The sequence below is a fragment of the Kitasatospora sp. NBC_01560 genome (assembly GCF_045208415.1).
Lineage (GTDB): Bacteria > Actinomycetota > Actinomycetes > Streptomycetales > Streptomycetaceae > Kitasatospora.
Genome location: NZ_CP109364.1, coordinates 5594841 through 6056213, shown reverse-complemented (window position 1 = coordinate 6056213; position 461373 = coordinate 5594841). Strand labels below are relative to the sequence as shown.

The window sequence follows — 461373 nt, the reverse complement described above, 5'->3', positions numbered from 1 at the left end:
GCCGCGTTCCTCGCCTTCGCGGCCGAAGCTCAGGCTCCGGCGGTCGAGTGACTCCCTGAAGGAATGGGTGGGTAGCTCCTACCCACCCACCCTCCCAAGTGCCGCCGCAGCAAGCCTGTATGACTAATCGTCACCGTTCGCCACTTCCTCCGCACGGCGTGTAGCGTGCGCACAAACGAATCAACCCCCGCCGGTGCGCCAACACCGAACGGGGGTTTGACCAGCACGATCGAATGGAAGTCGATCCCGTGGCTACCCACGAGTTTAGCGCCGCTGTGCCCTCCATGGCCTCTCCTGGCTACGGAAAGCAGTCCGCGCCGGGCCAAAAGCCCCATCGTGCCGCTGACTTCGCACACCTGCCCGCCCGCGAGGCGTACCTCGCAAGCCTCATCGACCGGCTGCCCGACGGCGCCGCGATGGACACCAAGACCCTCGCCCGCGAGCAGCCCCACTACGGCCAGCAGGCCGTCCGCACCGCCCTCAACAACCTCTCCACCGCCGGCCATCTGCGCCGGGTCCGGGAGCGCGTCGACGGTGACCGCACCCAGTGGGTGTTCCGCACCTACTTCTCCCGGACGGCCCGGGACGACGCATGGTGGTACCGCTTCCTGACCGGCGGCGACACCGACCAGCCCGACCAGCCCGCCCCGGAGGAACTCCCGCACCCTCGAACCGACCGGTCGCCCGCCCACCAGGCCCTCGCCGCCCTCGGGTTCACCGATCCCCGGCTCGCGCTCTCCGCCCGCGACTGCGACTCCCTCGAACCGCTCGCCGCACAGTGGCTCGCGCGCGGAGCCGGCACCGCGCACCTCGTCACCGCACTCACCGCGGGGCTCCCGGCCACCGTCCACAGCCCGGCCGCCCTCGTCCGGCGCCGCCTGCTCGACAAGATGCCGCCCGACCGCCCCCGGGAGCCCACCCCCTCCCCCACCCCCACCATCCGCATCGTCGAGTGCACCGACTGCCGCGTCCCCGCCCGTCCGCAGGCCCTGCTCGGCGGGCTCTGCCGGGACTGCCGGGCGGGCACCGGCGCCACGCCCCCGCCGCCCGCCCGACTCTCCCCGGCGGCGGTGCGACGGCACGCCGCGCGCGCCCGCGACGCGGCGGCCCACCGCAACCGCGGCGTCCCCCAGGAGCACTGATCCCGCCCTCACACCCGCCCGCCTAGACTCCCGATCAGCGCGCGATCGGATCGGGGGTGGGGCGTTGAACACACGGGAGTGGTCCTTCTACGAGGGCGTCGACGGCTCGACGCCCGTCGTCAAGGACCTCCAGAAGGCCCGGCTCGCCACCCACGAGCGGGCCCGGCTGTTCGTGCTGATGAACCGCGTCAAGGAGCGCCGGACGATGCCCGGGGACGTCAAGGACCTCGGCAACGACCTGCTGGAGGTCCGGCTCACCGGCGATCACCGCACCTTCCGGCTGCTCTTCGCGGAGGAGTCCGGGGGGCTCGTCCTGCTCGCCCTGTCGTTCTTCCAGAAGAAGTCCCAGCAGACCCCTCCGAACGAGCGCGGCGCCGCCGAGCGGCGGCTCAGGGAGTGGCGGAGCCGGTCGCGGGTGGCCTGAGTCACCGGTTCTCGGTATCGGCTTTGGGCGATAATGTTGAAGCACTCTGAGGGGAGGCGGCCATGGCACCCACACTGCACGATCTGCTCGACCTCGACCCGGACGATCCCCGCGTCGCCGCGAGCCTGGCCGACGCCCAGGCCTACGCCGAACTCGTGGAGACCCTGGTCGTGGCCCGCAAGAAGCGCGGCCTGACCCAGCGCGACGTGGCGGAGCTGATGGGGACGTCGCAGTCGACGGTCTCCGAGTTCGAGCGGCTGGGCGGCGACGCCCGCTACTCGACCCTCCAGCGCTACGCCCGCGCGGTGGACGCCCGGCTCCACAGCCTGGTCGACCACACGTCCACCGACCTGACGCCCGCCTGGAAGCCCGCACCGGTGGAGGTGCAGGTCCGGGTGGCCGTCCGCGAGCGCGGGTCGCAGGGGCGCCCGGCGGCCTGGGGCGAGGACACCCAGCGGTCGGTGAGCGTCTGATGGCGGGCTCCTCCGTCGACCGGGTCGCCGCCCGGCGGTCCACCACCTTCGACGAACTGAGCGCCGTCACCGAGCTGGAGGACGTCACCTTCCTGGAGGTCTCCGGCCGCCGCCTCTTCGACCAGCAGGAGCCGCGCACCGACGCGGACAGCCGGACGACCCTGTCGGTCTGGCTCCGGGGCGGCGACGACGGGACGACCCTGGAGGTGCGCTGCCGACTGGAGCTGGGCAGTGCCCAGGCGGACTTCGCGGTCGACGCGGCGGCGGCGTTCTCCGTTCGGGCGCCGTTCGAGCTGACGCCCGAGGTGCAGCAGGAGTTCCTCGACCGGATCGGCGTCACGGTGCTCTACCCGTACCTGCGGGAGGCGCTCCAGGGCACGGCCGCCAAGCTCGGGGTCGACACCCCGGTGCTCTCGCTCCGCGGGCCGGGACAGGGCGCCCGCTAGGCCCGGTACGGACCCTCCCAAGTCCCCGCGGACGGGTGCCGGCAGAGCACCGGCAGAGTGTCGACAGGGTGCCGATCGTGAATAATCTCAGGCGCCAGCGTGAACCTATGCAAAATCCAAAGGTGAACCAGGTGACAAACCTTCTAATCAAAGAGATCCGGTTTGCCCACATGCTGAGATCCGTGCGATAGTCGAGATGCCCAAGGGCGGACGACAGCGAGGGACCGAGAGTCCCCGTCGCCGCCGTGGGCACCGAGACCACGGCCCGCCCGACCTGGCACGGCCGTCGCCCATCGCGCGGGCACGCACCCCCTTGGCCGGCGCGATGACTTGCAGGGGCCCCCAGCAGCCGGACCACGGCGCACCGGGGGCCCTGCGTGTTTTCCGGGCCGGGCGGGGCCCTGCGAGGCCCGGTCGCACCGGATGGCGCACCTACGGCCGCTCGCGCACCTTCAGCTCGAACCAGACGCCCTTGCCGCGCGGCAGCAGGTCCGCACCCCACCGGTCCGCGAGGTCGTCGACGATCTTGAGCCCGCGCCCGCGTTCGGTCGCCGGCAGCGGGTCGGCGAGGATCAGGCAGGGCATCGCCCGGGAGGAGTCCCGCACCTCGACCCGCAACCAGCCCGGCTTGCGCGAGACCTGGAGGCCGATGGTCCGCCCGGCGGCGTGCCGCACCGCGTTGGCCACCAGCTCGGCGGTCAGCAGCTCGCCGACCTCCAGCTGCTGGTGGAGGTCCCAGGATTCGAGGACCGACAGCACCAGCCGACGGGCCACCGGAGCGGACTCCGGCCGTGACGGCAACCGCACCTCGCCCGGCTCCGACTGGTCGCACAGCCTGCCGAAGTACATCCGCTCCAGCTCCTCGGAGCTGAGTCGCTCCAGGGCCGCCAGCGCGTCCCGGAAGCACATCCACGACGCGTCAGCAACCAGGCTGGACCCAGGAAGTGATGACTGATCTGTTTCGCCCCAACCCGCCATGCGGTCCATCATTGCGGAACGCAAGCGGCCGCGTACGGACAATGAGCAAACGATCACTACGCGCTCGGCATATGCCCCGAGCAACCCGGGCCGGGGGTCCGTCAAGCCCGGGTTGCCGCGAACCGGCTCCTACCAGGCACTCCAGGCCAGGTTCCAGCCGCTGAGGCCGTTGTCGGGCTCCACCTGGCCGCGCGAGGAATTCTGCACGATCACGATGTCGCCGATCAGCGAGTCGTCGTAGAACTTGCCCGCCGAGGTGCCGCCGGCACCGCCCTTGACGTCCTTGAGGCCTACGCAGCCGTGGCTGACGTTGTCCTCGCCGAAGACGTTGCTCCAGTAGTTGCCGTGCACGTACGTCCCGGAGGTGGTCAGCCGCATCGAGTGCGGCACCTGGAGGTCGTAGGGCGCGCCGGTCATCCCGGGCATGCTGCTGGACTGCATCCGCACCGTGCCCTCCTTCGACATCACGACCATGGTGCCGTTCCAGGTCGGGTGCTCCGGCGAGCCGGAGGTGATGTCGATGGTGGAGGTCTGGCCGTCGCGGACCACCGTCATCTCGTGGGTCTTGGCGTCAACCGTCGAGACCTGGGACCGCCCGATCGTGAAGGGCTCGTCCCGGTCCACGCCGCCGTAGACGCCGGGGGCGATCTCCACGCTCTTCAGCCGGTAGTGCACCGTCACCTTGGTGCCGGGCTTCCAGTGCGCCTCCGGGCGGAAGTCGAGCCGGCGGTCGCCGAACCAGTGGCCCTTCACCACGGTGCCGTTGTCCGTCTCGATGCTGATGCCCCGGGCGACGGCGTCCTTGTTCTTCACGTCCTTGTCGAAGTCCACCGAGACGATCATGCCGACGCCGTAGGTGGTGTTGTCCTCGACGTTGTCGCTCGCCTTGGCCTCGCGCTCGGGCGTCAGCGTGGTGAAGCTGCTGTCCGCCGTGGCGACCACGCCGTTGGCGTCCGCCGCCATCGCGCTCACCTGGTAAGCGGTGCCGACCGCCAGGCCGGCGGACGGGGCCCAGCTGCTGCCGTCGGCGGCGATCGTGCCGGCCACCTCCTTGCCGGCCTTGTCGCTCACCTTGACGGTGGTCAGCTTTCCGCCCGCCACCGCGACCTTCAGTGCCCCGCTCGGCGCCACGTCCACGGCGCCGCTCTTCGGCTGGATGTCCACCACCGCGGCCGAGGTCTTCGGCGTCGCGGGCACCGGCGCGGGCGTGGCCGCACCGGAGGCTGCGGCCGGGCCCGTCGAGGCGGCCCCCGCGGCCGCACCGGCTCCCAGCTCGGCCTTGGCCGCGCTCCCGCTGCCCCCGCCCCCACAGGCGCTGGTCAGCACCATCGCACCGCCGAGAAGACCGACGGCCACCACTCTGCGTATCGACCTCACGTCGACTCCCCTCCCTCGGTCCTGCCGCCGATCCGGCGGGACCTGACTGATACACGCCGCAGCCAAAGGAAAGGTTGCGCCATTCGAGGGGCAATTACCCCACGAACGACGACCGGCCCGACCCCAACGAGTGAGGATCGGGCCGGTCGTTACCGAACCGGGATTACCGGGGCCGGCAAGGGGTAGGACGGGGCGGCCTACCAGTTCGCCCAGTCGATGTTCCAGCCGCCCAGACCGTTGTCGGGGGAGACCGTCTTCTCCTTGCTGTTCACGATCTTGACGACGTCGCCGACCATGGAGTCGTTGAAGAACTTGCCCGCGACGGAGGAGTCGCTGCCGCCCTTCTCGTCGGCCATCGAGACGCAGCCGTGGCTCGCGTTGGTCTTGCCGAAGGGGTTGGCCCAGTAGTTGCCGTGCACGAAGGTGCCGGAGGTGGTCAGCCGCATCGCGTGCGGAACGTCCTGGATGTCGTACTCGCCGCCGAGACCGACGGTCTGCGAGTTCATCCGGGTGACCTTCTCCTTGGACATGACCACCATGGTCCCGCCCCAGGACGGCGTCGCGTCCGCACCCAGGGTGACCGGCACGGTCGTGCTCTGGCCGTCCCGGACCACCGTCATCTGGTGGCTCTTGGCGTCGGCGGTGGAGACCTGCGAGCGGCCGATGGTGAACGGCTCGTCCTTGTCGACGTCACCGTAGATGCCCGGCGCCACCTCGACGTTCTTCAGCCGGTACTTGATGGTGACCTTGGTGCCGGGCTTCCAGTACTCGGCCGGGCGGAAGTCCAGCCGGCGGGCGCCGAACCAGTGGCCCTTGATCTCGGTGGCGGCGCCGTTGCCCGTGTCGAAGGTGATCCCCTTGACGACGGCGTCCTTGTTCTTGACGTCCTTGTTGAAGACCACCGAGACGATCATGCCGACGCCGTAGGTGGCGTTGTCGGCGATGTTGTCGTTGGTGGAGATCGTCTTCGCCGGCGTGAGCGTGGTGAACGTGGTGGTCGAGGCGGCCACCAGGCCCTCCGCGTCCTGGGCCTGCGCGTTCACCTTGTAGGCCATGCCCACGGCGAGCGCGGCGCTGGGCTTCCAGCCGGTGCCGTCCGGCGTGATCGCCCCCGCGACCGGCTTGCCCTCCTTGTCGGTCACCTCGACCGTGGTGAGCTTGCCGCTCGCCACCGACACGGTCAGACCGGTGGTCGCGACGTCCTGCGCGCCGTCCTTCGGCTCGACGCTCAGCACCGCGGCCGAGGGCTTCGGCGCGGCCGAGGTCTGGCCGGCCGCCGGGGCGCCACTGGCCCCCGCCGTCGCGGCCGCGTCACCGCCGCTCCCGCTGCTGCCGCCCTTGTCGTCATTGCAGGCCGCCGTCAACAGCAGCACCCCGCCCATGGCCAGCGCCACCGCACTGCGGCGCACTCCCCTGCCGCGGCTGGTGGTACGTATCGCGGCCTCGGCCGTCCTTACCGGCTTCACGGTCTCTCCCCTCCCGGTGTCCACCCTGATGGACGCACGTCCGCCCGAACGGGTTGCACCGGACCGGCGATCTTCCGCACCGGGCTTCCGGCGCGGCAAGCAGGATAACCAAGCCGAATGAGTGAATCCCGGGGGGAGGGTGGTGAACCCGGGGTGATGCCTGGGTGAAGGCGGGCGGCGCCGGGGCGGGCCGGAGTGCGGTCAGCGGGGCTCGTGGGGGGCGGCGCTGCCGGCGAGCCACTGGTCCCAGGGCAGGTTCCAGCCGTTCAGGCCGTTGCTCGGGGGCACGACGTCCCCCGTGGCGGCCTTCACCTCCAGGACGTCACCGGGCACGGTGTGCTCGAACAGCCAGCCCGCCGGGGTGTCCTTGCTCACGCCGCCCTTGCCGTCCGCCAGACCGATGCAGCCGTGGCTGGTGTTGGCGGTGCCGAACACCTCCGGGTCGGCCCAGTAGTTGCCATGGATGAAGGTGCCCGAGTTGGTCAGCCGCATCGCGTGCGGGACGTCCTTGATGTCGTACTCGTCGCCCATCCCGACGGTCTGCGAGTTCATCCGGGTGACCTTGTACTTCTCCGAGACCACCAGGACACCGCGGTAGGTGGAGTGCTTGGGATCGCCGCCGGAGACCTTGAGCACCTTGACCACCTTGCCGCCCTGGCCGGCCCGGACGGTCAGGGTGTGCGCGTCCAGGTCCACCGTGGAGACCTGGGCCCGGCCGACGGTGAAGCGGACGTCCTTCGTCTGCGTGCCGAACTCGCCGGGCGCGCCCTGCACGTCCTTGAGCCGCAGGGCCACCGAGACCTTGGTGCCCGCCGCCCAGTACTTCTGCGGGCGGAAGTCCAGCCGCTGGTTGCCGAACCAGTGCGCGGCCACCTCGACCGGCGGGTCGGCCGTCACCGCGACGGCCTGCTCGACGGCCGCGCGGTCGGTGACCGGCCGGCTGAAGCGCAGCGAGACCGGCATGCCGACCCCGACCGTGGAGCCGTCCTCCGGCGTGAAGAAGGCGACGAAGGTGTGGGCACGGGCGACGGTCGAGAAGTCGGTGTGCTGCGCCGCCGTCTGGCCCTGCTCGTCCTCGGCCACCGCGTCCAGGGTGTAGGCGGTACCCAAGGGGAGCAGGCCGTCCGGCATCCAGACCGAGCCGTCCCCGGTGATCGTCCCGGCCACCTCGGTGCCCTTGGCGTCCGCCAGCCGGACGGAGACCAGCCGGCCCTGGGCCACCGTGATCCGGACCGGCCCCTCCGGCGGCACGCCCTGCGTCCCGTCGGCCGGCAGCGCGGTGATCGACGCCCGGGAGGCCGGCGGCGGCGCCGGGCGGCCGGGGGCCGAGGAGGCCGCCGCGTCGCCGCCCGCCGGGGCGCCGCCCCCGCCGGAGCAGCCCGTCAGCACTGCCAGGCACCAGGCCAACGCCCCTGCCCGCCGTGCCCAAACCCGTCCTCGGGGCCGCATTCCGGGTCCTCCCACCGTGTCCTCCCGATACCCCCCACAACGAGGGTGGTCCCGGCAGGACACGCCCTCCGGCCCGGATTCCTCACTCCGGTGGCCCAACGGATCCGCACCGCACCGGCACCGCACCGGCGCCGCGTCCGCCGGGGGCCGCCCGGGGGTGCGCCGCGTGCCCCCGGAGGTTCGGTCGCACGCAAGCCTCCGTTCAGCGGGCTTCCGCTCGGTGGGATCAGGGAAAGAGAAGGTGAACGGGGTCCGGGACACCCCGGTACAGGGAGGGTACGGCCATGGCGTCAGGGCAGGAGCTGGAAGCCGGCGTGCGCGCGCAGCACGGCGGGCCGACCGCCGAGCCCCCGTGGCCGGGCAGCTGGCAACCCCTCGGGGCGCGCTTCCGGACGGATCCGCAGGGCGGACGGGGCACCAACTTCGCGCTCTGGGCGGCCGGCGCCGAGGCCGTCGACCTCTGTCTCTTCGACGAGGACGGCCGGGAGAGCAGACACCGCCTCACCGAGCAGAACTTCCAGACCTGGCACGGCTTCCTGCCCGGCGTCCTCCCCGGCACCCGGTACGGCTTCCGCGTGCACGGCCGCTGGGACCCGTGGACCGGCGCCCGCTGGAACCCGGCCAAACTGCTGCTCGACCCGTACGCCCGCGCCGTCGACGGCTGCTACACCTCGCACGACTCGGTCTGCGCGGCCGTCCGCAACTGGCCCGAGGCGGACGTCGCCGACACCGTCCGGGACAACCGCGACTCGGCCCGGTACGTGCCCAGGTCCGTGGTGGTCCACGACGACGACGACTGGTACGACGACCACCGCCCCAAGACCCCGTGGGCCGAGACCGTCCTGTACGAGGTGCACGTGCGGGGCTTCACCATGCGCCACCCCGACGTCCCGCCGCAGCTGCGCGGCACCTACGCCGGGCTGGCCCACCCGGCCGCGATCGCCCACCTGACCTCCCTCGGCGTGACCGCCGTCGAGCTGCTGCCCGTCCACCAGTACGCCGGCGAGGACCACCTCCAGGCGCGCGGACTGGTCAACTACTGGGGCTACAACACCGTCGGCTACTTCGCGCCGCACGCCGGCTACTCGGCCTCCGGCGGCCGCGGCGGGCAGGTCGGCGAGTTCAAGCGGATGGTGCGCGCGCTGCACGCCGCCGGGATCGAGGTGATCCTCGACGTGGTCTACAACCACACCGCCGAGGGGGCCGAGCTGGGCCCCAGCCTCTCCCTGCGCGGGATCGACAACGCCGGGTACTACCGCCTCCCGCCGAACCGCCCGCGCGGGTACGCCGACTACACCGGCTGCGGCAACACCCTGGACACCCGCCGCCCGCAGGTCGTCCGGCTGGTCACCGACTCGCTGCGGTACTGGGTCACCGAGATGGGCGTGGACGGCTTCCGCTTCGACCTCGCGGCCGCGCTGGCCCGCGGCAACGACGGCGTCGAGATGGACCACCCCTTCCTCGCCGCCGTCTCGCAGGATCCGGTGCTCAGCCGGGTGAAGCTGATCGCCGAGCCGTGGGACGTCGGCGCGGGCGGCTACCAGGTGGGCGGTTTTCCGCCGCTCTGGGCCGAGTGGAACGACAAGTACCGCGACACCGTCCGGGACTTCTGGCGCGGCGCCCGCCCGGACGTCCGCGAGCTGGGCTACCGGCTCTCCGGCTCCTCCGACCTCTACCAGCGCGGCGGGCGGCGCCCGTACGCCTCGGTCAACTTCGTCACCGCGCACGACGGCTTCACCCTGCGGGACCTCGTCTCCTACAACCGCAAGCACAACGAGGCCAACGGCGAGGAGAACCGGGACGGCACCGACGACAACCGCTCCTGGAACCACGGCGCCGAGGGCGAGAGCGCCGACCCGGCGGTGAACGCCCTGCGGCTGCGCCAGCTGCGCAACCTGACGGCCACCCTGCTGCTCTCCACCGGCGTGCCGATGATCACCGCGGGGGACGAGTTCGGCCGCACCCAGGGCGGCAACAACAACGCCTACTGCCAGGACAACGAGGTCAGCTGGCTGGACTGGTCGCTGCTCGACGACCCCCGCTGGGCCGGCCTGCGCGACCTCACCGCCCGCCTCGTCCGGCTCCGCCGCGCGCACCCGGTGCTGCGCCAGCGGGCGTTCTTCTCCGGCCGGGCCGCGGCGCCCGGCGGGCAGCCCGACCTGGCCTGGTTCACGCCGCTCGGCAAGGAGATGACCGAGGCCGACTGGTTCGGCCCGACGACCTGCCTCGGCATGCTGCTCTCGGGCGCCGCGATGTCCGAGCGCGACCAGTACGGCCGGCCGCTGCGCGACGACAGCTTCCTCCTCCTGCTCAACGCCGGCCCGGACCAGGTGACCTTCACCCTCCCCGGCGAGCCGTGGGCCGCCCCGGACGCGCAGTACTCGACCGAGCTGGACACCGCCGCCGACGAGACCGGCAACGGCACCCACCGGCACCGCCCGCAGGACGCCGTCACGCTGGCCGGGCGCTCGCTGCGGCTGCTCCGGACCCCCTCGCCCGCGTAGTCCCGGCCGTCCCGACGGCCCCGGAACGGCCCGGCGGGCCCGGGCCGGAGCACCCGTCCCAGCGGACACAGGTGGCCGGTTATCGCCGACAGGTCCGAAAAACCGGATGAGAAATGACAGCTCTCCGGCCTACCCTCACGGCGATGGCCGAGAACACCGCCCCCGCCCCCGCGCCCGCCCGACGGTCGACGGTCCGCTCCCTGCTGCGCCTGTGGCCGTACGCCCGGCCGATCCGCTGGCGGCTGGCCGCCTCGATCGGCTCCGCGCTGCTCGCCTCACTCAGCACCCTGCTCGTGCCCCTGGTGCTGGGCCGGATCGTCGACGGTCCGATCGCCGACCACGACCTCGACGCGCTCTGGCCGCCGGTCGGCCTCCTGCTGCTGCTCGGCATGATCGAGGCCGGCCTCTTCTACGCCCGCCGGGTGATCCTGGCCAGGCCGCTCGCCGGCGTGGAGACCGCGATGCGCGGCGACCTCTTCTCCCGGCTCCAGCGGCTGCCGGTCTCCTTCCACGACCGCTGGGGATCCGGCCAGCTGCTCTCCCGGGCGACGTCCGACATGTTCACCATGCGGCTGTTCCTGGCCTTCCCGCTGGTCTTCCTGATCGTGAACTCGGTGACCTTCCTGGCCGGCACCGCGCTGATGTTCACCCAGGACTGGCGGCTGGCGCTGATCGTGCTCGTCCCGGCCGGCCCGCTGCTGGTGCTCACCCGGCGGTTCGAGGCCGGCTATTCGGGCGCCGCCCGCCGCGCCCAGGACCAGACCGGCGACCTCGCCACCGTGATCGAGGAGTCCGTCCTCGGCATCCGCATCCTCAAGGCGTTCGGCCGCCACCGCTCGATGGCCGAGCGGTTCCGCGGCCAGGCGCGGCAGTTGCGCAGCACCGAGCTGAAGAAGGCCGGCCTGCTGGCCAACCTCTGGGCGGTCATCGTCGGCCTGCCCGAGCTCGCGCTCGGCTGCGCGCTCGCCGTCGGCTGCTACCTGGTCGCGCACGACGAGCTGAGCACCGGCGTGCTGGTCGCCTTCCTCTCCACCGCGCTCACGCTGCGCTGGCCGGTCGAGTCGCTCGGCTGGCTGCTCGCGTACGCGAACGAGGCCGCCACCGCCACCGACCGCTTCTTCGAGGTGCTCGACGAGCCGCTGCCGGACGAGCAGGCCGCCGGCACTCCGGCCGCCGCCCCGGCACCCGTACGCCCGGCGGCCGGCACCGCGCCCGACGGGATCCGGCTCACCGGCGTCCGGTTCCGCTACCCGGACGCCCCGGACGACACCCCCGACCTGCTCCGCGGCATCGACCTGCACATCCGCAGCGGCGAGACGATGGCGCTGGTCGGCGCGACCGGCAGCGGCAAGACCACGCTCACCGCCCTGCTGCCCCGGCTCTACGAGGCCACCGGCGGGAGCATCACCCTGGACGGCCGGGACATCCGCGGGCTGCCCCGGGAGCAGCTCCGCACGCTGGTCGCGGTGGCCTTCGAGGAGCCCACCCTGTTCTCGGCCACCGTCCGGGAGAACGTCCTGATGGGGGCGCCCGACGCCGGCCCCGAGCAGCTGTCCGCCGCCCTCGCCACCGCCCAGGCCTCCTTCGTGGAGAAGCTCCCGGAGGGCGTCGGGACGGAGGTCGGCGAGCAGGGGATGAGCCTCTCCGGCGGCCAGCGCCAGCGCCTCGCGCTGGCCCGCGCGGTGGTCGGCGACCCGGCCTTCCTGGTGCTGGACGACCCGCTCTCCGCCCTGGACGTGCACACCGAGGCACTGGTCGAGCGGGCGCTGCGGCAGGTGCTCGGCTCGACCACCGCCCTGGTGGTGGCCCACCGGCCGAGCACCGTGCTGCTCGCCGACCGGGTCGCGGTGCTGGCGGACGGCCGGATCGAGGCCGTCGGCACGCACCAGGAGCTGCTGCGCGATTGCGCGCACTACCGCGAACTGATGTCGGGCGAGGCCGCCCTCGTACCGGAGGGGAGCCCCGCCCGATGACCACCACGATCGAGCCCGCCGAACAGGCCGCCCGGGCCGAACGGGCCGCGAAGGCCGCGGCACCCGCCGCGGAGGAGGAGCTGCCGGCGCCGCCGGCCGACGAGGAGGACATCCCCGTCCCGCCCGGCGCGCCCCGGGCCCTGCTGCGCTCGCTGCTCGGCCCGCACCGCGCCCGGATCACCGTGGCGATGGTGGTGATCCTGGTCCAGCAGGCCGCGATGCAGTCCGGCCCGCTGCTGGTCGCGATCGCCATGGACCGGGGCATCCCGGCCCTGCGCGACCACGACGCGGGCCCGCTGATCGCGGTGATCGCGGCCTACCTGTCGCTGGCGCTGCTGAGCACCGTGCTGCAGTGGGCGTTCATCAGGATCAGTGCCCGGATCAACCAGGACATCCTGCTGGAGCTGCGCGGCCGGATCTTCCGGCACGCCCAGCGGCTCAGCCTGGACTTCCACGAGCGCTACACCTCGGGCCGGATCATCTCGCGCGCCACCAGTGACGTGGACGCGCTGCGCGAGCTGCTCTCCGAGGGGCTCCAGGAGCTGCTGAGCGTCTTCCTCTCGGTCTGTTACATCTCGGTGCTGCTGCTGGTGCTGGACTGGCGGCTCGGCCTGGTCTCGCTGGTCTCCTTCCTGCCGCTGGGCCTGATCGCCCGGTCCTTCCGGCGCCGCTCGCGCCGCGTCTACCGCCGCTCGCGCACCTCGGCCGCCTCGCTGATCGTCCGCTTCACCGAGACCATGAACGGCATCCGCCCGGTCAAGGCGTTCCGCCGCGAGCCGGCCAACGACGCCGCGTTCGGCGTGGTGAACCGGCAGTCGGCCACCGCCATGGCGGACGGTCTGCTGGAGATCGCCCGGTACGTCGGCCTGTCGCGCACCGTGGCCAACCTCTGGATCACCGGTGTCGTCCTGCTCGGCGCCTTCCTGGTCACCGACGGCTCGGTGGAGCTGGGCGTGCTCACCGGCTTCGTGCTGTACCTGCGCCGGCTCTACGACCCGATCGACCAGCTGGCGATGTTCCTGAACAGCTACCAGTCGGCGGCCGCCGCGCTGGAGAAGATCTCCGGCCTGCTCGCCCACGAGCCGAGCGTCACCGAGGCGGCCGAGCCGAAGGAGCTGCCGGCGCTGCGCGGCGCCGCGGGGCCCGCCGGCCACGGATCCGCCGACGGCGCCGTGAAGGGCCGGGAGGTGCACTTCGAGAAGACCCGGTTCGCCTACCGCACCGGCAAGGAGGTGCTGCCCGCCTTCGACCTGGTGCTGCCGGCCGGGCAGACGGTGGCCGTGGTCGGCGCGACCGGCGCGGGCAAGTCGACCGTGGCCAAGCTGCTGGCCCGCTTCTACGACCCGAGCGGCGGCCGGATCACCCTGGACGGGGTGGACCTGCGCGACCTCGCCACCCCCGAGCTGCGGCGCGGCGTGGTGATGGTGACCCAGGAGTCCTTCCTGTTCTCCGGCACCGTGGCGGAGAACATCGCGATCGGCCGGCCCGGGGCCGGCCGCGAGGAGGTCGAGCAGGCCGCCCGGGCGATCGGCGCGTACGAGTTCATCGCCGCGCTGCCGGACGGCTTCGACACCGACGTGCGCAAGCGCGGCGGCCGGATCTCGGCCGGCCAGCGCCAGCTGGTCGCGTTCGCCCGCGCCCTGCTGGCCGACCCGGCGGTGCTGATCCTGGACGAGGCGACGAGCTCGCTCGACGTGCCGGGCGAGCAGGCCGTGCAGCGGGCGATGCGCACCGTGCTGGCCGGGCGGACGGCCGTGATCATCGCCCACCGCCTCTCCACGGTCGAGATCGCCGACCGGGTGCTGGTGATGGACCAGGGCCGGATCGTCGAGGACGGCACTCCCGAGGAGCTGATCGAGGGCTCCGGCCGGTTCGCCGAACTGCACCGGGCCTGGCGGGACAGCCTGGTCTGACCGCCCCGGCCGGGCCGCGAGCCGCGACCCGCCATCAGTAACACTCTCTAGGCCCTTTCATCCATTACTGAAAGGGCCTAGAGTCGTTGCCGGGCCGGACCGTCCCGGGGCCGCGCCCAGGAGCGAGGGAGCCGACATGACCGACCGGAGCCACTGGCAGACCTGGCAGCGCAGCTGGGACCGCCAGCAGGAGTGGTACCTGCCCGACCGCGAGGAGCGGTTCCGGGTGATGATCGACCTGGTCGAGGCGGTGGCCGGCCCCGCACCGCGGGTGCTCGACCTCGCCTGCGGCACCGGCAGCATCACCGAGCGCCTGCTCGCCCGGCTGCCCGGCGCCACCAGCGTCGGCGTCGACCAGGACCCGGCACTGATGGCCATCGCCCGCGGCCTCTTCGCCGACGAACCCCGGTTCACCCTGGTCACCGCCGACCTCAAGGACCCGCACTGGGCCGACCGGCTCCCGGCCGGCCGGTTCGACGCCGTGGTGACCGCCACCGCCCTGCACTGGCTGCGCACCGACGACCTCACCCGGCTCTACCAGGACCTCGCCGGCCTGCTCCGCCCCGGCGGCGTCCTGCTCAACGCCGACCACGCGCCCGAGGAGGAGGCGATCCCGCTGCTCACCGCCGCGGACGAGGCCTTCCAGCAGCGCCGCCAGGCCCGCGAGAAGGCCGAGGGCGTCCTCGACTGGGCCGAGTGGTGGGCCGCCGCCGAGGCCGACCCGCTGCTCGCCGAGCACGTCGCCGCCCGCAAGGCGGTCTACGGCTCGCACGCCGAGGGCCAGTCGCACCCGGCCGGCTGGCACACCACCCGGCTCACCGCGGCCGGGTTCCGGGAGGCCGGGGTGGCCTGGCGCTCGGTCACCGACGCCCTGGTCGCCGCCGTCCGCTGAACGCGCGGGGGCGGGGAGGGCCGGCAGCCCCGGCCCTCCCCGCCCCGCGTCGGCGGCTGCTCAGCGCAGCAGCCCCGCGTCCATCCCCGCCGACTCGACCGGCAGCGCCACCAGGCCCAGCTCGGTCGGCGAGGCCAGCCGCGGATGGGCCGGCAGCACCCGGACGGTGTAGCCGAACGGGCCCGTCCGGCAGAGCTCCAGGGAGCCCTCGTACCGGGTGCGCCCGTCGAGGTCCGGCCCGCCGACCGGCTTCAGGGCGAGCAGGCAGGCGTCCGAGATGCCGTCCGACTCGTCCACCCGGCCGGAGACCACCTGCACCTCGACGTCGCCGGGCTCCAGCGCGCCGAGGGCGACCTGCACCCGCAGCGCCAGCGCACTGCCCAGCTCCTGCGCCTCGTCCGGGCAGTCCGCCTCGACGTGCTCCACCCGGACGGCCGGCCAGGCCTCCCGGACCCTCGCCTTCCAGCCGGCCAGCTCCCGCGCCCCCGCGTACGGGACGGTGACCCGCCCGCCCGCCTCGCCGCGCTCCTCGCCCGCGAGCGGGCCCACCGCGGCCAGCTCCCGCTGGGCCACCGCCGCCGGCGTGTAGAGCCGGTCGACGTACTCGCGGACCATCCGCCCCGCCAGCACCTTGGGCCCGAGCGTCACCAGCGTGTGCCGGACCATGGCGATCCAGCGGTGCGGCAGGCCGTCCTCGCCCCGGTCGTAGAACCGGGCGGCCACCTGGTGCTCGATGAGGTCGTAGAGCGCCGCCGACTCCAGGTCGTCGCGCCGCTCGGCCTCGCTGCTCTCCGGATCGAGGACGCCGCCGGTCTCGTCGGCGGTGGGGATCGCCCAGCCGTTCTGGCCGTCGTACCACTCGTCCCACCAGCCGTCCAGGACGGACAGGTTGAGGCAGCCGTTGAGCGCGGCCTTCATCCCCGAGGTGCCGCAGGCCTCCAGCGGGCGGAGCGGGTTGTTCAGCCAGACGTCGCAGCCCGGGTAGAGGTGCCGGGCCATCGCCATGTCGTAGTCCGGCAGGAAGACGATCCGGTGCCGGACGGCCGGGTCGTCGGCGAACGCCACCAGCTGCTGGATCAGCCGCTTGCCGCCGTCGTCGGCCGGGTGGGCCTTGCCGGCGACGACGATCTGCACCGGCCGGGTGGGGTGCAGCAGCAGCGTGCGCAGCCGGTCCTGGTCGCGCAGCATCAGGGTGAGCCGCTTGTACGAGGGCACCCGGCGGGCGAAGCCGATGGTGAGCACGTCCGGGTCGAGCACCGAGGAGACCCAGCCCAGCTCGGCCTCGCCGGCCCCACGCTGGTGCCAGGAGGCACGCAGCCGGCGGCGGGCCTCGTCCACCAGCTGGGCGCGCAGGTTGCGGCGGAGGTCCCAGATCTCGGTGTTGCCGATCCGCTCCAGCCCGGTCCAGCGCTTGGCGTCGCCGGTGGTCATCGCGTCCTCGGCGCGGTCGGCGCCGATCTCGGCCGCGCCGAGCCGCACGACCGCCGGGTCGATCCAGGTCGCGGCGTGCACGCCGTTGGTGACGGAGGTGATCGGCACCTCGGAGGCGTCGAAGCCCGGCCAGAGGCCGTTGAACATCGACCGGCTGACCTCGCCGTGCAGGGTGGAGACGCCGTTGGCCCGCTGGGCGAGCCGCAGGCCCATGGCGGCCATGTTGAACAGCTTCGGGTCACCGCCGCGCCAGGTCTCGGCGCCGAGCGCGAGGACCTGCTCGACCGGGACACCGGGGAGCGCGGCGTCGCCGCCGAAGTGGCGGGCGACCAGCTCCCGGTCGAAGCGGTCGATGCCGGCCGGGACGGGGGTGTGGGTGGTGAACAGGGTGCCGGCCCGGACGGCCTCCAGCGCGGCGGCGAAGTCCAGGCCGGCGTCCGCGATCAGCTCGCGGATCCGCTCGACGCCGAGGAACCCGGCGTGGCCCTCGTTGGTGTGGAAGACCTCGGGGGCGGGGTGGCCGGTCAGCCGGCCGTAGGCGCGGACGGCGCGGACGCCACCGATGCCGAGCAGCATCTCCTGGAGCAGCCGGTGCTCGCTGCCGCCGCCGTAGAGCCGGTCCGTGACGTCGCGCTCGGCGGGCGAGTTCGCCTCGATGTCGGAGTCGAGCAGCAGCAGCGGGACGCGCCCGACCTGGGCCTTCCAGATGTGGGCGGCCAGGGTGCGGCCGCCGGGCAGCGGCAGATCGACCCTGGTCGGTGTGGAGTCGGCCTCCCGGAGCAGGGTGACGGCCAGTTCGTCCGGGTCGAGCAGCGGATAGCGCTCCTGCTGCCAGCCGTCCCGGTTGAGCGACTGCCGGAAGTAGCCGTGCCGGTAGAACAGCCCGACGCCGATGACCGGGACACCGAGGTCGCTGGCGGCCTTCAGGTGGTCGCCGGCCAGGATGCCGAGCCCGCCGGAGTACTGGGGCAGCGCCGCGGCGATGCCGTACTCGGGCGAGAAGTAGGCGATGGCGGCGGGCTGGGGGGCACCGACGGCGTCCTGGTCCGGGCTGTGCCGGTCCGCCTGGTACCAGCGCGGGCCGGCCAGGTACTCCCGCAGGTCGTCGGCGAGGTCGCCGAGTCTGCGCAGGAACCGGCGGTCGGTGGCGAGAGCGGCGAGCCGGGCGGCCGGGACCTCCCCGAGCAGGCGCACCGGGTCCTCACCGGTCGCGGCCCAGACCTCCGGGTCCACGGACCGGAAGAGGTCCCTGGTCTCGGGGTGCCAGGACCAGCGCAGGTTGAGGGCCAGCTCGTGCAACGGCTGGAGTTGTTCGGGCAGGACGGTGCGGACGGTGAATCTGCGGATTGCCTTCACGGCGTGAAGCGTAGACCCGGCGCCCCTCATGAGGGTGCGTCAAGTGGGCTATTCGGCCTCCGTTCGGCCTATTGATGAGATCGCATTCGGCGCATTGGACTGCACAGGGGGCGCGCGCGGCGCACTTTCCGGGGAGCCGCGCTACCAATACATGAACATCGCGGTACAGCTCCATTTCCGGTCGTGGACCCGTCCCCTCGATGGCCCGAAACTACTGTCGTACCACTGCGAAAGTCTTGTCCCCGGTGCGACTATGAACCAAGGTCGTTGATGCGGCGGGGAGTGCGGCGACGGGTGGCGCCCCCCTAGAAGCAGCACGTCCGAATCCTTTTCGCGTTGATCGTTCCCCGACCTTCTTAGCCCATTCGGCGCGCGCCGCGCACCGATGCGTGTCCTCCGACTCGGCCTGCTCGTTCACGGGTGGGTTGGGTCACCCAGGGGCGTGCCCCGAGGGGCGCGCGCCGGGACGCGCGCGGGCTCTCGGGCGCCCCGTCAGGGGCCCGGCGGGAGCCGGGCAGGTTGCCGGGGACGGCGGCGCGGGCAGGCTTCCGGTCGCACGGCCTCCCCACCCAGCAGTCCTCCCGGTACTCCCCCCCGGCCCGTGCGGCCCGCGGGAGCTGCCGCCGATCTCGGGCAGGAGCTTGGCATGCACGGCGACACGCGGGACCAGTCCACACCGGTGGCCGACGCGCCCGGCGCAGCGGTCGCGGAATCCGCCGGACGGATGGATTCTGACACCCGGACAGACGCGCCGATGCCGGCACCCCGGGGTGCCGGGGCTATGCGTACGGAGCAGCAGCCCGAACCGGCCCGACAACCAGGGGCCGAGGAGAGCCGGACGGCGGCACCGCGCAAGCGCACCACCACCCGGCGCAGCGCCGCCACCGTCGAAGGCACCTCCGCCGAAGCCGCCACCGCGGCCGCGACCGGGACCGCCGGCGAGGCCGCACCGGCCGGGACCACCCCCTCGGCCGGTGCGCCCACCGCCGCCCGCAGGGCCCCGACCCGGCCGGCCACCGCCCGGACCACCACGTCCCGGACCACGCCCGCCAGGACCACGACCGCCCGCAAGCCCTCCGCCCGCAAGACGACAGAGAGCGACACCGTGATCGGCCGCATCCCCGTCCTTGACGTCTCCCCCCTCGTCGACGCCGGCCGCCGCCCGGCCAAGGCCGTGACCGGCGAAACCTTCCTGGTCACCGCCACCGTGTTCCGCGAGGGCCACGACGTGGTCAACGCCAACGTGGTGCTGCGCGACCCGCGCGGCCGCAGCGGCCCGTGGACCCCGATGCGCGAGCTCGCCGAGGGCACCGACCGCTGGGGCGCGTACGTGACGCCGACCGCGCCGGGCCGCTGGTCCTACCTGGTCGAGGCGTGGAGCGACCCGCTGGCCACCTGGCGCAGGACGGCGGCGGTGAAGCTGCCCGCCGGGATCGACACCGCGCTGGTGCTGGAGGAGGGCGCGCTGCTGCTGGAGCGGGCCGCCGGGGGCGTGCCGAAGAAGGAGGGCCGGGCGCACCTGCTCACCGCGGTGGACGCGCTGCGTGACACCGGCCTGCCGCCGCTCTCCCGGCTGGCCGCCGCGCTCGCCCCCGAGGTGCTGGACCTGCTGGCCCGGTTCCCGCTGCGCGAGCTGGTCAGCGCCTCCCGCCCGCTGCCGCTCCAGGTGGACCGCGAGCGGGCGCTGTACGGCTCCTGGTACGAGTTCTTCCCCCGCTCGGAGGGCGCGGTGGTCGACCCGTCCGGGGTGGAGCCGCCGCGCCCGGGCACGCTGCGCACCGCCGCCGAGCGGCTGCCGGCCGTCGCCGCGATGGGCTTCGACGTGGTCTACCTGCCGCCGGTGCACCCGATCGGCCGGGCCTACCGCAAGGGCCCGGACAACACCCTGTCGGCCGGCCCGCACGACGTCGGCTCGCCGTGGGCGATCGGCTCGCCGGAGGGCGGGCACGACGCCGTCCACCCGGACCTCGGCACCATCGAGGACTTCGACCACTTCGTCGCCGAGGCCGGGGCGCTGCACCTGGAGGTGGCGCTGGACTTCGCGCTGCAGTGCTCGCCGGACCACCCGTGGGTGAACAAGCACCCCGAATGGTTCAGCCACCGCGCCGACGGCTCCATCGCCTATGCCGAGAACCCGCCGAAGAAGTACCAGGACATCTATCCGATCAACTTCGACCAGGACATGGACGGAATCGTCAAGGAAACCGTCCGGGTGCTCCGGTTCTGGATGTCCCACGGCGTGCGGATCTTCCGGGTCGACAACCCGCACACCAAGCCGGTGGTGTTCTGGGAGAAGGTCCTCGGCGACATCGCCCGCACCGACCCGGACGTGCTCTTCCTGGCGGAGGCGTTCACCCGCCCCGCGATGATGCACACCCTGGGGAAGATCGGTTTCCACCAGTCGTACACGTACTTCACCTGGCGCACCACCAAACAGGAACTCGTCGAGTACCTCACCGAACTCTCCGGCGACGCCGCCGCCTACATGCGGCCCAACTTCTTCGCCAACACGCCGGACATCCTGCACGCCTACCTGCAGACCGGCGGCCGGGCCGCGTTCGCGATCCGCGCCGTCCTGGCCGCCACCCTCTCCCCCAGCTACGGCGTCTACGCCGGCTACGAGCTGTACGAGAACGAGCCGGCCCACCCCGGCTCCGAGGAGTACCTGCACTCGGAGAAGTACGAACTGCGCCCGCGCGACTGGAGCCGCACCGACACGCTGGCCCCGCTGCTCACCGTGCTGAACCGGCTGCGCCGCCGGCACCCCTCGCTGCAGCAGCTGCGCGGCCTGCGCTTCCACGCCACCGACAACGACCAGGTGCTCGCCTACTCCAAGACCGCGACCACGGCCGACGGCCTCACCGACCACGTCATCACGGTGATCAACCTGGACCCGCACCACGTCCAGGAGGCGACCGTCACCCTCGACGGCGACGGGCCGTTCACGGTGCACGACGAGCTCACCGGCGCCGCCTACAGCTGGGGCCGGCACAACTACGTCCGGCTCGATCCCTCAGCCGAGCCGGCTCACCTCCTCACGGTTCGGAGGAACCCAGCGTGACAGTGAACGAGCCCGTCCCCGACACCTTCCCCGAGACCTCGAAGAAGAACCTTGATCCCGAGTGGTTCAAGCGTGCGGTCTTCTACGAGGTGCTGGTGCGGTCCTTCCAGGACAGCAACGGCGACGGGATCGGGGACCTCAAGGGGCTCACGTCCAAGCTCGACTACCTGCAGTGGCTCGGGGTGGACTGCCTCTGGCTGCCGCCGTTCTTCGCCTCACCGCTGCGCGACGGCGGGTACGACGTGGCCGACTACAAGTCGGTGCTGCCGGAGTTCGGCGACCTCGCCGACTTCATGGAGTTCGTGGACGCGGCGCACGCCCGCGGCATGCGGGTGATCATCGACTTCGTCATGAACCACACCAGCGACCAGCACCCGTGGTTCCAGGCCTCCCGGGACGACCCGGACGGGCCGTACGGCGACTTCTACATGTGGGCCGACGACGACAAGCAGTACCCGGACGCCCGGATCATCTTCGTCGACACCGAGACCTCCAACTGGACGTACGACCCGGTGCGCAAGCAGTACTTCTGGCACCGGTTCTTCTCTCACCAGCCGGACCTCAACTACGACAACCCCCGGGTCCAGGAGGAGATGATCGCCGGGCTGCGGTTCTGGCTCGACCTCGGCATCGACGGGTTCCGGCTGGACGCCGTGCCGTACCTGTTCGCCCGCGAGGGCACCAACTGCGAGAACCTGCCGGAGACGCACGAGTTCCTCCAGCGGGTCCGCAAGGAGATCGACGCCGACTACCCCGACACCGTGCTGCTCGCCGAGGCCAACCAGTGGCCGGAGGACGTCGTCGACTACTTCGGCGACTTCCCCTCCGGCGGCGACGAGTGCCACATGGCGTTCCACTTCCCCGTGATGCCGCGGATCTTCATGGCGGTCCGGCGGGAGTCCCGCTACCCCGTGTCGGAGATCCTCGCCAAGACCCCGAAGATCCCCGCCGGCTGCCAGTGGGGCATCTTCCTGCGCAACCACGACGAGCTGACCCTGGAAATGGTCACCGACGAAGAGCGCGACTACATGTACGCGGAGTACGCCAAGGACCCCCGGATGCGCGCCAACGTGGGCATCCGCCGCAGGCTCGCCCCGCTGCTGGAGAACGACCGCAACCAGATCGAGCTGTTCACCGCCCTGCTGCTCTCCCTGCCCGGCTCGCCGGTGCTCTACTACGGGGACGAGATCGGCATGGGCGACAACATCTGGCTGGGCGACCGGGACGGCGTGCGCACGCCGATGCAGTGGACCCCGGACCGCAACGCGGGTTTCTCCTCCGCCGACCCGGGCAGGCTCAGTCTGCCGCCCATCATGGATCCGGTGTACGGGTACCAGGTGACCAATGTCGAAGCGCAGCAGAGCAGTTCGAGTTCGCTGCTGCACTGGACGCGTCGCATGATCGAGATCCGCAAGCTCAATCCGGCGTTCGGGCTCGGCACGTACACCGAACTGCCCTCCAGCAACCCCGCGGTGCTGGCCTTCGTGCGGGAGCACGAGGGGGACCTGGTCATGTGCGTGAACAACTTCTCGCGGTTCGCACAGCCGACCGAACTGGACCTGCGGCAGTACGGCGGACGCTATCCGGTCGAGCTGATCGGCGGGGTGCGCTTCCCCTCGATCGGCGAGTGGCCCTACCTGCTCACCCTCGCCGGGCACGGCTTCTACTGGTTCCAGCTCCGCCGGCCCCCGCGGCTGAGCACTACCGGGCGATCGAAGTAACGATCCGGCAGCAGCACCGATCGACAGCACCACCGAACCCTCCGGGGGCGCGAGTTGAACCCCCGCGCCCCCGGAGTTCTCTGCACCACCGCGTACGGAGAACAGCCCAACGGCCACCCACACGAAGGCGTGACACCCGAGCGCCCCGCTCGCGTGCCGTCGCCGCCGCGCCGCCGAAATCCGGAAGACTGACGGACCCGGCCAGACCCGTCGGGCAGTCCGCCCGCTTCCGGGGAAAGGGAGTCATGTCCGAAACCTCCCGTTCTCAGGCCCATGTGCACCGCGACCCCCCGGCCGGCCCCGCCGCGCCGCTGGGCACGCGGGGCGCCGGGGCCCGGAGAACCGCACTGGGGGTCAGCGAACTCGTCCAGGCGGCGCTGCCGCTGATCGCCGAGTGGCTCCCCACCCAGCGCTGGTACGCCGGCAAGGGGAGGCCGATCACCGGCCTCTCGCCGGTGGTCGGCACCCCGCTCCAGGTCGGTGACCCCGCCCTGCTGCACCTGCTGCTGCGGGTCGAGCACGCCACCACCGCCGGAGCTCCGCACGGGGACATCTACCAACTGCTGCTCGGCATCCGTTCGAAGGGGCCGGCGGAGATCGAGCCGACCGCGGTGCTCGGGCGGCTCACCCAGGGCCCGTACGACGGCGCCGCGCTGTACGACGCCGTGCACGACCCCGAGCTGACCGGGCGACTGCTCGAACACCTGGCCACCGGCGACCGGTTCGGCTCGCTGTCGTTCCGCCGCACCCCCGGCTCGGGACTGCCGGCCAACCTGCCCGGGCGCGCCTCCACCGCCGAGCAGTCCAACAGCTCGGTCATCTACGGCACCTCCTACATCCTCAAGCTCTTCCGCCGCGTCCACCCCGGCACCAACCCCGACCTGGAGCTCTCGCTGGCACTCTCCCGGGCCGGCTCGACCCGCATCCCGCGGGTCGCCGCCTGGTTCGAGAGCCGGCTGGAGCGCGCCGAACCGGCCACCCTCGGCCTGCTCCAGCGCTACCTGCCGGAGGCCGAGGACGGCTGGGAGCTGGCGCTCGACCAGGTCGGCCGGCTCAAGGGGGACCCGTCACCCGGCAACTTCGCGATCGAGGCGCACCGGCTCGGCCGGGCCACCGCCGAAGTGCACCGGGTGCTGGCCCGCTCGATGCCGGTCACCCGGCTCGACCGCACCCAGACCCGCCGGCTCGCCACCGCCATGGCCGACCGGCTGGACAGCGCGGTGGCCGCCGTCCCCGGGCTGATGCGCTACCGGGCCGCGCTGCGCACCGCCTTCCAGCAACTCGCCGACGCCCACCCGGACGGCATGCCCGTCCAGCGGATCCACGGCGACCTGCACCTCGGCCAGGCCATGCGCACCCCGCACGGCTGGGTGCTGCTGGACTTCGAGGGCGAGCCCGCCAAGTCCGTCGCCGAACGGCGCGAACCGCAGACCGCGCTGCGCGACGTCGCCGCGATGCTCCGCTCCTTCGACTACGCCGCCGCCCACCTGCTGGCCGGCGGACCGTCCGACCCGGAGCTGGCCCACCTGGCCGCCGCCTGGGCGCAGCGCAACCGCACCGCCTTCTGCGCCGGCTACACCGCCGGCGGCGGCACCGACCCGGCCGCCTCGCCGGAGCTGATGCGCGCGCTGGAGATCGACAAGGCGGTGTACGAGGTGGTGTACGAGGCGCGGCACCGGCCCGGCTGGCTGCCGATCCCGCTCGCCGCGATCAACCGCCTCGCGCTCACCGTCTGACCCTCCCGCCCCCGCCCTGCCCTGCCCTGCCCGACCGCCCGCCCGCCCGCCCAGCCCGGCTCCGCCGCTCCACCAGGTCGTCCGCCGCACTGGAGTTCGCCCACGCCCCCGCCGCCGACGTTCCCGCGGCCACACCGATTCCGCAGGAGGACCACGCCGTGACGCCGCTCGACCCGCCCGGCCGCACCACCCGTACCGTGCCTGCCACCTTCCTGGCGGCCGCGGGCTCCCCGCAGCGCGAGCCCGCGGCGCCCCGGCGGGCCGAGCCGCGCGCGGCGGCGCGCCCCGCCCCCTCCCCCGCTCCCTCCCCCGCGGCCGGCCCCGGGGGCACCGCCGGGGAGACGGCGGGCCGTGCGTCCGGCTCGGCACCCGGATCCGCGTCCGACTCCGTACCCGGATCCGCGCCGGCCTTCGCGCCCGGCTTCACCGCCGGGTTCACGGCCGGCGGCGTGCTCCGGCTGCCCGAGGCGCCGCTGCCGCCGGCCGAGGTGGACCGGCTGGTCGGTGGCCAGCACCACGACCCGCACGCGCTGCTCGGCACCCACCCGGTGCACGGCGGCACCGCGATCCGGGTGCTGCGGCCCTTCGCCGAGCGGGTCGTGGTGGAGACCGCGCAGGGTCCGGCCGAACTCACCCACCAGCAGGGCGGCCTGTTCACCGGCCTGCTGGCCGGCGCCCAGGCGGGCCCGGTGGACTACCGGCTGCTGGTGACGTACCCCGGCGGCGAGCCGATCGTCCAGCAGGACGGCTACCGCGCCCGGCCCACCCTCGGCGAGCTCGACCTGCACCTGATCTCCGAGGGCCGGCACGAGCAGCTCTGGCAGGCGCTCGGCTCGCACGTGCGCACCGTCGACGGGGTCGACGGCACCGCCTTCGCGGTCTGGGCGCCCAACGCGGCCGGCGTCCGGCTGATCGGTGGCTTCAACCACTGGAACGGCACCGGGCACCCGATGCGCTCGCTCGGCTCCTCCGGCATCTGGGAGCTGTTCGTCCCCGGCCTCGCCGAGGGCACCGAGTACAAGTACGAGATCCACACCCGGCAGGGCTGGGTGCTCGACAAGGCCGACCCGCTGGCCCGGGCCGCCCAGCTCCCGCCCGGCACCGCCTCGGTGGTCACCTCCTCGTCGTACCGCTGGCAGGACGGCGACTGGATGGCCCGCCGGGCCCGCGCCGCCCACCACCGGGCACCGATGTCGGTCTACGAGCTGCACCTGCCCTCCTGGCGCCCCGACCTCACCTCCTACCGGGCCATCGCCGAGGAACTCCCGCAGTACCTGAAGGAGTTGAACTTCACCCACGTGGAGTTCATGCCGGTCATGGAGCACCCCTTCGGCGGCTCCTGGGGCTACCAGGTGTCCGGCTACTACGCCCCCACCGCCCGGCTCGGCAGCCCCGACGACTTCCGCCACCTGGTCGACACCCTGCACCGGCACGGGATCGGCGTGATCGTCGACTGGGTGCCCGCGCACTTCCCCAAGGACGACTTCGCACTCGCCCGCTTCGACGGCGAGCCGCTGTACGAGCCCGCCGACCCGCTGCGCGCCGAGCACCCCGACTGGGGCACCCTGGAGTTCGACTACGGGCGCACCGAGGTCCGCAACTTCCTGGTCGCCAACGCGGTGTACTGGTGCGAGGAGTTCCACATCGACGGCCTGCGGGTGGACGCCGTCGCCTCGATGCTCTACCTCGACTACTCCCGCGAGGGCGGTGCCTGGACGCCCAACCAGTACGGCGGACGGGAGAACCTGGACGCCGCGGCGTTCCTCCAGGAGATGAACGCCACCGTCTACCGCCGCTGCCCCGGCGTGATCACCATCGCCGAGGAGTCCACCGCCTGGGACGGCGTCACCCGGCCCACCGACAGCGGCGGCCTCGGCTTCGGACTGAAGTGGAACATGGGCTGGATGCACGACTCGCTGGTCTACATGTCCAAGGAGCCGGTGCACCGCAAGTACCACCACAACGACATCACCTTCTCGATGGTGTACGCCTACTCGGAGAACTACGTCCTGCCGATCTCGCACGACGAGGTGGTGCACGGCAAGCAGGCGCTGGTCTCCAAGATGCCCGGGGACTGGTGGCAGCAGCGCGCCAACCACCGTGCCTACCTCGGCTTCATGTGGGCCCACCCGGGCAAGCAACTCCTCTTCATGGGACAGGAGTTCGCCCAGGGATCGGAGTGGGACCACGAGCAGGGCCCACAGTGGTGGGTGCTCGACGACCAGTGGCCGGCCGCCGCCGAGCACCTCGGGGTGCGCCACCTGGTGCGCGACCTCAACCGGACGTACCTCGACGCGCCCGCCCTCTGGGAGCAGGACACCACCCCGGAGGGCTTCCGCTGGCTCGACGGCGGCGCCGCCGAGGACAACCTGCTCTCCTTCGTCCGGTACGCGGCCGACGGCTCGCCGCTGGTCGCGGTCTGCAACTTCTCCCCCGTCGTGCGCCACGGCCACCGGGTCGGCCTGCCCGCCCTGGACGGCCGCGAGCAGCTCTGGGAGGAGGTGCTGAACACCGACGCCGAGACCTACGGCGGCAGCGGCGCCGGCAACTCCCGCCCGGTCAAGGCCGAGCCCGTGGAGTGGAACGGCCAGCCCCGCAGCGCCGAGCTGATCCTCCCGCCGCTCGCCACCCTCTGGCTGCGCCCGGCCTGACCGCGGTACGGGCTTCGGCGGCGGCCGAACCCTTGTGCCCGGCCGCCGCCGGCCCCAGGCTCCCCGCCTGCCACTGATCGGCAGCAGGCGGGGGGCCTTGCTCGTGCTCATGTTCCTGGGGTCGCTCCACCGCGCCAGAACTTCCTCCAGTGTCCGCACGGCTGGCTGCTGGACCGGCGCGTGTCGGAGATCGGGATGAGCGAGAGCCCGCTCGGGGTCCTGCCGGAGCTGTCCGGCTCCGAGCGGTACGACCCGGCCGCCCGGCCCTGATCCGGCCCCTCCCGGCATGACCTTCGACCCTTGCCCCCGGCGGTCGACTCTGCTCGCGGACGGGCGTTCGCGGTGCGAAGGTATGGTCGATATGACCATCCTCTGAGACGACGGGACGGAGAAACCCACGTGGCGCGCAGCGTGTACGTGACCGGGATCGACCGGGGGGACGGCCGGCAGGCGGTCGAACTCGGGGTCATGGAACTGCTCACCCGCCAGGTGGACCGGGTCGGGGTGTTCCGCCCGCTCGTGCACCGGCAGGCCCCCGGCGAGGCCGGCCACGACCACGTGGTCGAATTGCTGCGCACCCGCTACCGGCTCGACCTGCCGCCCGCCGACCTCTACGGGCTCGGCTACGAGGAGGCCGCCGCCCTGCAGGCCGCCCACGGACAGGACGAGCTGGTCTCCACCCTGGTGGACCGGTTCCGGGCGCTGGAGCGGCGCTGCCAGGCCGTGCTGGTGCTGGGCACCGACTTCGCGGACACCAACATCCCCGACGAGCTGGCCTTCAACGCCCGGCTCGCCAACGAGTTCGGCGCCGCCGTGCTGCCGGTGGTCGGCGGGCACGGCGAGGATGCCGGGGCCGTGATCGCCGAGGTGCGCAACGCCCACCGCGCCTACACCGACCTCGGCTGCGAGACCCTGGCGATGATCGCCAACCGGGTCTCCCCCGGCACCAAGCAGCAGATCCAGCGCACACTGACCGAGAAGCTGCCGATCCCGGCCTACGTGATCCCGGAGGAGCCGGCGCTGGCCGCGCCGACCGTCGCCCAGCTGGTCGAGGCGACCGGCGCCGAGGTGCTGATCGGCGACGCCGCGGGCCTGGCCCGGGACGTCCGCGGGTTCGTCTTCGGCGGCGCGATGCTGCCGACCTTCCTGGACGCGCTGACCGAGGGCGCCCTCGTGGTGACCCCCGGGGACCGCGCCGACCTGGTGATCGGCTCGCTGGCCGCGCACGCCGCCGGCGCCCCGCCGATCGCCGGCGTGCTGCTGACGCTCGGCCAGCACCCCGGCCCGAACGTGATGGCGCTGGCCGCCCGGCTGGCGCCCGGCACACCGGTCGCGGTCGTCCCCGAGGGCAGCTGGCCGACCGCCGCCACGCTGACCCACCTGGAGGGCAAGCTCTCCGCGGCCAGCCCGCGGAAGGCCGAGATCGCCCTCGGCCTCTTCGAACTGCACGTGGACACCGCCGAGTTGACCACCCGGATCGAGGTCGGCCGGTCCGAGCGGGTGACCCCGATGATGTTCGAGCACGAGCTGCTGGAGCGGGCCCGCTCGGCCCGCCGGCACGTGGTGCTGCCCGAGGGCACCGAGGAGCGGGTGCTGCGCGCCGCCGAGGTCCTGCTCCGCCGCAACATCTGCGACCTCACCCTGCTCGGCGACGCGGACGCCGTCCGCCGCAAGGCCGCCGCGCTCGGCATCGGCCTGCCCGCCGCCGACGACGCCGCCGACCGCGCGCAGGTCCGGATCGTCGACCCGGCCACCAGCCCGCTGCGCCGCCAGTTCGCCGAGCTGTACGCGAGGCTGCGCGCGCACAAGGGGATGACCGTCGAACTGGCCCTGGACGTGGTCACCGACGTCAGCTACTTCGGGACGCTGATGGTCCAGGAGGGCATCGCCGACGGGATGGTCTCCGGCGCGGCCCACTCGACCGCCGCCACCATCCGGCCCGCCTTCGAGGTGATCAAGACCTCGCCCGGCGCCGCCATCGTGTCGAGCGTCTTCTTCATGTGCCTGGCCGACAAGGTGCTGGTCTACGGCGACTGCGCGGTCAACCCCGACCCGGACGCCCAGCAGCTGGCCGACATCGCCATCCAGTCCGCCGCGACCGCCGCCCAGTTCGGCGTCGAGCCGCGGGTCGCGATGCTCTCCTACTCGACCGGCACCTCCGGCTCCGGCGCGGACGTCGACAAGGTCCGCAAGGCCACCGAACTGGTCCGCGAGCTGCGCCCGGACATCCTGGTCGAGGGCCCGATCCAGTACGACGCCGCGGTGGACGCGCGCGTCGCGGCCACCAAGCTGCCGGGCTCGCCGGTGGCCGGCCGGGCCACCGTGCTGATCTTCCCCGACCTCAACACCGGCAACAACACCTACAAGGCCGTCCAGCGCTCGGCCGGCGCGGTGGCGGTCGGCCCCGTCCTCCAGGGCCTGCGCAAGCCCGTCAACGACCTCTCACGCGGCGCCCTGGTCGAGGACATCGTCCACACCGTCGCGATCACGGCCATCCAGTCCCAGCGGCAGGCCGAAGGAGCCGACAAGTGAGTGAAGGTACCCGCGTCCTGGTCCTGAACGCCGGCTCCTCGTCGGTGAAGTACCAGCTGATCGACATGCTCGACGGGGCCCGGCTCGCCGCCGGGCTGGTCGAACGGATCGGCGAGGCCGGCGGCCGGCTGGTGCACACCCCGCGCACCGGCGCGAAGCGGGAGTCCGCCGCGGCCTTCCCCGACCACTCCGCCGCGCTGAAGGCCGTCGCCGAGGAGCTGGCCGCCGACGGCGTCGGGCTGGACTCCCCCGAACTGGCGGCGATCGGCCACCGGGTGGTCCACGGCGGGCTGCGGTTCACCGAGCCGACCGTGATCACCGACGAGGTGCTCCGGGAGATCCGCCGGCTGATCCCGGTCGCCCCACTGCACAACCCGGCCAACATCACCGGCATCGAGGTGGCCCGCGCGCTGCGCCCGGACCTGCCGCAGGTGGCCGTCTTCGACACCGCCTTCCACGCCTCGATGCCGGAGTACGCGGCCCGGTACGCGGTGGACCGGACCGTCGCCGACGAGCACCGGGTGCGCCGCTACGGCTTCCACGGCACCTCGCACCAGTACGTCTCGCGGGCCACCGCCGGGCTGCTCGGCAAGGACCCGGCCGAGGTGAACGTGATCGTGCTGCACCTGGGCAACGGCGCCTCGGCCTCGGCCGTCGCCGGGGGCCGCTGCGTCGACACCTCGATGGGCCTCACCCCGCTGGAGGGCCTGGTGATGGGCACTCGTTCGGGTGATATCGACGCGGGCGTGGTGTTCCACCTGCACCGGGTCGGCGGGCTCTCGATCGACGAGATCGACAACCTGCTCAACCGCCGCAGCGGCCTGCTCGGCCTCTGCGGCGACAACGACATGCGCGAGATCATGCGGCGGGCCGACGAGGGCGACGCCGACGCGCGGCTGGCCTTCGACGCGTACATCCACCGACTGCGCAAGTACATCGGCGGCTACTACGCGATCCTGGGCCGGGTGGACGCGATCGCCTTCACGGCGGGCGTCGGCGAGAACGCGGCGCCGGTGCGGGCGGCGGCCACCGCCGGGCTGGAGGAGCTGGGCATCGTGGTCGACCCCGAGCTGAACCCGGTGCGCTCCGACGAGGCCCGGATCATCTCGCCCGCGTACTCCCGGGTGGCGGTCGCCGTGGTGCCCACCGACGAGGAACTGGAGATCGCGCGACAGGCCTTCGCCCTGGTGCACCGGCAGCCCGGCCGGTGATGTCCGGGCAGTGACACCCCGTCGTCTCGCTCCTCGGGATCCTTCGTCGACGATTCCTCACGTTTCGTGCCGAATGCACCTATAACACGAACGGATAGACTGATCGATATGCGCCGAGCGAAAATTGTCTGCACCCTGGGTCCGGCCACGGACTCCTACGAACAGCTGAAGGCCATCGTCGAGGCGGGCATGAACGTCGCCCGACTGAACATGAGCCACGGCACCCACGCGGACCACGAGGAGCGGTACCGCAAGGTCCGCCAGGTCTCGGAGGACACCGGCAAGGCCATCGGCGTCCTTGCCGACCTCCAGGGTCCCAAGATCCGTCTGGCGACCTTCGCCAACGGCCCGGTGACCGTCGACAACGGCGACGAGTTCATCATCACCACCGAGGACGTCCCCGGTGACCAGCACATCTGCGGAACCACCTACAAGGGCCTGCCCGGCGACGTCAAGCCCGGCGACCCGGTCCTGATCAACGACGGCGTCATCGCCCTGGAGGTCGTCAGCGTCGACGGCCCGCAGGTGAAGACCGTGGTCATCGAGGGCGGCGTGCTCTCGAACAACAAGGGCATCAACCTGCCCGGCACGGCCGTGAACGTGCCCGCGCTCTCCGAGAAGGACAAGGACGACCTGCGCTTCGCGCTGGCCCTGGGCGTCGACATGGTCGCCCTCTCCTTCGTCCGCAACGCGGCCGACATCAAGGACGTCCACGAGGTCATGGACGAGGTCGGCATCCGCGTGCCGGTCATCGCCAAGATCGAGAAGCCGCAGGCCGTCGAGGCGATGGAGGAGATCGTCCTCGCCTTCGACGCCATCATGGTGGCCCGTGGCGACCTGGCCGTCGAGTACCCGCTGGAGCGGGTGCCACTGGTCCAGAAGCAGCTGATCACCCTGGCCCGCCGCAACGCGAAGCCGGTCATCGTCGCCACCCAGATGATGGAGTCGATGATCCACGCCTCGCGCCCCACCCGCGCCGAGGTCTCCGACGTCGCCAACGCCATCCTGGACGGCACCGACGCGGTGATGCTCTCCGCCGAGTCCAGCGTCGGCAAGTACCCGATCGAGACGGTCCGCACCATGAGCCGGATCGCCGAGAAGGCCGAGGAGGAGCTGCTCTCCCAGGGCCTCCAGCCGCTCAACCCGGGCCGCAAGCCGCGCACCCAGGGCGGCTCCATCGCCCGCGCCGCGTGCGAGCTGGGCGACTTCCTCAACGGCAAGGCGCTGGTCGCGTTCACCAAGTCCGGTGACACCGCGCGCCGGCTCTCCCGCTACCGCTCGCCGATCCCGGTGGTCGCGTTCACCCCGGACGCCGCGACCCGCAACCAGCTCTCGCTGAGCTGGGGCGTCGAGGCCTACGTCACCGAGCAGGTCGGCTCCACCGACGAGATGGTCGCGCAGGTCGACGGCGAGCTGCGCCGCATCGGCGAGCTGAACGAGGGCGACACCGTCATCGTCACCGCCGGTTCGCCCCCCGGCATCCCCGGCAACACCAACATGGTCCAGGTCCACCACCTGGGCACCCGGAGCGAGTAGGCCCCGGAGCACGACCGGTACCGAACGCCCGTGGGGCGGACCCTCCTTCGGTGGAGGGTCCGCCCCACGGGCGTTTCCGCTGCGCCGGCCCGCCGGCGGGGGCCGTTACTTGTTGCCGACGTACGGCTTGTCGTCGTTGTAGAGCTGCATGCCGGGGATCTTCAGCGTGCCGCCGAACTGGCCGGACTGCACCGCGGTGACCCCGGTCATCTGCATCCAGAGCGGGATCTCCAGCTTGCCGATCAGGTCGTACAGCCACTGCGGCAGCGGCCCGTCCGGGGTGAGGGTGAGCTCGCCCAGGTCGATCGGGATCGGGATGCCGAGCACCTGGGACAGGTGGCCGGAGAGCCGCTCCACGTACATGGTGACCGGGCCGCTGCGCATGGTGGAGACCGAGCCCGGCGCGCCCTTCACGTGAAAAGTCTTGCCGTTGCCCTCCAGCGTCGACATGTCGAGGTTCTCGATGTCCACGCTGTCGACCACGAACTTCAGCACGCGCTTGGTGGTGGTCGGCGTCTGGACCTTGACCACACCCATCAGGACGGCGTGGTTCAGGGTCAGCCGGGTGGTCTGGAGGGTCCAGTTCTGGTCCGGCACCAGGATCGGGTTGTCCGCCCCGGAGCCGGCCGCCAGACCCTTCATCGGCACCAGGCAGTTCGGGTCGGCACTCGGTGAGGAGGTGCCGGACGGTGCGGCGGAGCCGGACGGCGCAGCCGCACCGGAGGCCTTGGCGCCGGCGGACGGCTTGGCGGCGGTGCTCGCCCGGCCGCTCGCCGGGGCGGACCCGGCAGGGCTCGGCGCGCCCGACGGGGCGGCCTTGGAAGCCGGGGTGTCGGCGGACGGTGCGGGCGCGGACGGCGCCTGGGTGCTCGCGGCCGGGGCCGGGGCGGCCGGAGCCACCGCGCGGCTGCCCGCGGCGGGCGCGGTCGCCGGCGCCGGGGCCGGGGCCGCCGTGGTGGCGGCGGCCGACGGGCTCGGCGAACCGCTCGGGTGGATCAGGTTGGTGATCCCGCCGACGATGTCGTCGATCAGCCCGGCCTGGACGACGCCGCCGGAGCCGCCGGTGGCCGCGGAGCGGACCGGGGCCGAGCCGGGTATCGAGGCCGGCGTCGAGGCGGCTGTCGAGGCGGTCGCCGGAGCCTGGGTGGTCGCCGTCGGGGCGGTGGACGCCGGGGCGGGCGCGCCCGTCGGCGTGCTCGTCGGCGCGGCCGTCGGGCTCACCGGGAGCGGCACGGACGGGCCGGGCAGCGGCGGGGGCAGCTCGCTCTTGGGAACGGGCGTCTCCGCCACCGTCGGCGCGGCGTCCGGCACGGTCGCGCAGGGCTTGCCCGCGGCGGTCTCGGCGACCGCCGCGTTCGGCGTGTAGGTGGCGGCCATCAGCAACGCGGTCGGCACCGCGGCCATGGCCAGCGCCCGGCCTCTCAACCGGATCCGCACCGGCGTGCGGCGCGCCGCGTGGCGCCCGGAGCGCTGCTCCGGCAGGGCCGGGCGGCCCTGCTCGTCCTGCGGCGCCGTCACCGTGCCTCCTCCGGGTCACCGGCGGCCTGCTGCGGGACGGTGCCGCCGGCGGCCGGAGCGGCGCCGGGGGCCGGCGGCCCGGGCTGGGCGGGAACGGCCGGCAGCACGGCGGTGGCGGCCTCGCCGCCGGCGGCCTGCGCACCGGCGGCCCCGGTGGCCGTCGACGGCGGCACCGGCGCCGTGGCGGCGACCACCTCGGCCTTGGGCGCGGCCTCGACCGGGTTCGGCGCCCAGGCGACCATCAGGCCGCCGCCGATCAGGCCCGGCAGCAGCGCCATGCCGAAGCCGGACAGGTTGGAGACCGGGATCGAGACCAGCGTCAGCAGCATGGTCGCGACACCGGAGAAGATCCGCACGGCCGGCTGGAACCAGGCGGTCAGCCCGAGCACGATCAGCAGGATGCCGATGATCAGCGACCCGGCACCGGCGGTCGTCGCCATGGTGACGGTCATGCCGTTCAGCGCCAGCTTGGCGTACGGGAAGTACATGATCGGGACGCCGGCGACCATGGCCAGCAGGCCGCCCCAGAACGGACGGGACCGGCGGAAGTGACGGAACACCCGAAGCACCCAATGGACGGTGTTCTCGTGCTCGGCGGGCCGCAGCTCGGCAAGGGCGCTGGACACGGTGCAGCTCCTCGATGGTGTGAACGAGGCGAAAAACGGGAGGGGGAGGGCCCGGAGCGGTACGTTCACCGCTCCCGACCCCCCGGGTGCCGTGGTCGGCGGCGGGTCAGGAGACCCGCCGCCGGTCAGCGGCCTAGTAGCACTCGTGCCCGCCGTCGGTGTGCAGCGCGAGCTTCAGGCCCTGGAGCTTGAAGGTGCCGGCCGAGGTGGCCCACGCGGTCTGCTGGACGTTGGTCAGGTCGGCCTTGTCGGCGGCCTGGGCGAAGCCGACGCCGCCCGAGGGCAGGCCGGTGCCGAGCCTGGACTTCCAGCCCTGGACGGCGGTGCCCTTCAGGGTGGAGGCGTCCTGGCCGATGTTGATGTTGGTGAACTCGGCGTCCGCGTTCAGCTGGTCGAGGTCGATCAGCAGGTTCTTCGCGGAGACCTGCTTCGCGACGTCGTCGCTCTGCCCGGCCTCCAGGCGCAGGGTGATCTTGGGCAGCTTCCACGGCAGGCCGGGGATGATGTTCGGGTCGGTGACGACCGACTGGCACAGGCCCTTGATGGTGGCCGTGTCGAAGGCCGAGACGGCGACCGGGTGCGGCGTACCGTTGCTCTCGGCGTCGATCGAGCCGAACTGCGCGAAGTTGGTGCCGTGCAGCTCCTGCGCGGTGACCTTGAAGCTCTGGCCGGAGACGCTGAACGACGCCGCCAGGGCGTTGTTCGCCATCGCGACGCCGACTGCGGCGGTCGCGGCGATACCCGGCACCATCACCAGGGCGAAGCGCTTCCAGCGGGTCTTGCCGTAGGTCTGGGACATGCGAGTCCTCCTTCTAGGACGTACATCTCCGGCTCCCGGCGGTGCGTCCCGCACCGGTGGGGGCCTGGGATGGGAGAGAGCTACGTCCTCGGTAGCGGAGAGCGCCTTGGGCGTCGTCGGACGCGGGAGCGGCCGGCACACAGCGGCACTCCCGTCCCTTCACCGACCACCCCTGCGGGGCGGCGGGCAGGACCGACGACATCGGCGATCACCCCCGAGCGACAACCAGCGACCGCGCGGGCCGCGCGGCCGGATCGAAGGACAGGAACCGCCGTGGGACCGCGGATACCCCCCTGCCCTCCCTGCCGACGGCCGGGGCCGGCGGCTTGCCCGGTGGGGATCCCTCGTTCCGTCCGCCGACCGGCTGTCGGCGGGGTGAACTCTGGGACCGGGCGTCGCCGATGCTGCTCGAATCCCGGGCGAAGCACAAGGGGTTCGTTACTGACGGGTAATCCAACATCGAATGCCGACGATCATGAAAACAGCCGGTCGCACACCGTGAGTGACGAATTGAAGGAATCGTGACGGGGAAATCCGCCGGAAACACTGAGGAAACACCCGTGGGTGGTCACCTGAAGTGACCACCCACGGGTGATGTCAAGATTTGGTAAACCTCTCACGCGATGACCGGATTGTCGCCAAATCCCCAGCGACACCGCAGGTCATCGACCGTGCCAGTAGGCACCGGCAGAAACACCCCGGAGCAGGCTCAGAAGAGCACGCGGGCCAGCGCGGTGCGCGCCGCCGTCACCCGGGGATCGTCGGTGCCGATCACCTCGAACAGCTCCAGCAGCCGGAGCCGGGCGGTGTCCCGGTCCTCGCCGAAGGTCCGCCCGACGGTGTCCACCAGACGCCCGAAGGCGTCCTCGACGTGACCGCCGACCAGGTCCAGGTCTGCCGCCTCCAGCTGCGCCGCGACGTCCTTGGGGCCGGCCGCGGCCGCCGCCCGGACGGCCTGCGGGTCCAGCGCCTCGACCCGGTGCAGCAGCTGCGCCTGGGCCAGGCCGAGCTTGGCCTCGGTGTTGCCCGGGTCGTCCGCCAGCACGTTCCGGTAGGCCTGCACCGCGCCGCCCAGGTCACCGCGGTCCAGCGCCTCGTGCGCGGCCGCCAGCGCCGGGTCCTCCGGCGGGTACGGTGCAGCCTGCTCGCCGGCCTCGCCCGCCTCGCCGGGGGCACCGGGCACGCCCGCGCCGCCGGCCACACCGAAGCGCTGCTCGGCGACCAGGACCAGCTGGTCCAGCACCTTGCGGATGTTGGCCTCGTTCTCGGCGCCCTGGAACAGCGGCACCAGCTGGCCGGCCACCACGGCCATCACGGCCGGGATGCCCTGGATGCCGAACTGCTGGGCGATCATCGGGTTGGCGTCGACGTCGATCTTGGCGAGCACGATCCGGCCGGCGTACTCCTCGGCCAGGCGCTCCAGGATCGGACTGAGCTGCTTGCAGGGCCCGCACCACTCGGCCCAGAAGTCGATGACCACCGGCACTTCGGTGGAACGCTGGACGACCTCGGTCTCGAAGGTGTCCTCGGTGACGTCGATGACGAGCTCGTACGGCGCCTGCGCGGGGGCCACCCCGGCCGCTTCGGCGGCGGCGGCCTGACGGGCCCGCTCGGCCCGGGCCTGCTCGGCCTTCTGAGCGGCCTCGCCGGCTGCCTTCACTGCGGCGAGGTCGACCGCACCGCGCAGGGCGGAGCTGTTGAGACGCGAATTCCGTGGCTGCATGGCACCATCCTCCCCCGTCCGCGCGGCCGGCGGGCACCATCCTCCGGGAAAGTCGCTCCGCGCGGGCTGCGCGGCCACGAGTCCCGGGTGCGACACCCCGCCCCCCGGCAAGTCCGAACCGTTCGGTGCGGGGCCCCACCCGCACCCGCGCCACCCCGTCCCACGGGTGCGGCGCCTGGTTGTCACTGCTTTCGCTACGAGTCGTAGCGTAACTGGATCGAGGGCCCCCGCCGCAACCCCATCCGGCCTTCCCGCGACGTGAGCTGCCCCACTTTCCCGGGCAGCCTGGCTGACCTGGAGGCCGGAAGGTCGCTACCGTTACCGGTCCCACCCATGTTACTTACCAGTAGATCGCAAGGAGGCCCGGTGCCGGCCCCCCAGCCCCCCGCCGTGACCCCGGAGCGCCCGGCCGCCGACCGGGCGGACCCCCCGGGCGCCGCCGCGGAGGCCGCCCGGACCCCCGCCAGCGCCGCACAGAGCCCCGCAGGCACCGTCGGCGCCGCCGAGAACCCCGACGGCACCACCACCCGGGCCAAGGGCCGTCCGCGCAGCGCCGCCGCCGACCACGCCATCCTGGACGCCACCCGCGAGGCCCTCGCCGAACTCGGCTGGGGCGGGCTGACCATGGGTCACGTGGCGATCCGCGCCAAGGTCGCCAAGACCACCCTGTACCGCCGCTGGCCGTCCAAGAACGAGCTGGTGGTGGACGCCGTGGCCAGCCTCTTCGACGAACTCGTGATGCCCGACCTCGGCAGCCTGCGGGCCGACATCGAGGCGGTGGTCGCCCAGTTCGCCGACCTGCTGGCCCGGCCGGAGACCCAGGCCGCGCTGCTCGCGCTGTTCGCCGAGGGCACCCGGGACCGGCAGCTGCGGCGGCGGATCCGGGAGGCGATCGTCGACCCGCAGAAGCGGCTCGTCCGGCAGGGCCGGGCGGCCGCCCAGGCGCGCGGCGAGCTCGCCCCGGACGCCGACGAGACGACCGCCGGGGAGGAGATCGACATCATCTTCGACACCATCGCCGGGACGGTCGAGCACCGGGTGCTGGTCAGCGGTGAGCCGATCACGGCCGAGTGGACCACGCGCTTCACCAGCCTGCTGCTCGGGCCCTTCCCCAGCCTGCTGGGGGGCTGAGCCCGCGCGGGGCCGGAGGCACGCCGAACCGCCCCGCACGGTCCTCGTGCGGGGCGGTTCGGCGCCTCCGGGGGAGCCGGAAGGGGCGGGCAGGGCCCCGGACGCCGGAGCGCCCGGAGCCGGCCGCCTAGAACCGGGCGGTCTCCCGGTAGATCCCCCACTCCTCGCGCAGCAGGTTGCAGATCTCGCCCAGGGTGGCCTCGGCCCGGACGGCGTCCAGCATCGGCGGGATCATCGACGCGCCCGAGCGCGCCGCCGCCAGCATCGCGTCCAGCCCGGCCCGCACCGCCGCCTCGTCCCGGCCGGCCTTCCGCTCGGCCAGCACGCGCACCTGCTCGCGCTCGACCTCGTGGCTGACCCGCAGGATCTCCAGCTCGGGGGTGACGCTGCGCGGGTGGCAGTTGACGCCGACGACCCGCTTCTCGCCCTTCTCCACGCCCTGCTGGTACTGGAAGGCCGCCTCGGCGATCTCCCCGGTGAACCAGCCCTCCTCGATCCCGCGCAGGATGCCGGAGGTGATCGGGCCGATCTCGTGGTCCTCCCGGCCCTTGTCGAGGATCCGCTCGAAGATCGCCTCGGCCTGCTGCTCGATCCGGTCGGTCAGCGCCTCGACGTACCAGGAGCCGCCCAGCGGGTCGGCCACGTTGGTGATGCCGGTCTCCTCCATCAGCACCTGCTGGGTGCGCAGGGCGATCTCGGCGGCCTGCTCGGAGGGGAGCGCCAGGGTCTCGTCGAGGGCGTTGGTGTGCAGCGAGTTGGTGCCGCCGAGCACCGCCGAGAGCGCCTCGACCGCGGTGCGGACCACGTTGTTGTACGGCTGCTGCGCGGTCAGCGAGACGCCGGCGGTCTGGGTGTGGAAGCGCAGCCACTGCGCCTTGTCGGTCTTGGCGCCGAAGCGGTCGCGCATCCAGCGGGCCCAGATCCGGCGGGCGGCGCGGAACTTGGCGATCTCCTCGAAGAAGTCCAGGTGCGCGTCGAAGAAGAAGGAGAGGCCGGGCGCGAAGACGTCGACGTCCAGGCCGCGGGAGAGGCCCAGCTCCACGTAGGCGAAGCCGTCCGCCAGCGTGTAGGCCAGCTCCTGCGCGGCCGTCGCCCCGGCCTCGCGGATGTGGTAGCCGGAGACCGAGAGCGGCTTGTACGCCGGGATGCCCCGGGCGCAGTACGCCATCAGGTCGCCGATCAGGCGCAGGTGCGGCTCGGGGGCGAAGAGCCACTCCTTCTGGGCGATGTACTCCTTGAAGATGTCCGTCTGCAGGGTGCCGTTGAGCACCGCCGGGTCGACGCCCTGGCGCTCGGCGGCCACCAGGTACATGCAGAAGATCGGGACGGCCGGGCCGCTGATCGTCATCGAGGTGGTGACCTCGCCGAGCGGGATGCCCTGGAACAGGACCTCCATGTCGGCGGCCGAGTCGATGGCCACGCCGCAGTGGCCGACCTCGCCGAGCGACTTGGCGTCGTCCGAGTCGTACCCCATCAGGGTGGGCATGTCGAAGGCGACCGAGAGGCCGCCGCCGCCCGCCTCCAGGATCATCCGGTAGCGCTCGTTCGTCTGCTGGGCGTTGCCGAACCCGGCGAACTGGCGGATGGTCCACGTCCGGCCGCGGTAGCCGGTGGCGTGCAGGCCGCGGGTGTACGGGTACTCGCCCGGCCAGCCGATCCGCTCGAAGCCCTCGACGGGCTGCCCCGCAGGCGGGCCGTAGACCGGCGCGACCTCGTCGCCGGAGAGGGTGGTGAAGTCCGCGTCCCGCTTGCGGGCACTGTCGTACCGCTGCTGCCAGCGCTGCCGTCCGCGCTCGATCTCCTCGGCGTCCATGACCCCGAACTCCGCTCCGTACGGCCGCTCCGACACCGGGGCGGCACAGCTGTTAGGACGTCCTACTAATTTACTCGGACGTCCTAGTACTTGTCGACGGATGCCGGCCCCGACACGCGAAAGGGCGCCCTCCCCGGCGGGGGAGGGCGCCCTTCGGGGCGGACGACGGTCAGACGCCGGCGGTCTCCCGCGCGGCGGCACCGGCCGGGAGCTTCGCGGCGGCCTCGGCGACCACCTTGCGCTCGGCCACGAAGGAGGCGAACGGGATGCAGCCGGCGGCCAGGGTGAAGATCATCCGGCCGAGCGGCCACTTCAGCTTCTGGCCGAGCAGGAAGGTGACCACGAAGTACCCGATGTAGAGGTAGCCGTGCAGCATCGCGACGTAGGTGGTCACGTCCTCGGCGGTGTCGAAGCCGTACTTCGCCACCATGAAGCCGCAGAACACCAGCAGCGCCACGCCGGTCGCAATGGCCAGGGCCCGGTACCAGCCCAGCAGGGGGGTCGCCTTCATACTTCTCATCGCCTCGCTCGGCAGGATTCGGCCGGTACGCCCCGATCCGCGCACCGCTCCCACGAGGGTAGCCGCCGCTTACGGGTGCGCCGTGCAGCGCCCTGCCCGGCCGTCGCCGCGCCCCGGCCGGGCCGCCCCGCGCGCCGTGCCCTACTCCGCCGGGGCCGCCGGCGCCTCCGGCTCGGCGAAGTCGCCGGCGGCGATCCGCAGCGGCCGGAGCAGCTCGAACACCTGGCGGCACTGGTCGGCGTCGTACTCCTCCAGCCCGAACTCCATCGCCATCAGCTCCCGGGTGGCCTCCTCGACCGTCTCGCGGCCGCGGGCGGTGATCGAGGCGAGCACCCCGCGGCCGTCCAGCGGGTTGGGGCGGCGGGCGACCAGGCCGGCCCGCTCCAGGCGGTCGACGGTGTTGGTGACGCTGGTCGGGTGGACCATCAGCCGCTCGCCGATCTTGGAGAGCGAGAGCTCGCCGGTCCGGCTGAAGGTCAGCAGCACCAGCGCCTCGTACCGGGCGAAGGTCAGCCCGTACGGCTTGAGCACGGTGTCCACCCGCGCCAGCAGGATCTGATGGGCGCGCATGACCGAGGTGATCGCCGCCATCGAGGGGACTCCGCCCCAGCGGCGGGTCCACAGCTCGTCGGCGCGGGCGATCGGGTCGAAGTCGAGTGCGAGGGGCTTGGCCACCTCCTTACCGTACCGGCGGGTGGGGCCGCTGCTATCAGGCGTCCTGATGGTGGACAAGCGCGACACGTGGCGGGATCCCGCCAGTGGGACGGGCTGGTCCGGACCAGCACGTTGCGCGGATGTGAACCACCGACAACCGGCCCGCCGGGGTGCGCGGTTCGCCGGCAACCGGACGCCGGGCCCGTGATCAAGCGTCGGTTCGGGCGGTAACCCGCTGCAAGACGGGGGGATTTGACCCTTTTGCCGCCCTGTTCACATTCCGTCGGACTGGCGAGACCTGGCCAATAGATGAACCAGACCTGTCATTTCACTTGTTGCATTGTCATGCTTTCGGCCAGCCCCGTTCGGCAGGCCACCGCCCCACTCACCGGTGACCCGCCGCTCGACCGCACGGAGCAGCACGTCAGCGCCCGTTCCGCCCCTAAGGTGCCACCTCCGGCACCCCGGGACGAGGCGCGCCCGCGCACTCGCGGTTTCCCGGAAGGACCTGTACGTGAAGCGAAAGCTCGCAGCCGGCGCCGTACTCTCCGCCACCGCCCTCCTCACCGGCGTCATCCAGGTGAGCACCGCCGCCCAGGCCGCCCCGACCCCCTCGGCGCAGGCCCAGGCCTCGCAGCAGCGCGAGGCCGTCCTGGCCGTGGCGAAGGGTCAGGCCGACCCGCTGGCCAAGGCGCTCGCCCTCGGCGGCCAGGAGAAGCTGGTCGCCAAGGACGCCGTGGTCGACGCCGACGGCACCCGCCACCTCCGCTTCGAGCGCACCTTCGCCGGTCTGCCCGTCCTCGGCGGCGACCTGGTCGTGCACCAGGCCGCGGGCGGTGCGGTCGAGGCCGTGGACAAGGCCGTCGCCGCGCCGATAGCCGTGCCGAGCCTCACCCCGGCCATCCCCGCCGACAAGGCGGCCGCGCAGGCGTCCGGCGCCGTGCAGTCCACCGTCGGCATCACCGCCGACAAGGACGAGTCCCCGCTCAGCGAGGTCCACCAGGCCGGCGCCGCGCAGCTGGTGGTCTGGGCCGCGGACGGCAACCCGCGCCTGGCGTACCGGACGACCGTCGAGGGCGTGCGCGCCGACGGCACCCCGTCCAGCCAGCTGCTGGTCACCGACGCCGCCACCGGCGAGGTGCTCTCCACCCACGAGCAGGTGCAGACCGCGACCGGCTCCGGCAAGGGCGTCTTCGTCGGCAGCGTCCCGCTGACCACCACCACCGCCAGCGGCGGCTACTCGCTGAAGGACGCCTCCCGCGGCGGTCAGTCCACCGTCGACTTCAAGGGCCGCACCTCCGGCTCGGGCACGCTGTACACCGACGCGGACAACGTCTGGGGCAACGGCCTCGTCTCCAACGGCCAGTCGGCCGCGGTGGACGCGCAGTACGGCGCTGCGGCCACCTGGGACTTCTACAAGAACACCTTCGGCCGCAGCGGCATCAAGAACAACGGCGTCGGCGCCACCAGCCGGGTCCACTACGGCAAGAACTACGTCAACGCGTTCTGGTCCGACCAGTGCTTCTGCATGTCGTACGGCGACGGCGCGAGCAACACCCACCCGCTGACCGAGATCGACGTGGCCGGTCACGAGATGACCCACGGCGTCACCTCGGCCACCGCCGGCCTCAACTACTCGGGTGAGTCCGGCGGCCTCAACGAGGCCACCTCGGACATCTTCGGCACCATGGTCGAGTTCTACGCCAACCTCGCCACCGACAAGCCGGACTACCTGATCGGCGAGGAGATCGACCTCAACGGCGACGGCACCCCGCTGCGCTACATGGACAAGCCCTCCAAGGACGGCGGCTCGGCCGACTCCTGGTCGTCGGGTGTGGGCAACCTCGACGTCCACTACTCCTCCGGCGTGGCCAACCACTTCTTCTACCTGCTGGCCGAGGGCAGCGGCGCCAAGACCATCAACGGCGTCAGCTACAACAGCCCGACCTCCAACGGGTCGACCGTCACCGGCATCGGCCGGGACAAGGCCGCGGCGATCTGGTACCGCGCGCTCACCGTCTACTTCACCTCCACCACCAACTACAAGGCCGCCCGCACCGGCACGCTGAACGCCGCCAAGGACCTCTACGGCGCCGGCAGCACCGAGTACAACGCGGTCGCGGCTGCGTGGAGCGGCGTCAACGTCAGCTGACGTCCGCGCGCGGCGCCCGGGTCCTCACTGGGAGGGGAGGCCCCGGGCGTCCGCGCGTCCGGGCACCCTCCGCCGCCGGCACCCTCACGCCGCCGGCGCAGTCCGTCACGGGCACCGCGCGCCGCCGGGCACCCCTTCTGCTGCGGGCGCGCGTAGCAACGGGCGCCGGACCCGGCAAGGCCGCTCCGCTGGCGGGATCCCGCCAGCGGGGCGAACCGGCCCGAACCGGGCATCCGCCGCAGCCGAACCACCCGCCCCGGCGACTGGCGGAACCTGGCCAATCCCCCACGGCGGTCTGTCCTCCACTCCACCGACTTGTCATGCTTCTGCCCAAGCCCCGTTCGACGACCGTCGCCCCACCCACCGACCGGCCGTCAAGGACCGCACGGGAGCAGCACGTCAGCGCCCTACCGCCCCACGGCGCCAACCCCGGCGCCCCGGTATGCGGCGTGACCGCGCACACGCGGTTTCGTGGAAGGAACCCCGTACGTGAAGCGAAAGCTGACAGCCGGAGCCGTACTCTCCGCCACCGCCCTGCTGGCCGGCGCGATCCAGGTCGCCGCCGCACCCGCCCAGGCCGCCGCACCCTCGGTGGTGCAGCAGCACGACGCGCTGATCTCCCTGGCCGGCAGCGAGGCCGCGCCGGTGGCGCAGGCGCTCGGCCTCGGCGGCCAGGAGAAGCTGGTCGCCAAGGACGCCGTGGTGGACGCCAACGGCGCCCGCCACCTGCGCTACGAGCGGACGCTCGGCGGCCTGCAGGTGATCGGCGGCGACCTGGTGGTGCACCAGAAGGCCAACGGCTCGATCACCTCGGTGGACCGGGCGTTCACCGGGCAGCTGGCCCTGGGCAGCCTCACCCCGGCGCTCTCCGCCGACAAGGCGTCCGCCCAGGCGCTCGGCGCGGTCCGGGCCACCGTCGGCATCGCGGCCGACAAGGACGAGTCGGCGATCAGCCGGGTCGACGGCGCGGGCGCGGCCACCCTGATCGTCTGGGCCGCCGACGGCAGCCCGCGGCTGGCCTACCAGACGGTCGTCAACGGCGAGCGGGCCGACGGCACCCCGAGCCGCCAGCGGCTGGTCACCGACGCGGCCACCGGCGCGGTGCTCTCCACCCACGAGGAGATCCAGACCGCGAACGGCACCGGCAAGGGCGTCTTCGTCGGCAGTGTCCCGCTGACCACCACCCAGAGCGGCTCGACCTACCAGCTCAAGGACGCCTCCCGCGGCAACCAGTGGACCGGCAACGCCGCCAACGGCAACGCGCTCTACACCGACGCGGACAACGTCTGGGGCACCGGCCTCGCCTCCAACACCCAGTCCGCCGCGGTGGACGCCCAGTACGGCGCCGGCGCGACGTGGGACTACTACAAGAACACCTTCGGCCGCAGCGGCATCAAGAACAACGGCGTCGGCGCGAGCAGCCGCGTCCACTACGGATCCAACTACGTCAACGCGTTCTGGGACGACTCCTGCTTCTGCATGACGTACGGCGACGGCTCGGGCAACACCCACCCGCTGACCGCGATCGACGTGGCCGGCCACGAGATGACCCACGGCGTCACCTCGGCGACGGCCGGGCTGGTCTACTCCGGTGAGTCCGGCGGCCTCAACGAGGCCACCTCGGACATCTTCGGCACCATGGTCGAGTGGTACGCCAACCTGCCCTCGGACGTGCCGGACTACCTGATCGGCGAGCGGCTCAACCTGAACGGCAACGGCACCCCGCTGCGCTACATGGACAAGCCCTCCAAGGACGGCGCGTCCAAGGACTCCTGGTACTCCGGGGTCGGCAACGTGGACGTCCACTACTCCTCGGGCGTGGCCAACCACTTCTTCTACCTGCTGGCCGAGGGCAGCGGCGCCAAGACCATCAACGGCGTCAGCTACAACAGCCCGACCTCCAACGGCTCCACCGTCACCGGTATCGGCCGGGACAAGGCCGCCGCGATCTGGTACCGCGCGCTGACCGTCTACTTCACCTCCACCACCAACTACAAGGCCGCCCGCACCGCGACCCTGAACGCCGCCAAGGACCTCTACGGCGCCGGCAGCGTCCAGTACAACGCGGTCGCGGCCGCGTGGAGCGCGGTGAACGTCAACTAGCGCCGGTCCGGCGGGAGCCGGCCACCGCAACCCCCGGAAACGGCGACAGGCTGCCGGGGCCCACTGGGAGAGGGGGCCCCGGCAGCCTGTCGGCCTGCGTGCGGGCGGCCGGGCGTGCGCGCGAGCGGCCGGCGCGGGGTTTCGGGCGCGGGGCTCAGGCGGCGGCGGGCTCGCGGACCGGCGCCGCCTCGCCGAGCTCCTCCTTCTTCAGCATCCGCTCGGCGAAGAACCCGCCGGTGGGCAGCACCGAGAGGACGAAGAGCAGGATGCCGCGCTTGGCGTCCCACTTCTGCGTCTGCCAGGCCATGATCCAGAAGACCACGTAGAGGATGAACAGCATCCCGTGGACCGACCCCATCACCGGGACGGCGTCGAAGCTCGTGGTCCGCTTGAGGACCGAGCAGACCAGCAGCAGGAGGAAGGAGAGGCCCTCCGGGGCGGAGACCAGGCGCAGGCGGTGGACGGCACTGCTGTTCACGATGGGTACCTCGATGCGGTGGTCGGAGATCGCTTGTGAACCGGCTCACAAGCATCCTCGCCATTATCACCGAGCACACGTCCGGACCGGCCGCCGGGGTCGCGGCCGTGCCGGATGTCACAGCCCTGCAGCAGAACTCCCCCGGCCGCGCCGCCGGGCCCGGCCGCACCCCTATCCTGCTGGCGCGCGCCCGGTGACCAGGGCGCCGTCCGCATCGCACACGGGGGTACGAACGATGTTCAAGAGGGACTGGGACCGGAGGACCTGCGCGCGGCGCGGCCACCTCACCTACGCGCCGACCGAGCCCGAGCTGAACCGCCGGCTGCACGCCGCGACCGCCCTCGGCGACGCCTGGCGCTGCCTGCGCTGCGGCGACTTCACGCTCGGCGCCCCGCACGGCTCCGGGCCGGCCGACGAAGCACCGCTGGTGCCGCGCGGCAAGGCCCTGCGGGACCTCTTCATCCTGCGCTTCCTGGCCGTCGAACGGCTGCTGCGCGGCCTCCTGATCGTCGTGGTCGCCTGGGGCGTCTGGAAGTTCTCCAACAGCCAGGACGCGGTGCGCCGGATCTTCGACGAGAACCTCACCGTCCTGCGCCCGGTCACCGAGCACTTCCACTGGGACTTGGAGCACTCCCCGATCGTCGACACCATCCGCAAGACCTTCGACTACCACCACAACACCCTGCTGATCGTCGCGGGCGCGCTGCTGGTCTACGCGGTGATCGAGATCGTCGAGGCGTACGGGCTCTGGCTGGGCCGGCGCTGGGCCGAGTACCTGACCGTGGTGGCCACCGCGGCCTTCCTCCCGCTGGAGGTCTACGAGCTGACCGAGCACGTCAGCGCGGTGAAGATCGGCACGCTGGCGCTGAACATCGTCGCGGTGCTCTGGATCCTCCTCTCGAAGCGGCTCTTCGGGCTGCGCGGCGGCGTGGTGGCCTTCGAGGCCGAGCGCCACTCGGCCTCGCTGCTGGAGGTGGAGCAGGCCGCCGGGTCGGCACCGCGGGGCGCGCACGCCCCCGCGTGATCCGGGCATTTGTCGCAGAGCGGTATCAGAACGCCGATGCCCCCTCCCCCGGCGGCGCCGGATACGGCTACATTTCGCCCGTGGCACAGTTTCGACTCCAAGGGTCCAAGACGCTCGCCGTCGACATGACGGGCGACGGCGTGAAAGCCAGAAACGGCTCGATGGTCGCGTACAGCGGCCAGATGAGCTTCAAGAAGCTCAGCGGTGGCGGTGACGGCCTGCGCGGCATGGTCACCCGCCGGCTGACCGGCGAGCAGATGACGGTCATGGAGGTGAAGGGGCAGGGCACCTGCTACTTCGCCGACAAGGCCACCGAGATCAACCTCGTCAGGTTGAACGGCGAGACGCTCTACGTCGAGTCGGACAACCTGCTCTGCACCGAGGGCACGCTGCGGACCGGCACCAGCTTCACCGGTCTGAACGGCGTCTCCTCCGGCAACGGCCTGTTCACCACCAAGGTCGAGGGCCACGGCTGGGCGGCGGTCACCTCCAAGGGGCCGGCGATCATCCTGCGGGTGTCCCAGGGCATGCCGCTGCGGGTGGACCCGGGGGCGTACGTCGCGCACACCGGCAACCTGAGCCGCAGCCTGAAGTCCGGCGCCGGCTGGTCGACCTTCATCGGCGAGGGCGGTGGCGAGGCCGTCCAGGTGGAGTTCAGCGGCGAGGGCCTGGTCTACGTGCAGCCGTCCGAGAAGCTCACCGTCGGGGGCGACGTCTGATGCCGTTCACCAGGATCAACAACAAGATGATCGAGGCCCGGGTCGTGCCCGGGCAGCGGCTGTTCAGCCAGCGCGGCGCGATGCTCGCGTACACCGGCGAGGTCCGGTTCACGCCGAACATCACCGGCGGGCAGGGCGGCGTCATGTCGATGATCGGCCGCCGGGTGGCCAACGAGGACACCCCGCTGATGACGGTCGAGGGCCAGGGCACCGTGCTCTTCGGCCACGGCGGCCACCACGTGCACGTGATCGAGCTGGCCGGCGACACCCTGTACGTCGAGGCCGACCGGCTGCTGGCCTTCGAGGGCTCGCTGCAGCAGTCCACCATGTTCATGGGCTCGCAGGGCGGCGTGATGGGCATGGTGCGCGGCCAGGTGACCGGCCAGGGCCTGTTCACCACCAAGCTGGACGGCCACGGCGCCGTCGCGGTGATGGCGCACGGCGGCGTCTTCGAGCTGCCGATCACCCCGCACCAGCCGGTGCACGTCGACCCCCAGGCCTACGTCGCGCACCGCGGCCAGGTCCAGAACAAGCTGTCCACCGCGCTGGGGTGGCGCGACATGATCGGACGCGGCTCCGGCGAGGCCTTCCAGCTGGAGCTGTCCGGCAACGGCACGGTGTTCGTGCAGGCGAGCGAGGAGAAGCTCTGATGTCCTACCCGCCGCAGCCTCCGTACGGGCAGCCGCAGGACCCGTACGGCCAGCAGCCGTACGGGCAGCCCTCGCCGTACAACCAGCCGACCCAGCCCGGCTTCCCCGCCGCCCCGCCGCCCGGCTACGGCCCGCCGCCCGGGCAGGGCTACCCGCCCCCGCCGCCGCAGGGCCACCCCCAGCAGGGCTACCCGCAGCAGGGTTATCCGCAGCAGCAGCCGCCGCAGCAGTACGCCCAGGAGCAGTTCGGCGGCGCGCAGGCCCCGCTGCCCAAGGCGCAGGACGGCTCCGGCCCGGTGGTGCACGACGCGCACAGCCTGCCGGTCAACGACAACATCAACCCGTACGCCTTCTCGGTCGACCTGAACGGGTCCTACTTCCTGCAGAAGGGCAAGATGATCGCCTACTACGGCGACATCTCCTTCAAGGGCGTCGGCGCCGGGGCGATCGACCGGATGCTCGGCCAGCACTTCAACTCGCCGATGCACGCGGCGGACTGGGTGGTCGCCGAGGGCCGGGGCAAGCTGCTGCTGGCCGACCGGGCCTTCGACCTCAACTCCTACGACCTGGAGGAGGGGAACCTGACGGTCCGCTCGGGCAACCTGCTGGCCTACGAGCCGACGCTGCGCCTCAAGCAGTCGATCATCCCGGGCTTCCTCACGCTGATCGGCTCCGGCAAGTTCGTGGCCGCCTCCAACGGCCCGGTGCACTTCGTCGAGCCGCCGATCCGGGTGGACCCGCAGGCGCTGGTCGGCTGGGCGGACTGCCCCGCGCCGTGCCACCACTACGACCACGACTACATGCACGGGGTGATCGGCGGCATCCGCCGGCTGACCGGGCTCGGCGGGGCGTCCGGCGAGGAGCACCAGTTCGAGTTCATCGGCGCCGGCCAGGTGCTGCTGCAGTCGACCGAGGTGCTGATGGCCGAGCGCGCGGTGGGCCAGGTGCACGCCGAGGCCGGTGTGCCGATGGGCGGGGTGCCCTCGCAGCAGCCCGGCGCCGGCCACGGGAGCCAGCTGCCCAACGTCAACGTGCCCGGTCTCGGTAACCTGGGCGATCTCGGGCGACGTTTCGGCCTGTAAACTTGTACAAGATTTAACTAAGTACGGTATGCTGCCCCCATGGATGCGCACACGATCGACGCCGCGGACGTCTCCCCCTCGGAGCACGGGGAGGAGACTCCCTGGCTGACCGCCCGGGAGCAGCGGCTGTGGCGCGCCCACCTGGAGGTCGCCAAGCTGCTGGACTACCAGCTCGGCCGCGAGCTCCAGCCGCACAACCTCGCCATCAACGACTACGAGATCCTCGTCGTCCTCTCCGAGGCGCCCGAGCGGCGGATGCGGATGACCGACCTCGCCACCGCGACCCTGCAGTCCAAGAGCCGGCTCTCGCACCAGATCACCCGCATGGAGACGGCCGGGCTGGTGCTGCGCCAGGAGTGCCCGGGCGACCGGCGCGGGCTCTACGCCCACCTCACCGAGCAGGGCTGGGGGACCATGCAGAAGGTCGCCCCGGACCACGTCCGCAGCGTCCGGGCGCACTTCATCGACCGCTTCACCCCCGAGCAGCTGGACGCGATGTACGAGGCGCTGGCCCCCGTCGCCGAGCACCTGCGCGGGCTGCGCGGCCGCTCGTAACCGCCCCACGGGTTGGCGCATGCGCGAGGGCCGGTACCCCGTCACGGACGGGGTACCGGCCCTCGCGCATGCCCGGCCGACGCCGGGTCAGGCCTGGGTCAGCCCGGCGACCAGCTCGTCCGCGGCACCGTACGGATCCAGCTCGCCCGCCGTGACCCGCTCGGCCAGGGTGGCCAGGTGGCGGTCGCCGTGCAGGCTGCCGATCCGGGCCCGGAGCGCGGCCAGCGCGATCGCCTCCACCTCGTCGGCGGCCCGGCGGCGGCGGCGCGCGGCCAGCTCGCCGTGCTCCTCCAGCCAGGCGCGGTGCTTCTCCAGCGCCTCGACCAGCTCGTCCACGCCCTCGCCGCGGGCCGCGACGGTCTTCACGATCGGCGGGCGCCACGCCCCCGCCTCGCGGGCCTCGCCGAGGCCGAGCATGTGGTTCAGCTCCCGGGCGGTGGCGTCGGCGCCGTCCCGGTCGGCCTTGTTGACCACGAAGACGTCGCCGATCTCCAGGATCCCGGCCTTGGCGGCCTGGATGCCGTCGCCCATCCCGGGCGCGAGCAGCACCACGGTGGTGTCCGCCTGGGCGGCCACCTCGACCTCGGACTGGCCGACCCCGACGGTCTCGACCAGGATCACGTCGCAGCCGGCCCCGTCGAGCACCCGCAGCGCCTGCGGGGCCGACCAGGAGAGGCCGCCGAGGTGACCACGGGTGGCCATCGAGCGGATGAACACCTCCGGGTCGGTGGCGTGGTCCTGCATCCGGACCCGGTCACCGAGCAGCGCGCCGCCGGAGAACGGCGAGGAGGGGTCGACGGCCAGCACCCCGACCCGCTTGCCGAGCCGGCGGTAGGCGGAGACCAGCGCGGAGGTCGAGGTCGACTTGCCGACCCCCGGCGACCCGGTCAGCCCGACGGTGTAGGCGCGGCCGGTGTACGGCGCGAGCGCGGCCATCGCCTCGCGCAGCTGCGGGGCGGCGTTCTCGACCAGCGAGATCAGCCGGGCCACGGCCCGCGGACGCCCCTGCCGGGCCTGCTCGACCAGCGTCGGCACATCGATCATCGGGAACTCCTCACGGATCAGGGCCGCGGACCGCTCGTGGCGGTCCGCAGCCCCGACGGTACGTCAGACGATCAGGCCTTCGGAACGCGGACGATCAGGGCGTCGCCCTGGCCGCCGCCGCCGCACAGCGCGGCCGCACCGACGCCGCCGCCGCGGCGCTGGAGCTCCAGCGCCAGGTGCAGCACCACGCGGGCGCCGGACATCCCGATCGGGTGGCCGAGCGCGATCGCGCCGCCGTTCACGTTGACGATGTCGGACGAGACGCCCAGGTCCTTCGTCGACTGGTGGGCCACCGCCGCGAAGGCCTCGTTGATCTCGATCAGGTCGAGGTCACCGACCTCCAGGCCCTCCTTGGCCAGCGCGTGCTTGATCGCGTTGGACGGCTGCGACTGCAGCGAGTTGTCCGGGCCCGCGACGTTGCCGTGCGCGCCGATCTCGGCGATCCAGGTCAGGCCCAGCTCCTCGGCCTTGGCCTTGCTCATCACGACCACCGCGGCGGCGCCGTCGGAGATCTGCGAGGAGGTGCCGGCGGTGATCGTGCCGTCCTTGGTGAAGGCCGGGCGCAGCTTGGCCAGACCCTCGACGGTGGTGTCCGCGCGGATGCCCTCGTCCTGGCTGAGGACGACCGGCTCGCCGCGGCGCTGCGGGATCTCGACCGGGACGATCTCGGCGTCGAAGACGCCGTTCTGCTGCGCCTTGGCGGCCCGCTGGTGCGAGGCGGCGGCGATCTCGTCCTGGACGTCGCGCGGGATGCCCAGCCGGGTGTTGTGCTTCTCGGTGGACTCGCCCATCGGGATGTTCTCGTAGGCGTCGGTGAGGCCGTCGTGGGCCATCGCGTCCAGCAGCTCGATCGCGCCGTACTTGTAGCCCTCGCGGGACTTCGGCAGCAGGTGCGGGGCGTTGGTCATCGACTCCTGGCCGCCGGCCACCACGATGTCGAACTCGCCGGCGCGGATCAGCTGGTCGGCCAGCGCGATGGCGTCGAGGCCGGAGAGGCACACCTTGTTGATGGTGAGCGCCGGGACGCTCAGCGGGATGCCGGCCTTGACGGCGGCCTGGCGGGCCGGGATCTGACCGGCGCCGGCCTGCAGCACCTGGCCCATGATCACGTACTGGACCTGCTCACCCGTGATGCCGGCCCGCTCGACCGCGGCCTTGATCGCGAAGCCGCCGAGGTCGGCGCCGGAGAAGCCCTTGAGCGAACCGAGCAGGCGACCCATCGGGGTCCGAGCACCGGCAACGATCACAGAGGTGGTGTTGGTCATGGGACGAGCCCCTTCGCACGTCGTGGCCAGGTGAGGATGCCGCTCAATGTACTGACCTGTAACCCGCCCGTCACCGGAGCAAAGGTGTGATCGAGCGCACTGGCACTGTCCAGTCAACACCGTGTCAACCCGATCCGGGTGAACCGGGCCGGCGGGCCGTGCCGTGTGAGCAGGCTCGCAACCGCCATCGCTGGCGCACCCCCGCCGCATGCGCTGCACTGTTGCCGTCCCGTTGCCCGCCCCGACCCCGGAGGCCACCGTGCTCACCCGCATCGACCACATCGGCATCGCCTGCCGCGACCTCGACAAGACGGTCGAGTTCTACCGCGCCACCTACGGCTTCGAGGTGTTCCACAGCGAGGTCAACGAGGAGCAGGGCGTCCGCGAGGCCATGCTCAAGATCAACGACACCGGTGACGGCGGCGCCTCCTACCTCCAGCTGCTGGAGCCCACCCGGCCCGACTCCACCGTCGCCAAGTGGCTGGAGAAGAACGGCGAGGGCGTCCACCACATCGCCTTCGGCACCGCCGACGTGGACGGTGACTCCGAGGAGATCCGGGCCAAGGGCGTCCGGGTCCTCTACGAGCAGCCCCGGATCGGCTCGATGGGCTCGCGGATCACCTTCCTGCACCCGAAGGACTGCGGCGGCGTGCTGACCGAGCTGGTCACCTCGGCCGAGCCGGGTGCGCACGACGCCCACTGATACTGGACGCCCCGCGGGCCGGTGCCGGCACGGCCGGTGCACCGCGTCCGCACACGCACGACCCCGCCGGCAGCCCCCGCACGCGGCCCCGCCGGGCCCGGTGACGCCGGGCCCGGCGGGGCCGTTCCGGGGCGTCGGCGGGCACCACGGCCGGCCCGCACCCCCTGGTGACTCGTCAGTAATGTGGCCGTCTGCCCGGAAAACCCCCACGCGGCCATTCCCCCGCACGGCGCTCCCACTACAATGCCCAGGTGCGCGAAGACTCCGGGGGACGGGGCCGACGGGCACGGCCGATGACAGGCCCGTCCGCCAGCCGGTGGCCGGCCCGTCGCAGGGGAGTCCATTACGCGGGCACGGCTGAACAGTCGCAGTTCGGATCTGTCACCATTCTCCACAGGCAAGAGTTCGCCCAGAAGTCCACCCGGACGGGGGAATGCGGATCGACCGCGCTCCCACGGCCAGGGCTTCGACCACCGTGGCGGACGCCCCCGACCGAAAAGGGGTCGTCCACCGACCGCGGATGCAAGGACCAGTCGGACCGGGGCCCCGGACAGCGGGTGCCCGGGAACGGTCGGGTCGAGGACGCGACCAGGAGATGGATGGGACCGCGGAGTGCGGGGCTACGACCGCTACGAGGTTGACGATCACCTCTCCCAGTTCGAGGCCGAGATGGATCGGACTCGGAAGGAGCGGGACAAAACCGTCGAGCATGCCGAGGACCTCGCCTACCAGGTGGAGGTGCTCCGGGCCAAGCTGCACGAGTCCCGCCGGATGCTCGCCCAGCCGCGCGCCTTCGACGCCGTGTCCGGCCAGGCCGAGCAGATGCTCCGCACCGCCGAGATGCAGGCCCAGCAGCTGCGCGCCGACGCCGAGCGGCAGCTGCGCGACTCCCAGGCCGCCACTCAGCGGATCATGGCCGAGGCCGCCGAGCGCACCGCCCGGCTGGAGGCCGAGCTCACCGCTCGCCGCCGCCAGCTGGAGGATGAGCTCACCGAGCTGCGGCGCAGCGCCGAGCAGCACGTCAACGAGAACGTCAACTGGGCCGAGCAGACCCGCGCAGGCACCGAGCAGGAGGCCCAGCGCCTGCTCCAGGAGGCCCGCGGCGAGGCCGACCGGCTGATGGCCGCGGCCCGCGCCGAGGCCACCGCCCTGGCCGAACAGGCCCGCGCGCAGACCGCCGCCGACGTGGACGCCGCCCGCGGCGAGGCCCAGGCCGCTGCCGAGGCCGCCCTCCAGCGCGCCCACAGCGACGCCGAGCGCATGCTGCGCGCCGCCTCCGACCAGGCCCAGCAGGCCGGCGCCCAGGCCGCCGCCGACGTGGACGCCGCCCGCGGCGAGGCCCAGCAGCGGCTCGCCGCGGCCCGGGGCGAGGCCCAGCAGCAGCTGGCCGCCGCCCACGCCGCCGCCGAGCAGCAGCTCACCGTCGCGCAGGCCGAGATCGGCCGGCTCAAGGAGCACGCCGCCGCCGAGCAGCAACGCGCCGAGGCGGCCCTCGCGCACGCCCAGGCCGAGATAGAGCGGCTGCGCGCCGAGGCGATCGCCGAGGCCGAACGCACCCGGCGGGAGTCCGCCGAGCTGCGCGCCCAGGCCGAGGCCGCCGCCGAGCAGCTGCAGGCCGACGCCGAGGCCACCGCCTCGCGGAAGGTCGCCGACGGCGAGGCCGCCAGCGAGCAGCGCTCGCAGACCGCCCGGGCCGAGGTGGCCCGGATGGTCGCCCAGGCCACCAAGGAGACCGAGGCGCTCAAGGCCGAGGCCGCCGACAAGCAGGCCCAGGCGGAGGCCGCCCGGGCCGCCGCCGCCGAGGAGAGCGAGCGCCTGCGCGCCACCGCCGAGTCGGTGGCCGCCGAGCTGCGCTCCGAGGCCGAGGCCGCCATCGCCGAGATGCGGGCGCAGGCCGAACGCGACGTCGCCGAGCTGCGCGCCCAGGCCGAGGCCTCCGCCGCCCAGCTGCGCAGCGAGTCCGAGGAGGCCGGCCGGGCGGCCGGTGCCAAGGACGCCACCGTCCATCTCGCCAAGGCCGCCAAGACGGCCGAGGAGATGCTCGCCCGGGCCAACCACGACGCCGAGACCGCCCGGGCCGGCGCCGCCGCCGAGGCCGAGCGGATCCGCACCGTGGCCGCCGCCGAGGCGGAGCGCCTGCGCGAGCAGGCCCAGGCCGCCGTGGAGCAGGCCCAGAACGCCGCCCTGGACGACGCCGCGGCCGTCCGCGAGCGGATCCGGGAGATGCAGGACGAGGCCGCCCGGCTGCGCGCCGAGGCCGAGGAGCTGCGCTCCCAGGCCGCCGCCGAGGCCGACCGGGTCCGCGGCGAGGCCCGCCGCCAGGCCGTCGTCCAGATCGAGGAGTCGGCGAAGAACGCCGAGGAGCTGCTCACGCGGGCCAAGGCCGACGCGGACGAGCTGCGCGCCGGTGCGGCCGCCGAGACCGAGCGGCTGCGCGAGCAGACCAAGGAGCTGGCCGCCGAGACCCAGGGGCGGGCCGAGCAGACCCTGGCCCGGGCCCGGACCGAGGCCGGGAAGACCGTCGCCGCCGCCGAGCAGCAGGGTCGGGACGCGATCGCCGCCGCCAAGGCCGCGGCGGCCGAGAACCGCACCGCCGCCGAGCGCGAGACGGCCGAACTGCGCCGCGAGGCCATCGAGTTCGACCAGCAGGTGCGATCCGCGGCAACCAGCGAGGCAGAGCGCCTGCGGGCCGACGCGGAGGCCGAGGCCGGCTCCGTCCGGGACGCCGCCGTCGCCGACGCCGAGCGGCTGCGGACCGAGACCGACACCGAGCTGGCCCGCTCCCGCGCCGAGGCCGAGGCCGCCGCCGACGCCCTGCGCGAGGAGAGCCGGCGCGAGCGCGAGGAGGCCTCCACCGGGCTGCGGCGCGAGCGCGAGGAGACCGCCGAGCAACTGGCCGCCGCCAAGGCCGCCCGCGAGCAGGCCGAGCAGGCCGCGGCCGAGCTCACCGAGCGCACCGCCGCCGAGGCCGCCGCCCTGCGCGAGGCCGCCGACGCCCACGCCGACCGCGTCCGCACCGAGGCCGAGCAGACCGCCGCCGACCTCACCGAACACACCGCCGCCGAAACCGCCCGGCTCCGCACCGAGGCCGAGCAGGCCGCGGCCGAGCTCACCGAGCGCACCGCCGCCGAGGCCGCCGCCCTGCGCGAGGCCGCCGACGCCCACGCCGACCGCGTCCGCACCGAGGCCGAGCAGACCGCCGCCGACCTCACCGAACACACCGCCGCCGAAACCGCCCGGCTCCGCACCGAGGCCGAAGAGGCACTGGAGAGCGCACGGGCCGCCGCCGAGCGGCTGCGGACCGAGGCCACCGCCACCGCGAAGGACCTGCGCGAGCGGGCCGAGGCCGATCTCGCCCTGGCCGCCGAGCAGGCCGGCACCGTCCGGGCCGAGGCCGGCCGCGAGCTCTCCGAGGCCCGCGCCACCGCCGACACCCTCCGGGCCGAGGCCACCGCCGCACTGGAGCAGGCCCGCGCCGACGGCGAGGAGCTGATCGCGGCCGCCGAGGCCGAGGGTGCCCGGCTGGTCTCCATCGCCGAGGACGAGGCCGCCGAGGTCCGCCAGTCGGTGGCGGGCATGTACGAGGCCGCCTCGCAGCAGATCGCCGAACTGCGCGCCACCGCCGAGGCGGAGGCCGCCGAGACCCGCCGGGCCGCCGAGCAGGACGCCGCCGGACTGCGCGAGCGGACCGACCGCGCCGTCGCCGAGCAGCACGAGGACGCCGACCGCGAGACCGCCGAGCAGCGCGCCCTGGCCGACCGCGAGACCGCCGACCTGCGGGCCCGCACCGCCGCCGAGACGACCGCCCTGCGCGAGCAGACCGAACTGGAGCTGGCCGCCGAACGCGAGGCCGCCGAGGCCGAGCTGGGCCGTCTGCGGGCCGAGGCGCTGGCCTACGACGAGCAGCTGCGCGCCGAGGCCGAGGCCGAGCTGAGGGCGGCCCGGGAGAGCGCCGAGCAGCAGCGTGCCGACGCCGGGGCGCAGGCCTCCCGGACGGTCGCCGCCGCCGAGGAGCGGGCCGCCGCCACCGTCGCCGAGGCCGAGGAGTTCGCCGCCTCGCTGCGGGCCGAGGCCGAGGAGTACGCGCTGGCCACCCGCAGCCTCGCCGACGACTACGACACGGACGCCCACGCCCGGGCCGACGCCTACGACGCCGACACCCGCGAAGCGGCCGAGCACTTCGACCGGGCCACCCGCGACCAGGCCAAGTCCGTGCTGGAGAAGGCCTTCGCCGATGCCGAGGCACTCGGCGAGGACGCCCAGACCACCGCGCTGGCCACCACCGCCGCCGCCGAGGAGCAGGCGGACGCGATGGTCGCGGCGGCCCGCAAGGAGGCCGACCGGCTGGTCGCCGCCGGCGAGGCGGCCGGCCAGGCCGAGGTGGAGAAGGGCCGCTCCGACGCCGACGCCCTGCTCTCCGAGGCCCGCCGGGACGCCACCGCGATCCGCGAGCGCGCCGAGGAGCTGCGCGAGCGCACCGACGCCGAGGTGGAGGCCCTGCACGAGCGCGCCCGCAAGGAGAACGCGCAGGCCATGAAGTCGGCCGGCGAGCGGGTCGACGCGCTGGTGACGGCCGCCCAGGAGCAGCTGACCGAGGCCGAGGAGCAGGCGGTGGCCGCCGTCGCCGAGGCCGAGGACCGCGCCGCGGCGCTGGTCGCGGCCGCCGAGGACCGCGCCAACGAGCTGACCTCCGAGGCGTCCGCCGAGGCCAGCAAGGTCCGGATCTCCGCCGTCCGCAAGGCCGAGGGCCTGCTGAAGGAGGCCGAGACCAAGCTCGCCGACTCGACCGACCGCGCCGAGGCCCTGATCGTGAAGGCCGAGGCCAAGCTGAAGTCCGCCGAGGACGAGGCCGAGGAGAAGGTCGAGACCGCGGCGGCCGAGGCGGAGAAGCGGCTCCGGGCCGCCGACGAGGCCGCGGACGAGCAGGTCGAGCTGGCGAAGGCGGAGGCCGACCGGCTGCTCTCCGAGGCGCGGGCCGAGGCGAAGCGCTCCACCGACGAGGGCCGGCGCGAGCTCGACGAGCTGGTGCGCCGCCGCAAGGACATCAACACGGAGATCTCCCGGGTGCAGGACGTGCTGTCCGCACTGGAGGCCTTCGAAGCACCGGCGCCGGTCGCGCAGACCAACGGGGGAAACAGCACCAAGAAGGACGGGGGTGCCAAGGCCGGTGCCGGAGTTGGCTCACCCCGGTCGGGTGGCAATCGCTCCAAGAACGCACCACCCGATTGAGCGGACATTGTCCGCGGGACAACGGCGTTTCGCCGTAGACACTCCGGTACCGTGTCAGGATTCCCTCAACCACCTCAGCGGTTTGACGACAGGAAGCCCAGAACCCCATGAGCGACAGTCACTCCCCTCACGGCTTCGACCTGGTGCGCCGTGGGTACGAGCGCGCCCAGGTCGACGAGCGGATCACCAAGCTGGTGGCCGACCGTGACAGTGCCTTGACCCGGATCAGTGCGCTGGAGAAGCGCATCGAGGAGCTCCACCTGGAGACCCAGACCGCCCAGGCGGCGGTCACCGAGGCCGAGCCCTCCTACGCCGGTCTCGGCGCCCGGGTCGAGAAGATCCTGCGGCTGGCCGAGGAGGAGGCGAAGGACCTGCGCGACGAGGCCCACCGCGCCGCCGAGCAGCACCGCGAGCTGGCCGAGGCCGCCGCCCAGCAGGTCCGCACCGAGGCCGAGAACTACGCCAAGGACCGCAAGGCCAAGGCCGAGGACGAGGGCCTGCGGATCGTCGACAAGGCCAAGAGCGACAGCGCCCAGCTGCGCGCCGAAGCCAACAAGGACGCCCAGAACAAGCGCGAGGAGGCGGACGCCCTCTTCGAGGAGACCCGCACCAAGGCCGCCCAGGCCGCGCTGGAGTTCGAGACCAACCTGGCCAAGCGCCGCGAGCAGTCCGAGCGCGACCTGGCGGCCCGCCAGGCCAAGGCCGAGAAGCGCCTGGCCGAGATCGAGCACCGGGCCGAGCAGCTGCGCCTGGAGGCCGAGAAGCTGCGCACCGACGCCGAGCGCCGCGCCCGCCAGACCGTCGAGACGGCCCAGCGCCAGTCCGAGGACATCGTGGCGGACGCCAACGCCAAGGCCGACCGGATCCGCAGCGAGTCCGAGCGCGAGCTGGCGGCGCTCACCAACCGCCGCGACAGCATCAACGCCCAGCTGACCAACGTCCGCGAGATGCTGGCGACGCTGACCGGCGCGGCCGTGGCCGCCGCCTCGCTGCCGAACGACGACACCATGGGCGTGCCCGCCCAGCAGTCGCGCTGACGCCGCTGACGGGCCCTCACCCTCCGGGGTGGGGGCCCGTTCCGCTGCCCCGGGCCGCTGCGCCGCACAGCCGGTTCCCCTGCCCCGGGCCGCTGCGCCGCCCTGGCGGCCCCCTGGGCCGCGCCGCGTGCGGGAGGGGAGGGAACGGGGCCCCCGCCCCTCCCGCACGGCCACGGACAGCCCCCGGGCGCCGTCAGCGCGGGTAGGCGCCGTCCGGCCGCTGGTGGCCGCAGCTCAGCTGGTTGCCGTCGTCGTCCGAGACGGTGCCGAACCACGAGGTGCACCAGACCGACACCGAGTCCGGCCAGTACTGCACCTCGAAGGGGTGCCCGGGGCCGTAGTCGCCGTACGAGGTGACGATGAAGGTCTCGCCCGGGCGCAGCCAGTAGTCCTCGCCGAGCGGCTCCAGCGTCAGCTCCACCAGGCTCTCGCCGCGGTTGGTCACGGGCATCCGACCGGAGACCTCCAGCGCCGAGAAGTCCCAGCTGCCCGGCTCCGCCTTCCGCTCGCTCATCCCGCCACCCGCTCCAGCAGCCGGCGGACAGCGGCGTCGAACGCCTCCGGTGCCTCCAGCGCGCTCAGGTGCCCCACGCCCGGGAGCACGGTCAGCTCGGCGTCCGGCCGCGCCCGCACCATCAGCTCGGCCTCGGCGAGCGGGACGAGCCCGTCCTCCTCCCCGGCCACCACGGCGGCCGGCACCCGCAGCCCGGCCAGGACGTCCAGGCCGTCCGGCCGGGCCGCCATGGCCCGCTGCGCCCAGGCCACCGCGGCCGGCGGCGCCGCGGCGATCATGCCCTGCACCCGGTCGACCAGGTGCAGGGAGGCCGGGCCGAGCTGGCCGGCCGCCGTCTTCTCGTCCAGCAGCAGCCGGACGCTGTCGCGGGCCAGCACCGCGGCGGCGATCCGCTCCCGGTTGGCCCGGGCCGCCGCGGTGTCGGCGGTGGCCCGGGTGTTGGCCAGCAGCAGCCCGGCCAGCCGGTCCGGGTGGCGCCGGGCGAAGGCCAGCGCCACGTAGCCGCCCATCGACAGGCCGCCGACCACCGCCCGGTCGATCCCGGCCGCGTCCAGCAGCAGGGCGAGGTCGTCGGCGACCGCGTCCAGCGAGGGCTCGTCGGTGCCCAGCGCGGTACCGCCGAAGCCGCGTTGGTCGGGAGCGATCACCCGGGCCTCGTGGCCGGTCCGTCCGGGCAGCGTGTCCAGCTGCGCGGACCACATCGAGGCGTTGAGCGGAAAGGCGTGCAGCAGCACGAGGGGTGTTCCGGTACCGCTCTCGCGGACGGACACTGCGGAGGGGAGCTGGGTCATGGGGCCACCGTATTGCGGTGCGCCCGGCGGGCCCACTCAGCGGGCCACCCCGTCCGCTTTGTCATAGCCTGACGGAGAGTAAGGGAGCGCGAATGATCGAGTTGCACGGCCTGACCAAACGCTACGGCAGGACCCTCGCCGTGGACCGGCTGAGCTTCCAGGTGCCGCAGGGCGTGGTCACCGGTTTCCTCGGCCCCAACGGCGCGGGCAAGTCCACCACCATGCGCATGATCCTCGACCTGGACCGGCCCACCGCCGGGCGGGTCACCATCGACGGCAAGCGGTACGGGCAGCTCAGCGAGCCGCTCAAGTACATCGGGGCCCTGCTGGAGGCCAAGGCCGTCCACCCCGGCCGGACCGCCCGCGACCACCTGCTCTGGCTGGCGCAGAGCAACCGCATCCCGGCCGGCCGGGTGGACGAGGTGCTCGCCCTGGTCGGCCTGACCGCCGTCGCCCGCAAGCGTGCCCGCGGCTTCTCGCTCGGCATGGGCCAGCGGCTCGGCATCGCCTCGGCGCTGCTCGGCGACCCCGAGATCGTGATGTTCGACGAGCCCGTCAACGGGCTGGACCCGGAGGGCATCCTCTGGATCCGCAACCTGATGAAGCGGCTCGCCACCGAGGGCCGGACGGTCTTCGTCTCCTCGCACCTGATGAACGAGATGGCCGTCACCGCCGACCACCTGGTCGTCATCGGCCGGGGCCGGCTGCTCGCGGACATGTCGATGGCCGAGTTCATCCGGCACAACTCGCGCTCCGCCGTCCGGCTGCGCACCCCGCAGCCCGAACGGCTGCTGGACGTCCTGGCCGGCGCCGGGTTCCGCCCCGAGCCCGGCCCGGACGGCTCGTACGAGGTGGTCGACGGCGAACCGGCCGAGCTCGGCGAACTGGCCGCCACGCACGGCGTGGTGCTGCACGAGCTGAGCCCCCAGCAGGCCTCGCTGGAAGAGGCGTTCATGCAGATGACGGCCGACTCGGTGGAGTACCACGCCGGGGACGGCGAGGGCCGCGACGCGGCCGGCGCACCCGGCGCCTGGGGCGCCGGCTGGAAGGGCGGTACGGCACCGCAGCCGGCGGCCAGTGGCACGGAGGAGAACTGAGATGGCGTCCTTCCCCGCGGTCCTGCGCTCCGAGTGGACGAAGATCCGCAGCGTCCGCTCGACGGTCTGGACGCTCGCGCTGGCCTTCGTGGTCACGCTCGGCGTCGGCGCCCTGCTCTCGCTGCTGACCAACAACAACTTCGAGGAGTTCCGCAGCGACGACACGCCCTTCGACGCCACCGGGACGGCCTTCTCCGGCATCATCCTCGGCGAGCTGGCCATCATCGTCTTCGGCGTGCTGGCGATCGGCAACGAGTACAGCAGCGGGATGATCAGAGTCACCCTGGCGGCCGTCCCGCAGCGCGGCACGCTGCTGACCGGCAAGGCGGTGGTGCTGGGCGGCCTGGCCTTCGCGGTCTCGCTGGTCACCGCGTTCGTCACGTTCTTCGTCGGACAGGCCCTGCTCGGCGACCACTCCACCAGCCTCTCCGAACCGCACGTGCTGCGCGCGGTGTTCGGGGCGGCGTTCTACCTGACGATGCTCTGCCTCTTCTCGGCGGGCGTCACCGCGATGCTGCACAACCAGACGCTGGCGCTCGGCGTGCTGGTGCCGTTCTTCTTCCTTCTGTCGCCGATCCTCTCGGCGGTGCCGAAGGTCAAGACGCTGGCCCACTACTTCCCCGACTACGCGGGCTCGCGGATGCTCCTGGTGTACGAGCAGCACGGCCAGCCGTACGGGCCGTGGGCCGGCTTCACGATCTGCCTGGCCTGGACGCTGGCCGCGCTGGCCGGCGGCGCGCTGGTGCTGAAGAAGCGCGACGCCTGACCGGCCCGGACCACCGCGGCGCCCTCAGTACCTGGGGGCGCCGCGGCCGCGCTGGAGGTTGGACGCCCGGCGCTCGCGGGCGCCCCAGCAGGCGCGGTGCCAGTGCCGCCGGTCGTCCACCCCGGCGCCGTACTGCGGCCAGGCCACCACGTGGCCGACGCCCGGCGGGATCTCCTGGTCGCAGCCCGGGCAGCGGTAGAAGCGGCCGGCCGTGCCGGCCACGGTCTGCACGACCCATTCGTCGCCCTGGTAGCTCTCGGTGCGGCGCAGCGAGCCGCCGAGCGGGGCGGCCGGCTCCGCCGCTCCACTGTCGGCGGCGCTCTTGATCCGGTTGCGGCGGGGCGACACGTCGGGCTACCTCTCTGCGGGGGCTCGGAACCGTTCCAGCCTACGGCCGGAGGTCCGTGCCCAGGGCCACTATCACGGCATCGTCCGGCACTTCGGCGTTTCCCGTGATATCCACCCGATCTTCCGCGAAATTCGTGGTTCGGCGTGCCATTGGCACATGACATCGGTTACTCACGAGGGGACAGGCGGGGCCCGCAGACCCTGCGCGCACCCGATGGAGGCCCAAGGATGACCAAGACCAGCGCCCGAGCCGAGACCCGCCGGCCCGTCGGAGTCCGGCCGCCCGCCCCCGGCCCGGCCCTGGCGGCCGCCCCGGTGACCACGACCGCCGCCACCGCCCTGCCCGTACCCGCCCGGGCGGGCGCCCTGCCCGCGGACACCGCGCCGGTACGGGTCGGCGCCTTCCTGCTCTCGGCGCAGTTCCCCGGGCAGAGCCACGCCGAGGTACTCGACCGCACCGTACGGGCGGCCGTCGAGGCCGAGCACGCGGGCCTCGACAGCGTCTGGCTGGCCGAGCACCACTTCGTGCCGTACGGGGTCTGCCCGAACGCGGCGACGCTCGCCGCGATGCTGCTCGGCCGCACCCGCCGGATCGGCGTCGGCACGGCGGTCAGCGTGCTCTCCACCGCCCACCCGGTCGCGCTCGGCGAACAGGCCGCGATGCTGCACCTGACCTCCGGCGGGCGGTTCACGCTCGGGGTCGGCCGCGGCGGGCCGTGGATCGACCTGGACGTCTTCGGCAGCGGCGTGGAGGCCTTCGAACAGGGCTTCCCCGAGCGGCTCGACCTGCTGCTGCGCTGGCTGCGGGGCTCCCGGGTGGGTGCGGACGGGCCGCAGTTCAGCTTCCCCGAGGTGGCCGTGGTGCCGCGCGCCACCGAGCCGCCGCGCCGGTCCGAACTCGGCTCCTGGCTGGGCATCGGCGAGCGGTCGGGGCAGCTGCGCTTCCCCCGTCAGCGGACGGACGCCGACGGGCCGGGCGAGGAACTCACCGACACCGGACGCCCGGTGGCCGGCCCGCCGATGGTGGTCGCCTGCACCTCGCCCGGCGGGGTCCGGCTGGCCGCCGAGCGGGGGCTGCCGATGCTGCTCGGCATGCACTCCGGCGACGAGGACAAGCTGCAGATGCTGGAGCTGTACCGGGCCGCCTGGCTGGCCGCCGGACGCGGCGAGGAGCAGTTGCGGCGGGTGAGCCGGCAGCACGTCGCGGCCGGCGTGGCCCAGGTGGACGACCGCACCTCGGCGGCCCGGGCCACCCTGCTGCGGGCGATGCCCGGCTGGTTCGAGTACGGGCTCGGCGCGCACCGCACCGTCGACGGCCGGGAGCGCAAGATGCGCGACCCGCACCAGTACACCGAACTCCTCTGCGACCTGCACGCGGTGGGCACGCCGAAGCAGTGCGCCGACCGGCTGCTGGCCACCGCCGAGCGGACCGGGATCCGCCGCTTCGCGCTGCTCGCCGAGGGCAGCGGGGACCACGGCGCCACGCTGCACAACATCGCCCGGCTCGGCTCGGAGGTGCTGCCGCAGCTGGGCTGAACCCGGCCCCGACGGCCCGGGCCGCCCTGCCCCGGTCGGGGGCGGGGCGGCCCGGTGGCGTGCCGACGCCGGGGACGCGCGCTCCGGGTCAGCAGTCCCGGAGTTCCTCGGACTGGTTGAGCAACTGCTCCCGGACGGACGTGAAGCGGTCGAACCGGGCCGTGTTGGAGTCCGACGGCAGGAACACCGCCACCCGGTGACAGTTCTGGAAGGCCAGCCGGACACCGAAGTGGCGCTGCAGCGCCCCCCGGATCGCGTCGCTGGCGAGGGCCCGGAGGAGCTGGCCGCGGGCCTGCTCGCTGGGCGGCGGAACGTGGTTGTCGGCGAAGTCGGTGCCGTCGACCTTCGCCTGGGCGACCAGCGAACTGATCAGCTCCCAGGCGTACGGCAGGGAGACGCGGACGCAGTCGACGAATTCCCGCTCGTCGACCTCGCCCCGCTCGGCCTTCTCCAGCAGGGCCGGTGAGACGTCGAGCGACATGGATTCTCCTCTCGCGGTCCACCCGCGCGGCGCCCGGGTGGTGATGCGTAGTCCAAGCTGAGGGTGAGGGTGGGCTTACCGCGCGTAATGTCCGGAACGCCGACGAAACGGCTGTTTCCGGCACCGTGCGGGGGGGCGTCGGCGCCGAGGACCTGTCGAGGGACGTGTCGGCGGCGCCGGGCGCTCAGAACAGCGTGGCAGTCAACGGAGGGCCGGGCCGGTCATTCCTTCGGATTACTCCGGAAATACGCCCCTGCACACCGGATTGGCCGGATCCCGTTGGACCGTTCATCTGAAGTCTCCGTCCCCGTTGACAGCGATCCTGCGAGCGCGCCGTCACACACCGTAGCGGCCCGAGGGCATGGGCGCCAGAGTGCGGACAGGGGTTGGCCGGATCGCGGAACCTCCATCGTCGCGGGGTTCCCGGATTCTTCACCCGGCCGTCGCGGAATCGCATCAACTGGCCCCAGTGGGCTAGCGTGGTCGACCGTGCGTCTCGTAATTGCCCGCTGCTCAGTCGACTATGCCGGTCGGCTCTCCGCCCATCTGCCCTCCGCCACCAGGCTCATCCTGGTCAAGGCCGACGGCAGCGTCAGCATCCACGCCGACGACCGTGCCTACAAGCCGCTCAACTGGATGTCCCCGCCGTGCGTCCTCAAGGAGGCCGACGGGACCTGGACGGTGGAGAACAAGGCCGGCGAGAAGCTCATCATCACGCTGGAGGAGGTGCTGCACGACTCCTCGCACGAGCTCGGGGTCGACCCCGGCCTGATCAAGGACGGCGTGGAGGCACACCTCCAGGTGCTGCTGGCGGACCGGATGGAGGTGCTCGGCGCCGGCTGGTCCCTGATCCGCCGCGAGTACCCCACCGCGATCGGCCCGGTCGACATCCTCTGCCGCGACTCCGACGGTGCCACGGTCGCCGTCGAGATCAAGCGCCGCGGCGAGATCGACGGCGTCGAGCAGCTCACCCGGTACCTGGAGCTGCTCAACCGGGACCCGCTGCTCGCCCCGGTCAAGGGCATCTTCGCCGCGCAGGAGATCAAGCCCCAGGCCCGCGTCCTGGCCACCGACCGCGGCATCGGCTGCGTGGTGCTGGACTACGACGCGCTGCGCGGCATCGACGACGACAAGCTGAAGCTGTTCTGACCCGGATCGTGCCGATCCGGGCCCTGCCCTGATCCGTCAGGTCGACGACGCAGGCGCCGTCGGGCTCGCCGAGCCCGACGGCGTCGCGCTTCCCGAGGGGCTCGCGGTCGTCGGCGGCGGGGTGGTCGGGGTGGTCGGCCCCGGGGTCGTCGGGGCTCCCCCGCCGGTCTGGCCGCCACCGGAGCCGCCGTTCGCGCCGCCCGGGCCGGAGCCGCCGTTCCCACCACCGTTGCCACCGCCGGCCGAACCGCCGGGCGGCGGCGGGTTGCCGCCCGCACCGCCCGCCGGCGGCGCGGTCCGGTCCGGAGTGGGCGGCGCCGTGCTCTCGCCCGCACTCGGCGACCGGCTCGGCTTCTTCGACGCGGACGGCGAACGCGACGTGCTGCCGCTGCTCGACGACGGCTCCGGCGCGGTCTCCTCCGCCGCCGGGGCCGACGCGCCGTCCGGGCTCCCGGGGCCGCCGGAGACCGTCGCACCGGGGCTCGGGCTGGACCGGGGCGACGGCACGCCCGCGGGCACGCCGGTGCCGTCGTCCGAGCTGCTGTGCGGGTCGGTGCCGCGGTGCTCCTCCGGGCCGGCGGCGCTCAGCCCGACCGCCGTCCCGAGGACGCCGAGGGCCAGCACCGCGGCCGAGGCCGCGATCGCCGTGCGCCGGCTGCGGCCGGCCGTCCCGGGGGTGCTCTTGAACCGCCACGGCACCTGCGCGATGGCCCGGATGACGGGGCGTCGCGGCGGCACCGGACCGGCCGGCGCGGCGGGCAGCTGTCTGCCGTCGGCACGCAGCAGGTCGAGCATCCGGCCGGCGCCGGCGACCCCGCGGGGTTCGCCGAGGGCCGCCCGCACGGTCAGCGCGGTCTCCAGCTCGGCGGCCGCCCGGCCGGGCTCCCGGACGCAGATCGCGTACACGCCCAACTCGTGGTGGAACCAGGCCTCGTCGGCCCGCGAGCCGGTCTCCCGGGCGGCCTCCAGGCCGAGCACCAGGGCGCGCTCCCAGGCCCCCCAGCGCAGCGCCAGGGCCAGCGCCGGGGCGGCGGCCCTGGCCAGCCGGACGACCGCTGCTGGCCGGCCGGCGGCCCGGTCGGCCAGCAGCACGCCGATCACCACCTCGGCCTCGGCCGCGATCTGCCCGGTGGAGACCGAGCTGTGCCCGACCCACCAGGCGAAGTGCTGGGCAGCGCCGTCGACGCTGCCCCGGGCCGGCCAGTGCGGGGCGAGCAGGTCGAGCGCGCCCGCGGTGAGCCGGTGGTGCCCGCCGATGGACACCGCGAGCCCGGCGTCGGCGAGTTCGTGCAGCGCGCCCTCGCCCTGGCCCACGTCGATCAGGGCGGGCAGGTGCGGGGCGGTCGGGCACTCCCCGCCGAGCGCCACGGCGAGCCGCAGGACGGCCTGGGCCGGCTCGCTCAGGCCCTCGGCGAGCCGGACGGCGGGCGAGGCGCTCTCCGCGACGGACGGCAGCGGGACGGTACGGCGCAGCTCGCCCTCGCGAACCGCCGGATCCGGGTCCTGGGAGGGCTCCCGGACGGCGCCGAAGACGTCCAGCCGGTCCTCCTCCGCGGCGACCAGCGCGTCCACCGCGACGTCGCGCTGCCGCAGCAGCGCGGCGGCCTGGACGAAGCGCAGCGGGAGTCCCTCGGACTCGAACCAGAGGTCGACCGCCCAGGCCTTCTCGGTCGCGTCCAGCGGGCGGCCGGCCAGCCGGGCGGCCAGCGCGAGGCAGGCCGGGCGGGAGAGGCCGGCGACCAGGTGGTCTTGGAGTCGGGAGTCGGCCGGCAGCGGCGGGCTCTCCGGCGCGACGGAGAGCAGGAAGGCGCAGTCGGGGGCGGCGGCGAGCAGCTGCTCCAGCTCGGGCCCGGCCGGTTCGACCTCGTCGATCACCACGATCGCGCCGACCCGGGCGAGGTACTCGGCCAGCCCGTCCGGGTCGGGGCGGAAGTCGGGCGCCCGGTGGGTGGCGGCGAAGAGGTCCTGGAGCAGGTCGGCGGCGGTGCGGCGGTGGCCGCAGAGCTGGACGACACCGCCGGGGGCGAGGTCCCCGGCGGCCTCGGCGACGGCCGACAGCAGGGCGCTGCGCCCGGAGCCGGCCTGGCCGACCAGGCGTATCGAGCGGCCTTCGGCGAGCAGCCCGAGCAGTTGGGCGATGTCGGCCTCGCGGTCGAGCAGCGGCAGGTCGGCCGGCCCGGCGCCGAGGGCGAGCGGGCCGACCGCCCGGCCGGCGCCGCCGGCCGGGCCGCGGGCGGGCTCGGTGCGCTCGATCCGGCGCGGGCGGGGGCGCCACTCCTCGGGGCAGGGGCGGACCTCGGAGCCCTCGGGGGTGCCGACGGTCACCAGCAGGCCGCCGGAGACCAGCTCACCGCCCCGGGTGCGTACGGCCTCCTGCCGGAACTCACCGGATGGCTGTCCCACGATCTGCTCCGCCCCTGCTCGACCGACGACTTGCTGCGGCCGCTCCGGGGCAGGCCGGAGCTTGACCCGGCGGCCGTCTTCTGACGGCAGACTCTTGCACATCCGCGACCGGCCGCACAGCGCGGTCCCCCGCCCGGGGCGGGGAGGGGTCGTCAGAGCACCGGCCCCAGTGCGGGCAGGCCCGCCCCGCGGGGCTCCGCCACGACGCCCTCGACGGCGAGGATGCGGTGCAGCCTGGTGGCCACCAGGAGCCGCTGGAGCTGGGCGGGGACGGAGCGCAGCACCAGCCGGCGGCCGATCCGGCCGGCCCTCCGGTGGGTGCCCATGATCACGCCGAGGCCGGTGGCGTCCCAGAACTCCAGCCGGGCAAGGTCGAGGACGAGGTCGCCCCGACCGCCGTCGACGGCCTGGTGCAGCCGGACCCGCGCGTCGGCGGCGGTGCGCACGTCGAGGTGGCCCTCGATGGCCAGCGCGGCGTGGTCGCCCGTGATGCGCATGGTCTCCTCCTCCGCCTGGCGGGTCAGTGGTGTCGGGTCCTCCTGCCCCGGCCGCGCCGGGCCCGGGAGCGGGGGCCGTCCGGGCGGGCCTGAGGCCCCGCGCCCGGGACCGGCCGCAGCAACGCCGGCGCGGGTCGGGCTCCCCCTCATCTGACGGTGAACCAGGTCCGCAGGTTGCTGGTTCCGGCCAGATCTGAAGCAACTTCACTCGTCCGAGGGAATATACGCAGGAAGTCTCCACACCTACGCTCGATTACCGCCCAAATCACCCGTCTGCGGCACCCGGCGTGAGGAAACTCACCCGCCCCCGGCGCGGCGGGCCGTACGGTGTTCCGACCGTACGACCCGGCCGCTCACGCACCCGCGAAGGTCACTTCCCCGGGTACGGGTAGAAGCCGCGACCGCTCTTGCGGCCCAGGTCACCGGCGGTGACCATGCGCGCCATGATCTCCGGCGCGGCGAACTTCTCGTCCTGGGTCTCGTCGTAGATGTTCCGGGCGGCGTGCAGCAGGATGTCGACGCCGGTGAGGTCCGCGGTCTCCAGCGGGCCCATCGGGTGGCCGAAACCGAGCCGGCAGGCGGTGTCGATGTCCTCGGCGGTGGCCACGCCCGACTCGTAGAGCTTGGCGGCCTCGACCACCAGCGCGGTGATCAGGCGGGTGGTGACGAACCCGGCCACGTCGCGGTTGACCACCACGACGTCCTTGCCGACGCCCTCGGCGAAGGCGCGCGCGGTGGCCAGCGTCTCGTCGCTGGTCTTGTAGCCGCGGACCAGCTCGACCAGCTTCATCAGCGGCACCGGCGAGAAGAAGTGCACGCCGACGACCGACTCGGGGCGCTGCGTCGCGGCGGCGATCCGGGTGATCGGGATGGCGGAGGTGTTGGAGGCCAGCACCGCACCGTCCTTGGCCAGCTTGTCGAGCTCCCTGAAGACGCCCTCCTTGACGTCGAGCCGCTCGAAGACCGCCTCGACCACGATGTCGGCCTCGGCGACCGCGCCCAGGTCCGTGGTGGTGGTGATCCGGCCGAGCGCCGCCTCGGCGTCCTCGGCGGACAGCCGGCCCTTCGAGACGAACTTGTCGTACGAGGCACGGATGCCCGCGAGGCCGCGCTGCAGGGCCTCCTCGGTGACGTCCCGCAGCACCACCGGGTGCCCCGCCTGGGCGGAGACCTGCGCGATGCCGGCCCCCATGAGGCCGGCGCCGATCACGGCGATCTGCTGGCTGGACGCATTGCTCATGGCTTGGTCTCCCGGATGCCGTCGCCGCCCCGTGGGCGGGCCCTGAAGGCGGCTCAGCGCAGGGATCACCCACCGAAGAGCCGCGTCGCTCTGCGCGGGACTCTAATGCCCTTCACACGCCCGTGGTGCCATCCGGGAGTGTGATCTGTGACCGACCCACCCGGCCGCCGGACGGACGGGCGGGGCAGGCGCACGGCGGGCGCGCGGCCGGCAGTCGGGGCCGGCCGTCGGGGCCGGCGGCCGGCCTCAGACGGTCAGCCCGAGGTCCTGGGCCAGGATCGCCGCCTGCACCCGGCTGCGCAGCCGCAGCTTGGCGAGGATCCGGCTCACATGGGTCTTGGTGGTCGCCTCCGCCATCTCCAGCCGCCCGGCGATCTCACCGTTGGAGAGCCCGGCACCGAGGCAGGCCAGCACCTCGCGCTCGCGCGGTGTGAGCCCGGCCACCGCCTCCCGGACGTCCGGCCCCACGGTGCGCCCGGGGCGGGCGAAGGTGCCGATCAGCCGCCGGGTGACGGACGGCGCCAGCATGCCGTCCCCGCGCGCCACCGTCCGGATTCCCTCCACCAGGGCGTCCGCCTCCAGGTCCTTCAGCAGGAAGCCCGCCGCACCCGCCCGGAGCGCGCCGTAGACGTACTCGTCCAGGTCGAAGGTGGTCAGGACGAGCACCTGCGCCGCGCCCGCGGCCACCACCTCGCGGGTCGCCGAGACCCCGTCCAGCCGCGGCATCTGGACGTCCATCAGGACGACGTCCGGCCGGAGCTCCAGGGCCAGCCGCACCGCCTCCTCGCCGTCGGCGGCCTGGCCGACCACCTCCAGGTCCGGTTCGGCCCGCAGGATCATCACCAGCGCCGCCCGGACGGCCGCCTGGTCCTCCGCCACCAGCACCCGGATCGTCATACCCGCCCCTCCTTGTGGTCGCTCACCAGTGCCCGCGGCAGCACCGCGCGCACGCTCCAGCAGTCCCCCTGCGGCCCGGCCTCGAAGGCGCCGCCGAGCAGGGCGGCGCGTTCCCCCATGCCGACCATGCCCGCCCGGGCACCGGGCAGTTCCCGGCCCGCGCCGTTGCGGTACGGGCTGTCGACCGCGATCCGCAGCTCCTCCGGCCGGTACTCCAGCAGCACCCGCACCCGGCCCGGCCCGGCGTGCTTGAGCGCGTTGGTCAGCGACTCCTGCACGATCCGGTACGCCGCCAGCCCGACCGGCACGGCCAGTGCGCCGTGCTCGCCACGCTCCGTGAGCTCGAAGTCCAGTCCGACGGCGCGGCCGGCCGCCCGGGCCTTGACCAGCAGCGCGTCGACGGCGTCCAGCGAGGGCGCGGCGTACGACTCGTCCGCCTCGCCGCCGCCGCTGTCGCGCAGCAGGCCGATCATGCGGCGCATTTCGGCCAAACCCTGGACGCTGTTCTCCCGGATCACCGCCAGCGCCTCCACCAGGGGGTCGTCCTCCGGCCGCTGCCGGCGGCGGGCCACCGACTGCGCGCCGGTGGCGTGGATCGCGATGGCCGACAGGTGGTTGGCCACCACGTCGTGCAACTCCCTTGCCATCCTGGCGCGTTCGGCGACGACCGCCTCCCGCCGGTCCATCTCGGAGAGCAGCGCGGTCTGGTCGGCCCGCAGCCGCTGGTTGTCCGCCTCCTCCCGGTGCTTGCGCACGAGGTCCCCCGTCCAGACCGGCGCCAGGTAGATCAGCGTGGTGAGCACCACCACCGCCACCGCCGTCGGCGCGTCGCTGTACACCAGCACCAGCGTGGAGAGCACCAGCACCGACGCCCCGCCGGTGAGGTGCAGGATCCGCGACATCCGCGGCGAGCCGTAGAGCACCGCGGCGTACAGCAGGTCCGTGTACATCAGGCTGGTGGCCAGCATCGCACCGCAGAAGATGCTGACGCCGAACGCGATCCCGCCGACCGTGACGGCGAGCACCGGTCTGGTCCGCCGGACCAGCTCCAGCGAGGCCATCACCAGCATCGGCGGGACGACCGTCCAGCGCGCGATGTGCTCGGAGCCGTCGTAGACCTTGAGGGAGATCAGCAGGGTGCCCCCGAGCAGCCCGAGGAGCGCGATCGCCCGGTCCTCCTGCCGCGGGGTGAGTGTGGGTCTGCGCACGCTCCCATCAGATCATCCGCGCCACGGTGCCCGGCTCCGGTCCACGGAGGAGCCGCCGTACATCGAAAGGTGCAGGCCAGACTCGGCTCCGGCGACGACGACTAACGCGCCCGCTCCGGCGAGGCTGGAGGCACCGCAGACCGCCCGGGGAGCACACCATGATCGTCACGCTGATCGTCGCGGCCGAGGCCGCCTTCTGGATCCTGCTCGGGCTCGGCCTGGCCACCCGCTACCTGCTGCGGCTGCGCGCCCTGAGCACCGTGCTGCTGATCGGCCTGCCGGCGGTGGATCTCACGCTGTTCGTCCTCACCGTGCTCGACCTGCGCGGCGGCGCCACGGCGAGCTGGACGCACGCCCTGGCCGCGGGCTACGCGGGCTTCTCGATCGGCTACGGGCCGTCGCTGGTCCGCTGGGCCGACCGGCACTTCCAGTACCGCTTCGCGGGCGGGCCCAAGCCCCTGCCCTCCCCCAAGTACGGCCCCGAGCGGACCCGCCACGAGTGGCAGATCTGCGGGCGGACGGTGGTCTCGGCGGGCATCACGCTGGCACTGATCACCGCCCTGGTGCCGCTCTCCGCCGACGCCGCCCACTTCACCGACTTCACCGGCTGGTACCTGCGGCTCGGCCTGACGGCCGGGATCAACGTGATCGTCGCGGCCTGCTACTCGCTCTGGCCCAAGGAGGCCCCGGCCGGCACGATCGTCGAGAACGGCCGGCCGGTCGGCCGGGAGACCCCCCTGGGGCAGTGAGTCAGCGGTTCTCGCCCGGCACCCAGAGCACGTCGCCCCGCTCCTTGTTGGCCGCCCGGGCCAGGATGAACAGCAGGTCGGAGAGCCGGTTCAGGTACTTGGCGGTCAGCGGGTTGATGCTGTCGCCGTGCACCTCGACGGCCGCCCAGGTGGCCCGCTCGGCCCGGCGCACCACCGTGCACGCCAGGTGCAGGTACGCGGCGCCCGCCGTCCCGCCGGGGAGGATGAAGCTGCGCAGCTTCTCCAGCGACTCCAGGTACTCGTCGCAGTCGGCCTCCAGCCGGTCGATGTAGGACTGCAGCACCCGCAGCGGGGGGTACTTCGGGTCCTCCACCACCGGGGTGGCCAGGTCCGCACCGACGTCGAAGAGGTCGTTCTGCACCCGGACGAGCACCGCGGTGACGTCCTCGGCGAGCCCGCCGGCGGCGATCGCGACGCCGATCGCGGCGTTCGCCTCGTTGGTGTCGGCGTAGGCGATCAGGCGGGGATCGGTCTTGGTGGTCCGGCTCATGTCGCCGAGCGCGGTGGTGCCGTCGTCGCCAGTACGGGTGTAGATGCGCGTCAGATTGACCATGACGCCAAGACTAGCGAGCCGGTTAGGCCGCGTTAACCGCACCCGGCCCCGGGAGGTTCCCCCACCCCGAGAGTGTCGGCGCTACGCGACGTTGACCCTCCCCCAGCCTCCGGCCGGGGGGACCCCCACCCCCCGAGAGTGTCGGCGCTACGCGACGTTGACCCTCCCCCAGCCTCCGGCCGGGAGGTTCCCCACGCCCCGAGAGTGTCGGCGCTACGCGACGTTGACCCTCCCCCAGCCTCCGGCCGGGGGGACCCCCACCCCGAGGGTCTCGTCGCTACGCGACGTTGACCCTCTGCCCGGGGGGTGCGGCTTCGAGCCAGGCGAGGAAGCCGGTGAGGGCGTCGTCGCTCATCGCGAGCTCCAGCGGGGTGCCGTTGTGCAGGCAGCGCAGGACGACCGAGCCGGAGAGGAGGGCGAGCTCCTCCTGGCCCTCGGGGTAGCGCCGGCCGAGCACCTCGATCTCCCGGCGCGGCAGCACCCTGCGCGGGCGCGGGGCGTACGAGAAGACCCGGAACCACTCGATCGAGTCACCGCTGTAGCGGCCGATACCAAAAACCCACCCCTTGCCGTCGGTCTGCGGAACCGGGGCGGAGGTGGGTTTGCCGTTCTCGTCGAGGTCGGGCTGCGTCGAGGCGTCGGCGGGCATTTTGAGCCGGTAACTGCAGTCGAAGGTACCGCCTACCCGCTGGATCACACGGCGGCGTACCGCGAACGCGACCAGGCCGATCACGCCCGTAGCCACGACCGCCGCACACACCACAAGGGCGAGGACCATGCTCACCTACCTCCTCGCTACCCGCGTTCCCCGTATCGGTCGTATCAGGCGACCGCGTTGACCTACCAACTGAGACGACAGTCCCGGGGTCACGCTCACGCGTCCCCGGGACCGTCGGTCGACCCCGTCAGAGGGTCTGTCGCACTCAGGCGTGGGCCTTGAGACCGCGCGCCGCGAACAGTCGCACCTCGGCGCGACGCTCGGCGTGCTCGTCCAGGCCCGACTGCGCCTTCTCCAGTGCCCGCTCGGCACGGGCGACATCGATCTCGTCCGCCAGCTCGGCGATCTCCGCGAGCAGAGACAGCTTGTTGTCGGCGAAGGAGATGAAGCCTCCGTGCACTGCGGCGATAACCGTGCCGCCGTCCACCGTGCGGATGGTGACCGGACCGGTCTCCAGCACGCTCAGCACCGGGGTGTGGCCCGGCATGATGCCGGTGTCACCGGAGGCCGTACGGGCGACGACGATGGTGGCCGCACCGGACCACACCTTGCGGTCGGCTGCGACCAGCTCGACGTGCAGCTCAGCCAACGTGGGCTCCTAGGCTCATGCAACCCCCGATTACTCGGGAGTTTCGGTAAGAATAACGGGCCCGCGCCCCCGGCATGAAACCGGCGGCACGGATTTGACCGGAATCACAACCGATGCGGCGCGAGGGGTGGTCCCCAGGCCAGGGGGCCACCCCTCACGGTCACTCAGCTGCTACCGGCCGCGATTACTTCTTCGCCAGCTCGGCGGCGTTGCGCTCGAGGTCCTCGATGCCACCGCACATGAAGAAGGCCTGCTCGGGAATCGCGTCGTACTTGCCGTCCGCGATCGAGTTGAAGGCCTCGATGGTCTCCGACAGCGGGACGGTCGAGCCCTCGACACCGGTGAACTGCTTCGCCACGTAGGTGTTCTGCGAGAGGAAGCGCTCGATGCGACGGGCACGGTGAACCGTGACCTTGTCCTCCTCGGACAGCTCGTCGATACCGAGGATCGCGATGATGTCCTGGAGGTCCTTGTACTTCTGCAGGATCCCCTTGATACGGAGGGCCGTGTCGTAGTGGGTCTGCGCGATGTACCGCGGGTCGAGGATGCGGGACGTGGAGTCCAGCGGGTCGACGGCCGGGTAGATGCCCTTCTCCGAGATCGGGCGCGACAGAACGGTCGTCGCGTCCAGGTGGGCGAAGGTGGTGGCCGGCGCCGGGTCGGTCAGGTCGTCCGCGGGGACGTAGATCGCCTGCATCGAGGTGATCGAGTGACCGCGGGTCGAGGTGATGCGCTCCTGGAGGAGGCCCATCTCGTCGGCCAGGTTCGGCTGGTAGCCCACCGCGGAGGGCATGCGGCCGAGCAGGGTCGACACCTCGGAACCGGCCTGGGTGAACCGGAAGATGTTGTCGATGAAGAGGAGCACGTCCTGCTTCTCGACGTCACGGAAGTACTCCGCCATGGTCAGCGCGGAGAGCGCGACCCGCAGACGGGTGCCCGGCGGCTCGTCCATCTGGCCGAAGACCAGCGCGGTCTTGTCCAGAACGCCCGAGTCGACCATCTCGTCGATGAGGTCGTTGCCCTCACGGGTGCGCTCGCCGACACCGGCGAACACCGACACACCACCGAAGTTCTCGGCGACGCGGTAGATCATCTCCTGGATCAGAACGGTCTTGCCGACACCGGCACCACCGAACAGACCGATCTTGCCACCCTGGACGTACGGGGTGAGAAGGTCGATGACCTTGATGCCGGTCTCGAACATCTCCGTCTTGGACTCGAGGTCCTTGAAGGCCGGGGCCGTGCGGTGGATCGGCCAGCGGACCTCGACCTGCTTGTCGAACTCCGCCTGGTCGACGTTCAGCACGTCACCGAGGGCGTTGAAGACCTTGCCCTTGGTGATCTGGCCGACCGGCACGGAGATCGCCGCACCGGTGTCGGACACCTGGGTGCCACGGACCAGGCCATCGGTCGGCTGCATCGAGATGCCGCGGACCATGCCGTCGCCGAGGTGCTGCGCAACCTCGAGGGTCAGGGTCTTCTTGCCCGAACCGTCGGGGTTCTCGACCTCGACGTGCAGGGCGTTGAACATGTTGGGAATCGCGTCGACGGGGAACTCCACGTCGACGACCGGGCCGATGACCCGCGCGACGCGGCCCGTCGCCGTGGTCGGCTCAACAGTGGTGGTCATTCTCATTCGCTCCCGCGGCTAGCGTCGGCGAGGGCGTTGGCACCGCCGACGATCTCGCTGATTTCCTGGGTGATCTCGGCCTGACGGGCCGAGTTGGCAAGCCGCGTGAGCGACTTGATGAGCTCGCCGGCGTTGTCGGTCGCGCTCTTCATCGCGCGCCGACGAGCGGCGTGCTCCGAGGCGGCCGACTGCAGCAGTGCGTTGTAGATCCGGCTCTCGACGTACCGCGGCAGCAGTGCGTCGAGGACGCCCTCCGCCGACGGCTCGAAGTCGTACAGCGGGAAGATCTCGTTCTTGGCCTTCGACTCGTCGCTGAGCTCGACCTCGTCGAGCTTCAGCGGCAGCAGCCTGGCGTCGACCGCCGTCTGCGTCAGCATCGACTCGAACTTGGTCGAGATCAGGTGCAGCTCGTCGACGCCGCCGGTCTCGGCCGTGAAGGCCTCGATCAGGTCGGCAGCCACGGCCTTCGCGTCACCGTACGTCGGCTTGTCGGAGAATCCCGTCCACGAGCCGGTGACCGCGAGGTCACGGAAGCCGTAGTACGAGACGCCCTTGCGGCCGACGATGTACGTCACCACGTCCTTGCCCTCGGCACGAAGCTTCGCGCTGAGCGCGAGCGACTGCTTGATGGCGTTGGTCGAGTAACCGCCCGCCAGGCCGCGGTCCGCCGTGATCAGCAGGACGGCGGCACGGGTGGCGTTCGGGTTCTCGGTGGTGAGCGGGTGCTTGGCGTTGGACCGGGTGGCCACCGCCGTCACCGCCCGCGTGAGCTCATCGGCGTACGGAGTGGAGGCGGCCACCGCGCGCTGCGCCTTGACGATGCGCGACGCGGAGATCATCTCCATCGCCTTGGTGATCTTCTTCGTCGCGGTGACAGAGCGGATCCGGCGCTTGTAGACCCGAAGCTGTGCTCCCATGGGTCGTTACGTCCTTTCCCTCGCTACCGGACTCAGGCCTGCTCGCCGAGGAGCTTGCCGTCGGCGGTGGTGAAGCCCTGCTTGAACGAGGCGATCGCCGTGGTCAGCGCGTCGACGGTGCCGTCGGCGAGCAGACCGGTCTCGACGATGCCGGCCAGCAGGTCCTTGTGCTGCAGGCGCACGTGGTCCAGGAACTCACGCTCGAAGCGGCGGATGTCCGCCACCGGAACGTCGTCCAGCTTGCCGGTGGTGCCGGCCCAGATCGAGACGACCTGCTCCTCGACCGGGAACGGCTGGTACTGACCCTGCTTCAGCAGCTCGACCATGCGCGCACCGCGCTCCAGCTGGGCCTTGGAGGCCGCGTCCAGGTCGGAACCGAAGGCGGCGAACGCCTCCAGCTCACGGTACTGGGCGAGGTCCAGGCGCAGACGGCCGGCGACCGAGCGCATGGCCTTGATCTGGGCGGAGCCACCGACGCGGGAGACCGAGATACCGACGTTCACGGCCGGGCGGATGCCGGCGTTGAACAGGTCGGACTCCAGGAAGCACTGGCCGTCGGTGATGGAGATGACGTTGGTCGGGATGTACGCCGAGACGTCGTTGGCCTTGGTCTCGATGATCGGCAGACCGGTCATCGAGCCGCCGCCGAGGGCGTCGTTGAGCTTGGCGCAACGCTCCAGCAGGCGGGAGTGCAGGTAGAAGACGTCGCCCGGGTAGGCCTCGCGGCCCGGCGGGCGGCGGAGCAGCAGGGAGACGGAACGGTAGGCCTCGGCCTGCTTCGACAGGTCGTCGAAGATGATCAGGACGTGCTTGCCTTCGTACATCCACTCCTGGCCGATGGCCGAGCCGGTGTACGGGGCGAGGTACTTGAAGCCGGCCGGGTCGGAGGCGGGAGCAGCCACGATCGTGGTGTACTCCAGCGCGCCGGCCTCCTCCAGGGCGCCGCGGACGGACGCGATGGTGGAGCCCTTCTGGCCCACGGCGACGTAGATGCAGCGGACCTGCTTCTCCGGGTCGCCCGAGCGCCAGTTGTCACGCTGGTTGATGATCGTGTCGACAGCCACCGCGGTCTTGCCGGTCTGGCGGTCGCCGATGATCAGCTGGCGCTGGCCGCGGCCGATCGGGGTCATCGCGTCGATGGCCTTGATGCCGGTCTGCAGCGGCTGCTTGACCGACTTGCGGGCCATGACGCCGGGGGCCTGCAGCTCCAGGGCGCGACGGCCGGTGGAGGCGATGTCGCCCAGACCGTCGATCGGGCTGCCCAGCGGGTCCACGACGCGGCCGAGGTAGCCGTCGCCGACCGGGACGGAGAGGACCTCGCCGGTGCGACGCACCGTCTGGCCCTCTTCGATGCCACTGAACTCGCCGAGGATGACGACACCGATCTCACGGGTGTCGAGGTTCAGCGCGAGGCCGAGCGTGCCGTCCTCGAACTTCAGCAGCTCGTTCGCCATGACCGAGGGCAGACCCTCGACATGGGCAATACCGTCCGCCGCGTCAGTAACAGTGCCGACCTCTTCACGCGAGGCGGCGTCCGGCTGGTACGACTGGACAAAGTCGGCCAGCGCGTCCCGGATCTCCTCCGGACGGATCGTAAGCTCCGCCATCAGGCTTCCCTGCTCTCCTAGTTTGCGATCCTCGGCCCGCCATTGAGGGCCGCAAGTATTCGACTCTCGGCCGGGTCTCTCGAACCGGCCGTACGATTTGCCGGCTCCGGTGGAGCCGGTTCCCGACCGAGGGTCGGACGTGCTTTGGGTGCTCAGCCTTCGAGCGACTGGCGAGCGCCTTCGAGGCGGCTCGACACAGTGCCGTCGATGATCTCGTCACCGATCTGGACCCGGACACCGCCGACGACCTCGGGGTCGACGTCGATGTTCAGGTGCACCTGGCGGCCGTACAGCCGGCCCAGAGCACCCGAGAGGCGCTCCTTCTGGCCGTCCGACAGCGGCACCGCGGTGGTGACCAGGGCCACCACGCGCCCGCGCCGGGTGGCGGCGAGCTTCGAGTAGGACTCCAGGCCCTGCTCAAGGCTACGGCCACGCGGGTTGTTCACCAGGGTGGTGACCAGCCGCACGGTGCCGGCGTTGGCGCGGCCGCCGAGCAGCTTCTTGATCAGCGCAGCCTTGGGGGCGGCACCGGCCTTCGGCTCGGTCAGCGCGGCGCGCAGCTCGTGCGAGCCGCTCACCACCCGGCCGAACCGGAACAGCTCGTCCTCGACGTCGTCCAGAACACCGGCCTTCTCGGCGGCGATGACCTCGGCGTACGCGGCCAGCTGCTCGACGGCGTCGACCAGGTCACGCGCACCCGACCAGCGGGAGCGGACGAGGCCGGACACCAGGTCGATGACCTCGCCGGAGACCTGACCGGTCAGCAGCGAGGAGACCAGCTGGGCCTTGTCCTGACCGGACCGGGACGGGTCGGTCAGGACGCGGCGCAGCGACACCTCACGGTCCAGGAGGACCGTGACGGCGGTGAGCTCCTCGGCGAGCTTGGCCGCATCCACCGAAGTGGAGTCGGTCAGGCCTTCGAGGTTCTGCCGCCCGGCGGCGAGGGCCTCGCGGCTTGCGCCGATCACTTGGCCGCACCCTGAGCAACGGTGGCCTTGGCCTCCAGCTCGTCCAGGAAGCGGTCGATGACGCCGCTCTGCCGCGCGTGGTCCTCAAGGGACTCACCCACGATGCGGGTGGCCAGCTGCGAAGCGAGCGAACCCACGTCCTGGCGCAGGGCGGCGGTCGCCTGCTTCTTGTCGGCCTCGATCTGCGCGTGGCCGGCGGCGACGATGGCCTCGCGCTGACGCTGGCCCTCCTCGCGCATCTCGGTGAGCTGGGCGGCGCCCTGCTCGCGAGCCTGCTCGACGATGCGCGCAGCCTCGTGGCGCGCCTCGGCGAGCTCGGCGCGGTACTGCTCAAGCAGGGCCTGAGCCTCGGCCTGAGCGGCCTCGGCCCGCTCCATCCCGCCTTCGATGGCGTCCCGGCGCTCCGACAGCACCTTCTCGATGCTGGGGAGGAGCTTCTTGCCGAGCAGGCCGAAGACGATGAAGAAGCAGAGCAGGCCGATGATGATCTCGGGCCACGCGGGCAGGAGAGGATTCATGATCTCCTCCGTCTCCGCAAGCTGAGCCACGACGCTCATATCTGGACCTTCCTCGAAGGGTCTACGGCGGGGATTACTTGGGGCCCTGGCCGAAGACGAACGGCATGACGATGCCGATGAGGGCGAGCGCCTCGGTCAGCGCGAAGCCGATGAACATGTTGGAGCGGATGAGGCCGGCGGCCTCGGGCTGACGGGCCATGGCCTGCACACCGTTACCGAAGATGAGACCGACACCGATGCCGGGGCCGATCGCGGCGAGGCCGTAACCGATCGAAGCGACGGAACCGTAGACGCCGACCTCAGCGAGCATGCTCATTGCAATGTGTCCTTTGCGGGGATGGTGTACCGGTGGTGATTGGCCACCGGGCGTTCCGGGAGTGGTTCAGGAGGGCCGTGGCCCCTGGCTCAGTGCGCCTCTTCGAGGGCACCGGCGATGTAGCTGCTGGCCAGCATCACGAAGATGTAGGCCTGCAGGAACTGGACCAGCAGCTCGAAGGCGGTCAGGCCGATGGCGACGATGAACGAGGCCGAGCCGTAGAGCGCACCCAGGGTCGGGCTGAGCAGGTACCAGGAGGCGATGGAGAACATCACGATCAGCAGGTGGCCGGCGAACATGTTCGCGAAGGCTCGGACCGCGAGCGTGAAGGGGCGCACGAAGATGTTCGAGAAGAACTCGATCGGCACCAGGATGAACATGACCCAGCCGGGAATGCCCGAAGGCCAGCAGAGGTTCTTCAGACCGCCGACGAAGCCGTGCTTCTTGAAGGTCAGCGTCATGTAGGTGACCCAGACGACGGCCGCGAGGCCGGCCGGGAACGCGATCGCCGCCGTCACCGGGAACTGGGCGAACGGGATGACCGACATGATGTTCATCAACCAGACGAAGAAGAACATCGAGACCAGCATCGGGACGTACTTCTCGCCCTTCTTGCCGATCGTCTCCAGCACGATGGAGCGCTTGACGAAGTCGTAGCCGATCTCACCGACCAGCTGCAGCTTGCCCGGGACGAGGCGCGGCTTCGCGAAAGCGGCCCAGAAGAAGACGATCACCAGGAGCGCGACGATCATCGACAGCAGCATCGGCTTGTTGAAGTCGACGCTGCCGATCGAGAAGATCGGCTCGAACTGGAACTCGTTCAGGCCCGGGGCCGGGAAGCCGCAGCCAGCGTCCCCGAAGTGGCAACTGCCTGAGGCGAGAGACGTGAGCTGATCAGCACTCACCACGGACTCCTTCGTCGTGACGCATGATTACGGCAACCTCGGTGTGTCGGCGTGGCCTGCGGCCACGGTGCGGCACTGGAACTTGATGGGTTTCTCGCGGATCCCGCTCGGCAGTGAGCTGCGCCACAGCGGGATCATCGAAGACTGCGCGAGTCCGGGGGGCGATCCGTCCATTGACCGGACAGACCTGGCCGCTTCCCGTACTCCGTTGTTGCGACGGACGATAGCAGCCCGTCAGGTCGGCATAAACACCGCCCCCCTCGTTGGGGGGACAGCTGGGCCTCGTCACTGTTGACGCCCCTTGTCCGAAGGCTTGTCCGCCTTGTTTTCGGAGGCGTTGGGGTCGACGTAGAAGGTCTTGGCCTTGAGGGCACCGCGCACCTGGAAGCCCGTCCAGATCAGGGCGCAGCCCAGCAGCGTGAAGGCGAACGCCTGCCGGTTGAAGAGCTCGGTGTTCTTGAAGACCGCCAGCACGATCCCGACCAGCAGGATCTGAGTGGTGTAGACCAGCAGCGCCGCGGCCATCATGATCTGCGGGTTCGACCTGGTCAGGCGGTCGAGCGCGAACTGGCCGGAGGCGAAGAAGGCCATCACCAGCAGCGTTCCGAAGAGGGCGCCGAGCAGTCCCTTGCCTCCCGCGACGGCAAAGGAGATCACCATCGCGATGATTCCGGCGACCGCAGTGGGGATCGCGGCGCCGCGGAGGATCCGCGCGTCGTTGGACGGCATGTCGGCAGCTCCGGCGGCATGTCGATGTGGCAGGGGGACGGGCACAGAACGTGGTGGGTGACACCGGACCGAGGAGCCGCCGCAGGCCGGCCGCTCCGCGGCGAGCCCGTCGAGGGAGACCGGCCAGGGACGGAAGTCATCCACCTGTGTGGTCTTTCGGCGTGTTCTCGGTACTCGTGAACGGTATCACAAACTATTTGATGAGAGCTTTACCATGATTGTGTGGCACCTGTCACACTGACGGCCCAACGGTGCCGCCGTACGGGTGAAGGACCTTGACGAGCCGTCAGTTCACCTGATGGCCACGTCCGCGGCCTTGACCGCGGCCGCCGGCGGCCGACGAACCCTTGGGCAGCTCACCGAGCAGTTCCTTGTCCTTGGCGGACAGCTCGGCCATCGGCGCCGAGGTCGGCGCGGCCACCGCGGCATCGCTCCCGGTCTCGTCCCCCACGGCCGGAGCGGCCGGGGCGGTGGTGACCACGGGTGCGACCGGGGCGGCGTTCCGGCCCGGGCCGCGGCGCCGGTAGCGCGGCGGGACGAAGGCCTGCACGGCGCGCGGGGCACGCGGACGGAACCGCGGGGTGAGCAGCACCACCAGGCCGACCAGGCAGAGCCCGGTCAGGGTCAGGATCACCGTGCGGCCGGTGTTGGTGACCGAGAAGGCGACCGTCCCGAAGGCGATCAGCGCGGCCCAGAAGTACATGATCAGCACGGCCCGGCTGTGCGAGTGGCCGACCTGCAGCAGGCGGTGGTGCAGGTGCCGCTTGTCGGCGGCGAACGGCGACTGGCCGGCCCAGGTCCGGCGGACCACGGCGAGCAGCAGGTCGGCGAGCGGCAGCGCGATGACGGTCAGCGGCAGCAGCAGCGGGATGTAGATCGGGACGAGGGCGTGCACGGTGGCGGTCTGCGAACCCGTGGTGCTGGTGATGAGGTCCGGATCGACCCGGCCGGTGATGGAGATCGCGGCGACGGCCAGCATCAGGCCGAGCATCATCGAGCCGGAGTCGCCCATGAAGATCCGGGCCGGGTGCAGGTTGTGCGCCAGGAAGCCCAGGCACATGCCGATCAGCAGCACGCTGAACAGCACGGCGGGGGCCGCGTCCATGATGTTGTAGCCGTACCAGAGCCGGTACGAGTAGAGGAAGAACGCCATCGCGGCGATGCAGACCATGCCGCCGGCCAGGCCGTCCAGGCCGTCGATGAAGTTCACCGCGTTGACCATGACGACGACCATGGTGACCGAGATGACCATGCCCTGGGTCGGGCTCACCGCGACCGCGCCGACACCGGGCACCGGCAGGGTGATCACGGTGACCCCCTGCCAGACCATCACACCGGCGGCGATCATCTGGCCGCCCAGCTTGACCAGCGCGTCCACGCCCCACTTGTCGTCGAGCACCCCGAGCAGCCACATGATCCCGGCGCCGGACAGCAGCGCGCGGATGTCGGTGCCCTGGGAGAAGACCTTGGACAGGTTGTCCAGCTGGGAGGCGACCAGGATGCCCGCGCAGAGACCGCCGAACATGGCGATGCCGCCGAGCCGCGGCGTGGGCTCGCGGTGCACGTCACGGGCGCGCACCGGCGGCATCGCGCCGGCAGCGATCGCGAACTTCCGGACCGGGCCGGTCAACAGGTAGGTGACGGCCGCAGTGCAGAACAGCACCAGCAGATACTCACGCACCACTGGCCTCCTGCGTCACTGTCCGACGGGTCGGTACCGAAGGTACTCCCGTGCCTGTCCGGGGTTCGAGGTGCGTCGCCACGGCACACACCTTATTGACTCGGACGCCCAGGACACGCATCGCGGTTCGCCCTACCGGGTAGGAGGCCCGAATACCCGGCTACCGCCGGTCGGCGAAGGCCCGCGCGAGCTCCCGGACGCGCGCGCCGATCCGTACGTCCGCCCCCTCCGCGAGCAGGCGTCCGACCAGGCCGGCGATCTCGGCGAGCTCGGCCTCGCCCATGCCCTGCGACGTGACCGTCCCGGTGCCGAGCCGGATCCCGGAGGCCTCGGACGGCGGGGCCGGGTCGTACGGGAGTGCGCACTTGCCGAGCATCAGCCCCGCGACGGCGCAGCGCCGCTCGGCCTCGGCGCCGCTGACCCCGAGCGGGCCGACGTCCACCGTCACCAGGTGGGTGTCCGTCCCGCCCGTCAGCGGGCGCATCCCCGCCTCCGCGAGCCCCGCGGCCAGCACGCGCGCTCCCGCGACGGTTCGGTGGGCGTACGCGCGGTACTCGGGGGTGGCCGCCTCCGCGAACGCGACCGCCTTGCCGGCCACCTCGTTCATCGCCGCACCGCCCTGGCTGAACGGGAACACCGCCCGGTCGATCCGCTCGGCCAACTCCGCGGTGCTCAGCAGCAGACCGCCGCGCGGGCCGCGCAGCAGCTTGTGGGTGGCCGCCACGGTGACGTCCGCGTACGGCACCGGGGAGGGCGCCACACCGGCCGCCACCAGGCCCGTGGTCTGCGCGACGGAGGCGATCAGGTAGGCGTCCACCTCGTCGGCGATCTCCCGGAACGCGGCCCAGTCCGGGTGGCGGGGGTAGGAGATGGAACCGGCCACGACGGCCTTCGGACGGTGGCGGCGGGCCAGCTCGCGGACCTCGTCGAGGTCGATCCGGCCGTCCTCGCGGCGCACCCCGTAGCCGATGAAGTCGAACCAGCGGCCGGAGAAGTTGGCCCGGGAGCCGCAGCTGAGGTGGCCGCCGTGCTCCAGCGACATCGCGAGCACCGCGTCGCCCGGCCGCAGCAGCGCCGCGTACGTCGCCAGCATCGCCGAAGTGGCCGACCGGGGCTGGACGTTGGCGTGCGGGGCGACGAACAGCTCACGGGCCCGGTCGATCGCCAGCAGCTCGGCGGCGTCCGCCAGCGCGCAGCCGGTGTGGTGGCGCCGGCCGGGGTAGCCCTCGGCGTACTTGTCGATCAGCGGGCCGCCGAGGGCGGCGAGCACCGCCGGGCTGGTGAGGTTCTCCCCCGCCAGCAGCTGGATGCTCTCGCTGCGCCGCTCGGCCTCGGCGGCGAGCAGATCGGCCAGCTGCGGATCCGCCCGACGCAGCACCTCGGCCCCCCACCGGCCCCCCGTCGTCTCGGAGGAGCCGGTCGCGGCATCGGTGACGGTCATGGCGGGGCTCCCGGGGCGGCATCCTGGGCTGACCCCCGGCCGCGGTTCGGGCGCGGAGGGGTGGTCCCTCCAGCGTAGGTCCGCGGGGAGCGGCCGTCCTCCCGACGCGGGGCCGGTGCACCCGGCCGGGCGGTACCCCGTGGCGTTCGGGTGCGGCCGCGGTCAGGTCCGGCGTCGGGAGGGCCCGGTCCGGCGACCGGAGCCGCGATCAGACACGGCGTGCGGGTACGCCGGTGAGTGCGGTGACCACCGGGTCCACCGCGTGGAATATCTCCTCGCCGCAGTTGCGGAACATGCCGATCGGGGCGCCGTACGGGTCGTGCACCTCGTCCGACTCCGGGCTGGCGGCGAGCAGCCAGCCGCGCAGCGCGGCGGCGGCCCGGACGAGGGCGCGGGCGCGCTCGGTGACGTCCGCGCCGCGGCGCGGGTCGGGCAGGGTGCCCGGGTCTATCGTCCGGACCAGTCGGGTGAACTCCTTCAGGGTGAAGGTGCGCAGCCCGGCCTCGTGGCCCATCGAGATCACCTGGGCGCGGTGGTCCAGCGTGGCGGTGAGCACGAGGTCGGCCTCGACCACGTGCTCGTCCAGCAGCTCGCGGCCGGTGAAGCCGCCGCTGTCGGCGCCGTACTCGTCGAGCACGGTGGCGGCGTGGTCCTCCATCGGCGCGCCGACATGGCCCCAGGTGCCGGCGCTCTCCACCAGGATCCGGCCGGCCACCCGCGGGCTCAGCCGGGTGTCCAGCTCACGCCGGGTGAGCCGCTCCGCGATCGGCGAGCGGCAGATGTTGCCGGTGCAGACGAACAGGATCCGGAAGTGGTCCAGCGGCCTGGGGCCCACGCTCAGGTACGGCGATATGCCGGGCCCGGAATGGAGGGAGGCGGTCGTCAACTGCCGGCCTCCAGGTCGGGGACGACCTCCCTCAGCTGCTCGGCGCTGATCGCGCCGGCCCGCAGCAGGACCGGGACCTTGCCCGTCACATCGACGATGGAGGACGCGGTGGCGTGGTCGGCCTGCCCGCCGTCCAGGTAGACCGAGATGGCGTCGGCGAGCTGCTGCTCGGCCTCGTCGCAGGTGGACGGCGAGGGGCCGCCGGTCTTGTTGGCGCTGGAGACGGCGAGCGGGCCGGTGGTGTTCAGCAGCTCGATCGCGACCGGGTGCAGCGGCATCCGGACGGCGACGGTGCCGCGGGTCTCGCCGAGGTCCCAGCGCAGCGAGGGCTGGTGCTTGGCGACGAGGGTGAGCCCGCCGGGCCAGAACGCGTCGACCAGCTCCCAGGCCTGCTCGGAGAAGTCGGTGACCAGGCCGTGCAGGGTGGTCGGCGAGCCGACCAGGACCGGCGAGGGCATGTTTCGGCCACGGCCCTTGGCGGCCAGCAGCGCGGCGACCGCGTCCGGCGAGAAGGCGTCCGCACCGACCCCGTAGAGGGTGTCGGTGGGCAGCACGACGAGTTCGCCCCGGCGGATGGCCGAGGCGGCCTCGCGCAAGCCGGTGGCGCGGTCCCCGGCGTCGGCACAGTCGTAGCGGCGGCTCATCGGTGCGGTCCCCTTCCGAGATTGCTCATGACGAAGCACCGCGACGCCTCGCGCGCCGTGGTGCGGGTCCTGCTGGTCACAACGACACCCTTCGGGCGGTCGTGAAGCGCGGCCGGTTGTTCAGGTCGCGGTGGTCGGCGGTGTCGGTCCAGCCGCCTTCCTCGTTGAAGATCCACGGCACCTGGCCGCCCTGGGTGTCGGCGTGCTCGATCACCACGGCGCCGCCCGGGCGGAGCAGCCGGGCGGCCACCCGCTCGATGCCGCGGATGGTGTCGAGACCGTCCTCCCCGGAGAACAGCGACATCTGCGGGTCGTGGTCGCGGGCCTCCGGCGCGACGTACTCCCACTCGGTGAGCGGGATGTACGGCGGGTTGGAGATCACCAGGTCGAAGCGGCCGTCCCAGGAGCGGTCGTCGGCGAAGGCCCGGGTGGCGTCACCGGCGTGCAGGGTGACCCGGGCCCGGTCGGAGCTGGCCTCGATGTTGCGCCGGGTGTACCGCAGGGCGCCCTCGTCCAGCTCGAACGCGTGCACGGTGGAGCGCGGCAGCTCCTGGGCGAGGGCCAGCGCGATGGCGCCGGAGCCGGAGCAGAGGTCGACCACCAGGGGTTCGGCCACGTCCATGTCGCGGACGGCGTCTATGGCCCACTCGACGACCGACTCGGTCTCCGGGCGGGGCACGAACACCCCGGGGCCGACGGCCAGCTCCAGGTACCGGAAGAACGCCCGGCCGGTGATGTGCTGGAGCGGCTCGCGCGCCTCGCGGCGGGAGACGGCCTCCCAGTAGCGGGCGTCGAAGTCGGCGTCCTTCACCGTGTGCAGCTGGCTGCGCTTGACGTTGTGGACGTGTGCGGCGAGCTCCTCCGCGTCGAAGCGCGGCGACGGCACACCGGCCGCGGCCAACCGCTGGGTGGCTTGGGCCACCTCGGCGAGCAGCAGGTTCACGTACGACCTCTTGTTTCTGCGCTGCGGCTTCTCAGGGGCATCCGGGCCCGGGTGCCGGTCTCAGTTCTGCTGGGCCGAGGCGAGCTTGGCCGCCGCGTCCGCGTCGACGCAGGACTGGATCACCGCGTTCAGTTCGCCGTCCAGGACCTGGTCCAGGTTGTACGACTTGAAGCCCGTGCGGTGGTCCGAGATGCGGTTCTCGGGGTAGTTGTACGTGCGGATCCGCTCGGAGCGGTCCACCGTGCGGACCTGGCTGCGGCGCGCGTCCGAGGCCTCCCGCTCGGCCTCTTCCTGCGCGGCGGCCAGCAGCCGCGAACGCAGGATGCGCATCGCCTGCTCCTTGTTCTGCAGCTGGCTCTTCTCGTTCTGGCAGGAGGCCACGATACCGGTCGGCAGGTGGGTGATCCGGACCGCCGAGTCGGTCGTGTTGACGGACTGGCCGCCCGGGCCGGAAGACCGGTAGACGTCGATGCGCAGGTCGTTGGCGACGACCTCGACCTCGACCTCCTCGGCCTCGGGGGTGACCAGCACGCCCGCCGCCGAGGTGTGGATGCGGCCCTGCGACTCGGTGGCCGGCACGCGCTGGACGCGGTGCACGCCGCCCTCGTACTTGAGCCGGGCCCAGACGCCCTGCCCGGGCTCGGTGCCGCCCCTGGTCTTCACGGCCACGGAGACGTCCTTGTACCCGCCGAGGTCGGACTCGTTCGAGTCGATGATCTCGGTCTTCCAGCCGATCCGCTCGGCGAAGCGCAGGTACATCCGCAGGAGGTCCCCGGCGAACAGCGCGGACTCCTCGCCGCCCTCGCCCGCCTTGATCTCCAGGATGACGTCCTTCTCGTCATTCGGGTCGCGCGGCACGAGCAGCAGGCGCAGCTCCTCGGTCAGCACCTCGCGGCGGGCCTCGGAGTCCTTCACCTCGGCGATGAAGTCCGAGTCCTCGGCGGCGAGTTCACGGGCGGCCTCGATGTCCTCGCCGGCCTGCCGCCACTGCCGGTAGACCCGGGTGATCGGGGTCAGCTCGGCGTACCGCTTGGCCAGCTTGCGGGCGTTGGCCTGGTCGGCGTGGACGGACGGGTCGGCCAGCCTCGCTTCGAGGCCCGCGTGCTCGACGAGGAGCTCTTCGACTGCCTCGAACATGGGTGGCCTTCTTCCCGTGGGTAGCGGTGGTGGGGGTCGCGGGGCGCTCGGGCGCCGGGGGATGCGAACGGCGCCGGTCCCCAGCGCCCCCGGAACGAGTACGGGGGCGCCGGAAACCGGCGCCGAGGGAGCGCTAGGCCTTCGCGCTGTGCTGCTTGCCGAAGCGGGCCTCGAAGCGGGCCACGCGGCCGCCGGTGTCGAGGATCTTCTGCTTGCCGGTGTAGAACGGGTGGCACTGCGAGCAGACCTCGGCGCGAATGACGCCACTGGTCTCGGTCGAGCGGGTGGTGAACTCGGCGCCGCAGGTGCAGGTCACATTGGTGACCACGTACTCGGGGTGAACGTTGGGCTTCAAGGGGTTCTCCTAGTGTTCGGGAGGGCACCGGGTCGGCGACTGGAACGCCGCACGTGAACCGGGACCGACGGACCAGTCTGCCAGGACCGGCCGCTTCTTCCCAAACCGGGTGGCGTTCCGGGATATTCCGGGCCTCGCTCAGCGGCTGGTGGTGGCCTTCGCGGACGGCCTGGCGGTGCCGGCCGGTGCGGTCGCCGGGGCCTTCGCCGGGGCCGTGGGGGTGGCCTGGGCGGGGTTCTGCGGCTGCGCCGCCACGACGGCCTCCGGGAGCGCCCGGTCGGCCTTCAGGGCCGCCCAGAGCTGGTCGGCCTGCGGCTCCTGCGGGACGACCCGGTTGGGGTCGCCGGGGGCCGTCACGACCGGCAGGGTGACCATCGAGAGCTGGTCCGGGCCGATCCCCTTGAGTTCCTGGGCCAGTCCCACCAGTGAGTTCACCGAGGCCAGCGCCGAGTCGGTGGTGATCGAGCGGGTCAGCGTGTCGCCGACCGACCAGAGCTTGACCGGGTTGGTGAACAGCCCCGTGCCGCCGGCCTGGCCGAGCAGCGACTTCACCATCTGCTTCTGCAGCTCGATCCGGCCGAGGTCGCTGCCGTCGCCGACGCCGTGCCTGGTCCGGACGAAGGCCAGTGCCTGCTTGCCGTCCAGGTGGTGCACGCCGGCGGCGAGGTCGAGCCCGCTGTCCTGGTCGTGGATCGGCACCGTGGTGGTCACGGTGGCCCCGCCGAGCGCGTCCACGACCCGGGCGAAGCCCTCGAAGTCGATCTCGACGTAGTGGTCCATCCGCAGCCCGGTGAGCTGCTCGGTGGTCTTGACGGCGCAGGCGGCGCCGCCGGTCTCGTACGCGCTGTTGTACATCGCGCGCTTGGCCGCGGGCGTGGGCCTGCCGGTCGCGTCGGTGCACTCCGGCCGGGTGACCAGGGTGTCCCGGGGTATGGAGACCACCTCGGCCCGCGAGTGGTCCTGGTTGACGTGCACCACCATCGCGGTGTCCGAACGCGCGGTGTCACCGGTGTCGCCGCCGGCCAGGGTGCCGTTCTGCCCGGCGCGCGAGTCGGAGCCCAGCACCAGGATGTTGAACGAGCCGTCGGTGGCGGACGGCGGGCGGGCGGTGCCCAGCCGGGCGTCGATGTCGACGCTCTTGATGTTCCCGTTGAGCCGGTAGTAGGCGTAGCCGGCCGCGCCGGCCCCGAGGACGACGAGTGCGGCGAGCGTGCACGCGGCCAGGCGCAGGACCCTGCGGCGGCGGTTCGGAACCCTCTGGTGCTCGGCCATACGTTCCAGAGTAAATCGGACAACATGATCCAAAGGGCTCGAAATGTCCCAACTCCGGAACAAGCCCGGAACAGGCCCGGAACAAGCGCAGAACCCCGGTCCGCTCGCGCGAACCGGGGTTCTGTGCTGCCGAGTTGCCCCGGTACGGTCAGTCGCTGGACCCGGGGGTCGTCTTGGCGATCTGCATCAGGAACTCGGCGTTGGACTTCGTCTGCTTCATCTTGTCCAGCAGCAGCTCGATCGCCTGCTGCGAGTCGAGCGCGTGCAGCACCCGGCGGAGCTTCCAGACGATGGCCAGCTCCTCGCTGCCCAGCAGGATCTCCTCCTTGCGGGTGCTGGAGGCGTCGACGTCGACGGCCGGGAAGATGCGCTTGTCCGAGAGCTTCCGGTCGAGCTTGAGCTCCATGTTGCCGGTGCCCTTGAACTCCTCGAAGATCACCTCGTCCATCCGCGAGCCGGTCTCGACCAGCGCGGTGGCCAGGATGGTCAGCGAGCCGCCGTTCTCGATGTTGCGCGCGGCACCGAAGAACTTCTTCGGCGGGTACAGCGCGGTCGAGTCGACACCACCGGACAGGATGCGGCCGGAGGCCGGCGCCGCCAGGTTGTAGGCACGGCCCAGTCGGGTGATCGAGTCCAGCAGGATCACCACGTCGTGGCCCAGCTCCACCAGGCGCTTGGCGCGCTCGATGGCCAGCTCAGCGACGGTGGTGTGGTCCTCCGCCGGGCGGTCGAAGGTCGAGGAGATGACCTCACCCTTCACCGACCGCTGCATGTCGGTGACCTCTTCCGGACGCTCGTCGACCAGGACGACCATCAGGTGGCACTCGGGGTTGTTGTGGGTGATCGCGTTGGCGACCGCCTGCAGCACCATCGTCTTGCCGGTCTTCGGCGGCGCGACGATCAGACCGCGCTGGCCCTTGCCGATCGGCGACACGAGGTCGATGATCCGGGTGGTCAGCACGCCCGGGTCGGTCTCCAGGCGGAGCCGATCCTGCGGGTAGAGCGGGGTCAGCTTGTTGAACTCGGGGCGGCCGCGGCCGCTCTCCGGGTCCATGCCGTTGACCGAGTCCAGCCGCACCATGGCGTTGAACTTCTCGCGGCGCTCGCCGTCGCGCGGCTGGCGCACCGCACCGGTGATGGCGTCACCCTTGCGCAGGCCGTTCTTGCGGACCTGGGCGAGCGAGACGTAGACGTCGTTCTGGCCCGGCAGGTAGCCGGAGGTGCGCACGAACGCGTAGTTGTCGAGGATGTCGAGGATGCCCGCCACGGGGATCAGCACATCGTCGTCACCGACCTGCGGCTCCGGCGGGCCGACCTCGAAGCCCTCGCGGCGGCCACGGCCCCGGCGGTCGCGGTAGCGGCCGCGGCGGCCACGACGGCCGTCACCGAACTCGTCGTCCTCGTAGCCGCCCTGCTGGGCCTGCGGCTGCTGAGCCTGCTGGCCGCCCTGGCGGGGCTGCTGGGCGTCGCTCTGGCCGCCCTGCTGCTGGCCGCCCTGGCGGTCGGCACGCTCGGTGCGCTCGGTGCGCTCGGGGCGGTCGGTGCGGTCCCGGCGGTTGCGGCGGTCACGACGCGACTCGCGGGAGTCGCCGTCCTGGCCGGCCTGGGCCTCGCCGGCCTCCTGGCGGACCTCGCGCTCGCCGCCCTCGCGGCGGTCCCGGCGGTCCCGGCGGTCGCGGCGGGTCTCGGTGCGACCCTCCTCGCGGCCCTCGAAGGCGCGGGTCTCGGCCGTGCGGGCCTCGGCCTGCTTGGCCTCGGTGACGACCGCGGCGGGCGCCTCGGCGGCAGCGGCGGCGGCGTCGGCGGTCGGGGCGCCGGCGGCCGAGGTGGCCCGGCGGCGGGTGCGCTCGGCGCGGGCCGGCGCGGCGGTCTCGGCCGCGGCCTGGACCGGGATGTCGATCTGGGCCTGCGCCTCGGCGGCGGCGGCCTCGGCCTGCGCGGCCTTGGTGCGGCGGGCGGGCTTCTCGGCCGGCTCCGCGGCGTCCGCCTTGGCGGCGGCGCGCTTGGCGGCCGGGGCGGCCGGAGCGGCCCCGCCGGCGGCGAGCAGCGGGTCCCCGCCGCTCTTCTCCTTGATGGCCTCGATCAGCTGGCTCTTGCGCAGGCGTCCCGTGCCGCTGATCCCGAGCGTCGAGGCGAGCTTCTGCAGCTCGGCCAGGACGAGGCCGTCCAGGCCCGCGGCGGCGGTACGACGGCGCCGGGCCGGGGCCGCGGGGGCGGCGGCTGCGTCCGACGCCTCGGCGTCCGGGCGCGCGCCCATCAGATCGGTGGTGTCGCTCACTAAGGGTCCTTCCCTGGAGCGGACGTCGGCCTGTCTGGCTCGGCGACCGGTTGTGCTGTCCTGACCAACGCTCGACTGCGTCGGTCCGAGGCGGTGAACCCCCGAATGGCGGGTAGCCGGTCGGGAGTGGGCTGCGAGGTGCGGTGCTTGAAGCACGGTGGTGCTGGTGCCGGGTGGCGCGATGGGACGGCCACGTGCCGGCCCTCCCCCGGCCATCGGCCGGGACGTGCCGCCACCCCGGCCTCGGCCGGGCGGTTCCCCCACGCTGCCTGCGAATCCCGGACCCCGTCGCGTGACGGTGGCCCGCGCTCCGCCCGTCCTGGCCTCAAGGTGGGAGGCTTCGGGTGGGAGTCAGGTGCCGTCACGGCTTCGGGATGCGGCCGCAGGTCGCGCAGGCAGGCTGCGTACGCGCTGCGGTGGGCTCCCGGAGAATCGTCGCCCCGTGCATCGCCGGGACTCCGCTGGTGCGGAGTGCTGGGATGGGGACGCGGCGCACCGAGCCCCGGAGGGCACCTGGTGCAGCAATGAGGTTAACACTACCGACCCCCTCACACATTCCCCAGCCTTGCGCTTGCCAATCGTGTCCGGACGGCCCGGCTCCGGACCCTTCCGGTCCGGGCGCCGGACGCCCTGCCGTCCGACCGGGCGGTGCCCGGACACCCCGTCGGACGTGCCGTTCAGCCGTCGAGCGGGAGGACCGAGGCCCCGGTCCGGTCGAGCTCCAGCCGGTGCGCGGCGAACACCGGTCCGCCCCGGCCGTGGTCGTCGGCGAAGGCCAGCACCTTGTCGGCACCCGCCTCGTCGGTGAGCGCCAGCACGGTCGGGCCGGCGCCGGAGATCACCGCGGGGACGCCCTCCGCGCGCAACGCCCCCACCAGCGCGGCACTGTCCGGCATCGCGGAGGCCCGGTAGTCCTGGTGCAGGCGGTCCTCGGTGGCGGCGAGCAGCAGCTCGGGCCGCCGGGTCAGCGCCTCCACCAGCAGCGCGGCGCGGCCCGCGTTGACGGCGGCGTCGGCCAGCGGGACCGTCTTCGGCAGCAGGCCGCGGGCGGTCTCGGTGAGCACCTCGGTGGCCGGCACGAAGACCACCGGGACGACCTGCGCGGACGGCTCCAGGGTGACGGCCTTGGCCGACTCCTCGTCGGTCCAGGCCACCGTGAAGTTGCCGCGCAGGCAGGCCGCGACGTTGTCCGGGTGGCCCTCCAGCTCGGAGGCGAGGGCCAGCAGCGCGTCGTCGTCCAGCGCGGACGGGCCGCCGATGGTGACGGCGCGGGCGGCCACGATGCCGGCGCAGATCGCGGCGGACGAGGAGCCCAGGCCGCGGCCGTGCGGTATCCGGTTGGCGCAGACGACTTCGAGGCCGCGCGGCTGGCCGCCGAGGCGGTCGAAGGCGGCGCGCATCGAGCGGACCACCAGGTGGCGCTCGTCGCGGGCGAGTGTGCCGGCGCCCTCGCCGGCGATGTCGACGGACAGCCCGGAGTCGGCGACCCGGACGACCACGTCGTCGTACAGACCCAGCGCGAGTCCGAAGGCGTCGAAGCCGGGGCCGAGGTTGGCGCTGGTCGCGGGAACCCGGACCCGGACGGCGGCGGCACGGAACGCAGGACCGGCCATGCGGTGGACTCTCCTGGGGAAATCGGGCGGCGCGAAGCGCGTCGGTGCGAGGGTGCGGGTGCGGGGGTGGGAGGGGCGAAGGGCCGAGGGCCCCGGCCGGGGCGGGCGGTCACAGTCGTCGGCGCGGCCCGTGGACGGGCCGGACCCGGGGCGTGTGCCACACGGCCGTCCCCAGAGTATCGAAGAGAGGTTCCACAGTGGTACACCCCGTGGGCCTTCGATCTGGTGTGTTGCCGTTTCTGGCCGGAATGCGTGCCGGAATCGCCGTGGAATGCGCGGCCGAATTGACACAAAAGTGTCAGCCGGGAACGGCCGCGGGCCGACCCCCGAAAGGGTCGGCCCGCGCACCGGTCACGGGGTGACGGAGCTCAGTCGAGCAGGCCGAGGCGCTGAGCGGCGGTCTCCGCGTCGATCGGCACGATCTGCGGCTGCGGCGCGCCGGCCACCGCCCAGTCCGGGTCCTTGAGGCCGTTGCCGGTCACGGTGCAGACGATCCGCTGGCCCGGGTCGACCAGACCGGCCTCCGCCTTGGCCAGCAGACCGGCCACCGAGGCGGCCGAGGCGGGCTCCACGAAGACGCCCTCCTGCGCGGCCAACAGCCGGTAGGCGGAAAGGATCTGACGGTCGGTCACCTTGTCGATGAGACCGCCCGACTCGTCCCGCGCGGCCAGCGCGTAGTCCCAGGAGGCCGGGTTGCCGATCCGGATCGCGGTGGCGATGGTCTGCGGCTTGAGCACCGGCGCGCCGTCCACGATCGGGGCCGAGCCGGAGGCCTGGAAGCCCCACATCCGCGGGGTGCGGGTGGCCAGGCCGTCGGTGGCGTATTCGCGGTAACCCCGCCAGTACGCGGTGATGTTGCCCGCGTTGCCGACCGGGAGGACGTGGATGTCCGGCGCGTCGCCGAGCATGTCGACGATCTCGAAGGCCGCGGTCTTCTGGCCCTCGATCCGGACCGGGTTCACCGAGTTGACCAGCGCCACCGGGTACTTCTCGGACAGTTCACGCGCAAGGGTGAGGCAGTCGTCGAAGTTCCCGTCCACCTGAAGGATCTTCGCGCCGTGCACCAGCGCCTGGCCCATCTTGCCGAGCGCGATCTTGCCCTGCGGCACCAGCACCGCCGACACCATCCCGGCCCGCACCGCGTACGCGGCGGCGGAGGCCGAGGTGTTGCCGGTGGAGGCGCAGATGACGGCCTGGGCGCCGTCCTCCTTCGCCTTGGAGATGGCCATCGTCATCCCGCGGTCCTTGAAGGAACCGGTCGGGTTGGCGCCCTCGACCTTGAGGTAGACCTCGCAGCCGGTGCGCTCGGAGAGCACCTGGGCGGGAACGAGCGGCGTGCCGCCCTCCAGCAGGGTGACCACGGGAGTCGTGTCGCTGACCGGCAGGCGGTCGCGGTACTCCTCGATCAGGCCTCGCCACTGGTGGGTCTGCGCCGCCACTCGCCCGGCGATCACGTCGTTCATGGCTCTTCCTACTCCCCTTCGACCCGCATGATGCTGGCCACGTCCCGCACGCTGTCCAGCGCGCGGAGCTTGTCGACCGTCGCCGACAGGGCGGCGTCGGTGGCACGGTGGGTGACCACGACGAGCGAGGCGTCGCCGTCGCGGCCCTGCTGGCGCACGGTGTCGATGGAGACGCCGTGCTCGGCGAAGACGGACGCCACCTGGGCGAGCACGCCCGCGCGGTCGTCCACGTCCAGGCTGACGTGGTACCGGGTGACGACCTCGTCCATCGGCTTGGCCGGCAGCTGGGTGTACACCGAGTTGCCGGGGCCGATGGATCCGGCGAGCTTGTTGCGGCAGACCGCGACGAGGTCGCCGAGGACCGCCGAGGCGGTCGGCGCGCCGCCCGCGCCCGGACCGTAGAACATCAGCCGGCCGGCCGCCTCGGCCTCGACGAACACCGCGTTGTACGCCTGCCGGACGGACGCCAGCGGGTGCGAGAGCGGGATCATCGCCGGGTGGACGCGTGCGGTGACGGACGCGCCGTCGGCGGCCCGCTCGCAGATCGCCAGCAGCTTGACCACGCAGCCCATCTGCTTGGCGGAGGCGATGTCGGCGGCGGTCACCTCGGTCAGGCCCTCGCGGTAGACGTCCGCGGCGGTGACCTTGGTGTGGAAGGCGATGCCGGCCAGGATCGCCGCCTTCGCGGCGGCGTCGAAGCCCTCCACGTCGGCGGTCGGGTCGGCCTCGGCGTACCCCAGCGCGGTGGCCTCCTCCAGCGCCTCCGAGTAGCCGGCGCCGGTGCTGTCCATCTTGTCGAGGATGAAGTTGGTGGTGCCGTTGACGATCCCGAGCACCCGGTTGACCCGGTCGCCGGCCAGCGACTCGCGCAGCGGGCGGATCAGCGGGATCGCGCCGGCCACCGCGGCCTCGTAGTAGAGGTCCACCCCGGCCTCGGCGGCCGCGGCGTGCAGCTCGGCGCCGTCCTTGGCGAGCAGCGCCTTGTTGGCGCTGACCACCGACGCCCCCTGGCGGAACGCCGACAGGATGAGGTGTTTGGACGGCTCGATGCCGCCCACCACCTCGATCACCACGTCGATGTCGCCCCGGTTGACCAGGGCCTCGGCATCGGTGGTGAACAGGTGCTCGGGCACGCCCGGGCGGGGCCGGCCGGCCCGCCGGACCGCGATGCCGGCGAGCTCGACCGGCGCGCCGATGCGCGCGGCGAGGTCGGCGGCGTCCGTCGTCATGATGCGCGCCACCTCGGAGCCCACCACACCACAGCCCAGCAACGCCACCTTCAGCGGCCGCGTACGCATCATCCGACTCCGCTCTGCATTCGTCCTGCTCCGGTATTTCCGGCGGGATTCTCTGGGCCCGCCGGAACTTCGATCTGTACCAGTCTCCGGGACTTTCCGCACGGATCTACGGTCGTTCCATGATCTGAGACAAGGATTTCGTCATCCGATATCGAGACGCAGGAGATCCTCCTCCGTCTCGCGCCGGACGATCACCCGGGCCGCTCCGTCCCGGACGGCCAGGACGGGCGGCCGGAGGGCGTGGTTGTAGTTGCTCGCCATCGAACGGCAGTAGGCACCGGTGGCGGGCACCGCGATCAGGTCGCCCGGGGCCAGGTCGGCCGGCAGGAAGGCGTCCCGGACCACAATGTCACCGGACTCGCAGTGCTTGCCCACCACCCGGGACAGCATCGGCTCCGCGTCGCTGGTGCGCGACACCAGGGCCACCGAGTACTCGGCGTCGTAGAGCGCGGTGCGGATGTTGTCGGACATGCCGCCGTCCACGCTGACGTAGGTGCGCAGACCCTCCAGCGGCTTGACGGTGCCGACCTCGTACAGCGTGAACGCGGTCGGGCCGACGATCGCCCGGCCGGGCTCGACGGACAGCCGCGGCGCGGCGAGGTCCGCGGCCGCGCACTCGCGGCGGACGATGGCGGCCAGCGCGACCGCGATCTCGGCGGGCTCGCGCGGGTCGTCCTCGCTGGTGTAGGCGATGCCGAGGCCGCCGCCGAGGTCGATCTCCGGCAGCTCGACGCCGTGCTCGTCCCGGACCTCCGCCAGCAGGCCGACCACCCGGCGGGCGGCCACCTCGAACCCGGCCATGTCGAAGATCTGCGAGCCGATGTGCGAGTGGATGCCGCGCAGCTCCAGGGCCTCCGGGTGCGCGAGCACCCGGCGGACGGCCTCCGCGGCCGTGCCCCCGCTCAGCGAGAGGCCGAACTTCTGGTCCTCGTGCGCGGTGGCGATGAACTCGTGGGTGTGCGCCTCGACGCCGACCGTCACCCGGATCAGCACCGGCTGCCGGACGCCCTGCCGGCCGGCGATCACGGCGAGCCGCTCGATCTCCTCGAAGGAGTCGACCACCACGTGCCCGACGCCCGCCTTCACGGCCTGCTCCAGCTCGGGGACGGACTTGTTGTTGCCGTGCAGCGCGATCTGCCCGGCGGGCATCCCGGCGGCCAGCGCGACGTGCAGTTCGCCGCCGCTGCACACGTCGAGGTTCAGGCCCTCCTCGTGCAGCCAGCGCACGACCGCCTTGGAAAGGAACGCCTTGCCGGCGTAGTAGACGTCCGCGTCGCTGCCGAAGGCGTCCCGCCAGGCGCGGGCCCGGGCGCGGAAGTCGTCCTCGTCCATGACGTAGGCCGGGGTGCCGAACTCCTCGGCGATCCGCCGGACGTCGATGCCGCCGACGCTGACGACGCCGTCGGCGCCGCGGGTGACGGTCTGCGACCAGACCTTGGGGTCGAGCGTGTTCAGGTCCGCCGGCGGGGCCTGGTAGTGGCCCTCGGGCAGCACGTCGCCGTGACGGGGGCCTGCGGGGTGTGCGGAGCGACTCATCTCTGCTGACTTCCTAGACCTATGGCGAGGGGCGGCGACGGTCCCCGTTGACCGTCCGCCGCCCCCGCTCTGCGCTTGGGGGGAGGTACTACATCCGCTCGGGCGCCGTCACGCCCAGGAGCGTGAGGCCGTTGGCGACGACCGTGCGCGTCGCGTCGGCCAGCCAGAGCCGGGCGCGCGTGAGGTCCGTGACCTCCTCGTCGCCCCGCGGCAGGATGCGGCAGTTGTCGTAGAAACGGTGGTACTTGGCCGCGAGCTCCTCCAGGTAGACCGCGACCCGGTGGGGCTCGCGCGTCTCGCCGGCGAAGGCCAGCACGCGCGGGAACTCGCCGAGGTGGCCGAGCAGGTCGGACTCCCACTCGGAGTCGAGCAGCTCGGGTTTGAACGCCTCGGCCGCACCGCGGGTGATGCCCTGGGTGTCCGCGTTGCGCTGCACCGCGCACATCCGGGAGTGCGCGTACTGGACGTAGTACACGCGGTTCTCGTTGGTCTGGCTGGTCAGCACGTTGATGTCGAGCGTGATCGTGGAGTCGGTGGAGGAGCGCGCCAGGGTGTACCGGGCCGCGTCCACGCCGATCCAGTCGACGACGTCGTCGATGGTGATGATGTTGCCGGCCCGCTTGGACATGCGGACCTCTTCGCCGTCGCGAAGCATCTTCACGAACTGGCCGATCTTGACCTCGATGTTGCGGTCCATGTCGTCGCCCGCGCAGGCCGCGATGGCCTTGAGCCGGTTGACGTAGCCGTGGTGGTCCGCGCCCAGCATGTAGACCGAGACCTCGGAGCCGCGGTCCCGCTTGGACAGGTAGTACGCGGCGTCGGCGGCGAAGTACGTGGTCTCGCCGTCGGCCTTGATCAGGACGCGGTCCTTGTCGTCACCGAAGTCGGTGGTGCGCAGCCAGATCGCGCCGTCCTGGTCGAAGACGTGGCCCTGCTCGCGCAGCCGGTCGATGGCCTTCTCGACGGCGCCGGAGTCGTGCAGCGACTTCTCCGAGAACCAGACGTCGAAGTGGGTGCCGAACTCCTCCATCGAGCGCTGGATCTCGGCCACCATGAGCTTGAGGCCCTCGGTGCGGAAGGCCTCCAGCTGCTCGTCCTCGGGCAGGTCGAGCACGCCCGGGACACCGTCCACGATCGCCTTGGCGATGTCGGCGATGTACTCGCCGACGTACCCGTCGGCCGGCACCGGCTGCCCGTTCGCGGCGGCCTTCAGCGAGCCGGCGAACTTGGAGATCTGCACGCCGGCGTCGTTGAGGTAGTACTCGGTGGTGACCTCGGCGCCGGAGGCCCGCAGCACCCGGGCCAGCGAGTCGCCGACGGCGGCCCAGCGGACGCCGCCGATGTGGATCGGGCCGGTCGGGTTGGCGGAGACGAACTCCAGGTTGATCTTCAGGCCCTGGAGCGCGTCGTTGCGGCCGTAGGCCTCGCCCGCCTCGACGATGCTCCGCGCCAGCGCACCCTGGGTGGCGGCGTCGAGCGTGATGTTCAGGAAGCCGGGCCCGGCGATGTCGACCTGGGCGACCCCGGGGAGCTCGCGCAGACGGGCGGCCACCAGGTCGGCCACGGCTCGCGGCGGCCGGCCGGCCGGCTTCGCGAGCTGGAGGGCCACGTTCGTCGCGTAGTCGCCGTGGTCCCTGTTCTTGGGCCGCTCGATCGTCACGTGCTCGGGCACGGCGACGGCCAGCTCGCCCGCCTCGACGGCGGCGCTCACTGCGGCCTGGACTGCCTGGGAGAGTTCTGCGGGGGTCACGACGCAAGCGTAGGCGAGACGGGGTGCCCGCCCGCCACTCGGTTTACCGGTTGAGACGCCCGAGGGCCCCGGTCGGCGGCGCTCAGCCGCGATCCGTGCGCTCTGTTCGCTCAGGGCGAAACCCGTCGGACTCCCGGCCCCGCGTCATCAGCCGCCGGACCAACGCCACGAGGTCCGCCGGATCGAAGGGCTTCCCCAGGTACCCGTCCACCCCGGCCGCCGCACCCAGATCCAGATCGGCCGGCGTGCAGGCGCTGACGATCGCGATCGGCAGCCCGCTCGTCCCCGGCGCGGCCCGCAGCCGGGCCGCCGTCCGCAGGCCGTCCAGCCGCGGCATCATCACGTCCAGCGTCACCACGTCCGGCTTCACCCGGCGGACCACCTCCAGGCATTCGGCGCCGTCGGCGGCGGTCACCACCTCGAAGCCCTCAAGCTCCAGGTTGACCCTGATCAGCTGGCGGATCACCTCGCTGTCGTCCACCACGAGGACCCGCCCGGACACTCCTGACACCTCACCGAGGGTATCGGCGGCCCTGCCACCCCGTCCGGCCTTTCCGCACTTCCGCTCCCCCGCCCACCGCCCCCGGTTCGAAACCCGTGCACGGACCACGCTCCGAGCCTGGTAATGTTCTCCACGTCGGAGCGAACGCGACGACAGCAACACAGCAGGCCCCCGTAGCTCAGGGGATAGAGCACCGCCCTCCGGAGGCGGGTGCGCAGGTTCGAATCCTGCCGGGGGCACTTCGCGAGAAGTGCAACTGAGGCCCAGGTCAGTGGAGTTCATCCACGGATCTGGGCCTTTGTCGTGTTCCGGGGCGAGTCGGGGGGGACGGCGGCCCGGCGGGCGGCGGGTGCCGCCGGCCGGGCCGGGGTCGGGTTGCGGGGCAGTCAGGAGGCGGCCGCCACCGCCGCGTTGTAGAGCGTCGCGACGGTGTGGTCGAAGTACGCGCTGTACGAGGTGTCGTCGCTGTCACCGCCCTGCTGGTAGCCGCCGATGATGCCGATGACGTGGCCGGTCGCGGTGTCGATCCACGGGCCGCCGCTGGTGCCGCCGGGGTAGTCGGGGCAGTCGACGACGCGCTGGTAGCTGCTGTGCCGGTCGGTGGCGTTGGTGCAGAGGTTCGGCTCCTCGCCGCCGCCGGGGTAGCCGTAGAGGCGGACGGTGGCGGCGAAGGACACGTCGGTGCCGAGCTGGTTGGCGCCGACCACGTCCTCGATCCGGTGACCGTCGGAGGGGGCGGTCTCCAGGATCGCGAAGTCCTCGTCCGGGTCGCCGTTGCGCGACCAGCCGCTACTGGTGTGGATCGCGGTGACCCGCCAGGTGCCGTACGGAGCGTCGCCGTCACGGTAGCCGGGGGCGAAGACCACGCCGTCGGTGCTGCTCATGCAGTGGGCGGCGGTGAGCAGCAGGTTGCCGGTCGGGCTGTGCAGGACGCTGGCGGTGCAGAAGTGGTTGCCCGCCTCGACCGCGCCGCTGAACAGGGCGCCCACGGTGGCCGCCTCCGGGGTGGCCGCGGCCTTCGCGGTGGTGCCGAGGGCGGCCGCGGGTGCGGGCAGTGCGGTGGCGGCGGTGGCCACGGCGGCCGGCGAGGTGGCGGGGGCCGCCGCCCGCACCGGGTCCGACGGCTCGGCGGCGTCCGACTCCTCGGCCTGGTCGGTCGGCTCCGCGGCCAAGGCTGACGGTGCCGGTGCGGACGGCGCCGGAGCAGAGGGCGCAGGCGTGGAGGGCGCAGGTGCGGACGGTGACGCGGCGGTCGACGCCGGTGTGGAGACCGCCGCCGACGGCCCGCCGACCGCCGTCGCCTCGGAGGTCAGGCTGTGCGTGCCGAGGACCAGCGCGGCGACGGTCAGGGCCGAGAGCGCGGTCAACAGCGTGGGCGCCAGGAGGCGGTGGCGGTGCGATCGGCGGCGGCGCTGGCCCATGTCCGTCTGCTCCTGCCCTGTGAGTCGGTGCGGATACGGACCCGACTATGGCGGAAGCAGCTGGGAGCGTCGTTATCCCCGACTGGGAGGTGGATGAGAAATCCCTCACCGGGCGAGGCCGGCCGCCAGCCCGTCGGCGGTGATGAACGCGGTGTGCGTCCCTGCGGTGGTGCAGGCGAACGCCCCGGCCACCGCACCGGCACGGGCGCACTCCGGCAGCGGGCGGCCGCGGAACCACGCGTACAGGAAGCCGGTCACGAAGGCGTCCCCGGCGCCGTTGGTGTCGACGACCGGGCGGCCCGGGTCGACGGCGGGCAGGTGCAGGGCCGGGGCGTCCGGGGCCTCGCGGGTGAGCAGGTGGCAGCCCTCGGCGCCGGCGGTGGCGATCACGGCGGTGGCACGGCCCGCGGCGAGGACGGACCGCATCACCTCCTCGTGGCGGCCCCGGCAGCCGGCCACCGAGAGGAAGACCAGGTCGGAGTTGACCGCGTAGTCGCGGTGGTGGGGGTCGTGGCCGTCCCAGTCGTGCAGGTCGGTGGAGCTGGTGCGGCCGAGCCGGTGCAGGTCCGGGTACATGTCGCGGTTGGGGCCGGTGATGGAGAGGTGGACGTGCCGGCTGCGCTCCACGTACGGGAGGTAGAACTCGCGCGGGAGGCGCAGCTCGGCGGGGTGGCGGCCGTCGTAGAAGGAGAACCGGCGGCCGGCCGCGTCGACCAGGTTGACCGCGCGCGGGGTGCCGTGCGGGGAGACCAGGTGGGCGAACGGCAGGCCCTGGCGGGCGTACTCGGCGAGGATCAGCTCGGCCTGCGGATCCTCGCCGAGGTGGTCGAGGAAGGCGGTGCGAAGGCCGAGGTGGTGGGCGCCGAGGGCGACGCCGTTGCCGGTGTGGGCGACGTAGTCGAGCACCGGCGGCACGGAGTGCGAGTCACCGTCCGGGACTTCCAGCCGGTCGACCCGGACGATGGTGTCCACGCCGGCCCCGCCGACCACCAGCAGGTCGTACCCGGCCGCGGGGCCGTCGGGCGGGACGGCGGTCGCCGCGGCGGGCGCGGGCACGGACGGTGACACGGACACGGGCACGGACACGGCGGCGCCTCCTCGATCCCTGGGGGTGGCCAGGAGTCAAGCAGGCGCCGGAGGTTGACTGCAAGACCTTGCGGCAAGTTTCAGGATGCCCGTTGACGCTGACCCGGGGCCGGGGCTCCCGCCGTCTTGGCGGGCGCCGCCGCCGGGCCGGTCGCGCCGGCGTCGGCCACCGCGGCCTCGTCCGCGGCCGTACCCGTGCCCGTGCCGCCGGTGGCCTCACCGGGTGCCGGCCGGTGGTTGATCATCAGGAACGCGATCACCGCCGCCAGCAGCAGGATGCCCATCGCCACCCAGGTGGCGACCACGTACCCGTGCACCGCGCCCTCGGCCTGGACCGCCGGGTCGGAGGCGATCCGGGTGGCCAGGAAGGTCGCGGTGGCGCTCGCCGCAATGGTGTTCAGCAGCGCCGTGCCGACGGAGCCGCCCACCTGCTGGGCCGAGTTGATGGTGGCCGAGGCCGCGCCCGCCTCGTGCGGGGCGACGCCGAGGGTGGCCAGGCTCATCGAGGGCATGAAGATCAGGCCCATGCCGAAGCCCAGCAGCAGCTCGGCGGGCAGCACCATGCCGGCCCACGGGCTGTCCACCTTCATCTGGGTCAGCCAGGCCATGCCCGCCGCGGCCAGCAACAGCCCGGGGCCGATCAGGTTGCGCGAGGGCACCCTGGTCATCAGCCGGGCCGCGAACCCGGTGGAGCTGATGACGATGGCGGCCGTCATCGGCAGGAACGAGACGCCGGACATCACCGGCGAGAAGTGCTTGATCACCTGCAGGTAGTAGGTGAGGAACAGGAACAGCCCGAACATGCCGATCATGGCCAGGCCGATCGAGAGCGCGGCGCCGCCGCGGTTTCGCTCGCCGACGATGTGGATCGGCAGCAGGGCGTGCTCGGTCCGCCGCTCGACCAGGACGAACACCAGCAGCAGGAGCGCGCCCAGGATCAGTGAGCCCAGCACCAGCCAGTCGATCCAGCCGCGGCTCACGGCCTCGGACGTGCCGAAGACGATGGCGAGCAGGCCGCCGCAGCCCAGGAACGCACCGGGGAGGTCGAGTTTGACCCGGCGCCCCTTGGCGATGTGGTCGGCGGTGAGGACGTAGGAGGCGGCGAACGCCGTGGCGATCGCGATCGGGGTGTTGACGAACAGGCACCAGCGCCAGTTCAGGTACTCGGTCAGCAGACCGCCCAGGAGCAGCCCGATCGCAGCGCCGCCGCCGGCGATCGCACCGAAGATGCCGAAGGCGGTACTGCGTTCCCTCGGATCACTGAAGGTGGTCGAGAGCAGCCCCAGCGCCGACGGAGCCAGCAGCGCGCCGAACGCGCCCTGGAGGGCACGGGCCCCGAACAGCATGGCCGGTCCGGACGCGGCGCCGCCGATCGCGGAGGCGAGGGCGAAGCCGAGCAGGCCGACGGTGAAGACGCGTTTGCGGCCGAAGAGGTCGCCGAGCCGGCCGCCGAGGAGCAGCAGTCCGCCGAACGCCAGCGTGTAGGCCGTGATGACCCACTGCCGGTTGGCGTCGGAGATGCCGAGGTCCTTCTGGGCCGAGGGCAGCGCGATGTTCACGATGGTGATGTCGAGCACGATCATCAGCTGGGCGATGGCGATGACCGCCAACGCCCACCAGCGGCGGTTGCCCGCCATCCCGGCCTGAGGACCGGTAGCAGTTTGCGAAGACACTGGGGGAGCCTTCCGTCGGGTGCGGAGAGGTCACGCAGTCGCCTTCCAGCCAAACGCTCGGGACGCCGATTGGCAAGGAAAAAACTCACCAAATATGGTGAATTGGGACAAACGACCCAGGGCCCCGGGACCAGCGGACGAGGGCCTCGGAACCAGGCCCGGGGGCCCGCCGCGCCGGGCCGTACGAAGGCGCGCGGGAACGCGCGCAGGCGGACGCACCCGGGCGCGGGAACGCGCACAGACCGACGCGCGCAGGCGCGGGAACACACGCGGACGGACCCCGGGTGTCCTGCGACACCCGGGGTCCGCGTGCGTCCGGCGGGGCCCGCCGGCCGGCCGGCTAGAGCGCGGCCAGCTCCGCGACCAGGTCGTCCAGGCCCAGCGAGCCCTGCGACAGCGCCGCCATGTGCCAGGCCTTGAGGTCGAACACCTCGCCGCGCCCCTCGTGCGCCTCGCGGGCCGCCGCGCGGCCGCGCAGCCAGGCGCGCTCGCCCAGCTTGTAGCCGATCGCCTGGCCGGGCATCCCCAGGTAGCGGACCAGCTCGCTGTCGAGGAAGTCCGCCGAGAGGCCGCAGTACAGGCCGAAGAACTCCCGGGCCGCGTCCGGCCCGACCGGCTCGCCCGGCCGGTACGGCGAGTCGGCGGGGAACTCCAGGCCGACGTGCATGCCGATGTCGATGATCACCCGGAGCGCGCGCATCATCTGGGCGTTCAGGTAGCCGAGCCGGTGACCGGGGTCGGTGAGGTAGCCCAGCTCGTCCATCAGGCGCTCGGCGTACAGCGCCCAGCCCTCCAGGTTGGCGCTGACCCCGCCGATGCTGACCTGGTAGGTGGAGAGCCGGTCGGCGACGTAGTTCCACTGCGCGAGCTGGAGGTGGTGGCCGGGGACGCCCTCGTGGTACCAGGTGGAGACGAGGTCCCAGACCGGGAAGGCCTCCCGCCCGAGGGTCGGCAGCCAGGTCCGCCCGGGGCGGGTGAAGTCCAGCGAGGGCGCGGTGTAGTACGGCGCGGCGGCGCTGCCGGACGGGGCGATCATCGACTCGACCCGGGTGACCGGCTCGGCCAGGTCGAAGTGGGTGCCCTGGAGGTCACTGACGGCCTGGTCCATCAGGCCCTGGAGGTACTCACGCGCGGACTCGGCGCCCTTGATCGTGGGGCCGTCGGTCTCCAGCCACTTCATCGCCTCCATCGGGGTGGCGCCGGGGAGCACCTTCGCGGCCTCCGCCCGCATCTGGGCGAGCAGGTCGTGGAACTCCTGCCAGGCCCAGCCGTACGCCTCGTCGAGATCGAGGTCCGCGCCCGTCCAGTAGCGGACCCAGCGGCCGTAGCGCTCGCGCCCGGCGGTGTCGGGGGCAGCGGCGGCGGCCGGACCGTAGACGTCACGCATCCAGTCGCGCAGCCCGGCCAGTGCGGCGGACGCGGTCACGGCGTGTCCGGCCAGGCCCTCGCGCAGGCCCTCCGGGGCCTCCCGGACGAACTCGCCGAACCAGCCGCCGGGCACCTCGCCCTCCAGCCACTCGCCCAGCTGCCCGACCATGGTGGCGACCTGGCGGGGGCCGGAGAGCAGGCCCCGCTCGATGCCCTCGGCCAGGGTCTCGCGGTACTGGTCCAGCGCGGCGGGCACCCGGGCGAGCCGGCGGCCGACCACCTCCCACTGCTCCGGCGTCTCGGTGGGCATCAGGGTGAAGACGTCACGCAGGTTGTGCACCGGCGAGCCCATGTTGCGGATCGCCCGGAACTCCTCCCCCGCGTCGTGGACGGCGAGTTCGGCGGTGAGCCGCTCGCGCAGCAGCCGGGCGCAGCGGCGCTCGGCCTCGTCCGTGGCCGCCCCGGCCGCCTCGACGTCCGCCAGCACCGCCAGGGTGTGCCGGGCCAGCGCGGCCAGCCGCTCGGTGCCGGCCGGGGACAGGTCGGGCAGGCGGTCGTCATCGGGGTTGATCCCCAGGTACACCGCGGTCAGCGGGTCCAGCTGGGCGAGGGCCTGCACGTAGGCATCGGCGATCCGGCGCGGGGTGGTGCCGTCGGTGCTGATCAGTTCTTCAACCATCCGGACATCATTTCGTGACCGGAGCCGATTGCAAGCCCCTACCGGGTGGCATGGACCGGCCAGATCAAACGTGGCGTCGACCTGCCTGCCACCGGCGGTACACCAGGCCCGGATCCCAGGTGGGCCGTCCGCGCGCGAAGCGGAAGAAACCGAGGCCGACCAGCACCGCGCTGAAGTGACCGAGGTCCGTGAACGTGCGCGAGGTGATCAGCGGCAGCAGGTAGAAGACCAGCACGCCGCCGCCGTAGAGCAGGCGCCAGCGGCCGGCGAAGTGGTAGGTGAGCACGGCCACGACGCCCGCCAGCGCGTACGAGACGCCCACGTCGACGGTGTCGGCGAGGTCGTCGTGCAGCCGGCCGCGGGCGATGCCCCAGGCGACGACGCCCTCGCTGACGAAGGTGGCCAGCACATGGGCGGTGGCCGCGACGATCAACCAGCGCAGCGTGCCGAGCCAGCGCTCGGCGTTCGCGTGGAAGAGGTTGAACAGCACGAAGTAGAGGAGGAAGCTCGACGACTCCGTCCAGAGCGCACTGGCCACCAGGACGTGCACCGGGTCCGAACGCAGGTGGTCGAGGTTGGTCGACCGGGAGGCCAGGAACCAGTCCAGGTTGGCCGGGTCGATGCGGGCCACCACGAAGCTGGTGGCGGCCAGGATCAGCAGCCACACGTACGTCCCGGGGGCCGAGCGGATCCACGCCCGCACCACCCGCAGCAGGCGGCGCGGCGGGCTCGGCGGCTCCGGCGTCTGCGACATCCCGCGCCCCTTCGTCGGCGGTGGAGGCAACACCTCCATCCTGGGCGAGCCGGCCGCGCCCCGCCCGGGCCGGCCGGCCCGGGGTTCACCCGGCCGGGTGAGACCGGCCGCCGGGGCGGGCCGTCCGGCAGCGGCCGGGGCGGGGCGGGCCGGGGCGGCGACGGGGACGGGGACGGGGACGGCCGTTCGAGAAGTACCACGCAGGCAAGGGCCGGAACCGTGGGGCGGCCATTACGCTGGCCGCCATGGACGCCAGCTCAGCCCCCTCCCCCGCCACTCCCGAGGCCCGCCCGCGCCGCACCGGGTACCGACGGCTGCCCATCCAGCAGCGGCGGGAGCAACTGATCGCGGTGGCGCTGGAGCTGTTCGCCACCCGGGCCCCCGAGGAGGTGGGCCTGGACGACGTGGCCGAGGCCGCTGGCGCGTCCCGGCCACTGGTCTACCGGTACTTCGCGGGCGGCAAGCAGCAGTTGTACGAGGCCGCGCTGCGCACCGCTGCCGAGGAGCTCACCAGCCGCTTCACGGTGCCGCTGACCGGCACCCCGACCGCGCAGCTGGCGGCCGTGCTGGACAGCTACTTCGCCTTCGTGGCCGAGCACGACGCGGGCTACTCGGCGCTGCTGCGCGGCGGTTCGGTGGTGGAGACGGCGGGCACCTCGGCGATCGTCGACGAGGTGCGGCGGGCGGCGCTCAAGCGGACGCTGCGCCACCTGGGCGTGCGGGAGGCCGGCTCGCGGCTGACGCTGCTGGTCCGCTCGTGGATCGCCGTGGTCGAGGGCGCCTCGCTGACCTGGCTGGACGAGGGCCGGGCGGTGCCGGTGGCCGAGCTGCGGGACTGGCTGGTGGACCAGTTCGTGGCGATGGCGGCGGCGACGGCGGTCGGCGACCGCCAGACCGCGGACGTCCTGGCCGGGCTGCTGGCGCTGGAGAGCCCGGACGCCCCGCGGATCACCCGGCTGCGCGCGGCACTCGAAGGCCGCGCCTGAGCGGCCCCTGCCCGAGTGGCCCCTGCCCGGTGACGGCTGCCCGAGTGACGCCTGCCCGAGCAGCGGCGGGCCGGTGGCGCCGAGGCGCCGGGGAGGGCCCGCAGTGCGGGCGACCCCGACCCCCGTGCCCGGGGTGAGGGTCGCCGGCGGGTCAGGCCTTGCCGAGTACCTGGCGCTGGCGGCCGAGCCCGTCGATCTCGATCTCCACGATGTCCCCCGGGGTGAGGAACGGCGTGCCCGGGTGGCCCAGGGTGACGCCGGCCGGGGTGCCGGTGACGATCACGTCGCCCGGCTCCAGCACCATGAACTGGCTGACGTACCGGACGATCTCCAGGACCGGGAAGATCATCTGCCCGGTGGAGCCGTTCTGCCGCAGCTCGCCGTTGACCCAGAGGCGCAGCGGCAGGCCCTGCGGGTCCGCCACCTCGTCGGCAGTGACCAGCCAGGGGCCGAGCGGCGTGAAGGTCTCCGCCGACTTGCCCTTGTCCCACTGGCCGCCGCGCTCGAACTGGAATGCCCGCTCGGTGACGTCGTTGGCGATGGTGTAGCCGGCGATCACCTCCGCCGCCGCCCGGTGGTCCGCCAGGTAGCGGCCGGTGCGCCCGATCACGATCGCCAGCTCGGCCTCGTAGTCGGTCTTCTCGCCGCCGCGCGGCACCAGCACCTCGTCGTACGGGCCGACCACCGTGTTGCTCGGTTTGAGGAAGATCACCGGCTCGTCCGGGATCGCCGCCCCGGCCTCGGCGGCGTGGTCGCGGTAGTTGAGCCCGATCCCGACCACCTTGCCCGGCCTGGCGACCGGCGCGCCGATCCTCCCCCAGCCTTCGGCCGGGAGGTCCCCCCAGCCCGCGGTGTTCAGCACCGGCAGCAGGCCGGCGGCCACGTCGCGGGCCAGCGCCGCCGGGTCGAGCCCGGCAAGGAAGGCACCGTCGATGTCCCGGGCACGCCCGGAGAGGTCGTACGCGGTGCCGTCCTGACCCAGCACGACCGGACGCTCGGCGCCCGGCGGTCCGACACGGAGGAGCTTCATCTGAGCGTCACCACCATTTCGTCGCAGCTGGCCGGGGCGGCCGCACACCGCTCCCGGACTCTTGCTCTGCGAGGTATATCAACGCCGCCCACCTGCGAACCAGACCGTCTCGGTGGGCGAATTCCTATCAATTCCTACAAGCGGCGACGGTGCCGAATCGGCTGCCCGTACGGTTGACAGCCTCCCGGGCCGGCCGCGACCGGGCCCCCGCCCGCCCGCAACACGGCCCCCGTACGGCCCCCGTGCGACGCCCGTACAGCCCCCGAAAGGCTCCACCGTGGGCGAACCGCCGCACGCCCGGGGCGCCTCAGCCGCGCTGCGGTGCGCCGTCGAGGAGTCGGCGCAGGGTCAGCCCCCGCGGTCTGCCGGGGCCGCTGCGGTCGCGTTCGCGCCGCCAGCGGTCCAGGTCGCGCGCCGCGTCCGCACGGGCGTCCGGCTCGTCGGCGAGGGCCGCGAGGGCCTGGTCCAGCTCGCCGAGCAGCGTGACGGCCGCGCCCGGGCTGCCGTCGCGGGCCAGCCAGAGGGCCAGGTCGTGGCAGGTGCGCAGGGTGCGGAGGTCGGCCGGCCCGCAGATCCGGGCGAGCTGCGGGATCAGCTGGACGAGGATCTCGACGGCCTCCCCCGGCCGGCCCTCCGCCCCGTACTGCCAGGCCCGGTCGGCCCGCCTGCGCAGCGACTCCTCACTGGGCTCCTCCGGGCCGAGGCGGATCTCGCGCAGCCGGCGGCGGACCTCGGCGGCGTCGGCGGGCCGGTCGGCCGGGTCCTTGGCGAGCAGCTGGCGGATCAGCACGGCGAGCGCCGAGTAGGGGGTGCGGACCGGCGGCGGCGGGTCGTTCAGGTGCTGGTACATCATGGTGACCGGCGTGCCCGCGTTGAACGGCCGCTGCCCGGTGCAGAGCTGGAAGAGCACCACACCGAGCGCGTAGAGGTCGGCCCGGCCGTCGATCGGGGCGCCGGACCAGCACTCGGGCGCCAGGTAGGGCGGCGTGCCGATGACCACGCCGGTGGAGGTGAGGCCGCCGCCGGACTGGGTGAGCAGCCGGGCGATGCCGAAGTCCAGCACCTTCGCCTCGCCGCTGTCGGCGATCATGATGTTCTCGGGCTTGATGTCCCGGTGGACGACGCCCGAGCGGTGCGCGGCGTCCAGGGCCTTGCAGACCTGCCGGACCCACTTCAGGGCCAGGGCGAGGTCCGGGGTGCCCTCCTTGAGCAGCGCGGACAGCGGCCGGCCGGACACCAGCTCCATCACCAGGTAGTGGGTCGACCAACCACCCTGCTGCACCCGGCCGTAGTCGTGCAGGGTGACGATGTGCGGATGGGAGAGGCTGCCGGCGGTCTTCGCCTCGCGGATGAACCGCTCGACCGCCTCCTGGTCGCGCGCCTTCTCCTCGGAGAGCACCTTGACCGCGACCGGCCGGCCGATGTTGCTGTCGTGGGCCGCCCACACCACCCCGAAGCCGCCCGCGCCGAGCTCGCGGTCCAGCCTGTACCGGCCGTCGAGCACCTCCCCAGCCCTCATGTCTCCCCCAACCACCAAGTCCACCGGATCCGAACGGTGTTCACCGTGACCGGGGCCACGATAGCGGTGGGGGAGAACAGGAGGGTGAACAGCTCGCGGCTACTGCTTCGGCAGACCCAGCGGGTTGAGCTCGGAGGTCTGCACGGCCTCGTTGTCCAGGCCCCAGCGCTTCAGCACCTGGGCGTAGCTGCCGTTCTTGATCACCTCGTTGAGCGCGCCGTTGAGCGCCTGGACCAGCCCGTTGTCCTTCTTCGTGGTCGCCGCGATCTTGCCGAGGACATCGGCGCCGCCGCCCGAGTAGGTGCCGATCACCTCGGTCTCACCGGTCTGCGCGGCGTGGAAGGCCAGGTTGGGGTTGGGGCCGAGGTAGGCGTCGATCCGGCCGGAGGAGAGCGCCAGGTAGTAGTCCGAGGCGTTCTGGAAGTACTTGATGTCGGTCGGCTTGAGGCCGTTCTTCTTGTTCTCCTCGTTCCAGGAGATCAGCAGCTTCTCCTGGTTGGTGCCGGAGCTGACCGCGATCGTCTTCCCGGCGACGTCCTTGGCCCCGCTGACCTTCCAGCCGCTGCCCTTCTTGGCCTCGAAGCCGAGGATGTCCAGCCGGTAGGTGGCGAAGTCGTACTTCTCCTTGCGGGTCTCGGTGACGGTGATGTTGGAGATTCCGACGTCGAACTTGCCGCTGTCCAGACCGACGAAGACGTTCTCCCAGGAGACCGGGTTGAGCTCCACCTTGAGGCCGAGCACGTTGGCGATCAGCGAGGCGATGTCCGGCTCGACACCGATGATGGTCTTGTCGTCGTTGGCGTAGAACTCCAGCGGTGGCGTGGTGCCCAGTGACTCGGCGACGGTCAGGGTGCCTCTCTTCCTGACCTCCTCCGGCACCAGTGCCGCGATGGCGTCGACCTTGGGCGTGGTGACCCGGTTCTGGTTCGGCGTGAGGTTCACCGTGATGCCGTTCGGCGCGGTGCTGCCCTTGGCGGGAGCGAGCTCCGCCGAGGCGTCCTTCGAGCTGCCGCAGGCGGCCAGCGTGAGGGTGGCGGCGAGGGCGGCGGCGGCGGTCACGAGGGCGCGACGGGGTAGGGACATGGCGGGACTCCTCCGGGTTGGGGGGTGACGTGCGGGACGGGGGCGTACAGAACGGGGGCGTGCGGGACGGGGTTCGCGGAAGGCGGGGAAAGGGGAAAGGGGGGAGGGGCGCGGCTCAGAGCACCTTGGCCAGGAAGGCCCGGGTGCGCTCGTGCTGCGGGTCGTCCAGGACGGCCTTCGGCGGGCCCTGCTCGACGACCACCCCGCCGTCCATGAAGACGACGGTGTCGGCGACCTCGCGGGCGAAGCCGATCTCGTGGGTCACCACGATCATGGTGGTGCCGGCCTTGGCGAGGTCCTTGATGACGTCCAGCACCTCACCGACCAGCTCCGGGTCGAGCGCCGAGGTGGGCTCGTCGAAGAGCAGGACCTTCGGCTCCAGCGCCAGCGCCCGGGCGATCGCCACCCGCTGCTGCTGGCCGCCGGAGAGCTGCCGCGGGTAGGCGTTCGCCTTGTCGGCCAGGCCGACCCGCTCCAGCAGCTCCAGCGCGGCCGCCCGGGCCTCGGCCCTGGGCCGGCGCAGCGCGCTGACCGGTGCCTCGGTGATGTTCTCCAGCACGGTCAGGTGCGGGAAGAGGTTGAAGTTCTGGAAGACGAAGCCGATGTTGGTGCGCTGGCGCAGGATCTCGCGTTCCTTGAGCTCGTGCAGCCGGTCGCCGGAGCGCCGGTAGCCGATCAGCTCGCCGTCGATCGCGACGAAGCCCCGGTCGAGCTTCTCCAGGTGGTTGATCGCCCGCAGCAGGGTGGACTTGCCGGACCCGGACGGGCCCAGCACCACCGTCACCGAGCCGGCCGGTACGTCGAGGTCGACGCCGCGCAGCACGTCGAGCGCTCCGAAGCTCTTGTGCAGGCCCCTGACCTGCACCATCGGTTCAACGGCTTCCACGGTGGTGGCGGTCACGAGCGTCCTCCGGAGGCTTTCGGGCCGGCAGCCCCGGCGGGCGTGCGGTCGGCGGGCGTGCGGTCGGCGGGGCGCAGGCTCCGGGCGAAGGCCCGGACCCGCTGCAGCGGGGTGGGTGGCGGGGTGCGCTCGGCTCCCCGGGCGAAGTACCGCTCCACGTAGTACTGGCCGATCGACAGCACCGTGGTCAGCAGCACGTACCAGACGGTGGCGACCATCAGCAGCGGCACCACCCGGCCGGTCCGGCCGTAGACCACCTGCACCTGGTAGAAGAGCTCGCCGATGGCCATCACGTAGACCACCGAGGTGCCCTTGAAGAGGGAGATCACCTCGTTGGCGGCGGCGGGCAGGATGCCGCGCATCGCCTGCGGCAGCACGATCCGCCAGGCCTGGCGCCAGCGCGGCACGCCCAGGGCGGCGGCGGCCTCGCGCTGGCCGGCGTCGACGGAGATGATGCCGCCGCGGATGATCTCGGCGGCGAACGCGGCCTGGTGCAGGCCCAGTCCGAGGACGGCGGCGCCGAGCGCGCCCAGCACGCCGATCGTCTCGAAGTCGGCGAAGGTCGGCCCGAACGGGATGCCGATGCCGAACCGCTTGTAGAGGTAGGACAGGTTGAACCAGAACACCAGCTGGACGATCAGCGGGATCGACCGGAACGCCCAGACGTAGGCCCAGGCGATGGACTGCAGGATGACGCTGCTCGACAGCCGCATCGCGGCCACCACGGCGCCCAGCAGGAAGCCCAGCACGGTGCCGTAGACGGTGAGTTCGAGGGTGCGGCCGACGGCCCGCAGGATGGTGTCGGCGGAGAAGTACAGCCGGAACGTGGCCCAGTCCCAGCCGGGGTTGGTGAGCAGCCCGTGGGCGAACTGGACGAGCACGACGAGGGCGACGGCGCCCGCGGCCCAGCGCCAGGGGTGCCGGGCCCGAACGGTGCGCAGGCCTTCCAGGGTGTCCACGTCGAGGCGGCCGACGGGTCTGCCGGTCGGTTTCGCCGGCGCGGAGGCGGCGGCGGTGGTGGTGACGGTCATGGTGGGATTCCTCCAACAGGCCCGGGGCCCGGACAGGGGGTCACGCGTGCTCGGGCGGGCTGATCAGGGACTCCTTGATCGCCGAGTCGGCGACCCCCCACTTCTTCAGGATCTTGTCGTACGTCCCGTCCTTGATCAGCTGGTTGACCGCCGCCTGGAACGCGGGGGTGAGCGTGGAGCCCTTCTTGAACGCGAAGCCGACGTCCAGGCGGTGGAACTCACCGAGGAACTTCGTCCCGGCGGCCTCCTGGGCGGCCTGGTAACGCAGGCCGTTGATGGTGGACATCACGATGTCCACCCGGCCCTGCTGGAGACCGGTGAGCACGGCCCCGCTGTCGCTGAACGCCTTGACCTCGTACGGCTTCTTGCCGGCGTCGGTGCAGACGTTCTTCTTGCTGTTGAGCGTCGTCTCGAAGGTGGTGCCGGCGCCGGTGCCGATGGTCAGACCGCAGAGCTGGGCGAGGTCGGTGACCGGCTGGATCGCGGTGTTGTCCTTCTTGACCGCGAAGCCCTGGCCGTCGTCGATGTAGGTGACGAAGTCGATGGTCTTCAGCCGGGTGGTGGTGACGCCGAAGTTGCCGGTGCCGACGTCGAACTTGCCGCTGCCGAGCGCGGGCAGGATGGTCTCGAAGGCGGCCTCCTCGCGCTGCACGGTCAGGCCGAGCACCTTGGCCACCGCGTCGGAGAAGTCGATGTCGATCCCGGCCGCCTTCTTGGTGGCCTGGTCGGAGTAGAAGGCGCCGGGCGGGTAGCCGAAGGAGGCGCCGAACTTCACCGCGCCCGCGGTGCGGACGTCCTCGGGCAGCAGCGCGGCCGCCGCGTCGGACTTGGCGATGCCCGCGACGATGTCCTGGGCGGCGGCGTCCACCGCCTGCTTGCCGACGGCCGGCTGGGCGGTCTTCGGGTCCGAACCGCACGCGGCCAGCGCCAGGACCGGCAGCAGGGCTGCGGTGGCGAGCAGGCGGCGGCGGACGGTGGTGGTTCTCACGGGAGTTGACGCCTTTCAGCTGGGCAGGTGCTTCTCGAACGGGAGCTTGCCGATGGTCAGGGGGTCGGCGGCGAGGTCGAACAGCGGGGTGTAGCCGGTCGCCAGGTAGAGGCCCCGGGCCTCGGGCTGGAGCGGGCCGGTGGTGAGGAAGATCCGGGTGTAGCCGACGGCCGCCGCGGCCGACTCCAGCTCGGCCAGCACCCGGCGGGCCAGGCCCCGCCGGCGGTGCGCGGAGTGCGTCCACATCCGCTTCACCTCGGCGGTCCGCGCGTCGTAGCGCTTGTACGCGCCGCCGGCCACCGGCTCGCCCTCCTCCAGCAGGAGCAGCAGGACGCCGGCGGGCTCCGCGAACGCGTCCTGCGGGTACCGGGTCATCTCGGTACGGCCCGCCTCGCCGTACCGGCCGACGTACTCCTCGGTGAGTCCCTGCAAAAGCGGCCCGGCCAGCGGGTCGTCGATCGTGGCCCGGCGGACCTCCACCGCCAGGCCGGCCCCGGCGGCCCGGCTCACGCCTGCGCCGCGATCAGCCGGTGGCTGTCCTGCGCGGCCCGGGCCTCCTTCGCGGCCTCCGCCGCGGCCCTGGCGGCGTCCCGCTTGGCCACCTCCTCGCGGACGATCGGGATGACGTGCCGGCCGAAGTCGATCGCGTCGTCCACCAGGGCGTAGCCGCGGGCGGAGAGGATGTCGACGCCGAGGTCGTAGTAGTCCAGCAGGGCCTGGGCGACCGTCTCCGGGGTGCCGACCAGGGCGTTGGAGTTGCCGGCCCCGCCGGTGGCGGCGGCGGTCGGGGTCCAGAGCGCGCGGTCGTAGCGCTCGCCGGCCTCGGCGATCTCGATCAGCCGCTGCGAGCCGGTGTTCTCCGGGGCCCGGGAGCCGGCGATCCCCTCCCGGCGGCCGCCGCGGACCAGCCCGCCGGCGTCGCGGCGGGCCCGGATCGCGGCCACCGTCCGGTGCGCCTTCTCCCAGGCCAGCTCCTCGGTCGGGGCGATGATCGGCCGGAACGCGACCTGGATCCGCGGCACGTCGGTGCGCCCGGCGGCCCGCGCCGCCTCCTTCACCCGCTCGATCTGCTCGGCCGTGCGGGCCAGCGGCTCGCCCCAGAGGCAGTAGACGTCCGCCTCGGCGGCGCCGGCCTCGTAGGCGGCGTCCGAGGAGCCGCCGAAGGAGACGGCCGGGCGGGGCTCCTGCACGGGGAAGACGTCGGAGACGAAGTCGTTGAAGCGGTAGTACTCGCCCTCGTGGTCGAACGGCTCCCGGCTGGTCCACGCCCGCTTGACGATCCCGATGTACTCGCGCGTCCTGGCGTAGCGTTGATCCTTCGTCAGGAAGTCGCCCTCGCGCTGCTGTTCGTGGTCGTTGCCGCCGGTGATGAAGTGGACGGCGAGCCGGCCCTCGCTGATCCGGTCCAGCGTGGCGAAGGTCTTGGCGGCGAAGGTCGGGTAGGAGACGTTCGGCCGGTGGGCCAGCAGGATCTGCAGCCGGTCGAGCCGGGCCGCGAGGAAGGCCGCGGCGGGCGCCGGGTCGGGGGCGCCGGCGCCGTAGGCGAACAGCACGCGGTCCCAGCCGTGGTCCTCGTGGGCGCGGGCCAGCCGCAGCGTGTAGTCGCGGTCGAAGGCCGCCGTGGAACGGGGGGTGGTCTCCGAACCGTCGCCGGTGGCGGCGATGCCGAGGAATTCGACGGGCATGGTGACTGAACCTTTCGGGGTCGTACGTGTCCGGTTGGCTGCGGGTGGGCAGGCCGGAGGCGGCTCGGGCGGGGCCGGGCCGGGCGTGCACGGCACCGGTGCGGGCCGGTGGCGGTGGCGGGACGCGGAACGGTGCGGCGAGGTGCGGCGGAGTACGGGAGCGGAGACTGCCGGAGCGCAGTGGTGAGGTGGCGAGAGAAGTGGCGGCAGCGTGCGCCTGACGAACCGTCAGCGGCTGACGGCTCTCCCGGCCCGCGACGGGGCACCGAGGGAGGGGGCTCCGCAGGAGCGGTCTCCGCAGGCGGAGGCTCCTACTGGAGTGGGGCCGGTTGGGCGGCCCGCTGCCGGGTCAGCCGCGACACGCCGCGGACCACACCCGACCGAAGTCGATGTGGTCGCGGGTGACCAGGGGCAGCTCGGCGTACATGTGCTCAAGTTGAGCAGTGAAGGATGCACTGCGTCAACCACCTTCCATTACCGCTCTGTTGCGATCATCTGTCGTCCGTGGCCGAACGCGGACAAGGCCGGTCCCGCCCTTGACAGGCGCAGATCGCTCATGCGTACGATCACAGCGGAGTGCAGTAGCAGGGCCGGACCGTGTTGAGGGACGCGGGCCGGCGAGACGGCCGTACGTGACCGCATCCGTACCCCCCGCCCGCCCGCACTCGCGCCGCCTGGAGCCCCCTCATGGCCACCCCGCAGGACGTCCTCCCCGCCCCCGCCCCGACCGTCGTGGAACCCGGCCCGCCGGCCGCCTCCCACCCCGACCCCGGCGCCCGGATCGTCTCCCGCCGCCGGCCCGGTCAGTGGATCTCCGCGGGCATCGCCCTGCTGCTCTTCGCCATGGCGCTCAACTCGGTCGTCCGGAACAAGGCGTTCCAGTGGAGCGTGGTCGCCGACTGGTTCACCGCCACCTCCGTCCTGAACGGCCTCACCCTCACCCTGTGGCTGACCGCCGTCACCCTCGGGCTCGGCTTCGTCCTCGGCACCGTGCTCGCCACCATGCGGCTCTCCGGCAACCCGGTGCTGCGCACGCTCAGCTGGGTCTACATCTGGATCTTCCGCTCCACCCCGGCCCTGGTTCAGCTGCTGCTCTTCTTCAACATCGGCGCGCTCTACCCGACCCTCGGCCTGGGCATCCCGTTCGGCCCCGAGTTCGTCACCGTCAGGACGGTCAACCTGGTCGGCCCCACCCTCACCGCGGTGATCGGCCTCACCCTGCTGGAGGCCGCGTACGCCGCCGAGGTGGTGCGCGGCGGCATCCTGTCCGTCGACCGCGGCCAGCTGGAGGCCGCCTCCGCGCTCGGCCTGGGCCGGTGGCGGGTGCTGCGGCGGATCATCGTCCCGCAGGCGATGCGCTCGATCGTGCCGACCGCCGGCAACATGCTGATCAGCGCGCTCAAGGGCACCAGCATCGTCAGCGTGCTGGCCGTCTCCGACCTGCTCTACTCGGTGCAGCTCGTCTACCTGCAGTCCTACCAGGTCATCCCGATGCTGATGGTGGCCACCATCTGGTACATCGTGATCACCACGATCCTCTCCGTCGGGCAGTACTACGTCGAACGGCACTACGCCAAGGGCGCCACCCGCGAGGGCCTGCCACCGACCCCGCTGCAACGCGCCCGCGCCGCCTACCGCCGGCTGCGCGCCGCGGCCGACGCCGAGCCGGCCGCCGCGAAGGGGGTCCACGCATGAGCACCCTGGTGATCGTCGGGGCCGGGCCGCGCGGCACCGGACTGCTGGAGCGGATCGCCGCCAATGCCGGCGAACTACTGCCCGCCGGGCACCCGTTGGCCATCCACCTGGTCGACCCGTACCCGCCGGGCGCGGGCCGGATCTGGCGCTACGACCAGTCCCCGCTGCTCCGGATGAACTCGATGGCCGAGGACGTCACGATGTTCACCGACGAGCGCTCCACCCTCGACGGGCCGGTCCGCCCGGGCCCGTCGCTGGCCGAATGGGCCTCCCGGAGCGAGGAGTTCGCGCCGTACCGGGAGATCCCCGACCCGGCCGTCCGGGCCGAGCTGCGCGCCCTGGCACCGACCGACTTCCCCACCCGAAGGGTCCAGAGCGCCTACCTGGACTGGGTGTTCCGGCGCGCCGTCGCCGACCTGCCGGCGCACGTCACCGTCACCGTGCACCGGGACACCGTCCGCCGGATCGAGGGCCCGGCCGACGGCCCGCAGCTCGTCCACCTCGGCGACCGGGTGATCACCGCCGACCACGTCGCCCTCACCCTCGGCCACCTCGACTCCTCCCCGCACCCCCGGCACGCCGCCGACGCCGGATTCGCCGCCCGGCACGGCCGCTTCCACCTGCCGCCCGCCTACTCCGCCGACGCCGACCTCAGCGGCATCGCCCCCGGCGAGCGGCTCGTGCTCCGCGGCTTCGGCCTCGCCTCCGTCGACCTGGTCTCGCTGCTCACCGAGGGCCGCGGCGGCCGCTTCGAGACCACCCCCGCGGGCCTGGTCTACCGGCCGTCCGGCCGGGAGCCGGTGATCCACCTCGGCTCCCGGCGCGGCGTGCCGTACCACTCCAAGACCGGCTACCGGCTCCAGGGCCCGCCCGCCCCGCTCCCCCGCTACTTCGACGAGACCGCCGTCGACGCCGTGCTCCGCCGGCCGGGCCCGCTCGAACTCCGGCGCGACTTCTGGCCGTTGATGGCCAAGGACATCGGCTTCGGGTACTACCACGAGCTGTTCCACGCCCACCCCGGGCGGACCACGCTGCCCTGGGCCGAGTTCCTCGCCGGATTCGACCGGCACGACTGGTACTCCCCCGAGTTGGCCCGGCTGACCGCCCTGGCCGTCCCCGACCCGGCCGACCGGCTCGACTTCGAACAGCTCGACCACCCACTGGCCGGTCTCGAACTCGGCTCCGACGACGAACTCCAGCGCCACCTGCGGGCGTACATCGACGGGGACGCCGACCGCCGCAACGACCCCCGCCACAGCGCCGACCTCGGCGCCTTCCTCGCGCTGCTCTCGCTCTTCCGCCAGCTGCCCCGGGTGCTCGCCTCCGGCCGGCTCACCGCCCGCTCGGTCGCCGAGGAGATCGACCAGTGGTTCTTCGGCTACTTCAACTTCCTCGCGTCCGGCCCGCCCGGCTTCCGGCTGCGCCAGCTGGTCGCGCTCTCCGAGGCCGGGGTGGTCCGCTTCCTCGGCGCCGGCATCCGGGTCGAACGGGAGGAGGCCACCGGCACCTGGCTGGCCTCCGGCGCCACCGTGCCCGGGCACACCGTCCGCGCCACCGCCCTGATCGAGGCGTACCTGCCCAAGCACGCCCTGGCCCGCACCCGCGATCCGCTGCTGCGCGACCTGCACCGGGCCGGGCGGATCGTCGAGGAGGTGATCGCCGACCCCGAGCACACCCACCGCTCCGGGCTGCTCACCATCCGCCCCGCCGACAGCCGCGTGCTGGACCCGGCCCTGGACGGCGAGCCGCACCCGCGGCGCACCGCGCTAGGCCCGCACACCAGCATGCGGGCGGACGCCGCCTTCGCCCGGCCGCGCACCAACTCGCCCGGGTTCCGGCAGAACGACGCCGCCGCGCGGGCCCTGCTGAGCGCACTGGCCGGGGTACCGGCGGCGCTGGCGGGGAGCCGCTGACCGAACGGGCCGACGCGGTGCACGCCGTGGCGCCGCGCACCACGTGCGGCGTCCGGTGGCACGGCGGCGTCACGCGTCACCCGGCGCGGGGCGTCACGGGCCGTACAGCTCCTCCACCAGGTCCTCGGCCGTGACGTGGTCCGGGGCGGAGAGGATCCAGTCCCCGATCCCCTTGATCCCCGTCCCGCGCTCCAGGGCGCCCACGCAGGTGTCGGCCTCCTGGTCCGAGGCGAAGTCCCAGGCCAGCAGCCGCCGGACGAGCACCAGGGCCTCGGCCGGGCCGATCCGCGGCCTCCGCACGGTGCGGGCGCGGCGGGCCGGCTGCGCCGCCCGCTGCTGGAAGGCCGCCAGGTCGTGCCAGGCCTGGACGGTGGTCGGGTGCTGCTCGCCGAGTGCCCGGGCGAGGTCCGGCAGCAGGACGTGCAGCTGGTGCACGGCACCGGGGAGGTCGCCCCGGTTGGCCGTGTACACCGCGAGGTCGTGCCGGGCCTTCAGCACCCGTGCGTCGTGACCGCCCCAGGTGGCGTGCAGGTCCGGCAGCAGCTGGGAGAGCCGGCGGACGGCGCTGACCGTCTCGCCGCTCTCGCCGATGCACCAGGTCAGGTGGTACCGGGCGGACAGGGTGTCCGGGTCGGCCGGGCCCAGCGCGAGGCGCATGTCCTCGACCAGGGTGGTGAGCAGCCGGATCGCGCCGTCGAGGTCCCCGGCGCGGCTGAGGTACCAGGTGAAGTCGCACCACGCGTTGAGGGTGTCCCGGTCGGTGGAGCCGAGCGCGGCCACGGCCTCCTGGGCGACCGCCTGGAGCTGGATCGCGGACTCGCCCGCGGTCGGCGCCCGGAAGGCCGCGTCCCGGCGCTCGCGCAGCGCGGCCCGGACGGCCTCGTTCGCCGCGGGCGGGGCGGTGACCGGCGGGGTGGTGAGCGGGGAGAGCACGGGCGGCGGCCCCCCGACCGGCGGCCCGACCGGCGGCCCGACCGGTGCCGGCGGCAGCGGGGACAGCGACAGAGGGGACGACGGCAGCGGGGACGGCACGGCGGACGGCACGGGCGGGGCCTCGGGCACGGCGGGCGGGGCCGCCGGCGGGGGCGGCAGCGGGCGGGCCGGCACCGTCGGGGTCGCGGCGGCCGGTGCGGCCGGTGCGGCCGGCTCCTCCGCCGCCCGCCACCCGGCCAGGGCGGCCAGCCGCCGCTCCACCGTCCGGGCGTCCGCCGGCCGGTCCGCCGGATCCTTGGCGAGCAGCTCGGTGACCAGCCCGGCCACCCCGGCCGGCAGCCCGAACTGCGCCGGGTCCAGTGCCGGCGGCGGCTCGTTGAGGTGCTGGTACATCAGGACCGGCGTCGAGTCGCCACTGAACGGCCTTACCCCGGTGCAGAGTTCGACGAGCACGCAGCCGAACGCGTAGAGGTCGGCCCGGCCGTCCACCCGGCCGCCGGTCCAGCGCTCGGGCGCCATGTAGGCCGGGCTGCCGATGACCGTCCCGGTGGTGGTCAGCCCGCCCGCGCCGACGTCCAGCTGCGCGATGCCGAAGTCCAGCACCTTCAGCGTGCCGGTGTCGGTGACCATGATGTTGTCGGGCTTGATGTCCCGGTGCACCATGCCCGCGTCGTGGGCGGCGGCCAGCGCGGAGCAGATCTGCCGCCCCCAGCGCAGGCTCTGCTCCGGGTCGGGCAGGCCGGCCCGGAGCAGCGCGGTCAGGGTGCGGCCGACGAGCAGCTCCATCACCAGGTACGTCACCTCGCGGCCGGCGAGCTCGGCCTCGCCGAGGTCGTGCACGGTGACGATGTGCGGGTGCGAGAGGTTTCCCGCCGCGCAGGCCTCCCGGACGAACCGCAACGCGGCCTTCTGCTGGTCCGCACCGTGGTGGCCGATGACCTTGACCGCCACCTGGCGCTGCATCCGGGTGTCGAAGGCCCGCCACACCACCCCGAAGCCGCCCTGGCCGAGCCGCTCCACCAGCTCGTACCGGCCGTCGAGCACGTCGCCGACCCTCACCCGCCCCACCCCCGCCTCTCGAAAACCGTCACACTCTACCGACGCGGCGGGGCCCGCCGACCGCGCCGCCGGGCACCGGTTTCCCGCCCCGGCCACCCCTGCCGTCCGCCTGCCCCGGGTGCGAGGATGGGCTCGGGCCCCCGCGACGAGGCGGCGGGCCGGACGAGCAGAGCCCAGGAGCGCAGTCATGGCCAAGCAGGCCCCGCAGAGCGACCCGGCGCAGGACGCCCCCGAGGTGTCGGCGCCCCAGCACGCGGCCGCCGGGCTGCCCGCGGTCGGCCACAGCCTCCGGATGGCCGCCGAGCAGATGGGCGCCCGCCGCACGCTCGCCACCCTGCGCAAGGTCAACCAGCCGGACGGCTTCGACTGCCCCGGCTGCGCCTGGCCCGAACCGGGGAAGACGCACACCGCGGAGTTCTGCGAGAACGGCGCCAAGGCCGTCGCCGAGGAGGCGACCGAGCGCCGGATACTCGCCGAGTTCTTCGCCGCCCACCCGGTGGCCGAGCTGGCCGAACGCTCCGGTTACTGGCTGGGCCAGCAGGGCCGCCTCACCGCGCCGATGCTGCTGGACGAGGGCGCCACCCACTACACCCCGATCGGCTGGGACGAGGCGTTCGCGCTGATCGCCGAGGAGCTGCGGGCGCTGGACACCCCGGACGGCGCCGCCTTCTACACCTCGGGCCGGACGAGCAACGAGGCGGCCTTCGCCTACCAGCTGTTCGCCCGCCGGCTGGGCACCAACAACCTGCCCGACTGCTCCAACATGTGCCACGAGTCGTCCGGCTCCGCGCTGACCGAGACGCTGGGCATCGGCAAGGGCAGCGTCAGCCTGAAGGACCTCTACCAGGCCGACCTGATCATCGTGGCCGGTCAGAACCCGGGCACCAACCACCCGCGGATGCTCTCCGCCCTGGAGCGGGCCAAGCGGGCGGGCGCCACCGTCGTCAGCGTCAACCCGCTGCCGGAGGCCGGCCTGGAGCGGTTCAAGAACCCGCAGAACGCGCGGGGCCTGGTCGGGCACGGCACCAAGCTGACCGATCTCTTCCTGCAGATCCGGCTCGGCGGCGACCTCGCGCTGTTCCGCGCGCTGAACCAGCTGATCCTGGAGAAGGACGCCGTCGACCACGCGTTCGTCGCGGAGCACTGCCACGGCTTCGAGGAGTTCGCCGCCGAGGCGCGGGAGACCACCCGTGCGGAGGTCCTCGCCGCCACCGGCCTGCCGTGGGAGCAGATCGAGGAGCTGGCCCGGCTGGTGCTGGCCTCGGAGAAGGTCATCGTCTGCTGGGCGATGGGCCTCACCCAGCACAAGCACTCGGTGCCGACCATCCGCGAGGTGGTCAACTTCCTGCTGCTGCGCGGCAACGTCGGCCGCCCCGGCGCCGGCGTCTGCCCGGTCCGCGGCCACAGCAACGTGCAGGGTGACCGGACGATGGGCATCTTCGAGCGCCCGTCGCCGGCCTTCCTGGACGCGCTGGGCGGCGAGTTCGGCTTCGAGCCGCCGCGCGAGCACGGCCTCGACGCGGTGGACACCATCCGCGCGATGCGCGACGGCCGGATCGGCGTGTTCTTCGCGATGGGCGGCAACTTCGTCGCGGCCACCCCGGACACCGAGGTCACCGAGGCGGCGATGCGCCGCTGCCGGCTGACGGTGCACGTCTCCACCAAGCTCAACCGCTCGCACGTGGTGACGGGCGCCCGCGCGCTGATCCTGCCCACCCTGGGCCGGACCGACCGGGACGTCACCGCCGGGGGCGCCCAGTTCGTCTCGGTCGAGGACTCGATGGGCCAGGTGCACTCCTCGCGCGGCGGCCTGCGCCCGCCCGCGCCGGGCCTGCTCTCCGAGGTGGCGATCGTCTGCCGGCTGGCCCGTGCCACGCTCGGCCCGCAGGACAGCGTGCCGTGGGAGGACTTCGCCGCGGACTACGACACCCTGCGGGACCGGATCGCCCGGGTGGTGCCGGGGTTCACGGACTTCAACGACAAGGTCCGCCGGCCCGGCGGCTTCACCCTGCCGCACGGCCCGCGCGACTCCCGGACGTTCCCGACCGCGACCGGCAAGGCCAACTTCACGGTCAACCCGCTCACCGCGCCCGAGGTGCCGGCCGGCCGGCTGCTGCTGCAGACGCTGCGCTCGCACGACCAGTACAACACCACGATCTACGGCCTGGACGACCGCTACCGCGGCATCACCGGCGGCCGCCGGGTCGTCCTGGTGAACCCGGAGGACGCCGCAGACCTCGGTCTGGCCGAGGGGGCGTACGTCGACCTGGTGGGCGAGTGGCGGGACGGCGTCGAGCGCCGCGCCCCGCACTTCAGGGTGGTGCACTACCCGGTCGCCCGTGGCGGCGCGGCCGCCTACTACCCGGAGACCAACGTGCTGGTGCCGCTGGACTCCACGGCCGACATCAGCAACACCCCGACCTCCAAGGCCGTGGTGATCCGCTTCGAGCCGGACAGCGGCGCGAGCTGAGGACGACGACGAGGGGGCGGCGGGCCGTGGTGGCCCGCCGCCCCCTCGGGCGTCCGGGTCAGTTCTGTCCGGCCGGCAGCGGGGCCGCCGAGCCGGAGCCCGGGGCGGAGGCGCTCGCGGAGCCGGTGCCGGTGGCCTTGGCGGAGGAGGCCGGCGAGCCGCTCTGGGCCGGCGTACCCGTGCCGCTGGGCGTGCCCGTGCCGGTCGGGGTGCCGGTGGGCGTGCCGGTCGGGGTCCCTGTCGGAGTGCCGGTCGGCGTGCCCGTGGGCGTCCCGGTGGGCGTGCCCGTCGGGGTACCGGTGGGGGTACCAGTGGGGGTGCCCGTCGGCGTCCCGGTGGGCGTGCCCGTCGGGGTACCGGTCGGCGTGCCCGGGTCGGCCGGCGTCGGCGTGCCGGGGGTGGGCGTACCGGGCGCGGGGGTGCCGGGCGCGGGGGTCTCGGGCGTCGGCGTGCCCGGGGCCGGCGTCACCGGCACCTGGTTGGCCGGGCTCGGCGCGATCGGGGTCACGGTGTCCCAGCCGGCCGGGAGGTCGGGCACCTTCCAGGCGCCGCCCGCCTCGTCGGAGGCGGTCTCCGGGTCGGGCCGGACGGCACCGAGGATCGGCATCGAGCCGATCGGCGACACCTTGATCACGGCCCCCGGCCGCGGTGCCTGGACGACCAGCCCGCCGCCGATGTACATCGCGACGTGCGTGGCGCCCTCGAAGTAGATGACCAGGTCGCCGGGGCGCAGCTGGTTCAGCGCGACGTGCTGGAGCTGGGCCCACTGCTCCTGGCTGGTCCGCGGGATCGGCTTGCCGGCGTGCAGCCAGGCCTGCGAGGTGAGGCCGGAGCAGTCGAAGACGTCCGGGCCGGCGCCGCCCCACACGTACGGCTTGCCGAGCTGCGCCAGCGCGTACGCGACGGCGCCGCGGCCGATCTGCGAGGGCGTGCGCTCGCCCTTGCCGAGCGCGCCGGAGGCGAGGAAGGCCAGCTGGGCCTCGTCGGCCTTGGCCTTCTCCAGCTTCTCCAGCTCGGTGCGCTGGGCGCCGGTGAGCGAGGAGACCAGCTGCTCGACGGAGGCGAGGTCGGTCGCGACCTTCGCCTTGGCGGCGTCCTGCTGGGTGACCAGCGCCTGCGAGTTCTTCAGCGCCTCCTCGTTCTGCTTCTGCAGCCCGGTGAGCGCCTCGCGGTCGCTCTTCAGCCGGTCGAGGAACTCGCTCTGCGAGCGGCTGGCGGCGGCGAGCAGCTCGGCGATGGTGACGGCCTCGTACGGGTCCTTGGAGAGCAGCAGCTCGGCGTAGGCGGAGGCGGCGCCGTTGCGGTACTGGGCGGCGGCGAGCTGGGCGGCGACGTCGGTGCCGGCGTCCACCTGCTTCTGCTGGCGGTCCAGCCGGTCCTTGAGGTCGGCGAGCGCGGCCTGCTGCTCGGTGACCTTGGCGACGGCGGCGTTGTACTGCTCGGTGGCGGCCTCGGCGCCCTTGTACAGCTCGTGCAGCTGGTCGAGCAGCGGGCCGAGGGTGGCCTTGGCGTCGGCGAGCGGGTCGGTGCCGGGCACGGCGGCGGCCGTCGTCCCGGGGCCGCCCGGATCGGGCGCGGCGTACGCGGCCTGGGTGGCGAGCGGGAGGGCGAGTGCCGCGGCCGCGAGCACTGCTCCGCACCGCAGGGCGGCCCGCACCCACGGTCGCAGTCCGGCCGGCTCCGTGCGCTGTGCTGCCCCGCCCATGGGTGTGTCCTCCGCGTCCCGAACGATTCCGGGACGCCCGGATCTCCCCCGGCTGCAGCCGGGCGGTGCCCCCGCGCCGATCCTGCCACGGGTCACCCGTCAGAAACAGACCGCGCCGGTACGGGTCGGTGAATTCTCAGGTCGCGTTGTGAGACAGGTCTCAGCAAACCGGCGCCAATCGGGACGTTCTGCGCCAATGCCCAGGTCACCATGGTCAAAGACACCTCGCGGCAAGGTCCCGGACATCGCTCGGACACTGCCGGAACCGCGAATCCCGGCTCAGTTCATCTTCCGTTCACCGAGCCTCCCTACCGTCGCGATCGACACCAACGTCAGTGCGACAACTACGACGATTGTTTGGGTATGGAACACATCTCGTTCCTGGTGGCCGTTGTGATCATCACGGCGCTCGCCTTCGACTTCACCAACGGGTTCCACGACACCGCCAACGCGATGGCCACCTCCATCGCGACGGGAGCCCTTCGGCCCAAGGTCGCGGTCACCATCGCGGCCGTCCTCAACTTCGCGGGGGCGTTCCTCTCCGTGAAGGTCGCCACCACCATCTCCGGCGGCATCGTCAACGAGAAGACCGGTATCCATCCGGAGATCATCTTCGCCGCACTGGTCGGCGCGATCCTGTGGAACCTGCTCACCTGGCTGAGAGGCCTTCCGTCCAGCTCCTCGCACGCGCTGTACGGCGGCCTGATCGGCGCCACCGTGGTCGGTGTCGGACTCAACGGCGTCAACTTCGACACGGTGCTCACCAAGATCCTGATCCCGGCCGTCGCCTCCCCGCTGGTCGCCGGCCTCGCCTCGTGGGGCGCCACCAAGCTGGCGTACGCGATCACCCGCAAGAGCGACGGCGGAACCGTCACCAAGGGCTTCAAGACCGGCCAGGTGTTCTCCTCCTCGCTGATCTCGCTGGCCCACGGCACCAACGACGCCCAGAAGACGATGGGCATCATCACCCTGACCCTGGTCTCGGTCGGCGCCCTGCCCAAGGGCGCGCTGCCCCCCACCTGGGTGATCGTCTCGGCCGGTGCGGCGATCGCGCTCGGCACCTACATGGGCGGCTGGCGGATCATCCGCTCGATGGGCAAGGGCCTCGCGGACATCCAGGCGCCGCAGGGCTTCGCCTCCGAGTCGGCGGCCGCCACCGTCATCCTGACCTCCTCGCACATGGGCTTCGGCCTCTCCACCACCCAGGTCTGCTCCGGCGGCATCATGGGCGCCGGCCTCGGCGGCCCGAAGGGCCAGCTGCGCTGGAGCCTGGTCCGCCGCATGGTCTACACCTGGGGACTGACCCTGCCCGCCGCCGCCACGGTGGCCGGCGCCGCGGCCTTCGTGGCCCAGCAGGGCGGCTGGGGCGTGGCGCTGGTCGGCGCCACCCTGGTGGCCGGCTCGGGCGCGATGTGGGTCGCCTCCCGCCGCCAGCCGGTCGGTGCCGACAACGTCAACGACGTCTCCGACGTCACCCCGGTCGAGGTCGGCCCGGCCGGCACGCCGGCCACCCCGACCCCCGCCTCGACCACGGTCGCGGCCTGAGCGCCGACGGCTGAGGAGCACACACCATGCACATCAAGTGGAACGCGCTGGCCCAGACCGCCGGCTTCAGCTTCGGCATCACCGTCGCCGTGGTCGCCGTCTTCGCCCTCGGCATCCTGGCGCTCTCCCGCCGGGAGGCCGCTCTCACCGCCCGCGGCGCAGCCTCCGGCGACGCCCCGGCCGCGGGCTCGGGCCGACTGGCCCTGGCCGGCGCGTACGCCTGCTTCGCGGTCTGCGGGGCGGCCGTCCTCTACGGCCTGTCGCTGATCGCCGGTCACTGACACCCGGACGCACCGGCACGAAGGGCCGGGGCGGGCGAGCGGTTCCCACCGCTTGCCCGCCCCGGCCCTTCGTCGTCCCCCGCCGGCGCCGCCCCGACGGCGCCGGCACTGGTCCCCCGACGGCCGTCCCCGGCCGCGGTCAGTCCTGCTGGGTGGTGCGCAGCACCGTCTCCCGGATGAACAGCACGGTGACGAAGGCCAGCAGCGCGAACGGCGCGGCGACCAGGAAGACCATGCCCACGCCGTGCCCGAAGGCGTCGGTCACCAGCGGCACGACCGCGGCGGGCAGCTTGTGCAGGTCCGGGATGCCGCCGCCGGCCGCGGCACCGCCGGCCGGGATGTGCGCGGCGGCGAGGTTCTCCGTCAGGTAGTGGCCGACCTTGTTGCTCATCAGGGCGCCGAGCGCGGAGACGCCCATCGCCCCGCCCATGGTGCGGAAGAAGGTGACCACCGAACTGGCCGCGCCGAGCTCGTGCCGGGGCACGGTGTTCTGCACGGCGAGGACGAGGTTCTGCATGGTCAGGCCGAGGCCCACGCCGGTGATCGCCATGTAGACGGAGAGCAGCCCGTAGGAGGTGTCGGCGCGGGCGGTGCCGAGCAGCCCGAAGCCGATCGCCAGCAGCAGCGTGCCGGAGACGAGGTAGATCTTCCACTTGCCGTACTTGGTGATCAGCCGGCCGGCGACGGTGGAGGAGACGGCCAGGCCGAGGATCATCGGCAGGGTCATCAGGCCGGCGATGGTCGGGGACTTCTCCTTCGCCAGCTGGAAGTACTGGCTGAGGAAGGTGGTCGCGCCGTACATCCCGACGCCGACCAGGACGCTGGCGATCGCGGCCAGGGTGACGGTGCGGAAGCGGAAGAGGTCCGGCGGGATGATCGGCTCCGCGGCGTGCTTCTCGACCACGACGGCCAGGGCGCCGAGCAGCAGGCCGCCGCCGACCATGACCGCGGTCTGCCAGGAGAGCCAGGCGTAGTTCTTGCCGGCGAGCGTGATCCAGATCATCAGCAGGCTGACGGCGCCGGTGATGACCAGCGCGCCCAGGTAGTCGATCTTCACCTTGCGCCGGACCACCGGCAGCTTCAGCGTGCGCTGGAGCACCGCGATCGCGGCCAGGGCGAACGGGATGCCGACGTAGAAGCACCAGCGCCAGCCCAGCCAGGAGGTGTCCACGATGACGCCGCCGACCAGCGGGCCGCCGATGGTGGCCAGCGCGAAGACGGCACCGAAGTAGCCGCTGTACCGGCCGCGCTCGCGCGGCGGGACCATCGCGGCCAGGCAGATCTGCGCCAGCGCGGTGACACCGCCGGCGCCGATGCCCTGGAGGGCGCGGCAGGCGATCAGCTGGCCGGTGTTCTGCGACAGGCCGGCCAGCGCCGAGGAGGCGATGTAGATGACCAGGGCTATCTGCAGCAGCAGCTTCTTGCTGGCGAGGTCGGAGAGCTTGCCCCAGATCGGCGTGGAGGCGGTGAGGGTGAGCAGGGTGGCGGTGATCACCCAGGTGTAGGCGGACTGGCCGCCGTGCAGGTCGGTGAGGATGCGGGGCAGGGCGTTGGAGACCACGGTCGACGAGAGCACGGCCACGAAGAGGCCGAGCAGCAGGCCGGACAGCGCCTCCATCACCTGCCGGTGCGTCATGGGGCGGTCGTCGGTGGTCGCGGCTCCGGTCGCGACCGGGGTGGTGACGGTCATCTGGGTCCTTCGGCGGGGGTGCGGGGGCGGAACGGGGTCGGCGGACGAGGGAGAGAGAATCGTTGCCTTAAGCAACCATAAGTCGGATGGTTGCTTAGGGCAACTTTCTTCAAGCCCAAGTAAAGTCCGCTCCCGGCCCGCACCCGGCCCGCCCGCGACCCCGTGCCCGACTCCCGTCCCCGGGGGCCCGGCTCCCGCCCGCGGCCCCGCCCCCGACTCCCGTCCCCCGGGGGCCCGGCTCAGACCCCGGTGGCCTCGCCGACCACGTCGTTGAAGCGGTGCAGCAGCTCCGCGAAACGGACCACGTCCTCCTCGGACCAGTTGGCCATCAGCGCCCGGACCCGCTCCATCCGCGCATCCCGCGCCCCCAGGAAGCGCCGCCGGCCGTCCTCGGTCAGCGAGACCAGCGCCGACCTGCGGTCCAGCGGATCCACCTCCCGGCTCACCAGGCCCAGCTCCTCCAGCGCCCGGATCTGCCGGCTCACCGTGGCCTTGCCCACGGAGAAGTGCACGCCGACGTCGGTCACCCGCACCTGTCCGGCCTGCTCGACGTAGGCGAGCATGCTGTACGCCATGCCCTCCAGCCGGGGGTGCACCCGGCGGGACATCTCCGCCACCCGGGCCCGGCCGCGCCGGAACAGCAGCGCGACCTCGCGCTCCACCGCCATCAGGTACTCGTCGTCACTCACCGTACTCACGGCGCCAGTATCCCGCAGCCGGCCCGGCCGGATCGCGCCGCCGGAGCGGCGCGGGAGCGGCACCGGACCAACTAGTTAATGATATGAAGTATTTGGTTTCCCCGACTTTCCACCGATCCGCGAGGAGATGTGCATGACCGCCCCAGGACAGGTACCGAGCCCGGGCCTCGTCGCCGAACTGAAGGGAGCGGTCACCCCGCGCACGGCGCTGCTGGTGATCGCCGTGCTCCTGCTCCAGTTCGGCTTCATCACCTCCTACGTCGGCGCCCTGCACCACCCGACCCCGCACGAGCTGTCGATCGCGGTGGTCGCCCCGCCACAGGTCTCCCCCAAGCTGGTCGCGGGCCTGGAGTCGGTGCCGGACGACGCCGTGAGGGCCAGTACCGCACCGGACGCCGAGACGGCCACCGCGCTGATCAAGGACCAGAAGATCTACGCCGCGCTGGTCTTCGACCCGGCCGGCACCGAGGACACCCTGCTGGTCGGCGGCGCCCGCGGCCCGTCCGCGGCCCGGGCCGCCGACACCATCGTCACCGGACTGGAGAAGTCCCAGGGCCGGACGGTGAAGACCGTGGACGTGGTGCCGCTCGCCAAGGGCGACCCCAACGGCCTCACCTCCTTCTACCTGGTGATCGGCTGGTGCGTCGGCGGCTACCTGGTGGCCTCGATCCTCGGCGTCAGCGCCGGTGCCAAGCCCGCCAACACCAACCGCGCGGTGATCCGGCTCGGCGCCCTGGCGCTGTACTCGGTCGCGGCCGGCATCGGCGGAGCGCTGATCGTCGGCCCGGTGCTGGACGCGCTGCCCGGATCGTTCTGGGGGCTGGCCGGCGTGGGCGCACTGGTGGTCTTCGCGGTCGGCGCCTTCACCATGGCGCTGCAGTGCCTGTTCGACATCATCGGCATCGGCATCGCGGTGCTGATCTTCGTGGTGCTCGGCAACCCGAGTGCGGGCGGCGTCTTCCCACCGCCGCTGATGCCGCCGTTCTGGCGGGCGATCGGCGCCTGGATCCCGAACGGCGCCGGCACCGACGCGACCCGCTCGATCGCCTACTTCGGCGCCACCGGCCTCGCCATGCCGCTGCTGGTCCTGCTGGCCTGGGCGCTGGTCGGGGTCGCGATCACCTTCGCCGCCGTCCTGCGCGGTCCGCGCGGCGGCCGCGAGCTCGTGCGCCTGTAAGCGGCGCCCCTGGTCCGACACCTGAGCCGGCACCTCGGCCCGCACCTGGGCCCGCGCCGGCCGGGTCAGGCGTCCAGCCGCCCCGGATCGGCGACGATCGCCCGGACCACGCCGACCGCGGCCCCGAGCAGCGGGCCGCGGCGGCCCAGCCGGGAGACCGTCAGCCGCTCGTCCGACCAGGGCCGCACCGTCACCCGGGCCGCCAGCTCGGCCCGCATCGCCGGGAGCAGCCAGGGCGCCAGCTGGGCGTAGCCGCCGCCCAGCACCACCTCGGCCGGGTCGAGCAGGTTGACCGCCCCGGCCGAGGCGGTGCCCAGCGCCCGGCCGGCCCCGGCCAGCGCGGTGTGGACCTCCTCGTCCCCGAGCTCGGCCCGCTCGGCGAGCAGCGCCACCCAGTCCCCGCGGATGCCGTCCAGGCCGGCCGCCCGCAGCACCGCGGCCTCCCCCGCGTACTGCTCCAGGCAGCCGTGCGACCCGCAGGCGCAGCGGGGGCCGCCGGGGTGGACGGGTACGTGGCCCAGCTCGCCCGCGAAGCCGCGGGCCCCACGCAGCAGCCGGCCGCCGATCACGATCGCGGCGCCGACCCCGGCCTCCGCGGAGACGTGCAGGAAGTGGTCCGGCGCACCGCCCAGCCAGAGCTCGGCGAGCCCGCCCAGATTGGCCTCGTTCTCGACGTCGAAGGGCAGTTCGGCCAGCCGGTCGGCGCCCGCCGCGCGCAGTGCGAGCCGCAGCTCGGCGGCGAGCGGCACGTCCTGCCAGCCGAGGTTGGCGGCGCGCTGGAGCATGCCGCCGCCACCGTCGCCGACCAGCCCGGGCACCGCCAGGGTCAGCCCGGCGGGGCGCAGTCCGGCGTCGGCGACGGCCCGGCGCAGCAGCTCGGCCAGGTCGGCCATCACCGCGGCGGGCTGCCGGTCCCGGTTGCGGATCTCCTGGCGGCGCCAGGAGCGCACCTCGCCGCGCAGGTCGACCACGCAGGCGCCGAGGTGCTCCACGCCGATCTCGGCGCCGAGCCCGCCGGGCCCCCGCGGGTTGAGGCCCAGGGCCGTGCCGGGCCGGCCGACCTTGCCGCTGGGCGTGGCCGGGCCCTCCTCGACGACCAGGCCGGCCGCGATCAGCTCCTCGGCCAGCGAGGAGACGGCCGCCCGGGTCAGGCCGGTGTCGGCGGCCACCTCGGCGCGGGAGCGCGGGGCGCGGGCGATCACCCCGAGCACCAGGGCCAGGTTGGCCCGGCGCATGCCCTGCTGGCTGGCGGGCCCGGCCCGGAGGCCGTCCGTCTCGCGCATCGCCCTCACCCCGCTCGGCCGCCGGTCACCCGCCTCGGGGTGCGTCCCTCATTGGCAGCGTAGCCGCGTTCGCACCACGGCTCCCGGCGGGCTGGGACGGGGCCGGGCGGACCGGGCTAGGAGATCCGCTGGGGCTGCTGCTCCGCCCGGGTGGCGGCCGGCTCGGCGACGCCGGTGAAGACCCAGCGGCGCATCGCCCAGTAGCGGAACAGCATCGCGACGAAGGTGCCCACGACCATCCCGCTGAGGAAGTCGGCGACCTCCTGGGTGAGGGCCGTCACCTGGGGCTCGCGCAGCTCCAGCAGGTAGCGCGAGGCGATCAGCGGGAGGTCGTTGACGGCGATCGCCACCGTGCTGACCAGCAGGAACAGCGGCAGCTCACGGCGCCGGCCGACGGCCCGGAAGGACCACTGGCGGTTGAGCACGTACGAGACCGCGGTGCCCACCACGGTGGCCGCGGTGAGCGCCACGACCGGCTTGTGCGCCAGCACGGTGAACTTCAGCGAGAAGTTGAGCACCGTGGTCAGGGCGAAGCAGGCACCGCCGACCAGCAGGAACTTCACCAGCCGGCGGTGCCTGACCAGGAACGGGCGCAGCCCGGCCGGCACCCTGGCCAGAGCGCGCTGCGTGGGGGACGGCATCCTCGCAGTCTGACCACGGTGCCCGCCGGCCGCTACTCCGCGGTGATCCGCAGCACCCCGGTGGTGGTGCCCTGGTAGACGACGCCGCCGGGGGCGATCGAGCCGACCATCTGGAGGGTGTCGAAGAGGAACCCGGCGCCGGTGTACCGGGTGCGCACCACGGCGCCGGTGCGCGGGTCGATCTCCGCGTAGTAGTAGGGGTCCAGCACCGAGGTGGCGTCGGTGCCGGGGATCACGGGCCTGCGCAGCACGGTGTGGATCAGGCCGTCGGCGGTGGAGAGCCGGGGGACGGCGGCGGAGCGCACCTTGTTGTCCCAGGCCAGGTCGCAGCCGGAGCCGTCCGCCCGGACGTCCACCCGGCTGAGCCCGCCGGAGAACGTGCCGGAGGACGGCACGGCGGGCCCCGCGTCGGCGGGCAGCTTCGGGTACGGGTAGCCGTAGGTGGAGGCGACGAAGACGGCGTTGCCGACGGCCACCGGTGAGTTCTCGCTGCCGCTGCCGCCGGCCTTCAGTACCGGGACGGAGCAGACGGGTGTGCCGTCGGAGGTCCGGTAGACCAGCAGGTTCACCGTCGGTGCGGCGTTGTCGACGACGGTGACGTAGTCGGTGCCGGTGCGCGGCCCGAAGAAGGTCGGCGTCGAGCCGGTGCCCCAGCTGAGCTGGCCGGGCTTGCGGCCGGGCCCGCGGTCGTAGGCCCGGCGCCAGGCGATCCGCGGGGTGCCGTCGGCGTCGGCGGTGAGCAGGTAGGTGGCGTGGGTGGTGGCGACGGCGGTGCCGGCCGGGGCGGTGGAGATCGAGTTGGCGACTCTCTCGCCGGCGGGCAGGGCCAGTGTGCGGACGGTACCGGTGCGGTCGTCGGCGGTGCCGGCCACGCCGTTGCCGGTGGCGAACCAGACCCGGCCCTGCCAGTCCGGGGAGATCCCGGTGACGGCGTCGCCGTCGGGCACCGCGCCGGCCAGCGGCAGGCTGCTGTCGACGGTCAGTGCCCAGGCGCCGGAGGCGGTGCGGTGGTGCCCGATCCGCAGCAGCCGGCGCTCGCCGTCGACGGCCACCAGGCGGTCGTCCTGGTCCAGGTAGGCGTAGACGCCGCCGAGCAGCGAGCCCTTGGCGAGCGGCAGTTCGGCGAGCGAGCCGCCGTCCGCCGGGTCGAGCAGGTGGACGGTCGGGGTGAGGCCGAAGATGGTGGTGCAGAGCGCGACGGGGTAGCCGTCCGAGCCGACCAGCACGGTCGGGCAGGCGGACTGCAGGGCCACCCGGTCGGAGGTGAGCGGTCCGGGCTTCGGCCCGGGCAGCGGGGTGGCGTCCGAGGAGCCGGTGTCGCCGTGCATGGTGGCGGTGCCGTCCGGTCCCGCGTACGGGTTGTGCGGCGGCAGCGGCGCGTACGGGGTGTCGGCGCGGGCCGGGGCGGCGCACGCCAGGAGGAGGGCGGCGGCGAGCACGGCGGCGCGCGAAGGCAGGGCGAGGCGCATGGGTTGTCGTCCCATTCGGGTGAGTGGAGAGGCGGACCGCGGACAGCGGTGCGCACCACCCGGAGGGGGTTCCCGGCGGGCTGCCGGGTGGGTCACCGCGCTGGTCAGAGCGCGCGGCGACAGATCGCGGAGCATGCGTGGGCCAGGTCGACGTCGAGTCGACGGCTCAGGTACGCATGGCTGGTCACCCCGCCAGCCTGCCCGGCTGACGGGGTGTCTCACAAGAACCGTCTCACCCTGCGGTCGGGCGGCCCGGTGCGATCCGTCGATCGCACCGGGCCGCCCGGGCCGCAGCACCGTTGTCGGGCTCAGGCGGCGACCAGCACCTCGGCCGGCTCCAGGGCCAGCTTCAGCACCTCCCGGACGTCCGAGACCGGGTGGACGGTGAGCCGCTCCAGGACCTCGGCCGGGACGTCGTCCAGGTCGGCCTCGTTCCGCTTGGGGATGATCACCGTGGTGACCCCGGCCCGGTCGGCGGCGAGCAGCTTCTGCTTCACCCCGCCGATCGGCAGCACCCGCCCGGTCAGCGACACCTCGCCGGTCATCGCCACGTCGGTGCGCACCTTGCGCCCGGAGAGCAGCGAGGCCAGTGCCGTGGTCATGGTGACGCCGGCGCTCGGGCCGTCCTTGGGGACGGCTCCGGCGGGGACGTGCAGGTGCACGCCGCGGTCCCGCAGCGAGGTGACGGGCAGCTCCAGCTCGGCGCCGCGCGAGCGGAGGAAGGAGAGCGCGATGTGCGCGGACTCCTTCATCACGTCGCCCAGCTGCCCGGTCAGGGTGAGCCCGGTGCCGCCGGTCTCCGCGTCGGCGAGCGAGGCCTCGATGTAGAGGACGTCGCCGCCGGCGCCGGTGACCGCCAGGCCGGTCGCCACCCCGGGGACGGCCGTGCGCCGTTCGGCCGGCTCCTGCGCGGCCTCCGGCACGTGGTGCGGCCGGCCGATCAGGGCGCGGAGGTCCTCGGCGCCGACGGCGACGGGCAGCTCGCGCTCGCCCAGCTCGTGCTGCGCGGCGATCTTGCGCAGCACCCGGGCGATCGAGCGTTCGAGCGTCCGGACGCCGGCCTCGCGGGTGTACTCGCCGGCCAGCCGGCGCAGCGCGGACTCGTCGACCGCGACCTCGCCGTCCCGGAGGCCGGCCTTCTCCAGCTGGCGCGGGAGCAGGTGGTCGCGGGCGATGACGACCTTCTCGTCCTCGGTGTAGCCGTCCAGGCGGACCAGCTCCATCCGGTCGAGCAGCGGCTCGGGGATGGCCTCCAGCACATTGGCGGTGGCGAGGAAGACCACGTCGGAGAGGTCCAGCTCGACCTCCAGGTAGTGGTCGCGGAAGGTGTGGTTCTGCGCCGGGTCGAGCACCTCCAGCAGGGCGGCCGCCGGGTCGCCCCGGTAGTCGGAGCCGACCTTGTCGATCTCGTCCAGCAGGACGACCGGGTTCATCGAGCCGGCCTCCTTGATGGCGCGGACCAGGCGGCCGGGCAGCGCGCCGACGTAGGTGCGCCGGTGGCCGCGGATCTCCGCCTCGTCCCGCACGCCGCCGAGCGCGACCCGGACGAACTTGCGGCCCATGGCGCGGGCCACCGACTCGCCCAGCGAGGTCTTGCCGACCCCGGGCGGGCCGACCAGCGCCAGCACCGCGCCGCCCCGGCGTCCGCCGACCAGGCCGAGGCCCTGGTCGGCCCGGCGCTTGCGCACCGCGAGGTACTCGACGATGCGCTCCTTCACGTCGGCCAGGCCGGCGTGGTCGGCGTCCAGGACGGCGCGGGCGCCGGCGATGTCGTAGGCGTCCTCGGTGCGCTCGCTCCACGGGAGCTCCAGCACGGTGTCCAGCCAGGTGCGGATCCAGGAGCCCTCGGGCGACTGGTCGCTCGCGCGCTCCAGCTTGTCGACCTCCTTGAGCGCGGCCTCGCGGACCTTCTCGGGCAGGTCGGCGGCCTCGACCCGGGCGCGGTAGTCGCCCTCCTCGTCGGCCGGGTCGCCGTTCAGCTCGGCCAGCTCCTTGCGGACGGCCTCCAGCTGGCGGCGGAGCAGGAACTCCTTCTGCTGCTTGGCGACGCCCTCCTCGACGTCCTTGCGGATGGTGTCGTTGACCTCCTCCTCGGCGAGGTGGTCGCGCAGCAGGCCGAGGGCGTACTCCAGCCGGGCCACCTGGTCGGCCTCCAGCAGCACCTTGAGCTTCTGCTCGGCGGTGGCGAAGGACGCGTAGCCGATGTTGTCGGCCAGCTCGCCGACGCCCTCGATCTGGGCCACCCGGTCGACGATCTGCCAGGCGCCGCGCCTGCGCAGCCACTGGGTGGAGAGCGCCTTGTACTCCTTGACCAGCTCGGCGGCGCGCCCCGCCACCGGGGTGCCGACCGAGGACTCCCGGAACGGCGTGGTCTCCACCCAGAGCGCGGCCCCGGGCCCGGTGGTGCCGACGCCGATCCGGACCCGGCGCACGGCGCGGACCAGCGCGGCCGGCTCCCCGTCGGCCAGCCGGCCGACCTGCTCGACGGTGGCGAGGGTGCCGGCCGCCGCGTACGAGCCGTCCACCCGCGGGACCAGCAGGACCTGGGGCTTGCCGGTGCCGCCGGCCGCCGCCCGGGCGGCCTCGACCGCGGCCCGCACCTCGGTGTCCTTCAGGTCCAGCGGGACGACCATGCCCGGGAGCACGACCTCGTCGTCGAGCGGCAGCACGGGCAGGGTGAGCGGTGTGGACGTCGATGCCATGATCTCTCCCCAGTCAGTGAAGTTGAGTTGACCTGACTAAGGTTTGGCAACAGCCGATTGTTCCCCCGGATCTGTTCGCCGTGAGCGAACAGGGAAGGGCCCGGACGGCACCGGAGGGCACCGTCAAAAACACCTGGGGCGGGTCAGCGTCCGAGAGAGCCGGTCAGCGACCGAGGGGGCGGGTCACGGCCGGTCGAGCACGGCCGCGCCGCGGGAGGCCGGGGCGGCGGCGACCGCGGAGGCCGCGGGTGACGGGGCCGGCGCGGCCGGGCCGGGCCGGTGCGGGCGGCGGTCCACGTCCCGCCGCAGCCGGCGCCAGAGCGCCACACCCACCAGCAGGGCCACCGGGTGGCCGATGCCGGTCACCAGGTCCTGGTCGCTCGCGTACTGCTCGGCCAGCAGCGCACCCGCCGCACCCAGCGCCAGCAGCCGCCCGCGCAGCGGGAGCAGCCCGGCCAGCGCACCGAGGCTGGCCAGCACGCCGTAACTGACACCGATGTCGAGGTAGTCCATCGCCTCCGGCTCCACCCGCCCGGTCTCCACGCCGATGACGACCACCGACTGGGAGAGCAGCGTGGCGGTGATGTGCCCGGCCGCGAAGACGGCGGCCGCCCGGCCCGGCCCCACCCGGCGCTCCAGCGGGGCGACGGTGAAGGCGAAGGCCCACAGGTAGGGCATCCAGATCGTCCCGGCCACCCAGAAGCCGCTGAACAGCAGCGCACGCAGCGGGTGGTGCAACAGGTTGTGGCCGTCCGAGCTGGACGCCTCCTGGAGGCGGAGCACCAGGCCCGGGTCGGCCAGCTTGGCGAAGGTGGTGGTCGCGCAGACCACGGCGAGGTACCCGAGCGCGAAGGGGTTGCGCCGCGGCGTCGGCAGCCGGCCGAGCAGCCACTCGGCCACCCCGGTCCGCAGCCCGTGGCGCAGCATCGCGTACGGCGGTCCGGCGCCCGGCCGCACACCGGGACGCGTCCCGTTCCGCCCAGCACCCTTCAGCAGCCCCGCCATGCCGCCTCCGCTCCAGACCCGCAGCAACCGGCTCCCGTCCGGTGCCCAAGGTACCGGCGCGCGCCGGAATTCCCACCCCCGCGAATCTTGTCGTGCCCACGGTACGTTGCGGTCCTGGGAGCCCGCTGGGAAATCCCCGTGAACATCTACAAATCGATCGACCCCCCGGAACCGCCGCCTTGGTCCAGACCTTCCCTCTGTTTACGCACGAGTAGCGCCCCTGACCGGCGGCTCGGCGTCAACTGGAGTGCATACGTACCGTTACGGAGTGAAAAATCGCCGGGTAAGGTAGCGGCCCGTGCCCACTCCCGAGTGGGTCCGGGGGCGGCCCGAAAGCCCGCCCGCGGGCCGGAAACGTCCGGTCCACCTGCCGGGAGGCAGCCGCGGTCCGTACGCTGCGAAGTGTGCGGGAACGGTGGGCGGTCCACACCTGCCCTCCGGTCCACGCACGCGCTACGGGACGGCGGACCCGGCACAAGTCCACGACGGAACAAGACTACGAGCGGAGCCCCGCCATCCCCACAGGTGGCCGGCCCGCAGCCCTGGGGGCGGTGGCGTGACCGTGACAGAAATTCAGCAGGACAACCAGAACAGCGGCGGCACGGTGAGCAGCCAGCGCAGAGTGCTGGTGGTGGAGGACGAGCCGACGATCGCCGAGTCGATCGCGGCCCGGCTGGGCGCGGAGGGCTTCAAGGTCGCCGTGGCTCACGACGGCCCGGGTGCCGTCGACGGCTTCCACACGTGGCAGCCCGACCTGGTCGTGCTCGACATCATGCTGCCCGGATTCGACGGCCTCGAAGTGTGCCGCCGGATCCAGGCCCAGCGCCCGGTACCGGTGCTGATGCTGACGGCGCGCGACGACGAGACGGACCTGCTGGTCGGCCTCGGCGTCGGTGCCGACGACTACATGACCAAGCCCTTCTCCATGCGCGAACTGGCGGCACGGGTCAACGTGCTGCTGCGCCGGGTCGAGCGCGCCCAGCAGGCCGCCCGCACCCCCGCACTCGGCTCGCTGCGCTTCGGCGAGCTGGAGATCGACCACGTGCAGCGCCGGGTCCGGCTGGCCTCGGGCGACGTCCACCTGACGCCGACCGAGTTCGACCTGCTCGCCTGCCTGGCCGCCCAGCCGCGCGCGGTCCTCACCCGCGAACAGCTGCTGGCGGAGGTGTGGGACTGGACGGATGCCTCCGGCACCCGCACCGTCGACAGCCACGTCAAGGCACTGCGCCGCAAGATCGGCGCCAGCTGGATCCGCACCGTGCACGGTGTCGGCTACGCGCTGGAGGCCCCGCTCTCCTAGCGGCGCCTCGGGCGACGGGCCTCCGGGGGGCCCGTGTCCCGAACCGCCGTGACCGCGCGGGCGTCACAGCACGTGCGGGGATCACAGCACGCGGGGGATCAAGGGGAGCAATGACCTTTCCACAGCAACGCAACGGGGACGCCGGCAGCACCCGGCGGCCCACCCTGGCCGCCCGCGCCGCCCACCGGGTCTGGGCCGACATCCGGCCGCTCGACCCGGTCCGCTCCATCAAGGGCAAACTCGCCCTGCTGGTGATCGTCTCGGTCTTCCTGGCCACCGGCATGGTCGTGGTGGCGATCCGGTCCGAGACGCAGATCCGGATCATCATGGTCTTCTCCATGATCGCCTCACTGCTCTTCATGCAGTTCCTCGCGCACGGGCTGACCGCCCCGCTGCGCGACATGACCGCCGCCGCCCGCGCGATGGCCTCCGGCGACTACAGCCGCCGGGTCGAGGTGAACTCGCGCGACGAGATCGGCGAGCTGGCGGCCACCTTCAACCAGATGGCGGCCGATCTGGAGGCCGCCGACCGGCACCGCCGCGAGCTGGTCGCCAACGTCTCGCACGAGCTCCGCACGCCCATCGCGGCGCTGCGCGCCGTGCTGGAGAACGTGGTCGACGGCGTGGTCCAGCCGAACCCGGCCACCCTGGGTGCCGCGCTGGAGCAGACCGAGCGGCTCGGCCGGCTGGTCACCCACCTGCTCGACCTCTCCAAGATCGACGACGGCGTGGTCGACCTGGACGCCCGCCCCTTCGAGGTGCGCGAGTTCCTGGACGGCGTGCTGCGCGGGGTCACCGTGGACGGCGCGACCGCCGGCGGGGCGTTCTCCCGGCGCGGGGACGTCCGGCTGGCCCTGGAGGTCAGCCCGGCCGGCCTGACCGGCGTGGCGGACCCGGAGCGGCTCCACCAGGTGGTCGCCAACCTGGTCGACAACGCCTGCAAGCACTCCCCGCCCAACGGCACCGTCACGGTCCGCGCCCGGCCCGGGGACGGCCCCGGCACGCTGCTGCTGGAGGTCGAGGACGAGGGCCCGGGCATCCCGCCGGCCGACCGCAGCCGGGTCTTCGAGCGGTTCAGCCGCAGTGGCACCGCCACCGCCCAGGGGCCCGGCTCCGACGGCGGGACCGGCCTGGGGCTGGCCATCGCCCGGTGGGCGGTGGACCTGCACGGCGGTCGGATCGAGGTGGCCGAGGCGGCCCGCGGCTGCCGGATCGAGGTACGGCTGCCCGGCCCGCGCTAGGGTCCGTCCGGGGACGACGGACTCCGGGGCGCCCGGTGTTCGGACGTTCGGACGGACTTCGCCCCCATGTCACAGAACCGACACAGACGCATACGGATCTTCCTGTGACGTTTTGTCCGGTTCGGTCCAGATATTGGCGTCGATCAGGCGTGATCGGTTCCCATCCCCTGCGGCTTTCTAACGCACATTTTCAGCCAAACTGCAGGTCAGGACTGTGATCTGGGCGACGCCTGAGCCCTGGGGACTGCGCGATCACTGGTCAGGGGCGTAGCCTTAATCCCCGCTGTCCAAACATCCCAAAAGGAAGCGGAAGAGGGCGGTTGCCGCCGTGTCGCCACAGTCCCAAGAAACCCCCAACAGCTCGGCAAGCTCCACTGGCTTCGGCCCCAATGAGTGGCTCGTCGACGAGATCTACCAGCAGTACCTCCAGGACCCGAACTCGGTCGACCGAGCCTGGTGGGACTTTTTCGCCGACTACAAGCCCGGTACCGAGGTGACCCCAGTGACCCAGGCCGCGACCCAGGTCGGCCCCACGCCGACCCCCGTTGCCGCCCCCGCGCCCGCCGCTGCCGCTCCTGCCGCAGCCCCCGCCGCACCGGCCGCGCCCGCGCCCGCTGCTGCGGCCCCGGCGCCCGCACCGCTCGCCGCAGCCCCCGCCGCGCCCCCGGCCCCGAAGGCCGCCGCCGCTCCGGCGCCGGCCGCTCCGGCCGAGGCCGGCCCCGAGCTGATCCAGCTCCGCGGCCCGTCCAAGGCCGTGGCGACCAACATGGACGCCTCGCTGGAGGTGCCGACGGCGACCTCCGTGCGCGCCGTGCCGGCCAAGCTGTTGATCGACAACCGCATCGTCATCAACAACCACCTGCAGCGCGCCCGCGGTGGCAAGGTCTCCTTCACCCACCTGATCGGTTACGCCCTGGTCCAGGCCATCAAGGCCTCGCCGGGAATGAACCACAGCTACCAGGTGAAGGACGGCAAGTCGTACCTGGTCAAGCCCGAGCACGTGAACCTGGGCCTGGCCATCGACCTGGTGAAGCCCAACGGCGACCGCCAGCTCGTCGTCGCGGCCATCAAGAAGGCCGAGACGCTCGACTTCTTCGGCTTCTGGCAGGCCTACGAGGACATCGTCCGCCGGGCCCGCGCCAACAAGCTGACCATGGACGACTTCACCGGCGTCACGGTCTCGCTGACCAACCCCGGCGGCATCGGCACCGTGCACTCCGTGCCGCGCCTGATGCAGAACCAGGGCACCATCGTCGGCGTCGGCGCCATGGAGTACCCGGCCGAGTTCCAGGGCTCCGCCCCGGAGACCCTGTCCCGCCTGGGCGTCTCCAAGATCATGACGCTGACCTCGACCTACGACCACCGCGTCATCCAGGGCGCGGCGTCGGGCGAGTTCCTGCGCGCGATCCACCGGCTGCTGCTGGGCGAGAACGGCTTCTACGACGAGATCTTCGAGTCGCTGCGGATCCCGTACGAGCCGGTCCGCTGGGCCACCGACGTCGCCACCACGCACGACGACGAGGTCAACAAGACCGCGCGCGTCATCGAGCTGATCCACTCCTACCGGGTCCGCGGCCACCTCATGGCCGACACCGACCCGCTGGAGTACAAGCAGCGCAAGCACCCCGACCTGGACGTCACCACCCACGGCCTCACCCTGTGGGACCTGGAGCGCGAGTTCGCGGTCGGCGGCTTCGGCGGCCAGCGGATGATGAAGCTCCGCGACATCCTCGGCCTGCTGCGCAACACGTACTGCCGCACCGTCGGCATCGAGTACATGCACATCCAGGACCCGACGCAGCGCAAGTGGCTGCAGGAGCGCCTGGAGAAGCCGTACACCAAGCCGGAGCGCGAGGAGCAGCTGCGCATCCTGCGCCGGCTGAACTCGGCCGAGGCGTTCGAGACCTTCCTGCAGACCAAGTACGTCGGGCAGAAGCGCTTCTCGCTGGAGGGCGGCGAGTCCCTCATCCCGCTGCTGGACGCGACCATCGACTCGGCGGCCGAGCACCGCCTGGACGAGGCCGTCATCGGCATGGCCCACCGCGGCCGCCTCAACGTGCTGGCCAACATCGTCGGCAAGCCGTACGGCAAGATCTTCGGCGAGTTCGAGGGCAACCTCGACCCGAAGTCCATGCACGGCTCCGGCGACGTGAAGTACCACCTCGGCTCCGAGGGCACCTTCACCGGCCTGGACGGCGAGACCATCAAGGTCTCGCTCGCCGCGAACCCCTCCCACCTGGAGGCCGTGGACCCGGTCGTCGAGGGCATCGCCCGCGCCAAGCAGGACATCCTGGACCAGGGCGGCACGACCTTCCCGGTGCTGCCGATCCAGATCCACGGCGACGCGGCCTTCGCCGGCCAGGGCGTCGTCGCGGAGACCCTGAACATGTCGCAGCTGCGCGGCTACCGCACCGGCGGCACCGTGCACGTCGTGGTGAACAACCAGGTCGGCTTCACGGCCGCCCCGGCGTCCTCGCGCTCCTCGATGTACTGCACCGACGTGGCCCGGATGATCGAGGCCCCGATCTTCCACGTGAACGGCGACGACCCGGAGGCCGTGGTCCGCGTCGCGCGGCTCGCCTTCGAGTTCCGCCAGGCGTTCCACAAGGACGTCGTGATCGACCTCATCTGCTACCGCCGCCGCGGTCACAACGAGGCCGACAACCCGTCGTTCACCCAGCCGCTGATGTACGACCTGATCGACAAGAAGCGCTCGGTGCGCAAGCTGTACACCGAGGGCCTGATCGGTCGCGGCGACATCACCATGGAAGAGGCGGAGCAGGCGCTCCAGGACTTCCAGGGCCAGCTGGAGAAGGTCTTCGCCGAGGTCCGCGACGCCGCCCAGACACCGGCCCCGGCCGCCAACGGCAAGCCGCAGGCCGACTTCCCGGTCAACATCCAGACCGGCATCTCCCAGGAGATGGTCAAGCGGATCGCCGCCTCGCAGGTCAACCTGCCGGACTGGCTGACCGTCCACCCGCGCCTGCTGCCGCAGCTGCAGCGCCGGGCCGCCTCGGTCGAGGACAACACCATCGACTGGGCGATGGGCGAGACCCTCGCCATCGGCTCGCTGCTGATGGAGGGCCACCCCGTCCGCCTGGCCGGCCAGGACAGCCGCCGCGGCACCTTCGGCCAGCGCCACGCGGTGCTGATCGACCGGGTCTCCGGCGAGGACTACACCCCGCTGCTGTACCTGACCGAGGACCAGGCCCGCTACACCGTGTACGACAGCCTGCTGTCCGAGTACGCGGCGATGGGCTTCGAGTACGGCTACTCGCTGACCCGGCCGAACTCGCTGGTCATGTGGGAGGCGCAGTTCGGCGACTTCGTCAACGGCGCCCAGACCGTGGTGGACGAGTACATCGCCTCCGCCGAGCAGAAGTGGGGCCAGCACTCCGGCGTCACCCTGCTGCTGCCGCACGGCTACGAGGGCCAGGGCCCGGACCACTCGTCCGCCCGCCCGGAGCGCTTCCTCCAGCTCTGCGCGCAGAACAACATGACGGTCGCCATGCCGACCCTGCCGTCGAACTACTTCCACCTGCTGCGCTGGCAGGCGCACAACCCGCACCACAAGCCGCTCGTCGTCTTCACCCCGAAGTCGATGCTGCGTCTGAAGGCCGCGGCGAGTGCCACCGAGGAGTTCACCTCCGGCTCGTTCCGCCCGGTCATCGGTGACAACACCGTCGACCCGGCGAACGTCCGCAAGGTGGTCATCACGGCGGGCAAGTTCTACTACGACGTCGAGGCGGCCCGTACCGAGCGCGGGGTCACCGACACCGCGATCGTCCGGGTCGAGCGGCTCTACCCGCTGCCGGTGGCCGAGCTCCAGGAGGAGCTGGCCAAGTACGGCGACAACGTCCAGTTCGTCTGGGCGCAGGAGGAGCCGGCCAACCAGGGTGCCTGGCCGTTCATCGCGATGAACCTGGTCGACCACCTGCAGGTCGTCATCGGCCGCAGCGCCAACGGCTCGCGGCTGCGCCGCGTCGCCCGCCCGGCCTCCTCGGCCCCCGCGGTCGGCTCGGCCAAGCGCCACGCTGCCGAGCAGCGCGCGCTGCTGGAGGAGATCTACACGATCTGACCGCCGCGCACGCGTCGACAGGGCGAGGGCCCGCCCCCGGTGTCACCACCGGGGGCGGGCCCTCCGCCGTTTCACGGCCGGGGCGGGCCGGACGCCCGGAGCGTCCGGTGGTACTCCCGCACGGAGTCGGCCACCTCGCGGCTGCGCATGCCGAACCTTCGGAGCCGACACGCGCTCCCCTTCCGGCGGCGATCCGGGCAACTCCGTGACGCATCGGCCGTGTTGTCGGGTTCCACCAATCCCGGAACGGCATCTGCCGGATCGCCCGCCCGCTTCACGGCGCCGCCATGCCAAGGTCGCAGCTCTGCAACCAAAACCGGGCCGACCTGCAGGACCACCTGACGGATCGATAGGTTATGCCTCGCCAGACCGCCGCCCGGGAGCCCGTCACCGCCCCCGCGCCGGCCGGACGACGACCTCACCGCTCTCCCAGGGGGACCACCGCATGACCGCCGACACACCACGGGACGCCGCCTCCTCGCCGCTCCCGCCGGTCTTCCAGCCGCTGCATCCGGACGACCCGCGGGAGGTCGGCGGCTACCGGCTGTTCGCCCGGCTCGGCGCCGGCGGCATGGGCCGGGTCTACCTGTCGTACACCCCGGGCGGCCGGCCGGTGGCCCTCAAGGTGGTCCGCCCGGAGTTCGCCGAGGACGGCGAGTTCCGCCGCAGGTTCGCCCAGGAGGTCACCAACGCCCAGCGGATCCACGGGCTCTACACCGCCCAGGTGATCGACTCCGGCCTGGACACCGAGGCCCCGTGGCTGGTCACCGCCTACGTCCCGGGCCCGTCGCTGCAGCAGGTGGTGCGGGAGAACGGCGCCCTGCCGGTGCGCACCGTCCTGCTGCTGATGGGCGGCATCGCCGAGGCGCTGCAGGCGATCCACAGCGTCGAGGTGGTGCACCGCGACCTCAAGCCGGCCAACGTGCTGGTGGCCGGCGACGGCCCGCGCGTGATCGACTTCGGCATCGCCCGGGCCGCCGACGCCACCGCGCTGACCGGCACCGGCTACCGGATCGGCTCGCCCGCCTTCATGTCCCCCGAGCAGGCCCAGGGCCGCGCCGTCACCCCGGCGACCGACGTCTTCGCGCTCGGCGCGCTGGCCGCCTACGTGGCCGGCGGCACCGCGCCGTTCGGCGACGGCCCGGACACCGCCGTGCTCTACCGGGTGGTGCACGAGCAGCCCGAGCTGGAGGCCGTCCCCGCCGACCTGCGCGAGCTCGTCCTGCGCTGCCTGGCCAAGTCCCCCGAGGACCGGCCGAAGCCCGCCGAGATCATCGAGATCGCCCGCAACCACCCGTCGGTCGGCGGTCAGCTGCGGTTCACCGAGGACTGGCTGCCCCGGCAGGTCAACACCGAGATCACCCGCCGCTCGGACCTGCCGCGGACCCCGCCGACCCCGCTGCCGGCCGCGCCCGCCACCGCGCCGGCCGCCCCGGCCACGCCCCCGAGCGGCCCGCCCACCGTTCCGCCGCCGCCCCTCGCGCAGCCGACCCACCCGGCCACCGCACCCTCCTTCGGCGCGCCCGACCTCGGCACCCCCCGGCCGCAGCCGGTCACCCCGCCGCCCGGCTTCGCCCCGCCGCCGATCGGCGCGTACGGCGCCCCGCAGCCCGGCCACGAGGCCCCGACCGGGCCGGTGCTGCCCTCGCCGCCGACCGTGCAGCTGCGCCAGGAGCCGCCGTCCTACGACACCCCGCCGCCCGGCCCGGTGGTGACGGACGCCCCTGCGGCGGCGCCCGAGCCGCGGCGCAGGGGCGTCTCCTGGAAGGTGCTGCTGGTGGTCGCCCTGGTGATGGCGCTCGGCGGGACGGCGGGCGGCATCGTGCTGGTCAAGCAGATGGACAAGGACTCGAAGGACAAGGCGAACAGCGCCTCGACCGGGGGCCCGGCCCCCGCCCCGACCACCCCGGCCGCCGCCCCGGTCACGGCGAGCAGCCCGCCGAGCGCGCCCCCGAGCGCCACCAGCGCCCCCGTCACGGCCGCGCCCTCGCCGTCCAAGTCCGCGGGCAACGGCATCACGGCGCCGGCCCGCCCGACCGGGTACACCCCGCTGCTCGACAAGAAGCCGCTCGCCATCCCCGGGGCCGAGTACTCCTCGGAGTCCTACCGGATCGACCTGGACGCCGGCACCGTCGTGCCGCGCGGCACCGACCTCAAGTGGGGGCTGGGGGTGATGGCCTCCGGCAGCAGCAACAAGGCCAACGCCTTCACCAGCTACGGCGACGAGAAGTCGGACTTCGCGGTGATCACCGAGGCCGCCGTCACGCCCGAGCAGTGCGCCGTCGCGATCGACTCCCGCCCCGACACCGACCTGTCCTTCAACCGGGTCGCGCCCGGCCGGCTGCTCTGCATCCGCGACCGCATCACCCGCAACATCGCCGTCGGCGTGGTCGAGGTCGCCGACTCCACCACCGGCACCGCCAAGATCACCATCAGCACCTGGCGGGCGAGCTAGGGCCTGCGGTCCCGGACTATCCTGACCGGATCGAATCCCCACCGGACCGGAGTGAACCGTGTACTTCACCGACCGCGGCATCGAGGAGCTGGCGAACCGGCGCAGCGACGAGGAGGTCACCTTCGAGTGGCTGGCCGAGCGCCTGCGCGAGTTCGTCGACCTCAACCCCGACTTCGAGATCCCGGTCGAGCGGCTGGCCACCTGGCTGGCCCGGCTCGACGACGAGGACGACGAGTGACGCGGTAGACCGCAGTTGAGCAGGGCCCGGGAGGCAGCCGCCTCCCGGGCCCTTCGCGTGCTCCCCGTAGGGGACGCCTCGGGGGTGCGTCCGGGACGGCTCCGGGTCGGCCTCCGGGCCGGATCCCTTGACTTCGCCGTCACGCGATATATCGTCTTTAGAAGAGAACGCGATACATCGCGAGTCACAACGGGAGGCGGCAGACATGAGCCAGTGGACGGTCGAGGGGCCCGACAGGATCACCATCGACGAGGAGATCCGGACGCTCCAGGTGCGGATCATCGACGGCACCGTGAACGTGGTCGCCGCCGAGGGCCCGGCCCGCCTGGAGGTCACCGAACTCCAGGGCGAGCCGCTCCACGTCACGCTCGTGGACGGCGTGCTGACGGTCACCTACCAGGACCTCAGCAGCTGGAGCGACTTCGGCGACGTGCTCAAGTCGGTCGAGTCCGTGAAGGGCTTCTTCTCCTCCTTCAAACGCAAGCGGAAGGCCGCCGTCACCCTGACCGTGCCCGCCGCCACCGAGGTCAAGGTCGGCACCGTCTCGGCCGGCGCCACCGTCTCCGGCTTCACCGAGCACGTCTCGGCGCAGACCGCCAACGGCGACGTCACCCTGGTCGGCCTGACCGGCCGGACGTCCGCCAACACCGTCACCGGCGACGTCGACGCCCAGTCGGTCGCCGGCCTGCTCAAGCTGAACACCGTCTCCGGCGGGCTCACCGTGCTCGCCGGCACCGCCGACAAGGTGCAGATCAACGCCGTCACCGGCGCGGTCACCCTGGACCTCGACGTGCTCACCCCGACCGACATCAAGGTCACCACGGTCAGCGGCCCGGTCGGTGTCCGGCTCCCCTCGCTGGCCGACACCAAGGTCGAGGCCGGCACCAACAGCGGCGACATCTCCAGCACCTTCGAACAGCTGAAGGTCGGCGGCACCTGGGGGGCCAAGCGGCTCTCCGGCCAGCTCGGCGACGGCAAGGGCAACCTCTCGGTGACCACCGTCTCCGGCGCCGTCACCGTGGTCCGCCGCCCCGACGCCGAGGACGACGGCCCGGTGGTCGTCAAGGAGCTGCCGGCCGGCCCCGACCTGCCCAAGGGCCCCGACCTCACCAAGGAGGCATGAGATGAGCCCCGTCTTCGGCCACGGCCGGCTCCGGCTCTACCTGCTGAAGCTGCTCGACGAGGCCCCGCGGCACGGCTACGAGGTGATCCGCCTCCTGGAGGAGCGGTTCCAGGGCCTCTACGCGCCCTCGGCCGGCACCGTGTACCCGCGGCTCGCCAAGCTGGAGCAGGAGGGCCTGGTCGCGCACAGCACCGAGGGCGGCCGCAAGGTCTACCGGCTCACCGACGCGGGGCGCGCCGAGCTGGAGGCCCGCGGGGGCGAGCTGGACGAGCTGGAGCTGGAGATCCGCGATTCGGTGGCCCAGCTCGCCGGGGCGATCCGCGAGGACGTCCGGGACAGCGCCAAGGACCTCCGCGAGGAGCTCTGGGGCGCGGCGAAGCAGGCTCAGCCGCAGGAGCGCACCGGGGACGGCGACCCGTGGGCCGGCCCGTGGGGGGACAAGGACTCCTGGCAGCGCGCCAAGGACGAGTTCGCCCAGTTCAAGAAGCAGGCCAGGGAGCAGGCCAAGCGCGCCAAGGAGCAGGAGAAGGCGGCCAAGGCCAAGGCGAAGGCCGCCGAGGAGGAGGCCCGCCGGCTGCGCGAGCAGTCCAGGGCGGCCCGGACGGCGGCCCAGCAGGAGGCCCTGCGGATCAAGCGCCGGGTCGAGCAGCAGGTGCGCGACCACGCGGCCCGCGGGGACTGGCCGACCGGGCTGGCCGAGGGCCTCTCCGAGCTGACCAAGGGCCTGGCCGGGCTGGCCGACGCGGCCCGCTGGGGACACCCGGCGGAGGAGCGCACGGCGCCCGCCGAGAAGGTCACCGTCACCCGGATCGACCTGGACAAGGACGAGCAGGCCGGGGCCCCCGCCGACCTGCCGCAGTGGGCGGCCACCGACCCGGCCGGCGAGCCGGCCCGGGAGCTGGAGCGGCTGCTCGACCGCTTCCGGGACCAGGTCCGCGACGCGGCCCGGGACGGCGGTGTCACGGCCGACGGGCTGGCCGAGGCCCGCGCGGTGCTCGGCACGGCGGGCGAGCGGCTGCGGAGGCTGCTGGGCTGACCGGTTGCGGCGCGGGCCCGGCACTCCTCCGGGGGGAGGGTGCCGGGCCCGCGCGCGCCGTACGGGGGCCGGGCAGCCCCGTCGGGTCACGGGGTCACGGGGTCAGCACGATCTTCCCGAAGACGTCGCCCCCGGCGAGCCGGGCGAAGCCGTCCCGGGCCCCGGCCAGCGGCAGCACCGAGTCGATCACCGGCCGGACGCCGGCCGTGGCGCAGAGCGAGAGCAGCCCGGCCAGCTCCTCCTTGCTGCCCATGGTCGAGCCGACCACCTTGAGCTCCAGGAAGAAGATCCGGTTCAGCTCGGCGGTCTTCGGGCTGGGGCCCGAGGTGGCCCCCGAGATGACGATGGTGCCGCCGGGCCGCAGGGCCTTCACCGAGTGCGCCCAGGTGGCCGCGCCGACCGTCTCCATCACGGCGTCGACCCGCTCGGGCAGCCGCGCGCCGCTCTCGAAGGCCGCGTCGGCCCCGAGCCCGACGGCCCGGGCCCGCTTGGCCTCGTCCCGGCCGGTGACCCAGACCCGTAGGCCGGCGGCCTTGCCGAGGACGATCAGCGCGGTCGCCACGCCGCCGCCGGCGCCCTGCACCAGCACGGTGTCGCCCGGCCGCACCCCGGCGTTGGTGAACAGCATCCGGTACGCCGTCAGCCACGCGGTGGGCAGGCAGGCGGCCTCTTCGAAGCTCAGCTCGGCGGGCTTGGGCAGCAGGTTCCAGGTGGGGACGGCCACCTGCGCGGCGAAGGTGCCCTGGTAGCGCTCGGTCAGGATGGAGCGCGGCTCGTCCGGCCCGACGCCGTGGCCGCTCTGGCCGATCACCGAGTGGACGACCACCTCGTTGCCGTGCTCGTCCGTCCCGGCTGCGTCGCAGCCGAGGATCATCGGCAGCTTCCCGGCCGGCAGGCCGACCCCGCGCAGCGACCACAGGTCGTGGTGGTTGAGGCTGGCGGCCCTGACCGTGACGACGCTCCAGCCGGGGCGCGCCTGCGGTTCGGGGAGTTCGCCCAGCTCCAGCCCGCTCAGCGGGTCGTCGGCGTCGATTCGTGCGGCGTAGGCAGCAAACATGCCCCGGACGATAGCGGCGGCGCCGCGGGCCGGGAACCACGTGTGGGTGTGACGCGTGTCCCGGGGCCGGCGGCCCCGGTCGCTCCCCCCGGGGGGCCGGGGCCCGCCGTGGGCTCCCGGGGGGAGCGCCCCCTGTCGGGCGCGCTCCCCACCGACGGCGTCAGCGCCGGGCGACGCCCTCGGCGCGGGCGGCCTCGGCCACGGCCTTGGTGACCGCCGGGGCGACCCGCTCGTCGAACGGCGAGGGGATCACCTTCTGCGGGGTCAGCTCGTCGGCGACCACGCCGGCCAGCGCCTTGGCGGCGGCCAGCTTCATGCCCTCGGTGATCCGGGTGGCCCGGACCTGCAGGGCGCCGGCGAAGATGCCGGGGAAGGCCAGCACGTTGTTGATCTGGTTCGGGAAGTCGCTGCGACCGGTGGCGACGACCGCCGCGTACTTGTGCGCGACCTCGGGGTGGATCTCCGGGGTCGGGTTCGCCATCGCGAAGATGAACGCGCCCTCGGCCATGGTGGCCACGACCTCCTCCGGCACGGTGCCGCCGGAGACGCCGATGAAGACGTCGGCACCGGCCAGCGCGTCGGCCAGCGAGCCCTTGACGCCGGTGCGGTTGGTGAGCGCCGCGATCTCGGCCTTGACGTCGGTGAGGTCGCCGCGGCCCTCGTACACCACGCCGCGCCGGTCGCAGACCGCCACGTCGCCGATGCCGGCGGCCACCAGCATCTTGGCGATGGCGATGCCGGCCGCGCCGGCGCCGGAGATGACGGCCCGCAGCGCGCCGATCTCCCGGCCCGTCACCCGGGCGGCGTTCCAGAGCGCCGCGGTGGTGACGATGGCGGTGCCGTGCTGGTCGTCGTGGAAGATCGGGATGTCCAGGGCGTCCTGGAGCCGGCGCTCGATCTCGAAGCAGCGCGGGGCGGAGATGTCCTCCAGGTTCACGCCGCCGAAGGAGGGCGCGAGCCGGACGACGGTCTCGACGATCTCGTCGACGTCGGTGCAGGCCAGCGCGATCGGGACGGCGTCCACCCCGCCGAACTGCTTGAACAGGATGGCCTTGCCCTCCATCACGGGCAGCGAGGCCTCCGGGCCGATGTCACCGAGGCCCAGCACGGCGGTGCCGTCGGTGACCACGGCCACCGTGTTGGCCTTCCAGGTGTAGTCGTTCACCAGCTCGGGCTGCTCGGCGATGGCCGTGCAGACCCGGGCCACACCGGGGGTGTACGCGAGGGACAGGTCGTCCGCGTCGCGCACCGGAACGGTCGCCCGGACCTCCATCTTGCCGCCGCGGTGGAGCGCGAAAACGGCGTCGACGGGATCGTCGGTGTCCTGCGTGCTGCTGTGAATGATCTCCGCTGCCACGATGACCTCTTCGTCATTGATCAGCGAGGACACGGACCGACGGGCTGGCGACCCGGCGGAAGCCCGAAACCGGGTACGCCGAGGCGGACCCGGGGTGGGCGGGGTCGGGGCGCCGCCGTCGGGCCGCGCCCTCGGATGAGGGTTTTGTCCAGTTGTCTGCGTTGTGCTTCCGGGCCGAGCGTAGGTCGGACGATGGCATCGCACCTATGCCTTTTCGTCCTCGTCACGCACATTTCATCCCCAATGCGGCCTCTTGACGGGCCCGGCTTCGGAAGCGCCGGACTCCGGAGGCGGCAACGGCGGAAACGCGCGCTACCCGCAGGAGTGAACGCAGACACGAAGGGGAGCCGGTGCCTCGGATACGGAGTCCGCGTCGTGGACTTCCGTTCCTTCGCACCCCGAGCCTGTCTCGACTCGGCGGTCTGGGTTCAAGCACCGGGGGTCACCCGGTACCGAATTCTGACACACCCGCCGCCGGGCCCGGCAGGGAGGGATGGGAGGATCCGGTGTTCCGCCATCTCGCGTACACCCCCGCGACGCCGCGGCGCCACCCCATTCCTCCCACAGGAGCACCCTCATGCACCACCGCCGCCACCCGCGACGCCCGGCCGCCGCCGCCCTCACCCTGGCCACCGCCGGAACCCTGCTGCTGACCGGCTGCGGCGGCGGTGAGGAGCCCGCGAAGGACCCCGTCCAGACGGCCCGCGGCATGGTCCCGAAGGCCCAGCGCAGCGCCGGTGTGCTCAGGATCGGGTCGGACCTCAACTACGCGCCGGTGGACTTCCGCGGCACCGACGGCAAGCCCGACGGCCTCGACCCGGACATCGCCAACGGCCTCGGCAAGATCCTCGACCTGCGGATCGAGATCGTCGACACCCCCTTCGCCAAGCTGATACCGAACCTGCACGGCAAGCAGTTCGACGTGGCGATGTCCGCGCTGAGCGACATCCGCCAGCGCCGCGAGGGCGTCGACGACGCGGGCACCCGGACGGACCCCGGCGTCGACTTCGTGGACTACTTCATCGCCGGCAGCTCGATCACCGTCCCGAAGGGCAACCCCAAGGGCATCCACACCCTGGACGACCTCTGCGGCCGGGTGGTCTCGGTCCAGCAGGGCACCACCCAGGACGAGATCATCGGCCGCCAGGTGACCGCCTGCTCCCGCGCCGGCAAGCCGCTCACCGTGCACAAGTTCGACAGCGACGCCAAGGCGCTGGCCGAGGTCGCCTCCGGCGCCGCCGCGGCCGGCCTGAACGACTTCCCGGTGGCCGCCTACGCGGCGAAGACCACCGACGGCGGCAACCGCTTCGAGGTCACCGGCGCCCAGTCCAAGTCCAACCCGTACGGCATCGCCCTGCGCAAGGAGGACACCGAGCTGCGCGACGCCCTCTCCAAGGCGGTGGACCAGCTGATCCGCAGCGGCGAGTACGACAAGATCCTCGCCAAGTGGAACGTCTCCGCGGGCGCGGCCCAGAACGCGGTGGTCAACGGCGGGATCTGAGCGGGGCGGAGGGGGACGCGGGCGGGCCGGATCCGGGCGGGATCCGGCCCGCTGCCGCGCGGGCGGACCAATCCCCCGAGCCACCGGGCGGGCCTCCGGGCAGAGCGCAGGGAGATCTGCATACTTATACGCAGGGTGACAGGGCCACGGTATTCGTCCGAATAGCGGACAGCGCGCCCCCTCGTTATCCGATTTTGATCTGAATGAGGGCCACCCGACTGTCATGAGATGGCAGGATTCCCCCCATCTCGGATCGAGCCGACCACTGGTCGAGGCGGTTCGATCAACGTCCACCTCGGCGGAGGGTGGCGGAAGCACTACTGGCACCACCCTGCGCGACCTCCCTGCCCAGGCCATGAACGACCGGCTCTGCCGTACGACGTACAGCGAAAACACCACCCGTACAGCGCCGTACGGCCCGCTGTCCCGGTGTGCCGCTCCCCCGCGGCGCGCTCCGCCCGACCTCTCCATCAGGAGGAGATCCCCCTCATGACCGTCCGTACCCAGCGCAACCGATTCCTCGCGGCCGGCGTGGCTGTCGCCTCACTCTCGCTCGCCCTGACCGCCTGTGGCAGCAGCGGCAGCAGCGACGGGGGCAGCAGCGCCCCGAACGCCTCCGCAACCGTCAACGAGGTCAAGGCCGACGAGAAGCTCGCCGCGCTCGTCCCCGCGGACGTCAAGTCGGCCGGCAAGGTCGTGGTCGGCACGGACGCCTCCTACGCGCCGAACGAGTTCAAGGACGACAACGGCAAGATCGTCGGCATGGACGTCGAGCTGGCCAACGCCATCGCCGCCAAGCTCGGGCTCAAGGCCGACGTCCAGGACTCCCAGTTCACCGCCATCATCCCCGGCATCCAGTCGAACAAGTTCCAGCTCGGCATGTCGTCCCTCACGGACAACAAGGAGCGCGAGCAGACCGTCGACCTGGTCACCTACTTCAACGCCGGCAGCGCGATCGCGGTCAAGAAGGGCAACCCGGACAAGATCAACGCCGACGACCTCTGCGGCAAGAAGATCGCCGTCCAGACGGGCACCACCCAGGCCCAGGAGATCACCGACACCCGCAACCCCGCCTGCGTCAAGGCCGGCAAGCCGGGCATCGTCAACGACGGCGACAAGTTCGACCTGCAGACCGACGTCACCAACGCGGTGGTCTCCGGCCGCGACCAGGCGATGATGGCCGACTCGCCGGTCGTCGACTACGCCATCAAGCAGTCCGGCGGACAGCTGGAGAAGCTCGGCGCCACCTACGACTCCGCCCCCTACGGTGTCGCGGTCGCCAAGGGCTCGGCGCTCGCCCCGGCCGTGCAGGCCGCGGTGCAGTCGCTGATCGACGACGGCACGTACAAGCAGATCCTCACCAAGTGGGGCGTCGAGGCCGGTGCGCTCGACAAGTCCACCCTCAACGGCGCCGTCAGCTGACCGTCCGCCGCTCTCTCTCCCCCGAGGCCACACCGTGAACTCTCTGGACAAGGGGAAGGCGGAGAAGGGACGGCCTGAGACCATCAAGGCCGTCCCGGTCCGCCACCCCGGACGCTGGGCGGGCGCAGTCGTCATCGCCCTGCTCGCGGCGATGCTGCTGAGCGCCCTCTTCACCAACCCCGCCTTCAAGTGGGACATCGTCGGGAAGTACCTCTTCCACGACAGCATCGTGCACGGCATGCTCGTCACGCTGGAGCTGACCGCGCTCGCCATGATCATGGGTGTGGTCGGCGGCATCATCCTCGCGGTGATGCGGCTCTCCCCGAACCCGCTGCTCTCCGGCACCGCCTGGGTCTACATCTGGATCTTCCGCGGCACCCCCGTGCTGGTGCAGCTGGTGTTCTGGAACTTCCTCGGCCTGATCTGGGCCAAGCTCTCGATCGGCGTGCCGTGGGGGCCGGAGTTCTGGTCCGCGTCCACCAACGTGCTGATCCCGACCTTCGTCGCCGCCCTGCTCGGCCTCGGCCTGAACGAGGCCGCCTACATGGCCGAGATCGTCCGCGGCGGCATCCAGTCGGTCGACGAGGGCCAGACCGAGGCCTCGCACGCGCTGGGCATGAGCCGGTTCCAGACCATGCGGCGGATCGTGCTCCCGCAGGCCATGCGGGTGATCATCCCGCCGACCGGCAACGAGACCATCTCGATGCTCAAGACCACCTCGCTGGTCTCGGTCATCTCCCTGGAGGAGATCTTCCGCGCCGGCCAGGTGATCTACTCTCGGAACTACCAGAACATTCCACTGCTGATCGTGGTCAGCCTCTGGTACCTGTTCTTCACCTCACTGCTGACCATCGGGCAGTACTACATCGAGCGGCACTACGCCCGCGGCTCCAACCGGACCCTCCCGCCCACCCCGCTGCAGCGCCTGCGGGGGCTCTTCGCCGGGAAGCGCACTCCGAAGACCACGGCCGACGTGGTCCCCGGGATCGAGGGAGGTGGTCACGTATGACCGATCTGACCAAGGCCACCGACAGCACCGCCGCGGCCGGCAACCCGATGGTCCGGGCCGAGGACGTGCACAAGTCCTACGGCACCGTGCAGGTGCTCAAGGGCATCGACCTGGAGGTCAAGCAGGGCGAGGTGTTCTGCCTGATCGGCCCGTCCGGCTCCGGCAAGTCGACCTTCCTGCGGTGCATCAACCACCTGGAGAAGGTCAACGCCGGCCGGCTCTGGGTCGACGGCGAGCTGGTCGGCTACCAGCAGCGCGGCGACCGGCTCTACGAGCTCAAGGACCGCGAGGTGGCGCTCAAGCGCCGCGACATCGGCATGGTCTTCCAGCGCTTCAACCTGTTCCCGCACATGACGGCCATAGACAACGTCATCGAGGCGCCGGTCCAGGTCAAGGGCGAGAGCCGGGCCGCGGCCCGGGAGCGCGGGATGGCCCTGCTGGAGCGCGTCGGGCTGGCCGACAAGGCCAAGAACTACCCGTCGCAGCTCTCCGGCGGCCAGCAGCAGCGCGTCGCGATCGCCCGCGCGCTGGCCATGAAGCCGAAGCTGATGCTCTTCGACGAGCCCACCTCGGCGCTCGACCCGGAGCTGGTCGGTGACGTCCTCGACGTCATGCGCGGCCTCGCCGAGGAGGGCATGACCATGGTCGTGGTCACCCACGAGATGGGCTTCGCCCGCGAGGTCGGCGACGCCCTGGTGTTCATGGACGGCGGCGTGGTCGTCGAGGCGGGCAACCCGCGCGACGTCCTCACCGACCCCCAGCACGAACGCACCCGCGCGTTCCTCTCCAAGGTGCTCTGAGCCCGCCGATCCCCGGCGCCCGGCAGGCCCGTCCTGCCGGGCGCCGACGTTTTCCCCACCCGGGTAATAGGCTGGAAGCAGTCAGCCCGTTACCGATGTTTGGAAGGACCACCGTGGAGCTCGCCTCGTACGCCGATCTGGCCGTCCGGCTGGTGAACACCGAGGAGCCCGAGCGCGGCACCGACGCGCTGACCTCGGTGGACGCGGTGCGGGGGCTGTTCTCGGAGTCGTCACGGGCCGCCGCGCTCGCCGACGAGTCGGACCTGCCCCGGCTGCGGGCCGTCCGGACCAGGCTGCGCGGCGTGTTCGAGGCCGCCGCCGAGGGGGACGAGGTCCGCGGCGTCGACCTGCTGAACAGCCTGTTGATGGAGTACCCGGTCAGCCCGCTGGTCTCCGGGCACGACTACCTGGACGACGCCGGGCGGCCGCGCTGGCACCTGCACCTCGCCGACAACTCGCCGACCGCCACCGCGCACTTCAGCGCCGTCGCCTGCATGGGGCTGGCCGTCCACCTGACCGAGCTCGGCGCCGACCGGCTGGGCATCTGCCAGGCCTCGCCCTGTCGCAACGCCTACCTGGACACCTCCACCAACCGCTCCCGGCGGTACTGCTCCGACCGGTGCGCGACCCGCGCCAACGTCGCCGCGTACCGGGCCCGCAAGCGCCAGGAGGCGCAGGACGCCACGTCCCCCGCCGGCCAGGGCTGAGGCAACGACTCAGGGGCCGTCCGGGTCGATCCAGACGCCGAGCCGGCGGGCCAGCCCCGGCACCCGCGCCGGCGGGCCGGTCAGCAGCAGGCGCTCCAGCCCGCGACCCGGGGCCAGCCAGGCCGGCCGCGGGCGCAGCCGCAGCAGCACCCGCCCGAGCACGAGTTCGTCCGGGACGGCGCCGTAGCTGCGGCTGTCGCTGTCCACCGGCCGGTTGTCGGAGAGCAGCCACCAGCCCTTCGGGCGCCGCTCGGCGGCGCGCTTCACCACCAGCAGGTCCTGCTGGAAGGGGTGGCGGAACACCACCACCGCGCCGGGCCTGATCCGCGCGCCGTAGCGGACCAGCAGCTGGTCGCCCTCGCGCAGGGTCGGCACCATCGAGGGCCCCGCCACGTCGATCAGCCCGAACAGTGCGCCACCGCCCGGGCCGCCGCCGTCCGGTTCCGTCATCCGCGCCACGACTCCTCCTCCCGGCTGCCGCGTCCCAGTCTGCCGTACGGGCCGCCCACCTCCGATGTCCGGATTGGCCCGTTTCCGGCTCCGCCTTTTGCCCTAGGCCCACCGCCCGGCCGCGAAACCCGGTGGCCGGAAGGGTAATCTCAGCCGCGGGAAGACGATCTAAGGAAGGACTCCCATGTTCTCTCGTCTGTTTGCACCGCGCGCCACCGCCCACGCCCACTGTGACCTGCCTTGCGGCGTGTACGACCCGGCGCAGGCCCGGATCGAGGCCGAGTCGGTCAAGGGCACTCAGGAGAAGTACCAGGCCAACGAGGACCCGGCGTTCCGGACCCGTGCCCTGATCATCAAGGAGCAGCGCGCCGAGGCCGTCAAGCACCACATCTCGGTGCTGTGGAGCGACTACTTCAAGGCCCCGCACTTCGAGAAGTACCCGCAGCTGCACCAGCTCATCAACGACACCCTGAAGGCCGCCTCGGCCGCCAAGGCGTCGACGGACCCGGCCACCGGCCAGGCCCTGCTCGACCTGATCGCCGAGGTCGACAAGATCTTCTGGGAGACCAAGCAGGCCTGATCCTCGATCAGGCTCCACCGACCACCCCCGTCCGGACTCCGGACGGGGGTGGTCGGTTTTCGGCCACCGCACTGCCCCTGTAAGGGTTGCTCGCCCCGAGCGCTTGTTATGCTGCCAGGGCGTCCCGTGGGGGAAGCCGGTGCGAATCCGGCGCTGACCCGCAACGGTAGGCGGAGCCCTGCGCCCGCGAGCCCGATCGCCCCGGGACGCTGACCTCCCGACAACTCGCCGTGGACTGCGAGGGGATGGCGGCCCGCACCCCCGCGCCCGGGCACGCCGCCCCGCGCCCGGCCACGGCCCGAGGCGAAGGCCCGCCCCCGTGAGCACCGCAGTGACCGCACCGGCCCCCGCCGCGCCCCCGGGCCCGGCCGCCCGCCGCCCACCCGCCGCACCGCTGGCCGCCGGCCTGGCCGCGGCCCTGCTGCTCTCCCTGGTCTGCGGGGTGGCCCTGGGCTCCACCGGGCTCGGCTGGTCGCAGGTACTGCGGCTGCTCGGCGCCGGGCTGACGGGCGGTCGGCTGGAGGCCGACGAGGCCGCCGCGTACGCGATCGTCTGGGAGATCCGGCTGCCGCGCACCGTGCTGGCCGCCGTGGTCGGCGCCGGGCTCGCGGCCACCGGGGTGGCGGTGCAGGCGATGGTCCGCAACGCACTGGCCGACCCGTTCGTGCTCGGCATCTCCTCCGGTGCGGCGGTCGGCGCCAACGCGGTGCTGCTGCTGGGCGCCTTCGCCTCGCTCGGGGTCTGGGCGATCTCCGTCTCGGCGTTCGGCGCGGCCCTGCTGGCCATGGTGCTGGTCTACGCCGCCGCCCGCACCGCCTTCGGGCTCACCCCGCTGCGGCTGGTGCTCACCGGCACCGCGATGTCCTACGGCTTCTCCGCGGTGACGGCACTGATGGTGTTCGGCGCCGCGCGCGGCGAGGCGGCCCGCAGCGCCATGATGTGGCTGCTCGGCAGCCTCGGCGGCGCCACCTGGGGATCGGTGCCGATCGCGGCCGCCACCGTCCTGGCCGGCCTCGCCCACCTGGCCTGCGCCGCCGGACGGCTGGACGCGCTCGCCATGGGCGACGAGACGGCGGCCTCGCTCGGGGTCGACGGCGACCGGCTGCGCCGCGAACTCTTCGTGGTGACGGCGGCCGTCACCGGCACCGTGGTCGCCGTCAGCGGCGCGATCGGCTTCGTCGGGCTGATGGTGCCGCACCTGACCAGGATGCTGGTCGGCGCCGGGCACCGCCGGGTGCTGCTGATCGCCCCGTTCGCCGGCGCGCTGCTGCTGGTCTGGGTGGACATCGTCTCGCGCACCCTGCTGGCCCCCGCCGAACTGCCGGTCGGCGTGGTCACCGCGGTGCTCGGGGTGCCCTGCTTCCTGCTGCTGATGCGTCGTCGCGGCTACAGCTTCGGAGGCCGCTGATGGACCTCGACCTCGACGGCCTCTCGGTCGACCTGGCCGGCACCAGGCTCGTCCACGACATCACGCTGCGCGCCGCCGCCGGACAGGTGGTCGGCCTGGTCGGACCGAACGGCAGCGGCAAGTCCACCCTGCTGCGCTGCGTCTACCGGGCGCTGCGGCCCGCCGCCGGCACCGTCCGGCTGGACGGTGCCGACCTGCACGCGCTCGCCCCGCGCGAGGCGGCCCGCCGGGTGGCCGCGCTGCCGCAGGAGCACTCCGCCGAGTTCGACTTCACCGTCGCCGAGGTGGTCGGCATGGGCCGGCTGCCGCACCGCGGCGGCTTCGCCCGCCCGGACGACGGCGACGACGGGCGGTGCGCGGCGGCCCTGCACCGGGTCGGCGCCGGGCATCTGGCGGGGCGCGGCTTCCTGCGCCTGTCCGGCGGCGAGAAGCAGCGGGTGCTGATCGCCCGCGCGCTCGTCCAGGAGCCCCGGGTGCTCGTCCTCGACGAGCCCACCAACCACCTCGACATCGCCCACCAGTTGGAGGTGCTGGCGCTGGTCCGGGAGGCCGGCCCGACGGTGCTCACCGCCCTGCACGACCTCAACCTCGCGGCCGGCCACTGCGACCTGCTGTACGTCATCGCGTCCGGCCGGATCGTCACCTCCGGGCCGCCCGCCGACGTGCTCCGCCCCGCGCTGCTGGCCGAGGTGTTCGGCGTCCGCGCGACGCCCGTCCGCCACCCGGACACCGGCGCCGTCCAACTGCTCTTCGACCGCCTCGACCGACCCTAGGAATCCCCGTGCGCACCAAGGCCGTTGCCTCCGCCGCCCTGCTCACCCTCGCGCTCACCGCCTGCGGTGCCGAGATCGCCCCCGCCGGGGACGCCGCCACCGGCTCCGCCCACTACCCGGTGACCGTCGTCAACTGCGGTGCCGAGGTCACCTACCGGGCGAAGCCGGCCCGGGCGGTGAGCAACGACGTCGGCATCACCGAACTGCTGCTGGCGCTCGGCCTCACCGACCGGATGGCCGGCTACGTGATGCCCGACGACAAGGGCCGGGTCGACGAGGTGGCCTGGAAGGACGGCTATCGGCGGACCACCTGGCTCTCGAAGCAGCAGATCACCAAGGAGATCGTGCTGGAGGCCCGGGCCGACCTGGTCTTCGCCGGCTGGCACTACGGCTTCAGCGACGCCGACGGCTTCACCCCGGAGGCGCTGTCCGGCCTCGGCATCGACTCGTACGTGCTCAGCGAGTCCTGCCGCAGCGGCAAGGGCCCGGAGCGCGGCGTGATGTCCCCGCTGGACGCGCTCTACACCGACCTGGCCAACCTCGGCGAGATCTTCGACGTCCGCGACCGGGCCGACCGCCTGATCGCCGACTTCCGGGCGCAGGTCGCCGCGGTGCCGCAGCCCGAGCGCCGACCGCGGGTCTTCCTCTACGACAGCGGCGAGGACAAGCCGTACACCTCGGGGAGGTTCGCCGCCCCGCAGGAGATCATCGCCAAGGCCGGCGGCGAGAACGTGATGGGCGACATCGCCGACTCCTGGACCACGGTCGGCTGGGAGAGCGTCGTCCAGCGCGACCCCGAGGTGATCGTGATCAACAACTACGGCGCCACCGACGCCGAGGCCAAGCGGAAGTTCCTGAAGTCCTTCCCGCCGCTGGCCGGGGTCTCCGCCGTCCGGAACGACCGGATCGTCGTCCTCGACTACGTCGACCTGGTGGAGAGCCCGCGCAACCCGGCCGCGATCACCACGCTCGCGAAGCACCTGCGCCTGCCGGCGGGCGGCTGAGCGGGCCGCCGCACGGCCGGGCGGGAGGCGGCGGGGCGGGCGTAGGCTCGGAGGTACGAGCCGACGGAACCGACCGGAGGAGCGAGAACATGACCACCATGGCCGCGCCGTCCGCCTTCGACACCACGGCACTGCGCGAGGGCATCGAGCACAGCGACGCGGACGCCCTGCTCGCGCTCTACGCGGACGACGCCGAACTGCGCATGGTCGACCGCAAGACCCAGCCCAGCCACCCGCTCGTGGTGCGCGGCCGGGGCGAGATCGGCGCGATGCTGAGCGACGTCTACGGCCGGGAGATGACCCACCGGCTCGAACAGGTGGTGCTCCAGGGCGACCGGCTGGCCTTCCTGGAGTCCTGCGAGTACCCCGACGGGATCCGCGTCCTGGTCAGCTCGGTGGCCGACCTGCGGGACGGCCGGATCACCGACCAGACCTCGATCCAGGCCTGGGACGAGAACGAACCCGCCCAGTAGGCTCGTCGCATGATCCGCACCGCCGCAGTCACCGACGTCCCGGTCGTCCACGCCATGATCCGCGAACTCGCGGAGTACGAGAAGGCGCCGCACGAGGCGGTCGCCACGGAGGAACAACTGCGCGACGCGCTGTTCGGCGCCAACCCGGCGCTGTTCGGCCTGATCGCCGAGGACGACACCACCGGCGAGCCCGTCGGCTTCGCGGTCTGGTTCCTCAACTTCTCGACCTGGCGCGGGACCCACGGCGTCTACCTGGAGGACCTCTACGTCCGCCCGGAGGCCCGCGGCGGCGGCCACGGCAAGGCGCTCCTGCTGGAGCTGGCGCGGATCGCCGTCGAGCGCGGCTACTCGCGGATGGAGTGGTCGGTGCTCGACTGGAACGAGCCCTCGATCAACTTCTACAAGTCGCTCGGCGCGGTGCCGATGGACGGCTGGAGCGTCTACCGGCTCGCCGGTGAGGCCCTCACCGCGGTCGGCACGCGCTGAAGTTCGGGAAATTCCGAGCGGTGGCGCCCGACCACTGACACCCTGTGTCGCGAGGGCTTACCATGAGTGACTCCCGCACCGGGTCCAAAAGCGGTAACGTCTCGTGCGGATGCGCGGCGTCCGGCCACCCCCGGAGGGGTATGACCGGTACGTACCGCACCACCCCTCTGGACAGTTGGGGCGAAGCAGTTGAGCCAAGCAACAGACAGTCCCGCGGCCACCGGCCCGGAAGCACAGCGCGTCACCCAGGAGGTGAGGGTGTCCCAGATCGACGGCGAGCCCGGAGTGCAGGACTTCGTGGAGGTCCGGCTGCCCGCGGCGGGGGCCTACCTCTCGGTGCTGCGAACAGCGACGGCGGGGCTGGCGGCCCGGCTGGACTTCACGCTGGACGAGATCGAGGACCTCCGGATCGCGGTGGACGAGGCCTGCGCCATCCTGCTCCAGCAGGCGGTGCCCGGCTCGGTCCTCTCCTGCGAGTTCCGCCTGGTCGGCGACTCGCTGAAGGTCATCGTCTCCGCCCCGACCACGGACGGCCGGGCCCCGGAGCGCGACACCTTCGCCTGGACGGTGCTCTCCGCGCTGGCCGGCGAGGTGGAGTCCTCGGTCAGCGAGGACAACACCGTGTCGATCAGCCTGCACAAGAAGCGCGGCGGGTCCACCGCCCATTAGAGCCGCAGCGCAGCAGCACCGCGACAAGGGCCGTCCGCCCGGCACCCCACCCGGGCCGGCGGGCGGCTCCCGGTACCGCCCCATCCGCGGTACGACCGACAAAACGGATCCGGGACCGCCCCACGGTCCCGGTGCTCCCGGAACGGAACGGGGGAATGGCCGTGAGTGATCTGGACCGTACCGGCCTCGCGACGGCGGGCCCTGCCGTACCGACCCAGGCGAGCGTTCCCGGCCTCGCCGCCAACGACGAAGCGCACCCGAAGGACGCCCACCGGATGAGCCAGCCGACCGAGCCGACGTCCGAACCGTCGCAGACGCCCTCGCCCCCGCCGTCCCCCGTGGATCCGGCGGCCGCCGAGGCGCTGCGCGCTGCGGTGCCCGCCCAGGCCCCGCACCGGTCCGGCGCGCCGGACCGGGAGGCGGCCCGGGCCCTGTTCGTCCGGCTGTCCGCGCTGCCCGAGGGCTCCCCGGAGCGCGTCGAGCTGCGCAACCAGCTGGTGCGGATGCACATCCCGCTGGTCGAGCACCTGGCGCGGCGCTTCCGCAACCGCGGTGAGCCGCTGGACGACCTGACCCAGGTCGCCACCATCGGGCTGATCAAGTCGGTGGACCGGTTCGACCACGAGCGCGGGGTCGAGTTCTCCACCTACGCGACGCCGACGATCGTCGGCGAGATCAAGCGGCACTTCCGGGACAAGGGCTGGGCGGTCCGGGTGCCGCGCCGGCTCCAGGAGCTGCGGCTGTCGCTCACCACGGCGACCAGCGAGCTCTCCCAGCGGCACGGCCGCTCCCCCACCGTGCACGAGCTGGCGGAGCACCTGGGGATCTCCGAGGAGGACGTGCTGGAGGGCCTGGAGTCCGCCAACGCGTACTCCACGCTGTCGCTGGACGTCCCGGACAGCGACGACGAGTCGCCGGCCGTCGCGGACACCCTGGGCGCCACCGACGAGGCGCTGGAGGGCGTCGAGTACCGCGAGTCCCTCAAACCCCTGCTGGCCCAACTGCCGCCCCGGGAGCAGAAGATCCTGGTGCTGCGGTTCTTCCGGAACATGACGCAGTCGCAGATCGCCGCCGAGGTGGGCATCTCGCAGATGCACGTCTCGCGGCTGCTCGCCCGCACGCTGGCCCAGCTGCGCGAGAAGCTGCTGGTCGAGGAGTAGCACCGGCGGCCGCCCCGCGGCCGCCGGGCCCGACCGCGGCCCTCTGCGCTCAGCCCTCGTGCGGAGCGTAGAGGGCCGCGGTCGACTTCGGGCTGAGCAGGGCGCCGATGCCGACCAGACCGAGCAGGCCGACCACGACGCCGACGGCCGCCGTCGTGCCGCCGTTCTGCCACATGTAGTAGGCGACCGGCAGGCAGATCGAGTTGGTCAGCACGGCCGGGCTGCGCCCCCAGCGCCGGCCCTTCAGCAGCGCGCGGGCGGCCAGCAGCGGCAGCGCGCCGAGCAGCACGATCACCAGCCCGCCGAACTCGTTGAGCGCGAGCTGCTTCGACTGGCCGGACAGCGCGGCCACCATGTCCCAGACGCCGACGACGGCCAGTGCGCCGCCCGCCAGGGCGGTGATGGCGGCGCCCACGGTCAGGGGCACCGGTCGGCCGGGGCCGGGCACGGGTACGGGTGCGGAGGATTCTGCGGTCACTCCAGCAGGGTAGCCGCCGGTCGGTCCGTACCGACCCGTAGGCTGAGCACATGCGCGCTCTCCTGGTCGTCAACCCGAAGGCGACCACCACCAGTGGCCGCACCAGGGATGTCCTGATCCACGCCCTGCGCAGCGACCTCAAGCTGGAGGTCGCCCAGACGGAGTACCGCGGCCACGCACGCGACCTGGCCCGCGAGGCGACGGAGGACGGCACGGTCGACCTCGTGGTGGCCCTGGGCGGCGACGGCACGGTCAACGAGGTGGTCAACGGCCTGCTGGCGCACGGCCCGGGCGAGAAGGTCCCCCGGCTGGCCGTGGTGCCCGGTGGTTCGACCAATGTCTTCGCCCGCGCACTGGGCCTGCCCAACGACCCCGTGGAGGCCACCGGGGTCCTGCTGGACGCCCTGGAGCACCGCCGGGAGCGGCCGATCGGCCTGGGCAAGGCGATGACCGAGGGGCTGCCGGACCGCTGGTTCACCTTCACGGCCGGCCTGGGCTTCGACGCCGGCGTGGTCGGCCGGGTGGAGGAGCAGCGGCGGGCGGGGCGCAAGTCCACCCACGCGCTCTACATCGGGCAGGCACTCCGGCACTACGTCACCCAGCGTGAGCAGCGTCGATCCGGCCCCGTCACCCTGCAACTGCCCGGCCGCGAACCGGTGCCGGGCCTGGTGCTGGCCATAGTCAGCAACACGTCCCCGTGGACCTTCCTGGGCAACCGCCCGGTCTACCCCTCGCCGCTCGCCTCCTTCGAAACGGACCTCGACGTCTTCGGCATCACCCGGATGACAGCGTTCGGCACTGCTCGAACGGTCCGTCAGATCCTGCGGTCGCACAGCCCTTCGAGCGATGGCAGCACGCCTCCGGGCCCTTCCGGCAAGCACGTCGTCACCTACCACGACGCCCGGCACTTCACCTTGGTTTCACAGGAACCGACCCCGTTCCAGGTGGACGGGGACCACCTTGGAGACAGGAGTCGCGTCAGTTTCACAGGCGTACGGCGGGCACTGCGTGTGATTGTGTGACCGGAAGGGGGGTTCACCCTTCTTCTCGAACGCACAAGCCCCCTTCACTCCATAGAAGTACTGGCTGTGAGCTAGGCGACACCGAAGAATCAAAAATTCCTCCCTGAAGGGGGTTGTATCCGGGCCCGAGGTTTGCGAACCTCTACATGGCGATCGGGACACATCGCAGCGACGGCAACCTCAGACACCTGAAGGACGCCGACCGCGGAGTGTCCCTCGAATCGCCGAATCCCTCCCCAGCACAGACCACCCGGGCCCGTCGGGCCTTTGGTCTCTTTTGCTGTTGCGGGATTCGTGAAAGCGTTCACATTCACAAGCCATCGATTATGCCGATCGGGTGACCCCCGCCGGCAGGAGGAGTTGGACGACCATGGACTGGCGCCACCGCGCTGTCTGCCGCGAAGAGGACCCGGAGCTTTTCTTCCCGATCGGGAACACCGGTCCTGCTCTGCTGCAGATCGAGGAAGCCAAGGCCGTGTGCCGCCGCTGTCCGGTCATGGAGCAGTGCCTGCAGTGGGCGCTCGAGACCGGCCAGGATGCCGGCGTCTGGGGCGGTATGAGCGAGGACGAGCGTCGCGCGATGAAGCGCCGCGCAGCCCGCAACCGCGCCCGCACCGCCTGATCACACGCCGTAGTACCAGCAGTGACCGCAGTGCCGATCAACACATGATCAAGGGCTTCCCTGCTTTTCCTGGTGAAGCCTTCCGCACAAAGGACCTTGCTCGACACGGTCCTGCGACACCGAGCCGCCCAGGCACTTGATACTGTTCACAGAGAGCAATATTGTGGACTTGAGGCGCTCACCGTGTGCAACGCATCGGTGAGGTGTCGTACCACCCAGAGCCCCCGTTCCGGCCGACTCCCCCCGACGGCCGGAACGGGTTGAGAGGCCCTGTCGACCCACCCCCCCCGGTCGACAGGGCCTCGTTTCTGTTTCTGCCGCCGGTTGCCCCGGCCTCCGCGCGCCGTGGTGCGGGAGCGCACGCCCGGCTCCCCCGCCCGGCACGCGCCCCCACCGCGCCACCGCACACCAGGACGGCCCGGCAGCACCGGGGCCCCGGCGCCTCAGCAGCAGCACCTCAGCGCACCGGGATCTCCAGGATCACCTTGGTGCCGCCGTTCGGGCCGGCCACCATGTCGAAGGTGCCGCCGAGCTCACCGGTGGCCAGCGTGCGGACGATCTGCAGCCCGAGGTTGCCCGCCTGCTGCGGGTCGAACCCCTCCGGCATGCCCTTGCCGTCGTCCTGCACCGTGATCAGCAGGTACTCCTCCGGCCGGGCCCCGCCGTTCCAGCTGTCCGACCAGCCCATGCCGGTGGCCGGCGCCCGGCCGCGCAGCGCCGAGACCTCCAGGTTGCCGGAGGCGGTCGGACCGAAGGCGTGCTCCAGGGCGTTCTGCAGCAGCTCGGTCAGCACCATCGACAGCGGGGTGGCCACCTCGGCGGAGAGGATGCCGAAGCTGCCGGTGCGCCGGGTCGCCACCCGGCCGTCCTGGGACAGCTCCATCACCATCGCCAGCACCCGGTCGGCGATCTCGTCGAAGGCGACCTGCTCGTCCAGCGCCTGCGAGAGCGTCTCGTGCACGATCGCGATCGAGCCGACCCGGCGGACCGCCTCGTCCAGCGCGGCCCGGCCGGCGTCGGAGTCCATCCGGCGGGACTGCAGCCGCAGCAGCGCGGCCACCGTCTGGAGGTTGTTCTTCACCCGGTGGTGGATCTCCCGGATGGTGGCGTCCTTGGTCATCAGTTCCCGGTCGCGGCGCCGGAGTTCGGTGACGTCGCGGCAGAGCACCAGGGATCCGGTCAGGGTGCCCTTGGGCTTGAGCGGGATGGCCCGCAGAGTCACCACACCACCCTGCACCTCCACCTCGGTCTGCCGGGGTGCCCAGCCGCTCGCCAGCTTCACCAGGGCCTCGTGCACGGCCGCGCGCGAGGGCGGGACCAGCTCGGCGGTGGCGCGGCCGAGGTGGCTGCCGACCAGGTCGGTGGTGAGACCGAGGCGGTGGTAGGCGGAGAGTGCGTTGGGGCTGGCGTAGGTGACGATGCCGTCGGCGTCCACCCGGATCAGGCCGTCGCCGACCCGGGGGGCCGCGTCCATGTCGGTCTGCTCGACGCCCGGGTAGGGGAAGGTCCCGGCGGCGATCATCTGGGCCAGGTCGGAGGCGCTCTGCAGGTAGGTGAGCTCCAGCCGGCTGGGGGTGCGGACGGTCAGCAGATTGGTGTTGCGGGCGATCACCCCGAGCACCTTGCCCTCGCGCCGCACCGGGATCGACTCGACCCGGACCGGCACCTCCTCGCGCCACTCCGGATCGCCCTCGCGCACGATCCGGCCCTCGTCGAAGGCCGCATCCAGCAGCGGACGGCGGCCGCGCGGGACGAGGTGGCCGACCATGTCGTCCTGGTACGAGGTGGGGCCGGTGTTGGGCCGCATCTGGGCCACCGAGACGTACCGGATGCCGTCCCAGGTGGGGATCCACAGGACCAGGTCGGCGAAGGAGAGGTCGGAGAGCAGCTGCCACTCCGAGACCAGCATGTGGAGCCACTCCACATCGGCACCGGTCAGGGTGGTGTGGCGGCGGACGAGTTCGTTCAGCGAGGGCACAGGGCGAGCGTAGCTCCAGGCCGCCCCGACCGGCCTGCCGCACCCGCCCGCGCCGCCCTCCCCATGTTGTCCAGACCAATTTTCGGGGAGCCCTGGACAAGCAAGATTGGTCTAGTCCACAATGAAAGGGCACCAAGGAGAGACCCCCCGCGCAACTGCCCTGACCGCGCGAGGTCGCTCCTCGGTCGGACGCCACCGAACGAGGACCCCGCACAGTTCTCGATCGAACACGGCGCCCGACGACAGCTCCGGGCTGCGGTGCCGCATGGGTTGAGGGTCCCGTGTCGGCGCCGTGGCCCGTAGTGTTTTCCGTCCCCGCGGCAGTGCCCGCCGACAGCTCCGGGCTGCGGATCCGCCCGGGCGTACCGGTGCACCGAAGCCTTTCTCCGCCGCTCACACGACGAACCCCCGTCCACAGCCTGTGGACGGGGGTTCTCGTGCGCCGTGCCGGGCGCGGGGCGGGGTCAGTGGGTCTCGGTGACCTTCGCCAGGGCACGCGGGGCGTCCGGGTCCTGGCCGCGGGCGATGGTGACCTCGTAGGCCAGCTGCTGGAGCGGCAGGATCTCCAGGATGGTCTGGACCTCCTCGGGCACCCCGGCCGGCAGCGCGAAGCCCGCCGAGGCGGCGTCCACCTGCGCCTGCTGGCCGATCACCATGAGGTCCGCACCGCGGCCGCGCAGCCGGTCCAGGACGGGCTGCAGGGCCTCGCCGCCCTTGCCGTCCGGGACGATCGCGATGACCGGGGAGACGTTGTCCACCATGGCCAGCGGGCCGTGCAGCAGGTCGGCGCCGGAGAACGGGGAGGCCGGGATGTAGGTGGTCTCCATCAGCTTCAGCGCCGCCTCGCGGGCGGTCGGGTAGCCGTAGCCGCGCGAGGTGATGACCAGGCGCTGGGCGAAGCGGTAGCGCTCGGCCAGGGCCTTCACCTCGGCCTGGCGGGACAGGATGCCGGCGGCCAGCGACGGCAGCTCCTTGGCGGCCGCGCCGTCACCCCCGCGCAGGCCCTCGACCAGCAGGTAGAGCGCCAGCAGCTCGGCGGTGTAGGTCTTGGTGGCGGGCAGCGCCTTCTCCGGGCCGGCCAGCACGTCGATGTGGAACTCGGAGACCTCGGCCAGCGGCGACGCGGCGTTGTTGGTGACCGCCAGGGTGATGGCACCGGCCTCGCGGGCGGCCTTGGTGGAGGCCACCAGGTCCGGCGAGCCGCCGGACTGGCTGACGGTGATCACCAGCACGTCGGTGAGGTCCGGCTTGGCACCGTAGGCCGTGGTGGTCGACATGGAGGTCAGACCGGCCGGCTTGCCGAGCAGGATCTCGATCAGGTACTTGGCGTAGAGCGCCGCGTTGTCGGACGTGCCGCGCGCGGTGAGCAGGACGAAGCGCGGGTTGCGGGCGGCGATCTGGGCAGCGATCTCGAAGATCTTCGGGGCACCCTCGTCGAGGATGCGCTGGAGGACGGCCGGCTGCTCGGCCATCTCCGCCGCCATGATCCGGCCGGGGACGGGGACAGTCTGCGTGTCGGACATCTGGATGTGCCTCCGATGAGATGGTTCGACCCCACGCGGGCGGGGATGCCCGGCGGGGACCTCTACGGCGGCGAGTCCGCACACTCGCTGCGGTGATTCCTGCGGCAATCCTACGGGGCCGTCCCGCGGGCGCACATTCGAGAGCCCCTCCCGGAACACCGGAAGGGGCTCCGGGAGGGGGCCGGCGGCGTGGCTCCCGGCCCGGGAACGGCCGCGTGCACGCCGCGGGACGGCCACGTGACGACCGGGGACGGCCGCACGGACGCCGCACGGACGCCGCGGGGCGCCGCACGACGGCCGTGCGGCGCCCGCGGGCCCCGGGGTCAGCCCGCCTTGTTGATCAGCTGGTCGATCGCCGCGTCCGCGTCCTTGGCCGCCTGGTCGACCGGCTTGTTGTTCTTGAGGATCGCGGTGAGCATGTCCGGCAGGATCTTCTGCTTCTCGATCGCGCCCCAGCCCGGTGCCAGCGGCGTGAACCAGGCGTCCGGCACCGCGTTGGCCGCGGCGGCCGTGGCCGGCTTGCTCTTCAGCGGGTTCAGCTGGGTCAGGTTGTTCGGCAGGATGTCCTTGTCGGCCAGCGCCTGCTGCGACTTGGTGCTGGTGAACATCCGGATCCAGTCCGCCGCCGGTGCGGCCGACTGCGACTTGGCGGTCACGGCGAGGTCGGAGCCGCCGATGAAGGTCGGCAGCGGCTTGCCGCCCGGGCCGGGCATGGTGGCCACCTTGACGGCGTCCTTGAGGCTCGGGTCCCCGGTGACCGGCGCGGTGACGCTGGCCGCCTCGTAGCCGTTGCCGTAGAAGGCACCGGCGTGCCCGCGGGCCATCGCCTCGTACTGGTTGAGCTCGTTCACCGCGAGGTCGCCCTTGTTGTACTTGCGCACCAGGTCGACGAAGTGGCTGAGGCCCTGCTGCGACTTCGGGTCGCTGAGGGTGCCGTGCCAGTTGCCGCTGCTGTCGAAGCGGGCGATGGAGCCGCCGTACGCGGAGACGTAGCTCATCGCGGCGTACCAGTACGGGCCGGGCAGGTAGAGCGAGGAGTAGGACTTGTCGGCCTTGTTCTTGTCGGCCACCTTGTCCAGGGCCACGCGCAGGTCGTCCTCGGTCTTGGGGAAGTCCGCGCTGCCGGTGGCCGCCTGGAAGGCCGCCGAGTTGTAGATGGCCACCCGGGCGCCGGCGTAGTACGGCACGCACCAGAGCTTGTCCTGGTAGGTGCAGGTGTTGGCGAGCGCCTTGATCCAGCTGTCGGAGTTGTCGAAGCTGCTGCGCTCGACCGGGGCCAGCGCGCCGGACAGCACGTACTTCATGGTCTCGGTGTTGCCGAGCTCCACCACGTCGGGGGCGTTGCCCTCGGCGAGCGCCTTGTCCAGCTTGGTGACCTTGTCGGCCCAGCCCTGGTAGGAGAGCTTGAGGGTGACGTTCGGGTACTTGGCGGCGAAGTCGTCGTTGACCCGCTGGACGAGGTCGGGCCAGTTCTTCTGGGCGTCCTCCATCAGCCAGACCGTGACCGTCCCGCTCGCCGCCTTCGGGTCCGCCGAGCCGCCCTTGCCGTCCGCCGACGGTGAGCCGCCCGAGGAACAGGCCGTCAGTCCGGCGGCGAGCGCCATGGTTCCGATTGTCGCGATGAGCTGACGCTTCTTCACGCCATCCTCCGAGGGTGCTAGAGCCTGGGTGCCCGCCGGCAGCGTGCTGGCACCCGTCGGGGAGTGGGCTCCGGGAAGGGGCGGCGAAGTGCTTAGGGAAGGGCCAATACCACATCCGGTGAGGTTGAAGTTCGAACCGGATTGACTGGAGCCTGGCCTAGACCACTGATGGTGTCAACGCCAAATGGCCGGTCAGCAAGGGACGTTGCAGACCTGTTGTACCGCGTGGCGATCAGTCGTGGCGTCATTACCCTAAGTAGAACTTAAGGCTGGCTTAAGGCCGATTTGAGAGAGCACCGTCAGGCGGTGATTCCGCAGGTCAACGCGGGGGTGACGACGCGAAAAACGGAGCGGGCCCGCCATGCGACATGCGCATGACGGGCCCGCTCTCGGATGCCTTCCCGGCAACCTGGGTGACGCTCCGGCAGGGGGTGTCCCCCGGCCCGGGGTCGGGGAGGGATCAGCCGACTGCTCCCGGCTGACCGGTGAGCACCTCGACGGCCGCCAGCCCGCAGACCCGGGCGGCACCGTGGGTGGCGATGTGCAGCGCGCCGACCGGCTGGGACTGCGGCAGGCCCATCTCGACCACCGCGGCGTCCGGCCGGGCCGCCACCAGGCGGGCCAGCGTGGCCGACATCCACTCGTGGCGGTGGGCGTCCCGGACCACCAGCACCAGGCGGCGGCCCTCCGCGCCGGCCAGCACCTCGGCCAGCAGCGCGTCCAGCTGCTCCGGCGCGGCGTCCTGCGGGCCCACCTCGCGGGTGCGGGTGCCGGGGAACCGGTCGGCCAGCATGCCGGCCACGCCCCACGGCGTGACGTCGCCGACGGCGATGTTGGGCTCGTCCGAGAACGAGGCCACGTACGGGCGCTCCGTCACCGGCAGCACCTCGCGGCCCGGTGCCCGGACGACGCGCAGCGCCCGGCGGGCGGCACGCAGGCCGACCGCGAGGTCCGGCTCCGGGCGCTCGCCCTGGGCCGCGATCCGGCCCCAGCTGCCGAGTGCGCGCACCCGGGCGGCGGCGTCGGCGAGCCGCTCCTCGGCCAGCTTGCCGGACTGCACGCCCGCCACGATGGCGTCGCGCAGCATCAGCACGGTCTCCTCGTCGGCCAGGCCGCCGCCGACGCAGATGGCGTCCGCGCCGGCCGCGAGGGCCAGCACGGTGCCGTCGCCCATGCCGAAGGTGTCGGCGATGGCGCCCATCTCGATCGCGTCGCTGACGATCAGGCCCTCGTAGCCGAGGCCGCCGTCGGCGGGCTTGGCCCGCAGCAGGTCGCGCAGCACCAGCGGGCTGAGCGTGGCCGGCAGCTTCGGGTCGAGCGCCGGGATCATGATGTGGGCCGTCATCACGGCCTTGGTCCCGGCGGCGATGGCCGCCTGGAACGGGATCAGGTCGCGGGCGCGGAGCACGTCCAGGTCGACGTCGATCACCGGCAGGCCGTGGTGCGAGTCCACCGCGGTGTCGCCGTGCCCGGGGAAGTGCTTCGAGCAGGCGGCCACGCCGGCCGACTGCAGGCCCTCCACCCAGGCCGCGGTGTGCCGGGCGCACAGCTCCGGGTCGGCGCCGAACGAGCGGACGCCGATCACCGGGTTGCGCGGGTTGGAGTTGACGTCCGCGGTGGGCGCCCAGTTGTAGTTGACGCCGGCGGCGGCCAGCGCCCGGCCGAGCTCGCGGGCGACGTCGCGGGTCAGCGCCGGGTCGTCGATCGCGCCGAGGGCGAAGTTGCCCGGCCAGGAGGAGCCGGAGCCGGCCTCCAGGCGGGTGACGTCGCCGCTCTCCTCGTCGATCGCGATGAGCAGGTCCGGGTTCTCCTCGCGCAGCGCCTTGGTGAGCGCGGCGAGCTGCTCCAGGTCGGCGACGTTGCGGTCGAACAGCGCGACCGAGCCGAGCCCGCCGGCCAGGTGGCGGCGCACCCACTCCGGCGGCTCGGTGCCGACGAAGCCGGGCTGGAGGACGGTCAGCGCGTCACGGTGCAGCTGGTCGCTGCCAGGCAGGGTGGGAATGAGGATGCTCACGTGGGGTCAGCCCTTCACGGCGCCGTCGGTCAGTCCGCCCACGGCCTTGCGCTGCAGGAAGACGAAGAGGATCAGGATCGGGACCGAGAAGAGGGTGGAAGCGGCCATGGTGGCGCCCCAGTCGGTGCCGAAGTTGGTCTGGAACGAGGAGAGCCAGAGCGGCAGGGTCTGGAACTCGTCCTTCTTGTTCAGGATGTTCACCAGCGGGAACTCGTTCCACGCGGTGATGAACCCGAACAGCGAGGTCGACATCAGACCGGGCGCGAGCAGCGGGAAGATCACCTTCATGAACGCCTGGGTGCGGGTGCAGCCGTCCACCATGGCCGATTCCTCCAGCTCCTTCGGCACCGCGGCGATGAAGCCGCGCAGCGTCCAGATCGTGAAGGGCAGCATCATCATCAGGTAGAGCGCGGTGAGCGGGACCAGGCTGTTCAGCATGTCCATGTCGCGAACCAGCAGGTAGGCCGCGATGATCATGACCTCCCAGGGGGCCATCTGCGCGGCCATCACGACCAGGACGAAGCCCTTTCGGCCGCGGAAGCGCATCCGCGCGATGGCGAAGGAGGCCAGCGTGGCGATCACCAGCGAGCCGATCACCGCACCGATGGTGACGATCAGGCTGTTGGTGACGTACGTCCAGAAGTGCGGGGCGTCGACGGCCTTCTGGAAGTGCTCCAGGGTCGCGTCCAGCGGCACGAAGACCGGCGTCCGGCTGATGATGTCCTTGTTCTGCTTGAAGGCAGTCGCGAACATCCAGTAGACCGGGAAGATGAAGAAGACGAGAAGGACGAGCGCGATCACGTTCGGCCAGGCACGTCCGATGAGCGAGCGCCTCACAGCTCGTCCTCCTGCTTCAGAATGATGCGGAAGTAGTACGCCATCAGCGCAGTCAGCATCAGGATGGTGAGCACCGCGATCGCGGACCCGACGCCGAAGCGCTGCGAGCCGAAGCCCTCCAGGAAGGCGTGCACCGGCAGGGTCCGGGTGAGCCCGTCGGGGCCGCCCTTGTTGATCAGGTAGACCTGCGTGAAGGCCTTGAAGATCCAGATGACCTCGAGGAAGGTCGTGGCGAGGAAGAACGGCTTCATGATCGGGTAGATCACCGCGCCGAAGATCTTGAAGGAGCCGGCGCCGTCCATCCGGGCCGCCTCGTACAGCTCCTTCGGGATGGTCGTCAGACCGGCGTACATGTTGAACGCCACGAACGGGACCGAACCCCAGACCATCAGCAGGACGATCACGAAGAAGGTCGAGTACTGGCCCTCGGTCCAGTTGAAGTGGACCATGCCGTGCCAGCCCAGCCGGTCCAGCAGCCAGTTGACGACGCCGAAGTTCTGGTCGAACAGCCACTGGTAGACGGTGGTCGCGGCGACGACCGGCATCGCCCAGGCCAGGATCAGCGCGATCGACAGCGCGAGCCGCATCCGCTTGCCGAGCCGGTTGAGCAGCAGGCCGACCAGCGTGCCGAAGACCATCGTCAGCACGACGTTGACCACGGTGAAGACGACCGTACGACCGGTGACCGACCAGAACTCGGCGTTGCCCAGCTGGTCGGAGTAGTTCTCGAAGCCGTTCCACTCGGTCAGGTGCTGGATGAACTGGCGCTTGTTGAGGTTCTGGAACGAGACCACGACGGTCTTCAACAACGGCCAGCCGAGCAGGACCACGGTCGCCGCGATGGCCGGCAGCAGCAGCAGGTAGGGCGTGAGGCCTGCGCCGCCGGCGCGCGGCCGGCCCGGTCTGCCGCTCTTCTTCGGGGTGCTTCCGGCGACGAGGAGGTCGCCCTTCTCGGTACTGGCCACAACAGCCTTCCCTGACTCCGGGGACTGTGTCTGCACCCGCTCCGAATGCACAGCCATCGTTCTCTCTTCCTGACAACCTGACCAACGACGGGTAGGCGTCGCCCACCGGCCCCCCGCCGGGGGCCGGTGAGCGACGCCGCTCAGCTGCTTACTGCTTCTGGTTGAGACGCTTCGCGATCTCGTCGTCGGCCTTCTTGGCCGCAGCGGCGTAGTCGCCGGTCAGCGCGCCGGTCAGGAACTCCTTGACCGGGTTCGGCTCGTTCTCCACGTTCACCCAGGTCGGGGTGTTCGGGGTGATCGCACCGACGGCGGCGGCCGGCTGGGCGGCCTTCGCGAAGTCACCGGCGACCTGGCCGTTCAGCGAGGCCTTGTTCGGGATGTTGCCCGAAGCGGCGACCAGACCCTCGTTCTTGTCGTTCAGGGCGATCTTCAGGAAGTCCTTCGCCATGTCGGAGTTCTTGCTCGCCTGGGCGATGGCCAGGTTCGAGCCACCGAGGAAGACGGCGGAGGGCTTGTCGGCGGTCTTGCCCGGGAGCGGGAAGAAGCCGATCTTGTCCTTCGGCAGGGCCTTCTCGTCCGGGAGCTCCCAGCCGAGGCCGATCATGGTGCCGATGTCACCGTGACCGAAGACGTCCTTCTGCTGCGGGGTGGCCTCGTCCTTGTCCTTCGGACCGGTGGTCGAGTAGCTCTGGAGCTTCTTGTAGGTCTCGAAGGCCTTCTGGCCCTCGGGGGAGGACAGGCCGCCGACCCACTTGTCGCCGTCCTTCTTGGCGATCTTGCCACCCTCGCTGGTGAGGAGACCGAAGTAGACGTACCACTCCTGGCCCGGCATGTAGATCGCGTCCGCGACGCCCGCGGTCGTCTTCAGCTTGTCGAGGTCGCCGTAGAACTCGTCGAGGGTCTTCGGGGCGGCGGTGATGCCGGCCTTGGTCCAGAGGTCCTTGTTGTAGGCGACGACGCGGTTGCTGACCCACCACGGAGCGGCGTACTGCTTGCCGTCCAGGATCGCGGACTCGTTCTGGTTGGCGGCCCAGTCGGCACCGCCGAGGGCAGCCTTGTCCTTGGTGATGTCGAGCAGACCACCGGTGGCCGCGTAACCCGCGGTCTGGGTGTTGCCGACCTCGAGGACGTCGACCGAGCCCTCGGACAGCGCGGCGGTGACCTTCGCGCCGATGCCGCCCCACTTCTGGATCTGGAAGTCGACCTTGGAGCCCGGGTAGGCGGTCTCGAAGTCGGCCTTGACGGTGTCCGTCCAGCCCTTCGGGGCGGAGCCGTCCATCAGCCACACGGTCAGGGTCTTGCCGCTGTAGTTCTTCGCCGCACTGGTGTTCGAGGAACCGCTGTCGCCGCCCGACTTGGCATCCGAACCACAAGCCGCCACACCGACGACCATTGCTGCGACGCCGACCGCCGCGATGAGCTGACGCTTCACGCCATCCTCCTGAGGGATGCCTGAGTTACCACCGTCGGGTGGCAGCGGCAGACCCGCACAAAGCGGGAGGAAAGGTGCCGCGGACGCCTTCGAACGGGTGGGGGGATTCATAGTTACCGATCTAGTGGTGTAGACCAGATGCCTGGAGCTTGGCCTAGACCAATGGGCCTGTCAACGGCTGTTCAAGCGATCCGGACCACCCGTTATCAAGCCGACACCGCACATCGTTCATCGCGTGATGAGGTATTCGTTCCGTAGCCATACATGCAACGATGTGAGTTGTTAACGATGCGGCGCGGCACCCAAGGCCCGCGCGAGAAGCGGGAGACAGGTCCGATGAGCAGCGACGGGGGCAGCACGGCCCAGGTCAACGACCCCCAGGTGAAGAACCTCCCCACGCAGGCCGGCGCGGACCCGACCGCACGGGTGCCGAAGTACTACGGCCTCAAGCGCCACCTGCTCCAGCTCACCGAGACCCAGCCCGCCGGTACCCCCGTACCGCCCGAAAGGGCACTCGCCGCCCAGTTCGACACCTCGCGCACCACCGTCCGCCAGGCCCTCCAGGAACTGGTGGTCGAAGGGCGGCTGGAGCGCATCCAGGGCAAGGGCACCTTCGTGGCCAAGCCCAAGGTCGCCCAGGCCCTCCAGCTCACCTCCTACACCGAGGACATGCGCGCCCAGGGCCTGGAGCCCACCTCCCGGCTGATCGAGATCGGCTACATCACCGCCGACGACCGGCTCGCCCCGCTGCTGGACATCAAGCCGGGCGGCCGGGTGCTGCGGATCGAGCGCCTCCGGCTGGCCAACGGGGACCCGATGGCGATCGAGGTGGCCCACCTCTCCGCCAAGCGCTTCCCCGCCCTGCGCCGCAACCTCGCCAAGCACAACTCCCTGTACACGGCCCTGCGCGAGGTGTACGGCGTCACCGTGGCCGAGGCCGAGGAGACCATCGAGACCACCCTCGCCACCCCGCGCGAGGCCGGCCTGCTCGGCTCCGACCTCGGCCTGCCGATGCTCCAGCTCGCCCGGCACTCCTTCGACGCCGAGGGCGACCCGGTCGAGTGGGTGCGCTCGATCTACCGCGGGGACCGGTACAAGTTCATCACCCGCCTGAAGCGCCCCGAGTAGGCCCCGGCCGCTCCCCCGCCACCCCCGGGCACCGGCGCACCCCCGTGCGCGCCGGTGCCCGTTGCGTACCCGGGCCGCGGGGGGCGTGGCCCGGCGTGCGGCCCACCGCCCGGGCGCTCGGGACCCCGGGTCGGCGCGCAGGCGTCCGGATAGCGGAAAGTTCGGCCGTTTCCGGTGACACGGATCACGCCATGCTCTAGATTTCGCAGCCGTATTGACTGCCGATCACCAGTGGTGCTGCTCGGCGGGCCACGGGGGGTTGTGCGGCCCCGCGGGGCTGCGGCGCCGACCGGGTGAGCCCTCCTCCGGAGCGGAGCCGAACCATGTCGTCAGATACCGGTACCACCGAAGCTGTCATGCCCGAGCCACCCGGCACACCGCCGGCGGTCACGCCGGAACGCGTGCTGGCCGCGCTCGCCCTGCTCGTGCCGATCGTCGCGATGCTCTGGGTGTCCTCGTACGACAAGACCGCCCCCGACGTGGGCGGGGTGCCCTTCTTCTACTGGTACCAGCTGCTCTGGGTGCCGGTCTCGGCCGTCTTCACGGTCGCCGCGTACCTGCTGATCACCCGGGACGAGAAGGCCCGCAAGGCCGCACGGAAGGCGGGTGGCGCGCGATGAGCGGCATCAATGTCACGGCCCTCACGGTCTTCGTCCTCTTCTTCGCCCTCGTCACCGTGATGGGCTTCCTGGCCTCGCGCTGGCGCAAGCCCGACAACGCGCAGCACCTGGACGAGTGGGGCCTGGGCGGCCGCAGCTTCGGGACGTGGGTCACCTGGTTCCTGCTCGGCGGCGACCTCTACACCGCCTACACCTTCGTGGCCGTCCCGGCCGCGGTGTACGCGACCGGCGGGGCCGGCTTCTTCGCGGTGCCGTACACGATCATCGCCTACCCGCTGGTGTTCCTCTTCCTGCCCCGGCTCTGGTCGGTCTCCCGGGTGCACGGCTACGTCACCCCGGCGGACTTCGTGCGCGGGCGGTACGGCTCCAAGCCGCTCTCGCTGGTGGTCGCGCTGACCGGGATCCTGGCGACCATGCCGTACATCGCGCTCCAGCTGGTCGGCATCCAGGCGGTGCTGGACGTGCTGGGCGTCGGCGGCGGCGAGAACGCCAACTGGTTCGTCAAGGACCTGCCGCTGTTCATCGCCTTCGGCGTGCTGGCCGCGTACACCTACTCCTCCGGGCTGCGGGCGCCGGCACTGATCGCGTTCGTCAAGGACACCCTGATCTACATCGTGATCATCGTCGCGGTGATCTACATCCCGATGCGGCTCGGCGGCTACGGCCACATCTTCGACGCCGTCGGCGAGAAGTTCAGCGCCCCCAAGGCGACCGGCTCGCTGACCGTGCCGGAGAACAAGCAGTGGACGTACGCCACGCTGGCGCTCGGCTCGGCGATGGCGCTGTTCATGTACCCGCACTCGGTGACCGGCGTGCTGGCCTCGAAGTCCCGCAGGACGGTGCGCCGCAACATGGCGATCATGCCCGCGTACTCGCTGATGCTGGGCCTGCTGGCGCTGCTCGGCTTCATGGCGATCGCGGCCGGCATCGGCAAGGGCGACAAGAAGTTCAACGCCCAGCTCTCGGTGCCGCAGCTGTTCGAGAACATGTTCCCGGACTGGTTCACCGGCGTGGCCTTCGCCGCCATCGGGATCGGCGCGCTGGTGCCGGCCGCGATCATGTCGATCGCGGCGGCCAACCTGTTCACCCGCAACGTCTACAAGGACTTCCTCAAGCCGACCGCCACCCCGGCCGACGAGACCCGGGTCGCCAAGATCGCCTCGCTGCTGGTGAAGGTCGGCGCGCTGGCCTTCGTGCTCACCATGGACAAGCAGGCGGCGATCAACCTGCAGCTGCTCGGCGGCCTGTGGATCCTGCAGACCTTCGTCTCCATCGTCGGCGGCCTGTTCACCCGCTGGTTCCACCACTGGGCGCTGTTCGCCGGCTGGGCGGTCGGCATGATCTACGGCACCTGGGAGGCGTACGACATCGCCAGCCCCGCCACCAAGCACTTCGGCGGCAACGCGGCCGAGATCCCCGGCATCGGCGAGCTGGGCTACATCGGGCTGACCGCCTTCGTGCTCAACCTGGTGGTCTCGGTGGTGCTCACGCTGGTGCTCAGGGCCGCCAAGGCGCCGGAGAACCCGGACGAGACCCGGCCCGGCGACTACAGCGCCGAAACCGGCGACGAAGAGCTGAAGAACGCGCCGGAGCCCGTGGCGGCGCACTGATTGCCCCCGCGCGCGCCCTGTGATCGCGCCGTCCCCTCCGTGAACACTGGAGGAGACGGCGCGATCATATGTATGAACGGCCGTACACCGGGCACCACCGGGTCGGTCGCCGGCCGGCGACCGACCCACGGATCGACCCACGGGGAGCAGCGGCGATGGCAGAACTCGGCACCACGCTCAACGGCCAGCACCAGTCCACCCACGCGCCGGGCGCACCGCAGGCGCCCGCGGGGGCCACGGCCGCCCCCGCAGCACCCGCCGCGGCCCCCGTGACCGGGACCAGGCTGCCGTCCGTCCTGATCGCCACCCGGCACGGCGAGTCCACCGCCAACGTGGAGTTCCAGCTCGCCGAGGCGGCCGGAGCGCTGAGCGTCCCGATCAGCTGCCGGGACGCCGACATCCCGCTCTCCCTGCACGGCCGGCAGCAGGCCCAGTCGCTCGGCCACTGGTGGGCCGGCCTGCCCAGCGCCGACCGGCCGCGCAGCGTCTGGTGCTCGCCGTACGTCCGGACCGCCGAGACCGCCCGGATCGCGCTCGCCCAGGCCGCCGGGCTGGGCGCGGTGCCGGTCTCCCTGCCGGTCCGCTACGACGAGCGGCTGCGCGACCGCGAGCTCGGCGTGCTGGAGATGCTGCCCAAGGCCGCCATCGAGGCCAAGCACCCGGAGGAGGCCGCCAGACGGCGCAAGATGGGCGAGCTGTACTACCGGCCGCCGGGCGGCGAGTCCTGGGCGGACGTGGCGCTGCGGGTGCGCAGCCTGCTCCGCGACCTCGGCGAGGAGGAGGCCGGCCGGCCCGTGCTGCTGGTCGCGCACGACTGCACGGTGCTGATGCTCCGCTACGCGCTGGACCGGCTCACCGAGGCGCAGCTGACCGCGCTGGAGCCGGTCCGCAACTGCTCCACCAGCCTCTGGCGGGCCGAGGGCGGGCGGCTGCGCCCGGCGCACTGGAACGAGACCGGGCACCTGGCCGCGGGCTGAGGCCGGCCCCGCCCGCGGGCCCGGTGCGGGCGGGTGCGCCCCGCCGAGGCCCCCGCGGTGCGGCCCGTCGAGGCCCGGCTGCGGCCCGGCTGCGGCCCGCTTCAGCTCGCGAGCGGCTCGGCGAAGCAGCGGCGGTAGGCCAGCGGCGTCGTCCCGAGCCGGCGGCCGAAGTGGTGCCGCAGGGTGGCCGCGTTGCCGAAGCCGCACCGGGCGGCGATCGCGTCCACCGGCTCGGCGGTGGACTCCAGCAGCCGCTGGGCCAGCAGCAGCCGCTGCCCGATCAGCCAGCGGTGCGGGGTGGTACCGGTCTCCTGCTGGAACCGGCGGGCGAAGGTGCGCGGCGACATGTGGGCCCGGGCCGCCAACTGCTCGACGGTGCACTCCTGGTCCAGGTGGTGCCGCATCCAGTCCAGCAGCGGGGCGAGCGAGTCGCCGTCCCCCTCCGGCAGCGGGCGGGCGACGAACTGCGCCTGACCGCCCTCCCGGTGCGGGGCCACCACCATCCGGCGGGCGATCGCCCGGGCCACCTCCGCGCCCTGCACCTTGCGGACCAGGTGCAGGCAGGCGTCGATGCCGGCCGCCGTGCCGGCCGAGGTGATCACCGGGTCGTCGTCCACGTAGAGCACGTCCGGCTCGACGGTGGTCCTCGGGAACCACGCCGCCAACCGGTCGGTGTAGCGCCAGTGCGTGGTGGAGCGGCGGCCGTCCAGCAGCCCGGCGGCGCCGAGCACGAAGGCGCCGCTACAGATGGAGAGCACCCGGGCGCCGCCTTCGACGGCCGCCCGGACGGCCTCCACCACCGGCGCGGGGTACTCCTCGCGCACGCCGACGGCCGTGACCACCACGAGGTCGGCCCCGGCGAGGCGCTCCGGGCCGTACGGCACGTCGACCGCGAAGCCGGCGTGCGTGCGGTGCGGCCCCGGGCGGGCACCGGCCAGCGCGAAGTCGTACGTGGGCAGGCCCTCCTCGCTCCGGTCCAGGCCGAACACCTCGCAGGCCACCCCGAGTTCGAAGGGGTGGACCTCCTCCAGCACCACCGCGACCACGTTCTTGAGCATGCCGCCCAGCATGCCCGGGAAGCGGCCGACGGGGAAGAGCCGGGGTGGCAGGATTTCGAGGCAATCGGTCATTCCTGCCACTCGTGGCCGTCGACCGGCGCCGCGAGAGTGGAGCCATGGACTCCGACACACTCGCAAGCGCACTCGCCCTCGCCGGGGTCGTCGGCGGTTTCGGCCTGCTCGGCACCCTGGTCGGGCGTGACGTGGCCCGCGGGGCCGCCAACGGCCGCGACAACTGGCACCGGCCCGGCGGTTACCCCGTCGACCCCGCCCTGCCGGACCGGCTGCTCGGCACCATGCCCGCCGCCTCGCTCCTCCCGTCCGCCGACCCGGCCACCGCACCGCGGCCCGCCTCCGACCGGCCCGCCTCCGACCGCGGCGCCGCCGTCCGTCCCACGCCCCGGCCCGCCGTCGCCCGGCCCGCCGAACCGCAGCCCGCCGGACCGCAGCCCCCGGCGCCCACCGCCGGCGCGGGCTCCGGCAGACTGGCCGGATGGACATCGTCATCCGCCCCGCGCTCGAAGCGGACCTCGAAGCCGCCGGCCGCATCACCGTCGAGGCCTTCGTCGGCGACGGCCACACCTCGCCCACGAGCGACTACGTCGGCCTCCTGCGCGACACCGCCCGCCGGGCCCGGGAGGCCGAGCTCCTCGTCGCGGTCGACGCGACCGACGGACGGGTCCTCGGCTGCGTGACCTTCGCCGTGGGCGGGACGGAGTGGGCCGACATCGCCTCACCGCAGGAGGGCGAGATCCGGATGCTGGCCACCGCCACGGCCGCCCGCGGCCGCGGGGTCGGCGAGGCCCTGGTCCGCGCCACCGTGGCCCGCAGCCGCGAACTGGGCCTGGCCGGGATGGCCTTCTCCACCCGCCCCGAAATGAAGGCCGCCCACCGCATCTACGACCGGGTCGGCTTCCACCGGACCCCCGGGCGCGACTGGTCCCCGGTCCCGGGGGTGGACCTGCTGGTGTACACCGTGGCCTTCTGACGCCCGGTCCGCTCCGACCCACCGCCGGTGCCCGCCCTGGTCAGAGCGCCCGACGGACGATCAAAGCAGGTCTTTTGATATAAACCTCTGATCGAGACACGTCGTGGTTTGCCCATCGATTCGGGGAGTTGCACCTCATGTACGACGGGCCAAGCCTCGGCGCGCCCTCCACGGCGGGCGGCCCCACGCTGCAGGACATGCGGGAGGCCCGGGGCATCCCCGCCCCGCGCGGCAGCCGGTACGCCATCCCCGCCGAACCGCCCGAACCCCGCCGACCGGTACCGCCGTCGGTGCGCTTCCAGGCGGTGGACGGACTGCGCGGCCTGGCCATCGCGTCCGTCCTGCTCTACCACACCAACTGGTTCCAGAACGGCCTGTTCGGCGTGGACGCCTTCTTCGTCCTCTCCGGCTTCCTCGTCACCCTCGTCCTGATCCGCGAGCTGGACCGCACCGACGGGATCGCCCTCGGCGTCTTCTACCGGCGCCGGGCCAAGCGGCTGCTGCCCGGTCTGCTGGCCACCGTCGTACTGGTGGTCCTGCTGTCCGCCCTGGTCAGCCCGCTCAAGGACGTCCGGGAGCTGAAGCCGCAGGCACTGGCCGCGCTGGCCCAGATCGCCAACTGGGCCCAGCTGGAGCGCGGTGACGCCTACTGGCAGCACTTCGCCGGGATCGACCCGCTGGCCGCGATGTGGTCACTCAGCATCACCGAGCAGTTCTACGTGGTCTGGCCGCTGCTGCTGCTGGTCATCTACGCCGCCTGCCGCCGCTCGCTGACCGCGGCCGGCGTGGTGACCGGCGTGCTGTTCGCCGCCGCGGCCGCCGTGGCCCCGCTGATGTGGAACGGCTCCAACAGCGACCGCCTCTACCTCGGCACCGAGTCCCGCGCGGTCGGCTTCGCGGCCGGCGCCGCCGCGGCCTTCGTGGTGTACCTGCGGCTGCGCCGCAAGGCCCAGGACGCCGGGGACACCGGCTCGCGCTCCGAGCGGCGCACGCAGGCGAAGTCCGGGCCGGCCGGCACGGTGCTGCTCACCGCACTCGGCACCGTCGCCCTGGGCGGCCTGGTCTGGGCCAGTCTCAGCGTCGACAACTACCACGAGCCCTGGCTCTACCAGGGGGGCCTGGCCGGCGTCGCGCTGCTGTCGGCCGTCCTCGCCGCCTCGCTCTGCCACGACCGGGGCCCGCTGGTGCGGGTGCTGTCGCTGGCCCCGCTGCGGCTCACCGGCACCATCTCGTACAGCCTCTACCTGCTGCACCTGCCGGTCTACTGGATGCTCCAGCGCTTCGTCGACGACATCTCCCCGGGGCTGCTGCTGGCGATCGGCGCGCCGGTCTCCTGGGTGCTGGCCTGGCTCCTGCACACCGCGACCGAGCGGGTGCGGGTGATGCGCTGGCGGCCGTTCCCGACCATCCCGCTGCTCGCCGCCGCCGCGCTGACGGCCACGGCCGGCGCCTGGTACCTGCCGGCCTGGGTCGAGCACGACATGCGCTCCGGCGCGGACGCCAAGCCGCTGGTGCTCGCGCTCGGCGACTCCTTCTCGGAGGACCTCGCCACCGGCCTGTACCGGCACGGCGACGACTTCCGGGTGGTCGACGGCGGGATCAGCGGCTGCGGCGTGTTCGGCTCGGAGAAGGTCCGCGGCACCTCCCAGGTGGAGTTCGAGACCTCGGACGACTGCCGGGACCGCACCGCGCTGTGGAGCAGGCAGCTGGACACCTCCGGCGCCCGCGCGGTCGTCCTGCACCTCGGCTGGGACGCCGCCGAGCAGTACCTGGACGGCAGCTGGCTCAACCCGTGCGACGACGACTACCGCACCCACTACACCGCCGAGCTCGGCCGGGCCGTGGACCTCGTCCGCGAGCGCGGGCACGGCGCCCGGGTGCTGCTGATGAACGAGCGGGTGCAGAACGGCGCGATCAGCAAGACCTGGGGCACGTGCTACAACCAGCAGATCAACGACTTCGTGAAGGCCTCCGGGGGCTCCGTCCAGCTGCTCGACCTGAACGCCTTCTACTGCCCCGGCGGCACCTGCACCTGGAAGGACCGGGACGGCCACCTGGTCTCCCCCGCCACCGACGGCGTGCACCTGACGCCGGCCGGCATGCGGCTGGTGACGCCGTGGCTGGAGAAGCAGATCACCGAGGCCCTGGCGGCCCCCCAGCCGGCGCCGCAGCCCACGCCGACCGCCACCGCCGTGCCGCCGGCCGACCCGCCGGTGCCGACGGAGCAGCCGACCACGGCGGCGCCGAGCAGCCCCACCTCCTCCCCCAGCCGCAGGCCGACCACCGCCCCGACCCGCAAGGCCACCACGACCCCCCGGCCGAGTCAGCCGGCCGGGGCCCCCGCGGCCGGCTGAGCCGGCGGGGCGGCCGGGGCCGCGGGCACCTCGTAGGTCTGCGCGAAACAGCCGCGGATCGCCTGCTCGGAGGCCGGACGCCCCGCGAAGTCCATCCGCGGGGTGTCCTGGTTGGTCGGCAGGGTCGGGTCGATGCCGAAGTAGAGCGACCAGAAGTAGACCCCGGCCAGCTTCCGCTCCTGCGCCACCTGGCAGACCGCGGTGAACCAGGCGGCCTGCACGGGCTCGTTGAGCTCGCGCTTGGTGTAGAAGTCACCGGGCGCCTTGTAGGCGCCCTTCTGCGCCGGGATGCCCACCTCGGTCAGCTTGGTGGTGGGCTGCGGGCCCTTGCCGCGCTTGTCCAGCCAGCCGTTCCAGCTGGCCGCGAGGTCGGCCACCGAGGCGTCGTCCCCGGCCTGCTTGGCCGGGAAGTAGGCGTCCACACCGGTCTGCTCGGTCGGCACCGGGATCGCGCCCCGGTACCAGTTGTCCCAGTTGGCGTCGTACACCAGCTCGCCGTGGAAGGTCTTCTTCGCCTGGTCCAGCAGCCCGGCCCACTGCGGGGCGCTCTCCAGCGAGTTGAACTCCGTCCCGATGGTGAACTCGGTCGCGCCGTGCTCCTGGGCGGTCTTCAGGTACGGCGTCAGGAAGGTCGTGTAGCTGGCGAACCAGGCGTCCTTGTCGGCCGGGGCGATGGTGCCCCGCCAGCCGTCCTTGGACGCCGTCTTGAGCGACTCCTCGTCCAGGATCGGGCGGACGGTGGTGCGCAGGCCGGCCCGGTGCGCAGCGTCCAGCAGCAGCGCGAGCCGCTCCGGGGTGGGCGTGGTCGGCCGGGCCGCGACCGCACTGGACCTGCTGCCCACGGTGTAGAACGGGAACGAGACCGAGAGCGCGTTGGCGTTCAGGCCGACCACGTAGTCGACGATCCGGTCGGCCTTGCCCTGGACGAAGTTCTCCGGGTCCGCCGGGTCGTCCAGCCAGTAGACCTGGACGCCCCACTCGGGGCTGCCCTTCGCCCACGGGCGGGCCACCTTGGGGCCGGTGTCCTCGGCCGGCGGCGCGTCCTTGCCGAAGCCCCAGACCCGGCCCTGCTCGTTGGCCGTCCCGGCCCAGTGCACCTCGGTCGGCCGCCGGTGGTCGAACTTGATCGGGTGGTCGCCCCAGATGATCGGGACTCCCACGGTGATGCCGAGCACGGCGGTCGGCAGGATGAAGATGACGAAGCGTTTCATAGTCCTGGCAGCAGTTCCTGGCAGCTGTTCCGCCGCCGGTCAGGCCGGCGGTCAGGCCGGCTTGGCGATGACGACGAACTTGTTCTCCTCGCGGCGGACGAACTTGATCAGCCCCCGCAGACCGCCCCAGCCCTCCAGGAAGGAGAACAGCGGGATGGCCGCGACCACCACGATCGGCTCCCACCACTTGCGGCGGTGGTTGGCCGAGCCCACCACGTTGAGCCGCAGGCCCTCCCAGTACGTCCAGATGACGTAGGCGAAGTTGATCGACCAGAGCAGCACCACGGACTGGGTCACCGGCGAGGTGTTCATCGTCCCGGTGAACCAGGCCACCAGCAGCACCAGTCCGACGTGCTGGAGCGGGCCGAGCACCCAGCTGACCATGCCCATCCCGATGAACAGCCGGAACCGCAGCGGGATGGTCTTGTTGAAGCAGAGCGCCACCAGGCCCCAGGCCCAGCGCTCACGCTGCTTGAGGAAGTCCTGCACCCCGGCCGGCGAGGCGCCGTAGCAGCGGCCGTTGAACCAGTCGCTGCGGCCCGGGTAGCGCAGGCAGAAGTTCAGCGCCATCTGGGCGTCCTCGACGATGGTCTTCGGCCCGAAGTCCCAGCCGATGGTGGCCTCCACCGAGGAGCGCACCAGCAGCAGTTCGCCGTGCACCCCGGCGATCGGCGTGCCGGTGCCGGTCATCGCGCGGAACCGGGCGATGTCGTCGGCCGGGCGGATCGCGTCGGCGAGCCAGGTGAAGGTGGAGACGGCGTTCTCGCGCGGGTAGGTCAGGATGCCCTGCGCCATGTGCTTGGCGTCGTCCCCGGCGCGGCGCTGCCGGTTGATGAACTGGGCCACCGCTGCGGCGGTGTCCGGCCCGACGCCGGTGTCGTCGTCCATGTGCAGCACCCAGACGTCGTCCTCGGCCTCGCCCTCCTCGATCCGCAGCTCGTGCGAGTAGTGGTTGGCGCGGGCCTTGAACTTGGTGCCGTTGGGCGTCTCGTACGCCTTCGGCACGGTCACCACCCGGATCAGCGGGTGCTGGGCGGCCAGGTCGTCGATCTTCTCGCCGGCCGCGCAGCCCTCCTCGGTGAGGATGTCCACCCGCATCCACGGGAAGTACGCCGGCAGGTGCTCGACGTACGAGAGCACCGAGCGCTCCAGCGCGGGGTAGGTGTCGTGCCGGCCGATGGTCGGCACCAGCACGATCAGGTAGTCGTCCTCGGCCGGGGACGGCGGCGTCATCCGGTCGACCTGGCGCAGCCGGCGGCGGACCATCAGCACGCCCTGGAAGCCGATCAGCACGCCGAACACCGGCATGCCCCAGAGGATCGTGATCGCCCAGCCGAGCGGGGTCGGGTTGGGGACGTAGGCCCAGATCGAGAAGGAGAAGATGACCAGGAAGGAGACGTAGAACGGGGAGACCCGGGGCTTCCACGACATCTGCCGGTCGGCGAGCCGGGCCGCCTCGCGGGACGTGGTCAGGACCGTCCGCACGGGCGTCGCTGATGTCATGGTGAAAGCCGTTCCTCGTCTGTGACGTCGGTCGTTCGACCGCCCGGCGCGGGCGGTGGTTCTGGTGGGTCAGCCCTGGTACGGGGGCGGCGGGACGGGGCCGGGCGCCACCGGGCCGGGGGTGACCGGGCCGGGCGCCACCGGCGGGGCCGGCCAGGCCTGCTGCGGCGGCGCGGCCTGCGGGGGCACCGGCGGCCGGGCGGGCGGCTGCTGCGCCGGCCAGGCGGGCTGCGGCGGCTGCTGGGCGGCGGGGTGCGCGGGCTGCGGCCAGTCCGGCCGGGTCGGGACGGGCGCCTGCGGCTGGGTCTGCGGGCGGGCCTGCGGCTGGGTCTGCGGCTGGGTCTGCGGCTGGGCGGCCGCCCCCGGGGCGGCCTGCTGCGGCGGGCCGAACAGCTGCTGCTGGGGCACGGGCTGACCGAGCGCCTGGTCCTGCGGCAGCGTCTGGCGGAGCGACCAGTGCAGCTGCTCCGGCAGCGGCTGGAACGGCGACGGCCCGCCGGCCGCCCACGGCGCGGGCGCCGGCGCCCAGCCCGTCCCCGCCCCCCGGCGCAGTGCGGCGACCAGCAGCACCACCAGCGTCGTGGTGACGAGCACACCGGCCCCGAAGGTGGCCAGCTTCAGCCAGCCCTCGGTGGTGCCGGTGAACCAGTGGCGCTGCGGCGGGTCCAGCAGGGCGCCGGTCAGGCTGCGCACCCGGTTGTAGCCCTCGACCAGCGCCACGCCGACGGCCACCCCGCGCGCCCAGTCCCGGCCGCGGAGCAGCAGGATGCCGGCGGTCAGGTACAGGGCCGCGTAGTTGAGGCTGCCGGTCTCGGCGCCGACGGAGGAGCCGCCGTAGAAGAAGATGCCCTTGACGAAGGTGGCGAAGCCGACCTGTCCGAAGCAGTTGTAGAGCGCCCAGCCGAGCAGCACCGTGCCCCAGGCCACGGCGAGGCCGCCGGCCAGGCGGTGCGGACGCGCCTGTGTCATCTCCCGTACCCCCGCCCCTGCCGGGCGTTCCCGGCGTCAACCCGATTCCGCGCCACAGAATGCCACACGGGCCAACGGACCCGGAATTCCCGGGGTTCAGCGGGCCTGCGACGTGTAACCGAACTCACCGGGGCCGCCGCCGGGCTCACCGGACGTGCAGCCCGCTCCAGTCGATGCCGGGGGCGAACGGGCCGGAGCCGCCGGTGAGGGCCAGCCCGCTGCCGTAGGTGGCCTTGACGTCGGCGTTCGAGTTGCGCGGCTGGTCCGGGGTCAGGTTGCCGGCCGTCAGCGACTGGCCCCAGACCGTCCAGATCGTCCACGGGGTGCGGCGCAGGGTGTCCGGCTGGCGGGCGTTGACCGGGACGGCGAAGGACTCGGCCAGGATCCGCGGCTTCCCGTAGGCGGCCAGCCCGTCGTAGTACCGCTCGGTCCACACCTCACCGGTACCGATCGGGTGCGCCGGGCTGCCGCTGTAGTCGTCCACGCCGACCACGTCGACGTACTGCGCGCCCGGGTAGTAGTCCCAGGGGTCGACGCCGGGTGCGCCGTCCCAGGAGACCGGCGTCCAGGCGAAGAGCAGGTTGTGCAGGCCCCTGGTCTCCACCAGGTAGTGGTAGGTGATCCGCCAGAGCGCCTGGTACTCGGCCGGCTTGCGGCCGGACCACCAGAAGCCGCGGGCGCAGTCGGCCGCGTTCATCTCGTGGTACGGGCGCAGCAGCACCGGGACGTCGTGCGCGGCCAGGTACTCCAGGTGGTCCGCCAGGTAGGAGAGGTCCTTGAGCAGGGCCTGGTACTCGGGGGTGCCGCCCGTGCTGTCCACGACCCGGCCGAACCAGCCGGGGTCCTTGGCGGCGGGCGAGGAGGAGCAGAGCACCCGGTCGAAGGACTTCACGTCCGAGCCCGGGTAGGGCTGGTGGAAGGACATCCCGACCAGCCCGGCCGGGGCGCCGCCGTTGTCGGGCAGCTCGGTGGTGGTGCCGTCGCAGTTCTTCTGCACGCCGGACGCGCCGTAGCTGCCGTCCTCGGCGCGCGGGTGGCCGGACCAGACGGCTGTCATCAGGTCGACCGCGTCGTCGGTGTACTGCCAGCCCGTCGCGCAGGCCGGCCAGCGGCCCTGCGAGTACGAGCGCGGGTTGCCGACGCCCCAGCCGCTCTGGCCGTAGCCGGGGCCGAGGTCGGTCTCCACGAAGCCGGGCAGCTTGCCGGTGATGTCGGCGGCCTTCTTGTAGTAGTAGCCGACCGGTTTGGTCCCGGGGTAGTCACCGTACTCGGGGTTGTAGAGCTCGTTGTGCGCCTCGACGTGCTGGCCGATCACCGTCCCGGCCGAGTGGCCGGCCCGGGCCTGGCTCTCCAGGTCGGCGAGGAGCTGCTGCACGGCCCGGGCGTTCGGGGAGGCCTTCGGGTCACGGGCGACGAGCCCGCGGCCGACCTCGGGCGGCAGGGTGCGCCCGGCGCTGCCCAGGGTGAGCTCGCTGCGGGTGGCGGGCCCGGGCGACGGCCGGCCGCCGTCGCCGTCGGCCCGGCCGTCGTGGCCGGCCAGCACGACCGTCCCGGCGGCCAGCACCGCACCGGCCGCGGCCAGCACGGCGGGCTTGGCGCGCAGCGCTCGGGGCAGGGGCACGGACACTCCTCCGGATGCTGACCGGCACCGGCCTGCGCCGACCCCACCGGAACACCTGTACGACGGACTGGCGGTGAGCCTGCCACACTCCCCCGGCCGGGGCGAACGGGCCCGGCCGGGGCGGACGGGCCCGGCGGCCGTCAGCCCGTGGGGGCGGCGGCCGGGGCGCCGGCCTTGACGCGCTGGAGCAGCTGGTTCTTCACGTGCTCGCCGAAGCCCACGGCCGCCGCGGTGGCGGTGGCGTCCGCGGTGTTGCCGCCCTTGGCGGAGCCCTCGACGGTGAAGTACCCGTACCGGCCCAGGGTGCCCTTGGTGTTGGTGCAGCCCGGGGTGGTGCAGAAGGCCGGCGAGCCGGGGGCGGCGGCGCCCTTGAGGTGGCCGACGTAGTTCTTCAGCGCCGTCTCGGCCTGCTGCTTGTGGTCGAAGACCGCGACCCCGACCGTCACCGCGCTGTCGCCGGAGACGTACGTGGCCCGGAGCACCTGGCGGCAGCCCTGGTCACCGAGGGCCTTGCCGAGGCCGCCGACCGTGGAGTTGCCGTCCCAGCAGGGCGAGTCGAGCGAGACGACGGTCCGGTTCCAGGTGGCGCCGTTGACCGTGACGGTGAGCGCGGAGAAGAGCGCGGCGGCGTCCTGCGGCGCCGGGTCCGTGGCGGCCTCCCAGAGCGCCTTGGACGGGTCCTCCGGCGGGGTGGCGGTGGCGCTCGGGGTGCTCGTCGGGGACGCCTTGCCCGAGGGCGCCGTCGACTGGGCGGCCGTCGCGCTGGGCCCGGCAAGCGGGTCCTTCTTGCCGCCGTCGTCCTTCTTCAGGAACATCAGGCCGCCGGCGATCAGGCCGCCGACCACGACCACGGCGACCGCCGCGCCGATGATCCTCCGCCGGCCCTTGCGCTTGGCGTCGGCCTCGTTCCGGTCGGCCAGCGCCGCCCAGTCCGGCTCGCCGTGCGGCTGCGGGGCGGGCGGCTGGGCCTGCCACTGCTGCTGCGGCATCTGCGGTGGCATCTGCTGCTGCGGGAACGGCTGCCCGGGGTGCGGCTGGACCGGCTGCTGCTGCACCGGCTGCGGCGGCTGCGGGGCGGGCGGCTGGGCCTGCACGGGCGGCTGCGGCGGCTGCTGGCGGACCGGCTGGGGCACCGGCTGCTGGTGGACCGGCTGCGGCTGGACGGGCTGCGGCGCGGGCGGCTGCGGCACCACGGGCACCGGCGGAACCACCGGCTGCTGCGCGGGCACCGGCGGCCCGTAGGAGGCGGGCGGCGGGCCGAATCCGCCCGGCGCCGGCGGTGCCGGCTGTGCGCCGGGGTACGGCGCTGGTGGCACCGGCCCGGGCGGCTGCTGCCCCTGCGGTGCCTGTCCGGGTGCGCCCGTTCCGTCGCTCATGCGTCCCCCTCGCTCCGCTCCCTCATGAGCCGTGATCGTAGGGCATGCTCCTGACCGAACTCCCGCCCGGTGACCATTCCGTTTCCCAATCCGGACACCCCCGGGCGCCGGCCGCGCACCCGCCCGGGCCGGGCCCGGGCGCCGCCGGGGCCCCGGCCCGGCCCTGCAACGGGCCCGTTCCGGTACCACCGGTCACCGGGCCGACACGCGGCGCCGCACAAGATGTGGTGTCGCATCGAGCGGACACCACTAGATGTATGCTCAATCCTGCTGTCGACGCAGGGGAACCCGGTGCGAGTCCGGGACTGCCCCGCAGCGGTGTGCGGGCGGCTCCGACCAGAGCCCGCGAGTCCGAGTACCTGCCGACGGCGTGCCGTCCGGCCTCCCCGCAGGGGCCTCCAGCACTGCACCACTTCCGGGCCTCGCGGGCGGGCCGGGGATGTCACCGTCGCGCGACGCCTTCCGGCCGTCGCGCCGTGCTCCCCTGCCCCGAACGGCCCGGCGCCCCCCGATCCACAGCCGCCGATCGCCGCCAGGAGAGAGCGCCTTGACCACCGCTGCCTCAGTCACCCTGCCCGCCCAGGGTTCCCCCGCCGTCCCGACGGTCTCCGACCCGGGCGGCGCGCTGCTCCGGCTGCTGACCGACCGCAGTGTCGACCTGCCGCAGGTGGACCCCGGCCATGTCGCCGCCGCCGCGCTGCGCGGCCGCCACGCCGGCTCGGACTTCGCCGAGCTGCGCGGGCTGGCCGTGGACGCCGCAGCGTCGATGATCGCCGAGGACCCGCAGTACTCGAAGCTGGCCTCCCGCCTGCTCGCACTGGAGATCGTCGACGAGGCGGTCGGCCAGGGTTCGGTCTGCTTCTCCGCCTCGATCGCCGTCGGCCACGCCGAGGGCCTGATCGGCGACACCACCGCGGCCTTCGTCGCCAAGCACGCAGACACCCTGGACGCGCTGGTCGACCCGCAGGGCGACGACCGCTTCGAGTACTTCGGCCTGCGCACCGTGCAGTCCCGCTACCTGCTGCGCCACCCGATCACCCGCAAGGTGGTCGAGACCCCGCAGCACTTCCTGCTCCGCGTCGCCTGTGGCCTGGCGGTCGGCGACAACGAGCAGTCGGTGCGCGAGGTGGCCGAGCTGTACCGCCTGATGAGTCGGCTGGAGTACCTGACCTCCTCGCCGACCCTCTTCAACTCCGGCACCAAGCACCCGCAGATGTCGAGCTGCTACCTGCTCGACTCGCCGCTGGACAACCTGGACTCGATCTACTCCCGGTACGCCCAGATCGCCCGCCTCTCCAAGCACGCCGGCGGCATCGGCCTCTCCTACTCGCGGATCCGCTCCCGCGGCAGCCTGATCCGGGGCACCAACGGCAAGTCCAACGGCATCGTCCCGTTCCTGCGCACCCTCGACTCCTCGGTCGCCGCCGTCAACCAGGGCGGCCGCCGCAAGGGCGCGGCCTGCGTCTACCTGGAGACCTGGCACGCGGACATCGAGGAGTTCCTGGAGCTGCGCGACAGCACCGGTGAGGAGGCGCGCCGCACGCACAACCTCAACCTGGCGCACTGGATCCCGGACGAGTTCATGCGCCGGGTCAACGCCAACGCCGACTGGTCGCTCTTCTCCCCGGCCGACGTGCCCGAGCTGGTCGACCTCTGGGGCGCCGACTTCGACGAGGCGTACCGCAAGGCCGAGCTGGCCGGCAAGGCCGTCCGCACCATCCCCGCGCAGACCCTCTACGCCCGGATGATGCGCACCCTGGCGCAGACCGGCAACGGCTGGATGACCTTCAAGGACGCCTCCAACCGCGCCGCCAACCAGACCGCGCTGCCCGGTCGCACCGTGCACTCCTCCAACCTCTGCACCGAGATCCTGGAGGTCACGGACGACTCCGAGACCGCCGTCTGCAACCTCGGCTCGGTCAACCTCGGCGCGCACGTCGCCGCCGGTGCCACCGCCGCCGACCTGCTGAACGCGATGGACTGGGACCGGCTGGACGCCACCGTCCGCACCGCCGTGACCTTCCTGGACCGCGTGGTGGACATCAACTTCTACCCGACCCCCGAGGCCGGCGCGTCCAACTCGCGCTGGCGCCCGGTGGGCCTGGGCGTGATGGGCCTCCAGGACGTCTTCTTCCAGCTGCGGATCGACTTCGACTCCGCCGAGGCCAAGCGGCTCTCCACGCTGATCGCCGAGCGCATCATGCTCACCGCGTACGAGCGTTCCGCCGACCTGGCCGAGCAGCTGGGCCGCCACGAGGCGTACGGCGAGACCCGTGCCGCCCGCGGCGAGCTGCACATCGACCACTTCCCGAGCGCCGCGCCCGAGTGGGCCGGCCGCTGGGCCGAGCTGCGCGTGCGGATCGCCGAGACCGGTCTGCGCAACTCGCTGCTGCTGGCCATCGCGCCGACGGCCACGATCGCCTCGATCGCCGGCGTCTACGAGTGCATCGAGCCGCAGGTCTCCAACCTGTTCAAGCGCGAGACCCTCTCCGGCGAGTTCCTCCAGGTCAACCCGTACCTGGTGCGCGAGCTCAAGGACCTGGGCGTCTGGGACCAGCAGACCCGGGACGCGCTGCGCGACGCCAACGGCTCCGTCCAGGAGCTCAACTGGCTGCCCGCCGAGGTCCGTTCGCTCTACCGGACGGCCTGGGAGCTGCCCCAGCGCGCGCTGATCGACCTGGCCGCGGCCCGTATGCCGTACCTCGACCAGAGCCAGTCGCTGAACCTCTTCATGGCCGCGCCCACCATCGGCAAGCTCAGCTCGATGTACGCGTACGCCTGGAAGGTCGGCCTGAAGACCACGTACTACCTGCGCTCGCGCCCGGCGACCCGGATCGCGCAGGCCGCGTCCGGCACCGCGCGCGCCGCCGTCCCGGTGCCGGCCGGCCCGGTGAGCGTGGGCGCCCCGACCCTCACCCCGGAGGAGGAGGCCGCGCTGGCCTGCTCCCTGGAGAACCCCGAGTCCTGCGAGGCCTGCCAGTGAGCACCCCCGACCGCGAGAAGATGCTGCTCGACCCCGGGTTCGAGCTGACCCTGCGCCCGATGCGCTACCCGTCGTTCTACGACCGGTACCGGGACGCGATCAAGAACACCTGGACCGTCGAGGAGGTGGACCTGCACTCCGACGTCGCCGACCTCGCCAAGCTGAGCGAGGGCGAGCGGCACATGATCGGCCGGCTGGTCGCCTTCTTCGCCACCGGTGACTCGATCGTCTCCAACAACGTGGTGCTGAGCCTCTACAAGCACATCAACTCCCCGGAGGCGCGGCTCTACCTGTCGCGCCAGCTGTTCGAGGAGGCCGTGCACGTCCAGTTCTACCTGACGCTGCTGGACACCTACCTTCCGGACCCGGAGGACCGCAACGCGGCCTTCGCCGCGGTGGAGAACATCCCCTCCATCCACCAGAAGGCCCAGTTCTGCTTCAAGTACATGAACGCGGTCGACCACATCGACTCGCTGCAGACCAAGGACGACCGCCGCGCGTTCCTCCTGAACCTGATCTGCTTCGCGGCCTGCGTCGAGGGCCTGTTCTTCTACGGCGCCTTCGCCTACGTGTACTGGTTCCGCTCGCGCGGCCTGCTGCACGGGCTCGCGACGGGCACCAACTGGGTGTTCCGCGACGAGTCCATGCACATGGACTTCGCGATGTCGGTGGTGGACACCGTGCGCGAGGAGGAGCCCGACCTCTTCGACGACAAGATGGCCCAGCAGGTCACCGAGATGCTGGAGGAAGCCGTCGAGGCCGAGCTCCAGTTCGCCCAGGACCTCTGCGGCGAGGGCCTGCCCGGCATGAACACCGCGTCGATGCGCGAGTACCTCCAGGCCGTGGCCGACCAGCGCCTCGCCCGCCTGGGCATGCCGATCCGGTACGGCTCGACGAACCCGTTCGGCTTCATGGAACTCCAGAACGTCCAGGAGCTGACCAACTTCTTCGAGCGCCGTGTGTCGGCGTACCAGGTCGCCGTCGAGGGCTCGGTCGCCTTCGACGACGACTTCTAGAAGACGGCTACCAGAAGACGGCTACCAGCACAGCCGACTTCCAGCACAACAGCGTCCCGTAGGCAGCGGAGCTGTCGCAGGTGAGAGCCCCTCACCCGCGGCAGCTCCGTTGTCGGATCCCCGGTGTCCAGGAGCAGCCCGAACATGTCGCGTCGCAAGGTACCCCTGTCCCAACAGCACGTGGTCGACAGCCCGTTCGGGCGGATACAGATCGACTACGACCGCTGGCCGTCGGTCGTCGCGCGCCTGCACGGGGCGGGAATCCCGGGCGTCACCCTCGTGCCCGACCGCGACCACGGCGCGATGACCGTCAACGGGCATCACGTACCGACGGGCCGGAAGAGCAGCGGCTGGGACCCGAGGCGGGCGTCGCGCACCCGCACCGCCCTGGTGGGCGACCGCAGTTACGAGTTGCGGCCGACCGCCCTGCGCCGGGCCGAGCTGTGGCGCAACGGGGTGCTCCTCGCCCGGGCGCGCGGCACCCTGCGCGCGTGGGCCCCGGGCCGTTCGATCCCCGGCCTGGACGCCCGGGTGACGTGGTCCCAGGGCGTCGACCCCACCGACGTCGCGATCGGCCAGGCCATGGTGACCGGCTTCGGCGCCGGCGCTCCGGGCGCCCTGCTGCGGATCCCGCTCTTCTGGCTCGACAACATCTGACAGGCGGGCACCGGCAGGGCCGGGGTGGGCGCTGATGGCCAACCCGCGGGGTTGATCGTATGAACATCATCTGAAGCGACTCCGGAGCAGGGGCCGGCTGCCTAGGCTGCGGCCGTCCACGCTGATCACTCCAGCCCCGGGGGCCCCACCATGCTCGTCCTGTCCCTGCTGTTCCTGGCCGTCGGCCTCGGCCTGCTCATACTCCGGTGGCGCGGGATCGGCTCCTGGCCGGTCACCCTCGGCGGCATCCTCGCCGGCGCCCTCGGGCTGCTGCTGGGGCTCACCACCTTCGTCCACGTGGTCGAACCGACCGAGGTCGCGGTGCCCACCAGCCTCGGCAAGGTCGGCCGCACCTGGCAGCCGGGCCTCCACCTCAAGTCACCGCTGACCGACGTGACCACCTTCTCGACCCGCCCCACCGATCTCGACCTGACCGGTGACTCCACCGTCGAGGTCCGCTCCTCCGAGGGCGGGGTGCTGTACGCCGACCTCACGGTGAAGTGGTCGATCGACCCCGAGCACACCACCGAGCTGTACAAGCTGGCCGGCAGCGCCGACGCCGTCCAGCAGCGCCTGGTCTACCCGGACAGCCGGGAGATCGTCCGCAACGTCTTCGCCCGGCACACCGGCGTCGAGGGCTACAGCTCCCAGCGGGAGGCCATCGCCGCCGAGATCGACAAGCTGATCACCGCCCGGCTGGCCCCGCGCGGCATCCTCGTCAACGGCGTCAACCTGCGCAACGTCCGGCCGAGCGACGGCCTGCAGAAGGCCATCGACCAGAAGATCCAGCAGGACCAGGCCACCGCCCAGGCGGAGGCGGCCGTGCGCACGGCCAAGGCCGAGGCCGAGAAGCGCAAGATCGACGCCGACAGCACCGCCGCCGCCAACGCCGCGATCGCCAACTCGCTCACCGACAAGATCCTGCTGAGCCAGTGCATCGAGGCCTTCAAGGCCGCCGCCGAGAAGAACCCCGTCTACGCCAGCCCCTGCGGCAGCAACGGCACGCCGGTCATCGTGGACGGCACCAAGCGCTGAGGCCGGCCGGCGCGCCGCGGCCCGGGCCCGCGGCGCCCGGGCAGCACGAAGGCCGGTGCGGTCACCCCGCACCGGCCTTCGGCGGACCGTCAGGCGTTGGGGACGGTCGCGTACCGCGGCGTGCCCTCGGCCATCTGCCGCAGCGCGTCCTTGCGGTCCCGCTTCGACAGCTTGTCGATGTAGAGGAACCCGTACAGGTGGTCCGTCTCGTGCTGCAGGCAGCGGGCGAAGAAGCCGGTGCCCTCGACGCGGACGGGGTTGCCGTCCTTGTCCTGGCCGGTCACCGCCGCGTAGTCGGGGCGCGGCAGTTCGGCGTACGCGGTCGGCACCGAGAGGCAGCCCTCGTTGCCGTCGTCCAGCACCCGCCGGCCGCCGGCGGGCAGCTCCTCCAGCACCGGGTTGACGACGTGGCCGATGTGGCGCACGCCCTCGTCGTCCGGGCAGTCGTAGACGAAGACCTTGAGGTCCACGCCGACCTGGTTGGCGGCGAGGCCCACGCCCTCCGCCGCGTACATCGACTGGAACATGTCGTCGATCAGGGCCGACAGCTCACCGTCGAACGCGGTGACGTCCTTGACCTCCCGGTGCAGCACCGGGTTGCCGTACACGGTGATCGGGCGCGCGGTGCCCTTCGAGAGGTCCGGCTCCTCGCCGACCACCTTCACCGGCCGGTCCTCGCCCTGCGCGGACTCGTGGTCGTGCTCGTGGTCGTGGTCGTGCTCGTGGTCGTGCTGCTCAGCCATCGCTGTTCTTCCGCTTCGGTGTCCGGGGGATACCGGTCAAGGGTAAGCGGCCCGCTCAGCAGACCTCTTCGAGATCCCGGTAGGCCCGCGCCCCCGGAGCGGCCGAGACCCAGCGGTCCAGCAGGGTCCGGACCACACCGGCCGGCGCCGCGATCCCGCACTCCCGCTCGACCAGCCAGGACATCCCGCCCGCGCCCTGGCTCAGATGGCTCAGGTGCCCCGGATGGGCCGCGTCCCCGTCGTCGTGCGGATCGTGGTGCGCCGTGTGCCCGTCGTCCGAGGCCATCCGGCTCTCCGAACAGGCGCGGCAGAGCAGCCGCACCGAGGACGTCCAGTCCTCCGCCGCGTAGCCCGCGTCCGCGACCAGGCCCTCCAGCGCGTCCCGGTCCTGGGCGGTGGCGGCCTGCAGCAGCACCACGTACGTCGGCACGGGGGACGGCGCCCACAGCTCGATCTCGTCGAACACCGGGTAGGCCACACCGTCCGTGACCCGCTCGCCGTGCGGGGCGCCGTCGTGCAGCACCACCTCGCCCCAGCGCCGGCCGGAGGACGGCAGCGGGATCGACAGCACCTCGATCCGGGCCGGGTCCAGCCGCCGGCCCCAGACCACCTCGGACTCGCCCTCCGGCGACAGCCGCACCGGCGTCGTCCCGAGGTCCAGGCTGACCGGGCCGTCCGGCTGCACCCCGGGGCCGCCCGGCAGCCGCAGCCCGTACGCCTGCCAGGACCGCCGGGCCAGCGGCCAGTCCTGCAGCGCCGTCGCGGTGATCCCCAGGTTCCACCAGTCCGGGGCGCCCTGTTCGCGGTCCAGCAGTGCCACCGCCCGCAGCCCGGCCGAACGCGCCTGCTCCCAGTCCCGGCGGAACTTGTGCAGCAGCGCCAGGTTGAACCAGGAGTCCGACAGCCAGGGCTCCAGGTCGGCCGCCATCACCAGCAGGGCACCCGCGTCCTCGAACCGGCCGTCGCCGATCAGCGTGAAAGCCCGGTCGGTCGTCTGCCGCCAGGTGGCGGACGGCCGGTGCCGTGCCCGGTGGAAGATCCTCACGTTCGTCCCTGCCGTCGTCGTCCGCTCAAGTCCCGTATCCGCTCCCGCGTCACGGGCCCGGTACCCCGGGTCGGTGTTCCACGCTACGACCGCATCCAACCACGCCCGCCGCCGCCTGCGCTCCCCACCGCCGCGGTTGCCCCCGCGGCCGGCCCGCGCCCCTACCCAGCCTGCCCGCCCCGCCGCGTGGCCTCAACCCCAGGGACCGGACCGCCTCCGGTCGACCGCCCGCGGGGCCGGCCCGGCCCGCCGCGCGGACCGGGCCCGGCCGCCTGCCACGGGCCCTACCCGCGCACCCGGACCAGCGCGTCGACCACCCGGGCGTCGTAGACCCGCCCGCGCCCCAGCCGGAGCAGCTCCAGCACCTCCAGACGGCCCACCGCCTCGCCCACCCCGCGGCCCCGCGCCGCCGTCAGCAGGTCGTCGTGCGCGTTGGCCACCCGGATGATCCGCGCCGCCAGCGGCACCGCCGGGCCGTCCTCGTCCGGCCGCCCGCTCCAGGGATCGGCCAGCCGGGCGACCTGCTCGGCCACCTGCCGCGGCACCCCCGTCCGCCGGATCACCTCGCTGCCCAGGCGGGCGATCCGCTGCTGCTCCTCGTCCGGCAGCAGCGCCGTCGCACCGTCCGGCACCGGCTCGACCAGCGACAGCTGCCCGACGTCGTGCATCAGCGCCGCGTACTCCAGCAGGGCGAGCTCCCGGGTGCCCAGCCCCAGCTCGCGCCCGACCGCGCACGCCGTGTCGGCGACCCGGCGGGCATGGCCGGGCGGGGTGTAGCCGGCCACCTCGGTGGCCCGGGCCAGGCTCGCGATGGTCTGCCCCGTGGTGGCCCGGACGGCGGCGGCCCGCCGGAACGACACCTGGGCCAGCAGCAGCGGCGCGCAGAACAGCGGCAGCGCCCAGAGCCCCACCTCGCCCGCGGCCAGGCTGACCAGCAGCCCGGTGGCGGTGATCGCCGTCCCGATCCCGAACAGCGACCGCAGCTCGTCCTCCAGCGCCGCCGGGAACCGCAGCCCGCTGCGGTCCCTCCGCAGTACGGCCGCCAGGGTGGCGTCGCAGAGGGCGGCCAGCGCGGCCACCAGGGTCAGGAACACCCCGTACGCGGGCCCGTACGCCGAGATCCGGTCGACCAGTCCGCTGTTGTAGAGCGGCTGGAACACCGCCGCCGCGAAGCCCGCGCCGAGCAGCCGCCGGGCGGCGCCGTCCCACCGGGCGCGGTCCCGCCACGGGGCGGACCGGTGCCGCCGGGCGCCGCGCGGCAGCAGGACGGACGACAGCAGCGCCGGTACCAGGGCGAGCAGCAGGCCCGCCCCGGTCACCGCGACCACCTGGATCACCCCGTGCGCCGTCGGCAGCCCGCGCAGCGGTCCGAGCAGCGCGTACGCCAGGGCCCCGGCCGCCCCGATCGGCGCCTGCTCGCGGTCGCCCGGAAGAGTGATCCGGACGCACTCCCCGAGGGCGATCAGCACGGTGAAGGCCAGCGCCACCCCCGGTTCGGCGACCCCGCGCACCGCTACCGCCCCGAACGCCAGGGTCAGCAGCGCGAGCGCCCCGCCGTGCACCGCCAGCGTGCCCCCGTGCACCGGCTCCGCCCCCGCTCCGGGCCCGCCCCGCCCCGGGCGGCCCGGATGGCGCCGGTGCGCCCGCGCACCGCCGCCGGTCGCCGCGATCACGACGGCCCGGCCGTCGGCACGGTGCCGCCCTGCGCCGGCACCCGGCGCGGGGCCGCCCGGACCGGCTCGGGCACGCCGAGCGGAATGTCCGGCACCGCGCGGATGCAGTCGCCGGGCGCCGGCAGCACCGGCTGCCAGTCGTACCCGGCGAGCGCCTCGACCAGCGCCCGGACCATCACCGGGTCGAACTGACTGCCCGAGCAGCGCTCCAGCTCGGCCACCGCCTCGGTCACCGGCCGGCCGCGCCGGTAGGAGCGGGTGGAGGTCATCGAGTCGAAGGCGTCGGCGACCGAGATGATCCGGGCGAACTCGGGGATCTGGTCGCCCACCAGCCCGCTCGGGTAGCCCCGGCCGTCCATCCGCTCGTGGTGGTGCAGGATCCCGGCGTGCGCCTCGCCGAGGAAGGAGATCCCGCGGACCAGCTCGTAGCCGTGCACCGGGTGCACCTCGACGGCCCGCCGCTCCGCCTCGGTGAGGGGACCGTTTCTGCGGAGCAGCTCGGTGGCGACGCCGAGCTTGCCGACGTCGTGCAGGATCCCGGCGAACCGCAGGGTGCGCAGCCGCTCGGACTCCATGCCGAGCTGATCGGCGATCAGCACCGCGGCCCGGCCGACCCGTTCGCTGTGGCCCCGGGTGTAGGCGTCCTTGATCTCGACCGCCTGCACCAGCGCCTGGACGGTGGCCTGGTGGGCGTCCCGCTCGCGGTGCCCCTGGGCGAACACCCACGCCGAGATGGAGAGCGGCAACAGCGCCAGCACCGCGGCGAAGGCCCCGTACGGGCCCTGCCAGAGCACCGCGACCATCAGCCCGCCGGCCGCGTGCACCAGGACGGGCAGCCCGATCGCCATGGCCGGGCCGCGCAGCAGCACCCGCGGCCCGCGGCCCTCGGCCAGCACCAGCATGCCGCCCACCAGCACGCCGTTGACCAGGCAGAAGGCGGCGAGGCAGGCGAAGCCGGGCAGCAGCGCGGCCGGGAACCGGGAGCCGAGCAGCAGCTGCGGGCCGGACAGCAGGTGGAAGACGGCCGAGGAGGCGAAGGCGGAGACGGCGAGCTGCGCGCCGTTCCACAACTGCCGCCGCCGGCAGTGGGCTTCGGCGGGGGCGAACAGCGCGGGCGGCACCGCGATCAGCGCGGCGGCGGCCGGCGGCAGCATCAGCACGCCGGCGAACAGCACCGGGAAGAAGGCGTTGACGCAGGGCCTGGCCGGCGGCCGGACGGACAGCCGCGGCCGGCGCAGCACGATCCGGACGAGGCGCAGGCAGGGTGTGGGCAGCCCCTGGGCGAGCGACTCCCAGCACCCGTGCAGGAAGGCCAGCAGGCCGACCTTGGGCCAGTCGACCGGAGCGCCGAGCCAGCGCGGCAGGCCGGGCGGCAGCGGCGCGGGGAGCAGCGGCACGGCCAGCAGCGGCAGCAGGCAGCAGAGCGCCAGCACCGGCACGGCCACCAGGTAGCGCGCCGCAGCCGTCGGCAGGTCCGCGTCTCCACTGTCGGTAGCGATCTCGACCTCCCCGCCGTACTGGCCCGGTCCGCCCGGCACGCCGGTGGAACCGACGGTGAGCGTTCGTCAGGAGGATAGGCCGCTGGTCCCGTGCAGGGATGCATGATCGCGGAATGCCGCAGTTGGCGCACCACCAACTCACTCGAACGAGTGACGGCGCACGCAAGCAGAATGGGAGCGGCCCCCGGAGCACGCTGCTCCGGGGGCCGTTGGGTCCGTCCGTGGGGCCGGCCGCGCGGGGCCGGCCGCGGCGTCACTCCGCCTGAGCGCCCGCCTCGACCGGGGTGCCCGGTCTGGCCGCAGCCTGGACGGCGTCACCGGTCGCGGCCTCCCGGACCGGGCGGTCCTGCCCGGCGGCCTCGCCGTGCACCTCCGCCGTGACGTCGACCGAGACCACCACCGGCTCGCCGGAGCGCTGCCCGGCCCGGATCGAGTCGATCCTGGCCAGGACCTTGCCGCGCAGGTCGGCCGGGGTGTCGTCGCACCCGCAGCAGCGCTTGATCAGCGCCTTGATCGCCTGCTCCAGGCCGTACTTCTCCAGGCACGGCGAGCACTCCTCGAAGTGCACCCGCAGCTTGGCGTAGTCGCCCTCGGCCATCTCGTTGTCGAGAAATTCGTAGAGGTGGTCGAGGACCTCGCCACACTCGGTGTCGTGCGGATCGCCGCAGCTCATGAGCCCGAGCCCTTCGCTTCCTGCCCTGCCCCGCTGCCGGCCGGGACGAGCCCGCGCTCACGGGCGTAATCCTCCAGCATGCCGCGCAGCTGACGACGGCCGCGGTGCAGCCGGGACATCACCGTACCGATGGGAGTACCCATGATGTCCGCGATCTCCTTGTACGCAAAGCCCTCGACGTCCGCGAGATAGACGGCGATGCGGAATTCCTCCGGAATGGCCTGGAGGGCGTCCTTGACGTCGCTGTCCGGGAGGTGGTCGAGCGCCTGGGTCTCGGCGGACCGCAGGCCGGTCGACATGTGCGACTCCGCCCGGGCCAGCTGCCAGTCCTCGATCTCCTCGGCCGCGGTGCGCTGGGGCTCCCGCTGCTTCTTGCGGTACGAGTTGATGAACGTGTTGGTGAGGATGCGGTACAGCCAGGCCTTGAGGTTGGTGCCCTCACGGAACTGGTGGAAGGACGCGTACGCCTTGGCGAACGCCTCCTGGAGCAGGTCCTCCGCGTCGGCCGGGTTGCGGGTCATCCGCAGCGCCGCCGAGTACATCGGATCCAGGTAGCCCAGGGCGTCGCGCTCGAAGCGCTCCCGCCGGGCCTCCTCGCTCTCCTGTGCCGACACCCGGAAGGTGTCCTCACCGATCGCCTCGGCCAGCTCCTCACCGGTGAGCGCCTCCCCCGCGGGGAAGCCCTCCTCCGGGCCCCGGCCCGGCTCGGCCTCGTGCTCGGTCCCGACGACCGGACCCACCTCCTCGGCATGGCGGGCACGGCCCACTGCGGGCCGCCCCGAAATGGAGGATATCGGGCTGACGGGCTTCTCGCCCGCGACAAGCCACTCCGACCATTCGGGAGCGAAGGCCGCGGCGGCCTTGCGCTCCTCCGGCCGCTCGGGGCACGCGATCGAACCCATCTGTGCTGCCTTCCACCGGGACTCAAGCTGACGAGGGTGTCAACCACGTCGGGGACTCCCGCATTCCCGCCCCCGGGCCGATCTTCACCCGAACGGGCGAGCGGAGCGCCACCGTCCCGCGGGCCGCCGAGGTCCCGCCGGCCGCCGCCCGTCGGCTCAGAGCAGGGCCAGCACCCAGTCGCCGACCGCCACGGTGATCAGCTCCAGCACCTCGTCCTGCCCCACCGGCGCCCGCTTCGGCACCTCGAAGCCGTGGCTCCCGTACGGCACCGGCACCATCGTGTGCCCGGCCGGCAGCGCGGGGAACTCGTCCGGACCGCCGAACGGATCCGCCGCGCTCTGCACCACCAGCGTCGGCAGCCCCGACTCCAGCAGCTCCGCCGCCCGGCTCTTCTCCGGCTTGCCCGGCGGGTGCAGCGGGAAGGCCAGCGCCACCACCCCGGCCGCGCCCGTCGCCGCGCCGGTCCGGCAGGCCACCCGGGCGCCGGCGCTGCGCCCGCCGACCACCAGCGGCAGCCCCGCCCCGGCCAGCCGCAGGGCCACCGGCGTCCACGCCTCGTCCAGCGTCCGCGGCGCCGGCCCGAGCCGCTTCCCGGCCACCCGCCAGGGCTGTTCGACCAGGGCCACGGTGATCCCGCGGTCCGGCAGCGCGGCGGCCAGCGCCACCAGGTCGCGGGCCCCGGTCCCGCCGCCGGCGCCGTGCCCGAGGGCCAGCACGGCCTTCGGCCCCGCCGCGCGGTGCCAGGTGATCCGGGCGTCCCCGACCGGGGTCGGGACGAGTTCGGCGGTCATCGTGCAGGTGCTCCCGTGCTGGTTCGGTTCGGATCGGCTCGGGCCGTGTCAGGTCAAGCCAGGTCAGGTCAGGTCAGGTCGGGCAGACCGGCCCGCGCCGGCGGCTCAGAACAGGGTGGTGACGTGCTCGGCCTCGTCCCACGGCAGGGTCAGCTCGGGCCCGTTGTTGCGGATGCTGCCGACCGCCGGCGAGACCGGGGTGACCCGCAGCACGCCCGGCGGCGGGGGTATCAGGAGCCGGCGCAGCTCGTCCGGGTCGCTCAGGCCCGGGTCCAGCCAGTCGTCGAAGGACTCCCGGTCCAGGAAGAGCGGCATCCGCTCGTGGATCGGGGCGAGCAGCTCCTCGGCCTCGGTGGTGACGATGGTGAAGGTCACCAGCCAGGCCTCCGGGTGGTCCGCGGGGACCGCCCGGTTGCGCCAGAACTCGTACAGCCCGGCCAGCGCCAGCGGGCTGCCGTCCGTCCGGGAGACGAAGAACGGCTTCTTCCGCGGCCGGCCGCGCTCGCCCGGCAGCGTCTGCCACTCGTAGTAGCCGTCGATCGGCAGGATGCACCGCCGGGACGCGAAGGCCTGCCGGTAGGAGGGCTTCTCGTGCACGGTGTCGGCCCGGGCGTTGATCATCTTCACCGCCGTCTCCGGCGACTTCGCCCACTGCGGCACCAGGCCCCAGCGCAGCACCCGCAGCTGGCGCACCGGCTCGGCCTGCCCACGGGGCACCCGGTCCAGCACCACGAAGGCGCTCTCGGTCGGGGCGACGTTCCAGCTGGGTGCCAGCGTCTCGGCCGGATCCCACTGCCGGACGCCGAACAGCTCGACGATGTCCTCGGGCTTGCTGCTGGAGGCGAAGCGACCGCACATGCCGTCAGCTTGCCACGCCGCCCGTTCTCACCACTTCCTCATTCCACGGAGCGAACCGCGGCCTCCCGCCCGGCCGTCCCCGCATGGGAGGCTGCCACCCCGGCCGCCACCCGCGGCGCGGGCGAACGGAGGCGGAGGGCGGACATGGACGTACAGAGCATCGGCGAGGTGTGGGACCGGGTCACCGGCACCCAGCCCGCCCCGCCCGACTGGCTCGTCCTGGCCACCGGTGCCGCCGCCCTGGTCCTGGTGGCCGTGCGACCGCTCTGGCGGGTCGGCCGCAACGCCGTGACCATCGCCCACGAGGGCGGCCACGGCCTGGCCGCGCTCCTGACCCGCCGCAAACTGGCCGGCATCCGGCTGCACTCCGACACCTCCGGCCTCACCCTCTCCTACGGGCGCCCGACCGGCCCCGGCATGGTGCTCACCGCCGCCGCCGGCTACACCACCCCGGCCCTGCTCGGCCTCGGCTGCGCCGCGCTGCTCGCCGCCGACCGGATCACCCTGCTGCTCTGGCTGGCCATCGCGCTGCTGCTGGCCCTGCTGGTCCGGATCCGCAACGCCTTCGGCTTCTTCTCCGTCCTGCTGGCCGGCGGCGCGTTCTTCCTGGTTTCCTGGTTCGGCACCGCCGAGGTCCAGGCGGGCTTCGCCTACCTCGGCAGCTGGTTCCTGCTGCTGGGCGCCGTCCGGCCGGTCCTGGAGCTCCAGCAGCAGCGCCGCCGCGGCCAGGCCCGGGACTCCGACGCCGACCAGCTGGCCCGGCTCACCGGCGTCCCCGGGCTCGCCTGGATCACCCTCTTCCTGGTCACCGCCCTGGCCTGCCTGGCCCTCGGCACCAGCTGGCTGCTCGCCGTCGGCTGACCCGCGGGCGCACGCCACGGCGCCGCGCGCCCGCGGGCGAGGGCGCCCGCCCCGGGCCGGGGGCGCGAGCCGCCGTCCGGCATCCGGCCGCCGCGCGGACGGTTCCCGTACGGCCCCTAAACTTGCCCCATGACCGAGACCCTGTGGCCCGCCCCCGTCGCGACCACCCCCGTTGACGCCACCGTCACCATCCCCGGCTCCAAGTCGGTCACCAACCGGGCCCTGGTGCTGGCGGCGCTCGCCGACGAGCCCGGCTGGGTGCGGCGCCCGCTGCGCAGCCGCGACTCCCAGCTGATGGCCGACGGGCTGCGCGCCCTGGGCGTCGGCATCGAGGAGCGGGTCAACAACGACTCCGGCGGCCTCGGTGGCGGCGAGGCCTGGCGGGTCATCCCGGCGCCGGCCCTGCGCGGCCCGGCCTCGGTCGACGTCGGCAACGCCGGCACGGTCATGCGCTTCCTCCCGCCGCTCGCCGTCCTCGCCGACGGCCCGGTGCACTTCGACGGCGACCCGCGCAGCTACGAGCGCCCCCAGCACGGCGTGATCAACGCGCTGCGCGCGCTCGGCGCCCGGATCGACGACGGCGGCCGCGGTGCCTTCCCGCTCACCGTGCACGGCACCGGCGCGCTGGACGGCGGCCCGGTCGAGCTGGACGCCTCGTCCTCCTCGCAGTTCGTCTCCGCCCTGCTGCTCTCCGGCGCCCGCTACAACCAGGGCGTCGAGGTCCGCCACGTCGGCGGCCCGGTGCCGTCGCTGCCGCACATCCGGATGACGGTCGAGATGCTGCGCCTGGCCGGCGTCCAGGTCGACGCCCCCGAGGACGGCGGCGAGAAGGACGTCTGGCGGGTCACCCCCGGTGCCCTGCTCGGCCGCGACATGGTGGTCGAGCCGGACCTCTCCAACGCCGCGCCGTTCTTCGCGGCCGCGCTGGTCACCGGCGGCCGGGTCACCGTCCGGGACTGGCCGAAGCACACCACCCAGCCCGGCGACCAGCTGCGCGACATCTACACGCAGATGGGCGGCGTCTGCGAGTTCACCGACGAGGGCCTGCAGTTCACCGGCACCGGCCGGATCCACGGCATCGAGGCCGACCTGCACGACGTCGGCGAGCTCACCCCGGTGATCGCCGCCGTCGCCGCGCTCGCCGACTCCGAGTCCCACCTGTACGGCATCGCCCACCTGCGGCTGCACGAGACGGACCGGCTGGCCGCGCTCGCCAAGGAGATCAACGACCTCGGCGGCGACGTCACGGAGACCGAGGACGGCCTGCGGATCCGCCCGCGCACGCTGCACGGCGGCGTCTTCCACACCTACGAGGACCACCGGCTGGCCACCGCCGCCGCGGTGATCGGCCTGGCGGTCGAGGGGGTCCGGGTGGAGAACGTGGCGACCACCGCCAAGACCCTGCCGGACTTCCCGAAGATGTGGGACGAGTTGCTCTCCGGAGTGGTGGCGGGCGGCTGAGCGGGAGACTGGGCACATGCGCCGTTACGGCAAGGACGCCGACGAGGACGACATCCGCAACCGCCCCGCGCGCCGGGGATCCCGGCCGCGGACCAGGATCCGCCCCAAGCACGAGGACGCGGCCGAGGCGATGGTGCTCACCGTCGACCGCGGCCGGCTGACCTGCCTGCTGGACGCGGGGACGAAGCACGAACGCGAGATCGTCGCCATGAAGGCCCGCGAGCTGGGCCGCAAGGGCGTGGTGGTGGGCGACATCGTCAACATCGTCGGTGACCTCTCCGGGGACGCCGACACCCTGGCCCGCATCGTCCGGGTCGAGGAGCGCAGCTCCGTCCTGCGGCGCACCGCGGACGACGACGACCCGTACGAGCGGATCGTCGTCGCCAACGCGCAGCAGCTCGCCATCGTCACGGCGCTGGCCGACCCGGAGCCGCGGCCCCGGCTGATCGACCGCTGTCTGGTGGCCGCGTACGACGCCGGCATGGAGCCGCTGCTGGTGCTCACCAAGTCCGACCTGGCCCCGGCCGAGCCGCTGCTGGAGGCCTACGCCCCGCTCGGCATCACCTACGTGGTGACCAGGCGGGACGAACTGGCCACCGCCGGCGCCGAGGCGGTCCGCGCGTACCTGCGCGGGCGCTCGACGGTGTTCATCGGCCACTCCGGCGTCGGGAAGACCACCCTGGTCAACGCACTGGTGCCGGCCCACCAGCGCACCACCGGGCACGTCAACGCGGTGACCGGCCGCGGCCGGCACACCACCGTCTCGGCGCTGGCGCTGCGGCTGCCGCCGCCCCCGGGTGCCAAGCCGGGCTCGAAGAAGGCGCTCGACCCGGGCTGGGTGATCGACACCCCGGGGTTCCGCTCCTTCGGTCTCTCGCACATCGACCCGTCCCGGGTCATCCACGCCTTCCCCGACCTGGAGCCCGGCACGGCGGACTGCCCGCGCGCGTGCAGCCACGACGAGCCGGACTGCGCGCTGGACGCCTGGGTCGCGGACGGCCACGCCGAGCAGGCCCGGCTCTACTCGCTGCGCCGCGTGCTGGCCAGCAAGGAGGCCCGGGAGGGCGACTGACGCGCGCGGACCGGCCGTTTTCGCGCGTTCGAGGTGTCGGACCGGCCCAGCCTGGTGATCATAGGAAAGTCGGCCGGACCGCCGCCCGACCCTCGATCGACAGGGAGAGCACGCGATGGCATGGGCTCTGGTGATCCTGGCCGGTCTGCTGGAAACCGGCTTCGCGATCAACCTCAAGCTCAGTGACGGCTTCACCAAGCTCTGGCCCACCATCAGCTTCTGCGTCTTCGCCCTCAGCAGCTTCGGCCTGCTCACCCTCTCCCTGAAGAGCCTGCCGGTCGGGCCCGCGTACGCGGTCTGGACCGGCATCGGCGCGGCCGGCACGGCGATCTACGGCATGCTCTTCCTGGACGAGACCACCTCGGTGCTCAAGCTGGTGTCGATCTCGCTGGTGATCGCCGGCGTGATCGGCCTCCAGCTCAGCGGCTCGGCCCACTGAGCCCGCCCGGGCCCGGGCACCCGCCCGACCGGACGGCCCGGGCCCGGTCCCGCTCCGCGAGCCGGACTGTCCCGATCAGAACCGGCTCGCTAGGGTCTTGGTCATGGCCGATTACCACGACGACCTCCGACTCGCCCATGTCCTCGCCGACTCGGCCGACTCGATCACCCTGGAGCGGTTCCGCGCGCTCGACCTGAAGATCGAGACCAAGCCCGACCTCACCCCCGTCAGCGACGCCGACAAGGCGGCCGAGGAGCTGGTGCGCGGGGTTCTCCAGCGCGCCCGGCCGCGCGACGCGGTGCTCGGCGAGGAGTTCGGCCTCCAGGGCTCCGGCCCGCGCCGCTGGGTCGTCGACCCGATCGACGGCACCAAGAACTACATCCGCGGCGTCCCGGTCTGGGCCACCCTGATCGCGCTGCTGGAGGACGGCCCGGACGGCGTCGAACGCCCGGTGGTGGGCATCGTCTCCGCCCCCGCGCTGAACCGCCGCTGGTGGGCGGCCAAGGACCTCGGCGCCTACGCGGGCCGCAGCCTGACCAAGGCCTCCCGGATCCACGTCTCCGGGGTCTCCCGGATCGAGGACGCCTCGTTCTCGTACTCCTCGCTCTCCGGCTGGGAGGAGCGCGGCCGGCTCGACCCGTTCCTCGACCTCACCCGGGCCTGCTGGCGGACGCGCGCCTACGGCGACTTCTGGTCGTACATGATGGTCGCCGAGGGGGCGGTGGACATCGCCGCCGAGCCCGAGCTCTCGCTGTGGGACATGGCCGCCAACTGCATCATCGTCGAGGAGGCCGGCGGCCGGTTCACCGGCCTGGACGGCGTGCCCGGCCCGGGCGGCGCCGACGCGGTCGCCTCCAACGGCGTGCTGCACGAGGAGACGCTGCGCCGGCTGAGCGTCTGAGACCGCTCCCCCGCATGGGTGCGGGCCCGGTGACCGGTCATCCGGTCACCGGGCCCGCTGCTTCGGGGGGTCCTGCTACTGCTGCTTGCGCAGCTCCCGGACGGCCGTCTCCAGGCGCTGCCCGTAGTCGGCGTCGGCCTTGCGGAAGTTCTCGATCGCCCGCTCGACGATGTCCTCGCGGTCGGCCGAGACCTTCGCGATGAAGCCGGCCAGGTTGGCGATCAGCCGCTGCTTCTCGTCCTCGCCGAACAGCCGGTACAGGGTGCCGGCCTGCACGAAGTCGTTGTCCTCGGCGTGCGAGGGCGCCTCGTGGGTGCCGGTGGCACCGGTGACGGCGGTCGGCGCCCAGAGCGGGCGGCCGGTCTCCACCGGGCCGCCGAAGCTGTTGGGCTCGTAGTTCTTCTGGCGGCCGTGCCGGCCGTCGTACAGGTGGCCGTCGCGGCTGTTGGTGCGCGCCTCGGCGGCGTGCGGGCGGTTCACCGGCAGGTGGTCGGCGTTGATGCCGACGCGGTAGCGGTGGGCGTCCGCGTACGCGAACAGGCGGCCCTGCAGCATCTTGTCCGGGGACGGCCCGATGCCGGGCACGAAGTGCGCCGGCGAGAAGATCGACTGCTCGACCTCGGCGAAGACGTTGTCGGGGTTGCGGTTGAGCTCCAGCTTGCCGATCTCGATCGGCGGGTAGTCCTCGTGCGGCCAGACCTTGGTCAGGTCGAACGGGTTGAAGCGGTAGGCCGCCGCGTCCGCCGCCGGCATGATCTGGACCTGCACCGTCCAGCTCGGGAACTCCCCGCGCTCGATCGCCTCGCGCAGGTCGCGCTGGTGGCTGTCCGGGTCCTCGCCCGCGAGCTTGTTGGCCTCGTCCTGGGTCAGGTTCCTGATGCCCTGGTCGGTCTTGAAGTGGTACTTGACCCAGAAGTACTCGCCGGCCTCGTTCTGCCACTGGTAGGTGTGCGAGCCGTAGCCGTTGAGGTGGCGGTAGGTGGCCGGGATGCCGCGGTCACCGAAGAGCCACGTCACCTGGTGGGTCGACTCGGGCGACAGGCCCCAGAAGTCCCAGACGTTGTCCGCCTCCTGCGAGCCGGTGTACGGGTCCCGCTTCTGGGTGTGGATGAAGTCGGGGAACTTGATGGCGTCCTTGATGAAGAACACCGGGGTGTTGTTGCCGACGAGGTCGTAGTTGCCCTCCTCGGTGTAGAACTTCAGCGCGAAACCGCGCGGGTCGCGGACGGCGTCGGCCGAGCCGAGGTTGCCGGCCACGGTGGAGAACCGCAGGAAGGTCTCGGTCTGCTTGCCGATCTCGGCGAGGAAGCCGGCCCGGGTGTAGGCGGTGACGTCGGCGGTCACCGTGAAGGTGCCGTACGCCGCCGCGCCGCGGGCGTGCACCACGCGCTCCGGGATGCGCTCCCGGTTGAAGTGGGCGAGCTTCTCGAAGAGCAGCTGGTCCTGGATCAGCGCCGGACCGCCGACACCGGCGGTCTCGGTGTTCTGGTTGTCGGCGACGGGGGCACCCGCCTCCGTGGTGAGGGTGGGGCGCAGCTCGTCCTGGGTCGTCATAAGAGGGTGCCTCCGCGTGATCCGATCGTGACGGACTCGATCCTAACTTGGACTTTGTCCAAGTCAATACTGGAACCAATCTCGGAGAGTGACTTACCCTGTCCCCATGAGCGACCTGCTGGAACGACTTCGCGGACGTGGGTGGCGGCTGACCTCGCAGCGCCGGGTCGTGGCCGAGGTCCTCGACGGAGAACACGTCCACCTCACGGCGGACGAGGTGCACGCCCGCGCCGTGGAGCGCCTGCCCGAGATCAGCCGCGCGACGGTCTACAACACGCTCGGCGAGCTGGTCTGCCTCGGCGAGGTGCTGGAGGTCGCCACCGACGGCCGGGCCAAGCGGTACGACCCCAACGCGCACCACGCCCACCAGCACCTGGTCTGCTCCGGCTGCGGCGCGATCCGCGACGTCCACCCCCAGGGCGACCCGCTGGCCGCCCTCCCCGCCACCGAGCGCTTCGGCTTCACCGTCTCCGGGGCCGAGATCACCTACCGCGGTCTCTGTCCGGACTGTACGAACAGACCCTGACCCGCACTCCCCCGGTCTCTCTCCCCCGCCTTCCCACGGCCTCCCCGGCCTTTCCCCCGCGCGCCCCCGTTCCCCCGCGAGCGCTCCTGCGTACCGCTACGCGCTGAGTTCCGCGTGCAGCGCGCCCAGCAGCCGGCCGGCCCGCTCCGCGACCTCGGCAGGGCCGTAGTCGGCGGCCCGCCGGCACCAGTTCTCCGCCTGCACCGGCTCGCCGCGGCGCAGCGCCAGCAGGGCGAGCCGCAGCGCGGCCCGGCCGTGGCCCGCGTCGGCGGCCCGGGTGTACCAGAGCATCGCCTCGGCCTCGCTGTCCTGCCGGGCCAGCAGCAGGCCGAGGTTGAACGCGGCGCTGCGGCTGCCCGCCGCGGCCGCCCGCCGGTACCAGCTCTCGGCGATCTCCAGCGCCCCCCGCTCGGCCGCCCGCACGCCCATCCGCACCTGCGCCCGCCGGTGACCGGCGTCGGCCGCCAGCGCGTACCAGTGCTCGGCCTCGTCGTCCGCGTCGCCGCGCCGGTCCAGCACCGAGGCCAGCCGGAACGCGCCCTCCGCCGAACCGCCCGCCGCGGCCTGCCGGTAGCGCTCCAGCGCACCCGCCAGGTTGCCGCGCTGCTCCTGCGCCACCGCCAGCTGGAGCGCCGCCTCGCCGTGGCCCTCGGCCGCGGCCCGCGCGTACCACTCCTGCGCCTGCCGCTGCTCACCGCGCCCGGCGTGCAGGACGCCCAGGTTGAAGGCGCCGTCGACGCTGCCGGCCTCGGCGGCCTTGGAGAACCACGGCTCCGCGCCGGACTCGTCGCCCCGCTGGAGCAGCACCACGGCCAGCGCGTTGCAGGCCTCCCGGTGCCCGGCGTACGCGGCCCGGCGGTACCACTGCTCGGCCTGCTGGTCGCGGCCCGCGCCGGCGCAGAGCAGCCCGAGGTTGAAGGCGCCGTTCTGGTCGCCGGCGTCCAGGGCGCTGCGGTACCAGCGCTCGGCCTCGGCGGACTCCCCGCGCGAGGCGTGCAGCGCGCCCAGGGCGTTCGCGGCGTTGCCGTCACCGGCCTCGGCGGCCTCCAGCCACCACTCGGCGGCTGCCGCGGCGTCCCCCGAGTCGCGCAGCAGGAAGCCCAGGGCGCAGGCGGCCCGCGGCTCGCCGTTCTGCGCCGACTGCCGGTACCAGCGGGCGGCCTCGTCCAGCAGGGCCGGCTCGCCGCCGGCCCGCTCCTCCAGCAGCACGCCGAGCCGCAGCGCCGCGCGCGCGTGGCTGCGGGCTGCCGCGACGCGGTACCAGGCCTCGGCGGTCTCCTTGTCCCCCGCGGCCTCGCGCATCCGGGCCAGCCGGTAGGCGGCCTCCCGGTGCCCGGCGTCGGCGGACACCTTGAACCAGCGCTCGGCGCGCACGTCGCGCCGGTGCTCCATCAGGTCGCCCAGCGCGTAGGCGCCCAGCGGGTGGCCGTGGTCGGCGGCGAAGTGCAGCCAGTACTCGGCGGCCTCCTCCTCGCCCTGGTCGCGCAGTTGGAGGCCGAGCGCGTGCGCGGCGGGCGCGCTGCCGGCCACCGCGGCCTGCCGCCACCACTGGGCGGCCTCGGCCCGGTGACCCTGCTGGTGCAGCAGGACCCCGAGGTTGTTGGCGGCCGCGCGCTGCCCGGCGGCGGCCGCGTTGCGCAGGTACGGTTCGGCGTCCTCCAGGTCGCCGCGGCGCAGCAGCAGGGTGCCGAGCCGGCCGGCGGCGTCCGGGTCGCCGTCGTCGGCGGCCTGACGGTGCCGCGACTCCAGGGCGGCCTGCTCACGGGCTGCCAGGGCGGTCTCGAAGCTGGCCGGGTCGAAGCCGGCCGGGTCACGGCCGTCGCCGGCCTCCGCGCCCTCGGTCATGGCGCTGTACGGGCCGATGGCCGCGGCGAACTGGCCGGCGGAGACGTGCACCAGGCTGTCGGGGCCGTAGCCACCGGCGGGCCGGCGCTCGGTCAGGCCGCTGGTGCGCTGGGCGGGCAGCGCCCCGGGGTGGTTCTCCGGACTCTCCGACCAGGCATCGGTGTCCGCCTCGGTGGTCGCCGCGGGCTTGGCCCCTGGCCCGCTCCTGCCGATCAGCCTCATGCCGACTCCCGCTCCCCCAGAGTGTCGCGGCACTCACCCCCGGCCAGCGGCCAGGAGGGCCCCCAGGGGGAGTGCCGGATCCGACGGCCGGTCAGCAGCCGCGCAACATCCCCCATGTGTCCCATCGTCGCATCACCCGCAACCCGCGTACACCTGCCCCGGCCGAATTCGGCGCGGCGGACCCGAAGCCGACGAAATTGCTTCGACGCTTTGTCGATTTCCCGACACTCGGGCCCTGCAAACCCCGCCGCCGGCGTCCTCGGCGACGGTCGATAGTACCGGAGGGCACCCACAGGCCCGGGAAACGCCAGAGGCCCGGAGGATGATCCTCCGGGCCTCTGCCTGCTACTGAGTAGCGGGGACAGGATTTGAACCTGCGACCTCTGGGTTATGAGCCCAGCGAGCTACCGAGCTGCTCCACCCCGCGTCGGTAACTGAACAGTAGCACGGGTGCGGAGCGGAACAGAAATCAGCTTTCCCTGCTCAGCGGGGCCGGCCGGCCGTCGAGCCCGGCCGGCCCCACCGGGCTCACGGGCTCGGGCTCGCCGCCCCGCCCGGGGTGGCGCCCGCGGTCGGGGCCGCCGTGGAGGGCGCCGTGGGGCTGCCGCCCCGCGCCGCCTCCGCCGCCTTCAGCGCGTCGCCGAGCGCCTTGTACGCCTTCTCCGCGTCGGACAGCGCCTTCTGCAGCTCGGGCGAGATCGTCCCGCCCGGCGCCGGCGTGGCCGGCGGGGTCGGCGTCCCCGTCCCCGGCGTGGCCGGCGAGGTGGGCGTCCCCGGCGCCGGTGTGGCCGGCGTCCCCGTGCCGGGAGTGGTCGGCGCCGTCGGCGTGGTGGCCGGGGCGGCTCCCGCGAAGACCTTCTTCAGCGCCTCCTCCAGGGTGTTCTCGAAGGCCACGTTGTCGTTGCCGTAGACCGCGAGCACCTTCTGGAGCGTGGGGTACTTGGCGCCGCGTCCGCGCACGTACACCGGCTCGACGTTGAGCAGGCCGCCGCCGACCGGCAGGGTCAGCAGGTTCCCGTACTCCAGCTCCGAGTCACCGCCGCTCTTCAACAGGGTGATCTGCTGGGCCACTTCCTGGCGCGAGTTGAACTGCGACTGCACCAGGTTGGGGCCGAGCGTCTTGGAGTCCGCGGGCACCTTCAGGATCCGGATCTTCCCGTAGTCCGGGCCCGGGTCCGCGCTGACCGCCATGAACGCCGCCAGGTTGTCCCGGTCCTTCGGCACGAAGGTGGTGGTCAGCGAGAAGCTCGCCGAGGTGACCGCCGGGTCCGGCATCCGCACCGTCAGGTAGTACGGCGGCTGGAACTGCTTGGTGTCGCTGGTCGGGTCGACCGGGATCTGCCAGACGTCGCTGCCGTTGAAGAACGAGTTGGCGTCCGTCACGTGGTACTGGCCGAGCAGGTCGCGCTGCACCTTGAACATGTCCTGCGGGTACCGCAGGTGCGACAGCAGCGTCGACGGGATGTCGGCCTTGGGCTTCACCGTGTCGGGGAACGCCTTCATCCAGGTCTTCAGCACCGGGTCGTTCTCGTCCCACTGGTACAGCGTCACCTCGCCGGTGTACGCGTCCACGGTGGCCTTGACCGAGTTCCGGATGTAGTTGACCTGGTTGGCGACGGTCAGCAGCTCGCCGCGCTGGTTGGTCAGCGAGTCCTTGGTGGCGCTGCCCAGCGTCGTCTTGGACGAGAAGGGGTAGCCGTCGGAGGTGGTGTAGCCGTCCAGCACCCAGACCACGCGGTTGTTCTCCACGACCGGGTACGGGTCGGCGTCGATCGACAGCCAGGGCGCGACCTTCTCCACCCGCTCCTTGGGCGTCCGGTCGTAGATGACCTTGGCGCCGTCGGTGATCGCTCCCGCGTACAGGATCTGCGGCTCGGCGAACTTCACCGCGTACGCGGCCCGGGTGATCGGGTTGTCCAGCGAGACGCCGCTGCCCCCGGTGTACTGGTACTGCTTGTTCTCACCGGAGTCGGTGGTGTAGTCGATCTCCTGGTTGGCGCCGCCGACGATCGAGTACGTCCCGGTCTTCTCGCCGTAGTAGATCCGCTGCTGGTAGTCGCCCAGCGAACCGTTGGCGGGCAGGCCGGACTCGGTGAAGACCGGCTGGCCCTTGTCGTTGACCTGGTTGCCCTTGGCCACCACGGCGCCGTAGCCGTGGGTGTACTTGAAGTGGTCGTTGATCCAGTTCCGCTGCACGCCGTTGAGGTCCAGCTCACGCAGGCCGATCACGGTGTCCTGGGCGGTCTCGCCCTTGCCGTAGCGGTCCACGTCCAGCGTGGACGGGAAGGCGTAGTAGGAGCGCTGCTGCTCGATCGACTGGAAGGTCGGCGAGACCACGTTCGGGTCCAGCAGCCGGATGTCCGCGATGGTCTGCGCGTCCGGCTTGATCGCATCCGCCGTGGTCGACCCCTGCGGGGTGTACTGGGTGGTCTGGCTGTCCGCGATCCCGTACGCCTGCCGCGTCGCGTCGATGTTCTTCTGGATGTACGGCGTCTCCTTGGCCTGCTCGTTCGGCTTGACCTGGAACTGCTGCACGATCGCCGGGTACACCCCGCCGATCAGCACCGCCGAGAGCACCATCAGCCCGAGGCCGATCAGGGCCGGGGCCCAAGTGCGGCGGATCGGGGTCAGGAAGAACAGCACCGCGCAGATGATCGCGACGAAGAACAGGATCGTCTTGGCCGGCAGGAACGCGTTGGCGTCCACGTAGCGCAGCCCGGTCCAGCCGCCCACCGTCTTGTAGGAGCCGGTCTTCACGGCCAGCGCGTACCGGTCCAGCCAGTAGGCGACCGCCTTCAGCAGCACGAACACGCCCAGCAGCACGGCCAGGTGGCCCTGCGCGCCGGCGCTCGCCCGGCGGCCCGGGCCCTGCAGCCGCAGGCCGCCGTACAGGTAGTGCACCAGCACCGAGGTGAGCAGCGAGACGATCACCGCGCTGAACGCGAAGCCGAGCAGGAACTCGTAGAACGGCAGCTCGAAGGCGTAGAACGAGACGTCCATGCCGAACTGCGCGTCCTTCACGCCGAAGGAGGTCCCGTTGGTCCAGAGCAGCCACGTCCGCCACTGGCCGGACGCCGCGGCGCCGGCCACCAGGCCGATCACCAGCGAGATCCCGATCAGCGCCCAGCGCTTGAACGGTGCCAGCCCGGCCCGGTAGCGGTCGAGGCTCTGCTGCTCCACCGACATCGCCGACAACGGCGGCCGGAGCCGGTGCGCCAGCCAGACGTTGAAGCCGACGACCACCGCCATCAGCAGCCCGAGGACGGCGAACAGGCCGATCTTCGTCCACAACTGGGTGGTGAACACCGAGGAGTAGCCGACCGACTTGAACCAGAGCCAGTCCGTCCAGAACCCGGCGAACATGACGAACAGCAGGAAGAGCACCGCGAGCACGCCCAGGGTCAGCAGGAGCACCCGCGCCCGCCGCGAGGGCGGGCCTACCCTGCGCCGGAATCCCGGCCCTGAGCGTTCCGGCATCTGGAATACCACGGTGGCACCTCAGCTGTGTCGTCTGGATGGGGTCGTCGTCAGTGCAACTTAACCAGGCTTTAGCCGAGTTCCCACCGTTAGCAGACGGTTACGACAAGGTTCCCCGGCCGCACCCGCCGGCCCCGGCCCCGCCGGTGGCACCCTGCGGGGCACCCGTCGTGTGAGGATTGGGACATGTCCGATGCCTCCAATTCCCCCGACGACGTCTCCAAGCTCCCGGCCGCGACCCCGCTGACCCGGGCCGCGCTGGAGATCGACGAGTACGCCGCCACCCTCGGCTGGGACCTCCCGGCCCGGCTGTTCGCCCTCGTCGACAGCCGCGCGCTGCGCAAGGCCGACCCCCGCATCGCCGAGCAGCTCGGCCTCGGCGACAGCGAGGAGCCCGGCCTCACCCCGATCGAGCAGGACGAACTGCCGGCCGGCATGGAGCTGGACAAGTTCCTCGGCACCATCGCCTGGCCCGACTCGGTGGCCGGCTGCGCCCTGGTGGTCGAGCGGCTGATGCTGCCGCCCGGCGCCGAGCAGTCCCGCCCGCGCAACGCCTCCGACGCCCAGCTCGCCGACTGGGTGGCCAACCACCCCAAGCGCGAGGAGGTCCGGATCACCGCGGCCGTGCTGCGGGGCGGCAAGAAGGAGATCGCGCTGCGGCTGCGCTCCAAGGACGTCGCGCGCGAGGTGCTGACCGGCCCCGACCTCGTCCCGGGCCTGACCGAAGCACTGCTGGCGACCTTCTCCTGACTCCTGAGGCCGCTCCCGCCGGTGACCCGCCCGGGGTGACCCGCCCGGTCGCCCGGCGGGTGCCCCGGCCCGGCTACCGGATCCCGGCCCGGCTCCCGCTCTAGGCGGCGCAGGACGGCAGCGCGGAGGTCTGCCCGGAGCGGATCTGCTCCAGCGACTTCAGCGCACCGTCCAGCGTCTCGGCCTTGACCAGGGTCAGACCGGACGGCGTGTTCTTGCCCGCCTCGGCGCAGTTGGCGGCCGGGGTGAAGAAGTACTGGGCGCCGGCGTCCCGGGCGGCGATGAGCTTCATCGATATCCCGCCGATCGGACCGACCTTGCCGGCGTCGTCGATGGTGCCGGTGCCCGCGACGAACCGGCCGCCGGTGAGGTCCTCGGGCGTCAGCTTGTCGATGATGCCGAGCGAGAACATCAGCCCGGCGCTCGGCCCGCCGACGTCCTGCAGGCCGATGTCGATCTGGAACGGATAGGTGTGCCGCACCCCGGGCCGGATGCCGACCATCGCGGCGCCGGTGTCCGGGGACTTCACGGTCGGCACGGTGATGTCCGTCCGGGCCGCCGCCGGATCGGCCTTGCCCGCGTCCTTGGCCATCGGCACCACGGTGAAGACCGCCGACTCTCCGGGCTGGTGCTTGGTGACGGCCTTGGCCACGCCCTCCGCGTCGGTGACCGGCGTGCCGTCGACCGCGACGATCCGGTCGCCCGCGTGCAGCCGGCCCTCCGCCGGGGCGCCGGCGGTGACCGACTGGACGATCAGCTCACTGCCGATCGGGATGCCGAGCTGGGTGAGCGCCGCCGTCCGCGCGTGGTCCTCGGAGAGCGCGAACTCCTCCGCGTTCTGCTTCTTGGCGTCCGCGTCGCTCTGCCCCTGCGGGTACACGTTGTCGTGCGGCACCACCAGGACGTCGTCCCGGAGCCAGCCGACCACCGCGTTCACCAGGCTGGGCTCGTAACGGGCCCCGGTGACCTGGACGGTCGTCATGTTGAGGTGGCCGCTGACCGGGTACGACTCGTGGCCGGTGACGGTGATCACCGGCGTGCCGGTCTTGTCCTGCACGCCGAGCGTGTTGTACGTCGGCCCCGGGCTCATCTCGGTGTACGGCACCTTCATCAACACCGAGGCGCAGAGCAGCGCTATGAGCAGCAGGGTGGCGGCGAGCATCGTCGCAGAGCGGCGTGGCATGCCTCGACAGTACGGGACGCGGCCGACGACGCGCCCGCCGGGCTACCGGCCGGGGCCTTCGCCCGGACCGGAGCCCGTGGTGGTGCGTTCCATCGCCGCCATGAAGCGCCGGTGCTCGGCGAGTGAGGCGGGGTCCCCCGTGGCTCTCGGTGCCCGTTGGGCCCAGCCCGCCCACACGGCGGCGAGCAGAGCGGCGACAACCGGAATGATCAACCAGGCGAGCGCAGCCATGTCCGTACTCCCAGCTCGTCGTGTCTATGAGCAGATTAACCACCCCGGCGGACAACGTGGGTGGCGCCGTCCGGGTTACGGGACGGCCGATCGGCTCACTGCCAAGGAGTATTCGGCGCAGCGGCCCACACCCGTTCGAGTGAGGGCACGGCGCGCCTGCACGCCGGTCCGGTCCCCGCGGGGCACCGGGCCCCGCCACGGGGCTGCCGGCGGGCCGACCGGGGCCTGCCTGGGGGCTGACGGGGGCGGGTCAGCAGCTTCCGGCGCCGACCCACTCCTCCTCGCCGTCGGTGAAGACCTGGTGCTTCCAGATCGGCACCTCGTGCTTGAGATCGTCGATCAGCCGGCGGGCTGCGGCGAAGGCCTCACCGCGGTGGGCACAGGAGACGGCGACGATCACGGCCTTGTCGGTGATCTCCAGCCGGCCGATCCGGTGGACCGCCGCGAGTGCCCGGACCGGGAAGTCCGCGACGATCTTCTCGGCGATCCGGCGCATCTCCTGCTCCGCGGAGGGGTGGCAGCTGTACTCCAGTGCTGCCACCGACTTGCCGCCGTCGTGGTCACGGACCGTCCCGACGAAGACGGTCGTACCGCCGGCCGCGTCGTCGCCGACCGCCTCGTACACCTCGTCGAGCGAGAGCGGGGTGTCGCGGACGGCGAGCAGGCGGATGGGGTCGTGGTTCTCGGACATGACCCCATGATTCCTCATCCCGGCCGGGGGCGGGCAAGTGGCTTCCGTATCACGATTGTGAAATTTCGCATCGTGAGAAACCGGGCCCCTGAGGGAGCGGGCAGGGCGGGGCGGACGGGACGGGACGGCAGGGCCCGGGAAGGCCGCCGGGCCGGCAGGCCGGTGCCCGTACCCGGGAACCCCCGGCCCGCCCGCCCCGCCCGGGGCCCGTCAGAAGCGGCGCCGCTTGCGCGCCCGCCGGACCAGCGCCGCCGTACCGACCAGTGCCACCGTCGCACCGGCCGCGCCCAGGCTGGTGGCGGCCTCCTTGCCGCCCAGCCGCCGGCCGGCCACCGCGTGCTTGCCCGAGACCTGCGCCAGCAGCTCCGCCAGCACCTGCTCATTGGTGTGGGCGGGCCGCCATCCCGCCTCGTGCAGCCGGCTGCCGGAGACCACCCACGGGTACATGGTGTACGCAAGGTCGCCGGCCGGGGCCGGGGTCAGGCCGAGCCGGTGCAGCCGGGCAGCGGTGCCGAGCGCCAGCGAGGCCGGCAGCTCCATGCGCCGGATCCCCGACAGCCGCTCCACGTCCTCCTGCTCCAGCCAGCCGTCGCAGCCGACCGTCACCTCGCCCTCGACCAGGCCCAGTGCCGCGTACTCCAGCGCCGCCGCCAGGTCGTCGACGTGGCAGAACTGCCAGCAGGGCCGCGAGCCGGCCACCACCAGCAGCCGGGGCGCCTCGAAGTGCCGGGTCAGCACGGTGTCGATGCCCGGCCCGACCACCACGGCCGGACGCAGCACCGTCACCTGGAGGCCCGGGTGGGCGCGCGGGGCCCGCCGGGCCAGGCGCTCGATCTCCAGCAGGTCCCCGACCAGCGAGGCCTCCTCGGTGGCCCGCAGCTCCGAGTCCTCGGCCAGCGGCACCTCGTTGTCGGCCAGCGCGCCGTAGACCATCGCCGAGGTGCAGAGCACCACCCGGTTCACCCCGGCCGCGGCGGCGGCGGTCAGCACCGTCTGCGCGCCGCGCACGTTGTAGGCGCTGCGGGCGCGCGGGTCGGACTCCATGCCGAGGTCCATCGCCAGGTGGACGACCACGTCCACCCCGGCCAGCCGCTCGGCCACGGCAGGGTCCCGGACGTCCAGCACGCGCCACTGCACGCCCGGCACTTCGCCGCGGCGGTCGTCCACGGCGAGGACTTTCTTCACCCCCGGCGAGGCCACCAGGCGGGCCGCGACCCGCTCACCCAGGACGCCGGCGGCGCCCGTCACGGCCACGGTCAGCGGCCTGCCGCCGTAGGCTGGAGGCGGCGACGCCGTGATGTCCGGGGCGTCCTCGTCTCCGGTCAGCCCAGAGCGAACGTCCGAAGGCGGGGAACTCACCGACCATCCTCCACGGTTAGCTTATGTGCGTACGTACGTGTGTCACGTACGTCCATCCTGCCCGAGGCGGAGGCCCGGCGGTGCACCCGGCGCGGGCCAGCCGTGCGGGAGCCGCCCACCGGCCGCGAGTCCCCCACTCCGCCGACCGCCCCGGGCGTGCAGACTTTTCCGCCACCACCCCGCATGACGGCCGACCGGATCGAGGACCCCGTGAGCGACCTTCCCTTCGGATTCGGCGTTCCGCCAGAGGAGCCCGAGGACGGCAAGGCCAAGCCCGAGGACGCCAAGGGCAAGCCCGGCGACGAGCAGAAGAAGGAGCCGGGCGGCCCCCAGCCCTTCGGCTTCGGCAGCAACCCGCTCGGCGCGCTGTTCGGCATGGGAATGCCCGGCGGCCCCGGTACGCCCGGCACCCCGGGCGCTCCCGGCGGGGCCGACAACCCCTTCGCCGCGATGTTCGGCGGCCTCAACCCCAACGACCTCGGCGCCGCCTTCCAGCAGATCGGGCAGATGCTCTCCTTCGAGGGCGGCCCGGTGAACTGGGACCTCGCCAAGGACATCGCCCGCCAGACCGTCGTCGCCGAGCCCGTCGAGGGCAGGTCCAAGGACCGCTCGGTCAGCGCCACCGAGCGCTCGGCCGTCGCCGAGTCCGTCCGGCTGGCCGACCTGTGGCTGGACGGCGCCACCGAGTTCCCCTCCGGCGCCGGCACCGCCGTCGCCTGGAGCCGGGCCGAGTGGATCGAGGCCACCCTCCCGGTCTGGAAGGACCTGGTGGACCCGGTCGCCGAGCGGGTCGGCAACGCCATGGGCGGCGTCCTGCCCGAGGAGATGCAGGCCATGGCCGGCCCGCTGATGGGCGTGATGCGCTCGATGGGCGGCGCCATGTTCGGCACCCAGATCGGCCAGGCGCTCGGCGCGCTCGCCGCCGAGGTGGTCGGCTCCACCGACGTCGGCCTGCCGCTCGCCCCGGCCGGCAAGGCCGCCCTGCTGCCGCAGAACATCGCCGAGTTCGGCGAGGGCCTGAACGTGCCCGCCGAGGAGGTCCGGCTCTACCTCGCCCTGCGCGAGGCCGCCCACCAGCGGCTCTTCGCCCACGTGCCGTGGCTGCGCGCCCACCTGTTCGGCGCCGTCGAGGCCTACGCCCGCGGCATCAAGGTCGACACCTCCCGGATGGAGGAGCTGGTCGGCCAGCTCGACCCGGCCAACCCGGAGGCGCTCCAGGAGGCGCTGGCCGGCGGCCTGCTCCAGCCCGAGGACACCCCCGAGCAGAAGGCCGCCCTCGCGCGGCTGGAGACGGCGCTCGCCCTGGTGGAGGGCTGGGTCGACGCGGTCGTGCACACCGCCGCCGAGCCGCACCTGCCGCAGGCCGGCGCGCTGCGCGAGACCGTCCGCCGCCGCCGCGCGGCCGGCGGGCCCGCCGAGCAGACCTTCGCCACCCTGGTCGGGCTGGAGCTGCGCCCGCGCCGGCTGCGCGACGCCGCCCGGCTCTGGGCCCTGCTCGCCGACGCCCGCGGCGTCGGGGGCCGCGACGACCTCTGGCAGCACCCGGACATGCTCCCCACCGCCGCCGACCTCGACGACCCGGACGCCTTCGTGCACCGGGACACCGCGGGCGGCCTGGAGGGCGGCCTCGACTTCGACGCGATCGACAAGCTGCTCGGCGAGGCCGCCGCGGGCGGTGCCTCCCCGGAGTCCGGCCCGCGGCCGACCCTCGACAAGAAGCCGGCCGAGGGCGACCAGAACACCGAGGGCGGGAACGGCGAGGACGGCAAGGGCGGGGCCGGCGCATGACGCTCACCGGGACGGGCTCCTCCGCCCTCCACGCGGACGCCGTCCGCACCCTGAGCGGCTGGCAGCCCGCCGAGCCGGAGCAGGACCAACTGCGCCGCGACTACCTGGAGCACCTGGCCGGGCAGCCCGAGGGGCTGTTCCGGTCCTGCCTGCCCGCCCACATCACCGCCAGTGCGGCGGTCGTCGACCCGGCCGCCGGGCGGGTGCTGCTCACCCTGCACCCCAAGGTCGGGATCTGGCTGCAGATGGGCGGCCACTGCGAGCCGGGCGACGCCGGCCTGGCCGCCGCCGCGCTGCGCGAGGCCACCGAGGAGTCGGGCATCCCGGACCTCGCCCTGCTGACCGTCGACGGCCTGCCGGTGCCCGCGAAGCTGGACCGGCACCAGGTGCGCTGCACCGGCAAGGACCGGCCCGAGAACACCCATCTGGACGTCCAGTACGTCGCGGTGGCCCCGCCCGGCGCGCAGGCGCTGATCAGCGAGGAGTCGCTGGACCTGCGCTGGTTCGACTACGACCACCTGCCGGAGCTGACCGACCACTCGGTCCGCGACCTGGTGGCGCGGGCCCGGAAGCTGACCGCCTGAGACCGGCGTTGGGGTGAAGGCATGAGGAGGGGGCGCGGACGACGTGGTCCGCGCCCCCTTCGACGTTCCCGGTGTTCGACCTTTCCGGCGGTCCCGGCGTTCTCGGCGGTCCCGGCGTTGAGCGCGCCCAGGACCGGCCGGCCCGCCGCGTCGCCGCTCAGCCGCAGGAACCGGCCGGTTCGGGCTCCGCCGGGCCGCCCGCGTTCCGGGCACCGGGGATGTGCGGCAGCCGGGCCGCCGAGACCACGCCCTCCAGGTAGCCGCGGGCCCGCTCGGTGCGCGGGTAGGCCTCCAGCAGCGCCCAGAACGACGGGCCGTGGTCCGGCACCAGCAGGTGGGCCAGCTCGTGCAGCAGCACGTAGTCGACGACGTACTCCGGCATGCCCTGCAGCCGGTGCGAGAGCCGGATCGTCCGCTCGCTGGGGGTGCAGGAGCCCCAGCGCGAGTTCTGGTTGGTGACCCAGCGGACCTGGGCGGGCCGGGCCCGGCCACCGAGGTAGGCGGCCGACAGCTCACGGGCCCGGGTGGCCAGGGCGTCGTCGCCCAGCACCCGCCGGCTCTCCTGGGCGGCCAGCTTCTCCAGCATCTGGGTGACCCAGCGCTGCTCCTCGGCGAGCGACATCCGGGCCGGGATCAGCACGATGGTGCGGTCGCCCTCGCGGTACGCGGAAACCGTACGACTGCGGCGGGCGCTCCGGCGCACTTCGACCCGGGAGCGGTCGAGGTGCTGTTTCTCGACGTGGCCCTCCGCACGGCTCTCCGGGTGCGGAGCGGGCTGCGGGGCTGCGGGGGAGGTCGGCCGCTGATCCGGGCGCCCGCGCGTACTCGGCGCCGCCACCTGCGACCCTGACGCTGCACGGGCACGCCGACGCGACGCCGGGGGATGGGAGTCCCGTTCGGCTGCCATGGCACACGACGTTACCCGGTAGCACTGACAGAAGTCCGCTGCCGTGGCCGAAATCTTTCGTGGAGTGATCGGGAACGAAAGGCCGACAGAAGGTGTCCGGAATCCGACCCGGGGCCGGACGGCCGGTTATCCACAGGGCATGCGAACCGATCATCGGATCATGCGGCCGCGCCTGTGGACAACGCGGCGCACGCCGTCGGACCGATCGGGCATGCTGCCGTCAGCCGTCCGGAAACGATCGGAAGGGGATCCCCCGTGCGTCTTCTGCTGAAGCCCGCTCTCTCCCGCAGCTGGCGGGACTCCGAGACCTTGCAGCTGGGCACCGTCCGGCGCTACGCCGGCGTGCTGGAACAGGTGGACCGGCCCGTCCGCGACTTCCTCGGACTGATCGACGGCACCCGCGACCGGCCCGCACTGCTGGCGGCCGGCGAGCGGATCGGCCTCGCCCGCGAGCCGGCCGAGGCACTGCTCGACCGGCTGGAACGGACCGGGCTGCTCGACGACGCGGACGCCACCGATGCCGCACTGGCACGCTACCCGCAGCCGCACCGCGAGCTGCTGGGCCCGGACGCCGCCTCGCTCTCGCTGGTCCACTCCGGGCCCGGCACCGGGCCCGCCGTCCTCGCCCGCCGGGCCGGGCAGCGGGTCGAGGTCCGGGGCGCCGGCCGGGTCGGCGCGGCGGTCGCCGCCGTGCTCGCCGCGGGCGGCGCCGGCACCGTCACGGTGGTGGACGACGGCCGCGTCGGCCCCGGGGACTGCTCCCCGCCGGGCTGCCGCCCTCCGACATCGGGCGCTTGCGGGCCACCGCCGGCCGCGAGGCGGTCGGCCGCGCCTGCGGGCGGCGCCCGGTGCCGCCCGGCCGCCGCGCCGCCGACCGGCGCCCGCCCGACCTGGTGGTGCTGGCGCCCCGCGACGGCAGCGGCGCCTTCGCCGGCGGCAGCCACCCGGCCAGGCAGCTGCTCCGCGGCGGCATCCCCCACCTGTACGTCGGGGTGGTGGAGGAGACCGGGGTGGTCGGACCGCTGGTGGTGCCCGGCGTCTCGGCCTGCGGCCACTGCCTCGTGCTCGCCCGGGAGGACGAGGACGCCGCCTGGCCGCGGCTGCTCGCCCAGCTGGCCGACGACGGCCCGGGCCGGGCCCGCACCCCGGCCTGCGACGCCGCCCTGGCGACGGCGGTGGCCGGCCTCGCCGCACTCCACGTGCAGCTCCACCTCGACGGCATCCCACCGCCCAGCGTGGACGGGTGGTGCGAGGTCTCGGCCGCCGACGGCATGGCCCGGCGGCTCCGGCTGAAGGGCCACCCGGACTGCGGCTGCCTGTGGCAGCCGGCGCCGCCGCGGTGAGCGGTGGGGAGGTCGGCGGTGGGGAGGTCGGCACCGACCGGTGATCCGGGTCACACGACGGGGCCCCGACGCCCGCACCCACGGGGCCACGGGCACCGGACGGCACCGGACGGACGGGCCGGAACGACCCGGCCGCGGGCCCCGGCCCCACTTCGCGGGGGGCCGGGCCGCCACCGGCCGCGGAAGGGTCCGGAAATGCGGCCGGGCCCGGGGGGTCGAGCGGGCACAATGGCGTCATGACGACCGGCCCCCGACGGCGGGTGCCGGGGGGCGTGTGAATTGGAGACCCGGGTGAGCGATCTTCCGCGCAAGGCAGTGACCCGCACGGCACGACTCGCCGCCCTGCCGCTGGGGATCGCCGGCCGGGCCACCCTCGGGCTCGGCAGGCGGATCGGCGGGCGGTCGGCCGAGGTGGTCACGGCCGAGCTCCAACAGGCCACCGCCGACCAGCTGTTCAAGGTACTGGGCGAGCTCAAGGGCGGCGCCATGAAGTTCGGGCAGGTGCTGTCCGTCTTCGAGGCCGCGCTCCCGGAGGAGGTCGCCGGGCCCTACCGGGCGGCCCTGACCAAGCTGCAGGACGCCGCTCCCCCGATGCCCGCCGCCTCGGTGCACACGGCGCTCGCCGAGCGGCTGGGCAAGGACTGGCGCGAGCTGTTCCGGGAGTTCGACGACCGGCCGGCCGCCGCCGCGTCCATCGGCCAGGTGCACCGGGCGATCTGGCACGACGGCCGCGAGGTCGCGGTGAAGGTCCAGTACCCGGGTGCGGGCGACGCCCTGCTGGCGGACCTCTCCCAGCTGAGCCGGGTGGCCTGGCTGCTGGGCCCGCTCATCCCCGGTCTCGACATCAAGCCGCTGATCACCGAGCTGCGCGAGCGGGTCGCCGAGGAGCTGGACTACGAGCTGGAGGCGCAGGCCCAGCGCCGGCACGCCGAGGAGTTCGACGGCGATCCGGACATCGTGGTGCCGGGCGTGGTCGCGCAGGCGGACCAGGTACTGGTCACCGAGTGGATGGCCGGCACCCCGCTGGCCGAGGTGATCACGGGCGGCACCCAGGAGGAGCGGGACCGGGCCGGGCACCTGCTGGCGCGGTTCCTGTTCGCCGGCCCGTCGCGGACCGGTCTGCTGCACGCCGACCCGCACCCGGGCAACTTCCGGCTGCTGAAGGACGACGGGCCGGTGGAGGGCTGGCGGCTCGGCGTGCTGGACTTCGGCACCGTCGACCGGCTGCCGGGCGGGCTGCCCGCGCCGATCGGGGCCTCGCTGCGGATGGCACTGGCCGGTGACGCGGCGGGCGTGCTGGAGATGCTGCGCGAGGAGGGCTTCGTCAAGCCCTCGATCGAGCTGGACCCGGACGCGGTGCTGGACTACCTGCTGCCGATCATCGAACCGGCCGAGGTGGACACCTTCCACTTCACCCGGACCTGGATGCGGGCCCAGGCGGCCCGGATCGCCGATCCGCGCTCGCCCGCCTACAACCTGGGCAAGCAGCTGAACCTGCCGCCCGCGTACCTGCTGATCCACCGTGTCACCCTGAGCACCATCGGGGTGCTCTGCCAGCTCGGTGCGAACGCGCCGTTCCGGGCGGAGATGCTGCGCTGGCTCCCCGAGTTCGCCGAGCAGCCCGCACCGGCCGAGGGGCGCGGGGCGACCGGCAAGGGCTGACCGCACCCGCTCACGGCCGCAGGCCGCTCCCCGGTCCGGGGGGGCGGCCTGCGGCACGACGGGGGTACTGCGGTGGTACGGGGGCCGGCCCTACATCAGGGCGACGGCGAGGGCCTTGCGGGCCCGCAGCGAGGCCCGTTCGGCCTTCTGCCGGAGCCGCTGGGCCCGGACGACCCGGGAGACGAGCTGTTCGTGCTCGGCCTCCTGGAGGCGCTCTTGCATATGCGCCCGGGCCAGGGATTCGTGGAGAAGTTGCATTTCGAGGGTCCTGTTCTGGATCTGAAGTTCAGTGGTCTGCTCGGCGCGGACGGTCGGATCGATGGCGGCGGCGGTCATGTGGTGGTCCTGCTCGTGGTGCGACGTGTGGAAGGGGACGGTGCGGGCTGCGTCGGCCTTGGCGGCGGCGCTGCGGACGGAGCGGCGCAGTGCGCTGTCCAGCGGGGGCTGCTCTCCCCGGCGGACCGACTCGGCGCCGAAGGCGCGGGTCACGCTGCGACCTCGGTCTTGCGCGGACGGCCACGGGGCCGCTTGCGGGCCACGATGACGCCCTGGACGAAGAGCTCGCCGCCCCAGACGCCCCACGGCTCGCGCCGGTCGAGGGCACCGGCCAGACAGGCCTCCTTGACCGGGCAGGTGCCGCAGAGGGACTTCGCGTACTCGACGTCGGCGGGGGTCTCCGCGAAGAAGACCTCCGGGTCGAAGGCGCGGCACGGGATGGGGACACCGAGCGCCTCGGCCTGGTCGATCGAGTTGAGCTGCATCAGGGAAACCTCCGGGGGGTCGGCCTGGTCGGCCTGGGTGTTCTGGCTTGTCTTCGGTACGGACGGGATGGGCGGCGTGATGACCGTGGACACTGTGGGCGTCTTCCTCGTCTATTCAGTGGGTCCGGCTCAGCTGACTGGTGGGGCTGGGCCGGAGGCCCCGGAGGGCCTGGTCGGTCTTGCGTACCGGACAAAACAGAAGGGCCGCGGATCCCGGTGTGACGGGTTCCGCGGCCCTGGAGGGTGCCGACCTGAGGTGACTCAGGTTCGTTCTCTCCAGGGTTCAGGCCCGCGGAAGGCCCGCATCCGGACGGCCTCGGCCTCGTCGGTAAAGACGGCCATGGCCTGGTTAATCTGCTGCTCGTTCTGCTTCTGGGCGTTTCCGGCACCGATGACCTGCGCATAGCCGCCATGCATGGCTTCGGCTACGGCTGCCTTCGGTGCCTGGGTCGGTCGCTCGTTGCGCAGGGAGCGCGACGTGCTCACGGACGCCCAGTCACGGGACAGACCGGTCTCGACAGAGGTGCCGTCGATTCCGCCCCTGAGGCCCGTGCTGCACAGATCAGTGTGTCCAAGACCACTGACAACGGAGCCGCGGGAAACAGGGAGGGTGGAGACACCGGTGACATCGAGACCCAGACCTGATCCGCCCAGCTCGGCGAGGGCCCGCAGACGGGCGGCACGCAGGGAGGCAACGACGGCGGTCTGGCCAGTCATTTTGGTGATCATGATGGTTCCCACTGCCTTCGCCTCCTCTCGGCGTCTCGCAGAGCCTGGTTCCCCGGGCTCCGAACTGTTCGGATGTCTGTCTCGGTGATGCTGGTGAAGCTGGTGATGCTGGTCAAGCCTTCCGGTGCAGGCGGATACGGCACAGGCGTCACCCTGTGCGATCTCGTCCCCTTGACCGCTCCGGCAGGCTATTGCGCTCCTGGTACGGCGCGCAAACTATTTTTCCGGCGAGTTTCCCGATGAGTTCCCCGGCGGGTTCCGAACCGTCCCGGAGCGCCTGTCTGCACCGCCCCGGACCGGCTCAGGCCGGTTCGTCCGGACCGTCGTCGACGACGTCGGCCGGCTCCTCCTCGGGCTCCTCCCCCGCACACAACGAGAGCACGGCGGCCCCGTACTTGTCCAGCTTCATGGCACCGACCCCGGAGATGACCGCCAGCTCCTGCCGGTTGGCGGGGACGTCCTCGGCGATCGCCATCAGCGTCGCGTCGGTGAAGACGACGTACGCCGGGGCGCCCTGCTTGCGCGCCTGCCCGGCCCGCCAGTCGCGCAGCCGCTCGTACAGCGCCTCGTCCATCGAGGAGGGGCAGCTCTCGCAGCGGCGCAGCTTGCGCTCGACCGCCTCGGTCAGCACCCGCTCGCAGACCCGGCACTTGACCGGCCCGCGGACCCGGCGCCCGGCGGAGCGCTCGCCCGGCTCGACGACGCCGCGCCCGCCCCGTCCCCCGGCGCGCGCGCCCGGTGCGCCGGAGCCCGGCCGCAGGCCGTCCAGGAACCGGGTCGGCTTGCGGCTGGCGCGGCCGCCCGGGGAGCGGGAGAGCGCCCAGGAGAGCGAGAGGTGCCGGCGGGCCCGGGTGACGCCGACGTACAGCAGCCGGCGCTCCTCCTCGACCTGCTCGTCGGTCTTGGCGTAGATGATCGGCATGGTGCCCTCGGTGAGGCCGACCAGGAAGACGGCGTCCCACTCCAGGCCCTTGGCGGCGTGCAGCGAGGCCAGCGTGACGCCCTCGACGGCGGGGGCGTGCTGGGCGGCGGCACGGGCGTCCAGCTCGGCCACGTACGCGGCGAGGTCGGCGGCCTCCCCGGCGGCGGTCCTGGTCCGCTCGAACTCCTCGGCGAGCCGGACGAGTGCGGCCAGCGACTCCCACCGCTCGCGCACCGCGCCGGAGCCGGCCGGCGGCTCGGGGGTGAAACCGCGGGTGGCGAGCACCGCGCGGACCTGGGCCGCCAGCCCGGGGGCGCCGTCGGTGAGCGGGTCGGAGCCGGCCCGGGCGGCGCCGCGCAGCAGCACGCCGGCGTCCCGCACCTCGGGCCGCTCGAAGAACCGCTCGGCGCCCTTGAGCTGGTAGGAGACGCCGATGTCGGCGAGCGCCTGCTCGTAGACCTCGGACTGCCCGTTGGTACGGAACAGCACGGCGACCTCGCTGGCCCGGACGCCGGTGGCGAGCAGCTCCTGGATCCGCCGGGCGGTGGTCTCGGCCTCGGTGGGCTCGTCCTCGTACTCGGTGTAGACGGGCTCGGGGCCGGCCTCGCGCTGGGAGACCAGTTCGAGGCGGTGCCGGGCGGCCTCGCCGCGGGCCTGGGCGAGCAGCCCGTTGGCGAGGTGGACGACCTGCGGGGTGGAGCGGTAGTCGCGGACCAGCTTGACGACCGTGGCCTCGGGGTGGCGGGTCCGGAAGTTGAGCAGGTAGTCGGGGGTGGCCCCGGTGAAGGAGTAGATGGTCTGGCTGGCGTCGCCGACCACGCAGAGGCTGCCGGCGGCGGTGCCCGTCCACTGGTCGAGCAGGCGCTGCTGGAGCGGGGAGACGTCCTGGTACTCGTCGACGGTGAAGTGCCGGTACTGGGAGCGGACCTGGTCGGCGATGTCCGGCCGGTCCTCCAGGATGGCGGCGGTCAGCAGCAGGACGTCCTCGAAGTCGATGACGCCGCGGCGGCTCTTGGCCTCCTCGTAGACCCGGTAGACCTGGGCGGTCTCGGCCGGGTCGCGGGGGGCCTCGCGGCCGGACTTCTGGACGGCGGCGGGGTAGTCGTCGGGCCCGATCTGGGTGACCTTGGCCCACTCGATCTCGGCGGTGAGGTCGCGCAGCTCGGTGCGCTGCACGCGCAGGCCGCAGCGGCCGGCCGACTCGGCGACCAGCTGGACCTTGCGCTCCAGCAGCTGGGGCACCGGCCCGCCGACGGCGCGCGGCCAGAAGTACTGGAGCTGGCGCAGCGCGGCGGCGTGGAAGGTGCGGGCCTGGACGCCCTCGGCGCCGAGCTGGCGCAGCCGGCCGCGCATCTCGCCGGCGGCCCGGGCGGTGAAGGTGACGGCGAGGACCTGGGCGGGCTGGTAGACACCGCTGCGCACGCCGTAGGCGATCCGGTGGGTGATGGCACGCGTCTTTCCCGTCCCGGCGCCGGCGAGGACGCAGACCGGCCCGTGCAGGGCGGTGGCGACGGCCCGCTGCTCGGGGTCGAGCCCGGCGAGGACGGCATCGGGGCCGGTGGCGGGCCCGGCGCCGGCGAAGTCGAACGGGCTGCCGCTCAGAAGGTCTTCCTGCATGCGTTCCATTCTCTCAGCCCGGTGCGACAACCCGGGCGGAGTTGTCCACAGCGCCGGTGAGATCGCAGGATGATCGCTGCGCGACCCGGCGTGCGAGCCGGCTCGCGCCCCGGGCGCACCCGGAATGACCACTGTGCGGCGGGCGTTCTCCCCGGAGACCGCACGCCCTCTTCCCGAAGGAGCCCCCTCGATGTCCGGCAGCGTCACGATGTACAGCACGACCTGGTGCGGCTACTGCAACCGGCTCAAGAGCCAGCTGGACCGTGAAGGCATCGGCTACACGGAGATCAACATCGAGGAGGACCCGTCGTCGGCGTCCTTCGTCGAGTCGGTGAACAACGGCAACCAGACCGTGCCGACGGTCCTGGTGCAGCCGGAGGGCGGCGGCGAGCGGATCGTGATGACCAACCCGAGCCTGATCCAGGTCAAGAAGGCCCTCGCGGCCTGACCCCTCCGACCGGCCCCGTCGGCCCGGCCCCGGCAGGCGCGTCACGGCGCGTCGGCCCGGGCCGGGTCGACGGGTGCGGCGGGCGCGGGCAGCTGCGCGCGGGCACCGAGGTCGCCGACGCCGTACACCAGCCGGCTGCGGTCCGCGGAGTAGCGGGTCTCGATCACCCGGACCGGCCCGCGCCGGTCGTACGTCACCCGGGTCTGGACCACCAGCGGCACCCCGGGGCCGCCCTGGAACCACTGCGCCTCCTCGGGGCCGGGCATCCGGGCCACCAGGTGGTCCACGGCGCCGACCTCGGTGCGGCCGAGCGCGGCGAGCACCGCCTCGTCACCGCCGTCGATCTGGTCCGGCTCCATCAGCGGGGTGCCGGCGGCGAGGCCGGCCCGGTAGTGGCTCTCCTCGATCGAGTAGGGCTCGCGGTCCAGCATCCGCAGCTGGCGGCGGACCACGATGGCCTCGCCGGGCCGGAGCCCGAGCCGTTCGGCGATGTCCACCCGGGCCCGGACGATCATCATCTCGAAGTCGACGGTGAGCTCCCGGCCCGCTTCGGCGGCCTCGCCGAGGTAGACGGCGGTCGGCACGGCCAGGCAGTCCCGCGGTGCGGCCCGGTGCTCGCGCGGCGACGCCGTCGGCGTGGGCCCGTAGGCGCGGTGGTCCAGGACCGGGTGCTCCCGGAGGTAGGTGCCCTTGCCCTGGAGGCGGACCAGCCGGCCCTCGTTGACCAGGACGTCGACGGCCAGCCGGACGGTGTTGCGGGCGACGCCGTACTGGCGCTCCAGTTCGCTCTCGACCGGCAGGGCGGCCTGGGCGGTGAACTCGCCCTCGGCGATCCGGCGGCGGAGATCGGCGGCGAGGCGCTGGTATTTGGGGGATTGGGTGGTACCCCGAGGGATTGTCACCCGAGTGAATGTAGCGAGGGCGGTGAGGCCGTTTCAGCCGATTCGGCCAATGTCGGCCCGGATCGGCCGGGGCGGAACCGGTCGGTCCGGCGGCGGGACCGGCCCGGGGGGTGGAGCGGTTGGAGGAGGCGGACCCTCCGGATACGAACATCAGAGCGCCCGGCCTGCGGCAAATCGGCGCTCCGGTCACCCGTTCGGCCGATCAAGGCCGGGTCTGACCGCCGGGCAACCGGTGCGGAACGGGGCAGGAAAGAGAAATGGGGGCGCACGGCAATATGCTGCACGCCCCCATTCGCCGGAATTACCAGCGCGCCGCCGACGGCAGCGGTCCGCCGTACCAGAGTTCGACCAGGTGACGGGCGATCGAAATCCCGGACGGCGGAAGAATCTCCCCGGCCGCCATCCCCGCCTTCAGCTCCTCCCGGGAGAACCAGCGCGCCTCGGCCAGCTCCTCCCCGTCCACGGTGATCGCCGTGCCGTCCGGGTGGGCCCTGCCCAGGAAGCCGAGCATCAGGCTGGACGGGAACGGCCACGGCTGGCTGGCCACGTAGGAGACCTCGGCCACCCGCACGCCGGCCTCCTCGAAGACCTCGCGGACCACCGCCTGCTCGATCGACTCGCCCGGCTCGACGAACCCGGCCAGCGTCGACCAGCGGCCCTCCGGCCAGAGCGCCTGGCGCCCGAGCAGGCAGCGGTCCTGCTCGTCGGTGATCATCATGATCACCGCCGGGTCGGTGCGCGGGTAGTGCTCCGCCGCGCAGGAGGTGCAGCGCCGGACGTGGCCCGCGCCGGCCTTCTCGGTCGGGTGCCCGCAGCGCGAGCAGAAGCTGTGCAGCCGGTGCCAGTGCTCCAGGGCGACGGCGTGCACCAGCAGGCCCGCGTCCCGGTCCGAGAGCAGCGCCCCGACCTCGCGCAGACCGGCCGGGCGCGCGTCGCCGTCCAGCCGGCCGGGCAGGCTCTCGCCGGCCAGCGCGAAGTACGAGACGCCCTCGTCGTCGGTGCCGAGGAAGTAGCGGTCCCCGGTCTGCGGCGCCTCGAAGGAGGGCAGCAGGACCAGCTCGGTGCCGCTCCCGGAGTCCACCACGAAGGCCTCGCCGCCGGCGATCGGCAGCACCTTGGTGGCCGGGTGGCTCCAGGCCGCCGCCAGCCAGGGCTCGTCCAACCGGTGTTGGGCCGCCCGGTCCACCCCGGCCCGGGCCAGCGCCAGGTTGAGCGGTCGTCCGGTCTCAGGCACGGTGCTCACTTCGTTCCATCCCCACGTGATGAGTCAGCTGGATCGGTGGTTGCCCGCCGGAGCGGGCGGCGGTGCCCTCAGGCACCTCGGCCGGTGCCTTCCGCGGCGCCGTCGCCGCCCGGGCGCCAGGTCTCGGCCAGGTCGGCCCAGAGGTAGGCGGCCGTCTCCACACCCTTGGCCAGCAGGTCGAGCTCGACCTTCTCGTTGACCGAGTGCCAGCCGTCCGAGGGCACCGAGATGCCGAGGAAGAGCACCGGCGCGCCGAGCACGTCCTGCAGGTCGGCGGCCGGGCCGGAACCGCCCTCCCGGGTGAACAGGATCTCCTGCCCGAACGCCCGCCCCATCGCCCGGACGGTGGACTGCAGCGCCGGGTGGTCCAGCGGGGTCAGGCACGGCCGGGTCGCTCCCGGGAACACCAGCTCGTACCGGATGCCCTCGGGCACCCGGGCGGCCACCCACTCCCGGACGGCCTCCCGGACCTTCTCGACCTCCTGGCCGGCGACCAGCCGGAAGGAGAGCTTGAGGTGCGCCGAGGCCGGGACGATGGTCTTGCCGCCGGGGCCGGTGTAGCCGCCCCAGATGCCGTTGACCTCGGCGGTCGGCCGGGCCCAGATCCGCTCCAGGGTGGAGTAACCGGCCTCGCCCCGCGTCCCGCGGGACTTGGCGACCTTCAGCCACTGCTCCTCGTCGAAGGGCAGCTGGGCGAAGAGCTCGCGCTCGCGCGCGGTCAGCTCGATCACGCCGTCGTAGAAGCCCGGCACGGCCACCCGGTGGTCCTCGTCGTGCAGCCCGGCGGCCAGCTCCGCCGCGACCGCGGCCGGGTTGGGCACCGCGCCGCCGAAGGAGCCGGAGTGGATGTCGGTGTCCGGGCCGTACAGGTCGATCTGGGCGTCCGCCAGGCCGCGCATGCCGGTGCAGACGGTCGGCGTGGTCTCCGACCACATGCCGGTGTCCGAGATGACCACCACGTCGGCGGCCAGCCGCCCGGCCTCGCGCCGGACGAGGTCGGCGAAGTGCGGCGAGCCGGACTCCTCCTCGCCCTCGATCAGCAGCTTCAGGTTGACGGCCGGGGCGGTCCGCCCGGTGGCGGCCAGGTGGGCCCGCAGGCCGAGGGTGTGGAAGAACACCTGGCCCTTGTCGTCCGCGGCGCCGCGGGCGAACAGCTGCTTGCCGACCACGGTGGGCTCGAACGGCTCCGTCGCCCAGCCGTCCTCCTTGGCGGCGGGCTGCACGTCGTGGTGCCCGTAGACGAGCACGGTCGGCGCGGACGAGTCCCCGGAGGACCACTCGGCGAAGACCGCCGGCAGGCCGTCCGTCTCCCAGACCTCGGCCACCGGGAAGCCGGTCTCGCGCAGCTTCGCCGCCAGCCACTCGGCGGAGCGGCGGACGTCCCCGGCCCGCGCCGGGTCGGCGGAGACCGAGGGGATGCGCAGCCAGTCGGAGAGGTCGGCCAGGAAAGCGGCCTGGTGCTGGGCGATGAAGGAGCGGACGACGCTGTCCGGGGTTCTCGTCATACGGACGACTTTAGTTCGCCCGTGCGGGTGCCCGCCCCGGCCGTCCGGCCACCGGGCGCCGCAGGGCCTGTAACCTCCGTCACCCCGGCACCGCCCCGGAACGCCGCCCGGCACGCCGCCGCCCCCGGGCGCGAGGGGCGTCCGGGGGCGGCGGGGCGGGCGGGCCCGGGTCAGACGGAGCGCCGCAGCAGCGAGATCCGCGAGCGGGTCAGCAGCGCGGCCAGCCCCACGGCGAGCAGCGGCAGCAGGACCACGGTGACCCCCACGTTGAGCCACGGGAAGACGATCACGCTCCGGTCGGCCAGCTCCGCGGGGTCGATGCCCGGGTAGCCGAGCGCCGTCCCCTCCACCTTGCGCAGCGCCACCGCCGGCACCACGCCGGCGACCACCCCCAGCAGGGCCCCCATCGCCGCGATCACCCCGCACTGGAAGCCGGAGAGGGTGCGGCGGATCCGCGGTTCGGCGCCGACCGCCGCGAGGGTGGTCAGGTCGCGCTGCGAGTCGGCGGCGGCGAGGCCGGTGGCGATGCCGGCCGCACCGAGCGCGACGAGGCCGGCGAAGACGGTCAGGCCCAGGGAGATCAGCGTCCCCCGCGACTGGTAGCCGCGCTCGACGTTGAACTGGAGGCCGTCGGAGAGCTTGGAGAGCGCCGCGTTCGCCTTCTGCTCCGCACTGTCGGACGGTGCCGCCGCGGGCAGCCAGACCGATCCGGCGTCGCTCGTCGTCAGCCCGAGCCGCTGCGCGGTCTCCGGGCTCATGACGGCCTGCCCGCCGCCGGTCGGCAGGCCGGCGGTGGCCAGCACAACATCGGTGGCCACCTGGTGGCGGACCGGCTCGTGGTCCGGGCCCGCCGCGGCGTTCGGGTCGTCCGGCTCGGTCATCTCCAGCAGGATCCGGCCGTCCTTGACGAAGGAGGCCTCGAAGGCGACGACCTTGCCCGCGGCGAGCGCCTGGCCGGCGGCCGGGTCGGTGACGCCGTACAGGTTCCGCAGCAGGGTGGCGTCACCGATCGTGATGTCGCTGAAGGGGCTGCTGCGGTACGTCACCCGCCCCTTGCAGCGGTCGTCCTCCCGGCGCAGCCGGCTTGCCTCCGCGTCGGGGAGGTCCTTGACGTCCCGGTCGTAGAGCGGGCACATGCGCTCCTTGGGCAGCGTGGTGTTGACGTACCCGCAGTTGCCGCGCATCGAGGAGCAGTCGCCCTTGTAGTTGGCCTTCTGCACGTCGGCCCGGGTGCCGAGGTCCGGCATGTTGTTCTGCACGGCGGCGCGCAGCTGGGGCAGCAGCTTGCCGTCCGAGGCGGAGCCCCAGCCGCCGGCCAGCACGACCGCGTTGGCCGGGGCCGCGGCGGAGTACTCGCGGCGCTGCTGCTCGTCGCTGCTGGCGGTGTAGATGCCGACGGCGACGGAGCCGGCGACGGCGGCCATCACGGCGGCGACGGCGGGGGCGGTGCGCCCGCGGTGGCGGACGGAGTCGCGCAGCGCCAGGCGGGGGCCGAGCGGCAGCCAGCGGCCGATCCGCCCGAACAGGCCGACCAGGTAGGGCGTCAGGGCGACCATGCCGAGTTCGGCGACCACCGAGCCGCCGAGGACGGCCAGGCTGCGGTTGCCGATGCCGCTGGTCGCCCCGAGGAGGGCGAGCGCGGCGCCGCCGGCCAGCATCAACAGGCCGAGCACGGCGAGCTTGCGGCTCGGCGGCTTGAGCGAGTCGCGGCCGGTGAGCGCGGCGACGACGTCCTGGCGGGAGGCCTGGACGGCCGGCACGACGGCTGCCAGCAGGCCGGTGACCAGGCCGATGGCGAGGATGCCGAGCAGGTCGACCGGCTGGAGGTCGAGGTGCCCGAACCGCATCCCGGCGTACTCCTCGGCCCGGGTGCGCAGCACCGCGACGAGGACGAGGCCGAGGACGAGGCCGACCGCGGCGCCGGTGACGCCGAGGACGATGCCGCCGCCGAGGACGACCCCGCGGACATTGGCCCGGTCACCGCCGCCGGCGGCGAGCAGACCGAGCTGCCGCCGGGAGCGCCTGGCCCCGACGGCGAAGGCGGGGCCCGCGAGGAGCACGATCTCCAGCAGCGCCATGCCGACGACGGTGGCGAGGATGACGACGGAGGTCCGGTCGAACAGGCGGCCCGAGGAGCCCTCGCTCGCCTGGGCGTAGTACGGCACCTCGGAGCGGGCCGGCGGGTCGAGCAGGACGGTGCGGGAGGCGGCGGTGAAGCCGTACTTGTTGAGCTCCATCACCTTGGGCCAGTCGACCGCGGCCCCGGCCGTGAGCTTGACCAGCCAGTGGTCGGCGCCGCCCGTCCGGTCGAACCGGCTCCTGGCCTGGTCGGCGCCGGGCAGCTTGCCGAGCGGGTCGATCAGCGCGCCGGGGCGGCCGATCAGCCCGACGCTCTTGAGGTCGTCGGGGTACTCGGCGACGGCGGTGATGGTGTACGGGGTGGCCTCCAGGCCGCGCGGGGAGGTCTTGTCCCCGAGCTTGAGGCCGGAGCGGTCGAGGAACTCGCGGGTGACGGCGACCTCGTGGCCGGCGCCCGGGGTGCGGCCCTGGACGACGTTGATCCGGCCCTTCCAGACCGGGTCGCCGAGGTCGGCCTCGACCACCTGGACGCTGAGCAGGCCCTCGGCGGTGCTGGTCGCGGTGTAGGGGCCCTGGGTCAGCGGGACGAGCGTGGCACCGGCCGGGAGCAGTTGGCGGAGCAGGTCGGCGGGTTCGGCGTCGAGGCTGCGGCGCTGCTCGGGGGTGTACTTGGGCAGGCCGTTCTCCTTGGCCTCACCGGGGGCCTCGAAGTGGAAGTTCTCGCTCGGGTCCGGCTGCTGGAGGAGGATCGCGCCGCGCTCGATCATCCGGATCTCGGCGTCGGCCCGGCCCATGGTGCGGACCACCCGCTCACCGGGGTCGAGTTCGGCGCTGCGGTAGACCACGTCGGCGCCGGCGACGCCGAGGACGGGCAGCGCGACCATGGCGACGACGAGGGCGCTGCGGCCCTTGGCGCGCAGGGCGTCGCGGCGGGCGATGCGCAGGGCGACCCGCCAGGCGCTGAGCCTCACTCCCCCACCGGGCCCTTCGCGTTGGTGGCCGCGGAGACGAGCAGGCTGCCGGCGTCCTGGCTGACGCTCTCGTCGACCATCCGGCCGTCGCGCAGGAAGACGACGCGGTCGGCCCAGGCGGCGTGGCGGGGTTCGTGGGTGACCATCATGGCCGCGGCGCCGGCGTCGCAGCGGGCGCGCAGGACGGAGAGGACGGCCTCGCCGGTGGTGGAGTCGAGGGCGCCGGTGGGTTCGTCGGCGAGGACGAGGCGGCGGTCGCCGATCAGGGCGCGGGCGATGGCGACGCGCTGCTGCTGGCCGCCGGACATGTCGTCGGGGAACCGGTCGGCGAGCTCGGGGATGCCGAGCTCCTCCAGGGCCGTGATCGCCTCCCGGCGGGCGGCGCGGCCGGAGACGCCGTCGAGTTCGCGCGGCAGCGAGATGTTCTCGGCGGCGGTGAGGGCCGGGATCAGGTTGTAGTCCTGGAAGACGTAGCCGACGGAGCGGCGCCGCACCTGGGCGAGCCGCTTGCGGCTGAGGCCGCCGAGGGCGACCCCTTCGACGAGGACCTGGCCGTCGGTCGGGGTGTCCAGGCCGCCCGCGAGGGTCAGCAGGGTGGACTTGCCGGAGCCGGACGGGCCCATCACGGCGACGAACTCGCCCGGGTGGACCAACAGGTCGACACCGCGCAGCGCCTGGACCTCGCCCGCGCCCTGGCCGTGCACCCGGGTGACGTGGTCCAGGTGCAGCACCGGACTGGCGGCGCTCCTGGTCGGATCGGTGTGGGACACACTTCCCCCTGCTGTTGTGGGCCCGGGTCGGGTCGGGACGACCGCCGGGCCGGGTGGTTCCTGTGGTCGGGCCGAAGGGCCCTGGGGGTCCTCGGGGTTGTCTAGGACCTGGTCCGGCGGCGCCCGAGCCGGGCGGCGACCCCGGTGGGGGGCGCGGGGTCGGACCTGCGCGCCTCGGCGGCCCGGGCCTGCTCGATCCCGGCCTGCTGGGCGAGCCTGGTCTCGCAGTGGTCGAGCCAGCGGATCTCGGCCTCGGTCTGGAAGATGAGCTGTTCGAGGACGAGCAGCCAGGCGAGGTCCGCGCCGGGGCCGGCCGGCCGGCCGGCGCCACCGGGCCGGGTCTCACCGGCCAGGGCCCGGCCCTTGAGCCGGGTGTAGTCCTGGAGCGCCTTGATGCTGTGCCGGCGCTGGCCCTGGACGACGGCGGGCACGTCCACCCCCGGGACGGTCACCGCCATGGCCAGCTTGATCGCCAGTTCGTCGCGCGGCGGGTTGGTCCGGGGCACCGGGGTGTCGAACCAGGCGCGCAGTTCGGCGCGGCCCGCCTCGGTCACGGCGTAGAACTGGTGGCCCTCGGCGTCCTCGCCCGCGGGCTCGACCAGGCCGTCACGTTCCAGCCGGGACAGCGTGGTGTAGACCTGGCCGACGTTGAGCGGCCAGGTGGCGCCGGTGCGCGCCTCGAACTCGGTTCGCAGCTGGTAGCCGTAGCGCGGGCCCTGGTCGAGCAGGGCGAGCAGGCCGTGACGGATGGACATACCGAGTATGTATACCCGGTATGCCCGGCGGTCTCAAGCGGCGCCCCCGCCTCCGGCGAGCGGGTACCGTCGTGCGGTGTGAGCCAGTTGCGCATCGCCACCTTCAATCTGCTGCACGGTCAGCCCCTCGCGCCGGACGGGGCGCCGCGGCCCTATCCGGTCGACGCCGGCGGGCCGCTGGCCGAGGCGGTGGCCGCGCTGGACGCCGACGTCCTGGCGGTCCAGGAGGTCGACCGGTACCAGCCGCGCTCCGGGGGCACCGACCAGACCGCCGTCGCCGCCAAGGCCATGGGCGCCTCGGACTGGCGGTTCGCGGCCGCACTGCACGGCCGACCGGCGCCGGTCGCCGGCTGGCTGCCGGAGCCCGCGGCGCCCACCGGGATCCAGGTGTACGGGCCCGGCGAGGTCGGCGACGACGCCCCGCCCGCGTACGGCACCGCCCTGCTCACCCGGCTCCCGGTGCGGCACTGGCGGGCCCGCCGGTTCGCGCCGGCGCCGTTCGGGCTGCCGCTGCGGGTGGCCGGACGGCGCGGGCTCACGCCCGTCCCGGACGAGCCGCGGGCCGCGCTGGCCGCCGTCCTGGAGGGCGCCCACGGGCCGTTCACCGTGGTGGCCGCGCACCTGTCGTTCGTGCCGGGCTGGAACATGGCGCAGCTGGCCGGGATCCGGCGCTGGATCGCCGACCTGCCGCAGCCGTACCTCGTCCTGGGGGACTTCAACCTGATCGGCGCGGTGCCCCGGACGGTGCTCGGCGGGGCGACGGCGCTGGACCGGACGGCGCCGCGGGCCCGGCTGCGCGAACTGCGCACCGCCCGGCGGGCCCGGCCCGCCCTGCCGGAGCCGCGCCGGCGGCGGGTGCGGGAGCCGCGGCCCCGGCTCCAGGGCTGGTACGACCTCGCGCGCACCCCCACCTACCCCTCGCACCGGCCGGCCGTGCAGTTCGACCACGTGCTGGCGGTGGGCGTGCCGCGGTCCGCCGTCGGCCCGGCCGAGGCTCCGCGGGCGGCGGTCTCGGACCACCGCCCGCTGGTCGTGCAGGTCAGCCTCTAGGCCGCGCCACCACCCCGTTCTGGTGCGGCAGGTGGATGCCGGACGCGGTCTGCGGATCCCCCGGGCCGAGCGCCGGGGGCGGGTCGTACTGGAGCAGCAGCATCGCCGCGTCGTCACCGAGCTGACGGCCGACGTGGCGCACCACGTCCTCGTGCAGGCGTTGCAGGACGTCGGCCGGGTGGCCGTCCGCGCAGTGCGGCAGCCGCTCGGCGAGCGGGTAGAAGGTGCCGGCCCGGTCGCGGGCCTCGATGACGCCGTCGGTGAACAGCAGGACGCGGTCCCCGCCCCGCAGCGGCATCCGGTGCACCGGCGGCCGGACGTCGGCCGGGTCGAGGACGCCGAGCGGCGGGACGGTCTCGGCGAGCTCCAGCGCGCGGACGGGCTCGTCCCCGCGCAGCAGCAGCGGCGACGGGTGGCCGCAGTTGACGATCTCGGCGGTGCCGTCCGGCCGGACGCCGATCAGCACCAGGGTGACGAACTCCTCCTCCACGCCGGGGTGGTCGTTCTCGTGCAGGGCGCGGTCGAGGCTGACGGCGAGCCAGCCGGCCACCCGGTCCAGCGCAGGCTCCTGGTGGGCGGCCTCGCGGAACGCGCCGAGCACGGCGGCCGCCGTCTCCACCGCGCCCAGGCCCTTGCCGCGGACGTCGCCGACCACGGCCCGCACGCCGTGCCGGGTGTTGACCACCTCGTAGAGGTCGCCGCCGATCCGGGCGTGCGCGGCGGCGGCCTCGTAGTGGACGGCGGCCCGCACGGTGCCGACCCGCTCGGGGACGGGCCGCAGCAGCACCCGGCGGGCGATCGAGGCGACCAGCTCGGCATCGGCGAGCGCCTTCTCCTGGCGCAGCCGCAGGGTCGCGCTGACCCAGCCGATCGCGGCGACCAGCACGATGGCGAAGACGGTGGCACTGTGCACGGACTCGCCGAGCACGTCGTTGTGGAAGGCCATCAGGAAGGCGGCGGCCTCGGTGCAGAGGCCGATCGCCAGCGGGTACCAGGTACGGCGGCTGACCACGGCGGCCAGCGCGGGGACGGCGGTGAGGGCCGGTTCGACCGTCACCGCGGCGTCAGTGAAGTAGTCGAGGACGACGACCAGCGCCATGCCGATGAACGGCAGCGACAGTGCCGTCCTCGGCCAGGTGCCGGTCGCGCCCGGAGCGGCCCCCGGGGTCGGCCCGGCGAACCGCTCTCTGATCCATCCGGTCGCGCTCAACTTCGGTCTCTCCAGCAGAAGACGCCGATGCCCGGGGGCACCTGCGGTGATGACTGAGGGTTGGGGACTACGGGCCTCGCTGGCGGCCGGAGTACGGGGGTTGACCGGTTACCGACCCCACAATAGGCACGAAACGTGCACTACGCACAGGTTTCGCCCGATGCCGTGATGACTTGAATGCTCTCCGTGACTCATTCTTCACTGTTCCCGATCAGGAGCCGTTCCAACTCTTTTCGGTCGGGAAGTCCTGCGGGTTGTTCGATCCGACCACTGCGGACGTACAGGAACGAGGCCGTGACCTGCTCCAGCGGGACGCCCGCCTGTTCGGCCCAGGCGACCCGGTAGACCGCGAGCTGGAGCGGGTCGGCGGTCTCCTCGCGGTGCGTCTTCCAGTCCACCACTTCGTAGCGTGACGCACCGCCCGAAACCGACCGGCCGTCACCTTCGCGGTACACCGCGTCGATCCGGCCGCGCACCACCCGGCCCCCCAGCACCAGATGGAACGGCGCCTCGACCCGGTGCGGTTCCCGGTTCGCGTACGGAGTGCGCAGGAACGCCTCCTTGAGCCGCTCCAGGTCCTGCTCGTCCTCGATGCCGTCGTCGTCCGCGCCGGGCAGCGCGCCCGGCTCGATCAGCAGCAGCGGCTCGATCCGGGACTGCACCCAGGCGTGGAAGCGGGTGCCCCGGCGCGCGGCGGGCTGCGGCGGGCGCGGCATCGGGCGGGCCAGGTCGTGCGCGAAGCCGTCCGGATCGGCGGCGAGCCGCAGCAGTTGGGTCGCGGACAGCGCGGGAGGCAGCGGCACCTCCCGGACGCTGCGCCGCGAGCGCTCCAACTCGCCGACCAGTGCGGTGAGATCGCGGTCCCAGGACTCCACCTGGCGGCGGTCCTCGGGGGCCATCGGCTCCGGCTCGGGCGCGGGCTGCCCGGCGAGGCGCCGGTGCACCACCCCGGCGACCCGGCGGCGCGCGAGCTGGGCGGCCGCGTCCAGCGGGAGCGGCCAGGGCCGCTCCACGGGGGCGGCCAGCGCCGGGTTCACCGCGCCCTTCTCCGGCTGCTCGGCCCAGTGCTCGATCTCGCCCGTGCCGGGCCGCTCGCAGTGCTCGCGGAGCTGCTCCAGGAAGGCGGACGGGCCGCGCGGGGTCTTCTGGCTGGGCCCCCACCAGTGCCCGGAGGCGAGCAGCAGCGACCGCGGCCGGGTGAAGGCCACGTAGCCGAGCCGCAGCTCCTCGGTGCCGGAGTGCTCGGCCAGCGCCTGCTTGAAGGCCGTCATGGACTTTCCCGTCCAGCCGCCGCGGACGTCGGGCAGGGTGGCCGCGTCGCCGCGCAGGGCGTGCGGGAGCACCCGCTTGGTGCTCGTCCAGCGCTCCCGCGCGGTGCCGGACGGGAACGCCCCCCTGACCAGGCCCGGGACGGCGACGACGTCCCACTCCAGGCCCTTGGACTTGTGCGCGGTGAGCACCTTCACGGTGTCCTCGCCGCCGGGCAGGCTGCTGTCCAGGCCGCGCTCGTACTCCTGGGCGGCGCGCAGGAACCCGAGGAAGGCCGGCAGGCCCGGATCGCCGTCCAGGTCCGCGAAGCCCGCCGCGACGTCCAGGAAGGCGTGCAGCGTCTCCCGCCGACGGGCCGCCAACGCCTGTGGGGAAGCCGCGAGTTCGACCTCCAGGCCGGTGACGGCGAGCACCCGGTGCAGCACGTCCATCAGCGGCTCGGCGAGCGAGCGGCGCAGCTCGCGCAGCTCCCGGGCGAGCCGGGCGAAACGGATCCTCGCCTCGGCGGAGAACGCCAGCTCGTCGGGCTGGTCCGGGCCGAGGAAGGTCTCCAGCGCGTCGGCCAGCGAGACCACCTCGGTCGGGTCCGTCCCGGCGACGGCGGCGGCCAGTGCCTCGACGCCCTCGGGCCGGGCGGTGCGGACGAGGTCGGCGGCGCGCCGGCCGAGCAGGGCCAGGTCGCGCGGGCCGATCCGCCAGCGCGGGCCGACCAGCAGCCGGACCAGCGCGGCATTGGCGGTCGGGTCCTGGAGCACCTCGCAGACCGCCACCAGGTCGGCCACCTCGGGGAGTTGGAGCAGCCCGCCGAGGCCGACCACCTCGACCGGCACCTCCCGGGCGACCAGCGCCGCGTGGATGTCGGGGAAGGCCGCGCCGCCCCGGCAGAGCACCGCGATCCGGCCCGGCGGCGTACCGGTGCGGACGAGGTGGGCGACGGAGTCGGCGAGCCAGTCGATCTCCTCGGCGTGGGTGGCCAGCAGCGCGGCCCGGACGTGGCCGTCCTGCTCGGCGCCGGGGGCCGGGCGCAGCGCCTCGACGCCCTCGTGCATCGCGCGCAGCGGCGCGGCCAGCTCGTTGGCGAAGGCGAGCAGCCGGCCGCCGCTGCGGCGGTTCTCGCTCAGCGCGTACCGGGCGGCGGGGGCGCCGCCGGCCTCCGGGAAGTGCCGGGGGAAGTCGTCGAGGTTGGCCACCGAGGCCCCGCGCCAGCCGTAGATCGCCTGGCAGGGGTCGCCGACCGCGGTGACCGGGTGGCCGGTGCCGCGCCCGTCGGGGCCGGCGCCGAAGAGGCCGGCCAGCATCAGCCGCTGGGCGACGGAGGTGTCCTGGTACTCGTCCAGCAGCACCACCCGGAACTGGCCGCGCAGCAGCTCGCCGACCTGGGGGCGCTGCTGGGCGAGCCGGGCGGCGGCGGCTATCTGGTCGCCGAAGTCCATCAGCCCGGCGCCGGCCTTGCGGCGCCGGTACTCCTCGACCAGGCGCAGCAGCTCCAGCCGGGCCCGGGCCGCCCCGGGGACGGCCCGCAGGTCGTCGTTGGTGAGCCTGGCGGTGGCGAGGGTGTCGAGCAGCTCCTCGTCGAAGGCGCGCAGGGTGTCCGGCTCGACGAGGTGCTCGGCGAGTTCGCCGTCCAGCGCGATCAGGTCCGCGACCAGGTTGGCGAAGGTGCCGGTGAGCGCCGGGAAGGGGCCCCGGGCGGTGCGCAGCACCTTGGCGGCGAGCTGGAACCGGGTGGCGTCGGCGAGCAGCCGGACGTCCGGCTCGATGCCGATCCGCAGCCCGTGCTCCTTCAGCAGCCGGCCGGCGAAGGCGTGGTAGGTGGAGATCTCCGGCTCGCCGAGCGGCTCCTCGTCCGGCCCGGCCACCCCGCCGCGCTGCAGGGCCGCGCGGACGCGTTCCGAGAGCTCGCCGGCGGCCTTGTTGGTGAAGGTGAGACCGAGCACCTCCTCGGGCCGCACGGCGCCGGAGCCGACCAGCCAGACCACCCGGGCGGCCATCACCGTGGTCTTGCCGGAGCCTGCGCCGGCCACGATCACGGCCGGCGCCAGCGGGGCGCCGATCGCCGCCATCTGCTCCCGGTTGAAGGGGATGCCGAGCAGCTCCTTGAGCTGGTCGGGATGGCTGAGCACGGCGGTCACCCCGCAACGTTAACGGGGGGCACCGACAGGACGGGCCCCCGGCCGGGGTGACCCTCGCTACTCGACGAGCTGCGCGCCGTCCCGCTGGGCCGAGCAGCTGCGGCGGAACGAACAGCGGTCGCAGCCGCCGCCGGTCTGCGGCACGAAGCGCTCGGCGAGCACCCGCCCGGCCGCGTCGGCGAGCAGGTTCTCGATCCACGGCTCGCCCTCGGGAGGGTCCTGCCGCTGCACCTTGGGCGCGTCCGGGACGCCCTTGTCGGGCTTGCGCAGCTGGACGAGCTCGGCGCCGCCGGACTCGGGCGCGCGGCCGTCGAAGCCGGGCAGTTCGTTGAGCGCCCCGGCCCGGACGGCGAGCTGGTAGACGGCGAGCTGCTTGTGCTCGGGCAGCGACTTGTCGGTCGGCGCCTCCTTGCCGGTCTTGAAGTCGACCACGTAGGCGCGCCCCGCCTCGTCCCGCTCGACCCGGTCCATCGAGCCGCGGATCCGCACCGCGACACCGCCGGTGTCCAGGGTGACGTCGAAGCCGTGCTCGGTGGCGACGACGTCCCGGCCGCGCTGCAGCACGTGCCAGTGCAGGAAGCGCTCCAGGGCCGCCCGGGCCTCGCCCTTCTCCTGCTGGGACTTCCACGGCGCGTCGAAGGCCAGCGCGTCCCAGACCGTGTCCAGCCGCTCCATCAGGACGGCGAGGTCGGCCGGGGTGCGGCCGGAGCCGACCTCGTCGGCGAGGGCGTGCACCACGTTGCCGAAGCCCTGGGCGGCGGAGGAGGAGCCGCGGGCCTTGACCTCCTTGTCCAGGAACCACTGGAGCGAGCAGTTCTCCAGCTGCTCCAGACCGCTGCCGGAGAGCCGGACCGGCAGGTCGGCGCTGCGCAGCGGGTCGGGGGCGGCGGTGGCGTCGTCCAGGCCCCACCAGCGGTCCGGGTGGGCGGCCGGGACGAGCGGCAGGCCGTCCTCGTCGGCGGCCAGCGCCAGGGTGGCGAGCCGTTCGGCGGCGGCGCGGCGCAGCTCCGGCGAGCGGGACCGGTCGACGGTGACCGCGCGCAGCTCGGCGACGAGCGCGGCGACGTTGAGCGGGCGGCGCGGGCGGTGGGTGACGTCCTCGACGGTGGCCGGCGGGGTGCGGCGCAGCACCCGGCCGGTGCGCGGGTCGACGTCCTCGCGGTAGAGCTCGCGCAGGAAGCGGGAGGGCTTGTCGCCGTCGTCGGCGGGCGCCTTGACCGCGGTGACGATCAGCCGTTCCCGGGCCCGGGTCGCGGCGACGTAGAAGAGCCGGCGCTCCTCGCCGAGCAGGGCGGCCGGGGAGAGCGGCTCGGCGAGGCCGTCGCGGCCGATCCGGTCGGCCTCCAGCAGCGAGCCGCGGCGGCGCAGGTCCGGCCAGAGGCCCTCCTGGACGCCGGCCACCACGACCACGCGCCACTCCAGGCCCTTGGAGCGGTGCGCGGTCATCAGCCGGACGGCCTCCGGGCGGACGGCCCGCACGGTGAGGGTGTCGGCGGCGATGTCCTGGGCCTCCAGCTCGGCGAGCAGGTCGAGGGCGCTGCGGTGGCCGGTGACCTGCTCCTCGGCGCGGGCGGCCGTCTCGAACAGGGCGCAGAGCGCGTCGAGGTCGCGGTCGGCGTTGCGGCCGGCGGCGCCGCCGCGCAGCGCGGCCCGCTCCAGCCGCTCGCGCCAGCGCCGGCTGCCGTCCCAGAGCTCCCAGAGCGCGTCCTCGGCGGTGCAGCCGCCGGCCAGCCGCTCGCGGACCTTGCGCAGCAGGGTGCCCAGGTCGCGGGCGCGCCGGGCGTAGGACGGGTCCAGGGCGATCAGCCGCTCGGGCTCGGCGAGGGCCTCGCGGATCAGCTCCTCGGCCGGGCGCGGCACGGCGGCGGGCCGGCCGTCGGCGCGCAGCGCGGCGCGCTCCTCCTCGCGCAGGGCGCGGCCGAGCCGGCGCAGGTCGGAGCCGTCCATGCCGCCGAGCGGGCCGGTGAGCAGGGCGTGGGCCAGCTCGGTGGTGAGCGGCCCGGGAGCGTCGGCGGGGGTGTCGGCGCGGGCGCCGTGCCGGTCCCGGGCGGCCTGCTCGGCGCAGACCCGCAGGGCGAGCAGCAGCTGGGCGACGGCCGGCTCCTCGCGCAGCGGCAGGTCGTCGCCGTCGATCTCCAGCGGGACGCCCGCCGAGCCGAGCGCCCGCCGCACGCCCGGGATGGACCTGCCGCCGGCCCGGACCAGGACGGCCATCTCGCCCCACGGCACGCCGTCCTCCAGGTGGGCCCGGCGCAGCAGGTCGGCGATCGAGTCGAGCTCGGTGCCGGGGGTGGGGTAGGTGTACACCTCGACCCGGCCGCCCTCGCGGGAGGGCAGCAGGGCGCGGTGCTGGGCGAGCTTCTCGGCGGGCAGCCGGCCCATCGGCATCCGCCGGGCGAGCTCCCGGGAGGCGGCCAGCAGGACGGCCCCGGAGCGGCGGGAGACCCGCAGCACCCGGACCTCGGCGGGGCTGCCGTCGGCCTGCGGGAAGGCGTGCGGGAATTCCAGGATGCCGTTGATGTCGGCGCCGCGGAACGCGTAGATCGACTGGTCCGGGTCGCCGACGGCGATCAGCTCGCGCCCGCCGCCGGCCAGCCGGCGCAGCAGCCGGACCTGCGACGGGTCGGTGTCCTGGTACTCGTCGACGAAGACCACGTCGTACCGCTGCCGCAGCTCCTCGCCGACCTCGGGGCGCTCCGCGAGCAGGACGGCGCGGTGGACGAGCTCGGCGTAGTCGAGCACGCCGCGCAGGTCCAGCACGTCCAGGTAGTCGGCCAGGAAGTGCGCGGCGGCGGCCCAGTCGGGCCGCTGCACGCCCTCGGCGAAGCGCTCCAGCTCGGCCTCGCCGAGGCCCAGCTCGCGGCTGCGGGCGAGCACGGCGCGGACTTCGTCGGCGAAGCCGCGGGTGGTCAGGCAGGCCCGCAGGTCGAGCGGCCAGCCGATCCGGCCGCCCGTCGCGGGGCCGTCGGGGCCGCCGGCCGCGGCGGCGAGCCGGGCGTCCTCGGCGCCGCCGGCCAGCAGCTCGCGGACCATCACGTCCTGTTCGGGGCCGGAGAGCAGCCGCAGCGGCTCGGCGTAGTCCTGCGGGTCCTGGTGGGCGCGGAGCAGGGCGTAGCTGAAGGAGTGGAAGGTGGTGGCCTGCGGCACCCCGGCCCGGGGCGCCGGGGAGGTGCCGAGCCGGGCGGACATCCGGTCGCGCAGCTCCATCGCGGCCTTGCGGCTGAAGGTCAGCACCAGGATCCGCTCGGGGTCCGTGCCCTGCTCGATCCGCCGGGCGACGGCCTCCACCAGCGTGGTGGTCTTCCCCGTCCCGGGCCCGGCGAGCACCAGCAGCGGGCCGCCCGTGTGCTCGGCCACGGCGCGCTGGTACTCGTCCAGCACGGGCGGGTCGGGCTGTACGAGAGGGTTGCGCACCAGACGGTAGGGGGAGCTCACGAATGTCCTGGGGGTTGTGCTGCGGGCCACGGAAGGCGGGCCCCGCCGGGGGCCCGTCCGTATCGAGCCTACGATCCTGCCCCGTCATTCCCGTCCGCGCACCCGGTTCGCCGCAATCCGGCGGGGTGCGGGCCGCGGCCCGCGCCCCCGGCAGCGGGCACGGTCAGCCGTCGGCCGGCCGGCCGTCCCAGCGGGCCCGCCGGAGGTCGACCCGGGGCGGGTCGGCGAGCTCGCGCAGCGGGGTGCCCTCGTCTCCGTAGTGGGCGAGGGCGCGCTGCTCGTGGCCGGGCAGGAAGCGGCCGTCCGCACGGATCACCCGCCACCAGGGCACGGCGGCGCCGTAGAGTGCCATCACCCGGCCGACCTGCCGGGGGCCGCCCTGGCCGAGGTACTCGGCAACGTCCCCGTAGGTCATCACCCTGCCGGGTGGAATCCGCTCGGTCAGGTCGAGCACCAGTTCGGCGAAGGGCGGAAGTGCGCCCCCGTCACCGTCGTCGTCAGCGTCCGTCACCTGCGGCATTCTTCCGCACGGGGGCCCGCACGGGGAGCCGTACGAACGATCCGCCGCGCCCGATCCGCCCCCTGTCCAGCACGGGGCGCCGCGGCATGCCACCATCTTCGGGGCGGTGAGTGGTGATACGAGGACAAGACCAGATGACCGGGACGGCTGACGTGGGCGTGGACGAGGACTCCGACGAGTCCACCGACGCCGTGCCCGCAGCTCCCGGCGGTGTGCCCGCCGCCGGGCCGTCCCCGGAAGTCTCCCTGATCAAGGACCGGACGATCAAGACCCCCCAGCCGGGCGTCGCCGCGGCACCCGAGCACCTGCCGGCCCCCGCGGCCACGCCGGCGCCGTCCGGTGTCCCGGCCCAGCCGCCCGCCGGGCCCGTCCCGCCCGCCGGCCCCGACGACGCCGCGGACACCGACGAGGCCCCCGACGACACCCCGCACCTGGACGTCGACGAACCGCTGCTCGCCGCCCGCGCGCACCGCCCGTCCGACCTGATCCGGTTCCTGGCCGGCGTCTTCGGCATAGTCGCCGTGTTCGTCCTGGCCGGCGTGGCGACGTCGACGACCACCGGCATCGAGCTGGACATCGCCTCCAACGCCCCCCGCTTCTCCCCCGTCCTCGCCACCATCACCGGCCTGGTCTCCAGCGTGGCGGTGCTCGCCGTCCCGCTCGCCTTCGCGGTCGAGCGGCTGATCAAGCGCGACGGCCTGCGGGTCGCCGACGGCGTGCTCGCCTCGGTGCTCGCCTACGGCGTCTCGCTGGGCATCGACTGGTGGGTCGCCGAGGGCGCCTCCGACCACATCCGGGACGCCCTGACCCGGCTGCCGCTGGACAGCAACGGCGCGCTCACCGACCCGGTGCACGGCTACCTGGCCCCGGTGATCGCCTACATGACGGCCGTCGGCATGTCGAGCCGGCCCCGCTGGCGGGTCGCCCTCTGGGTGGTGGTGATCTTCAGCGGGATCACCGAGCTGCTCGGCGGCTACACCACCCCGCTCTCGCTGCTGCTCACCGTCCTGATCGGCTGGTCCGTCGCCTACGGCACGCTGTACGCGATCGGCTCGCCGAACATCCGGCCCACCGGCCAGCACCTGATGATCGGCCTGCGCAAGGTCGGCTTCACCCCGGCCAGCGCCCACCGCGCCCCGGACGCCCCCGGCGGCACCCGCCGCTACTTCGTCGCCCAGCAGAGCGGCCCGCCGCTGGACGTCCACATCGTCGACCGCGAGCAGCAGGCCTCCGGCTTCTTCTACCGGGCCTGGCGGCGGCTGAGGCTGCGCTCGGTGGCCGTCCGGCGCAGCCCGCAGTCGCTGCGCCAGGCGCTGGAGCAGGAGGCGCTGATCGCCTACGCGGCCGCCGCCTCCGGCGCCCGCGCCCCGCAGCTGGTCGCCACCTCGGAGCTGGGCCCGGACGCCGCGATCCTGGTCTACGAGAACGTCGAGGGCCGCCAGCTGGACGACCTCGCCGACGAGGAGGTCACCGACCAGGTGATGGCCTCGCTCTGGGAGTCCGTCGGCGCCCTGCACGAACGCCGGATCGCGCACCGCCGGCTCACCGGCGAGTCGCTGCTGGTGGTCGACGGGAAGACGGCCTGCCTGGTCAACCTCTCCGGTGGCGACATCGCCGCCACCGACCTGACGCTGCGCATCGACGTCGCCCAGCTGCTCACCACCTTCGCCCTGCGGATCGGCCCGGAGCGGGCGGTCGCCACCGCCAACGCCGTCCTCGGCGCCGACCGGGTCGCCCAGGCGCTGCCGCTGCTCCAGCCGGTCGGGATGAGCCGCTCCACCCGCGTCGACCTGAAGAAGCTCACCAAGGAGCGCAAGGCCGCGGCGCAGGCCCGGGCACTGGAGCAGGTCGCCGCCGGCGAGCGCACCCAGGAGCAGGCCGAGGAGGACATCGCGGCGGCCGGCGAGGACCTGCTCAGCCGGATCCGCGGCCAGATCCTCCAGATCGCGCCCGAGGCGCCGATGGAGCCGGCCAAGCTGGAACGGCTCAGGCCGAAGACGCTGATCATGGTGATCGCGCTCACCTTCGCCGCCTACCTGGCGCTGACCACCATCAAGCCGGCCCAGCTCAAGCTCTCCCAGATGGACTGGGCCTGGGCGGCGGTGGCGCTCGCCGCGGCCGCGTTCAGCTACGTCGCCGCGTCGATGAGCCTGACCGGCTTCGTGCCGGAGAAGCTGCCGTTCCGGCGCACCGTCGCCGCCCAGCTGGCCGGGTCCTTCGTGAAGCTGGTCGCGCCCGCCGCGATCGGCGGCATCGCGCTGAACACCCGCTACCTTCAGAAGGCCGGCATCCGCTCCGGGCAGGCGGTCGCCTCGGTCGGCGCCTCCCAGCTGGCCGGCCTGGCCGGGCACCTGCTGCTGCTGTTCAGCTTCGGCCTGATCACCGGCAGCCAGACCAACGGGGACCTCTCGGCCTCCCGCGCGGTGATCATCGGCGTGCTGACCGCCGCCGTGCTCGCCCTGGTGGTCGCGGCGGTCGCCCCGCTGCGGCGGTTCGTGCTGAACCGGCTGCGCTCGCTGTTCTTCGGCGTGGTGCCGCGGATGCTCGACCTGATGCAGACGCCCAGCAAGCTGGTCACCGGCTTCGGCGGCATCCTGCTGCTGACGCTGTCGTTCACCGCCTGCCTGGACGCCTCGGTGCAGGCCTTCGGCGGCTCGATCAGCTTCTCGGCGGTGGCGGTGGTCTTCCTGACGGCCAACGCGGCCGGCTCGGCCATCCCCACGCCGGGCGGCATCGGCCCGGTCGAGTTCGCCCTGATCGGTGCGCTCACCGTGGCGGACGTCCCGCCGGCCGTCGCCACCCCGGCGGTGTTCCTCTACCGGGCGCTCACCTTCTGGCTGCCGGTGCTGCCCGGCTGGATCTCCTACAACGTGCTCCAGCGCCGGGGCGCGCTCTAGGGCTTCTCCGACGAGCCCCAGGGCCCCGGGGCTCGTACCCCGCCGCGGCGGGCGCGGCCGGACATGCGGAAGGGCCCGCCGGAGCGGGCCCTTCGCACGTGCGGACTCTAGTAGGCGGGTCTAGTAGGCGGGCTTGTGCGGCTCGATCTGGCTGACCCAGCCGAGCACGCCGCCGCCCAGGTGGACGGCGTTGGCGAAGCCGGCCGACTTCACCACGGCCAGCACCTCGGCCGAGCGCACGCCCGACTTGCAGTGCAGCACGATCTTCTTGTCCTGCGGCAGCGACTCCAGCGCGTTGCCCATCAGGAACTCGTTCTTCGGGATCAGCACCGCGCCGGGGATGCTGACGATCTCGTACTCGCCGGGCTCGCGGACGTCGATGAGGTAGATGTCCTCCTCGTCGTCCTGCCACTCCTTCAGCTGCTTCGAGGTGATCGTCGACCCGGCGGCGGCGGCCTGCGCCTCCTCCGACACGACGCCGCAGAAGGCCTCGTAGTCGATCAGCTCGGTGACCGTCGGGTTCTCGCCGCAGAGCGCGCAGTTCGGGTCCTTGCGGACCTTCACCTGGCGGTAGTTCATCTCCAGGGCGTCGTAGATCATCAGCCGGCCGACCAGCGGCTCGCCGACGCCGGCCAGCAGCTTGATCGCCTCGGTGACCTGGATCGAGCCGATGGACGCGCAGAGCACGCCCAGCACGCCGCCCTCGGCGCAGGACGGGACCATGCCCGCCGGCGGGGCCTCCGGGTAGAGGCAGCGGTAGCAGGGGCCGTGCTCGGCCCAGAACACGCTGGCCTGGCCGTCGAAGCGGTAGATCGAGCCCCACACGTAGGGCTTGCCGAGCAGCACCGCGGCGTCGTTCACCAGGTACCGGGTGGCGAAGTTGTCGGTGCCGTCGACGATCAGGTCGTAGCCGGAGAAGATCTCCATCACGTTGTCGTTGTCGAGGCGCTCCTCGTGGAGGATCACGTCGACGTAGGGGTTGATCTCCTTGACGGAGTCCCGCGCCGACTCGCCCTTGGACCGGCCGATGTCCGACTGGCCGTGGATGATCTGACGCTGCAGGTTGGACTCGTCCACCACGTCGAACTCGACGATGCCGAGCGTGCCGACGCCCGCCGCGGCCAGGTACATCAGCGCGGGCGAGCCCAGGCCGCCGGCGCCGACGCACAGCACCTTGGCGTTCTTCAGCCGCTTCTGCCCGGCCATGCCCACGTCGGGGATGATCAGGTGGCGGGAGTACCTGCGGACCTCGTCGACGGTGAGCTCGGCGGCCGGCTCGACCAGGGGTGGCAGCGACACGGGGACTCCGTTGGTCGTCGGTTCAGGTGGCCGGGGCCAACCTCTTGTGGCTTGTGCTCCGCCACCGAAGTGGCTCTGCTACGCCAACAGTGTCATGCCGCCCCGGTATTCCGAGACAGCCCGTCCGACTGGCGAGACACCCGGCACCGGATGCTGGGACCGCCCTGCCGGGCCCCGTCACCGCAGGTCGGGGGCGCAGCAGCCGGGCCCCGCCGGGCCGTTGCGCCCCCGGCCGGGGCCCGGCCGGAGCACCCCCCGACGGTCAGACCCGGCAGGCCGTCTCCAGCCAGACGTCCCCGAGCGACTCCTCCAGCGGCACCTGCGTCCGCCAGCCGAGACGGTCCCGCGCGGTCCGCACGTCCGCCTGCCGCCACGGCACCGGCTCGCCCGCCGGCATCCGGCCCTCCGCCGGCCGCGGCTCCGGGCGGTGCCCCGGCAGGTGGTGCTGGCCCAGGTGCGCGGCGGGGTGCTCGGCCGGCCCGCCCGCCTGCGCGGGCAGCAGGACCTGCCGGTTCTCCTCCACGATCGCCCCCTCGTACCCGGACGCGCGGACCAGCAGCTGCGCCGCCTCACGGGCCCGGACGGCGTGGCCGCTGCCGATGTTGATCACCCCGGTGGCCGCCGACACGGCCGCCGCCCGGATCGCCCGCGCGACGTCCCGGACGTCGACGAAATCCCGGTATCCGGACAGGTCCGGCATCCGCACCTGCGACTCGTCCCGTTCCAGCGCCCGCCGCAGCCCCTCGGCGAGCCGGCCGAACAGCGAGGCGGTCGGCGCCCCCGGACCCACCACGTCGAACACCCGCAGCACCGCCGCGTCCAGCCCGGAGGAGAGCACCAGCTCGGTGCCGGCCAGCTTGGACACCCCGTACGGGCCGACCGGGCGCGGCTCGGCCGCCTCCGAGACCGGCACGCCGCCCGGGACCGGCCCGTACTCGGCCGCCGACCCGACGTGCACCAGCCGGGCCGGTTCGCGGCTGCGCCGGATCGCCTCGCAGACGGTGGCGACGGCCAGCGTGTTGGCCCGGATCAGGGTGCGCGAGCTGCCGTAGGTGGCCCCCGCGCAGTTGATCACCACCTGGGGGGCGACGGCGTCCAGGAACCGGGCCAGCGCACCCGGGCTGCCGGTGGTCAGGTCGAAGCGGATGTCGGCCGAGTCGCGCCGGCCGAGCACCGTCACCTGCAACTCCTGGTCCACGAGCAGACGATCGGTGACCCGGCGGCCGATGAAGCCGTCGGCGCCCAGCAGCAGCACCCTCATCGGGGGCGTCCTTCCACGAAGCGAGGTCGGGTACGACCTGGCGGACCTTGTGAGAACAGAGCAGTTCGGACGGTCGTGCGGCCCGTCGGCCGGTCCGGGCGGACCGGTCGGCGGGCGGTCAGCGGTGCGCGCCGGCCCGGCCGAGCACCGGCCAGGCGTAGGCGAACAGGGCCAGTGCGACGGCCCCGCCGCCGAGCAGCCAGGCCACCTGGGCCGGCCGGCCCAGGGCGAGCGGCACCGCGGCGGCGGCCGGCCCGGCGAGCGCGCCCAGCGCGGCGGCGCCACGGCGGTCGCAGTGGGCCAGCAGCACCGGCAGCACCAGCAGCAGGCCCAGCACGCCCTGCACCGCCCACTGGACGGGGCCGGCGCGCTCGGCCGCCAGGTGCAGCAGCCCGCCGCCGTGGCCCGGCCCGGGGCGCGGGGCGACGGCCGTCAGCACGGCGAGCGCGGCGAAGCTGAGCACCGCCAGCACGGCCAGGTGCAGGGCGACCGCCACCGGCAGCACCGGCCGCATCCGGGCCCGGAACTCGGCGAGGGTGCCCGCCGTCCGCAGGTGGCCGCGGCCGACCCGGCGGAACCAGCGCGCGGCCCACTCGGCCGAGCCGGCCGACAGCGCCGCGGCCAGCGCCAGCGCGGCCGTCACCCGGCCGTCCCCCGCCACCCCGGCGAGCGGGAGCAGCAGCAGCCCGGCCGCCCCGGCCCCGTGACCGAGCGCGGCCGGCCCCGGCCACCGTGGCCGGCCGGCCACGGCAGGGCCCGGACAGGGATCCGGCGCGGGCGCGGGCCCCGCCGGCCGGGCCCCCGAGAGCGCCGGCAGCAGGACGAGCGGGACGGCCGCCGCCAGCAGCACCGGCCGGTGCCCCCCGAGCGCGGCGGCGGCCGCCACCGGCAGCACCGCCAGCGCCGACGAGCCCAGGACGGCGCCCGGCCCGCGCGGCCGGCCGGTCTCCGGGCCGTCGGCCGGTGGCGGCGGGCGGCGCGGCACCCGGGCGTACAGCTCCTCGGCGAGCCCGAACAGGTCGGCGTGCCGGCAGCGGGCGGCCTCCTCCGGGCCCAGCCCGGCCTCCTCCAGACCGGCCACGATCTCCAGCGGGTCGACCGCCCGCTCGCAGAGCACCCGGTGCTCCGCCATCACCTCCCGGACCGGGTCCCCGGTGACCCCGGTGACCCCGGTGACCCTGATGCCCCCGACGGCTCCGGGGATCCCGCCGGCCCCCGGGCCCGCCGGCGGCCCGGCCGCCCCGCCGTCGCCGGCCATCAGACCGCCTCCGCGAGGGCGCCCGGCCGGCCGGGCGCCGCGTCCGCATCCGCCCCGGCCGGCTCCTCGACGCTCCCGTCCTCCTCGCCCGGCCGCTCCTGCGCCGCGCCGCCCCGGCGGTCCGCGAGCCAGTACTCGGCGGGCCGGGCGAACGGGCGGGGTCGCTCACCGGCCGGGCCGGTGCCGGCGGCCGGGAAGGCCGGCCACTGCGAGACCAGCTCCAGGTAGATCTCGCGGAACGCCCCGACCACCGGTTCCACGGCGAAGCGTTCCTGCGCGCGCAGCCGCCCGGCCAGCCCGAGCCGTGCCCGGCGTTCCTCGTCGCGCAGCAGCGCCAGACAGGCCCCGGCCAGCGCCCGGGGGTCCCGCGGGGGGACGAGCAGCCCGGTCGGGCCGACGACCTCGCGGACCACCCCGACATCGGTGGAGACGACCGCCCGGCCGCTCAGCATCGCGTCGGCCGGCAGCCCCGGGTTGCGCTGCGAGAGCGCCGAGAAGACCACCACCGTGCCGCTCTCCCAGGCCGCCGCGGACGACTCCGGCCGCCCGGCGAACTCCACCGCGCCGGCCACCCCCAGCCGTCCGGCCACCGCCTCGCAGTGCGCGCGGTACCCCGGGGCGGCCTCCTCGCCGTACACCAGCAGCCGCGCCGCGGGCAGCTCGGTCCGCACCCGCGCGAAGGCGTGCAGCATCAGCTCGGTGTCCCGGCCGGGCTCCAACGGGCCGGCCCAGACCAGGGTGGGCGCGGCCGGTTCGGGGCCGGCCGCGGCCCGGGCCACCGCCGGGGTGCCCTCGTAGACCACCCTGGTGCGGGCCGGGTCGGCGCCGCAGCGCTGCTGCCACTGCTGGTCGTAGGCGCTGCCGGGGGTCAGTATCGCGGCCTGCCGGTACGTCTCCTCGGTGAGCGCCCGGAAGTAGGCGAGGAGCAGCGCCCGGACCGGCCAGCGGTACGGCGCCTCGCGGTAGCCCAGGTACTGCTCGCGCAGGTGCAGACCGTGCTCGGTGACCACGAACGGCACCCCGTGCAGGTGCTTGGCGACCAGTGCGGGCAGGGCCGCCGGGCCGCCGCCGACCACGTGGCAGAGGTCCGCCGCCCCGAGGCCGCCGGGCCCGGTGCCGTACCAGGGGGCGGAGAGCGGTCGCAGGCACTGTTCCAGCAGGTCGGCCGCGACCAGCACGTCGCAGACCAGGGGCTGACCGGCCGAGGTGTCCGCCCCCGGGGCGCGCCAGACCCGTTCCAGCGTGCGCCGGGCGTGTGCCGAGGCGAGGAAGCCCGGCAGCGCGCCGTCCTCCCGGGCGAGCGCCGCCAGCCGCTGGAGCCCGGCCCCGAAACCACCGCGCGCGCCCGGCATCACCAGCGCCCGGACCAGCTCCTCGTACGCCCGCACGTACTGGCGTCTGCGCAGGGCCGACGGCACCCGGCCGGCCGGGCGGCGGCCCCACAGAGCCAGCTCGTGGACCCCGAGCCAACGGCCCCGGGGGTCGGCGCCGATCCCCGAGCCCGTCCCGGAGCCGGCCGCACCGGCCGTCACGTACAGCTCGAAGTCGTGCTCGCGCAGGCCCTCCAGCAGCCGTGCGCACCAGCCGCCGACGCCACGCTGGGGGTCCGGACGCCCACCCTCGGTGAGCAGAGCAACGCGCACGGGAGACCTCCAGAGCAGAGCGGATCATGGCTGACCAGGGCGGATCGGGGCAGATCAGGGTGGATCGAGGCGGATCGGGGTGGATCGACGGAGTGCTCGGCCGGATCGACCGGCTCCCGGTGCCCCGCGGGACGGCACGGGGCGGAGCTCGGGGCGGGGAGAGGCCGGGCTGCCGCCCGCACCGCGGCCGGACGCACCGCGGCCCGGCGGTCGCACCGGCGGCCGGCACCCCGGCCCGCGACCGCCCTCCGGTTCATCCGGCGGCCGCGACTCCCCCACACCTGTTCGGTCCGACAGCAGAAAGGTAGGACCGGGCCCCGGCGATGCATCGGTCACATGCCTGGTTGCCACCTGAACGAGTGAACCGGCGTGACCTCGCCCACGACGGGGGCGTTATCGCGCCCTCCGGTCCGGGGGCCCGCTCCCTGCTTCCCCGCTCCCCTACTCCCTGTCCGCTTGCTCCCGGGCCCCTGCGCCCTGCTGCTCCTACTGCTCCTACTGCTCCTGCCCGGCCGCTGTCCCGCCCGGGGCGCGGGTCCGGGCCCGGACCCGCGCCCCGGGCTCAGACCCGCGCCAGCAGCTCCCGCACCGCCCGGGCCACCTGCTCGGGGTGCTCCATCATCGCCACGTGCCCGGAGTCCGGCAGCACCAGCAGCCGGGCGTCCGCGAAGGCCAGGCAGGCCCGCCGCGCCGAGCGGTACGAGACCAACTTGTCCCGCAGCCCGTACACCAGCAGCGTGGGCACCTTCACCTGCCCGGCCTGGCGCCAGAGCGCCTGGTCGCCCCGCTCGGTGTACGCCGAGACGATCCCGCGCGCCGAACCGGCCAGCGCCCGCATCGCGTGCGGCACCTCCACGCGTCGCCGGTACTCGGCCACCGCCTCGGCCCGGGCGGCCGGCGACAGCCCCTCCGGGTCGCCGTACACCAGCCGCAGCAGGCCCTCGGTGGCGTCCTCCGGGGTCCGCCCGTTCGCCGGCAGCCGGCGCAGCAGCGCGGGGAGGCCCGGCACCGCGAGCAGGCCGGTCGGCCAGGCGGTGCGCTGCGGAGGCAGCTCGGGCAGCGCGGGCGAGATCAGGGTGAGGCTGCGGACGAGGTCCGGGCGGACCGCGGCGAGGCGGACGGAGACGGCGCCGCCCAGCGAGTTGCCGAACAGGTGCACCGGCCCGCGGCCGGCCGCCTCCAGGTAGCCGATCACCGCGCGGACGTGGCCGGAGACGGAGAGGTTGCCGTCGGCGGGCGGGGCGGAGTGGCCGAAGCCGGGCAGGTCCACGGCCTCGCCGTCGACCAGGCCGGCGAGCCTCGCCATCAGCACCGTCCAGTTGCCGGCCGAGCCGCCGAGCCCGTGCACGAAGAGGGCCGGCGCGCGCCCGCCGGCCGGGCCGCGCCCGCCGTCGCCGGCACCTGCGGCACCGTGCACCGCCAGCACCGCGCCGGGCACCTCGACCGTGCGGAACGGTGCGGGCTCCCCCGCCTCTGGACGTATCTGCTGCTCAGCGCTGCTCATGGTGGACGATGGTAGTGAGGGCGGGCCCCGGTACGGCCCCCGACAGGACCGCCCGCCGCCGGTCCTGTCACACCACTGCCGCTGCCCTGATCAGCGTCGTATTGTGGGCTACTGACAAGGGGGGTCCGTTCTTTTCTCGCGTTCGCCAAGCGCGGACGCGGTTACCGAAAAGTAGAATCGGTCTTCCTTGCCAGCCCCGAACAACCCGTGAAGTGAGGAGCGCCGTGACGGCCATCCAGGAGGCGCAGGAGCGCCCGCGCGGTGCCCGCCTGCCGCGAAGCGCCCGCCGTGAACAACTGCTCGGTGCCGCCCAGGAGGTGTTTGTCGCGCAGGGGTACCACGCGGCCGCCATGGACGACATCGCCGACCGCGCCGGGGTCAGCAAGCCGGTCCTCTACCAGCACTTCCCCGGGAAGCTGGACCTCTACCTGGCGCTGCTGGACAAGCACTGCGACGCCCTCGTCGAGTCGACCCGCGAGGCGCTGTCGACGACCACCGACAACAAGCTCCGGGTCGCCGCGACCATGGAGGCGTACTTCAACTACGTCTCCAGCGAGTCCGGCGCGTTCCGGCTGGTCTTCGAGTCGGACCTGACCAACGAGCCGGCCGTGCGCGAGCGGGTCGAGCGGGCCTCGGAGGCCAGCGCGACGCTGGTCAGCAAGGTCATCCAGGAGGACACCGACCTCCCGGAGGCCGAGTCCAAGCTGCTCGCCGCCGGCGTCTGCGGCCTCGCCCAGATCACCGCCCGCTACTGGCTCTCGCAGGGCCTGGCGATCCCGCGCGACGAGGCCGTGCGGCTGGTCGCCAGCCTGGCCTGGCGAGGCCTGAAGGGCTTCCCGATGCACCCCGTCTCCGAGCAGGACGAGGCTGCCGACGAGGAGTGATCCACCGAGCTTCGCCTCGGCCTTGATCCGGTGCTCTATGGTGAAGCCGTACGGCGCGGTCGCCGCGATCACCTGTCCCGGGCGGTCCGGATGCCGCGCGTGGATGGCTGCAACCCCGGAGGGACGGAAGCCGTGGAGGTCAAGATCGGCGTGCAGAACGCGCCGCGCGAGATCGTGATCGAGAGCTCGCAGAGTGCCGAAGAGGTCGAGAACGCGGTCGCCAAGGCACTGGAGGGCACCTCGAAGCTCTTCGCGCTGACCGACGAGCACGGCCGCCGCGTCATCGTCCCGGCCGAGCGCCTGGCGTACGTGGAGATCGGCGAGCAGGCCGCCCGCAAGGTCGGTTTCGGCACGCTCTGAGCAGTACTCCGGTGCCCCGCTCCCCCACCGGGAGCGGGGCACCGCTGCGTGTACGGCCCGGCCGACCGGGGTACGGCGACAGTGCGGCCGTCCGTGCGCCGCACGCCCGTACCCCCGGGGAGGCCCCCTTGCTGGTCGAGACGCTCGCCTTCGCCCTCGTCGGCCTGGTCGTCGGCGCAGCCGCGCTGCTGTCGCTGCCCGCGTACTTCCCGGCCGGGCGGCTGCTGACGACGGGGACGGCGGTGGTCTCGGCCCTGCTGGCCGGGGTGATCGCGCACTTCACGCTGAACGGCGCGTTCCCGGCGGCCAGCATCGGGATCTCGGCGACCGCCTCGGCGCTGCTCACCTCGGTACTGGCCCGGCCCGACCTCGCGGCCGACCGCAGGCCCGTCCACCGGCACCGCCCGCACCGGGCCGGCGCGCACCGCCGGCACCGGCCCGCCTGAGCACGGGTCCGCCCGAGCACGGGTCCGCCCGAGCACGGGCCCGGCAGCCTAGGAGGCCAGCCCCAGCGCAGCCATCCGCTTGGTGTGCGCCTCGGTGATCCGGTTGAACATCTTGCCGACCTCCACCAGGTCGAAGCCCTGCACCTGGACGCCGCCGACCAGCAGGTTCGAGAGCGCGTCCCGCTCGGCCACCACCCGCTGGGCCTGGCTCAGCGCCTCGCCCATCAGCCGCCGGCCCCAGAGCGCCAGCCGGCCGCCGGCCCGCGGGTCGGCCTCGATCGCCTGCCGCACCTTGTCGACGGCGAACTGGGCGTGCCCGGTGTCCGACATCACGCCGAGCACCAGATCACGGGTGTCGTCGTCGAGCCGGACGGCCACCTCGCGGTAGAAGTCGGTGGCGATCGCGTCGCCGACGTAGGCCTTGACCAGGCCCTCCAGCCAGTCCGAGGGCGCGGTCATCCGGTGGAACAGCTCCAGCGGCTCGACGAACGGCTGCATCGCCTCCTGCGGGTCCGCGCCCACCTCGGCCAGCCTGTCGTGCAGGCGCTGGTAGTGCTGGAACTCGGCGGAGGCCATCCGGGCCAGCGCGGCCTTGTCGGCGAGGCCCGGCGCGAGCTTGGCGTCCTCGGCGAGCCGCTCGAAGGCGCTCAGCTCGCCGTACGCGAGGGCGCCGAGCAGGTCCAGCACGGCCGCCCGGTAGCCGGGGTCGGCCGAGCGTGCCGCCCAGTCCCCGATCGAGCCGGCCGCGTCGTCCTGCGTCTCACCATGGGTCTCCATGACCTGCCACCTTAGTCCCGCCCGGCCGCCCGCACACGCACGGCGCCGCCCCCTCCCCGGCCGCCGCCGCACGGGCTGCGAGCAGCGGTGCACCCCCCTGCCGCCGGGACCGTTCCCGCCCCCGTTCCCGCCCCCGCGCCCGGCGGCCGCCGCACGGCCCGCGAGCAGCGATGTCATGCGCGTCACGTGTTCGAGTCGTCGCGTGACTGTATGGTGGTAGCGAGGTCCGTAGTGCTCGCACGGTGTCACCGCCGTCTCGGTGCGCCGGGCAAGCCCGCTTCGTAGCGGCACCGTCCAGCAGGACGTGCCCGCACCGGAAGCCGGGCACTCACGTACGCGGATGCCCGGTCGGAGAGCCGATCGGCTCCGACCATGGCTTGGACTTCAAGCCTTGGCACCGCATCAGTGGCCGAGCGAGGGCCGCCGAGACCGCGCCGCACGGCGAACGGTCCCGCGCAGGTCCCTCAAGGGAATCCTCCCCGACGCCGCCGTGACCGCGCCCCTCACCGGGCCCCGCGGACCGGCCGGCCGCAGGGACCGGCGCGGTTGTGCGTCCACGCAGTTGTAGCAGGGCCGTCCAGGCCCGTACGCAGCCGCGCGGCTGCCCGCCCGCCGCTCGTTCTCGGCCCCTCCACACGGAAGAGGCAGCACCCTGTCCACCACCGCTGAACCCATCAAGACCACCTTCCGGGACCTGGGGATCCTCCCGGAGACCGCCGAGGCCCTGGAGGCCGTCGGCATCATCCACCCCTTCCCCATCCAGGAGATGACCCTCCCGGTCGCGCTGACCGGCCACGACGTCATCGGCCAGGCCAAGACCGGCACCGGCAAGACCCTCGGTTTCGGCCTCCCGCTGATCGAGCGGGTCGTCGTCCGCGCCGACGTCGACGCCGGCCGGGCCACCGAGGAGCAGCTCCACGAGTCCCCGCAGGCGCTGATCGTCGTCCCGACCCGCGAGCTCTGCACCCAGGTCACCAACGACCTGCAGACCGCCGGCAAGGTCCGCGACGTCCGCGTGCTCGCCGTCTACGGCGGCCGGGCCTACGAGCCGCAGGTCGAGGCGCTCAAGAAGGGCGTCGACATCGTGGTCGGCACCCCGGGCCGCCTGCTGGACCTGGCCGGACAGAAGAAGCTGGACCTCTCCCGGGTCCGCTCGCTCGTCCTGGACGAGGCCGACGAGATGCTCGACCTGGGCTTCCTGCCCGACGTCGAGAAGATCCTGACCATGCTGCCGGCCAAGCGGCAGACCCTGCTGTTCTCGGCCACCATGCCGGGCCAGGTCATCAGCCTCGCCCGCCGGTACATGAGCCAGCCGACCCACATCCGCGCCGCCGCGCCGGACGACACCGGCACGACCGTCGCCAACACCGAGCAGCACATCTTCCGTGCGCACTCGCTGGACAAGGTCGAGCTCGTCTCGCGCATCCTGCAGGCCGACGGCCGCGGGCTGGCGATGATCTTCTGCCGCACCAAGCGCACCGCGGCCGACGTCGCGGACCAGCTGACCCAGCGCGGCTTCGCGGCCGGCGCCGTCCACGGCGACCTCGGCCAGGGCGCCCGCGAGCAGGCGCTGCGCGCGTTCCGCAACGGCAAGGTCGACGTCCTGGTCTGCACCGACGTCGCCGCCCGCGGCATCGACGTCGAGGGCGTCACGCACGTCGTCAACTACCAGTGCCCCGAGGACGAGAAGACCTACCTGCACCGGATCGGCCGCACCGGCCGGGCCGGCGCCTCCGGCACCGCCGTCACGCTGGTCGACTGGGACGACATCCCGCGCTGGCAGCTGATCAACAAGGCGCTGGACCTGTCGTTCAACGAGCCGGAGGAGACCTACTCCACGTCTCCGCACCTGTTCGAGCTGCTGAAGATCGCCAAGGGCACCACCGGTGTGCTGCCGCGGTCGGAGCGGACCCGGGCCGGGCTCGGCGCGGAGGAGGTCGAGGACCTCGGCGAGACCGGCGGGCGCGGTTCGCGTCCGGCCGCCGGTGGCCGCGGCCGTGCCGGGGCTCCCCGGACCGGCCCGGGCAAGCCCGCCGCCACCGAGACCACCGAGGAGAAGCCGGCCCGCCGGCCCCGTGAGCGCCGCCGCACCCGTGCCGGCAGCTCGGTCGAGGGCGACGCGGTGACCGCCGACGGCGCCGTCACGGTCGAGGCCCCCGCGGCCCCGGCCGTCGAGGGCGTCGAGGGCGCCGAGGGCGAGGCGGTCCCGCGCCGCCGTCGCCGCCGTCCGCGCAGCACCGGCGCGGGCGAGACCGCCGTCGCCGCGGTGGCCGAGGCTCCGGCCACGGTCACCGAGGCCGCCGCACCGGTGGCCGAGCCGGCTGCCGACGCCGCCACCGAGAAGCCGGCCGCCAAGCGGACCCGCAGCCGGGCCAAGGCCAAGGCCGAGCCGGCCGCCGAGGGCGCCGCTGCGCCCGAGGCCACGGCGGACGCCCCGGCCGAGGCCCCGCGCCGCCGGACCAGGAGCCGCCGCCCGGCCGCCGCGGAGGCGACGCCGGAGAGCTGACCGGCCCAGCCGCCGAAGGCACCGCCCGGAGGGGGCGGCCGCGTCCCGCAGGTCGGGGCGCGGCCGCCCCCTCCGGCGTGCCGGCCCCGCTACGCTCGGGGGTTACCGGCCGGTACCCCGGTACCCCGGTGCACCGCCGGTACACCGCCGCAGCGCCCGCCGCGCCGCCACGCCGCCACGCCGCCACGCCGCCGGAAGAACCGCCGCACGCCCGGAGACCCAGGAGATCCCCCCATGAGCACCCCGCCGTTCCTCACCCTCCCCGGCTGCGCGCGGGCCCTGCGCCTGGCGACCGCGCGCGGCGAGTTCGCCGCACTGCGGGCCGAGCCGACGGGTGCGCCGCGCGGGTCGGCGCTGCTGGTGCCCGGCTTCACCGGCAGCAAGGAGGACTTCATCGCGCTGCTGGAGCCGCTCGCGGCGGCCGGCTACCGGGTGACCGCGGTCGACCAGCGCGGCCAGTACGAGACGGGCGGCCCCGACGATCCCGCCGCCTACGCGGTCGACGCGCTCGGCGCCGACGTCCGGGCGCTCTCCGCGGCGCTCGCCGCCGACGACGACGGGGGCCCGCTGCACCTGCTGGGCCACTCCTTCGGCGGCCAGGTGGTGCGGGAGGCCGTGCTGGCGGCCGCCGCCGAGGGCCCGCTGCCGTGGAGCTCGCTGACCCTGATGGCCACCGGGCCGGGCGCGATCGACCCGGCCGAGGCCGAGCGCACCAAGCTGCTGATCTCGGTGCTGCCGACGATGAGCCTGGAGGAGATCTGGCAGGTGCTCCAGCAGATGGAGGAGGCCTCCGGCGAGCCGGCCCGGCGGCCGGACGCCGAGGTCGCGGCCTTCCTGCACCGCCGCTGGGTGGCCAACGTGCCGCAGTCGCTCGCCACCACGGGCGGGCACCTGGTCTCCGCACCCGACCGGGTCGACGAGCTGGCCGCCGCGAGCGCCGCGCTGCCCACCCTCGTCCTCTCCGGCGTCCGGGACTACGCCTGGCCGGTGCCCGAGCAGACCGCGATGGCCGAGCGGCTGGGGGCCCGCCGGGTGGTGGTCGAGGACGCCGGCCACTCCCCCAACGCCGAGCGACCGGCGGTCACCGCCGAGGCCCTGACGGGCTTCTGGGGTGCCGCCCGGGCCTGACCGCGCCGGGCGGTGGGGCCCGCACCCCGCCGCACCCCGCCGGGCCTGACCGCGCCGGTGCCCCGGACCTTGCCGTCGGGGCCCGGCCGGTACCCCTGGCGGGTTTCTCACAGGACAAAATTCGTTAGTTGCGGTAATATTTGATTCTGTCCGGGAATCATCGTCGATCTCGACGTCGGCGCGGATCAGCCGAAACCAGGACTTTACGGACGGGCAACGGCCCGGTAGCAGCACCACGACAGAGTGGTTCACGAGGGACCGGGCGTCCCCGGCAAGCAGGGGGGAGCCCTTTGCCGCAGCACATCGTCGATCGTGCGACACGACAGACCCCGAAAGGGCTGATACCGACTCAGCCACGACCGCCCCGCGAGACGGGGCAGGAACAGGAGAGGCCCATGCGCTTCGAGATTCTCCGACTGGACGACACCCGCGGCACCGCCACCGACCGACTGATCGCCGACGCCGAAACCGTCCGCGAGTTCGTCCAGGCCGCCGCCCGCACCGGCGAGCGCCTGCTCATCCGTCCGTGCCCGACCGTCTGACCCGGCGCGGCGCCTCCGACCGGGAGCCCTCACCCGCCGCCGAAGACCCGGGAGCGTCCGACCCCGACGTTCCGATACCCGACTGACGCCCCGTCACCGCAATCGCCGATGACAGGGCGTCAGTGCGTTGCGGGCCCCCTCCGGCCCGCGCTCGCCACCACCCGTCGGAGCAACCGACGTTTGCCGCCGCCCGCCGCTGGACATTTCCTACCGGGAGCCGCCGGCACCACGCCCACCCCGCGCCGGACGGGCACCCGCCACCGACAGGTGCCGCCGAGCCCTCCGTACGGGTGATCGTCCTTGACGCGGCGGTCCGGAGGGAGGAGCGTTGTCGGCTATGAGGGGCGAGCCAAGCTGCCCGAGGTGCGCCGGCCGGGTCCGCGCCCCCGGTCTGTTCTCAGACACCTGGCAGTGCGACCGGCACGGAGCCGTGCACCCGATGCAGCCGGTGCTGCCCCCGAGCGTGGAAGCGCTCGGCGTCGCCGTCGTCCGTTCGCAGGTCCCCGTCTGGCTGCCCTGGCCGCTCCCGGTCGGCTGGCTCTACACCGGCATCGCCCACGTCGGTGACGACGTCTCCGGCGCCCGGGCCACCGCCGTCGCCTGCTCCGGCCCGGCGCCGCTCGGCGGCTTCGGCGAGCTGGTGCTGGTCGCCGAGGAGCTGGGCGTCGGGCTCGGCGCCCGGTACGCGGGGCTGTCCGGACCGGACCCGGGCGAGTCCGTCTCCCTCTACAAGCCCGCCGACGCCAAGCTGATGGCGGCCGGGCGGCCCACCCCGATGTTCCACGTCCCGGACGCACCCCCGGACCGGGCGGTCTTCGTCGGCGAGGCCCGCGGGCTCTGGCTCTGGGCGGTGGCCTGGCCCGAGCAGTCGGCCCTCGTGATGTACGACGAGCTGGTGCTCACCGACCTGCGCGAGGCCGGCGCCGAGCTGGACCTGCTGCCCTGCGGCGCGCTCTCGCCCCGCCTGCTCGGCTGAACCCGCCCCCGCACCGAACCCGCCCGGCCACTGGACCCGCCCCCGCACCGGACCCGCCCGGGCACTGGACCGCTCGATCCGGGAGCGGCCCCGGGCTGTGCGGGCTCCCGCCCGGAGCACCCTCGATCGGCCGACCGGCCCGCCGCCGGCTGACCTATCCTGGGCGGCACCCGCCGCCCACCCCAGGAGCCGACCCCGTGCGCATCGACCTGCACGCCCACAGCAACGCCTCCGACGGCACCGACAGTCCGGCCGAGCTGGTCGCGGCGGCGGTCGCCGCGGGCCTGGACGTGGTCGCGATCACCGACCACGACACGGTGGCGGGCCACGCCGAGGCCACCGAGGCGGTGCACGCCCTGCCGCCCGGCACCCGGCTGACCCTCGTGCCGGGCGCCGAACTCTCCTGCGTCGTGGACGGCATCAGCATGCACCTGCTGGCCTACCTGTTCGACCCGGCCGAGCCGGAGTTCGCCCGCGAGCGCGAACTGGTGCGCACCGACCGGTTCCGGCGCGGGCGGGCGGTCGTCGAGCGCTGCCGCGAGCTGGGCGCGGAGATCAGCTGGGAGCAGGTCGAGCGGATCGCCGGGGCCGGCTCGGTCGGGCGGCCGCACATCGCCAGCGCCCTGGTCGAGGCCGGCGTGGTGGCGACCGTCTCCGACGCGTTCACCCCGCAGTGGCTGGCCAACGGCGGGCGGGCGGACGTCCGCAAGCACGAGACCGACCCGGTCGAGGCGGTCCGGCTGGTCCGGGCGGCCGGCGGCATGCCGGTCTTCGCCCACCCGGGCGCCGTCAAGCGCGGCCGGACCGTCTCCGACCAGGTGATCGCCGACCTCGCCGCGGCCGGGCTGGCCGGGCTGGAGGTCGACCACACCGACCACGACGAGGCCGCCCGGGCCCACCTTCGCGGACTGGCCGCCGAGCTGGGCCTGCTGACCACCGGCTCCAGCGACTACCACGGCAGCCGCAAGACCGTCCGGCTCGGCGAGCACACCACCGACCCCGCCGTGTACGAGGCGCTGGTGGCCGGCGCGACCGGCGCGAAGCCGGTCGGCGGGTAGGGCGGCCCCCGCCCGCACGCCGGGGCGCGGGGGCGTCCGGCGTGGTGCGCGACGGGCCGCGGGCCCCAGCACCGGAGCGTCGGCACGCCGGCGAGGGTCCACTCCGCCGCGCGGCCGGGGCGTGATCCGCCGTCAGTCCAGCGGCACCGCGCGGCGGTCGGGATCGCGCAGGTCCGTCCCGTGCTGGAGCCAGCGCTCCTCCAGCGCGCCCGCGCCGTGCACGCGCTTCCAGCCGGCCTCGTTCGGCGTCATCGGCAGCAGCGGCAGGAAGCGGACCGGGTCGGCCGGCTCGTCCAGCTCCAGATCGGGCACCAGGCCGCCCGGCTCGGCGGCCAGCACCGAGGTGAACGGCGCGCCGTCCCAGAGCGGGGAGCCGAGGTCCAGCGAGCCGCCGGGAGCCAGCACCAGGCCCTCCACCTGCGGCGTCGCGGCGAAGGTGGCCAGCGTCCGGAGCACGCCGTCGCGCCCCCCACGGACCGTCAGGACCAGCTCGGCGCGGGGGCCGCGGACCTGGTCGGCGACCGGGGCGGTCGGGTCGGCCATCGGTGCGGCGGACATCCCGAGCGTGGCGTAGCGGACCAGCCCCTCGGCGTCCGGGCCGAACCGCAACACCTCGATCCGGTCGGCGCCGAGGAAGGTGACCGCGGCGCGGCCGCTCGGTTCACCGAAGGTGGTCAGCAGCCGGGCCTCGACGGCGGCCAGCACGGCCTCCCGGGAGAGGCCGGAAGGGTCGTGGGAGCCGCCGGAGGGGTCCCCGAAGAGCGGGAAGTCGTGCGCCATGCCGGTGAGCGTAACCCGCGGCACCCGCGGGCTTGTCACGAGCGTCACGTGAACGCAGCAGCGACGACGACCGGTCAGATGTTAGTGTGAGCGACTGGCTACCGGGGATCCTCACCTCCGGGGCAGCGGCGTGAAGGAGGTGGTTGCGGTGGATACCAGCCGACCATGCAGTACCGGCAGCTCTACCCGGCCCGGACGCCTTCCCCGTACCCCTCGCCACGCAGGCTGAAACAGCCCCAGTAGGAGCTGACCGCCGCGTCCGCGGAGACGACCGAGGCAGTGCCGGTCCGGCCGGGAGAGCACCTTCACGGCGTCCGTTCGCTCCATCGCGTGCCCCAGCAAGGCCGAGGACCGATCGCAGGCGCCCTTCCACCGGTGTTCCTCCGCCGTCGCACCACGGCCAGCCGCCACCATGCCGCCGTGCGGCGGCTCCTGCCCCAGGGAGCCTGCCATGTCGATGATCAACAGCCTGCGCGCCGCCGTCCGCACCAACCGCCGCCGTTCGGCGGCCGGCCTGTTCGACTCGATCCACCCGGGCGCGTCCACCTCGGCGGTGGTGGACTGCGCGGTCTACCAGCAGGGCAAGCGGCACGGCGAGAGCTGCAGCCCGCGCGAGGCGGTCCGCCGCGTCAAGGCCTCGCAGCAAATGCCGGACGGCGCGGGATCGTTCAGCTGGATCGGGCTGCACGAGCCGACCGAGGCGGAGTTCGAGGGCATCGCGCAGCGGTTCGGCCTGCACCCGCTGGCCGTCGAGGACGCCGTGCACGCGCACCAGCGGCCCAAGGTCGAGCGGTACGACGACGTGCTGTTCGCCGTCTTCAAGACGATCCGCTACGTCGAGCACGACCAGCTCACCCCGACCAGCGAGGTGGTCGAGACCGGCGAGCTGATGGTCTTCGCCGGGCAGGACTTCGTGATCACCGTCCGGCACGGCGGGCACAGCTCGCTCCAGGAGCTGCGGCAGCGGCTGGAGGCCGACTCCGACGGCGCCGGGCTGCTCGCCAAGGGGCCCTCCGCGGTGCTGCACGCGATCGCCGACCACGTCGTCGACAACTACCTGCTGGTCGCCGACCGGCTGCAAACCGACGTGGACGAGATCGAGTTCGACGTCTTCTCCAACAAGGGCGGCCGGGGCACCGACGTCGGGCGGGTCTACCAGCTCAAGCGCGAGGTGCTGGAGTTCAAGCGGGCCGTGGCGCCGCTGCTGCGGCCCATGCAGCAGCTCTCGGAGCCCCTCCAGCGGCTGGTCGACCCGGACATCCAGAAGTACTTCCGGGACGTCGCCGACCACCTCGCCAGAGTCACCGAGCAGGTGCACGGCTTCGACGAGCTGCTCAACTCGCTGCTCCAGGCCAACCTGGCGCAGGTCTCGGTGGCGCAGAACGAGGACATGCGCAAGATCACCGCCTGGGCGGCGATCTTCGCCGTGCCCACCATGATCACCGGCGTCTACGGCATGAACTTCGACTACATGCCGGAGCTGCACCACAAGTACGGGTACCCGATGGTGCTCGGCAGCGTCGTGCTCATCTGCATCGGGATGTACCGCGGCTTCCGCCGCAACGGCTGGCTGTAGCGCTCACACGCCCGCCCGGCGGGCCCTCACCGGCGCCCGCCGCGGGCCACCAGGACCAGGCCCAGCAGGATCAGCACCACCGCCGGGTAGGCGGCCACCGGGGGCCACTGGCCCAGCCAGAGCGCGGCGATCAGCGCGGCCCCCGGGGTCTCCAGCAGGATCGCGGTGGAGGTGACGGAGGGGCCGAGGGTGCGCACCACCCGGTTGCTGAGCGAGTGCCCGAGCAGCTGGGCGGTGACCATCAGCAGCACGATCTGCCACCAGACCCCGGCCGGCCAGCCGCCCATCGGCGTCCCGGCCACCAGGCAGATCACCAGCAGCACCACCGCCGTGGTGGCGTAGCAGACCAGGGTGTACGCGGTGGTGCTGACCGTCCGGCGGACCTCGGCGCCCAGCAGCATGTACCCGGCCGCGGCGAGCCCGGCGCCGAGCGCCAGCGCGTCACCGAGCAGGGCGCGGGGCGAGAGCGAGAGGTCGACGCCGGTCAGCACCAGGACGCCCGCGAAGGCCACCGCCGTGCCGATCCAGACCGGCCGGGGTGCCCGGACGCCCATCAGCCGCATCAGCACGATGGTCCAGAGCGGCGTGGTGGTCACCAGCGCCGTCGCCGAGGCCACCGAGGTCATCCGCAGGCTGGGCATCCAGAGCGCGAAGTGCACGGCGAGCAGCGCCCCGGCCGCCACCGCCAGCAGCAGCGCCCGGCGGCCGATCCCGCGCAGCTCGGCGCGGTGCCGCAGCAGCGCGTACGGGCCCAGCACCCCGACCGACATGACGTTGCGCCAGAACGCGATCGCCAGGGCCGGCGCGGCGGTGGCACTGATCAGCGGTGCGGAGAGCGAGATGCCGGAGACGGAGACCGCGAGCAGCAGCAGGTCGAGCCTGGGGAGCGGGTGCGCGGGGGCCTCGGCGGTCGCGGTGGTGGCGGGGGCGGCGGCGGTCTCGGGCCGGGCGGCGGGCACGGTGCTCCTCGGGGCGCGGGGTCGGCAGGGCGGGCGGCCGGGGCCGGCAGCGGGTGCGGACGGCCGGGGCGGGCGGGCAGACGGGGCGGGACGGGCGGCGGGCGGAGCAGATGGGGCGGGCGGCTTATACGGTAAGGCCCGTGCGGCCTTCACGGAACTGTCGCCCGACCGGTGAGACACCTCGTGGACGGCCCAGGCCGTACGCTGTCCGGCATGGACCGTACGCCCGCCGCAGCCCCCACCGCCGACGACTTCCTCGACCAGGCCCTGGTGGAGGAGGCCGCGAAGAAGTCCGGACTGCTCTGGGTCCGCGCGGACGGCCAGGAGCAGAGCCGGGCGGTCTGGCACGCCTGGCACGACGGCGCGGTGGTGGTGGTCGGCGACGGCGCCGAGCAGCCGCTGCACGGGCTGGCCGCCGGGACGGGCGCGGTGGTCACCGTCCGCAGCAAGGACAAGGGCGGCCGGCTGACCGGCTGGCCGGCCCGGGTCTCCGAGCTCGCGCCGGGCAGCGAGGCCTGGCTCGGCGCCGTCGAGGAGCTCAAGGGCAAGCGGCTGAACGCGCCCGACACCGACACCATCACCGATCGCTGGGCCCGCGAGTGCCGGGTGCTGCGGCTGGAGCCGGCCGGACTGACCGAGCACCCGGGGGCGATGCCGGACGCCTCGCACGCCGCCGTCCCGATGCCCACCCCGGCCACCACCCGGATGCCGATCCCGGCCGGCCTCCCGAAGCTGCTGCTCAAGCGTCGCAAGGGCTGAGCCGCGCCGCCCGCGGCGGGGCCGTGGCTCGCCGGGCCGGGCCCCGAACGCCCGGGTAGCCTGGGCCCCGGGGCGCGCCCGCGCGCCCGCCGGGGCGTGGAGCAGGTCGAGCGAGCTGAGGGAGTCCATGGCAGGGGCAGGCAGCCGGGTCTTCATCTCGCACCTCTCCGGCGTCGCCGTCTTCGACCCGATCGGCGACCAGGTCGGCCGGGTCCGCGACGTGGTGGTCACGCTCCGTCTGGGCGGCCGCCCGCCCCGCGTGCTCGGCCTGGTGGTCGAGGTGATCGGCCGCCGCCGGATCTTCCTGCCGATGACCAGGGTGACCAGCCTGGAGTCCGGCCAGGTGCTGACCACCGGCGTGGTCAACATGCGCCGCTTCGAACAGCGCTCCTCCGAGACCCTCGTCCTCGGCGAACTGCTGGACCGCACCGTCACCTGGAGCAAGACCGGGCAGGACGTCACCGTCCTGGACGTCGCGATGGTGCAGACCCGGCTGCGCGAGTGGGAGATCAGCAAGGTCTTCGTCCAGGCCGGCCGGCCCGGCCGGCTCCGCAAGTCCAAGGGCGAGACGCTCACCCTGGACTGGAAGGACGTCACCGGCTTCGCCCTCGCCGAGGAGAACCAGGGCGCCGCCAACCTGCTCGCCACCTTCGACCAGCTGCGCCCCGCCGACCTCGCCAACGTCATGCACCACCTCTCCGCCAAGCGCCGCGCCGAGGTGGCCGCCGCACTGGACGACGAGCGGCTCGCCGACGTCCTGGAGGAGCTGCCCGAGGACGACCAGGTCGAGATCATCGGCAAGCTGAAGGACGAGCGCGCCGCCGACGTGCTGGAGGCGATGGACCCGGACGACGCCGCCGACCTCCTCTCCGAACTGCCCGGCGACGAGGCCGAGCGGCTGCTCCAGCTGATGGAGCCGGACGAGGCCGAACCGGTCCGCCGCCTGCTGACCTACGAGGAGAACACCGCCGGCGGTCTGATGACCACCGAACCGATCGTGCTGGAGCCGGACGCCACGGTGGCCGAGGCGCTGGCCCGGGTGCGGGTCTCCGACAACAAGCCCGCGCTGGCCGCGCAGGTCTTCGTCTGCCGCCCGCCGAACGAGACGCCGACCGGCAAGTACCTGGGCACCGTGCACTTCCAGCGGCTGCTGCGCGAGCCCCCGTACACCCTGGTCGGTTCGCTGGTGGACGACGACCTCGACCCGCTGCCGCCGGACACCCCGCTGCCGCTGATCACCAGCTACCTGGCGACGTACAACATGGTCGCCGCCCCGGTGGTCGACGAGGCCGACCACCTGGTCGGCGCGGTGACCGTCGACGACGTGCTCGACCACCTGCTGCCCGAGGACTGGCGCGAGGCCGCCCTGCACGGGCCGGCCGACGAAGGCGCCGGCGAGAGCGCCGACGAGAGAGAGGTGACCGGTGGACGCTGACCGCAAGGGCCGGCGGGACGACACCCCCCGCCAGCGCCTCCAGGGCGAGCTGCGCCAGCTGCGCGAACTGCGCGCCCGCGAGCGCGGCCGCACCCAGCGCGCCGAGCCCGCCGCCCCCGGCGGCGGCCGCAGCCGGCTCGACCAGCCCCGCACCACCCGCCCCGGCCTGATCACCCTGCCGACGTACGACCCGGAGGCCTTCGGCAAGCTCTCCGAGCGGATCGCGCGCTTCCTCGGCACCGGGCGGTTCATCGTCTGGATGACGATCGTGGTGGTCGTCTGGGTCGGCTGGAACACCGTCCTGCCGGACTCGGTGCACTTCGACGACTACCCGTTCATCTTCCTCACCCTGATGCTCTCGCTCCAGGCCTCGTACGCGGCGCCGCTGATCCTGCTGGCGCAGAACCGCCAGGACGACCGGGACCGCGTCAACATGGAGCAGGACCGCGCCCGCAGCGACCGCAACATCGCCGACACCGAGTACCTGACCCGCGAGGTGGCCGCCCTGCGCCAGGGCCTCGGGGAGGTCGCCACCCGCGACTTCCTCCGCTCCGAACTCCAGTCCCTGCTCAAGGAGATCGACGAGCGCCGGGAGACCTCCGAGGTGCTGTGACCCTCGGCACGCTACCGGCGGGTTAAGCGGTACGCCCGGCGCCGTACCATCAAGGCATGGCCAACGAGACAGAGGTCGCGGCCGGCGTCACGGAGGACTCCGTACGCCAGGCGCTGGCGACCGTCAACGACCCGGAGATCAACCGTCCGATCACCGAGATCGGCATGGTGAAATCGGTCGAGATCGCCGAGGGCGGCTCCGTGCGGGTCGCGGTCTACCTGACCGTCTCCGGCTGTCCGATGCGCGACACCATCACCGCGCGGGTCCGCGAGGCGGTCGGCAAGGTCCCCGGCGTGACCGGCGTCGAGGTCGAGCTCGACGTGATGAGCGACGAGCAGCGCAAGGAGCTCTCCCAGCTGCTGCGCGGCGGCGCCCCCGAGCGCGAGATCCCCTTCGCCAAGCCCGGCACGCTGACCCGCGTCTACGCGGTCGCCTCCGGCAAGGGCGGCGTCGGCAAGTCCTCGGTGACGGTCAACCTGGCCGCCGCGATGGCCGCCGACGGCCTGAAGGTCGCCGTGGTCGACGCCGACATCTACGGCCACAGCGTGCCCCGCATGCTGGGTGTCGAGGGCCGGCCCACCCAGGTCCAGGACATGATCATGCCGCCGCAGGCGAACGGCGTGAAGGTCATCTCGATCGGCATGTTCACCCCGGGCAACGCCCCGGTGGTCTGGCGCGGCCCGATGCTGCACCGCGCGCTGCAGCAGTTCCTGGCCGACGTCTACTGGGGCGACCTCGACGTCCTGCTGCTGGACCTGCCGCCCGGCACCGGCGACATCGCGATCTCGGTCGCGCAGCTCGTGCCCAACGCGGAGATCCTGATCGTCACCACCCCGCAGATGGCCGCCGCCGAGGTGGCCGAGCGGGCCGGCACCATCGCGGTGCAGACCCACCAGAAGATCGTCGGCGTGATCGAGAACATGTCGGGCATGCCCTGCCCGCACTGCGACGAGATGATCGACGTCTTCGGCACCGGCGGCGGCCAGACCGTCGCCGACGCCCTCACCCGGACCGTCGGCTCCACCGTCCCGGTGCTCGGCTCGATCCCGATCGACGTCCGCCTCCGCGAGGGCGGCGACGACGGCCGCCCGGTCGTCCTGGCCGCCCCCGACTCCCCGGCCGGCGCCGCCCTGCGCACCATCGCCGGCAAGCTCGGCGGCCGCCGGCGCGGCCTGTCCGGCCTCTCCCTCGGCCTGACGCCCAAGAACAAGTTCTGAGAGCACGCGGAAGGGGCGGGCGCCGTCGGCGTCCGCCCCTTCCGCGTGTCCGGGGGTGCTACGGGGTGTCCGGGGGTGCTACGGGCGGGTGTAGGCGACGAGGTCGGGGACGGTCGCGAAGCCGGTGCCGTAGGCGCTGACGCCGCGGCCGTAGGCGCCGAGCAGGACGCCGGGGGCCTCGCCGGCGAGCACCCAGCCGTACTCGGACTCGCGGTAGCGGAAGGGCTGCGGCAGGCCGTTGACCGGGAGGCTGAGGGTCGACCAGCCGGGGCCGGCCAGGTCGTCGGCGAGATCCCAGGCGAGGGTGGACTGCTGGTCGAGCCAGTCCTGGCGCAGTGCGCGGTCCAGCTGGCCGGGCCAGGTGGCGGCGAGCAGGCCGGAGCCGGCCAGCCAGGCGGCGGAGGAGGCGGAGGTCGCCTCCAGGGTGCCGGTGTTGTCGGCGCTGCGGCGGCTGTCCCGCCGGGCGACGGTGACGACGGCGGCGAACTTGCGCATGTCGCGCGGCTCGTAGTGCCGGGCCGGCTCCTCGCCGTGGCCGAGGGTGCCGTAGTCGACGCTGCCGGCCGCGCCGGTGCGCGGGCCGCCGGCGCCGGCCTGCATCAGGTAGCGACGGCCCGTCCAGGCGTCGTCCAGCCCGTACCAGGGGAAGTCCGCCGACAGGTAGGGCACCAGCGGGTCGGCCGGGCCCGCCTGGCCGCCGACCACCCGGCCACCGGCCGTGGCCGTCCCCACCGCATGACTCGTCGCGTCCATCCCCGGGCCTCCTCAAACGCACGTATCCCTGCCGCAGTGCGCTCCCATCGTGGCGTACCGCGGCGCTCCCGCCGTGCGTCTTCGGTCGGCAACGGACCGGAAGTGACCGACGGCACAGCGGGAACAATCAGCACAATAGCGGCGCGAACGCCGCCGCCCCGCTCAGCCGGGCGGCCGGGCGGGGCGGCGGTTTCGCCGTAACGGCGCGGATCAGGTGGCGTCCGGGTCGAACGGGGGGCGCTCGCCGGGCTGGAGCGGGGCACCCGCGGCGGCGGCCGCCGGGGCCGGGACGGAGGACTTGTCCATGCTCACCGTGCCGGCGCGGCCGTGGCCGTTCACCGCGGCGGCGGGCTTGTCGTCCAGCACCGAGCGGATGTCCAGGCCGTCCCGCATCTCCTTGAGGCCCAGCGGGTCCTCCTGGCCGCCCATGAGCTGCTTGCGGACGAAGGTCTTGGGGTGGAGGTCCTCGAACTCGAAGTCCTTGAACTCCGGGCCCAGCTCGCTGCGGATGTCCTCCTTCGCGTTGTCCGCGAAGGAACGGATCTTCCGGACGAAGCCCATGGTGTCCTGGATCAGCTTCGGCAGCTTGTCCGGACCGAAGATCACGATGGCCATGATGACCAGGGTCAGGATCTCCAGCCCGCCCACGTCGCTGAACACCTGTGCTCCCTAGCTCGTCGGACCGGTTCCTACAGCGTAATGGCCACCGGCCGGTCCGGACCCCACCGTGTGATGAAGCCGTGATGAAGACCTGCCGATGGCGGTGGCCGTGGCGGCCGGAGTGCGCTAACGGTTCTCGCGGTGCAGGCCGGCCAGTCCGGAGGCCGGCGTCCGGTCCGGCAGGCTGTCCGGCGGTGGGGCGCTGCGGGTGGCGGCCACCGGGTGGACGGGGAAGTCCACCGGGATCTGCGCGGTCATCGGGACGAGGCCGCCGCTGCGGCCGGTGCCGGCCGGGCTCACCGAGGTGCCGTGCTGGTCCTCGCTCTGCGCGGTGAAGCCGCCCACGCCGCCGAGCGTCACCGCGGCCACCGAGAAGGCACCCGCGGCGGCGAAGACGAAGCGGCGCCCGCGCGGCGGGGCCTGGCGGACGACGGCGGCGGCCGGCTCGGGGCGGGCGGCCGCGGGGCGCGCGGCGGAGTCGGCCGCGGCGGAGTCGGGGCGGCCGGTCCGCCGGCCCATCAGCGGGCGCAGCACCGAGCCGCGGCCGAAGGCCCGGGGGTCGATGCCGGGCACCGGGGCGTCGGCGCCGAGGGCGCCCCCGCCGAAGGAGGCGCCGGCGCCGCGGCCGAAGGAGCCGCCGTTCAGCCGGCTGCCGCCGAGCGTGCCGCCGGCCTCGGGCCGGGGAGTGCCCCAGGCGGCGGGGAGGCCGCCGCCGGGCAGGTCGTCGTCGTCCCGGCGGGGGCGGTCGGCGGCCGCCGGGCGGTCGTCCGGGAGCTCGTCCGGCAGGGCGCCGACGGCCATCAGCCGAGCCATCAGCGACGAGGACGGGCCGGGGGTGTCGGTGCGGGTGAGCAGGTGCTTGACGGCGCGGCCCTCGTCGGCCTCGGCGAGGCACTGCGGGCAGGTCGCCAGGTGGGCCTGGACGCGGTCGCGCGAGTCGTGGCCGAGCTCGCCGTCGACGAAGGCGGAGAGCCGCTCGCCGAGGTGGTGCTCCTCGGCCGCGGGCTCGGTGGGGCGGACGGCGACCGCGCGCAGCGCGGGCTCGCCGGGCAGGGCGGCGGGCGGCACGGGCAGCTCCGGCTCGTCCTGGCCGCGGCGGCCCAGCTGGGGCCAGCCGCTCCGACGGGTGACAGCCTTGCCGGAGACGTCCGGCCGGCCCGGTCCCGACCGGCCGGTTCCGCTCACGATCGCCTCCGTCCGCGCCCGCCCGGCGCGACCGCGGCCTCACCGGCGGCGGCGCCGACCGGCACCGGCTCCTCGGAGCCGCCCCGGCGCTCCCGGCCGGGGGCCGCGCCGGGGGCGCGGTGCTTGAGCGCGGCGCGCAGGTGCGACCGGCCGCGGTGGATCCGGCTGCGGACGGTGCCGAGCTTGACGCCCAGGGTGGCCGCGATCTCCTCGTAGGAGAGGCCCTCGATGTCGCACAGCACCACGGCCGCGCGGAACTCGGGGGCGAGGGTGTCCAGCGCCTGCTGGACGTCGGCGTCGAAGTGGGTGTCGCTGAAGTGCTGGGCCGGGCTGGGCTCGCGGCTGGCGAGGCGCTCGGCCGCGTCGTCGCCGAGCGCGTCGAAGCGGATCCGCTGGCGTCGGCGGACCATGTCCAGGAACAGGTTGGTGGTGATCCGGTGCAACCAGCCCTCGAACGTGCCGGGGGTGTAGGTCGACAGCGAACGGAACACCCGGACGAAGACCTCCTGGGTGAGGTCCTCGGCGTCGTGCTGGTTGCCCGTCAGGCGGTAGGCGAGGCGGTAGACGCGGGCGCTGTGCGCCTCGACGATCTCCTCCCAGGAGGGCGGAGTCCAGGTCTGCGCGTCGGGGCCCTCGGCGAAGCTCGCGAGGGCGGCGGGGGCCTCGGTGGCACCGGCGGCCGGCGTCTCGGCGGCCGGCTGGTCCAGGGGGGAGTGCGCAGGCTGGTTCATCACGGGCTTCGGCGTACGGACCGACGTGGTGCCGCGGCTGTGCCACCGCACGGGGACGTCGCCCTCGGCCACACCTCCTCGGTCGGCTCTTCTGCCCAGCAGGGCCACCACCATATCCACCTCACCCGTCAAGCCCGGATAAAAGTGCCCCGGGGGACGTCCCGGGGGTCTCTGTTCACCCGGTCCCTGCTCCCCCCAACGGCCCGCCGCCGTACGCGGTTCCCGGTCGGCCAGTAATCTGTGGCAGGAAATATCGACATCCGCTTCGACATCCGCTCCGCACCGGGCCGCCACCCGGGGCTCCGAAAGAGGCAGCCATCAGCGAGTTCGGGCCCGCGCGCGTGGCCCTCGCCGACACCTACGTCGGCGAGGATGCGGTGCTGACCTACGCCCGGGCACAGTCCGCGCGGACCGGCATCAAGGCGATCGGGCCGAGCGGCGGGGCGTGTCTGCGCCTGCTGGCGGCGGCCCTGGACGCCAAGGCGGTGGCCGAGATCGGCACCGGTACGGGCGTCTCCGGGGTGTACCTGCTGCGCGGGATGCGGCCGGACGGCGTGCTCACCACCGTCGACTCCGAGCCGGTGCGCCAGCAACTGGCCCGGGAGGCGTACCACGCGGCCGGATTCGCGGCCAACCGGTCCCGGTTCATACCGGGGCGGGCGCTGGACGTGCTGCCCCGGCTCGCGGACGGCCAGTACGACCTGGTCTTCTGCGACGGGGACCCGGCGGAGTCCAGGGAGTACCTGGCGGAGTCGCTGCGGCTGCTGCGGCCGGGCGGGATGGTCTGCTTCGAGGGCGTCTTCCAGGAGGGCCGGCTGGCCGAGCCGGAGCTCCAGGACCCGCAGACGCACGCGGTGCGCGACCTCGTCCGGGACGTCCGGGAGAGCGACGTCCTGCTGCCGGCCCTGCTGCCGGTCTCGGACGGGCTGCTCTGCGCCGTGAAGCGCTGAAGGCCGCCGGGGGCCACCGGGGTTGCTGGGGCCGCCGGGGGCGGCCCCGGCAGGCCCGGCGGGCGGGCGGCGGCGGGCGGGTGGTGGCGCGACCGGGGCCGTCGGGCCGGCCGGAGCCGGCGGAACGCCCGGGAACCACAGAGCCCGGGCCGACGAGATCGTCGTACCCGGGCCCGGCAGCACATCTCCAGGAGATGGGGGAGCACCCGCTGCGGTCAGCCGCAGGCCTTCTTCAGGGCCTCGCCCAGGGCGTCGGCCTCGTCAGGCGTGAGCTCCACCACAAGGCGTCCGCCGCCTTCGAGCGGAACGCGCATGATGATGCCCCGCCCCTCTTTGGTGACTTCGAGCGGGCCGTCACCCGTCCGCGGCTTCATGGCCGCCATGCTCGTTCCCCTTCCTGCAACCGCTCAGCTACGCACCGGCAGTCCGTCCACCGCCGGTATCGAACGCATTGATCGGAAGCCATTATCCCGCATGCCACGGCCTGATGACCAACATCACTCTCGGTGCATCCAGGGCCGGACCGGCCCCAACCGGCACATTTCCTGCCAGAAGCCCCGGCGCGGCGCCGGTCCCCGTACCGCCGGAAGGTGCGATACCTCACACTCCCCACCCGGCCGCGTGCTCCGGCATCCTGACACACGACCGACTCGTGACCACCACAAGGGAGCCCCTCGCCCATGTCCGATTCCGTGCTGTACGAGCTGGACGGCGGCCTGGCCGTCATCACCATCAACCGTCCGGAGGCGATGAACGCCCTGGACACCCCGACCAAGGTGGCGCTGCGGGACACCGTGGTCGCCGCGGCCGAGGACCGGGCGGTGCGGGCGGTGCTGCTGACCGGGGCCGGTGAGCGGGCGTTCTGCGTCGGGCAGGACCTCAAGGAGCACCTGGGCCTGCTCAGGCGGGCCGAGGAGACCGGCGAGGGCGCGCTGCGGACCGTCGCCGAGCACTACAACCCGCTGCTGCGGGCGCTGGCGGGGATGCGCAAGCCCACCGTGGCGGCGGTCGGCGGGGTGGCGGCGGGCGCGGGCGCCTCGCTGGCCTTCGCCTGCGACTTCCGGATCGTCGCGGACACCGCCGGCTTCAACACCGCCTTCGCCGGGATCGCGCTGACCACCGACTCGGGCGCCTCCTGGACGCTGCCCCGGCTGGTGGGGCACGCCAAGGCGACCGAGCTGCTGATGCTGCCGCGCACGGTGAAGGCCACCGAGGCGATGGAGCTGGGCCTGGCCACCAAGGTCGTCCCGCAGGCCGAGCTGGCCGCCACCGCACGGATCTTCGCCAAGGAGCTGGCCGAGGGCCCGACGGTGGCGTACGGCGCGATCAAGGAGTCGCTGGCGTACGGCGCCTCGCACTCGCTGGACGAGCTGCTCGACAAGGAGGACGAGCTGCAGACCATGGCGGGCGACAGCGAGGACCACCGGATCGCGGTCCGCGCGTTCATCGCCAAGGAGAAGCCGACCTACCTCGGCCGCTAGGCGAGGGGGCGCCGGCAGGCGGGCCGGCAGGGGACGCGCCCCGGGGCGGAGTGCCCCGTGGCGGTGCTCCTCGGGCCGTGCGCCTCAGGCCCCGGGGGTCGCGAGCGCCCGGCGGACGTGGCAGTCCGCCAGGTGGTCGTCGACCAGGCCGCAGGCCTGCATCAGCGCGTAGGCGGTGGTCGGGCCGACGAAGCGGAAGCCCGCCTTCTTCAGCGCCTTGGCCAGCGCCGTCGATTCCGGCGTGACGGCCGGCACCTCGTCCAGGCTGCGGGGCGCCGGCCGGTCCGGGTCGCCGGCGTGCTCCCAGATCAGCGCGTCCAGGCCGCCGTCGAGGTCGCGGGCGACCCTGGCGTTGGCGACGGCCGCCTCGATCTTGGCGCGGTTGCGGATGATGCCGGTGTCGCCGAGCAGCCGCTCGACGTCGGCCGGGCCGAACTCGGCGACCTTCGCGATCTCGAAGCCGGCGAACGCGGACCGGAAGCCCTCCCGGCGGCGCAGGATGGTCAGCCAGGACAGCCCCGACTGGAACGCCTCCAGGCAGACCCGCTCGAACAGCGCGTCGTCGCCGTGCACCGGACGGCCCCACTCGGTGTCGTGGTAGACCCGGTAGTCGTCCGTCGAATCGCCCCAGGCGCAGCGCCGCAGGCCGTCCGGCCCGGTCACCGCGCCGCCGGCGCTCACTGCTCCGCCACCGGCTCGGCGTCCTGCGGCCCGCCGGCCGGCGCGGCCGGCTTGCCGAGCTGAACGGCCGGCTCGACCACCTTGGCGAACTCCTCCAGACCGGGCAGCGGCTCGGCGCCGGCGTCCGGCCCGTCCCCCGCCTCGATCGCGCCGCGCACCGTGGCGGCGGCCTCCAGCTCGGCGATCCGCGCGTCCCGGTAGGCGAGCTCGGCGCCGAGGCGGTCGAGGACGTCGTCCACCTCGTCCATCCGGTAGCCGCGGACGGCCATCGGCAGCCGGATGCCGTCCACGTCGTCCCGGCTCAGCGGACGGTCCTGCGGCAGCCGGGCGGCGATCCGGTCCTGCACCGCCTCCGGCAGTGAACCGCCCCCACCCAGTGCCACCAGCGCGGCGCCGCCGACCACCACGGCCATGGCCACCACGATCACCCAGAACACGTGCTGTCCTCCCGACTTCCCGGCCGGCCTCCGTACTGGTGGGATCATGGTTCCCGAGAGGCCGGGGGCCATCATCGCACCCGCAGCAGCTGTGGAGGAGACATCGGTGGCACTGCGCCTGGGACCACGGGAATTCGGTGACGACGAGCTGGTGATCATGGCGATCGTCAACCGCACCCCGGACTCGTTCTTCGACCGGGGTGCGACCTTCGCCGACGAGGCCGCGTTCGCCGCGGCCGACCGCGCGATGGCCGACGGCGCCGCGATCCTGGACATCGGCGGGGTGAAGGCCGGGCCGGGCGACGAGGTCACGGTGGAGGAGGAGCTCCGGCGCACCGTGCCGTTCGTGGCGGAGCTGCGCAAGCGCCACCCGGAGGCCGTGATCAGCGTGGACACCTGGCGGCACGAGGTCGGCGAGGCGGTCTGCGAGGTCGGCGCGGACCTCCTGAACGACGCCTGGGGCGGGGTGGACCCGAAGCTCGCCGAGGTGGCCGCCCGCTACGACGTCGGCCTGGTCTGCACCCACGCGGGCGGCGCCGAGCCGCGCACCCGCCCGCACCGGGTCGGCTACCAGGACGTGATGGCGGACATCCTGCGGGTGACCGTCGGGCTGGCCGAGCGGGCGGTGGGGCTGGGCGTCCGGCGGGACGCGGTGATCATCGACCCGGGGCACGACTTCGGCAAGAACACCCGGCACTCGCTGGAGGCGACCCGGCGGCTGCCGGAGATGACCGCGACCGGGTACCCGGTGCTGGTCTCGCTCTCCAACAAGGACTTCGTCGGCGAGACGCTGGACCGCCCGGTGAACGAGCGGCTGCTCGGCACCCTGGCGACCACCGCCGTCTCGGCCTGGCTGGGCGCGCAGGTCTACCGGGCGCACCAGGTGGCGGAGACCCGCCAGGTGCTGGACATGGTGGCCTCGATCCGCGGCACCCGCCCCCCGGCGGTGGCCCGCCGGGGGCTGGCGTAGGCGGCCCCGCTCCCGCTCCGGCCCCCGCTCCGGCGCGGGCCGGAGCGGGGCCCGCAGGGCGCGCCCGGCACCTCCTAGATCTCGCCGGCCGGGCGTCGGGCGTCGGCGAGGATCTTCATCACCTCGTCGATGTCGTCGGTGATGTGGAACAGCTCCAGGTCGTGCGGGGCCGCCTTGCCCTGCGCGACCAGGGTGTTCTTCAGCCAGTCGAAGAGACCGCCCCAGTACTCGCTGCCGAACAGGATCACCGGGAACCGGGTGACCTTCTTCGTCTGCACCAGGGTGAGCGCCTCGAACAGCTCGTCCAGCGTGCCGAGGCCGCCGGGCAGGACGACGAACCCCTGCGCGTACTTCACGAACATCGTCTTGCGGACGAAGAAGTAGCGGAAGTTCAGCCCGAGGTCGACGAACTCGTTGAGCCCCTGCTCGAAGGGCAGCTCGATGCCGAGGCCGACGCTCAGGCCGCCCGCGTCCGAGGCACCGCGGTTGGCCGCCTCCATCGCGCCCGGGCCGCCACCGGTGATCACCGCGTAGCCGGCCTCGGCCAGTGCCCGGCCGATGGCCACGCCGGCCGCGTACTCGGTCGAGTCGACCGAGGTCCGGGCCGAGCCGAAGACGCTGATCGCGGGCGGGAGTTCGGCCAGGGCGCCGAAGCCTTCGACGAACTCGGAGGTGATCCGCAGGACCCGCCACGGGTCCGTGTGCAGCCAGTCGGTCGGGCCGGTGGTGTCCAGCAGACGCTGGTCCGTCGTGCTCTCGCCGACCTGGTCCCGGCGCACCAGCACCGGGCCCTTCTGCTTCTCGGGCCAGGCCTTCTTCGGGCGCGGCTCGCCAACCTGCTCGGGACCGTGACCGTAGTGCTTTTCGTCTCCAGTGCCTGTCATGACGAAACCCTACGCCCGTTGATCCCGGTTTTCAGGCAACGGTGGGGGGTCGGTTGGGCAACCGGACGGTGGCGTTCTGCCCCCGCCGCCGCAGGCCGGCGGCCGGTCCGTCCGCCGCACCGGCCGGTACGGCGGACGTGCGGCGGACCCACCGGACTGACGTGCGGCGGACGTTCAGCGGACGTGCGGCGGACGGCGCGGGCCGGCGGCCGGTCTCAGCCGGTCAGCCAGTCGCGCAGCCGCTCCTCGGTCTCGGCGATCGCGGCCAGCGAGCAGTGCTCCTCCCGCTTGTGCGCGAGATTCGGGTCGCCGGGGCCGTAGTTGACCGCGGGGACGCCGAGCGCGCTGAAGCGGGCGACGTCCGTCCAGCCGAACTTGGCCCGGGCGACGCCGCCGGTGGCGGCCAGGAAGGCCCGCGCGGCGGGCTGGCCGAGGCCGGGCAGCGCGCCCGGGGCGGAGTCGGTGACGGTGACCTCGAAGCCGTCGAACACCTCGCGGACGTGCTTCTCGGCCTCCGTCTCGTCGCGGTCCGGCGCGTAGCGGAAGTTGACCGTCACCACGCACTCGTCGGGGATGACGTTGCCGGCCACGCCGCCGTCGATGCGCACCGCGTTGAGGCCCTCGCGGTACTCCAGGCCGTCGATCTCCACCCGGCGCGGCCGGTAGGAGGAGAGCCGGGTGAGCACCTCGGCGGCGTGGTGGATGGCGTTGTCGCCGAGCCAGCTGCGGGCCGAGTGGGCGCGGACGCCGGTCAGCCGGACCTGCACCCGCAGGGTGCCCTGGCAGCCGCCCTCGACGGCGGCGCCGCTCGGCTCCATCAGCACGGCGAAGTCGGCCGCGAGCCAGTCGGGGCGCTCCCTGGCGAGGTGGCCGAGGCCGTTGCGGTGGGCCTCCACCTCCTCGCAGTCGTAGAAGACGAAGGTGAGGTCCCGGTTGGGCTCGGGCAGGGTGGCGGCCAGCCGGAGCTGGACGGCCACCCCGGACTTCATGTCCGAGGTGCCGCAGCCGTAGAGCAGGTCGCCCTCGACGTAGGACGGCAGGTTGTCGGCGATCGGCACGGTGTCCAGGTGGCCGGCGAGCAGGACGCGCTCGGCCCGGCCGAGTGAGGTCCGGGCGACGACGTTGTTGCCGTAGCGGTCCACGGTGAGGTGCGGGTAGCCGCGCAGGGCGGCCTCCACGGCGTCGGCGAGCGCCTGCTCGTCGCCGCTGACCGACGGGAAGTCGACCAGCCGGGCGGTCAGCGCACCGCCGTCGAGGGTGAGGTCAAGGGGCGTGTTCGGGCTGCTGCTCATGGTGGTCCAGCCTAGTGCGGGGCGGGCGGACCACCGGGAATCAGAGAACCGCGGGCGCCGCACATCCGTCCGAGTGGGTACGGTGTCGGATCAGGAAGACGGCGGAGAGGGGTGGCGGTGGCCAGGAGGAAGAACGGCGCGCGGGGCGGCGACGCGGCGCCCGGGCGGCGCCGTAGGCGGCCGCTGCGCCTGGTGCTGGCCGCCCTGCTGGTGCTCGCGGTCGTCGCGGCGGGCCTGTACTGGCTGCGCGACCAGAAGCTGCTGACCCCCGAGGGCTGCTCGGTGAAGACGCCGGCCGGCGAGGGCACCCTGGAGGTGCCGCAGGCGGCCAACGCGGCGACCATCGCCGCCGTCGCGCACGCCCGCGGCCTGCCGGACCGGGCGGTGACCATCTCGCTGGCGACGGCGATGCAGGAGTCCAAGATCCGCAACCTGACGGGCGGCGACCGGGACTCGGTCGGCCTGTTCCAGCAGCGGCCCTCGCAGGGCTGGGGCACGGTGGAGCAGATCCAGGACCCGGTCTACGCGACCAACAAGTTCCTCGACGGCCTGGTGAAGGTCCCCGGCTACACCCGGCTGCCGCTCACCGACGCGGCCCAGCAGGTGCAGAAGAGCGGCTACCCGCAGGCCTACGCCAAGCACGAGACCAAGGCGACGCTGCTGGCCTCCGCGCTGACCGGCCGTGAGCCGGCCTCGTTCAGCTGCGTGGTGCACGACTTCACCGCGCCGGAGACGGACGACGCCTCCGCCCCGGCGGCCGCGTCCGCCCCGGCCGCGGCCCCCGCCACCGACGCCGCCTCGCCGGCCGCCCGGCCGGACCGGGCCCAGGTGCTGGGCGACCGGGTGCGCCGCGAGTTCGGCCGCACGGTGACGCCGGCCACCGGGTACAGCTCGTCGGTGAAGGGCGCCGAGAACGCCGTCTCGCTCACCCCCGACCCGGCCGCCAGCACGGACGCCGGCCCGGACGCCGAGCGGCAGAACGGCTGGGCGGTGGCGCACTGGGCGGTGGCCCAGGCGCAGCAGCTGGGGATCGAGACGGTCGCCTACGACGGGAAGATCTGGCGCAGGGCCAAGTCCGAGAACGGCTGGAAGCCGCAGCCGACCGGCACCTCGACCAAGCTGGTCCTGGTCTCGCTGACCGGGTCCTGAGGCGGCGCCCGCGGGGTGCTGACGCACTGGTGTCCGGGTTGCCGCCGTACGGGTGATTGCGGTCAACCCCGGTGGACGGCGGTGCGGTTGCCGCCACCGGGGCGCAGAACCGTCCCTGCCCTTGTGCCGTCGCGGCTCCACGGCCGCGAGCGGGCGCCCGTCGGCACCGCCGCACCGGACATACGATCGGATCGTCGGCCTGTTCTTTTCCTTGCTCCGGCCGAAACCTTCTGGCTTCTCAAGCGGTAATACCCTCGTCCGCCCGGCGGACGGGACGTACCCAGACCCATCGAGGAGCCCCATGTCTCACCCCCTCACGCGCCGGATCGCCTCGGCCGCGCTGCTCGTGGCGGCCGGCGCGACCCCGCTGGTCGCGGCCGGCTCCGCGTCCGCCGCCGACGCCCTGCTGCCCAAGTCCGACCTGGCCGCCCCGCTGGGCCAGCTGACCAACACCGACGCGGGTTCCACCCTGCAGCACACCACCCACGAGCTGGGCCGCGCCGCCGGTGACACCGGCGCCGCCACCGTCGCCGCGGGCGTCCCGGCCACCGCCGACGCCACCGGCAACATCGTCGCCCACCAGCTCCCCGAGGCGAACGAGAAGGCCGGCTCGCTGACCGCCCCGGTCGACAAGACCGCCGCCACCACCGGCCAGCTCTCCGCCATCACCCCGAGGGTCGCCTCCACGCTGGCCGGCAAGGTCGGCGAGGCCGTCACCGGCGGCCACGGCGCGGCCGGCCGCAGCGCGGGCGCCGGCGCCAACCCGGTCGGCGGGCTCTCGCAGACCGCCGGCCTGACCCAGGGCCTGCCCGGTACCGGCGCGCTCACCGGCGCCGTCCCCGGTGCCAACTCCGTCACCGACGCGCTGCCGCTGAGCGCCCTGGGCCGGGCGCTGCCGGCCGAGGCCACCTCGGCGCTGCCCGGCGCGGACGTGCTGGGCCTGGCCGAGCACGGCTCGGCGAACCGCCTCGGCGGCGCCGACCTCGGTCCGAACTCCCCGCTCTCCGCCCTCTCCCCCCTCACCGGCCTGCTCGGCGGCATCGGCGGCGGCGGCCTCGGCGGCCTGCCGATCGGCTGACCCGTCGACCGGCCGAGCAGCTGAGCAGCCCGGCCGGCCCGCTCCGCCCCCCGCACGCGAAGGGGCCGGTGTCCCGTCCTGGACACCGGCCCCTTTCGCCGTGCGCGCGGGCTCAGCCGCGCAGCCGCTCCACGGCCGCCGCGACCCGCTCGTCCGTCGCAGTGAAGGCGACCCGGACGAACTGCTCGCCGGCCGGCCCGTAGAAGTCGCCGGGCGCCACCAGAATGCCCAGCCCGGCCAGTTCGGCCACCGTCTCCCAGCACGGCCGGTCCTGGGTCACCCAGAGGTACAGGCTCGCCTCCGAGTGCTCGACCCGGAAGCCGTACGCCTCCAGCGCGGCCCGCAGCGCCGAACGCCGGGCCGCGTACCGCTCGCGCTGCTCGGCCACGTGCGCGTCGTCCGTGAGCGCCGCGACCGTCGCCGCCTGGACGGGCGCCGGGACGATCATGCCGCCGTGCTTGCGCACCCCCAGCAGCTCCCTGACCACCACCGGGTCGCCCGCCACGAAGGAGGCGCGGTAGCCGGCCAGGTTGGAGCGCTTGGAGAGGGAGTGGACGGCCAGCAGGCCCTCGTGCTGCGTCCCGTCGCCGGGGTCGCCGCAGACGTCCGGGTGCAGGACGGAGACCGGTTCGGCCTCCCAGCCCAGCTCCAGGTAGCACTCGTCGCTGACCAGCAGCACCCGGTGCTCCCGGGCCCACTCGACCGCGCGGCGCAGTTCGTCCCTGCCCAGCACCCGGCCGGTCGGGTTGGACGGCGAGTTGACCCAGAGCAGGCGCACCCGGGAGCCATCCAGCTCGTCCACCGAGTCGTACTCGACCGGCTCCGCGCCGCAGAGCCGTGCGCCGACCTCGTAGGTCGGGTAGGCGAGGCGCGGGTAGGCGACCTGGTCGCCGGGGCCGAGGCCGAGCTGCGTCGGCAGCCAGGCCACCAGCTCCTTGGAGCCGACGGTCGGCAGGACGGCCTGCGGGCCGATCTCGGCGCCGACCCTGCGGTGCAGCCAGCCGGCGATCGCCTCGCGCAGCTCCACCGGGCCCCAGACGGTCGGGTACCCGGGGGTGTCGGTGGCGGCGGCCAGGGCCTTCTGGATCACCTCGGGGACCGGGTCGACCGGGGTGCCCACCGAGAAGTCGCAGAGCCCGCCCGGGTGGGCGAGCGCGGTCCGCTTGTACGGCTCCAGCTTGTCCCACGGGAAGACCGGCAGGAGGTCGGAAACGCGGCGCGCCGCCCCCGGGTGGCCCGGGAACGGCGCGTGCGTGCTGTTGTTGTTCACAGCTCAGTTGCCACCGATCGTCAGTGGTCGGCGTTCTGCGGCGGCAGAGCGGCGATGAAGGGGTGGTCGCGCTCGATCAGGCCGAGCTTCGAGGCACCACCGGGCGAACCGAGGTCGTCGAAGAACTCGACGTTCGCCTTGTAGTAGTCCTTCCACTCCTCCGGAGTGTCGTCCTCGTAGAAGATCGCCTCGACCGGGCAGACCGGCTCGCATGCGCCACAGTCGACACACTCATCCGGGTGGATGTAGAGCGATCGCTCGCCCTCGTAGATGCAGTCAACCGGGCACTCTTCGATGCAGGCCTTGTCCTTGACGTCGACACAAGGCTGCGCGATGACGTAGGTCACGCTGTCGTTCCTCCTCGGAAGGGCTTTGGCGGCCCATTCTGTTCTGCTCGCGTGCGCGGGTGAGCGCGGCGTCGTCGATGCCCGCCCCTAGTATCGCGGGTCGGAGAGCGCAAATGCACAGGAGGTGCCCAGATGGCGGCCGGAGAACCGGTTCAGGACCGTCCGGAGGTCCGGATAGACCGCTCTGACGTGGGACGACGAGTCTCCGTTCGGCGTGTCGCGGAGTTCGCCGACGGCCGCCCCGTGTTCCGGGATGTGATCGGCGTGCTCACATCCTGGGACGATCGTGGGCTGACGGTCGACCCCCGCAACGGCGATCCGGTCTCTTTCGACGAGAAACTGCTGGTCGCGGGCAAGGTCGTGCCGCTCTTCCCCGCGCGGCGCGCCGCACCCCCCGCCGCCGCCCCGGCCGAACTCCAGCGGATCGCCGCACGCGGCTGGCCCGCCGTCGAACAGGAACCACTCGGCGGATGGACGCTCCGCGCGTCCGCCGGATTCACCCGGCGGGCCAATTCCGTCCAGACGCTCGACGACCCCGGCCGGCCGCTGCCCGACGCGCTCGCCGCCGTCCGGGCCTGGTACGCCGCCCGCGGACTGCCCGCCTGGGTCGAGGTCAGCACCCCCGGCTCCCCCGCGGCGCTCTGCGCCGAGCTGGACCGGCTGGGCGCCACCTACGCACCCACCCTGGTCCGGGTCGCGGAGCTCGCACCGCTGGCGAAGCTGGGCGACAAGGCCGGCCGGGACCGGGTGCGGCTGGCCCGCACCGCCGGCGCCGACTGGATGTCGCTGTACCGGCGGGTCACCGACGACCCGGCCGTCGAGGAGGCCGCCCGCACGGTGATCCACGGCGGCCCCTCGGTCTGGTTCGCGACCGTCCACGACACCTACGGCTGCGAGACCGAGGGCGACGGGACACCCCCCGTGCTCGCCGTCGGACGCTGCGTCATCGACGGCGCCTGGGCGGGCTTCGGCGCGATCGAGGTCGCACCGTGGGCCCGCCGCCGTGGCCTCGCCACCGCGCTGATGGCGGTCCTCGCCGCCCGGGCCGCCGAGGAGGGCGCCACCGGCGCCTACCTGCAGGTCGAGGCCGAGAACGACGGGGCGATCGCGCTCTATGACGGACTCGGCTTCACAACCAGTCACACTTACCACTACGCCCGCCTCCCCCAGAGGTAGGGCGCCGCACGCGAGCAGTCCCGATCCGCCCGTTCCCACGAAAGCCGTCGCAGCCACCGTGACCGAGCAGAGCAGAGCACGCTTCCGGACCGAGGCCCGGGCCGAGCATCCCGATCCGGTGCTGCTCTGCCTGCTCGCGGCCGCCGAACACAGCCCCGCCCCGGACCCCGGCGACCCCCCGGAGCCGCCCACCCTCCAGGCGCTGCTGGCCGCCTGCGAGGCCGCGCTGGAACGGCACGCCGCCGCCGTCCGGCTGGCCGTCGCCGAGCGGGCGCCCGCCGGACCGGAGGAGACCGCCGCCCTGCTGGCCGCCGTGCTCGGCGGGCGCGAACGGTTCCACGGGCGGCAGTCCGACTACCGGCGGCTGGAGTCCTCGCTGCTGCCGGAGGTGCTGCGGCGGCGGCGCGGGCTGCCGATCATGCTCTCGCTGGTCTGGATGGCCGTCGGCCGGCGGGCCGGGCTGACCGTCCACGGCGTCGCCCTGCCGGGCCACTTCATCGTCGCGGTCGGCAGCCCCGACGGCGGCGACGAGTACGTCCTCGCCGACCCGTACCACGGCGGCCGGCTGCTCGACCAGGAGGACGCCGCCGCCCTGGTGCAGCGCGCCGGCCACCCGTTCGGCACCGAACTGCTCACGCCCGCCCAGCCGCTGGACATCGTGCACCGGGTGCTCGGCAACATCCGGGTCTGGGCCGCCGAACGGCCCGAACACGCCCGCAGCCAGCTCTGGGCCACCGAACTCGCCCTGCTGCTCCCCCGCCACCCGGCCCAGCTGCGGCTGGAACGCGCCGAGCTGCTGGTGCGCACCGGCGACTTCCTCGGCGGCTCGGCCGAGATGGAGTCCTACGCGGAGATCCTGGACACCTTCGACCCGGACACCGCCGCCCGGGTCCGGCAGGACGCCCGGGCGGCCCGGCACCGGCTCAACTGAGCCGGCCGGCACGGGAGCGCCGCTACAGCCAGCCCTTCTCGCGGGCGATCCGGACCGCCTCGGTGCGGTTACGGGCCTCCGTCTTCTGGATCGCCATCGACAGGTAGTTGCGCACCGTCCCCTCCGAGAGGTGCAGCCGCCTCGCGATGTCCGCGTTCACCGCCCCGTCGGCGGCCGCCGCCAGCACGTCCCGCTCGCGGGCGGTCAGCGGGTTGGCCCCCTCGGCGAGCGCCGCGGCCGCCAGTACCGGATCGATCACCCGCTCACCGCGCAGCACCCGGCGGATCGCCTCCGCCAGCTCGGACGCCGGGGCGTCCTTCACCAGGAAGGCATCCGCACCGGACTCCATCGCCCGCCGCAGGTAACCGGGCCGGCCGAAGGTGGTCGCGATCACCACCTTGGTCTGCGGCCGCGCCTTCCGCAGCAGCGCCGCCGCCTCGATGCCGGTCATCCCCGGCATCTCGATGTCCAGCACCGCGACCTGCACGTCGTGCGCGACGGCCGCCGCCACCACCTCGTCGCCCCGGCCGACCTGCGCGACGACGTCGATGTCCCCCTCCAGCCCGAGCAGCGCGGCCAGCGCCTCCCGGACCATGCCCTGGTCCTCCGCCAGCAGCACGCGGACGGACAGGGCCCCACCGTTCTGAATCTCACTCATGGGACCAGACCCTAGAGGCCGGTACCGGGCCGCCGCTCCGGCACCGGCCCTCCGTGCTACCGGGCCGGCGCCGCCTCCGGGCAGTTGTGGTACGCCGCGACCAGCCACCGGCCGTCGCGGCGGACCAGCGTCCAGGTGGCCAGCACCGGTCGGTCGGCGGGCGCCTCCTGCTCGCCCGCCAGGAGCACCGTGCTGCGGCTGACCAGCACGGCGGTGCCCTCCACCGGGAAGCCCACGCTCAGCAACTCGTCCCGTACCCGGGAGCCCTTCAGCGGCCCGGCGAAGCCGTCGGCCATCCGGTCCCGGATCTCGCGGCGGCCCGCGCGGTACGAGCCGGGGAGGGTGGCGGTGGCGTCCTCGCCGTAGTGGGTGACGAAGGCGTCGGCGTCGTTGGCCGCCCAGGCGGCGTAGAGACCGTCCAGTACCGCCCGGACGTCCTGCTCGGCGGCCGCCCTGCTGGTGGTGGTCGCGTCGGTGGTCGCGTCGGTGGTCGCGTCGGTGGTCACGTTTTCGGTGGTCACGTCTTCGGTGGTCGCGTCGGTGGCGGTCATGTCGGAGTCCTCTCGTAGGGTGTGCCTCCCGCCCGGTCGCCGGACGGCTCACCGGTACGTACTCGGCCGCCGCCCCGGATTCATCGGCCCGGGCACGGCAATTTCCTCAGGGGGAAGTCATGGGAACGGCCGACGAGTTCGCCCGTGCCACCGACCCGTACCGGCGCGAGCTGCTCGCGTACTGCTACCGGATGCTCGGCTCGGTCCACGACGCCGAGGACCAGGTGCAGGAGACGCTGCTGCGGGCCTGGCGGGCCCACGACCGGTACGACCCGGCCCGCGCCTCGCTCCGCACCTGGCTCCACCGGATCGCCACCAACGTCTGCCTCACCGCGCTCGACCAGCGGGCCCGGCGCCCGCTGCCGTCCGGGCTGGGCGGCGGGCCGGGTGCCTCGCCGGACGAACCACTGGTCCGCGGCGAGGAGGTGGCCTGGCTGCAGCCGTTCCCCGACGCCACGGCCCGGCCGGGCGACCCGGCCGCCGACCCGCTCTCGAACGGCGGGCTGCGGCTCGCCCTCGTCGCCGCCATGCAGCAGCTGCCCGCCCGGCAGCGAGCCGCCCTGATCCTGCGCGACGTGCTCGGCCGGCCCGCCACCGAGGCGGCCGACGCGCTGGGCCTGACGCCCGCCGCGGTCAACAGCGCCCTCCAGCGGGCCCGGGCCGGCCTCGTCGCGGCCGGGCTGCGCGAGGAGGAGATCGCCGAACCGGCCGAGCCCGGCGCCCGCGCCGTCGTCGACCGCTACGTGGCCGCCTTCCGGGCCGCCGACCTCACCGCCCTGGCCCGGCTGCTGGCGCAGGACGTGGTCCTGGAGATGCCGCCGTTCACCAACTGGTACGCCGGGCGCGCCGCGTACACCGATTTCATCGCGCGGGTGTACGCACTCCGCGGCACCGACTGGCGGATGCTGCCCGTCGGCGCCAACGGCCAGCCGGCGGTGGCGGCGTACGCCCTCGACCCGGACGGGACGTACCGGCTGCACACGCTCCAGGTGTTCGACGTCGCGGGCGGGCTGGTCCGCCGGCTCACGGTGTTCCAGGACCCGGAGGTGTTCGCGGTCTTCGGCCTGCCCGCCGTGACGGCTTGAGTCTCCCGTGGGGGGAGACGCCAGGGTGGGGAACGTGAACGACGACGACCTGAACGACGCCCTGACCGTGGCCGTCCGCACCGAGATCGGGGCGGCGCTGGCCGCCGGTCTCGCCCCGGACTCCCCGGCGGCGGCCGCGTGCTCGACTCGCTGAGCCGGCGTTACGCCGGGACGTTCGGCCGGCCGGACGACGCCGAGCTGCGCGGCCGGCTGCTGCGCCGGCTGGAGGCGGCCGGCGACCCGCGTGCGGAGCGGTACTGACAGCTGCTGTCGGTGATCAACGGCTGGCCGGTACCGGAGAGCCCGGCGGCGGTCTCCCGGTGGTTCACCGGGGCGCTGCGGGCGCGGGCCGCCCCGCGGTAGCCGCACCCGGCGGAAACCGGGGTGCGGCCGACCGGGCGCACCGCCGAGAATCCGGCCATGACCCATCGGATCGAAGCCGCCCGCGCATCCGACGCGGCAGCACTCGGCCGGGTGCTGTTGAGGGCCTGGCTGGAGACGTACCCCGACGAGGCGGCGGGGATCGACGAGGCGTGGATCCGCGAGCACCGCGGGGCCTCCGCCACCGCGGAGGGCGCCGCCCAGTGGCGGGCGTTCATCGAGGACGCCGCACTCCGGCCGGACGAGCTCTTCTGCCGCGTCGTCCGCTCCGGGTCGGGGGTCGTCGGCTTCCTCTGCGGCCGCCGGGACGAAGCGGTCACCCTCGGACCGATGTACCTGCTCGGCGAGGCCCGGGGCCGGGGCGTCGGGCAGCGCCTGATGGGCGAGTTCCTCGCCTGGGCGGGCGGCGCGGAGATCCGCCTCTGGGTGACCGCCTACAACGCGGGGGCGGTCCGCTTCTACGAACGCCACGGCTTCGCACGTACCGGCGAGCGCGAACTCTGGAGGGGCAGGCTGCCCAACGTACGCATGGTCCGCGACGCGGTGCCGCGCCCCGCCGCACCCGGTCACCCGCGCGTCTAGGCTGCGGAGATGATCAAGCCGATAGAACTCGTGATCTTCGACTGTGACGGCGTGCTGGTCGACAGCGAACGCATCGCGATGCGCGTGCAGGTCGCGCTGGGTGCCGAGCTGGGCTGGCCCCTCACCGAGGAGGAGGTCGTCGCCCTGTTCATCGGACGCTCCCAGGCCTCGATCACCGCGCAGATCTCGGAGCGGCTCGGCGCCGGGACGGCCGCCGTGTGGTGGGAGCGGTTCGAGCAGCTCCACCGGGAGGCGGTGGACAACGGGCTGGAGGCCGTCGACGGGCTGCCCGAGGCCCTGGCGGCGATCGACCTGCCGGTCTGCGTCGCCTCCAGCGGCTCGCACGAGAAGATGCGGCACACCCTCGGCCGGACGGGGCTGTACGAGCGGTTCGCCGGGCGCATCCACAGCGCCACCGAGGTCGCCCGCGGCAAGCCCGCACCGGACCTCTTCCTGTACGCGGCCGAGCGGATGGGCGTCGACCCGGCCGCCTGCGCGGTGGTCGAGGACAGCCGCCCCGGCGTCGAAGCCGCCCGCGCCGCGGGCATGCGCGCCTTCGGCTACGCGGGCGGCCTGACGACGGCGGAGCTGCTGGAGGGCCCGGACACGGTGGTCTTCGACGACATGCGCAAACTCCCGGGCCTCCTCGCCGGAGCGTGACCCGTGGCGCGGAGCAGGAAGTCGGCCCGGCCGACTTCCTGCTCCGCGGGGGCCCGGCGGGCCGTCCGCGGGCGCGGGGGTGGCGTGCCCGCGTAGCGCGCTCGACCGAAGCCGCACACGCACCGTTTCCGCTGTGCTACGTTCCGTGGCGACATCAGAACAGGGAAGACCCCGGCAGTGCTACCAACACTCCGGGGTCCGGCACCAGGAGACATCAACTCCAGATGCACATTCATCGTAGCGCTCACGCACGCCGATTCACCGTCCTTCCGAACGGCCTGTTGCAGGATCGTCGGCTCAGCTACACCGCCCGCGGCCTCCTCGCCGACCTGCTCTCCCGCCCCGACGGGTGGCGCGAGGACGGGCGGCAGATGGCGGACACCAGCCCGCAGGGGCGCGGGGCGGTCCGCCGGGCGCTCAAGGAGCTCACGGACGCGGGCTACTACCGCGTCGACCGGATCCGGCTGCCGGACGGGACGATCCGCAGCGAGGCCCACGTCTTCGACACCCCTCAGCCGGGCCCACCGGGTATCGCCCGCCCGGGAGCCGGTGAGGCAAAGGCCGGTCGCCGTGGCGCCCCTCCCGTAAAGGAACGGGAGCAAGAACCCACCCTCCCCGCCGCTGCACCCGTCGAACGACCCGATCCCCCCGAGCACGTCCGCACCGCCGTGGCCGCGCTGTTCCGGGCGATCCACCCCGAGCCGAGACTGCGCCCCGGCGGGGCGGAGGCCCTGGCACTCGCCCCGCTCGTCGCCGAGTGGCTCGAACGCGGCAGCAGCGCCGCCGACTTGGCACGCGCGCTGCTGCCCGGCCTGCCGCCCACGGTGCACTCGCCGGTCGGCGTGCTGCGCGACCGGCTGACCAGGAAGCTGCCGCCGGCCCGCGCGCCTGAGCAGCGGGCAGCTCCCCGGTACGCGGAGTGCGGCCGGTGCCACGATCCGGTGCCCGAGCCCGGCATCTGCCGCCCGTGCGCCGGGCTCGCCACCCGGGAGTCGGCCGGCGCCGAGGTCGGGGCGGCCACCGGCGCCGAGCGGGCCCGGGCGGCGCTGCGATCCGTCAGAGCGGCGACGGCGTAGCCGGGGCCTCAGCGGCGGCGCAGCCGGGCGGTCAGCACGGCGAGCTCCTCCACCCGCAGCAACCGGCCGAGCAGCAGGTAGACCACGGCCAGCGTCAGGCCGCCCGCCGCCAGGCCCGTCCACGCCTCCCCGGGTGCCCGGGAGGCCGCCCGGGACACCGCCCAGGCGGCCGCCGCGGCCGGCAGTGCGGCGAGCAGCAGCCGGGCGTGGGTGCCCAGGATCCGCGCGGTGTCCAGCCCGCCCAGCCGGCGGCGCAGCAGCAGGGCCGCCCCGGCGACCGCCAGCAGGAAGGAGCCGCCGTAGCAGGCCGCCATCCCCGTCACCGCCCAGCGCAGCGGCAGGCAGCGGTAGCAGACCAGGGAGCCGACGGCGGCGGCCGCGACGGGCAGCAGGTTGAGCAGGAACGGCGTACGGCTGTCCCGCATCGCGTAGAACACCCGGGTGAGGCCGTACGCCGCCGAGTAGAGCACCAGCCCGGGGGCGAAGGCCGTCAGCATCCACCCGATGGCCCGGACGTCGGCCGCCCCGGCCCGGCCGTGGCCGAACGCGATCTGCGCCAGCTGCGGGGCGAGGACGGCGAGCCCGCAGGCGGCCGGCACGGTGACGACGGCCACCGTGCGCAGGGCCCGGGAGGCGAGGGCGCGCACCTCGGCCAGCGCTCCGCCGGCCGCCGCCGCGCTCATGCCCGGCAGGACTGCGGTCACCAGGGACACCGTCATCACGCCGTGCGGCACGATCCAGAGCAGGTAGGCGCTGCTGTAGGCGGTGTAGCCGACGCCGCCGGCCACGCCGACCGCCGCGGCCTGCTCGCCGACGCCCGTGGAGAGCCGGGTGACCACCCAGTAGCCGAGCTGGTCGGTCAGGACGAGCAGCAGCGTCCACCCGGCGGCCCGCAGCGGGTCGCCGAGACCGGCCTCGCGCCAGTCCCAGCGCGGCCGCAGCCGCACCCCGGCGGCCCGCAGGCACGGCACGAGGGCGAGGCTCTGGACGACCACGCCGAGGGTCGTCCCCGCGCCGAGCAGCATCACCTGCCCCTCACCCAGCCGGTCGGTGCCGAGCATCGAGCCGAAGACCGCGATCACCACCAGGTTGTTCAGCACCGGCGCCCACGCCATCGGCGCGAACCGTTGCCGCGCGTTGAGCACCTGGCCGAGCACCGTGAACAGGCCGTAGCAGAAGACCTGCGGCAGGCAGAGGTACGCGAGCAGCACGGTGCGGTCCAACTGGCTTCCGCCGTACGAGGTGTAGGCGCGGACGATCAGCGGCGCGGCCGGGACGACCAGCGCCGTGATCACCACCAGTGCCGCCACCAGCAGGCTGACCAGCCGGTTGACGTGGGCGGCGCCGCCGTCCTCGGACTCGCGCGCCGCCTTGACCAGGTGCGGTACCAGCGCGGTGTTCAGCGCGCCGCCGATGAGCAGCACGAAGAGGATGTTGGGCACGGTGTTGGCGACGTTGTAGCCGTCCGCGAGCGGCCCCGCGCCGAGGACGGCGACGACCAGGGCGGCCCGGACGAAGCCGGTGGCCCGCGAGACGACGGTGCCGCCGGCCATCAGCAGGCTGGGCGGGAGCCGCCGGCGGGGGCGGCGATGGCCGGCAGGCTGCACGGACGGCCTCCCCCCGTCGGCCCCGACCATGGTGTTCTCAGCCAGCGTCGTACTCAAACGACTCACCCCTTCCGCCGTGCGAGATAGCGCCGGAACGCCAGGTGCAGCGGCCGGTTCAGGGCCAGCTCCCACTCGCCGACGCCCTCCACCACCCGCCCGCCGGTGCCGAGCTTCCAGCGCAGCAGTCCGTAGTCCGGGCCGGCCCGGTCCAGCGACGGCTGCACGCCGCGCAGGTCGTACGTCTCGGCGCCGAGCCGGTGCGCGGCCCGGATCATCGACCACTGCAGCGCGTTGCTGGGGCGCACCTGCCGCTCGTGCGAGGCCGAGCCGCCGGTCAGGTACCAGGCCCGCCGGCCGGCCGTGACGAGGGTGTGCGCGGCCAGCAGCTCGCCGCGGTACTGGGCCAGGAACAGCCGTATCCGGCCGGGGAGTTCGGCGTTCAGCTCGGCGAACTGCCGCTGGTAGTAGGCGAGTCCGCGGCCGAGGTCGAAGCCGCCGCGCAGCTGCGTCTGCGCCACCAGTGCGTAGAAGGCCTCCACGTCCTCGGCGGCGCCCTCGGTGACCGTCACTCCGGACGCCTGCGCGCGGCGGATGTTGCGCCGCCACTCCGGGCTCAACCCGGCCCAGAGGTCCTCGGGTTCACGCCCGGCGAGCGGCAGCCGGAAGGTGAACCGGGGCTGGGTGTCCCGCCCGGCCGGCTCCCAGCCGAGCCCGCGCAGCCGCTCCACGACCCTCGTGCCGACCGGGTCGACGGCGTCCGGCAGTACGTCCCGCAGGCCGACGCGGTCGCCGGTCCGGACGGCCGCCCGGACCGTCCCCGCCGTCCAGACCCGCAGGTCCAGCGGCGGCCCCAGCCGGAGGGTGAACACGCCGCGCGAGCGCAGCAGTTCGACGAGCGGCTCCAGCCAGCGGCCGAGATCCGGCCGGTCCCAGTCGATCACCGGCCCCTCCGGCAGGTACGCGAAGCTGCGCCCCAGGCCGGGGATGTCCCGGTACAGCACCAGTGCCGCGCCGACCGTCCGCCCCTCGGCGCCGGTCCAGGCCAGGCTCTCGGCGCGCCAGCCGGCCTTCACCCGCCCCCAGGACGGGGATTGCAGGAAGCTCACCGCGCCGTGCGCCGCGGCCCAGGCGGCGTGCTCCGCCGCCGGCACCGGCACCACCCGCAGCGGAGCGGTGTCCGTGCGGCGGACCGGACGGGCGGTCGCGGCCTCCGGGAGGACTACGGTCATCGGCGTGCCCCTCTCGCGTCGGGCGCCGGCGGGAGGTGCCGGCGGACGGCGAGAGCATGCGCCGGGGCGCCTGAAGCGGGGCTGAGAAAGCTGAAAGACGCTTAAGGAACGTTCGGAGCCGCGATGGCATCCTCATCCCCATGGAGATTCTGGTGGTGGAGGACGACGCCCAGGTGGCCGCCGCGGTGCGGCGCGGGCTGGAGGCCGAGGGCTACACCGTCGACCTCGCCCCGGACGGCCTGACCGGCCTGCGGCTGGCGCAGCGGCACGCGTACCGGGCGATCGTGCTCGACATCATGCTGCCCGGCCTGAACGGCTACAAGGTCTGCGAGGCGCTGCGGGAGGGCGGCAGCACCACCCCGATCCTGATGCTCACCGCCAAGGACGGCGAGTACGACGAGGCCGAGGGCCTGGACACCGGCGCCGACGACTACCTCGTCAAGCCGTTCTCCTACCTGGTCTTCCTGGCCCGGCTGCGCGCCCTGCTCCGGCGCAGCGGGGCACCGGGCGCGCTGCTGCGGGTCGGCGACCTCTGGATGGACCCGGCGGCCCGCCGGTGCGGCCGCGGCAGCGCCGAAGTGACGCTCACCGAGCGCGAGTTCGCCGTCCTGCGGTTCCTCGCCCAGCACCCGGGCGAGGTGCTCTCCAAGCGCCGCATCGTGGACGAGGTGTGGGACATCGCCTTCGACGGCGAGGACTCCATCGTCGAGGTGTACATCAGCATGCTGCGCCGCAAGGTCGACGCCCCGTTCGGCCGGCACTCGATCACCACGGTGCGCGGCGCCGGCTACCGGCTGGAGGCATGAGCGTGCTCCGCCGGGCCCGCGCCGGGCTGCCCACCCGGGTCCGCACCTCGCTCGCGGCCGGCCTGGCGGCACTGGCACTGCTCGGCGGCGGCTCCTGGTGGCTGCGCGGCCACATGTACGACGCCCAGCTGGCCGCCGCCGAGTCGGAGGCGCAGTACCAGGCGCGGGAGATCGGCCGCGGCTTCCGCCTGGACCGGCCGTCCACGGACCACGACCTGCTGCCGTACGTCGTCCTCGACAAGGACGGCCGGATGGTCACCCTCGGCGGGCCGCTCACCACCCAGCACCTGGCCGGCCCGCTGCCGCCGATCGCCCCCGAGCACGCCCCCGAGAACTGGCAGCCCGAGGGCCGGCGGATCACGGTCGGCCCGGCCAGCCCGGCCGCCGCCAACCGGTACTCGGGACGCACCTTTACCGCCATGGGCAGCTGGAGCATGTACTACCGGGTCACCGACACCACCGGGCCGACCACGCCCCCACTCGGCCCGATCACCGTGTACGTACTGGCCACCCCGTTCGCCGCCGAGGCCGCCCTGCACACCATCGACCCGATCCTGCAGGCCGGCGTGCCGGCCGCCGCACTGCTGGTGGCGCTGATCGCCTGGGTGGCGACCAGCTGGGCCCTGCGGCCGGTGGAGGCGATCCGTGCCGAGCTGGCCGAGATCGGCGAGCACCGGCTGGACCGCCGGGTGCCGGTGCCGCGGTCCTGCGACGAGATCTCCCGGATGGCCACCACCACCAACGCCACCCTGGACCGGCTGGAGCGCGCAGCCGTCCAGCAGCAGCGGTTCGTCGCGGACGCCTCGCACGAACTGCGCAGCCCGATCGCGGCGCTCCGGACCAACCTGGAGGTCTCGCTCGCGCACCCGGAGCGCACCGACTGGCCGGCCGCCACCCGGGAGGCGCTGACCTCCGTCGAGCGGCTCCAGCACCTCACCGAGGACCTGCTCTTCCTGGCCCGCGGCGGCGGGGCGGCCCCGGGTGCGCCGGACACCGTCGTCGACCTCGCCGCGGTGGTGCGCGAACTCGCCGACCAGTACCGCCCGGTGATTGGCGGCCGGCTGACCCTGCGGGTGGACGCGCCGGATCCGCTGCCGGTCCGCGGCAGCCGGATCCGGCTGCACCGGCTCGTCCGGAACCTGCTGGACAACGCCCAGCGGCACGCGGAGTCCGAGGTCGTGCTGGCCGCCCGCAGGACGGTGCACGGCTGCGTCGTGGAGGTCCGCGACGACGGCCCGGGGGTGCCGCCCGCGGACCGCGTACGGATCTTCGAGCCGTTCACCCGGCTGGACGAGGCGCGCAGCCGGGACGCGGGCGGCAGCGGCCTCGGGCTGGCCATCGCGGCCGACATCGCCACCCGGCACGGCGGCACCCTGCGGGTCGCGCCGTCGCCGCGCGGCGCGCGCTTCGCGCTGGAGCTCCCGGCGGCCCGGCCCGCTCCGGCGGCCGGAGCCCTCGACGCCGGATCCCTCGACGCCGGATCCCGGCACGTCGGTGCCCCGAGGAGCGGGGCACCGACGGCCTGAGCCCGGACGCCCGAGCCCGGCTCTCGGGGCCCGGACGCCGGAGCCCCGAGGACCGGGCCCCGGGAGCCGGGCCGAAGCGCTACCCGCCCTTCGGCGCCGGCGCCCCCGCCGGGGCCGGGGCCGGGGCGGGCGCCGGGGCGGAGACCTGCCGGAGCGGGACGAGTGCCCGCAGCCGGAAGCCCCGGCCGCGCTCGCCCGGCCCGGTCTCCAGCCGGCCGCCGACCAGCGCGAGCCGCTCGTCCAGCCCGGACAGCCCGTTCCCCGGAGCAGACTTGCCCGGCCCGGCCCCGTCGTCGGTGATCTCCAGGACGGCGTACCGCTCGCCGCCGCCCTCCCAGAACTCGTCCCCGCGCACCGTGCAGAGCGTCGCGCCCGCACCGTGCCGGACGATGTTGGTGACCGCCTCGCGCAGCGCCCAGGCCAGCGCCCCGGCCTCCTCGGTGGCCAGCCCGGGCCAGGCGTCCACCAGCTCCGGGGCCGCCTCCAGGCGGACCTGTGCGGCGGCCAGCGCCGTCCGCGCGGCGGCGAGCTCGACCGGCAGGGTCGGCCGGCGGAACCCGGTCACGGCCTCCCGGACGTCTATCAGCGACTGCCGGGCGACGTTCTCGATGTCGGCGACCTGCGCCCGGGCCGCCTCCTCCTTGCCGGCGTCCATGAACCGCCCGGCCAGCTCGCTCTTCAGCGTGATCAGCGACAGCGAGTGCCCGAGCAGGTCGTGCAGGTCCCGGGCCAGCCGCAGCCGCTCCTCGGAGGCGGCGAGGTGGGCGACGGCGGCCCGCGCCTCGCGCAGCTCCCGCATCGTGGCGACCAGCCGCTGCAGGCCGGTCATCGCGGCGCCGGAGAGGAAGGCGGTGAGCGCGATGGTGGGGATCGCTCCCGCGTCGGAGCCGCTGAGCAGCCCGACCACCACGGTGAGCCCGGCCATCGCACCCACCCCGGCCAGCGCGTACCGCGCCGGCGCGATGATCGCGACGGCCACCGACGCGTAGGTGAACAGGGTCAGCCAGGAGGTGCCGAGGCCGAAGGTGGTGACCACCGCGACGATCGCCATCATCGCGACCACCGCCTGAGCGACCCGGGCCGGCGCACCGGGCCGGGAGCGGAGGACGACCAGGCCGACGTAGGCGGTCACGAAGACGGCCAGCGCGATCCAGCCGCCGACGGTGGCGGCCGTCCCGTGGTTGTGCTGGAGCAGATCGCCGACCGGGTAGGCCAGGTAGACCATCCAGAGCAGCATCCAGCTGATCTTGACCAGCAGCTGCCGCCTGGTCTCCACCGGAGATCCGGGGATGTTCATGAACGACGCGCGCCCCGCCCCCGCCTCCGGCTGCTCGTCGGTGCGGTGGGTACGGGGCGTGTCGGACATGGTGGTCATCATGCCTGCCGGGTGTCCCGGCGGTACAGCAGGGCGGCGGCGGCGACGAAGACCACCAGGAAGCCGGCCAGGCCGGCCACCGCGGTGAGGTCCAGCGACTCCCCGGGCCGGGTGAACGAGGCGAGCCGGTTGTACAGGTACACCGGGTTGAAGCGGGCGATGCTCTCCAGCGTCCCGCTCACCGGGAACCACGTGCCGCCGAACAGCGCCATCGCCATGTAGGCGATCATCACGATGGTCTGCACCGAGTCCGGGGCCGCCGCGTAGCCGAACGCGACACCGAGCGCCGCGAAGACGAAGCTGCCCAGCCAGAGCGCGACCGTCAGCCCGGCCCACTGCCCGGCACTCAGCGACACGCCCTGGGCGGCACCGACCGCGAAGACCACCAGGATCGCCGGCAGCGTGGTCACCGCGCTGGAGGCGACCTTCGCCAGGGTGTAGGCCCGGCCGGGCAGCGCGGTCAGCCGCAGCTGCCGCGTCCAGCCGCTCCTGCGCTCCAGCGAGATCCGCTGGGCGCTGCCGGTGAGCACCGAGCCGACGGCGCCGAAGGTGGCCATCGAGACCATGAAGTAGGTCTTCACCGGCAGGCCGCCGGCCAGGGTGCTGTCGCCGTAGGCGTTGATGAAGAAGACGTACATCAGCGCCGGGTAGAGGATCGTGAAGAGCAGGTACTTCTTGTTGCGCAGGGTGCGCATGATCTCCAGCTGGACCAGGGTGGTCATCGCGCGGCCTCCGTCGCGTACTCGGTGCTCCCGGCGGCGTCCTGCTCGCCGGTGATGGTCAGGAAGGCCTGCTCCAGGCCCAGGCCGGTGACTTCCAGGCCGCGCGGGTACAGGCCCGCCCGGTAGAGGCCGGCGACGCCCGCGTCGGCGTCCGCGGTGCGGATCCGGACCGTCCGCACCCCCGGCACCCGGGCGGTGACGTCCAGCGCCAGCGTGCCCGGCAGGGCGCGCAGCACCGCCTCCTCGAACGGGCCGTCCACGTCGTGGAGTTCGAAGGTGATCCGGCGGGCGCCGGCCTTCGCCTTGATCTCGGCGGACGTGCCGTCGGCAATCAGCCGGCCCCGGTGCAGGACGAGGACGCGGTCGGCGATCGAGTCCGCCTCCTCCAGGTAGTGGGTGGCGAAGAGCACGGTGCGCCCGGCGTCGGCCTGGGCCCGCATGCTCGCCCAGAAGGCCTGCCGGACGGAGACGTCCATGCCGGTGGTGGGCTCGTCCAGGACGATCAGGTCGTTGGCGCCGGCGATGGCCAGGGCGAAACGCACCCGCTGCTCCTGGCCGCCGGAGAGCTTGTCGACCCGGCGCTCGGCGAGCTCGGTGATCCCGGCGTCCGCGAGCACCTCGGGGACGGGCCGGCCCTTGGGGTGGACGGCGCAGGCGAGCCTCACCAGCTCGCGGACCTTCACGTCCGCCATCAGCCCGCCGCTCTGCAGCATCGCGCCGACCCGGCCGGCCGCGATCGCGGCGCGCGGGGCGCCGCCGAACAGCGAGACGGTGCCGTGGTCCGGCTCGCGCAGGCCGAGCAGCAGGTCCAGGCTGCTGGACTTGCCGGCGCCGTTCGGGCCGAGCAGGGCGACGGTCTCGCCCGGCCGCAGCACCAGGTCCAGGCCGTCGACGGCCCGCACCTTCCCGTAGTTCTTACTGACGCCCCGGAAGGCGGCCACCTCTGTGCCCATCGCTCCGGTCCTCTCGCCTGCTGGTGTCGTTCGCACCACCAAAGAGTCCCGCGCGGGCCCGGTCCGCCGGCAGTGCCCGCCGTCGTGCCTTCGGTATGACGGATGTCATGCCGGCGGCCGGCGCCCCGTCACGGGTGCCGGCCGCCGGAGCCGCAGGTCCGGGGGGGTGGGCGGGCCGAGGGGCGGGCGCCGTCCCCGCGCGCCCTCCCCGCCCGACCCCCGCCCGACCCCCGCCCGATCCCCCGTCAGATCCTCCGCGTCAGATCCTCCGCGTCAGATCCCGAGCGACTTCTTCACGAAGTCGACCTGGAGCAGCAGCAGGTTCTCGGCGACCTCCTCCTGCGGCGTCATGTGCGTCACGCCCGACAGCGGCAGCACGGTGTGCGGCCGGCCGGCCGCCAGCAGGGCCGAGGAGAGCCGCAGCGTGTGCGCGGCCACCACGTTGTCGTCCGCGAGCCCGTGGATGATCATCAGCGGGCGCTCCAGCCCGGCCGCGTACCCGCTCAGCGAGTTGGCCGCGTACACCGCGGGCCGGTCGGCGGGGTGGCCGAGGTAGCGCTCGGTGTAGTGGGTGTCGTACAGCTCCCAGTCGGTCACCGGGGCGCCGGCGACGGCCGCGTGGAAGACGTCCGGGCGGCGCAGCACGGCCAGCGCGGAGAGGTAGCCGCCGTACGACCAGCCGCGGATCGCGACCCGGCCGAGGTCGAGCGGGAACTCCTCGGCGAGCCCGTGCAGCGCGTCCACCTGGTCGTCCAGGGTGGCGCCGGCGAAGTCGAAGGCGATCGACTTCTCCCAGGCCGGCCCGCGGCCGGGGGTGCCGCGGCCGTCGGCGACGATCACCGCGAAGCCCTGGTCGGCGAACCACTGCGAGTTGAGGTGCGGGTTGTGCGCCTGGACGACGCGCTGGCCGTGCGGGCCGCCGTACGGGTCCATCAGGACGGGCAGCAGGCCGTCCCGCTCCCGGTCGTAGCCGGTGGGCAGGAAGACGGCGGCGGGGATGCGGCGCTCGCCGGCGTACCGGAAGACCGGACGGGCGGTGATCACCGGCTGCTCGGCGTGGGACTCGATGGTGGCGATGTCGTCCACCACCACGCCCTCCGGGAGGTCCCGGGAGACCTTGACGAGCGTGCCGGGCAGGTCGGGCTCGGCGGTGGCCCGGACGCTGATCCCGGCCGCGTGCACCACGGTGGTGACGGAGGTGAACGGCCGGCCGTTGGCGGACTCCCAGGCCAGCCGCTTGCCGTCGTGGCCGATCCGGCCGACGCCGACCCAGCCGGGCTCGGGGTCGGTCTCCGCGGCGCCGCCGGAGGCGGAGAAGAAGACCTCCTCCGCGGTGACGGCGAGCACCGCGCGCAGGTGGAGGTCGGCCCCGGTGACGCTCTGGTCGCCGACGACGAGCGCCCGCACCCCGCCCTCGTCGGAGATCCGGACCAGCTTGCCGTCCGGCGTCCAGGCCGGGACGCCCGGGAAGAGCTCCAGCCAGGCGTCGTCGCGCTCCTCGTGCAGCACCTCGGTGGTGCCGGTCGCCACGTCGAGGCCGAGGATCTGCTGGCTGCGCTGGTCACGGGCCTGGACGAGGAGCAGCGGCACGCCGCCGTTCGACCAGTGCACCCGGGCCAGGTACGGGAAGGCCGCACGGTCCCAGGCCACCTCGACGCGGGCGCCGTCCAGGCCGATCACCCAGAGCCCGACCTCGGCGTCGGCGGTGCCGGCGGCCGGGTAGGCGATCTCGGCGGGCTCGCTGCCCGGGTTCGCCGGGTCGGCGATCCACCAGCGGCGCACCGGGCTGTCGTCGGCCCGCTCGACCAGCAGCCGGTCGCTGTCGGGCGACCACCAGAAGCCGCGGTCCCGGCCCATCTCCTCCTGCGCGATGAACTCGGCCTGGCCCCACGTGACGTTCGGCCCGTCGGGCTGGGCGACGACCCGGTCACCGGTGCCGTCGGTACGGGTGAGCCGCAGCTCGCCGGCGGTGTTGGCGTAGGCGACGAAGGCGCCGTCCGGGGAGAGTCGCGGGTCCAGCAGCGGGCCCTCGGCGGGCAGCTCGGTGCCGGTGCCGGCGACCAGGTCGGCGGTGAAGAGCCGGCCGGAGAGGGCGAAGGCCGCCAGCCGGCCGGTGCCGTCCAGGGCGTAGCCGACGATGCCTGCCGAGCCCTCGCGGCTGCGCTCGCGGCGGGCCTTCTCGGCCGGGGAGAGGTCCTCCTCGCCGCCGCCGAGCAGGACGGCCGGATCTGCGGCGATCCGCTGCTCACCGGTGGCGGTGTCGAGGGTCCAGAGCAGGTTGGCGCGGTCGCTGCCGGAGCGCGACCGCAGGAAGACGACCCGGGAGCCGTCGGATGCGACGGAGAACGACCGGGGCGCGCCGACGGTGTAGCGCAGGGTGCGCGCGTACTGCCTCGGGAAGGTGTCCGCAGGGGTGTGGGAGGTCATGGCTCCGACCCTATGACGTTCCCGTCCCGCCACCCGGTGGATTGTGATCACTCGTTCGGAGCATCCCCCGGACGAGTGCGCCGGACGGGTCCACACCCCTTCCCACCGGCCCATGCGCCCCATCGGTGCCGCCGTGCCCCGGCGTGTGCGGGCTCACCGAACGTCATGGACTGCTCACTCATCGGGTATGACTGGTTCAACGAGTGATCGTCGGCCCCGTCCCGGGCCCCGGTCGCCCGGCCGCAAGTCCCGCACGGTCCCGACCGCCGCCCTCCCCGGGCGGCGCACCCGAGAAGGGGTGTGAGCCGCCATGGCTTTGTCCATCTCCGCAGCCATGCTGATGCTGGTCATCGTGGTGGTGCTGATCCGCCGGTCCGGCCTGAAGCTCGCGCACGCCATCGTCTGCGCGCTGCTCGGCTTCTACCTGGCGTCCAGCTCCATCGCCCCGTCGATCAGCCAGGTCACCAGCAACCTCGCCGGGATGATCAACGGCCTGAAGCTCTGACCTCCACCGCGCGGTCGTTAGGCTTCCTCCCATGACTACCGGCCGCCGCCTGCTCCTGGTCCACGCCCACCCCGACGACGAGTCGATCGGCAACGGCGCGACGATGGCCAGGTACGCCGCCGAGGGCGCCCGGGTGACCCTGGTGACGTGCACCCTGGGCGAGGGCGGCGAGGTGATCCCGCCGGAGCTGGCCCACCTGACGGCGGACCGCGACGACACCCTGGGGCCCCACCGGATCGGCGAGCTGACCGACGCCATGCGCGCGGTCGGCGTCGCCGATTTCCGCTTCCTCGGCGGCGCCGGCCGCTACCGGGACTCCGGGATGATGGGCCTCCCCGAGAACGACGCCCCCGGCTGCTTCTGGCAGGCCGACGTGGACGAGGCCGCCGGCCACCTGGTCGCGGTGGTCCGCGAGGTGCGACCGCAGGTGCTGGTCACCTACGACGAGAACGGCGGCTACGGGCACCCCGACCACATCCAGGCGCACCGGGTCGCGATGCGCGCCCACGACCTGGCCACCGACCCGGCGTACCGGCCCGAGCTCGGCCCGGCCTGGCGGATCGCCAAGGTGTACTGGAACCGGATGCCCCGCTCGGTGCTCGCCGAGGGCCTGGCCCGGACGGCCGCCGGGGCGAGGTTCCCCGGCGTCGCCCAGCCGTCCGACGTCCCCGGCGTGGTGGACGACGGCGTGGTCACCACCGTGCTGGACGGCACCGCCCAGGCGGGCCGGAAGGCCGCCGCGATGGCCGCGCACGCCACCCAGATCACCGTGGCCGGCGACGCGTTCGCGCTCTCCAACGACCTCGGCCAGCCGCTGATCGCCACCGAGTACTACCAGCTGGTGCGCGGCCAGGCCGGTCCGCGGCAGCCGGAGGACGACCTCTTCGCCGGCCTGGACACCACCGCGGACGACGCCCCCACGAGCACCGGCACAGCCGCGCGCACAGCCGGCCGCACTCCCGCAGACCGCACCCCCGCCGACCACCGCAATGCAGACCGCCGCACCGAGGAGAGCACCCGATGACCGAGCCGGCCACGAAGCAGCCGCCGCGCCGCTCGATCCCGGCGGCCGTCCTCGGCACCCGGAACGAGCGGCTGAACGAGCCCCAGCCCCCGCTGATCGGGCGGATCGCGGCATATGTCCTGTTCTTCCTGCTGGGCATCGCGGTATCGGTGTGCGGAGCATTTGTGCAGGCCTTGTGGCCACCCGTGGGAGTCCTGCTGGCCCTCGCCGCGACCGCCGCGACCTTCTACGCGGGCCTGCGGGTGACCGGCACCCGGCTCGGCGCGGCACTGCCGGCGGCCGGCTGGTTCCTCGCCCTGCTGCTCCTGATGGTCCCTCGGCCGGAGGGGGACAATGTGCTCTGGACCAATGCCACGTCGCTCGCCTGGCTGTTCGTCGGATCCATCCTGGGCGTGATCTGCGCCACCCTGCCGACCCGGACCAGCTGGTTCCCCGGGGTGCCCGGCCCCCCGCGCTGACCACCCCGGCGGGCCGCGTACGGTACCGCGTACGACGAGCAGTCAGGACCACACGGTCGTACTCTCATACCGGAGGAACCGGACGTATCAGGTTCTATCCGAACCGGTTCACCGCTCAGTTCTTCCCAGTATGGTGGTGCCGCAGAACGCCGTACCCGACCGCCGCCCGCCCGCCAGGCCCGGCGCCCACGAACCCGCGGTCGCGCCGCACGGCCCGCCCGCGAACCCGGAGCAGAGCAGCATTGAGCAGCCGCGAATCTGAGAACGCCCACCCGACGCCTCGGCGCACGGGCCCGGACGCCTACCCGTCGGGCACCCCGCCCTACGGCACTCCGGGTTTCCCAGGCGGCGACCGCGCGGGTGCCGGCGCCGGCCAGGGCTCCGCGCCGGGCGACGAGGACGAGGCCCCGAAGACCGAGACCACGCTCACCACGCGGGTCCGGATCAACATCCCCGGCTCGCGTCCGATCCCGCCGGTGGTGGTCCGCTCGACCGTCAAGAACGAGGACGGCCCCGGCGAGGACACCCCGCCGGCCGCCCCCGAAGCGGCCGGCCCCCGGCACCGCTCGGCCGCGGCCACCTCCCCCGTGCTCGGGGTGATGGAGGGCGGCGCCCGGACGGCCACCCCGCCGAACCTGCCGCCCGAGTGGGAGATCCCGCCGGCCACCTCCGAGTCGGAGTCCACCGGCGCCTGGTTCCGGCCGCGCCAGAAGAAGGGCTCGGCCACCGAGCCCGCCCCGGTCCCGGCCGGCACCCAGGGCGCGCCCGCGCCCGCTGCGGCCGCACCGGCGCCCGGCGCCGAGGCCCGGCCGAACGGCACCCGCCCGCAGGGCGCCGAGCGCCGGCAGCAGGGCCCGGCCGCGGGCCGCTCGAACGGCCGCCCGGTGCCCGCACAGGCCGCCCCCGCGCCCGCCCCGCGCCCGACCGGCGCGCCCGCCTCGCCGTTCGCCCCCGGCCCGGACGCCCAGGCCGACGAGGCCGGCGTGTACGAGGAGAACCCGTTCGCCCCGGCCGACCCGTTCGCCGTCTCCGCCGACCCGTTCGCCCCGGCCGACCCGTTCGCCGCGGGCGGCGCGCTGCCGCGCCGCAACCCGCAGGGCCAGGGCCGCCCGGCCGGCGCCGTCCCGGGCTCCCCCGCGGCCCCCGGTGCACCCGGGATGCCCGGCGCGGCGAACCCGGAGGACACCTCGGTCGACGGCTTCCGGCCGATCCGCGAGGACACCCCGCCGCCCACCGCCATATCCGGCGCGCAGCAGAACGGCCACGGCGGCCCGCAGAACGGCCGCTCCCAGCCGGGCCTGTTCGCCTCGGCCCCCGCCGGTGCGGACCCGTTCGCCGCCCAGCGGCCCGCGGGCGGCACCGACCCGTTCGGCACCGCCGCCCCGGGCGGCCTCTTCCCCGGCGCCCCCGGCCGCCAGGGCGAGCCCGCCGCCCCCGCCGACCCGTTCGGCACCGCCGCCGCCACCCGGCCGCAGCCGGGCCCCGGCACGGAGGACCCGTCCGCCCCCGCCCCGGCGCCCGCTCCCCGGCCGGCCGAGCCCAAGGCCGCGACCCCGGCACCCAAGCGTGGCGGCGGCGGCAAGAAGCTGGTCAAGCTCGGTGTCTACGGCATCGGTGGCGTGCTCTTCCTCGGCGCCGCCGCGTACGGCACCGGCCTCATGCTCAACCAGTCGGACATCCCCAAGGGCACCGTGGTGCTCGGCACCGACATCGGTGGCAGCAACCGCGACCAGGCGATCCACCAGCTCGACGACAGCGTCGGCAAGGCCGGCCAGCAGCCGGTCAAGCTGAAGGTCGGCGACCAGGCGGTCGACCTCGACCCGGCCGTCGCCGGACTGAGCTTCGACACCACGGCCACCGTGGACCGGCTCACCCAGCACTCGTACAGCCCGGTCGACGTGATCACCTCGCTGAAGGGCGACGAGAAGGCCGTGCCGCCGGAGGTCAAGGTGGACCGGGCCAAGCTCAAAGCGGCCCTGGACGCCCTGGCCACCGGCTCCGGCCAGGGCCTCAGCGAGGGCTACGTCAAGTTCGGCGACTCCGGCGAGCCGGTCGTGGTGCCCGGCAAGGCCGGCCAGGCGGTCGACTCCGCCTCCGCCGTCGACCAGGTCGAGCAGGCCTACCGCGACCGCGCCGCCGGCAAGCCCGAGCAGCCCGTCGCGCTCACCGTGACGGCCGCCCAGCCCAAGGTCTCCACGCAGGCCCTGCAGGCCGCCGCGGACAGCCTCGGCAAGTCCGCCGTCAACGGCAAGATCCACCTCGTGGCCGGCGCCAAGACCTGGGACTTCGGCCCGAAGACCGCCCCCAAGACGCTCACCCTGGTACCCGACGCGGCCGGCAAGATCGTGCCCAAGTGGGACTTGGACGCGCTGAACGGCCAGCTGGGCAGTGTGTTCGACAAGGTGAAGGTCAAGAAGAACGGCCAGACCGCCGTGATCACCCCGCAGGACGTCGCCGACGCCATCACCTCGGTGATGGACAAGACCGGCGACAAGGACCGCACCTTCAAGTTCACCACCGCCTGAGCCACTGCCCGCACGACCGCCGCCCGGGCCACCGCCCGGGCCCCGGTCCGGCAGGTTCTTCCGAGGGGTGGGCCCGATCCGGGCCCACCCCTCGACAATTGCGCTCCACGGTCAGCAAGATGTGACGCCACACCACCCGCACCACCTGTCACATCTGCATCGGGAGAACCGCCATGGGCCGCCGCCGCCACCTGTCACGCCGCACGGCCCTGCTCGCCTGTCTCAGCGCCGTCTCGCTGACGCTCTGCGCCTGCGGCAACGGCGCCGACAGCGGCCAGGCCCTCCCGAGCACGCTGGAGACGCCCAAGCTCACCACCGTCGACGTCAACCCGCACGGGCGCGCCGAACTGCGCCAGGGCGGCACCCTGCACGTCGCGGTCGCCCAGTACTCCACCCAGTGGTCGCCGATCCAGACCGACGGCACCGAGTCCTCCACCGTCACCATCACCAAGCCGCTGCTGCCGACCTTCTTCCGCTCCGACGCGGCCGGCACCCAGACCGTCAACCCGGCCTACTTGCAGGACGCCCGCTCCGAACTCCGGGACGGCCACCAGGTGGTGACCTGGACGCTCAACCCGAAGGCCCGGTGGTCCGACGGCACCCCGATCACCTGGCGCGACATCGAGGCCAACTGGCGCGCGCTGAACGGGAACGACCCGGCCTTCAAGTCGTCCAGCAGCACCGGCTTCGAGCTGGTCACCGCGGTCGAGAAGGGCAAGGACGACTTCCAGGCGGTGATGACCTTCGACCGGCCGTTCTCCGAGTGGCAGTCGATGTTCAACGGCGCCGCCAACGCCCCGCTGCTGCCCGCGAGCCGGCTCGCCACCCCGGAGCTGTTCAACACCGCCTACCTGGACGCGATCCCGGTCACCGCGGGGCCGTTCAAGGTCGAGAAGATGGACCGGGCGGCGCAGACCGTCTCCCTGGTCGCCGACCCGGCCTGGTGGGGCGAGAAGCCGCTGCTGGACCGGATCGTCTTCCACGCGATGCTGCCCGACGCGATGGCCTCCGCCTTCGCCAAGGGGGACGTCGACCTCTTCAACAACGGCCCCGACGTGGCGGGTTACCAGCTGATCAAGAGCACCCGGGGGGCCGCCGTCCGCCGGGCCGGCGGGCCGGACTTCCGCCAGTTCACGCTGAACAGCAAGAGCCCCGCGCTGTCCGACCAGGCCGTCCGCCAGGCCGTGTTCCAGGCCATCAACCGGGACACCATCACCCGCTCCGACCTCAACGGCCTGGACTGGCCCACCGTCACCCTCAACAACCACCTGCTGGTCGCCAACCAGAACGCCTACCGGGACAACTCCCTCGGCCTCAGCCGCTACGACCCGGCCGACGCCGTCCGCAAGCTCGACGCGGCCGGCTGGAAGCTCGACGGCGACGTCCGGAAGAAGGACGGCAAGGAGCTGAACCTGCGGATGGTCATCCCGGCCGGCGTCACCCAGGCCCGGAACGAGGCCGAGGTCACCACCCGGATGCTCAAGGACGTCGGGATCAAGCTCACCACCGTCACCGCCAGCCCGAACGAGTTCTTCGACAAGTACGTCAACCGGCGGGACTTCGACCTCGCCGCCTACTCGCTGCTCGGCACGCCCTTTCCCGCCAGCGGCAGCCGGGCCAACTTCGTCCAGAACGGCGGGACCAACCACTCCCAGGCCGGCAGCCCGGCCGTCGACGCCGCACTCGACCGGGCCGCGGCCGCGACCGACGCCGCCACCGCCTTCGAGGCCATCAACCAGGCCGACGGCGAGCTGTGGAAGGTCGCCGGCGTCCTGCCGCTCTACCAGCGCCCGCAGTTGTACGGTGCCCGCGCCAACCTGGCGAACATCGGCGCCCAGGGCCTCTCCGACATCGTCTGGGAGAACGTCGGCTTCACCAAGTGAGCCGCCCGGCCGGGGGCTTCAGCACCTGACCGGCCGGGAGCTTCACCACCCGACCGCCCGGCCGGGCCCGGAACCGCGCGCTCCGGGCCCGGCCGTCCGCACGGTCAGCCCGCGCCGATCACGTCCCGCACCTCGGCGAAGTGGCAGGCCGACTCGTGCGCGGCCGGCCCGGTCAGGCCGGGCGGCGCCGCCAGCAGCGGCACCTCGGTGGAGCAGCGCTCCTGCGCCTTCCAGCAGCGGGTGCGGAACCGGCAGCCGGACGGCGGGTTGGCCGGCGAGGGCAGGTCGCCGCTGAGCAGGATGCGCTCGCGCTGCTCACGGCCGGTCGGGTCCGGCACCGGCACCGCGGAGAGCAGCGCCTGGGTGTACGGGTGGGTCGGGTGGGAGTAGATCTCGTCCTCCGTCCCGATCTCGACCAGCTTGCCGAGGTACATCACACCGACCCGGTCGGAGATGTGCCGGACGATCGAGAGGTCGTGCGCGATGAACATGTACGACAGCCGGAACTCGCTCTGCAGCTGCTCCAGCAGGTTGATCACCTGCGCCTGCACCGAGACGTCCAGGGCGGAGACCGGCTCGTCGCAGATGATCACCTCCGGCTTGAGCGCGAGGCCGCGGGCGATGCCGATGCGCTGGCGCTGGCCGCCGGAGAACTGGTGCGGGTACCGGTTGATGTACTCCGGATTCAGGCCGACCACGTCCAGCAGGTCCTGGACGGCCTTGCGGCGGTCGCCCTTCGGCGCCACCTCCGGGTGGATCTCGAACGGCTCCCCGACGATGTCACCGACGGTCATCCGCGGGTTCAGCGAGGTGTACGGGTCCTGGAACACCATCTGGATGTTGCGCCGCACCGCCTTCAGCCCGGCCCCGGAGAGCCGGGTGATGTCCTCGCCCTTGAACAGCACCTGGCCCGCGGTGGCCCGCTCCAGGTTCATCAGCACCTTGGCCAGCGTGGACTTTCCGCAGCCCGACTCGCCGACGATACCCAGCGTCTCCCCCTTCGCGAGCTCGAAGGAGACGCCGTCCACCGCCTTCACGGCGCCGACCTGCTTCTTGAGCACGATGCCCTGGGTCAGCGGGTAGTACTTGACCAGCTCCTTGACCTCCAGGATGGGCTCAGCCATGGAGGGTCTCCTTCCAGAAGTGGCAGGCGCTGCGGCGGCCCGGCAGTTCCTCCCCGGCGGCGCCCAGCACCGGGAGCAGCCGCGGCGGCTCGGTGCGGCAGCGGTCCACCGCGCGGTCGCAGCGCGGGTTGAACGCGCAACCCTCGGGGACGCGCAGCAGGCTCGGCGGCAGGCCCTGGATGGCGTAGAGGCTCTGGCCCTTCTGGTCCAGCCTCGGGATCGAGCTGAGCAGTCCGCGGGTGTACGGGTGGGCCGGCCGCGCGTACAGCTCGTGCACGGGTGCCGTCTCGACGATCCGGCCCGCGTACATCACCGCGATCTTGTCCGCGACGTCGGCCACCACGCCGAGGTCGTGGGTGATCAGGATCAGCCCCATGTTGAACTCGGCCTGCAACTCGGCGAGCAGGTCCATCACCTGGGCCTGGACGGTGACGTCCAGCGCGGTGGTGGGCTCGTCCGCGATGATCAGGTCCGGCTCCAGGGAGAGCGCCATGGCGATCATGATGCGTTGGCGCATGCCACCGGAGAACTGGTGCGGGTAGTCACCGACGCGCTGCCGGGCGGCGGGGATGCGCACCCGCTCCATCAGCTCGACGGCCCGCTCCTTCGCCTCCTTGCGGGAGGCCCCCTGGTGCACCCGGAACATCTCGCCGAGCTGGTAGCCCACGGTGAGCACCGGGTTCAGCGAGGACAGCGCGTCCTGGAAGATCATCGCGATCTTCCGCCCGCGCACCGCCCGGCGGGCCTTGGCTCCCATGGTCAGCAGGTCGTCGCCGCGGAACCGGATCGAGCCCGCGGTGATCCGCCCGGGCGGCATGTCCAGGATGCCCATGATCGCCTGCGCGGTCACCGACTTGCCCGAGCCGGACTCCCCCAGCACCGCGAGCGTCTCCCCGGCCGCGACCGAGTAGCTCACCCCGTTCACGGCCTTGGCCACACCGTCCCGGGTGTGGAACTCGATGTGGAGGTCGTCGACCTCCAGCAGCGGGGTGCCGGGCACCAGTTGTTCCCGTCCGCCGCCCAGCACCTCCACGGCGTCCAGGCGCGGCACCGCGCCCTTCGACGGCCTCGACGGCCTCGTCACGTCACTCATTCTCGCCAGCCCTCCTCAGCGCAGCTTCGGGTCGAGGGCGTCGCGGACCGCGTCGCCGAGCATGATGAACGCCAGCACGGTGATGCTCAGCACGACGGCCGGGAAGAGCAGCACGTGGGGCGCGGTCAGGAAGCGGGACTGCGCATCGCTGATCATCAGGCCCCAGGAGATCGCCGGGGACTGGATGCCGATGCCCAGGTAGGAGAGCGCGGCCTCGGCACCGATGTAGACGCCCAGGTTGATGGTCGAGACCACGATCACCGGCGCGATCGCGTTCGGCAGGATGTGCCGGCTGACGATCCGCCCGGTGCCGGCACCCAGGGCGCGGGCCGCGACCACGTAGTCGTTGTGCTTGTTGGAGAGCACCGCCGAGCGCATCAGCCGGTAGATCTGCGGCCAGCCGAGCACCGCCATCACCGCGGAGACCGTCCAGGCGTTGCCCTTGCCCCAGGTCGACATGATCAGCATGCCGCCGAGCAGCAACGGGATGGCGAAGAAGATCTCGGTGATCCGGGAGAGGGTGCTGTCCCAGAGCCCGCCGGTCCAGCCCGCCCAGAGACCGAGCGTGCCGCCGACGCCGACCACCAGGGTGGTGGTCAGGATGCCGACGATGATGGAGTTCCGGGCGCCCCAGACGGTGCGGGTGTAGATGTCGCAGCCCTGCACGTCGAAGCCGAACCAGTGGTCGGCGCTGGGCCGCTTCAGCGACTGGCTCAGGTCGCAGAAGCCGGCCGAGCTCGGGTCCCCGTCCGTGAACAGGTTCGGGGCGACGGCGAGCGCCACCATGAAGACCACCAGGAATCCGCCGATCAGGAACAGCGGGTTGCGCCGGAGGTCGTACCAGGCGTCGGTCCAGAGGCTGGCGACCCGCTCGCCGCCCTTGCCGTCGCGGCCGCCCCCACCGTCCTTGGTGAGCGTCGCGGCCCCCGCGGAGCCGGAGCCGGAGCCGGAGCCCGAGCCGGGCTGACCGGCCTGACCGGGGATCGTCGCCGTCGGGTCGTCGCGCTTCGTCGGCTCACTCATAGCGGATCCTCGGGTCCAGGACGGCGTACATCAGGTCGACGACCAGGTTGGCGAACAGGTAGACCAGCACCAGGGCGCTCACGATGCCCACCACGATGGTGCGTTCGCGCAGGTAGACGGACTGGAAGAGCTGGTGCCCGACACCCGGGATGTTGAAGATCCCCTCGGTGATCACCGCACCGCCCATCAGCCCGCCGAGGTCCATCCCCAGGAAGGTGACGATCGGGATCAGCGCGTTGCGCAGCCCGTGCCGGACCACCACCCGGAACGGGCCGAGCCCCTTGGCCACCGCCGTCCGCACGTAGTCGGCCCGCATCACCTCGATCAGGCTGGTCCGGGTGAGCCGGGCGACGTACGCCAGCGAGGTGGAGGCGAGCACGAAGGCCGGCAGCAGGTAGGACCGGAAGCCCGCCTCCTCGTTGAAGGAGACCGGGAAGAAGTCGATGCCGTAGTCGGTGTTGAGCTTCACCCCGAGCAGCAGCTGGAGCACGAAGCCGATCACGAAGGTCGGGATGGAGATGACCATCAGGGTCGAGATCAGCACCAGGTTGTCGATGAACCGGCCCCGCCGCAGCGCGGCGACCACGCCGGCGGTGATGGCCACCACCATCTCGATGACGAGGGCGGTGACGGCCAGGTTGATGGTGTACGGGAAGGCCCGGGTCATCACGTCGACCACCGCGTTGCCGCGGTAGTCCTCGCCGAAGTCGCCCTTGAACAGCCCGACCAGGTAGTCCCAGTACTGGATGAAGAACGGGTCGTCCAGGTGGTAGCGGTCCCGCAGGACGGCCACCACCGCGGGGTCCGTGCGCTTCTCACCGGCCAGTGCCGTGATGGGATCGCCCGGCAGCAGGAAGACCAGTGCGTAGATCAGGAACGTCGCGCCGAGGATCACAGGTATGGCCTGGATGATCCGGCGGACCACATAGCGGCCCATGCGGCCTCCTCGTGGCTCGGGGCACGCCGGGGGCGGGCGGCGCGGGGGTTGCCCGCGCCGCCCGGCGGGACGTACCGGTCGGCTGGGTCGCGATCAGGCGAGTTCGACGTTGGCGAAGTCGATGCGGTTCTGGGCGTCGACCACCACGTTCTTCACGTCCTTGGTGTAGGCCGCGGACAGCATGTAGGTGTAGACCGGGATGTACGGCAGCTCCTTGATCAGCACGTCGTCGGCCTGCTGGTAGAGCTTGATGCCCTCCGCGTCGGTCTTCGCGCTGTCGGCCCTGGCGAGCAGGCTCTCGAAGTCCTCGTTGACGTAGCCGCCGTAGTTGGAGCCGTTGTCGATGGCGATCTTGGAGAAGATCGGCCGCAGGTAGTTCTCGATCGACGGGTAGTCCATCTGCCAGGCCACCCGGAAGGCCCCGGAGTACTTGTGCTCGCCCAGCGCGGTGAGGATCGCGCCGAACTTCTCGAACGGCTTGAAGGTGACGTCGACGCCGAGGTTGTTCTTCAGCTGGTTGCCGACGGCCTCGATCCACTCCTTGTGGCCGCCGTCGGCGTTGTAGCCGATCTCCATGGTGTTCCCGGGCAGCCCGCCGGCCTGCTGGAACAGCTCCTTGGCCTTCGCCGGGTTGTACTTGGCGGCGTCGCCGAGCGCGCCCTGCCGGTATCCCGGGATGATCGGGCTGACGAAGTCGTCGGCCGGCTTGCGGGTGCCGGAGAAGATCGTCCGGGTGATCGCCTCGCGGTCGATCGCCATCGAGATCGCCTTGCGGATCTCCGGCTTCGCGAACGCCGGGTTGGTCGAGATCGGGAATCCGAGGTAACCGATCCCGGATTCCGGCTTGTAGATGTAGCGGTCACCGAACTCCTGGGCGACGCTCGCCATCGCGGAGACCGGCAGCTTGTTGGTGATCTGGATGTTGTCCGCACGCAGGTCGTTGTACGCGGTTTCCAGCTTGTCGTAAATCTTGAAGGTGACGGAATCCAGCTTGGCCTTTCCGTCGGCCGCCGGGAAGTTTTCGTACCGCTTCACCTTGATCTGCTTGTTGTGCTCCCACTTGCCGTCCATCTGGAACGGCCCGTTGCCGATCGGCGCATCCTCGAACGCCTTCGGGTCGGTGAAGAAGGCCTTCGGCAGCGGGTAGAACGCGGTGTAGCCGAGCATGGTCTTGAACTGCGAGAACGGCGCCTTGAGGGTGACGGTGAAGGTCCGGTCGTCGACCACCTTCAGGCCCTTGAGCTCCTTCGCCGAGGGCTTCTTGTCCTTGCCCGGCGCCAGCTCGTCGGAGCCGAGGATCTTGTCGAAGAAGGGCAGCGCCTCCTGCGCGTTGTCCTGGTTCGCCCCGTAGTTCCACGCGTCGACGAAGTTCTGCGCGACGAGCTTCTCGCCGTTGTGGAAGGTGTAGCCGTCCTTGAGCTTGATCGTCCAGGTGGTCGAGTCGGCGCTCTCGATCGACTCGGCGGCCCGCAGCTGGGGCGAGTTGTCCTTGCGGTCGTACTCGACGAGGCCGGCGAAGAGCGTCGCGAGGACCTGCGCCCCCTCGGACTCCGCGGTGTTCTGCGGCACCAGGCCGTGTTGCGGCTCACCCGACTCGACGCTGATCGAGCCGCCCTTCTTGCCGGACGCGCCGCCTGCCTCGGAGGACTTCTTGTCGCTGCCGGTGGTGCACGCGGAGATCGCCAGCGCGGTGCAGGCTGCGAGCGCGGTCCAGCGCATCGTCTTGGTGAGCCTCATTCAACTGCTCCTCGTTTTAGGGGCTTACGAACGAACGGCGCCCCGCCACCCGGTGTTTCCGGGCACGGCAGGAGTCGACATCTCAGGGCCGATCCGCACAGTTGGCGAGGTGACCACTGATACGCGCAGAGCAACTATCGATCGTCGGACCCCTCCGGTGGAATCCACGTCACATATCTTTTCAATTACATGCTCAGGCCAAGTCATGACATTGCTCGCCAAATTCCTGCATATCGCGCAGACCCCCCTTGAAACATCTTCCGAATAGCGAACACAAACCTCCGGTATTCGATGCTTTACGGAGCGTAATGATCGCCCCGGCGCCGGGAATTCCCGGTGTTCGGGCAGCACAACGCAAGGGCGCGCCCTCCATGAGGAGGACGCGCCCTTGGTTCGGGATGCGGACGGTGGCGTCAGCCGCTTTCCGGGGCCGCCGGGCCCTGGTCGTCAGCGGGGCCGGCAGGGCTCTGCCCGCCCGCGGGCGGGGCACCGGGGCCGCCGCCCGGGCCGGTGGAAGGCCCGGCACCCGGCCCCTGGCCGGTCTCGCGCCCCGCCGCGCTCTGCCCGACCTCGCGCCCCGCCGCGCTCTGCCCGACCTCGCGCCCCGCCGCGCTCTGCTCAATCTCGCGCTCCGCCGCACTCTGCTCAATCTCGCGCTCCGCCGCGAAGTGACACGCCGACTCGTGCTGCGCGAGCCCCACCAGCCACGTCGGCGCGGCCAGCAGCGGCACCTCCACCGCACACCGCTCCTGCGCCTTCCAGCAGCGGGTGCGGAACCGGCAGCCGGACGGCGGGTTGGCCGGCGAGGGCACGTCCCCGGTGAGCACGATCCGGTCCCGGGTCTCACGCGCCGTCGGGTCCGGTACCGGCACCGCGGAGAGCAGCGCCTGGGTGTACGGGTGCGTGGCGTTCTCGTAGATCTCCAGGTCGGTCCCGATCTCGACCATCCGGCCGAGGTACATCACGCCGACGCGGTCGGAGATGTGCCGGACGATGGAGAGGTCGTGCGCGATGAACATGTACGAGAGGTTGAACTCGCCCTGGAGCTGCTCCAGCAGGTTGATCACCTGCGCCTGGACGGAGACGTCCAGGGCGGAGACCGGCTCGTCGCAGATGATGATCTCGGGCTTGAGCGCGAGGCCGCGGGCGATGCCGATGCGCTGGCGCTGGCCGCCGGAGAACTGGTGCGGGTACCGGTTGATGTACTCCGGGTTCAGGCCCACGACGTCCAGCAGGTCCTGGACGGCCTTGCGGCGGTCGCCCTTCGGCGCCACCTCGGAGTGGATCTCGAACGGCTCGCCGATGATGTCACCGACGGTCATCCGCGGGTTCAGCGAGGTGTACGGGTCCTGGAACACCATCTGGATGTTGCGGCGCACCGCCTTCAGGCCGGCGCCGGAGAGCCGGGAAATCTCCTCGCCCTTGTAGCGCACCGACCCTCCGGTGGCCGGCTCCAGGTTCATCAGCACCTTGGCCAGCGTGGACTTCCCGCAGCCGGACTCGCCGACGATGCCCAGCGTCTCGCCCTGGACCAGGTCGAAGGAGACCCCGTCCACCGCCTTCACGGCGCCGACCTGCTTCTTGAAGAGGATGCCCTTGGTCAGCGGGAAGTGCTTGACCAGGTCCCGGACTTCGAGGATCGGCTCGCCGGGCGGCACCTCCTGGGCGAACGCGATCTCCTCCGGCACCGGCGGCCCCAGCGCACTGGCCCCGTTAGCGGTCATGGAGGGTCTCCTTCCAGAAGAAGCAGGCGCTGCCGCGCCCGGCCACCGCGGTGCCGTCCTCCTCGGTGACCGGGAACAGCTCAGGCACCTCGGCCCGGCAGACGGCCTGGGCCCGCGGACAGCGGGGGTTGAACGCGCAACCCGGCGGGATCCGCAGCAGGTTGGGTGGCAGGCCCTTGATCGCGTAGAGCTCCTGGCCCTTCTGGTCCAGGCGCGGGATCGAGTCCAGCAGGCCGCGGGTGTACGGGTGGGCCGGCCGCGCGTACAGCTCGTGCACCGGGGCGGTCTCGACGATCCGGCCCGCGTACATCACGGCGATCTTGTCCGCGACGTCGGCGACCACGCCGAGGTCGTGGGTGATCAGGATCAGCCCCATGTGGTACTCGGCCTGGAGCTCGGCGAGCAGGTCCATCACCTGGGCCTGGACGGTGACGTCCAGGGCGGTGGTGGGCTCGTCCGCGATGATCAGGTCCGGCTCCAGGGCCAGTGCCATGGCGATCATGATGCGCTGGCGCATGCCGCCGGAGAACTGGTGCGGGTAGTCGTTGACCCGCTGCCGGGCGGCGGGGATGCGCACCCGGTCCATCAGCTCGACGGCCTTCTCCTTCGCCGCCTTGCGCGACGTCCCGTGGTGGGCGCGGAACATCTCGCCGAGCTGGAACCCGACGGTGAGCACCGGGTTCAGCGAGGACAGCGCGTCCTGGAAGATCATCGCGATCTTCTGGCCGCGGATCTTCCGCCGCTCCTCCCGGCCCATCGTCAGCATGTCCTGGCCGCGGAACCGGATCTCCCCCTTGGGGATGCGGGCCGGCGGCATGTCCAGGATGCCCATGATCGCCTGCGCGGTCACCGACTTGCCCGAGCCGGACTCCCCCAGCACCGCGAGCGTCTCCCCCGCGCGCACGCTGTAGTTGACCCCGTTGACCGCTCTCGCCACCCCGTCCCTGGTGACGAACTCGACGTGCAGGTCACGGACGTCGAGCAGCGGCCCCTCGTAGGGCGTCTCCCGCTGCGGCTTGCCCGTGTCGACAGCTGTGGTCACGATGCGTCCCCTCGCTCAGCGAAGCTTCGGGTCGAGGGCGTCGCGGACCGCGTCGCCCAGCATGATGAAGGCCAGCACCGTGATGGAGAGCGCCGCGGCCGGGAAGAAGAGCACGTACGGCGCCGTCCGGATCACCTTCTGGGCGGAGGCGATGTCGATGCCCCAGGAGATGGTCGGGTCCTGCAGCCCGATGCCGAGGAAGCTCAGGGTGGCCTCGGTCGCGATGTAGCCGCCCAGGGCGATGGTGGCGACGACGATCACCGGCGCGAGCGCGTTCGGCAGGATGTGCCGGAACATCAGCCGCCCGGTGCCCGCGCCGAGTGCCCGGCCGGCCATCACGTAGTCGGCCTGTTTGACGGTCAGGACGGCGCCGCGCATGACGCGCGCGATCTGCGTCCAGCCGAGGACGGCCAGGGCGACGACCACGCTCCACACCGTGCGGGCGGAGAAGGCGCCCAGCAGGACGAGTGCGCCGAGCAGCAGCGGGATGCCGAAGAAGATGTCGATGATGCGGGAGATCACGGCGTCCACCGCGCCGCCGAAGTATCCGGCCACCATGCCGGTCAGCCCGCCGAGCAGGGTGACCCCGAGGGTCACGAAGATGCCGACGGTGATCGAGGCCCGGGCCCCGTAGACCACCCGGGCGTAGATGGAGCGGCCCTGGCCGTCGTAGCCGAACCAGCCGGCGCCGAAGAAGTCCGTCCAGTCCGGGCGCTTGAGGAAGTTGTGGATCAGGTCGGCCTGGCGCGGGTTGGCGTCCGTGAACGCCCAGGGGAAGATCGACATCACGATCAGCAGCAGGATCAACAGCGCCGAGATCACGAAGATCGGCCGCCGGCGGAGGTCCCGCCAGGCGTCGCCCCAGAGGCTGCGGGCCTCCTCCCGCTTCGCCGGGTCCGCCTCGACCAGGGTCTCCTGCTCGACCGCCATGCCCTGCTCGCCGGCGTAGTCGAGGTGATCGACACCGGGCGCCGGGTGCGGCTTGAACTCGCCGTCGTCATGCAGGTCAGGCATAGCGGATCCTCGGGTCCAGGACCGCGTAGAGCAGGTCGACGATCAGGGAGGCGACCAGGTAGACGATCACCAGGACGGTCACGATGCCCACCACGGTGGGGCCCTCCTTCTGGTTGATCGCCCGGTACAGGACGTTGCCGATGCCCTGCACGTTGAAGATCCCCTCGGTCACGATCGCGCCGCCCATGAGCGCGCCGAGGTCGGTGCCGAGGAAGGTGACCACCGGGATCAGCGAGTTGCGCAGCAGGTGCCGGGAGATGATGGTCCGCCGCGGGAGGCCCTTGGCCACCGCGGTGCGCATGTAGTCGGCCCGCAGGTTCTCCCCGATCGACGTCCGGGTGAGCCGGGCGACGAACGCGAGGGAGAGCGAACCCAGCACGATCGCGGGCAGGATCAGCTGGGAGAGGTCCTTGGAGTTCTGGACGGTCGGGGTGACCCAGCCCAGGTTGGTCGCGAAGATCGTCTGGGCGATGTAGGCGAGCACGAACACCGGGATCGAGATCACCACCAGGGTCAGGATCAGCACCAGGGTGTCCTGGATGCTGCCCCGCTTGAGGCCGGAGACCAGACCGAGCGCCAGCCCGACGACCAGCTCGAAGGCGAAGGCCATCAGCGCCAGCCGGATGGTGACCGGGAAGGCGTCCGCCATGATGTCGGTGACGGACCGCCCGGTGAAGCTCGTCCCGAAGTCGCCCTGGAACAGGTTCCCCATGTAGTGCAGGTACTGCTTCCACAGCGGCTGGTCGAGGTAGTAGCGGTGCTTCAGGTTGGCCACCACCGCCGGGTCGGCGGCCTTGTCCCCGAACAGCGCCGCGACCGGGTCGCCCGGCAGCGTGTAGACCATCAGGAAGATCAGGAATGTGGAGCCGAAGAACACCGGGATCATCTGCAGCACCCGCCGCAGCACGTAACTTCCCATCCGAGCCTCCTTCCTAGGTGACGGGTCGGCCCGTGACCGGGTGCGGCGGGCCGTTGGACCGAGTGCCCGGGCCCCGCCCCCCGTGCGGGGAGGGCGGGGCCGCGCGGGGCCGGGCCCCTCACCCCCGGCCGGGGGCCGGGAGGTGCCCCCGGCCCGGCGGGCGGGCGGGGAGGGGGATCAGCCCTTGACCTCGACCTGGGTCCAGGCCGGGTTGCCGAAGGAGTCGAACGCCACGTTCTGGACGTTGCTGGAGTAGCCCGAGTTGGTGCGGTAGTACCAGAGCGGGATGGCGGGCATGTCCTGCGCCAGCACCGCCTCGGCCTGCTGGTAGCCGGTCACCGAGGCCTGGACGCTGTCGGCCTGGTCCGCCTGGGTGGACAGCTGGTCGAACTGCGCGCTGCTGTAGCCGAAGTCGTTGGACGCGGCGCCGGTGCGGTAGACGTCGGCGAGGAAGTTGGCGTTCAGCGGGTAGTCCTGCACCCAGCCGGTCCGGAACATGCCGTCGATCTGGTGACCGGTGATCGCCGCCCGGGCGGTCTTGAAGTCGGGCTTCGGGTCACCCGTGCAGTCCACGCCGGTGCTCTGCCGGATCGAGTTGCAGACCGCGTCGACCCACTCCTTGTGGCCGCCGTCCGCGTTGTACGTGATGCTCAGCTTGTTGCCCGGGATGCCGCCGCCCTGAGCGATCATCTGCTTGGCCTTGTCCGCGTTGAAGGTGCAGAAGTCACCGCACTGGCCCGCCTTGTAGCCCTCGACGCCCTCGGCGACCCAGGAGCTGGCGGGCGCGCGCGATCCCTGGAGCACCGTCTTGGTGATGGTGTCGCGGTCGATCGCCATCGAGATGCCCTGGCGGACCTGCGCCTTCTCCGGCGCGGCCCAGTCCGCCTGGTAGAGCGTGAAGCCGACGTTCTGGATGGCGCCCTGCGGGGAGTCGATCGCCCGGTCGCCCAGGTCGCTCTTGTAGGTGGCCAGCGCGGACGGCGGCACCTGGTCCATCACGTCCAGGTTGTTGGACTGCAGGTCGGCGTACGCGGCCTCGGCGGTGCTGTACATCTTGAAGACGACGCCGCCGTTCTTCGGCTTGTCGACGCCCTGGTAGTTCGGGTAGGTCTTGGTGACCACCTGCTGGTTGTGGTCCCAGCTGACGAACTGGTAGGGGCCGTTGCCGACGGGCTTCTGGCCGTACCCGGCCGGGTCGTTGAAGAAGCCGTCCGGCAGCGGGGAGAAGGCGATGTAGCCGAGCTTGTACTCGAAGTACGAGACCTTGTTCCGCAGCTTGATGGTGAAGTGCGTGTCGTCCACGACGGTCAGGCCGGACATCTTGGTCGCGGCCGGCTGGCCGCTGGCCGGGTGGACGTCCTGGTAACCCTCGATGTCGGAGAACCAGGAGCTGTTGATCTGGTTGTTGCTGGTGGTGGCGCCCCAGTTCCAGGCGTTGACGAAGTTGCTCGACTTGACCGGCGAGCCGTCGTGGAACGTCCAGCCGCTCTTCAGCGTGACGTTGAAGGTCTGCGAGTCGCTGGTGTCGATCGTGTCCGCGACCTGCATCCGGATCTTGGCGTTGCTCGGGTCGTAGTCGACCAGGCCCTTGAAGAGGTTCTGGATGATGCGACCGCCACCGGTCTCGTTCGCGTTCGCCGGCTGCAGCGGGTTCTGCGGCTCGCTGCTCTGGTAGCTGAAGGTCTTGCTGGTGTCGGACGAACTGCTGCCGCCGCCGCTGCTGCTGCACCCGCTGGCCACCAGGGCCACGGACGTCGCACCGGCGAGGACCCAACGAGCACGGGGGGCTGCGGGCATGGAGGTCCCTCCTCAAGGTGTGTGTCGCATCACACCCCATGAGAAGCGCGCCCGTGCGGCGGCGCGAGCCAGGTACCCCCGGATGGGTGCACCGCACCCTCTGGGCGAGTTGACGGAACACCGGAAGGGCCCGCGGCGGGTGGCCGCGGGCCCTTCCGGGGGAACGCCTCGGGGATCAGACGGCGGCGGCCGTCTCCCGGACCTCGGCGAAGTGGCAGGCCGACTCGTGCTTGGCCGGGCCGCTCAGCACCTCGGGCACCGCCAGCAGCGGGATCTCGGTGGAGCAGCGCTCCTCCGCCTTCCAGCAGCGGGTGCGGAACCGGCAGCCGGACGGCGGGTTGGCCGGCGAGGGGATGTCGCCGGTCAGGATGATCCGGTCGCGGGTCTCGCGCGCCGTCGGGTCCGGCACCGGCACCGCGGAGAGCAGCGCCTGGGTGTACGGGTGCGTGGCGTTCTCGTAGATCTCCTCGTCGGTCCCGATCTCGACCATCTTGCCCAGGTACATCACGCCGACGCGGTCGGAGATGTGCCGGACGATGGAGAGGTCGTGCGCGATGAACATGTACGAGAGCTCGAAGTCGCTCTGCAGCTGCTCCAGCAGGTTGATCACCTGCGCCTGGACGGAGACGTCCAGGGCGGAGACCGGCTCGTCGCAGATGATGATCTCGGGCTTGAGCGCGAGGCCGCGGGCGATGCCGATGCGCTGGCGCTGGCCGCCGGAGAACTGGTGCGGGTACCGGTTGATGTACTCCGGGTTCAGGCCCACGACGTCCAGCAGGTCCTGGACGGCCTTGCGGCGGTCGCCCTTCGGCGCCACCTCGGAGTGGATCTCGAACGGCTCGCCGATGATGTCACCGACGGTCATCCGCGGGTTCAGCGAGGTGTACGGGTCCTGGAACACCATCTGGATGTTGCGGCGGACGGCCTTGAGGCCGGCACCGCTCAGCTTGGAGATGTCCTCGCCCTTGAACAGGACCTGGCCGGAGGTGGCCCGCTCCAGGTTCATCAGGACCTTGGCCAGCGTCGACTTGCCACAGCCGGACTCACCGACGATGCCGAGGGTCTCACCCTTGGCCAGCTCGAAGGAGATGCCGTCGACGGCCTTGACGGCGCCGACCTGCTTCTTGAAGAGGATGCCCTGGGTCAGCGGGTAGTGCTTGACCAGGTCCTTGACCTCCAGGATGGGCTCAGCCATGGAGGGTCTCCTTCCAGAGGTGGCACGCGCTGCGGCGGCCGGTGAGCTCCTTGCCGTCCTTGTCCGTCACCTGGTGCAGCGTCGGGATCTCCGTGCGGCACAGGTCGGTGGCGACGTCACAGCGGGGGTTGAACGCGCAGCCGGCCGGCACCTTCAGCAGGTTCGGGGGCAGGCCCTTGATCGCGTACAGCTCCTGGCCCTTCTGGTCCAGGCGCGGGATCGAGCGGAGCAGGCCCTTGGTGTAGGGGTGCGCCGGGTTCGCGTACAGGTCGCGCACCGGGGCGGTCTCGACGATCCGGCCCGCGTACATCACGGCGATCTTGTCCGCGACGTCGGCGACCACGCCGAGGTCGTGGGTGATCAGGATCAGGCCCATGTTGTACTCGGCCTGCAGCTCGGCGAGCAGGTCCATCACCTGGGCCTGGACGGTGACGTCCAGGGCGGTGGTGGGCTCGTCCGCGATGATCAGGTCGGGCTCCATGGAGAGCGCCATGGCGATCATGATGCGCTGGCGCATGCCGCCGGAGAACTGGTGCGGGTAGTCGCCCACGCGCTGACGGGCGGCGGGGATGCGCACCCGCTCCATCAGCTCGATGGCCTTCTCCTTCGCCTCCTTCTTCGAGGCGCCGCGGTGCACCCGGAACATCTCGCCGAGCTGGGCTCCGACGGTCATCACCGGGTTCAGCGAGGACAGCGCGTCCTGGAAGATCATCGCGATCTTCTGGCCGCGGATCTGCCGGCGCTCCTCCTCCTTCATGGCCAGCATGTCCTGGCCGCGGAAGAGGATCTGGCCCTGGCTGATCCTGCCGGGCGGCATGTCGAGGATGCCCATGATGGTCTGGGCGGTCACCGACTTGCCGGAGCCGGACTCGCCGAGCACCGCCAGGGTCTCACCGGCGGCGACGGAGTAGTTGACGCCGTTCACTGCCTTGGCGACGCCGTCCCGGGTGTGGAACTCCACGTGGAGGTCCTTGACCTCCAGCAGCGGGGTGCCAACCTCAAGGCGGCCGGTCTTCTGGTTCTTCTCGATCACGGTGGTCATCGGGTCGTCACCTCTTCTCTCAGCGGAGCTTCGGGTCGAGGGCGTCGCGGACCGCGTCGCCGAGCATGATGAAGGCCAGCACGGTGACGCTCAGCACGGCCGACGGGAACAGCAGGACGTGCGGGGCGTTCAGGAAGCGCGGCTGCGCGTCGCTGATCATCAGGCCCCAGGAGATCTCCGGCGACTGCACGCCGATGCCCAGGTAGGACAGGGCGGCCTCGGCGCCGATGTAGACACCCAGGGAGATCGCGGCGATCACGATGACCGGCGCGATGGCGTTCGGCAGGATGTGCCGGAAGGTGATCCGGAGGCTGCTGGCACCGAGGGCACGGGCCGCCATCACGTAGTCGTTGTGCTTGTTGGACAGCACCGAGGCGCGCATGATGCGGAAGATCTGCGGCCAGCCGAGGACGGCCATCACGATCGACACGGTGTAGGCGTTGCCCTTGCCGAGCATCGACATGATCAGCATGCCGCCGAGCAGCAGCGGGATCGAGAAGAAGATCTCGGTGAAGCGGGAGAGGATGCTGTCGAGGATGCCGCCCTTCCAGCCGGCCAGCAGGCCGAGGAGGGCACCGACCACCGTGACCAGGAAGGTGGTCAGGACACCGACGATGATCGAGTTGCGGGCGCCCCACACCGTGCGGGTGTAGACGTCGCAGCCCTGCACGTCGAAGCCGAACCAGTGCTCGGCACTGGGCCGCTTCAGCGAGTCGGCGAGGTCGCAGGCGTTGCCGTCGAACGGGCTGCCGTCGGTGAACAGCTGCGGCACCGCGGAGAGCACCAGCAGGAAGAGGACCAGGGCCGCACCGATGATGAACACCGGGTTGCGACGCAGGTCGCGAACCGCGTCCGACCAGAGGCTGGCCACCCGCTCCTGCTTGGCAGCGGGCTCCGCGGACTGCGGACGGTTGTCTTCGGACGGGGCCTCGGAGCCCTTGGTGATGGTGTCACTCATAGCGGATCCTCGGGTCGAGCACGGCGTACAGCAGGTCCACGAACAGGGTGGTGATGAGGTAGATCATCACCAGGAGGGTCACCATGCCGACGATGACCGTGCCCTGCTTCTGGTACACGGACTGGGCGAGCAGACCGCCGATGCCGTGCATGTTGAAGATCTTCTCGGTGATGACCGCGCCACCCATCAGACCGCCGAGGTCGGCACCGAGGAAGGTGACGATCGGGATCAGTGCGTTGCGCAGCGCGTGGCGGCCGATCACCCGACGACGCTTCAGACCCTTGGCGACCGCGGTGCGGACGTAGTCCGCGCGCATGGTCTCCATCAGGCTGGTGCGGGTCAGGCGGGCCACGTACGCCAGCGAGGTGGACGCCAGCACGAAGGCCGGCAGCAGGTAGGCGCGGAGCCCGTCCTCCTCGTTGAAGGAGACCGGGAAGAAGTCGAAGCCGTAGTCGTTCTTGAGCTTCACGCCCAGCAGCAGCTGGAGGACGAAGCCGGTCACGAAGACCGGGATCGAGATGACGAACAGCGTGCTGATCAGCACCAGCTGGTCCAGGAACTTGCCCTTGCGAAGGGCCGCCATGACACCCGCCAACACACCGATGACCGCTTCGATGATGAAGGCCACCAGCGCGAGGTTCACGGTGTACGGGAACGCCTCACTGATCATGTCGCTCACGGAGCGACCGGTCAGGCTCTCGCCGAGGTCACCCTGGAACACGCCGGTGATGTAGTTCCAGTACTGGACGAGGAACGGGTCGTTCAGGTGGTACTTCTGGCGGATCATGTCCGCCACGATCGGGTCGGCTCGCTTCTCGCCGGCCAGCGCCTGCACCGGGTCACCGGGCAGGTAGTGGACCAGGGCGTAGATCAGCAGGGTCGCACCGATCAGGACAGGGATTGCCTGTATCAGTCGGCGGATCACATAGCGGCCCATCAGACCTCCATACTTTCGGACAAGGAAGGGAGGCGGGAGGACTCGGACTGTAGTCCGAGCCGCCCGCCCCCGTTCGTCTGACTACCGGATCAGCCGGCCATCTCGATCTGGGCCAGGTTCATACGACCCTGGGCGTCGACGTCGAAGTTCTTGATCTTCTTGCTGTACGCCGCGGACGACATGTAGCTGTACACCGGGATGTACGGCATGTCCTGGATCAGGACGTCGTCGGCCTGCTGGTACAGCTTGATGGCCTCGTCGTCCGTCTTGGCCTGGTCCGCCTGGTCCAGCAGGGTCTCGAACTTGTCGTTGACGTAGCCGCCGTAGTTCGAGCCGTTCTCGATCGCGACCTTGGAGAAGATCGGACGCAGGTAGTCCTCGATCGACGGGTAGTCCATCGACCAGGCCATGCGGAAGGCGCCCGAGTACTCCTTGGCACCCAGCGAGTCGAGGATCTTGCCGAACTTCTCGAACGGCTTGAAGGTGACCTCGACGCCGAGGTTCTTCTTCAGCTGGTTGCCGACCGCCTCGATCCACTCCTTGTGGCCACCATCGGCGTTGTAGCCCAGCTCGATGGTGTTGTTCGGGACGCCGCCGGCCGTGGTGAAGAGCTCCTTGGCCTTGGTCGGGTCGTACTTCGCCGCGTCACCCATGGCGCCCTTGCGGTAGCCCGGGATGAGCGGGTTGATGAAGTCGTCGGCCGGGACGCGGGTGCCCGAGAAGATGGTCTTGGTGATCGACTCCCGGTCGATCGCCATCGAGATCGCCTTGCGGATCTCCGGCTTGCCGTACGCGGCCGGGTTGGTGGTGATCGGGAAGCCGATGTAACCGACGCCCGAGTCCGGCTTGTAGATGTAGCGGTCGCCGAACTCGCTCTTCACCGAGGCCAGGGCCGAGATCGGGAGCTTGTCGGTGGCCTGGATGTTGTCGGCGCGCAGGTCGTTGTACGCGGTGTCCAGGTTGTCGTAGATCTTGAAGGTGACGCCCTGGAGCTTCGCCTTGCCGTCCGAGGCAGGGAAGTTCTCGTAGCGCTTGACCTTGATCTGCTTGTTGTGCTCCCAGGAGCCGTCCATCTCGAACGGGCCGTTGCCGATCGGCTTGTCGCCGAAGGCCTTCGGGTCCGCGTAGAACGCCTGCGGCAGCGGGTAGAACGGGTTGTACCCGAGCATGGTCTTGAACTGCGAGAACGGCGCGGAGAGGGTGACGGTGAAGGTCTTGTCGTCGACGACCTTCAGGCCCTTGAGCTCCTTGGTGGTGGGCTTCTTGTCCTTGCCCGGAGCCAGCTCCTCGGAGCCCTCGATCTTGGCGAAGAAGGGGAGGCCCTCGCCCGCGTTGTCCTGGTTGGCGCCCCAGTTCCACGCGTCCACGAAGGACTTGGCGGTGACCTTCTCGCCGTTGTGGAAGGTGTAGCCGTCCTTGATCTTGATCGTCCAGACCTTGCTGTCCGGGGACTCGATCGACTCGGCCACCCGCAGCTTCGGGGCGTTGGTCTTGAAGTCGTAGTCGACCAGGCCGGCGAAGAGCGCGCCCACGACCTCGGTGCCCTCGGACTCCGCGGTGTTCTGCGGAACCAGACCGTGCTGCGGCTCGCCCAGCTCGACGGCGATGCTGCCGCCACCGGACGAGGCCTTGCTGTCACTGCTCTTCGAGCTGGTGCTGCAAGCGGTCGCCGCGAGGGCGATCGCGGTCGCCGCGACAAGCCACTTGGTCTGGGTTGCACCGCGCATGGGGGATGCCTCCTGAAATCGACTTTCCAACGAGGAGAGCACTCCGGGCGACTGACGCCGCTTCCGTTGTGCCGTCCGCGCTCGTGGTTTCGGCGCGCACCCCTGCGCGTTAACCCTTGACCCGAGCCTGACTGGACCCACTATGTGTCACCCACGGACACGAAAGTGACCACTGCCGATCTCAATTAGGTCACATGAACGGTCGGTAAGTTTCGAAAACCGGACATATAAGGCATACCCAGACAGGCATCAAACGGACAGTCGTCATGAATGACGGACTGTCACGTTCGCTCAGCGGACACCTTGCCGTGGTAAGCGCTATTCCGTTTATACCTGCGCCGACAACTTGAAGTGTTGAAAAACGAACGCCCCCCTCTCCATCGGAAAGGGGGGCGATCGATTCAGGCCAAAGGGCCCTCAGAAGCGAGGGATCACGCCTTCTTGGCGCGCGAGGCGGTGCGACCGCGCTCCTTCTGGTCCAGGACGACCTTACGGATACGAACCGTCTCCGGGGTCACCTCGATGCACTCGTCCTCGCGGCAGAACTCCAGCGACTGCTCCAGCGAGAGCTTGCGCGGCGGCACCAGGTTCTCGGTGGTGTCGGAGGAGGCCGCACGCATGTTGGTGAGCTTCTTCTCCTTGGTGATGTTGATGTCCATGTCGTCCTGGCGCGAGTTCTCGCCGACGATCATGCCCTCGTACACCTCGGTGGTGGGCTCCACGAAGAGCGTGCCGCGCTCCTGGATGCCCATCATCGCGAACGGCGTCACGACGCCCGCGCGGTCCGCCACCAGCGAGCCGTTGTTGCGCATCCGGAGCTCGCCGAACCACGGCTCGTGGCCCTCGAAGATGGAGTGCGCGATGCCGGTGCCGCGGGTGTCGGTCAGGAACTGGGTCCGGAAGCCGATCAGGCCGCGCGACGGGACGATGAACTCCATGCGGACCCAGCCGGAGCCGTGGTTCGTCATGGTCTCCATGCGGCCCTTGCGGGTCGCCATCAGCTGGGTGATCGCGCCGAGGTACTCCTCGGGGCTGTCGATGGTCATCCGCTCGACCGGCTCGTGGGTCTTGCCGTTGATGACCTTGGTGACGACCTGCGGCTTGCCGACGGTCAGCTCGAAGAGCTCCCGGCGCATGGTCTCGACCAGGATGGCCAGCGCCAGCTCGCCACGGCCCTGGACCTCCCAGGCGTCGGGACGCTCGGTCGGCAGCACGCGGAGCGAGACGTTACCGATCAGCTCGCGGTCCAGGCGGTCCTTCACCATGCGGGCGGTGACCTTGTGGCCCTTGCCGCCCTTGCCGACCAGCGGCGAGGTGTTGGTGCCGATGACCATCGAGATGGCCGGCTCGTCCACCGTGATCAGCGGCAGGGCGATCGGGTTCTCCGGGTCGGCCAGGGTCTCGCCGATCATGATCTCCGGGATACCCGCGACGGCGCAGATGTCGCCGGGGCCGGCCACCTCGGCCGGCTTGCGGGTGAGCGCCTCGGTCATCAGCAGCTCGGTGATCTTGACGTTCTGGATCGTGCCGTCGCGCTTGATCCACGCGACCTGCTGGCCCTTGCGCAGCTCGCCCTGCTCGACGCGGCAGAGCGCGATGCGGCCGAGGAAGTTGTCCGCGTCCAGGTTGGTGACGTGGGCCTGGAGCGGCGCGTCCTCGTCGTAGACCGGGGCCGGGACGTGCTCCAGGATGGTGGAGAAGAACGGCTCCAGCGAGTCGCTGTCGGCCGGGACGCTGCCGTCCGCCGGCTTGGTCATCGAGGCGACGCCGTCACGCGCACAGGCGTAGACGATCGGGAACTCGATCTGCTCCTCGGTGGCGTCGAGGTCCAGGAAGAGGTCGTAGGTCTCGTTGATGACCTCGTCGATCCGGGCGTCCGGACGGTCGGTCTTGTTGATGCAGAGGATGACCGGGAGCTTCGCGGTCAGGGCCTTGCGGAGCACGAAGCGGGTCTGCGGCAGCGGACCCTCGGAGGCGTCGACCAGGAGCACGACCGCGTCCACCATCGACAGACCGCGCTCGACCTCGCCACCGAAGTCGGCGTGGCCGGGGGTGTCGATGATGTTGATCGTGATCGGGGCGCCACCCTCCTTGGGGTGGTACTTGACGGCGGTGTTCTTCGCGAGAATGGTGATGCCCTTCTCGCGCTCCAGGTCGTTGGAGTCCATCATGCGGTCGTCGAGGTGCTGGTGGGCGGCGAAGGCGCCGGCCTGCTTCAGCATGGCGTCGACCAGCGTGGTCTTGCCGTGGTCGACGTGGGCGACGATGGCAACGTTGCGGATGTCATTGCGCGTGGGCATGCGGAGCGGATTCTCCCGGAATCGTGGGTTACGGCGCCCGGCTGCGTGACGCCGACCGGCGATCCCTGTTGATCGCCGCCGCCCGTACCGCCTGCTACTACCGGTCCACCCGCCGGGCAGGACATGCCACGGCTTCCTCCTATCGTACGTGGAACCCTCCAGGTCGGCCGAAACGGGCAGGTCGGGCGGGATCAAGATCACAAGTGGATCACCGCTCTTCCCCCGCCGGACACCGTGCCGCAAGCTGTGCCGCTGTGATCAAACTCTTCGGCGCTCCCTTCGCCGCCGTGGCGGTGACAGCGCTGTACGCGGGCACCGGCGCCGCCACCGACCCGACCCGCGCGCTGCTCCTCCCCCTGGCGGGCTACGCCCTGTCGGACCTGCTGGCCCAGGTCTGGGTCCTGCTCACCGCACGGCTGCAGAGCAAGCGGGTCCACCTCGTCGTCCTCGGCTCCGGCCGGATCCTGGCCGAGGCCCGGATCGGGACGGCGCTCGTCCAGCTCAGGGCCTTCCCCGGCACACTGAACGTCTACTGGCTCCTGGCGCGGGCTCCGCTGGCCCGGCTGCGGATCTGGCTCGGCACCGCCGTGGCCGCCGGCCTCCAGACCGCGCTGGGCGTCTGGCTGCTGACCGGTGGCACCGCGGCCCGGCCGCTGGGCGTGGGCGTGCTGACCGCGACGGCCTGGCGGATCCTGGCGACCCTGCGCGGCCCGCTCGGCACCGGCCGGATCCTCCTCCTGATGCCCTTCCGGCCGGCCGGCCTCCCGTTCGGCTCCGGGCCGAACGTCCGGGCCGGCATCGCCTTCGCCCAGGGGCGGCTCACCGAGTTCGGCGCGGCGGTCGCGGAGCTGACGCCCGAGGACAACCCCGAACAGGACCGGGGGGAGCTCGCGCTCGCCGAGGGCCGCTACGCCGAGGCGGAGGAGCACGGCCGCCGGGCCCGGGCGCAGGCCCTCACGGTGTCCCATGCGATCGAGGCCGGGATGCTGATCAGCAGCGCGATCGTGGGGGCGGCGGACGCCGGCGAGCTGCCGCCCGACCGGTACCTGCCACGGCTGATGACCGTCCTGGGCGAGTTCGGCGGCCCCCGGAAGGCCCTGGAGCGCACGATCCCCGCCCTGGCCGACCTCGCCCGGCTCGACAACCGGCCCGACGAGGCGCTGGCCATCGCCCGCAGCCAGCGCGCCCTGCACGCCTATCGGCCCTGGCGGGCCGAGTCGGACTGCTCGCTGGCCGCCGCACTGGGCGCCCTCGGCCGTTTCGACGAGGCGCGGGAGGCGCTGGCCAGGGCCCGCCGGACGTACCCCGGGCTGGCCCGGACCGACCTCGTCGAGCGGCAGCTCGACCGGTGGGCCGGCGACGCCCCGGTGGCGGCCGGGCCGGTCAGTGGCGGAGCAGCCCGACGTCCTGGAAGCGGGGCCAGGTGAAGCCCCAGGCGCCGGCGGCGGCCACCTCGGAGCGGACGGCGACGAGCTCCGGGCGCTGGTAGAGCGGGACGGAGTGGCCGAGCTGCCAGATCCGGGTGTCGGCCTCCTGCAGCAGGGCCGGCCGGGCGACCGGGTCGAGCTCGGCGGCGGCGCGGTCGAGGAGCCGGTCGATCTCCTCCGTCCCGGCCCGGCCGTAGTTGCTGCCGGTCTCCAGGGCGCCGTCCGGACCGGGCCGTGGCTTGGCGTAGACCGGGCGCCGGCCGGCCACCGGATCGGGACCGGCCGGCCAGGAGAACAGCGCGAGGTCGAAGTCGCCGACCGCCAGGTGGCCCGGGACGAACGCCTCCACGGGGACGGGCACCGGCCGGACGGCGATGCCCGTCTCGGTGAGGCCGGCGACCAGGGCGTCGGCGGTGCGCCGGGCGAGGGCGGAGTCGGCGGGGATCAGCAGGGTGAGCACCAGCGACCTGCCGTCCCGGGTGCGGGTGCCGCCGCCGGCCGGCCGCTTCCAGCCGGCCGCGTCCAGCAGCCGGCCCGGGTCCGCGGTGCCGAGCGCGCCGCTGTTGTCGCGGTAGCCGTCCTGGTCGCCGGCGAGCAGGTGGTTGCCGAGCGGGGCGGCGGCGAGGCCGAGCGGGGTGAGGGCGGCGTCGGCGATCCGCCGCCGGTCGACGGCCAGTCCGAGCGCCTGCCGGACGGCCGGGTCGGCGAGCGGGGCGCGGGCGGCGTTGAGGGTGAGCTGGGTGAGCGAGGCGGCGGACGCCCGGTGCACGGTGATGCCGGGCAGTGCCTCGGCCCGCCGCAGGGCCGACGCGGAGGCACCCGCGAGGTCGGCCGAGCTGCCGGGGGCCGCCTGGGCCCGGTCGACCGCCGCGGTGAGCGGCGCGATGTCTAGCCGGTCCTGGTCGAGCGCGTCGAGGCGCCGTTCGGCCGGGACGGCCAGGAAGTCGATCCGGTCGGCCTTGGGCGCGTCCCCCCACCAGAGCGGGTTGCGGACCAGGGTGATCCGCCCGGCCGCCGCGTCCTGGCCGGCCGGCACGAAGGGCCCGGCCGTCGGGTGCGGCCCGTCCGTCGGCGGGCGGTCGAAGGCTGCCGGGGTGGACGTCTCGACCGCGGGGTGGAGCGGCCCGAACAGGGCCCGCCAGCCGGCGTACGGGTGCCGGAAGGTCACCTTGATCTCGGACGGGCCGGCGCCCTGGGTGATCGAGTCGATCGCGTCGTAGCCGGCGGGGCGGGTGGTGGTGTACGCGGGGTCGAGGCCGGAGAGGGCGGCCCGCTGGGCGGTGAAGTCCGCCAGGGCGAGCGGGGTGCCGTCGCTCCAGACGGCGTGCGGGTTGAGCCGGTAGGTGACCACCTGCGGCTGCCGGCCGGGCGGGGTGGACTCCGCGGACTCCAGGTAGTCCGGATCGGCGACCAGCCCGCCGTGCGCGTCGGGCCGGAACAGCGAGGGGTAGAGGGCGTGCGCGAGCAGCGCCGAGTCCGCCGTCGCCGCGGGCCGGTAGACGTCGAACGTGGCCGGGAGGGCGTCCAGCGCCCAGCGCAGCGTGCCGCCGTCCTGCACCCCGGCCCGGTCGTACGGGCGGAGGTCGCCGGTGACGGCCGCGGGGGCGGGGGCTGGCTCCGGGGTGCGGGCCCGGGCCGGGGCGGGGGTGCCGGAGCAGCCGGCCAGGGCCCCGGCGGCGAGCAGCAGCGCGGCGGCTGCGGTGGTGAGCTGGCGGACGCGCATGGCGGCCATGGAACGCCGCCGTGCGGGGCGGGGCACCGCCGACACGGCGGCCGCCGGAGGACTGCACCCGGTCGGCCGATCCGTGCGGGCGGCGGTGGGGCCTGCCGGGCAGGACCTAGATCGACAGCTCGAACCAGACGATCTTGCCCTTGGGCGTGCGCCGGCTGCCCCAGCGCTCCGCCAGCAGGCTGACCAGCTGGAGCCCGCGGCCGCCCTCGTCGGTCTCCTGGGCGCGCCGCTGCCGCGGCTGGGCGTAGCCGTCGTCCCAGACCTCGCAGACCATGCTGCGGTCGCGCAGCAGCCGGAGCCGGATCTCGCCGCGGCCGTGCCGGAGCGCATTGGTGACCAGCTCGCTGACCAGCAGCTCGGTGGTGTCGACCAGCTCGTCGAGGCCGCGGGCCAGCAGCCAGCTGCAGGCCAGCTCGCGGGCCTTGGCCACCGAGGTGGGCTCGGGCGGCAGGAACCAGTTGCCCACGGCGTCGTCGGGGAAGGCGTGCACCTTGGCCATCAGCAGGGCGATGTCGTCCTCGCCGTGGTGCGGGTTGAGCTCACCGAGGACGTGGTCGCAGAGCTCCTCCAGCCCCTTGCCCTCGGCGGACAGCGCGGTGCGGAAGGCCCGCAGGCCCTCGTCCAGCTGGTGCTTGCGGCTCTCCACCAGGCCGTCGGTGTAGAGGCCGAGCACGGCGCCGTCCGGCAGGGTCAGCTCGACCTCCTCGAAGGGCTCGCCGCCGACGCCGAGCGGCAGGCCGGGCGGGACGTCGAGGATCCGGGCGGATTCGCCGGGGCTGAGCAGGACGGGCGGCAGGTGGCCGGCGTTGGCGAAGGTGCAACGGCGGGTGACGGCGTCGTACACCGCGTAGACGCAGGTCGCGAGGTAGACCTCGCGGGCCTCCTCGTCGGCGGTCGAGGTGAGCCGCCCGAACGGGGCGGGCGGGGCGGCCGGCGCGGTGTCGTCGCCCAGGCCGCGGGCGATCTCGTCGAGCGCGGTGAGCACCTCGGCGGGATCGAGGTCGAGCATCGCCAGGGTGCGGACGGCGGTGCGCAGCTGCCCCATCGCCACGGCGGCGCGCAGGCCGCGGCCCATCACGTCGCCGATGACCAGCGCGGTGCGGTTGCCGGGCAGCTGGATGACGTCGAACCAGTCGCCGCCGACCTCGGTGTTGTTGTTGCTGGGCAGGTAGCGGCAGGCGATCTCCAGGCCGCTGGCGGCCGGGTTGCCCGGGGGCAGCAGGCTGCGCTGGAGGATCAGGGCGCGCTCGTGCTCGCGGCGGTAGAGCCGGGCGTTGTCGATGCAGACCGCGGCCCGGGCGACCAGCTCCTCGGCGATCGCGACGTCGCGGGCGTCGAAGGGCTCGCTGCCGATCGCGCGGGAGAGCTGGACGAGGCCGAGCACCTGGTCGCGGGCGACCAGCGGGACGATCAGGGTGGAGCGCAGCAGCGGGTCCGGCCCGGGCTCGGGGACGACGCTGCGGCCGGTGCGCAGGGCCCGGGCGTGCGGCGAGCGGCGCGGGTAGCAGAGCGTGCCGCCGGCCTCGGCGATCGGCAGGCCGGTGACCGAGCCGAGCACCGAGGAGGCGCCGCCGACCACGCTGGAGACGGCGACCCGGCGCAGTTCGCCGCTGCCGTCGGTGAGCACGCCGTCGCCGTACCGGCCGGCGCTGGGGACGGTCTCGCCGGAGAGCAGGGCGGTGTAGAGGTCGACGGTGGCGAGGTCGCAGAACGGCGGGACGACGACGTCCAGCAGCTCCTTGGCGGTGGTCTCCAGGTCGAGGGTGGAGCCGATGTGCGCGCTGGCCTCGTTCAGCAGGGCGAGGTTGCGGCGGACGCCGTCGGCCTCGCGCTCGGCGACGTGCCGGCTGGTGACGTCGGAGACCTGCCCGGCCACGCCGGTCGGCTGTCCGGCGGCTCCGTTGAGCCGGTAGAGCGAGACGGCCCAGAGCCGGTTGCCCTCGCGGGTCGGGACGGCGGAGTGGAAGCGCAGGTCGAAGACGGGCTCGCCGGTGGCGAGGACCTTGCGCAGGGCGGCGGTGAGCCGGTCCGCCTCGGAGGGCGGGAAGAGGTCGTGCGCGGTGAGGCCTTCGAGGTCCCCGGGGGCCAGACCCATGCCGGAGGCGAAGGCGTCGTTGACGCGCTGCAGGCGGAGCCGGTCGTCGAAGAGGACGAAGCCGGTGGGCGTCTGGCCGAAGACGGCCTCGGAGGCGGCGAGGTCGGTCTCGATCCGGCGCAGCCGGCCGAGGTCGACGGCGAGGCAGGTGGCTCCGGCGGTGGGCAGCGCGCTGTCGGGCATCAGGTAGAGCTCGGCGAGCCCCTCGCCGCCGCCGGCGTCGCGGTAGGGCGTGGTGCCGACCCACTCCTCGCCGGCCAGGGTGCGTTCCAGCCGGGCGCGCCCGCGCTGCCAGAGCTCGCGCGGCACGAAGGTGGTGATCGGGTCGGCGCCGACGGCCTCGGAGGCCGCCACGCCGAAGAACTCGGCCGCGCGTTCGCTCCACTGGCTGATCCGCCCGTCCGGGCCGATCGCGAAGGTCGCGACCCGGATGTAGTCGTAGATCGAGCCGGGATCCCCGGCGCCCCAGCGCCTGGTGCCGCTCCCCGGGCAGGCGGCGCGGCCGTGGCCGGCGCCCGTCCCTCCCGGGGCGGCCTGGGCGGCCGCGACGGCGGGCAGGTGCGGCGAGCCGGCCTGCCCGGGCACAGCGGCATGACCGCTGCTGCTCGGCGCGTTACGCGCCGGGGTGCTGTTCAACGGACCGACCCCTCCAAACCCGCGACCGTCCGGATGCCGAGAAGACCGAGTATTCATCATCGAGGGGTACGTTCACACGCCCTCAACATCACAACATCAGATCGGGCGAAGGTTTTTGTCCTACCGCCCGCGCAACCACCATGCCACGCTCGCGCCCCCTGCCGGAGTGCGCGCTCCCCCCGGCGACCCGCTGGCATATGCAGCCCCGTTCTACTCGCGTCCTACTCGGCTCCCGTCTCCTCGGGCTCATTACCCGGCAGGGCCTGCTCGAACCAGACGACCTTGCCCATGCCCTCGGCCCGGGCACCCCAGCGGAGCGCGAGCCGGCGGACGAGTTCCAGACCCCGGCCGCCCTCGTCGGCCTCGGCCGCGTGGCGCTCGCGGGGCGGGTCCGGCAGCGGATCGGAGATCTCCACCAGCAGCGTCTCGCCCAGCGTCAACCGTACTCCGATGGGTGCGCTGGCATACCGGACCGAGTTGGTGACCAGCTCGCTGACCAGCAGCTCCGCGGTGTCGGTCAGCTCCTCGACACCCCATTCGGTGAGCGTCGCGCGGACCAGCCGGCGGGCCCGGGAGACGGCGGTCGGCTCGGCGGGAAGCGTCCAGCCGGCCGTCGGGGTGCCGGCCTGTCCGTGGCCGAGCCGGGCCAGCAGCAGCGCCACGTCGTCCGGCTCGCGGCCCTGCTCCATGGTGTCGAGCACGGCCTCGCAGGCCGCCTGGATCGACGCGTGCGGCTGCTGGAGCACGGTCATCAGCCGGCCGAGCCCGACGTCGAGGTCCTTGTCGCGGGACTCCACCAGGCCGTCGGTGCAGAGTGCGAGCAGGCTGCCCTCGGGGATCTTCAGTTCGACCGCCTCGAACGGGACGCCGCCCACGCCGAGCGGCGCGCCCGAGGGCAGGTCGAGGATCCGGCCGGCCCCGCCGAGCAGCGGGCCGCCGTTGCGGGTCGGCTCGTCGGCCTCCGCGGCCGGCACGATCAGCACCGGTGGGATGTGGCCGGCCTTGGAGACCGTCAGCCGGGCGGTGGCCGGGTCGAACACGGCGTAGATGCAGGTGGCCAGGAGCGCCTCGTCCGGCCCCTGGGCGAGGTCGTCGGCCAGCTCGTGGACGTGCCGCAGCAGGACGTCCGGCGGCAGGTCGAGGGCGGCCAGGACCCGGACGGCGGTCCGCAGCCGGCCCATCGTGGCGGCGGCCCGCAGGCCGTGGCCCATCACGTCGCCGACCACCAGGGCGGTCCGGTCACCGGGCAGCGGGATGACGTCGAACCAGTCGCCGCCGACCTCGGTGCCGCTGCTGCCGGGCACGTACCGGTAGGCGACCTCGACGCCGGTCGGCTGCGGGACCTGCTGCGGCAGCAGGGTGCGCTGCAGGGTGAGCGCGGCGGTGCGCTCGCGCGCGTAGAGCCGGGCGTTGTCCAGCGAGCTGCCGGCCCGGTCGGCCAGCTCGACGGTGAACGCGAGGTCGTCCCGGTCGAAGCCCTCGCGGTAGCCGGCCCGGCTGATCAGCAGCAGGCCGATCACGATGCCGCGGGCGCGCAGCGGCACCACCAGCATCGAGTGCACGCCCAGGTCGTGGGCGGCCTGCATCTTCGGGTCGCCGGAGTAGGTGACGTCGTCCAGCTGGTCGGCGCCGGAGAGCAGCTCCGGGACGCCGGTGCGCAGCACCCGCCCGCAGGCGGAGTCCTCGGCGAAGGTGATCCGGGCGCCGCGCCGCAGCATCACCTCCACCTCCGGGCCGTCCTGGACGGAGGCGGTGCCGAGCTGGAGCAGCGACGTCCGGCGGTCGTGGCCGTGCCGGGGCAGGTCGTCACCGTGCGCGACGGCCTGCAGCAGGATCACCGCGGAGTGGTCGGTGAGCCGCGGGACGACCGCGCTGGCCAGCTCCTGGGCGATCCGCGAGGCGTCGAGCAGGTCACCGACCCGGGAGCCGAACTCGTTGAGCAGGGAGAGCCGGCGCCGGGCGTGCTCGACCTTGGCCACCGCCCGGTAGCGCTCCGTCACGTCCATCACGGTGCCGGAGATGCCGAGCACCCGGCCGGCCCGGTCGGTCATCCGGCTGTAGGAGATCGAGCGGTACCCGGAGCGGGCGGTGACCGGCGAGGCCAGCGTGACGTCGATGACCGGCTCGCCGGTGGCCAGCACCTGGCGCTGGATCGCGGTGATCTCGTCGGCGGCCCGCTCGGGCAGGGTCTCGCCGGTGGTCCGGCCGGCGTGGTCCTCGGTGGCCATGCCGTTCATCTCGGCGAGCGTCCGGTTCACGGCGGTGTACCGCAGGTCGGTGTCGAGGATGGCGATGCCCAGCGGGGACTGCTCGAACAGTGCGTCACGGACGGCGAGATCCCGCTCGACGGCCTGCACGGCCGCCGCCTCCGCCAGGTTGACCTGGAGGAACGGGGTGCCGTCGCCGTCCACCAGCAGGGAGAGCCGGGCCTCCACGGCGACCGCCTCGCCGTCCCGGTCGCGCAGCTCGGCGAGGCCGGCCCAGCGGCCGTTGCGCAGGGTGCCCTGGATCGCCGCGCGGATCCGGACGACCTGCTCCTGGTCCGGGATCAGCTCCTCGATCCGGCGGCCGACCAGCAGCTCGTTCGGCCAGCCGAGCAGCTCCTCGGCGGCCGGGCTCCAGAGCACCACCCGGCCGGCGGTGTCCAGGATCGCGATGGCCACCTTGACCACGTCCAGCAGGTTGCCCTCGCCGTGCGGGCCGGGGCCGCCCGGTTCGGGGCCGGGGCCGCCCGGGAACGGCCGGGCGGGGCGGCTGCGCAGGCCCGGCGGCGGGGGCGGGTCGGTGACCACCAGGGACGGCGCGGGCCGGTCGGGCGGCGGGGCGTCGGAGGCGGGACCCTCCGCTCCGCGGCGGCGGCCAGCCGGCGGCTGCGGCGCGGGGCGCACGCCTCTGCGCAAGCGGGCGCGCGCGGCCGCGCTCCCCCCGGCGCCCGCGCGTCGCGCTCCCCCGCCGCCGTTACCGGTACTCGACACCGACGGGGCCTCCGGCTCTGGTCGGGACCGGCGTCGCCGGCTGGGGCGGCTCACCGATCGTGACGAATAGTACCGAAAAGTGACATACCCAGCAGAACCCAGGCTATCCCGGCTGGCGGGTCGGCTTTTCCGATTGGCCTACCTGGCGTATTGCGCGTCGCGGCGGTGACCGCTCCGGGGGCGGCCCGGCCCCCGGTCAGGAGGCGCCCCGGTCAGGAGGCGGCGGGCGCCCCGGCGAGCAGGCGGGCGACGTGCGGGAGGACGGCGCGGTCGTGCTCCAGCCAGTCCAGCCCGGCCAGCTCCTCCGGGCCGAGCCAGCGCAGCTCGTCGTGGTCCTCCAGCGGTCGGGGCTCCCCCGCGAGCAGCCCGGCCACCCAGATGTGCAGCTCCAGACCCGGCCGGACCAGCCACGCACCGGGCAGCCGCTCCACCGCCCGGGCCCGCACGCCCAGCTCCTCCATCAGCTCGCGCTCCAGCGCCTGTTCCTCGGTCTCACCGGGCTCGGCCTTGCCGCCCGGGAACTCCCAGCGCCCGGCCACGGCGGCGGGCGCGCTGCGACGGGCGGCCAGCACCCGGCCCCGGTGGAGGATGGCGCCGCCGACGACGATCCGGTTCACGCCGGCGGGCGCGGCGGGTCCCGTGTCCTCGGGCCCGGCCGTGGGGGCGTCGGCCGTGGGCGCCCCGACCGCGACGGCGTCGGCCTCGGGGGCCGCCTGCTCCACCCAGTACAGCTGCTTGTGGCCGCGCGCCTCGAACTCGGCCGCCCGGCGCTCGGCCTCGGCCCGGCCGAGGCCCTGGGCGACCAGGAACCGATTGCCGTTGTCGTCCTGCCGCATCACCCGAAAGGTGTCCATGCCGGTGAGCGTAGGACGTCCGGACGGTGGCCGGGGGCACGACCCCCCGGCCCGCGTGGGGGTCGGGCCGGGGGGCGCGTCCAGGGACGCTACGCCCGGCTCGCTACCGGCAGGTACGGTCCCGGTTAACGCCCGGTAAGACCGCGCCCCGGAGGAGGGCCGGGGTCGGTTCCGCCGGGTCAGGTCTGGATCTCGCCGACCTGCTCGCCGGTCGACAGGCCCAGCTCCCGGCGGATCTCCAGGGACAGCTTGGCCGACTTGGCCACCAGCGACCGCGCCTGCCGCAGCTCGCGTTCGAGCGCGGCGCCCGCCGCCGCGTGGGACGCGGTGTCCCAGGTGGTGGCCGCCGCCCGCTGGGCCGCCACCAGCTCGGCCACCTTCGGCTTCGCCCCCTCCGGCCAGAGCGTCGACGCCCTGGAGAGCTCGTCGGCCTCCTTGCGCGAGGCGTCCGCCATCTGCCGGGCCCAGTCCGCGTACTGGGCCGGCGCGTCGGCGATCTCGGCCTCCGGCTCGCTCCAGAACACGTTGTTGAAGGTCCGGGCGGTCTCCAGGTAGGCGAGCTGGGCCGGGGTCAGCTTGCTCCGGTCGGTCCGCACGCTGCCCCGGTGCTGGGCGTAGCGGTCCTCGTAGGTGCAGGTGACGGAGCGCTCGCCGGACTGCCAGTTGGCCCGGCTCGGGTAGAGGTAGACCTCCTCCATCCCGTTCGGCACGGCCCAGTAGTCGAGGGCGTACTCGTCGAGCAGCGGGCCGCAGAGCGCGGCGGCGCGGTCCCGGAGGCGTGTCTCACCCGGGTAGCCGGAGCCGGCGCCGTCCGGGACCCGGGCGATGCCGGCCGCCTCGCCGCGGTGCGGATCGGCGCACGGCGCCTTCAGCACCCAGAAGACGGTCCGGTCCCCGCTCTCAGGGTCCCCGCTCTCGGCGTCCTCACCGGTCGGGTTGTAGCAGTCGCCGGCCTTGAGGGAGGACCAGAGCACGGCCCCCGGCGGGGCCTTCGGGACGCGGCCCGGGCGGTCGGCCCGGTCGATCTCGTCGACGCCGGCCACCAGCCCGAGGCCGACGACCAGCACGACGAGCACCGCACCGAGGGCGCCGGTGATCACGCCGGTCACGGCCATGCCGCGGCCGCGCTCGTTGCGCTTGGGGATCTGCACCAGCGCGACGACGCCGAAGGCGAGGGCCAGCGGCCACATGCAGAGCAGGCCGGTGACCAGCGCGGCAACGGCGAAGCCGTTGGTGACGGTGGGTGCGAGCGGGTACGGGTGGCCGGGCTGGAAGCCGGACAGCGCGCCGGGCGGGACGGCGGCCCAGCCGGACGCGGCCGACGGCGGGACGGGCGGCACCGACGCGCCGGCCCAGGCCCCGGTGGGAGCTCCGGCCGGGGCCTCGGCCCCCCAGGCGGGGGTGGGGGCGGAGGTGGGTACGGCCCAGGGGTCCGCGGGCTCGGCGGTGGGGACGGCGGGCCCGGCGGGGGCCTCGGGGGCCTCGGGGGCCTCGGAGGCCGCAGGGTCGGCGGTGGGGACGGCGGGCGGCGCGGCGTCCGCCGCGACCGGCTTGGCCAGCTCCACCCGGGGGTCCTTGGCCGGGGCGGGGGCGGGCTGGGCATCCGCCACCGGACTGTCCGTCACCTCGCCGGTCGTCACCCCACCGGTCGTCACCTCGCCGGCCGGCGCGGACGCCGCCGGCGGGCCGTCCGGTGCGGGGCCGGGCGCGGGCGCGTCGGGTTCGGGCTTGGACACGTGGACTCCCCCGGCCCGCCGGGGGACGGGCTTCAGCTCGGCAGTTCGACTGAGACGCTCCGCACGCGGAGCGCACTCCGGCGACGGGAACGGACGCGCGACTCTACCCGATCTTGCCGAACAGCCTCCCGCCCTTTTCCGGCCCTCCGGACGGCGCCCTACCCGCGGGCCAGCACCTCCCCGTGCAGCATCGAGAACCACCCGTCCCCGGCCGCCGCCCAGCCCCGCCAGCCGGCCGCGATCCGTTCCAGTTCGGCCCGGTCCGCGAAGCCGCCCGCGACGGCCATCCCGGCGGTGCCGGAGGCCGGCGTCCGCTCGGCCCACATCCCGCCCCACCACTCGCGGCGCTCCGGCGTCGCGAACGTCCAGCTGCTCGACGAGGCGGTCACCTCGGCGAAACCGGCCGCCCGGGCCCAGGACAGCAGCCGCCGACCGGCGTCCGGCTCGCCGCCGTTGGCCCGGGCGACCGTCCGGTACAGCTCCAGCCAGCGGTCCAGCTCGGGCACCTCCGGGTACCAGGTCATGGTGGCGTAGTCGACGTCCCGGGCCGCGACCACGCCGCCCTGCGCCGTCACCCGGCGCATCTCCCGCAGCGCGGCCACCGGGTCGGCCACGTGCTGCAGCACCTGGTGGGCGTGCACCACGTCGAACTCGCCGTCCGCGTAGGGCAGTGCGTGCACGTCGGCGACCTCGAAGGCCACGTTGGACAGGCCCCGCGCCTCGATGTGCGCGGCCGCCGCCTCCAGCACCTCGGCCGAGGTGTCGACGGCCACCACCCGCCCGCCGGGGCCGACCAGTTCGGCCAGGTCGGCGGTGATCGTGCCGGGGCCGCAGCCGACGTCCAGCAGGGCCTGCCCGGGGCGCACGTGGGGAACCAGGTAGGCCGCCGAGTCGGCGGCGGTGCGCGAGCGGTGCGAGCGCAGGACGGACTCCTGGTGGCCGTGCGTGTAGACGGCGGCGGGCTGCTGACCGGTCATGGCGTCCCCCTGGGGCGGGCTCGGTTCTCCGACGCCTCCGACGCTACTCCTCGTCCCGAATCCCGAGAAGATTCGTCTCATATTCCGATCACTCCGGAGCGCGGCGGAGCCCCCGACCGGCCTGCGGTCGGGGGCTCCGCCGTACGAGTGCGCCTAGTTGAGGGTGAACCAGGTGGTGCGGGACTTCTTCCACTCCGGGTGCGTGAGGTCCTTGGCCTCGGTGCCGTCGCCGTAGAGGTCCGCGGAGCCGTCGTCGGTGATCAGCTGCACCCGGGCGCCGGGGGCGGTGAGGTCCGGAACGTCCGGCACGGCCTCCCAGCCGCCCGCGTCGCTGGTCGGCAGATCCAGCACCTTGACCGGCTGCGAGCCCGGCTGGCCGTCCCAGCGGTACAGCGCGTACGGGTCGGAGTTGTCGTCCGCGGCCCAGGAGCCGGCCACGATCAGGTACTGGCCCAGCGCGTTGCGGCGCAGGTCGCGGACGGAGAGCCCGCCGAGGTTCAGCTCGATCGGGGCGCCGAACGTGGCGTGCGCCGAACCGCCGGGCAGCGAGGAGAAGTTGGTGACCGGCACGATCAGCGCCCGGCCACCGGTGACCGCCGGGGCGAGCGGGGCGCGGAAGCCCACGTACACGGTGGTGGAGCTGCCCGGCGCGAACTCCAGGCCCTCCACGTTGAATCCGTCGATCTGCTTGGGCACCTCGCCGGCCGCCGCACCCGCCGTGAAGCCGTAGCGGTCGCCGTTGGCGTGGTCCCAGGCGATCAGGTCGTCCCGCAGGCCGGTGTACTTGCCCGCCAGCGACAGCTGCGTCGAGGCGCCCGAGCCGCTCACCGTGGTGGCGAACACGGTGTGCCGCTGGGTCTTGATCTCCCCGTCCTTGTTGTTGCCGAGCGAGCCCGTCCAGTAGATGGTGTTGCCCACCCGGGTGGCGCCCTCGATGTCGATCTCCTTGGAGACGCCGAGCGCCGAGCTGAAGTCCCAGGTGCGGACCGGCGCGCCGGAGGCGTTGCGGTCGTACAGGCGCAGCACGTTGGACTCGTCGTCGGCCACGACGATGTAGCCGCCGCCCGCGTCGACCGCCGCCGAGGCGTCGCTGGAGCCGGTCAGGTAGCGGCTCGCGGCCGAGAACTGCACGGCCGGCGAGGCCGCGTAGTGCAGCGTCTTCGTCGCGGTCTTGCCGCCGAGCCCGGTGACCTTGATGGTGAGGTCGGCATAGCCGACACCCTGCGCGGCGACCGCGAGGGTGCGGGTGCCGGTGGTGCCCGTGACGGTGACGTCGGTGGTCCGGGCGACCGCGCTGCGGGTGGTCGCCGAGGCGGCGACGGTGAGGGCGGAGACGGCGGCACCGCTCTGCGCGACGGTGACGGTGACCGTCGGGTCGCCGGTGGCGCCGACCGCGCCGGAGAGGTAACCGGCCGAGAGCGTGATCGTGGGGGTTCCGTACGTCACGGCGGCGGCGGCACCGGCGGGCAGCGCGAGCACCGGCAGCGCGGCAACGGCAACGGCCAGCGGCAGCAGGCCGCGGGAGAGACGGGACACGGGGACAGCCCTTCGAGGTGGGGGGCGGTGCGAGGTCCGGACCAGGGTGGGGCCCGTCGGCGAACGCCGCCCCTCCAACACCGGGCCACCGGACGAACAGCAGCCCTCACCCACCCCGCGGCCCCGGCCGGGCCGTACCGTGGGCGGGCACCCGACAGAACGGTTCCCCCATGCCCGCGCCCCGGCCCTTCGTCCTGCTGAGCGCCGCGATGTCGCTCGACGGGCACCTCGACGACGCCTCCCCCGAACGGCTGCTGCTCTCGAACCCGGCCGACTTCGACCGGGTGGACGCGGAGCGGGCCGCCGCCGACGCCGTCCTGGTCGGCGGCAACACGCTGCGCACCGACAACCCCCGGCTGCTGGTCAACGACCCGGACCGGCGGGCGGCCCGGGTGGCGGCCGGCCGGCCCGAGTACCCGCTGAAGGTCACGCTCAGCGCGAGCGGCGCACTCGACCGCTCCCTGCGGTTCTGGCACACCGGCGGCGGGCGGCTCGCCTACACCACCGACGCGGGCGCCGCCGTGCTGCGGCCGGCGCTGGACGGGCTGGCCGAGGTGGTCGCGCTCGGCGGCGCGGTGGAGCTCGGCGCGGTGCTGGACGATCTCGGTGCGCGCGGTGTGCGCCGGCTGATGGTCGAGGGCGGCGGCAGCGTACACACCCAGTTCCTCGCGCAGGGCCTGGCCGACGAGCTCCAGCTCGCCGTCGCCCCGCTGCTGGTCGGGCAGGCGGACGCGCCGCGGTTCGTCCACCCCGCGGCCTTCCCCGGCGGGCCGGCCCGCCGGATGCGGCTGCTGGAGGCACGTACCGTGGGCGACGTCGTCCTGCTCAGGTACGCCCCGAAGGAGCCCGCCCCGTGACCAGCACCACCGCCGACCTGCAGTTCCTGCGCCGGGCCGTCGAGCTCTCCCGCCGCTGCCCGCCCTCCGGGACGGCGTTCTCGGTCGGCGCGGTGGTCGTCGGCGCCGGCGGCGAGGTGCTCGCCGAGGGCTGGAGCCGGGAGACGGACCCGCACGACCACGCCGAGGAGGCGGCCCTGGCCAAGCTGCCGGCCGGCGACCCGCGGCTGCGTGGCGCGACCGTCTACAGCTCGCTGGAGCCCTGCGGGCAGCGCGCCTCGCGGCCGTGCCCGTGCGCCCGGTTGCTGATCGCGGCGGGCGTTCCGCGCGTGGTGGTGGCCTGGCGCGAGCCGGACACCTTCGTTGCCGTCACCCAGGGGACGGCGCTGCTGGAGGCGGCCGGGGTCGAGGTGGTGGAGCTGCCGGAGGTGGCGGAGGAGGCCCGGGCGGTCAACGCCCACCTGCTGGGGTGAGGCCCGGGCGGCGGCGCCGCGGTGGATCTTTTGTATCCTTGGTGAACAATCGTCTCGGATTTTTCGGCACGCCCCCGAGGAGCCGCCCCATGCCCGCCGCCCCCACCGTCTTCACCGTCCGCGCCCTGCTCCTGGACATGGACGGCACCCTGGTCGACTCCGACGCCGTGGTCGAGCGCTGCTGGCACGACTGGGCCCTCGAACACGGGCTCGACCCGGCGCGGGTGATCGCCGTCGCCCACGGCCGGCAGGGCCACACCACCATGGCCACCCTGCTGCCGGACCGCCCCACCGAGCTCAACCTCGCCGACAACGCGCGCCTGCTCGCCCGGGAGAAGAACGACACCGAGGGCGTGGTGCCGATCCCCGGCGCCGCCGCCTTCCTGGCCGCCCTGGCCGGCCTCCCGCACGCCCTGGTCACCTCCGCCGACGAGGCGCTCGCCCGGGTCCGGATGGCCGCCGCCGGCCTCCCGCTCCCGCCCGCGCTGGTCACCGCCGAGTCGGTCGGCGCCGGCAAGCCCGACCCCGAGGGCTTCCTCAAGGGCGCGGCCGCCGTCGGCTTCGCCCCCGCCGACTGCCTCGCCTTCGAGGACTCCGCGGCCGGCATCGCCGCCGCGCTGGCCGCCGGAGTGCCGGTGGTGGGCATCGGCCCGCGGGCCGGCGCCCACCACCCCACCGCCCACGCCGCCACGCTGGAGGACGTGTCCGTCACGGCCGCCGCCGACGGCACGCTCACCGTGACCGTCCGCACCGCCTGACGGCGGGGCCGGGGCCGCCCCACCGGCCGGCCCCGGCCCGGCCGCTCAGCAGTGCGAGCGGGCGGCCAGCCAGCCTGCCATCGCCCGGACGCCGACACCGATGGCCCGCTCGTCCGGGACGAAGGTCTCGTAGTGCGGGTAGCTCGTCTCGATCCCGGCCCCGGGCGTGCGCACCCCGAGGAAGGTGTACGTCCCCGGGACCTCCCGTAGGAAGAGCGCGTAGTCCTCCCCGTTGAAGGGGTACGCCGTGTGGTTGACCGTCACCCCGCCCCGGCCGAGCACCCGGCGCAGGTGCCGCGCCAGCGCGTCGGTCTCCTCCACCGGGCAGACCAGCGCCGGGAAGGCCGGCTTCGGGAACGCGACCACGCCCCCGTACGACTGGGCGATCCGCCGGATCTCCTCGCGGATCCCGGGCGTGCGCTCCTCGGGCCAGCAGCGGAACTTCACGTCGACCGCTACCCGACCCTCGGCGTCCGGGACCTTCGCCGGCCTGGCCTGGGTCACCAGGAACCGGGCCAGCGGCCCGTCCGGCGTCTGCACGTCCGCGACCATCCGCTCCAGGTCCGCGGGCGACTGCGGCAGCGCCACTGTGCCGAGCCGGCCGATCTCGGCCGCCAGCCGGCCCGCCGCCGCGAGCGCGTCCGGCCCGCTCAGCGTCACCGCGGCGTAGTCCTGCCCCGGCAGCCCGGAGCCCGGGGTGACGGCGAACTGCCCGACCGGGTACGGCCCGCAGTGCAGGGCGTGGATCTCCTCGACCCCGTGGCGTGTCAACACCTTCGCGTCGAGCATCGCCTGCGCCCCCACCAGGCCCTCCTCGCCCGGCTGGAAGAGGAAGACCACGGAGCCGCTCAGCCGCTGCCGCAGCTGCGCCAGCACCTGCGCGACGCCGACCCCGACCGTGGTGTGGATGTCGTGCCCGCAGGCGTGCGCCGCCGGGCGGTCCGCGACCGGGGGCATGATGCCGGGCCCCGGCACCGCGTCCATGTCCGCCCGGTAGGCCACCGTCCGCCCGGGCCGCGCGCCCTTCAGCACGGCGACCACGCCCGTCCCGGCCACCGACTCCACGCTCAGGCCCGCGGCGCGCAGCCGCCCGGCCACCGCGGCGGAGGCGAACGTCTCCTGCCCCGTCGTCTGCGGGTTCGCGTGCAGCTCCCGCCGCAGCGCGACCAGGCTCCCGTCGAGCCGCGTGGCGACGGCGTCCACCGCGGCCTGGTCGATCGGATTGCGCCGGCGGTCCGAGTCGGCCGCGGCCGCGGTGCCGGACGCCAGGACGGCCCCCACCCCGGCCACCGCGGTGCTGCCCAGCAGCGTGCGTCGGCTCAGGGCAGGCTGATGCGGACGAGTCATGTGTTCCCCCTGTGATCGTGCAGCGTGTGCGCCCGCGCGACGCTCCGGCGGGCGGTGTAGACACGGACGGCAGCCGGGCGGGGTGACGACGCCGGTGTGGTCACGGCCAGACGTCCGCCCCCGCGGTGCTGCCGGACAGCTCCCCGAATGATCACACAGATTGATCAACTCGCCCCCGGCGCAGCACAAGTGAGAGAAGTGATTCCGATTTGCGCACCCCACCGGAACACCCGGTGGCCAGGCGCCCCGACCAGGCACCCCGGACCCTTGTCGACACACGATGACAGACGTACAATTTCTTGTACCCAGAAGGAGGCGGGCCATGAAGACGATGACCTATTCGGAGTCCCGCGCGCGGTACGCCGAGGTGCTCAACGCCGTCACGGACGACCGCGAGGAGATAGTGATCACTCGCGCCGGACACGAGCCGGTGGTCATCGTTTCACTGGAGGACTACCAGTCCCTCAAGGAGACCGCCTACCTGCTGCGCAGCCCGGCGAACGCGCGCCGCCTCCTGGCCTCCATCGAGGAACTGGAGACCGGCGGCGGAACCGCACGGGAACTGGCAGATCCGGAGTGAAGATCATTTTTTCCTCCCGGGCCTGGGAGGACTACCTGTGGTGGCAGGTCCAGGACCGCAAGATCCTCAGGCGGATCAACACGCTCATCGCCGATGCGGCGCGCAACGGCAACGAAGGCATCGGCAAGCCGGAACCGCTCAAACACGGATTCCAGGGCTATTGGTCACGCCGGATCAATGACGAGCACCGCCTCATCTACAAGGTCGCCGACGACTCGGTCCTGATCGCACAATGCCGCTACCACTACGAGAGCTGACCCGTCGACCGTGACAGGACGAGCGGCCCCCCGGACCGTCGCCCGGGGAGCCGCTGCGGCACGTGCTCAGGTCGGTGCGCCACGGGCCACCGCCGATCGCGCGGCGGCGTTCCGCTCGCAGGGACCGGCGCCCCGGCGCCGCTCGAAGGCGGGCCGGGCGCCGCGACCAACGACGCGTCACACGTTGAAGCGGAACCATTGCCGGTCAGGCCTGACCTGCGGCGGAGTCTCGTTCACACCCCTGACCAGGCTTTTCTCGATTGGCTAGCGACGGGATGCGACGGTCCCGCTCGAACGTCCTGCGGACTACCTGCGGACCGTCACAGACCAGCTTGCTAGAACCACGCGCTGCTATGGCTCGCGCTGCGTGACTGGCGATAGCATCAGCGCATCCATGGTCCATTGGGGGGTCACATGTCATCGCACGTCGTCTCGTACACACTGGATGAACACACCACAGTCGGCTTTGAGATTGAGGCGAGCGACGACTTCCATCCCGTGGGAGCAGAGACGGCCGTCGCCCGGGTCCGCGAGGCCGTCCAGCCCGCTGTGCAGGCAGCGCGGACCGTGCTTGACCAGGTCGCAGCTATGAAGCCGGGCGAGATCCAGCTCAAGTTCGGCATCAAGGTCAATGGCACTGCAAACTGGCTGATCGCCAAAGCCGCAACCGAGGCGAACTTCGAAGTGACTCTCACCTGGCATGCCGACACAACTCCTGTTGGACGGCCGGACCCGGAGTAGTGGCAGCAGCCGAGGCAGTGCGACCTCAGGAAGACCAGGCATGGACAATCAGCCCAGCAGACCACCAAATGACTCCTGGGTTGCTGCAGTCCACCGCACAGAACTCGACGAACTATCCCTCGGGTCAGCATTTGTGCTCGACGCTCACCGAGTCCTCACTTGTGCCCATGTAGTACACGGAGCCCACAGTGCAAGTGATCCACTCTGGGTAGCCTTCCCCAAGGCGGAGGAAAGCGACGCAGCACGCATCAAAGTCCGCGAGATCATCCTGCCGCCTGCTGGTCTCCAGCGCACCCAGGACGCCGCGCTCCTCCTACTCTCCGAACCAGTCCCGGCAACTCGCATACCACGATTGCGATGCCCCGCCCCGACCGACATAGTTGGCCGGGACTGGTGGGCTTTCGGTTTCCCCGGCGGGGAACTTCTTGGAAACTCAGCCGCTGGTACAGTTGGCGAGTCTCTTGGTTATGGCTGGGTGCGCCTTGACACTAGCTCTCGCTACACCGTTAAAAAAGGCTTCAGCGGGGCAGCACTATGGTCGCCGGAGTACGACTCAATCGTGGGGATGGTCGGCCAAGCAAGCGGAGATGGCGATGCCCGCGCGCTATCGCTATGGCAGATAGACCGCATCTTTCCAGGGGAAGGCATCATCGATCGCGCCGTATGGACGGTTGAGGCTGCCGGCGAATCCGCCCTCGCATCTTGGGGATGGTCCCTACGAAACGACCCGGAGGCCGGTCGGCATTGGCGCCCGCGATCTCGCGGAGTCAGTATTGACACAGAGAAAGGGTTCAGGTTCTGCGGACGGACTGCAGCGCTCACGATAATCGTTAATTGGATTGACGAGCCCCCGTCACGAAAGGCGCTCGTAGTCACTGGATCTCCCGGCGTTGGCAAATCAGCCGTCTTGGGTCGGATCGTCACGACGGCGGATCGAGAGATTGCAGATCTGCTACCCGCCAGTGATACTGCCGTACGGGCTAAAGTCGGATCCATTTCCTGCGCCGTACACGCAAAAGGAAAAACAGCGCTTGACGTTGCCGTCGAAATCGCAGCGGCCGCTTCAGCTGCACTCCCCGACGACATCGAGTTCCTGCCGGAACTGCTGCGCGAGGCCCTACAGGGCCGTTCTCTCGCGCAGAGCAACGACCTTCCGCCAGATTTTACCGTAGTCATTGATGCGCTAGACGAGGCGGCAAACCCCCAACAGGCCCGACTTATCATCCGGCGGATCATCACCCCGCTGGTGGAAACCTGCGCAGACCTCAATATTCGCGTGATCGTGGGGAGCAGGCGTCGTGACGATTCTGGAGATCTACTCGCCTCTTTCGGCAGGGCGCTATCTACCATAGATCTCGACCAACCCGATTTCTTCGAACCGGAGGATTTGAGGTCATATACCCTTGCCACCCTCCAGATGCTTGGCGATGAGCGTCAGGATAATCCCTATGCGGACCACGAAATCGCCGAGCCAGTTGCCCATCGCATCGCCTCAATGGCGGACCGAAACTTCTTGGTGGCAGGGCTCGTAGCGCGGGCGCACGGATTGCACGATAAAGAGGCAGTCAACCCGGAAGAAATTGCTTTTATTCCGACTGTGGATGGCGCACTCCATGATTATCTTGAACGAATCCAGCCCGTGCATGGGTGCTCGGCAGAATATGTGCTCACCGCCCTCGCTTTCGCCGAAGCACCAGGATTCTCACTCGCACTTTGGCGGATTGCTGTAACTGCGCTAGGTGGACCCCCGATACCGGAGACAAGCCTTGCCGCCTTCGCCCGATCTTCTGCGGCTAACTTCCTGGTTGAGGCAGGCGGCAGCGAACATCAAGAGTTCATTTACCGGCTCTTCCACCAGGCTCTCAACGATACGCTGATCAGCGCTCGTGGCGAACTGCACACCCGTCGCGACGATGAACGAGCGCTAACTCACGCCATGATTGCAGAAGGTGAGCGGAGAGGATGGGGTGAAGTTGATCCATATCTCAAACGCTCACTACCAGCCCATGCCGAGGCCGGGGAATCGCTGGACGACCTGATTTCGAACGAGCTGTACCTACTTCACGCAGATCTGCGGAGGCTACTCCCAGTAACGGATCGAGCCACGTCCGAACTTGCTCGAAGTAGGACAAAGTATATCCGCCGCACCCCCCAGGCATTTAACGCCGACCCTGCCAGGCGGGTTGCTCTCTTCAGCGTGACAGAGACTCAGCAGCGTCTAGGTCGTATTTACAGTGAGTTGCCCCTGCCTGCGCCCTATCGTGCACGGTGGTCCACTGCTGTGCCCGGCCTGGAAGAAGCAGTCATGGAGGGACACACGCGCTGGTCCTACGTCCTACGCGCGCTCAATGTCGGGGGCCGTGAACTCTTGGCCAGTGCCGGCGGTGACCGCACAGTCCGAATCTGGGACCCGGTACTGGGCGAGGTTGTTCACGTCATGGAGGGGCACACGGACGAGATTCGGGCAATCGTCGCCGTGCGGCTCGGAAGCATCGATGCGATCGCCTCCACCGGGCGAGACGGGGTAATCCGATTCTGGGATCCTCTTACCGGCGAGGTGCTTCATAGCATCGGCGGAGATTTGGGCGGATACTCGGCTCTCTGTTGCTTTACTAGAGACGGTCAGACTTTCTTGGCCGCAGCAACATCAGCAGGCGCCACGATCCGTCTACTTGACCCAATTACAGGTGATCAGGTTGGCAGCCTCGACGGCCACGATGATTGGATCACTGATCTCTGTGAGATTAACGTCGACGGCATTCCTTTGCTCGCTTCCTGCAGCGAGGACGGAACAGTCCGCCTGTGGGAACCCGACACCAATACAATTCGATGGACTATCACTCACCAGGATCCGTGGGACTGGGAGTGGACGCGAGCCCTGTGCGCGATCCAGGTTCGCGATCGCGTCCTGCTAGCTGGCGGAGGGTACGATTCTAAAATTCGGCTTTGGGACCCGCGTAATGGAAATGACGCTGGCATTCTCGAGGGGCACGGCGGCCCTGTCCTCACCCTATGTTCCGCAACACTCGACGGTGTGCCAGTACTCGCAAGCGCTGGCGAGGATGAGACAGTGCGGCTTTGGGACCCGGCTGCCGGGCGCCAACTGGCATTGTGGCGAGGCCATACTGACTCAGTCTATTCAGTCTGCGCGATTCTCATCGGCACCCAGCTCAGACTCGCCAGCAGCGGCGATGATCGATCCATTCGCATCTGGGATCCAGCCACAGGAGAACAAAACGTAATTGCAGAGAATGACCGAGAAGGTCTCTTTGATGCTGCTTGCGCAATTCGGGTCAACTCGGAACTACTTATGGCAACCGCACGCATCGGAGATGATGAGGTCGCTATCCGAAACCCTGCAACCTGGAAAAGGGTACGCACGTTAGCGACTGGCGCGATCAATGCAATGTGCCCAGTGCCATTTGAGGGGATCGCCCACCTAGCCGTTGCTGGATCAGATATTGAAATCTGGAACCCTAGCGGCAGTCTAGTTCGAGTGCTCAAGCGCCCTCGAGCACGCTACACTTCCATTACATCAATCTGCAGCATCAAGCTCGACGGAAACCCTATCCTCGTAGGGTCATTGGGAGATTCCCTGCATTTCTGGGACATCTCACAGGAAACCACTATTCACGGCTTTGATATCGGAAGGACAGGAGCGCGAGAGATCTGCCCCATACCGGTCCACGGGCGACTTGCTATTGCAGGTATCACATTCGATGGACGCGTCGGGGTATGGGAGCCCGGTTCAGGCGAGCTGGCGGCATCTTTGAGTATCGGAAGGGGCTCAATCACCACACAGTGCGCCGTCAGGGTGGACGGGGAAGTACTGCTAGCTACTGGGAATGAGTTTGGTGCAATTCAGCTTTGGAATGCAACAACCGAGCAACCGGTCGCCTCACTTGAAGGGCACTCTGGTAGGGTCAGCCAGATTTGGGTCGCGATTCTCGATGGCCGAAGGGTTCTGGTAAGCAGCGGCGACGATCGATCCATCCGGGTCTGGGATCCGGTGAACCATCGGCCGCTAACTGATATCCCTGTCCAGCACACCATTGTCTGGGCAGCTCAGGCCGGCCCAGACATTACATTAAGCCTCGAAACAGGGATGCTCGCCCTTCGCCTCGACCTTCCCTCGGTCGGCCTTGACTAGATTTCCTGATTGAAATTCAGGATTGATCTTTTTAGGGTCCGTCAGCGAAGGCCGCAAGAATCTCCCCGGTCACGCTGACGCGCAATCCTGTGCTCCTGTGTCAGTAGGTCCAGGTTGAACCAGTGCCCCGGTACTCCTCGATGGGGATCGGGTGGACGTCGGGGCGCATGCGGTCGGTGTAGAGGAGGCCATCGAGGTGGTCGATCTCGTGGGCGATGAGGCGGGCGAGGCCGAACTCGTAGGTGGTGATGGTGATTACGCCGTCGAGGGTGGTGGCGGTGACGTCCATGCGGAGGGGGCGGGGGACCATGCCGCGGACGTCGAAGAAGCTGAGGCAGCCCTCGTACTGTTCATCGGTCTCGTCGGAGACGGCGGTGACCTTGGGGTTGAGCAGGATGATCGGCTCGGCGTCGGCGGTCGGGGGCAGGACGAGGGCGGCGGCGCGGGGGATGCCGATCTGCGGGGCGGCGAGGCCCATGCCCTTGGCGAAGGAGTGGACGCGGCCGATCCGGTTGACAGCGGTGAACAGCTCGTCGATCACGGCCTGCGCGGCGGCGCGTTCGGCTGGCAGGTCGAAGGGTTCGGCGGGGCTGTTGAGGATGGGGGTGCCCTGTTGGACGACGCCGAGGGACTGCATTTGCTGGCTGGGCCGCACCTCGATCACCTGGTCTCCCTGGTCTGTTGCTGGTTGTTGGCGGTGGCGCGGAAGCGCCATTCGAGGCGGAAGCGGGCGTGCAGCGGTGGGTCATCAGTGGCCCAGGCGAAGTGCCGGCGCTCGCCGTCGTCGTGGCGGCTGACGGCGGTGCGAAGAGGTACGGCCTCGGCGGTCATGGAGGTCTCGGTGCCCCAGACCACCGGGTCGAGGTCGGCGGGGAAGTCGAGGCGTACGGCGAGGTGTTGGGTGGGCAGGCGGACGGCGCGCTGGAACCAGTGGCCCCACTTGTCGGCGCCGACGCTGTAGGCGTACTCGATCCAGGTCGCCTCGCCCGGGTAGAGCGGGAAGCGGCCGTGCTCGTTGTCGAACAGGAGCCAGACCTCCTTGAAGGCGTCGCGGTCGTGCTTGACCTGCCACCGCATGTCCTCACCCTGACACGAGGCCGTGAGCGCCAGCTCATCCCAGGTCAGCGGGTGCTCACGGTAGTGGGCGTTGGAACGCTCGGGTTCGCCGGGGTAGCAGTCGACGGCGATGCGGATGAGGTAGCGGGTGACGGGCTCGGCGCCGGTGTTCCGTAGTCGGCGGCGCATGGTCAACCGATAGGTGGAGCAGTCGAATTGGAGCGCAGCCTCGTCGTGTTCGACCACGATCGCGGCCCCCGAGGCGTAGGGCTGCTCGGGACGACGGGGCACCGGCGGCGCGGCTGGCGTGCGGCTGCGGGAGCGGGCGGCGTCGTAGTCGAGCCAGCGCCGCCAGATGGCCTTCCCGGCGTTGAGGGTCTCGTCGGCGAGGCGGGCGAACTCCTCGGTGGGCTTGTGGCGGCCGGACTCCATGTGGCTGACGTACGAGGGATCGAAGCCCATCTTCCCGGCCAGTGCGCGTTTGGAGAGGCCGCGCACCTCGCGCCAGTGGGCGACTTCGGCGGCGAACGCCTCCATGGCCTGGTCGACCGAGTCCTGGTCGGCCCTTGTCTCCATCCGCTCCGCCCCCAGTGAGTGATGAATGAACTGTGAGTGACCTTAGCTCACCATCCCGTCACGGTCCCACCTCCGGCTGTCATTACCCCATCGGACGCGAACTTCGAGCGCCCGACCAGCAACAGTCCTCCATCTGCCCCTATGTCGCGAGGAGTTAGCCGTGTCCGAGTCACCGTCCCGCCGACGAGGTCAGCACCGCGATCCGGTCGGCGCGGTCTTCGGCGCCGTGTGGGCGGTCGGCAACGCCGCGGTGATCGCCCTGCTCGGCGTGATCGTGCACAACGACTTCGACACGGCCCGACTCGGTACTCACCCGGCGGCCAACTCGGCGCCGGACAGCACCTACGCGTAGCGCCCTTCCACCCATCGCCCATCACGGGCTGGACTCCGAACTGGAGCGCACAGCATGGAAACCAGGAACGTGATCGTCCCCGTCCACGACGGCCCCATCGACCTCGCCCGCCCGCACTTCGTGGGCATCGGCGGCGCCGGCATGTCGGCCGTCGCCCGCCTGCTGCTGGAGCGCGGCAGCCGGGTCTCCGGCTCCGACACCAGCGACACCGCCGCCCTGCGCGAGCTGGAGGAGGCGGGCGCCGCCGTCGCCATCGGCCACACAGCCAGCAACCTGCCCGCCGACGCCACCGTGCTCGTGTGGTCGAGCGCGGTGACCCCGAGCAACCCTGAGGTCGCCGCCGCCCGCCGGACCGGCATCCCGGTCGTGCACCGCTCGGACGTGCTCGCGCACTTGATCGCCACCGCCGAGCAGTCGGTCACGGTGGCGGGCACCCATGGCAAGACCACGACCACCGGCATCCTCAGCGCCGCCCTCGCCCACCTCGACCCTTCGTACACCATCGGCGGCACCCCCGTCGGCCGCCCGAACGCCCGCCAGGGCCTCGGCGGCCTCCTGGTCGCCGAGGCAGACGAGAGCGACCGTACGGCGGGGCGCTACCACCCGCAGGTCGCCGTCGTCCTGAACGTCGACGACGACCACCCCGAGCAGTACGTCGACCTGAACGACGTCCTGGACGTCTTCGAGCGCCTGGCCCGCAACAGCTCCGTACTGGTCGTCTCCTCCGACGACCCGGGCGCCCGGCTGCTGACCGAACGCCTCCAGGCGGCGCCCGGCCCCCGCATGATCACGGTCGGTGAGGCCAAGGACGCCGACGTGCGGGTGCTGCGCGTGCTCTGGGGCGGGACGGCCAGCCACGTCACCGTGCAGGACACGGACGGGTCGTGGCACGAGTTCACCCTCGCCGTCCCCGGTCGGCACAACGCGCTGAACGCCGCCGCGGCGTTCGCCGCGGGCCGGGTGCTCGGTGCCGAGCCCGCCGCCCTGGTGGACGGCATCAACGCGTTCCAGGGCATCAAGCGCAGGCTCACCACCACTGGCAGCTACGCCGGAGTGACGGTGCTGGACTCCTACGCCCACCACCCGAGCGAGATCACCGCCGACCTGGCCACCGCCCGGATGCTCACCGAGGGCCGGGTGATCGCGGTGTTCGAGCCCACCGGCTGGACCCGCACCGCAGCCCTCGGCGAGGAGATGGGCCGTCGGCTCGCGGCGGCCGACGAGGTCGTCCTCCTGGACGTGCACGCCTCGGTCGAGTCCCCGCTCACCGGGATCAGCACCGCGCCGATGGCCGCGCACGTCGCGGCCTGCGGCGGCCGGGCCCACACTGCGGGCGACGGGCGCGACGTGGCGGACGTGGTCGCCGAACTGGTCGAGCCCGGCGACTTGGTGGTGACGATGGGCACCGAGACCGCCGGCCGCGTTGGGCGGGCGGTCCTGCTGCGGCTGGCCGAGACCCCGGTCGTCGCCGCGTAATCAGCGCGCGGTGTCGGCAGCGTCGGGCTTGGCGAGCCGCATCGCGGTGTCCTCCAGGCCGACGCTGTGGGAGCCCTTCACCAGCACCACGTCCCCGGGCCTGAGGTAGGTCAGCAGCAGGTCGAGGGCGGCGTCGCGGTCCGGCACCAGCGTGCCGTTGACGCCGCCCTCCACCGCCCAGGTGTGCACCAGCCGGGCCTCCCAGCCACCGACCGCGATCAGGTCGGTGATCCCGCTCCGGGCGACGAGCCGGCCCAGCTCCGCATGGTGGGCCTCGGAGTCCTCCCCCAGCTCCCGCATCTCGCCCAGCACCGCCACCGTCCTCCGCCCGCCGCCGGCCATGGCGGTGAGCGCGGACAGGGCGACGGCCATCGAATCGGGGTTCGCGTTGAACGCATCGTTGATCACCGTCACGCCGTCCGGCCGCTCGGTGACGTCCATCCGGCCCGGCGTCAACTGCCTGGCACCGGTCAGCGCCTCCGCTGCCTGCCGCACGCTCGCGCCCAGGCCGATCGCCACCGCGGCAGCGGCCGTCGCGTTGGACACGTGGTGGGCACCGTGCAGCCCCAGCCTCACGGGGGCGCTCTCGCCCCGGTACGTCAGGTTGAACGACGGCCGGCCCGCGGCGTCCAGTTCAACGTCGACGGCGCGCACGTCCCCGGCCTGCACCCCGAACGTCAGGACCGGCGCGACCGTGCGCGGCGCCATCGACATGACGTACGGGTCGTCGGCGTTCAGCACCGCCAGGCCGTCGAGGGGCAGGGCCTCGACGAGTTCCCCCTTCGCGGTGGCGATCGACTCCTTCCCGCCGCCGAACTCGCCCACGTGCGCGGTGCCGACGTTCAGCACCAGGCCGACCTTCGGCGGGACGATCCCCGTCAGGTACTTGATGTGCCCGGCGCCGCGCGAGCCCATCTCCAGCACCAGCAGGCGAGTGTTCTCGTCCGCCCGGAAGACGGTCAGAGGCAGGCCGATCTCGCCGTTGTACGACAACGGCGTAGCCACCGTGGTGTCCATGGTCTGCAACACCTGGGCCAGCAGGTCCTTGGTGCTGGTCTTCCCGGCCGATCCGGTCAGCCCGATCACGGTCGGCGAGTTCAGCCGGTCGAGCACCGCGCGGGCCAGCGCCCCCATCGCGTCCTGGACGTCCGGCACCACGATCGCCGGGACCCCGACCGGCCGGGCCGCCAGCACGCCCGTGGCCCCGGCGCGAACGGCGGCCTCGGCGAACCGATGCCCGTCGGTGTGCTCGCCCGGCAGCGCGATGAACAGCGACCCGGGCTCCACCAGCCGCGAGTCAATGACCCCGGGCTGGTACACCACCGCGGCCGGATCGGGGGCGTCGTGCAGAGCGCCCCCGACGGCCTCGGCGATCTCTTGCAGGGTCATGGGGACCACGGTGGCTCCGATCCATCGACGCACCCGCCCGCTCGTCCCGGGGCGGCATGCCCTCGACGCTAGCGGCTCCCCGACACCGCGCCCGCTATCCCGCGCATTCCGAACCAGACTGTGACAAAAGGAAGATGAGAATGTCTGCCACACCTCGTATCGCCCTCGTCACCGGTGGCCGCTCCGGCGAACGCGACCGCTCGCTGATCTCCGGCGAGGCCGTACGCGAGTCGTTGGTCCGCCAGGGCCTACCGCACTTCGTCCTCGACCCCACCGACAAGGACTTCGCCGACCGCGTCCGCGAGGCCGACGTCGCGTTCCTCGCCATCGCCGGCCAGTGGGCCGAGGACGGCAAACTGCAGGGCCTCCTCGACAGCCTCGGCGTCCCGTACACCGGCTCCGGGGTGCTGGCCAGCGCGGTCGCGATGCACAAGCCCACCGCTAAGACCCTCGTCCTCGCGGGCGGCGTCACCGTCCTTCCGCACCTTCCCCTGCGTGTCTCCCAGGACGCCCAGGAGGTCGCCCACGCCTGCGCCGACGAGTTCGGCCTGCCCGTCATCCTCAAGCCGGCCTCCGAGGGCGGCTCCATCGGCATGCGGGTCTTCCGCGACCTGAACTCGCTCACCACCACGCTCACCCACGACACCCGGGGCGGCGAATGGTTCATCGAACCGTTCAAGGAGGGCACCGCCGTCACCTGCGGTGTGCTGGAGAAGGACGGTGCGCTCGTCGCTCTCCCGCCGCTGGAGACCGTCCCGACCACCGCCGAGTTCTACGACTACAAGGCCAAGCGCAACCCCGCCGGCCACCGCTACCGCTGCCCCGCACAGTTCCCCGACGCCGTCCTCGCCGCCATCTCCCGCGCGGCCATCCGCGCCCACCAGGTGCTGCACTGCTCGGGATACTCGCGCTCCGACCTCCTCGTCACCGCGGCCGACGAGGTCCACTGGCTGGAGATCAACACACTGCCCGGCCTCTCCCCGAACGGCAACCTCGCCACCATGGCCTCCGCCGCCGGGATCGGCTACGACCAGCTCATCGCGACCATCCTGGCCACCGTCCACACCGATGGGTACCGCCCGTGAACGCCGCCGAACTGCCGCTGTCGGTGGACGACATCTACGACGCCCAGCGCCGCCTGCGCGGCGTGGCCGCCTCCACTCCCGTGCTGTCCCATCCTGCGCTGGACGAGATCGCCGGACGGATCGTGGTCTGCAAGGCCGAAGCCCTCCAGCGCACCGGCTCGTTCAAGTTCCGCGGCGCCTACAACGCCGTCGCCGCCCTGAGCCCGCGCGAGCGCCGACGCGGAATCATCGGTGCCTCCTCCGGCAACCACGCTCAGGCACTCGCCCTCACCGGTCGCCTGTTGTCCGTCCCGGTGACCGTGGTCGTTCCGCACGACGCCCCTGCAGGCAAGGTGAACGGCGCCCTCGCGCTGGGTGCCGACATCGTCGCCTACCACCGGCAGCACGACGACCGCGACGCCATCGTCGCCCAACTCTCCGTCGATCAGGGCCTCGCCGTCGTGCCGTCCGCCGACGCCCGCGCGGTGATCGCCGGGGCGGGCACCGCGATGCTGGAACTGCTCTGGCAGGCACCCATCCTGACCGTGATCCTGGTGCCCGTGGGCGGCGGCGGACTCGCCGCCGGCACCGCCGTCGCGGCCAAGCACATCAACCCGCGCATCAAGGTGATCGGCGTCGAACCCGAGAGCGCGGCCGACACCTACGCCTCCCTGCGAGCCGGGCACATCGCCGAACTCCCCTCCGTGCCCGACACCATCGCGGACGGTCTCCGCCACACGTCCCCGGCCGCCCTGCCCTGGCAGATCAACAAGGCCCTGCTCGACGACGTCATCACGGTGACGGACGCTCAGATCGTGCAGGCTATGGGCTGGGCGTTCCAGCACCTCAAGGTGGTGACCGAACCCTCCGGAGCCGTCGCACTCGCGGCCCTGGCCGGCCTCGACCTGCCGCCCGGCCCCGTCGGCGTGATCCTCTCCGGCGGCTCGGTGGACCTGGACGCCTTCCACCGCCTCGTGGCCGCCCCACTGCCCAGGAAGGAACCAGCCCTTGCCTGACCATCCCAAGCGCCACCCGATCCCGCTGATCACCCAGTACGCCACACCGGGTCTGATCAATGCCATCGCCTATGAGGGCCACCCACCCGGCGACGACGAGAACTGGGCCGCCACCGGAGCCCCCGACCGGGACGCCTACGTCTACTGGGCCACCCGCCTGTGCGGTATGGCCTGCCTCCAGATGACCCTGTTCGCCCGCGACGGCCGCGCCCCCACCCTGTTCGCCCTCCTGGACGGCTGCCTCACCTTCGGCGGTTACGTCCAGCACGGCGACGGGAGTGTCGGCGGCCTCTACTACCAGCCGTTCACCGAGTACGCCCTCGCCCGCCACGGGCTTAAGACGGAGATCATCACCGACCTCACCCCGGACCGGCTCCTCGCCGAACTCGATCTCGGCCACCTCGTGATGGCCTCCGTCCACAAGGAGATCCGCCGCCCCGACCACCCGGCACCCGCACGCGGCGGGCACCTGGTCCTCGTCACCGGCCACCAGGACGGCGCGGTTTCGTTCCGCAACCCCTCAGGCCACACTGCTGATTCAGCCGACGCCGTTCTGCCGCTGGACCGCTTCGACGCCTTCGCCGCTCATCGAGGCATCGCGATGCGGGTCTGATGGAGTCCGGGTCCCCTGGGCCGGCTCCGTTGGGCGGCAGGTCCACCGGGACCTGCCGCCCAACGGAACTCTGGGGAGCAGGCTGGGGCCATTTCCGGAAATCCCGGCCCCGACATGTGGAGTTCCGGAACGACCGGTCTGCGCCGCCAGACGCCGCTCGCCCGGTTCCGGATGCGGAATCGGGCGAGCGGTGTGGAGCCGGAGTTGGCAGCCTCGCGGACTCCCTGCGGACCGAAAGGCCGCCCAACCCGCTCCGCCGCAGGTCAGACGGCCTTTTTGCAGTTCGACTAGACGTTGAAGCGGAACTCCACGACGTCGCCGTCCTGCATGATGTATTCCTTGCCCTCGATGCGGGCCTTGCCCTTGCTGCGGGCCTCGGCGACGGAGCCGCAGGCGACCAGGTCGTCGAAGGAGATGATCTCCGCCTTGATGAAGCCCTTCTGGAAGTCGGTGTGGATCACACCGGCGGCCTCGGGGGCGGTGGCGCCCTTCTTGATGGTCCAGGCCCTGGTCTCCTTGGGGCCCGCGGTGAGGTAGCTCTGCAGGCCGAGGGTCTCGTAGCCGACCCGGCCGAGGGTGGCCATGCCGGTCTCCTCCTGGCCCATGGACTGGAGGAGCTCCAGCGCCTCGTCCTCGTCCATGCCGATCAGCTCGGACTCGATCTTGGCGTTCAGGAAGATCGCCTCGGCGGGGGCGACCAGGGCGCGCTGGGCCTCCTTGAACTCCTCGTCGACCAGCTCGTCCTCGTCGACGTTGAAGACGTAGAGGAAGGGCTTGGTGGTGAGCAGGTGCAGCTCGCGCACCGAGGAGGCGTCGAAGCCCGCCTCGAAGAGGGTCTTGCCGGTCTCCAGGATCTTCTGGGCGGCCTCGGCAGCGGCCAGCGTGGCGGCCGACTCCTTCTTCAGGCGGGCCTCCTTCTGGAGCCGCGGGAGCACCTTCTCGATCGACTGGAGGTCGGCGAGGATCAGCTCGGTGTTGATGGTCTCGATGTCGTCCTTCGGCGAGACCTTGCCGTCGACGTGCACCACGTCCGGGTCGACGAAGGCCCGGATGACCTGGCAGATCGCGTCCGACTCACGGATGTTCGCCAGGAACTTGTTGCCCAGGCCCTCACCGACGGAGGCGCCGCGCACGATGCCGGCGATGTCCACGAAGTCCACGGTCGCCGGGAGGATCCGCTGCGAGCCGAAGATCTCGGCGAGCTTGTTCAGCCGGGCGTCCGGAACGCCGACGACACCGACGTTCGGCTCGATGGTGGCGAACGGGTAGTTGGCCGCCAGCACGTCGTTCTTGGTCAGGGCGTTGAACAGGGTCGACTTGCCGACGTTCGGCAGGCCGACGATTCCGATCGTGAGCGACATGAAGCGCAGTCCCGTGGGCTTGGAGGAGTTGGGTCGGCACCGTGCGGGCCGATCCCCCAGTCTACGGGCAGCCGGTCAGGCGCCCGCCGCCGCCGGCAGCGGCTCCAGGAACTCCAGACGGTTGCCCAGCCGGTCGCTGGAGTGGAAGCGGCGGTGGCCGGGCAGGGCGTCGTCCCAGACCACCTCGTGCCCGTGCGCGGCCGGCCGCTCGGCGAGCGCGTCCAGGGCGCGCACCTGGATCCCCGGGGGCCCCTTGCGGGCCGGCCGGAACTCCGGGACGACGCCCAGGTGCACCTCCACCCCGCCGCCTCGGAACCAGCAGCCGCCGCGCGCGGCCGGCACCGGGGGCTTGGCCACCTCGGTCATGCCCAGCACCCCGTGCCAGAAGGCGCGGCACTCGTCCTCGGCGCCGGCCGGGATGTCGAGCTGGACGTGGTGCAGGCGTTCGAAGGCGAATTCGACGGCCATGGATCCCCCTGATCGGGTTGAGCGACGATCACACCAGTACTCCGTTCGAAGACACGGAGCAAGGTACCGACGGCCATTACACAGTGTGGCGATGATCGGACCGTACGTTGGGCGGGTGGAGCAGAGCATCCGAACCCAGCCGCCAGGGCCCAGACGCCGTCCGCCGAACGGCGCGGCCGGGGCCGCCGTCCCCGGCCCGGGGCGGGCCCCCGAGGCCGCCGAGCCGGCCGGGGCGCCCTCGGCCCCCGCCTCCCGGCTACGCCCCGTGGCCGGCCAGCCCGAGCGCGGCCGCTCCGGCGGCGCCCGGCCGCGGCTGCGGCTGCCGTTCGGCCCGCGGACCGGCGAGCGTGTTGACGGCCGGCCGCTGGAACGCACCGGCGACCGGGGTGACGGCCGCCCGAACGGCCGTCTCTACGGGCGCCGGCGCACCGGACGGCCGACCAGGCTCACCGCCGTCGGCACCGGGGTCGCCGCCCTCGTGGCGACGGTCGCGGTGGCCGGCCTGGACCGGCTGGTCTTCGGCGGGCTCGGGGTGCTGTTCGGCATCGGCTACCTGGTGGTCTGCTTCCAGCTGGCCGTCCGGGTGCGGTACGCGGATCTGCTGGCCGCGCCGATCAGCGGGCCGATCGGCTTCGCCGTCGCCCTGCTGCTGCTCGGCCCGGTCACCTCCACCGGGGTGACCGCCCAAGTGGTGGCGCTGGCGACCGGCCTGGCGCTGCGGGCCGGATGGCTGTTCTCGGGCACCGGGCTGGCGGCCGCCATCGTGCTCGCCCGTTTCGTGGCGCAGCGGCAGTTCCACCGGGCCCGCTGAGCGGGGTGGCCGCCCGGCCACCCCCTCGGCGGCGCTTGCCATTCCCCTCCGCGGCGCCGGTCAGGCGGAGGCGCGGGCCGCCGCCATCGCCGCGCCGACGATCCCGGCGTCGTTGCGCAGCTCCGCCGGCACGATCCGGGCCTCCCGCTCGCGCAGCAGCGGCAGGAACTTCTCGTGCTTGCGGCTCACCCCGCCGCCGATCACGATCAGCTGCGGCGAGAACAGCATGTCCACCAGGTCGAGGTACTCGTCGACCCGGCCCGCCCACTGCTCCCAGGTCAGGTCGTGCCGTTCCTTGGCCGCCGAGGAGGCCCGCCGCTCGGCGTCCTTGCCGCGCAGCTCCAGGTGGCCCAGCTCGGTGTTGGGCACCAGGCTGCCGTCCACGAAGAGGGCGCTGCCGATGCCGGTGCCGAAGGTCAGCACCAGCACCACGCCCTCCTGGCCGCGCCCGGCGCCGTGCGCCAGCTCGGCGTAGCCGGCCGCGTCGGCGTCGTTGAGCACGGTGGCCGGCAGGTCGAGCGCCTCGCGGAAGAGCCCTTCGGCGTCCAGGCCGATCCAGCCCTTGTCGACGTTGGCCGCCGTTCTGGTCCGGCCGTTCACCACCACGCCGGGGAACGTCAGGCCGACCGGCCCCTGGTGGTCGAAGTGCCTGACCACCTCGCGGACGGCCGCGACCACGGCCTCCGGCGCCGAGGGCTGGGGGGTGAGGACCTTGTGCCGTTCCTGCGCGAGTGCGCCCCGGCCCAGGTCGACGGGGGCACCCTTGATGCCCGACCCGCCGATGTCCACACCGAATACCGCCGTCATGACGACCGCCCTCCGCCGTAACCCGCAACCTTGCGCACGGCACCGTTGTCCACAGGCCTGTGCATACCTGTGCACAAAACTACGAGAGGGCACCCGGCCGCGCACAGCAGAAAACCCGGCACCTTCGGGAGGTGCCGGGTCCTGCGGGGCGTGACTCGTTACAGCTTGCCCGACTCGTTACAGCTTGCCCGCGGCCTCGGCGCGCAGGTCGCGGCGGAGCTCCTTGGGCAGCGAGAAGGTCAGGTGCTCCTCGGCGGTCTTGACGGTCGAGACGTCGCCGTAGCCGCGCTCGGCCAGCCACGCCAGGACGCCGTCGACCAGGATCTCCGGCACCGAGGCGCCGCTGGTCAGGCCGACCGTGGTGACGCCCTCCAGCCAGGACTCCTGGAGCTCCTCGGCGAAGTCGACCAGGTGGGCGGCCTTGGCGCCGTACTCCAGGCCGACCTCGACCAGGCGGACGGAGTTGGAGGAGTTCTTGGAGCCGACCACGATCAGCAGGTCGGTCTCGGGGGCCATCTGCTTGACGGCCACCTGGCGGTTCTGGGTGGCGTAGCAGATGTCGTCGCTGGGCGGGCTGACCAGCAGCGGGAAGCGCTTCTTCAGCTCGCCGACGGTCGCCATGGTCTCGTCCACCGAGAGGGTGGTCTGGGAGAGCCAGACGACCTTGGACTCGTCGCGGACCACGACGTTGGCCACGTCCTCGGCGCCGTCCACCAGGTGGATCCGGTCAGGCGCCTCACCCATGGTGCCGACGACCTCCTCGTGGCCCTCGTGGCCCACCAGCAGGATGTCGAAGCCCTCGTCGGCGAACCGGACGGCCTCCTTGTGCACCTTGGTCACCAGCGGGCAGGTGGCGTCGATGGTGGCGAGCCGCCCGGCCCGGGCCTCGTCGTGGACGGCCGGGGCGACGCCGTGGGCGGAGAACACCACGATCGAACCCTCGGGCACCTCCTCCGTCTCGTCGACGAAGATCGCGCCCTGCTTCTCCAGGGTCTGCACCACGTACTTGTTGTGGACGATCTGCTTGCGGACGTAGATCGGTGCCCCGTACTGCTCCAGGGCCTTCTCCACGGCGATCACGGCGCGGTCGACGCCCGCGCAGTAGCCCCGGGGGGCGGCGAGCAGGACACGGCGCTGCGCGGTGTTGGACATGGCTCCATCGTACGGGCGCAGGAGAGCCGCGCCGACGGGAGTCGCTTTCGGGCCGGAATCCGTCGAGGATGCTCAAATCTGGAAGTTATGAGCGAGCGAGTCGACGCCGGCGGCCTGCGCCGCACGCTGGGTGTCCGCGATCTGATGGTCTACGGCCTGCTGTTCATCGCCCCGATGGCGCCGGTCGGCGTGTTCGGCGTCCTGGACGCCAAGAGCCACGGCGCGGTGGCCTCGGTCTACCTGGCGGCGACCGTCGCGATGGGTCTCACCGCCTTCTCGTACGCCCAGATGGTGCACGCGGTGCCGCAGACCGGCTCGGTCTACGCCTACGCGCGGGCCGGGCTGGGCGAGGGCGCGGGGTTCGTCGCCGGGTGGATGGTGATGCTCGACTACCTGCTGATCCCCGCCGTGGCGTACCTGTTCTCCGGCATCGCGCTGAACTCGCTGGTGCCGGGCGTGTCGCGCTGGGTCTGGACGGCGCTGGCGGTGCTGGTGACCACCGGGCTCAACCTGGTCGGGGTGCGGACGGCGGCCGTGGTGGGGCTGGCGGTGCTGGCCATGGAGATCGCCGTCCTGGCGGTGTTCGTGGTGTCCGCCGTGGTGGTGCTCGCCCGGGACGGCGCGCAGCGCGGCTGGGACACGCCCTTCACCGCCGTCGGCGGCTTCTCGCTGACCGCGGTGATCTCGGCGGTCTCGGTGGCCGTGCTCTCCTACCTGGGCTTCGACGCGATCGCGACCTTCGTGGAGGAGGCGGTCGGTGCCTCGGCCGCGGTGGCGCGGGCGGTGCTGTGGTGCCTGGCGCTGGCCGGGGTGCTGTTCATGACGCAGACCTACCTGGCGGCAGTGCTGGAGCCGACGACCCCGCAGCAGCTGGCCGCCGACCCGGCCGCCCAGGGCTCGGCCTTCTACGACACGGTGGAGAGCGGCATCGGGCACTGGCTGCACGTGCTGGTCGCGGCGAGCAAGGCGATCGGCGCGGCGTTCGCGGCCCTGGCCGGGCAGGCGGCGGCCGGGCGGCTGGTCTACGCGATGGGCCGGGACGGGCGGCTGCCGCGCGCACTGGGCACCGTGGACCCGGCCACCGCGGTGCCGCGCCGGGCCCTGCTGGTGGCGGCGGTGATCACGCTGGTCGCGGCGGTCTGGGCGGCGAACCGGGACGACGGCCTGGACCGGCTGACCTCCGTGGTGAACGTCGGCGCGCTGACCGCGTTCGCGCTGCTGCAGGCCTCGGTGATCGGCTGGTACGTGGTGAAGCACGGCTCACGGGCCTGGCTGCGGCACCTGGTGGTCCCGGTGCTGGGCATCGCGGTGATCGCCGCGGTGGTCTACGAGGCCTCGCACGCCGCGCAGGTCGTCGGGGCCGTCTGGCTGGCGGTGGGGATCGTCGTCCTGCTCGTCCAGGGATCCGCCGCTGTCGGCAACCGCCGCTAGCCTCGTACGCATGGCCAACACCAGCTCCCCCGAAGCCCCGCTCCCGGTCGGCAAGGTCTCCGCGCTGATCGGCGGCTGGATCGACCGGCTCGGCGCGGTCTGGGTGGAGGGCCAGATCACCCAGCTGAGCCGCCGGCCGGGCGCGGGCGTGGTGTTCCTGACGCTGCGCGACCCGCAGGCGGACGTCTCGCTGACGGTGACGTGCTTCCGCTCCGTCTTCGACCAGGTCGCGGACGTGGTGCAGGAGGGCTCGCGGGTGATCGTGCACGCCAAGCCCGAGTGGTACGCGGCGCGCGGCCAGCTCTCGCTGCGGGCGGCGGAGATCAGGCTGGTCGGGCTGGGCGAGCTGCTGGCCCGGCTGGAGCAGCTGAAGCGACGGCTCGCCGGCGAGGGCCTGTTCGCCGAGGACCGCAAGCGGCCGCTGCCGTTCCTGCCGCAGTGCATCGGGCTGGTCACCGGGCGCGGCTCGGCGGCCGAGCGGGACGTCCTGGAGAACGCCCGGCGGCGCTGGCCGGCCGTCCGCTTCGAGGTGCGCAACGTCCCCGTGCAGGGCGTCAGCGCGGTGGAGCGGGTGAGCGCGGCGGTGCGGGAGCTGGACGAGCACCCCGAGGTGGACGTGATCATCGTGGCCCGGGGCGGCGGCAGCGTCGAGGACCTGCTGCCGTTCTCGGACGAGGGCCTCGTCCGGCTGGTCGCCGCGGCCCGGACGCCGGTGGTCAGCGCGATCGGGCACGAGCCGGACCAGCCGCTGCTGGACTTCGTCGCGGACCTGCGCGCCTCCACCCCGACCGATGCCGCCAAACGGGTGGTCCCGGACGTCGGCGAGGAGCTGGCGAAGGTCCGGAACCTGCGGGACCGGGCCCGCCGGTACGTGCTCGGCCGGGTCGACCGCGAGCAGCACGGGCTGGACGGCGTCCGCAGCCGGCCGGCGCTGGCCGCACCGCACCGGATGCTGGACGGGCGCGGCCAGGACGTGGCGGCCCTGCTGGAGCGGGCCCGGCGCACCCTCGGACACCGGCTCGACCACGCGCAGAGCGACCTCGGGCACACGCTGGCCCGGGTGGTCGCGCTCTCCCCGGCGGCCACCCTGGAGCGCGGGTACGCGGTGCTCCAGCGGGCCGACGGCACGGTGGTGACCGACCCGGCCCGGGTCACGGCCGGGGACGGGCTGCACGCCCGGGTGGCGGGCGGCGGGTTCTCCGTCACGGTGGCCGACGCGCCCGGGCAGCCCGCGGCCGACGGCCCGGAGTAGCCGGGAGCACTACGCCGGGCCCGGGAAGCCGGTGACCGGACGGGCGGTGACCGGACGGGCGGTGACCGGACGGGCGGTGACCGGGCGCGGCGCCCGCCCGCTCAGTGGACGGAGCGCTGCCGGGAGAGTGCGACGGAGTGCTCGCCGAAGCCCAGACTGCGGTAGAGCGCCTCGCCGCCGCTGCTGGCGTGCAGGTCGATCCGGCCGACCCGGCGGCCGTCGAACCAGTCGATCAGCGCCTCGGTGCAGGCCCGGGCGTAACCGCGGAGCCGGTGCGCGGGGTCGGTGCAGATGTTGAAGACGAAGCCGAACAGGCCGTCCGGGTTGCCGGGGGCCGCCAGCCGCCGCTCCAGGGTGCCGACCGCGCAGGCGGCCAGGGCGCCGGGCCGGCCCGGGGCGTCGACCACGAACGCCGGCATGGTCAGCTGCCCGGGCGGGACGGCGAGGCGCTCGCGCAGCACCTCCGCGGCGTTCGCCTGCCAGGGCCCGGGGCCGTGCAGGCCGGCCATGGAGGGCATCGCCTCGAACATCAGGTTGCGGAGCCGGACGAGCTCGGGTGCGTCGGCCGGAACGGCGGGTCGGACCTCGGTCATGCGCCGGAGGCTAGCGCCGGCCCGCGGTCGGGCGCACCCGGTTTGCCCGGCGGGGAGGCGCTGTCGGTGCCAGCCCCTACGCTGGCTCCCATGGCAGATCAGCAGCAGGAGCAGGCCGCGCCGGGGACGCCGGACGACGCGCTGGGGTACGAGCACGCCCGGGACGCGCTGCTGGAGGTGGTCCGGCAGCTGGAGACCGGCGGCACGTCGCTGGAGGAGTCGCTGGCGCTCTGGGAGCGCGGCGAGCAGCTGGCCAAGGTCTGCCAGCGCTGGCTGGACGGCGCCCGTGCCCGGCTGGACGCCGCACTGGCCGCCGAGGAGGACGGCCCGGCCGCCGGCGAGTGACGGCGGCCGGTGGGAGCCGCGGGGCAGCGGTCGGGAGCGGTCCGCCCCGGCCGGGCCCCTGGTGACGCAGCTCACACGGCGGTCGGGGAACAGTTGAAAGTTCACTCATGTTGTGAACGTGTGATCGGCCCGGCCGGTCGGACCGACGAACCCCGCCACTCCATGAGGTGCAGAGAAGCATGACCACCGACGCCCTGGTACTCGACGCCGCCGCTCAGGACCTGCTGTTCCGCGAGGCCCGCACCGCGAACACCTTCTCCGACGAGCCGGTCTCCGACGAGCAGATCCAGGCCATCTACAACCTGGTCAAGTTCGGCCCGACCGCCTTCAACCAGCAGCCGCTGCGCGTCGTCCTGGTGCGCTCCGCCGAGGGCCGCGAGCGCCTCCTGCAGCACATGGCGGACGGCAACAAGGCCAAGACCGCCGCCGCCCCGCTGGTCGCCGTCCTCGCCGTGGACAACGAGTTCCACGAGGAGCTGCCGAACCAGCTCCCGCACTTCCCGCAGGCCAAGGACATGTTCTTCAGCGAGCGCCCGGTCCGCGAGGCCTCGGCCGTGATGAACGGCGCCCTGCAGGCCGGCTACTTCATCATCGGCGTCCGCGCCGCCGGCCTGGCCGCCGGCCCGATGACCGGCTACAACGCCGAGGGCATCAACAAGGAGTTCTTCGGCGACGGCGAGCACTCGGTGCTGGCCGTGGTGAACATCGGCAAGCCGGGCGAGGCCGCCTGGTTCGACCGTTCGCCGCGCCTGTCCTACGACGAGGTCGTCACCACCGTCTGATGCGGTGACGCGCGCGAAGGGCCCCGCACCGGCCGGTGCGGGGCCCTTCTGCATGTCCGGTTCGCGCACCCGACGCCCGGTTCGCGCGCCCGGTCGCGGTGGACCGGGTGCCGTGGCGGGGCGTTGCTACTTGAGCGCCTGCGCCAGTTCGGCCAGTTCCTCGTAGGAGGCGGTGCCGGTGAGCACCGTGGTGGCGCTCCCGCTCTGGATGGTCAGGGCGCGCGTCTTGGGGCCCTGGAGGCGCTCCCAGGACTGCCCGGCCACCTCCGAGGTGCCGTCCGCCTTGCCGTCGGCCACCGTCTCGCCGAGCAGCACGTCACGGGCCACGTCGCTCTGCTCGATCGCCGCGTACTGGCCGGACGGGGTGACGAAGCCCAGGTGCCAGGCGTTGCCCTTGCCCCGGCCCAGCGAGGCCGGGTCGTAGCTCACCGAGGTGGCCCGCCACCGGTCGGAGAGGCCCTCCGGCGACAGCAGCGGGTACGGGGCGGCACGCTTCGCCGAGGCGGCGGCCACCCGGTACTCCTTCGTGTGGACGCCGTCGCCGTTCGCGTCGTGCGGCAGGAACAGGTACCCGATCCAGACCACGACGCCGACCGCCAGCATCGACAGGACCATGTCCCGTACGGTCTGCCGGCCCCTCATCCCTCTGCTCTCTCCAGCCACCCCCACATGGTGACTCATCCGGTCCGGACCACCGGCACCCGGGGTACCCACGGACGGGTGAACAGGGGCAAACAGTCACTTTCGGCCGACCGGCGGCGGCCGGGTGGCGACCCGCGCCACAGACAGTCATCTCGTGGGCAGATACGATCGCAGAACCCTCACCACGGCGTTCGACCAGGCAGTAGTCGGGCGCTTACTGGCCGTCGCGTACAGAGAGGTAACGACGATGACCACGCAGTACCCGCACAACCTCCCCAGCTCGCTGGAGGTCGCGCCGGAGGCTCCGGACCGGAACCTCGCGCTCGAACTCGTCCGGGTCACCGAGGCGGCCGCCATGGCCGCCGGCCGCTGGGTCGGCCGGGGCGACAAGAACGGCGCCGACGGCGCCGCGGTCAAGGCCATGCGCACGCTCGTCTCCACCGTCTCGATGAACGGCGTCGTCGTCATCGGCGAGGGGGAGAAGGACGAAGCACCGATGCTCTACAACGGCGAACGGGTCGGCGACGGCACCGGCGCCGAGTGCGACGTCGCCGTCGACCCGGTCGACGGCACCACGCTGACCGCCAAGGGCATGAACAACGCCGTGGCGGTGCTGGCCGTGGCCGACCGCGGCACCATGTTCGACCCCAGCGCGGTCTTCTACATGGACAAGCTGGTCGCCGGCCCGGAGGCCGCCGAGTTCGTCGACATCACCGCCCCGGCGGCCGTCAACATCCGGCGGGTCGCCAAGGCCAAGGGCAGCGCCGTCGAGGACGTCACCGTCGTCGTCCTGGACCGCCCGCGCCACGAGGGCCTCGTCCAGGAGATCCGCGAGGCCGGCGCCCGGATCAAGTTCATCTCCGACGGCGACGTCGCCGGCGCCATCATGGCCGCCCGCGAGGGCACCGGCGTCGACCTGCTGATGGGCATCGGCGGCACCCCCGAGGGCATCATCGCGGCCTGCGCGATGAAGTGCATGGGCGGCGTCATCCAGGGCCGCCTCTGGCCCAAGGACGAGGCCGAGCGGCAGAAGGCCCTCGACGCCGGTCACGACCTGGACCGCGTGCTCACCACCGACGACCTGGTCAGCGGCGAGAACGTCTTCTTCGTCGCCACCGGCATCACCGACGGCGAGCTGCTGCGCGGCGTGCACTACCGCCAGGAGACCGCCACCACCAGCTCGCTGGTCATGCGCTCCAAGAGCGGCACCATCCGGGAGATCCACTCCACGCACAAGCTCTCCAAGCTCCGTGCGTACAGCGCGATCGACTTCGACCGGGCCAACTGAGCCCGGACCGGACGACATCGGCCACGCCCGCGGCCTCGGCGAAATCCCCCTTCGCCGAGGCCGCGGGCGTGTCCGCCCACCGGGGCCGCCGTGGCCCGCAGCCACCGCGACCCGCGGCCGCCGGGGCCGGCACGTGCACGCCCTGCCGGCCCCACGTACCTCGCAGACCCCGCAGACCTCGCGCTCAGCCCGCTATCCGGCGCGGCCGGGCCGCCTCGCGCAGCTCCGTCTCCCGACGCCGCCGCCGGGCCAGCACCACCCGTCGCTCGGCGGCCGTCAGCCCGCCCCAGACGCCGTACGGCTCCGGCTGCGCCAACGCGTGCTCCCGGCACTCCAGCAGCACCGGGCAGCGCGCACAGACCTGCTTCGCCTGTTCCTCGCGCGCGAGCCGGGCCGCCGTCGGCTCCTTGGAGGGCGCGAAGAACAGCCCCACCTCGTCCCGCCGGCAGGCCGCGCCGGTGTGCCAGGGGTCGTCGTCCCCCTGGGGGTGCGACTGCGGGCCGGGCCGCGGCTCCAGCACCTGGGCGGCGGCAACGGACGATACGGGGCGGGACTCGATCGGATGCAGCACGGCCGTACTCCTGACGAGGCTCTCGGACACGGGGAAGCTCGCACCCCTGCCCGGCTGCGAGCCCCCGCTCTTCACCCCCCGGACCGGCCTCAGGCCGCCTCCCGGTGCGCAGCCGTACAAGAAGCGATGTGCGAGAGGAACTACCCAGTAGCACCGCGATTCATGCACACTGCACGCAATCGACTACAGCCTGCACTCGCGGCAACGACGAGTGCCCGGGCGGGAGTTGTCCCGCCCGGGCACCGGAGTGCGGCCGGACCTACTCGGCGCCGAGCTGCTTGCGCACCCATTCCTTGAGCTTCTTGCCCTTGCGCGGCTTGGCCTCGCAGCCGCCGAACACCGCCGTGCCCTTGACCCGGACCACCGGCGCGTACGGGTCGGCGGCGGTCTGCTCCTTGACGTCGAAGCCGCCGAAGATCCCGACGCCGCTGCCGTGCAGGCTGACGTTCTCCGGCACCTTGATCTCCACCCCGCCGAAGATCGCCAGCACCTCGATGACCACCTCCGGCGACTCGAAGACGGCGTCCGTGAGATCGATCTCGATCCCGCCGAACGCCGCCACCGCACGCAGCTGCGAGCCCACCCGCCAACGGCCCTTGCGGGACGCACCGCCGAAGATCGCCACCATGGTCGGCGCCTCCTGCCGGGCCGGCAGCCGGACCGGGCCGGACGGGCGCACCCCCTCCCCCGGCGCGCCCAGCGGGGGCTTCTCGAAGGAGATCGCGCGGTGCGCCGGCAGATCCCTGGTCAGCGGCACGAGGTCGCCGAGCGTCTTGGCGCCGTAGGCCGCCTCGATCCGCTCGGCGTGCTCCTCGCCGTCCAGCCGGCCCTCGGCGTAGGCGTCGCGCAGCAGTTCGGCCACCCGTTCGCGGTCGGCGTCCGAGGCCCTCATCTCGGCCTCCGCCACCGGGGCGTGGTCGGTCCGGGCGGCCGGCGCGGCCACGGGCTTGGTCATCGGTACGGGCGGCTGCCCCTGGTCGTCCTGGTCGTCCCTCGACGGCGAGTTGTCCACGCGTCAAGACTAGTCATCCGGGCAAGCCCCGTACGCACGTCCGAGTGACCCCGGTCACGCAGGCGTACCTGTCCGCGTGCGACGTTTCGGTGGGTCCTACCCTTGAGGGTGCTTCGCCGACGCAGCCGGACACACTGGAAACCTAAGGACCGCCGCCATGGCTCCCACGCCAGACTTCGAGTACAGCGACCTGCTCCCCCTGGGCGCCGACCCGACCCCGTACCGCAAGCTGACCTCCGAGGGTGTCTCCACCTTCGAGGCCGGCGGCCGCACCTTCCTCCAGGTCGAGCCCGAGGCCCTGCGGCTGCTCACCGCCGAGGCGATGCACGACATCTCGCACTACCTGCGCCCCGCCCACCTCGCCCAGCTGCGCCGCATCCTGGACGACCCGGAGGCCAGCCCCAACGACCGCTTCGTCGCGCTGGACCTGCTGAAGAACGTCAACATCTCGGCCGGCGGCATCCTGCCGATGTGCCAGGACACCGGCACCGCCATCGTCATGGGCAAGCGCGGCCAGCACGTGCTGACCGAGGGCGCCGACGAGTCCGCCATCGCGCGCGGCGTCTTCGACGCCTACACCAAGCTGAACCTGCGCTACTCGCAGATGGCCCCCGTCACCATGTGGGACGAGAAGAACACCGGCAACAACCTGCCGGCCCAGATCGAGCTGTACGCCACCGACGGGGACGCCTACAAGTTCCTCTTCATGGCCAAGGGCGGCGGCTCGGCCAACAAGTCGTACCTGTACCAGGAGACCAAGGCGATCCTGAACGAGGCGAGCATGCTCTCGTTCCTGGAGCAGAAGATCCGCTCGCTGGGCACCGCGGCCTGCCCGCCGTACCACCTGGCGATCGTGATCGGCGGCACCAGCGCCGAGTTCGCGCTCAAGACCGCCAAGTACGCCTCCGCGCACTACCTGGACAACCTGCCGACCGAGGGCAACGCCAAGACCGGGCACGGCTTCCGGGACTTGGAGCTGGAGGCCAAGGTCACCGAGCTGACCCAGAAGATCGGCATCGGCGCGCAGTTCGGCGGCAAGTACTTCTGCCACGACGTGCGGGTCGTCCGCCTGCCGCGGCACGGCGCCTCGCTGCCCGTCGCGATGGCCGTCTCCTGCTCGGCCGACCGCCAGGCGCTGGGCAAGATCACCGCCGAGGGCGTCTTCCTGGAGCAGCTGGAGACCGACCCGGCCAAGTACCTGCCGGAGACCACCGACGAACACCTCGACGACGACGTCGTCCGGATCGACCTCGACCAGCCGATGTCCGCGATCCGCGCCGAGCTCTCCAAGTACCCCGTCAAGACCCGGCTCTCGCTCACCGGCACGCTGGTCGTGGCCCGCGACATCGCCCACGCCAAGATCAAGGAGCGCCTGGACGCCGGCGAGGGCATGCCCAAGTACCTCCAGGACCACCCGGTCTACTACGCGGGCCCGGCCAAGACCCCCGAGGGCTACGCCTCCGGCTCCTTCGGCCCCACCACGGCCGGCCGGATGGACTCCTACGTCGACCAGTTCCAGGCGGCCGGCGGCTCGATGATCATGCTCGCCAAGGGCAACCGCAGCAAGCAGGTGACGGACGCCTGCGCCGCGCACGGCGGCTTCTACCTCGGCTCCATCGGCGGCCCGGCGGCCCGGCTCGCCCAGGACTGCATCAAGAAGGTCGAGGTCCTGGAGTACGCCGAGCTCGGCATGGAGGCCGTCTGGCGCATCGAGGTCGAGGACTTCCCCGCGTTCATCGTGGTCGACGACAAGGGCAACGACTTCTTCCGCGAGACCACCGAGGGCCCGCTGATCACCAGCCTGCGGGTGCGCTCCAAGGAGTAGCCGCCCCGACAGCTCCCGCCCCGCCCCGGCCGCCCACCCGCGCCCGGGGCGGCGGCGTTCGGCGGCCCCGGCATCACCAGGACGACGGCGGAACTCGAAGCCCTGGCCGGTGAGGTGTGAGGAGCGTCCACTTCGATCCGGACGTCTGGGAGGACTTCCAGTAGGAGCGGATCGGCCCCCGCGGCTCCCTCAGGCGTCGAAGTCGTACTCCAGGACGTACGAGGCGGCGTCGAGGGTCATCTCGTTCAGCTCCACGACCTGGCCCTCGTCGGCGAAGGCCGTCCGGCAGATCAGGATGACGGGCGTGCCGGCGGAGAGCTCCAGCCGGGCCGTCTCCTCCGCGCTGGGCATGCGCGAGCGGACCTCCTCGCGGAAGTGCACCGGCTTGGCGCCGATCTCGGCCAGGCGCGCGTAAGTGCCACCGGGGCCGGTGTCCTCGCGGGTGATCGCCGTCCCGGCGACCAGGCCGGCCGGCAGGTACGAGGTGGAGAGCAGCACCGGCTTGCCGTCCAGCACGAACCGCCGGTGCCGGACGCACATCGGCGCCCCGGGATCGACGCCGAGCACCCGCGCCACGTGGTCCGGCGCGCCCTGCTCGGTGACGGCGACCTGGTCGACGACCAGCGTCCGGTTGTCGATGTCCGCCGACCATATCGAGCGGCCCGAGCCCCACTGCCCCTGGGCGAGCCGCTGGATCCCGCGCCGGCGCAGCGGGCGGAAGTCCCGGACGAAGACCCCGGCCCCCCTGCGCGCCTCCGCGATGCCCTCGCTCTGCAGGACGCCGAGGGCCTGCCGGGCCGTCATCCGGGCCACCCCGAACTCGTCCATGAGGTCGTTCTCGCCGGGCAGGCGGTCGCCGGCGCGGTACTCGCCGGCGTCGATGGCCGCCTTCAGCGTGTCGGCGATCCGTTGGTACTTGGGCTGCTTCTCGCCACTGCTGCCGGCCATCGCCTTCTCCCTCGTCTCGCCCAGAAATCCTCAGCGCGCCCGCAGCCTCCGGTATGCCGATAGGACCGGGGCCGTTGACATCTCTAGAGATATTAGCTTCTCTAGAGATGCTGGGTAGTCGCCGAGCAGAAACCGAGCCACGAAAGCGACCAGGGCCGGGCCAGGGCCGGCGCAGCCACCGCCGCGCCCGTACCGGAGCAAGGAGCACTGCGGTGAGCACCCGTGACCGCGACGCCGCGGCCTACCGACCCCGAGCGGGCGAACCCGTCCTCGACAGCAGGACCGGACGCACCGGCATCTACATGGACACCATCGGCGGGGAGCACTACCTGCGGCCCGCCGGCGGCGGCCGCGAGTGGACCGCCCGGCCCGGGCAGCTCGCCCCGGCCCCGATCCCGATCCCGGCCCCTGAGGCCGCCGAGGCCGCCGGCACTGCCGACACCACGGACGCCCCCGTCCCCGACCCGGCGGCCCCCGACCCGGCCACCCCCGACCCGGCCGCCACCAACCGCGCCCGCCTCGCCGCCCGGCTGGCCGCCCGCAACCAGGACTCCCGGCTCAACGAGAGCCAGGTCGCATGACGGCCCGCGCCGGGAGCAGCCCGCGGCGGGCACGACGGCGGGCGGCACGAACGACGAGTGCCCCGCACCCCACGGACTGTGGGGTGCGGGGCACTCACGCCCGAACGGCTACGGACGGCTACGGACGGCTGGCGATGACGCCCTGCGGCTCGTACGGCCCGTCCTTCTCGGTCTTCGGCGCGACGGGCTCGACGACCCGGTCGGCCTCGCCACCGAAGAGGTCGCCCTCCAGGTCGGCCTTCTGGTCGGCGGTCGGCTCGGTGTACTCGGCCTGGTCCGGGGACGCGGCCACCGCGCCCTCAACGACCTTGCCCGCCTCCGCAGCGGCCTCCGTGGTCGGCGCGGGGGTCTCGCGCTGGTCGTTGGCCATGGGCGGCCGCCTTTCGGTCATCAAATGTCTTCAGCCCCACCGGCTTGGTGCGGGCACGCCGTCAGTATCGTAGGGCTGATTAAATGTCCGATAAACATCGTGCGGCTTGCCGGTTCGTCCGGCAGAGTCGGCCCTCCGCCTAAGCTGAAGCCACCACACGGCGGACCGCCGAGCGCCCTTCACGGAATCGACAGCACAGGCCATCGGGGGATTTCATGGAGTTTCGGGAGACGCCGCCCGCACCGGCGCTGCGCTTCCAGGTACTCGGTCCCGTACAGGCCTGGCTCGACGGCGGGCCGGTGTCCCTCGGCTCACCGCAGCAACAGGCCGTCCTCACCGCACTGCTTTTGCACGCCGGCCGGCCCGTCACCACCCAGGATCTCGTCGACGGACTCTGGGGGGATCGACCGCCGACGCAGGCCATTGCCGCATTGCGGACATATATCTCCCGCCTTCGCTCCGTCATCGAGCCGAAGCGTGAAATTCGCCGCCCCGCCGAACTGCTCGTATCGGTCAGTGACGGCTACGCGCTGCGCATTCCGACCGAAGCCCTCGACGTCACGGTCTTCGAGAGCCGGGCGTCGGAGGCCACCGCGGCCCGCACCGCCGGGGACCTGCACGAGGCGCACCGCCTCCTGGTGGACGCGCTGGGCCTCTGGAGCGGCCGGGCACTGACCGGCGTCCCGGGCCCGTACGCGGAGTCGCAGCGGCTGCGACTGGCCGAACGGCACGTCACCGTCTCCGAGGAGCGGTGCGCGGTGGCCCTGGACATCGGCCTGCACGCCGACATGGTCGGCGAGTTGAGTTCGCTCACCGCCGAGCACCCGCTCCGCGAGCGGCTGCGCGAACTCCTGATGCTCGCGCTGTACCGGTGCGGGCGCCAGGCCGAGGCGCTGGGCGTCTACACCGACACCCGGAAGCTGCTGATCGACGAGCTGGGCGTCGAGCCCGGCGCCGGGCTCTCCACCATGCACTCCCGGATCCTGGCCGCCGACCCGGCCCTGACCCTGCCCGCCGTCGCGCCGGTCGGCGCCGCCGGCCGCGAGGACGTGCCGCTGCCGGCGACCCCGCCGGCCCAGCTGCCCGCCGACGTCTCGGACTTCAGCGGACGCACCGAGCTGGTGGCCGACCTCTCCTCGGTGCTGATGAACGCCACCGGCCAGGCCGTGGTCGTCACCTCACTGGCCGGCATCGGCGGCGTCGGGAAGACCACCCTCGCCGTCCACGTGGCGCACCGGGTGCGGTCGGAGTTCCCGGACGGGCAGCTGTACGTCGACCTCCGCGGCGCGGGCGCCTCGCCCGCCGACCCGGCCGTGGTCCTCGGTGACTTCCTGCACGCGCTCGGCGTCGCCGAGACCCCGGACTCGCTCGACCAGCGCGCGGCGCTCTACCGCTCGCTGCTCGCCAGCCGGCGGATGCTGATCCTGCTGGACAACGCGCAGGACGCCCGGCAGATCCAGCCGCTCATCCCCGGGGTGTCCGGCTGCTCGGTGCTCGCCACCAGCCGGTCCCGGCTCGCCGGGATCCCCGGCGCCCACCTGGTGGACGTCGAGGAGCTGACGCCGGCGGAGGCTCTCACCCTCTTCTCGGCCATCGTCGGCGAGCAGCGTGTGGCGGCCGAGCCCGAGGCGGCCATGGCCGTGGTCACCGCCTGCGGGTTCCTGCCGCTCGCCGTCCGGATCGCGGCCGCCCGGCTGGCCAGCCGGCCGCGCTGGAGCGTCTCCGACCTGGCCCGGCGGTTAGCCGACCAACGGCGTCGGCTGGACGAGCTCCAGCTCGGCAACCTGGCGGTGGAGACCACCATCGGCCTCGGTTACGGACAGCTCTCCGCCCCCGAGGCGCGGGCCTTTCGACTGCTCTCCCTGATCGACGCCCCCGACCTCCCGCTCTCCTCCGTGGCCGCCCTGCTGGGCGTCGAGGAGGATCCCGCCGAGGACCTCGCCGAGGCACTCGTCGAGGCGAACATGCTGGAGTGCTTCACTCCCGGCCGCTACCGCTACCACGACCTCCTGCGGCTCTACGCGCAGCGCCAGAACGAGCGGATCGGCGATGTCGAGGAACAGCACGCCGCCGTGCGACGGCTGCTCGACCTGCTGCTCCCCACCGTCCGCAACGCCGCCCGGGCCATCGAGCCGGACGACCAACTGCCGGAACCGCTCAACGGTCTGAGCTCCCCCGGCCTGGACCTGTCCACGAGCGAGTCGGCCCAGGAGTGGCTCCGCGCCGAGGTCGCGCTGCTGCTCAGCCTGGTCGAGGCCGCCGTCCGCGGGCCGAGCGAGCTGCTGCGGCCGGCCGTCGACCTGCTGATCGTCCTGGACAGCCTGGTCGAGGACCCGACCCACGGCCCCCGCGTCCGGCGGATGCTGGAGATCGCCGACCGCAACGCCGAGTCGTACGGGGACGCCGCCGTGCTGGCCCGGGTGCACTTCGCCCTCGGCACCCTGCAGTCGGTCACCAACGACTTCCAGAGCGCCGAGCAGTCGCTGCTGAAGAGCCTGAGCCTGCAGGACAGCGAGGACGTGACCATCCTGCGGTCGATGGCCACCAACACCCTGGGCATCATCCTCAGCGTCGCCGACCGCTCGGCCGAGGCGCTGCCCTTCTTCGAACAGGCCCTCGCCATCAGCCGGGTGGTGGGCGCCCCGATCGGCGAGGCCCGGCTGCTGGGCAACATCGCCCGGGCCCAGCTCGACGTCGGGGACGCGCAGTCCGCCGTCCGCTCCGCCACCGAGGCGGTGGCCAGCGCCCGGGCCTCGAAGAACGGCCCCTGCCTGGCCGACACGCTGTACCAGCTCGGCGTCGTGCTCTCCTCCGGCGGCGCGCCCGGCACCGCCGTCGCGCACCTCCACGAGGCGAACCGGCTCTACCGCTCCCAGCAGAACCGCCTCCGTGAGGGCTACACGCTGGCCCGCCTCGGCGTCAGCCTGCTCGCGGCCGGCCAGCACGCCGACGCTGCGGAGGCGGCCGAGGAGTCACTGGCGATCGGACGGGAGATGGACTCCGCCTACTGCCAGGGCCTCGCCAACGCGGCGCTGGGCGAGGCGCTGCTCGGCCTGGCGCAGCCGGCCCGCGGACTGGCCTGCCTCCAGGAGGCGCACGCGGTCTTCACGCGGCTCGGTGTGCCGGAGGCCTCCCCCGTGGCGGACCTCATCTCCCAACAGCACACCGAGCCCCTCTCTTCTCCCCCCGCGCCGTAGGCCGCCGTCCCCCGATGGCGGCATCCCCCTGAGCGTCCGGTGCTCCCGCAGCCCCCCGGCTGCGGGAGCACCCTCAACGCTTCCCCGGCGCTGGACTCCACTGTGCACCGGACCGATTGACGTTCGATAAACGTCGGATTGTCAGCCCGGGCCGCCGGAAAACCGCAGGTCAGCACGGTGGAACCCGGCCGGGCCGCGGCGTGCGCGCGCCGGCCGCACCACCCCGGCCCGCCACCCCACGCTTCCACAACCCGGGTCACAGCGCCCAACTGTCACGAGTTGGCCGGAAACGGACCCCATGACGCAGTGATCACGCATATTCTCGGATTCCCGTACACACACGACAGCAGGACCGCGGTGGAGCATCCGGAAACGGCAGCGCGCCGGCGCTCCCCCGGGGCAGAGTGTCCCTGTGCAATGTGTCAGAGTGCAGTCAGTGTGACGCGGGGAGCGTGACGTACCGCCACCGGCAGCGGGTCGGCGGGGCAGAGCGGGCGCCGGGAGGACGGCGGCCCGGCCTCGTCCGGCCGACCGGAGGCCCGGGTGGAAAGGTGCCTCTCAATCGTGACGACCGGACAGATATCCGACCCGTTCCCCCTCGACGAGGACGCGGACGACGGCAGCGGTGACGGGACGGACGTGCTGCACCGCCGTGCCGAGCGCGCCCTGCAGGCCGTCGCCTTCGACACCATCGGTGCCGGGTACGGCGAGGCGTTCCCCGCCAAGGACGGACAGCTCGCCTGCGGGAGCCGGCTGCTGGCCCGCCTCGAACCGGGCGCCGCCGTCCTGGACGTCGGCTGCGGCACCGGTGACCCGACCGTCCGCCAGCTGACCGCCGCCGGGATGCGCGTCACCGCCGTGGACCTCTCGGACGTGATGCTCGCGCTGGCCCGCGCCGCACGGTACCCGGGGCCGCACGCCCCGGCCTTCCACCGGATCGACATGTACGACCTGGCCACCGACCGGGCCGGCCGGGCCTGGAACGTGCCCGGGCTCGGGCCCCGCGGGCACGGCGGGTTCGCCGCGGTCACCGCCTTCTTCTCCCTCATCCTGCTCCCCCAGGACGAGATCCCGGCCGTGCTGTCCCGGCTGCGCTCACTGCTCCGGCCCGGCGGGCTGCTGGCGCTCGGTATGGTCGAAGCGGACCTGGATCACGTTCCACTGCCGTTCCTCGGACGCGAGCTGCGGATCAGCGGGTATCTGCGGGAGGATCTGGAACGGGTACTGGTGGAGTCCGGGTTCGCCGTGGAGGAGCAGTTGGGGCATTCGTACGCACCGGCCAGTACCGCGCTGCCGCCGGAGGAACAGCTGTTCCTGTGCTGTCGACGCGTCGGCTGACCCCGGTTCACCCCAGAAGAGGCAGTACTCCCCACCACCCCCCAGGACAGGCAGCCGTGCGCGACCAGCTCAAATCCGAGGCCGGACAGCCGCCTGCCGTACCGAGCCCGCGCCGCCCGCCGCCGCCGGGCACGGACCCGTTCGCGGCCACCGCCGCTGCCGCCGCCTCGGCCGCTGCCTCCGCCTCTACCGAAGTGCCGGACGTGCCCGCCCTTTCGGGCACACCGGCCCCGGCGGACGTGCCGGCCCTTTCGGGCACGCCCACCCCGCCGGCCCGGTCGGAGACCGACGGGGTCGCCGAGCGGCTCGGCTACCTGGAGTCCGCCACCCGGCGGATCAACAGCGCGCTCGACCTCGCCGCCACCCTGCGCAACATCTGCCGGGTCCTGATCCCGACCCTGGCCGACGCCGCCGTGGTGCACCTGCGCGACCCGCTGCCCAACGTCGAACGCGAACCCGGCTTCCCCGACGAGCTGCGGATCCACCACAGCCAGGGCACCCGCCTCGGCCGCCGCGGCCGCCCCAGCAGCGACGACCACCGGTCCGCGCGCTACTCCAACCGCTTCGGCACCCGGTACGGCGCACGCTCGACCGCCGACACCGGGCCGGCCACCCCGATCAACCGCGGCGGCGCCCTCGCCCACGCCCTGCTCAGCCGCCGCCCTGCCGAGGCCGCCGTGCTCGGAACCCCCGGCGCCGAACGGACGGAGGCCCTGCTCCGCGAGCTGTACGGCTCCCGGGGGCTGGCCCGGCTGGGCGCCGGCAGCTCCGTCCTCGTGGTGCCGCTGCGCGGACGCAAGGCCGTCCTCGGCCTGCTGGTGCTGATCCGCCGGCCGCCCGAGAAGACCGGCCGCCCCGGCTTCGACGCCGCCGACACCGCGACCGCCGCCCACCTCGCCACCCAGGCGGGCCTGGCCGTCGACACCGCGCTGCGGTACGCCCGCGAGTGGGAGATAGCCAACGAACTCCAGCGCAGCATGCTGCCGTTGCGCCTCCCCCAGCCGCACGGCGTCCGGCTCTCCCAGCGCTACCTGCCCGGCGAACGCGGCGCACAGGTCGGCGGCGACTGGTACGACGCCGTACCGCTGCCCGGCAACCGGGTCGCGCTGATCGTCGGCGACGTGATGGGCCACTCGCTCACCTCGGCCGCGATCATGGGCCAACTCCGCACCAGCGCACAGACCCTGGCCGCACTCGACCTGCCCCCGCACGAGGTGCTCTACCACCTGGACGAGCAGGCCCAGCGGCTCGGCCGCGAACAGCACCTGGCCACCTGCGTGTACGCGGTCTACGACCCGATCGCCAACCGGGTGGTGCTCGCCAACGCCGGCCACGTACCGCCGGTGCTGGTCCGGCCGGACGGCACGGCCGAACTGCTGGAGCTGGACTCGGGCGCGCCGATCGGCGTCGGCGGGGTCGACTTCAACTCCGTCGAACTGCCCGCGCCGCCCGGCTCCGCGCTGCTGCTGTTCACCGACGGCCTGGTGGAGACCCGCACCCGCCCGCTCAGCGACGGGCTGGAGCTGCTCCGCGCCCGGCTCGCCACCGTGCACCCGCAGGCGCCCGAGCAGCTCTGCCAGGAGGCCCTGCGGATCCTGCCGCCGGGCGACCGCGGGGACGACATCGCGCTGCTCGCCGCCTGCTTCGACGGTATCCCGGCCGGGGACGTCGCGCACTGGTACCTCCAGCCGCGCAACGAGACCCCGGGGCGGGCCCGCCGGCTGGCCGCCCACACCCTGCGCCGCTGGGGGCTCGAAGAGCTCAGCGAGGCCACCGAGCTGATGGTCAGCGAGCTGGTGACCAACGCCGTCCAGCACGCCACCCGGCCGGTCACCCTGAGTCTGGTGCGCACCTCCCGGCTCCGCTGCGAGGTCGGGGACGACAGCCCGCTGCTGCCGCGGCCGCGCCGCACCGGGCCGGAGGACGAGCGCGGCCGCGGGCTGCAGATAGTGGCCCGCTGCGCCGAGCGCTGGGGCGCCACCCGGCTGGGCACCGGCAAGGTGGTCTGGTTCGAGCAGCGGCTGCCGTAGCGCGGAGCGGCCCCGGCGATCGTCGCCGGGGCCGCTCGGTCGTTCAGCCGTTCCGTCCGTCGTGGCCGGTCCGGGGTGTCAGGGCCGGTCCGGGGGTCAGACCCGCTCGGGCTCGGCCGCCCGCGCGGGCTCCTGCCGCGCCTGCTCCGCCAGCCGGGCCATCAGCTGCTCGCCCTCCATGTCCACCCGCGGCACCACCTTCTCCAGGCGCTTCGGGAACCACCAGGCGGCCCCGCCGAACAGCGCCATCGCGGCCGGCACCAGGGCCATCCGCACCACGAAGGCGTCCACCAGCACGCCCACCGCGAGCGCGAAGCCGATCGGCTGGACGATCGGGTCGTGGCCGAAGACGAAGCTGCCGAACACCGAGACCATGATCAGCGCCGCCGCCGTGACCACCCGCGCGCCGTTCTTCACCCCGGCGACCACCGCGTCCCGCGGCGCCATGCCGTGCACGTGGTGCTCCTTCATCCCGGAGACCAGGAAGAGCTCGTAGTCCATCGCCAGCCCGAACAGCACCCCGATCAGCAGGATCGGCACGAAGCTCACCACCGGGCCGACCCTGGGCACGTCGATCACGCCGTCCAGCCACCCCCACTGGTAGACGGCGACCACGGCCCCGAGCGAGGCGGTGATGCTGAGCAGGAAGCCCGCCACCGCCTTCAGCGGCACCAGGACCGAGCGGAAGGCCAGCGCCAGCAGCACCACCGCGATGCCGACGATCACCGCGACGAACGGCGGCAGCGCATCACCGAGCTTGGCCGAGACGTCGATGTTGGCCGCGGTGGTGCCGGTGACGGCGATCCGCGCGCCGGTCGCGGACTGCAGCGCGTCGCGCTGGTCGCGGATCTCGGTGACCAGCGTCCTGGTGCCGGCGTGGTCCGGGCCGGTGTGCGGGATGACGGTCAGCAGCGCGGTGCGGCTCGGCGCGTCGAGGGCCGGCGGCAGCAGCGTCTGCACGCCCGGGAGCCCGGACAGCTTCTCCGCGACGCCCTGCACCGCCTGCTCGGGCCGCGCCGCGCCCCCGGCGTCGACGACGACCACCAGTGGCGCGTTGAAGCCCGGGCCGAAGCTGTCACCGATCAGGTCGTACGCCTTGCGGGCGTCGGTGCCGGTGGCCTGCGAGCCGCCGCCGGGCAGGCCGAGGCTCAGGCTCGCGGCGGGGACGGCGAGGGCGATCAGCGCGGTCAGCCCGGCGAGCAGGACGGCCAGCGGGCGGCGCACCACGAAGGTCGCCCAGCGCTCGCCGAGGGTCGTCCGGCCGGTGGCCGCCCGCGGCGCCCGCCGCCGGACCGGCAGCCGGTCGACGGCCCGGCCCGCGAAGCCGAGCAGCGCGGGCAGCAGGGTGATCGCGACGAGCACCGCCACCACGACGGCCCCGGAGGCGGCCAGGCCCATCACGGTCAGGAACGGCACGTCCGCGACGGCGAGCCCGGCGAGGGCGACCACCACGGTCAGGCCGGCGAAGACCACCGCGCTGCCGGCCGTCGCGTTGGCGCGGGCGGCGGCCTCGCCCGGCTCCAGCCCCTCGGCGAGGTGGCGGCGGTGCCGGGAGAGGATGAAGAGCGCGTAGTCGATGCCGACGGCCAGACCGACCATCAGCGCCAGCACCGGCGCGGTGGTGATGATCTCGAACGGGCCGGAGAGCGCCAGCAGCCCGGCCATCGCCACGCCGATCCCGACCAGCGCGGTCAGCAGCGGCAGTCCGGCGGCGACCAGCGAGCCCAGGGTGACCACCAGCACCACGCCGGCGACCGCGAGCCCGACCGCCTCGCCGCCGTCGACCTGCGCCATCCGGTTGTACGCGTCCCCGCCGAAGGCCACCGTCAGCCCGGCCGCGCGGGCCGGTTCGGCGGCCGCCCTCACCGCGTCGCGCTGCTGGTCGGTGATGTCCCCGAGGACGCGGTCGAAGGAGACCAGGCCGATCGCCACGCTGCCGTCCGGTGACACCGCGTGGGTGGCGTAGGGGTCGGGTGCGGCGGCGACGCCGGGGGTGGCGGCGATCCGGCCGACCGCCTCGCTGACGGCCCTGGCCGCCTCCGGGGCGGTGATGCCACCGGGGCCGGCGGCGAAGACCACCTGTGCGGAGCCGTGGGCCTGCTGGGGGAAGGTGTCCTTGATCCGGTCCAGGGTGGCCTGCGCCTCGGTGCCCGGCACCTTGAACTCGTCGCTGGTCTTCCCGGCGAACGCTCCCGCGGCGCCGCCGACCGTGATCAGCACGGCGATCCAGACGGCCAGCACGGCGCGCCTTCGCCGGTAGCAGTAGCGGCCCAGTCGGTAGAGGTACGTGGCCATGGGTGACCCCTCGGTCGGATCGGTCGGATCGGTCGGATCGGTCTCGTCGCTCGGTGCCGCCCGTGCGGCAGGTGCGCGCAGACGCCCGCCGGCACCTGCCGACAGGTGCCCGGACGGCTCGCGCACCACCGTACGCGCAAGTTGTTCAAGTGACAAAGTCGAGCGACAGGATCATGTGACAGGTTCATCCGACCTGGTTATCCGACCGTGGCGATACCCTGACCCAATGGCCCATGTCCCCGCCTCCGAGCGACGCCCCCAGCTGGTCCAGGCCGCCATCGAGCTGATGAGCCGTGAGGGCCTGGCCGCCGGCAGCACCCGCGCGATCGCGGCCGAGCTGGGCGTGGCACAGGCGACGGTGCACTACACCTTCGGCACCAAGAAGGACCTCTACCGGGCCGTGGCCGAGCAGCTGATGGCCGACTTCATCGACCAGGTGCACGCCGCCGCCCCGGGGGACGGCACCTTCGGCGAGCAGGTCCGGACGCTGGTGCACGCACTCTGGACCAGCACCGTCGCCGAACCGGGCCGGTGCATCCTGCTCGCCGAGGTCGAGACGCTCGCCATGCGCGACCCGGAGCTGCGCGACATCATCCGCGGCCTCCAGGACGAGACCGAGCGGATCGCGTCCGGCATGCTCACCGCCCTCGCCGACGCGCACGGCCTGACGCTGGCGCTGCCCGCGCAGGACATCGCCATCCAGTTCCTGGCGGGCTTCGACGGGCTGTGCGGGCGCCACCTCGTCCTCGGGGCCGGCCACGAGCAGCCCGACGAGGCGGCGCTGCGCGCGCTGGACCTGCTCGTCGGCACCACCGTCCGGCTCTGCCTCCCGGCCGCCTGAGCACCTGCCCGCCCGACCACCGCCGGCCCGGCCCTGCTGCGAACGGCGGCCGGGCCCGGCCCTGCCGCGGACGGCGGCCGCCCCGGCCGCCCCGGCAGTCCCGCTACCGCACGATCACCGCACCGTCACTGCACGATCCGGACCGGGAGCTCCGCCAGCACCTCGCGCAGCGAGGCCGCGAACCGGTCGTACTCGGCGCTGCGGGCCGACCCCGGCCGGGTGGCCAGACCGATCCGGCGGCCGGGCGCGGGAGCGGCGAAGCGCACGGCGGCCAGCCGGTCGGCGCGGCCCGCCTCGACATCCAGCGCGGTGGCGGGCAGCAGGGTGACGCCGAGGCCCCCGGCCACCAGCTGGACGAGGGTGGAGAGGCCGGCCGCCCGGGTGTTGGAGCCGGGGTCGGCGCCGATCTCGCGACAGATGTCGAGGGCCTGGTCGCGCAGGCAGTGCCCCTCCTCCAGCAGCAGCACGTCCAGGTCGAGCAGCGCGTCGCGGGGCACGTCGACCCGCCCGGCCAGCGGGTGCCCGGGCGGGGTGACCAGTACGAAGTCCTCGTCGAACAGCGGGATGTCCCGGGTCGGCGAGCCGCCGCCGGCCGGCAGGGCGAGCAGCAGCACGTCGAGCCGGCCGCCGGCCAGGCCCTCCAGCAGCGAGGGCGTGCGCTCCTCGTGGACGTGCAGCTCCAGCTCGGGGTAGCGGTCGCGGACCAGCCGCAGCACGTTCGGCAGCAGGTACGGCGCCACGGTCGGGATGACACCGAGGTGCAGCGGGCCGGTGAACGGGCGGCGGGCGGCCTCGACCTCCTCGGTGAGCCCCTGGAGGGCCGCGAGCACCCGGCGTGCGTGACCGAGCACCCGCTCCCCCAATGGGGTGATAATCACTCTCCGTGTCGTACGCTCGACCAGCTGGGCGCCGAGCGACTCCTCCAGTGCCGCGACCGCCCCGGAGAGCGCGGGCTGACTCGTCCCGGTGGCGGCCGCCGCCTCACGGAAGTGACGGTGCTCGGCGACCGCGACGAACGCCCTGAGCTGGGCGACGGTCGGCGTGCGGGGGGCGCGGGCTGTGGCACTCGCCACAGCACCCTCGGGTTTGCGCGCGGTGCCCCTGCGGGATTCGGGGCGGGCGGGGGGCGTCGGGGTATTGATAACTCTCTCCGATCAGACACATCGAGTGTAGCTATTTCCCTGATCAGTCCACGATGTGGAATCGTGGAGCACGTTCCGCAATCCGGACAAACCCACCGCAGTCTCACTTCAGGAGAAGCGAACGTGCTCACGATCGGTGACAAGTTCCCCGAGTTCGAACTCAACGCCTGCGTCGACCTGGACGCCGCGAACGCCTTCGCCGAGATCAACCACAAGTCCTACGAGGGCAAGTGGAAGATCGTCTTCTTCTGGCCGATGGACTTCACCTTCGTCTGTCCGACGGAGATCGCCGCCTTCGGCAAGCTGAACGAGGAGTTCGCCGACCGCGACGCCCAGATCCTCGGCGTCTCCGGCGACTCCGAGTTCGTGCACCACGCCTGGCGCAAGGACCACAAGGACCTCCGCGACCTGCCGTTCCCGATGCTGGCCGACGTCAAGCACGACCTGATGCGCGCCTGCGGCGTCGAGGCCGCCGACGGCACCGCCCAGCGCGCGGTGTTCATCGTCGACCCGAACAACGAGATCCAGTTCGTCATGGTGACCGCCGGCTCCGTCGGCCGTAACCCCAAGGAGGTCCTGCGGGTGCTGGACGCCCTGCAGACCGACGAGCTGTGCCCGTGCAACTGGACCAAGGGCGAGGACACCCTCGACGCCCAGGCCCTGCTGGCCGGCTGACCCATGGCCCTCGACGACCTGAAGTCCGCCCTCCCGGACTACGCCAAGGACCTCAAGCTCAACCTGAGCGCGGTCATCGGCAACTCCGACCTCCCCGCCCAGCAGCTCTGGGGCACCGTGCTCTCCTGCGCGATGGCCACCCGCAGCGCCGCCGTGCTGCGCGAGCTGGAGCCCGAGGCCAAGGCCAACCTCTCCCCGGAGGCGTACAACGCCGCCAAGGGCGCGGCCGCGATCATGGGGATGAACAACGTCTACTACCGGACGACGCACCTGCTCTCCGACAAGGAGTACAGCACCCTGCGCGCCGGTCTGCGGATGAACATCATCGGCACTCCGGGCGTCGAGAAGATCGACTTCGAGCTCTGGTGCTTCGCGGTCTCCGCCATCAACGGCTGCGGCCAGTGCCTCGACTCGCACGAGGCCGTGCTGCGCAAGGCCGGCGTCGAGCGTGAGGTCATCCAGACCTCGATCAAGATCGCCGCCGTTCTCCAGGCCGTCGCCGGAGTCCTCGACTCCGAGGCCGCCCTGGCCGCCGTCACCGTCTGACGGCCGCCCACACGCTCAGCGGGCCCGCTCCGGACACACGTCCGGAGCGGGCCCGTCGGCATTCACCGCCGGCATTCACCGGTGGACCGCGCCGGGCGGCCGCCCGGCGCGGCGAACCCGGCGCGGCGAACCCGGCACGGCGACCCCGGCGCAAAGGCCGGCGCCGGACAACTGAGCCCGGAGAGCCGCCCCCGGACGGCTACGCCCGGGGGTCGCCGCCCGCGGCGGCGGAGGCCTGCGGGTTCCGGGCGGCCGCGGCCTCGCGGGCGGCCTCCAGCGCGGTGAAGACGGCCTGGCCGGCCTCGTTGCGGCGGCGCAGGTGGGTGACCACGGTGTTGGTGACCGCGATCAGCGGGACGGCGACGATGGCGCCGCCGATGCCGCCGATGATCGAGCCCGCCGCCACCCCGAGGACGACGCCGAGCGGGTGCACCCGGACGGCCCGGCCGAGGATCAACGGCTGGAGGATGTGGCCTTCGAGCTGCTGGACGGCGATCAGCACCACCAGCACCATCAGCGCCGTCCACGGGGTGGTGGTGACCAGCGCGATCAGCACCGCGACCGTCCCGGTGACCAGCGCACCGACCAGCGGGACGAAGGCGCCCAGGAAGATGATCACTGCGAGCGGCAGCGCCATCGGCACACCGAGCAGCTGGATGCCGATGCCGATGCAGACCGCGTCGATGAAGGCCACGCAGACGGTGCCGCGGACGTACGCGGTGAGCGTCGCCCAGGCCTTCGGCCCGGCACCGGCCATCGCGTAGCGCGAGTGCCGCGGCAGACCGCGCAGCGCCCAGTTCCAGATCCGCGCGCCGTCGTAGAGCAGGAAGAAGGTGGTGAAGAAGGCGAGCAGGACGGTGGTGAGCACCTCGACGGCGATCTGCGCGCCGGTGAGGCCGACCGAGGTGAGCTGGTCGGTGTTGGTGCTGATCGCCTTGGTGATCTGGTCGGCGAAGTCCTTGATCTGCTGCTCGGTCAGGTGCAGCGGGCCGGTGACCAGCCAGTCCCGCAGGGTCGCGACGCCGTCCTGGACCTTGCTGGTGACGTCGGACAGGTTGGTGGTCACCTGCCAGACGACGAACCAGCCGACCAGCCCGATCCCCGCCAGACCGCTCATGAACACCCCGCCGGCGGCCAGCGAGCGCGGTACGCCGTGCCGGCGCAGCCAGGAGACGGTGGGCTCCAGCAGTGCGGAGATCAGCAGCGAGGCCAGCACCGCGAAGGCCACCAGCCGCAGCATGTCGACGACCATGAAGAGCACGTAGAGCGCGGCGCCGAGCAGCAGCAGCCGCCAGGTCGACTCGGCGGCCACCCGCAGGCCCCACGGCACGGCCTCGGCCGGGGTGGCGGGCCGCCCGGGGTGGAGCTCGCGACCGAACGGGCCGTGCGTGGCCGCCGGTGCGGGGGCCGGCGCGGGGGCGGCGGCGGGCACGGCCTGCGGTGCGGGGGCGGTTGCAGCGGCGGCCGCCTCGCGCGGCGCCGGCACTACCGCCGGGACGACGGCCGGCAGCGGCCCCACGTCGACCGGCGGCTCGTGGTACTCCGCCGCGATCGCGGCCCGTCGGCGCCTCTCGATCACGGCGACCGCGCTCGCCACCACCGCCGCGCCCTTGGCCACGGCCTTGAAGGCCTTCCCGCCCCGCGCCATCCTCACTACCACCGCTCGCTCCCCGCTGGGCCGCCGTGCCCGGCGGTACGCCGTGGGTCGTGCCACGGCCGTCGGGAACGAAACTACCCGCCCGGGGGGCGGCGAGTCCGGCGGGCGGGCCGGTTGGGCACGACCGGGGGCGGGACGAACGGCCGGACGGGCCGCACGACAGGGGGCGTTACCGGGGCAAACCCCCCTGATCCGGTGGGTTTCAGGCAGCAGACAACGGGGAGGACTCCGGACGGGACCAGGAGCCATCTGCCGGCGGACCGGCCGGTGCGGGAAGCAACCAGGACCCCTTCCTGCGCCCCGCGTCCGCACCCAGGACCGCACCGCCCGTGGGCGCACTGGTCAGCGCAGCCCGGGCGGCGCGGCCCGCTCCCCTGCCGCCAACGCGAACACGACGCAGCCCCCGGCCGCGCGTCGGGCGGTCGGGGGCTGCGTTCGAGAAGCCTTTGCGGTCGGCGCGGTGGCCGGGCCGGCCTAGTACCAGTGGTGCGACTGCCAGAACGACCAGGCGCCACAGGGGCTGCCGTAGCGGCTGTTCATGTAGTTCAGACCCCAGGAGATCTGGGTCGCCGGGTTGGTGCGCCAGTCGGCACCCGCCGAGGCCATCTTCGAGCCGGGCAGCGCCTGCACGAGGCCGTACGCGCCGGAGCTCTTGTTGGTGGCGGTGTAGTCCCAGCCGCTCTCGCGCTTCACGATCTGGCTGAAGCACTGGAACTGCGCGTCGCTGCCGACGATCTGCTGGGCGAGCGCCTGCACGGAACCGGGGCTGACCGAGACCGGCGGGGCGGAAGTGTCGGTGGCGGCCATCGCCGAGCGGGCCTTGGAGCGGTTGGCGGCGGCCTCGTCGGCCTTCCGCTTCTCCTCGGCGTCCTTGGCGGCCTTGTCGGCGTCGGCCTTGGCCTGCGCATCGGCCTTGGCCTGGGCGTCGGCGGCGGCCTTCTGGCGCGCGGCCTCCTCGGCTGCCTTCTGCTCGGCCGCGGCCTTGGCGGCAGCGTCGGCGGCGGCCTGCTGGGCGGAGGCCTGCGTGCCGATGTTGTCGCTGATGGTCTGCGCCTGGGCGCCGGAGGGGACTTCGGCAAGAAGCGTCGCACCCGCGACGTCGACCGTCTGCGTCGTCTTGACCTCGCTGCCCGAGGCCATGCCCACGACGGCACCGACTGCGGTGACGGCGGTGGCGGAGACGACAGCAACTCCCCGGACCGAGATCCGAGTCACATGGATTCCTTCCAGCATCGCCCACGCGTGACCGTGCGGACGCAACATGCCCCTTGGCACTGCCCTCCGTACGATGCCGGTCACGGGAGGTACTGACCCGGCGCCGGCCGACGTGAGGCGACCAGGCGTTGAGATCGGGCGGCGTACGGCAGATCGGTGTTCAATTGTGCGTCCACCCACCGGAGTTGGCGGACCGTCCGGACCGGGCCCCCGGTCTCCCGGAAGCCCTGTCATGCCGTACGCGGGGCCTGACAGAACCCTCACCATGCCGCACCGGGCACTGTCGACGCAATTCCCCGTTGCGTGGCGCATCTCACATTCACCGCACCGGAGTTCTCCGGACAGAAAGCACTCGATGTGATGAAAGGGACGGGGACCCGCCCCGTCAGGAGCGGGCCCCACGCCCGGAATTGACCCTATTGTCCGACTATGCCCTTTGTGGGCGGATCACGGGTTGATGTCCTCCAGCATCTCCGTGACCAGCGCGGCGATCGGCGAACGCTCGGACCGCGTGAGCGTGATGTGCGCGAACAGCGGATGCCCCTTCAGCTTCTCCACCACCGCGACCACGCCGTCGTGGCGGCCGACCCGGAGGTTGTCGCGCTGCGCCACGTCGTGGGTGAGCACCACCCGCGAGCCCTGCCCGATCCGGGACAGCACCGTCAGCAGGACGTTGCGCTCCAGGGACTGCGCCTCGTCCACGATCACGAACGCGTCGTGCAGCGAACGCCCACGGATGTGCGTCAGCGGCAGGACCTCCAGCATCCCCCGGGAGATGACCTCCTCGATCACGTCCGGGGTGGTGACGGCGGAGAGGGTGTCGAAGACCGCCTGCGCCCAGGGGCTCATCTTCTCCGTCTCGGAGCCCGGCAGGTAGCCCAGCTCCTGGCCACCCACCGCGTACAGCGGCCGGAACACCATCACCTTGCGGTGCTGCTGCCGCTCCAGCACCGCCTCCAGCCCGGCGCACAGCGCCAGCGCGGACTTCCCCGTGCCGGCCCGGCCGCCCATCGAGACGATCCCCACCTCCGGGTCCAGCAACAGGTCCAGCGCCACCCGCTGCTCGGCGCTGCGCCCGCGCAGCCCGAAGGCCTCGCGCTCCCCGCGCACCAGGCGGACCCGGCCGTCGCCGGTGACCCTGCCGAGCGCCCGGCCGCGTTCGGAGCTGAGCACCAGTCCGGTGTGGACGGGCAGCTCGGCGGCCCCCTCGACGTGCACGGTGGCGTCGTGGCCGGCCGCGAACAGCGCGTCCACGTCGTCGGCGGGGACGTGCAGCTCCGACATGCCCGTCCAGCCCGAGGTGACCGCCAGCTCGGCGCGGTACTCCTCGGCGAGCAGGCCGACCGAGCTGGCCTTGATCCGCAGCGGGAGGTCCTTGGAGACGACGGTGACGTCGTAGCCCTCGGCCTGCAGGTTGCGGGCCACCGCCAGGATCCGGGTGTCCGCCTCGCCGCCGCCGGACCGGTAGCCGGCCGGCAGTATCGACAGGTCGGAGTGGTTCAGCTCGACCCGGATGGAGCCGCCGAGCTCGCCGACCGGGATCGGCTCGTCGAGCCGGCCGAACCGGATCCGGAAGTCGTCGAGCAGCCGAAGCGCCTGGCGGGCGAAGTAGCCCAGCTCCGGGTGGTGCCGCTTGGCCTCCAGCTCGGTGACCACGACCACCGGCAGGACGACCTCGTGCTCCTCGAAGCGAGTCATGGCGAGCGGGTCCGCCAGGAGCACGCTCGTGTCGAGAACGTACGTCCGCCGGTCTGGTGTCCGGCGGCTCTTGGAACTGACCACTAGGCCTCCAGGGCGGATGACCCTGCGTCATCCGCGGCAAGCCGGCCCCCGCTGCCCCGGTGGCCTCGGGGCCGGTCTGACGGGAGTATTCCCAGGCGAGGGGCGGTGCATTCGCGTCCACGGCGAACTGACGGATCATTGCCGGTGAACGTTTGGCCTCGCGTCGCGGCCGGGTAGGCCAGCTCCTACGGGGTAGTCGCCCGGAGCCGCCCCGGGGAGCCCTCCCGGCGGAGCCCGGAAGTCCGCACGCGATCCCGCAGGTGCCCCCGCGTCCCGCGGGTGCCCCGGAGTCCCGCCGGATCCCGCCGGGTCAGAGCCCCAGCCGCCGGTGCCGCTGCTCGTACGCGCGCAGCGCCCGCAGGAAGTCGACCTTGCGGAAGGCCGGCCAGTACGCCTCGCAGAAGTAGAACTCGCTGTGCGCGCTCTGCCAGAGCAGGAACCCGGAGAGCCGCTGCTCGCCCGACGTCCGGATGACCAGGTCGGGGTCGGGCTGGCCCTTGGTGTAGAGGTGCTCGGCGATGTGCTCGACGTCGAGGATCTCGGCCAGTTCCTCGATCGAGGTGCCGCGCCCGGCGTGGTCCTGGAGCAGCGAGCGGACGGCGTCGGCGATCTCGTGCCGGCCGCCGTAGCCGACCGCGACGTTGACGGTGATGCCGTCGATCCCGGCGGTCTCGTCGGCGGCCCGCTTGAGGACGTCCGCGGTGTGCTGCGGCAGCAGGTCCAGCGCGCCGACCGGGTTGACCCGCCAGCGGCGGGCGGCGGCCAGGCCGGTGACGGCGTCCTCGATGATGCCGAGCAGCGGGACGAGCTCGTCGGCCGGCCGGGAGAGGTTGTCGGTGGAGAGCATCCAGAGCGTGACGACCTTGACGTGGGTCTCGTCGCACCAGCCGAGGAACTCGCTGATCTTGTCGGCGCCGCGCTGGTGGCCGTAGGCGGTCGAGCCGCCGGTCGCCTTCGCCCAGCGGCGGTTGCCGTCGAGGATCACTCCGATGTGGTGCGGGGTGCGGGCGAGGTGGACCTCGACCCGGCGGCCGTAGAGGCCGTACATACCGTCCAGCAGGGTGCGCAGACCCGGCGTGCGTTCGACGACATCGCGCAGACCCATGGTTTTCGGCCCCTCCGTAACTCTTCACCGGGGTGCGTCACAACCCCCGGCGCAGCCTACTCCGGCCCGGACCCGGCCGGTAAAGCTGCAGGTAGCGGTCCGGTCACGGTCCTGTACTGAGACGGTTGCGACCGGCGTGGCGGGGGTGGCCGGAAGGCGCCCACCGGAACGCCGGGTGACTGCCGGGGCGACGGCTACGGAACGGTATCCGATTCCTTAAAGAATCCGTAAGCCGACGATCGATGCTTGACGACCAGCAATGGTCTAGTCCAGCTTTTGACCCAGGGCGGAACAAGCACCGAACCCCCGCCCCACCCAAGGCAGTACTGCGGACCTCCCCTCCCCCACACGCGGCCGCCGCGCCCCCCACCGCGGCGGCCGCTCCTCCCCCAGGAGCGCACCTCCATGGCCCGTACGCTGAACCAGCCCGCGCACAAGCGCCGGCGCAGCACGCTCCCGGCCCTCGCCGCCGGAGCCACCGCCCTCGCCCTCGCGGGCAGCGGTCTCGCCCTCTTCGCCGGCGGCGCCAGCGCGGCCGCCGGAAACCTCGTCAGCAACGGCGGCTTCGACACCGGGTCGACGGCCGGCTGGTCCTGCGCCGGCGCCGCGACCACCGTCGCCACCCCGGTGCACTCCGGCAGCGGCGCGCTCCAGGCCACCCCGGGCGCCGGCGACACGGCCGAGTGCACCCAGACCATCAGCGTGCTGCCGAACACCAGCTACACCCTGAGCGCGTGGGTCCAGGGCCCCTACGTCTACCTCGGCGCCCGCGGCACCGGCGGCACCGACCCGAGCACCTGGTCCAACCAGAACAGCTGGAACCAGCTCTCCTCCACCTTCACCACCGGCGCCAACGTCAACAGCGTCACGGTCTACCTGCACGGCTGGTACGGCCAGAGCGCCTACCTCGCCGACGACGTCGTGCTGAGCGGCCCGGGCGGCACCTCCACGCCCTCCCCGACCGCCACCCCGACCCAGACCCCCACGGCCACCGCCTCGCCGACCGCGACCGCCACCACCACGGCCACCGCGACCCCGACGGCAACCGCCACCCCGACCCAGACCGCCACGCCGACCCCCACGGCGACCGCCACCACCACGACGCCGCCGGTCACCGGCCTGCCCAAGCACGTCGTCACCGGCTACTGGCACAACTTCGACAACGGCGCGACCGTCCAGAAGCTCGGCGACGTCCAGAGCGCCTACGACATCATCGCGGTCTCCTTCGCCGACGCCGTGCCCACCAAGGGCGGCGCGATCAGCTTCACCCTCGACCCGGCGCTCTCCAAGGCCCTCGGCGGCTACACCGACGCGCAGTTCCGCGCCGACCTGAAGGCCAAGCAGGCGGCCGGCAAGAAGGTCATCCTCTCGATCGGCGGCCAGAACGGCGCGATCTCCGTCGGTGACGCCACCGCCGCGGCCGCGTTCACCGACAGCGCCTACGCGATCATCAAGGACTACGGCTTCGACGGCATCGACGTCGACCTGGAGAACGGCGTCAACCCGACCTACCTCGGCAACGCGCTGCACAGCCTGCAGGCCAAGGTCGGCCCGAACTTCGTCCTGACCATGGCGCCGGAGACCATCGGGATGTACAGCACCGCCGGTGCGTACTTCCAGCTGGCGCTGAACACCAAGGACATCCTGACCGTCGTCAACACCCAGTTCTACAACTCGGGCGGCATGAACGGCTGCGACGGCAAGGTCTACACCCAGGGCACCATCGACTTCATCACCTCGCAGATCTGCACCCAGATCCAGGGCGGTCTGCGGCCCGACCAGGTCGGCATCGGCGTCCCGGCCTCCAGCAAGGCGGCCGGCGGCGGCTACGTGGCCCCGAGCGTCGTGAACAACGCGCTGGACTGCCTGGCCACCGGCAAGAACTGCGGAAGCTTCGTCCCGCCGGCCAAGTGGCCGACCATCCGCGGCGCGATGACCTGGTCCACCAACTGGGACGCCAACAACGGGAACGCGTTCTCCAACGCGGTCGGCCCGTTCGTCCACCAGATGCCGTAACTCCCCCACGGCGCGCCGCTCCTTGAGGGTGGGGCCTGCGCGCCGCCGACGGGCCCGTCGTACCTGACCGGTACGGCGGGCCCGTTCGGCTTCCCGGCGCGGAGCGGGGCGGCGGGGTGGCACGGCGGCGCGGCGGGGGCGGCCGGCCTACTGCAGCAGGACCGCGGCGAGTGTGCCGAGCAGCAGGAACGGCCCCATCGGCAGGTCCAGCCCGCGCACCGGGCGGCGGCGGACCAGCGCCGCGACGGCGCGGGCCACCGCCCAGAGCCCGGAGAGCGCAGCGGCCGCGAACAGCCCGGTGAACGCCACGGACCAGCCGTACCGGCCGAGCAGTGCGCCCAGGCCCAGCGCGAGAACGGTGTCCCCGGCCCCCATCAGCCCGAACCAGCCGGGCAGTTCGAACAGCGCGGCGGCGGCCAGGGCCACCAGCAGGCAGCGCAGCAGCACCCCCGGGCTGCCGGCCGCCAACTCCAGCACCACCAGCAGCAGCGCCAGCCCGGCCGCCAGCGCCCAGGTCAACGGGTAGGGAAGCCGGCGCACCCGGGCATCGGTGAAGCCGAGGACCACCCCCGGTCCGGCCGCCCAGAGCAGCAGCGCCGCATCGCCCGGGTGCGCCGCCGACAGCGCCGCCGCCACCGCCGCGGCGGTCACCGCCTCGACCAGGCCGGGCCGCGGGCCCAGCCGCTCCCGGCAGCCCGGGCAGCGCCCGTTCGGCGGCAGGCCGCGCAACTCGCGTGCGCAGGACGGGCAGGCGGTGCACCACTCCTGCCCCTCCGGCACGGCGTACCGCACCACCAGCCCGCGCAGCGCCGGTGCCACCAGCAGACCGGCCAGCAACGCCCCGACCACGACGGCGGTCACGGCGGCCCCCTCTCGCTCACCGCCGGTCCCGGCCCCGGCCCGCGGGTACCGGCCGGCGCTCCTCAGCGTCCGACCCCTGCGGCGGGCCCACCCGGGCCGGCGCCGCACCGACCACATCATCCCCGGCATCGTTCCCGGCCCGGCCCCACGCCGGTTCCCCGTGTCCTCCCCCCGCGAACACCGCGCCGGCGTTCCTCGCCTTCGGCAGCGTTCCGGACACCGCGCCCGTGATCCGCAAGGCCCGCCGCGAGCTCTGCCTGGCGATCGAAGGAGCCCCTCGGAGGCCCTCCGGAGCGTGTCCCAGAACACGCCCCGGACCTCGCCGTTGTGCCCCTAAAGTAGGCAGACATGCAGGTCATCCAGTCCAGCAAACTCGCCAATGTCTGCTACGACATCCGCGGCCCGGTGCTCGACGAGGCGATGCGGCTGGAGGAGCAGGGCCACCGCATCCTGAAGCTCAACACCGGCAACCCCGCGGTGTTCGGCTTCGACGCGCCGCCGGAGATCCTCCAGGACATCCTGCGCAACCTCGCGACCGCGCACGGCTACGGCGACTCCAAGGGCCTGCTCTCGGCCCGCCGCGCCGTGGTGATGCACTACGAGGACCGGGGCCTGCACGGGCTCACCGTCGAGGACGTCTTCCTCGGCAACGGCGTCTCCGAGCTGATCCAGCTGGCCATGACGGCGCTGCTCGACGACGGCGACGAGGTGCTCGTCCCCGCCCCGGACTACCCGCTCTGGACGGCCTCGGTCTCGCTCGCCGGCGGCACCGCCGTGCACTACCGCTGCGACGAGCAGTCCGAGTGGTACCCGGACCTCGCCGACATCGAGTCCAAGGTCACCGACCGGACCAGGGCGATCGTGGTGATCAACCCGAACAACCCGACCGGCGCCGTCTACCCGCGCGAGGTCCTGGAGGGCCTGGTCGAGATCGCCCGCCGGCACAAACTGGTGGTCTACGCGGACGAGATCTACGACAAGATCCTCTACGACGACGCCGAGCACATCCCGCTGGCCACCCTCGCCCCGGACCTCTTCTGCGTCACCTTCAACGGCCTCTCCAAGGCGTACCGGGTGGCCGGCTTCCGCTCCGGCTGGATGGTCCTCTCCGGCGACCGGCAGCGCGCCCGCAGCTACATCGAGGGCCTGACCGTGCTCGCCTCGATGCGCCTGTGCGCCAACATGCCGGCCCAGCACGCGGTGGCCGCCGCGCTCGGCGGGCGGCAGTCGATCAAGGATCTGGTGCTCCCCGGCGGCCGGCTGCTGGAGTCCCGGGACGCCGCGTACCGGCTGCTGAACGACATCCCCGGGGTCAGCTGCGTCAAGCCGAAGGGCGCGCTCTACGCCTTCCCCCGGCTCGACCCGAAGGTCTACAAGATCAAGGACGACGCCCAGATGGTGCTGGACCTGCTCCGCGCCGAGCGGATCCTGCTGGTCCAGGGCACCGGCTTCAACTGGCCCGAACCGGACCACTTCCGCGTCGTCACCCTCCCCCGGGCCGAGGAGATCACCGACGCCATCACCCGCATCGGCGACTTCCTCGGCGGCTACACCCAACCGTGATCCACTCGCCGGTCCGTCCGGGCCCCGGCACTCGTAGAATCCCGTCCCGTCGGCCGTCGGGGCGGGTGCCCGGACGGTAGGGGGGACGGGTCTGCCGGCATGCGCCGGGGCCCGGGCCGACACGGATTCCGGGCGCTCCACCGTCCGGGGCCTTCCGTTCCCCTGCCCCCACTTCGCGCAAGGGACAGGTCCGTCTTGACCATTCGCATTCCGCTCTCCCGTGCCCGGGCGTCGGCCGTCGTCGTCGGCGCCGCGATCGCGCTGGCGGCCGCGCTGCCCGCGGCCCCGGCCAACGCCCTCAACGGCGGCTTCGTCATCCCCAAGGCCAGCACGGTGGTGAACGCCCACAGCGGCAAGTGCCTGGAGATCGCCGACTGGCGCACCGACAACGGCGCCCCCGCCCGCCAGTGGGACTGCACCGGCGGCGCCAACCAGATGTGGGACTTCCGCCCGCTGGAGGGCGGCGTCGCCCTGGTCAACCGGGCCTCCGGCAAGTGCCTGGAGATCGCCGACTGGAGCCACGACGACGGCGCCCCGGCCCGCCAGTGGGACTGCCACGGCGGCTGGAACCAGCACTGGAACTACTCCGGCGGCATCGGCTCCCGCAACGACCTGGGCCTCGTCAACCTCAACTCGGCGGCCCTGCTGGAGATCGCCGACTGGAGCACCGACAACGGCGCCCCGGCCCGCCAGTGGCACAGCCAGAACAACCCCATCGACGGCAACAAGACCTGGATCACCGCCATCAAGCGGACCTGACGCCTGCCGGGGCAACGGCCGGCCCGGTGCGGAGGGCGCTGCGAGCGTCCTCCGCACCGGGCCGGCCGGTCGTGGTTCGCCGCCGGCAGCCGGGGGCCGGACCGGGCCCGGGCCGGCCCACACCCAACCGTGATCCGCCCGGTGATCAACAGCCTCCCGGGCGGTCGTAGGGTCCAGTCCCGTCGGCGGTCGGGGCAGGTGCCCCGGCGGTAGGGGGGACGGACGAACGGGTGCACGCCCGGGAGTCCGGGCCGACGAGGACCGCACCGCCGCAGGCCGGGGCGGGCCGTCTTCCCGCTCCCGTTTCACGCCACCAGGGATCGGACCTTCGCCATGACCTTCCCGCGCCCAGCCCGCGCCCGTGCCGCCGCGGCCGGCACCGCCGTCGCCGTGCTCGCCGCCCTGCCCGCCCCGGCGAACGCCGCCGCGGGCGGGACCATCCAGTTCCCGGCCGGCACCACCGTCGTGAACGCCCACTCGGGCAAGTGCCTGGAGATCGCCGACTGGCGCACCGACAACGGCGCCCCCGCCCGCCAGTGGACCGCCTCGTTCCCGAACTGGGACGGCAACAAGCTCTGGATCACCGCGGTCCGCCCCGGCTGACCCGCGCCCTCCGGGCGGTGGAAACGCTACGGCCGGAGTCCTGGGCCGGACGATCTCCTTGGTCGGGGAAAGATCGTCCGGTCGGACTCCGGCCGTCCTGTCGCTCGGCAGGTGCGCGATTCGTGCCACGCACCGCCGATGGTCCGGCTGAGGCTCAGGCTCAGCCCAGACGTGCGACCAGGTCTCGGTACTCATCCCACAGTTCGGTGGGGGTGTGGTCGCCGAACAGCTCCAGGTGGGCCGGGACGAGCGCGGCCTCCTGGCGCCAGATGTCGGCGTCGACGGTGAAGAGCAGGTCGAGGTCCTGCTTCGACAGGTCCAGGCCGTCCAGGTCGAAGCCCTCGACGGTCGGGAGCACGCCGATCGGGGTCTCGACGCCGTCGCCGGTGCCCTGCAGGCGCTCGACGATCCACTTCAGCACGCGGCTGTTCTCGCCGTAGCCGGGCCAGACGAAGGACCCCTCGGCGTTCTTGCGGAACCAGTTCACGTAGTAGATCTTCGGCAGCTTGGCGGCGTCCGCGCGGGCGCCGACCTTCAGCCAGTGGGCGAAGTAGTCACCCATGTTGTAGCCGCAGAACGGCAGCATCGCGAACGGGTCGCGGCGCAGCTCGCCGACGGTGCCCTCGGCGGCGGCGGTCTTCTCGGAGGCGATGTTGGCGCCCAGGAAGACGCCGTGCTGCCAGTCGAAGGACTCGGTCACCAGCGGGACGGCGGTGGCCCGGCGGCCGCCGAAGAGGATGGCCGAGATCGGCACACCCGCCTGGTCCTCCCACTCGGGGGCGATGGTCGGGCACTGCGCGGCCGGGACGGCGAAGCGGGCGTTCGGGTGGGCGGCCGGGGTGCCGGACTCCGGCGTCCAGTCGTTGCCGCGCCAGTCGGTGAGGTGGGCCGGCGGCTCGTCGGTGAGGCCCTCCCACCAGACGTCGCCGTCGTCGGTCAGGGCGACGTTGGTGAAGACGGTGTTGCCCCAGAGCGTGTCGATGGCGTTGGCGTTGGTGTCCACGCCGGTGCCGGGGGCGACGCCGAAGAAGCCGGCCTCGGGGTTGATGGCGTACAGGCGGCCGTCGGCGCCGAAGCGCATCCAGGCGATGTCGTCGCCGATCGTCTCGACCTTCCAGCCGGGGACGGTCGGCTGGAGCATGGCCAGGTTGGTCTTGCCGCAGGCGGACGGGAAGGCCGCCGCGACGTAGGTGGGCTCGGCCTGGCCCTCGGGGCCGGCCGGCGGGGTGAGCTTGAGGATGAGCATGTGCTCGGCCAGCCAGCCCTCGTCGCGGGCCATGGTCGAGGCGATGCGCAGCGCGTAGCACTTCTTGCCGAGCAGGGCGTTGCCGCCGTAGCCGGAGCCGAAGGACCAGATCTCCCGGGTCTCCGGGAAGTGCGAGATGTACTTGGTGCTGTTGCACGGCCACGCCACGTCCGCCTGGCCCTCGGCAAGCGGCGCGCCGACGGTGTGCACGGCCTTGACGAAGTCGCCGTCCTCGCCGAGCTGGTCCAGCACGGCCCGGCCCATGCGGGTCATCACGCGCATCGACACGGCGACGTAGGCGGAGTCGGTGATCTCGACGCCGTACGCGGCCAGCGGGGAGCCGACCGGGCCCATCGAGAAGGGCACCACGTACATGGTGCGGCCCTTCATCGAGCCGTGGAACAGGCCGTTCTCGCCCTGGAAGACGGCCCGCATCTCGGCGGGGGCCTTCCAGTTGTTGGTCGGGCCCGCGTCCTTCTCCTGCTCGGAGCAGATGTAGGTGCGGTCCTCGACGCGCGCCACGTCCGTCGGGTCCGAGGCGGCGTAGTAGGAGTTGGGCCGCTTCTCCTCGTTGAGCTTCTTGAAGGTGCCCTGAGCCACCAGCAGGTCCGCGAGGCGGTGGTACTCGTCCTCCGAACCGTCGCACCACTCGATGCGCTCCGGCTGGGTGAGCTCCGCGATCTCGCTCACCCAGGCCAGCAGACGCTTGTGGCGGGTGGGCGCGGATGCGCTGAGAGCGAGGTTCTCGTACGACACGATCGCTCCGTTTCACGCCATCTCGGCGGGGAGGCGGCGTAGCGGGGGTTTGAGGGTGCTTGCAGCGTAGCCCCGGCTCCGGGCCCCGAGTACGGCACAGCGGTGAAATTGACGCATCTTTTACTACATTCAGTCCTGTTACTAGTTGGTAATCATTTGCTTTTGGCCCCCTCGGGACACACGGAGGCGACCCCCGAACACTCCAAAACGTCCAACTAGTGATGATCACCACTTCCTACGCGTCAGTAACCTACGGATCCGTAGGTAGCGGGTAGCATGCTGCCCATGACTGCTGAGCTCCTGGAGAGCACGGAGCGTGCCGAGGACAAGCCGAAGTGGCGCGGCTGGCTGCACGCCGGGATGTTCCCCGCCACGGTGGCCGCCGGGATCGTCCTGATCTGCCTGGCCGGCTCGACGCCCGCGAGGATCGCGTGCGCGATCTACTCCGCCAGCGCCTGGCTGCTGTTCGGGGTCAGCGCGGTCTACCACCGCTTCACCTGGGGCCCGCGCGGCGACGCCGTGCTGCGGCGCCTCGACCACGCGAACATCTTCCTGATCATCGCGGGCACCTACACCCCGTTCACCATCCTGCTGCTGGACGGCGCCGCGCAGCAGGTGCTGCTCTGGGCGGTCTGGGGCGGTGCGCTCGCCGGGATCGCGTTCCGGGTGTTCTGGGTCGGCGCGCCGCGCTGGCTGTACACGCCGGTGTACATCGCGCTGGGCTGGGCCGCGGCGTTCTTCCTGCCGGACTTCCTGCGCGCCGGCGGCGTCGCCGTCCTGGTGCTGATGATCGTCGGCGGGGTGCTCTACAGCGTCGGCGGCGTCGTGTACGGGCTCAAGCGGCCCAACCCCTCACCGCGCTGGTTCGGCTTCCACGAGGTGTTCCACGCCTTCACCCTCGGAGCCTTCATCGTGCAGTACGTCGGCGTCTCACTGGTGGCGTACAGCGCGGCCGGCTGAACCCGGCACCCCCGAACGGGCGGCCGTCCGGTCCAGCGACCGGCCGGCCGCCCGTTCCGCCGTCCAGCCCGGGGCCGTCCGGTCCGAGGCCGTTCGCTCCGGGGTCGTCCAGCCCGGGGCCGGGCGCGCATGCCCTTGCTCCGAGTGGTCCCGGTGGACCGGGCGGGCCTGCATCGAGTACCCGCGCGCCGCACGCGGACGGGCCGGGGCGCGGCGGGCGTCCAGCGCCTCGCGGGCCCGCCGGCAGCGCTCGCAGTGCGCGGCGTCCGGACGGCCGCCGGCGGTCGCCCGGTGGTCGCGCGGCACGACCGGCCGGCGGAGCAGCTGCCAGCGCCGGCCGACGTACACCATCAGCAGCAGCACCTCGACGCCGGCGACGGCCAGCACCAGCGCAGCCCCGTTGATCAGGTAGGCGGCGACGACGGCCAGCGCCGATCCCACCACCACTGCCGCACCCCAGATCTGGGCGTTCGACTCCTTGCCGGCCATCCGGTCTCCCCTTCCTGCGCCGGGCCCGTGCTGCTGCGCCGGGTCCGTGGTCGGCTCCTGCCGCCCCACCCCTTCTCCACCTCGGCACGCGTCTTCCTCGCCACCGGCGCGCATCTTCTCCGCCCGCGGCACGCGTCGGCACGCACTGACCGATTGCCACATGGTATCTACCGACAGTCACCCGAAGCGGCTCAAAAGCGGCGAACGACAGATCAACGTTGCGTCAATTCCATGTGCGGAACGCGCACTTCCAGGACACATCACCCACCGTGCCGCCACGACCACAGTCCGGCGCATTGACGGTCGCCATCTTTTGGGAGTTACTGTCATTTGACAGGAACTTCCCCTTGCTTGCCGACCGGCCCCCGGAGGTTGCCCGTGTCCACCCGACCCGACCCCGCCCTTCCCGCGCCCCAGCCCGGACCCCAGCCCAGGCCCCGGCGCACGTCCCGGCCCGCGCCCCACCCCGGGCCCCGGTCCGAACCCCACCCCCGGCGCCGGCTGGCGCTGATCGCCGTCGCACTGAGCACCCTGGTGATCAGCTTCGACATGACGGTCCTCAACGTGGCCCTGCCCACCCTGGCCGCCCAGCTCCGGGCCACCACCGGACAGCAGCAGTGGATCGTCGACTCCTACACCGTGGTCTTCGCCGCCGCGATGCTCCCGGCCGGGCTGATCGGCGACCGGTTCGGCCGCCGCCGCACCCTCACGGTCGGCCTCGCCCTGTTCGGCCTGGCCTCCGCCGTCGGCATGCTCGCCGACAGCCCCGGCACCCTGGTCGCCGCACGCGCCGCGATGGGCCTGGCCGGCGCCCTGGTCATGCCGATGTCCATGGCAGTGATCCCCGGGCTCTTCCCGGCCGAGGAGCAGCGCCGCGCCACCGCCGTGCTCGCCGCCGCACTCGCCGCCGGCGCCCCGCTCGGCCCGCTGATCGGCGGCTTTCTGCTCCAGCACTTCTGGTGGGGCGCGATCTTCGCGATCAACATCCCGCTCACCGTCGTCGGCATCGCCGCCTGCGTACTGCTGCTCCCCGAGACCCGCAACCCCGCCGCACCCCGGATCGACCTGATCGGCACCGCGCTCGGCGCCGGCGGCCTCGCCGCACTGACCTACGGCATCATCGAGAGCCCCGGCCGCGGCTGGGCCGACCCGCTGGTGATCGGCACGCTCGCCGGCTCGGTCGCGGCCCTCACCGCCCTGGTGCTGCGCAGCCGTCGGCAGCGCGACCCGATGCTCGACCTGCGGCTGCTCGCCGACCCGGTCTTCCGCTGGTCCGCGGTGGCCGCGACGCTGGTCTCCGTGGTGCTGTTCGGCGCCTTCTTCGTCCTGCCGCTGTACTTCCAGAGCGTGCTCGGCGCCGACGCCCTCGGCACCGGCCTGCGCCTGATGCCGATGATGGCCGGCCTGATGGTGGCCGCCAAGCTCAGCGACCGGCTGGTCGCCCGGACCGGCCCGCGCGCCGTGATCACCCTCGGGCTGGCCCTGCTCGCCGCGGCCCTGCTGCTCGGCAGCACCACCGACGTCTCCGACGGCTACGGCCCGGCCGCCGCCTGGCTCACCCTGCTCGGCCTGGGCATGGGCCTGTCGCTGATCACCGCCCAGGCCTCCGCCATGCTCACCCTGCCGCCCGCCCGGGCCGGCGTCGGCTCCGGCCTCGTCCAGACGCTGCGCCAGGTCGGCGGGGCGATCGGGGTGGCCGTCTTCGGCAGCCTGCTGGCCGGCGCCTACCGGACGGCGCTGGACACCACGGCACTCCCCGCCGAGGCCGCGCACCGCGCCGGACAGTCGGTGGTCGCCGCCGACGCCGTGGCCGCCGCCACCGGGAACCCGGCGCTCGCCACCGCCGCCCACGCCGCGTACGTCCACGGCATGACCGTCGTCCTGCTGGTCTCCGGCGTGATCGCGGCGCTCTCCGCGGTGCTGGTCGCGCTGCGGATGCCCGCCGCCGAGCCGCGCGCGGCCGCCGGGCCAGCCGGGGCCGGGTCTCCCCCGGCAAGCACCACCGCGCCCGCCGCCGATCACGGATAATCGAAGGTATGAGCGCAACGCGGCCGACAACGGCACCCCCGGCGGCAGGACCGGCCCATCCGGTCCAGGCGATGCTGGAGGCGCCGCTGTCGCTGCGCGAGCGGAAGAAGCTGAAGACCCGTCAGACGATCCGCCGCGAGGCCTACCGGCTGATCGCCGACCAGGGCTACGAGAGCACCACCGTGGAACAGATCGCGGCGGCGGCGGAGGTCTCGCAGTCCACCTTCTTCCGCTACTTCGCCACCAAGGAGGACCTCGTCCTCTCCGACGAGTACGACCCGGCGGTGGTCGCCGCGCTGCTGGCCCGCCCCGCGGACGAACCGTTCCTGCGGTCCTGCCGCGAGGCCCTCGTCGGGCTCATGCGCGAACTGCTCCGGAGCGAGCGCGAGGAGCTGCTCACCCGGATGCGGCTGATCGGCGAAGTGCCCTCGCTGCGCGCCCGGATGTACGAGAGCGCCAACGACCCGCAGCAGCTCTACCTCACCGTGCTGACCCGCCGGGCCGGCATCGAGGAACCGACCTTCGAGATGCGGGTCACCGCCGCCGCCATCGGCGCGGCCACCACCGAGACGGTACTGAAGTGGTCCCGCGACGGGGGCACGGAGGACATCGCGGACCTGATCGACCACGCCTTCGCCGTCCTGGAGGGCGGCTTCACCCTCCTGTAGCTCCGCCACCGCGCGGGACGGGGCCGGAACCGCACCGCCCGGCGGGACGCACCGGCCGTGCCGGCCCGGGTGGCAGGCAGGCGGCGGGGCCCGGCCGCCGCGCCGGACCCCGCCGCCCGCTCACCCGGCGGGCCTCACTCCCGCCGGGCACCCGCCCGCCGACGCAGCGCGACACCCGCGCCCACGAGCGCGGTCGCGCCCAGGGCCGCGGCCGCCGTGACGGCCGGCAGCGCGGTACCGCCGCCCGCCGCCGCCCGGGCGGAGACCTCCTCCTGCGCGGGGGCGTCCGGCCGGTAGCCGCCGCCCTCGCCGGCCCGGTCGTACGCCGAGCCGGGCAGCTTGTCCCCGTACCGCTGGTGGACCAGCTTCTGGTACGCCGCCAGCGTCACCCCGGCCGCGCCCACCGAGCTCCGCGCCTCGTCGTCCAGCGGCAGCACCCGGCCGTCCCGCAGCACGTACCAGGCGTCGAGCTGCGGCTCGCGGAACGCCGTCCCGCCGCCGCTGCCGGCCGCCTTCGCCGCGTACTCGGTCTCGTCACCGCCGGAGGCGATGTTGACCACCCGCCAGGTCTCGCCCTGCTTCACCGTCCAGACCGAGGCCACCTGCCCGTCCGCCGACACCGCCCGGCTGGCGGTGTACTCGGCCTTCGCCACCGCCGCCCCCGGGGTCCCGGCCACGAAGGCCGCGTCCAGGGTGTAGACCGGCACGGTGCTGCCGGCGAGGCTCGGGGCGGCCGCACGCGCCGCCTGTGCCTCCTCGGCCGCGCCGATGGTCAGCTGCTCGGTCGGGGGCACGCCCTTGCGGGCGAAGAAGTGGCCCAACTGGTCCAGGACGGCCGGGCTCTGGGCCGCTCCCCGGGCCTGCGCCAGGTCGGCGGCGGTGACCGGCGCGGGGGCGCCTGCCGGGGTCTCCGCCTGCGCCGACGGAGTGACGGCCAGGCCGAGGCCGGCCGCGATCAGAACGGCCACGGCCGCACTACGAATGCTGGTCATGGTCGCCCCTCACGCGCCGATCCGGTACAGGGAGTGGGTCCAGGAGAACGTGCCGTTGGACACGTAGTAGTTGTAGTCCGCCCAGTTGTAGCGGGAGTTGGACGGCCACGGGTCACCCCAGTAGACCCAGTTGTTGGCGGTGTCGTACCCGTAGACCACGTGCATGTGGCCGCCGCCCGAACTCCACTGGATCCGGGTCTCGATCGGCCGGTCCGCGTTCACCTCGGTCTGCACGGTGCTGTACCGCAGGTACCCGGTGACGTAGGAGCCCGGACTGATGCCGACCCGGCTCAGACCGTTCTGGACGTCGCCCAGCGTGGCCTGGCTGTTCGGGCAGGTGGAGTTGGCCGACCGGCCGAACGCGGCGTTGCAGAACTGGTTCTGGCTGTAGGTGTAGCCGAACCAGGTGGCGATCGTGTTGCCGCTCGCCGCCCAGCACCAGTTGGTCTGCTGTTGCTGCTGCATGGTGATGTTGAGCTTCTTGTAGGTGCCGGCCAGATCGGCCGTACTGCCCGTCGCCGCGGCCCGGCCGGCCGCGGCCGGGGCGTTGGCGGACACTCGGGCCTGCGCGCCGTTGGGGGCGGCGGAGGCCGGGGCGGCGACCGCGACGCTGAGCGCCGGACCGAGCACACCGAGCGCGAGCACCGCAACCGCGCGGCGCAGGCGTATCCGTGGAACTGACATGGGGGCGTTCCTCCTTGCACAAGCAGAGGAGTGGAGAGATGTGGGGGTGCGGTCCGGATCGCGCCACCGAGCATCGCCCCGTTGACAGCGGCTGGTCAACGGCCCTCGCGGCGCCCGTTCACGGGTGTGAACGGGCCCGCCCAGCTGTGAACGCCGCCCCGGAATCCCCGGCGCCCCCGGCCCCGACCGGTGACAAACCGCCCTCCACATGTGAATATTCACGACCAACCGGAGCCCACCCGGCCCGACCGCCGTGGAGGCCGCCATGCAGCGCAGCGAACAGGCCGACCTCGCCACCGCCCTGCGCACCGGCCCCTTCCACCTCGCCCTGCGCACCGCCATCGCCGCCCGCGGCCTCGCCCTGCACCGGCTGCGCCTGCACCTCGCCCAGCGCGGCATCCACGTCGGCGTCACCAGCCTCAGCTACTGGCAGCAGGGCCACCGGCGCCCCGAACGACCCGAATCCCTGCGCGCGGTCGCCGCGTTGGAAGAAGTCCTGGACCTCCCCGAGCACTCCCTCACCCGGCTCCTCGGCCCCCGCCGGGCCACCCCCGCCGACCCGGCCGGCCCGCCCGTCCGCCCCTACCGCGACCTCATCGCCCCCGCCACCGCCGTCGACGACCTGCTCGCCACCATCGCGAGCCCCCGCGACACCGGCCTGCACACCATCACCCACATCGAACGGATCCGGGTCGGCGCCGACCGCCAACTCCTGCGCCGTGACTCCCAGCACGCCCTGCGCGCCCACCGCGACGGTATCGACCGCTACCTCGCCCTCTACCAGGGCGACCCCGGCTGCGACATCACCCGGGTCGGCGTCCGAGCCGAGGAGAACTGCCGCCCCGGCCGCATCCGCCGCGACCCCGCCCACGACCTGCTCGTCGCCGAACTCCTCCTCGACCGCCGCCTGCGCGCCGGCGACACCCACCTGCTCGGCTACGGCTTCGACGACGCCCCGTCACCCACACCCGGCTGCGAATACGTCCGCGGCTTCAACTCCGGCGCCGGGCAGTACGTCCTCCAGGTCACCTTCCACCCCGCCGCCCTCCCCGTCCGCTGCCACCGCTTCGCCCAGCACTCCCCCGGCGGCAAACCGTACGAGACCGAGGAGCTGACCCTCGACGGCCACCACTGCGTCCACCTGGTCGCCTCCGCCCTGCAGCCGTGCCTGCTCGGCATCCGGTGGGACTGGGAGTAGCGGAGGGGTCAGTGGGACCAGTAGGGGTCGTCGACAGGGTCGTTCCCGGCCGCACCGGTCGAGCCCGGCGACCGATTCGCCAAAGGAGGCATCGGTCCGTACTCCTGCTCCGGCCGGTAGCGCACGCCGAACAAGGATGCCTCGAAGGCGACCCCGTCGTAGGGCGCGTCCTCCGCACGCGGCCCTCTCGCGGTGAGAGTGAGGAGCGGGGCACCCCCACTGCCGCAGCTGAGCCTGACCCACCGGTGACCCGACGGGTACGAGTCCGCGTACTTCTCCGGCTCGCCGCAGTTCGGCCAGGCTCGCCTGACCTGGTCGAACAGCACCGGAAGTTTCGCCACCGCGATCACGTTCCGGGCGCCGACGCGAGCCGTGACGTTGGACACCAGGCTCGGCTCACCGTCCCAGTGGTCCTGTTCACGGTCCACCCAGTAGTGGCCCCCTGCATAGGTCAGCGCAGGCGATATCCCGTCCATCATGGTGCGCAGCGCCGTATTGATGCGTGCCTCGGCCTCGCCGGCGGACGAGTGCCCCGTCAGACGCCGGTCCCGCAAGGCCATCGGCCCGTACCCGTTGTAGAAGAGGCCGGTCCCGGTCGTCAGGACTGCGGCTGCCACGAGGAGCGCCACCACCGTGGTCTTCCGGCGCCGGCTCATCGCCCCTCCACCAACTGCACATCGCAACCCCGGGTGACGATGTCGGCGATGTTGCCCAGTGAAGGGCCGCCGTTCTCGGGAGTCAGGTACTTGGTGTGCATCCCGATCACGTCCGATGCGTCTCCCCCGTCGCTCACGGAGAAGCGCTTGCCTCCGAACGCGGAGCTCGCCGGGTCCGTCCCGTACCATCCGTCGTCCGGGTTGAAGAGTTCGTGCGTGCCCCAGCCGATGATCGGACCGCTGGTGACGGTGATCAGGGCATCGCTCTTGGTCGGGGTGTGGGTGATGGCATCGTTCGACGCCGCGCCGGCCCAGACATGACCGGGCATTCTCAGGTCGGACGCCTTGTCGACACCAACCCCTGGGCTGCCGATGAACACCACGTCGTCCGGCGGTGTGTACGGCCCTCCAGGCGTGGTGGAGAGCTTGGTGGCCTGACCGACCACGTACGAGCCGTAACTGTGACCGATCGACGTGATGTGCGGCTGATCGCCGCCCTGATGGCTCGCCCGCACGCCGCTGAGGAATTTGGCGTAGGCCGGGGCACCCTTGTCGCCGGCTCCGGTCAGGGCTGCTCCGGCGTCAAGCCCTGGTGTGTCGTAGCCGAGCCAGACGATCGAGGCCACCGAACCGCCCGCCGGGACCTTGGCGTTGGCCGCCCGCCAGAGGTTCAGCGTGTTCTCGGCCTCGTTGGTCCCTGGTGACCAGGTGCCCTTGGGTCCCAGGGACGAGGGATAGGTCGTGATGCCCGGGACGTACGAGGAGATGTCGGTCGCGGTGTCGGGGTTGCCGAAGGAGACGATCGCCCGCCCCTGGCCGTCGTTCCCGATGCCCAGGAGGAAGTCCTGTGGTCGACCGTCACCCTTGAGGCGGTCGTCCTCCTTCAGACGCTCGCTGATCGGGAACAGCTTGTTGTACGTCGCCTGCTCACCGGCGGTCAGCGGTCTCCTCCCCTTGGCCGTCACCAGATCTTCGAGCGTCTTCGCCAGGTACGCCCGGTTCACCTGGTCCCGGACCGGGGCCGGGATGCCGTCGAGGTTGCCGATCGCCTCCGGGTGGTGGTCGACGAACCATTGCCGGCCCGCCGGGTCGAGGCCCTGCCACCAGGCGTTGATCTGCGTCGGGGTGGCGTCCTTCCCCGGCATGTCCTTGCGGTAGCCCGGGTTGTTGAGGTCGCCGAACTGCTGGAGGTACGCGTCCGCGTTGGCCGTCCTGAGGTCCAGGCCGGACTTGTCGGTGGCGCGGCCGGTGAAGCGCCGGAGGTCGGCGGCGAGGCCCTGGTCGGCCTGGGTCGCCTCGGTGAGGGCGCCGGCGATCCGCTTGCCGATCTCCTCGGCGGCCGCCTTCTGCTTGTCCGCCCAGTCGGCCGCCTGGTACGGGTTGGTCGAGGCGCTCCAGCTGACGGTGCCGTCGTCGCCGACCTTGAGGTTCTTGACGGCGGCGTCGGTGAGCGCCTGCCGCAGTTTGGACTGCGCGAGGGTGAAGGTGTCGGCGTGGTCCCGCAAGGTGCCTTCGATGCAGGACAGTTCGACGTCCGCCGCCTGGAGTTTGTCGGTGGTCGCGTCGAGGGACTTGGTGGCCGCGTCGGCCGCGCCGCCCGTCCAGCCGGAGCCGTGCACCCGGTCGGCGGTGCCGCTCTTCCAGTCCGTGGTGTGCTGCACGTACGCCTTGTACAGCTGCCCGTAGGCCTCCGCCGCCGCGTACAGCTCCGCCGGGTCGGCGTTCCTCAGGCCCACCAGATCCATGTTCCAGCCCCCCAGCTGTCACTCACCCGCACTCGCCCCGGTACTCACCGCTACCATAGCGCGCACAGCCGTCAGCACAGCCGACAGCACGGTCGAGGGGGAGACAGTGGCCGGAGGAGCGGGATTCACGGTGCGGCCGGACGAGTTGTCCGCCGCGGGTACGAATGCGCAGACGGTGGCCGGGAAGGTCCCCGAGGAGACGGCGAAGCTGGCCGCGCCGAGCGACCGGGCGGCCGCGGCGCTGCCGGGTTCGCTGAGCGGTCCGGCGCTGCACGACTGCTCCGCCGCCTGGAAGGCACTGCTCGACGGGCTGGCCGGGGACATGCGGGCGGCGGGCGGCAATCTGCTCACCACCGCCCAGAACTACCGCACCAGTGACCGGTCGGCGGGTGGTGCACCGGTGGCGGAGGGCGGGGGCGGCGATCCGTTCCGCACCAGGGTCCGTCAGTCGCCCGGGGTCCACGCGATCGACTGACGGGCCGCGGGCGCCGGCCACCACGTGGGCCGGCTCCAGCCGGGCCGGGCGGCCCGGGTCGGGCCGCCGTTCAGTCGTGGAAGTCCAGGACGAGGCAGTCCTCGACGGGCCGGTATCCGATCTGCTGGTAGATCGAGTTGCTGGTCGGGTTGGCCAGATCGGTGTAGAGCAGCACCTCGGCCGCGCCGCGGGCGAGGAGGCTCTTCGAGACGGCTGCCGTGACGCCGCTGGCGTAGCCGCGTCCGCGGGCGCCGGGCGGGGTGTAGACGGGGCCGATGCGGGCCATGGCGGCGATCACCGGGCTGTGGCCGGCCATCGCGACCGGGCGGCCGTCGTCCTCCCAGAGGTGGAGCAGGCCGGCGGCGATCCGGTCGTCGACGGCCGGGCCGGCGGGGACCGCCCGGACGCCGGCCTCGGCCGCGAACTCGCCGTACCAGCCGATCAGGAGCTCGCGGTCGGCCGGGCCGGCGGGGCGGTGCCGGCCGGCCGGCGGCCGCGGCGGGTCGGCCGGCTCGCCGAGGCGGTAGAGCCGTTCGGTGGTGCGGACGGATGCGCGGGCCCCGCCGGCCGCCTGCCAGGCGGCGGAGAAGGCCCGGACCGCCGACGTGCCGCCGGACACCCCGGGGACGTCGTTGAACCCCGGCCCGGCGGCGGCGAGTTCGGTGGCGAGCTCGGCGGCCGCCGGGCCGGGCATCGTGCCGAGGCGCACTTCGTAGGGCGGCGTCCAGAGGAAGGCCCCCTCGACCGGGCCGCCCGGTGCGCGGCGCAGGTACCCGAAGGCGGGGGTGCCCGCGCCGAAGGTGTGCGGGCCGCGCCGGACCAGCCGGTCGACGGCCGTGAGCAGCACGGTGTTCTCGGCCGGGCGCGCGCCGAGGAAGGCACCGGCGTGGGAACGGAATTCGTCGAGCGAGGTGGTCAAGGTCCACGTCATGGCCCATTCTCGCCCGTCCGGCGGCCGGGCCACCACCGCATTACCGGGCGGGGCCGACCGGCTCCGTCCGGGCGCCGAGCCGCTCGGCCAGCGCCGCCGGGTCGGTGGTCGGGGCGTCGCAGGCGAAGTGCCGGCAGACGTAGGCGGCGGGCGCCCCGCCCACCAGCGGCCGCCCGGCCAGCAGCGGCACCTCGTCCGGGCCCACGGCCGCGCCCTCGCCCCCACCTGCACCCGAAGGAGAACTCGCCTCGCCGACCGCGACCACCGCACCGGGCGCCGTCCCCAGCAGCGCCGCCCGGTGCAGCGCGACCGTCGCCGGCGCCCCGGCCGGACCGACCACGGCGACCTCGCGCGGCCCGTCCGCGAGCGCCTCCGCGACGGCGAGGCCCCAGCCGATGAACCGCGGCGCCCGGGTGGCCAGCGCCCCGACGATGCCGAGCGCCCGCTCGGCGGCGGTGCGGTGGCGGGCCGACCCGGTGTACGCGGCGTACGTGAGCAGGGCGCCGGCCGCGGCCGTCCAGCCGGACGGGGTGGCGTTGTCGGTCGGGTCCTGAGGGCGCCGGATCAGCTCCTCGGCGTCGTCGGCGGTGTCGTACAGCGAGCCGGTCGCCTCGTCGGTGAAGTGCTTGAGCACGGTGTCCAGCAGCCCGCCGGCGAGCTGGAGCCACGAGGCCTCACCGGTGACGGCGTACAGCGCGAGGAAGCCCTCGGCGGTGTCGGCGTAGTCCTCCAGGACGCCGGCGTTGGCGCCGGCCCGGCCGTCCCGGGAGGTGCGCAGCAACCGGCCCTCGGGGGTGAGGTGGACGGCGAGCAGCAGGTCGGCGGCGCGCTCGGCGGCCTCGACCAGGTCGGGGCGGTCCAGCAGGGCGCCGGTCTCGGCGAGCGCGGCGACGGCGAGGCCGTTCCAGGCCGCGACCACCTTGTCGTCCCGGGCGGGGGCGGGCCGGGCGGCCCGGGCCTCGAACAGCTTCGCCCGGATCCGCTCGGCGGCCTGCTCGTCCTGCGGGTCGGCGAGCAGTTGCAGCACCGAGGCGCCGTGCTCGAACGTCCCCTCCGCCGTCACCTCGTACAGCTCGGCCGCGAGCGCGGCGTCCGCCTCGCCCAGCACCTCGGCCAACTGCGCCGGCGTCCAGGCGTAGTAGGCGCCCTCGGTCTGCTTCCCGGTCGCCCCGTCCAGGCTGTCCGCGTCCAGTGCCGAGGCGAACGCCCCTTCCGGGGTGCGCAGTTCGCGCAGCAGGAAGTCGGCCGTGGAGAGCGCCACCCGGCGGGCGAGCGGGGCGCCGGTGGCCCGCCACAGGTGCAGGTAGGCCCGGAGCAGCAGCGCGTTGTCGTAAAGCATCTTCTCGAAGTGCGGTACCACCCAGCCGGCGTCCACCGAGTACCGGGCGAAGCCGCCGCCGAGCTGGTCGTGGATGCCGCCGCGGGCCATCGCCCCGGCCGTCCGGACGGCCATCTCCAGGGCGGCCTCCGAGGAGGTCCGGGCGTGGTGGCGGAGCAGGAACTCGATCACCATGGGCGGCGGGAACTTGGGCGCGCCGCCGAAGCCGCCGCGCCGGGCGTCGAAGTCCCGGCCGAGCGCGACCAGTGCCTGGTGCAGGTCGGCCTCGCCGGGCGGGTGGACGCCGCCGCCGACCGCGTACACCGAGGCCCGCTCGGCCAGGTCGGTCCGGATCCGGGCGGCGACCTCGCCGACCTCGTCGCGGCGGTCGCACCAGGCGGCGTCGACGCCCTCCAGCACCTGTCGGAAGGACGGCATCCCGTGCCGGGGCTCGGGCGGGAAGTACGTCCCGAAGTAGAACGGGTCCTTGTCGGGGGTCAGGAAGACCGTCATCGGCCAGCCGCCCTGGCCGGTCGCCGCCTGCACGGCCTCCATGTAGACGGCGTCGACGTCGGGCCGCTCCTCGCGGTCGACCTTCACCGCGACGAACCGCTCGTTCAGGTAACCGGCGGTGTCGTCGTCCTCGAAGGACTCGTGCGCCATCACGTGGCACCAGTGGCAGGCCGCGTACCCGACCGACAGCAGCACGGGCACCCCGCGCCGACGGGCCTCCTCGAACGCCTCCGGCCCCCACGGCCACCAGTCGACCGGATTGTCGGCGTGTTGGAGCAGATACGGAGACGTCGCGCTGGCGAGCCGGTTCATACCGGCATCGTCCCACGAGCCGGGGCGCAGGCGCTGCAACTGACATCCGGGTTCCCCGACAGGAGCCACGACCACCCGGGTCGGCGAGCAGGACGTTACGAGCACGAGACGGTCGACCGCGACCTGTCCCGGGTCCGGAACGCATCCGACTGGGTGGGGTCCCGCGGTCACGACCGGCAACCCGAGCCTGGACGAGGGCCTGGCCGCGCCGCTGCGGGGCGAGTGGCCGTGCCGGCGCGCAGGAGGCCGGCCACGGACGTCTGCGCGGACCAGGCCTGGATCGTGCTGCGGGAGGCCGGGCCGGCCCCGGCTGACCACCGAGCAGCTGATAGCGCGACCGGGCTGAACGCCGGCCAGGAGTACGGTCCTGGCCGGGGCCCGCTCCCGGAGTCTGCTCCCGGGCGCGGTTTCGTCCTGGGTGCGGACGAACTCCCCTGCCCCCGAATGGTCCTCTTGATCAAGGCCGGGAATCACCGGCGCCATTCATCGGAGGGGTCCTCTCGTGTACGAGCATGCACCGCACAGCCGCTTCCCGCGCTCCCGCCGGGGCGGCCGGCACCGGGCGGTGGCGGTCGTGACCGCCGTGGCCGCCGGGGTCATGGCGGCCGGGGCGCTGGCACCGACCGCGGCGTTCGCGGGCGGTCGGCCGGACAGCGTCCAGTCGAGCCTGAACAAGCTGGTGAAGGACGACGGCATGCCCGCCGCGCTGGCCTCCGTCAAGGGCCGCGACGGCCGCACCCGCAACTACACCGCCGGCGTCGGCGACCTCGCCACCGGAGCCAAGGTCCCCATGGACGGGCAGGTACGGATCGGCAGCAACACCAAGCCCTTCACCGCCGTCGCCGTCCTCCAGCTCGTCGCCGAAGGAAAGGTGGGCCTGGACTCCCCCGTCGAGACCTACCTGCCGGGTCTGCTGCGCGGCGACGGCATCGACGGACGCAACATCACCGTCCGCCAGCTGCTCCAGCACACCAGCGGCCTGCCCGAGTACGTGGACACGGCCACGATCCTCGACGGTGCGACGCGGTACTACGAACCGCGTGAACTGCTCGACGCGGCACTCGCCCAGAAGGCTCACTTCGCCCCGGGCACGCGCTGGGAGTACTGCAACACCAACTACCTGATGGCGGGCCTGATCATCCAGAAGGTCACCGGACGGCCGCTCGGTGAGGAGATCAACCGGCGCATCGTCGACCGCGTCGGCCTGCGCCACACCTACTTCCCCACCCCGGGGGACATGAGCATCCACGAGGCCCACCCCAAGGGTTACCACCAGGAAGCCGACGGCTCGTTCCGCGACTACACCGAACTGGACCCGTCCTGGGGTTGGGCGGCGGGCGCCGTCGTCTCCACCAGCAGCGATCTCAACTCGTTCTACGCCGCGCTCCTCGGCGGCCGACTCCTGCCCGCGGCGCAGCTCGCCGAGATGCGCACCACCGTCCCCGCCGACGAGGTGGCTCCGGGCGTCCGCTACGGGCTGGGCCTGATGAGCCGGCCACTGTCGTGCGGTGGCGTGTACTGGGGCCACGGCGGGACCATTCCGGGCTACGACACCGCCGGGGGCGCCACCGATGACGGCCACGCCGTCAGCATCACGGTGACCATGATCCCGGGTGACGCGGTCAAGCAGCACGTGGCGGCCACGGTGGACTCCGCCCTGTGCCGCTGACCCTCCCCGATCCGACCTGAGCGTCCACACCGGTGCGACCAGCGGGTTCTGCGCGCAGCTGCGCGCAGAACCCGTACACCCTGCCAATTCCCCCCTCCAGCAAATGAGTTCCTCCGTGAACGAGCACATACAGCACAACCGGGCCGACCGACGCCGCCGCGTACGGCGCGGGTTGGCGGTGGCCGTGGCCGCCTGCGCCGTGGCGGCCGGGGCGCTGGCACCGACCGCGGCGTTCGCGGGCGGTCGGCCGGACAGCGTCCAGTCGGACCTGAGCTCCCTGGTGAAGGACGACGGCATGCCCGCCGCGCTGGCCTCCGTCAAGGGCCGCGACGGCCGCACCCGCAACTACACCGCCGGCGTCGGCGACCTCGCCACCGGAGCCAAGGTCCCCGTGGACGGGCAGATACGCGCCGGCAGCAACACCAAGCCCTTCACCGCCGTCGCCGTCCTCCAGCTCGTCGCCGAAGGAAGGATCGGCCTCGACGCGTCCGTCGAGACCTACCTCCCCGGCCTGCTGCGCGGCGACGGCATCGACGGACGCGACATCACCGTCCGCCAGCTGCTCCAGCACACCAGCGGCCTGCCCGATTACATGGAAACCCCCGCACTCCCGGACTTCACCACGATCCGGTACCGCTACTTCGAGCCCCGCGACCTCCTTGACAGCGCCCTCGCCCAGAAGGCCCGCTTCCCCGCGGGTACCAGCTGGGAGTACAGCAACACCAACTACATCGTCGCCGGACTCCTCGTCCAGAAGGTCACCGGACGGCCCGTCGGCGAGGAGATCACCAAGCGCGTCATCGACCGCATCGGCCTGCGCCACACCTACTTCCCCGCTCCCGGGGACACCCGCATCCACGAGGCCCACCCTCACGGCTACTACCGCAGCTCGCCGGACGCGCCTCCGATCGACTACACGGAGATGGACTCCTCGGCGGCCTGGGCGGCGGGGGCGATCGTCTCCACCAACACCGATCTCAACTCGTTCTACGCCGCGCTCCTCGGCGGCCGGCTCCTGCCCGCGGCGCAGCTCGCCGAGATGCGCACCACCGTCCCCGCCGAGCTCCTGGGCCCGGGGGTCCGCTACGGGCTGGGCATACAGAGCAAGCCGCTCTCCTGTGGCGGCCTCTCCTGGGGCCACGGCGGGACCACCGCGGGCTACCGCTCCCGCAACGGGGTCACCGACGACGGTCGCGCCGCCGCCATCACGGTCACCACCATCCCGGGCGGGGTCGGCGCGCAGCACATGGCGGACGCCCTGGACGCGGCCCTCTGCCGCTGACTCACCCCTCGGCGCGTACAGGGTGCCGGATACCGGGCGGACGGCCTCACGGCTTCCGTGGACGGGGGCCGCGAGGCCGTCCGCGAAGTACCGCTGCCGGAATCGGCGTACCCCAGAGGTCGCTCGGACAGGCGCGGTGCCGGCACCCCAACAGCGGGACAGGCACGGGCCTTGGCAATCACGGAGTCGCGACGTTCCCGGGCCACCGGGGAGAGCTGCGCCTTGCCCAGGCCCCGGCAGTCACGGAACGTTACAACAACTCCGTGATCGCCGGGGCCTCCTGCCTGCTTTCCTGCCGGGACACCCGTCCACGCCTGTCTGCGCGACGTCTCGGCCGGGCTCGGCCCAACCCTGCCCGACCCGACCCGCTTCAGCCCGCCGGGTTCGCGCTCCGGGCCTCCACCAGGCCCGACTCGTAGGCCGCGATCACCGCCTGGGCGCGATCGCGGACACTCAGCTTGGCGAAGATGCTGGTGATGTAGTTCTTGACCGTGGAGACACTGATCCCCATCGTCGACGCGATCTCGGCGTTGTCGAGGCCGGTGGCCAGCAGGTGCCACACCTCGATCTCCCGGGGCGTCAGTTCACCCAGGTCGGACACCGGCACCGGCGACTGCGGCAGGCGGGGCGTGGTGACGTAAGTGGAGATCAACCGGGTGAGCAGGCGCGGCGCCACCGCCGCCTCCCCGGTGTGCACGGTGCGAACGGCCGCGGAGAGCTCCTCCGGGGATACGTCCTTGGGCAGGAACCCGGAGGCGCCTGCGCGCAGGGCGGCCACCACGTACTCGTCCATGTCGAAGGTGCTCAGCGCCAGGACCCGGCACGCGGGCAGCTCCCGCACGATCCGCTCGGTCGCCCGGACCCCGTCGAGAACCGGCATCCGGATGTCCATCACCACGACGTCCGGCCGGTGCCGGTGCGCGAGGTCGACCGCTCGCTGCCCGTCGTCCGCCTCGGCCACCACCTCGAACGCCGGGTCCGGTGCCAGGATCAGGGCCAGGCCCCGCCGCACCAGCGGCTGGTCGTCCGCGATCAGCACCCTGATCCGCTCCTGGGTACCCGTCATCCGAGCCGTTCCTCTCCGCCGGCCGGCGCCACCGGCAGGTCGGCCACCACCCGGAAGCCACCACCGTCGACGGCGCCGGCCACCATGCTGCCGCCCTGCAGCGCGACGCGTTCGCGCATGCCGATCAGACCGTACCCGGCGCGGCCCGCCCTCGGTCCGGCCGCACCGCCCGCCCCCGTCACGGCTCCCACCAGGGTGTCGGCCGGCGCGGCGGCGCCGTTGTCGGACACCTCGACGGTGACCCGGTCCGGGTGGTACGTCAGCCGGACCCGTGCCTCGGCCCGGCCGGCGTGCTTGCGGGTGTTGGTGAGGGATTCCTGGACGATCCGGAACACCGCCAGGCCGGTGCTCGGCGGCAGCGGACGCTCCTCCCCCAGGACGGCGAACTCCGTGGGCAGACCGGCCCTGCGGGACTCCTCGACGAGCTCTGCGAGGTGCCCGACACCGGGCTGCGGCGCGGACGGCGCCCGGTCCGCCTCCTCCGGCCCGTCGTCGGCCCGGAGCACATCGAGCAGTTGGCGCATCTCGCGCAGCGCCATCCGCCCGGAGCCCTCCAGCGTGACCAGGGCGTCGCGCACCACCTCGGTGTCCCGCCCGAGGTTCGCCCTGGCGCCGCCGGCCATCAGCTGCATGGTGGTGATGTGGTGGGCCACGATGTCGTGCAGCTCCCGTGCGATGCGGCGCCGTTCCTGCGCCACCGCCCGGTCCGCCAGCAGCCTGCGCCTGACCTCCACCTCGTGCTGCCAACGCTTGAGCACCTCGGCCGCGACGATGACCAGCGCCGCAGCGAGCACGTTGGCCGTCACGTCCCCCACCGGAGGGGGCAGCGGATGCCCCCGGCCCAGCAGTGGCACGGCGATCGCCAGCAGGGCGGCCGGCGCCGCCACCGCGGTGCCGCGGGAGCGGGCCACGGCGAACAGCGCGACGGACAGCGTGCAGTTGAAGTGGTGCGGCACCGACCCGCTCAGGTTCAGTGCCACGCCGAGGAGCAGCACGACCGCCAGTGACGCCAGCGGGTAGCGGCGCCTGGTGAGCAGCGGCATGGCCGCCAGTACGAGCAGGACCAGCGCGGTCAGGGCGATCGGCCGGCTTCCGTCCGGACCGCCGAGCGTGTAGCCGAGGAGGTCCAGGCCGGCCGCCCCGACGGCCAGCAGCGCGTCACTGGCCGTCCAGGGCAGGCCGTCGGCTCTCGGCGACGGCGGCAGGGGCCGGTGGTACGTCGACATGCTGGTGCTGGTCCTTTCTGTGGCTGGTCGGCGCGGGCCTTCGCCGGTTCACCCGCGACCGTCGTCCGTGAGCCGTGTGCCGTTTCCGCAACGGCCCGCGGTCCCCGGGGGGGGGAAGGCGCCTGCGGTCCATTGTCGCAGCGGCTCCCGGCCCCGGGCAGGCACCCCGGACCGATCCCGACCAGGCCCCTGGTCCTGGTCAGGGCCGTGTACCGGGCCCAGCTCCCGACGGCGTTCTCCTCCCCCGCTCCGACGAGAACGCCCGGTACGCCGTGATGGTCTGGAGACGTGCCGGAACTCCCCGGCTACAGCACCGCAGCCGGAGGACATCGTGATCCGCGCCCTGACCGGATTCTCCACCAGGAATCCGTGGAAGGTAATCGCCGTATGGGCGGTCCTGGGAATACTCCTGACCGTCCTGAGCCAGACCTTGATCTACCGGGTGACCCAAACGCAGACGGCCGACTTCCTGCCGAAGAGCTACGACTCGGCCGCCGCCATGAAGATCGCCCACGACCGCTTCGGGACGAAGCCCGACGCCAACCCGGTGACCGTCCTGGTCGCGCGGACCGACGGCCGGGCGCTGACCCCCACGGACCACGAGCAGATCGACGCCGGGGCGAAGCGGCTGAGCCGCTTGAAGGTCACGATGCCCAAGCCCAAGGACGCGGCACCCCTCCAGCGGGACTACTCGCAGATCCCCCAGGTCAGTTCGGCCATGACGGCACCTGACGGAACCTTCGAGCTGCTCTCCGCCAACCTCACCGGAAACCCCGCCGACCCGGGCCTGGAGAACACCTTCCGGGCGTTCCGGGACAACGCCCGGGCGGAGTTCGCCGCCCAAGGCCTGCGAACCGGCTTCACCGGCGCACTCGCCGACCAGGTCGACTCCGCCGACGACGGGAAGACCCTCGCGACCATCGCCTCCGCCTGCACCGTCGCCCTGATCGTGCTGCTCCACCTCCTCGTGTTCCGCAGCGTCCTGGCCGCCCTGCTGCCGCTGGTCTCGATGGCTCTCATCAGCGGTGTGGCCGCCGGCGCGGTCGTGGGCACAGCGCTGCTCACCGGCATCAAGCTCGATCCCTCCGTACCGAGCCTCATCACCGTGGTGCTCCTGGGCATCGGCATCGACTACTTCCTGTTCCTGATGTTCCGCTTCCGCGAACAGCTGCGGGCCCGACCTGATCGCCACCACCGCTCCATCGCCGCCGAGGTCAGTCAGAAGGTCGGCACCGCGATCACCTCGGCCGCGCTGACCATCGTCGCCGCCTTCGCCACCCTCGGGGTCGCCAGCTTCGGACAGTTCCGGGTGCTCGGCCCGGCCGTCGCGGTCTCGGTCCTGGTCATGCTGCTGGCCGGCCTCACCCTGATGCCCGCCGTGCTCGCGGCCTGCGGGCGCAAGCTCTTCTGGCCCTCACGCGCCCTCAAGGCCGAACCCCGCGAGGGCGCTGCGGCCCGGTTCGGCGAGCTGGTGGCCCGCCGGCCGCTGACCATGGTCCTCGCCTCGCTCGCCCTCCTGGGCGCCCTGGCCGGCGGGCTGGCCGGGATCAAGATGGACTACGGCCTGGGCGGCGGCCCCCGCACCGCGTCCCAGAGCACCGCCATCGAGATCTCCCGCGCCCTGCCCGCCGGCGTGGCCGACCCGACCAATGTCTACGTCGAAACCAAGAATGCCGGTCCGCTCTCCCCCGGCTCGCTCGACGGCCTGACCCAGCACCTCACCCGGGTCGCCGGGGTCGGCCAGGTGGCCAAGCCGGTCCTGAGCGAGGACCGGCAGGCCGCGCGGATCGACCTGTTCCTCACCGCGGACCCGCAGTCCCAGCAGGCCCGTGACCTGGTCTCCGGCCCGCTCCGCGCAGCCGTCGCCCAGAGCACACCCGCCGACCTGACCGCGCACGTCGGCGGCACCCCGGCCGTCTTCGCCGACGTCTCCACCGCCGTCGACCACGACCTCCGGCTGGTCTTCCCGGTCGCGGCGGTACTGATCGGCGTGATCCTGCTCCTGCTGCTGCGCAGCCTGCTCGCACCGGTGATCCTGATGCTCTCCGTCGGCCTCGGCTTCGCGGCCACCCTCGGCGCGGCCGCCCTGCTGTTCCAGCACGCGATGGACAAGCCGGGCGTCAACTTCACGCTGCCGCTGGTCCTGTTCCTGTTCGTGGTCGCGCTCGGCACCGACTACAACATCCTGATCAGCGACCGGATCCGGGAGGAGATGGAACACCCCGGGCCGCCCCGGGCCGCGGTCGCGCGCGCCCTGCGGCACACCGCCCCGGCCATCGCGACGGCGGGCCTCGTCCTGGCCGGCTCCTTCGGCAGCCTCGCGGCGACCCCGCAACCCTCCACCCAGCAGATCGGCTTCGCCACCGCGCTCGGCATCCTGCTCTCCGCGTTCCTGCTGTCCATCGTGCTGGTGCCCGCCATGGCCGCGATCCTCGGCCGCAGCCTGTGGTGGCCCGTGCGCCCCGAACGCACAACCACCCGACCCACCGGTCGGCACCACACAGGCACGACGCCGTCGCCGCAGTCGCCGCCCCCGTCCCAGTGGCCCGCGCCGCAGCACCAGGACACCTACCTCTAGAAGACCGATGCAGGACTTGGTGCGGTCCGGGCCGCCGCCGTCAGGCGGTGGCCCGGATTTGCCAGGTGGTGCCGCCGTGGTGGAGTCCGAGGTTGATCAGGGATCGCCGCAGCGACCCAACGAGAGCCATAGTGCCCCTGGGCGCTCCGACGAACGAGCCATTCGAACTCCACAGCAGCACGGAGCACGCCTTTGCAATGATCGGACCACTTCTAGGCGGGACCGAGCTGGGGGAAGACACCGATGACCGATTCCGCGCTGGGCAACGGCGAGGAAGAGCCTCTGGGGCGAGCCTCCTACCTGATCGAGGGACGGCGAGTTCTGCTCTCCGACCTTGTCAACGCGGGCCTGCTGAACCCCGGGACACAGCTCACGTTCTGGCGTAAGCGCTCCGGAGAGGCACACCGGGCCCGAGTGGCCGAGGACGGCAGGATCGAGCTGAGCGACGGCCGGCGTTTCAAGTCCCCCTCCACAGCAGCTGCCGCGGCCACGGGGCGAGGACCCTACGACGGGTGGACCTCCTGGGCACTGGACGACGGCACCCTGTTGGACGTTCTGAGGCAGGCGCTCCTGGATACAGCGGCGGAGCTGCCGCCTTCCGGCGATGTCGCGGCCGACGGATCCGCCGCCCGTCACTCCCGGTTGAAGGACGCCCGAAGGCAGGCGGACGCCGACACGCCGATCACCCTCACCGTCCGGGATCTGCTGGGCTGGTGGGGGGCCTCCCGGCGCGGCTACTTGGTCACCGAGCAGGTGACCACCGAATTGGCCAACCACGGCCTGTCCACCGTGCCGGACTTCGCAGCCGTGGGGATCGACGACCGGGTCGCCTTGACCGGACCCTCCGGGGAAACCGAGGACGTGGAGGAGAAAACGGCTGAGCAGGAGCCGGCGACGGGGCAGGGGGAGCCGAGGACGACCGGCGCACCAGGGCCCGGGACCACATCCGGCGACGAAGAGGACAGGGGCGAGCCGATCCAGGGACAGACGGTCGGCAACCTGCCCTCAGCACTCAAGGGAGTGGTATCTGTGCCCTCCTCGGCGAGCTTCGAGGAGGTGTTCACCAAGATGCGGCTCAACGGGTACTCGCAACTGCCGGTGCTGAACGGACCTCGGATTCTGCTGACGTGCAGCGCTTGCCCGCCCCCGGGGCGAGCGCTGCGACGGAACTGCCTCCCGTGAACAGGCGCGGAGCACTGAAAGCCCACATCCTGTAATAGATACTGTCTTACACTGAGGCTATGAAGCCGATCCGAGCCGGGACCACCGAGAACATCTCCGTATCCATGCCCACCGAGCTGGTCAGCGAGCTCCGCTCGCGAACCGGCCGTCGCGGCCTGTCCAGCTACATCACCGAGGCTGTCAAGCACCAGCTCGCCATGGACGGGCTCGCCGAGATCGTCGCGGCCCATGAGGAGGAGCATGGCGCACTCACGGAGCAGGAGATCGAAGCCGCTCGTCACGAGCTGTTCGGAGACGAGAACGCCGGGGACGTCGAGCGGGGCGCTGCGTGAAGGAGCAGCCGGCCCGCTCACTTGTGCTCGACTCCGAGGCGCTCTCGCTGCTCCTACGCAACGACCGCGGTATGGCGGCTCGCATCGAGGCATCCCGGCAGGTCGGGGTTCCCGTTCTCGTGTCTGCGCTGACCGTCGTTGAAGCCGTACAGGGAGAGACGGATCTTGCGCGCTTGAAGTGGGTGCTCTCCCGGCTGCGGGTGGAACCGGTCAGCCAGGAGGACTCCCTGACCGCGGTGGCGTTGCTTCAGGACGCGGGCGGGCCGCACGGGCACAAGTACGCGATCGACGCCCTCGTCGCCGCGCTCGCGCTCCGCGTCCCGGCCCCCGTGATCGTCCTGACCTCCGACCGGGACGACTGGTCGAAGCTCTGCGGGAAGCGCGTGATCATCAGAGAGGTGTGAGCACCGCCGACTACTGGGTTCGCGAGTTCACTGGCACCAGTGGCAGGCCGCGTACCCGTGCGCCAAGGGCGATCGGGCCGACGTGCCCGGCGTGCACCGTCGCCCGGACGCGCACGAGGTCGTGGGCGTTGTCGGCGACGAACCCACCGGCGAATCCTGTCGTCACGGCGCCAGGAACACCCCGGGTCCCGGAGGTGGGGAACCGCCGATGCCGACGCCGCCCGTGACCCGCAGGAACTCCAGCTTCTCCGCATCGGCGGAACCCGCGGCCACCGTGTAGACGACGAGGCGGATGTCGCTGCCCGGAACGGTGAGGACGTCGCAGTCGCAGGTCACCTCGCCGACCTGTGGATGCACCACGGTCTTGCGGGCCGAGATGTGCGGACCGACCGCACCCGCGTCCCACAGCCGACTGAACTCCGCACTGGTGGAGCGCAGTTCCTCGACGAGGCCGGTGAGTGCCCGGTCGTCGGGGTAGTTGAGGAGAGCCGTGCGCAGATCGGCGACGAGGGCGGGTTTCAGGGCGTCGCCGTCCTGGATCACGGGCCGGGTCGCGAGCCCGGTCGGCCCGGTGGCGAAGACCGCCCGCACGAGGTTCCGCTCTGCCGGTGTCCGTGCGCCGGGTTCGCCGAGGAGCGCTGCCCACGCCGGGCTCCAGGACAGCAGGGTCCAGTCGGCGCTGAACACGCCCACAGGGAACTCCCCGAGGCGGGCCAGCATCCGTTGGACCCCGGCGGGGATGTGCGTGGAGATGGTTCCTTCCTGCGGAGGGAGGAGGCCGGCCAGCCGGTAGGCGTAATCGCGCTCCGGGGGCTGCAGCTGCAGCGCCCTGGCCAGGCTCGCGACGACCTGCGCCGAGGGGTTCGTGGCGCGCCCCTGCTCCAGCCGCACCACGTAGTCGACCGACAGCCCTGCGAGCTCGGCCAGTTCTTCGCGTCGCAGCCCTGCCGCACGTCGTCCGGGCCGCGAGGTGCGCCCGACGTCAACGGGAGAAAGCCGGTCGCGCCAGCGACGCAATGCTGCGCCAAGGGTCTCGTCCACCCGGCCATTGTGGTCCGCCCGAGGACCGCTGTGCCTGGTACTGGCCGTCCTACCGTCGCAGCGGGCACTGGTTGTCCGCTCGTCACGGGCCGAGAGTGAACGCATGACGACAACGTTCATCACCGGAGCCAACAAATCCCTCGGCTACGAGACCGCCCGCCGCTTGATCGAGGCCGGCCACACCGTCCTCGTCGGCGCCCGTGACCCGGAGCGCGGCCAGGCGGCGGCCGACGCACTCGGCGCCCGTTTCGTCCGGATCGACGTGACGGACGACGCGTCGGTGGCCGCGGCGGCCGACGACGTCAGGGCACGTGAGGGCGGCATCGACGTCCTCATCAACAACGCAGGTGTCCTCGGCACGCACAGCCCCGCCGACGAGATCACGGCCGCTGACGCCCGCGAGGTGTTCGAGGTCAACGTCGTGGGGATCGTCCGGGTCACGCACGCGTTCCTGCCCCTGCTGCGGACATCGGCGAACCCGGTCATCGTCAACGTGTCCAGCGGCATGGGGTCGTTCACGGCCACCCAGGACCCCGGGCGCATCGAGGGGCGGATCGTCGCGCCGCTCTACACGGCGTCGAAGGCCGCCGTGACCATGCTGACCACGCAGTACGCGAAGTCGTGGCCGGACGTGAAGGTGAACGCGGCCGACCCGGGCTACACCGCGACCGACTTCAACGGACACAGCGGCCCGCAGACGGTGACCGAGGGGACGGATGCCATCGTCGAACTGGCCACCGTCGGAGCGGACGGCCCGACGGGAACCTTCCGCGACCGGCACGGCGAGCTGGGCTGGTGATTCCACCCCGGACCGGGGCGGCCTCGCTCCACCACGACCGCCATGGGCGAGGCCGCGGCCGCGAGAGGGTTCGGCATGCCCCCGTCCTTGCGCACCGGCGCTCGGACGGGGGCCCCGGCTCACTCCTTCGGAGCCTCCGGCTCCTCCACGAAGTCGACGCGCTTGAACTGCTTGTTCATCGACTTGACCAGGAACCAGGTGGCCACGCCGAGGGCGGCGAAGACCACGAAGCCCAGCAGGCCGGGGGTCACCTTGGTCTCGTCGAGGGCGAGCTCGGCTGCGAGGTGGGTGAGGTTCACGGGGGCACTCATATCTCTATGGTGGCCCGGCTCACGGGGAGCCGGGCCATCGGGGGGTGGTTCAGTCGCGCGTGTCGGCGGCCTCGGCCGCCAGGCTGGGGGTGCGCAGGCCGGCGAACAGGTCGTCCTCCGGCAGGTCGACGTCGATCAGGGTGCGGGCGAGCTCGTAGTCCTCGGTCGGCCAGACCTCGCGCTGGACGTCGAGCGGGACGCGGAACCACGGCCCGTCCGGGTCGATCTGGGTGGCGTGCGCGATCAGCGCCCGGTCCCTGGTCTCGAACCAGTCGTCGCAGCGGACCCGGGTGGTGATCTCGCGCTCCTTGCGGCCGCTCTTCTCCCAGCCCGCGATCCACTCGCCGTACGGCGATTCGAGGCCGTGCTCGGTGAGGTAGGCGTGCAGGGCGCGGATCCGGCCCATCGGGAAGCCGTGGTTGTAGTAGAGCTTCAGCGGCTGCCACGGCTCGCCGGCGTCCGGGTAGGCGTCCGGGTCACCGGCGGCGTCGAAGGCCAGCATGGTGATCTTGTGGGTCATGATGTGGTCGGGGTGCGGGTAGCCGCCGTTCTCGTCGTAGGTCGTGATGACCTGCGGCTTGAACTCCCGGATCAGCCGGACCAGCGGCTCGGCGGCCTCCTCGACGCTCTTCAGCGCGAAGCAGCCCTCGGGCAGCGGGGGCAGCGGATCGCCCTCGGGCAGGCCCGAGTCGACGTAGCCCAGCCAGGCCTGCTCGACCCCGAGGATCTCGCGGGCCGCGTCCATCTCCTTCGCCCGGACCTCGTGGATGTTCTCCTCGATCTCCGGCTTGCCCTGCAGCTTCGGGTTGAGGACCGATCCGCGTTCTCCCCCGGTGCAGGTGGCCACCAGCACGTCCACCCCCTGGTCGACGTACATGGCCATGGTGGCCGCACCCTTGCTGGACTCGTCGTCCGGGTGGGCGTGCACCGCCATCAGTCGCAACTGCTCACTCAACGCGTGCGTTCCTTCCACAATGTCTGGGCCTCCCGCGAACCCGGTCTGCCCACCGTCTGAACTGCCCACCGTCCGACCGCCCACCGTCCGAGCTGATCGTCCGGTGGTCGCTCGGCTCGGGACGCGTCACCGCGGGACCGGCCGCCGCACGTCCGCGGCGCACCACCGCCGCACCGCCGACACGGCCGAGCCCCGCCCCCGCCGGACCGGCCGCGGGCGTGCCCCTCCTATAGTGACGGACTGGAGGAGCGTCGCATTCCCCCGCACCACCCGCGCGGCCCTCCCGGAGAGGACTGAGCCCATGAGTGAGCCCGCAGGCACCACCGCCCCGCCGCTGCCCGAAGGCCGCTACGGGCGGCAGAGCGACCGCGAGGCGGACCGCCGGCTCAAGCGGATCGGCGCGGTGTGCGGCGTGCTGGCCCTGGGCCTGGTGGCCTGGCTGGGCAGCTCGTACCTGATCCGCGAGACCACCATCAACGGCGCCGTGCCGTCCTTCGAGGCGGTCTCCGACGGCGAGCTTCAACTGCACCTGGCCGTGCGCAAGAGCGACGGCACGGCGGGCACCTGCACCGTCCGCTCGCAGGGCGAGGACGGCGCGGTGGTCGGGGTGGCCGACTTCCCCGTCCCGAAGGACGGGTCGAGCTACGACGCGGTGGTCAGCCTGCGCACCACCACCCGCGGCACCACCGCCGAGCTGCTGGGCTGCACGCCCGCCAAGTAGCGGTCCGGGCGCACGGGCCGGCGGACGGCCGGACGACTGCCTCCGGGCCGGCCGGGTATTCGGTGGCGATCGCGACCCGCCCGGGCGCATATTCGATCCGGTGAGCGGGAATCCCGAGGGGAAGCCCAGCACACCGGTCCTGTACACCTTGGCGCAATGCTGACGTCAATGGCGTGCCATCGACTCTCCCGCTCGTCGGTGAGAGTTGTTAGGCTCGTGGTTTCGCCCCTTCCGCACCAAGAGGTACGGGAGCGGGCGTTGCTTTGTAGTTACGACCGATATCACCACCACCACCCTGCTGACGACTCACACCCTCAGCACAGCCCCAGCACCTACGAGGAGCACCCGTGACCCAGACCAGCGAACACGTGACCTGGCTCACTCAGTCCGGCTACGACCAGCTCAAGGCCGAGCTGGAGCACCTGACCGGCCCCTGGCGCATCGAGATCGCCCAGAAGATCGAGGCGGCGCGCGAAGAGGGTGACCTCAAGGAGAACGCCGGCTACCACGCGGCCAAGGAGGAGCAGGGCAAGCAGGAGCTGCGGATCCGCCAGCTCACCCAGCTCCTGGAGCGCGCCAAGGTCGGCGAGGCCCCCGCGGACTCGGGTGTGGTGGCCCCGGGCATGGTCGTCACGGTCGCCTTCGACGGCGACGAGGACGACACCACGACCTTCCTGCTGGGCTCGCGCGAGATGGCCGGCAGCGACGACCTGGACGTGTACTCCCCGCAGTCGCCGCTGGGCCGCTCCATCGACGGCAAGAAGATCGGCGACGAGGCCACCTACGAGCTGCCGAACGGCAAGCGGGCATCGGTGACGATCACCGCGGTGAAGCCGCACAACGGCTGATCCGGCCGCCGGCCGGTCCGGACGCGCCGAGGGCGGCCGTGGAGGGTTCCACGGCCGCCCTTCCGCATGTCCGGGGCCCCGGCGCGGGCCCCGGCGCCCGGCCGACGGCGAAGCGGTCTTCAGCCGACGGCGGAGCGGGCCTCAGCCCACGGCGGAGCGGTACTTGCGCACCGAGAGCCAGGAGAAGACCGCGGTGATCACCAGCGACCAGAGCACCGACATCAGCGCCGCGTGCTGCATCGGCCAGGCGCTGTCCACCGGGCCTACCTGGTTGCCGAAGAGGTCCCGGCAGGCCTGCACGGTGGCACTGAACGGGTTCCAGTACGCGATCCCCTGCAGCCAGCCCGGCATCGAGCTGATCGGCACGAAGGCGTTGGAGATGAAGGTCAGCGGGAAGAGCCAGATCAGCCCGGCCGAGGTGGCCGCCTCGGGGCTGCGCACCGAGAGGCCGATCAGCGCGCCGATCCAGGAGAAGGCGTAGCCGAGCAGGAGCAGCAGCCCGAACGCGCCGAGCGCGCTCAGCACTCCCTCGTGGATCCGCCAGCCCACCGCCAGCGCCACCACGGCGAGCACCACCAGGGTGAACGCGGTCTGGCAGAGGTCCGCCAGGGTGCGGCCGACCAGCACCGCCGAGCGGGCCATCGGCAGCGAGCGGAACCGGTCCACCAGGCCCTTGGTCATGTCCTCCGCGATGCCCGCGGAGGCGCCGGCGGTCGCGAAGGTGACGGTCTGGGCGAAGATACCGGCCATCAGGAACTGGATGTAGGTGTCGGAGCTGGCCTGCGTCCCGGGGATCTGGATGGCCCCGCCCATGACGTACGAGAACAGCAGCACGAACATGACCGGCTGCATGAGCCCGAAGACCACGATCTCGGGTATCCGGGTCATCCGGCGCAGGTTGCGCTTGGCGACCACCCAGGAGTCGTGCAGGGTGGCGGCGGCGCCCCGGCGCTGCTGGGGCACCGCCCCGCCGATGGCGTGCTCGGTGGCGGTCGTCATGTCACAGCTCCTTGCCGGCCGGGACGGCCTGCTTGTCCGGGCCCCGGCCGTCCTCGCCGTCGCCGCCCTCGCCGGAGCGGCCCTTGCCGCGCCCGCTCCGGCCCTTGCCGCCCTTGCCCGCGCCGCCCTCCTCCTCGTCGGCCTCGGTGACGTGGCCGGTGAGCGAGAGGAAGACGTCGTCCAGGGTCGGCCGGCGCAGGCCGATGTCGTCGATCTCGATCGAGCGGGCGTCGAGTTCGCGCAGCGCGTCCGCGAGGACCCTGGCGCCGCCGCTGACCGGGACGGTGACCTTGCGGGTGTTCTTCTCCACGACCGGCTCGCCCAGGGCGTAGCCGGAGAGCGCGGCGACCGCCTCGGCGACCAGGTCGGCGCGGTGCACCACGACCTCGATCCGCTCGCCGCCGATCTGCGCCTTGAGCTGGTCGGCGGTGCCGCGCGCGATCACCCGGCCGTGGTCGACCACGGCGATGTCGTGGGCGAGGCGGTCGGCCTCCTCCAGGTACTGGGTGGTGAGCAGCAGCGTGGTGCCCTGCTCGACCAGGGTCTCGATGACCTCCCAGAGCGCGAGCCGGTTGCGCGGGTCGAGGCCGGTGGTCGGCTCGTCGAGGAACATCACCGGCGGGCGGACGACCAGCGCGGCGGCGAGGTCGAGCCGGCGCCGCATGCCGCCGGAGTAGGTCTTGGCGGTGCGGTCCTTCGCCTCGGCCAGGTTGAACCACTCCAGCAGCTCCAGTGCGCGCGCCTTCGCGGCGCGGGCGCTCATCTGGTAGAGCTCGCCGACCATCTGCAGGTTCTCGAACCCGGTGAGGTACTCGTCGACCGCGGCGTACTGGCCGGAGAGGCCGATCAGGCTGCGGACCTTGTTGGGGTGCTTCAGCACGTCGACGCCGGCGACCACCGCGTGGCCGGAGTCGGGACGGAGCAGGGTGGTGAGGACGCGCACGGTGGTGGTCTTGCCGGCTCCGTTCGGGCCGAGCAGCCCGAGCACCGTGCCCTCGGGGACGTCGAGGCTGACGCCGTCCAGGGCTCGTACGTCGCCGAAGGTCTTCACCAGGTTCTCGGCTTGGATGGCTGGCGCCATGGCCTGCCTCATCTCCTCGGAACGATATGAGCGATCCGTCCCACTCTGCCCCGAATTCGGGCACGCGGGCGACTCGGTTCTCCCGCAGGGCAACAGAACGCGATGTATCGCGAGCCTGACAGCACGCGATATATCGCGTCAAGGCTCACGGCTCCGCCAGAGTGACACGGACCACTGACAATCCGGGACGCCCCGCCCCGCCCGCGCCGCCCACCGCCACCGCCACCGCCACCGCCACCGCCACCGCCACGCCTAGCGCGAGACGACATACCCCGCGTCCCGCAGCTCGCCCAGCACCGCCGCGCAGTGCTCCGGCCCCTTCGTCTCCAGGTGGAGGTCCACCTCGACCTCGGTCAGCCCCAGCTGCGGGTCGGTCCGCACGTGCGCCACGTCCAGCACGTTGGCGTCCACCCTGGTCAGCACCCCGAGCAGGCCCGCCAGGGCACCGGGCCGGTCCGCCAGCCGGACCCGCAGCGACAGGTAGCGGCCGGCCGCCGCCAGGCCGTGCCGGAGCACCCGCTGCATCAGCTGCGGGTCGATGTTGCCGCCGGAGAGCACCGCCACCACCGGCCCCTCGAAGGAGTCCGGCTGCTCCAGCAGCGCCGCCAGCGGGGAGGCCCCGGCCGGCTCCACCACCAGCTTCAGCCGCTCCAGGCCCAGCAGCAGGGCCCGCGAGAGCGAGTCCTCGGAGACCGTCCGGATGCCGTCCGCCAGCGTGTTGACCACTTCGAACGGGATGTCCCCGGGCCGGCCGACCATGATCCCGTCCGCCATGGTGGCGAAGTGCTCCAGCGTCATCGGGCGCCCGGCCGCCAGCGAGGGCGGGTACGCGGCCGCGGCCGCCGCCTGCACCCCGATCACCCGGACGTCCGGCCGCAGCGGCTTGACCGCCGCCGCGATCCCGGCCAGCAGCCCGCCGCCGCCCACCCCGGCCAGGATGGTGCGCACCTCCGGGCACTGCTCCAGGATCTCCAGGCCGACGGTGGCCTGGCCGGTGACCACGTCCCAGTGGTCGAAGGGGTGGATGAACACCGCGCCGGTCGCGTCCGCGTACCGCTGCGCGGCCTGCAGCGCGTCGTCCACGGTGGCGCCGTGCAGCCGGACCTCGGCGCCGTACTCGCGGGTCGCCGCGACCTTGGGCAGCGGCGCGCCGAGCGGCATGAAGACCGTCGAGCGGACCCCGAGCAGCGCGGCCGCCAGCGCCACGCCCTGCGCGTGGTTGCCGGCGCTCGCCGCGACCACCCCGCCCGCCCGCTGCACCGGCGAGAGCCCCGCGATCCGCACGTACGCCCCGCGCAGCTTGAACGAGCCCGTGCGCTGGAGGTTCTCGCACTTCAGGTGGACCGGCGCGCCGATCAGCGCGGAAAGGTGCCGGCTGCCCTCCATCGGCGTCACCCGGGCGACCCCGGCGAGCATCTTCTGGGCGCCGCGGACATCGTCGATGGTGATCGGCCAGCTGTGCATGGAGCCAGCGTAGGGCGTTGCGGACCACCGATCCGGCATGCCGGGCCTGTTCCCGGGCCGGGCCCGCCCGCGTACGCTGCTGGTCCTGAGCCTCCCTCACCGCACGACGATCGTGAGCCGCGATGACGACGACCTCGCCCCAGGCCACCGACCGAACCGACCCCCTGCACGCCCAACTCCAGTACCAGCTGGCGGTGTTCTCCCGACGCATGGAACAGGTCCGCAGCTCCGACGCGGTGGGTGCGCTGGACCGGGCCGCCTACCTGCTGCTCGACCGGCTGGAACGGCACGGACCCGCCAACGTCAAGGCCCTGGCCGACGCACTCGGCGTCGACTCCTCCACCGTCACCCGGCAGGTCGCCCCGCTGGTCGCGGCCGGGCTGGTCGGCCGGGTGCAGGACCCCGCCGACCGCCGCGCCGTCCGGCTGGCGCTGACCCCGCTCGGCGCCCGGCGGCTGGCCGAGGTCCGGGCCGGGCGGGCCGAGCTGGCCCGCCGGCTGGTGGCCGACTGGCCCCCCGAGGAACAGCACGCGTTCTGCGCCCTGCTGGCCCGCTTCAACCACTCCATGGAGTCGTACGCGGCGGGCCGGCAGGGCGCCTGACCACGGGCGGTCCGACTAGCCGAGCGCCTGCGCGAGGTCGGCCAGCAGGTCGTCGATCGACTCGATGCCGACCGAGACGCGCACCAGGTCGGCGGGCACCTCCAGCGCGGAGCCCGCCACCGACGCGTGGGTCATCCGGCCCGGGTGCTCGATCAGCGACTCGACGCCGCCCAGCGACTCGCCGAGGGTGAAGAGCTGCGCCCGGTTGCAGACCTCGACCGCCGCCTCCTCGCCGCCGTTGACGCGGAACGAGACCATGCCGCCGAAGGCCTTCATCTGCTTGGCGGCGATGTCGTGGCCGGGGTGCTCGGGCAGGCCCGGGTAGAGCACCTGGCTCACCTTCGGGTGGCCGGCCAGCAGCTCGGCGACCTTCTCCGCGTTGGAGCTGTGCCGGTCCATCCGGACGCCGAGGGTCTTGATGCCGCGCAGCACCAGCCAGGCGTCGAACGGGCCGGAGACGGCGCCCATCGCGTTCTGGTGGTACGCGACCTCCTCGCCGAGGCCGGCGTCGGCGAGCACCAGGGCGCCGCCGACGACGTCCGAGTGGCCGCCCATGTACTTGGTGGTGGAGTGCACGACCGCGTCCGCGCCGAGCGCGATCGGCTGCTGCAGGTACGGGCTGGCGAAGGTGTTGTCGACGACCAGCAGCGCGCCCGCGCCGTGGGCGATCTCGGCGAGCGCGGTCAGGTCGGTGATGCCCAGCAGCGGGTTGGACGGGGTCTCCACCCAGACGGCGCGGGTGTTGGGGCGCAGCGCCGCGCGGACGGTCGAGAGGTCCTGGGTGTTGGCGACGGAGAACTCGACGCCCCAGCGGGTGAGCACCTTGGCGAAGAGCCGGAAGGTGCCGCCGTAGGCGTCGTTGGGGATGACGATGTGGTCGCCCGGCTTGAGGATCGTGCGCAGCAGGGTGTCCTCGGCGGCCAGGCCGGAGGCGAAGGCGAGCCCGCGCGCGCCGCCCTCCAGCGCCGCGAGGCACTCCTCCAGCGCGGTCCGGGTCGGGTTGGCGCTGCGGCTGTACTCGTAACCGCCCCGCAGGCCGCCCACCCCGTCCTGCTTGTAGGTGGACACCTGGTAGATCGGCGTGACGACGGCCCCGGTCTGGGGGTCTGCTTCCTGACCCGCGTGGATGGCGAGAGTCTCGAAGCCCTGGGGAAGCTGGTGCTCGGTCATGACTCCGAGCGTAGTGGGCGAGTGCCGACAACCCGCCCCGAACCGGGAGCCGGGGTGAAACCGCCGGTGCCGGCCGGGTCGGGCGGGTCCGAATCATGATGCGCCGGCCGACACCGGCCGCTAACATCTGCACCTGTCGCACACATGTTCACCATGCAACAACCGCGCGCCGGTCGCCGTCGCGCCCCGGGGGAGGATCACGCATGGGCGCGCGCCAGCACCCTATCGGCATGAGCACGTCAGGCCGGGCCGTCATGGCCGTGGCCATGCTCGCCGGCTTCTACCTGCTCGCCCTCGGCATCGTCGCGGGCCTGCTCGCCTTCGACATCGGCCTGTACCGCAGCATGGGCGGACTCCACCTCGGCGTGCTCAAGCTCTGGGCGCTGAGCGCGGCCGTCGGCTACCCGGTCGTCCGGGTGGTCTTCCTGACGCGGCACCGGGCGGCGGACGACGAACTGCCCGGCGTGCTCGTCACCCGCGAGCAGCAGCCCGCCCTCTGGGGCCTGGTCGACCGGATCGCCGAGCGGACCGCCCTCCGCGGACCGGCCGAGATCCGGCTCGTCCCCGAGGTCAACGCGGGCGTGCTGGAGGAGACGAGGCTGCTCGGGCTGATCCCCGGCAAACGGCACCTGGTGATCGGCGTCCCGCTGCTGCTGGGGCTCACCGAGGGCGAGCTGGAGGCCGTCCTGGCCCACGAGTTCGGCCACTACAGCAACCGGGACGTCCGGCTGGCCGGTGTCACGCTCGCCGGGCGCCGCGCCCTGCTGCACACCATCGGCGGCTTCCACGCGCGGGCCGACCAACACCGGGCCGAGGAGGCCGCCAAGCTCGCCGCCAAGGCCGAGAAGCGGCTCGCCAAGGGCAGGAAGCCCTCCTCCGAGGAGGCCGGCGGCGGCATCGACCGGATGCTCGCCGGGCTCTTCACCCTCTACGCCAAGCTGTACTTCCGGGTCTCCGAGGCCGTCGGCCGGCGTCAGGAGTACGCCGCCGACCTGGTCGCCGCCCACCTGGCCGGCCGGGACGCCACCGCCTCCGCGCTGCGCAAGGTGCCGGTGCTGGACTCCGCGCAGGACTTCTACCTGGGCAGCTTCGCCACCATCGGCTGGGAGGCCGGCCTGCTCCCGCCGGTCGGCCAGGTCTACGGCGGGCTCGCCCACCTGCTGAGCGACCCGAAGCGCCGGCAGGAGCTCGCCGAGTACGCGCTCGACCTGCCCGAGCACGCGCCCGACCCGTACGACTCGCACCCGCCGATCGCACGCCGGGTCGCCGCCGTCGAGGCACTGCCCGAGGACGGCCGCGGCCCCGGCGCCGCGGGGCCCGCGCTCGCCCTGCTGCGCGAACCCGAGCGGGTGCTGGCCGAGCTGGAGGTCGTCACGCTGGCCCCCGAGGCGGCCGGCAAGGAGCGGGTCGAGTGGTCCGAGCTGGTCCGGCGGGCGATGGCGGCCCACGCCCGCGAGTCGGCCGGCCCGGCCTGCGACGCGCTCACCGCACTCGGCCTCCCGCCCACCGTCCACGGCCTGCTCGACGCCCTCGACGCCGGCCGCGCCCAGGAGTTCACCGACCGGCTGCCGAGGAGCGAGCAGGCCGCCGCCGCCACCGGCCGGGCCGCCCTCGACGCCGCCCGCCCGCTCCTGCGCGGGGAGCTGGGCCGCGTCACCGTCCTCGCCCTGGTCGAGTCCGGCCGGGCGGCGTGGGAGCTGTCCTGGTCCGGCCCCGCCGAGCTCCGGCTGCCGGACGGGTTCGCGGACGCCTTCGAGGCCGCCCTCGACGCCGCCTGCGCGGACGAGCCGGACACCGCCCCGCTGCGCGCCCTGCTCGCCGCCGGCCCGGTCACCGCCTGACGCCGGTCACCGCCCGGCGCACCCCCGTGGACACACCGCGGACGCACCGCGGACGGCCGCTCCAGGAATCCCGGGGCGGCCGTCCGCGTTCAAGCCTGCGCCACCTTTCCCGACCAGCTGGAGCAGGCCGTGCTGTTCAACCGCCACAAGACCTCGCTCGTCCCCGCCGACCAGGCGCTGCCCGGCCGGGAGGCGCCGGGCTTCGCGCTGCGCGAGCCGCACACCGTGCTCGGCCACCCGCTCACCGGCCCGTACCCGGAGGGGCTGGAGGTGGCCGACTTCGGGCTCGGCTGCTTCTGGGGCGCCGAGCGCACGTTCTGGCGGCTGCCGGGCGTCTGGACGACGCTGGTCGGCTACCAGGGCGGCTACACCCCGCACCCGACGTACGACGAGGTGTGCAGCGGCCTGACCGGCCACACCGAGGCGGTCCGGGTGGTCTTCGACCCGGCGGTGCTCCCGTACGAGCGGCTGCTGAAGACCTTCTGGGAGGCGCACGACCCGACCCAGGGCAACCGGCAGGGCAACGACGTCGGCACCCAGTACCGCTCCGCCGTCTACACCCACTCGCCGGCCCAGGCGGCGGCCGCGACCGCCACCCGGGACGCCTTCCAGCCCGCCCTGACCGCGATCGGCCTGGGCCCGGTCACCACCGAGATCGCCCCGGCCGGGCCGTTCTACCCGGCCGAGCCGTACCACCAGCAGTACCTGTCCGAGGCCAAGAACCCGAACGGGTACTGCGGCCTCGGCGGCACCGGCGCGAGCTGCCCGATCGGCGTCGCCCGCACCGAGGGCTGAGGCCCCTGCACCGGGCCGGGCTACTGCGGCCCGGCCCGGTGCACTTCGTGCATGAAGCAGCCGAACTGCAGCGCCCGGACGTGCACCACCGCCACCTCCGGGTCGGCCAGCAGCGCGGCGGCGGCCGCCTCGGCGGTCTCCGGGGTGACGGGCACGCCGCCCAGGATGTGCCCGCGCGGGTCGTAGGCGCGCAGCACCCGGTCGCCGGTGTGGAACGCGGCCGGCCACTGCGCCCCCGTACCGGAGCACGGGCCGTCGTGCAGGAAGACCGGGCCCACCTCGTCGTACGGGCCCGGGTCGGCCCCGGTGGCGGCGGCCCAGCGGCGCAGCGGGGCGTAGCCGACCAGGGCGATCCGCTCGCCGGGCAGCGCCCGGGCGAGGCAGCAGCGCAGCGGGGCGCCACCGGCCTCGTCGACCGAGCGGACCGGCGGGCGCCCGGCGTCGTCGCTGACGAGCAGGGCCCGGTGGACGGCCGGGTCGATCGGTCGGACGGTGGTGGCGGGCGCGGTGGTTGTCGTCATGCCTCCACCCTGCCGCCCCGACCACGGCCGGTCCGGCGGGTTTGCGACCTCGCGTTCGGCGGCCCACCCGGCCCGGGGCCGCCCCGCTCCCGTCAGTGCGGGGTCGAGGTCGGGGCCGGGATGTGGGGGGTGAGGTTCGCGCCGCCGTCGGCGGCCAGGACCTTCCCCGCGGCGTCGTAGGCCGTGAGCCACACGCCCGGCCAGGACGGCTTCGGCCCCTCCGTCCGGGGCGGCAGCACTGCGTAGTACGCCGTCCAGCCGGTCATTCCCGGGGCGGCGACCACGGTGGCGGTGACCTCGGCGTCGCCCTGCCGCGCGGTGATCCGGGTGGGGGCCGGGCCCAGGTAGAAGCCGGTCAGGACGGTCCGCGCCGGGGTGCCGGCGGCCTGGCCGTAGATGGCGGGCGTGTTGTGGGCGACGTTGTCGGAGGTGGTGTCGCGCCAGCCGAAGGCGGTGTCCCAGCTGCCGTCGGGCGCGCGCTCCTCGTCGCACTTGGCCGTCGCGGTGACCCGGATCCGGAAGCCGTCGATGATGTCGAGCGCCTCGCCCGCGGCCACCTGCCGGACCGGGGAGACCGGCGGCCCCGTGGGGGTGGGTACGGGGGCCGCCGTCGCCCCGGTGGACGGCGTCAGGGCCGCCCCCGCCGCGCCGGCCATCCCGCCGGCCTGCCGGGCGCTGCCCGCGGTCACGGCGGTGGCGCCGCAGACCAGGGCCACGGCCAGGGCGGCCGCGGCCGCCCCGGTGGTCCGCCGGGCCCGGCGGCGGCGGGCCCGGGCGATGATCGGGCCGGGGGCCGCCCCGGCCTGCTCCCAGTGATTCGGGTCCTCCCCGTTGTCGTCCTTGAGCAGATCGCCGAGCCGCTGTTCGAAGCTCATACCGTGACCTCGATGTTCCTCGGGTTCAGACCCGCCGGACCGCCCTCGCGGTCGGCGAGTTCGGGCCGTGCGCGCAGCTTCGTCAGCGCCCGGTGGAGCGTGCTCTTGACCGTGCCGGGGGCGATGCCCAGTTCCGCGGCGATCGCGGCCTCGGTCAGGTCCCCGTAGAAGCGCAGCACCACGACCGTCCGCTCCCGCCGGGTGAGGGTGGCCAGCGCCTGGTGCAGCAGGGCCTGCTGGGCCTGCCGTTCGGCGAGGTCCTCGCGGCCGGGCCGCTCGGGGGTGTGTTCGGTCGGCAGCTCGCGGTTGCGCAGCCGCCGCCACCAGTCGCGGTGCTGGTTGACGACGATCCGCCGGACGTACGCGGTCGGGTCGTCGGCGGTGATCCGGTGCCAGTGCAGGTAGGCGCGCTCCAGCGCGGACTGCACGATGTCCCGGGCCCGGTGCGGATCGCCGGTCAACAGCTCGGCCAACCTGATGAGTTGACGGCTGTTACCGGCGACGAACGCACTGAATTCGGCGTCCAGTCGCTGTCTCTGCTCGCGTTTCACACCCACCCGACTCCTCGGGCGGGTGAGAAGGTTCGGTCCGCCCGGGAAGAATTTTCCGGATGAGCGGGATCAGAGCGCGCTGCCGGCCTTCCAGGCGGCCCAGCCCAGGTTCCAGCCGTTCAACCCGTTGGACGGTTCGACGGTCTTGTCGCCGGAGTTCACGACCTCGACGACGTCGCCGATCATCGAGCTCTTGTAGAACTTGTAGCCGTCGGTGCTCTGGTCCTGGGCACCCTTGGCGTCCTTCAGGCCGACGCAGCCGTGGCTGGTGTTCTGGCTGCCGAAGATCGACGAGGGCGACCAGTAGTTGCCGTGGATGAAGGTGCCGGAGGTGGTGAGCCGCTGGGCGTGCGGCACGTCGGAGATGTCGTACTCGCTGCCGAGGCCGACGGTCTGCGAGTTCATCCGGGTCTGCTGGAACTGCTCGGAGATGACCATCTTCCCGCCCCAGGTGCGGTACTCGGGCGAGCCGCCGGAGATCGCGTAGACGGCGCTGACCTGGCCGTCGGTGGTCACGGTGAGCTTCTTGGCGGCGAGGTCGGCGACGCTGGTCTGGGCGCGGCCGACGGTGAAGCGGACGTCCTTCGACTGGGTGCCGTAGACGCCCTTGGCCCCCTGGACGTCCTTGAGCCGGAGCTTGACGGTGACCTTGGTGCCCTTGGCCCAGTACTCCTGCGGCCGGAAGTCGAGACGGGTGCTGGAGAACCAGTGCCCGACGATCTCGACGCCCGGCTCGGCTATGACGGTGATCGCCTGCTGGACGGCCTTGCGGTCGGTGACCGGCTTGCTGAAGTTGATCGAGACCGGCATGCCGACACCGACGGTGGAGCCGTCCTCCGGGGTGAAGTACCCGACGAAGGTGTTGGCCGGAGTCGCCGTGGTGAAGGTGGCGTTGGCGTCCGCCTCCAGGTTGTCCTTGTCGGTGGCCGAGGCGGTCACCGTGTACTTGGTGCCGCTCGCCGGGGCCGCGGCCGACACCCAGGTGGTGGCGTCCGCGGAGAGCTCGCCGGCCAGCGCCTTGCCGGCGGCGTCGGTGACCTTGACCGAGCCCAGGGTGCCGCCGGCGACGCTGACCCTGACCGGGTCGCTGAAGCTGGCGGAGGCGGCGCCGTCGGCGGGGGTGACGGTGATGACGGCGACCGAGGTCTTCGGCGGGCTGCTCGCGGCGGCGCTCGTGCTGCCCGCGGTGCTGCCCGGCACAGTGCCGTTCCCGGCGCCCGCGCCGCCGCCCGGGGAGGACTGGCCGGCCGCGCTGCCGCTCGTGTCGTCGTTGCAGGCCGCCAGGAGCAGGACCGGGGCCCCGATCAGCCCGGCCAGCACGCCGCGCCGGCTCCAGTTGCTTCCGGTGGCCCGGCCCTGACCGTCGCGTGCCGTCACGTCGCGTTCTCCCTGCTGATCATCCCGGGCATTACGGATACTGAAACGCAAACTGCCCCTTCACGGTTCCATCACCGACGGGAATCGATCGTATGAGAAGACTCAACTTCCCACCAAATATGGACAAAGAGCCCGGCCTGCGGGCAGCAGACCGGGCCCTCACCAACCGTGACGGCGGTGGACGGCGGAGCCGTGACTACTCGGCGGGCTCCTCCACCGTGTACTCGTCCCAGCCCTCGCCCTCGGGGTCGAACTCGGTCTGCGCGGACTCCCACGTCGCCGAGGCGAGCTCCACGCCCGGGACGTCGCCGAGCAGCGCGACCGGGTCGATGAAGTGGGCGAGCGAACCCGACGGGTCGACCTCGATGGCCTCCACGGACTGGGCGCGCTCGTCGTCGTCGAGGTACTCGTCCTCGGTCACCTGCTGGAGGGCGGCCGCCTTGAGCGCCCCCTCGTCGGTGATCTCGGCGATGAGCTCGATGCTGAGCCGGACGTAGCGCGGGGCGTCCTGGCCGGTGGTTTCAATGCTGGTCATGCGTGCGAGCGTACGGGAAACGGACGCCGGAAGGGCCGGCCCCTCCGGAGAGGAACCGGCCCACCGTCTCCGCCGGGGCTCCCCCACCCGGGAGCCGCGGAGACGCGCCGAGCGGCGCGTTGGTCGCCGCGGGAGCCGCCGCACCCTGTCGACCGGCCGGAGCCGGGCAGGGGCGGGACGACGACGTCTCCCGCGGTTGGACCCCTCCTGCCCGTCACCGGGCGGGGAGGGAGGACACGGCCGGCCGCGTCAGGGCCTGCCGGCGTGTCCGGAGACGACCGCCGCCGCCGGGGAGCCGCTCCCGGTCGGTTGCTGTCGTCGTCCTCGGCGTCTTGCCGTTGACACCACCATGACGGACGGTTGTTAAGCGCGTGCTGCGTGCAGGTGACGCCGGTGTACCACTTCGCGCGTGGACGAAGCGCGGGCCGCTCCGGGCCGGTTCCCGCCCGCCCGCCGGCCGGGGACGGCGGCTCGGCGACCCGGCCGGACGGCCGGACGGCCGGGTCGCCAGGGCGTCAGTGCGCGGCGCGGCCGGCCAGGAAGCCCAGCAGGTCCTGGCGGGTGACGATGCCCTGCGGCTTGCCCTCCACCAGCACCACCGCGGCGTCGGCCTTCTCCAGGACCGTCATCAGGTTGGTGACGGTCTCACCCGAGCCGACCACCGGCAGCGGCTTGGACATCACCTTGTCCAGCGTGTCGGCCAGCTGGATCTCGTTCGCGAAGACGCCCTCCAGCAGCAGCTTCTCCGCCACCGAGCCGATCACCTCGCCGGCCATGATGTCGGGGTGCCCGGCGCCCGGGGAGACCACCGGCATCTGCGAGACGCCGTACTCGCGCAGCACCCGCACCGCCTCGGCGACGGTCTCGTTCGGGTGCATGTGGACGAACTGCGGGATGCCCTCGTGCTCGATGGCGTCCTTGCGGGCCAGCACCTCGCCGATGTGCGCCTCGTCGGTGGCCGAGGGCAGGAAGCCGTAGTCGGCCATCCAGTCGTCGTTGAAGATCTTCGACAGGTAGCCGCGGCCGCCGTCCGGCAGCAGCACCACGACGACGTCGTCCGGGCCGAGCTTCTTGGCGACCTCCAGCGCGGCGACGACCGCCATCCCGCAGGAGCCGCCGACCAGCAGGCCCTCCTCCTTGGCGAGGCGGCGGGTCATCTGGAACGAGTCCTTGTCGGAGACGGCGACGATCTCGTCCGCCACGCCGCGGTCGTAGGCGGTCGGCCAGAAGTCCTCGCCGACGCCCTCCACCAGGTACGGCCGGCCGGTGCCGCCCGAGTAGACCGAACCCTCGGGGTCGGCTCCGACGACCTTGACCCTGCCGCCGGAGGCCTCCTTCAGGTAGTTGCCGGTGCCGGAGATGGTGCCGCCGGTGCCGACGCCGGCCACGAAGTGGGTGATCCGCCCGTCGGTCTGCTCCCACAGCTCCGGGCCGGTGGAGTAGTAGTGCGAGGCCGGATTGTCCGGGTTGGAGTACTGGTCCGGCTTCCAGGCGTTCGGCGTCTCACGGACCAGCCGGTCCGAGACGTTGTAGTAGGAGTCCGGGTGCTCCGGGGCGACGGCGGTCGGACAGACGACCACCTCGGCGCCGTACGCGCGCAGCGTGTTGATCTTGTCGGTGGACACCTTGTCCGGACAGACGAAGATGCACTTGTAGCCCTTCTGCTGGGCCACGATCGCCAGGCCGACACCGGTGTTGCCGGAGGTCGGCTCGACGATGGTGCCACCGGGCTTCAGCGCGCCCGAGGCCTCGGCGGCCTCGATCATGCGCATCGCGATCCGGTCCTTGACCGAGCCGCCCGGGTTGAAGTACTCGACCTTCGCCAGCACTGTCGCGCTGATGCCCTCGGTGACCTTGTTCAGCTTGACCAGTGGCGTGTTGCCGACCAGGTCGATGATCGAGTTGTGGTACCGCACGGGGGTCCTCCCGGTCTGTGGGCATGCGAGTGCTTTCGGTACTGCAAAGCCTAGGCCGTGCCACCGGCCCCAGCCCGCGCTTGTGCCCACCCCGCCCCCGCACCCCCGCCGGGCCCCCGCGGGCCGCCCCCGGCCCCACCGCCGCGCCACGGATGGCCCACCCCCGTCGTAGCGCGCCGCCAACACGGGTAGGAGGGGTGTACAGGTGCGCTGGAGAGGCCCCGCCGGGGGCGGCAACGAGGACGCGAAGGGGGCAGCGGATGCCAGGGGCACAGGAGTCGCGGGCCCGGGTGGCCCGCCGGATCGCCACCGCGGCGGCGTACGGCGGCGGGGGGCTCGGCCTGCTGGGGGTCGGCGTGGTGGGCCTGCTGCTGACCGAGAGCAAACTCGCCGTCCAGGCCATCGGCATCCTGGACGGCGACCCGCCCAAGGCGGACGGCGTCTACGGGGAGGCCTTCGCCGACGGCGCCGACCCCCAGCCGCCCCTGGTGCTGGCCTTCCTCGGCGACTCCACCGCCGCCGGGCTCGGCGTGCTGCGGGCCCGCGACACCCCGGGCGCCCTGCTCGCGGCGGGCCTGGCCTCGGTGGCCGAGCGGCCGGTCCGGCTGGTCAACGTGGCCCGCTCGGGCGGGCGCTCCGGGGACCTCTCCGGCCAGCTGGAGCTGGCACTGCCGCACCACCCCGACATCGCCGTCGTCATGATCGGCGCCAATGACGTGACCCGGCACAGCCCCGCCCAGCTCGCGGTGCGCCAGCTCGGCGAGGCCGTCGCGGCGCTGCGCGCCAACGGCTGCGAGGTGGTGGTCGGCACCTGCCCGGACCTCGGCACCATCAAGCCGGTCCGCCCACCGCTGCGCTGGGTGGCCCGGCGGCTGAGCCGACAGCTCGCGGCCGCCCAGACCATCGCGGTGGTGGAGGCGGGCGGCCGGACGGTGTCGCTGGGCTCGCTGCTCGGGCCGGAGTTCGCGGCGCGGCCGGAGATGTTCGCCGCCGACCGCTACCACCCGTCCGCCCAGGGCTACGCGACGGCGGCGATGGCCGTCCTGCCCTCGCTCTGCGCCGCGCTCGGCCTCTGGCCGGAGGAGGAGCACCCGGCCGGAGCCGTGGCGGGCGAGGCGGTGCTGCCGGTGGCGGTGGCCGCGGCGGCCGCGGCCGGCCGGGCGGGCACCGAGGTGGCGGCCGTCGGCGCCGAGGGCGCGGCCCGGCGCTGGGCGCTGCTGCGCCACCGGCTGCGGGTCGGCCTGCCGGGCGGATGGGTGGTGGAGGACGCGGTGCCGGGCACCGCGCCGGATGCCTCGCCGGGTGGCGGGACGGCCGGCGGGAACACGTCGGCCAGCTCACACGCCGGGGCGGGTGACGGCTGAGCTACCAGGCGGTAACTTTCCTCCCGGACGTCCGTGTCCGCCCGCCCCCTCGCGGGCCGGACGGCCGCCCGGGCGCCCCAGCCCGCAGGACAGTCCGAAGGTACTCAGCGAGGAGCCCGCCATGCCCGAAGCCGTCATCGTCAGCGCCGCCCGTTCGCCGATCGGCCGCGCATTCAAGGGCTCGCTCAAGGACGTCCGCCCGGACGACCTGACCGCGCACATCATCGGCGCCGCGCTGGCCAAGGTGCCCCAGCTCGACCCGCGCGAGATCGACGACCTGATGCTGGGCTGCGGCCTCCCCGGCGGCGAGCAGGGCCACAACCTGGCCCGCATCGTGGCCGTCCAGATGGGCATGGACTACCTGCCCGGCGCCACCATCACCCGCTACTGCTCCTCCTCGCTGCAGACCACGCGGATGGCACTGCATGCGATCCGGGCGGGCGAGGGCGACGTCTTCATCTCGGCCGGTGTGGAGACCGTCTCGCGCAGCGTCAACGGCACCTCGGACGGCATGCCGGGCACCACGAACCCGCTGTTCGACGCCGCCCAGGCCCGCACCGCCAAGCGCGCCGAGGAGGGCGGCGGCGAGTGGCACGACCCGCGCGAGGACGCGCTGCTGCCCGACGCCTACATCGCGATGGGCCAGACCGCAGAGAACCTGGCCGCGCTCAAGGGCATCACCCGCGCCGAGCAGGACGAGTTCGGCGTCCGCTCGCAGAACCTCGCCGAGGCCGCCATCAAGTCCGGCTTCTGGGAGCGCGAGATCACCCCGGTCACGCTGCCGGACGGCACCGTGGTCAGCACCGACGACGGCCCGCGGGCCGGCGTCACCGTCGAGGGCGTCTCCGGCCTGAAGCCGGTGTTCCGCCCGGACGGCACGGTGACCGCCGGTAACTGCTGCCCGCTGAACGACGGCGCCGCCGCGCTGGTCATCATGTCCGACACCAAGGCCCGCGAGCTGGGCATCACCCCGCTCGCCCGGGTGGTCTCCACCGGCGTCAGCGCCCTCTCCCCCGAGATCATGGGCTACGGCCCGGTCGAGGCCTCGAAGCAGGCCCTCAAGCGCGCCGGGCTGTCGATCGGCGACATCGACCTGGTCGAGATCAACGAGGCCTTCGCCGCCCAGGTCATCCCGTCCTACCGCGACCTGGGCGTCGACCTGGACCGGCTGAACGTCAACGGCGGCGCCATCGCGGTCGGCCACCCCTTCGGCATGACCGGCGCGCGGATCACCACCACCCTGATCAACTCGCTCCAGTGGCACGACAAGCAGTTCGGCCTGGAGACCATGTGCGTCGGCGGCGGCCAGGGCATGGCGATGGTCATCGAGCGCCTCAGCTGACCCGCGGACCCGGCCGGTGCCCGCACGGACACCGGCCGGCCGTCAACCCCGGGAGGTCCAGACCACCCGTTTGGAGTGACCCTCCGTAATTGAGGGCCGGATCACACCGCGAGGTCGATCCGGCCCCTTTTTCTTTCGATTCCGGACCGGAAATCGACGGTGCGGAGCGGATCAACTCCGCTGCGTAGAACGGTGTTACCTAACAATTTGGGGACAAGAGCGAAAGTCACGGACAAATTAGACATTCGCCACTGCGGTAACAGCCCCACATGCGGCAGTGTGGAGAGGTAACCCCGTTCCGCTCCTCCCTAGGAGTACGTTCCGTGAGCGTCGTCTACACCATCCTGCTGCTGATCCTGATCACCCTGTCGACCGTTGTGCTGGTCCACCTCCGGGGGCTCTCCCGCCGGCTGGACGCACAGGCCGCGGCCGCGACCGCACCGGTCGACGAAGCCGCGATACGCCTGGCCGTCACCGAAGCACTCGCCGCCGACCGCGAGCGCGAGATCACCGAGGCCCGCGCCTTCTGGGCCGAGCAGGAGGCCCGCGCGGCCGAGGACGCGCCACTGTTCGACTCTCCCTTCGCGAGCGTGCTCGGCTCCACCGACGAGTGGCCGCTCTTCTTCCCCCGGCCGACCGGTCCGCAGGACGCCGCCGACAACGCGGGCACCATGGACCCGGAGTTCGGCGAGGCGCTGCGCTCCGCGCTGGAGGACCTGATCAACGACGGCGGCACCCCGCCCGCCGGGACCGGCCCCGAGGGCGGCGCCCCGCTGCGCCCCGGCCACCCGGCCGGTCACCCGGGCAGCCACCCGGCCGCCGAGGCCGGCGGCGACGCGCGGGCCCGGCGTGAGGCCGACCTGGTGGCCACCGGCCTGGACGCAGGGCTGCTGGACACCGAGCCGCTCGTCGAGGAGGCCCCCGCGGCCGCCCCCGACCCGCGCCGCCACCCCTCGCACCCCGACTTCGTGCCCAGCCAGGCGCCGTCCCGCGAGTGGACCGACACCCGGCTGACCGCCCTCGCCGAGAACTGCGTGGCCCTGGTGGACGTCCGCCCCGGCCCGCTGGGCACCCTGGACGTGTACGGCTTCGCCGACGGCACCACGCTCTGCGTCGCCCCCGGCGACCGCGAGGCCGCGTACCGGCTGATCGACGCCGTCCGGGCCGGCGAGGACGTCCGGCTGCTCGGCGGCTCGCGGTTCTCCGGCTCGTACTCGCTGACCTTCTCCACCGACGAGGACGCCGTCTACGTGCTCGCCGACCGGGTGGTCGCCAGCATCTGAGCGACCGCGCCGCACGGGCGCGCAGAAGGCGGCAGGCGTACGAGGGCCGGCCGGATCAAGGGGTTACCGATCCGGCCGGCCCTCGGCGTTCCCGCGCCCGCCCCGGGGCTGCCGCCCATCCCCGGGGCGCTCGGCCCGGCCACCGGGGCTCAGCGGCAGGCCGCGGCCGTGGCGGTCACCTCGGCCAGCGCCGCGGCCGCCACCGCCGCGGCCGTCCGCGGCCCGCCCAGCGGCTCCGGGAGCACCACCTGCGCCGTCCCCGGCAGCGCGGCCAGCGCGGCCGCCAGGTCGTGCCCGGCCACCGCCAGCTGGTCGCCCGCCGCGAAGGCCCCGGCGTCCGGGACCTCCCGCACCGGTCCGCCCTCGGCGCCCTGCGCCGCCGCGGCCAGCCACCGGGCCAGCGCCAGCGCGGCGGCCGCCCGCGACGGGTGGCCGGGCACCGCGCCGAGCAGGCGGCTCTGCGGCATGGAGCGGAAACGATCCGCCAGGGCGTCGACGGCTTCGACCAGGAGCTGTGTTTCGGACATGCCGTGAGCCTAGGCCGTGTCCGCGCCGCCCCCGGTCCATCGCACCCGCTACCGGCCGGCCGCACCGGCCGCACCGGCGGCGGCGGGCGGCACCGGGCGGCACCGGGAACGCGAAAACCGCCGGGCCCCGGAGCGAACGGCTCCGGGGCCCGGCGGCAGTGCACCGTCAGCAGTGCGCCGACGGTGCGGTGATCAGTCGTCGCCGCGCAGGATCGCGATCAGCCGCAGCATCTCGATGTAGATCCAGACCAGCGAGAGGGTGAGCCCGAAGGCGGCCCGCCAGGACTCGTTCTGCGGGGCACCCTGCGCGATCGCCTCCTCGATGGCCGCGAAGTCCAGCGAGAGGAAGAAGGCACCGAGAGCGATGCCGATCACGCCGACCACGATGCCCAGCGGGCCGGAGCGCAGCCCCATGTCGGCGCCGAGCATCGAGGCGACGAGGTTGACCATCATCAGCAGCACGAAGCCCATGGCGATCGCGATGCCGATCCGGGTGTACCGCGGGGTGACCCGGATCCGGCCGGTCCTGTAGGCGATCAGCATCGCCGCGAAGACCGCCGCCGTGCCCAGCACCGCCTGGATCGCGATGCCCGGCAGGACGGTGTTGAGCGCGTGCGTCACCGCACCGAGGGCGAAGCCCTCCAGGGCCGCGTAGAGCAGGATCAGCGGCGGGCTGACGCTCCGCTTGAACGAGACGACCAGGCCGACCACCATGGCCACCAGGCCGGCGCCGATCGCGTAGCCGAAGTTCTCCGCCGGCAGCACGAACCAGGCCAGCGCACCGAAGGCGACCAGGGTGAGCAGCGTCATCGCGGTGCGCGCGACCACGTCGTCGAGCGTCATCCGCCCGGTGGCCAGCGGGCCGGCCGACGGGGCGTCGTACATCTGCACGAGCTGCTCGTCCGTCAGCGGCGGCTGCCCCGTCGCCTGCTGCGCGTACGGGTTGTTGCCGTACGGATTGTTGCCGTACGGGCTGTTCCGGCCGTGCGGGTCGGTGGCGTACGGGCTCCCGGCCGGCGGGGCCTGCGTGGTGCCGAAACCCGCGTAGCCGGGCTCGCGGGTGAACGACCCCTCCCGCGAGAAGACCGGGTTGCTGCTTCTCATTGCTCATTCCCTCCGTGGCGGCACAGCGCCGCCCGCACCACAAGGGTAATGGCTTGGCAAAGAAATGGGGATACGCCGCGAGGAGGATCCGGTGAACGACAGCCGGCGGGGACGCCGGGTCGGCGCCCCCGCCGGGTCGAGCGGTGCCCGGAGCCGGACTCGAACCGGCACGGCCTCGCGGCCAAGCAGTTTTAAGCTGCCCGTGTCTGCGTTCCACCATCCGGGCGTTCCGTGGCTCGGCCCCGGCAATGCGGGATGCGCTGCTCGCCTCCGCTCCGCCCGGGCCACCCCTGAGCCTAGTCGCCCGCATCGCCCTTTCGCATGTTCCCGGCCAGGGAAGTTGTCATGTTTCCCGGCCATCTGACGAACAGTTCGTGATTTGGCCACGCAAAGCGTGCTATCCGGCCACGGAGCTCCGATCAGGGTCGGTGTCATACCGAAGGATGAGGGCTTCACCTGGGTGTACGCCCAGCGGTGGTGGAGCCAACCGTCCGGCGGAGCGACGAATACCCGTGACCACGTGGCCGAGCATGGAGGTACGGCCGGAAGCCCCCCGGGGCCCGGCCGTCCAACGACCTTCCGCCGCCCGCCGGCACCTCCGCCGGGCTCCGGCGGTACCGCCCGCAGTCTGCAACCCGCGAACCCGAGGAGAACCCCCGTGACCACGTCGACCGCAACCGCCGTCCGCACCGGGCGGGCGGCCGCCCGCGCCACCGGCCTGAACAAGGTCTACGGGGAGGGGGAGACCCGCGTCGTCGCCCTCGACAACGTCACCGTCACCTTCCCCCAGGGCGAGTTCACCGCGATCATGGGCCCCTCCGGCTCGGGCAAGTCCACCCTCATGCACTGCATGGCCGGCCTGGACACCGTCTCCTCGGGCTCCTCCACCATCGGCGACACCGAACTCGTCGGCCTCAAGGACAAGCAGCTGACCCAGCTGCGCCGCGACCACATCGGCTTCATCTTCCAGGCCTTCAACCTGCTCCCCACGCTCACCGCGCTGGAGAACATCACGCTGCCGATGGACATCGCCGGCCGCAAGGCCGACAAGCAGTGGCTCGACCGCGTCGTCGAGACCGTCGGCCTCTCCGGCCGCCTCTCGCACCGCCCCAGCCAGCTCTCCGGCGGCCAGCAGCAGCGCGTCGCCTGCGCCCGCGCCCTCGCCGGAAAGCCCGACATCATCTTCGCCGACGAACCGACCGGCAATCTCGACTCCCGTTCCGGCGCCGAAATCCTCTCTTTCCTGCGCAACTCCGTCCGCGAACTCGGCCAGACCGTCGTGATGGTCACCCACGACCCCGTCGCCGCCGCCTACGCCGACCGCGTCGTCTTCCTCGCCGACGGCCGCATCGTCGACGAACTCGTCGGGCCCACCGCCGACACCGTCCTGGACCGCATGCGCCGCTTCGACGCCAAGGGCCGCACCAGCTGACACGCCGACAGCTCCCCGACCCTCCGCAGACCCCAGGACACCCCATGTATCGCACCGCACTGCGCAATGTGCTGGCCCACAAGGGCCGACTGCTGATGACGGCCCTCGCCGTCATGCTCGGCACCGCCTTCGTCGCCGGCACCATGGTCTTCTCCGACACCTTCGGCAAGGCCATGCAGGACAGCAACTCCAAGAGCTACTCCGACGTGTCGGTCCAGGTCGTCGACCGGGCGGCCGGCTCCGGCGCCACCGCCCGCGAGAAGAGCGAGAAGAGCCCGGCCACCCTGACCGACGCCACCGTCCAGCAGTTCGCCGCGCTCCCCGGCGCGGCCGCCGCCCGCGGTGTGGTCAGCGGCTTCACCGGGGTCGCCGACAAGCACGGCGCCCTGATCGGCCAGGCCTGGTCCGCCAAGGGCGCCAACTTCGCCCCCGGCGCGGACGGCAAGGACGCCCGCTACCCGATGATCGAGGGTCAGGGGCCGAAGAACGCCAAGGAGATCGCGCTCGACCGCAGGACCGCCGAGAAGGGCGGCTACAAGGTCGGCGACACCGTCCGGGTCGCCTCCAACGGCCCGGTGGCCGAGGCGAAGCTCACCGGCGTCTTCACCACCGACGACCCGGTGGTGAACTCCGGCGGCACGCTCACGCTGTTCGACCGCGTCACCGCCCAGCAGCTGCTGCTGGAGCCGGGCCGCTACAGCAGCATCGTGCTCGCCGCCAAGCCGGGCACCACCCAGGACGCCCTGCTCGGCGAGGTGAAGCAGAAGCTCCCGGCCGGCCAGCAGATGGACGTCGAGACCGGTCAGCAGCTCCAGGACGAGGAGCAGCGGATGATCACCCGGAGCACCAGCAGCATGCGCACCATGCTGCTCGTGTTCGCCGCGATCTCGCTCTTCGTCGGCATCTTCATCATCGCCAACACCTTCACCATGCTCGTCGCCCAGCGCACCAAGGAGCTCGCCCTGATGCGGGCGATCGGTGCCAGCCGCAAGCAGGTGACCGCCTCCGTCCTGATCGAGGCGCTGGCGATCGGCGCCGCCTCGGCCGCGGCCGGGCTCGTCGCCGGGGTCGGCATCGGTGCCGGGCTGCAGTCCCTGATCCACTCGCTGGACGACGGGATGCCCACCGGCCCGCTGGTGATCAAGCCGCTCACGGTGGCCGTCACCCTGCTGGTCGGCGTCCTGGTGACCGTCCTGTCCGCCCTGCTGCCCGCGGTGCGCGCCTCCCGGATCGCCCCGGTGGCGGCGATGAGCAGTGGTGACCAGCCGGCCGGCCAGCGGAGCCTGGTGATCCGCAACACGATCGGCTCGGTGCTGGCCGCCGGCGGCGGCGCACTGATCGCCTACGGCGCCTCCACCGGCAACAGCGGTGGTCGGATCCCGGTCGGTTTCGGTGCGGTGCTGACCGTCATCGGCGTCTTCATCCTGCTGCCGCTGCTCTCCCGCCCGGTGATCGCGCTGATCGGCCCGGTGCTCGGCAAGCTGGCCGGCACGCCCGGCAAGCTCGCCCGGCAGAACGCGGTCCGCAACCCGCGCCGCACCGCGGCCACCGCCGCCGCCCTCACCATCGGCCTGACCCTGGTCAGCGGCCTGACGGTGATCGGCGCCTCGGTCGGCGGCACGCTGGACAAGGCCGTCACCAGCTCGATGAGGGCCGACTACCTGGTCTCGGCCGCGAACGGCATGAGCCTCTCCCCGAAGGTCCCGGCCGAGGTCGCCAAGACCGCCGGGGTGACGGCCTCCTCGCCGCTCACCACCGTCTACTGGGAGCTGAACGGCACGACCAAGTCGATCAGCGGCCTGAACGCGGACGTGTTCGACAAGCTCGTCTCGGTCAAGCTGACCAGCGGCTCCACGGCCTCCATCGCCCAGGGCCAGATCCTGATCGACACGGACGTCGCCAAGAAGAACAACGTCACGGCCGGCTCGGCCCTGACGGTCACCTACCCGGACGAGTCCACGGGCCAGGTCACCGTCGGCGGGGTCTACGAGACGGGCGGCATGCTCGGCCCGGTCGTCCTGGCCAACAGCGAGATCGCCAAGCACGACCCCGAGCCCTACATCAGCAACGTCGTGGTCAAGGGCGCCGACGGTGCCACCGACTCCCTGAAGCAGGCCCTCAAGGACGCCACCGGCGCCAACCCGGTGATCGAGGTCAAGTCCAAGCAGGACGTGCGCGACGACTTCAGCCAGACCATCACCTTCGCGCTGAACATGATGTACGGCCTGCTGGCGATGTCCGTGATCGTCGCGATCCTCGGGGTCGTCAACACGCTGGCCATGTCGGTCTTCGAGCGCAAGCGCGAGATCGGGATGCTCCGGGCGATCGGCCTGGACCGCGGCGGCATCAAGCGGATGGTCCGGCTGGAGTCCGTGGTGATCTCGCTCTTCGGTGCCGGCATCGGCCTCGTGCTCGGCTCCTTCATGGCCTGGGCGATCAACGGGACGCTGAAGTCCAGCCTGGCGGGCCTGACCACCGTCCTGCCCTACGGCCAGCTGCTGCTCTTCCTCGCCCTGGCCGGCGTGGTCGGCCTGGTGGCGGCGATCTGGCCGGCCCGCCGGGCGTCCAAGCTGGACATCCTGGAGAGCATCAAGACCGACTGACCCCCGGGTCGGCGTCGCGCGAAGGCCCCGGGCAGCCCGCCCGGGGCCTTCGCCCCGTTCCGGCCGGCTCCCCCGCGAAGGCTGCGGGGAGCCGGCCGGAACGACGAGAAGGCCCCGCCGGAGGGTTTCGGCAGGGGCCTTCTCGTACTGCTGTACTCCGCCCGGTCGCACGGCCGGCTGAGCACCACGGAGGTCGTGGTCCGGCGACACTGCCGGGCGGAGGGCCTCCGACTCATACCCCGGTGCTCCCACACCGGGATCTCAGTCGCTTACTTGCTGGTGGCGAGCTCCTTGTCGGCGGCCGGCTTGGCGGCCTCGACCGGCTTCGGCGCGGGCGCCGCAGCCTCCTGGAACGCCTCGAACGGCTTCTCCATCTGGGCCAGACCCACGGTCTCGCGCTTCAGGAACATCGCCAGCGTCCAGTCGGTGAAGACGCGGACCTTGCGGTTCATGGTCGGGACCATCGCGCCGTGGTAGCCGCGGTGGAACCACCAGGCGAGGCGGCCCTTGAGCTTGACCTTGCCGAAGAGGATCGCCACGCCCTTGTGCAGGCCGAGACCGGCCACCGCGCCGAGGTTCTTGTGCTTGTACTCGGACTGCGGGAAGCCGCGCATGCCGGAGATCACGTTGTCGCCGAGGACGGCGGCCTGACGGACGGCGTGCTGCGCGTTCGGCGGGCACCAGGCACCCTCGCCGGAGGCGAGGTCCGGCACCTGGGCGTTGTCGCCGGCGGACCACACGTAGTCGAAGCCCTGGACCTGGAGGGTCGCGGCGGTGTCGACGTGGCCGCGCGGGCCCAGCGGCAGGCCGAAGTTGGCC

At 72.9% G+C, this 461373-nt stretch carries 383 protein-coding genes, 3 tRNA genes, 3 pseudogenes and 2 riboswitches (2 of these 391 running past the window's edge); of the genes and pseudogenes, 171 read left to right on the top strand and 218 right to left on the bottom strand.

Annotated elements, in window-relative coordinates; all coding sequences use genetic code 11:
- From OH807_RS26415 to OH807_RS26395, 5 genes are all read left to right on the top strand, one after another.
- A protein-coding gene (locus OH807_RS26415; RefSeq protein WP_406203213.1) for a DUF397 domain-containing protein crosses the window boundary here: on the top strand, positions 1-51 show its final stretch. The gene continues 210 nt to the left of window position 1, outside the view; the window shows 51 of its 261 coding nt (coding positions 211-261); its start codon lies off the left edge, out of view; its stop codon occupies positions 49-51.
- Between the two features lie 365 nt (positions 52-416).
- The gene (locus OH807_RS26410) at positions 417-1142 is read left to right on the top strand and encodes a hypothetical protein (protein WP_406203211.1); all 726 of its coding nucleotides are present in this window, start codon (positions 417-419) and stop codon (positions 1140-1142) included.
- A 64-nt stretch (positions 1143-1206) separates the two neighbouring features.
- Entirely contained in the window at positions 1207-1566 is a 360-nt protein-coding gene (locus OH807_RS26405; protein WP_406203209.1) for a type II toxin-antitoxin system RelE/ParE family toxin, read from the top strand.
- A 62-nt stretch (positions 1567-1628) separates the two neighbouring features.
- Positions 1629-2039, top strand: coding sequence for a helix-turn-helix domain-containing protein (locus OH807_RS26400; protein WP_406203207.1), 411 nt, complete (start codon positions 1629-1631; stop codon positions 2037-2039).
- Positions 2039-2485, top strand: a complete 447-nt coding sequence (locus tag OH807_RS26395; protein ID WP_406203205.1) for a hypothetical protein — start codon at positions 2039-2041, stop codon at positions 2483-2485. Before OH807_RS26400 ends, OH807_RS26395 begins: the two co-directional genes overlap by 1 nt.
- 432 nt (positions 2486-2917) lie before the next feature.
- Here the strand turns inward: OH807_RS26395 and OH807_RS26390 are convergent, their stop codons facing one another.
- The 4 genes from OH807_RS26390 to OH807_RS26375 form a co-directional block, all read right to left on the bottom strand.
- A complete protein-coding gene (locus OH807_RS26390; RefSeq protein ID WP_406203203.1) occupies positions 2918-3475 on the bottom strand; it encodes an ATP-binding protein in 558 nt (185 codons plus the stop codon).
- A 117-nt stretch (positions 3476-3592) separates the two neighbouring features.
- Positions 3593-4840 (bottom strand): Ig-like domain-containing protein, encoded by a 1248-nt coding sequence (locus OH807_RS26385; RefSeq protein ID WP_406203201.1) that lies wholly within the window; start codon positions 4838-4840, stop codon positions 3593-3595.
- Between the two features lie 197 nt (positions 4841-5037).
- Positions 5038-6306 carry an Ig-like domain-containing protein gene (locus OH807_RS26380; protein ID WP_406203199.1) on the bottom strand — a complete coding sequence of 423 codons (1269 nt, stop codon included), beginning with the start codon at positions 6304-6306 and terminating at the stop codon, positions 5038-5040.
- A 201-nt stretch (positions 6307-6507) separates the two neighbouring features.
- Entirely contained in the window at positions 6508-7695 is a 1188-nt protein-coding gene (locus OH807_RS26375) for an Ig-like domain-containing protein (RefSeq protein ID WP_406203197.1), read from the bottom strand.
- Positions 7696-8039: 344 nt separating this feature from the next.
- On the opposite strand from OH807_RS26375, the gene glgX reads away from it, so the two are divergent.
- The 4 genes from glgX to OH807_RS26355 all read left to right on the top strand — a co-directional run bounded on the left by glgX (position 8040) and on the right by OH807_RS26355 (position 15037).
- Positions 8040-10259: a glycogen debranching protein GlgX gene (gene glgX / locus OH807_RS26370; protein ID WP_406203195.1), complete on the top strand. Its 2220-nt coding sequence runs from the start codon at positions 8040-8042 to the stop codon at positions 10257-10259.
- 143 nt (positions 10260-10402) lie between these two features.
- Positions 10403-12232, top strand: a complete 1830-nt coding sequence (locus tag OH807_RS26365) for an ABC transporter ATP-binding protein (RefSeq protein ID WP_406203193.1) — start codon at positions 10403-10405, stop codon at positions 12230-12232.
- Complete coding sequence (locus tag OH807_RS26360; RefSeq protein ID WP_406203191.1) at positions 12229-14145, top strand: ABC transporter ATP-binding protein; 1917 nt, start codon at positions 12229-12231, stop codon at positions 14143-14145. Before OH807_RS26365 ends, OH807_RS26360 begins: the two co-directional genes overlap by 4 nt.
- Before the next feature lie 136 nt (positions 14146-14281).
- Positions 14282-15037 carry a class I SAM-dependent methyltransferase gene (locus OH807_RS26355; protein WP_406203189.1) on the top strand — a complete coding sequence of 252 codons (756 nt, stop codon included), beginning with the start codon at positions 14282-14284 and terminating at the stop codon, positions 15035-15037.
- Positions 15038-15097: 60 nt separating this feature from the next.
- Here OH807_RS26355 and glgP read toward each other — a convergent pair whose 3' ends face one another.
- Positions 15098-17824: an alpha-glucan family phosphorylase gene (glgP, locus tag OH807_RS26350; RefSeq protein WP_406203187.1), complete on the bottom strand. Its 2727-nt coding sequence runs from the start codon at positions 17822-17824 to the stop codon at positions 15098-15100.
- Between the two features lie 1105 nt (positions 17825-18929).
- Between glgP and OH807_RS26345 the strand changes: the two genes are divergently transcribed.
- The 7 genes from OH807_RS26345 to pyk all read left to right on the top strand — a co-directional run bounded on the left by OH807_RS26345 (position 18930) and on the right by pyk (position 32272).
- Positions 18930-20885 carry an alpha-1,4-glucan--maltose-1-phosphate maltosyltransferase gene (locus OH807_RS26345; RefSeq protein WP_406211196.1) on the top strand — a complete coding sequence of 652 codons (1956 nt, stop codon included), beginning with the start codon at positions 18930-18932 and terminating at the stop codon, positions 20883-20885.
- Positions 20882-22606: a maltose alpha-D-glucosyltransferase gene (treS, locus tag OH807_RS26340; RefSeq protein WP_406203185.1), complete on the top strand. Its 1725-nt coding sequence runs from the start codon at positions 20882-20884 to the stop codon at positions 22604-22606. The genes OH807_RS26345 and treS overlap by 4 nt, the downstream gene beginning before the upstream one ends.
- Before the next feature lie 245 nt (positions 22607-22851).
- Positions 22852-24342, top strand: a complete 1491-nt coding sequence (locus tag OH807_RS26335; RefSeq protein ID WP_406203183.1) for a maltokinase N-terminal cap-like domain-containing protein — start codon at positions 22852-22854, stop codon at positions 24340-24342.
- Positions 24343-24500: 158 nt separating this feature from the next.
- Positions 24501-26993 (top strand): 1,4-alpha-glucan branching enzyme, encoded by a 2493-nt coding sequence (gene glgB / locus OH807_RS26330; RefSeq protein WP_406203181.1) that lies wholly within the window; start codon positions 24501-24503, stop codon positions 26991-26993.
- 399 nt (positions 26994-27392) lie between these two features.
- Complete coding sequence (pta, locus tag OH807_RS26325) at positions 27393-29525, top strand: phosphate acetyltransferase (RefSeq protein ID WP_406203179.1); 2133 nt, start codon at positions 27393-27395, stop codon at positions 29523-29525.
- A complete protein-coding gene (locus OH807_RS26320; protein ID WP_406203177.1) occupies positions 29522-30736 on the top strand; it encodes an acetate kinase in 1215 nt (404 codons plus the stop codon). The genes pta and OH807_RS26320 overlap by 4 nt, the downstream gene beginning before the upstream one ends.
- 108 nt (positions 30737-30844) lie before the next feature.
- The gene (gene pyk, locus OH807_RS26315) at positions 30845-32272 is read left to right on the top strand and encodes a pyruvate kinase (RefSeq protein WP_406203175.1); all 1428 of its coding nucleotides are present in this window, start codon (positions 30845-30847) and stop codon (positions 32270-32272) included.
- 105 nt (positions 32273-32377) lie between these two features.
- Here the strand turns inward: pyk and OH807_RS26310 are convergent, their stop codons facing one another.
- The 4 genes from OH807_RS26310 to trxA form a co-directional block, all read right to left on the bottom strand.
- The gene (locus OH807_RS26310; RefSeq protein WP_406203173.1) at positions 32378-33790 is read right to left on the bottom strand and encodes a hypothetical protein; all 1413 of its coding nucleotides are present in this window, start codon (positions 33788-33790) and stop codon (positions 32378-32380) included.
- Entirely contained in the window at positions 33787-34416 is a 630-nt protein-coding gene (locus tag OH807_RS26305; protein WP_406203171.1) for a DUF6114 domain-containing protein, read from the bottom strand. Before OH807_RS26305 ends, OH807_RS26310 begins: the two co-directional genes overlap by 4 nt.
- Before the next feature lie 133 nt (positions 34417-34549).
- Positions 34550-35215, bottom strand: a complete 666-nt coding sequence (locus OH807_RS26300) for a DUF6230 family protein (RefSeq protein WP_406203169.1) — start codon at positions 35213-35215, stop codon at positions 34550-34552.
- Between the two features lie 709 nt (positions 35216-35924).
- Positions 35925-36938, bottom strand: coding sequence for a thioredoxin (gene trxA, locus OH807_RS26295; RefSeq protein ID WP_406203167.1), 1014 nt, complete (start codon positions 36936-36938; stop codon positions 35925-35927).
- Between the two features lie 570 nt (positions 36939-37508).
- Between trxA and OH807_RS26290 the strand changes: the two genes are divergently transcribed.
- Positions 37509-38069: a TetR/AcrR family transcriptional regulator gene (locus tag OH807_RS26290; RefSeq protein WP_406211195.1), complete on the top strand. Its 561-nt coding sequence runs from the start codon at positions 37509-37511 to the stop codon at positions 38067-38069.
- Between the two features lie 127 nt (positions 38070-38196).
- Here the strand turns inward: OH807_RS26290 and OH807_RS26285 are convergent, their stop codons facing one another.
- From OH807_RS26285 to OH807_RS26275, 3 genes are all read right to left on the bottom strand, one after another.
- Complete coding sequence (locus tag OH807_RS26285; protein ID WP_406203165.1) at positions 38197-39882, bottom strand: methylmalonyl-CoA mutase; 1686 nt, start codon at positions 39880-39882, stop codon at positions 38197-38199.
- A gap of 169 nt (positions 39883-40051) precedes the next feature.
- A complete protein-coding gene (locus OH807_RS26280; RefSeq protein ID WP_406203163.1) occupies positions 40052-40393 on the bottom strand; it encodes a DUF3817 domain-containing protein in 342 nt (113 codons plus the stop codon).
- Between the two features lie 150 nt (positions 40394-40543).
- Complete coding sequence (locus OH807_RS26275; RefSeq protein WP_406203161.1) at positions 40544-41077, bottom strand: MarR family winged helix-turn-helix transcriptional regulator; 534 nt, start codon at positions 41075-41077, stop codon at positions 40544-40546.
- 493 nt (positions 41078-41570) lie between these two features.
- Here OH807_RS26275 and OH807_RS26270 point away from each other — a divergent pair, with 493 nt between their 5' ends.
- A complete protein-coding gene (locus OH807_RS26270; protein WP_406203159.1) occupies positions 41571-43208 on the top strand; it encodes a M4 family metallopeptidase in 1638 nt (545 codons plus the stop codon).
- Positions 43209-43697: 489 nt separating this feature from the next.
- Positions 43698-45311: a M4 family metallopeptidase gene (locus tag OH807_RS26265; RefSeq protein ID WP_406203157.1), complete on the top strand. Its 1614-nt coding sequence runs from the start codon at positions 43698-43700 to the stop codon at positions 45309-45311.
- 154 nt (positions 45312-45465) lie between these two features.
- Here OH807_RS26265 and OH807_RS26260 read toward each other — a convergent pair whose 3' ends face one another.
- The gene (locus tag OH807_RS26260) at positions 45466-45792 is read right to left on the bottom strand and encodes a DUF3817 domain-containing protein (RefSeq protein ID WP_406211193.1); all 327 of its coding nucleotides are present in this window, start codon (positions 45790-45792) and stop codon (positions 45466-45468) included.
- A gap of 232 nt (positions 45793-46024) precedes the next feature.
- On the opposite strand from OH807_RS26260, the gene OH807_RS26255 reads away from it, so the two are divergent.
- The 5 genes from OH807_RS26255 (at position 46025) to OH807_RS26235 (ending at position 49819) form a co-directional block, all read left to right on the top strand.
- The gene (locus OH807_RS26255; RefSeq protein ID WP_406203155.1) at positions 46025-46813 is read left to right on the top strand and encodes a DUF2127 domain-containing protein; all 789 of its coding nucleotides are present in this window, start codon (positions 46025-46027) and stop codon (positions 46811-46813) included.
- 80 nt (positions 46814-46893) lie between these two features.
- Positions 46894-47532, top strand: coding sequence for an AIM24 family protein (locus OH807_RS26250; RefSeq protein WP_406203153.1), 639 nt, complete (start codon positions 46894-46896; stop codon positions 47530-47532).
- Positions 47532-48182, top strand: a complete 651-nt coding sequence (locus OH807_RS26245; RefSeq protein ID WP_406203151.1) for an AIM24 family protein — start codon at positions 47532-47534, stop codon at positions 48180-48182. Before OH807_RS26250 ends, OH807_RS26245 begins: the two co-directional genes overlap by 1 nt.
- 266 nt (positions 48183-48448) lie before the next feature.
- Positions 48449-49264, top strand: coding sequence for an AIM24 family protein (locus OH807_RS26240; protein WP_406211191.1), 816 nt, complete (start codon positions 48449-48451; stop codon positions 49262-49264).
- Between the two features lie 39 nt (positions 49265-49303).
- Entirely contained in the window at positions 49304-49819 is a 516-nt protein-coding gene (locus tag OH807_RS26235; protein WP_406203149.1) for a MarR family winged helix-turn-helix transcriptional regulator, read from the top strand.
- An 87-nt stretch (positions 49820-49906) separates the two neighbouring features.
- Here OH807_RS26235 and meaB read toward each other — a convergent pair whose 3' ends face one another.
- Positions 49907-50863, bottom strand: coding sequence for a methylmalonyl Co-A mutase-associated GTPase MeaB (meaB, locus tag OH807_RS26230; RefSeq protein WP_406203146.1), 957 nt, complete (start codon positions 50861-50863; stop codon positions 49907-49909).
- Positions 50864-50934: 71 nt separating this feature from the next.
- Entirely contained in the window at positions 50935-52128 is a 1194-nt protein-coding gene (locus OH807_RS26225; protein ID WP_406203144.1) for an acetyl-CoA C-acetyltransferase, read from the bottom strand.
- Positions 52129-52387: 259 nt separating this feature from the next.
- On the opposite strand from OH807_RS26225, the gene mce reads away from it, so the two are divergent.
- The 3 genes from mce (at position 52388) to OH807_RS26210 (ending at position 59097) form a co-directional block, all read left to right on the top strand.
- Positions 52388-52831 (top strand): methylmalonyl-CoA epimerase, encoded by a 444-nt coding sequence (mce, locus tag OH807_RS26220; RefSeq protein WP_406211189.1) that lies wholly within the window; start codon positions 52388-52390, stop codon positions 52829-52831.
- A 612-nt stretch (positions 52832-53443) separates the two neighbouring features.
- A complete protein-coding gene (locus OH807_RS26215; protein ID WP_406203142.1) occupies positions 53444-58060 on the top strand; it encodes a hypothetical protein in 4617 nt (1538 codons plus the stop codon).
- A gap of 107 nt (positions 58061-58167) precedes the next feature.
- Entirely contained in the window at positions 58168-59097 is a 930-nt protein-coding gene (locus OH807_RS26210) for a cellulose-binding protein (protein ID WP_218201876.1), read from the top strand.
- 193 nt (positions 59098-59290) lie between these two features.
- Here OH807_RS26210 and OH807_RS26205 read toward each other — a convergent pair whose 3' ends face one another.
- Together OH807_RS26205 and OH807_RS26200 are read right to left on the bottom strand one after the other, a co-directional pair.
- Positions 59291-59611 carry a hypothetical protein gene (locus tag OH807_RS26205; RefSeq protein ID WP_406203140.1) on the bottom strand — a complete coding sequence of 107 codons (321 nt, stop codon included), beginning with the start codon at positions 59609-59611 and terminating at the stop codon, positions 59291-59293.
- Positions 59608-60402, bottom strand: a complete 795-nt coding sequence (locus OH807_RS26200) for an alpha/beta fold hydrolase (protein WP_406203138.1) — start codon at positions 60400-60402, stop codon at positions 59608-59610. The genes OH807_RS26205 and OH807_RS26200 overlap by 4 nt, the downstream gene beginning before the upstream one ends.
- Before the next feature lie 92 nt (positions 60403-60494).
- Here OH807_RS26200 and OH807_RS26195 point away from each other — a divergent pair, with 92 nt between their 5' ends.
- Both OH807_RS26195 and OH807_RS26190 read left to right on the top strand, forming a co-directional pair.
- Complete coding sequence (locus tag OH807_RS26195; protein ID WP_406203136.1) at positions 60495-61499, top strand: ABC transporter ATP-binding protein; 1005 nt, start codon at positions 60495-60497, stop codon at positions 61497-61499.
- Between the two features lies 1 nt (position 61500).
- Complete coding sequence (locus tag OH807_RS26190) at positions 61501-62265, top strand: ABC transporter permease subunit (RefSeq protein ID WP_406203134.1); 765 nt, start codon at positions 61501-61503, stop codon at positions 62263-62265.
- A 24-nt stretch (positions 62266-62289) separates the two neighbouring features.
- On the opposite strand, the gene OH807_RS26185 is transcribed toward OH807_RS26190, so the two are convergent.
- A complete protein-coding gene (locus OH807_RS26185; RefSeq protein ID WP_406203132.1) occupies positions 62290-62613 on the bottom strand; it encodes an ATP/GTP-binding protein in 324 nt (107 codons plus the stop codon).
- A 228-nt stretch (positions 62614-62841) separates the two neighbouring features.
- On the opposite strand from OH807_RS26185, the gene OH807_RS26180 reads away from it, so the two are divergent.
- Positions 62842-64149 carry an LLM class flavin-dependent oxidoreductase gene (locus OH807_RS26180; protein WP_406203130.1) on the top strand — a complete coding sequence of 436 codons (1308 nt, stop codon included), beginning with the start codon at positions 62842-62844 and terminating at the stop codon, positions 64147-64149.
- 88 nt (positions 64150-64237) lie between these two features.
- Here the strand turns inward: OH807_RS26180 and OH807_RS26175 are convergent, their stop codons facing one another.
- Complete coding sequence (locus OH807_RS26175; RefSeq protein WP_406203128.1) at positions 64238-64630, bottom strand: SCO5389 family protein; 393 nt, start codon at positions 64628-64630, stop codon at positions 64238-64240.
- 489 nt (positions 64631-65119) lie between these two features.
- Between OH807_RS26175 and nucS the strand changes: the two genes are divergently transcribed.
- Positions 65120-65779 (top strand): endonuclease NucS, encoded by a 660-nt coding sequence (gene nucS, locus OH807_RS26170; RefSeq protein WP_406203126.1) that lies wholly within the window; start codon positions 65120-65122, stop codon positions 65777-65779.
- Between the two features lie 36 nt (positions 65780-65815).
- Here the strand turns inward: nucS and OH807_RS26165 are convergent, their stop codons facing one another.
- The 5 genes from OH807_RS26165 to OH807_RS26145 form a co-directional block, all read right to left on the bottom strand.
- The gene (locus OH807_RS26165) at positions 65816-68182 is read right to left on the bottom strand and encodes an ATP-binding protein (RefSeq protein ID WP_406203124.1); all 2367 of its coding nucleotides are present in this window, start codon (positions 68180-68182) and stop codon (positions 65816-65818) included.
- 152 nt (positions 68183-68334) lie between these two features.
- Positions 68335-68679: an STAS domain-containing protein gene (locus OH807_RS26160; RefSeq protein ID WP_406203122.1), complete on the bottom strand. Its 345-nt coding sequence runs from the start codon at positions 68677-68679 to the stop codon at positions 68335-68337.
- Positions 68680-69049: 370 nt separating this feature from the next.
- Positions 69050-69919, bottom strand: coding sequence for a 3-hydroxyacyl-CoA dehydrogenase family protein (locus OH807_RS26155; protein ID WP_406203120.1), 870 nt, complete (start codon positions 69917-69919; stop codon positions 69050-69052).
- 246 nt (positions 69920-70165) lie between these two features.
- Positions 70166-70816, bottom strand: a complete 651-nt coding sequence (locus OH807_RS26150) for a response regulator (RefSeq protein ID WP_406203118.1) — start codon at positions 70814-70816, stop codon at positions 70166-70168.
- Complete coding sequence (locus OH807_RS26145; RefSeq protein WP_406203116.1) at positions 70813-72024, bottom strand: sensor histidine kinase; 1212 nt, start codon at positions 72022-72024, stop codon at positions 70813-70815. Before OH807_RS26145 ends, OH807_RS26150 begins: the two co-directional genes overlap by 4 nt.
- Positions 72025-72182: 158 nt before the next feature.
- Between OH807_RS26145 and OH807_RS26140 the strand changes: the two genes are divergently transcribed.
- On the top strand, positions 72183-72773 hold the full coding sequence (locus tag OH807_RS26140; protein WP_406203114.1) for a hypothetical protein: 591 nt from the start codon (positions 72183-72185) through the stop codon (positions 72771-72773).
- 1 nt (position 72774) lies between these two features.
- Here OH807_RS26140 and OH807_RS26135 read toward each other — a convergent pair whose 3' ends face one another.
- The 26 genes from OH807_RS26135 to OH807_RS26010 form a co-directional block, all read right to left on the bottom strand.
- Positions 72775-73347 (bottom strand): cob(I)yrinic acid a,c-diamide adenosyltransferase, encoded by a 573-nt coding sequence (locus tag OH807_RS26135; RefSeq protein WP_406203112.1) that lies wholly within the window; start codon positions 73345-73347, stop codon positions 72775-72777.
- Positions 73348-73624: 277 nt separating this feature from the next.
- Positions 73625-74125: a DUF2550 domain-containing protein gene (locus OH807_RS26130; RefSeq protein WP_406203110.1), complete on the bottom strand. Its 501-nt coding sequence runs from the start codon at positions 74123-74125 to the stop codon at positions 73625-73627.
- 145 nt (positions 74126-74270) lie between these two features.
- Positions 74271-74654 (bottom strand): F0F1 ATP synthase subunit epsilon, encoded by a 384-nt coding sequence (locus OH807_RS26125; protein ID WP_406203108.1) that lies wholly within the window; start codon positions 74652-74654, stop codon positions 74271-74273.
- Positions 74655-74838: 184 nt separating this feature from the next.
- Positions 74839-76284, bottom strand: coding sequence for a F0F1 ATP synthase subunit beta (gene atpD / locus OH807_RS26120; protein ID WP_406203106.1), 1446 nt, complete (start codon positions 76282-76284; stop codon positions 74839-74841).
- A gap of 2 nt (positions 76285-76286) precedes the next feature.
- Positions 76287-77201 (bottom strand): F0F1 ATP synthase subunit gamma, encoded by a 915-nt coding sequence (locus OH807_RS26115; RefSeq protein ID WP_406203104.1) that lies wholly within the window; start codon positions 77199-77201, stop codon positions 76287-76289.
- A 32-nt stretch (positions 77202-77233) separates the two neighbouring features.
- Positions 77234-78808 (bottom strand): F0F1 ATP synthase subunit alpha, encoded by a 1575-nt coding sequence (atpA, locus tag OH807_RS26110; protein WP_406203102.1) that lies wholly within the window; start codon positions 78806-78808, stop codon positions 77234-77236.
- Between the two features lie 152 nt (positions 78809-78960).
- Positions 78961-79776, bottom strand: a complete 816-nt coding sequence (locus OH807_RS26105) for a F0F1 ATP synthase subunit delta (protein ID WP_406203100.1) — start codon at positions 79774-79776, stop codon at positions 78961-78963.
- Entirely contained in the window at positions 79773-80333 is a 561-nt protein-coding gene (locus tag OH807_RS26100) for a F0F1 ATP synthase subunit B (RefSeq protein ID WP_406203098.1), read from the bottom strand. The genes OH807_RS26105 and OH807_RS26100 overlap by 4 nt, the downstream gene beginning before the upstream one ends.
- Positions 80334-80367: 34 nt before the next feature.
- Positions 80368-80610 carry an ATP synthase F0 subunit C gene (gene atpE / locus OH807_RS26095; protein WP_030302757.1) on the bottom strand — a complete coding sequence of 81 codons (243 nt, stop codon included), beginning with the start codon at positions 80608-80610 and terminating at the stop codon, positions 80368-80370.
- Positions 80611-80699: 89 nt separating this feature from the next.
- Entirely contained in the window at positions 80700-81515 is an 816-nt protein-coding gene (atpB, locus tag OH807_RS26090; protein ID WP_406203096.1) for a F0F1 ATP synthase subunit A, read from the bottom strand.
- A 285-nt stretch (positions 81516-81800) separates the two neighbouring features.
- Positions 81801-82244, bottom strand: a complete 444-nt coding sequence (locus OH807_RS26085) for a hypothetical protein (protein ID WP_406203094.1) — start codon at positions 82242-82244, stop codon at positions 81801-81803.
- 286 nt (positions 82245-82530) lie between these two features.
- A complete protein-coding gene (locus OH807_RS26080; protein WP_406203092.1) occupies positions 82531-83925 on the bottom strand; it encodes an MraY family glycosyltransferase in 1395 nt (464 codons plus the stop codon).
- A gap of 160 nt (positions 83926-84085) precedes the next feature.
- On the bottom strand, positions 84086-85366 hold the full coding sequence (glyA, locus tag OH807_RS26075; RefSeq protein WP_406203090.1) for a serine hydroxymethyltransferase: 1281 nt from the start codon (positions 85364-85366) through the stop codon (positions 84086-84088).
- Positions 85367-85574: 208 nt separating this feature from the next.
- Positions 85575-86219, bottom strand: coding sequence for a protein-tyrosine-phosphatase (locus OH807_RS26070; RefSeq protein ID WP_406211187.1), 645 nt, complete (start codon positions 86217-86219; stop codon positions 85575-85577).
- Positions 86220-86248: 29 nt separating this feature from the next.
- Positions 86249-86896: an L-threonylcarbamoyladenylate synthase gene (locus OH807_RS26065; protein ID WP_406203088.1), complete on the bottom strand. Its 648-nt coding sequence runs from the start codon at positions 86894-86896 to the stop codon at positions 86249-86251.
- 76 nt (positions 86897-86972) lie between these two features.
- Positions 86973-87839: a peptide chain release factor N(5)-glutamine methyltransferase gene (gene prmC / locus OH807_RS26060; RefSeq protein ID WP_406203086.1), complete on the bottom strand. Its 867-nt coding sequence runs from the start codon at positions 87837-87839 to the stop codon at positions 86973-86975.
- A gap of 60 nt (positions 87840-87899) precedes the next feature.
- Entirely contained in the window at positions 87900-88976 is a 1077-nt protein-coding gene (gene prfA, locus OH807_RS26055) for a peptide chain release factor 1 (protein WP_406203084.1), read from the bottom strand.
- Between the two features lie 133 nt (positions 88977-89109).
- Entirely contained in the window at positions 89110-89331 is a 222-nt protein-coding gene (gene rpmE, locus OH807_RS26050) for a 50S ribosomal protein L31 (protein ID WP_327680707.1), read from the bottom strand.
- A 138-nt stretch (positions 89332-89469) separates the two neighbouring features.
- Positions 89470-90603 (bottom strand): LCP family protein, encoded by a 1134-nt coding sequence (locus OH807_RS26045; RefSeq protein WP_406203082.1) that lies wholly within the window; start codon positions 90601-90603, stop codon positions 89470-89472.
- Positions 90604-90751: 148 nt separating this feature from the next.
- The gene (rho, locus tag OH807_RS26040) at positions 90752-92881 is read right to left on the bottom strand and encodes a transcription termination factor Rho (protein ID WP_406203080.1); all 2130 of its coding nucleotides are present in this window, start codon (positions 92879-92881) and stop codon (positions 90752-90754) included.
- Positions 92882-93558: 677 nt separating this feature from the next.
- Positions 93559-94494, bottom strand: a complete 936-nt coding sequence (thrB, locus tag OH807_RS26035) for a homoserine kinase (RefSeq protein WP_406203078.1) — start codon at positions 94492-94494, stop codon at positions 93559-93561.
- A 368-nt stretch (positions 94495-94862) separates the two neighbouring features.
- Entirely contained in the window at positions 94863-95957 is a 1095-nt protein-coding gene (thrC, locus tag OH807_RS26030) for a threonine synthase (RefSeq protein ID WP_406203076.1), read from the bottom strand.
- 8 nt (positions 95958-95965) lie between these two features.
- Entirely contained in the window at positions 95966-97258 is a 1293-nt protein-coding gene (locus OH807_RS26025) for a homoserine dehydrogenase (protein ID WP_406203074.1), read from the bottom strand.
- Between the two features lie 138 nt (positions 97259-97396).
- The gene (gene lysA, locus OH807_RS26020) at positions 97397-98791 is read right to left on the bottom strand and encodes a diaminopimelate decarboxylase (RefSeq protein ID WP_406203072.1); all 1395 of its coding nucleotides are present in this window, start codon (positions 98789-98791) and stop codon (positions 97397-97399) included.
- Positions 98792-98879: 88 nt separating this feature from the next.
- Positions 98880-100541 (bottom strand): arginine--tRNA ligase, encoded by a 1662-nt coding sequence (gene argS, locus OH807_RS26015; protein ID WP_406203070.1) that lies wholly within the window; start codon positions 100539-100541, stop codon positions 98880-98882.
- Between the two features lie 82 nt (positions 100542-100623).
- On the bottom strand, positions 100624-101043 hold the full coding sequence (locus OH807_RS26010) for a response regulator (RefSeq protein ID WP_406211185.1): 420 nt from the start codon (positions 101041-101043) through the stop codon (positions 100624-100626).
- Between the two features lie 167 nt (positions 101044-101210).
- Between OH807_RS26010 and OH807_RS26005 the strand changes: the two genes are divergently transcribed.
- Positions 101211-101282, top strand: a tRNA-Arg gene (locus OH807_RS26005).
- 147 nt (positions 101283-101429) lie between these two features.
- Here OH807_RS26005 and OH807_RS26000 read toward each other — a convergent pair.
- The 5 genes from OH807_RS26000 to OH807_RS25980 all read right to left on the bottom strand — a co-directional run bounded on the left by OH807_RS26000 (position 101430) and on the right by OH807_RS25980 (position 108024).
- Positions 101430-102464 (bottom strand): trypsin-like serine peptidase, encoded by a 1035-nt coding sequence (locus OH807_RS26000; RefSeq protein WP_406203068.1) that lies wholly within the window; start codon positions 102462-102464, stop codon positions 101430-101432.
- A 105-nt stretch (positions 102465-102569) separates the two neighbouring features.
- Positions 102570-103520, bottom strand: coding sequence for a carbohydrate kinase family protein (locus tag OH807_RS25995; protein WP_406211183.1), 951 nt, complete (start codon positions 103518-103520; stop codon positions 102570-102572).
- A gap of 110 nt (positions 103521-103630) precedes the next feature.
- Positions 103631-105187, bottom strand: coding sequence for an MFS transporter (locus OH807_RS25990; protein ID WP_406203066.1), 1557 nt, complete (start codon positions 105185-105187; stop codon positions 103631-103633).
- Between the two features lie 376 nt (positions 105188-105563).
- Entirely contained in the window at positions 105564-107270 is a 1707-nt protein-coding gene (locus OH807_RS25985; RefSeq protein ID WP_406203064.1) for a DUF885 domain-containing protein, read from the bottom strand.
- 64 nt (positions 107271-107334) lie between these two features.
- A complete protein-coding gene (locus tag OH807_RS25980; RefSeq protein ID WP_406203062.1) occupies positions 107335-108024 on the bottom strand; it encodes a rhomboid-like protein in 690 nt (229 codons plus the stop codon).
- A 245-nt stretch (positions 108025-108269) separates the two neighbouring features.
- Here OH807_RS25980 and OH807_RS25975 point away from each other — a divergent pair, with 245 nt between their 5' ends.
- Positions 108270-109010: a TetR/AcrR family transcriptional regulator gene (locus tag OH807_RS25975; protein ID WP_406203060.1), complete on the top strand. Its 741-nt coding sequence runs from the start codon at positions 108270-108272 to the stop codon at positions 109008-109010.
- Between the two features lie 151 nt (positions 109011-109161).
- Here the strand turns inward: OH807_RS25975 and OH807_RS25970 are convergent, their stop codons facing one another.
- The 8 genes from OH807_RS25970 to OH807_RS25935 all read right to left on the bottom strand — a co-directional run bounded on the left by OH807_RS25970 (position 109162) and on the right by OH807_RS25935 (position 117247).
- Positions 109162-110040 (bottom strand): fumarylacetoacetate hydrolase family protein, encoded by an 879-nt coding sequence (locus OH807_RS25970; RefSeq protein WP_406203059.1) that lies wholly within the window; start codon positions 110038-110040, stop codon positions 109162-109164.
- Positions 110041-110347: 307 nt separating this feature from the next.
- Complete coding sequence (locus OH807_RS25965) at positions 110348-111559, bottom strand: serine/threonine-protein kinase (protein WP_406203057.1); 1212 nt, start codon at positions 111557-111559, stop codon at positions 110348-110350.
- 99 nt (positions 111560-111658) lie between these two features.
- Entirely contained in the window at positions 111659-112642 is a 984-nt protein-coding gene (locus OH807_RS25960; protein ID WP_406203055.1) for an ABC transporter substrate-binding protein, read from the bottom strand.
- Positions 112643-112757: 115 nt separating this feature from the next.
- Entirely contained in the window at positions 112758-113510 is a 753-nt protein-coding gene (locus tag OH807_RS25955; RefSeq protein WP_406211182.1) for an amino acid ABC transporter ATP-binding protein, read from the bottom strand.
- Positions 113511-113539: 29 nt separating this feature from the next.
- Positions 113540-114574 carry an amino acid ABC transporter permease gene (locus tag OH807_RS25950; RefSeq protein WP_406203053.1) on the bottom strand — a complete coding sequence of 345 codons (1035 nt, stop codon included), beginning with the start codon at positions 114572-114574 and terminating at the stop codon, positions 113540-113542.
- Between the two features lie 40 nt (positions 114575-114614).
- A complete protein-coding gene (locus tag OH807_RS25945; RefSeq protein ID WP_406203051.1) occupies positions 114615-115562 on the bottom strand; it encodes an ABC transporter substrate-binding protein in 948 nt (315 codons plus the stop codon).
- Positions 115563-115577: 15 nt separating this feature from the next.
- The gene (locus tag OH807_RS25940) at positions 115578-116072 is read right to left on the bottom strand and encodes a GNAT family N-acetyltransferase (protein ID WP_406203049.1); all 495 of its coding nucleotides are present in this window, start codon (positions 116070-116072) and stop codon (positions 115578-115580) included.
- Positions 116069-117247 (bottom strand): LLM class flavin-dependent oxidoreductase, encoded by a 1179-nt coding sequence (locus tag OH807_RS25935; RefSeq protein ID WP_406203047.1) that lies wholly within the window; start codon positions 117245-117247, stop codon positions 116069-116071. The genes OH807_RS25940 and OH807_RS25935 overlap by 4 nt, the downstream gene beginning before the upstream one ends.
- 687 nt (positions 117248-117934) lie before the next feature.
- Here OH807_RS25935 and OH807_RS25930 point away from each other — a divergent pair.
- Positions 117935-118942: an amino acid ABC transporter permease gene (locus OH807_RS25930; RefSeq protein WP_406203045.1), complete on the top strand. Its 1008-nt coding sequence runs from the start codon at positions 117935-117937 to the stop codon at positions 118940-118942.
- Positions 118939-120855, top strand: coding sequence for an FAD/NAD(P)-binding protein (locus tag OH807_RS25925; RefSeq protein ID WP_406203043.1), 1917 nt, complete (start codon positions 118939-118941; stop codon positions 120853-120855). The genes OH807_RS25930 and OH807_RS25925 overlap by 4 nt, the downstream gene beginning before the upstream one ends.
- Before the next feature lie 93 nt (positions 120856-120948).
- On the opposite strand, the gene OH807_RS25920 is transcribed toward OH807_RS25925, so the two are convergent.
- Entirely contained in the window at positions 120949-122847 is a 1899-nt protein-coding gene (locus tag OH807_RS25920) for a protein kinase domain-containing protein (protein ID WP_406203041.1), read from the bottom strand.
- A gap of 187 nt (positions 122848-123034) precedes the next feature.
- Between OH807_RS25920 and OH807_RS25915 the strand changes: the two genes are divergently transcribed.
- The gene (locus OH807_RS25915) at positions 123035-125317 is read left to right on the top strand and encodes an FdhF/YdeP family oxidoreductase (RefSeq protein WP_406203039.1); all 2283 of its coding nucleotides are present in this window, start codon (positions 123035-123037) and stop codon (positions 125315-125317) included.
- Positions 125318-125375: 58 nt separating this feature from the next.
- Here the strand turns inward: OH807_RS25915 and OH807_RS25910 are convergent, their stop codons facing one another.
- Complete coding sequence (locus tag OH807_RS25910; RefSeq protein ID WP_406203037.1) at positions 125376-127022, bottom strand: NlpC/P60 family protein; 1647 nt, start codon at positions 127020-127022, stop codon at positions 125376-125378.
- Between the two features lie 363 nt (positions 127023-127385).
- Between OH807_RS25910 and OH807_RS25905 the strand changes: the two genes are divergently transcribed.
- Together OH807_RS25905 and OH807_RS25900 are read left to right on the top strand one after the other, a co-directional pair.
- A complete protein-coding gene (locus OH807_RS25905; protein ID WP_406203035.1) occupies positions 127386-128567 on the top strand; it encodes an anion permease in 1182 nt (393 codons plus the stop codon).
- Between the two features lie 26 nt (positions 128568-128593).
- Positions 128594-128848 carry a hypothetical protein gene (locus OH807_RS25900; protein WP_406203033.1) on the top strand — a complete coding sequence of 85 codons (255 nt, stop codon included), beginning with the start codon at positions 128594-128596 and terminating at the stop codon, positions 128846-128848.
- 139 nt (positions 128849-128987) lie between these two features.
- On the opposite strand, the gene OH807_RS25895 is transcribed toward OH807_RS25900, so the two are convergent.
- Together OH807_RS25895 and OH807_RS25890 are read right to left on the bottom strand one after the other, a co-directional pair.
- The gene (locus OH807_RS25895; RefSeq protein ID WP_406203031.1) at positions 128988-130538 is read right to left on the bottom strand and encodes an MDR family MFS transporter; all 1551 of its coding nucleotides are present in this window, start codon (positions 130536-130538) and stop codon (positions 128988-128990) included.
- Between the two features lie 239 nt (positions 130539-130777).
- Complete coding sequence (locus OH807_RS25890) at positions 130778-131236, bottom strand: MarR family winged helix-turn-helix transcriptional regulator (RefSeq protein ID WP_406203029.1); 459 nt, start codon at positions 131234-131236, stop codon at positions 130778-130780.
- Between the two features lie 133 nt (positions 131237-131369).
- Between OH807_RS25890 and OH807_RS25885 the strand changes: the two genes are divergently transcribed.
- Positions 131370-132413: an ABC transporter permease gene (locus OH807_RS25885; protein WP_406203027.1), complete on the top strand. Its 1044-nt coding sequence runs from the start codon at positions 131370-131372 to the stop codon at positions 132411-132413.
- Positions 132414-132478: 65 nt separating this feature from the next.
- Here OH807_RS25885 and OH807_RS25880 read toward each other — a convergent pair whose 3' ends face one another.
- The 5 genes from OH807_RS25880 to OH807_RS25860 form a co-directional block, all read right to left on the bottom strand.
- Entirely contained in the window at positions 132479-133696 is a 1218-nt protein-coding gene (locus OH807_RS25880) for an ROK family protein (RefSeq protein ID WP_406203025.1), read from the bottom strand.
- 116 nt (positions 133697-133812) lie between these two features.
- The gene (locus OH807_RS25875) at positions 133813-134337 is read right to left on the bottom strand and encodes a GtrA family protein (RefSeq protein ID WP_406203023.1); all 525 of its coding nucleotides are present in this window, start codon (positions 134335-134337) and stop codon (positions 133813-133815) included.
- A 32-nt stretch (positions 134338-134369) separates the two neighbouring features.
- A complete protein-coding gene (locus OH807_RS25870) occupies positions 134370-135821 on the bottom strand; it encodes a hypothetical protein (protein WP_406203021.1) in 1452 nt (483 codons plus the stop codon).
- A 293-nt stretch (positions 135822-136114) separates the two neighbouring features.
- On the bottom strand, positions 136115-138508 hold the full coding sequence (gene lon, locus OH807_RS25865) for an endopeptidase La (RefSeq protein ID WP_406203019.1): 2394 nt from the start codon (positions 138506-138508) through the stop codon (positions 136115-136117).
- 183 nt (positions 138509-138691) lie between these two features.
- The gene (locus OH807_RS25860; RefSeq protein ID WP_406203017.1) at positions 138692-139513 is read right to left on the bottom strand and encodes a rhomboid-like protein; all 822 of its coding nucleotides are present in this window, start codon (positions 139511-139513) and stop codon (positions 138692-138694) included.
- Between the two features lie 562 nt (positions 139514-140075).
- On the opposite strand from OH807_RS25860, the gene OH807_RS25855 reads away from it, so the two are divergent.
- The 7 genes from OH807_RS25855 (at position 140076) to OH807_RS25825 (ending at position 150984) form a co-directional block, all read left to right on the top strand.
- A complete protein-coding gene (locus OH807_RS25855) occupies positions 140076-140813 on the top strand; it encodes a response regulator transcription factor (protein WP_209411241.1) in 738 nt (245 codons plus the stop codon).
- A gap of 110 nt (positions 140814-140923) precedes the next feature.
- Positions 140924-142054: a sensor histidine kinase gene (locus OH807_RS25850; protein ID WP_406203015.1), complete on the top strand. Its 1131-nt coding sequence runs from the start codon at positions 140924-140926 to the stop codon at positions 142052-142054.
- Between the two features lie 328 nt (positions 142055-142382).
- Positions 142383-146132 carry a multifunctional oxoglutarate decarboxylase/oxoglutarate dehydrogenase thiamine pyrophosphate-binding subunit/dihydrolipoyllysine-residue succinyltransferase subunit gene (locus OH807_RS25845; protein WP_406203013.1) on the top strand — a complete coding sequence of 1250 codons (3750 nt, stop codon included), beginning with the start codon at positions 142383-142385 and terminating at the stop codon, positions 146130-146132.
- A gap of 445 nt (positions 146133-146577) precedes the next feature.
- A complete protein-coding gene (locus tag OH807_RS25840) occupies positions 146578-148587 on the top strand; it encodes a protein kinase domain-containing protein (RefSeq protein ID WP_406203011.1) in 2010 nt (669 codons plus the stop codon).
- 58 nt (positions 148588-148645) lie between these two features.
- Positions 148646-148825, top strand: coding sequence for a DUF6104 family protein (locus OH807_RS25835; RefSeq protein WP_387945089.1), 180 nt, complete (start codon positions 148646-148648; stop codon positions 148823-148825).
- A 205-nt stretch (positions 148826-149030) separates the two neighbouring features.
- Positions 149031-149948, top strand: a complete 918-nt coding sequence (locus OH807_RS25830; RefSeq protein ID WP_406203008.1) for a DUF4097 family beta strand repeat-containing protein — start codon at positions 149031-149033, stop codon at positions 149946-149948.
- 1 nt (position 149949) lies between these two features.
- Entirely contained in the window at positions 149950-150984 is a 1035-nt protein-coding gene (locus tag OH807_RS25825) for a PadR family transcriptional regulator (RefSeq protein WP_406203006.1), read from the top strand.
- Between the two features lie 94 nt (positions 150985-151078).
- Here OH807_RS25825 and OH807_RS25820 read toward each other — a convergent pair whose 3' ends face one another.
- Together OH807_RS25820 and OH807_RS25815 are read right to left on the bottom strand one after the other, a co-directional pair.
- Positions 151079-152041, bottom strand: coding sequence for a zinc-binding dehydrogenase (locus tag OH807_RS25820; protein ID WP_406203004.1), 963 nt, complete (start codon positions 152039-152041; stop codon positions 151079-151081).
- A 160-nt stretch (positions 152042-152201) separates the two neighbouring features.
- Positions 152202-153398, bottom strand: coding sequence for an NADP-dependent malic enzyme (locus OH807_RS25815; protein WP_406203002.1), 1197 nt, complete (start codon positions 153396-153398; stop codon positions 152202-152204).
- 577 nt (positions 153399-153975) lie between these two features.
- Between OH807_RS25815 and OH807_RS25810 the strand changes: the two genes are divergently transcribed.
- The 5 genes from OH807_RS25810 to OH807_RS25790 all read left to right on the top strand — a co-directional run bounded on the left by OH807_RS25810 (position 153976) and on the right by OH807_RS25790 (position 158837).
- Positions 153976-154899 (top strand): ABC transporter substrate-binding protein, encoded by a 924-nt coding sequence (locus OH807_RS25810; protein ID WP_406203000.1) that lies wholly within the window; start codon positions 153976-153978, stop codon positions 154897-154899.
- Positions 154900-155388: 489 nt separating this feature from the next.
- Positions 155389-156321, top strand: coding sequence for an ABC transporter substrate-binding protein (locus OH807_RS25805; RefSeq protein ID WP_406202998.1), 933 nt, complete (start codon positions 155389-155391; stop codon positions 156319-156321).
- Between the two features lie 34 nt (positions 156322-156355).
- Positions 156356-157330, top strand: coding sequence for an amino acid ABC transporter permease (locus OH807_RS25800; protein WP_406202996.1), 975 nt, complete (start codon positions 156356-156358; stop codon positions 157328-157330).
- Positions 157327-158130 (top strand): amino acid ABC transporter ATP-binding protein, encoded by an 804-nt coding sequence (locus tag OH807_RS25795; RefSeq protein ID WP_406202994.1) that lies wholly within the window; start codon positions 157327-157329, stop codon positions 158128-158130. The genes OH807_RS25800 and OH807_RS25795 overlap by 4 nt, the downstream gene beginning before the upstream one ends.
- A 113-nt stretch (positions 158131-158243) precedes the next feature.
- Positions 158244-158837: a CGNR zinc finger domain-containing protein gene (locus tag OH807_RS25790; RefSeq protein WP_406211181.1), complete on the top strand. Its 594-nt coding sequence runs from the start codon at positions 158244-158246 to the stop codon at positions 158835-158837.
- A 9-nt stretch (positions 158838-158846) separates the two neighbouring features.
- On the opposite strand, the gene sodX is transcribed toward OH807_RS25790, so the two are convergent.
- The gene (gene sodX / locus OH807_RS25785) at positions 158847-159287 is read right to left on the bottom strand and encodes a nickel-type superoxide dismutase maturation protease (protein WP_406202992.1); all 441 of its coding nucleotides are present in this window, start codon (positions 159285-159287) and stop codon (positions 158847-158849) included.
- Between the two features lie 184 nt (positions 159288-159471).
- Here sodX and sodN point away from each other — a divergent pair, with 184 nt between their 5' ends.
- The 8 genes from sodN to OH807_RS25745 all read left to right on the top strand — a co-directional run bounded on the left by sodN (position 159472) and on the right by OH807_RS25745 (position 165840).
- Positions 159472-159867, top strand: a complete 396-nt coding sequence (sodN, locus tag OH807_RS25780) for a superoxide dismutase, Ni (protein WP_063347853.1) — start codon at positions 159472-159474, stop codon at positions 159865-159867.
- Between the two features lie 100 nt (positions 159868-159967).
- Positions 159968-160086: riboswitch (cobalamin riboswitch) on the top strand.
- Between the two features lie 112 nt (positions 160087-160198).
- Positions 160199-161275, top strand: a complete 1077-nt coding sequence (locus OH807_RS25775) for a FecCD family ABC transporter permease (RefSeq protein WP_406211179.1) — start codon at positions 160199-160201, stop codon at positions 161273-161275.
- A complete protein-coding gene (locus OH807_RS25770; RefSeq protein ID WP_406202990.1) occupies positions 161275-162048 on the top strand; it encodes an ABC transporter ATP-binding protein in 774 nt (257 codons plus the stop codon). The genes OH807_RS25775 and OH807_RS25770 overlap by 1 nt, the downstream gene beginning before the upstream one ends.
- Before the next feature lie 2 nt (positions 162049-162050).
- Complete coding sequence (locus OH807_RS25765; RefSeq protein ID WP_406211177.1) at positions 162051-163052, top strand: ABC transporter substrate-binding protein; 1002 nt, start codon at positions 162051-162053, stop codon at positions 163050-163052.
- 89 nt (positions 163053-163141) lie between these two features.
- Positions 163142-163525: a nuclear transport factor 2 family protein gene (locus tag OH807_RS25760; protein ID WP_406202988.1), complete on the top strand. Its 384-nt coding sequence runs from the start codon at positions 163142-163144 to the stop codon at positions 163523-163525.
- A 9-nt stretch (positions 163526-163534) separates the two neighbouring features.
- The gene (locus OH807_RS25755) at positions 163535-164011 is read left to right on the top strand and encodes a GNAT family N-acetyltransferase (protein ID WP_406202986.1); all 477 of its coding nucleotides are present in this window, start codon (positions 163535-163537) and stop codon (positions 164009-164011) included.
- Positions 164012-164269: 258 nt separating this feature from the next.
- Positions 164270-164680: an anti-sigma regulatory factor gene (locus OH807_RS25750; RefSeq protein ID WP_406202984.1), complete on the top strand. Its 411-nt coding sequence runs from the start codon at positions 164270-164272 to the stop codon at positions 164678-164680.
- A gap of 161 nt (positions 164681-164841) precedes the next feature.
- A complete protein-coding gene (locus OH807_RS25745; RefSeq protein ID WP_406202982.1) occupies positions 164842-165840 on the top strand; it encodes an RNA polymerase sigma factor SigF in 999 nt (332 codons plus the stop codon).
- 49 nt (positions 165841-165889) lie between these two features.
- Here the strand turns inward: OH807_RS25745 and OH807_RS25740 are convergent, their stop codons facing one another.
- Positions 165890-166318, bottom strand: a complete 429-nt coding sequence (locus tag OH807_RS25740) for a hypothetical protein (protein ID WP_406202980.1) — start codon at positions 166316-166318, stop codon at positions 165890-165892.
- 50 nt (positions 166319-166368) lie between these two features.
- Here OH807_RS25740 and OH807_RS25735 point away from each other — a divergent pair, with 50 nt between their 5' ends.
- Both OH807_RS25735 and OH807_RS25730 read left to right on the top strand, forming a co-directional pair.
- The gene (locus OH807_RS25735; RefSeq protein ID WP_406202978.1) at positions 166369-167340 is read left to right on the top strand and encodes a diacylglycerol/lipid kinase family protein; all 972 of its coding nucleotides are present in this window, start codon (positions 166369-166371) and stop codon (positions 167338-167340) included.
- 370 nt (positions 167341-167710) lie between these two features.
- Positions 167711-167962 (top strand): WhiB family transcriptional regulator, encoded by a 252-nt coding sequence (locus tag OH807_RS25730; RefSeq protein WP_014138019.1) that lies wholly within the window; start codon positions 167711-167713, stop codon positions 167960-167962.
- 457 nt (positions 167963-168419) lie between these two features.
- Here OH807_RS25730 and OH807_RS25725 read toward each other — a convergent pair whose 3' ends face one another.
- The 7 genes from OH807_RS25725 to OH807_RS25695 all read right to left on the bottom strand — a co-directional run bounded on the left by OH807_RS25725 (position 168420) and on the right by OH807_RS25695 (position 178351).
- Positions 168420-169931, bottom strand: a complete 1512-nt coding sequence (locus tag OH807_RS25725) for a sensor histidine kinase (RefSeq protein ID WP_406211175.1) — start codon at positions 169929-169931, stop codon at positions 168420-168422.
- Between the two features lie 473 nt (positions 169932-170404).
- The gene (locus OH807_RS25720) at positions 170405-171463 is read right to left on the bottom strand and encodes an SIS domain-containing protein (protein ID WP_406202975.1); all 1059 of its coding nucleotides are present in this window, start codon (positions 171461-171463) and stop codon (positions 170405-170407) included.
- A gap of 323 nt (positions 171464-171786) precedes the next feature.
- Positions 171787-173067 (bottom strand): extracellular solute-binding protein, encoded by a 1281-nt coding sequence (locus OH807_RS25715; protein WP_406202973.1) that lies wholly within the window; start codon positions 173065-173067, stop codon positions 171787-171789.
- 496 nt (positions 173068-173563) lie between these two features.
- A complete protein-coding gene (locus OH807_RS25710) occupies positions 173564-175117 on the bottom strand; it encodes a glycoside hydrolase family 3 protein (RefSeq protein ID WP_406202971.1) in 1554 nt (517 codons plus the stop codon).
- Between the two features lie 6 nt (positions 175118-175123).
- Positions 175124-175954, bottom strand: coding sequence for a carbohydrate ABC transporter permease (locus OH807_RS25705; RefSeq protein ID WP_406202969.1), 831 nt, complete (start codon positions 175952-175954; stop codon positions 175124-175126).
- Positions 175951-176976: a carbohydrate ABC transporter permease gene (locus OH807_RS25700; RefSeq protein WP_406202967.1), complete on the bottom strand. Its 1026-nt coding sequence runs from the start codon at positions 176974-176976 to the stop codon at positions 175951-175953. Before OH807_RS25700 ends, OH807_RS25705 begins: the two co-directional genes overlap by 4 nt.
- A gap of 91 nt (positions 176977-177067) precedes the next feature.
- Complete coding sequence (locus OH807_RS25695) at positions 177068-178351, bottom strand: extracellular solute-binding protein (RefSeq protein ID WP_406202965.1); 1284 nt, start codon at positions 178349-178351, stop codon at positions 177068-177070.
- A 336-nt stretch (positions 178352-178687) separates the two neighbouring features.
- Between OH807_RS25695 and OH807_RS25690 the strand changes: the two genes are divergently transcribed.
- The 4 genes from OH807_RS25690 (at position 178688) to OH807_RS25675 (ending at position 182686) form a co-directional block, all read left to right on the top strand.
- The gene (locus OH807_RS25690; protein WP_406202963.1) at positions 178688-179479 is read left to right on the top strand and encodes a GntR family transcriptional regulator; all 792 of its coding nucleotides are present in this window, start codon (positions 178688-178690) and stop codon (positions 179477-179479) included.
- Positions 179480-179835: 356 nt separating this feature from the next.
- Positions 179836-180099, top strand: coding sequence for a DUF3311 domain-containing protein (locus OH807_RS25685; protein WP_406202961.1), 264 nt, complete (start codon positions 179836-179838; stop codon positions 180097-180099).
- On the top strand, positions 180096-181709 hold the full coding sequence (gene mctP / locus OH807_RS25680; protein ID WP_406202959.1) for a monocarboxylate uptake permease MctP: 1614 nt from the start codon (positions 180096-180098) through the stop codon (positions 181707-181709). The genes OH807_RS25685 and mctP overlap by 4 nt, the downstream gene beginning before the upstream one ends.
- 155 nt (positions 181710-181864) lie before the next feature.
- Positions 181865-182686, top strand: a complete 822-nt coding sequence (locus tag OH807_RS25675; protein ID WP_406202957.1) for a histidine phosphatase family protein — start codon at positions 181865-181867, stop codon at positions 182684-182686.
- A gap of 101 nt (positions 182687-182787) precedes the next feature.
- Here OH807_RS25675 and OH807_RS25670 read toward each other — a convergent pair whose 3' ends face one another.
- Entirely contained in the window at positions 182788-183744 is a 957-nt protein-coding gene (locus tag OH807_RS25670; RefSeq protein ID WP_406211174.1) for a helix-turn-helix domain-containing protein, read from the bottom strand.
- A gap of 493 nt (positions 183745-184237) precedes the next feature.
- Here OH807_RS25670 and OH807_RS25665 point away from each other — a divergent pair, with 493 nt between their 5' ends.
- Together OH807_RS25665 and OH807_RS25660 are read left to right on the top strand one after the other, a co-directional pair.
- Positions 184238-184732 (top strand): GNAT family N-acetyltransferase, encoded by a 495-nt coding sequence (locus OH807_RS25665; RefSeq protein WP_406202955.1) that lies wholly within the window; start codon positions 184238-184240, stop codon positions 184730-184732.
- A 137-nt stretch (positions 184733-184869) separates the two neighbouring features.
- Positions 184870-187086, top strand: a complete 2217-nt coding sequence (locus OH807_RS25660) for an acyltransferase family protein (RefSeq protein ID WP_406202953.1) — start codon at positions 184870-184872, stop codon at positions 187084-187086.
- Here OH807_RS25660 and OH807_RS25655 read toward each other — a convergent pair.
- The 5 genes from OH807_RS25655 to OH807_RS25635 all read right to left on the bottom strand — a co-directional run bounded on the left by OH807_RS25655 (position 187056) and on the right by OH807_RS25635 (position 193766).
- Positions 187056-188297, bottom strand: a complete 1242-nt coding sequence (locus OH807_RS25655) for a glycoside hydrolase family 113 (RefSeq protein ID WP_406202951.1) — start codon at positions 188295-188297, stop codon at positions 187056-187058. The genes OH807_RS25660 and OH807_RS25655 overlap by 31 nt on opposite strands.
- Before the next feature lie 51 nt (positions 188298-188348).
- Positions 188349-189800: a glycosyltransferase family 2 protein gene (locus OH807_RS25650; RefSeq protein ID WP_406202949.1), complete on the bottom strand. Its 1452-nt coding sequence runs from the start codon at positions 189798-189800 to the stop codon at positions 188349-188351.
- Positions 189801-189869: 69 nt separating this feature from the next.
- The gene (locus OH807_RS25645) at positions 189870-190769 is read right to left on the bottom strand and encodes a hypothetical protein (RefSeq protein ID WP_406202947.1); all 900 of its coding nucleotides are present in this window, start codon (positions 190767-190769) and stop codon (positions 189870-189872) included.
- 145 nt (positions 190770-190914) lie between these two features.
- The gene (locus OH807_RS25640) at positions 190915-192390 is read right to left on the bottom strand and encodes a glycoside hydrolase family 26 protein (RefSeq protein ID WP_406202945.1); all 1476 of its coding nucleotides are present in this window, start codon (positions 192388-192390) and stop codon (positions 190915-190917) included.
- 140 nt (positions 192391-192530) lie between these two features.
- Positions 192531-193766 (bottom strand): hypothetical protein, encoded by a 1236-nt coding sequence (locus OH807_RS25635; RefSeq protein ID WP_406202943.1) that lies wholly within the window; start codon positions 193764-193766, stop codon positions 192531-192533.
- Positions 193767-194006: 240 nt separating this feature from the next.
- Positions 194007-194148: riboswitch (cobalamin riboswitch) on the top strand.
- Between the two features lie 189 nt (positions 194149-194337).
- Between OH807_RS25635 and OH807_RS25630 the strand changes: the two genes are divergently transcribed.
- The 4 genes from OH807_RS25630 (at position 194338) to OH807_RS25615 (ending at position 199457) form a co-directional block, all read left to right on the top strand.
- The gene (locus OH807_RS25630) at positions 194338-196749 is read left to right on the top strand and encodes a ribonucleoside-diphosphate reductase subunit alpha (RefSeq protein WP_406211173.1); all 2412 of its coding nucleotides are present in this window, start codon (positions 194338-194340) and stop codon (positions 196747-196749) included.
- 20 nt (positions 196750-196769) lie between these two features.
- Positions 196770-197765, top strand: a complete 996-nt coding sequence (locus OH807_RS25625; protein ID WP_406211172.1) for a ribonucleotide-diphosphate reductase subunit beta — start codon at positions 196770-196772, stop codon at positions 197763-197765.
- A 144-nt stretch (positions 197766-197909) separates the two neighbouring features.
- Complete coding sequence (locus OH807_RS25620) at positions 197910-198422, top strand: hypothetical protein (RefSeq protein WP_406202941.1); 513 nt, start codon at positions 197910-197912, stop codon at positions 198420-198422.
- A gap of 150 nt (positions 198423-198572) precedes the next feature.
- Positions 198573-199457 carry a prohibitin family protein gene (locus tag OH807_RS25615; RefSeq protein ID WP_406202939.1) on the top strand — a complete coding sequence of 295 codons (885 nt, stop codon included), beginning with the start codon at positions 198573-198575 and terminating at the stop codon, positions 199455-199457.
- An 89-nt stretch (positions 199458-199546) separates the two neighbouring features.
- Here OH807_RS25615 and def read toward each other — a convergent pair whose 3' ends face one another.
- From def to OH807_RS25575, 8 genes are all read right to left on the bottom strand, one after another.
- Positions 199547-200200 (bottom strand): peptide deformylase, encoded by a 654-nt coding sequence (gene def, locus OH807_RS25610; protein WP_406202937.1) that lies wholly within the window; start codon positions 200198-200200, stop codon positions 199547-199549.
- 55 nt (positions 200201-200255) lie between these two features.
- Positions 200256-201245, bottom strand: coding sequence for a tetratricopeptide repeat protein (locus OH807_RS25605; RefSeq protein ID WP_406202935.1), 990 nt, complete (start codon positions 201243-201245; stop codon positions 200256-200258).
- A gap of 284 nt (positions 201246-201529) precedes the next feature.
- Positions 201530-202828 carry an HD-GYP domain-containing protein gene (locus tag OH807_RS25600; RefSeq protein ID WP_406202933.1) on the bottom strand — a complete coding sequence of 433 codons (1299 nt, stop codon included), beginning with the start codon at positions 202826-202828 and terminating at the stop codon, positions 201530-201532.
- 86 nt (positions 202829-202914) lie between these two features.
- The gene (locus OH807_RS25595; RefSeq protein WP_406211170.1) at positions 202915-204390 is read right to left on the bottom strand and encodes an HD-GYP domain-containing protein; all 1476 of its coding nucleotides are present in this window, start codon (positions 204388-204390) and stop codon (positions 202915-202917) included.
- A gap of 280 nt (positions 204391-204670) precedes the next feature.
- Positions 204671-205090 carry a mycothiol system anti-sigma-R factor gene (gene rsrA, locus OH807_RS25590; protein WP_406202931.1) on the bottom strand — a complete coding sequence of 140 codons (420 nt, stop codon included), beginning with the start codon at positions 205088-205090 and terminating at the stop codon, positions 204671-204673.
- Positions 205087-205830 (bottom strand): sigma-70 family RNA polymerase sigma factor, encoded by a 744-nt coding sequence (locus OH807_RS25585; protein ID WP_406211169.1) that lies wholly within the window; start codon positions 205828-205830, stop codon positions 205087-205089. Before OH807_RS25585 ends, rsrA begins: the two co-directional genes overlap by 4 nt.
- Before the next feature lie 318 nt (positions 205831-206148).
- Entirely contained in the window at positions 206149-206784 is a 636-nt protein-coding gene (locus tag OH807_RS25580) for an alpha/beta family hydrolase (protein WP_406202929.1), read from the bottom strand.
- A 105-nt stretch (positions 206785-206889) separates the two neighbouring features.
- Positions 206890-207642, bottom strand: coding sequence for an SOS response-associated peptidase (locus OH807_RS25575; RefSeq protein WP_406202927.1), 753 nt, complete (start codon positions 207640-207642; stop codon positions 206890-206892).
- 144 nt (positions 207643-207786) lie between these two features.
- Here OH807_RS25575 and OH807_RS25570 point away from each other — a divergent pair, with 144 nt between their 5' ends.
- The 5 genes from OH807_RS25570 (at position 207787) to hisN (ending at position 212376) form a co-directional block, all read left to right on the top strand.
- The gene (locus OH807_RS25570; protein ID WP_406202925.1) at positions 207787-208503 is read left to right on the top strand and encodes a M50 family metallopeptidase; all 717 of its coding nucleotides are present in this window, start codon (positions 207787-207789) and stop codon (positions 208501-208503) included.
- Between the two features lie 129 nt (positions 208504-208632).
- Positions 208633-209964, top strand: coding sequence for a 3-phosphoshikimate 1-carboxyvinyltransferase (aroA, locus tag OH807_RS25565; protein ID WP_406202923.1), 1332 nt, complete (start codon positions 208633-208635; stop codon positions 209962-209964).
- A 16-nt stretch (positions 209965-209980) separates the two neighbouring features.
- Positions 209981-211036 carry a ribosome small subunit-dependent GTPase A gene (rsgA, locus tag OH807_RS25560; RefSeq protein ID WP_406202921.1) on the top strand — a complete coding sequence of 352 codons (1056 nt, stop codon included), beginning with the start codon at positions 209981-209983 and terminating at the stop codon, positions 211034-211036.
- Positions 211037-211151: 115 nt separating this feature from the next.
- Entirely contained in the window at positions 211152-211475 is a 324-nt protein-coding gene (locus OH807_RS25555) for a DMT family transporter (protein ID WP_406202919.1), read from the top strand.
- 103 nt (positions 211476-211578) lie between these two features.
- Positions 211579-212376 (top strand): histidinol-phosphatase, encoded by a 798-nt coding sequence (gene hisN, locus OH807_RS25550; RefSeq protein WP_406202917.1) that lies wholly within the window; start codon positions 211579-211581, stop codon positions 212374-212376.
- 75 nt (positions 212377-212451) lie between these two features.
- Here the strand turns inward: hisN and OH807_RS25545 are convergent, their stop codons facing one another.
- Complete coding sequence (locus OH807_RS25545) at positions 212452-213930, bottom strand: catalase (RefSeq protein WP_406202915.1); 1479 nt, start codon at positions 213928-213930, stop codon at positions 212452-212454.
- 106 nt (positions 213931-214036) lie between these two features.
- Here OH807_RS25545 and OH807_RS25540 point away from each other — a divergent pair, with 106 nt between their 5' ends.
- Entirely contained in the window at positions 214037-214456 is a 420-nt protein-coding gene (locus OH807_RS25540; protein WP_406202913.1) for a Fur family transcriptional regulator, read from the top strand.
- A 96-nt stretch (positions 214457-214552) separates the two neighbouring features.
- On the opposite strand, the gene OH807_RS25535 is transcribed toward OH807_RS25540, so the two are convergent.
- The 3 genes from OH807_RS25535 to OH807_RS25525 form a co-directional block, all read right to left on the bottom strand.
- The gene (locus OH807_RS25535) at positions 214553-216301 is read right to left on the bottom strand and encodes a sel1 repeat family protein (RefSeq protein WP_406211168.1); all 1749 of its coding nucleotides are present in this window, start codon (positions 216299-216301) and stop codon (positions 214553-214555) included.
- Between the two features lie 575 nt (positions 216302-216876).
- Positions 216877-216950 (bottom strand) — tRNA-Met (locus OH807_RS25530).
- Between the two features lie 101 nt (positions 216951-217051).
- Entirely contained in the window at positions 217052-220000 is a 2949-nt protein-coding gene (locus OH807_RS25525; protein WP_406202911.1) for a UPF0182 family protein, read from the bottom strand.
- A 186-nt stretch (positions 220001-220186) separates the two neighbouring features.
- On the opposite strand from OH807_RS25525, the gene OH807_RS25520 reads away from it, so the two are divergent.
- Entirely contained in the window at positions 220187-220750 is a 564-nt protein-coding gene (locus OH807_RS25520; protein WP_406202909.1) for a PPA1309 family protein, read from the top strand.
- A gap of 100 nt (positions 220751-220850) precedes the next feature.
- On the opposite strand, the gene OH807_RS25515 is transcribed toward OH807_RS25520, so the two are convergent.
- The 3 genes from OH807_RS25515 to OH807_RS25505 form a co-directional block, all read right to left on the bottom strand.
- On the bottom strand, positions 220851-221933 hold the full coding sequence (locus OH807_RS25515) for a PDZ domain-containing protein (RefSeq protein ID WP_406202907.1): 1083 nt from the start codon (positions 221931-221933) through the stop codon (positions 220851-220853).
- A 481-nt stretch (positions 221934-222414) separates the two neighbouring features.
- Positions 222415-222855: a molybdenum cofactor biosynthesis protein MoaE gene (locus tag OH807_RS25510; protein ID WP_406202905.1), complete on the bottom strand. Its 441-nt coding sequence runs from the start codon at positions 222853-222855 to the stop codon at positions 222415-222417.
- Between the two features lie 210 nt (positions 222856-223065).
- Positions 223066-224214, bottom strand: a complete 1149-nt coding sequence (locus OH807_RS25505; protein WP_406202903.1) for an NAD-dependent epimerase/dehydratase family protein — start codon at positions 224212-224214, stop codon at positions 223066-223068.
- Between the two features lie 210 nt (positions 224215-224424).
- Here OH807_RS25505 and OH807_RS25500 point away from each other — a divergent pair, with 210 nt between their 5' ends.
- Positions 224425-226002 carry a zinc-dependent metalloprotease gene (locus OH807_RS25500; RefSeq protein WP_406202901.1) on the top strand — a complete coding sequence of 526 codons (1578 nt, stop codon included), beginning with the start codon at positions 224425-224427 and terminating at the stop codon, positions 226000-226002.
- Entirely contained in the window at positions 225999-226586 is a 588-nt protein-coding gene (locus tag OH807_RS25495) for an NUDIX domain-containing protein (protein ID WP_406202899.1), read from the top strand. Before OH807_RS25500 ends, OH807_RS25495 begins: the two co-directional genes overlap by 4 nt.
- A 157-nt stretch (positions 226587-226743) precedes the next feature.
- On the opposite strand, the gene OH807_RS25490 is transcribed toward OH807_RS25495, so the two are convergent.
- Together OH807_RS25490 and OH807_RS25485 are read right to left on the bottom strand one after the other, a co-directional pair.
- On the bottom strand, positions 226744-227289 hold the full coding sequence (locus tag OH807_RS25490; RefSeq protein WP_406211167.1) for a M48 family metallopeptidase: 546 nt from the start codon (positions 227287-227289) through the stop codon (positions 226744-226746).
- 354 nt (positions 227290-227643) lie between these two features.
- Complete coding sequence (locus tag OH807_RS25485; protein ID WP_406202897.1) at positions 227644-228087, bottom strand: hypothetical protein; 444 nt, start codon at positions 228085-228087, stop codon at positions 227644-227646.
- A gap of 200 nt (positions 228088-228287) precedes the next feature.
- On the opposite strand from OH807_RS25485, the gene OH807_RS25480 reads away from it, so the two are divergent.
- On the top strand, positions 228288-228836 hold the full coding sequence (locus OH807_RS25480; RefSeq protein WP_406202895.1) for a hypothetical protein: 549 nt from the start codon (positions 228288-228290) through the stop codon (positions 228834-228836).
- Between the two features lie 291 nt (positions 228837-229127).
- Complete coding sequence (locus OH807_RS25475) at positions 229128-230498, top strand: ABC1 kinase family protein (RefSeq protein WP_406202893.1); 1371 nt, start codon at positions 229128-229130, stop codon at positions 230496-230498.
- A 90-nt stretch (positions 230499-230588) separates the two neighbouring features.
- On the opposite strand, the gene OH807_RS25470 is transcribed toward OH807_RS25475, so the two are convergent.
- From OH807_RS25470 to OH807_RS25455, 4 genes are all read right to left on the bottom strand, one after another.
- On the bottom strand, positions 230589-230987 hold the full coding sequence (locus OH807_RS25470; RefSeq protein WP_406202892.1) for a hypothetical protein: 399 nt from the start codon (positions 230985-230987) through the stop codon (positions 230589-230591).
- Positions 230984-231352: a WhiB family transcriptional regulator gene (locus tag OH807_RS25465; RefSeq protein WP_406202890.1), complete on the bottom strand. Its 369-nt coding sequence runs from the start codon at positions 231350-231352 to the stop codon at positions 230984-230986. The genes OH807_RS25470 and OH807_RS25465 overlap by 4 nt, the downstream gene beginning before the upstream one ends.
- A gap of 168 nt (positions 231353-231520) precedes the next feature.
- A complete protein-coding gene (locus OH807_RS25460; RefSeq protein ID WP_406202888.1) occupies positions 231521-232000 on the bottom strand; it encodes a hypothetical protein in 480 nt (159 codons plus the stop codon).
- Between the two features lie 289 nt (positions 232001-232289).
- Complete coding sequence (locus OH807_RS25455) at positions 232290-234536, bottom strand: ATP-dependent DNA helicase UvrD2 (protein WP_406202886.1); 2247 nt, start codon at positions 234534-234536, stop codon at positions 232290-232292.
- 181 nt (positions 234537-234717) lie between these two features.
- Between OH807_RS25455 and OH807_RS25450 the strand changes: the two genes are divergently transcribed.
- Positions 234718-234975, top strand: a complete 258-nt coding sequence (locus OH807_RS25450; RefSeq protein ID WP_406202884.1) for a mycoredoxin — start codon at positions 234718-234720, stop codon at positions 234973-234975.
- Between the two features lie 41 nt (positions 234976-235016).
- On the opposite strand, the gene OH807_RS25445 is transcribed toward OH807_RS25450, so the two are convergent.
- The 6 genes from OH807_RS25445 to OH807_RS25420 all read right to left on the bottom strand — a co-directional run bounded on the left by OH807_RS25445 (position 235017) and on the right by OH807_RS25420 (position 243200).
- Positions 235017-235877, bottom strand: coding sequence for a GntR family transcriptional regulator (locus tag OH807_RS25445; RefSeq protein ID WP_406202882.1), 861 nt, complete (start codon positions 235875-235877; stop codon positions 235017-235019).
- Between the two features lie 301 nt (positions 235878-236178).
- On the bottom strand, positions 236179-237120 hold the full coding sequence (gene nudC, locus OH807_RS25440; RefSeq protein ID WP_406202880.1) for an NAD(+) diphosphatase: 942 nt from the start codon (positions 237118-237120) through the stop codon (positions 236179-236181).
- A gap of 68 nt (positions 237121-237188) precedes the next feature.
- A complete protein-coding gene (locus OH807_RS25435) occupies positions 237189-238625 on the bottom strand; it encodes a dipeptidase (protein WP_406202878.1) in 1437 nt (478 codons plus the stop codon).
- Positions 238626-238795: 170 nt separating this feature from the next.
- Positions 238796-241675, bottom strand: a complete 2880-nt coding sequence (locus OH807_RS25430; RefSeq protein ID WP_406202876.1) for an FtsX-like permease family protein — start codon at positions 241673-241675, stop codon at positions 238796-238798.
- Positions 241672-242445, bottom strand: a complete 774-nt coding sequence (locus OH807_RS25425; protein ID WP_406202874.1) for an ABC transporter ATP-binding protein — start codon at positions 242443-242445, stop codon at positions 241672-241674. Before OH807_RS25425 ends, OH807_RS25430 begins: the two co-directional genes overlap by 4 nt.
- 101 nt (positions 242446-242546) lie before the next feature.
- Positions 242547-243200, bottom strand: a complete 654-nt coding sequence (locus OH807_RS25420; protein WP_406202872.1) for a PadR family transcriptional regulator — start codon at positions 243198-243200, stop codon at positions 242547-242549.
- A 78-nt stretch (positions 243201-243278) separates the two neighbouring features.
- Here OH807_RS25420 and OH807_RS25415 point away from each other — a divergent pair, with 78 nt between their 5' ends.
- Positions 243279-244250 carry an endonuclease/exonuclease/phosphatase family protein gene (locus OH807_RS25415; RefSeq protein WP_406202870.1) on the top strand — a complete coding sequence of 324 codons (972 nt, stop codon included), beginning with the start codon at positions 243279-243281 and terminating at the stop codon, positions 244248-244250.
- Here the strand turns inward: OH807_RS25415 and OH807_RS25410 are convergent.
- From OH807_RS25410 to OH807_RS25395, 4 genes are all read right to left on the bottom strand, one after another.
- Positions 244240-245460 carry a PP2C family protein-serine/threonine phosphatase gene (locus OH807_RS25410; protein WP_406202868.1) on the bottom strand — a complete coding sequence of 407 codons (1221 nt, stop codon included), beginning with the start codon at positions 245458-245460 and terminating at the stop codon, positions 244240-244242. The two genes, OH807_RS25415 and OH807_RS25410, sit on opposite strands and share 11 nt — an antisense overlap.
- Before the next feature lie 191 nt (positions 245461-245651).
- Complete coding sequence (locus tag OH807_RS25405; RefSeq protein WP_406202866.1) at positions 245652-248861, bottom strand: ATP-dependent DNA helicase; 3210 nt, start codon at positions 248859-248861, stop codon at positions 245652-245654.
- A gap of 57 nt (positions 248862-248918) precedes the next feature.
- On the bottom strand, positions 248919-252296 hold the full coding sequence (locus tag OH807_RS25400; protein WP_406202864.1) for an ATP-dependent helicase: 3378 nt from the start codon (positions 252294-252296) through the stop codon (positions 248919-248921).
- A gap of 163 nt (positions 252297-252459) precedes the next feature.
- Positions 252460-252816, bottom strand: coding sequence for an MGMT family protein (locus tag OH807_RS25395; protein ID WP_406202863.1), 357 nt, complete (start codon positions 252814-252816; stop codon positions 252460-252462).
- Between the two features lie 134 nt (positions 252817-252950).
- Between OH807_RS25395 and OH807_RS25390 the strand changes: the two genes are divergently transcribed.
- Positions 252951-255713, top strand: a complete 2763-nt coding sequence (locus OH807_RS25390; RefSeq protein ID WP_406202861.1) for a flippase-like domain-containing protein — start codon at positions 252951-252953, stop codon at positions 255711-255713.
- Positions 255714-255833: 120 nt separating this feature from the next.
- On the opposite strand, the gene moeZ is transcribed toward OH807_RS25390, so the two are convergent.
- The 5 genes from moeZ to OH807_RS25365 all read right to left on the bottom strand — a co-directional run bounded on the left by moeZ (position 255834) and on the right by OH807_RS25365 (position 262678).
- Positions 255834-257012 (bottom strand): adenylyltransferase/sulfurtransferase MoeZ, encoded by a 1179-nt coding sequence (gene moeZ, locus OH807_RS25385; RefSeq protein ID WP_406202859.1) that lies wholly within the window; start codon positions 257010-257012, stop codon positions 255834-255836.
- 262 nt (positions 257013-257274) lie between these two features.
- Positions 257275-258273: an NAD-dependent epimerase/dehydratase family protein gene (locus OH807_RS25380; protein ID WP_406202857.1), complete on the bottom strand. Its 999-nt coding sequence runs from the start codon at positions 258271-258273 to the stop codon at positions 257275-257277.
- 118 nt (positions 258274-258391) lie between these two features.
- The gene (locus tag OH807_RS25375; protein WP_406202855.1) at positions 258392-259531 is read right to left on the bottom strand and encodes a hypothetical protein; all 1140 of its coding nucleotides are present in this window, start codon (positions 259529-259531) and stop codon (positions 258392-258394) included.
- The gene (locus OH807_RS25370) at positions 259531-261174 is read right to left on the bottom strand and encodes a DUF3492 domain-containing protein (protein ID WP_406202853.1); all 1644 of its coding nucleotides are present in this window, start codon (positions 261172-261174) and stop codon (positions 259531-259533) included. The genes OH807_RS25375 and OH807_RS25370 overlap by 1 nt, the downstream gene beginning before the upstream one ends.
- Positions 261175-261736: 562 nt before the next feature.
- On the bottom strand, positions 261737-262678 hold the full coding sequence (locus OH807_RS25365; protein ID WP_406202851.1) for an alpha/beta fold hydrolase: 942 nt from the start codon (positions 262676-262678) through the stop codon (positions 261737-261739).
- 224 nt (positions 262679-262902) lie between these two features.
- Between OH807_RS25365 and OH807_RS25360 the strand changes: the two genes are divergently transcribed.
- From OH807_RS25360 to OH807_RS25350, 3 genes are all read left to right on the top strand, one after another.
- On the top strand, positions 262903-263562 hold the full coding sequence (locus OH807_RS25360; RefSeq protein ID WP_406202849.1) for a TetR/AcrR family transcriptional regulator: 660 nt from the start codon (positions 262903-262905) through the stop codon (positions 263560-263562).
- Positions 263563-263694: 132 nt separating this feature from the next.
- A complete protein-coding gene (locus OH807_RS25355) occupies positions 263695-263922 on the top strand; it encodes a DUF3107 domain-containing protein (protein ID WP_406202847.1) in 228 nt (75 codons plus the stop codon).
- Between the two features lie 128 nt (positions 263923-264050).
- A complete protein-coding gene (locus OH807_RS25350) occupies positions 264051-264368 on the top strand; it encodes a hypothetical protein (RefSeq protein WP_406202845.1) in 318 nt (105 codons plus the stop codon).
- A 48-nt stretch (positions 264369-264416) separates the two neighbouring features.
- On the opposite strand, the gene OH807_RS25345 is transcribed toward OH807_RS25350, so the two are convergent.
- Positions 264417-265145 (bottom strand): ferritin-like fold-containing protein, encoded by a 729-nt coding sequence (locus tag OH807_RS25345; RefSeq protein WP_406202843.1) that lies wholly within the window; start codon positions 265143-265145, stop codon positions 264417-264419.
- Positions 265146-265911: 766 nt separating this feature from the next.
- On the opposite strand from OH807_RS25345, the gene OH807_RS25340 reads away from it, so the two are divergent.
- The 5 genes from OH807_RS25340 (at position 265912) to OH807_RS25320 (ending at position 271355) form a co-directional block, all read left to right on the top strand.
- Positions 265912-267651 carry a DEAD/DEAH box helicase gene (locus tag OH807_RS25340; RefSeq protein WP_406202841.1) on the top strand — a complete coding sequence of 580 codons (1740 nt, stop codon included), beginning with the start codon at positions 265912-265914 and terminating at the stop codon, positions 267649-267651.
- A gap of 234 nt (positions 267652-267885) precedes the next feature.
- Positions 267886-268779, top strand: a complete 894-nt coding sequence (locus OH807_RS25335) for an alpha/beta fold hydrolase (RefSeq protein ID WP_406202839.1) — start codon at positions 267886-267888, stop codon at positions 268777-268779.
- 395 nt (positions 268780-269174) lie between these two features.
- Positions 269175-269321 carry a hypothetical protein gene (locus OH807_RS25330; RefSeq protein ID WP_406202837.1) on the top strand — a complete coding sequence of 49 codons (147 nt, stop codon included), beginning with the start codon at positions 269175-269177 and terminating at the stop codon, positions 269319-269321.
- 337 nt (positions 269322-269658) lie between these two features.
- Positions 269659-270297 carry a DUF6758 family protein gene (locus OH807_RS25325; protein ID WP_406202835.1) on the top strand — a complete coding sequence of 213 codons (639 nt, stop codon included), beginning with the start codon at positions 269659-269661 and terminating at the stop codon, positions 270295-270297.
- A 197-nt stretch (positions 270298-270494) separates the two neighbouring features.
- Complete coding sequence (locus OH807_RS25320) at positions 270495-271355, top strand: PHP domain-containing protein (protein ID WP_406202833.1); 861 nt, start codon at positions 270495-270497, stop codon at positions 271353-271355.
- Between the two features lie 132 nt (positions 271356-271487).
- Here OH807_RS25320 and OH807_RS25315 read toward each other — a convergent pair whose 3' ends face one another.
- Complete coding sequence (locus OH807_RS25315) at positions 271488-272135, bottom strand: suppressor of fused domain protein (RefSeq protein ID WP_406202831.1); 648 nt, start codon at positions 272133-272135, stop codon at positions 271488-271490.
- A gap of 451 nt (positions 272136-272586) precedes the next feature.
- Here OH807_RS25315 and corA point away from each other — a divergent pair, with 451 nt between their 5' ends.
- On the top strand, positions 272587-273711 hold the full coding sequence (gene corA / locus OH807_RS25310) for a magnesium/cobalt transporter CorA (RefSeq protein ID WP_406202829.1): 1125 nt from the start codon (positions 272587-272589) through the stop codon (positions 273709-273711).
- Between the two features lie 26 nt (positions 273712-273737).
- Here corA and OH807_RS25305 read toward each other — a convergent pair whose 3' ends face one another.
- Positions 273738-274670, bottom strand: a complete 933-nt coding sequence (locus tag OH807_RS25305) for a DMT family transporter (RefSeq protein WP_406202827.1) — start codon at positions 274668-274670, stop codon at positions 273738-273740.
- Positions 274671-274883: 213 nt separating this feature from the next.
- Between OH807_RS25305 and OH807_RS25300 the strand changes: the two genes are divergently transcribed.
- The 4 genes from OH807_RS25300 (at position 274884) to OH807_RS25285 (ending at position 278694) form a co-directional block, all read left to right on the top strand.
- Positions 274884-275429: a hypothetical protein gene (locus OH807_RS25300; protein ID WP_406202825.1), complete on the top strand. Its 546-nt coding sequence runs from the start codon at positions 274884-274886 to the stop codon at positions 275427-275429.
- 127 nt (positions 275430-275556) lie between these two features.
- Positions 275557-276864 carry a magnesium transporter MgtE N-terminal domain-containing protein gene (locus OH807_RS25295; RefSeq protein ID WP_406202823.1) on the top strand — a complete coding sequence of 436 codons (1308 nt, stop codon included), beginning with the start codon at positions 275557-275559 and terminating at the stop codon, positions 276862-276864.
- A gap of 67 nt (positions 276865-276931) precedes the next feature.
- On the top strand, positions 276932-277477 hold the full coding sequence (locus OH807_RS25290) for a DUF1003 domain-containing protein (protein WP_406211166.1): 546 nt from the start codon (positions 276932-276934) through the stop codon (positions 277475-277477).
- 56 nt (positions 277478-277533) lie between these two features.
- Positions 277534-278694 carry an Mrp/NBP35 family ATP-binding protein gene (locus OH807_RS25285; RefSeq protein ID WP_406202821.1) on the top strand — a complete coding sequence of 387 codons (1161 nt, stop codon included), beginning with the start codon at positions 277534-277536 and terminating at the stop codon, positions 278692-278694.
- Positions 278695-278772: 78 nt separating this feature from the next.
- Here OH807_RS25285 and OH807_RS25280 read toward each other — a convergent pair whose 3' ends face one another.
- The 4 genes from OH807_RS25280 to sigE form a co-directional block, all read right to left on the bottom strand.
- Positions 278773-279447 (bottom strand): hypothetical protein, encoded by a 675-nt coding sequence (locus OH807_RS25280; protein ID WP_406202819.1) that lies wholly within the window; start codon positions 279445-279447, stop codon positions 278773-278775.
- A gap of 210 nt (positions 279448-279657) precedes the next feature.
- Positions 279658-280107 carry a sec-independent translocase gene (locus OH807_RS25275; protein ID WP_406202817.1) on the bottom strand — a complete coding sequence of 150 codons (450 nt, stop codon included), beginning with the start codon at positions 280105-280107 and terminating at the stop codon, positions 279658-279660.
- 126 nt (positions 280108-280233) lie between these two features.
- Positions 280234-281292 carry an anti-sigma factor family protein gene (locus OH807_RS25270; protein WP_406202815.1) on the bottom strand — a complete coding sequence of 353 codons (1059 nt, stop codon included), beginning with the start codon at positions 281290-281292 and terminating at the stop codon, positions 280234-280236.
- On the bottom strand, positions 281289-282023 hold the full coding sequence (gene sigE / locus OH807_RS25265) for an RNA polymerase sigma factor SigE (protein WP_406211165.1): 735 nt from the start codon (positions 282021-282023) through the stop codon (positions 281289-281291). The genes OH807_RS25270 and sigE overlap by 4 nt, the downstream gene beginning before the upstream one ends.
- Before the next feature lie 341 nt (positions 282024-282364).
- Between sigE and OH807_RS25260 the strand changes: the two genes are divergently transcribed.
- Positions 282365-282973: an O-methyltransferase gene (locus OH807_RS25260; protein WP_406202813.1), complete on the top strand. Its 609-nt coding sequence runs from the start codon at positions 282365-282367 to the stop codon at positions 282971-282973.
- A 215-nt stretch (positions 282974-283188) separates the two neighbouring features.
- Here the strand turns inward: OH807_RS25260 and OH807_RS25255 are convergent, their stop codons facing one another.
- A complete protein-coding gene (locus tag OH807_RS25255; protein WP_014137929.1) occupies positions 283189-283356 on the bottom strand; it encodes a DUF3117 domain-containing protein in 168 nt (55 codons plus the stop codon).
- 297 nt (positions 283357-283653) lie between these two features.
- Here OH807_RS25255 and OH807_RS25250 point away from each other — a divergent pair, with 297 nt between their 5' ends.
- Positions 283654-284454: an enoyl-CoA hydratase-related protein gene (locus OH807_RS25250; protein ID WP_406202811.1), complete on the top strand. Its 801-nt coding sequence runs from the start codon at positions 283654-283656 to the stop codon at positions 284452-284454.
- Between the two features lie 84 nt (positions 284455-284538).
- Here OH807_RS25250 and OH807_RS25245 read toward each other — a convergent pair whose 3' ends face one another.
- On the bottom strand, positions 284539-285135 hold the full coding sequence (locus OH807_RS25245; RefSeq protein WP_406202809.1) for a DNA-3-methyladenine glycosylase I: 597 nt from the start codon (positions 285133-285135) through the stop codon (positions 284539-284541).
- Positions 285132-285572: a DivIVA domain-containing protein gene (locus tag OH807_RS25240; protein WP_406202807.1), complete on the bottom strand. Its 441-nt coding sequence runs from the start codon at positions 285570-285572 to the stop codon at positions 285132-285134. Before OH807_RS25240 ends, OH807_RS25245 begins: the two co-directional genes overlap by 4 nt.
- Before the next feature lie 157 nt (positions 285573-285729).
- Between OH807_RS25240 and folP the strand changes: the two genes are divergently transcribed.
- Positions 285730-286542, top strand: a complete 813-nt coding sequence (gene folP, locus OH807_RS25235) for a dihydropteroate synthase (RefSeq protein WP_406211164.1) — start codon at positions 285730-285732, stop codon at positions 286540-286542.
- 74 nt (positions 286543-286616) lie between these two features.
- Here the strand turns inward: folP and OH807_RS25230 are convergent, their stop codons facing one another.
- Together OH807_RS25230 and dapE are read right to left on the bottom strand one after the other, a co-directional pair.
- Positions 286617-287426 carry a TIGR00730 family Rossman fold protein gene (locus OH807_RS25230; RefSeq protein WP_406202805.1) on the bottom strand — a complete coding sequence of 270 codons (810 nt, stop codon included), beginning with the start codon at positions 287424-287426 and terminating at the stop codon, positions 286617-286619.
- Between the two features lie 215 nt (positions 287427-287641).
- Positions 287642-288718: a succinyl-diaminopimelate desuccinylase gene (gene dapE, locus OH807_RS25225; protein ID WP_406202803.1), complete on the bottom strand. Its 1077-nt coding sequence runs from the start codon at positions 288716-288718 to the stop codon at positions 287642-287644.
- A 117-nt stretch (positions 288719-288835) separates the two neighbouring features.
- Here dapE and OH807_RS25220 point away from each other — a divergent pair, with 117 nt between their 5' ends.
- Positions 288836-289867: a hypothetical protein gene (locus OH807_RS25220; protein WP_406202801.1), complete on the top strand. Its 1032-nt coding sequence runs from the start codon at positions 288836-288838 to the stop codon at positions 289865-289867.
- Between the two features lie 301 nt (positions 289868-290168).
- On the top strand, positions 290169-290945 hold the full coding sequence (locus tag OH807_RS25215; protein ID WP_406202799.1) for a hypothetical protein: 777 nt from the start codon (positions 290169-290171) through the stop codon (positions 290943-290945).
- A gap of 112 nt (positions 290946-291057) precedes the next feature.
- Here OH807_RS25215 and dapC read toward each other — a convergent pair whose 3' ends face one another.
- Both dapC and fdxA read right to left on the bottom strand, forming a co-directional pair.
- A complete protein-coding gene (dapC, locus tag OH807_RS25210) occupies positions 291058-292215 on the bottom strand; it encodes a succinyldiaminopimelate transaminase (protein ID WP_406202797.1) in 1158 nt (385 codons plus the stop codon).
- 20 nt (positions 292216-292235) lie between these two features.
- Positions 292236-292562 (bottom strand): ferredoxin, encoded by a 327-nt coding sequence (fdxA, locus tag OH807_RS25205; RefSeq protein WP_030061559.1) that lies wholly within the window; start codon positions 292560-292562, stop codon positions 292236-292238.
- Positions 292563-292826: 264 nt separating this feature from the next.
- On the opposite strand from fdxA, the gene OH807_RS25200 reads away from it, so the two are divergent.
- Together OH807_RS25200 and OH807_RS25195 are read left to right on the top strand one after the other, a co-directional pair.
- The gene (locus tag OH807_RS25200; RefSeq protein ID WP_406202795.1) at positions 292827-293738 is read left to right on the top strand and encodes a GNAT family N-acetyltransferase; all 912 of its coding nucleotides are present in this window, start codon (positions 292827-292829) and stop codon (positions 293736-293738) included.
- A 58-nt stretch (positions 293739-293796) separates the two neighbouring features.
- Entirely contained in the window at positions 293797-294669 is an 873-nt protein-coding gene (locus tag OH807_RS25195) for a transglutaminase family protein (RefSeq protein ID WP_406202793.1), read from the top strand.
- 22 nt (positions 294670-294691) lie between these two features.
- Here OH807_RS25195 and OH807_RS25190 read toward each other — a convergent pair whose 3' ends face one another.
- Together OH807_RS25190 and OH807_RS25185 are read right to left on the bottom strand one after the other, a co-directional pair.
- The gene (locus OH807_RS25190; protein WP_406202791.1) at positions 294692-295327 is read right to left on the bottom strand and encodes a response regulator; all 636 of its coding nucleotides are present in this window, start codon (positions 295325-295327) and stop codon (positions 294692-294694) included.
- Between the two features lie 56 nt (positions 295328-295383).
- Positions 295384-295878: an SgcJ/EcaC family oxidoreductase gene (locus OH807_RS25185; RefSeq protein WP_406202789.1), complete on the bottom strand. Its 495-nt coding sequence runs from the start codon at positions 295876-295878 to the stop codon at positions 295384-295386.
- Between the two features lie 113 nt (positions 295879-295991).
- Between OH807_RS25185 and OH807_RS25180 the strand changes: the two are divergent.
- The 5 genes and pseudogenes from OH807_RS25180 to OH807_RS25160 form a co-directional block, all read left to right on the top strand.
- Positions 295992-296963, top strand: a pseudogene (locus OH807_RS25180) (RNA polymerase subunit sigma-70); the annotation flags it as partial.
- A 138-nt stretch (positions 296964-297101) separates the two neighbouring features.
- The gene (locus OH807_RS25175) at positions 297102-297224 is read left to right on the top strand and encodes a hypothetical protein (protein ID WP_406202787.1); all 123 of its coding nucleotides are present in this window, start codon (positions 297102-297104) and stop codon (positions 297222-297224) included.
- A 159-nt stretch (positions 297225-297383) separates the two neighbouring features.
- The gene (locus OH807_RS25170) at positions 297384-297926 is read left to right on the top strand and encodes a GNAT family N-acetyltransferase (RefSeq protein ID WP_406202785.1); all 543 of its coding nucleotides are present in this window, start codon (positions 297384-297386) and stop codon (positions 297924-297926) included.
- A 9-nt stretch (positions 297927-297935) separates the two neighbouring features.
- Positions 297936-298586 carry an HAD family hydrolase gene (locus OH807_RS25165; RefSeq protein ID WP_406202783.1) on the top strand — a complete coding sequence of 217 codons (651 nt, stop codon included), beginning with the start codon at positions 297936-297938 and terminating at the stop codon, positions 298584-298586.
- Positions 298587-298867: 281 nt separating this feature from the next.
- Complete coding sequence (locus OH807_RS25160) at positions 298868-299662, top strand: hypothetical protein (protein ID WP_406202781.1); 795 nt, start codon at positions 298868-298870, stop codon at positions 299660-299662.
- Between the two features lie 8 nt (positions 299663-299670).
- On the opposite strand, the gene murJ is transcribed toward OH807_RS25160, so the two are convergent.
- On the bottom strand, positions 299671-301269 hold the full coding sequence (murJ, locus tag OH807_RS25155) for a murein biosynthesis integral membrane protein MurJ (protein WP_406202779.1): 1599 nt from the start codon (positions 301267-301269) through the stop codon (positions 299671-299673).
- Positions 301270-301331: 62 nt separating this feature from the next.
- Entirely contained in the window at positions 301332-302498 is a 1167-nt protein-coding gene (locus OH807_RS25150; RefSeq protein ID WP_406202777.1) for a lipid II:glycine glycyltransferase FemX, read from the bottom strand.
- A 140-nt stretch (positions 302499-302638) separates the two neighbouring features.
- Between OH807_RS25150 and OH807_RS25145 the strand changes: the two genes are divergently transcribed.
- Positions 302639-303304, top strand: coding sequence for a response regulator (locus OH807_RS25145; RefSeq protein WP_406202776.1), 666 nt, complete (start codon positions 302639-302641; stop codon positions 303302-303304).
- The gene (locus tag OH807_RS25140; RefSeq protein ID WP_406202774.1) at positions 303301-304830 is read left to right on the top strand and encodes a sensor histidine kinase; all 1530 of its coding nucleotides are present in this window, start codon (positions 303301-303303) and stop codon (positions 304828-304830) included. Before OH807_RS25145 ends, OH807_RS25140 begins: the two co-directional genes overlap by 4 nt.
- 79 nt (positions 304831-304909) lie before the next feature.
- Here the strand turns inward: OH807_RS25140 and OH807_RS25135 are convergent, their stop codons facing one another.
- The 4 genes from OH807_RS25135 to OH807_RS25120 all read right to left on the bottom strand — a co-directional run bounded on the left by OH807_RS25135 (position 304910) and on the right by OH807_RS25120 (position 310307).
- Positions 304910-306196: a histidine kinase gene (locus OH807_RS25135; RefSeq protein WP_406202772.1), complete on the bottom strand. Its 1287-nt coding sequence runs from the start codon at positions 306194-306196 to the stop codon at positions 304910-304912.
- Positions 306197-306204: 8 nt separating this feature from the next.
- Entirely contained in the window at positions 306205-306927 is a 723-nt protein-coding gene (locus OH807_RS25130) for an ABC transporter permease (protein ID WP_406202770.1), read from the bottom strand.
- Positions 306924-307880 (bottom strand): ABC transporter ATP-binding protein, encoded by a 957-nt coding sequence (locus tag OH807_RS25125; RefSeq protein ID WP_406202768.1) that lies wholly within the window; start codon positions 307878-307880, stop codon positions 306924-306926. The genes OH807_RS25130 and OH807_RS25125 overlap by 4 nt, the downstream gene beginning before the upstream one ends.
- Before the next feature lie 273 nt (positions 307881-308153).
- Positions 308154-310307, bottom strand: a complete 2154-nt coding sequence (locus tag OH807_RS25120; RefSeq protein WP_406202766.1) for a prolyl oligopeptidase family serine peptidase — start codon at positions 310305-310307, stop codon at positions 308154-308156.
- A gap of 310 nt (positions 310308-310617) precedes the next feature.
- On the opposite strand from OH807_RS25120, the gene OH807_RS25115 reads away from it, so the two are divergent.
- The 5 genes from OH807_RS25115 to OH807_RS25095 all read left to right on the top strand — a co-directional run bounded on the left by OH807_RS25115 (position 310618) and on the right by OH807_RS25095 (position 316702).
- On the top strand, positions 310618-310812 hold the full coding sequence (locus OH807_RS25115) for a DUF2304 family protein (RefSeq protein ID WP_030307746.1): 195 nt from the start codon (positions 310618-310620) through the stop codon (positions 310810-310812).
- A gap of 31 nt (positions 310813-310843) precedes the next feature.
- Positions 310844-311836 carry an N-acetyl-1-D-myo-inositol-2-amino-2-deoxy-alpha-D-glucopyranoside deacetylase gene (mshB, locus tag OH807_RS25110; RefSeq protein WP_406202764.1) on the top strand — a complete coding sequence of 331 codons (993 nt, stop codon included), beginning with the start codon at positions 310844-310846 and terminating at the stop codon, positions 311834-311836.
- A complete protein-coding gene (locus OH807_RS25105; protein WP_406202762.1) occupies positions 311833-312294 on the top strand; it encodes a DUF6113 family protein in 462 nt (153 codons plus the stop codon). The genes mshB and OH807_RS25105 overlap by 4 nt, the downstream gene beginning before the upstream one ends.
- A gap of 242 nt (positions 312295-312536) precedes the next feature.
- The gene (locus OH807_RS25100; RefSeq protein WP_406202760.1) at positions 312537-314819 is read left to right on the top strand and encodes a peptidoglycan binding domain-containing protein; all 2283 of its coding nucleotides are present in this window, start codon (positions 312537-312539) and stop codon (positions 314817-314819) included.
- Between the two features lie 173 nt (positions 314820-314992).
- The gene (locus OH807_RS25095; RefSeq protein WP_406202758.1) at positions 314993-316702 is read left to right on the top strand and encodes an ABC transporter family substrate-binding protein; all 1710 of its coding nucleotides are present in this window, start codon (positions 314993-314995) and stop codon (positions 316700-316702) included.
- Between the two features lie 104 nt (positions 316703-316806).
- Here OH807_RS25095 and OH807_RS25090 read toward each other — a convergent pair whose 3' ends face one another.
- The 16 genes from OH807_RS25090 to typA form a co-directional block, all read right to left on the bottom strand.
- A complete protein-coding gene (locus OH807_RS25090) occupies positions 316807-317826 on the bottom strand; it encodes an ABC transporter ATP-binding protein (RefSeq protein WP_406202756.1) in 1020 nt (339 codons plus the stop codon).
- Positions 317819-318919, bottom strand: a complete 1101-nt coding sequence (locus OH807_RS25085; RefSeq protein ID WP_406202754.1) for an ABC transporter ATP-binding protein — start codon at positions 318917-318919, stop codon at positions 317819-317821. Before OH807_RS25085 ends, OH807_RS25090 begins: the two co-directional genes overlap by 8 nt.
- Before the next feature lie 15 nt (positions 318920-318934).
- Positions 318935-319942 carry an ABC transporter permease gene (locus OH807_RS25080; RefSeq protein ID WP_406202752.1) on the bottom strand — a complete coding sequence of 336 codons (1008 nt, stop codon included), beginning with the start codon at positions 319940-319942 and terminating at the stop codon, positions 318935-318937.
- On the bottom strand, positions 319935-320879 hold the full coding sequence (locus OH807_RS25075) for an ABC transporter permease (RefSeq protein WP_406202750.1): 945 nt from the start codon (positions 320877-320879) through the stop codon (positions 319935-319937). Before OH807_RS25075 ends, OH807_RS25080 begins: the two co-directional genes overlap by 8 nt.
- A 93-nt stretch (positions 320880-320972) precedes the next feature.
- On the bottom strand, positions 320973-322616 hold the full coding sequence (locus OH807_RS25070) for an ABC transporter substrate-binding protein (protein ID WP_406202748.1): 1644 nt from the start codon (positions 322614-322616) through the stop codon (positions 320973-320975).
- A gap of 413 nt (positions 322617-323029) precedes the next feature.
- On the bottom strand, positions 323030-324340 hold the full coding sequence (locus OH807_RS25065; RefSeq protein ID WP_406202746.1) for an ABC transporter ATP-binding protein: 1311 nt from the start codon (positions 324338-324340) through the stop codon (positions 323030-323032).
- Positions 324330-325382 (bottom strand): ABC transporter ATP-binding protein, encoded by a 1053-nt coding sequence (locus OH807_RS25060; RefSeq protein WP_406202744.1) that lies wholly within the window; start codon positions 325380-325382, stop codon positions 324330-324332. Before OH807_RS25060 ends, OH807_RS25065 begins: the two co-directional genes overlap by 11 nt.
- A gap of 15 nt (positions 325383-325397) precedes the next feature.
- On the bottom strand, positions 325398-326396 hold the full coding sequence (locus OH807_RS25055) for an ABC transporter permease (protein WP_406202742.1): 999 nt from the start codon (positions 326394-326396) through the stop codon (positions 325398-325400).
- Positions 326389-327315 (bottom strand): ABC transporter permease, encoded by a 927-nt coding sequence (locus OH807_RS25050; RefSeq protein ID WP_406202740.1) that lies wholly within the window; start codon positions 327313-327315, stop codon positions 326389-326391. Before OH807_RS25050 ends, OH807_RS25055 begins: the two co-directional genes overlap by 8 nt.
- A 177-nt stretch (positions 327316-327492) precedes the next feature.
- A complete protein-coding gene (locus tag OH807_RS25045) occupies positions 327493-329112 on the bottom strand; it encodes an ABC transporter substrate-binding protein (RefSeq protein ID WP_406202738.1) in 1620 nt (539 codons plus the stop codon).
- A gap of 175 nt (positions 329113-329287) precedes the next feature.
- Positions 329288-330307 (bottom strand): ABC transporter ATP-binding protein, encoded by a 1020-nt coding sequence (locus OH807_RS25040; protein ID WP_406202736.1) that lies wholly within the window; start codon positions 330305-330307, stop codon positions 329288-329290.
- Entirely contained in the window at positions 330300-331349 is a 1050-nt protein-coding gene (locus tag OH807_RS25035; protein ID WP_406202734.1) for an ABC transporter ATP-binding protein, read from the bottom strand. Before OH807_RS25035 ends, OH807_RS25040 begins: the two co-directional genes overlap by 8 nt.
- Before the next feature lie 19 nt (positions 331350-331368).
- Positions 331369-332307, bottom strand: a complete 939-nt coding sequence (locus tag OH807_RS25030) for an ABC transporter permease (RefSeq protein WP_406202732.1) — start codon at positions 332305-332307, stop codon at positions 331369-331371.
- Positions 332300-333244, bottom strand: a complete 945-nt coding sequence (locus OH807_RS25025; protein ID WP_406202730.1) for an ABC transporter permease — start codon at positions 333242-333244, stop codon at positions 332300-332302. The genes OH807_RS25030 and OH807_RS25025 overlap by 8 nt, the downstream gene beginning before the upstream one ends.
- 89 nt (positions 333245-333333) lie before the next feature.
- Positions 333334-334971, bottom strand: a complete 1638-nt coding sequence (locus OH807_RS25020) for an ABC transporter substrate-binding protein (RefSeq protein WP_406202728.1) — start codon at positions 334969-334971, stop codon at positions 333334-333336.
- 431 nt (positions 334972-335402) lie between these two features.
- Entirely contained in the window at positions 335403-337271 is a 1869-nt protein-coding gene (gene typA / locus OH807_RS25015) for a translational GTPase TypA (RefSeq protein WP_406202726.1), read from the bottom strand.
- A 254-nt stretch (positions 337272-337525) separates the two neighbouring features.
- Between typA and OH807_RS25010 the strand changes: the two genes are divergently transcribed.
- A complete protein-coding gene (locus OH807_RS25010; protein ID WP_406202724.1) occupies positions 337526-338698 on the top strand; it encodes a hypothetical protein in 1173 nt (390 codons plus the stop codon).
- On the opposite strand, the gene OH807_RS25005 is transcribed toward OH807_RS25010, so the two are convergent.
- The 7 genes from OH807_RS25005 to OH807_RS24975 all read right to left on the bottom strand — a co-directional run bounded on the left by OH807_RS25005 (position 338655) and on the right by OH807_RS24975 (position 351239).
- Positions 338655-340421, bottom strand: a complete 1767-nt coding sequence (locus OH807_RS25005; protein ID WP_406202722.1) for an ABC transporter family substrate-binding protein — start codon at positions 340419-340421, stop codon at positions 338655-338657. The genes OH807_RS25010 and OH807_RS25005 overlap by 44 nt on opposite strands.
- A 115-nt stretch (positions 340422-340536) precedes the next feature.
- Positions 340537-342969: a SpoIIE family protein phosphatase gene (locus tag OH807_RS25000; RefSeq protein WP_406211163.1), complete on the bottom strand. Its 2433-nt coding sequence runs from the start codon at positions 342967-342969 to the stop codon at positions 340537-340539.
- Positions 342970-343382: 413 nt separating this feature from the next.
- Positions 343383-345953 (bottom strand): SpoIIE family protein phosphatase, encoded by a 2571-nt coding sequence (locus OH807_RS24995; RefSeq protein ID WP_406202720.1) that lies wholly within the window; start codon positions 345951-345953, stop codon positions 343383-343385.
- Between the two features lie 395 nt (positions 345954-346348).
- Positions 346349-346990, bottom strand: coding sequence for a (deoxy)nucleoside triphosphate pyrophosphohydrolase (locus OH807_RS24990; RefSeq protein WP_406202718.1), 642 nt, complete (start codon positions 346988-346990; stop codon positions 346349-346351).
- 179 nt (positions 346991-347169) lie between these two features.
- Positions 347170-348726: a DUF4190 domain-containing protein gene (locus OH807_RS24985; RefSeq protein WP_406202716.1), complete on the bottom strand. Its 1557-nt coding sequence runs from the start codon at positions 348724-348726 to the stop codon at positions 347170-347172.
- Positions 348727-348884: 158 nt separating this feature from the next.
- Positions 348885-349703, bottom strand: coding sequence for a methyltransferase domain-containing protein (locus OH807_RS24980; RefSeq protein WP_406202714.1), 819 nt, complete (start codon positions 349701-349703; stop codon positions 348885-348887).
- Between the two features lie 153 nt (positions 349704-349856).
- Positions 349857-351239, bottom strand: a complete 1383-nt coding sequence (locus tag OH807_RS24975; RefSeq protein WP_406202712.1) for a DUF3616 domain-containing protein — start codon at positions 351237-351239, stop codon at positions 349857-349859.
- Positions 351240-351409: 170 nt separating this feature from the next.
- Between OH807_RS24975 and OH807_RS24970 the strand changes: the two are divergent.
- Positions 351410-352548 (top strand): annotated as a pseudogene (locus OH807_RS24970) (dihydrofolate reductase family protein).
- Positions 352549-352637: 89 nt separating this feature from the next.
- Positions 352638-353306: an HAD-IA family hydrolase gene (locus OH807_RS24965; protein WP_406202710.1), complete on the top strand. Its 669-nt coding sequence runs from the start codon at positions 352638-352640 to the stop codon at positions 353304-353306.
- Between the two features lie 45 nt (positions 353307-353351).
- Here the strand turns inward: OH807_RS24965 and OH807_RS24960 are convergent, their stop codons facing one another.
- Positions 353352-354653, bottom strand: coding sequence for a M20 family metallopeptidase (locus tag OH807_RS24960; protein WP_406202708.1), 1302 nt, complete (start codon positions 354651-354653; stop codon positions 353352-353354).
- Positions 354654-354975: 322 nt separating this feature from the next.
- On the opposite strand from OH807_RS24960, the gene OH807_RS24955 reads away from it, so the two are divergent.
- From OH807_RS24955 to OH807_RS24935, 5 genes and pseudogenes are all read left to right on the top strand, one after another.
- Positions 354976-355233, top strand: a complete 258-nt coding sequence (locus tag OH807_RS24955; RefSeq protein WP_406202705.1) for a type II toxin-antitoxin system Phd/YefM family antitoxin — start codon at positions 354976-354978, stop codon at positions 355231-355233.
- A complete protein-coding gene (locus OH807_RS24950) occupies positions 355230-355490 on the top strand; it encodes a Txe/YoeB family addiction module toxin (RefSeq protein WP_406202703.1) in 261 nt (86 codons plus the stop codon). The genes OH807_RS24955 and OH807_RS24950 overlap by 4 nt, the downstream gene beginning before the upstream one ends.
- A gap of 414 nt (positions 355491-355904) precedes the next feature.
- On the top strand, positions 355905-356231 hold the full coding sequence (locus OH807_RS24945; protein ID WP_406202701.1) for a CU044_2847 family protein: 327 nt from the start codon (positions 355905-355907) through the stop codon (positions 356229-356231).
- Positions 356191-356787: pseudogene (locus OH807_RS24940) on the top strand (serine protease); the annotation flags it as partial. The gene OH807_RS24945 and the pseudogene OH807_RS24940, both read left to right, overlap by 41 nt.
- 351 nt (positions 356788-357138) lie before the next feature.
- On the top strand, positions 357139-360381 hold the full coding sequence (locus tag OH807_RS24935) for a WD40 repeat domain-containing protein (RefSeq protein WP_406211162.1): 3243 nt from the start codon (positions 357139-357141) through the stop codon (positions 360379-360381).
- 100 nt (positions 360382-360481) lie between these two features.
- Here the strand turns inward: OH807_RS24935 and OH807_RS24930 are convergent, their stop codons facing one another.
- Together OH807_RS24930 and OH807_RS24925 are read right to left on the bottom strand one after the other, a co-directional pair.
- Entirely contained in the window at positions 360482-361045 is a 564-nt protein-coding gene (locus tag OH807_RS24930; protein ID WP_406202699.1) for a peptide deformylase, read from the bottom strand.
- Entirely contained in the window at positions 361042-362013 is a 972-nt protein-coding gene (locus OH807_RS24925) for a helix-turn-helix domain-containing protein (protein ID WP_406202697.1), read from the bottom strand. The genes OH807_RS24930 and OH807_RS24925 overlap by 4 nt, the downstream gene beginning before the upstream one ends.
- A gap of 160 nt (positions 362014-362173) precedes the next feature.
- Here OH807_RS24925 and OH807_RS24920 point away from each other — a divergent pair, with 160 nt between their 5' ends.
- Both OH807_RS24920 and murC read left to right on the top strand, forming a co-directional pair.
- On the top strand, positions 362174-362365 hold the full coding sequence (locus OH807_RS24920; protein ID WP_406202695.1) for a hypothetical protein: 192 nt from the start codon (positions 362174-362176) through the stop codon (positions 362363-362365).
- 54 nt (positions 362366-362419) lie between these two features.
- Positions 362420-363841 carry a UDP-N-acetylmuramate--L-alanine ligase gene (gene murC / locus OH807_RS24915; protein WP_406202693.1) on the top strand — a complete coding sequence of 474 codons (1422 nt, stop codon included), beginning with the start codon at positions 362420-362422 and terminating at the stop codon, positions 363839-363841.
- Here murC and murF read toward each other — a convergent pair whose 3' ends face one another.
- Entirely contained in the window at positions 363842-365239 is a 1398-nt protein-coding gene (gene murF, locus OH807_RS24910) for a UDP-N-acetylmuramoyl-tripeptide--D-alanyl-D-alanine ligase (RefSeq protein WP_406202691.1), read from the bottom strand.
- A gap of 131 nt (positions 365240-365370) precedes the next feature.
- On the opposite strand from murF, the gene OH807_RS24905 reads away from it, so the two are divergent.
- From OH807_RS24905 to OH807_RS24895, 3 genes are read left to right on the top strand one after another with little or no spacing between them, the layout of a single operon-like run.
- On the top strand, positions 365371-366315 hold the full coding sequence (locus OH807_RS24905; RefSeq protein ID WP_406202689.1) for a D-alanine--D-alanine ligase: 945 nt from the start codon (positions 365371-365373) through the stop codon (positions 366313-366315).
- Positions 366312-367310 (top strand): threonine/serine dehydratase, encoded by a 999-nt coding sequence (locus OH807_RS24900; RefSeq protein ID WP_406202687.1) that lies wholly within the window; start codon positions 366312-366314, stop codon positions 367308-367310. Before OH807_RS24905 ends, OH807_RS24900 begins: the two co-directional genes overlap by 4 nt.
- Positions 367303-367923 (top strand): C39 family peptidase, encoded by a 621-nt coding sequence (locus OH807_RS24895; RefSeq protein WP_406202685.1) that lies wholly within the window; start codon positions 367303-367305, stop codon positions 367921-367923. The genes OH807_RS24900 and OH807_RS24895 overlap by 8 nt, the downstream gene beginning before the upstream one ends.
- A 287-nt stretch (positions 367924-368210) precedes the next feature.
- On the opposite strand, the gene ychF is transcribed toward OH807_RS24895, so the two are convergent.
- The gene (ychF, locus tag OH807_RS24890) at positions 368211-369284 is read right to left on the bottom strand and encodes a redox-regulated ATPase YchF (RefSeq protein ID WP_406202683.1); all 1074 of its coding nucleotides are present in this window, start codon (positions 369282-369284) and stop codon (positions 368211-368213) included.
- A gap of 75 nt (positions 369285-369359) precedes the next feature.
- Positions 369360-369752, bottom strand: a complete 393-nt coding sequence (locus tag OH807_RS24885) for a glyoxalase (protein WP_406202681.1) — start codon at positions 369750-369752, stop codon at positions 369360-369362.
- Positions 369753-369867: 115 nt separating this feature from the next.
- On the opposite strand from OH807_RS24885, the gene OH807_RS24880 reads away from it, so the two are divergent.
- On the top strand, positions 369868-370563 hold the full coding sequence (locus tag OH807_RS24880; RefSeq protein ID WP_406202679.1) for a DUF6542 domain-containing protein: 696 nt from the start codon (positions 369868-369870) through the stop codon (positions 370561-370563).
- 60 nt (positions 370564-370623) lie between these two features.
- Here the strand turns inward: OH807_RS24880 and ppgK are convergent, their stop codons facing one another.
- Complete coding sequence (gene ppgK, locus OH807_RS24875; RefSeq protein ID WP_406202677.1) at positions 370624-371370, bottom strand: polyphosphate--glucose phosphotransferase; 747 nt, start codon at positions 371368-371370, stop codon at positions 370624-370626.
- A 177-nt stretch (positions 371371-371547) separates the two neighbouring features.
- Positions 371548-372522 (bottom strand): 4-hydroxy-3-methylbut-2-enyl diphosphate reductase, encoded by a 975-nt coding sequence (locus OH807_RS24870; protein ID WP_406202675.1) that lies wholly within the window; start codon positions 372520-372522, stop codon positions 371548-371550.
- An 87-nt stretch (positions 372523-372609) separates the two neighbouring features.
- Here OH807_RS24870 and OH807_RS24865 point away from each other — a divergent pair, with 87 nt between their 5' ends.
- Both OH807_RS24865 and xseA read left to right on the top strand, forming a co-directional pair.
- A complete protein-coding gene (locus OH807_RS24865) occupies positions 372610-373953 on the top strand; it encodes an APC family permease (RefSeq protein WP_406202673.1) in 1344 nt (447 codons plus the stop codon).
- A 10-nt stretch (positions 373954-373963) separates the two neighbouring features.
- A complete protein-coding gene (gene xseA, locus OH807_RS24860) occupies positions 373964-375205 on the top strand; it encodes an exodeoxyribonuclease VII large subunit (RefSeq protein ID WP_406202671.1) in 1242 nt (413 codons plus the stop codon).
- 101 nt (positions 375206-375306) lie between these two features.
- Here xseA and OH807_RS24855 read toward each other — a convergent pair whose 3' ends face one another.
- Positions 375307-375798 (bottom strand): GNAT family N-acetyltransferase, encoded by a 492-nt coding sequence (locus OH807_RS24855; RefSeq protein ID WP_406202669.1) that lies wholly within the window; start codon positions 375796-375798, stop codon positions 375307-375309.
- A gap of 90 nt (positions 375799-375888) precedes the next feature.
- Between OH807_RS24855 and OH807_RS24850 the strand changes: the two genes are divergently transcribed.
- On the top strand, positions 375889-376143 hold the full coding sequence (locus tag OH807_RS24850; RefSeq protein ID WP_406202666.1) for an exodeoxyribonuclease VII small subunit: 255 nt from the start codon (positions 375889-375891) through the stop codon (positions 376141-376143).
- Between the two features lie 179 nt (positions 376144-376322).
- Positions 376323-376925 carry a malonic semialdehyde reductase gene (locus OH807_RS24845; RefSeq protein ID WP_406202664.1) on the top strand — a complete coding sequence of 201 codons (603 nt, stop codon included), beginning with the start codon at positions 376323-376325 and terminating at the stop codon, positions 376923-376925.
- Between the two features lie 126 nt (positions 376926-377051).
- Here OH807_RS24845 and OH807_RS24840 read toward each other — a convergent pair whose 3' ends face one another.
- Positions 377052-377567 (bottom strand): DUF4245 domain-containing protein, encoded by a 516-nt coding sequence (locus OH807_RS24840; RefSeq protein WP_406202662.1) that lies wholly within the window; start codon positions 377565-377567, stop codon positions 377052-377054.
- A 247-nt stretch (positions 377568-377814) separates the two neighbouring features.
- On the opposite strand from OH807_RS24840, the gene glpX reads away from it, so the two are divergent.
- Positions 377815-378855, top strand: coding sequence for a class II fructose-bisphosphatase (gene glpX, locus OH807_RS24835; protein WP_406202660.1), 1041 nt, complete (start codon positions 377815-377817; stop codon positions 378853-378855).
- A 184-nt stretch (positions 378856-379039) separates the two neighbouring features.
- On the opposite strand, the gene OH807_RS24830 is transcribed toward glpX, so the two are convergent.
- Both OH807_RS24830 and OH807_RS24825 read right to left on the bottom strand, forming a co-directional pair.
- Positions 379040-379426 carry a WhiB family transcriptional regulator gene (locus OH807_RS24830; RefSeq protein ID WP_406202658.1) on the bottom strand — a complete coding sequence of 129 codons (387 nt, stop codon included), beginning with the start codon at positions 379424-379426 and terminating at the stop codon, positions 379040-379042.
- A gap of 259 nt (positions 379427-379685) precedes the next feature.
- A complete protein-coding gene (locus tag OH807_RS24825; RefSeq protein ID WP_406211160.1) occupies positions 379686-380381 on the bottom strand; it encodes a DUF1707 domain-containing protein in 696 nt (231 codons plus the stop codon).
- Between the two features lie 214 nt (positions 380382-380595).
- Here OH807_RS24825 and OH807_RS24820 point away from each other — a divergent pair, with 214 nt between their 5' ends.
- Positions 380596-382263 (top strand): fumarate hydratase, encoded by a 1668-nt coding sequence (locus OH807_RS24820; protein ID WP_406202656.1) that lies wholly within the window; start codon positions 380596-380598, stop codon positions 382261-382263.
- A gap of 189 nt (positions 382264-382452) precedes the next feature.
- On the opposite strand, the gene OH807_RS24815 is transcribed toward OH807_RS24820, so the two are convergent.
- On the bottom strand, positions 382453-383211 hold the full coding sequence (locus OH807_RS24815; protein ID WP_406202654.1) for a GntR family transcriptional regulator: 759 nt from the start codon (positions 383209-383211) through the stop codon (positions 382453-382455).
- Positions 383212-383423: 212 nt separating this feature from the next.
- On the opposite strand from OH807_RS24815, the gene OH807_RS24810 reads away from it, so the two are divergent.
- The gene (locus OH807_RS24810) at positions 383424-383792 is read left to right on the top strand and encodes a hypothetical protein (protein ID WP_406202652.1); all 369 of its coding nucleotides are present in this window, start codon (positions 383424-383426) and stop codon (positions 383790-383792) included.
- A gap of 118 nt (positions 383793-383910) precedes the next feature.
- Here the strand turns inward: OH807_RS24810 and OH807_RS24805 are convergent, their stop codons facing one another.
- On the bottom strand, positions 383911-384162 hold the full coding sequence (locus OH807_RS24805; protein ID WP_406202650.1) for a hypothetical protein: 252 nt from the start codon (positions 384160-384162) through the stop codon (positions 383911-383913).
- A gap of 215 nt (positions 384163-384377) precedes the next feature.
- Between OH807_RS24805 and OH807_RS24800 the strand changes: the two genes are divergently transcribed.
- From OH807_RS24800 to OH807_RS24790, 3 genes are all read left to right on the top strand, one after another.
- Positions 384378-387359: an AfsR/SARP family transcriptional regulator gene (locus OH807_RS24800; RefSeq protein WP_406202648.1), complete on the top strand. Its 2982-nt coding sequence runs from the start codon at positions 384378-384380 to the stop codon at positions 387357-387359.
- A 564-nt stretch (positions 387360-387923) separates the two neighbouring features.
- Positions 387924-388697, top strand: coding sequence for a class I SAM-dependent methyltransferase (locus OH807_RS24795; protein ID WP_406202646.1), 774 nt, complete (start codon positions 387924-387926; stop codon positions 388695-388697).
- A gap of 203 nt (positions 388698-388900) precedes the next feature.
- On the top strand, positions 388901-390727 hold the full coding sequence (locus OH807_RS24790; RefSeq protein WP_406202644.1) for a SpoIIE family protein phosphatase: 1827 nt from the start codon (positions 388901-388903) through the stop codon (positions 390725-390727).
- 96 nt (positions 390728-390823) lie between these two features.
- Here the strand turns inward: OH807_RS24790 and OH807_RS24785 are convergent, their stop codons facing one another.
- Positions 390824-393022, bottom strand: a complete 2199-nt coding sequence (locus tag OH807_RS24785; RefSeq protein WP_406202642.1) for an MMPL family transporter — start codon at positions 393020-393022, stop codon at positions 390824-390826.
- Positions 393023-393248: 226 nt separating this feature from the next.
- On the opposite strand from OH807_RS24785, the gene OH807_RS24780 reads away from it, so the two are divergent.
- The gene (locus OH807_RS24780) at positions 393249-393863 is read left to right on the top strand and encodes a TetR/AcrR family transcriptional regulator (RefSeq protein WP_406202640.1); all 615 of its coding nucleotides are present in this window, start codon (positions 393249-393251) and stop codon (positions 393861-393863) included.
- A gap of 125 nt (positions 393864-393988) precedes the next feature.
- On the opposite strand, the gene OH807_RS24775 is transcribed toward OH807_RS24780, so the two are convergent.
- Positions 393989-394936, bottom strand: a complete 948-nt coding sequence (locus tag OH807_RS24775) for a LysR substrate-binding domain-containing protein (protein ID WP_406202638.1) — start codon at positions 394934-394936, stop codon at positions 393989-393991.
- A gap of 192 nt (positions 394937-395128) precedes the next feature.
- Here OH807_RS24775 and OH807_RS24770 point away from each other — a divergent pair, with 192 nt between their 5' ends.
- A complete protein-coding gene (locus OH807_RS24770; RefSeq protein WP_148643114.1) occupies positions 395129-395680 on the top strand; it encodes a peroxiredoxin in 552 nt (183 codons plus the stop codon).
- 3 nt (positions 395681-395683) lie between these two features.
- The gene (locus tag OH807_RS24765) at positions 395684-396226 is read left to right on the top strand and encodes an alkyl hydroperoxide reductase (protein WP_406202635.1); all 543 of its coding nucleotides are present in this window, start codon (positions 395684-395686) and stop codon (positions 396224-396226) included.
- Between the two features lie 199 nt (positions 396227-396425).
- Here OH807_RS24765 and OH807_RS24760 read toward each other — a convergent pair whose 3' ends face one another.
- The 4 genes from OH807_RS24760 to OH807_RS24745 form a co-directional block, all read right to left on the bottom strand.
- Positions 396426-397886 carry an AI-2E family transporter gene (locus tag OH807_RS24760; RefSeq protein WP_406202633.1) on the bottom strand — a complete coding sequence of 487 codons (1461 nt, stop codon included), beginning with the start codon at positions 397884-397886 and terminating at the stop codon, positions 396426-396428.
- Between the two features lie 471 nt (positions 397887-398357).
- The gene (locus tag OH807_RS24755) at positions 398358-399098 is read right to left on the bottom strand and encodes a transglycosylase SLT domain-containing protein (protein WP_406202631.1); all 741 of its coding nucleotides are present in this window, start codon (positions 399096-399098) and stop codon (positions 398358-398360) included.
- A gap of 447 nt (positions 399099-399545) precedes the next feature.
- On the bottom strand, positions 399546-400880 hold the full coding sequence (locus OH807_RS24750) for a PhoH family protein (protein WP_406202629.1): 1335 nt from the start codon (positions 400878-400880) through the stop codon (positions 399546-399548).
- 310 nt (positions 400881-401190) lie between these two features.
- Positions 401191-401985, bottom strand: coding sequence for an isoprenyl transferase (locus tag OH807_RS24745; protein ID WP_406202627.1), 795 nt, complete (start codon positions 401983-401985; stop codon positions 401191-401193).
- 405 nt (positions 401986-402390) lie between these two features.
- On the opposite strand from OH807_RS24745, the gene OH807_RS24740 reads away from it, so the two are divergent.
- A complete protein-coding gene (locus OH807_RS24740) occupies positions 402391-404001 on the top strand; it encodes a chitinase (RefSeq protein WP_406202625.1) in 1611 nt (536 codons plus the stop codon).
- Positions 404002-404148: 147 nt separating this feature from the next.
- On the opposite strand, the gene OH807_RS24735 is transcribed toward OH807_RS24740, so the two are convergent.
- On the bottom strand, positions 404149-404862 hold the full coding sequence (locus tag OH807_RS24735) for a prepilin peptidase (RefSeq protein WP_406202623.1): 714 nt from the start codon (positions 404860-404862) through the stop codon (positions 404149-404151).
- Positions 404863-405210: 348 nt separating this feature from the next.
- Here OH807_RS24735 and OH807_RS24730 point away from each other — a divergent pair, with 348 nt between their 5' ends.
- From OH807_RS24730 to OH807_RS24720, 3 genes are all read left to right on the top strand, one after another.
- On the top strand, positions 405211-406425 hold the full coding sequence (locus OH807_RS24730; RefSeq protein WP_406202621.1) for a pyridoxal phosphate-dependent aminotransferase: 1215 nt from the start codon (positions 405211-405213) through the stop codon (positions 406423-406425).
- Positions 406426-406620: 195 nt separating this feature from the next.
- The gene (locus tag OH807_RS24725) at positions 406621-407184 is read left to right on the top strand and encodes an RICIN domain-containing protein (RefSeq protein ID WP_406202619.1); all 564 of its coding nucleotides are present in this window, start codon (positions 406621-406623) and stop codon (positions 407182-407184) included.
- Positions 407185-407517: 333 nt separating this feature from the next.
- Positions 407518-407787: a hypothetical protein gene (locus OH807_RS24720; RefSeq protein ID WP_406202617.1), complete on the top strand. Its 270-nt coding sequence runs from the start codon at positions 407518-407520 to the stop codon at positions 407785-407787.
- Between the two features lie 160 nt (positions 407788-407947).
- Here the strand turns inward: OH807_RS24720 and OH807_RS24715 are convergent, their stop codons facing one another.
- A complete protein-coding gene (locus OH807_RS24715) occupies positions 407948-409789 on the bottom strand; it encodes a phosphoenolpyruvate carboxykinase (GTP) (RefSeq protein ID WP_406202615.1) in 1842 nt (613 codons plus the stop codon).
- A 276-nt stretch (positions 409790-410065) separates the two neighbouring features.
- Between OH807_RS24715 and OH807_RS24710 the strand changes: the two genes are divergently transcribed.
- On the top strand, positions 410066-410749 hold the full coding sequence (locus tag OH807_RS24710) for a hemolysin III family protein (RefSeq protein WP_406202613.1): 684 nt from the start codon (positions 410066-410068) through the stop codon (positions 410747-410749).
- On the opposite strand, the gene OH807_RS24705 is transcribed toward OH807_RS24710, so the two are convergent.
- Complete coding sequence (locus OH807_RS24705) at positions 410720-411238, bottom strand: hypothetical protein (RefSeq protein WP_406202611.1); 519 nt, start codon at positions 411236-411238, stop codon at positions 410720-410722. The genes OH807_RS24710 and OH807_RS24705 overlap by 30 nt on opposite strands.
- A 378-nt stretch (positions 411239-411616) precedes the next feature.
- Between OH807_RS24705 and OH807_RS24700 the strand changes: the two genes are divergently transcribed.
- The gene (locus OH807_RS24700; RefSeq protein ID WP_406202609.1) at positions 411617-413266 is read left to right on the top strand and encodes an MFS transporter; all 1650 of its coding nucleotides are present in this window, start codon (positions 411617-411619) and stop codon (positions 413264-413266) included.
- 8 nt (positions 413267-413274) lie between these two features.
- Positions 413275-413934, top strand: coding sequence for a TetR family transcriptional regulator (locus OH807_RS24695; protein ID WP_406202607.1), 660 nt, complete (start codon positions 413275-413277; stop codon positions 413932-413934).
- Positions 413935-414068: 134 nt separating this feature from the next.
- Here the strand turns inward: OH807_RS24695 and OH807_RS24690 are convergent, their stop codons facing one another.
- Both OH807_RS24690 and OH807_RS24685 read right to left on the bottom strand, forming a co-directional pair.
- Positions 414069-414926 (bottom strand): hypothetical protein, encoded by an 858-nt coding sequence (locus OH807_RS24690; protein WP_406202605.1) that lies wholly within the window; start codon positions 414924-414926, stop codon positions 414069-414071.
- A gap of 9 nt (positions 414927-414935) precedes the next feature.
- On the bottom strand, positions 414936-415610 hold the full coding sequence (locus OH807_RS24685; protein ID WP_406202603.1) for a papain-like cysteine protease family protein: 675 nt from the start codon (positions 415608-415610) through the stop codon (positions 414936-414938).
- A 265-nt stretch (positions 415611-415875) separates the two neighbouring features.
- Between OH807_RS24685 and OH807_RS24680 the strand changes: the two genes are divergently transcribed.
- Complete coding sequence (locus OH807_RS24680; protein WP_406202601.1) at positions 415876-416808, top strand: hypothetical protein; 933 nt, start codon at positions 415876-415878, stop codon at positions 416806-416808.
- Positions 416809-416816: 8 nt separating this feature from the next.
- Here the strand turns inward: OH807_RS24680 and OH807_RS24675 are convergent, their stop codons facing one another.
- A complete protein-coding gene (locus OH807_RS24675) occupies positions 416817-417464 on the bottom strand; it encodes a hypothetical protein (RefSeq protein ID WP_406202599.1) in 648 nt (215 codons plus the stop codon).
- A complete protein-coding gene (locus OH807_RS24670) occupies positions 417461-419200 on the bottom strand; it encodes an alpha/beta hydrolase (RefSeq protein WP_406202597.1) in 1740 nt (579 codons plus the stop codon). The genes OH807_RS24675 and OH807_RS24670 overlap by 4 nt, the downstream gene beginning before the upstream one ends.
- A 184-nt stretch (positions 419201-419384) precedes the next feature.
- Between OH807_RS24670 and OH807_RS24665 the strand changes: the two genes are divergently transcribed.
- A complete protein-coding gene (locus OH807_RS24665; protein WP_406202595.1) occupies positions 419385-419684 on the top strand; it encodes a hypothetical protein in 300 nt (99 codons plus the stop codon).
- A gap of 70 nt (positions 419685-419754) precedes the next feature.
- Here OH807_RS24665 and OH807_RS24660 read toward each other — a convergent pair whose 3' ends face one another.
- Positions 419755-420615, bottom strand: coding sequence for a GNAT family N-acetyltransferase (locus OH807_RS24660; RefSeq protein WP_406202593.1), 861 nt, complete (start codon positions 420613-420615; stop codon positions 419755-419757).
- A gap of 40 nt (positions 420616-420655) precedes the next feature.
- Positions 420656-422758, bottom strand: coding sequence for a thioredoxin domain-containing protein (locus tag OH807_RS24655; RefSeq protein WP_406202591.1), 2103 nt, complete (start codon positions 422756-422758; stop codon positions 420656-420658).
- Between the two features lie 502 nt (positions 422759-423260).
- On the opposite strand from OH807_RS24655, the gene OH807_RS24650 reads away from it, so the two are divergent.
- Both OH807_RS24650 and OH807_RS24645 read left to right on the top strand, forming a co-directional pair.
- On the top strand, positions 423261-424427 hold the full coding sequence (locus OH807_RS24650) for a serine hydrolase domain-containing protein (protein ID WP_406202589.1): 1167 nt from the start codon (positions 423261-423263) through the stop codon (positions 424425-424427).
- A gap of 115 nt (positions 424428-424542) precedes the next feature.
- Positions 424543-425709 carry a serine hydrolase domain-containing protein gene (locus OH807_RS24645; RefSeq protein ID WP_406202587.1) on the top strand — a complete coding sequence of 389 codons (1167 nt, stop codon included), beginning with the start codon at positions 424543-424545 and terminating at the stop codon, positions 425707-425709.
- 370 nt (positions 425710-426079) lie between these two features.
- Here OH807_RS24645 and OH807_RS24640 read toward each other — a convergent pair whose 3' ends face one another.
- Together OH807_RS24640 and OH807_RS24635 are read right to left on the bottom strand one after the other, a co-directional pair.
- A complete protein-coding gene (locus tag OH807_RS24640) occupies positions 426080-426775 on the bottom strand; it encodes a response regulator (protein ID WP_406202585.1) in 696 nt (231 codons plus the stop codon).
- Positions 426772-428001: a sensor histidine kinase gene (locus tag OH807_RS24635; protein ID WP_406202583.1), complete on the bottom strand. Its 1230-nt coding sequence runs from the start codon at positions 427999-428001 to the stop codon at positions 426772-426774. Before OH807_RS24635 ends, OH807_RS24640 begins: the two co-directional genes overlap by 4 nt.
- Positions 428002-428443: 442 nt before the next feature.
- Between OH807_RS24635 and OH807_RS24630 the strand changes: the two genes are divergently transcribed.
- From OH807_RS24630 to OH807_RS24615, 4 genes are all read left to right on the top strand, one after another.
- Positions 428444-430579, top strand: coding sequence for an MMPL family transporter (locus tag OH807_RS24630; RefSeq protein WP_406202581.1), 2136 nt, complete (start codon positions 428444-428446; stop codon positions 430577-430579).
- Between the two features lie 243 nt (positions 430580-430822).
- Entirely contained in the window at positions 430823-431761 is a 939-nt protein-coding gene (locus OH807_RS24625) for a hypothetical protein (RefSeq protein ID WP_406202579.1), read from the top strand.
- 59 nt (positions 431762-431820) lie between these two features.
- Positions 431821-432093 carry a hypothetical protein gene (locus tag OH807_RS24620; protein ID WP_406202577.1) on the top strand — a complete coding sequence of 91 codons (273 nt, stop codon included), beginning with the start codon at positions 431821-431823 and terminating at the stop codon, positions 432091-432093.
- Positions 432090-432497 (top strand): type II toxin-antitoxin system VapC family toxin, encoded by a 408-nt coding sequence (locus OH807_RS24615; protein WP_406202575.1) that lies wholly within the window; start codon positions 432090-432092, stop codon positions 432495-432497. Before OH807_RS24620 ends, OH807_RS24615 begins: the two co-directional genes overlap by 4 nt.
- 162 nt (positions 432498-432659) lie before the next feature.
- On the opposite strand, the gene OH807_RS24610 is transcribed toward OH807_RS24615, so the two are convergent.
- Complete coding sequence (locus OH807_RS24610; protein WP_406202573.1) at positions 432660-433538, bottom strand: helix-turn-helix transcriptional regulator; 879 nt, start codon at positions 433536-433538, stop codon at positions 432660-432662.
- Positions 433539-433641: 103 nt separating this feature from the next.
- On the opposite strand from OH807_RS24610, the gene OH807_RS24605 reads away from it, so the two are divergent.
- The gene (locus tag OH807_RS24605) at positions 433642-434337 is read left to right on the top strand and encodes an SDR family NAD(P)-dependent oxidoreductase (protein ID WP_406202571.1); all 696 of its coding nucleotides are present in this window, start codon (positions 433642-433644) and stop codon (positions 434335-434337) included.
- A 119-nt stretch (positions 434338-434456) separates the two neighbouring features.
- Here OH807_RS24605 and OH807_RS24600 read toward each other — a convergent pair whose 3' ends face one another.
- Positions 434457-434648 carry a hypothetical protein gene (locus OH807_RS24600; RefSeq protein WP_329489368.1) on the bottom strand — a complete coding sequence of 64 codons (192 nt, stop codon included), beginning with the start codon at positions 434646-434648 and terminating at the stop codon, positions 434457-434459.
- Positions 434649-434697: 49 nt separating this feature from the next.
- A complete protein-coding gene (gene mca, locus OH807_RS24595; protein ID WP_406202569.1) occupies positions 434698-435603 on the bottom strand; it encodes a mycothiol conjugate amidase Mca in 906 nt (301 codons plus the stop codon).
- Between the two features lie 301 nt (positions 435604-435904).
- Here mca and OH807_RS24590 point away from each other — a divergent pair, with 301 nt between their 5' ends.
- Positions 435905-436324: a DUF4307 domain-containing protein gene (locus OH807_RS24590; protein WP_406202567.1), complete on the top strand. Its 420-nt coding sequence runs from the start codon at positions 435905-435907 to the stop codon at positions 436322-436324.
- A gap of 347 nt (positions 436325-436671) precedes the next feature.
- The gene (gene greA / locus OH807_RS24585; protein WP_406202565.1) at positions 436672-437172 is read left to right on the top strand and encodes a transcription elongation factor GreA; all 501 of its coding nucleotides are present in this window, start codon (positions 436672-436674) and stop codon (positions 437170-437172) included.
- Positions 437173-437313: 141 nt separating this feature from the next.
- Here the strand turns inward: greA and OH807_RS24580 are convergent, their stop codons facing one another.
- The 3 genes from OH807_RS24580 to ilvA all read right to left on the bottom strand — a co-directional run bounded on the left by OH807_RS24580 (position 437314) and on the right by ilvA (position 440716).
- Entirely contained in the window at positions 437314-438171 is an 858-nt protein-coding gene (locus OH807_RS24580) for an ABC transporter permease (RefSeq protein ID WP_406202563.1), read from the bottom strand.
- A 1-nt stretch (position 438172) separates the two neighbouring features.
- Positions 438173-439252, bottom strand: coding sequence for an ATP-binding cassette domain-containing protein (locus OH807_RS24575; protein WP_406202561.1), 1080 nt, complete (start codon positions 439250-439252; stop codon positions 438173-438175).
- 252 nt (positions 439253-439504) lie between these two features.
- The gene (gene ilvA / locus OH807_RS24570) at positions 439505-440716 is read right to left on the bottom strand and encodes a threonine ammonia-lyase (RefSeq protein ID WP_406202559.1); all 1212 of its coding nucleotides are present in this window, start codon (positions 440714-440716) and stop codon (positions 439505-439507) included.
- Positions 440717-440838: 122 nt separating this feature from the next.
- Here ilvA and OH807_RS24565 point away from each other — a divergent pair, with 122 nt between their 5' ends.
- Positions 440839-441318 carry a MarR family winged helix-turn-helix transcriptional regulator gene (locus OH807_RS24565; RefSeq protein ID WP_406202557.1) on the top strand — a complete coding sequence of 160 codons (480 nt, stop codon included), beginning with the start codon at positions 440839-440841 and terminating at the stop codon, positions 441316-441318.
- 15 nt (positions 441319-441333) lie between these two features.
- Here the strand turns inward: OH807_RS24565 and OH807_RS24560 are convergent, their stop codons facing one another.
- Positions 441334-442488, bottom strand: coding sequence for a cystathionine gamma-synthase (locus OH807_RS24560; protein WP_406202555.1), 1155 nt, complete (start codon positions 442486-442488; stop codon positions 441334-441336).
- A 230-nt stretch (positions 442489-442718) separates the two neighbouring features.
- Here OH807_RS24560 and OH807_RS24555 point away from each other — a divergent pair, with 230 nt between their 5' ends.
- Positions 442719-444329, top strand: a complete 1611-nt coding sequence (locus OH807_RS24555) for a M48 family metalloprotease (protein WP_406202553.1) — start codon at positions 442719-442721, stop codon at positions 444327-444329.
- A gap of 129 nt (positions 444330-444458) precedes the next feature.
- Positions 444459-445124 (top strand): peptide-methionine (S)-S-oxide reductase MsrA, encoded by a 666-nt coding sequence (msrA, locus tag OH807_RS24550; protein ID WP_406202551.1) that lies wholly within the window; start codon positions 444459-444461, stop codon positions 445122-445124.
- 20 nt (positions 445125-445144) lie between these two features.
- Here msrA and OH807_RS24545 read toward each other — a convergent pair whose 3' ends face one another.
- The 6 genes from OH807_RS24545 to OH807_RS24520 all read right to left on the bottom strand — a co-directional run bounded on the left by OH807_RS24545 (position 445145) and on the right by OH807_RS24520 (position 450899).
- Complete coding sequence (locus tag OH807_RS24545; RefSeq protein WP_406202549.1) at positions 445145-445645, bottom strand: DUF1203 domain-containing protein; 501 nt, start codon at positions 445643-445645, stop codon at positions 445145-445147.
- A 92-nt stretch (positions 445646-445737) separates the two neighbouring features.
- Positions 445738-446520, bottom strand: a complete 783-nt coding sequence (locus OH807_RS24540; protein WP_406202547.1) for a hypothetical protein — start codon at positions 446518-446520, stop codon at positions 445738-445740.
- Positions 446517-447071 carry a SigE family RNA polymerase sigma factor gene (locus OH807_RS24535; protein WP_406202545.1) on the bottom strand — a complete coding sequence of 185 codons (555 nt, stop codon included), beginning with the start codon at positions 447069-447071 and terminating at the stop codon, positions 446517-446519. The genes OH807_RS24540 and OH807_RS24535 overlap by 4 nt, the downstream gene beginning before the upstream one ends.
- 69 nt (positions 447072-447140) lie before the next feature.
- Complete coding sequence (locus tag OH807_RS24530; RefSeq protein ID WP_406202543.1) at positions 447141-448448, bottom strand: Ig-like domain-containing protein; 1308 nt, start codon at positions 448446-448448, stop codon at positions 447141-447143.
- A gap of 196 nt (positions 448449-448644) precedes the next feature.
- Positions 448645-448983: a hypothetical protein gene (locus OH807_RS24525; protein WP_406202541.1), complete on the bottom strand. Its 339-nt coding sequence runs from the start codon at positions 448981-448983 to the stop codon at positions 448645-448647.
- Positions 448984-449498: 515 nt separating this feature from the next.
- Positions 449499-450899, bottom strand: coding sequence for a cystathionine beta-synthase (locus tag OH807_RS24520; RefSeq protein ID WP_406202539.1), 1401 nt, complete (start codon positions 450897-450899; stop codon positions 449499-449501).
- 260 nt (positions 450900-451159) lie between these two features.
- Between OH807_RS24520 and OH807_RS24515 the strand changes: the two genes are divergently transcribed.
- The 3 genes from OH807_RS24515 (at position 451160) to OH807_RS24505 (ending at position 454888) form a co-directional block, all read left to right on the top strand.
- On the top strand, positions 451160-452263 hold the full coding sequence (locus OH807_RS24515; RefSeq protein WP_406202537.1) for an SGNH/GDSL hydrolase family protein: 1104 nt from the start codon (positions 451160-451162) through the stop codon (positions 452261-452263).
- Positions 452264-452384: 121 nt separating this feature from the next.
- Positions 452385-453605, top strand: a complete 1221-nt coding sequence (locus OH807_RS24510; RefSeq protein WP_406202535.1) for an acetyl-CoA C-acetyltransferase — start codon at positions 452385-452387, stop codon at positions 453603-453605.
- A 323-nt stretch (positions 453606-453928) separates the two neighbouring features.
- On the top strand, positions 453929-454888 hold the full coding sequence (locus OH807_RS24505; RefSeq protein ID WP_406202533.1) for a hypothetical protein: 960 nt from the start codon (positions 453929-453931) through the stop codon (positions 454886-454888).
- A gap of 149 nt (positions 454889-455037) precedes the next feature.
- On the opposite strand, the gene OH807_RS24500 is transcribed toward OH807_RS24505, so the two are convergent.
- The 3 genes from OH807_RS24500 to OH807_RS24490 form a co-directional block, all read right to left on the bottom strand.
- On the bottom strand, positions 455038-455415 hold the full coding sequence (locus OH807_RS24500) for a hypothetical protein (protein ID WP_406202531.1): 378 nt from the start codon (positions 455413-455415) through the stop codon (positions 455038-455040).
- Positions 455416-455607: 192 nt separating this feature from the next.
- A complete protein-coding gene (locus OH807_RS24495) occupies positions 455608-456519 on the bottom strand; it encodes a Bax inhibitor-1/YccA family protein (RefSeq protein ID WP_406202529.1) in 912 nt (303 codons plus the stop codon).
- 144 nt (positions 456520-456663) lie between these two features.
- Positions 456664-456745 (bottom strand) — tRNA-Leu (locus OH807_RS24490).
- 432 nt (positions 456746-457177) lie between these two features.
- Between OH807_RS24490 and OH807_RS24485 the strand changes: the two genes are divergently transcribed.
- Both OH807_RS24485 and OH807_RS24480 read left to right on the top strand, forming a co-directional pair.
- On the top strand, positions 457178-457951 hold the full coding sequence (locus tag OH807_RS24485; protein ID WP_406202527.1) for an ABC transporter ATP-binding protein: 774 nt from the start codon (positions 457178-457180) through the stop codon (positions 457949-457951).
- 44 nt (positions 457952-457995) lie between these two features.
- Positions 457996-460554 (top strand): ABC transporter permease, encoded by a 2559-nt coding sequence (locus tag OH807_RS24480; RefSeq protein ID WP_406202525.1) that lies wholly within the window; start codon positions 457996-457998, stop codon positions 460552-460554.
- Between the two features lie 269 nt (positions 460555-460823).
- Here the strand turns inward: OH807_RS24480 and OH807_RS24475 are convergent, their stop codons facing one another.
- Positions 460824-461373, bottom strand: the final stretch of a protein-coding gene (locus tag OH807_RS24475) for an NAD(P)/FAD-dependent oxidoreductase (RefSeq protein ID WP_406202523.1). The gene runs 824 nt beyond the window's last position; only the last 550 of its 1374 coding nucleotides appear in the window; its start codon lies off the right edge, out of view — the gene reads right to left on this strand; the stop codon is at positions 460824-460826.

What these genes read in the sequence shown, in the direction of transcription:
- OH807_RS26410 (WP_406203211.1), top strand. Translation starts at nt 417, where the DNA reads ATGGACACCAAGACCCTCGCCCGCGAGCAGCCCCACTACGGCCAGCAG.
- OH807_RS26400 (WP_406203207.1), top strand. Translation starts at nt 1,629, where the DNA reads ATGGCACCCACACTGCACGATCTGCTCGACCTCGACCCGGACGATCCC.
- OH807_RS26395 (WP_406203205.1), top strand. Translation starts at nt 2,039, where the DNA reads ATGGCGGGCTCCTCCGTCGACCGGGTCGCCGCCCGGCGGTCCACCACC.
- OH807_RS26390 (WP_406203203.1), bottom strand. Translation starts at nt 3,475, where the DNA reads ATGATGGACCGCATGGCGGGTTGGGGCGAAACAGATCAGTCATCACTT.
- glgX (WP_406203195.1), top strand. Translation starts at nt 8,040, where the DNA reads ATGGCGTCAGGGCAGGAGCTGGAAGCCGGCGTGCGCGCGCAGCACGGC.
- OH807_RS26365 (WP_406203193.1), top strand. Translation starts at nt 10,403, where the DNA reads ATGGCCGAGAACACCGCCCCCGCCCCCGCGCCCGCCCGACGGTCGACG.
- OH807_RS26360 (WP_406203191.1), top strand. Translation starts at nt 12,229, where the DNA reads ATGACCACCACGATCGAGCCCGCCGAACAGGCCGCCCGGGCCGAACGG.
- OH807_RS26355 (WP_406203189.1), top strand. Translation starts at nt 14,282, where the DNA reads ATGACCGACCGGAGCCACTGGCAGACCTGGCAGCGCAGCTGGGACCGC.
- OH807_RS26335 (WP_406203183.1), top strand. Translation starts at nt 22,852, where the DNA reads ATGTCCGAAACCTCCCGTTCTCAGGCCCATGTGCACCGCGACCCCCCG.
- pyk (WP_406203175.1), top strand. Translation starts at nt 30,845, where the DNA reads ATGCGCCGAGCGAAAATTGTCTGCACCCTGGGTCCGGCCACGGACTCC.
- OH807_RS26300 (WP_406203169.1), bottom strand. Translation starts at nt 35,215, where the DNA reads ATGTCCCAGACCTACGGCAAGACCCGCTGGAAGCGCTTCGCCCTGGTG.
- trxA (WP_406203167.1), bottom strand. Translation starts at nt 36,938, where the DNA reads ATGCAGCCACGGAATTCGCGTCTCAACAGCTCCGCCCTGCGCGGTGCG.
- OH807_RS26285 (WP_406203165.1), bottom strand. Translation starts at nt 39,882, where the DNA reads ATGGACGCCGAGGAGATCGAGCGCGGACGGCAGCGCTGGCAGCAGCGG.
- OH807_RS26280 (WP_406203163.1), bottom strand. Translation starts at nt 40,393, where the DNA reads ATGAAGGCGACCCCCCTGCTGGGCTGGTACCGGGCCCTGGCCATTGCG.
- OH807_RS26255 (WP_406203155.1), top strand. Translation starts at nt 46,025, where the DNA reads ATGTTCAAGAGGGACTGGGACCGGAGGACCTGCGCGCGGCGCGGCCAC.
- OH807_RS26245 (WP_406203151.1), top strand. Translation starts at nt 47,532, where the DNA reads ATGCCGTTCACCAGGATCAACAACAAGATGATCGAGGCCCGGGTCGTG.
- OH807_RS26235 (WP_406203149.1), top strand. Translation starts at nt 49,304, where the DNA reads ATGGATGCGCACACGATCGACGCCGCGGACGTCTCCCCCTCGGAGCAC.
- meaB (WP_406203146.1), bottom strand. Translation starts at nt 50,863, where the DNA reads ATGATCGATGTGCCGACGCTGGTCGAGCAGGCCCGGCAGGGGCGTCCG.
- OH807_RS26225 (WP_406203144.1), bottom strand. Translation starts at nt 52,128, where the DNA reads ATGACCAACACCACCTCTGTGATCGTTGCCGGTGCTCGGACCCCGATG.
- OH807_RS26210 (WP_218201876.1), top strand. Translation starts at nt 58,168, where the DNA reads ATGAGCGACAGTCACTCCCCTCACGGCTTCGACCTGGTGCGCCGTGGG.
- OH807_RS26205 (WP_406203140.1), bottom strand. Translation starts at nt 59,611, where the DNA reads ATGAGCGAGCGGAAGGCGGAGCCGGGCAGCTGGGACTTCTCGGCGCTG.
- OH807_RS26200 (WP_406203138.1), bottom strand. Translation starts at nt 60,402, where the DNA reads ATGACCCAGCTCCCCTCCGCAGTGTCCGTCCGCGAGAGCGGTACCGGA.
- OH807_RS26195 (WP_406203136.1), top strand. Translation starts at nt 60,495, where the DNA reads ATGATCGAGTTGCACGGCCTGACCAAACGCTACGGCAGGACCCTCGCC.
- OH807_RS26190 (WP_406203134.1), top strand. Translation starts at nt 61,501, where the DNA reads ATGGCGTCCTTCCCCGCGGTCCTGCGCTCCGAGTGGACGAAGATCCGC.
- OH807_RS26180 (WP_406203130.1), top strand. Translation starts at nt 62,842, where the DNA reads ATGACCAAGACCAGCGCCCGAGCCGAGACCCGCCGGCCCGTCGGAGTC.
- OH807_RS26175 (WP_406203128.1), bottom strand. Translation starts at nt 64,630, where the DNA reads ATGTCGCTCGACGTCTCACCGGCCCTGCTGGAGAAGGCCGAGCGGGGC.
- OH807_RS26160 (WP_406203122.1), bottom strand. Translation starts at nt 68,679, where the DNA reads ATGCGCATCACGGGCGACCACGCCGCGCTGGCCATCGAGGGCCACCTC.
- OH807_RS26155 (WP_406203120.1), bottom strand. Translation starts at nt 69,919, where the DNA reads ATGAGCAATGCGTCCAGCCAGCAGATCGCCGTGATCGGCGCCGGCCTC.
- OH807_RS26150 (WP_406203118.1), bottom strand. Translation starts at nt 70,816, where the DNA reads ATGACGATCCGGGTGCTGGTGGCGGAGGACCAGGCGGCCGTCCGGGCG.
- OH807_RS26140 (WP_406203114.1), top strand. Translation starts at nt 72,183, where the DNA reads ATGATCGTCACGCTGATCGTCGCGGCCGAGGCCGCCTTCTGGATCCTG.
- OH807_RS26135 (WP_406203112.1), bottom strand. Translation starts at nt 73,347, where the DNA reads ATGGTCAATCTGACGCGCATCTACACCCGTACTGGCGACGACGGCACC.
- OH807_RS26130 (WP_406203110.1), bottom strand. Translation starts at nt 74,125, where the DNA reads ATGGTCCTCGCCCTTGTGGTGTGTGCGGCGGTCGTGGCTACGGGCGTG.
- atpD (WP_406203106.1), bottom strand. Translation starts at nt 76,284, where the DNA reads ATGACCACCACTGTTGAGCCGACCACGGCGACGGGCCGCGTCGCGCGG.
- OH807_RS26115 (WP_406203104.1), bottom strand. Translation starts at nt 77,201, where the DNA reads ATGGGAGCACAGCTTCGGGTCTACAAGCGCCGGATCCGCTCTGTCACC.
- atpA (WP_406203102.1), bottom strand. Translation starts at nt 78,808, where the DNA reads ATGGCGGAGCTTACGATCCGTCCGGAGGAGATCCGGGACGCGCTGGCC.
- OH807_RS26100 (WP_406203098.1), bottom strand. Translation starts at nt 80,333, where the DNA reads ATGAGCGTCGTGGCTCAGCTTGCGGAGACGGAGGAGATCATGAATCCT.
- atpE (WP_030302757.1), bottom strand. Translation starts at nt 80,610, where the DNA reads ATGAGCATGCTCGCTGAGGTCGGCGTCTACGGTTCCGTCGCTTCGATC.
- OH807_RS26085 (WP_406203094.1), bottom strand. Translation starts at nt 82,244, where the DNA reads ATGCCGTCCAACGACGCGCGGATCCTCCGCGGCGCCGCGATCCCCACT.
- glyA (WP_406203090.1), bottom strand. Translation starts at nt 85,366, where the DNA reads ATGACCGTCACCGATGCCGCGACCGGCTCCTCCGAGACGACGGGGGGC.
- OH807_RS26065 (WP_406203088.1), bottom strand. Translation starts at nt 86,896, where the DNA reads ATGAGCCGCCGCTACGACTGTGCCGACGCCGGGGACCGCGCCACCGGC.
- prfA (WP_406203084.1), bottom strand. Translation starts at nt 88,976, where the DNA reads ATGTTCGAGGCAGTCGAAGAGCTCCTCGTCGAGCACGCGGGCCTCGAA.
- OH807_RS26045 (WP_406203082.1), bottom strand. Translation starts at nt 90,603, where the DNA reads ATGGCCGAGCACCAGAGGGTTCCGAACCGCCGCCGCAGGGTCCTGCGC.
- thrB (WP_406203078.1), bottom strand. Translation starts at nt 94,494, where the DNA reads ATGGCCGGTCCTGCGTTCCGTGCCGCCGCCGTCCGGGTCCGGGTTCCC.
- thrC (WP_406203076.1), bottom strand. Translation starts at nt 95,957, where the DNA reads ATGAACGACGTGATCGCCGGGCGAGTGGCGGCGCAGACCCACCAGTGG.
- OH807_RS26025 (WP_406203074.1), bottom strand. Translation starts at nt 97,258, where the DNA reads ATGATGCGTACGCGGCCGCTGAAGGTGGCGTTGCTGGGCTGTGGTGTG.
- lysA (WP_406203072.1), bottom strand. Translation starts at nt 98,791, where the DNA reads ATGAGTCGCTCCGCACACCCCGCAGGCCCCCGTCACGGCGACGTGCTG.
- OH807_RS26000 (WP_406203068.1), bottom strand. Translation starts at nt 102,464, where the DNA reads ATGGGCCAGCGCCGCCGCCGATCGCACCGCCACCGCCTCCTGGCGCCC.
- OH807_RS25990 (WP_406203066.1), bottom strand. Translation starts at nt 105,187, where the DNA reads ATGGCGGGCAACCGCCGCTGGTGGGCGTTGGCGGTCATCGCCATCGCC.
- OH807_RS25985 (WP_406203064.1), bottom strand. Translation starts at nt 107,270, where the DNA reads ATGGTTGAAGAACTGATCAGCACCGACGGCACCACCCCGCGCCGGATC.
- OH807_RS25980 (WP_406203062.1), bottom strand. Translation starts at nt 108,024, where the DNA reads ATGTCGCAGACGCCGGAGCCGCCGAGCCCGCCGCGCCGCCTGCTGCGG.
- OH807_RS25975 (WP_406203060.1), top strand. Translation starts at nt 108,270, where the DNA reads ATGGACGCCAGCTCAGCCCCCTCCCCCGCCACTCCCGAGGCCCGCCCG.
- OH807_RS25970 (WP_406203059.1), bottom strand. Translation starts at nt 110,040, where the DNA reads ATGAAGCTCCTCCGTGTCGGACCGCCGGGCGCCGAGCGTCCGGTCGTG.
- OH807_RS25965 (WP_406203057.1), bottom strand. Translation starts at nt 111,559, where the DNA reads ATGAGGGCTGGGGAGGTGCTCGACGGCCGGTACAGGCTGGACCGCGAG.
- OH807_RS25960 (WP_406203055.1), bottom strand. Translation starts at nt 112,642, where the DNA reads ATGTCCCTACCCCGTCGCGCCCTCGTGACCGCCGCCGCCGCCCTCGCC.
- OH807_RS25955 (WP_406211182.1), bottom strand. Translation starts at nt 113,510, where the DNA reads ATGGTGCAGGTCAGGGGCCTGCACAAGAGCTTCGGAGCGCTCGACGTG.
- OH807_RS25950 (WP_406203053.1), bottom strand. Translation starts at nt 114,574, where the DNA reads ATGACCGTCACCACCACCGCCGCCGCCTCCGCGCCGGCGAAACCGACC.
- OH807_RS25935 (WP_406203047.1), bottom strand. Translation starts at nt 117,247, where the DNA reads ATGCCCGTCGAATTCCTCGGCATCGCCGCCACCGGCGACGGTTCGGAG.
- OH807_RS25930 (WP_406203045.1), top strand. Translation starts at nt 117,935, where the DNA reads ATGGCCACCCCGCAGGACGTCCTCCCCGCCCCCGCCCCGACCGTCGTG.
- OH807_RS25925 (WP_406203043.1), top strand. Translation starts at nt 118,939, where the DNA reads ATGAGCACCCTGGTGATCGTCGGGGCCGGGCCGCGCGGCACCGGACTG.
- OH807_RS25915 (WP_406203039.1), top strand. Translation starts at nt 123,035, where the DNA reads ATGGCCAAGCAGGCCCCGCAGAGCGACCCGGCGCAGGACGCCCCCGAG.
- OH807_RS25910 (WP_406203037.1), bottom strand. Translation starts at nt 127,022, where the DNA reads ATGGGCGGGGCAGCACAGCGCACGGAGCCGGCCGGACTGCGACCGTGG.
- OH807_RS25905 (WP_406203035.1), top strand. Translation starts at nt 127,386, where the DNA reads ATGGAACACATCTCGTTCCTGGTGGCCGTTGTGATCATCACGGCGCTC.
- OH807_RS25900 (WP_406203033.1), top strand. Translation starts at nt 128,594, where the DNA reads ATGCACATCAAGTGGAACGCGCTGGCCCAGACCGCCGGCTTCAGCTTC.
- OH807_RS25895 (WP_406203031.1), bottom strand. Translation starts at nt 130,538, where the DNA reads ATGACCGTCACCACCCCGGTCGCGACCGGAGCCGCGACCACCGACGAC.
- OH807_RS25885 (WP_406203027.1), top strand. Translation starts at nt 131,370, where the DNA reads ATGACCGCCCCAGGACAGGTACCGAGCCCGGGCCTCGTCGCCGAACTG.
- OH807_RS25880 (WP_406203025.1), bottom strand. Translation starts at nt 133,696, where the DNA reads ATGCGCGAGACGGACGGCCTCCGGGCCGGGCCCGCCAGCCAGCAGGGC.
- OH807_RS25875 (WP_406203023.1), bottom strand. Translation starts at nt 134,337, where the DNA reads ATGCCGTCCCCCACGCAGCGCGCTCTGGCCAGGGTGCCGGCCGGGCTG.
- OH807_RS25870 (WP_406203021.1), bottom strand. Translation starts at nt 135,821, where the DNA reads ATGGGACGACAACCCATGCGCCTCGCCCTGCCTTCGCGCGCCGCCGTG.
- lon (WP_406203019.1), bottom strand. Translation starts at nt 138,508, where the DNA reads ATGGCATCGACGTCCACACCGCTCACCCTGCCCGTGCTGCCGCTCGAC.
- OH807_RS25860 (WP_406203017.1), bottom strand. Translation starts at nt 139,513, where the DNA reads ATGGCGGGGCTGCTGAAGGGTGCTGGGCGGAACGGGACGCGTCCCGGT.
- OH807_RS25850 (WP_406203015.1), top strand. Translation starts at nt 140,924, where the DNA reads ATGACCTTTCCACAGCAACGCAACGGGGACGCCGGCAGCACCCGGCGG.
- OH807_RS25840 (WP_406203011.1), top strand. Translation starts at nt 146,578, where the DNA reads ATGACCGCCGACACACCACGGGACGCCGCCTCCTCGCCGCTCCCGCCG.
- OH807_RS25830 (WP_406203008.1), top strand. Translation starts at nt 149,031, where the DNA reads ATGAGCCAGTGGACGGTCGAGGGGCCCGACAGGATCACCATCGACGAG.
- OH807_RS25825 (WP_406203006.1), top strand. Translation starts at nt 149,950, where the DNA reads ATGAGCCCCGTCTTCGGCCACGGCCGGCTCCGGCTCTACCTGCTGAAG.
- OH807_RS25820 (WP_406203004.1), bottom strand. Translation starts at nt 152,041, where the DNA reads ATGTTTGCTGCCTACGCCGCACGAATCGACGCCGACGACCCGCTGAGC.
- OH807_RS25810 (WP_406203000.1), top strand. Translation starts at nt 153,976, where the DNA reads ATGCACCACCGCCGCCACCCGCGACGCCCGGCCGCCGCCGCCCTCACC.
- OH807_RS25805 (WP_406202998.1), top strand. Translation starts at nt 155,389, where the DNA reads ATGACCGTCCGTACCCAGCGCAACCGATTCCTCGCGGCCGGCGTGGCT.
- OH807_RS25795 (WP_406202994.1), top strand. Translation starts at nt 157,327, where the DNA reads ATGACCGATCTGACCAAGGCCACCGACAGCACCGCCGCGGCCGGCAAC.
- sodX (WP_406202992.1), bottom strand. Translation starts at nt 159,287, where the DNA reads ATGACGGAACCGGACGGCGGCGGCCCGGGCGGTGGCGCACTGTTCGGG.
- sodN (WP_063347853.1), top strand. Translation starts at nt 159,472, where the DNA reads ATGTTCTCTCGTCTGTTTGCACCGCGCGCCACCGCCCACGCCCACTGT.
- OH807_RS25770 (WP_406202990.1), top strand. Translation starts at nt 161,275, where the DNA reads ATGGACCTCGACCTCGACGGCCTCTCGGTCGACCTGGCCGGCACCAGG.
- OH807_RS25760 (WP_406202988.1), top strand. Translation starts at nt 163,142, where the DNA reads ATGACCACCATGGCCGCGCCGTCCGCCTTCGACACCACGGCACTGCGC.
- OH807_RS25755 (WP_406202986.1), top strand. Translation starts at nt 163,535, where the DNA reads ATGATCCGCACCGCCGCAGTCACCGACGTCCCGGTCGTCCACGCCATG.
- OH807_RS25735 (WP_406202978.1), top strand. Translation starts at nt 166,369, where the DNA reads ATGCGCGCTCTCCTGGTCGTCAACCCGAAGGCGACCACCACCAGTGGC.
- OH807_RS25730 (WP_014138019.1), top strand. Translation starts at nt 167,711, where the DNA reads ATGGACTGGCGCCACCGCGCTGTCTGCCGCGAAGAGGACCCGGAGCTT.
- OH807_RS25720 (WP_406202975.1), bottom strand. Translation starts at nt 171,463, where the DNA reads ATGTCCGACACGCAGACTGTCCCCGTCCCCGGCCGGATCATGGCGGCG.
- OH807_RS25715 (WP_406202973.1), bottom strand. Translation starts at nt 173,067, where the DNA reads ATGGCGCTCGCCGCCGGACTGACGGCCTGTTCCTCGGGCGGCTCACCG.
- OH807_RS25700 (WP_406202967.1), bottom strand. Translation starts at nt 176,976, where the DNA reads ATGGCTGTGCATTCGGAGCGGGTGCAGACACAGTCCCCGGAGTCAGGG.
- OH807_RS25690 (WP_406202963.1), top strand. Translation starts at nt 178,688, where the DNA reads ATGAGCAGCGACGGGGGCAGCACGGCCCAGGTCAACGACCCCCAGGTG.
- OH807_RS25685 (WP_406202961.1), top strand. Translation starts at nt 179,836, where the DNA reads ATGCCCGAGCCACCCGGCACACCGCCGGCGGTCACGCCGGAACGCGTG.
- mctP (WP_406202959.1), top strand. Translation starts at nt 180,096, where the DNA reads ATGAGCGGCATCAATGTCACGGCCCTCACGGTCTTCGTCCTCTTCTTC.
- OH807_RS25675 (WP_406202957.1), top strand. Translation starts at nt 181,865, where the DNA reads ATGGCAGAACTCGGCACCACGCTCAACGGCCAGCACCAGTCCACCCAC.
- OH807_RS25670 (WP_406211174.1), bottom strand. Translation starts at nt 183,744, where the DNA reads ATGCTCAAGAACGTGGTCGCGGTGGTGCTGGAGGAGGTCCACCCCTTC.
- OH807_RS25665 (WP_406202955.1), top strand. Translation starts at nt 184,238, where the DNA reads ATGGACATCGTCATCCGCCCCGCGCTCGAAGCGGACCTCGAAGCCGCC.
- OH807_RS25660 (WP_406202953.1), top strand. Translation starts at nt 184,870, where the DNA reads ATGTACGACGGGCCAAGCCTCGGCGCGCCCTCCACGGCGGGCGGCCCC.
- OH807_RS25655 (WP_406202951.1), bottom strand. Translation starts at nt 188,297, where the DNA reads ATGAAACGCTTCGTCATCTTCATCCTGCCGACCGCCGTGCTCGGCATC.
- OH807_RS25650 (WP_406202949.1), bottom strand. Translation starts at nt 189,800, where the DNA reads ATGACATCAGCGACGCCCGTGCGGACGGTCCTGACCACGTCCCGCGAG.
- OH807_RS25645 (WP_406202947.1), bottom strand. Translation starts at nt 190,769, where the DNA reads ATGACACAGGCGCGTCCGCACCGCCTGGCCGGCGGCCTCGCCGTGGCC.
- OH807_RS25635 (WP_406202943.1), bottom strand. Translation starts at nt 193,766, where the DNA reads ATGAGCGACGGAACGGGCGCACCCGGACAGGCACCGCAGGGGCAGCAG.
- OH807_RS25625 (WP_406211172.1), top strand. Translation starts at nt 196,770, where the DNA reads ATGCTGCTCGACCCCGGGTTCGAGCTGACCCTGCGCCCGATGCGCTAC.
- OH807_RS25620 (WP_406202941.1), top strand. Translation starts at nt 197,910, where the DNA reads ATGTCGCGTCGCAAGGTACCCCTGTCCCAACAGCACGTGGTCGACAGC.
- OH807_RS25615 (WP_406202939.1), top strand. Translation starts at nt 198,573, where the DNA reads ATGCTCGTCCTGTCCCTGCTGTTCCTGGCCGTCGGCCTCGGCCTGCTC.
- def (WP_406202937.1), bottom strand. Translation starts at nt 200,200, where the DNA reads ATGGCTGAGCAGCACGACCACGAGCACGACCACGACCACGAGCACGAC.
- rsrA (WP_406202931.1), bottom strand. Translation starts at nt 205,090, where the DNA reads ATGAGCTGCGGCGATCCGCACGACACCGAGTGTGGCGAGGTCCTCGAC.
- OH807_RS25580 (WP_406202929.1), bottom strand. Translation starts at nt 206,784, where the DNA reads ATGACCGCCGAACTCGTCCCGACCCCGGTCGGGGACGCCCGGATCACC.
- OH807_RS25575 (WP_406202927.1), bottom strand. Translation starts at nt 207,642, where the DNA reads ATGTGCGGTCGCTTCGCCTCCAGCAGCAAGCCCGAGGACATCGTCGAG.
- OH807_RS25570 (WP_406202925.1), top strand. Translation starts at nt 207,787, where the DNA reads ATGGACGTACAGAGCATCGGCGAGGTGTGGGACCGGGTCACCGGCACC.
- aroA (WP_406202923.1), top strand. Translation starts at nt 208,633, where the DNA reads ATGACCGAGACCCTGTGGCCCGCCCCCGTCGCGACCACCCCCGTTGAC.
- rsgA (WP_406202921.1), top strand. Translation starts at nt 209,981, where the DNA reads ATGCGCCGTTACGGCAAGGACGCCGACGAGGACGACATCCGCAACCGC.
- OH807_RS25555 (WP_406202919.1), top strand. Translation starts at nt 211,152, where the DNA reads ATGGCATGGGCTCTGGTGATCCTGGCCGGTCTGCTGGAAACCGGCTTC.
- hisN (WP_406202917.1), top strand. Translation starts at nt 211,579, where the DNA reads ATGGCCGATTACCACGACGACCTCCGACTCGCCCATGTCCTCGCCGAC.
- OH807_RS25545 (WP_406202915.1), bottom strand. Translation starts at nt 213,930, where the DNA reads ATGACGACCCAGGACGAGCTGCGCCCCACCCTCACCACGGAGGCGGGT.
- OH807_RS25540 (WP_406202913.1), top strand. Translation starts at nt 214,037, where the DNA reads ATGAGCGACCTGCTGGAACGACTTCGCGGACGTGGGTGGCGGCTGACC.
- OH807_RS25535 (WP_406211168.1), bottom strand. Translation starts at nt 216,301, where the DNA reads ATGACCGAGGGCGCGGAGGCCGGCGACGGCCGTGACCCGGCCGGCTTC.
- OH807_RS25525 (WP_406202911.1), bottom strand. Translation starts at nt 220,000, where the DNA reads ATGCCGGAACGCTCAGGGCCGGGATTCCGGCGCAGGGTAGGCCCGCCC.
- OH807_RS25520 (WP_406202909.1), top strand. Translation starts at nt 220,187, where the DNA reads ATGTCCGATGCCTCCAATTCCCCCGACGACGTCTCCAAGCTCCCGGCC.
- OH807_RS25515 (WP_406202907.1), bottom strand. Translation starts at nt 221,933, where the DNA reads ATGCCACGCCGCTCTGCGACGATGCTCGCCGCCACCCTGCTGCTCATA.
- OH807_RS25510 (WP_406202905.1), bottom strand. Translation starts at nt 222,855, where the DNA reads ATGTCCGAGAACCACGACCCCATCCGCCTGCTCGCCGTCCGCGACACC.
- OH807_RS25495 (WP_406202899.1), top strand. Translation starts at nt 225,999, where the DNA reads ATGACGCTCACCGGGACGGGCTCCTCCGCCCTCCACGCGGACGCCGTC.
- OH807_RS25455 (WP_406202886.1), bottom strand. Translation starts at nt 234,536, where the DNA reads ATGGAACGCATGCAGGAAGACCTTCTGAGCGGCAGCCCGTTCGACTTC.
- OH807_RS25450 (WP_406202884.1), top strand. Translation starts at nt 234,718, where the DNA reads ATGTCCGGCAGCGTCACGATGTACAGCACGACCTGGTGCGGCTACTGC.
- OH807_RS25435 (WP_406202878.1), bottom strand. Translation starts at nt 238,625, where the DNA reads ATGACGAGAACCCCGGACAGCGTCGTCCGCTCCTTCATCGCCCAGCAC.
- OH807_RS25420 (WP_406202872.1), bottom strand. Translation starts at nt 243,200, where the DNA reads ATGTCCATCCGTCACGGCCTGCTCGCCCTGCTCGACCAGGGCCCGCGC.
- OH807_RS25395 (WP_406202863.1), bottom strand. Translation starts at nt 252,816, where the DNA reads ATGCCGCAGGTGACGGACGCTGACGACGACGGTGACGGGGGCGCACTT.
- OH807_RS25390 (WP_406202861.1), top strand. Translation starts at nt 252,951, where the DNA reads ATGACCGGGACGGCTGACGTGGGCGTGGACGAGGACTCCGACGAGTCC.
- OH807_RS25380 (WP_406202857.1), bottom strand. Translation starts at nt 258,273, where the DNA reads ATGAGGGTGCTGCTGCTGGGCGCCGACGGCTTCATCGGCCGCCGGGTC.
- OH807_RS25375 (WP_406202855.1), bottom strand. Translation starts at nt 259,531, where the DNA reads ATGGCCGGCGACGGCGGGGCGGCCGGGCCGCCGGCGGGCCCGGGGGCC.
- OH807_RS25365 (WP_406202851.1), bottom strand. Translation starts at nt 262,678, where the DNA reads ATGAGCAGCGCTGAGCAGCAGATACGTCCAGAGGCGGGGGAGCCCGCA.
- OH807_RS25345 (WP_406202843.1), bottom strand. Translation starts at nt 265,145, where the DNA reads ATGGAGACCCATGGTGAGACGCAGGACGACGCGGCCGGCTCGATCGGG.
- OH807_RS25340 (WP_406202841.1), top strand. Translation starts at nt 265,912, where the DNA reads ATGACCCTCCCGGTCGCGCTGACCGGCCACGACGTCATCGGCCAGGCC.
- OH807_RS25335 (WP_406202839.1), top strand. Translation starts at nt 267,886, where the DNA reads ATGAGCACCCCGCCGTTCCTCACCCTCCCCGGCTGCGCGCGGGCCCTG.
- OH807_RS25330 (WP_406202837.1), top strand. Translation starts at nt 269,175, where the DNA reads ATGCGCTTCGAGATTCTCCGACTGGACGACACCCGCGGCACCGCCACC.
- OH807_RS25325 (WP_406202835.1), top strand. Translation starts at nt 269,659, where the DNA reads ATGAGGGGCGAGCCAAGCTGCCCGAGGTGCGCCGGCCGGGTCCGCGCC.
- OH807_RS25315 (WP_406202831.1), bottom strand. Translation starts at nt 272,135, where the DNA reads ATGGCGCACGACTTCCCGCTCTTCGGGGACCCCTCCGGCGGCTCCCAC.
- corA (WP_406202829.1), top strand. Translation starts at nt 272,587, where the DNA reads ATGTCGATGATCAACAGCCTGCGCGCCGCCGTCCGCACCAACCGCCGC.
- OH807_RS25300 (WP_406202825.1), top strand. Translation starts at nt 274,884, where the DNA reads ATGGACCGTACGCCCGCCGCAGCCCCCACCGCCGACGACTTCCTCGAC.
- OH807_RS25295 (WP_406202823.1), top strand. Translation starts at nt 275,557, where the DNA reads ATGGCAGGGGCAGGCAGCCGGGTCTTCATCTCGCACCTCTCCGGCGTC.
- OH807_RS25285 (WP_406202821.1), top strand. Translation starts at nt 277,534, where the DNA reads ATGGCCAACGAGACAGAGGTCGCGGCCGGCGTCACGGAGGACTCCGTA.
- OH807_RS25280 (WP_406202819.1), bottom strand. Translation starts at nt 279,447, where the DNA reads ATGGACGCGACGAGTCATGCGGTGGGGACGGCCACGGCCGGTGGCCGG.
- sigE (WP_406211165.1), bottom strand. Translation starts at nt 282,023, where the DNA reads ATGAACCAGCCTGCGCACTCCCCCCTGGACCAGCCGGCCGCCGAGACG.
- OH807_RS25255 (WP_014137929.1), bottom strand. Translation starts at nt 283,356, where the DNA reads ATGGCGGCCATGAAGCCGCGGACGGGTGACGGCCCGCTCGAAGTCACC.
- OH807_RS25250 (WP_406202811.1), top strand. Translation starts at nt 283,654, where the DNA reads ATGTCCGATTCCGTGCTGTACGAGCTGGACGGCGGCCTGGCCGTCATC.
- folP (WP_406211164.1), top strand. Translation starts at nt 285,730, where the DNA reads ATGGCGATCGTCAACCGCACCCCGGACTCGTTCTTCGACCGGGGTGCG.
- OH807_RS25230 (WP_406202805.1), bottom strand. Translation starts at nt 287,426, where the DNA reads ATGACAGGCACTGGAGACGAAAAGCACTACGGTCACGGTCCCGAGCAG.
- dapE (WP_406202803.1), bottom strand. Translation starts at nt 288,718, where the DNA reads ATGAGCAGCAGCCCGAACACGCCCCTTGACCTCACCCTCGACGGCGGT.
- OH807_RS25215 (WP_406202799.1), top strand. Translation starts at nt 290,169, where the DNA reads ATGTCTCACCCCCTCACGCGCCGGATCGCCTCGGCCGCGCTGCTCGTG.
- OH807_RS25190 (WP_406202791.1), bottom strand. Translation starts at nt 295,327, where the DNA reads ATGAGTGAGATTCAGAACGGTGGGGCCCTGTCCGTCCGCGTGCTGCTG.
- OH807_RS25185 (WP_406202789.1), bottom strand. Translation starts at nt 295,878, where the DNA reads ATGACCGCCACCGACGCGACCACCGAAGACGTGACCACCGAAAACGTG.
- OH807_RS25170 (WP_406202785.1), top strand. Translation starts at nt 297,384, where the DNA reads ATGACCCATCGGATCGAAGCCGCCCGCGCATCCGACGCGGCAGCACTC.
- OH807_RS25165 (WP_406202783.1), top strand. Translation starts at nt 297,936, where the DNA reads ATGATCAAGCCGATAGAACTCGTGATCTTCGACTGTGACGGCGTGCTG.
- OH807_RS25150 (WP_406202777.1), bottom strand. Translation starts at nt 302,498, where the DNA reads ATGACCGTAGTCCTCCCGGAGGCCGCGACCGCCCGTCCGGTCCGCCGC.
- OH807_RS25145 (WP_406202776.1), top strand. Translation starts at nt 302,639, where the DNA reads ATGGAGATTCTGGTGGTGGAGGACGACGCCCAGGTGGCCGCCGCGGTG.
- OH807_RS25140 (WP_406202774.1), top strand. Translation starts at nt 303,301, where the DNA reads ATGAGCGTGCTCCGCCGGGCCCGCGCCGGGCTGCCCACCCGGGTCCGC.
- OH807_RS25135 (WP_406202772.1), bottom strand. Translation starts at nt 306,196, where the DNA reads ATGTCCGACACGCCCCGTACCCACCGCACCGACGAGCAGCCGGAGGCG.
- OH807_RS25130 (WP_406202770.1), bottom strand. Translation starts at nt 306,927, where the DNA reads ATGACCACCCTGGTCCAGCTGGAGATCATGCGCACCCTGCGCAACAAG.
- OH807_RS25125 (WP_406202768.1), bottom strand. Translation starts at nt 307,880, where the DNA reads ATGGGCACAGAGGTGGCCGCCTTCCGGGGCGTCAGTAAGAACTACGGG.
- OH807_RS25120 (WP_406202766.1), bottom strand. Translation starts at nt 310,307, where the DNA reads ATGACCTCCCACACCCCTGCGGACACCTTCCCGAGGCAGTACGCGCGC.
- OH807_RS25115 (WP_030307746.1), top strand. Translation starts at nt 310,618, where the DNA reads ATGGCTTTGTCCATCTCCGCAGCCATGCTGATGCTGGTCATCGTGGTG.
- mshB (WP_406202764.1), top strand. Translation starts at nt 310,844, where the DNA reads ATGACTACCGGCCGCCGCCTGCTCCTGGTCCACGCCCACCCCGACGAC.
- OH807_RS25105 (WP_406202762.1), top strand. Translation starts at nt 311,833, where the DNA reads ATGACCGAGCCGGCCACGAAGCAGCCGCCGCGCCGCTCGATCCCGGCG.
- OH807_RS25095 (WP_406202758.1), top strand. Translation starts at nt 314,993, where the DNA reads ATGGGCCGCCGCCGCCACCTGTCACGCCGCACGGCCCTGCTCGCCTGT.
- OH807_RS25090 (WP_406202756.1), bottom strand. Translation starts at nt 317,826, where the DNA reads ATGGCTGAGCCCATCCTGGAGGTCAAGGAGCTGGTCAAGTACTACCCG.
- OH807_RS25085 (WP_406202754.1), bottom strand. Translation starts at nt 318,919, where the DNA reads ATGAGTGACGTGACGAGGCCGTCGAGGCCGTCGAAGGGCGCGGTGCCG.
- OH807_RS25080 (WP_406202752.1), bottom strand. Translation starts at nt 319,942, where the DNA reads ATGAGTGAGCCGACGAAGCGCGACGACCCGACGGCGACGATCCCCGGT.
- OH807_RS25075 (WP_406202750.1), bottom strand. Translation starts at nt 320,879, where the DNA reads ATGGGCCGCTATGTGGTCCGCCGGATCATCCAGGCCATACCTGTGATC.
- OH807_RS25070 (WP_406202748.1), bottom strand. Translation starts at nt 322,616, where the DNA reads ATGAGGCTCACCAAGACGATGCGCTGGACCGCGCTCGCAGCCTGCACC.
- OH807_RS25065 (WP_406202746.1), bottom strand. Translation starts at nt 324,340, where the DNA reads ATGACCGCTAACGGGGCCAGTGCGCTGGGGCCGCCGGTGCCGGAGGAG.
- OH807_RS25055 (WP_406202742.1), bottom strand. Translation starts at nt 326,396, where the DNA reads ATGCCTGACCTGCATGACGACGGCGAGTTCAAGCCGCACCCGGCGCCC.
- OH807_RS25050 (WP_406202740.1), bottom strand. Translation starts at nt 327,315, where the DNA reads ATGGGAAGTTACGTGCTGCGGCGGGTGCTGCAGATGATCCCGGTGTTC.
- OH807_RS25045 (WP_406202738.1), bottom strand. Translation starts at nt 329,112, where the DNA reads ATGCCCGCAGCCCCCCGTGCTCGTTGGGTCCTCGCCGGTGCGACGTCC.
- OH807_RS25040 (WP_406202736.1), bottom strand. Translation starts at nt 330,307, where the DNA reads ATGGCTGAGCCCATCCTGGAGGTCAAGGACCTGGTCAAGCACTACCCG.
- OH807_RS25035 (WP_406202734.1), bottom strand. Translation starts at nt 331,349, where the DNA reads ATGACCACCGTGATCGAGAAGAACCAGAAGACCGGCCGCCTTGAGGTT.
- OH807_RS25030 (WP_406202732.1), bottom strand. Translation starts at nt 332,307, where the DNA reads ATGAGTGACACCATCACCAAGGGCTCCGAGGCCCCGTCCGAAGACAAC.
- OH807_RS25025 (WP_406202730.1), bottom strand. Translation starts at nt 333,244, where the DNA reads ATGGGCCGCTATGTGATCCGCCGACTGATACAGGCAATCCCTGTCCTG.
- OH807_RS25020 (WP_406202728.1), bottom strand. Translation starts at nt 334,971, where the DNA reads ATGCGCGGTGCAACCCAGACCAAGTGGCTTGTCGCGGCGACCGCGATC.
- typA (WP_406202726.1), bottom strand. Translation starts at nt 337,271, where the DNA reads ATGCCCACGCGCAATGACATCCGCAACGTTGCCATCGTCGCCCACGTC.
- OH807_RS25005 (WP_406202722.1), bottom strand. Translation starts at nt 340,421, where the DNA reads ATGCGCGTCCGCCAGCTCACCACCGCAGCCGCCGCGCTGCTGCTCGCC.
- OH807_RS24990 (WP_406202718.1), bottom strand. Translation starts at nt 346,990, where the DNA reads ATGGACACCTTTCGGGTGATGCGGCAGGACGACAACGGCAATCGGTTC.
- OH807_RS24980 (WP_406202714.1), bottom strand. Translation starts at nt 349,703, where the DNA reads ATGACCGGTCAGCAGCCCGCCGCCGTCTACACGCACGGCCACCAGGAG.
- OH807_RS24965 (WP_406202710.1), top strand. Translation starts at nt 352,638, where the DNA reads ATGCCCGCCGCCCCCACCGTCTTCACCGTCCGCGCCCTGCTCCTGGAC.
- OH807_RS24960 (WP_406202708.1), bottom strand. Translation starts at nt 354,653, where the DNA reads ATGACTCGTCCGCATCAGCCTGCCCTGAGCCGACGCACGCTGCTGGGC.
- OH807_RS24955 (WP_406202705.1), top strand. Translation starts at nt 354,976, where the DNA reads ATGAAGACGATGACCTATTCGGAGTCCCGCGCGCGGTACGCCGAGGTG.
- OH807_RS24945 (WP_406202701.1), top strand. Translation starts at nt 355,905, where the DNA reads ATGTCATCGCACGTCGTCTCGTACACACTGGATGAACACACCACAGTC.
- OH807_RS24925 (WP_406202697.1), bottom strand. Translation starts at nt 362,013, where the DNA reads ATGGAGACAAGGGCCGACCAGGACTCGGTCGACCAGGCCATGGAGGCG.
- murC (WP_406202693.1), top strand. Translation starts at nt 362,420, where the DNA reads ATGGAAACCAGGAACGTGATCGTCCCCGTCCACGACGGCCCCATCGAC.
- OH807_RS24905 (WP_406202689.1), top strand. Translation starts at nt 365,371, where the DNA reads ATGTCTGCCACACCTCGTATCGCCCTCGTCACCGGTGGCCGCTCCGGC.
- ychF (WP_406202683.1), bottom strand. Translation starts at nt 369,284, where the DNA reads ATGTCGCTCACGATCGGAATCGTCGGCCTGCCGAACGTCGGCAAGTCG.
- OH807_RS24885 (WP_406202681.1), bottom strand. Translation starts at nt 369,752, where the DNA reads ATGGCCGTCGAATTCGCCTTCGAACGCCTGCACCACGTCCAGCTCGAC.
- ppgK (WP_406202677.1), bottom strand. Translation starts at nt 371,370, where the DNA reads ATGACGGCGGTATTCGGTGTGGACATCGGCGGGTCGGGCATCAAGGGT.
- OH807_RS24870 (WP_406202675.1), bottom strand. Translation starts at nt 372,522, where the DNA reads ATGTCCAACACCGCGCAGCGCCGTGTCCTGCTCGCCGCCCCCCGGGGC.
- OH807_RS24865 (WP_406202673.1), top strand. Translation starts at nt 372,610, where the DNA reads ATGAGCGAGCGAGTCGACGCCGGCGGCCTGCGCCGCACGCTGGGTGTC.
- xseA (WP_406202671.1), top strand. Translation starts at nt 373,964, where the DNA reads ATGGCCAACACCAGCTCCCCCGAAGCCCCGCTCCCGGTCGGCAAGGTC.
- OH807_RS24855 (WP_406202669.1), bottom strand. Translation starts at nt 375,798, where the DNA reads ATGACCGAGGTCCGACCCGCCGTTCCGGCCGACGCACCCGAGCTCGTC.
- OH807_RS24850 (WP_406202666.1), top strand. Translation starts at nt 375,889, where the DNA reads ATGGCAGATCAGCAGCAGGAGCAGGCCGCGCCGGGGACGCCGGACGAC.
- OH807_RS24845 (WP_406202664.1), top strand. Translation starts at nt 376,323, where the DNA reads ATGACCACCGACGCCCTGGTACTCGACGCCGCCGCTCAGGACCTGCTG.
- OH807_RS24840 (WP_406202662.1), bottom strand. Translation starts at nt 377,567, where the DNA reads ATGAGGGGCCGGCAGACCGTACGGGACATGGTCCTGTCGATGCTGGCG.
- glpX (WP_406202660.1), top strand. Translation starts at nt 377,815, where the DNA reads ATGACCACGCAGTACCCGCACAACCTCCCCAGCTCGCTGGAGGTCGCG.
- OH807_RS24825 (WP_406211160.1), bottom strand. Translation starts at nt 380,381, where the DNA reads ATGACCAAGCCCGTGGCCGCGCCGGCCGCCCGGACCGACCACGCCCCG.
- OH807_RS24820 (WP_406202656.1), top strand. Translation starts at nt 380,596, where the DNA reads ATGGCTCCCACGCCAGACTTCGAGTACAGCGACCTGCTCCCCCTGGGC.
- OH807_RS24815 (WP_406202654.1), bottom strand. Translation starts at nt 383,211, where the DNA reads ATGGCCGGCAGCAGTGGCGAGAAGCAGCCCAAGTACCAACGGATCGCC.
- OH807_RS24805 (WP_406202650.1), bottom strand. Translation starts at nt 384,162, where the DNA reads ATGGCCAACGACCAGCGCGAGACCCCCGCGCCGACCACGGAGGCCGCT.
- OH807_RS24800 (WP_406202648.1), top strand. Translation starts at nt 384,378, where the DNA reads ATGGAGTTTCGGGAGACGCCGCCCGCACCGGCGCTGCGCTTCCAGGTA.
- OH807_RS24785 (WP_406202642.1), bottom strand. Translation starts at nt 393,022, where the DNA reads ATGGCCACGTACCTCTACCGACTGGGCCGCTACTGCTACCGGCGAAGG.
- OH807_RS24780 (WP_406202640.1), top strand. Translation starts at nt 393,249, where the DNA reads ATGGCCCATGTCCCCGCCTCCGAGCGACGCCCCCAGCTGGTCCAGGCC.
- OH807_RS24765 (WP_406202635.1), top strand. Translation starts at nt 395,684, where the DNA reads ATGGCCCTCGACGACCTGAAGTCCGCCCTCCCGGACTACGCCAAGGAC.
- OH807_RS24745 (WP_406202627.1), bottom strand. Translation starts at nt 401,985, where the DNA reads ATGGGTCTGCGCGATGTCGTCGAACGCACGCCGGGTCTGCGCACCCTG.
- OH807_RS24740 (WP_406202625.1), top strand. Translation starts at nt 402,391, where the DNA reads ATGGCCCGTACGCTGAACCAGCCCGCGCACAAGCGCCGGCGCAGCACG.
- OH807_RS24730 (WP_406202621.1), top strand. Translation starts at nt 405,211, where the DNA reads ATGCAGGTCATCCAGTCCAGCAAACTCGCCAATGTCTGCTACGACATC.
- OH807_RS24720 (WP_406202617.1), top strand. Translation starts at nt 407,518, where the DNA reads ATGACCTTCCCGCGCCCAGCCCGCGCCCGTGCCGCCGCGGCCGGCACC.
- OH807_RS24710 (WP_406202613.1), top strand. Translation starts at nt 410,066, where the DNA reads ATGCTGCCCATGACTGCTGAGCTCCTGGAGAGCACGGAGCGTGCCGAG.
- OH807_RS24705 (WP_406202611.1), bottom strand. Translation starts at nt 411,238, where the DNA reads ATGGCCGGCAAGGAGTCGAACGCCCAGATCTGGGGTGCGGCAGTGGTG.
- OH807_RS24695 (WP_406202607.1), top strand. Translation starts at nt 413,275, where the DNA reads ATGAGCGCAACGCGGCCGACAACGGCACCCCCGGCGGCAGGACCGGCC.
- OH807_RS24690 (WP_406202605.1), bottom strand. Translation starts at nt 414,926, where the DNA reads ATGACCAGCATTCGTAGTGCGGCCGTGGCCGTTCTGATCGCGGCCGGC.
- OH807_RS24685 (WP_406202603.1), bottom strand. Translation starts at nt 415,610, where the DNA reads ATGTCAGTTCCACGGATACGCCTGCGCCGCGCGGTTGCGGTGCTCGCG.
- OH807_RS24680 (WP_406202601.1), top strand. Translation starts at nt 415,876, where the DNA reads ATGCAGCGCAGCGAACAGGCCGACCTCGCCACCGCCCTGCGCACCGGC.
- OH807_RS24675 (WP_406202599.1), bottom strand. Translation starts at nt 417,464, where the DNA reads ATGAGCCGGCGCCGGAAGACCACGGTGGTGGCGCTCCTCGTGGCAGCC.
- OH807_RS24660 (WP_406202593.1), bottom strand. Translation starts at nt 420,615, where the DNA reads ATGACGTGGACCTTGACCACCTCGCTCGACGAATTCCGTTCCCACGCC.
- OH807_RS24655 (WP_406202591.1), bottom strand. Translation starts at nt 422,758, where the DNA reads ATGAACCGGCTCGCCAGCGCGACGTCTCCGTATCTGCTCCAACACGCC.
- OH807_RS24640 (WP_406202585.1), bottom strand. Translation starts at nt 426,775, where the DNA reads ATGACGGGTACCCAGGAGCGGATCAGGGTGCTGATCGCGGACGACCAG.
- OH807_RS24635 (WP_406202583.1), bottom strand. Translation starts at nt 428,001, where the DNA reads ATGTCGACGTACCACCGGCCCCTGCCGCCGTCGCCGAGAGCCGACGGC.
- OH807_RS24625 (WP_406202579.1), top strand. Translation starts at nt 430,823, where the DNA reads ATGACCGATTCCGCGCTGGGCAACGGCGAGGAAGAGCCTCTGGGGCGA.
- OH807_RS24620 (WP_406202577.1), top strand. Translation starts at nt 431,821, where the DNA reads ATGAAGCCGATCCGAGCCGGGACCACCGAGAACATCTCCGTATCCATG.
- OH807_RS24605 (WP_406202571.1), top strand. Translation starts at nt 433,642, where the DNA reads ATGACGACAACGTTCATCACCGGAGCCAACAAATCCCTCGGCTACGAG.
- OH807_RS24600 (WP_329489368.1), bottom strand. Translation starts at nt 434,648, where the DNA reads ATGAGTGCCCCCGTGAACCTCACCCACCTCGCAGCCGAGCTCGCCCTC.
- OH807_RS24590 (WP_406202567.1), top strand. Translation starts at nt 435,905, where the DNA reads ATGAGTGAGCCCGCAGGCACCACCGCCCCGCCGCTGCCCGAAGGCCGC.
- OH807_RS24580 (WP_406202563.1), bottom strand. Translation starts at nt 438,171, where the DNA reads ATGACGACCGCCACCGAGCACGCCATCGGCGGGGCGGTGCCCCAGCAG.
- OH807_RS24575 (WP_406202561.1), bottom strand. Translation starts at nt 439,252, where the DNA reads ATGGCGCCAGCCATCCAAGCCGAGAACCTGGTGAAGACCTTCGGCGAC.
- ilvA (WP_406202559.1), bottom strand. Translation starts at nt 440,716, where the DNA reads ATGCACAGCTGGCCGATCACCATCGACGATGTCCGCGGCGCCCAGAAG.
- OH807_RS24565 (WP_406202557.1), top strand. Translation starts at nt 440,839, where the DNA reads ATGACGACGACCTCGCCCCAGGCCACCGACCGAACCGACCCCCTGCAC.
- OH807_RS24560 (WP_406202555.1), bottom strand. Translation starts at nt 442,488, where the DNA reads ATGACCGAGCACCAGCTTCCCCAGGGCTTCGAGACTCTCGCCATCCAC.
- OH807_RS24555 (WP_406202553.1), top strand. Translation starts at nt 442,719, where the DNA reads ATGAGCACGTCAGGCCGGGCCGTCATGGCCGTGGCCATGCTCGCCGGC.
- OH807_RS24545 (WP_406202549.1), bottom strand. Translation starts at nt 445,645, where the DNA reads ATGACGACAACCACCGCGCCCGCCACCACCGTCCGACCGATCGACCCG.
- OH807_RS24540 (WP_406202547.1), bottom strand. Translation starts at nt 446,520, where the DNA reads ATGAGCTTCGAACAGCGGCTCGGCGATCTGCTCAAGGACGACAACGGG.
- OH807_RS24525 (WP_406202541.1), bottom strand. Translation starts at nt 448,983, where the DNA reads ATGACCAGCATTGAAACCACCGGCCAGGACGCCCCGCGCTACGTCCGG.
- OH807_RS24515 (WP_406202537.1), top strand. Translation starts at nt 451,160, where the DNA reads ATGCCAGGGGCACAGGAGTCGCGGGCCCGGGTGGCCCGCCGGATCGCC.
- OH807_RS24510 (WP_406202535.1), top strand. Translation starts at nt 452,385, where the DNA reads ATGCCCGAAGCCGTCATCGTCAGCGCCGCCCGTTCGCCGATCGGCCGC.
- OH807_RS24500 (WP_406202531.1), bottom strand. Translation starts at nt 455,415, where the DNA reads ATGTCCGAAACACAGCTCCTGGTCGAAGCCGTCGACGCCCTGGCGGAT.
- OH807_RS24495 (WP_406202529.1), bottom strand. Translation starts at nt 456,519, where the DNA reads ATGAGAAGCAGCAACCCGGTCTTCTCGCGGGAGGGGTCGTTCACCCGC.
- OH807_RS24480 (WP_406202525.1), top strand. Translation starts at nt 457,996, where the DNA reads ATGTATCGCACCGCACTGCGCAATGTGCTGGCCCACAAGGGCCGACTG.